General features: G+C 64.7%; 415 protein-coding genes, 6 tRNA genes, 2 pseudogenes and 1 riboswitch (1 of these 424 only partly in view). Of the genes and pseudogenes, 230 read left to right on the forward strand and 193 right to left on the reverse strand.

Annotated elements, in window-relative coordinates; translation table 11 throughout:
- Window positions 1–386 precede the first annotated feature (386 nt).
- The 4 genes from XH81_RS19525 (at window position 387) to XH81_RS19540 (ending at window position 6,595) form a co-directional block, all read left to right on the forward strand.
- On the forward strand, window positions 387–3,254 hold the full coding sequence (locus XH81_RS19525) for a PAS-domain containing protein (protein WP_028139648.1): 2,868 nt from the start codon (window positions 387–389) through the stop codon (window positions 3,252–3,254).
- A gap of 208 nt (window positions 3,255–3,462) precedes the next feature.
- On the forward strand, window positions 3,463–4,440 hold the full coding sequence (locus tag XH81_RS19530) for a tripartite tricarboxylate transporter substrate binding protein (RefSeq protein WP_028139647.1): 978 nt from the start codon (window positions 3,463–3,465) through the stop codon (window positions 4,438–4,440).
- Window positions 4,441–4,596: 156 nt separating this feature from the next.
- Window positions 4,597–5,082, forward strand: coding sequence for a tripartite tricarboxylate transporter TctB family protein (locus tag XH81_RS19535; RefSeq protein ID WP_028139646.1), 486 nt, complete (start codon window positions 4,597–4,599; stop codon window positions 5,080–5,082).
- A 4-nt stretch (window positions 5,083–5,086) separates the two neighbouring features.
- Window positions 5,087–6,595, forward strand: a complete 1,509-nt coding sequence (locus tag XH81_RS19540; protein WP_028139645.1) for a tripartite tricarboxylate transporter permease — start codon at window positions 5,087–5,089, stop codon at window positions 6,593–6,595.
- Window positions 6,596–6,698: 103 nt separating this feature from the next.
- Here XH81_RS19540 and XH81_RS19545 read toward each other — a convergent pair whose 3' ends face one another.
- Window positions 6,699–8,393, reverse strand: a complete 1,695-nt coding sequence (locus XH81_RS19545) for a putative bifunctional diguanylate cyclase/phosphodiesterase (protein ID WP_028139644.1) — start codon at window positions 8,391–8,393, stop codon at window positions 6,699–6,701.
- Between the two features lie 222 nt (window positions 8,394–8,615).
- On the opposite strand from XH81_RS19545, the gene XH81_RS19550 reads away from it, so the two are divergent.
- On the forward strand, window positions 8,616–8,876 hold the full coding sequence (locus tag XH81_RS19550; protein WP_028139643.1) for a hypothetical protein: 261 nt from the start codon (window positions 8,616–8,618) through the stop codon (window positions 8,874–8,876).
- Between the two features lie 6 nt (window positions 8,877–8,882).
- Here the strand turns inward: XH81_RS19550 and XH81_RS19555 are convergent, their stop codons facing one another.
- From XH81_RS19555 to mtgA, 3 genes are all read right to left on the reverse strand, one after another.
- Complete coding sequence (locus XH81_RS19555) at window positions 8,883–9,536, reverse strand: hypothetical protein (protein ID WP_028139642.1); 654 nt, start codon at window positions 9,534–9,536, stop codon at window positions 8,883–8,885.
- A gap of 143 nt (window positions 9,537–9,679) precedes the next feature.
- Window positions 9,680–9,862, reverse strand: coding sequence for a 50S ribosomal protein L32 (gene rpmF, locus XH81_RS19560; protein WP_007598106.1), 183 nt, complete (start codon window positions 9,860–9,862; stop codon window positions 9,680–9,682).
- 168 nt (window positions 9,863–10,030) lie between these two features.
- Entirely contained in the window at window positions 10,031–10,705 is a 675-nt protein-coding gene (mtgA, locus tag XH81_RS19565) for a monofunctional biosynthetic peptidoglycan transglycosylase (RefSeq protein WP_028139641.1), read from the reverse strand.
- 161 nt (window positions 10,706–10,866) lie between these two features.
- On the opposite strand from mtgA, the gene XH81_RS19570 reads away from it, so the two are divergent.
- Both XH81_RS19570 and XH81_RS19575 read left to right on the forward strand, forming a co-directional pair.
- Entirely contained in the window at window positions 10,867–11,790 is a 924-nt protein-coding gene (locus tag XH81_RS19570) for a polyprenyl synthetase family protein (RefSeq protein ID WP_097668290.1), read from the forward strand.
- A 9-nt stretch (window positions 11,791–11,799) separates the two neighbouring features.
- The gene (locus XH81_RS19575) at window positions 11,800–12,489 is read left to right on the forward strand and encodes a DUF1345 domain-containing protein (protein WP_028139639.1); all 690 of its coding nucleotides are present in this window, start codon (window positions 11,800–11,802) and stop codon (window positions 12,487–12,489) included.
- 44 nt (window positions 12,490–12,533) lie between these two features.
- On the opposite strand, the gene XH81_RS19580 is transcribed toward XH81_RS19575, so the two are convergent.
- Window positions 12,534–14,348 carry a caspase family protein gene (locus XH81_RS19580; RefSeq protein WP_028139638.1) on the reverse strand — a complete coding sequence of 605 codons (1,815 nt, stop codon included), beginning with the start codon at window positions 14,346–14,348 and terminating at the stop codon, window positions 12,534–12,536.
- A gap of 183 nt (window positions 14,349–14,531) precedes the next feature.
- A complete protein-coding gene (locus XH81_RS19585; protein ID WP_028139637.1) occupies window positions 14,532–14,960 on the reverse strand; it encodes a GFA family protein in 429 nt (142 codons plus the stop codon).
- 95 nt (window positions 14,961–15,055) lie between these two features.
- Between XH81_RS19585 and XH81_RS19590 the strand changes: the two genes are divergently transcribed.
- The 3 genes from XH81_RS19590 to XH81_RS19600 all read left to right on the forward strand — a co-directional run bounded on the left by XH81_RS19590 (window position 15,056) and on the right by XH81_RS19600 (window position 18,175).
- Window positions 15,056–15,430: a nuclear transport factor 2 family protein gene (locus tag XH81_RS19590; protein ID WP_028139636.1), complete on the forward strand. Its 375-nt coding sequence runs from the start codon at window positions 15,056–15,058 to the stop codon at window positions 15,428–15,430.
- 218 nt (window positions 15,431–15,648) lie between these two features.
- Complete coding sequence (bla, locus tag XH81_RS19595; protein WP_028139635.1) at window positions 15,649–16,533, forward strand: class A beta-lactamase; 885 nt, start codon at window positions 15,649–15,651, stop codon at window positions 16,531–16,533.
- 34 nt (window positions 16,534–16,567) lie between these two features.
- Complete coding sequence (locus tag XH81_RS19600) at window positions 16,568–18,175, forward strand: Na+/H+ antiporter (protein ID WP_028139634.1); 1,608 nt, start codon at window positions 16,568–16,570, stop codon at window positions 18,173–18,175.
- Window positions 18,176–18,280: 105 nt separating this feature from the next.
- Here XH81_RS19600 and XH81_RS19605 read toward each other — a convergent pair whose 3' ends face one another.
- From XH81_RS19605 to XH81_RS19630, 6 genes are all read right to left on the reverse strand, one after another.
- Window positions 18,281–19,096, reverse strand: a complete 816-nt coding sequence (locus XH81_RS19605; RefSeq protein WP_038949502.1) for an N-acetylmuramoyl-L-alanine amidase — start codon at window positions 19,094–19,096, stop codon at window positions 18,281–18,283.
- Between the two features lie 3 nt (window positions 19,097–19,099).
- Window positions 19,100–20,437 (reverse strand): Rieske 2Fe-2S domain-containing protein, encoded by a 1,338-nt coding sequence (locus XH81_RS19610; RefSeq protein ID WP_028139632.1) that lies wholly within the window; start codon window positions 20,435–20,437, stop codon window positions 19,100–19,102.
- A gap of 182 nt (window positions 20,438–20,619) precedes the next feature.
- Window positions 20,620–21,516, reverse strand: coding sequence for a TauD/TfdA dioxygenase family protein (locus tag XH81_RS19615; RefSeq protein ID WP_038949501.1), 897 nt, complete (start codon window positions 21,514–21,516; stop codon window positions 20,620–20,622).
- Between the two features lie 245 nt (window positions 21,517–21,761).
- On the reverse strand, window positions 21,762–23,045 hold the full coding sequence (gene ispG, locus XH81_RS19620) for a flavodoxin-dependent (E)-4-hydroxy-3-methylbut-2-enyl-diphosphate synthase (RefSeq protein ID WP_028139631.1): 1,284 nt from the start codon (window positions 23,043–23,045) through the stop codon (window positions 21,762–21,764).
- 12 nt (window positions 23,046–23,057) lie between these two features.
- Window positions 23,058–24,011, reverse strand: coding sequence for a DMT family transporter (locus XH81_RS19625; protein WP_028139630.1), 954 nt, complete (start codon window positions 24,009–24,011; stop codon window positions 23,058–23,060).
- A 36-nt stretch (window positions 24,012–24,047) separates the two neighbouring features.
- Complete coding sequence (locus XH81_RS19630) at window positions 24,048–24,542, reverse strand: Fur family transcriptional regulator (protein WP_028139629.1); 495 nt, start codon at window positions 24,540–24,542, stop codon at window positions 24,048–24,050.
- A gap of 156 nt (window positions 24,543–24,698) precedes the next feature.
- On the opposite strand from XH81_RS19630, the gene XH81_RS19635 reads away from it, so the two are divergent.
- From XH81_RS19635 to XH81_RS19645, 3 genes are read left to right on the forward strand one after another with little or no spacing between them, the layout of a single operon-like run.
- Window positions 24,699–25,181: a MarR family winged helix-turn-helix transcriptional regulator gene (locus XH81_RS19635; protein WP_028139628.1), complete on the forward strand. Its 483-nt coding sequence runs from the start codon at window positions 24,699–24,701 to the stop codon at window positions 25,179–25,181.
- Window positions 25,174–26,337, forward strand: a complete 1,164-nt coding sequence (locus XH81_RS19640) for an HlyD family secretion protein (RefSeq protein ID WP_028139627.1) — start codon at window positions 25,174–25,176, stop codon at window positions 26,335–26,337. Before XH81_RS19635 ends, XH81_RS19640 begins: the two co-directional genes overlap by 8 nt.
- Window positions 26,338–26,354: 17 nt before the next feature.
- Window positions 26,355–27,911, forward strand: a complete 1,557-nt coding sequence (locus XH81_RS19645; protein ID WP_271596336.1) for an MDR family MFS transporter — start codon at window positions 26,355–26,357, stop codon at window positions 27,909–27,911.
- Between the two features lie 189 nt (window positions 27,912–28,100).
- On the opposite strand, the gene XH81_RS19650 is transcribed toward XH81_RS19645, so the two are convergent.
- The 6 genes from XH81_RS19650 to pcaF form a co-directional block, all read right to left on the reverse strand.
- Window positions 28,101–29,192, reverse strand: a complete 1,092-nt coding sequence (locus XH81_RS19650) for a phosphotransferase (protein ID WP_028139625.1) — start codon at window positions 29,190–29,192, stop codon at window positions 28,101–28,103.
- A gap of 48 nt (window positions 29,193–29,240) precedes the next feature.
- Window positions 29,241–30,929, reverse strand: coding sequence for a methyl-accepting chemotaxis protein (locus tag XH81_RS19655; protein ID WP_028139624.1), 1,689 nt, complete (start codon window positions 30,927–30,929; stop codon window positions 29,241–29,243).
- Between the two features lie 251 nt (window positions 30,930–31,180).
- Window positions 31,181–31,783 (reverse strand): protocatechuate 3,4-dioxygenase subunit alpha, encoded by a 603-nt coding sequence (gene pcaG / locus XH81_RS19660; protein ID WP_028139623.1) that lies wholly within the window; start codon window positions 31,781–31,783, stop codon window positions 31,181–31,183.
- Entirely contained in the window at window positions 31,784–32,485 is a 702-nt protein-coding gene (gene pcaH, locus XH81_RS19665) for a protocatechuate 3,4-dioxygenase subunit beta (protein ID WP_028139622.1), read from the reverse strand. It lies immediately after the preceding gene.
- A gap of 94 nt (window positions 32,486–32,579) precedes the next feature.
- Window positions 32,580–33,473, reverse strand: a complete 894-nt coding sequence (locus tag XH81_RS19670) for a dioxygenase family protein (RefSeq protein ID WP_028139621.1) — start codon at window positions 33,471–33,473, stop codon at window positions 32,580–32,582.
- Window positions 33,474–33,610: 137 nt separating this feature from the next.
- Window positions 33,611–34,819, reverse strand: coding sequence for a 3-oxoadipyl-CoA thiolase (gene pcaF, locus XH81_RS19675; protein WP_028139620.1), 1,209 nt, complete (start codon window positions 34,817–34,819; stop codon window positions 33,611–33,613).
- A 360-nt stretch (window positions 34,820–35,179) separates the two neighbouring features.
- Here pcaF and mutS point away from each other — a divergent pair, with 360 nt between their 5' ends.
- Window positions 35,180–37,918: a DNA mismatch repair protein MutS gene (gene mutS, locus XH81_RS19680; protein ID WP_097668287.1), complete on the forward strand. Its 2,739-nt coding sequence runs from the start codon at window positions 35,180–35,182 to the stop codon at window positions 37,916–37,918.
- Window positions 37,919–38,031: 113 nt separating this feature from the next.
- On the opposite strand, the gene XH81_RS19685 is transcribed toward mutS, so the two are convergent.
- From XH81_RS19685 to XH81_RS19710, 6 genes are all read right to left on the reverse strand, one after another.
- Complete coding sequence (locus XH81_RS19685) at window positions 38,032–39,708, reverse strand: methyl-accepting chemotaxis protein (protein WP_028139618.1); 1,677 nt, start codon at window positions 39,706–39,708, stop codon at window positions 38,032–38,034.
- A gap of 378 nt (window positions 39,709–40,086) precedes the next feature.
- Complete coding sequence (locus XH81_RS19690; protein WP_028139617.1) at window positions 40,087–40,896, reverse strand: hypothetical protein; 810 nt, start codon at window positions 40,894–40,896, stop codon at window positions 40,087–40,089.
- Between the two features lie 168 nt (window positions 40,897–41,064).
- Window positions 41,065–41,574 carry an OsmC family protein gene (locus XH81_RS19695; protein ID WP_028139616.1) on the reverse strand — a complete coding sequence of 170 codons (510 nt, stop codon included), beginning with the start codon at window positions 41,572–41,574 and terminating at the stop codon, window positions 41,065–41,067.
- 54 nt (window positions 41,575–41,628) lie between these two features.
- Window positions 41,629–42,414 (reverse strand): ABC transporter ATP-binding protein, encoded by a 786-nt coding sequence (locus XH81_RS19700; protein WP_028139615.1) that lies wholly within the window; start codon window positions 42,412–42,414, stop codon window positions 41,629–41,631.
- A 4-nt stretch (window positions 42,415–42,418) separates the two neighbouring features.
- The gene (locus tag XH81_RS19705) at window positions 42,419–43,264 is read right to left on the reverse strand and encodes an ABC transporter permease (protein ID WP_028139614.1); all 846 of its coding nucleotides are present in this window, start codon (window positions 43,262–43,264) and stop codon (window positions 42,419–42,421) included.
- A gap of 235 nt (window positions 43,265–43,499) precedes the next feature.
- The gene (locus XH81_RS19710; RefSeq protein ID WP_028139613.1) at window positions 43,500–44,471 is read right to left on the reverse strand and encodes an aliphatic sulfonate ABC transporter substrate-binding protein; all 972 of its coding nucleotides are present in this window, start codon (window positions 44,469–44,471) and stop codon (window positions 43,500–43,502) included.
- Between the two features lie 188 nt (window positions 44,472–44,659).
- Between XH81_RS19710 and XH81_RS19715 the strand changes: the two genes are divergently transcribed.
- A complete protein-coding gene (locus XH81_RS19715; protein ID WP_028139612.1) occupies window positions 44,660–47,449 on the forward strand; it encodes a [protein-PII] uridylyltransferase in 2,790 nt (929 codons plus the stop codon).
- 136 nt (window positions 47,450–47,585) lie between these two features.
- Here XH81_RS19715 and XH81_RS19720 read toward each other — a convergent pair whose 3' ends face one another.
- A complete protein-coding gene (locus tag XH81_RS19720; protein ID WP_028139611.1) occupies window positions 47,586–48,116 on the reverse strand; it encodes a methylated-DNA--[protein]-cysteine S-methyltransferase in 531 nt (176 codons plus the stop codon).
- Between the two features lie 38 nt (window positions 48,117–48,154).
- Here XH81_RS19720 and XH81_RS19725 point away from each other — a divergent pair, with 38 nt between their 5' ends.
- From XH81_RS19725 to XH81_RS19735, 3 genes are all read left to right on the forward strand, one after another.
- Window positions 48,155–48,568: a DUF1304 domain-containing protein gene (locus XH81_RS19725; protein WP_049801932.1), complete on the forward strand. Its 414-nt coding sequence runs from the start codon at window positions 48,155–48,157 to the stop codon at window positions 48,566–48,568.
- A gap of 162 nt (window positions 48,569–48,730) precedes the next feature.
- The gene (locus XH81_RS19730) at window positions 48,731–49,972 is read left to right on the forward strand and encodes an ABC transporter substrate-binding protein (protein ID WP_028139609.1); all 1,242 of its coding nucleotides are present in this window, start codon (window positions 48,731–48,733) and stop codon (window positions 49,970–49,972) included.
- Window positions 49,973–50,158: 186 nt separating this feature from the next.
- A complete protein-coding gene (locus XH81_RS19735; RefSeq protein WP_028139608.1) occupies window positions 50,159–51,379 on the forward strand; it encodes an ABC transporter substrate-binding protein in 1,221 nt (406 codons plus the stop codon).
- A 212-nt stretch (window positions 51,380–51,591) separates the two neighbouring features.
- Here the strand turns inward: XH81_RS19735 and XH81_RS19740 are convergent, their stop codons facing one another.
- Complete coding sequence (locus XH81_RS19740; RefSeq protein ID WP_028139607.1) at window positions 51,592–52,017, reverse strand: DUF1330 domain-containing protein; 426 nt, start codon at window positions 52,015–52,017, stop codon at window positions 51,592–51,594.
- Between the two features lie 182 nt (window positions 52,018–52,199).
- Between XH81_RS19740 and XH81_RS19745 the strand changes: the two genes are divergently transcribed.
- Together XH81_RS19745 and XH81_RS19750 are read left to right on the forward strand one after the other, a co-directional pair.
- On the forward strand, window positions 52,200–54,413 hold the full coding sequence (locus XH81_RS19745; RefSeq protein WP_028139606.1) for a transglycosylase domain-containing protein: 2,214 nt from the start codon (window positions 52,200–52,202) through the stop codon (window positions 54,411–54,413).
- A gap of 313 nt (window positions 54,414–54,726) precedes the next feature.
- Window positions 54,727–55,350: a hypothetical protein gene (locus XH81_RS19750; protein WP_442868202.1), complete on the forward strand. Its 624-nt coding sequence runs from the start codon at window positions 54,727–54,729 to the stop codon at window positions 55,348–55,350.
- A 155-nt stretch (window positions 55,351–55,505) separates the two neighbouring features.
- Here XH81_RS19750 and XH81_RS19755 read toward each other — a convergent pair whose 3' ends face one another.
- The 4 genes from XH81_RS19755 to XH81_RS19770 all read right to left on the reverse strand — a co-directional run bounded on the left by XH81_RS19755 (window position 55,506) and on the right by XH81_RS19770 (window position 59,849).
- A complete protein-coding gene (locus tag XH81_RS19755) occupies window positions 55,506–56,345 on the reverse strand; it encodes a M48 family metallopeptidase (protein ID WP_028139604.1) in 840 nt (279 codons plus the stop codon).
- Between the two features lie 217 nt (window positions 56,346–56,562).
- The gene (locus XH81_RS19760) at window positions 56,563–57,891 is read right to left on the reverse strand and encodes a polyhydroxyalkanoate depolymerase (protein ID WP_271596338.1); all 1,329 of its coding nucleotides are present in this window, start codon (window positions 57,889–57,891) and stop codon (window positions 56,563–56,565) included.
- A gap of 121 nt (window positions 57,892–58,012) precedes the next feature.
- The gene (locus XH81_RS19765) at window positions 58,013–58,831 is read right to left on the reverse strand and encodes an ABC transporter permease (protein ID WP_271596339.1); all 819 of its coding nucleotides are present in this window, start codon (window positions 58,829–58,831) and stop codon (window positions 58,013–58,015) included.
- A gap of 214 nt (window positions 58,832–59,045) precedes the next feature.
- Window positions 59,046–59,849, reverse strand: coding sequence for an ABC transporter ATP-binding protein (locus XH81_RS19770; RefSeq protein ID WP_212429576.1), 804 nt, complete (start codon window positions 59,847–59,849; stop codon window positions 59,046–59,048).
- A gap of 103 nt (window positions 59,850–59,952) precedes the next feature.
- Between XH81_RS19770 and XH81_RS19775 the strand changes: the two genes are divergently transcribed.
- A complete protein-coding gene (locus XH81_RS19775; protein WP_028139600.1) occupies window positions 59,953–61,275 on the forward strand; it encodes an ActS/PrrB/RegB family redox-sensitive histidine kinase in 1,323 nt (440 codons plus the stop codon).
- Between the two features lie 103 nt (window positions 61,276–61,378).
- Complete coding sequence (locus XH81_RS19780; RefSeq protein WP_008141807.1) at window positions 61,379–61,933, forward strand: ActR/PrrA/RegA family redox response regulator transcription factor; 555 nt, start codon at window positions 61,379–61,381, stop codon at window positions 61,931–61,933.
- Between the two features lie 119 nt (window positions 61,934–62,052).
- On the opposite strand, the gene XH81_RS19785 is transcribed toward XH81_RS19780, so the two are convergent.
- The gene (locus XH81_RS19785) at window positions 62,053–62,544 is read right to left on the reverse strand and encodes an MmcB family DNA repair protein (protein ID WP_028139599.1); all 492 of its coding nucleotides are present in this window, start codon (window positions 62,542–62,544) and stop codon (window positions 62,053–62,055) included.
- Between the two features lie 300 nt (window positions 62,545–62,844).
- On the opposite strand from XH81_RS19785, the gene XH81_RS19790 reads away from it, so the two are divergent.
- Window positions 62,845–64,545, forward strand: coding sequence for an alpha-amylase family protein (locus XH81_RS19790; RefSeq protein WP_097668285.1), 1,701 nt, complete (start codon window positions 62,845–62,847; stop codon window positions 64,543–64,545).
- 179 nt (window positions 64,546–64,724) lie between these two features.
- Here XH81_RS19790 and XH81_RS19795 read toward each other — a convergent pair whose 3' ends face one another.
- Window positions 64,725–66,323, reverse strand: a complete 1,599-nt coding sequence (locus XH81_RS19795) for an alpha-amylase family glycosyl hydrolase (protein ID WP_028139597.1) — start codon at window positions 66,321–66,323, stop codon at window positions 64,725–64,727.
- 184 nt (window positions 66,324–66,507) lie between these two features.
- On the opposite strand from XH81_RS19795, the gene XH81_RS19800 reads away from it, so the two are divergent.
- Entirely contained in the window at window positions 66,508–67,188 is a 681-nt protein-coding gene (locus tag XH81_RS19800; RefSeq protein ID WP_028139596.1) for an MBL fold metallo-hydrolase, read from the forward strand.
- Window positions 67,189–67,191: 3 nt separating this feature from the next.
- On the opposite strand, the gene XH81_RS19805 is transcribed toward XH81_RS19800, so the two are convergent.
- A complete protein-coding gene (locus XH81_RS19805; protein ID WP_028139595.1) occupies window positions 67,192–67,560 on the reverse strand; it encodes a winged helix-turn-helix transcriptional regulator in 369 nt (122 codons plus the stop codon).
- 196 nt (window positions 67,561–67,756) lie between these two features.
- On the opposite strand from XH81_RS19805, the gene XH81_RS19810 reads away from it, so the two are divergent.
- Window positions 67,757–68,059 carry a hypothetical protein gene (locus XH81_RS19810; protein ID WP_244439206.1) on the forward strand — a complete coding sequence of 101 codons (303 nt, stop codon included), beginning with the start codon at window positions 67,757–67,759 and terminating at the stop codon, window positions 68,057–68,059.
- A 198-nt stretch (window positions 68,060–68,257) separates the two neighbouring features.
- On the opposite strand, the gene XH81_RS19815 is transcribed toward XH81_RS19810, so the two are convergent.
- Both XH81_RS19815 and XH81_RS19820 read right to left on the reverse strand, forming a co-directional pair.
- Complete coding sequence (locus XH81_RS19815; protein ID WP_028139593.1) at window positions 68,258–69,451, reverse strand: extracellular catalytic domain type 1 short-chain-length polyhydroxyalkanoate depolymerase; 1,194 nt, start codon at window positions 69,449–69,451, stop codon at window positions 68,258–68,260.
- Between the two features lie 146 nt (window positions 69,452–69,597).
- The gene (locus tag XH81_RS19820) at window positions 69,598–71,004 is read right to left on the reverse strand and encodes an MFS transporter (protein WP_028139592.1); all 1,407 of its coding nucleotides are present in this window, start codon (window positions 71,002–71,004) and stop codon (window positions 69,598–69,600) included.
- A gap of 462 nt (window positions 71,005–71,466) precedes the next feature.
- Here XH81_RS19820 and XH81_RS19825 point away from each other — a divergent pair, with 462 nt between their 5' ends.
- Entirely contained in the window at window positions 71,467–72,702 is a 1,236-nt protein-coding gene (locus XH81_RS19825; RefSeq protein ID WP_028139591.1) for an LLM class flavin-dependent oxidoreductase, read from the forward strand.
- Window positions 72,703–72,944: 242 nt separating this feature from the next.
- The gene (locus tag XH81_RS19830) at window positions 72,945–74,321 is read left to right on the forward strand and encodes a cytochrome P450 (RefSeq protein WP_028139590.1); all 1,377 of its coding nucleotides are present in this window, start codon (window positions 72,945–72,947) and stop codon (window positions 74,319–74,321) included.
- Window positions 74,322–74,580: 259 nt separating this feature from the next.
- Here XH81_RS19830 and XH81_RS19835 read toward each other — a convergent pair whose 3' ends face one another.
- Window positions 74,581–75,420 carry an SDR family NAD(P)-dependent oxidoreductase gene (locus XH81_RS19835; protein WP_028139589.1) on the reverse strand — a complete coding sequence of 280 codons (840 nt, stop codon included), beginning with the start codon at window positions 75,418–75,420 and terminating at the stop codon, window positions 74,581–74,583.
- A gap of 179 nt (window positions 75,421–75,599) precedes the next feature.
- Here XH81_RS19835 and XH81_RS19840 point away from each other — a divergent pair, with 179 nt between their 5' ends.
- From XH81_RS19840 to XH81_RS19900, 13 genes are all read left to right on the forward strand, one after another.
- Window positions 75,600–76,565 carry a sensor histidine kinase gene (locus XH81_RS19840; protein ID WP_028139588.1) on the forward strand — a complete coding sequence of 322 codons (966 nt, stop codon included), beginning with the start codon at window positions 75,600–75,602 and terminating at the stop codon, window positions 76,563–76,565.
- Window positions 76,566–76,773: 208 nt separating this feature from the next.
- Window positions 76,774–78,510 (forward strand): putative bifunctional diguanylate cyclase/phosphodiesterase, encoded by a 1,737-nt coding sequence (locus XH81_RS19845; protein WP_028139587.1) that lies wholly within the window; start codon window positions 76,774–76,776, stop codon window positions 78,508–78,510.
- Between the two features lie 256 nt (window positions 78,511–78,766).
- Window positions 78,767–80,209: a sigma-54 interaction domain-containing protein gene (locus XH81_RS19850; RefSeq protein ID WP_097668284.1), complete on the forward strand. Its 1,443-nt coding sequence runs from the start codon at window positions 78,767–78,769 to the stop codon at window positions 80,207–80,209.
- 196 nt (window positions 80,210–80,405) lie between these two features.
- The gene (locus XH81_RS19855) at window positions 80,406–81,716 is read left to right on the forward strand and encodes an MFS transporter (protein ID WP_049801931.1); all 1,311 of its coding nucleotides are present in this window, start codon (window positions 80,406–80,408) and stop codon (window positions 81,714–81,716) included.
- A gap of 108 nt (window positions 81,717–81,824) precedes the next feature.
- Complete coding sequence (locus XH81_RS19860; protein ID WP_028139584.1) at window positions 81,825–83,852, forward strand: acyl CoA:acetate/3-ketoacid CoA transferase; 2,028 nt, start codon at window positions 81,825–81,827, stop codon at window positions 83,850–83,852.
- A gap of 106 nt (window positions 83,853–83,958) precedes the next feature.
- A complete protein-coding gene (locus tag XH81_RS19865; RefSeq protein ID WP_038949383.1) occupies window positions 83,959–85,143 on the forward strand; it encodes a substrate-binding domain-containing protein in 1,185 nt (394 codons plus the stop codon).
- Between the two features lie 219 nt (window positions 85,144–85,362).
- Window positions 85,363–86,136 carry an ABC transporter ATP-binding protein gene (locus XH81_RS19870; RefSeq protein ID WP_028139582.1) on the forward strand — a complete coding sequence of 258 codons (774 nt, stop codon included), beginning with the start codon at window positions 85,363–85,365 and terminating at the stop codon, window positions 86,134–86,136.
- A complete protein-coding gene (locus tag XH81_RS19875) occupies window positions 86,133–86,855 on the forward strand; it encodes a branched-chain amino acid ABC transporter ATP-binding protein (RefSeq protein ID WP_028139581.1) in 723 nt (240 codons plus the stop codon). Before XH81_RS19870 ends, XH81_RS19875 begins: the two co-directional genes overlap by 4 nt.
- Window positions 86,852–87,862, forward strand: a complete 1,011-nt coding sequence (locus XH81_RS19880) for a branched-chain amino acid ABC transporter permease (RefSeq protein WP_028139580.1) — start codon at window positions 86,852–86,854, stop codon at window positions 87,860–87,862. Before XH81_RS19875 ends, XH81_RS19880 begins: the two co-directional genes overlap by 4 nt.
- On the forward strand, window positions 87,859–88,944 hold the full coding sequence (locus XH81_RS19885; RefSeq protein WP_173019822.1) for a branched-chain amino acid ABC transporter permease: 1,086 nt from the start codon (window positions 87,859–87,861) through the stop codon (window positions 88,942–88,944). Before XH81_RS19880 ends, XH81_RS19885 begins: the two co-directional genes overlap by 4 nt.
- Before the next feature lie 174 nt (window positions 88,945–89,118).
- A complete protein-coding gene (locus XH81_RS19890) occupies window positions 89,119–92,235 on the forward strand; it encodes a bifunctional diguanylate cyclase/phosphodiesterase (RefSeq protein ID WP_028139578.1) in 3,117 nt (1,038 codons plus the stop codon).
- Window positions 92,235–93,314: a sensor domain-containing diguanylate cyclase gene (locus tag XH81_RS19895; RefSeq protein ID WP_028139577.1), complete on the forward strand. Its 1,080-nt coding sequence runs from the start codon at window positions 92,235–92,237 to the stop codon at window positions 93,312–93,314. Before XH81_RS19890 ends, XH81_RS19895 begins: the two co-directional genes overlap by 1 nt.
- A gap of 50 nt (window positions 93,315–93,364) precedes the next feature.
- A tRNA-Arg gene (locus tag XH81_RS19900) sits at window positions 93,365–93,441 on the forward strand.
- A 26-nt stretch (window positions 93,442–93,467) separates the two neighbouring features.
- On the opposite strand, the gene XH81_RS19905 is transcribed toward XH81_RS19900, so the two are convergent.
- Together XH81_RS19905 and XH81_RS19910 are read right to left on the reverse strand one after the other, a co-directional pair.
- Window positions 93,468–93,677 (reverse strand): hypothetical protein, encoded by a 210-nt coding sequence (locus tag XH81_RS19905; protein WP_028139576.1) that lies wholly within the window; start codon window positions 93,675–93,677, stop codon window positions 93,468–93,470.
- Window positions 93,678–93,771: 94 nt separating this feature from the next.
- A complete protein-coding gene (locus XH81_RS19910) occupies window positions 93,772–94,215 on the reverse strand; it encodes a TspO/MBR family protein (RefSeq protein WP_271596340.1) in 444 nt (147 codons plus the stop codon).
- A 43-nt stretch (window positions 94,216–94,258) separates the two neighbouring features.
- On the opposite strand from XH81_RS19910, the gene dinB reads away from it, so the two are divergent.
- Window positions 94,259–95,359: a DNA polymerase IV gene (gene dinB / locus XH81_RS19915; protein ID WP_271596341.1), complete on the forward strand. Its 1,101-nt coding sequence runs from the start codon at window positions 94,259–94,261 to the stop codon at window positions 95,357–95,359.
- 105 nt (window positions 95,360–95,464) lie between these two features.
- A complete protein-coding gene (locus XH81_RS19920) occupies window positions 95,465–96,877 on the forward strand; it encodes a sensor histidine kinase (protein ID WP_028139573.1) in 1,413 nt (470 codons plus the stop codon).
- Window positions 96,878–96,976: 99 nt separating this feature from the next.
- On the opposite strand, the gene XH81_RS19925 is transcribed toward XH81_RS19920, so the two are convergent.
- From XH81_RS19925 to XH81_RS19935, 3 genes are all read right to left on the reverse strand, one after another.
- Window positions 96,977–97,270: a hypothetical protein gene (locus tag XH81_RS19925; protein ID WP_028139572.1), complete on the reverse strand. Its 294-nt coding sequence runs from the start codon at window positions 97,268–97,270 to the stop codon at window positions 96,977–96,979.
- A gap of 202 nt (window positions 97,271–97,472) precedes the next feature.
- Window positions 97,473–97,766, reverse strand: coding sequence for a DUF1330 domain-containing protein (locus tag XH81_RS19930; protein ID WP_028139571.1), 294 nt, complete (start codon window positions 97,764–97,766; stop codon window positions 97,473–97,475).
- Window positions 97,767–97,792: 26 nt separating this feature from the next.
- Window positions 97,793–98,479: a DNA-3-methyladenine glycosylase I gene (locus tag XH81_RS19935; RefSeq protein ID WP_028139570.1), complete on the reverse strand. Its 687-nt coding sequence runs from the start codon at window positions 98,477–98,479 to the stop codon at window positions 97,793–97,795.
- A 336-nt stretch (window positions 98,480–98,815) separates the two neighbouring features.
- On the opposite strand from XH81_RS19935, the gene XH81_RS19940 reads away from it, so the two are divergent.
- From XH81_RS19940 to XH81_RS19950, 3 genes are all read left to right on the forward strand, one after another.
- The gene (locus XH81_RS19940) at window positions 98,816–99,847 is read left to right on the forward strand and encodes an MBOAT family O-acyltransferase (protein WP_271596342.1); all 1,032 of its coding nucleotides are present in this window, start codon (window positions 98,816–98,818) and stop codon (window positions 99,845–99,847) included.
- A 61-nt stretch (window positions 99,848–99,908) separates the two neighbouring features.
- On the forward strand, window positions 99,909–100,208 hold the full coding sequence (locus XH81_RS19945) for a hypothetical protein (RefSeq protein ID WP_271596343.1): 300 nt from the start codon (window positions 99,909–99,911) through the stop codon (window positions 100,206–100,208).
- A 3-nt stretch (window positions 100,209–100,211) separates the two neighbouring features.
- Window positions 100,212–101,279, forward strand: a complete 1,068-nt coding sequence (locus XH81_RS19950; RefSeq protein WP_028139568.1) for a hypothetical protein — start codon at window positions 100,212–100,214, stop codon at window positions 101,277–101,279.
- Between the two features lie 55 nt (window positions 101,280–101,334).
- Here the strand turns inward: XH81_RS19950 and XH81_RS19955 are convergent, their stop codons facing one another.
- The 4 genes from XH81_RS19955 to XH81_RS19970 form a co-directional block, all read right to left on the reverse strand.
- Window positions 101,335–101,871, reverse strand: a complete 537-nt coding sequence (locus XH81_RS19955) for a GNAT family N-acetyltransferase (RefSeq protein ID WP_028139567.1) — start codon at window positions 101,869–101,871, stop codon at window positions 101,335–101,337.
- A gap of 122 nt (window positions 101,872–101,993) precedes the next feature.
- Complete coding sequence (locus tag XH81_RS19960; protein ID WP_028139566.1) at window positions 101,994–102,734, reverse strand: di-trans,poly-cis-decaprenylcistransferase; 741 nt, start codon at window positions 102,732–102,734, stop codon at window positions 101,994–101,996.
- A 31-nt stretch (window positions 102,735–102,765) separates the two neighbouring features.
- Window positions 102,766–103,140, reverse strand: a complete 375-nt coding sequence (locus XH81_RS19965; protein ID WP_028139565.1) for a winged helix-turn-helix domain-containing protein — start codon at window positions 103,138–103,140, stop codon at window positions 102,766–102,768.
- Entirely contained in the window at window positions 103,127–103,744 is a 618-nt protein-coding gene (locus XH81_RS19970; protein ID WP_028139564.1) for a hypothetical protein, read from the reverse strand. Before XH81_RS19970 ends, XH81_RS19965 begins: the two co-directional genes overlap by 14 nt.
- Before the next feature lie 201 nt (window positions 103,745–103,945).
- On the opposite strand from XH81_RS19970, the gene XH81_RS19975 reads away from it, so the two are divergent.
- Window positions 103,946–105,193, forward strand: coding sequence for a S1C family serine protease (locus XH81_RS19975; RefSeq protein ID WP_028139563.1), 1,248 nt, complete (start codon window positions 103,946–103,948; stop codon window positions 105,191–105,193).
- Window positions 105,194–105,248: 55 nt separating this feature from the next.
- Here the strand turns inward: XH81_RS19975 and XH81_RS19980 are convergent, their stop codons facing one another.
- Both XH81_RS19980 and XH81_RS19985 read right to left on the reverse strand, forming a co-directional pair.
- Window positions 105,249–105,527, reverse strand: coding sequence for a DUF3551 domain-containing protein (locus XH81_RS19980; RefSeq protein ID WP_028139562.1), 279 nt, complete (start codon window positions 105,525–105,527; stop codon window positions 105,249–105,251).
- Window positions 105,528–105,676: 149 nt separating this feature from the next.
- Complete coding sequence (locus tag XH81_RS19985) at window positions 105,677–106,651, reverse strand: Bug family tripartite tricarboxylate transporter substrate binding protein (protein WP_028139561.1); 975 nt, start codon at window positions 106,649–106,651, stop codon at window positions 105,677–105,679.
- A 125-nt stretch (window positions 106,652–106,776) separates the two neighbouring features.
- Between XH81_RS19985 and XH81_RS19990 the strand changes: the two genes are divergently transcribed.
- Together XH81_RS19990 and XH81_RS19995 are read left to right on the forward strand one after the other, a co-directional pair.
- A complete protein-coding gene (locus tag XH81_RS19990) occupies window positions 106,777–107,187 on the forward strand; it encodes a VOC family protein (RefSeq protein WP_028139560.1) in 411 nt (136 codons plus the stop codon).
- A 237-nt stretch (window positions 107,188–107,424) separates the two neighbouring features.
- The gene (locus tag XH81_RS19995) at window positions 107,425–109,005 is read left to right on the forward strand and encodes an AMP-binding protein (protein WP_028139559.1); all 1,581 of its coding nucleotides are present in this window, start codon (window positions 107,425–107,427) and stop codon (window positions 109,003–109,005) included.
- A 108-nt stretch (window positions 109,006–109,113) separates the two neighbouring features.
- Here XH81_RS19995 and XH81_RS20000 read toward each other — a convergent pair whose 3' ends face one another.
- The 3 genes from XH81_RS20000 to XH81_RS20010 form a co-directional block, all read right to left on the reverse strand.
- On the reverse strand, window positions 109,114–110,208 hold the full coding sequence (locus XH81_RS20000) for an HD-GYP domain-containing protein (protein ID WP_028139558.1): 1,095 nt from the start codon (window positions 110,206–110,208) through the stop codon (window positions 109,114–109,116).
- Window positions 110,209–110,582: 374 nt separating this feature from the next.
- Entirely contained in the window at window positions 110,583–112,877 is a 2,295-nt protein-coding gene (locus XH81_RS20005) for a xanthine dehydrogenase family protein molybdopterin-binding subunit (RefSeq protein ID WP_271596344.1), read from the reverse strand.
- Window positions 112,874–113,365 carry a (2Fe-2S)-binding protein gene (locus XH81_RS20010; RefSeq protein WP_028139556.1) on the reverse strand — a complete coding sequence of 164 codons (492 nt, stop codon included), beginning with the start codon at window positions 113,363–113,365 and terminating at the stop codon, window positions 112,874–112,876. Before XH81_RS20010 ends, XH81_RS20005 begins: the two co-directional genes overlap by 4 nt.
- A gap of 367 nt (window positions 113,366–113,732) precedes the next feature.
- Between XH81_RS20010 and XH81_RS20015 the strand changes: the two genes are divergently transcribed.
- The 4 genes from XH81_RS20015 (at window position 113,733) to XH81_RS20030 (ending at window position 116,486) form a co-directional block, all read left to right on the forward strand.
- On the forward strand, window positions 113,733–114,497 hold the full coding sequence (locus XH81_RS20015) for an alpha/beta fold hydrolase (protein ID WP_028139555.1): 765 nt from the start codon (window positions 113,733–113,735) through the stop codon (window positions 114,495–114,497).
- A gap of 25 nt (window positions 114,498–114,522) precedes the next feature.
- Window positions 114,523–114,861 (forward strand): hypothetical protein, encoded by a 339-nt coding sequence (locus XH81_RS20020; protein ID WP_028139554.1) that lies wholly within the window; start codon window positions 114,523–114,525, stop codon window positions 114,859–114,861.
- A 243-nt stretch (window positions 114,862–115,104) separates the two neighbouring features.
- Window positions 115,105–115,776: a dienelactone hydrolase family protein gene (locus XH81_RS20025; protein ID WP_028139553.1), complete on the forward strand. Its 672-nt coding sequence runs from the start codon at window positions 115,105–115,107 to the stop codon at window positions 115,774–115,776.
- Between the two features lie 227 nt (window positions 115,777–116,003).
- Window positions 116,004–116,486, forward strand: coding sequence for a hypothetical protein (locus XH81_RS20030; RefSeq protein ID WP_028139552.1), 483 nt, complete (start codon window positions 116,004–116,006; stop codon window positions 116,484–116,486).
- A 1-nt stretch (window position 116,487) separates the two neighbouring features.
- Here XH81_RS20030 and XH81_RS20035 read toward each other — a convergent pair whose 3' ends face one another.
- The 3 genes from XH81_RS20035 to XH81_RS20045 form a co-directional block, all read right to left on the reverse strand.
- On the reverse strand, window positions 116,488–117,222 hold the full coding sequence (locus XH81_RS20035; protein WP_028139551.1) for a polysaccharide biosynthesis/export family protein: 735 nt from the start codon (window positions 117,220–117,222) through the stop codon (window positions 116,488–116,490).
- Window positions 117,223–117,375: 153 nt separating this feature from the next.
- Window positions 117,376–118,032: a peptide-methionine (S)-S-oxide reductase MsrA gene (msrA, locus tag XH81_RS20040; protein ID WP_028139550.1), complete on the reverse strand. Its 657-nt coding sequence runs from the start codon at window positions 118,030–118,032 to the stop codon at window positions 117,376–117,378.
- Between the two features lie 151 nt (window positions 118,033–118,183).
- Window positions 118,184–118,501: a hypothetical protein gene (locus XH81_RS20045; protein WP_028139549.1), complete on the reverse strand. Its 318-nt coding sequence runs from the start codon at window positions 118,499–118,501 to the stop codon at window positions 118,184–118,186.
- 378 nt (window positions 118,502–118,879) lie between these two features.
- Here XH81_RS20045 and rpsT point away from each other — a divergent pair, with 378 nt between their 5' ends.
- From rpsT to XH81_RS20110, 13 genes are all read left to right on the forward strand, one after another.
- Complete coding sequence (rpsT, locus tag XH81_RS20050; RefSeq protein ID WP_018319466.1) at window positions 118,880–119,146, forward strand: 30S ribosomal protein S20; 267 nt, start codon at window positions 118,880–118,882, stop codon at window positions 119,144–119,146.
- A gap of 1,243 nt (window positions 119,147–120,389) precedes the next feature.
- Complete coding sequence (gene dnaA / locus XH81_RS20055) at window positions 120,390–121,799, forward strand: chromosomal replication initiator protein DnaA (RefSeq protein WP_028139548.1); 1,410 nt, start codon at window positions 120,390–120,392, stop codon at window positions 121,797–121,799.
- 260 nt (window positions 121,800–122,059) lie between these two features.
- Window positions 122,060–123,178, forward strand: coding sequence for a DNA polymerase III subunit beta (dnaN, locus tag XH81_RS20060; RefSeq protein ID WP_018319464.1), 1,119 nt, complete (start codon window positions 122,060–122,062; stop codon window positions 123,176–123,178).
- A 210-nt stretch (window positions 123,179–123,388) separates the two neighbouring features.
- A complete protein-coding gene (locus XH81_RS20065) occupies window positions 123,389–123,754 on the forward strand; it encodes an endonuclease domain-containing protein (RefSeq protein WP_028139547.1) in 366 nt (121 codons plus the stop codon).
- A gap of 88 nt (window positions 123,755–123,842) precedes the next feature.
- On the forward strand, window positions 123,843–124,979 hold the full coding sequence (recF, locus tag XH81_RS20070; protein WP_028139546.1) for a DNA replication/repair protein RecF: 1,137 nt from the start codon (window positions 123,843–123,845) through the stop codon (window positions 124,977–124,979).
- Window positions 124,980–125,098: 119 nt separating this feature from the next.
- Window positions 125,099–125,842: a hypothetical protein gene (locus XH81_RS20075; RefSeq protein WP_028139545.1), complete on the forward strand. Its 744-nt coding sequence runs from the start codon at window positions 125,099–125,101 to the stop codon at window positions 125,840–125,842.
- Between the two features lie 157 nt (window positions 125,843–125,999).
- Window positions 126,000–128,156: a hypothetical protein gene (locus tag XH81_RS20080; RefSeq protein ID WP_028139544.1), complete on the forward strand. Its 2,157-nt coding sequence runs from the start codon at window positions 126,000–126,002 to the stop codon at window positions 128,154–128,156.
- 30 nt (window positions 128,157–128,186) lie between these two features.
- Window positions 128,187–128,930 carry a hypothetical protein gene (locus XH81_RS20085; RefSeq protein WP_028139543.1) on the forward strand — a complete coding sequence of 248 codons (744 nt, stop codon included), beginning with the start codon at window positions 128,187–128,189 and terminating at the stop codon, window positions 128,928–128,930.
- Window positions 128,931–129,213: 283 nt separating this feature from the next.
- Window positions 129,214–131,649, forward strand: a complete 2,436-nt coding sequence (gene gyrB / locus XH81_RS20090) for a DNA topoisomerase (ATP-hydrolyzing) subunit B (RefSeq protein WP_028139542.1) — start codon at window positions 129,214–129,216, stop codon at window positions 131,647–131,649.
- A gap of 196 nt (window positions 131,650–131,845) precedes the next feature.
- Complete coding sequence (locus tag XH81_RS20095; protein WP_028139541.1) at window positions 131,846–132,313, forward strand: hypothetical protein; 468 nt, start codon at window positions 131,846–131,848, stop codon at window positions 132,311–132,313.
- Between the two features lie 140 nt (window positions 132,314–132,453).
- A complete protein-coding gene (murA, locus tag XH81_RS20100; protein ID WP_028139540.1) occupies window positions 132,454–133,749 on the forward strand; it encodes a UDP-N-acetylglucosamine 1-carboxyvinyltransferase in 1,296 nt (431 codons plus the stop codon).
- A 230-nt stretch (window positions 133,750–133,979) separates the two neighbouring features.
- Complete coding sequence (locus XH81_RS20105) at window positions 133,980–135,374, forward strand: MATE family efflux transporter (RefSeq protein ID WP_028139539.1); 1,395 nt, start codon at window positions 133,980–133,982, stop codon at window positions 135,372–135,374.
- Window positions 135,371–135,859 carry a DUF2867 domain-containing protein gene (locus XH81_RS20110; protein WP_028139538.1) on the forward strand — a complete coding sequence of 163 codons (489 nt, stop codon included), beginning with the start codon at window positions 135,371–135,373 and terminating at the stop codon, window positions 135,857–135,859. The genes XH81_RS20105 and XH81_RS20110 overlap by 4 nt, the downstream gene beginning before the upstream one ends.
- A gap of 36 nt (window positions 135,860–135,895) precedes the next feature.
- On the opposite strand, the gene XH81_RS20115 is transcribed toward XH81_RS20110, so the two are convergent.
- Together XH81_RS20115 and XH81_RS20120 are read right to left on the reverse strand one after the other, a co-directional pair.
- Entirely contained in the window at window positions 135,896–136,390 is a 495-nt protein-coding gene (locus XH81_RS20115) for a septal ring lytic transglycosylase RlpA family protein (protein ID WP_028139537.1), read from the reverse strand.
- Between the two features lie 306 nt (window positions 136,391–136,696).
- Window positions 136,697–137,812 carry an FUSC family protein gene (locus XH81_RS20120; RefSeq protein ID WP_028139536.1) on the reverse strand — a complete coding sequence of 372 codons (1,116 nt, stop codon included), beginning with the start codon at window positions 137,810–137,812 and terminating at the stop codon, window positions 136,697–136,699.
- A gap of 118 nt (window positions 137,813–137,930) precedes the next feature.
- On the opposite strand from XH81_RS20120, the gene XH81_RS20125 reads away from it, so the two are divergent.
- Window positions 137,931–139,298, forward strand: coding sequence for an MmgE/PrpD family protein (locus XH81_RS20125; protein WP_028139535.1), 1,368 nt, complete (start codon window positions 137,931–137,933; stop codon window positions 139,296–139,298).
- A gap of 7 nt (window positions 139,299–139,305) precedes the next feature.
- Here XH81_RS20125 and XH81_RS20130 read toward each other — a convergent pair whose 3' ends face one another.
- Window positions 139,306–140,733, reverse strand: coding sequence for a serine hydrolase domain-containing protein (locus XH81_RS20130; protein WP_028139534.1), 1,428 nt, complete (start codon window positions 140,731–140,733; stop codon window positions 139,306–139,308).
- A gap of 146 nt (window positions 140,734–140,879) precedes the next feature.
- Window positions 140,880–141,941, reverse strand: coding sequence for a helix-turn-helix domain-containing protein (locus XH81_RS20135; RefSeq protein ID WP_028139533.1), 1,062 nt, complete (start codon window positions 141,939–141,941; stop codon window positions 140,880–140,882).
- Between the two features lie 323 nt (window positions 141,942–142,264).
- On the opposite strand from XH81_RS20135, the gene XH81_RS20140 reads away from it, so the two are divergent.
- The 3 genes from XH81_RS20140 (at window position 142,265) to XH81_RS20150 (ending at window position 144,707) form a co-directional block, all read left to right on the forward strand.
- Window positions 142,265–143,182, forward strand: a complete 918-nt coding sequence (locus XH81_RS20140; protein ID WP_028139532.1) for a pirin family protein — start codon at window positions 142,265–142,267, stop codon at window positions 143,180–143,182.
- Between the two features lie 77 nt (window positions 143,183–143,259).
- The gene (locus XH81_RS20145) at window positions 143,260–144,174 is read left to right on the forward strand and encodes a phosphoribosylaminoimidazolesuccinocarboxamide synthase (protein ID WP_028139531.1); all 915 of its coding nucleotides are present in this window, start codon (window positions 143,260–143,262) and stop codon (window positions 144,172–144,174) included.
- A 257-nt stretch (window positions 144,175–144,431) separates the two neighbouring features.
- Window positions 144,432–144,707, forward strand: coding sequence for a hypothetical protein (locus XH81_RS20150; RefSeq protein ID WP_080670069.1), 276 nt, complete (start codon window positions 144,432–144,434; stop codon window positions 144,705–144,707).
- Window positions 144,708–144,758: 51 nt separating this feature from the next.
- Here XH81_RS20150 and XH81_RS20155 read toward each other — a convergent pair whose 3' ends face one another.
- Window positions 144,759–146,252, reverse strand: coding sequence for an NAD-dependent succinate-semialdehyde dehydrogenase (locus XH81_RS20155; protein WP_028139530.1), 1,494 nt, complete (start codon window positions 146,250–146,252; stop codon window positions 144,759–144,761).
- Window positions 146,253–146,371: 119 nt separating this feature from the next.
- Window positions 146,372–146,692, reverse strand: a complete 321-nt coding sequence (locus XH81_RS20160; RefSeq protein ID WP_028139529.1) for a hypothetical protein — start codon at window positions 146,690–146,692, stop codon at window positions 146,372–146,374.
- A 346-nt stretch (window positions 146,693–147,038) separates the two neighbouring features.
- On the opposite strand from XH81_RS20160, the gene XH81_RS20165 reads away from it, so the two are divergent.
- Together XH81_RS20165 and XH81_RS20170 are read left to right on the forward strand one after the other, a co-directional pair.
- Window positions 147,039–148,232 carry a serine hydrolase domain-containing protein gene (locus XH81_RS20165; protein WP_028139528.1) on the forward strand — a complete coding sequence of 398 codons (1,194 nt, stop codon included), beginning with the start codon at window positions 147,039–147,041 and terminating at the stop codon, window positions 148,230–148,232.
- Between the two features lie 119 nt (window positions 148,233–148,351).
- Entirely contained in the window at window positions 148,352–150,046 is a 1,695-nt protein-coding gene (locus XH81_RS20170; protein ID WP_028139527.1) for an AMP-binding protein, read from the forward strand.
- A 163-nt stretch (window positions 150,047–150,209) separates the two neighbouring features.
- On the opposite strand, the gene XH81_RS20175 is transcribed toward XH81_RS20170, so the two are convergent.
- A complete protein-coding gene (locus XH81_RS20175; RefSeq protein WP_028139526.1) occupies window positions 150,210–151,211 on the reverse strand; it encodes an adenosine kinase in 1,002 nt (333 codons plus the stop codon).
- 125 nt (window positions 151,212–151,336) lie between these two features.
- On the opposite strand from XH81_RS20175, the gene murJ reads away from it, so the two are divergent.
- The 16 genes from murJ (at window position 151,337) to trmB (ending at window position 166,478) form a co-directional block, all read left to right on the forward strand.
- A complete protein-coding gene (murJ, locus tag XH81_RS20180; protein WP_028139525.1) occupies window positions 151,337–152,869 on the forward strand; it encodes a murein biosynthesis integral membrane protein MurJ in 1,533 nt (510 codons plus the stop codon).
- A 91-nt stretch (window positions 152,870–152,960) separates the two neighbouring features.
- Window positions 152,961–154,013 (forward strand): tryptophan--tRNA ligase, encoded by a 1,053-nt coding sequence (trpS, locus tag XH81_RS20185; protein ID WP_271596345.1) that lies wholly within the window; start codon window positions 152,961–152,963, stop codon window positions 154,011–154,013.
- A 92-nt stretch (window positions 154,014–154,105) separates the two neighbouring features.
- A complete protein-coding gene (locus tag XH81_RS20190; RefSeq protein WP_028139523.1) occupies window positions 154,106–154,600 on the forward strand; it encodes a universal stress protein in 495 nt (164 codons plus the stop codon).
- Window positions 154,601–154,869: 269 nt separating this feature from the next.
- Window positions 154,870–155,439 (forward strand): NifU family protein, encoded by a 570-nt coding sequence (locus tag XH81_RS20195; protein ID WP_028139522.1) that lies wholly within the window; start codon window positions 154,870–154,872, stop codon window positions 155,437–155,439.
- Between the two features lie 155 nt (window positions 155,440–155,594).
- Window positions 155,595–156,290 carry a tRNA (adenosine(37)-N6)-threonylcarbamoyltransferase complex dimerization subunit type 1 TsaB gene (tsaB, locus tag XH81_RS20200; RefSeq protein ID WP_028139521.1) on the forward strand — a complete coding sequence of 232 codons (696 nt, stop codon included), beginning with the start codon at window positions 155,595–155,597 and terminating at the stop codon, window positions 156,288–156,290.
- Window positions 156,287–156,772, forward strand: a complete 486-nt coding sequence (gene rimI / locus XH81_RS20205) for a ribosomal protein S18-alanine N-acetyltransferase (protein ID WP_028139520.1) — start codon at window positions 156,287–156,289, stop codon at window positions 156,770–156,772. The genes tsaB and rimI overlap by 4 nt, the downstream gene beginning before the upstream one ends.
- Before the next feature lie 39 nt (window positions 156,773–156,811).
- Window positions 156,812–157,267, forward strand: coding sequence for a Fur family transcriptional regulator (locus XH81_RS20210; RefSeq protein WP_018319430.1), 456 nt, complete (start codon window positions 156,812–156,814; stop codon window positions 157,265–157,267).
- A gap of 4 nt (window positions 157,268–157,271) precedes the next feature.
- Window positions 157,272–157,952, forward strand: coding sequence for an HAD family hydrolase (locus tag XH81_RS20215; RefSeq protein ID WP_028139519.1), 681 nt, complete (start codon window positions 157,272–157,274; stop codon window positions 157,950–157,952).
- A gap of 183 nt (window positions 157,953–158,135) precedes the next feature.
- Complete coding sequence (miaB, locus tag XH81_RS20220; RefSeq protein ID WP_271596346.1) at window positions 158,136–159,530, forward strand: tRNA (N6-isopentenyl adenosine(37)-C2)-methylthiotransferase MiaB; 1,395 nt, start codon at window positions 158,136–158,138, stop codon at window positions 159,528–159,530.
- A 64-nt stretch (window positions 159,531–159,594) separates the two neighbouring features.
- Window positions 159,595–160,593 (forward strand): PhoH family protein, encoded by a 999-nt coding sequence (locus XH81_RS20225; protein WP_028139517.1) that lies wholly within the window; start codon window positions 159,595–159,597, stop codon window positions 160,591–160,593.
- A gap of 60 nt (window positions 160,594–160,653) precedes the next feature.
- The gene (gene ybeY, locus XH81_RS20230; RefSeq protein ID WP_028139516.1) at window positions 160,654–161,163 is read left to right on the forward strand and encodes an rRNA maturation RNase YbeY; all 510 of its coding nucleotides are present in this window, start codon (window positions 160,654–160,656) and stop codon (window positions 161,161–161,163) included.
- Window position 161,164: 1 nt separating this feature from the next.
- On the forward strand, window positions 161,165–162,283 hold the full coding sequence (locus tag XH81_RS20235) for a hemolysin family protein (protein WP_028139515.1): 1,119 nt from the start codon (window positions 161,165–161,167) through the stop codon (window positions 162,281–162,283).
- On the forward strand, window positions 162,280–163,893 hold the full coding sequence (lnt, locus tag XH81_RS20240) for an apolipoprotein N-acyltransferase (RefSeq protein ID WP_028139514.1): 1,614 nt from the start codon (window positions 162,280–162,282) through the stop codon (window positions 163,891–163,893). Before XH81_RS20235 ends, lnt begins: the two co-directional genes overlap by 4 nt.
- 221 nt (window positions 163,894–164,114) lie before the next feature.
- On the forward strand, window positions 164,115–164,528 hold the full coding sequence (locus tag XH81_RS20245) for a helix-turn-helix domain-containing protein (RefSeq protein WP_028139513.1): 414 nt from the start codon (window positions 164,115–164,117) through the stop codon (window positions 164,526–164,528).
- Between the two features lie 85 nt (window positions 164,529–164,613).
- Window positions 164,614–165,771: a M20 family metallopeptidase gene (locus tag XH81_RS20250; RefSeq protein ID WP_028139512.1), complete on the forward strand. Its 1,158-nt coding sequence runs from the start codon at window positions 164,614–164,616 to the stop codon at window positions 165,769–165,771.
- Window positions 165,768–166,478, forward strand: a complete 711-nt coding sequence (gene trmB / locus XH81_RS20255; RefSeq protein WP_028139511.1) for a tRNA (guanosine(46)-N7)-methyltransferase TrmB — start codon at window positions 165,768–165,770, stop codon at window positions 166,476–166,478. The genes XH81_RS20250 and trmB overlap by 4 nt, the downstream gene beginning before the upstream one ends.
- Here trmB and XH81_RS20260 read toward each other — a convergent pair.
- Complete coding sequence (locus XH81_RS20260; RefSeq protein WP_028139510.1) at window positions 166,475–167,557, reverse strand: DUF2336 domain-containing protein; 1,083 nt, start codon at window positions 167,555–167,557, stop codon at window positions 166,475–166,477. The two genes, trmB and XH81_RS20260, sit on opposite strands and share 4 nt — an antisense overlap.
- 362 nt (window positions 167,558–167,919) lie before the next feature.
- Here XH81_RS20260 and rimP point away from each other — a divergent pair, with 362 nt between their 5' ends.
- The 8 genes from rimP (at window position 167,920) to pnp (ending at window position 178,299) form a co-directional block, all read left to right on the forward strand.
- Window positions 167,920–168,678 (forward strand): ribosome maturation factor RimP, encoded by a 759-nt coding sequence (gene rimP, locus XH81_RS20265; protein ID WP_028139509.1) that lies wholly within the window; start codon window positions 167,920–167,922, stop codon window positions 168,676–168,678.
- Window positions 168,679–168,680: 2 nt separating this feature from the next.
- Window positions 168,681–170,291, forward strand: a complete 1,611-nt coding sequence (gene nusA / locus XH81_RS20270) for a transcription termination factor NusA (protein WP_018319418.1) — start codon at window positions 168,681–168,683, stop codon at window positions 170,289–170,291.
- Between the two features lie 23 nt (window positions 170,292–170,314).
- Window positions 170,315–170,998 (forward strand): RNA-binding protein, encoded by a 684-nt coding sequence (locus tag XH81_RS20275; protein WP_028139508.1) that lies wholly within the window; start codon window positions 170,315–170,317, stop codon window positions 170,996–170,998.
- A gap of 69 nt (window positions 170,999–171,067) precedes the next feature.
- Complete coding sequence (gene infB, locus XH81_RS20280) at window positions 171,068–173,776, forward strand: translation initiation factor IF-2 (RefSeq protein WP_028139507.1); 2,709 nt, start codon at window positions 171,068–171,070, stop codon at window positions 173,774–173,776.
- Window positions 173,777–173,930: 154 nt separating this feature from the next.
- The gene (gene rbfA / locus XH81_RS20285; protein WP_018319415.1) at window positions 173,931–174,377 is read left to right on the forward strand and encodes a 30S ribosome-binding factor RbfA; all 447 of its coding nucleotides are present in this window, start codon (window positions 173,931–173,933) and stop codon (window positions 174,375–174,377) included.
- A complete protein-coding gene (gene truB / locus XH81_RS20290) occupies window positions 174,374–175,495 on the forward strand; it encodes a tRNA pseudouridine(55) synthase TruB (RefSeq protein ID WP_028139506.1) in 1,122 nt (373 codons plus the stop codon). Before rbfA ends, truB begins: the two co-directional genes overlap by 4 nt.
- A gap of 2 nt (window positions 175,496–175,497) precedes the next feature.
- Window positions 175,498–175,767 (forward strand): 30S ribosomal protein S15, encoded by a 270-nt coding sequence (gene rpsO, locus XH81_RS20295; protein ID WP_008131787.1) that lies wholly within the window; start codon window positions 175,498–175,500, stop codon window positions 175,765–175,767.
- 375 nt (window positions 175,768–176,142) lie between these two features.
- A complete protein-coding gene (gene pnp / locus XH81_RS20300; protein ID WP_028139505.1) occupies window positions 176,143–178,299 on the forward strand; it encodes a polyribonucleotide nucleotidyltransferase in 2,157 nt (718 codons plus the stop codon).
- 110 nt (window positions 178,300–178,409) lie between these two features.
- Here the strand turns inward: pnp and katG are convergent, their stop codons facing one another.
- The gene (gene katG / locus XH81_RS20305) at window positions 178,410–180,575 is read right to left on the reverse strand and encodes a catalase/peroxidase HPI (RefSeq protein WP_028139504.1); all 2,166 of its coding nucleotides are present in this window, start codon (window positions 180,573–180,575) and stop codon (window positions 178,410–178,412) included.
- A 114-nt stretch (window positions 180,576–180,689) separates the two neighbouring features.
- On the opposite strand from katG, the gene XH81_RS20310 reads away from it, so the two are divergent.
- The 5 genes from XH81_RS20310 (at window position 180,690) to XH81_RS20330 (ending at window position 184,676) form a co-directional block, all read left to right on the forward strand.
- Window positions 180,690–181,616 carry a hydrogen peroxide-inducible genes activator gene (locus XH81_RS20310; protein ID WP_028139503.1) on the forward strand — a complete coding sequence of 309 codons (927 nt, stop codon included), beginning with the start codon at window positions 180,690–180,692 and terminating at the stop codon, window positions 181,614–181,616.
- Window positions 181,617–181,623: 7 nt separating this feature from the next.
- Window positions 181,624–182,088: a GNAT family N-acetyltransferase gene (locus XH81_RS20315; protein ID WP_028139502.1), complete on the forward strand. Its 465-nt coding sequence runs from the start codon at window positions 181,624–181,626 to the stop codon at window positions 182,086–182,088.
- A 91-nt stretch (window positions 182,089–182,179) separates the two neighbouring features.
- Window positions 182,180–183,013 (forward strand): hypothetical protein, encoded by an 834-nt coding sequence (locus XH81_RS20320; RefSeq protein WP_038949450.1) that lies wholly within the window; start codon window positions 182,180–182,182, stop codon window positions 183,011–183,013.
- A 69-nt stretch (window positions 183,014–183,082) separates the two neighbouring features.
- A complete protein-coding gene (locus XH81_RS20325) occupies window positions 183,083–183,964 on the forward strand; it encodes a hypothetical protein (RefSeq protein WP_085967967.1) in 882 nt (293 codons plus the stop codon).
- 115 nt (window positions 183,965–184,079) lie between these two features.
- Window positions 184,080–184,676, forward strand: a complete 597-nt coding sequence (locus tag XH81_RS20330; RefSeq protein WP_028139499.1) for a glutathione S-transferase family protein — start codon at window positions 184,080–184,082, stop codon at window positions 184,674–184,676.
- Window positions 184,677–184,814: 138 nt separating this feature from the next.
- On the opposite strand, the gene fabI is transcribed toward XH81_RS20330, so the two are convergent.
- The 3 genes from fabI to fabA all read right to left on the reverse strand — a co-directional run bounded on the left by fabI (window position 184,815) and on the right by fabA (window position 187,526).
- Window positions 184,815–185,615: an enoyl-ACP reductase FabI gene (fabI, locus tag XH81_RS20335; RefSeq protein WP_271596347.1), complete on the reverse strand. Its 801-nt coding sequence runs from the start codon at window positions 185,613–185,615 to the stop codon at window positions 184,815–184,817.
- A gap of 126 nt (window positions 185,616–185,741) precedes the next feature.
- Window positions 185,742–186,965, reverse strand: a complete 1,224-nt coding sequence (gene fabB, locus XH81_RS20340; RefSeq protein ID WP_028139497.1) for a beta-ketoacyl-ACP synthase I — start codon at window positions 186,963–186,965, stop codon at window positions 185,742–185,744.
- A gap of 39 nt (window positions 186,966–187,004) precedes the next feature.
- Complete coding sequence (fabA, locus tag XH81_RS20345; RefSeq protein ID WP_018323402.1) at window positions 187,005–187,526, reverse strand: bifunctional 3-hydroxydecanoyl-ACP dehydratase/trans-2-decenoyl-ACP isomerase; 522 nt, start codon at window positions 187,524–187,526, stop codon at window positions 187,005–187,007.
- A 353-nt stretch (window positions 187,527–187,879) separates the two neighbouring features.
- Here fabA and irrA point away from each other — a divergent pair, with 353 nt between their 5' ends.
- Complete coding sequence (irrA, locus tag XH81_RS20350) at window positions 187,880–188,371, forward strand: iron response transcriptional regulator IrrA (protein WP_008131763.1); 492 nt, start codon at window positions 187,880–187,882, stop codon at window positions 188,369–188,371.
- 141 nt (window positions 188,372–188,512) lie between these two features.
- On the opposite strand, the gene XH81_RS20355 is transcribed toward irrA, so the two are convergent.
- A complete protein-coding gene (locus XH81_RS20355; RefSeq protein WP_018323403.1) occupies window positions 188,513–189,043 on the reverse strand; it encodes an SH3 domain-containing protein in 531 nt (176 codons plus the stop codon).
- A 326-nt stretch (window positions 189,044–189,369) separates the two neighbouring features.
- Between XH81_RS20355 and XH81_RS20360 the strand changes: the two genes are divergently transcribed.
- Window positions 189,370–190,371 carry a 2-hydroxyacid dehydrogenase gene (locus XH81_RS20360; protein WP_018323404.1) on the forward strand — a complete coding sequence of 334 codons (1,002 nt, stop codon included), beginning with the start codon at window positions 189,370–189,372 and terminating at the stop codon, window positions 190,369–190,371.
- A gap of 16 nt (window positions 190,372–190,387) precedes the next feature.
- On the opposite strand, the gene XH81_RS20365 is transcribed toward XH81_RS20360, so the two are convergent.
- Window positions 190,388–191,191 carry a HesA/MoeB/ThiF family protein gene (locus XH81_RS20365; protein ID WP_028139496.1) on the reverse strand — a complete coding sequence of 268 codons (804 nt, stop codon included), beginning with the start codon at window positions 191,189–191,191 and terminating at the stop codon, window positions 190,388–190,390.
- 248 nt (window positions 191,192–191,439) lie between these two features.
- On the opposite strand from XH81_RS20365, the gene XH81_RS20370 reads away from it, so the two are divergent.
- Both XH81_RS20370 and XH81_RS20375 read left to right on the forward strand, forming a co-directional pair.
- Window positions 191,440–192,798 carry a peptidoglycan-binding protein gene (locus XH81_RS20370; protein WP_028139494.1) on the forward strand — a complete coding sequence of 453 codons (1,359 nt, stop codon included), beginning with the start codon at window positions 191,440–191,442 and terminating at the stop codon, window positions 192,796–192,798.
- A 382-nt stretch (window positions 192,799–193,180) separates the two neighbouring features.
- Window positions 193,181–193,924 (forward strand): ParA family protein, encoded by a 744-nt coding sequence (locus XH81_RS20375; RefSeq protein WP_028139493.1) that lies wholly within the window; start codon window positions 193,181–193,183, stop codon window positions 193,922–193,924.
- Between the two features lie 247 nt (window positions 193,925–194,171).
- On the opposite strand, the gene XH81_RS20380 is transcribed toward XH81_RS20375, so the two are convergent.
- Window positions 194,172–194,738: a GNAT family N-acetyltransferase gene (locus XH81_RS20380; protein WP_028139492.1), complete on the reverse strand. Its 567-nt coding sequence runs from the start codon at window positions 194,736–194,738 to the stop codon at window positions 194,172–194,174.
- A gap of 6 nt (window positions 194,739–194,744) precedes the next feature.
- Window positions 194,745–195,644, reverse strand: a complete 900-nt coding sequence (gene mutM / locus XH81_RS20385) for a bifunctional DNA-formamidopyrimidine glycosylase/DNA-(apurinic or apyrimidinic site) lyase (protein WP_028139491.1) — start codon at window positions 195,642–195,644, stop codon at window positions 194,745–194,747.
- 81 nt (window positions 195,645–195,725) lie between these two features.
- On the opposite strand from mutM, the gene ubiE reads away from it, so the two are divergent.
- From ubiE to XH81_RS20445, 12 genes are all read left to right on the forward strand, one after another.
- Complete coding sequence (gene ubiE, locus XH81_RS20390; protein WP_028139490.1) at window positions 195,726–196,487, forward strand: bifunctional demethylmenaquinone methyltransferase/2-methoxy-6-polyprenyl-1,4-benzoquinol methylase UbiE; 762 nt, start codon at window positions 195,726–195,728, stop codon at window positions 196,485–196,487.
- Window positions 196,484–198,058: a 2-polyprenylphenol 6-hydroxylase gene (gene ubiB / locus XH81_RS20395; RefSeq protein WP_028139489.1), complete on the forward strand. Its 1,575-nt coding sequence runs from the start codon at window positions 196,484–196,486 to the stop codon at window positions 198,056–198,058. The genes ubiE and ubiB overlap by 4 nt, the downstream gene beginning before the upstream one ends.
- A gap of 72 nt (window positions 198,059–198,130) precedes the next feature.
- A complete protein-coding gene (gene coaBC / locus XH81_RS20400) occupies window positions 198,131–199,582 on the forward strand; it encodes a bifunctional phosphopantothenoylcysteine decarboxylase/phosphopantothenate--cysteine ligase CoaBC (protein ID WP_028139488.1) in 1,452 nt (483 codons plus the stop codon).
- Window positions 199,579–200,037, forward strand: coding sequence for a dUTP diphosphatase (gene dut, locus XH81_RS20405; protein ID WP_028139487.1), 459 nt, complete (start codon window positions 199,579–199,581; stop codon window positions 200,035–200,037). The genes coaBC and dut overlap by 4 nt, the downstream gene beginning before the upstream one ends.
- 294 nt (window positions 200,038–200,331) lie before the next feature.
- Entirely contained in the window at window positions 200,332–202,836 is a 2,505-nt protein-coding gene (locus tag XH81_RS20410; RefSeq protein ID WP_018323415.1) for a sensor histidine kinase, read from the forward strand.
- A complete protein-coding gene (gene tsaE, locus XH81_RS20415) occupies window positions 202,833–204,359 on the forward strand; it encodes a tRNA (adenosine(37)-N6)-threonylcarbamoyltransferase complex ATPase subunit type 1 TsaE (RefSeq protein WP_028139486.1) in 1,527 nt (508 codons plus the stop codon). Before XH81_RS20410 ends, tsaE begins: the two co-directional genes overlap by 4 nt.
- 86 nt (window positions 204,360–204,445) lie before the next feature.
- On the forward strand, window positions 204,446–204,763 hold the full coding sequence (locus tag XH81_RS20420) for a PilZ domain-containing protein (RefSeq protein WP_018323417.1): 318 nt from the start codon (window positions 204,446–204,448) through the stop codon (window positions 204,761–204,763).
- Between the two features lie 118 nt (window positions 204,764–204,881).
- Window positions 204,882–205,604 carry a nucleotidyltransferase family protein gene (locus XH81_RS20425; protein ID WP_028139485.1) on the forward strand — a complete coding sequence of 241 codons (723 nt, stop codon included), beginning with the start codon at window positions 204,882–204,884 and terminating at the stop codon, window positions 205,602–205,604.
- Window positions 205,605–205,817: 213 nt separating this feature from the next.
- On the forward strand, window positions 205,818–208,964 hold the full coding sequence (addB, locus tag XH81_RS20430; protein ID WP_028139484.1) for a double-strand break repair protein AddB: 3,147 nt from the start codon (window positions 205,818–205,820) through the stop codon (window positions 208,962–208,964).
- A complete protein-coding gene (addA, locus tag XH81_RS20435; RefSeq protein WP_028139483.1) occupies window positions 208,958–212,467 on the forward strand; it encodes a double-strand break repair helicase AddA in 3,510 nt (1,169 codons plus the stop codon). The genes addB and addA overlap by 7 nt, the downstream gene beginning before the upstream one ends.
- 67 nt (window positions 212,468–212,534) lie before the next feature.
- Window positions 212,535–212,855, forward strand: coding sequence for a thioredoxin (trxA, locus tag XH81_RS20440; RefSeq protein ID WP_007598398.1), 321 nt, complete (start codon window positions 212,535–212,537; stop codon window positions 212,853–212,855).
- A gap of 145 nt (window positions 212,856–213,000) precedes the next feature.
- Window positions 213,001–214,008: an ATP-dependent DNA ligase gene (locus tag XH81_RS20445; RefSeq protein WP_028139482.1), complete on the forward strand. Its 1,008-nt coding sequence runs from the start codon at window positions 213,001–213,003 to the stop codon at window positions 214,006–214,008.
- A 100-nt stretch (window positions 214,009–214,108) separates the two neighbouring features.
- Here XH81_RS20445 and XH81_RS20450 read toward each other — a convergent pair whose 3' ends face one another.
- The 12 genes from XH81_RS20450 to aroA form a co-directional block, all read right to left on the reverse strand.
- Window positions 214,109–214,849, reverse strand: a complete 741-nt coding sequence (locus tag XH81_RS20450; protein WP_028139481.1) for a metallophosphoesterase family protein — start codon at window positions 214,847–214,849, stop codon at window positions 214,109–214,111.
- 138 nt (window positions 214,850–214,987) lie between these two features.
- The gene (locus XH81_RS20455) at window positions 214,988–216,331 is read right to left on the reverse strand and encodes a bifunctional folylpolyglutamate synthase/dihydrofolate synthase (protein ID WP_028139480.1); all 1,344 of its coding nucleotides are present in this window, start codon (window positions 216,329–216,331) and stop codon (window positions 214,988–214,990) included.
- Window positions 216,328–217,269, reverse strand: coding sequence for an acetyl-CoA carboxylase, carboxyltransferase subunit beta (gene accD, locus XH81_RS20460; RefSeq protein WP_028139479.1), 942 nt, complete (start codon window positions 217,267–217,269; stop codon window positions 216,328–216,330). The genes XH81_RS20455 and accD overlap by 4 nt, the downstream gene beginning before the upstream one ends.
- Window positions 217,270–217,388: 119 nt before the next feature.
- Complete coding sequence (gene trpA, locus XH81_RS20465) at window positions 217,389–218,225, reverse strand: tryptophan synthase subunit alpha (RefSeq protein ID WP_028139478.1); 837 nt, start codon at window positions 218,223–218,225, stop codon at window positions 217,389–217,391.
- A complete protein-coding gene (trpB, locus tag XH81_RS20470) occupies window positions 218,222–219,436 on the reverse strand; it encodes a tryptophan synthase subunit beta (protein WP_028139477.1) in 1,215 nt (404 codons plus the stop codon). The genes trpA and trpB overlap by 4 nt, the downstream gene beginning before the upstream one ends.
- A complete protein-coding gene (locus XH81_RS20475; RefSeq protein WP_028139476.1) occupies window positions 219,433–220,104 on the reverse strand; it encodes a phosphoribosylanthranilate isomerase in 672 nt (223 codons plus the stop codon). The genes trpB and XH81_RS20475 overlap by 4 nt, the downstream gene beginning before the upstream one ends.
- A 65-nt stretch (window positions 220,105–220,169) precedes the next feature.
- Window positions 220,170–220,562: a hypothetical protein gene (locus XH81_RS20480; protein WP_028139475.1), complete on the reverse strand. Its 393-nt coding sequence runs from the start codon at window positions 220,560–220,562 to the stop codon at window positions 220,170–220,172.
- A gap of 74 nt (window positions 220,563–220,636) precedes the next feature.
- On the reverse strand, window positions 220,637–220,942 hold the full coding sequence (locus tag XH81_RS20485) for an integration host factor subunit beta (protein WP_007598410.1): 306 nt from the start codon (window positions 220,940–220,942) through the stop codon (window positions 220,637–220,639).
- A gap of 171 nt (window positions 220,943–221,113) precedes the next feature.
- Window positions 221,114–222,094, reverse strand: coding sequence for a signal peptide peptidase SppA (sppA, locus tag XH81_RS20490; protein WP_028139474.1), 981 nt, complete (start codon window positions 222,092–222,094; stop codon window positions 221,114–221,116).
- Between the two features lie 363 nt (window positions 222,095–222,457).
- Complete coding sequence (gene rpsA / locus XH81_RS20495) at window positions 222,458–224,164, reverse strand: 30S ribosomal protein S1 (RefSeq protein ID WP_028139473.1); 1,707 nt, start codon at window positions 224,162–224,164, stop codon at window positions 222,458–222,460.
- Window positions 224,165–224,431: 267 nt separating this feature from the next.
- The gene (gene cmk / locus XH81_RS20500; RefSeq protein ID WP_028139472.1) at window positions 224,432–225,070 is read right to left on the reverse strand and encodes a (d)CMP kinase; all 639 of its coding nucleotides are present in this window, start codon (window positions 225,068–225,070) and stop codon (window positions 224,432–224,434) included.
- Window positions 225,067–226,404 carry a 3-phosphoshikimate 1-carboxyvinyltransferase gene (aroA, locus tag XH81_RS20505; protein WP_028139471.1) on the reverse strand — a complete coding sequence of 446 codons (1,338 nt, stop codon included), beginning with the start codon at window positions 226,402–226,404 and terminating at the stop codon, window positions 225,067–225,069. Before aroA ends, cmk begins: the two co-directional genes overlap by 4 nt.
- 160 nt (window positions 226,405–226,564) lie before the next feature.
- Between aroA and XH81_RS20510 the strand changes: the two genes are divergently transcribed.
- From XH81_RS20510 to XH81_RS20520, 3 genes are all read left to right on the forward strand, one after another.
- Entirely contained in the window at window positions 226,565–226,972 is a 408-nt protein-coding gene (locus XH81_RS20510) for a TIGR02300 family protein (protein ID WP_018323433.1), read from the forward strand.
- A gap of 91 nt (window positions 226,973–227,063) precedes the next feature.
- A tRNA-Ala gene (locus XH81_RS20515) sits at window positions 227,064–227,139 on the forward strand.
- Between the two features lie 207 nt (window positions 227,140–227,346).
- Window positions 227,347–227,583, forward strand: coding sequence for a GIY-YIG nuclease family protein (locus XH81_RS20520; RefSeq protein ID WP_018645072.1), 237 nt, complete (start codon window positions 227,347–227,349; stop codon window positions 227,581–227,583).
- 18 nt (window positions 227,584–227,601) lie between these two features.
- On the opposite strand, the gene XH81_RS20525 is transcribed toward XH81_RS20520, so the two are convergent.
- Window positions 227,602–228,060 carry a MarR family winged helix-turn-helix transcriptional regulator gene (locus XH81_RS20525; protein WP_028139469.1) on the reverse strand — a complete coding sequence of 153 codons (459 nt, stop codon included), beginning with the start codon at window positions 228,058–228,060 and terminating at the stop codon, window positions 227,602–227,604.
- 155 nt (window positions 228,061–228,215) lie between these two features.
- On the opposite strand from XH81_RS20525, the gene XH81_RS20530 reads away from it, so the two are divergent.
- The 8 genes from XH81_RS20530 to XH81_RS20565 all read left to right on the forward strand — a co-directional run bounded on the left by XH81_RS20530 (window position 228,216) and on the right by XH81_RS20565 (window position 235,478).
- On the forward strand, window positions 228,216–228,641 hold the full coding sequence (locus XH81_RS20530; RefSeq protein WP_018323436.1) for an organic hydroperoxide resistance protein: 426 nt from the start codon (window positions 228,216–228,218) through the stop codon (window positions 228,639–228,641).
- Between the two features lie 188 nt (window positions 228,642–228,829).
- Complete coding sequence (locus tag XH81_RS20535; protein WP_038972336.1) at window positions 228,830–230,050, forward strand: CaiB/BaiF CoA transferase family protein; 1,221 nt, start codon at window positions 228,830–228,832, stop codon at window positions 230,048–230,050.
- 218 nt (window positions 230,051–230,268) lie between these two features.
- On the forward strand, window positions 230,269–231,585 hold the full coding sequence (ugpB, locus tag XH81_RS20540) for a sn-glycerol-3-phosphate ABC transporter substrate-binding protein UgpB (RefSeq protein WP_212428951.1): 1,317 nt from the start codon (window positions 230,269–230,271) through the stop codon (window positions 231,583–231,585).
- Window positions 231,586–231,635: 50 nt separating this feature from the next.
- Entirely contained in the window at window positions 231,636–232,517 is an 882-nt protein-coding gene (ugpA, locus tag XH81_RS20545) for a sn-glycerol-3-phosphate ABC transporter permease UgpA (protein ID WP_028139466.1), read from the forward strand.
- On the forward strand, window positions 232,517–233,365 hold the full coding sequence (ugpE, locus tag XH81_RS20550; protein ID WP_028139465.1) for a sn-glycerol-3-phosphate ABC transporter permease UgpE: 849 nt from the start codon (window positions 232,517–232,519) through the stop codon (window positions 233,363–233,365). The genes ugpA and ugpE overlap by 1 nt, the downstream gene beginning before the upstream one ends.
- A gap of 13 nt (window positions 233,366–233,378) precedes the next feature.
- Complete coding sequence (locus tag XH81_RS20555; protein ID WP_028139464.1) at window positions 233,379–234,467, forward strand: sn-glycerol-3-phosphate import ATP-binding protein UgpC; 1,089 nt, start codon at window positions 233,379–233,381, stop codon at window positions 234,465–234,467.
- Between the two features lie 262 nt (window positions 234,468–234,729).
- Complete coding sequence (locus XH81_RS20560) at window positions 234,730–235,155, forward strand: Hsp20 family protein (protein WP_028139463.1); 426 nt, start codon at window positions 234,730–234,732, stop codon at window positions 235,153–235,155.
- A gap of 50 nt (window positions 235,156–235,205) precedes the next feature.
- Window positions 235,206–235,478 carry a DUF1150 family protein gene (locus tag XH81_RS20565; RefSeq protein ID WP_007598581.1) on the forward strand — a complete coding sequence of 91 codons (273 nt, stop codon included), beginning with the start codon at window positions 235,206–235,208 and terminating at the stop codon, window positions 235,476–235,478.
- 128 nt (window positions 235,479–235,606) lie between these two features.
- Here the strand turns inward: XH81_RS20565 and XH81_RS20570 are convergent, their stop codons facing one another.
- From XH81_RS20570 to XH81_RS20630, 13 genes are all read right to left on the reverse strand, one after another.
- Entirely contained in the window at window positions 235,607–236,629 is a 1,023-nt protein-coding gene (locus tag XH81_RS20570; RefSeq protein ID WP_212428950.1) for a glycoside hydrolase family 5 protein, read from the reverse strand.
- A 13-nt stretch (window positions 236,630–236,642) separates the two neighbouring features.
- Window positions 236,643–237,938 (reverse strand): O-antigen ligase family protein, encoded by a 1,296-nt coding sequence (locus XH81_RS20575; RefSeq protein WP_212428949.1) that lies wholly within the window; start codon window positions 237,936–237,938, stop codon window positions 236,643–236,645.
- A gap of 33 nt (window positions 237,939–237,971) precedes the next feature.
- Complete coding sequence (locus XH81_RS20580) at window positions 237,972–241,073, reverse strand: autotransporter outer membrane beta-barrel domain-containing protein (protein ID WP_212428948.1); 3,102 nt, start codon at window positions 241,071–241,073, stop codon at window positions 237,972–237,974.
- A 319-nt stretch (window positions 241,074–241,392) separates the two neighbouring features.
- Window positions 241,393–241,854 (reverse strand): PTS IIA-like nitrogen regulatory protein PtsN, encoded by a 462-nt coding sequence (gene ptsN, locus XH81_RS20585; RefSeq protein WP_014438750.1) that lies wholly within the window; start codon window positions 241,852–241,854, stop codon window positions 241,393–241,395.
- Between the two features lie 232 nt (window positions 241,855–242,086).
- Complete coding sequence (hpf, locus tag XH81_RS20590; RefSeq protein WP_028139460.1) at window positions 242,087–242,713, reverse strand: ribosome hibernation-promoting factor, HPF/YfiA family; 627 nt, start codon at window positions 242,711–242,713, stop codon at window positions 242,087–242,089.
- A 201-nt stretch (window positions 242,714–242,914) separates the two neighbouring features.
- Entirely contained in the window at window positions 242,915–244,546 is a 1,632-nt protein-coding gene (rpoN, locus tag XH81_RS20595) for an RNA polymerase factor sigma-54 (protein WP_028139459.1), read from the reverse strand.
- A gap of 90 nt (window positions 244,547–244,636) precedes the next feature.
- Window positions 244,637–245,641 (reverse strand): LPS export ABC transporter ATP-binding protein, encoded by a 1,005-nt coding sequence (gene lptB / locus XH81_RS20600; protein ID WP_028139458.1) that lies wholly within the window; start codon window positions 245,639–245,641, stop codon window positions 244,637–244,639.
- 222 nt (window positions 245,642–245,863) lie between these two features.
- Complete coding sequence (locus tag XH81_RS20605) at window positions 245,864–246,577, reverse strand: LptA/OstA family protein (protein WP_271596348.1); 714 nt, start codon at window positions 246,575–246,577, stop codon at window positions 245,864–245,866.
- Between the two features lie 4 nt (window positions 246,578–246,581).
- Window positions 246,582–247,316, reverse strand: coding sequence for an LPS export ABC transporter periplasmic protein LptC (gene lptC / locus XH81_RS20610; RefSeq protein WP_028139456.1), 735 nt, complete (start codon window positions 247,314–247,316; stop codon window positions 246,582–246,584).
- A gap of 159 nt (window positions 247,317–247,475) precedes the next feature.
- Window positions 247,476–248,090: a ribonuclease D gene (locus XH81_RS20615; RefSeq protein ID WP_018323452.1), complete on the reverse strand. Its 615-nt coding sequence runs from the start codon at window positions 248,088–248,090 to the stop codon at window positions 247,476–247,478.
- 103 nt (window positions 248,091–248,193) lie between these two features.
- Window positions 248,194–249,498: a UbiA family prenyltransferase gene (locus XH81_RS20620; protein ID WP_063615298.1), complete on the reverse strand. Its 1,305-nt coding sequence runs from the start codon at window positions 249,496–249,498 to the stop codon at window positions 248,194–248,196.
- A 229-nt stretch (window positions 249,499–249,727) separates the two neighbouring features.
- Window positions 249,728–250,282, reverse strand: coding sequence for a hypothetical protein (locus tag XH81_RS20625; protein ID WP_245448715.1), 555 nt, complete (start codon window positions 250,280–250,282; stop codon window positions 249,728–249,730).
- Between the two features lie 20 nt (window positions 250,283–250,302).
- Window positions 250,303–251,466, reverse strand: coding sequence for a YadA-like family protein (locus tag XH81_RS20630; protein WP_038974773.1), 1,164 nt, complete (start codon window positions 251,464–251,466; stop codon window positions 250,303–250,305).
- On the opposite strand from XH81_RS20630, the gene XH81_RS20635 reads away from it, so the two are divergent.
- From XH81_RS20635 to XH81_RS20645, 3 genes are all read left to right on the forward strand, one after another.
- Window positions 251,465–251,875 carry a hypothetical protein gene (locus XH81_RS20635; protein WP_131233042.1) on the forward strand — a complete coding sequence of 137 codons (411 nt, stop codon included), beginning with the start codon at window positions 251,465–251,467 and terminating at the stop codon, window positions 251,873–251,875. The genes XH81_RS20630 and XH81_RS20635 overlap by 2 nt on opposite strands.
- A 368-nt stretch (window positions 251,876–252,243) precedes the next feature.
- A complete protein-coding gene (locus tag XH81_RS20640; RefSeq protein WP_028139452.1) occupies window positions 252,244–253,515 on the forward strand; it encodes an MFS transporter in 1,272 nt (423 codons plus the stop codon).
- 419 nt (window positions 253,516–253,934) lie between these two features.
- Window positions 253,935–254,366 (forward strand): lysozyme inhibitor LprI family protein, encoded by a 432-nt coding sequence (locus XH81_RS20645; RefSeq protein ID WP_244439204.1) that lies wholly within the window; start codon window positions 253,935–253,937, stop codon window positions 254,364–254,366.
- Between the two features lie 306 nt (window positions 254,367–254,672).
- On the opposite strand, the gene XH81_RS20650 is transcribed toward XH81_RS20645, so the two are convergent.
- Window positions 254,673–254,759, reverse strand: a tRNA-Leu gene (locus XH81_RS20650).
- Between the two features lie 151 nt (window positions 254,760–254,910).
- On the opposite strand from XH81_RS20650, the gene XH81_RS20655 reads away from it, so the two are divergent.
- Complete coding sequence (locus XH81_RS20655) at window positions 254,911–255,876, forward strand: complex I NDUFA9 subunit family protein (protein WP_028139442.1); 966 nt, start codon at window positions 254,911–254,913, stop codon at window positions 255,874–255,876.
- A 60-nt stretch (window positions 255,877–255,936) separates the two neighbouring features.
- Here XH81_RS20655 and XH81_RS20660 read toward each other — a convergent pair whose 3' ends face one another.
- The 3 genes from XH81_RS20660 to XH81_RS20670 form a co-directional block, all read right to left on the reverse strand.
- Complete coding sequence (locus XH81_RS20660; RefSeq protein WP_028139441.1) at window positions 255,937–256,677, reverse strand: SDR family oxidoreductase; 741 nt, start codon at window positions 256,675–256,677, stop codon at window positions 255,937–255,939.
- A 3-nt stretch (window positions 256,678–256,680) separates the two neighbouring features.
- A complete protein-coding gene (locus XH81_RS20665; protein ID WP_028139440.1) occupies window positions 256,681–258,006 on the reverse strand; it encodes an FAD-binding oxidoreductase in 1,326 nt (441 codons plus the stop codon).
- Window positions 258,007–258,127: 121 nt separating this feature from the next.
- A complete protein-coding gene (locus XH81_RS20670) occupies window positions 258,128–258,934 on the reverse strand; it encodes an undecaprenyl-diphosphate phosphatase (RefSeq protein WP_028139439.1) in 807 nt (268 codons plus the stop codon).
- A 169-nt stretch (window positions 258,935–259,103) separates the two neighbouring features.
- Between XH81_RS20670 and XH81_RS20675 the strand changes: the two genes are divergently transcribed.
- The 3 genes from XH81_RS20675 to XH81_RS20685 all read left to right on the forward strand — a co-directional run bounded on the left by XH81_RS20675 (window position 259,104) and on the right by XH81_RS20685 (window position 261,919).
- Window positions 259,104–259,796 carry a glutathione S-transferase family protein gene (locus XH81_RS20675; protein WP_028139438.1) on the forward strand — a complete coding sequence of 231 codons (693 nt, stop codon included), beginning with the start codon at window positions 259,104–259,106 and terminating at the stop codon, window positions 259,794–259,796.
- On the forward strand, window positions 259,745–260,920 hold the full coding sequence (queG, locus tag XH81_RS20680) for a tRNA epoxyqueuosine(34) reductase QueG (protein WP_271596349.1): 1,176 nt from the start codon (window positions 259,745–259,747) through the stop codon (window positions 260,918–260,920). Before XH81_RS20675 ends, queG begins: the two co-directional genes overlap by 52 nt.
- A 201-nt stretch (window positions 260,921–261,121) precedes the next feature.
- Window positions 261,122–261,919: an acyl-CoA thioesterase domain-containing protein gene (locus tag XH81_RS20685; protein WP_028139436.1), complete on the forward strand. Its 798-nt coding sequence runs from the start codon at window positions 261,122–261,124 to the stop codon at window positions 261,917–261,919.
- 132 nt (window positions 261,920–262,051) lie between these two features.
- Here the strand turns inward: XH81_RS20685 and XH81_RS20690 are convergent.
- Together XH81_RS20690 and XH81_RS20695 are read right to left on the reverse strand one after the other, a co-directional pair.
- Window positions 262,052–262,518: pseudogene (locus XH81_RS20690) on the reverse strand (nuclear transport factor 2 family protein).
- A gap of 29 nt (window positions 262,519–262,547) precedes the next feature.
- The gene (locus XH81_RS20695) at window positions 262,548–263,333 is read right to left on the reverse strand and encodes an alpha/beta hydrolase (RefSeq protein ID WP_028139434.1); all 786 of its coding nucleotides are present in this window, start codon (window positions 263,331–263,333) and stop codon (window positions 262,548–262,550) included.
- Between the two features lie 246 nt (window positions 263,334–263,579).
- On the opposite strand from XH81_RS20695, the gene infC reads away from it, so the two are divergent.
- Window positions 263,580–264,119, forward strand: a complete 540-nt coding sequence (infC, locus tag XH81_RS20700) for a translation initiation factor IF-3 (protein WP_080670072.1) — start codon at window positions 263,580–263,582, stop codon at window positions 264,117–264,119.
- 195 nt (window positions 264,120–264,314) lie between these two features.
- Here infC and XH81_RS20705 read toward each other — a convergent pair whose 3' ends face one another.
- Window positions 264,315–264,719, reverse strand: a complete 405-nt coding sequence (locus XH81_RS20705) for a hypothetical protein (protein ID WP_028139433.1) — start codon at window positions 264,717–264,719, stop codon at window positions 264,315–264,317.
- 271 nt (window positions 264,720–264,990) lie between these two features.
- Between XH81_RS20705 and rpmI the strand changes: the two genes are divergently transcribed.
- Window positions 264,991–265,191: a 50S ribosomal protein L35 gene (gene rpmI / locus XH81_RS20710; protein WP_008143958.1), complete on the forward strand. Its 201-nt coding sequence runs from the start codon at window positions 264,991–264,993 to the stop codon at window positions 265,189–265,191.
- Window positions 265,192–265,271: 80 nt separating this feature from the next.
- Entirely contained in the window at window positions 265,272–265,631 is a 360-nt protein-coding gene (gene rplT / locus XH81_RS20715) for a 50S ribosomal protein L20 (RefSeq protein ID WP_027561620.1), read from the forward strand.
- A gap of 11 nt (window positions 265,632–265,642) precedes the next feature.
- Here rplT and XH81_RS20720 read toward each other — a convergent pair whose 3' ends face one another.
- Entirely contained in the window at window positions 265,643–266,062 is a 420-nt protein-coding gene (locus XH81_RS20720) for a hypothetical protein (RefSeq protein ID WP_028139432.1), read from the reverse strand.
- 143 nt (window positions 266,063–266,205) lie between these two features.
- Between XH81_RS20720 and pheS the strand changes: the two genes are divergently transcribed.
- The 4 genes from pheS to XH81_RS20740 all read left to right on the forward strand — a co-directional run bounded on the left by pheS (window position 266,206) and on the right by XH81_RS20740 (window position 271,011).
- Complete coding sequence (gene pheS, locus XH81_RS20725) at window positions 266,206–267,288, forward strand: phenylalanine--tRNA ligase subunit alpha (protein WP_028139431.1); 1,083 nt, start codon at window positions 266,206–266,208, stop codon at window positions 267,286–267,288.
- A 104-nt stretch (window positions 267,289–267,392) separates the two neighbouring features.
- Window positions 267,393–267,839 carry an endonuclease domain-containing protein gene (locus tag XH81_RS20730; RefSeq protein WP_028139430.1) on the forward strand — a complete coding sequence of 149 codons (447 nt, stop codon included), beginning with the start codon at window positions 267,393–267,395 and terminating at the stop codon, window positions 267,837–267,839.
- Entirely contained in the window at window positions 267,836–270,244 is a 2,409-nt protein-coding gene (pheT, locus tag XH81_RS20735; protein WP_028139429.1) for a phenylalanine--tRNA ligase subunit beta, read from the forward strand. The genes XH81_RS20730 and pheT overlap by 4 nt, the downstream gene beginning before the upstream one ends.
- Window positions 270,241–271,011 carry a sulfite exporter TauE/SafE family protein gene (locus XH81_RS20740; RefSeq protein ID WP_028139428.1) on the forward strand — a complete coding sequence of 257 codons (771 nt, stop codon included), beginning with the start codon at window positions 270,241–270,243 and terminating at the stop codon, window positions 271,009–271,011. The genes pheT and XH81_RS20740 overlap by 4 nt, the downstream gene beginning before the upstream one ends.
- Before the next feature lie 179 nt (window positions 271,012–271,190).
- On the opposite strand, the gene XH81_RS20745 is transcribed toward XH81_RS20740, so the two are convergent.
- The gene (locus XH81_RS20745; protein ID WP_028139427.1) at window positions 271,191–272,582 is read right to left on the reverse strand and encodes a flavin monoamine oxidase family protein; all 1,392 of its coding nucleotides are present in this window, start codon (window positions 272,580–272,582) and stop codon (window positions 271,191–271,193) included.
- Window positions 272,583–272,774: 192 nt separating this feature from the next.
- On the opposite strand from XH81_RS20745, the gene XH81_RS20750 reads away from it, so the two are divergent.
- Complete coding sequence (locus XH81_RS20750) at window positions 272,775–273,752, forward strand: YiiX/YebB-like N1pC/P60 family cysteine hydrolase (RefSeq protein WP_028139426.1); 978 nt, start codon at window positions 272,775–272,777, stop codon at window positions 273,750–273,752.
- A gap of 193 nt (window positions 273,753–273,945) precedes the next feature.
- On the opposite strand, the gene XH81_RS20755 is transcribed toward XH81_RS20750, so the two are convergent.
- Window positions 273,946–274,221: a metal-sensitive transcriptional regulator gene (locus XH81_RS20755; protein WP_007598521.1), complete on the reverse strand. Its 276-nt coding sequence runs from the start codon at window positions 274,219–274,221 to the stop codon at window positions 273,946–273,948.
- Between the two features lie 65 nt (window positions 274,222–274,286).
- Here XH81_RS20755 and XH81_RS20760 point away from each other — a divergent pair, with 65 nt between their 5' ends.
- The 3 genes from XH81_RS20760 (at window position 274,287) to XH81_RS20770 (ending at window position 278,205) form a co-directional block, all read left to right on the forward strand.
- A complete protein-coding gene (locus XH81_RS20760) occupies window positions 274,287–276,737 on the forward strand; it encodes a heavy metal translocating P-type ATPase (RefSeq protein ID WP_028139425.1) in 2,451 nt (816 codons plus the stop codon).
- A 58-nt stretch (window positions 276,738–276,795) separates the two neighbouring features.
- On the forward strand, window positions 276,796–277,242 hold the full coding sequence (nikR, locus tag XH81_RS20765; RefSeq protein ID WP_028139424.1) for a nickel-responsive transcriptional regulator NikR: 447 nt from the start codon (window positions 276,796–276,798) through the stop codon (window positions 277,240–277,242).
- Window positions 277,243–277,464: 222 nt separating this feature from the next.
- A complete protein-coding gene (locus tag XH81_RS20770; RefSeq protein ID WP_028139423.1) occupies window positions 277,465–278,205 on the forward strand; it encodes a sulfate transporter family protein in 741 nt (246 codons plus the stop codon).
- Between the two features lie 6 nt (window positions 278,206–278,211).
- Here the strand turns inward: XH81_RS20770 and XH81_RS20775 are convergent, their stop codons facing one another.
- From XH81_RS20775 to nth, 3 genes are all read right to left on the reverse strand, one after another.
- Window positions 278,212–279,840: an MFS transporter gene (locus XH81_RS20775; RefSeq protein ID WP_028139422.1), complete on the reverse strand. Its 1,629-nt coding sequence runs from the start codon at window positions 279,838–279,840 to the stop codon at window positions 278,212–278,214.
- Complete coding sequence (locus XH81_RS20780; RefSeq protein WP_028139421.1) at window positions 279,827–280,966, reverse strand: HlyD family secretion protein; 1,140 nt, start codon at window positions 280,964–280,966, stop codon at window positions 279,827–279,829. Before XH81_RS20780 ends, XH81_RS20775 begins: the two co-directional genes overlap by 14 nt.
- A gap of 157 nt (window positions 280,967–281,123) precedes the next feature.
- Window positions 281,124–281,876: an endonuclease III gene (nth, locus tag XH81_RS20785; RefSeq protein ID WP_028139420.1), complete on the reverse strand. Its 753-nt coding sequence runs from the start codon at window positions 281,874–281,876 to the stop codon at window positions 281,124–281,126.
- Window positions 281,877–281,898: 22 nt separating this feature from the next.
- Between nth and XH81_RS20790 the strand changes: the two genes are divergently transcribed.
- Together XH81_RS20790 and XH81_RS20795 are read left to right on the forward strand one after the other, a co-directional pair.
- Window positions 281,899–282,429, forward strand: coding sequence for a DUF2244 domain-containing protein (locus tag XH81_RS20790; protein ID WP_028139419.1), 531 nt, complete (start codon window positions 281,899–281,901; stop codon window positions 282,427–282,429).
- A gap of 54 nt (window positions 282,430–282,483) precedes the next feature.
- Window positions 282,484–283,380, forward strand: a complete 897-nt coding sequence (locus tag XH81_RS20795) for a methylated-DNA--[protein]-cysteine S-methyltransferase (protein WP_028139418.1) — start codon at window positions 282,484–282,486, stop codon at window positions 283,378–283,380.
- A 148-nt stretch (window positions 283,381–283,528) separates the two neighbouring features.
- Here XH81_RS20795 and XH81_RS20800 read toward each other — a convergent pair whose 3' ends face one another.
- The 8 genes from XH81_RS20800 to dnaK all read right to left on the reverse strand — a co-directional run bounded on the left by XH81_RS20800 (window position 283,529) and on the right by dnaK (window position 290,987).
- Window positions 283,529–284,152, reverse strand: coding sequence for a 2,3-bisphosphoglycerate-dependent phosphoglycerate mutase (locus tag XH81_RS20800; protein ID WP_028139417.1), 624 nt, complete (start codon window positions 284,150–284,152; stop codon window positions 283,529–283,531).
- An 83-nt stretch (window positions 284,153–284,235) separates the two neighbouring features.
- Window positions 284,236–285,051 carry a 4-hydroxy-tetrahydrodipicolinate reductase gene (gene dapB / locus XH81_RS20805; RefSeq protein ID WP_028139416.1) on the reverse strand — a complete coding sequence of 272 codons (816 nt, stop codon included), beginning with the start codon at window positions 285,049–285,051 and terminating at the stop codon, window positions 284,236–284,238.
- A 231-nt stretch (window positions 285,052–285,282) separates the two neighbouring features.
- Complete coding sequence (locus XH81_RS20810; RefSeq protein WP_027566211.1) at window positions 285,283–285,594, reverse strand: DUF1330 domain-containing protein; 312 nt, start codon at window positions 285,592–285,594, stop codon at window positions 285,283–285,285.
- Window positions 285,595–285,674: 80 nt separating this feature from the next.
- The gene (gene pyrF / locus XH81_RS20815) at window positions 285,675–286,382 is read right to left on the reverse strand and encodes an orotidine-5'-phosphate decarboxylase (protein WP_028139415.1); all 708 of its coding nucleotides are present in this window, start codon (window positions 286,380–286,382) and stop codon (window positions 285,675–285,677) included.
- A 6-nt stretch (window positions 286,383–286,388) separates the two neighbouring features.
- On the reverse strand, window positions 286,389–286,967 hold the full coding sequence (locus tag XH81_RS20820; RefSeq protein WP_028139414.1) for an NADPH-dependent FMN reductase: 579 nt from the start codon (window positions 286,965–286,967) through the stop codon (window positions 286,389–286,391).
- 57 nt (window positions 286,968–287,024) lie between these two features.
- Entirely contained in the window at window positions 287,025–287,624 is a 600-nt protein-coding gene (locus tag XH81_RS20825; RefSeq protein ID WP_028139413.1) for a class I SAM-dependent methyltransferase, read from the reverse strand.
- An 88-nt stretch (window positions 287,625–287,712) separates the two neighbouring features.
- Window positions 287,713–288,840 (reverse strand): molecular chaperone DnaJ, encoded by a 1,128-nt coding sequence (dnaJ, locus tag XH81_RS20830; RefSeq protein ID WP_028139412.1) that lies wholly within the window; start codon window positions 288,838–288,840, stop codon window positions 287,713–287,715.
- Window positions 288,841–289,085: 245 nt separating this feature from the next.
- Window positions 289,086–290,987 (reverse strand): molecular chaperone DnaK, encoded by a 1,902-nt coding sequence (gene dnaK / locus XH81_RS20835; protein ID WP_028139411.1) that lies wholly within the window; start codon window positions 290,985–290,987, stop codon window positions 289,086–289,088.
- A gap of 394 nt (window positions 290,988–291,381) precedes the next feature.
- Between dnaK and XH81_RS20840 the strand changes: the two genes are divergently transcribed.
- Window positions 291,382–292,323, forward strand: a complete 942-nt coding sequence (locus XH81_RS20840; protein ID WP_028139410.1) for a hypothetical protein — start codon at window positions 291,382–291,384, stop codon at window positions 292,321–292,323.
- Between the two features lie 285 nt (window positions 292,324–292,608).
- A complete protein-coding gene (gene pncA / locus XH81_RS20845) occupies window positions 292,609–293,334 on the forward strand; it encodes a bifunctional nicotinamidase/pyrazinamidase (protein ID WP_028139409.1) in 726 nt (241 codons plus the stop codon).
- A 115-nt stretch (window positions 293,335–293,449) separates the two neighbouring features.
- On the opposite strand, the gene grpE is transcribed toward pncA, so the two are convergent.
- The gene (gene grpE, locus XH81_RS20850) at window positions 293,450–294,067 is read right to left on the reverse strand and encodes a nucleotide exchange factor GrpE (RefSeq protein ID WP_028139408.1); all 618 of its coding nucleotides are present in this window, start codon (window positions 294,065–294,067) and stop codon (window positions 293,450–293,452) included.
- A 96-nt stretch (window positions 294,068–294,163) separates the two neighbouring features.
- Window positions 294,164–295,252, reverse strand: a complete 1,089-nt coding sequence (gene hrcA, locus XH81_RS20855) for a heat-inducible transcriptional repressor HrcA (protein WP_028139407.1) — start codon at window positions 295,250–295,252, stop codon at window positions 294,164–294,166.
- A 181-nt stretch (window positions 295,253–295,433) separates the two neighbouring features.
- Here hrcA and rph point away from each other — a divergent pair, with 181 nt between their 5' ends.
- From rph to hemW, 3 genes are read left to right on the forward strand one after another with little or no spacing between them, the layout of a single operon-like run.
- Window positions 295,434–296,147 (forward strand): ribonuclease PH, encoded by a 714-nt coding sequence (gene rph / locus XH81_RS20860; protein ID WP_018323503.1) that lies wholly within the window; start codon window positions 295,434–295,436, stop codon window positions 296,145–296,147.
- Window positions 296,148–296,158: 11 nt separating this feature from the next.
- A complete protein-coding gene (rdgB, locus tag XH81_RS20865) occupies window positions 296,159–296,794 on the forward strand; it encodes an RdgB/HAM1 family non-canonical purine NTP pyrophosphatase (protein ID WP_028139406.1) in 636 nt (211 codons plus the stop codon).
- Window positions 296,781–297,935: a radical SAM family heme chaperone HemW gene (hemW, locus tag XH81_RS20870; RefSeq protein WP_038948647.1), complete on the forward strand. Its 1,155-nt coding sequence runs from the start codon at window positions 296,781–296,783 to the stop codon at window positions 297,933–297,935. Before rdgB ends, hemW begins: the two co-directional genes overlap by 14 nt.
- 119 nt (window positions 297,936–298,054) lie before the next feature.
- On the opposite strand, the gene XH81_RS20875 is transcribed toward hemW, so the two are convergent.
- Window positions 298,055–299,287 (reverse strand): penicillin-binding protein activator, encoded by a 1,233-nt coding sequence (locus XH81_RS20875; RefSeq protein WP_193374889.1) that lies wholly within the window; start codon window positions 299,285–299,287, stop codon window positions 298,055–298,057.
- Between the two features lie 339 nt (window positions 299,288–299,626).
- Here XH81_RS20875 and rsmI point away from each other — a divergent pair, with 339 nt between their 5' ends.
- From rsmI to XH81_RS20910, 7 genes are all read left to right on the forward strand, one after another.
- Window positions 299,627–300,577 (forward strand): 16S rRNA (cytidine(1402)-2'-O)-methyltransferase, encoded by a 951-nt coding sequence (rsmI, locus tag XH81_RS20880; protein WP_271596350.1) that lies wholly within the window; start codon window positions 299,627–299,629, stop codon window positions 300,575–300,577.
- A complete protein-coding gene (locus XH81_RS20885) occupies window positions 300,564–300,965 on the forward strand; it encodes a YraN family protein (protein ID WP_028139402.1) in 402 nt (133 codons plus the stop codon). The genes rsmI and XH81_RS20885 overlap by 14 nt, the downstream gene beginning before the upstream one ends.
- A 10-nt stretch (window positions 300,966–300,975) precedes the next feature.
- Window positions 300,976–301,920, forward strand: a complete 945-nt coding sequence (gene gshB / locus XH81_RS20890) for a glutathione synthase (protein ID WP_212428941.1) — start codon at window positions 300,976–300,978, stop codon at window positions 301,918–301,920.
- A gap of 465 nt (window positions 301,921–302,385) precedes the next feature.
- Complete coding sequence (gene cpaB / locus XH81_RS20895) at window positions 302,386–303,207, forward strand: Flp pilus assembly protein CpaB (RefSeq protein ID WP_271596351.1); 822 nt, start codon at window positions 302,386–302,388, stop codon at window positions 303,205–303,207.
- Between the two features lie 13 nt (window positions 303,208–303,220).
- The gene (locus XH81_RS20900) at window positions 303,221–304,738 is read left to right on the forward strand and encodes a type II and III secretion system protein family protein (protein WP_028139399.1); all 1,518 of its coding nucleotides are present in this window, start codon (window positions 303,221–303,223) and stop codon (window positions 304,736–304,738) included.
- 55 nt (window positions 304,739–304,793) lie between these two features.
- Complete coding sequence (locus XH81_RS20905) at window positions 304,794–305,528, forward strand: CpaD family pilus assembly protein (protein ID WP_028139398.1); 735 nt, start codon at window positions 304,794–304,796, stop codon at window positions 305,526–305,528.
- Window positions 305,525–306,814, forward strand: a complete 1,290-nt coding sequence (locus XH81_RS20910; RefSeq protein ID WP_028139397.1) for an AAA family ATPase — start codon at window positions 305,525–305,527, stop codon at window positions 306,812–306,814. The genes XH81_RS20905 and XH81_RS20910 overlap by 4 nt, the downstream gene beginning before the upstream one ends.
- A 21-nt stretch (window positions 306,815–306,835) precedes the next feature.
- Here XH81_RS20910 and XH81_RS20915 read toward each other — a convergent pair whose 3' ends face one another.
- Complete coding sequence (locus XH81_RS20915; protein ID WP_271596352.1) at window positions 306,836–307,621, reverse strand: tetratricopeptide repeat protein; 786 nt, start codon at window positions 307,619–307,621, stop codon at window positions 306,836–306,838.
- A gap of 79 nt (window positions 307,622–307,700) precedes the next feature.
- Entirely contained in the window at window positions 307,701–307,946 is a 246-nt protein-coding gene (locus XH81_RS20920) for a PilZ domain-containing protein (RefSeq protein WP_011083489.1), read from the reverse strand.
- Between the two features lie 228 nt (window positions 307,947–308,174).
- On the opposite strand from XH81_RS20920, the gene XH81_RS20925 reads away from it, so the two are divergent.
- The 5 genes from XH81_RS20925 to XH81_RS20945 all read left to right on the forward strand — a co-directional run bounded on the left by XH81_RS20925 (window position 308,175) and on the right by XH81_RS20945 (window position 314,670).
- On the forward strand, window positions 308,175–309,713 hold the full coding sequence (locus XH81_RS20925) for a YifB family Mg chelatase-like AAA ATPase (protein ID WP_095424553.1): 1,539 nt from the start codon (window positions 308,175–308,177) through the stop codon (window positions 309,711–309,713).
- Between the two features lie 97 nt (window positions 309,714–309,810).
- Window positions 309,811–310,284, forward strand: coding sequence for a hypothetical protein (locus XH81_RS20930; RefSeq protein ID WP_038972283.1), 474 nt, complete (start codon window positions 309,811–309,813; stop codon window positions 310,282–310,284).
- A 126-nt stretch (window positions 310,285–310,410) separates the two neighbouring features.
- Window positions 310,411–312,648: a PAS domain-containing hybrid sensor histidine kinase/response regulator gene (locus XH81_RS20935; RefSeq protein ID WP_271596353.1), complete on the forward strand. Its 2,238-nt coding sequence runs from the start codon at window positions 310,411–310,413 to the stop codon at window positions 312,646–312,648.
- Window positions 312,649–312,752: 104 nt separating this feature from the next.
- Window positions 312,753–313,382 (forward strand): histidine phosphatase family protein, encoded by a 630-nt coding sequence (locus tag XH81_RS20940; protein WP_028139392.1) that lies wholly within the window; start codon window positions 312,753–312,755, stop codon window positions 313,380–313,382.
- Between the two features lie 229 nt (window positions 313,383–313,611).
- The gene (locus tag XH81_RS20945) at window positions 313,612–314,670 is read left to right on the forward strand and encodes an AI-2E family transporter (RefSeq protein ID WP_028139391.1); all 1,059 of its coding nucleotides are present in this window, start codon (window positions 313,612–313,614) and stop codon (window positions 314,668–314,670) included.
- Between the two features lie 4 nt (window positions 314,671–314,674).
- Here the strand turns inward: XH81_RS20945 and XH81_RS20950 are convergent, their stop codons facing one another.
- From XH81_RS20950 to hisB, 8 genes are all read right to left on the reverse strand, one after another.
- Window positions 314,675–314,914, reverse strand: coding sequence for a hypothetical protein (locus XH81_RS20950; RefSeq protein ID WP_028139390.1), 240 nt, complete (start codon window positions 314,912–314,914; stop codon window positions 314,675–314,677).
- A gap of 99 nt (window positions 314,915–315,013) precedes the next feature.
- Entirely contained in the window at window positions 315,014–315,970 is a 957-nt protein-coding gene (gene coaA / locus XH81_RS20955) for a type I pantothenate kinase (protein WP_028139389.1), read from the reverse strand.
- A gap of 41 nt (window positions 315,971–316,011) precedes the next feature.
- A complete protein-coding gene (locus XH81_RS20960) occupies window positions 316,012–316,332 on the reverse strand; it encodes a phosphoribosyl-ATP diphosphatase (protein WP_018323522.1) in 321 nt (106 codons plus the stop codon).
- 90 nt (window positions 316,333–316,422) lie between these two features.
- Window positions 316,423–317,196: an imidazole glycerol phosphate synthase subunit HisF gene (hisF, locus tag XH81_RS20965; protein ID WP_018323523.1), complete on the reverse strand. Its 774-nt coding sequence runs from the start codon at window positions 317,194–317,196 to the stop codon at window positions 316,423–316,425.
- 3 nt (window positions 317,197–317,199) lie between these two features.
- Window positions 317,200–317,943 carry a 1-(5-phosphoribosyl)-5-[(5-phosphoribosylamino)methylideneamino]imidazole-4-carboxamide isomerase gene (hisA, locus tag XH81_RS20970; RefSeq protein WP_028139388.1) on the reverse strand — a complete coding sequence of 248 codons (744 nt, stop codon included), beginning with the start codon at window positions 317,941–317,943 and terminating at the stop codon, window positions 317,200–317,202.
- Window positions 317,940–318,590, reverse strand: a complete 651-nt coding sequence (gene hisH, locus XH81_RS20975) for an imidazole glycerol phosphate synthase subunit HisH (protein WP_028139387.1) — start codon at window positions 318,588–318,590, stop codon at window positions 317,940–317,942. Before hisH ends, hisA begins: the two co-directional genes overlap by 4 nt.
- A complete protein-coding gene (locus XH81_RS20980; protein WP_028139386.1) occupies window positions 318,587–319,117 on the reverse strand; it encodes a DUF2628 domain-containing protein in 531 nt (176 codons plus the stop codon). Before XH81_RS20980 ends, hisH begins: the two co-directional genes overlap by 4 nt.
- A gap of 66 nt (window positions 319,118–319,183) precedes the next feature.
- Complete coding sequence (gene hisB, locus XH81_RS20985) at window positions 319,184–319,777, reverse strand: imidazoleglycerol-phosphate dehydratase HisB (protein ID WP_018323527.1); 594 nt, start codon at window positions 319,775–319,777, stop codon at window positions 319,184–319,186.
- Between the two features lie 201 nt (window positions 319,778–319,978).
- Here hisB and hslV point away from each other — a divergent pair, with 201 nt between their 5' ends.
- The 5 genes from hslV (at window position 319,979) to XH81_RS21010 (ending at window position 324,310) form a co-directional block, all read left to right on the forward strand.
- The gene (hslV, locus tag XH81_RS20990; protein WP_018323528.1) at window positions 319,979–320,539 is read left to right on the forward strand and encodes an ATP-dependent protease subunit HslV; all 561 of its coding nucleotides are present in this window, start codon (window positions 319,979–319,981) and stop codon (window positions 320,537–320,539) included.
- A 3-nt stretch (window positions 320,540–320,542) separates the two neighbouring features.
- On the forward strand, window positions 320,543–321,025 hold the full coding sequence (locus XH81_RS20995) for a GNAT family N-acetyltransferase (protein WP_028139385.1): 483 nt from the start codon (window positions 320,543–320,545) through the stop codon (window positions 321,023–321,025).
- The gene (locus XH81_RS21000) at window positions 321,022–321,639 is read left to right on the forward strand and encodes a DUF2585 domain-containing protein (RefSeq protein ID WP_028139384.1); all 618 of its coding nucleotides are present in this window, start codon (window positions 321,022–321,024) and stop codon (window positions 321,637–321,639) included. Before XH81_RS20995 ends, XH81_RS21000 begins: the two co-directional genes overlap by 4 nt.
- 49 nt (window positions 321,640–321,688) lie before the next feature.
- A complete protein-coding gene (gene hslU / locus XH81_RS21005; RefSeq protein ID WP_028139383.1) occupies window positions 321,689–322,993 on the forward strand; it encodes an ATP-dependent protease ATPase subunit HslU in 1,305 nt (434 codons plus the stop codon).
- A 192-nt stretch (window positions 322,994–323,185) separates the two neighbouring features.
- Entirely contained in the window at window positions 323,186–324,310 is a 1,125-nt protein-coding gene (locus tag XH81_RS21010) for a hypothetical protein (RefSeq protein ID WP_028139382.1), read from the forward strand.
- A gap of 121 nt (window positions 324,311–324,431) precedes the next feature.
- On the opposite strand, the gene XH81_RS21015 is transcribed toward XH81_RS21010, so the two are convergent.
- From XH81_RS21015 to XH81_RS21025, 3 genes are read right to left on the reverse strand one after another with little or no spacing between them, the layout of a single operon-like run.
- Entirely contained in the window at window positions 324,432–325,022 is a 591-nt protein-coding gene (locus XH81_RS21015; RefSeq protein ID WP_028139381.1) for a Smr/MutS family protein, read from the reverse strand.
- Entirely contained in the window at window positions 325,019–326,557 is a 1,539-nt protein-coding gene (gene mltA, locus XH81_RS21020; protein ID WP_028139380.1) for a murein transglycosylase A, read from the reverse strand. The genes XH81_RS21015 and mltA overlap by 4 nt, the downstream gene beginning before the upstream one ends.
- Window positions 326,535–327,242 (reverse strand): Tim44/TimA family putative adaptor protein, encoded by a 708-nt coding sequence (locus XH81_RS21025; protein WP_028139379.1) that lies wholly within the window; start codon window positions 327,240–327,242, stop codon window positions 326,535–326,537. Before XH81_RS21025 ends, mltA begins: the two co-directional genes overlap by 23 nt.
- Window positions 327,243–327,652: 410 nt before the next feature.
- On the opposite strand from XH81_RS21025, the gene secB reads away from it, so the two are divergent.
- Window positions 327,653–328,135, forward strand: a complete 483-nt coding sequence (secB, locus tag XH81_RS21030) for a protein-export chaperone SecB (RefSeq protein ID WP_018323536.1) — start codon at window positions 327,653–327,655, stop codon at window positions 328,133–328,135.
- Here secB and dnaQ read toward each other — a convergent pair.
- Genes dnaQ through XH81_RS21050 form a run of 4 tightly spaced genes read right to left on the reverse strand, consistent with a single transcriptional unit; the run spans window position 328,132 to window position 330,983 of the window.
- On the reverse strand, window positions 328,132–328,845 hold the full coding sequence (gene dnaQ / locus XH81_RS21035; RefSeq protein ID WP_028139378.1) for a DNA polymerase III subunit epsilon: 714 nt from the start codon (window positions 328,843–328,845) through the stop codon (window positions 328,132–328,134). The genes secB and dnaQ overlap by 4 nt on opposite strands.
- Window positions 328,846–328,903: 58 nt before the next feature.
- Window positions 328,904–329,503 (reverse strand): dephospho-CoA kinase, encoded by a 600-nt coding sequence (coaE, locus tag XH81_RS21040; RefSeq protein WP_028139377.1) that lies wholly within the window; start codon window positions 329,501–329,503, stop codon window positions 328,904–328,906.
- Between the two features lie 23 nt (window positions 329,504–329,526).
- Window positions 329,527–330,135, reverse strand: coding sequence for a Maf family nucleotide pyrophosphatase (locus tag XH81_RS21045; RefSeq protein ID WP_028139376.1), 609 nt, complete (start codon window positions 330,133–330,135; stop codon window positions 329,527–329,529).
- A gap of 8 nt (window positions 330,136–330,143) precedes the next feature.
- Window positions 330,144–330,983 (reverse strand): pyruvate, water dikinase regulatory protein, encoded by an 840-nt coding sequence (locus XH81_RS21050; protein WP_018323540.1) that lies wholly within the window; start codon window positions 330,981–330,983, stop codon window positions 330,144–330,146.
- A 459-nt stretch (window positions 330,984–331,442) separates the two neighbouring features.
- On the opposite strand from XH81_RS21050, the gene hemJ reads away from it, so the two are divergent.
- From hemJ to XH81_RS21085, 7 genes are all read left to right on the forward strand, one after another.
- Window positions 331,443–331,877, forward strand: a complete 435-nt coding sequence (gene hemJ / locus XH81_RS21055) for a protoporphyrinogen oxidase HemJ (RefSeq protein ID WP_028139375.1) — start codon at window positions 331,443–331,445, stop codon at window positions 331,875–331,877.
- Window positions 331,878–332,124: 247 nt separating this feature from the next.
- Window positions 332,125–333,390: a transcription termination factor Rho gene (rho, locus tag XH81_RS21060; RefSeq protein WP_008133567.1), complete on the forward strand. Its 1,266-nt coding sequence runs from the start codon at window positions 332,125–332,127 to the stop codon at window positions 333,388–333,390.
- 314 nt (window positions 333,391–333,704) lie between these two features.
- Entirely contained in the window at window positions 333,705–335,057 is a 1,353-nt protein-coding gene (gene mnmE / locus XH81_RS21065) for a tRNA uridine-5-carboxymethylaminomethyl(34) synthesis GTPase MnmE (protein WP_095424547.1), read from the forward strand.
- A 569-nt stretch (window positions 335,058–335,626) separates the two neighbouring features.
- Entirely contained in the window at window positions 335,627–337,507 is a 1,881-nt protein-coding gene (mnmG, locus tag XH81_RS21070) for a tRNA uridine-5-carboxymethylaminomethyl(34) synthesis enzyme MnmG (protein WP_038948663.1), read from the forward strand.
- 153 nt (window positions 337,508–337,660) lie between these two features.
- On the forward strand, window positions 337,661–338,290 hold the full coding sequence (gene rsmG / locus XH81_RS21075; RefSeq protein ID WP_371731601.1) for a 16S rRNA (guanine(527)-N(7))-methyltransferase RsmG: 630 nt from the start codon (window positions 337,661–337,663) through the stop codon (window positions 338,288–338,290).
- A 30-nt stretch (window positions 338,291–338,320) separates the two neighbouring features.
- Window positions 338,321–339,199 carry a ParA family protein gene (locus XH81_RS21080; protein WP_018323546.1) on the forward strand — a complete coding sequence of 293 codons (879 nt, stop codon included), beginning with the start codon at window positions 338,321–338,323 and terminating at the stop codon, window positions 339,197–339,199.
- Between the two features lie 149 nt (window positions 339,200–339,348).
- Window positions 339,349–340,236 carry a ParB/RepB/Spo0J family partition protein gene (locus tag XH81_RS21085; RefSeq protein ID WP_028139371.1) on the forward strand — a complete coding sequence of 296 codons (888 nt, stop codon included), beginning with the start codon at window positions 339,349–339,351 and terminating at the stop codon, window positions 340,234–340,236.
- A 150-nt stretch (window positions 340,237–340,386) separates the two neighbouring features.
- On the opposite strand, the gene holA is transcribed toward XH81_RS21085, so the two are convergent.
- The 3 genes from holA to leuS form a co-directional block, all read right to left on the reverse strand.
- Window positions 340,387–341,415 carry a DNA polymerase III subunit delta gene (gene holA, locus XH81_RS21090; RefSeq protein WP_271596354.1) on the reverse strand — a complete coding sequence of 343 codons (1,029 nt, stop codon included), beginning with the start codon at window positions 341,413–341,415 and terminating at the stop codon, window positions 340,387–340,389.
- Window positions 341,416–341,547: 132 nt separating this feature from the next.
- Complete coding sequence (gene lptE, locus XH81_RS21095) at window positions 341,548–342,099, reverse strand: LPS assembly lipoprotein LptE (protein ID WP_018323549.1); 552 nt, start codon at window positions 342,097–342,099, stop codon at window positions 341,548–341,550.
- Window positions 342,086–344,710, reverse strand: a complete 2,625-nt coding sequence (leuS, locus tag XH81_RS21100) for a leucine--tRNA ligase (RefSeq protein ID WP_038973010.1) — start codon at window positions 344,708–344,710, stop codon at window positions 342,086–342,088. Before leuS ends, lptE begins: the two co-directional genes overlap by 14 nt.
- A 191-nt stretch (window positions 344,711–344,901) precedes the next feature.
- Here leuS and XH81_RS21105 point away from each other — a divergent pair, with 191 nt between their 5' ends.
- A complete protein-coding gene (locus XH81_RS21105; RefSeq protein WP_179879877.1) occupies window positions 344,902–345,948 on the forward strand; it encodes a GGDEF domain-containing protein in 1,047 nt (348 codons plus the stop codon).
- A gap of 43 nt (window positions 345,949–345,991) precedes the next feature.
- Here the strand turns inward: XH81_RS21105 and XH81_RS21110 are convergent, their stop codons facing one another.
- Window positions 345,992–347,689, reverse strand: a complete 1,698-nt coding sequence (locus XH81_RS21110; protein ID WP_028139367.1) for a diguanylate cyclase domain-containing protein — start codon at window positions 347,687–347,689, stop codon at window positions 345,992–345,994.
- 108 nt (window positions 347,690–347,797) lie between these two features.
- Between XH81_RS21110 and XH81_RS21115 the strand changes: the two genes are divergently transcribed.
- Window positions 347,798–348,487, forward strand: a complete 690-nt coding sequence (locus tag XH81_RS21115; protein WP_028139366.1) for a YggS family pyridoxal phosphate-dependent enzyme — start codon at window positions 347,798–347,800, stop codon at window positions 348,485–348,487.
- 52 nt (window positions 348,488–348,539) lie between these two features.
- On the opposite strand, the gene XH81_RS21120 is transcribed toward XH81_RS21115, so the two are convergent.
- Window positions 348,540–349,325: a 2-keto-4-pentenoate hydratase gene (locus XH81_RS21120; protein WP_097668239.1), complete on the reverse strand. Its 786-nt coding sequence runs from the start codon at window positions 349,323–349,325 to the stop codon at window positions 348,540–348,542.
- 6 nt (window positions 349,326–349,331) lie between these two features.
- Entirely contained in the window at window positions 349,332–349,901 is a 570-nt protein-coding gene (locus XH81_RS21125; RefSeq protein ID WP_028139364.1) for a L,D-transpeptidase family protein, read from the reverse strand.
- Between the two features lie 203 nt (window positions 349,902–350,104).
- Between XH81_RS21125 and XH81_RS21130 the strand changes: the two genes are divergently transcribed.
- Both XH81_RS21130 and XH81_RS21135 read left to right on the forward strand, forming a co-directional pair.
- Window positions 350,105–350,791, forward strand: a complete 687-nt coding sequence (locus XH81_RS21130; RefSeq protein WP_007598630.1) for a response regulator transcription factor — start codon at window positions 350,105–350,107, stop codon at window positions 350,789–350,791.
- A 58-nt stretch (window positions 350,792–350,849) separates the two neighbouring features.
- A complete protein-coding gene (locus XH81_RS21135) occupies window positions 350,850–351,293 on the forward strand; it encodes a cyclic nucleotide-binding domain-containing protein (protein ID WP_018323556.1) in 444 nt (147 codons plus the stop codon).
- Window positions 351,294–351,342: 49 nt separating this feature from the next.
- On the opposite strand, the gene xth is transcribed toward XH81_RS21135, so the two are convergent.
- From xth to XH81_RS21180, 9 genes are all read right to left on the reverse strand, one after another.
- Complete coding sequence (gene xth, locus XH81_RS21140) at window positions 351,343–352,158, reverse strand: exodeoxyribonuclease III (RefSeq protein ID WP_038974763.1); 816 nt, start codon at window positions 352,156–352,158, stop codon at window positions 351,343–351,345.
- A gap of 153 nt (window positions 352,159–352,311) precedes the next feature.
- The gene (locus XH81_RS21145) at window positions 352,312–353,067 is read right to left on the reverse strand and encodes an outer membrane lipoprotein carrier protein LolA (protein WP_028139362.1); all 756 of its coding nucleotides are present in this window, start codon (window positions 353,065–353,067) and stop codon (window positions 352,312–352,314) included.
- A 151-nt stretch (window positions 353,068–353,218) separates the two neighbouring features.
- Window positions 353,219–355,696 carry a DNA translocase FtsK gene (locus tag XH81_RS21150; RefSeq protein ID WP_028139361.1) on the reverse strand — a complete coding sequence of 826 codons (2,478 nt, stop codon included), beginning with the start codon at window positions 355,694–355,696 and terminating at the stop codon, window positions 353,219–353,221.
- Window positions 355,697–355,705: 9 nt separating this feature from the next.
- Complete coding sequence (locus tag XH81_RS21155; protein ID WP_028139360.1) at window positions 355,706–356,920, reverse strand: aminotransferase class I/II-fold pyridoxal phosphate-dependent enzyme; 1,215 nt, start codon at window positions 356,918–356,920, stop codon at window positions 355,706–355,708.
- A gap of 281 nt (window positions 356,921–357,201) precedes the next feature.
- On the reverse strand, window positions 357,202–357,606 hold the full coding sequence (locus tag XH81_RS21160) for a GFA family protein (protein WP_028139359.1): 405 nt from the start codon (window positions 357,604–357,606) through the stop codon (window positions 357,202–357,204).
- A 218-nt stretch (window positions 357,607–357,824) separates the two neighbouring features.
- On the reverse strand, window positions 357,825–359,273 hold the full coding sequence (locus tag XH81_RS21165; RefSeq protein WP_028139358.1) for an ammonium transporter: 1,449 nt from the start codon (window positions 359,271–359,273) through the stop codon (window positions 357,825–357,827).
- Between the two features lie 38 nt (window positions 359,274–359,311).
- Entirely contained in the window at window positions 359,312–359,650 is a 339-nt protein-coding gene (locus XH81_RS21170) for a P-II family nitrogen regulator (protein WP_008142813.1), read from the reverse strand.
- 310 nt (window positions 359,651–359,960) lie between these two features.
- A complete protein-coding gene (locus tag XH81_RS21175) occupies window positions 359,961–361,262 on the reverse strand; it encodes an ammonium transporter (protein WP_028139357.1) in 1,302 nt (433 codons plus the stop codon).
- A 133-nt stretch (window positions 361,263–361,395) separates the two neighbouring features.
- Window positions 361,396–361,734 carry a P-II family nitrogen regulator gene (locus XH81_RS21180; protein ID WP_018323564.1) on the reverse strand — a complete coding sequence of 113 codons (339 nt, stop codon included), beginning with the start codon at window positions 361,732–361,734 and terminating at the stop codon, window positions 361,396–361,398.
- A gap of 238 nt (window positions 361,735–361,972) precedes the next feature.
- Between XH81_RS21180 and XH81_RS21185 the strand changes: the two genes are divergently transcribed.
- Window positions 361,973–362,866: a DUF4339 domain-containing protein gene (locus XH81_RS21185; RefSeq protein WP_028139356.1), complete on the forward strand. Its 894-nt coding sequence runs from the start codon at window positions 361,973–361,975 to the stop codon at window positions 362,864–362,866.
- A gap of 32 nt (window positions 362,867–362,898) precedes the next feature.
- A complete protein-coding gene (locus XH81_RS21190; protein ID WP_028139355.1) occupies window positions 362,899–363,747 on the forward strand; it encodes a DUF4339 domain-containing protein in 849 nt (282 codons plus the stop codon).
- Here XH81_RS21190 and tesB read toward each other — a convergent pair.
- Complete coding sequence (gene tesB, locus XH81_RS21195; protein WP_018323567.1) at window positions 363,744–364,607, reverse strand: acyl-CoA thioesterase II; 864 nt, start codon at window positions 364,605–364,607, stop codon at window positions 363,744–363,746. The two genes, XH81_RS21190 and tesB, sit on opposite strands and share 4 nt — an antisense overlap.
- A gap of 138 nt (window positions 364,608–364,745) precedes the next feature.
- Between tesB and XH81_RS21200 the strand changes: the two genes are divergently transcribed.
- Window positions 364,746–365,966 (forward strand): ubiquinone biosynthesis hydroxylase, encoded by a 1,221-nt coding sequence (locus XH81_RS21200; protein WP_028139354.1) that lies wholly within the window; start codon window positions 364,746–364,748, stop codon window positions 365,964–365,966.
- 206 nt (window positions 365,967–366,172) lie between these two features.
- Here the strand turns inward: XH81_RS21200 and XH81_RS21205 are convergent, their stop codons facing one another.
- Both XH81_RS21205 and XH81_RS21210 read right to left on the reverse strand, forming a co-directional pair.
- The gene (locus XH81_RS21205; RefSeq protein WP_028139353.1) at window positions 366,173–366,370 is read right to left on the reverse strand and encodes a Trm112 family protein; all 198 of its coding nucleotides are present in this window, start codon (window positions 366,368–366,370) and stop codon (window positions 366,173–366,175) included.
- A 124-nt stretch (window positions 366,371–366,494) separates the two neighbouring features.
- Complete coding sequence (locus XH81_RS21210) at window positions 366,495–367,025, reverse strand: TetR/AcrR family transcriptional regulator (RefSeq protein WP_028139352.1); 531 nt, start codon at window positions 367,023–367,025, stop codon at window positions 366,495–366,497.
- Between the two features lie 92 nt (window positions 367,026–367,117).
- Between XH81_RS21210 and XH81_RS21215 the strand changes: the two genes are divergently transcribed.
- From XH81_RS21215 to XH81_RS21230, 4 genes are all read left to right on the forward strand, one after another.
- Window positions 367,118–367,468: a hypothetical protein gene (locus tag XH81_RS21215; RefSeq protein WP_028139351.1), complete on the forward strand. Its 351-nt coding sequence runs from the start codon at window positions 367,118–367,120 to the stop codon at window positions 367,466–367,468.
- 361 nt (window positions 367,469–367,829) lie between these two features.
- Window positions 367,830–368,108: a PepSY domain-containing protein gene (locus XH81_RS21220; RefSeq protein WP_018323571.1), complete on the forward strand. Its 279-nt coding sequence runs from the start codon at window positions 367,830–367,832 to the stop codon at window positions 368,106–368,108.
- 48 nt (window positions 368,109–368,156) lie between these two features.
- Window positions 368,157–368,750: a cytochrome b/b6 domain-containing protein gene (locus tag XH81_RS21225; RefSeq protein ID WP_038973001.1), complete on the forward strand. Its 594-nt coding sequence runs from the start codon at window positions 368,157–368,159 to the stop codon at window positions 368,748–368,750.
- 195 nt (window positions 368,751–368,945) lie between these two features.
- Complete coding sequence (locus XH81_RS21230) at window positions 368,946–371,462, forward strand: EAL domain-containing protein (protein WP_028139349.1); 2,517 nt, start codon at window positions 368,946–368,948, stop codon at window positions 371,460–371,462.
- A 12-nt stretch (window positions 371,463–371,474) separates the two neighbouring features.
- Here the strand turns inward: XH81_RS21230 and XH81_RS21235 are convergent, their stop codons facing one another.
- Both XH81_RS21235 and trxA (XH81_RS21240) read right to left on the reverse strand, forming a co-directional pair.
- Window positions 371,475–372,152: an LON peptidase substrate-binding domain-containing protein gene (locus XH81_RS21235; protein WP_018323574.1), complete on the reverse strand. Its 678-nt coding sequence runs from the start codon at window positions 372,150–372,152 to the stop codon at window positions 371,475–371,477.
- A 35-nt stretch (window positions 372,153–372,187) separates the two neighbouring features.
- On the reverse strand, window positions 372,188–373,111 hold the full coding sequence (gene trxA / locus XH81_RS21240; protein ID WP_028139348.1) for a thioredoxin: 924 nt from the start codon (window positions 373,109–373,111) through the stop codon (window positions 372,188–372,190).
- Window positions 373,112–373,385: 274 nt separating this feature from the next.
- On the opposite strand from trxA (XH81_RS21240), the gene XH81_RS21245 reads away from it, so the two are divergent.
- The 4 genes from XH81_RS21245 to XH81_RS21260 all read left to right on the forward strand — a co-directional run bounded on the left by XH81_RS21245 (window position 373,386) and on the right by XH81_RS21260 (window position 376,982).
- A tRNA-Gly gene (locus XH81_RS21245) sits at window positions 373,386–373,460 on the forward strand.
- Window positions 373,461–373,536: 76 nt separating this feature from the next.
- Window positions 373,537–374,523: an NAD-dependent epimerase/dehydratase family protein gene (locus XH81_RS21250; RefSeq protein WP_028139347.1), complete on the forward strand. Its 987-nt coding sequence runs from the start codon at window positions 373,537–373,539 to the stop codon at window positions 374,521–374,523.
- Between the two features lie 382 nt (window positions 374,524–374,905).
- On the forward strand, window positions 374,906–376,180 hold the full coding sequence (locus tag XH81_RS21255; protein WP_028139346.1) for a PQQ-dependent sugar dehydrogenase: 1,275 nt from the start codon (window positions 374,906–374,908) through the stop codon (window positions 376,178–376,180).
- 208 nt (window positions 376,181–376,388) lie between these two features.
- On the forward strand, window positions 376,389–376,982 hold the full coding sequence (locus XH81_RS21260) for a c-type cytochrome (RefSeq protein ID WP_028139345.1): 594 nt from the start codon (window positions 376,389–376,391) through the stop codon (window positions 376,980–376,982).
- A 202-nt stretch (window positions 376,983–377,184) separates the two neighbouring features.
- Here the strand turns inward: XH81_RS21260 and panE are convergent, their stop codons facing one another.
- The 4 genes from panE to XH81_RS21280 all read right to left on the reverse strand — a co-directional run bounded on the left by panE (window position 377,185) and on the right by XH81_RS21280 (window position 380,974).
- Window positions 377,185–378,108 (reverse strand): 2-dehydropantoate 2-reductase, encoded by a 924-nt coding sequence (gene panE / locus XH81_RS21265; RefSeq protein ID WP_028139344.1) that lies wholly within the window; start codon window positions 378,106–378,108, stop codon window positions 377,185–377,187.
- A 122-nt stretch (window positions 378,109–378,230) separates the two neighbouring features.
- Window positions 378,231–378,839 (reverse strand): 2-hydroxychromene-2-carboxylate isomerase, encoded by a 609-nt coding sequence (locus tag XH81_RS21270; protein WP_028139343.1) that lies wholly within the window; start codon window positions 378,837–378,839, stop codon window positions 378,231–378,233.
- Window positions 378,840–378,941: 102 nt separating this feature from the next.
- Window positions 378,942–380,291, reverse strand: coding sequence for an MATE family efflux transporter (locus XH81_RS21275; RefSeq protein ID WP_028139342.1), 1,350 nt, complete (start codon window positions 380,289–380,291; stop codon window positions 378,942–378,944).
- 86 nt (window positions 380,292–380,377) lie between these two features.
- Window positions 380,378–380,974 (reverse strand): DUF2239 family protein, encoded by a 597-nt coding sequence (locus XH81_RS21280; protein WP_028139341.1) that lies wholly within the window; start codon window positions 380,972–380,974, stop codon window positions 380,378–380,380.
- Window positions 380,975–381,138: 164 nt separating this feature from the next.
- On the opposite strand from XH81_RS21280, the gene XH81_RS21285 reads away from it, so the two are divergent.
- Window positions 381,139–381,804, forward strand: coding sequence for a glutathione S-transferase family protein (locus XH81_RS21285; protein ID WP_028139340.1), 666 nt, complete (start codon window positions 381,139–381,141; stop codon window positions 381,802–381,804).
- A gap of 99 nt (window positions 381,805–381,903) precedes the next feature.
- On the opposite strand, the pseudogene XH81_RS21290 reads toward XH81_RS21285, so the two are convergent.
- Both XH81_RS21290 and ggt read right to left on the reverse strand, forming a co-directional pair.
- Window positions 381,904–382,140, reverse strand: a pseudogene (locus XH81_RS21290) (MFS transporter); the annotation flags it as partial.
- Window positions 382,140–383,891, reverse strand: a complete 1,752-nt coding sequence (gene ggt, locus XH81_RS21295; protein ID WP_028139339.1) for a gamma-glutamyltransferase — start codon at window positions 383,889–383,891, stop codon at window positions 382,140–382,142. The gene ggt and the pseudogene XH81_RS21290, both read right to left, overlap by 1 nt.
- Window positions 383,892–383,991: 100 nt before the next feature.
- Between ggt and XH81_RS21300 the strand changes: the two genes are divergently transcribed.
- Window positions 383,992–385,377 carry an MFS transporter gene (locus tag XH81_RS21300; protein WP_028139338.1) on the forward strand — a complete coding sequence of 462 codons (1,386 nt, stop codon included), beginning with the start codon at window positions 383,992–383,994 and terminating at the stop codon, window positions 385,375–385,377.
- 187 nt (window positions 385,378–385,564) lie between these two features.
- Here the strand turns inward: XH81_RS21300 and purH are convergent, their stop codons facing one another.
- From purH to XH81_RS21315, 3 genes are all read right to left on the reverse strand, one after another.
- The gene (purH, locus tag XH81_RS21305; protein ID WP_028139337.1) at window positions 385,565–387,157 is read right to left on the reverse strand and encodes a bifunctional phosphoribosylaminoimidazolecarboxamide formyltransferase/IMP cyclohydrolase; all 1,593 of its coding nucleotides are present in this window, start codon (window positions 387,155–387,157) and stop codon (window positions 385,565–385,567) included.
- Between the two features lie 25 nt (window positions 387,158–387,182).
- Window positions 387,183–387,264: riboswitch (ZMP/ZTP riboswitch) on the reverse strand.
- Between the two features lie 58 nt (window positions 387,265–387,322).
- Window positions 387,323–389,041, reverse strand: coding sequence for a heparinase II/III family protein (locus XH81_RS21310; protein WP_028139336.1), 1,719 nt, complete (start codon window positions 389,039–389,041; stop codon window positions 387,323–387,325).
- A gap of 157 nt (window positions 389,042–389,198) precedes the next feature.
- Entirely contained in the window at window positions 389,199–390,545 is a 1,347-nt protein-coding gene (locus XH81_RS21315) for an RsmB/NOP family class I SAM-dependent RNA methyltransferase (protein WP_028139335.1), read from the reverse strand.
- A 189-nt stretch (window positions 390,546–390,734) separates the two neighbouring features.
- Here XH81_RS21315 and XH81_RS21320 point away from each other — a divergent pair, with 189 nt between their 5' ends.
- On the forward strand, window positions 390,735–390,944 hold the full coding sequence (locus tag XH81_RS21320) for a DUF1674 domain-containing protein (RefSeq protein ID WP_028139334.1): 210 nt from the start codon (window positions 390,735–390,737) through the stop codon (window positions 390,942–390,944).
- Between the two features lie 36 nt (window positions 390,945–390,980).
- Here XH81_RS21320 and cysC read toward each other — a convergent pair whose 3' ends face one another.
- The 4 genes from cysC to XH81_RS21340 form a co-directional block, all read right to left on the reverse strand.
- The gene (gene cysC, locus XH81_RS21325) at window positions 390,981–392,876 is read right to left on the reverse strand and encodes an adenylyl-sulfate kinase (protein WP_028139333.1); all 1,896 of its coding nucleotides are present in this window, start codon (window positions 392,874–392,876) and stop codon (window positions 390,981–390,983) included.
- Entirely contained in the window at window positions 392,876–393,835 is a 960-nt protein-coding gene (cysD, locus tag XH81_RS21330) for a sulfate adenylyltransferase subunit CysD (RefSeq protein ID WP_028139332.1), read from the reverse strand. The genes cysC and cysD overlap by 1 nt, the downstream gene beginning before the upstream one ends.
- A 5-nt stretch (window positions 393,836–393,840) precedes the next feature.
- Window positions 393,841–394,860: a sulfotransferase family protein gene (locus XH81_RS21335; RefSeq protein WP_028139331.1), complete on the reverse strand. Its 1,020-nt coding sequence runs from the start codon at window positions 394,858–394,860 to the stop codon at window positions 393,841–393,843.
- Window positions 394,861–395,016: 156 nt separating this feature from the next.
- Window positions 395,017–396,735, reverse strand: a complete 1,719-nt coding sequence (locus XH81_RS21340; protein ID WP_028139330.1) for a methyl-accepting chemotaxis protein — start codon at window positions 396,733–396,735, stop codon at window positions 395,017–395,019.
- A gap of 180 nt (window positions 396,736–396,915) precedes the next feature.
- Here XH81_RS21340 and XH81_RS21345 point away from each other — a divergent pair, with 180 nt between their 5' ends.
- Window positions 396,916–397,506, forward strand: a complete 591-nt coding sequence (locus XH81_RS21345) for a thermonuclease family protein (RefSeq protein ID WP_028139329.1) — start codon at window positions 396,916–396,918, stop codon at window positions 397,504–397,506.
- Between the two features lie 56 nt (window positions 397,507–397,562).
- On the opposite strand, the gene XH81_RS21350 is transcribed toward XH81_RS21345, so the two are convergent.
- Together XH81_RS21350 and acs are read right to left on the reverse strand one after the other, a co-directional pair.
- Window positions 397,563–398,078 carry a L,D-transpeptidase gene (locus tag XH81_RS21350; protein WP_028139328.1) on the reverse strand — a complete coding sequence of 172 codons (516 nt, stop codon included), beginning with the start codon at window positions 398,076–398,078 and terminating at the stop codon, window positions 397,563–397,565.
- A 434-nt stretch (window positions 398,079–398,512) separates the two neighbouring features.
- Complete coding sequence (gene acs / locus XH81_RS21355; RefSeq protein WP_028139327.1) at window positions 398,513–400,459, reverse strand: acetate--CoA ligase; 1,947 nt, start codon at window positions 400,457–400,459, stop codon at window positions 398,513–398,515.
- A 399-nt stretch (window positions 400,460–400,858) separates the two neighbouring features.
- On the opposite strand from acs, the gene XH81_RS21360 reads away from it, so the two are divergent.
- Window positions 400,859–402,028, forward strand: coding sequence for a DNA topoisomerase IB (locus tag XH81_RS21360; protein WP_028139326.1), 1,170 nt, complete (start codon window positions 400,859–400,861; stop codon window positions 402,026–402,028).
- Between the two features lie 108 nt (window positions 402,029–402,136).
- On the opposite strand, the gene XH81_RS21365 is transcribed toward XH81_RS21360, so the two are convergent.
- Complete coding sequence (locus XH81_RS21365) at window positions 402,137–402,592, reverse strand: SRPBCC family protein (RefSeq protein WP_028139325.1); 456 nt, start codon at window positions 402,590–402,592, stop codon at window positions 402,137–402,139.
- Window positions 402,593–402,693: 101 nt separating this feature from the next.
- On the opposite strand from XH81_RS21365, the gene XH81_RS21370 reads away from it, so the two are divergent.
- Complete coding sequence (locus XH81_RS21370) at window positions 402,694–403,773, forward strand: adenylate/guanylate cyclase domain-containing protein (protein ID WP_028139324.1); 1,080 nt, start codon at window positions 402,694–402,696, stop codon at window positions 403,771–403,773.
- Between the two features lie 218 nt (window positions 403,774–403,991).
- Here XH81_RS21370 and XH81_RS21375 read toward each other — a convergent pair whose 3' ends face one another.
- The 3 genes from XH81_RS21375 to tsaD all read right to left on the reverse strand — a co-directional run bounded on the left by XH81_RS21375 (window position 403,992) and on the right by tsaD (window position 406,579).
- A complete protein-coding gene (locus XH81_RS21375) occupies window positions 403,992–404,405 on the reverse strand; it encodes an EVE domain-containing protein (protein ID WP_028139323.1) in 414 nt (137 codons plus the stop codon).
- 117 nt (window positions 404,406–404,522) lie between these two features.
- On the reverse strand, window positions 404,523–405,503 hold the full coding sequence (locus tag XH81_RS21380; protein WP_028139322.1) for an NAD(P)H-dependent glycerol-3-phosphate dehydrogenase: 981 nt from the start codon (window positions 405,501–405,503) through the stop codon (window positions 404,523–404,525).
- Window positions 405,504–405,505: 2 nt separating this feature from the next.
- Window positions 405,506–406,579 (reverse strand): tRNA (adenosine(37)-N6)-threonylcarbamoyltransferase complex transferase subunit TsaD, encoded by a 1,074-nt coding sequence (gene tsaD / locus XH81_RS21385; protein ID WP_028139321.1) that lies wholly within the window; start codon window positions 406,577–406,579, stop codon window positions 405,506–405,508.
- 150 nt (window positions 406,580–406,729) lie between these two features.
- Between tsaD and XH81_RS21390 the strand changes: the two genes are divergently transcribed.
- The 6 genes from XH81_RS21390 (at window position 406,730) to XH81_RS21415 (ending at window position 412,990) form a co-directional block, all read left to right on the forward strand.
- Entirely contained in the window at window positions 406,730–407,476 is a 747-nt protein-coding gene (locus XH81_RS21390) for a uroporphyrinogen-III synthase (protein WP_028139320.1), read from the forward strand.
- Window positions 407,477–407,541: 65 nt separating this feature from the next.
- Window positions 407,542–408,777 carry a COG4223 family protein gene (locus XH81_RS21395; protein WP_028139319.1) on the forward strand — a complete coding sequence of 412 codons (1,236 nt, stop codon included), beginning with the start codon at window positions 407,542–407,544 and terminating at the stop codon, window positions 408,775–408,777.
- A gap of 36 nt (window positions 408,778–408,813) precedes the next feature.
- The gene (locus XH81_RS21400; protein ID WP_028139318.1) at window positions 408,814–410,562 is read left to right on the forward strand and encodes a heme biosynthesis protein HemY; all 1,749 of its coding nucleotides are present in this window, start codon (window positions 408,814–408,816) and stop codon (window positions 410,560–410,562) included.
- Between the two features lie 100 nt (window positions 410,563–410,662).
- Window positions 410,663–410,738: transfer RNA gene (locus tag XH81_RS21405), tRNA-Thr, on the forward strand.
- A 104-nt stretch (window positions 410,739–410,842) separates the two neighbouring features.
- Complete coding sequence (locus XH81_RS21410; RefSeq protein ID WP_028139317.1) at window positions 410,843–412,489, forward strand: hypothetical protein; 1,647 nt, start codon at window positions 410,843–410,845, stop codon at window positions 412,487–412,489.
- A gap of 108 nt (window positions 412,490–412,597) precedes the next feature.
- Window positions 412,598–412,990, forward strand: coding sequence for a hypothetical protein (locus XH81_RS21415; RefSeq protein WP_028139316.1), 393 nt, complete (start codon window positions 412,598–412,600; stop codon window positions 412,988–412,990).
- 74 nt (window positions 412,991–413,064) lie between these two features.
- On the opposite strand, the gene XH81_RS21420 is transcribed toward XH81_RS21415, so the two are convergent.
- A complete protein-coding gene (locus XH81_RS21420) occupies window positions 413,065–414,120 on the reverse strand; it encodes a polysaccharide deacetylase family protein (protein WP_028139315.1) in 1,056 nt (351 codons plus the stop codon).
- A 253-nt stretch (window positions 414,121–414,373) separates the two neighbouring features.
- Between XH81_RS21420 and XH81_RS21425 the strand changes: the two genes are divergently transcribed.
- The gene (locus XH81_RS21425) at window positions 414,374–414,697 is read left to right on the forward strand and encodes a hypothetical protein (protein ID WP_028139314.1); all 324 of its coding nucleotides are present in this window, start codon (window positions 414,374–414,376) and stop codon (window positions 414,695–414,697) included.
- Between the two features lie 171 nt (window positions 414,698–414,868).
- Window positions 414,869–415,084 carry a hypothetical protein gene (locus tag XH81_RS21430; protein ID WP_028139313.1) on the forward strand — a complete coding sequence of 72 codons (216 nt, stop codon included), beginning with the start codon at window positions 414,869–414,871 and terminating at the stop codon, window positions 415,082–415,084.
- 32 nt (window positions 415,085–415,116) lie between these two features.
- Here the strand turns inward: XH81_RS21430 and XH81_RS21435 are convergent, their stop codons facing one another.
- On the reverse strand, window positions 415,117–416,805 hold the full coding sequence (locus tag XH81_RS21435; protein ID WP_028139312.1) for an MFS transporter: 1,689 nt from the start codon (window positions 416,803–416,805) through the stop codon (window positions 415,117–415,119).
- A gap of 146 nt (window positions 416,806–416,951) precedes the next feature.
- Here XH81_RS21435 and XH81_RS21440 point away from each other — a divergent pair, with 146 nt between their 5' ends.
- The 7 genes from XH81_RS21440 to XH81_RS21470 all read left to right on the forward strand — a co-directional run bounded on the left by XH81_RS21440 (window position 416,952) and on the right by XH81_RS21470 (window position 424,754).
- Window positions 416,952–418,325 carry a hydrolase gene (locus XH81_RS21440; RefSeq protein ID WP_028139311.1) on the forward strand — a complete coding sequence of 458 codons (1,374 nt, stop codon included), beginning with the start codon at window positions 416,952–416,954 and terminating at the stop codon, window positions 418,323–418,325.
- 36 nt (window positions 418,326–418,361) lie between these two features.
- On the forward strand, window positions 418,362–419,732 hold the full coding sequence (locus tag XH81_RS21445; RefSeq protein WP_028139310.1) for a cytochrome P450: 1,371 nt from the start codon (window positions 418,362–418,364) through the stop codon (window positions 419,730–419,732).
- A gap of 48 nt (window positions 419,733–419,780) precedes the next feature.
- Window positions 419,781–421,190: an adenylate/guanylate cyclase domain-containing protein gene (locus XH81_RS21450; protein WP_028139309.1), complete on the forward strand. Its 1,410-nt coding sequence runs from the start codon at window positions 419,781–419,783 to the stop codon at window positions 421,188–421,190.
- 210 nt (window positions 421,191–421,400) lie between these two features.
- Window positions 421,401–421,889: a tellurite resistance TerB family protein gene (locus XH81_RS21455; RefSeq protein ID WP_018318970.1), complete on the forward strand. Its 489-nt coding sequence runs from the start codon at window positions 421,401–421,403 to the stop codon at window positions 421,887–421,889.
- Window positions 421,890–422,114: 225 nt separating this feature from the next.
- Window positions 422,115–422,894: an SDR family NAD(P)-dependent oxidoreductase gene (locus XH81_RS21460; protein ID WP_028139308.1), complete on the forward strand. Its 780-nt coding sequence runs from the start codon at window positions 422,115–422,117 to the stop codon at window positions 422,892–422,894.
- A gap of 121 nt (window positions 422,895–423,015) precedes the next feature.
- Window positions 423,016–423,810: a glutamine amidotransferase gene (locus XH81_RS21465; protein WP_028139307.1), complete on the forward strand. Its 795-nt coding sequence runs from the start codon at window positions 423,016–423,018 to the stop codon at window positions 423,808–423,810.
- A 131-nt stretch (window positions 423,811–423,941) separates the two neighbouring features.
- Window positions 423,942–424,754: an enoyl-CoA hydratase gene (locus XH81_RS21470; RefSeq protein ID WP_028139306.1), complete on the forward strand. Its 813-nt coding sequence runs from the start codon at window positions 423,942–423,944 to the stop codon at window positions 424,752–424,754.
- Between the two features lie 120 nt (window positions 424,755–424,874).
- Here XH81_RS21470 and XH81_RS21475 read toward each other — a convergent pair.
- Window positions 424,875–424,950 (reverse strand) — tRNA-Ala (locus XH81_RS21475).
- Window positions 424,951–425,154: 204 nt separating this feature from the next.
- Between XH81_RS21475 and XH81_RS21480 the strand changes: the two genes are divergently transcribed.
- The 3 genes from XH81_RS21480 to folD are packed head-to-tail and all read left to right on the forward strand — an operon-like array spanning window position 425,155 to window position 426,700.
- Complete coding sequence (locus XH81_RS21480; protein ID WP_007598721.1) at window positions 425,155–425,445, forward strand: YggT family protein; 291 nt, start codon at window positions 425,155–425,157, stop codon at window positions 425,443–425,445.
- 18 nt (window positions 425,446–425,463) lie between these two features.
- Window positions 425,464–425,805: a DUF167 domain-containing protein gene (locus XH81_RS21485; RefSeq protein WP_028139305.1), complete on the forward strand. Its 342-nt coding sequence runs from the start codon at window positions 425,464–425,466 to the stop codon at window positions 425,803–425,805.
- 10 nt (window positions 425,806–425,815) lie between these two features.
- Window positions 425,816–426,700: a bifunctional methylenetetrahydrofolate dehydrogenase/methenyltetrahydrofolate cyclohydrolase FolD gene (gene folD / locus XH81_RS21490; protein WP_028139304.1), complete on the forward strand. Its 885-nt coding sequence runs from the start codon at window positions 425,816–425,818 to the stop codon at window positions 426,698–426,700.
- 154 nt (window positions 426,701–426,854) lie between these two features.
- Here folD and ppa read toward each other — a convergent pair whose 3' ends face one another.
- Window positions 426,855–427,391, reverse strand: a complete 537-nt coding sequence (gene ppa / locus XH81_RS21495; RefSeq protein WP_018318963.1) for an inorganic diphosphatase — start codon at window positions 427,389–427,391, stop codon at window positions 426,855–426,857.
- A gap of 175 nt (window positions 427,392–427,566) precedes the next feature.
- Complete coding sequence (locus tag XH81_RS21500; protein ID WP_018318962.1) at window positions 427,567–428,076, reverse strand: GNAT family N-acetyltransferase; 510 nt, start codon at window positions 428,074–428,076, stop codon at window positions 427,567–427,569.
- A 267-nt stretch (window positions 428,077–428,343) separates the two neighbouring features.
- Here XH81_RS21500 and XH81_RS21505 point away from each other — a divergent pair, with 267 nt between their 5' ends.
- From XH81_RS21505 to XH81_RS21520, 4 genes are read left to right on the forward strand one after another with little or no spacing between them, the layout of a single operon-like run.
- On the forward strand, window positions 428,344–429,243 hold the full coding sequence (locus tag XH81_RS21505; RefSeq protein WP_028139303.1) for a dienelactone hydrolase family protein: 900 nt from the start codon (window positions 428,344–428,346) through the stop codon (window positions 429,241–429,243).
- Complete coding sequence (locus tag XH81_RS21510; protein ID WP_028139302.1) at window positions 429,240–429,707, forward strand: DUF2269 family protein; 468 nt, start codon at window positions 429,240–429,242, stop codon at window positions 429,705–429,707. Before XH81_RS21505 ends, XH81_RS21510 begins: the two co-directional genes overlap by 4 nt.
- Before the next feature lie 8 nt (window positions 429,708–429,715).
- Entirely contained in the window at window positions 429,716–431,035 is a 1,320-nt protein-coding gene (locus XH81_RS21515; protein ID WP_028139301.1) for an SDR family oxidoreductase, read from the forward strand.
- Entirely contained in the window at window positions 431,035–431,442 is a 408-nt protein-coding gene (locus tag XH81_RS21520) for a thiol-disulfide oxidoreductase DCC family protein (protein ID WP_028139300.1), read from the forward strand. Before XH81_RS21515 ends, XH81_RS21520 begins: the two co-directional genes overlap by 1 nt.
- 178 nt (window positions 431,443–431,620) lie before the next feature.
- Here XH81_RS21520 and XH81_RS21525 read toward each other — a convergent pair whose 3' ends face one another.
- The 7 genes from XH81_RS21525 to XH81_RS21555 all read right to left on the reverse strand — a co-directional run bounded on the left by XH81_RS21525 (window position 431,621) and on the right by XH81_RS21555 (window position 438,579).
- The gene (locus XH81_RS21525) at window positions 431,621–432,868 is read right to left on the reverse strand and encodes a flavin monoamine oxidase family protein (RefSeq protein WP_028139299.1); all 1,248 of its coding nucleotides are present in this window, start codon (window positions 432,866–432,868) and stop codon (window positions 431,621–431,623) included.
- Window positions 432,869–433,024: 156 nt separating this feature from the next.
- A complete protein-coding gene (gene typA, locus XH81_RS21530) occupies window positions 433,025–434,851 on the reverse strand; it encodes a translational GTPase TypA (RefSeq protein WP_028139298.1) in 1,827 nt (608 codons plus the stop codon).
- Between the two features lie 237 nt (window positions 434,852–435,088).
- A complete protein-coding gene (locus tag XH81_RS21535) occupies window positions 435,089–435,370 on the reverse strand; it encodes a hypothetical protein (protein ID WP_038973635.1) in 282 nt (93 codons plus the stop codon).
- Complete coding sequence (locus XH81_RS21540) at window positions 435,367–435,594, reverse strand: DUF308 domain-containing protein (RefSeq protein ID WP_038950938.1); 228 nt, start codon at window positions 435,592–435,594, stop codon at window positions 435,367–435,369. The genes XH81_RS21535 and XH81_RS21540 overlap by 4 nt, the downstream gene beginning before the upstream one ends.
- Window positions 435,591–437,036, reverse strand: a complete 1,446-nt coding sequence (locus XH81_RS21545) for a radical SAM protein (protein ID WP_028139296.1) — start codon at window positions 437,034–437,036, stop codon at window positions 435,591–435,593. The genes XH81_RS21540 and XH81_RS21545 overlap by 4 nt, the downstream gene beginning before the upstream one ends.
- On the reverse strand, window positions 437,017–437,733 hold the full coding sequence (locus tag XH81_RS21550; protein ID WP_028139295.1) for a prolipoprotein diacylglyceryl transferase family protein: 717 nt from the start codon (window positions 437,731–437,733) through the stop codon (window positions 437,017–437,019). The genes XH81_RS21545 and XH81_RS21550 overlap by 20 nt, the downstream gene beginning before the upstream one ends.
- An 81-nt stretch (window positions 437,734–437,814) precedes the next feature.
- Entirely contained in the window at window positions 437,815–438,579 is a 765-nt protein-coding gene (locus tag XH81_RS21555; RefSeq protein WP_028139294.1) for a Crp/Fnr family transcriptional regulator, read from the reverse strand.
- Between the two features lie 178 nt (window positions 438,580–438,757).
- Here XH81_RS21555 and XH81_RS21560 point away from each other — a divergent pair, with 178 nt between their 5' ends.
- Window positions 438,758–439,141 (forward strand): response regulator, encoded by a 384-nt coding sequence (locus tag XH81_RS21560; RefSeq protein ID WP_028139293.1) that lies wholly within the window; start codon window positions 438,758–438,760, stop codon window positions 439,139–439,141.
- Window positions 439,142–439,144: 3 nt separating this feature from the next.
- On the opposite strand, the gene XH81_RS21565 is transcribed toward XH81_RS21560, so the two are convergent.
- Window positions 439,145–440,686 carry an alkaline phosphatase D family protein gene (locus tag XH81_RS21565; RefSeq protein ID WP_271596355.1) on the reverse strand — a complete coding sequence of 514 codons (1,542 nt, stop codon included), beginning with the start codon at window positions 440,684–440,686 and terminating at the stop codon, window positions 439,145–439,147.
- A 181-nt stretch (window positions 440,687–440,867) separates the two neighbouring features.
- Window positions 440,868–442,313: a TAXI family TRAP transporter solute-binding subunit gene (locus XH81_RS21570; RefSeq protein ID WP_028139291.1), complete on the reverse strand. Its 1,446-nt coding sequence runs from the start codon at window positions 442,311–442,313 to the stop codon at window positions 440,868–440,870.
- Between the two features lie 147 nt (window positions 442,314–442,460).
- On the opposite strand from XH81_RS21570, the gene XH81_RS21575 reads away from it, so the two are divergent.
- Both XH81_RS21575 and XH81_RS21580 read left to right on the forward strand, forming a co-directional pair.
- Window positions 442,461–442,757, forward strand: coding sequence for a 4a-hydroxytetrahydrobiopterin dehydratase (locus XH81_RS21575; RefSeq protein WP_256379485.1), 297 nt, complete (start codon window positions 442,461–442,463; stop codon window positions 442,755–442,757).
- A gap of 98 nt (window positions 442,758–442,855) precedes the next feature.
- Entirely contained in the window at window positions 442,856–443,245 is a 390-nt protein-coding gene (locus tag XH81_RS21580; RefSeq protein ID WP_028139289.1) for a YkvA family protein, read from the forward strand.
- Between the two features lie 226 nt (window positions 443,246–443,471).
- Here the strand turns inward: XH81_RS21580 and XH81_RS21585 are convergent, their stop codons facing one another.
- The 3 genes from XH81_RS21585 to XH81_RS21595 all read right to left on the reverse strand — a co-directional run bounded on the left by XH81_RS21585 (window position 443,472) and on the right by XH81_RS21595 (window position 446,802).
- A complete protein-coding gene (locus XH81_RS21585) occupies window positions 443,472–444,632 on the reverse strand; it encodes a TAXI family TRAP transporter solute-binding subunit (RefSeq protein WP_028139288.1) in 1,161 nt (386 codons plus the stop codon).
- 18 nt (window positions 444,633–444,650) lie between these two features.
- Complete coding sequence (locus tag XH81_RS21590) at window positions 444,651–445,511, reverse strand: hypothetical protein (RefSeq protein ID WP_028139287.1); 861 nt, start codon at window positions 445,509–445,511, stop codon at window positions 444,651–444,653.
- Between the two features lie 316 nt (window positions 445,512–445,827).
- Complete coding sequence (locus XH81_RS21595) at window positions 445,828–446,802, reverse strand: NADPH:quinone oxidoreductase family protein (RefSeq protein ID WP_028139286.1); 975 nt, start codon at window positions 446,800–446,802, stop codon at window positions 445,828–445,830.
- A gap of 219 nt (window positions 446,803–447,021) precedes the next feature.
- Between XH81_RS21595 and XH81_RS21600 the strand changes: the two genes are divergently transcribed.
- The 7 genes from XH81_RS21600 (at window position 447,022) to XH81_RS21630 (ending at window position 454,908) form a co-directional block, all read left to right on the forward strand.
- The gene (locus tag XH81_RS21600; protein WP_028139285.1) at window positions 447,022–447,861 is read left to right on the forward strand and encodes an SDR family oxidoreductase; all 840 of its coding nucleotides are present in this window, start codon (window positions 447,022–447,024) and stop codon (window positions 447,859–447,861) included.
- A 117-nt stretch (window positions 447,862–447,978) separates the two neighbouring features.
- Window positions 447,979–448,626, forward strand: a complete 648-nt coding sequence (locus XH81_RS21605; RefSeq protein WP_028139284.1) for an invasion associated locus B family protein — start codon at window positions 447,979–447,981, stop codon at window positions 448,624–448,626.
- Window positions 448,627–448,817: 191 nt separating this feature from the next.
- The gene (rlmN, locus tag XH81_RS21610) at window positions 448,818–450,023 is read left to right on the forward strand and encodes a 23S rRNA (adenine(2503)-C(2))-methyltransferase RlmN (RefSeq protein WP_028139283.1); all 1,206 of its coding nucleotides are present in this window, start codon (window positions 448,818–448,820) and stop codon (window positions 450,021–450,023) included.
- 166 nt (window positions 450,024–450,189) lie between these two features.
- Window positions 450,190–450,684, forward strand: coding sequence for a hypothetical protein (locus tag XH81_RS21615; RefSeq protein ID WP_028139282.1), 495 nt, complete (start codon window positions 450,190–450,192; stop codon window positions 450,682–450,684).
- A gap of 54 nt (window positions 450,685–450,738) precedes the next feature.
- On the forward strand, window positions 450,739–451,515 hold the full coding sequence (locus XH81_RS21620) for a phosphatase PAP2 family protein (protein ID WP_028139281.1): 777 nt from the start codon (window positions 450,739–450,741) through the stop codon (window positions 451,513–451,515).
- A 93-nt stretch (window positions 451,516–451,608) separates the two neighbouring features.
- On the forward strand, window positions 451,609–452,946 hold the full coding sequence (gene argG / locus XH81_RS21625; RefSeq protein ID WP_028139280.1) for an argininosuccinate synthase: 1,338 nt from the start codon (window positions 451,609–451,611) through the stop codon (window positions 452,944–452,946).
- A gap of 204 nt (window positions 452,947–453,150) precedes the next feature.
- The gene (locus tag XH81_RS21630) at window positions 453,151–454,908 is read left to right on the forward strand and encodes an alkaline phosphatase (protein ID WP_038973625.1); all 1,758 of its coding nucleotides are present in this window, start codon (window positions 453,151–453,153) and stop codon (window positions 454,906–454,908) included.
- Between the two features lie 64 nt (window positions 454,909–454,972).
- Here the strand turns inward: XH81_RS21630 and XH81_RS21635 are convergent.
- Window positions 454,973–455,298: part of an OmpA family protein coding region (locus XH81_RS21635; protein WP_271596356.1), annotated on the reverse strand (this coding region is incomplete at its 5' end). The annotated region continues 937 nt past the right edge of the window; the window shows 326 of its 1,263 annotated nt.

Below are 455,298 nucleotides of genomic sequence, written 5' to 3' on the forward strand. Positions count from 1 at the left end.
AGATCTCCGATTCTGGAACCCCCAGGACGAACCCGAGTCAATCCGCCGCACCAGATATGTGCATGCCCTAGTGCGAACGCAGGGACCCATACCGCGTGATCTGTCCCTAAGCCGCAATGCTGGTACCACGGGAAGGCCCCTTCACTTCCAATCTCCGTCAAACCTTTCTTGTGGTTATGGGTCCCTGCTTTCGCAGGGACGACACTTCATTTGACGCTCCCTCCCGGCCAACTCTCGCGCGCACCTCCGCATTTCCGACGCGCTCTCCCTCGCCAGTCATCCTCCGTAAACTACTGCGCTTAAGGGAATTTTCCGGCCTCTTCGCTACCCTCGATGGCTGAATTAGGTTGCGTTAAGTCTAGTGCCCGCCGAGACCCCGCCAACCCATGATTTCGACCCGCGATAACGAGCTTGGTGCACGCCGCGAGCAAGGCCCGGAGGCCCTGGTCGCGCTGAGCCAGCTTGCGCTCGACCACATGGAACAGGGTGTCTGCGTCTACGATGCCGACAACCGGATCGTGCTCGTCAACCAGCGCTATTTGAGCCTGTTCAACATGTCGGCCGAGATCGTGCGGATCGGCACGAGCTATCGCGACGTGCTCGCTCACAGCGCCTCGCTCGGCAACTTTCCGGTGAGCGAGATCGAGACGCTCTACACCAGGCGCGTGGAGCAGATCGCGGGGGGAAAGCCGTTCCGGACCGAGCAGCAGCTTGCGACCGGCCTCGTCATGTCGCTCGAGCTGAAGCCGCTTCCCGGCGGCGGCTGGATGACGATCTGCGACGATGTCACCCGCCTCGCCCGGCTCGAGGCGGAATTGCGCGTGCAGACGGAGCGCAGCCAGCACGCTCTCTCCAACATGTCCCACGGCCTCATCATGTACGATGCCGACAGCCGTGTCGTCGTCTGCAACGAACGCTTCCTGAACCTCTACAATCTCGACCCCGAGATCGTGAAGCCAGGGGTCCCGCATAGCACGGTGATCGACCATTGGATGTCACGCGGCAATTTGCCGGGCATGGCGGCCGACGATTTCCAGAACTCCAGGTTGGAGGACGTGCGGGCCAGAAAGGCGAAATCCCTGCTGGTGATGCGCCATGACGGACGCATGGTGCAGGCGGTCTCGCGCTTCCTGCCCGACGGCGGCTGGGTGACCGTGCATGAGGACGTCACGGAGCGGCTGCAATACGAGGAAACGCTGCGGCAGCAGAACTTCATCCTCGACGCGGCGCTGGAAAATATGGCGCATGGGCTCGCCTTCTACGACAGCGACATGCGCCTCCGCGTCTGCAACACCACCTACCGCAAGATCTACCTGCTGTCGCCGCAAGAGACCAGGCCCGGCACGCATCTCGCCGAGTTGATCGAGCGCTCGATGGCGAACGGCGCGTTCTCTTCCGAATACAGCCCGCAACAGCTGCTGGAAGCCGCCAGTGCGAGGATCGCCAATCACGACGCCTCTCCGATGCGCCGACGGATGTCGAACAACACCGTGATTTCGGTCAGGTACTGCGCTCTGGCCCAGGGCGGCTTCGTCGCCACTTATGAGGACATCACCGAACGCGAGCACGCGATCGAGGAGCTGAGCGAGCAGTATCGCCGCTTCGACGCGGCGCTGAACAACATGAGCCAGGGCCTGTGCATGCTCGATGCGAGCCTGCGCGTCATCGTGTGCAATCGCCGCTACATCGAGATGTACGGCCTGTCGCCTGATGTCGTGAAGCCCGGCGTCTCGATGCGCGAGATCATGGAGCATAGCTGCGAGCTCGGTATCCATCAGAACACCACAGCCGCGCGGCTCTATGCCGATTACGTCGAGCGGCTACGCGAGGGCGAGCATACGCTGCACCGTCATTTGAGCGACGGCCGCATCATCAAGCTCAATCACAAGCGGATGGAGCATGGCGGCTGGGTCGTCACCTACGAGGACGTCACCGAGCGCCACAAGGCCCAGGCGCGCGTCGCGCACATGGCGCGGCACGATTCGTTGACCGACCTGCCCAACCGCACGCTGTTCCGCGAGAAGATGGGCGAGGGACTGAACCAGGTCGCGATCGCCGGCGGCGCCATGGCCGTGCTGTGCTTCGACCTCGACAATTTCAAGACCGTCAATGACCGCCTCGGCCACGCCGCCGGCGACCGTCTGCTGCGCTGGGTCGCGGCGCGGCTGAAGGAGAATGTCGGCGAGCACGATACCGTCGCCCGGCTCGGCGGCGACGAGTTCGCCGTGCTCCAGCGCGGACCGCAACCGCGATCGGCGGAAAAGCTGGCCCGGCGCCTGGTCGAGGTCATCGGTCATCCGCCGCCGCTGGAAAGCCAGTCGATCCATGTCGGCGTCTCCGTCGGCATCGCGATCGCGCCCGACCACGGGCTCGATGCCGACGAGCTGATGAAATGCGCCGATCTCGCGCTGTACCAGGCCAAGGCCAAGGGGCGTGGCGCCTATCAGCTGTTCGAGCCCGAGATGGAGGAAGAGGCGCGCAGTCGGCACGCGCTGGAGCACGATCTGCGCGGCGCGCTCGAGGCGCGTGAATTCCATCTGGTGTTCCAGCCGCAGGTGCGGCTGGATTCATCCGAGCTCACCGGGTTCGAGGCGCTGCTGCGCTGGAAACATCCCTCGCGCGGCTTCGTCTCGCCGGCCGAGTTCATTCCGATCGCTGAAGAGACCGGGCTGATCGTTCCGATCGGCGAATGGGTGCTGCGCAGCGCTTGTGCGACTGCCGCATCCTGGCCCGATGTCACCGTCGCGGTAAATCTGTCGCCGGTGCAGTTCCGCTCGCGTGGGTTGGTGGCGATGGTCACGAGCGCACTTGCCGAAGCCGGCCTGCCGCCGCAACGGCTCGAGCTCGAGGTCACCGAGACGGCGCTGCTCGACGACAGCGAGGCGACGATCGAGATCCTGCACCAGCTTCGCGCGTTAGGCGTGCACGTCAGCCTCGACGATTTCGGCGTCGGCTATTCCTCGCTGAGCTATTTACGCAAATTTCCGTTCGATCGCATCAAGATCGATCGCTCCTTCGTCGGCACGCTCGGCGAAAGTCCGGAGAGCGTTGCCATCGTCCGCACCATCGCGAGCCTCGGCTCCGTGCTCGGCGTCGAAACGACCGCGGAGGGCGTGGAGACCGAGGAGCAACTCGACTTCGTCCGCGAATGCGGCTGCACCGCCGTACAGGGCTATTATTTCGGCAGGCCGTGCCCGGCATCGGAGGTCGGCCGCGCCATAGAGACGCTGAGTTCGGTCCGGCGCGTGGCGTAGCGGCTTTCTGCTCCCTCAAATTCCGTCTCTCGGCACACGAAAAAACGACGAATTGTCGCACGTGCCGCCTCGACCGGGATTGCCGCACCGCCCGGCGCCCGCGATCCGCGCAATGCGCTTTTCTTCTCCGTCGATTTCAGGAACAATCACCTCGCAAGAACGAGAAACGGCGACCCTCAAAGAGGCCGCCGCGAGGGGAGGAGTTTCAATGCCGCGATACGGGCTGAAGACGATCGCATTTGCCGCGATGCATGCTGTCATGGGCGCATTGCTCTCGACTGCCGCCAGCGCGCAGGACTATCCCAGCAAGCCGATCACGCTGATCGTGCCATGGCCGGCCGGCGGATCGACCGATATCTCCATGCGCGCCATCGCCGACAGCGCCTCGAAGGTGCTGGGGCAGCCGATCGTGATCGACAACAAGGCCGGCGGCGGCGGCACGGTGGGCCCGGCGACCATGGCGGCGGCCGCGAAGCCGGACGGCTACACCATCTCGCAGATTCCGATCACCGTGTTCCGCCTGCCCTTGATGCAGGAAGTGTCGTGGGATCCGGCAAAGGACTTCACCTACATCATCCATCTCACCGGCTACACCTTCGGTGTGACCACCAGCGCGGAGTCGCAGTTCAAGAGCTGGAAGGACGTCGTGGAGTTCGCCAAGGCGAATCCGGGCAAGGTGACCTATGCCACGCCGGGCGCCGGCACCTCGCTGCATATCGGCATGGAGCAGATCGCCGCGATGTCCGGCATCAAGTTGACGCAAGTCCCTTTCAAGGGCGGCGCGGAGACCAATGCCGCGGTGCTGGGGCAGCACACGATGCTTCAGGCGGACTCCACGGGATGGCGGCCGCTGGTCGACGCCGGCAAGTTGCGGCTGCTGATGGTGTGGACCGGCGCACGCTCGCCGAACTATCCCGACGCGCCGACGCTGAAGGAGCTCGGCTATCCCATGGTCTATGATTCCCCCTTCGGCATCGCCGGCCCGAAAGGCATGGATCCAAAGATCGTCGCCAAGCTGCACGATGCCTTCAAGAAGGCGGTCGAGGATCCGGCGGTCGTGGCTACGCTTGCCAAATACGACATGGTGCCGAACTACAAGAACACCGAGGACTACAAGAAGTTCGTGGTCGAGGTCACGGAGTCCGAGCGCAAGGTGATCGAGACCCTCGGGCTCGCGAAGAAGTAGGGCTGAGCCAGTTCCGTGTCCCGGACGCGGTGCAACGCTTCTTCAGCAGTGCATCGCAGAGCCGGAACCCACCTTTGCCACGGGCCTATGGGCCCCGGCTCTGCAGCGCACCGCTTCGCGCTGCGCAGCGTCCGGGGAACGGCCGAGAGAGCGCCGATGAACAGTCAAACCAACGTCAAACTCCGCCTAAGCAACTCCGAGCTCTGGGGCGGGCTGATCGGGCTTGGGCTCGGCGGCTTCGTGATCTGGTCCGGTATGAAGCTCAAGCTCGGCACCATCAACGACCCCGGCTCCGGCTACGTGCTGTTCTACACGGGCATCCTGATGTGCGTGTTCGCAGGCGCCATCATCGTCTCGGCGGTCACCGAGGGTGCACCGACATTGGCCTCGCGCTGGGAGAATGTGCGCTGGAGCAAGCCGCTCCTGTTGATTGGCTGTCTCGTGGCATTCTCCATTGCGCTGGAACCACTCGGCTTCCTGCTGTCGTCGATCCCGTTGGTGCTGCTGCTGTTGCGGCTGATTGATCCCGTTCGCTGGACGCTGGCGATCCCGATCGCCGTGCTGGTGCCATCAGGCATGTGGTGGGTGCTCAAGCGGCTGCTGTTGATCCAGCTGCCCTCGGGCCTGTTCGGGATCGGCTGACCCTATGGATACGATTGTCAACGTCGCCCATGGCTTCGGCGTCGCGCTGCTGCCGGTCAACCTGCTCTACTGCTTCATCGGTGTCTTCATCGGCACGCTGGTCGGCGTGCTGCCGGGCATCGGGCCGATCTCGGCGATGTCGCTCCTGCTGCCCGTGACGCTGTCGGGCACGCCGGAATCCGGCATCATCATGATGGCTGGCATCTATTACGGCTCGATGTATGGCGGCTCGACCACCTCGATCCTGGTCAACATCCCCGGCGAAGCAGCTTCCGTCGTCACCTGCATCGACGGCCACCAGATGGCGAAGCAGGGACGCGCTGGCCCTGCGCTCGGCATTTCCGCCTTCGGCTCCTTCATTGCCGGCACATTCGCGCTGATCGCCTTGATGCTGGTCGCGCCGAAGCTTGCCAGCGTCGCCATCGCGTTCGGCCCGGCCGAATATTTCAGCCTGATGGTGCTCGGCCTCGTGGTGCTCACCTTCCTCACCCAGGGTTCGATGCCGAAGGCATTGCTGATGGCGTGCATCGGCGTCGTGCTCGGACTGATCGGGCTCGACAGCATCACGGCACAGCCGCGTCTGACCTTCGGCCGCATGGAGCTGATCGACGGCATCGGGCTCGTGCCTGTCGTGATGGGCCTGTTCGGCGTTGCCGAGGTACTGCTCAACACCGAGCAGGCGATCAAGCGCGACATCATCAACACCAGGATCACCCATCTGCTGCCCACCAGGGAGGACTGGAAGGCGAGTGCAGGTCCGGTCGGCCGCGGCACCATCCTCGGCTTCTTCCTCGGCATCCTGCCGGGCGGCGGCGCGGTCGTGGCGTCCTTTGCCTCCTACGCGCTGGAGAAGCGGCTATCGAAGACGCCGGAGCGTTTTGGCCATGGCGCGATCGAAGGCGTCGCCGGGCCGGAATCGGCGAACAACGCCGCGGCGGGCGGCGCCTTCATTCCGCTGATGACGCTCGGCATTCCGCCGAATGTGGTGATGGCGCTGCTGCTCGGCGCGTTCGTCATTCACGGTCTGCAGCCGGGGCCGCTGCTGATCACGCAAAACCCCGGCCTGTTCTGGGGCATCGTCGCCAGCATGTATATCGGCAACGTCATGCTGCTGATCCTGAACCTGCCGATGATCGGCATGTGGGTGCAACTGCTCAAGCTGCCCTACAACATCCTGTTTCCCCTGATCATCCTGTTCACGATCCTGGGCGTCTACTGCTCCAGCAACAACGTGTTCGACGTCTATGTGATGATCGCGTTCGGCATCATCGGCTATTTCATGCGCAAGCTCGGCTACGAGCCGGCACCGCTGGTGCTGGCCTTCGTGCTGGGGCCGATGATGGAGAACAATCTGCGCAAGTCGCTGATCCTGTCGCAGGGCGACCTCTGGACCTTCGTGCAGCGGCCGATCTCGGGGGTGTGTCTCGTGTTTGCCCTGGTGCTGCTGATCGCGCCACTATTGCCGTCGCTGCGCAAGAAGCGCGAGCTGGTGGCGCTGGATGAGGGGGCGTGACCTTTCGTAGGTGGGAAAAGCGAAGCGTGCCCACCATTCGCGCCGAATTGTTGGAGAGATGGTGGGCACGGCGCAAGTGCGCCTTTGCCCACCCTACGAGATCTCAGCTCGCTGCAGGCAGCGCGTTATCCGGCGGGGCGCCCCACGGGCGTTCCGCTGATGCCAGCCCGATCAACCTGCCCTGGATGTAGTCGCAGCCCCAGTCGCGCAGCATGTTGGCGGCCTCCTCGTCCTGCACCCATTCGGCCACCGTCTTGATGTCGAGGCGGCGGGCGAGATCGATCAGGGTCTGCACGAAGGCGCGATCGTCGGCGGAATGGGTGATGTTCTGCACGAACGCGCCGTCGATCTTGACGATATCCACGCCGAGCTTGCGCAAGTTTCGGAATGAGGTGTAGCCGGCGCCGAAATCGTCGATTGCGATGCGGCTGCCGAAATGCTTGAGGCGGCCAACGAAGGCACGGACGTCATCGATGTCCTGGATCGCGACCGTCTCGGTGATCTCGACGATCAGCCGCTCGGCAACGCCGGGATGGGCCTGCATCAGCGATTCGATTCCCGCCCACCAGTCCGGATCCATGGTCGTATCCGGCGAGATGTTGAGGCTGAGGCAGATGTCGGGCGCGGCGGCGAGCTCGGCCACCACGAGCTCGAGCACGCGGTGATCGACCAGGCGGATCAGGCCGAGCCGTTCGGCGACCGGCACAATGTCGGGCGCGAGCAGCACCTGGCCGTCGCCCTGGTCCATCCGCACCAGGCATTCATGGAAAGCGCGCTCGCGCGAGCCGGCCGACACCACCGGCTCATAGGCGAGCTTGATGCGGCGCTCGTTCAGTGCGGTGACGATTTCGTCGGTGACGCGGATGTTGACGCGGCGCTGCGCATCGCGTGTGGCATCCGGACGCCATACCGCGAACGAGCCGACGCGGCGGCGCTTGGCGGCATCCAGCGTCTCATGGGCGCGGTTGACGGCCTCGTCGGTGTTGCGGGCATAGCGCGGTACGCTGACCGCGCCGATCGAGGCGGTGACCGAGACCGGACCGGATTTGGTCGGCACCACCTCGTCGCGGATGCCGGCAAGGAAACGCTCGGCGGCGACATTCATGTCGTCGACGGTGCAGTTCTTCAGGATCAGGCCGAACTTGTTGCCGGAAAAGCGGCCGAGCACGTCGCCGCCGCGCAGGCGGGAGCGGATGCGCTTGGCGACGTCGAGGATCACGGCGTCGGCGACGTCGAAGCCGAAGGCGTCGTTGACGCGGGCGAGATGGTCGATGCCGACCAGCATGAAGGCCGCGGTCGAGCGGAAGCGGGTCGTCTCCTCGATCGCCTCGGCCAGCGCGGCAATCAGATGAGAGCGGTTGAGCTCGCCGGTCAGCGGATCGAGCCGGGCCAGCTTGGTCAGCTCCTCGTCGCGGGCGTGGCGCTCATTGTTGATTCGGACCGAGCCGATCGCGCGCACCGGGCGGCCGTCGGGGCCGGCGAACCAGCGGCCGGTCTCCTCGATCCAGATCACAGGATCGGCGGCGCTCATGCGCACGCCGTACTCGACCCGGTAGGGCGTGCCGTCGGCACCATGCACGGCGTAGGCTTGTGCCAGCGCCGCGGTCCGCAGCGATGGCGCGGGCTCGATCAGCTTGGCGAATTCGGCGCCCGTCGCCAGCCGCTCGGCGGGAATGCCGGGAAAGACGCTGGCGACCTGGTCACCCCAGACGATCGCATCACTGCCGATGTCCCAGGCAAACACGGCCTGGCCGAGGGCGGCCAGGATGTCGGAGGCTTGCGGTAATGCGGGGATCAAAATCGCCTCGTTTCGGGACAGGGGAAAGTCCTGAGCTGACACAGGATAGAGCCAGATTCGTCCCCAACCCTAGGCAAAGTTGATAAACAATTTGGAAACCACGTTTCTACACGCCGGGGGAACCAAACCGGCCCGTCCGGCATAGGCCTTGCGAGTACTGACACGCACCCGGCGCCAGCGTCCCGAAACGCGACAGGCTCTGCCGGATCAACGGTGATAGCGATGTTGAGTACCGATCGAACGGACGCGGCGGATAACGGCACGGGCACGGCCCTGGTGCCGCTACTGCCGGTTTTGCAATGGGTCCACAAGACGCCGTTGCCGCGTCCCGATCCGAGCTTCGTCGCCCAGCTGATCGCCAATGCCGAACATCTGCCCCAGGCAAGCAGGCTGCGCCGCGCCTCTTCCGAAGATGCGCAGACGGCCTATGGCAGCAAGCGCCCGCTGCAAAGCGTCAGCGCGCGCACGCGGCAGGTGGCTTGAGATCGATCAGCGCGGCGGCGTGTCGGGGGACGGAGACGTGCCGTCGCCCGGCTGCAAATGCGGCGAGGGGACTTCCGGCGATGGCGTGCTCTGCACCGGCTTCGGTGCGGGAGGATCCATCAACACGGATTCGGCGACCGACTGTGCCGAGGGCGCGGGCGGTGCCGCCGGTGCTGCGATCGGCGCGGTCACCGGCTCGAACTTGGGCTCGGCCGCGGCATCCCCCGCCGGAGCTTCCACCTGGCGCTTGGCCTTGCGTGGCGCCGGCACCGTTGTCTCGGCGACATAGGTGACGCGGCGGCGCGTGCGCTGGGCAATGCCGCCGAGGAAATCGGCCATCGCGAGCAGCACCAGCAGGAAATAGGTCGAGTTGCCGAATTTGGGCCACATCACGAATTCGGCAGCGGCCGCACCGAACAGGATCAGTGACAGCAGATGATCCATCAGGAATTTCGAGCCGGGCCGCGCGCCCTTCACCACTTCGAGCAGCAGCAGCACAATACCGAGCGCCAGCATCACGTCGGCGAGCGTGACCGGCCAGGTCTCGCCTGACACCATCGGCACCTTGAACAGCACATCCGTGAAGGACACGCTCGGCATCAGGAAGGCGATGATGTTGTAGACCGCGAGCGGAATCAGAAGCAGCGGGAAACCGACCATCGGCGAAATGCCTTCTCGATCAAGATATCCAGACAGGACAATGCGGCGGCGAAGCATTAGCTCCGCCGCCGTCACTGTCATATCTCATGGGTTGGCCGAAATCAGGCAGGCCCGATTATCCTGCCTGGAGAAAGGTCCTTAACTCAGGACTCTTTCTTCTTCAGGACCTGACGGCCCTTGTACATGCCGGTCTTGAGGTCGAGATGGTGCGGACGACGGAGCTCGCCAGAGTCCTTGTCTTCCACATAGGTCGGCTTCTTGATGGCGTCTGCCGAGCGGCGCATGCCACGGCGCGACGGCGAGGTTTTTCTTCTCGGAACGGCCATTTCAATATCCTCTAGGGATTGGTGTTATCAGGGCATCGTCCGCGAGGGACGGCTCAGCACCCGCAATCCGAGGCGAGCTGAATGCCGATCAAGGCCGCGCTTATAGAGGAAGGCTGGCCGCAAAGCTAGGCTTTTGGGCCGGAAAATACGCCCGGAAAGGGCCCAAAATCAGCGATTTTCCCGCCAACAGGTCGTAAGCGAAGAGGCCTGCGCCCTTGCCACATAGGTCCCGGCCAGCCGCCGGACGCCCGGACCGGGGGTTTTAGCGCTGCGTTTGACCGGATTCGGCAGGATCGAGGCCAGAAGGGCCGCCTCCCGGGGGGAGAGGCCGGCGGCCGATTTGCCGAAGGCATAGGCGCTGGCCGCCCCCACCCCGAACTGGCCCTGCGGGCCGAGCTCGGCGATGTTGAGGTAAATCTCCAGGATCCGCGACTTGGGCAGGACGAGATCGATCCAGAGCGCCAGCGGGAATTCGAGCGCCTTGCGGACGAAATCCCGGCCCTGCCAGAGGAACAGATTCTTCGCGACCTGCTGGGTGATCGTGGAGGCGCCCCGGAACGGCATACCATCCTCCTGCGCGTCGTCGATCGCCTCGCGTAGCGCGCCCCAATCGATGCCGTGATGCTTGCAGAAATGGGCATCCTCGGCTGCAACCACCGATCGCGGCAGCGAGGGCGACATCGCCGCCAGATCGATCCATTCCCGCTGCATCGGCGCGCCGCGAAGCGAGCGCCACGCCATCAGCGTCGAAACCGGATGGCCGGTGCGGTAGAACGGCGCGATCACATAGGGCGCGAGAATGACGACCGCGAGCGCTACCAGCAGGATTTTGACGATGCGCAAATCGACCTTTCCGGCACGGAACGAAACGCGGCCACGGCTCTCCCCATTAAGTCTGTGATAATTCGGGCCTTTTCCAGCACTTTTTAGGCCTTCCAAACGATTGACTGGGGCGGGCGCATAAAGGATTGTCCCGCCGAATTTTAGTTCTGGAGCCCTTCTTGATGACCGGCACGTCCCCGTCCGATTTCGCCAAGCGTCTGGACAAGACCGCTGATGACACCGAGGCCCTGCTCGGGCGCCTGTTGTCGGACGACATCCTGCACGATGAGATCGCCCGGCCCAAGCGACTGATGGACGCAATGCGCTATTCGAGCCTGAACGGCGGCAAGCGTCTGCGCCCGTTCCTGGTGGTCGAGAGCGCGGCTGTGTTCGGTGTTCCCCGTGAAGCCGCACTGCTGGTCGGCGCCGCGCTCGAATGCATCCACTGCTATTCGCTGATCCATGACGATCTGCCCGCCATGGACAATTCCGACCTGCGCCGCGGCCGCCCGACCTTGCACAAGCAGACCGATGACGCCACCGCGATCCTCGCCGGCGACGGCCTCTTGACGCTCGCCTTCGACATCGTCACCCGCGACGAGATCCATCGTGACGCCAATGTTCGGCTCTTGCTGACACGCGCGCTGGCGCGCTGCGCCGGCATCGGCGGCATGGTCGGCGGCCAGATCCTCGATCTCGCCGGCGAAGGCCGCTTCGGCGGCAACGAGCCGATCGATGTCGCCCGCATTCAGCAGATGAAGACCGGCGCACTGCTGCGTTACGGCTGCATCGCCGGCGCGATCCTCGGCCAGGCCACGAAAAAGGAATATCAGGCGCTCGACGATTACGGCCGCGCGCTCGGCGAAGCCTTCCAGATCGCCGACGATCTGCTCGACGTCGAAGGCGATGCGGCGGCGCTCGGCAAGCCGGCCGGCGCCGATGCCGCACTCGGCAAGACCACCTTCGTCACCCAGCTCGGCATCGAAGGCGCCAAGCAGCGCGTGCGCGACCTGCTCGCGCGGGCCGACAGCGCGGTCTCGATCTTCGGTGAGCGCGCCGCCGTGCTGCAAGCGGCCGCGCGCTTCGTCGCCGAGCGGAAGAGCTGACACGCATCGATGGCGGCCGAGGGCAAAGAAGACCCCGTCCTCGCCCGCTTCCGCCAGATGTCGCGGCCGATGCGGCTGCTCTATGCGCGGCCGCGGACATTCATCGCGCTCGCGGCTGGCGTCCTGGTCTGTCTGCTCTTGCCGGGCTCACACCGGCTGGTGACACGGCTCCTGTTCGGCTGGGATGCGCTGATCGCGGTCTATCTCGTGCTGGTCTACGCAATGATGCTTTGCAACGACCACCAGCACATCCGGCGCGCCGCCGCGATGCAGGACGACGGCCGTTTCGTGATCCTGCTGGTGACGGCGATCGGCGCCTTCGCCAGCATCGCCGCGATCGTCTCGGAGCTCGGCACACCGCACCGGGGCGTGTTGGAGCTGACCATCGCCATCAGCACCATCGCGCTATCATGGGCCGCCGTGCACACGACCTTCGCGCTGCATTACGCGCATGATTATTATCGGAACGCCCCGGGTGGTCTTCAGTTCCCGAGCGGCGACAAGGAAGACCACGCCGACTACTGGGACTTCGTCTATTTCTCGTTCGTGATCGGCATGACCGCGCAGGTCTCCGACGTTGGCATCACAGACAAGACGATCCGCCGCACGGCCACGGCGCACGGGATCGTGTCGTTCATCTACAACACGGCGTTGCTGGCACTGACGGTCAACATCGCGGCGAGCGCGATTGCGACCTGACGTCGTCCCGGCCTTTCGGGACGACGATCTGGATCATGCACACCCTAACGACACACTTCGGCATTGGCATCGTTGCCGGGACCGCCGCCGCCGCGATATTCGAGGTGGCAACCGCGGCTGACCGGACGGCAGCCGGTGCTATTGCAGATGACTTGCCCGCCACCTGCGGCGCGACCGGCGCCGGCAGCGGCAGCAATGCCGGCCGCGGCACCATAGCCGCCCGCCGCGCCGCCGGCCTGAGGACGCTGCCGGGCGGGACGTTCATCACCGTCGTCGCGCTTCGCCGTTGCAGGCTTGGCCGGCTTGGCGGCTCGCTTCTTCTCGCACTCATTGTCGTCGTTGACCGCATAGCCCTCACGGCAGACGATCTTCGTGCACTTGTCGCCATCGGCCTTGAAGCCGTGCTCGCAGACCAGCGGGCAGACGCGCGACGGCTTGGCCTTGACCGCATCGAGCGCGTCAGTGCTCGCTACCTTCACGTCGAGCTTGGTGCCGGCATAGCGGTTGAACTGCGACAGCGAGCGTTGCGAGGACGTACTCCAAGTGCCATCGGCAGCGCCCGAGAAGCAGCCAACGCGGCCGAGCTCGGTCTGCACCGAGCGGCTGAGATCGGCCGGCGCGGTCGCCGGCGTCAGGGTGGCAACATTGGTGCCTGCAGGGCTCGCCGTGCTGGCCGGCGCCGCGCTCGGGGCCGCAGCGGCGAGGTTGACGCGCTGCTGCTCGGCGGCAGCTGCCTGCTGCTGCGCCTGCTCCTTGGCCTTCTGCGCGGCGAGCTGCGCCTGCTCGGCGGCCTTCGCATCGGCCGCGGCCTTGGCCTGTGCATCCTTCTGCGCGCCAAGCGCGGCGAGACGATCACGTTCCGCCTCGGCCTGTTTCGCCTTCTCGGTGGCAGCCGCATGGGCCTGCTCGGCACCAATCTTCTCGACCTGAAGCTTGGCGAGGCTGGCATAGAAGCCATCGGGATGCTGGGCGAGGAAGGCGGCCCACGCCGCCTTGTTACCGACCTGGAGCGCGAGCTCGTAATCGCGGCGGATGTCGGCCTGCGGGTTCGGTGCAGGCGCAACTGTTGCTGCGGCCGTCACCTTGACCGGAACCAGCGGCACGTCCTCACCACCGAGCGAGCCGTAGACGAACGGCTCCTGTTTGTTACCGGTCGACTTGAGCACGTCGTCGCGCACGAAGCCGAAGGCGCGGCGGACGTCGAGGCCCGGCGTCGTCAGATGCTTCGACAGCGCGACCGTAAAGGGACTGTTGGCCCCGTCGCCGTCCTGGGCGGTGAAGCCGGCCTTCGCCGAATAGGCGATCAGCGTGTTGGGGCTGGTCGGCTCGACCTGGGCAAGCCCCCGGCCGATACCGCGCGCGGCCACCGTGCGCTTCATGGTCTTGCCGAACGGATTATCGCGGCAGGCGTCCAGGATCACCAGCCGAAGCTGTTTTGCCGGTTCGACGGCGACCAGGACGCGGTCGAGCGAGAGCGCCTCGTCGTAGACGTCGGTGTCGCGCTCGAGCTTGGCGTCGACGGGGATCAGATAATTCGAGCCCTCGACCTCGATGCCGTGACCGGCATAATAGACCACGGCGATGTCCGCATTGCGGGTCGCATCGGCAAACTCGCGCAGCACGCGCCGCGTATCCAGGGCCGACAGGTCGTGGCGGAAATCGACGCTGTTGAAACCGGCCTCTTTCAGCGTCTTCGCCATCACGGCACCGTCGTTGACGGGATTGGCGAGCGACGGCGCGTGCTGATAGGCCGAGTTGGCGATCACCAGCGCGACGCGGTTGCCGGCAAAGGCGGGATCCGTGCCGAACAGCAGCACGGCGGCGAGGAGAAGCGGGCAGAGTCTGAGCAGGTTGCGCATGACACGACTTCCGAAGTTCGGGACGTTTCGGTCCCCCTTGTGACCGCTTTAGCAGGATCCGGTGCCGGCGCTTGTGATGGAGGTCACCAAGGCCGGGCCGGCGACAGCCCGAAGGACCCCCTTTGTTTGTCGCGCCAGCGCGGTCGGGGTTCGCTGCCAAACCGGCGGACAGACCGAACTCCCCTAGCCATCGCCAATATGCCCCCGATATTGCGGCAGATTGTCCGAAATCTCGTGCCAGGGCGCCTTCGAGGCTACGAAAATGTGGGCGCTTGGCCGGATCGAGGGGGCATCAACCAGGGTTCCCATGGCGACATGGACCCATTGTCCTTCCCGCACCCGGGAATAAAGCAGTGAGCCGCATCGCCCACAATGGGCGTCATGGGTAGTGTCGTCGCCGAAAATCATCCGCTGATCCCCTCCCCCGACAATGCGGAGCTTGTCCTGCGCGATGCCGGCGAACGGCTTGAAGGCGGAGCCGGTGGTGCGGCGGCAGTTCGAGCAGTGGCAGTTCATCGCATAGGAGAACGCGTCGGCCACCTCAAAGCGCACGGCGCGGCAGTAGCATTCGCCGATCAGCATACGAGCGTTCGAAGTTTCTGATCCGGTCATTCCAACACCCTCGCGCGATTAGCGAGAGACACCCATAGCGCATTTCGAAGTGTACGACTAAGTTCCGCCCAAGCCATCATGCAAAAGGATGACCCATGAGCCAGAACCGTTCGAGTATCGAAGCCGTCGTGCAATCCTATTTCGACGGGCTTTACGAGGGTGACGCCGAGAAGCTCGGCACCATTTTCCATCCCTCCGCTGACTTGCGCTGGGTCGAGAAGGGCGAGCTTCAGGTCCTGACCGTGCCCGACTGGCTCGACCGCGTCCGCAAGCGCGCCTCCGCCAAGGCTGAAGGCAAGCCGCGCGAGGATTTCATCGTCACCATCGACCGTTCGGACGAAAGGACCGCCTTCATCAAGGTCCGTTGCCAACTGCCTCCGCGCTTCTTCACCGATTATCTGGTGGCGATGAAGCTCGCCGACGGCTGGCAGATCGTGTCGAAGTCGTATCGGTATGACCTGAGGGAATGAGGAGGGCCTGACGTTCCGCTGCCTGAATTCGGACGCGCTCGCCCTCCATTCTGCATCATTGCAAGCATAACTCTCGCGGCGTCATTGCGAGGAGCTCTTGCCACGAAGCAATCCAGAGTCTCTCCGCGGAGGGATTCTGGATTGCTTCGCTGCGCTCGCAATGACGGCGCGGATGAAGCGTGCGTAATCTCTTCCATCTCTTCTCCCGAAAGCTCCCCATGCATCTCGATCGTCGCTCCCTGCTCGCCTCGCTGTGCTGGATCGCCGCCTCCCCCGCGTTGGCCGCTGAGGCCCTGCCTGAGCTCGAAACCTATGAGCGCGACAGCGGTGGACGGATCGGGGTCTATGCAGAGAACCTTGCGACCGGAAAAAAACTCGCATGGCGCGCCGACGAGCGCTTCGTCATGTGCTCGACCTTCAAGGCCTCGCTTGCGGCTTGCGTGCTGGCCCGGGTCGACCGCGGCGAGGAGCAGCTTGCGGCCATGATCGCTTACGGCAAGCCTGACCTCTTGGACTACGCGCCGACCGCCAAACAGAATCTTGCGGCCGGCGCGATGTCGGTCAGCGACATGTGCAAGGCGATCGTCGAGCTCAGCGACAATACCTGCGCCAATCTGCTGCTGGCGAGGATCGGCGGCCCCGCCACCCTCACCGCCTTCTGGCGATCGCTCGGCGATACCACATCCCGGCTCGACCACAACGAACCCGAGCTCAACCGCTCGCCGCCGGGCGATCCCCACGACACCACAACGCCGGCAGCGATGGCGGGAAATTTGCGGCGCCTGGTGGTGGGCGAGGCGCTGTCGCCGGCCTCGCGTGCCCTGCTCACCGACTGGATGGTGAACTGCAAGACCGGCGCGAACCGGTTGCGCGGCGGCCTGCCCGCGGGCTGGACCATCGGCGACAAGACCGGCAACAACGGCAAGGACGCCTCGGGCGATATCGCGGTGGTCTGGCCCAAGTTCGACAATAAGCCCGGGACGCCGATCCTGATCGCGGCCTATACCCAGGGCGGCACACCGAATGCGGCGCAGATCGAAGCCGCCTTTGCACGCATCGGGCGGATGGTGGCCGAGCGGCTCGGCGTAAGCCACGCGCATTGACGTTGCAGCCGCTTCCGGGTCAAGACAGACCATCATGGAAGCGAAGTTTCAGACCTTTCTCATCCTGCTCGCCGTACTGGCAGGCGTGGCGCTGGCCGCACGCCGCTTCAACGTCGCCCCCGCCATCCTGCTGATGCTGGCGGGCGTCGGCCTCGCCTTCGTGCCGGGCATGCCCCCGGTGGAATTGCCGCCGGAATTGGTGCTGCTGATGGTGCTGCCGCCGCTGATCTACTCGGCGAGCGTTGCCATGAGCTGGCGTGAGTTCAAGAACAATTTGCGTCCCATCGTGCTGCTCGCGGTCGGAGCCGTGATCTTCACCGCAGCGATGGTGGCGGCCGCCACGCACTATATGATCGGCCTGCCCTGGACCATCGGCTTCCTGCTCGGCGCCATCGTCGCGCCGCCCGACGTGGTGGCGCCGCTCGCGATCGCGCGCCGGCTCAACATGCCGCGGCGGCTCCTGGTCATCCTCGAGGGTGAGGGGCTTGCCAATGATGCCACAGCGCTGATCCTCTACCGCTTCGCGCTGGCCGCCATCATGGTCGGGCATTTCTCGCTGCCGCTCGCCGCCGGCGAATTCCTCCTCATCGTCGCCAGCGAGATCGCCTTCGGCATCGGCGTCGGCTGGCTCTCCCTTCGCTTCCGCAAATGGTCCGGGGATCCGCAGGTCGAGCTGACGCTGTCGCTGATCACCCCCTACGTGTCCTACTGGCTGCCCGAGCATATCGGCGGCTCCGGGGTGATCGCGACGGTGGCCTGCGGTCTCTATGTGAGCTGGAACGGCCCGCTGCTGATCTCGTCGGCAACGCGCCTGCAGGGCATCTTCTTCTGGGACCTCGTGATCTACCTGATCGAGGGCGTGCTGTTCCTGCTCACCGGATTCCAGATGCGCGCGCTCTACGAGAAATCGAAGGCGTTCCCGCTCGACGACATCCTGATCGCGACTGCCGTGGTCCTCGTGATCGTCGTCGTCGCGCGCTTCGCCTGGCTCTATCCCGCAACCTATCTGCCGCGGATGCTCAGCAGATCGTTGCGCGAGCGCGATCCGTCGCCGCCCTGGCAATGGCCGTTCGTGCTCGCCTTCACCGGCGTGCGCGGCGCGGTGTCGCTGGCGGCCGCGCTGGCACTGCCGTTCACGCTGCCTGATGGCGATGCATTTCCGTATCGCGACCTGATCCTGTTCGTGGCCTTCGGCGTCATCTTCGTCACACTGATCGGCGTCGGGCTGACGCTGCCACCAGTAGTGCGGTGGCTCGGCGTCGCCGAGGCCGGCCGCAACGAGCATGCCGCCGAGCACGAGGCCGAGATCGCCGCACGCCGCCAGGCGCTCGATGCAGCACTGAAATCACTCGACGCGCTCACCGAGCAGAAGGACGTTTCCGACGAGGTCATGCGGCTGCTGCGCGCCCGCCACGACATCCGTGTCAACCAGCTGCCTGATTCACTCGATCCCACCCACCACGACGTCTCCGCCGCCGGCACCGCGCTGACCCGCGACCTGATCGCCGCCGAACGAAAATTCATCCACGATCTCCTGCGCGACGGCCAGATCACCGACGAGACGCGGCGGCGGATCGAGCGCGATCTGGATCTGGAGGAAGCCAGCCTGGCGAACCGGGAGTATCGGCGGACGCCGCTGTAGGCGCGGCCAGTCATTGCGAGGAGCCGTTGCGACGAAGCAATCCAGACTGCCTCCACGGAAAGACTCTGGATTGCTTCGCTGCGCTCGCAATGACGGCGGGAGCAACTACCGCCTCGCGCAAAACTCCACTATGGCCGACGCCACGGCCGCCGCAATCGTCTCATGCCGCTCGGGTGCGTTCATCGCCATTTCCTCGTCGCGGTTGATGATGGAGCCGGCCTCGAGCAGCACTGCGGCACTGCTGGTCCGCGAGAGGACGACGAGCCCGTCATAGCGGTAGACGCCGAAATCCTTGTCGAGCAACTGGCGCCGGTAACGGCCCATCAGCGGCAAAGTGTATTGGCTGGCATAGTGCAGGCCTTGCTCCTTCAACTGTCTGCCGATCATCCGGGCCAGCACCAGGCTGGTGGCGAAGTGCGAATTCTGCTGCGACACGAACAGCGAGTGGCCCGAAAAGCGATCGCTGAAATAGCTCTTCGCGCCATCGAATTCCCAGGTCTCGAGCAGCTTGTCCGGCACCGAATCGTGATGGATCGACAGGAAAAGATCGGCGCGCGACCCATTGGCGCTGCCGACACGTTTGAACAGGCTGGGCCGAGCCTTGCCGTCCGTGACGAGCAGGCGTGTTGCGGCAAAGCCTTCGGACTTGAGTTTCGCCGTGATGAGTCTTGCGAGACGGAAGTTGAAGCCGAACTCCGGATCGTTGCGCGCGCTCAGTGCGCCGTAGGAGTCCGGCGTATGCCCGACATCCACGACGATCCGGAATTTCGGCATCTCACATTTGGCTGGCGCGGGCGAAGGCCTGGGCCTCGCTTTCGCGACCTTTCGGGCCGGGGCGGCCAGACCCGCATCGATCGATGGAAGCAATAGCGCGACCAGCGACACCAGGAGAATTGCGACGATGTCCCGCCCTGACGACAAATCCTACTCCGCTGCCGCGATGCGTGGCCGGCCGACGAAGCCCGCGACATCGCCGAATCGTTCGAGCATGACCGCGGGCAGATCCTTCGACTTGCTGGTGACGCAGGCGCCCGAGCGCACCGCATAGCGATCCTGATGCGCCGCCTGCGGAGGCGGCTCACCCTGCTGCAGCGCCCGCGCCAGATCCATCACGGTCTTGCGAAAATGCATGATGCCGAGATCGGTCGGCCCGAGATGCTCGCGGGTGCGGTCGGCGATCGGCCCTTGGCTGTCCTGCACGGCGGCGTCCTGCTCGGAGACACCCTTGATGCCGGTGTAGCTCCGGGTCTTCTGGAGCTTGCGGTCAATCAGATAGTCGTTCCCCTTATGGCGCAGCGGCACGTAATGGTCGTCGACCTCCGCGATCACGCCGTTGCCGCGGTCGTAGGCGTCGCGCTCTGCTTGCGTCAGGGGGCGCTCCGGATTCCAGGCATAGGTGTAGATCCAGCAATTGGTGTCGGTGACAGGCACGAAGGTCTGGCCAAAAATGCTCTCGCCCGGCATCGCGCTCGGCGCGTAGGCGTGGAACGGCATCAGGAATTGCGCAATGCGCCAGTAGATGCTGTCGCCGCCGGTGAGCCGGCCGCCGGCAATGGTCAGTCCGGCGTCGTGCGGGCTGATCTTGATCACCGGACGCGGGTCTTCCGCGATCCAGCGCATGTGATCGCTCGCCATCCGCGCGATCGGATTCACAAAGTGCTTCTTGATGTCCAGGATCTCGTTCTCCTCCTTGTCGAAGGAGAGATGGGCAAAGGTGAAATGCGCGGTGTCGATCGAGCCTTCCAGCGCCTGCACCCAGTTGCAGTCCTGCCATTTCTTGCTGACGTAGCGGTGCGAGGCCGGCAGCAGCGCCATTTCGAGATCAGGCAATTCGGGTGTGGCCTCGAGCGGCCCCATATAGGCCCAGACCATCTCGCCCCATTCACGCACCGGATAGGATTTGATGCGGATCAGGTCCTTGGCGTTGAGGTCGGGGTAGGAGGTCGGCATGTCCAGGCAGCGGCCGTCGGTGTCGAATTTCCAGCCGTGATAGACGCAGCGGATGCCGCACTCTTCGTTGCGCCCGAGCCAGAGATTGGCGCCGCGATGCGGGCAATACTGGTCGATGACACCGACGACGCCGCGCGTGTCGCGGAAGGCGAGCAGTTCCTCGCCGAGGACGACGATCTTCTTCGGCTCGCCATCGGGCTCGGGAAGCTCTTCTGACAGCAAGACGGGAATCCAGAAGCGGCGCAGCAATTCGCCCATGCCCGTTCCGGGGCCGGCCTCGGTCAGGAATTTATTGTCCTCTGCGCGAAGCATGGAAGATCCTCCCGATTTGTTTTTAGGAAGATTGGCGCGGACACGGGAGGACGTCAACGCAAGAACGGGCTCTCGTAGGGTGGGCAAAGGCGCGCTCTTCGCGCGCCGTGCCCACCATCCTGTCACGTGTGCGGCGAGATGGTGGGCACGCTTCGCTTTGCCCACCCTACGGCACCGTCTCCTTAAACCGGCCGCTCCCCCTTCACCGTCACCCGCGTACCCGAGCGCGTGTGGGGCCAGTAGTCCCACATCGCGCGGTGCTGGGTGCAGCGGTTGTCCCAGAAGGCGATGGCGTTCTCGGTCCAGCGGAAGCGGCACTGGAACAGCGGGTTCTCGGCGTGCTGGTAGAGATAGGCGAGCATCGCGTCGCTCTCGTCCCGCGGGATACCGTTGATGTGGCGGGTGAAGCCGCGGTTGACGTAAAGCGCCTTCTTGGCCGTGACGGGATGCGTCCGCACAACGGGATGCTCGGCGCTCGGATAGGACGGACGGTCGGCGACGCCATAGTTCGCATAGAGCCCGCGATAGATCGGCTCGCCGTCATGCAGCGCGGTGAGGCCATCGAGATAGGCCTTCATGCGGTCGGACAGCGCCTCATAGGCGGCGTACATGTTGGCGAACAGCGTGTCGCCGCCGCGCGGCGGGCACTGCTTGATGTAGAGGATCGAACCCATCGGCGGTTCGAGATCGCAGGACACGTCGGAGTGCCAGCCCTCGCCGTTGGCGCGCGGCGAGTTCTTGTCGGCGTAGATCTTCATCAGCGCCGGGTCTTCGTCCTCATGCGGCGCGGCGGGATGGAAATGCAGCTCGCCGAACTTGCGGCCGAAGGCGAGATGCTGCTTCGGCGTGATTTGCTGGTCACGGAAGAAGATGACGAGGTTTTCGGCGAGCGCGCGGTGGATCTCGTCCATCTGCTGGTTGGAGCGCGCGTCGTCGGAGACGAGCCTGCCGATGTCCACGCCCGATATTTCCGCGCCGATGATGGGGGTGAGCTTCTCGACCGCGATGGTCTCATAGGGCGCGCCGTCATCGGCCGTGTGGCGATAGCGCGGGCCCTGCTTGCCGGCGAGTGAGCTCATGGCGTGTCTCCCGATCATTCTTGATTGGGAGCCATCGTAGCGCGCGGTGAGGGATGTGCAATCTGCACCGCACACTCAGTTCGTCGTCCCGGACAAGCGCAAGCGCAGATCCGGGACCCATAGCCACAGGGAGGGGTTTGACGCGAAATTGGTAACTCCGAGTCTTCGCCAAACCACTCCCTGTGGTTATGGGTCCCTGCTTTCGCAGGGACGACAGCGGAGTGTGGAGCGCTAGCGGAGTGAAATCACTCCGCCGCGGTCACCGGCACCTTGGCGCCCTGGCCGTAACGCTGCTCGATGTAGTCGATGACCAGCGCCTTGAAGTCGGCGGAGATGGTCGGCCCGCGCAGGGTGCGGAACTTCTTGCCGTCGACGAAAACCGGCGCGGCGGGCGCTTCGCCGGTGCCCGGCAGCGAGATACCGATATTGGCGTGCTTGGATTCGCCGGGGCCGTTGACGATGCAGCCCATCACCGCGACGTTGAGTTCTTCGACGCCGGGATATTTCGTCTTCCAGGTCGGCATCTCGTCGCGGATGAAATCCTGGATCGAGCGCGCCAGTTCCTGGAACGTGGTCGAGGTGGTGCGGCCGCAGCCGGGGCACGCCGCGACCAGCGGCACGAAGGTGCGGAAGCCCATGGTCTGCAGCAGCTCCTGGCCGACCTGCACCTCGCGGGTGCGATCGCCGCCGGGCTCCGGCGTCAGCGAGATGCGGATGGTGTCGCCGATGCCCTGCTGCAAGAGGATGCCGAGCGCGGCCGAGGACGCCACGATGCCCTTCGAGCCCATGCCGGCTTCGGTGAGGCCGAGATGGATGGCATAATCGGAGCGGCTGGCGAGGTCCTGATAGACCGCGATCAGATCCTGCACCGCCGAGACCTTTGCGGAGAGGATGATGCGGTTCTTGGGCATGCCGAGCTCTTCGGCGCGCGCGGCCGAGAGCAGCGCGGACTGCACCATGGCTTCGCGCGTCACCGCGCGCACGTCGCGCGGATTGGCCGAGGCGGCGTTCTCGTCCATCAGCTTGGTCAGCAGCTCCTGATCGAGCGAGCCCCAATTGGCGCCGATGCGCACCGGCTTGCTGTTCTTGTTGGCGATCTCGATGATGTCGGCGAACTGGGTGTCGCGCTTGTCCTTGAAGCCGACATTGCCGGGATTGATGCGGTACTTGGCGAGCGCCTCGGCGCAGGCCGGATAGGCCGCGAGCAGCTTGTGGCCGATATAGTGGAAGTCGCCGATCAACGGCGTGGTGATGCCGCGCTTGGCGAGGCCGTCGCGAATGTGCGGCACGGCGGCCGCGGCTTCCTCCCGGTCCACGGTGATGCGGACCATTTCGGAGCCGGCGCGCGCGAGCGCCGCGACCTGGGCAATGGTACCGTCGATGTCGGCGGTGTCGGTGTTGGTCATCGACTGCACGACGATCGGCGCACCGCCGCCGACGGCGACGTCGCCGACCTTGACCTGGGTGGTGTGATGGCGCGGCGCTGGCCCCGCGATGTCGGAATCGATGGTGGTTTCGGGCTTGTTCATGGGGTCCAAATATCAGGTTTTGGTGACGTTCAGCAATGCATCGCGCGGCGCCGCAGCGACTTGGCTGGGACGGTTAACCAGAAAAAGCCCAGCAATTACAAGGACGGCAGCCGCCCCGAACGCCAAGCTTAGCGTGTCGTGCATGATGAAATAGCTACCGACGACGCCAAACAAAGGGGTGATGAAGGTAAAAGCCGACAATTTGCTGGCCGAATAGGCCTTCACCAGCGCGAACCAAAGCGTGAACGTGGTTCCAACCACCCAGATCGCCTGAAAGGCCATCAGGCCGAGCGACAGCGGCGCCGGGGTATGCGTGATGGTCTCACCGAACAGCCATGCCGCCAGTCCCAGGATCGGGATCGAGATCGCCACCTGATAACCCAGCGCCTTCTCGGGCGCGGCGAACCGCAACCTTGTGCCCTTGGCGACCAGTGTCGTCGCCGCCCACAGCGCGGCGCCACCGACGATCATGAGGTCGCCGAGCAGGACATGCGAATCGACATTGGGCTGCGGCACGCCAATCGCGAGGGCGACGCCGGCAAAGCTGATGGCAAGGCCCAGCCATTGCGAGGCGCCGAGCCGCTCGCCAAGCACCTGATAAGAGCCGAGCGCGACGAAGAACGGCGCGGTGTAGAGGAACACCACTGCGCGCGAGGCTGAGGTGAGGCGCAGCCCCTGGAAGATCAGCACGAATTCGATGCCGAACATCAGCCCGGCAATCAGGCCCGGCTTCCACGTGCCATCGTTCTCGAAGAATTTGACGCCGCGAAGCGTGCCGATGAGGAACAGCACCGGCAGCGCGCCCGCCGAGCGGATCGTGGCCTGCAGCATCGGCGGAATGTCAGGCAGCACCAGCTTCACCGCGATCTGGTTGAATCCCCAGGTCAGGCACAGCATGAGCATCAGGGCGATGGCGCCGGCACTGAGGGGACGTGCGGCGGAATAGTTGGCTTGTGGCGAGGACATCTCTTCCCGACTACCCGGCTTTGCGCCGTTGTTGCTCTATGCAGCTTTTTGACAATGGGTGCAGACGCCCGTGATCTCCACCACGGACAATTTAGGCGCAAAGCCCGAGCTGCGCGCCGCTGCATTGAGGTCCCCGGCGAAGGACGCCGACGGGATCTCGCCGACCAGGCCGCAGCGCTCGCAGATCAGGAACGCCACCGCCGAGGTCGCGTCGTGGTCGTGGGCGGCACAGGCAAGGTAGGCATTGCGGCTTTCGATGCGGTGCACGAGGCCGTTGGCCATCAGGAAATCGAGCGCGCGATAGACCGTGATCGGCGCCGGCCGCGACATCGATTTGGCAAGCTCGTCGATCACCTCATAGGCGCCGAGCGGGCGGTGGCTGGAGAGCAAGGCCCCCAGCACCTGACGGCGTATCGGCGTTAATTTCTGAGCGCGCTGCTTGCAGACCTCCTCGGCATGCGCCAGCGCATCCGCGGTGCAGCGGCCGTGATCGTGGTCAGGCGCGGGAAATGCCGGCTTTGCGAGGGTCATGCGGCCACGTTCTAGCATTTGAGCCCGGGAACCCAAAGCACGACCCTGCGACCGGCTGCCAGCCATGCTCGCGCTGCGGGACAGCATCCTGATAATCCGCCATGGAATAATCATAAGCTTGCTTATTATATTCCAAGCTTATTGGAGACCAAGCTTATGACCCGCGGGTCCGTCGACCAGAACTTCCTGTTCACGCTCGGTGAGCTCTATCGCCTCTTGCGCGTCTATGCCGACAAGGAGGCATCGCGGTTCGGCATCACCCGGGCGCAATGGGCGGTGCTGGCCAAGGTCGAGCGCAGCGAGGGCATGAAGCAGTCGGAACTCGCGGAGCTGCTCGAGATGCAGCCGATCACGCTGACCCGCCTGATCGACAAGCTCTGCGACAATGATTGGATCGAGCGCCGCAGCGACGCTTCGGACCGCCGCGTCAAGCGCCTGTATCTGAGGAAGGCCGGCCGGCAATTGCTGGGCCGGATGGGCGGGCTGAAGTCCGAGCTCACCGCCAACGCGCTCGACGGCATCACGCCGGCGGACGCCCATCGCCTCCTGACCCAGCTCGAAACCATCAAGGAAAACGTGCGTACCGCGATCCAGACCAGCGGCGCGGAACAGGCGCGTAAGGAGCAGCGCTATGGCTGACCAAGTCCTCAAGTTCCAGCCCGAGCAGAAGACCGACAGCGGCAAGCCCACCAAGAAGGCCGGCACCGATCCGCGCCGCCGCCTGGTCGCCGGCCTGCGGCGTTACCGCCGCTTCCTGCTCCTGGTCGTGCTGCCTGTCATCGCCGCCATCGGCGGCATCACCTTCTACCTGCATGGCGGCCGCTATGTCGGCACCGACGACGCCTATGTCGGCGCGCAGAAGGTGCTGGTGACGCCCGACATCTCCGGCAAGATCCAGAAGGTCGTCGTGAAGGAAGGCCAGTCCGTCAAGCAGGGCGACGAGCTGTTCGAGATCGACCCCGCTCCGTTTCGCCACGCGGTGGACGAAGCCAAGGCGCAGCTCGCGCAGGCCCGCACGACTTACGACAACCTCGTCGCCAACATCAAGATCTATGGCGACATGCTGGGGCTTGCCCAGCAAGGCATCGATTTGAAGCAGCGCGACGTCGAGCGCAAGCAGGCGCTGGTGAAGAACAATTACGGCTCGCAGCTCGATCTCGACAATGCCTCGAATGCGCTGGTCACCGCCGGCGCACAGGCGCAATACATCAAGCAACAGCTCTCCAACGCCAAGACGCAGCTGCTCGGCGACCCCGAATTGCCGCTGGAGCAATTCCCATCCTACGCCCAGGCGAAGGCCAAGCTGGACGATGCCCAGCGCAACCTCGACCACACCGTGCTGCGCGCGCCGATGGACGGCGTGGCGACGCAGGTCGAGCAAATCCAGCTCGGCCGCTATGTCGCCGCCGGCACGCCGGTGTTTTCCATCATCGACGTCGCCCACCCCTGGGTCGACGCCAATCCGAAGGAGAGCGACCTCACCCACGTCACCGAAGGACAGCCCGTCACGCTCGAGGTCGACGCGTTCCCGAACCACGTCTTCAAGGGCAAGATCGGCTCGCTTTCGCCCGGCACCGGCGCGCAATTCGCGATCCTGCCGCCGCAGAACGCTACCGGCAATTTCGTCAAGGTGGTGCAGCGCGTGCCGATCCGCATCTATTTCGATGAGACCGACAAATATGTGCGGAAGCTGAAGGCCGGCATGAGCGTCTACGCCACCATCGACACCGGCCATCAGCGCTCGCTCGCCGGCCTGCTCGGCCTGTCGGCGACAGCGAGCCAGGATAAAGACTGAACGCAAGGACTGACCCGATGTCCGGTCCCAATGCCAGCCTGATGGTCCCCGGCCTGCGCCGGAACATGGTGACGATCTGCGCCATGACCGCGACCATCATGCAAGCGCTGGACACCACCATCGCCAACGTCGCCCTGCCCTACATGCAGGGCACGTTGTCGGCCTCGCAGGACCAGATCAACTGGGTGCTGACCTCCTACATCGTCGCCGCTGCGATCATGACGGCGCCGGTCGGCTGGATCGCCAACCGCTTCGGCCGCAAGCGCATCTTCATCATCTGCTCGGCCGGCTTCACCATGGCCTCGGTGCTGTGCGGCCTCGCCGAAGACATCAACCAGATGGTGCTGTTCCGCCTGCTGCAAGGTGTGTTCGGCGCCGCCCTGGTGCCGCTGTCGCAATCGGTGATGCTCGACTATTACACGCTCCAGGAACGCGCCAAGGCGATGTCGATCTGGGGCATGGGCGTGATGATGGGTCCGATCATGGGTCCATCACTTGGCGCCTGGCTGACCGAGACTTATTCATGGCACTGGGTGTTCTTCGTCAACCTGCCGTTCGGCTTCATCACCGTGCTCGGGCTGATCGTCTTCATGGACGAGACGGACAAGAATCTCAGCCTCAGATTCGACTGGTTCGGCTTCGCCGCGCTGGCGGTCGCGATCGGCTCGCTTCAGCTCGCGCTCGACCGCGGCGAGCAGCTGGGCTGGCTGGAATCCAATGAGATCCTCGCGGAGTTCATCGTTTCTGCCGTCGCCTTCTATTTCTTCCTCGCGCACTCCTTCACGACCTCGACGCCGTTCATCCGGTTCGCGCTGTTTCGGGATCGCAACTTCGTCACCGGTTGCGTGTTCATGATCGTGATGGGGCTCGTGCTGTTCTCGACCATGGCGCTGGCCTCGCCCTATATGCAGAACGTGATCGGCTATCCCATCATCACCGCCGGCCTCTTGCTGGCGAGCCGCGGCTTCGGCACCTTCTTTGCGATGATGCTGGTCGGCCGCATGATGCGCTATTTCGAGGCGCGCACGCTGATCATCGCCGGCCTGACGCTGACCGCGGGCTCGCTGTTCCAGATGACCGGCTGGACCGATTTGACCCAGGTGCCGGAGATCGTCACCGTCAGCGTCATCCAGGGCTTCGGCTTCGGCCTCGTCTTCGTGCCGCTCTCGACCGTGGCGTTCCTGACGCTGTCGAACGATCTGCGCACTGACGGCACCGCGATGCTGACCCTGATGCGCAACGTCGCGAGCTCGGTCGGCATTTCCGTCGTCATCGCCCAATTGACGCAGGGGACGCGGCGGACCTATGCGATCCTGTCCGAGCACATCAACCCGTTCAACCACGCGCTCCAGATGCCCAGCGTCAGCGGCATGATCAACCTCTCCACCGACGCCGGCCGCGCCATGGCCGACAGGATGGTCGGCGTGCAGGCGCAGATCATCGCCTTCGCCTACGACTATCAGCTGGTGATGTTCTTCATCCTCTGCACCATCCCGCTCGCCTTGCTGATCGGCTCGACCAAGGCCACGCTGCGCAAGCAGGCGGCGGGACCGGAACATGCGGTGATGGAGTAGGACGCGGTCGATCACCAATCTCCACTGTCATCCCGGACAAGCGCAGCGAAGCGGAGCGCAGATCCGGGATCCATAATCACAGGGAGTAGTTTGGCGAAGACTCTGAATTACCAGTCTCGCGCCAAACTACTCCCTGTGATTATGGGTCCCTGCGTTCGCAGGGACGACACTGAATATGCGGCGCGACCCCTACAACAACTCCTCGCAGCCCAGATCATCCACGGCCGCAAATATCCGCTCCAGATTGTTCCACCAGATCAGCGGCGGAAGGTTGATGCTCCATTGCCAGACCGGCTTGGTGATGTGCCAGAGCACCGATCGGCGATAGTCCTGGTCAAGTGCGCCGCGCGTGTAGCCGCTGACGCCGTGCGAGATCAGGGTCTCATGATAACGGTTGAGCAGCAGGCGCTCGAGCGTCTGCCTGCGCTCCGGATACCATTGCGTCGCCATCATGTAGGCGAGATCGTGGGTCGGCACGTTGATGCGCCACTGGTCGAAGTCGAAAATGCGCACGGTGTCGGCGATGTCCGCGCGCGGCAGGAGGAAATTCCAAGTATGGGCATCGCCGTGGGCAATAGAGAGATGTCGATGGGAATGATAGCGCTCAAGCAAACGATCCGACTGCTCAATGAACCGTCGATAGAGGATGCGTCGTTCTTCGCTCAGGCGGTCGCCGAGAAGATCGGCAAAACGATCATAGTGGCCAGCAAAGGTCTCCATCAACCTTGACGTATCATCGGCGCTCATCCAACTGCCGACGGTGTCGCCGAGACTTGGGTGGTCCCACCATGCCGCGTGCCAGCTCGCGAGCGTCGTGACGATCGCCAGCGCCTGTTCGCGAGACGGCGGCAGGGGCCACTGGGCCGCGACATCATGGCTATCGGTGAGATCCTCGAGCAGCAGATGCCAACTGACATTTTCCTCATCGAACTGTCCGTCAAAGCAACGCGGCACCAGCCCCGGCGGCATATTCGGTGCAAGTTTCGCATAGAAGGCCACTTCGTGCCGGCCACCATGCGCGAGCGTCTTGGCAAAATCGGCATGCGGCGTCTTCAGGATCAGTGTCTGCGGCGCGCCGCCGGATTCGCCGACATAGCGCAGGCCGAGACGCACGATATGTGACACGACGGTGTCGCGCTGATGCAGCACCTTCACCTCGCGCACGGCGCCGGCATCCAGCACGCCGCCCCTGCGCAGTGCCGCCGTCAGTCGGGCGGGCTCAACGACATCAGGCAGTTGTGGAGGTGTCATGAAATTCACGATGCCCCTGTCCCGCGCCATACTGCACGATCATGACCCCACGCACCAGCCGCCGGTCCGATGCCGCGCTCACGCCGCCTCGGTCGAGTCGCGCACGGTCCGCACCACGACCGACCGGAGCTGTTCGAGATTGGCGGCCATGCCGGCGATCGCCTGCCTGACCTCGGCGGCGCGCTCGTTCACGGAAGCGGCGTCGCGGCTGACATTGCCGATCTTGGCCGAGACCTCCTTGGCCGCGGAAGCCGATTCGGAAATCGACCGCGTGATCTCCCGCGTCGCGGCGTCCTGCTCCTCCATCGCGGCGGCAACCGAGGTCGCCACGCCGTCGATCTCGACGATGTGGCCCCCCATGGTCTCGACGGCATCGACCGCGGCCTGCGTCGAGGCCTGAATCTCGGTGATTAGCCGCGTGATCTCCTCGGTGGATTTGGCGGTCTGGTCGGACAGGGACTTCACTTCGGCGGCGACCACGGCGAAGCCGCGGCCGGCCTCGCCCGCACGGGCGGCCTCGATCGTGGCGTTGAGCGCCAGAAGGTTGGTCTGGCCGGCGATGCCGCCGATGAGGTCGGAGACCTCGGCGATCTTCTTCACCGATCCGGCCAGTGCCTGGATGGTCGAACGCGCCTGCTCGCGGCCGGCGACAGCCGATTTTGTGACGGTGCTGGTCCGCACGACCTGGCTTGCGATCTCGCGGATCGAGGCGCTGAGCTCTTCGGCCGCGGCCGAGACGGCCTGCGAGCTGCCGAGGGCCTGGGTGGAGGCCGCCGCGACCGCCTGCGACTGTGCGGAGAGCGACTTCGCGATCTCCGACAGGCTGGACGCCGCCCGCTCGACGCCTTGCGTCGCTGCGCCGGCGGTGTCGACCGATCGGCCGGTCTCGCGCTCGACGGTCTCGGCCATCTGGTGCAGGGCGGAGCGCTTGGCGAGCGCCGCCTCCTGCTCCTGCCGCAACTGCTCCTCGCGCAGGCGGGAATTCTCGACCGCCGCCTGCTTGAACACCACAAGCGCCCCCGCCATCGAGCCGACCTCGTCCTTTCGGTCAGCGAAAGGAATGTCGGCGGCGAGATCGCCGGTCGCAAGCTTCTGCATCGTATCAGTCATGCGCACGATCGGGCGCACCACGCCGAGGGCGACGCCGAGCAGGCCCGCAGCAACGAAAGCCAGGACAGCGGCGGAGACGCCGAGGAGGATATAAAGCATCGAGCTGTCGCGGTCCGCCGCCAGCTTTTCCATGGCGGCATTCTGCTTGTTGGCGTTCTCGACGATGCTGTCGATCACGGCGCGATGCGCGGTGTAGGCGTCCTTCAGCTGCGCATAGATGCGCTCGGACGCAGCGGCGTCCTTGGCCTTGAGGGCCGGCAGGAGCTGGTCGGACGCCTTCCAGAACTTCTGCACCTCGGCGTCGGACTTGGACACCAGCGCCGTTTTCAGGTCGGCCGAGAGGCTGGAGGTGACCCAGAACGCCTTGCGCTCGTCGTAGTCCTTGCGGAGCTGGACCAGACGTTCGCCGTGGGCCGCCAGCTGGTCCGGCTCGCGCATGGCCAGCGTCGCCTCGAGATAGGCCTCGATGACATATTCCGGCGGCGGCAGAATGTCCGCGATGAGGTCGTTGCCGAGCTTGATGTCGGAGTAGAGCGGACCGCCGACCTTGAGCTCTTTCAAGGCATAGAGGCTGGTCGAAACCACGGCGGCAAAACCGATGGCGAGAACGATGCCGAACGCAATGATCGCAGAGGACAAGGACAGACGAAATTTCATGAAACAATCCGGGGCGGCGTCGAAACTGCAGCCACCCTAGACGAATACGGTAAATACGGGATTGCTTCGCGCCGAAATTGTATCGCGCGAACTCCGCATAACTACGGGAATTTGCCGTCAAGCCATCGGTATTTGAGTCAGCGAGCCTGACGCACACACGTGCGAATCGTTTCGGCCGGAGGCAACCTCGGCTTCGATGCGCCAGATGAGACGTGCGTGCCGAGGATCAAGCCTCCCCGGCACGCATTGCCTCACACGTCGAAGAACACTGTCTCGTTGTCGCCCTGGAGCCGCAGGTCGAGCCGGTAGACGGGCTTGCCGGCTTCGCGCACCGCAGTCAGCGTGGGGCGGCGCTCGGTGGGCACCAGCGCCAGCACAAGGTCGGCGGCGTTGCCGGCCTCGTCGCTGAAATAGATCCGGGTGTAGAGATGCCGCAGCATGCCGCGGCCGAACACCGCAAGGAGGATGTGCGGCGCCTGTGGCTTGCCATCGGGATCAGGCACCGTGCCCGGCTTGATGGTCTCGAACGCGTAATAGCCGTCCTTGTCGGTGCCGCAACGGGCAAAGCCGCGGAAGCTCGCATTCGGCAGCGCACGCTTGTCCTGCGGGTCGGCAAAGCGACCCTGCGCGTCCGCCTGCCAGATCTCCAGCATGCAATCCGGCACGGCAACGCCGTCACCGTCGAACACACGCCCCTCGATGCGGATGCGCTCGCCGGTGACGTCTGGCGTCAGCGTCGAGTTGGTGAACGCGTCGTTCCAGGCGTATTCGCCGTTCGGCGTCAGGCCGTATTTGAAGAACGGGCCGACCGTCTGCGATGGGGTGATCCCGTCGGGCGTCACAGAATCCTGCACTTAGTGATTCTCCATGGGGGTGGCGTTCTTGCCGCGCAGCACGACGTCAAAGCGGTAGCACAGCGCCCATTCGGGCTGGGTGTTCTCGAGATCGAACGAGGAGACCATCCGCGCCCGCGCCTTCTCGTCCGGCACCGAGTTGAAGATCGGATCGAACGGGAACAGCGGATCGTTCGGAAAATACATCTGCGTCACGAGGCGCGTGACGAAGGAATGGCCGAACACCGACAGATGGATATGCGCGGGACGCCAGGCATTGTGGTGATTGCCCCAGGGATAGGCGCCCGGCTTGATGCTGACGAAGCGGTAGTAGCCGGCAGCATCGCTCACGGTGCGGCCGGCCCCCGTGAAATTCGGATCGAGCGGCGCCGGATGCTGGTCGCGGACATGGACGTAACGGCCGCACGAATTGGCCTGCCAGATCTCGACCAGCGAGTTCGGCACGCCGCGACCGTCCTCGTCGCGCACATGGCCGTGCACGATGATGCGCTCGCCGATCGGCTCGCCCTTGTGCTGGGTGGTGAGGTCGTTGTCGCCTTTGCGGACGGTCTCGTGGCCGTAGACCGGGCCTGTCAGCTCCGACAACGTATGGCGCATCGGAATCAAGGGCTTGTTCGGCGCACGCTTGATCGAGCTCTTGTAGTCGGGCGACAGCGGCAGCGGATGCGCCTTGTTGCTGTCAGTGGGATAGATGAATGTCATGGACGAACTCCTCCCCGGCCATTGTGGTCCGGCCGGACAACGCTTCCGCCAATCATTATAGGATATAACTAATTGGGGGAAGCGGGTTTGAGCCCTATTTGATCGGCGGACGCGGCAGTACGGCTTCCCCGACTTCGAGCCGGTAGACATGGTCGAGCGAATACCAGGGCGTCGCAACCTCGCGTTCGGTCGGATGTGGCGCGTCATGGCGTAGGAACTTGCCGATCAGCGCCTGCGTCACGCCGAATTGCACGTCGCTGTCGATATGGGGATCGTTGGGATCGTAGACCTGCGAGATCAGGACCTTGAAGCCCGGCTTGAGGATCAGGGCATGCAGATGCGCGGGGCGATAGGGATGGCGGCTCTGCGCCTCCAGCAGGCGGCCGACCACGCCGCCCGTCGGAATGGGATAGCCGACCATCATCACCGAACGGAAGGAGAAGCGCCCGTCCTGGTCGGTCGTGAACTTGCCACGCAGGTTCATGTCGGCCTGATCGGGGTCCTGGTTCTCGTAGAGGCCGACCGGGGAGGCGTGCCAGACATCGACCTCGGCGCCAGCGATCGGACGACCGTCCTTGTCCACGACGCGGCCGTTCACGAATAGCGGCGCACCCGGGGTCTCGGAGCGGACGATCGATCCGCCATTCTCGACCCGCGGCGAGTTCAACCGCCAGAACGGCCCGAGCAGCGACTGATCGGTTTCGGTATTGCCCTGGTCGCCATTGTTGAGCAGGCACACCAGCGGGGAGACGCCGAGCGAGCCCGCCATCAGGACCACTTCGTTGTGCGTGTCGGTGGTCAGCTTGCCGAGCTCGGCGATGACAGCGGTGGCATCGCGAAACTCCTTCTCGGTCAGGCGGACGTCGCGCACGAAGCCGTGCAAATGCTTGACCAGGGAGATCATGATCTGGCGCATGCGCGGATCGGAAGTCCGCTCCATCACCGCCAGTGCCGCGGCCGTGACGTCCTGCTCGCGCTCGATGATCATGGGACGGTCCTTGAAGCGACCCGCGTAACGCCAACACTGTCATTCCGGGATGGTCCGAAGGACCAGGCCCGGAATCTCGAGATCCCGGGTTCAGCCCTTTCGGGCTGCCCCGGGATGACGGTCCACTGCGTGGACCGTCAGTTCAGCTTCTCGATCGCGACCGCGACGCCCTGGCCGACGCCGACGCACATGGTGGCGAGCGCGAGCTTGCCGCCGCGCTTCTCCATGCCGTGGACGGCGGTGAGCGCGAGGCGTGCGCCGCTCATGCCGAGGGGATGGCCGAGCGCGATGGCGCCGCCATGCGGATTGACGAAATCCGCATCGTCAGCGACGCCGAGCTGGCGCATGCAGGCAATGCCCTGCGAGGCGAAGGCCTCGTTGAGCTCGATCAGGTCGAAATCGCTGATCTTCTTGCCGAGCCGCTCCATCAGCTTGCGGGTCGCGGGCACGGGACCGATGCCCATGATGCGCGGCGGCACGCCGGCCGAGGCGAGGCCGAGGATGCGCGCGCGCGGCGTCAGGCCGTGCTTCTTCACCGCGGCTTCGGATGCCAGGATCATGGCCGCGGCGCCGTCATTGACGCCGGAGGCGTTGCCGGCGGTGACCGTGCCGGGATTGCGCACGATCGGCTTCAGTTTTGCCAAACCTTCCAGCGTGGTCTCGGGACGCGGATGCTCGTCCTTGTCGACGGTTACAGGACCCGCCTTGCCGCCGGGAATGGTGATCGGAATGATTTCTTCCGCAAAATAGCCGGCCGCGATCGCCTTGCCTGCGCGCTGCTGCGAGCGGATGGCGAAGGCGTCCTGGTCGGCACGTGAGACCTGGAATTCCTCGGCGACGTTCTCGCCGGTCTCCGGCATGGCATCGACGCCGTACTGCGCCTTCAGCAGCGGATTGATGAAGCGCCAGCCGATGGTGGTGTCGAAGATTTCGGCCGAACGCGAGAAGGCTTCCTGCGCCTTGCCCATCACGAAGGGCGCGCGGGTCATGGATTCGACGCCGCCGGCAATGGCAAGCTCGATCTCGCCGGAGCGGATGGCGCGGCCGGCCGCACCGACCGCATCCAGGCCGGAGGCGCAGAGCCGGTTGAGCGTCTGGCCGGGAACCGAGTCCGGCAGACCTGCGAGCAGGAGCGCCATGCGGGCGACGTTGCGGTTGTCCTCGCCGGCCTGGTTGGCACAGCCGAAGAAGACTTCGTCCACCTGCGCCCAGTCGAGATTGGGGTGTTTTGCCATCAGCGCCTTGATCGGGGCCGCCGCAAGATCGTCGGCGCGCACCTTGGCGAGCGAGCCGCCGAAACGGCCGATCGGGGTCCGCACGGCATCGCAGATAAAGACGTCACGCATCGCTGTTCTCCCTGAATGCCGCGGTTCGGCCAGAATTCTTCAATGACGCCGGAGTTTTAGGAGGGCGCCCGCAGCAGGTCAATTGACGGTTTCGCGGGTGGCGCATTCGACCGATGACCATGAAACTCAGTCGTCATTCCGGGGCGCGACGAAGTCGCGAGCTATGGTGCGCATTGCGCACCTGAGAATCCATAACCACGAGCCGGGGTTATGGATTCCGGGCCTGCACCTGACGGCGCATCCCGGAATGACGACCGGAATGTGGCGCCCATATCCCGCCATGCGGACAGCGTGGAAAACCCGCCCTTCCAAGCCAAACCAATAGGACGCTCAGGCGAAATTTTGTAGGTTGCGCCGCCCATGACAGTACAACAGCCGATACCTGTGCCGCCCCCCGACGAAGCGCCCACCTCGCCAGCGGAAGCCATCGCGCGCGTGACGCCGATGATGGAACAGTACCTGGAGATCAAGGCGGCGCATCAGGGCCTACTGCTGTTCTACAGGATGGGTGACTTCTACGAGCTGTTCTTCGAGGACGCCGAGATCGCCTCCAGGACGCTCGGCATCGTGCTGACGAAGCGCGGCAAGCATCAGGGCGCCGACATCCCGATGTGCGGCGTGCCGGTCGAGCGCTCCGAGGACTATCTGCACCGCCTGATCTCGGCCGGGCACCGCGTCGCGGTCTGCGAGCAGACCGAGGATCCCGCTGCCGCGAAGGCGCGTGGCAACAAGAGTGTGGTCCGCCGCGGCGTGGTGCGGCTGGTCACGCCGGGCACGCTGACCGAAGACACGCTGCTCGATGCCCGCGCCAACAATTATCTGCTCGCGATCGCGCGCGCCCGCTCCTCTGCCGGCGGCGACCGCTTCGGCCTCGCCTGGATCGACATCTCGACCGCCGAGTTCACCGTGATGGAATGCTCGGGCGGCGAGCTCGCCGCAACGCTGGCGCGCATCAACCCGAACGAGGCCATCGTCACCGACGCGCTCTATAACGACAACGAGCTCGGACAGACCTTGCGCGAGCTGCCGGCCGTGACACCCCTGACGCGCGACGTCTTCGACGGCGCCACCGCCGAGAAGCGGCTGTGCGATTACTTTACCGTCGCGACCATGGACGGGCTGGCGCAGCTCACACGGCTGGAGGCTACCGCAGCAGCAGCAGCCGTCACCTATGTCGACCGCACCCAGGTCGGCAAGCATCCGCCGCTGTCGCCGCCCGCGCGCGAAGCCTCGGGCGCAACGATGGCGATCGACCCGGCCACGCGCGCCAATCTGGAACTGACGCGAACGCTCGCCGGCGAACGCCGCGGCTCGCTGCTCGATGCGATCGACTGCACGGTGACCTCGGCGGGCTCGCGCCTGCTTGCCCAACGCCTGGCCGCGCCGCTGACGGACGCTCCCGCGATCGCGCGCCGGCTCGATGCGGTGAGCACCTTTGTCGCCGATTCAGCTGCGCGCGAAGACATCCGCAGCATCCTGCGCGGTGCGCCCGACATGTCGCGCGCACTGGCGCGTCTGTCGGTCGGACGCGGCGGCCCACGCGACCTCGCAGGCATCCGCGACGGCATCGTCGCCGCCGACCAGGTGCTGGCGCGGCTTGGCGAACTCGATCAGCCGCCGCAGGAGATCGCGGCGGTGATGGCGGCCTTGCAGCGACCGTCGCGCGAGCTCGCATCCGAATTCGCCAGCGCGCTCGACGAGCAGCTGCCGCTGATCAAGCGCGACGGCGGCTTCGTTCGACAGGGCTATGAGCCCGCGCTCGACGAAGCCCGAAACCTGCGCGATGCCTCGCGTCTCGTCGTCGCCTCGATGCAGGCGCGCTACGCCGACACGACGTCCGTGAAAGGCCTCAAGATCCGGCACAACAACGTGCTCGGCTATTTCGTCGAGGTCACCGCGCAGCACGGCGACAAACTGATGTCGGCGCCGCTGAACGCCACCTTCATCCATCGCCAGACGCTGGCGGGCCAAGTGCGCTTCACCACTTCGGAACTCGGCGAGATCGAAGCCAAGATCGCCAATGCCGGCGACCGCGCCCTCGGGCTCGAGCTCGAGATCTTCGAGCGGCTGTCAGCCAAGGCCATGGCGATCAGCGACGATCTGCGCGCCGCCGCCCACGCCTTCGCCTTGCTCGACGTCGCGACCTCGCTGGCAAAACTCGCGGTCGACGACAATTATGTGCGACCGGATGTGGACGACTCGCTCGGCTTTGCGATCGAGGCCGGCCGCCATCCCGTGGTGGAGCAGGCCCTGAAGCGCAATGGCGAGCCGTTCATCGCCAATGCCTGCGACCTCTCACCAAGCCCGGCGCAAAAGTCCGGTCAGCTCTGGCTGCTCACGGGCCCCAACATGGCCGGTAAATCGACCTTCCTGCGCCAGAACGCGCTGATTGCCCTTCTTGCCCAGATCGGCAGCTTCGTGCCGGCCACGCGGGCGCGGATCGGCATCATCGACCGGCTGTTCTCGCGCGTCGGCGCCGCCGACGATCTCGCCCGCGGCCGCTCCACCTTCATGGTGGAGATGGTCGAGACCGCGGCGATTCTGAACCAGGCCGGCGAGCGCTCGCTCGTGATCCTCGACGAGATCGGCCGCGGCACCGCGACCTTCGACGGTCTCTCGATCGCCTGGGCCGCGATCGAGCATCTGCACGAAAGCAATCGCTGCCGCACGCTATTCGCCACGCATTATCACGAACTGACCGCGCTCTCGGCCAAGCTGCCGCGGATGTTCAACGCCACGGTGCGGGTGAAGGAGTGGCAGGGCAATGTCGTATTCCTGCACGAGGTGCTGCCGGGCTCGGCCGACCGCTCCTACGGCATTCAGGTGGCCAAGCTCGCCGGCCTGCCGCCGGCCGTGATCACGCGCGCGAAGTCGGTGCTCTCCAAGCTGGAGGCGCAGGACCGCGGCCAGACCGCGCGCGCGCTGGTGGACGACCTGCCGCTATTCGCCGTGCCCTCGCGCGCGGCCGCCGAAGCCGCTCCGCCGAGCGAGGCGGACCTCTTGATGGAAGCCGTGAAGGCGCTGCATCCGGACGAGATGTCGCCACGCGAGGCGCTGGATGCGCTATATGCCTTGAAGGCCAAGCTGCCGAAGCAGTGAAGGTGCAGTAGGGTGGGTTAGCCGAAGGCGTAACCCATCACGTCCGTCACCGCAGAAACTAAAGAGGTGGGTTACGCTGCGCTAACCCACCCTACGCTTCCGTGCGCTGAGCGCTACGCCCGCGCCGCGATCGCCGCGGCTTCCGCGGCCGCGCGCTGCATGCTGGTCGACATCTCGTTCGTCACCGTGCTCTGCTCCTCGACGGCAGCGGCGGTCGATGTCACGTATTCGCTGACATTGTTGATCGCCTGCTTGATCGAGCCGAGCGCGCTGACCACGTCGCCGGAGATGCCGTTGAGGCTGCCGATCTCCTGGCCGATCTTGTCGGTGGCCTGCTTGGCCTGATTGGCGAGGCTCTTCACTTCGGAGGCGACCACCGCAAAGCCGCGGCCGGCTTCGCCGGCCCGGGCCGATTCGATCGTGGCGTTCAGCGCCAAGAGGTTGATCTGGCCGGTGATGCTGTTGATCATCTCGACGATGCCGCTCATCGACTGCGCCGCCTCGGTGAGGCGCTGGGCCTGCGCGTCGGCTGAGGCGACCTGCTCCACCGCGCTCATCGCGGTCTCGCGGGACTTGGTCATCGCCTCGGAGATCTCCCGCACCGACGCGTTCAGTTCCTCCGAACCGGCGGCGACCGATTCCATCATGCCGCGGACGCGCTCGTTGCCCATGCGGACCAGCACCTGCCGCGTGGTGTCGGTGGCATATTTCACGACCTTGAACGGCTTGCCGTTGAGGTCGAGGATCGGGTTGTAGGAGGCCTGGATGTAAACCGCCTTGCCGCCCTTGCCGATGCGCTTGTATTCGGCCGCCTGGTACTGACCGCGGTTGAGCGCGGCCCAGAACTCGCGATAGGCGGCGCCGTCGCGCTCCGTGGGCTCGACGAACATGCTGTGGTGCTTGCCCTTGATCTCGGCCATCGAGTAGCCGAGCGCGCTGAGGAAGTTGGCGTTGGCGGCGATGATCGTGCCGTCCATGTTGAATTCGATCACGGCCTGGGCCTTGTCGATCGCCGATATCTGACCGGCAAGATCGGCGTTCTTCAGCTTGTCCGCGGTGATGTCGGTCGCGAACTTGACGACACCGTACGGCTTGCCGGTCTCGTCGAGCAGCGGATTGTAGGAAGCGAGAATCCAGACCTCGCGGCCACCCTTGCCGATACGCTTGAACTCCCCGGCCTGGTAGTCGCCGCGGTTGAGTGCGGCCCAGAACTCGCGATAGGCCGTGCCGTTGCGGTCGGCCTCGGCCACGAACAGGCTATGATGCTTGCCCTCGATCTCGGCCAACGAATAGCCGAGCGTCTTGCAGAAATTCTCGTTGGCGGTGACGATGGTGCCGTCGAGCTTAAATTCGATGACGGCCTGGGCACGGCTGATGGCGGCGATCTTCGACGCATCCGTCATGCTCCGCATCTTCTTCGCGGTGATGTCGGTCGCGATCTTGGCGACCATCACCGCCTTACCATTGCCGTCGAGCACCGGATTGTAGGCTGCTTCGATCCAGACTTCGCGGCCGCCCTTCGCGATCCGCTTGAACTCGCGGGCCTGACACTCGCCACGGTTCAACGCAGCCCAGAACGCCTTGTACTCGGCGCTGTCGCGCTGGTCGGCCGGCAAGAACATGGAATGATGCTTGCCCTGGATCTCGTCAAGCCGATAGCCGAGGGCGTTGAGAAAGTTCTTGTTGGCCGTGAGAATCGTGCCATCCAGATTGAATTCGATCATGGCCTGGGAGCGGCCGATCGCATCGAGCCGTGCTTGTGCGTCAATCTGGGACTTGCGACCGAACATCAAAGAATCTCCATCTCGAAATTACGTAGACAGCTCGTAGGGGAAGTGACCGTCGCGGCGAAACAGCCGTACTCAAATAACAATTCCCGCGAGTCCCTGCACTCGGATGCAGCTCGGACGAGTTCGCGCCGATGACAGCGGAGCGGGTATGCAGGATCATTCCTACGGTAAAAGCTCGAACAAAGTTCTAATAGAAGTGTCGGAAACCAGCAGGACCGGGAACGATCCGGCGGGCGTCGAGAGAAGCCATCCGCGGCCCTGCGACTTGAAATGACGTTTCTCATTCAATGGCTTGGGAAGATGCTGCGCTGCCAATCGGCATGAGACGCAGTCTCCGACACGTTCTTTCGCGACACGGCGTCGCGCGTGTCCGTAGTCTCACGGCCCTTGCCGCGCGTTGTGCATCGCGCGTCGGCCGATTCCCCACAGCGTCAGATTCCAGGCGACGCAGGTGCCGAGCGCGAGACACAGACCGACGGCCGAGCCGAACGACACCACTGCAACGTGCAGGACGGCGATTGCGGTGCCGAATCCGAGCAGGCCCCAGGCGGAGTTGGCGAGCACGGCGGCGGTTGGCGCGCCGCCGATGCGCGGATGCAGGATCACCATGATGCTGGAGAACACCACGGGATACAGCGCGATGATGCCGCTGATGCGGGGGCCCACCCAGCCCGAGGTCGAGACCACGATGGCGACCAGGGTCGCGACCAGTGCAGCCCGCATCGGCACGTCGTACCAGCGCCGCGTGACCAGCGGCATCTTCACATGGCGATAGCCCGCCAGCAGCGGAATGCAGATGCCGAAGGCGATCAGATTGGCGGCGAGCCCGGCGGTGAGCGACCAGTCGAACTGGCGGATGATCGAGGCAAGCACGATCCAGACGGCAACCGCACTTCCACAACTCGCCGCAAGACCATGCCGCTGCGCCAGCACGACATAAATGAGGCACATGAAGATCGTCGCAGCATTGATCGGAAGGCTCGCCAGCGAGCCCTGCGCGATGAAGGCGGCATCGTGGTCGAGCGCGAGGAAGACGTAGGAGGGACCGGCCGAGATCGGCAGGGTCGCGACCAGCGCACCGATCACCGGACCCGCGCGCTCGGTGATGATCGAGGCCGTCACGACGAACGCCGCCGCGATCGCCATGCGCAGGAGAAGAAAGAGGAGGAAGTGGAGATCGGGGGACATTCTGTCTGTCATTCCGGGGCGCGCGAAGCGCGAGCCCGGAATCCATAGCCACAGGCCGTACTGGTTTGAGAGCTGGAGCAACGACCGTGCGAAATCACGACGGCCTGGGGTTATGGGTTCCCGCCTCCGCGGGAACGACACCATCCGTGGAGTAGCGGCTTTCGCCCCTCACATCCGCTGCATCGACACCGAAACCTTCGGGCCGTTCTTGATGGTCTGGTAGACCACGCAATAGCGCTCGGTCAGCTTGAGCAGGAGATCTAGCTTGTCCTGCGGCGCCGATGTGTCGACCTCGAAGCGCAGACGGATCTCGGCGAAGCCGACCGGGGTCTCCTTGTCGACGCCGAGCGTGCCGCGGAAATCGAGATCGCCCTCGGCATAGACGTTGCCGGTCTTGAGCGGCACCTCGATCGCAGTCGCGACCGACTTCAACGTGACCCCGGCACAGGCGACGAGCGCCTCAAGCAACATGTCCCCGGAGCAGAGCTCGAGGCCGGAACCGCCGGTCGCCGGATGCAGGCCCGCAAGCGCGATGGCGCGGCCGGTCTCGACCTTGCAGGCGATGCCTTCGCTGTCGGTGGAGCCCTTGGCCTTCAGCGTGATCAGCGCGGTCTTGGGATCGGTCTTGTAGCGCTCCTTGATCGGAGCCTGCATCTGGCGCAGCTCTGCAGCGTCCATTTTCGTTCTCTCCCGGAAAATTGCCCCTCGATGTACCGGTTCAGAGCGAAATTGTCACCACCACATGGCCTGACCGGGACCCTGGGTTGCGTCACGGTCGGGCACATTGCGGTCGAGCGAACGGTCGAGTGACGTCAGCACACTTCGCTTGAAATTCTCGAACAGCGGCGAATTGCGGTCGCGTGGGCGGCCGAGATTGATCTCGATCTGGTCGAACAACCGGCCCGGCCGCGGCCGCATCACCAGCACGCGGTCGGCCAGCACCACGGCCTCGTCGACGTCGTGTGTGACGAGGATGAGCGTCGGCCGCGTGTCCGCCCAGAGGTCGAGCAGATGATCCTGGAGATCCCTGCGGGTGAAGGCATCGAGCGCGGAGAACGGCTCGTCCAGCAACAGCACCTCCGGCTGCGGCACCAGCGCCCGTGCGATCGCAACCCGCTGCGCCTGTCCGCCGGAGAGCTCGCGCGGCCAGGCCTGCGCCTTTTCCGCCAGCCCGACGCGTTCGAGCGCACGCGCGACCTTCTCGCGCCGCTGCGCCGCGGACAAATCGGCAAGGCCGAAGCCGATATTGTCGGCGACGCTGAGCCAGGGCAGCAGCCGCGGCTCCTGGAAGATGATGCCGATCTTGGCATGCGGCGAGACGATCGCCTCATTGTCGAGCGTCACCGTGCCAGCGCTGGCGCGATCGAGGCCGGCGATGGCGCGCAGCAGCGTGGACTTGCCACATCCGGAGCCGCCGATGATGGCGATGATCTCGCCCAGCCTGATGTCGGCGGAGAAGCGCGAAAGCGCCTGTACGCCGTTGGGATAGGTCTTGCTGACCCGGTCGAGCGCCAGCATTGCCTCAAGCTCCCTTCGCGCGCCCGAAGGCATCCTGCCAGCGCAGGAAAGGTGCGGCCGCAACCTCGATCAGCCAATCGGTGAGCTTTCCCAGGATGGCGAAGATCACGATGGCGGCGAGGATCTGCGCGGGCTTGCCGAGCTGCTGGCCGTCGAGCAGGAGATAGCCGAGCCCTTCGGAGGCACCGATCAGCTCGGCCGCGACCACGAACATCCAGCCGAGGCCGAGACCGACGCGCAGGGAAACCACATAGGCCGGCAGCACCGCCGGCAGCAGGATGCGGCGGATCATGGCGAAGCCCGAGAGGCGAAAGGTCCGGCCGACCTCCACGATCTTGCGATCCACCGAGAGGATCGCGCCCATCACGCCGAGATAGACTGGAAAGAACACCCCGACCGCGATCAGCGCGACCTTCGAGGTCTCGAAGATACCGAGCCAGAGGATGAACAGCGGCACCCAGGCGAGCGACGGAATCGCGCGCAGCGCCTGCACGGTCGGATCGAGCAGCCGGCGCGCCAGCGACCAGTAGCCGGAGACGGCCCCCAGCAACGTGCCTGCGATCACACCGAAGGCGAAGCCGAGCCCGACGCGCCACAGCGTTGCGGTGATGTGGCGGACCAGCTCGCCGGAGCGGGCGAGCTCGGCGAGGGTGGCAAAAACGCGCGAAGGCGGCGGCACCAGCCGTCCGTTCGACCAGCCGAGCCACACCACGAGCTCCCAGCCGAGCGCAAGCGCGACCGGCAGCAGCAGCCCCAGCACCGGCCGTGCATAACGCGCGGCGCGCGAGGGCGCAGCAGCGCTCTCGGCCGGTTCCGAAGTCTGTTGCAAGGCTGGCGCGTCGGAGATCATGGCCGGTAGGAAGCGCGTCTTGTGTGGGATTGCAAGGGCGCGCGGCAATCTCGATTGTCGCCCCGGACAAGCGAAGCGCAGATCCGGGGTCCATAACCACAGGAAGGCATGGTTACGGGGACTCGGAGTGGCCGCCTGCGCGCGGCAGCCACGCCCCGTGGTTATGGGTCCCGGGCTCGCTTCGCGCCCCGGGACGACGGCGGGGTGTGGTGCGCGCTTGCCTCTTCCCTGCCGATCAGTTCGTCGGCAGCGAGACCTGGTCGTCGATCAGGGCGTCGAGCGTCGCCTTCACGTCGACCTTTGCATCGACGACGCCCGCCTGCTGCAAAGCGAGGCCGGCGGCGAGGATCGACTCGCGCTGGGCTGCGCCGATGCGGCTGTGGGTGAGCTCGGTGCGCTCCTTGAGCTGCTTGTCGACGACGGCCTCGGGGAGTTTTGTGACCGCGATGAAGGTCTTCTTCAGCTCGTCGTAATTGGCCAGCGAATATTTGCGCGCCTCCTCATACACCGCGAGGACGCGGCGGGCAGCGTCGGGATGGTCCTTCAAAAACTGCTCGCGCACATTGAGGATGCCCCAAGTGTTGGCGTCGGCCTTGCGGTAGAACAGCTTTGCGCCCTCCTCGACCTCGGCCTGCGCCATCATCGGATCGAGGCCGGCCCAGGCATCGACGTCGCCGCGGATCAGTGCGGTCTTGCCGTCGGCATGCTGGAGCAGCACCGGGGTGATGTCCTTTTCGGTGAGGCCCGCCCCTAACAGCGCGCGCACCAGGAAGATGTGCGGATCGGTGCCGCGCGTCACCGCGACGCGCTTGCCCTTGAGGTCTGCGACGCCGGCAATCTTGGAATCCTTTGATGTCACCAGCGCCGTCCACTCAGGGCGCGAATAGACATAGATCGACTTGATCGGGTTGCCGTTGATGCGGGCGACCAGCGCCGCCGAACCCGCGGTCGAGCCGAAATCGATCGAGCCGGCATTGAGGAATTCGAGCGCCTTGTTGGAGCCGGCCGACTGCACCCAGGTGACGGTGATGCCGTCCTTGGCGAACTCCTTCTCCAGGAGCCCCTTCTGCTTCAGAACCATCGACACCGGATTGTAAGTCGCCCAGTCGATGCGGATTTCCTTGAGCGGATCGGCCGCCTTGGCCGCGGGGGTCATTGCGAGCGCAACAGCTCCCGCCAGCAGAATGCGTCGTGTAATTCCGGTCATACCCAGCCTCCTCCAAAACTTCATTGTTTTTCAATGAGTTATATCTAGAGGTCAACGAGAAAATCCGCCCCTTGAAAGCGCGCCGGCCGAGAACAGATTTGCCCAAAGCCGGAGCTTTCCAGCATGGAACGACTATTGCCAGAGAATGGCGGGTGACAGCGCCTGTCACCTCTTATATCCGGTGAGACATGGACAGCGTCGCGACTGAGCACAAGGCCGAGGTGGACGATCGTTTCGACACTGCGCGGATCACCGCCGCGGTCGATGCGCTTGCCGAAAAGCACCAGGGGCGCGAGGACGCGTTCCGCACGGCCATGGCGCAATTGCTCAAGGCCGAGCTGATCGCGGCACGCGCCGCGGCACAGGAGATCCTCCTGAAGGACCGCCACGGGAGGCGCTGCGCCGAGCGGCTTTGTCACGTGCAGGACGAGATCATCCGCATCCTGTATTCGGCGGCGACCCGCCATCTCTACCGCTCGCCGATCCCGAGCGGCGCCGAGCGCATGGCGGTGGTCGCGACCGGCGGCTACGGCCGCGGCCTGATGGCGCCCGAATCCGACATCGATCTGTTGTTCATCCTGCCCTACAAGCAGACCGCCTGGGGCGAGCAGGTCGCCGAAGCCATTCTCTATTGCCTCTGGGACATGGGGCTGAAGGTCGGCCACGCCACGCGATCGGTGGACGAGTCGATCCGGCAGGCGCGCGGCGACATGACCATCCGCACCGCGATCCTGGAAACGCGCTTCCTCACCGGCGACAAGCCGCTCTATGAGGAGCTGGTCGAGCGCTTCGACAAGGAAGTCGTGCAGGGCACCGCGTCCGAATTCGTCACCGCCAAGCTCGCCGAGCGCGAGGAGCGCCATCGCCGCGGCGGTCAGTCGCGCTACCTGGTCGAGCCCAACGTCAAGGACGGCAAGGGCGCACTTCGCGACCTGCACACGCTGTTCTGGATCGCCAAATACGTCTACCGCGTCCGCGACACCGGCGAGCTGGTCGAGCGCGGCGTGTTCGATGCGCAGGAATACCGCAGCTTCCGCCGCTGCGCCGATTTCCTCTGGTCGGTGCGTTGCAATCTGCACTTCTACTCCGGCCGCGCCGAGGAGCGTCTCTCCTTCGACCTCCAGCGCGAGATCGCGGTGCGGCTCGGCTACACCTCGCATCCCGGCATGCAGGATGTCGAGCGCTTCATGAAGCACTACTTCCTGGTCGCCAAGGAAGTCGGCAACCTCACCGCCATCCTCTGCGCCAAGCTCGAGGACCAGCAGGCCAAGCCCGCGCCGGTCTTGAGCCGGATGATGGCGCGGCTGCGGCCGACCGCGGCGAAGCGGCGCGTCCCCGACAGCGACGACTTCATCGTCGACAACAACCGTATCAACGTCGCCGCGCCCGACGTGTTCAAGCACGATCCGGTCAATTTGATCCGGATTTTCCGTCTCGCGCAGAAGAACAACCTCGCCTTCCATCCGGATGCGATGCGCGACGTGACGCGGTCGCTCGGCCTGATCAACGCGCAGATGCGCGAGAATCCCGAGGCCAACCGGCTGTTCATGGAGATCCTGACCTCCGACAACGCCGAGATCGTGCTGCGGCGGATGAACGAGACCGGCGTGCTCGGCCAGTTCATCCGCGCCTTCGGCAAGATCGTCTCGATGATGCAGTTCAACATGTATCATCACTACACCGTCGACGAGCACCTGATCCGCTGCATCGGCTTCCTCCAGGACATCGAGCGCGGTGGCATCGAGGAGTTCACCCTCGCCAGCGACCTGATGCGCAAATCCCGGCCCGAGCACCGGTCGGTGATCTACATCGCAACACTGCTGCACGACGTCGCCAAGGGCCGGCCGGAGGACCACTCGATCGCCGGCGCCAAGGTAGCGCGGCGGCTGTGTCCGCGGTTAGGGTTCAGCCCGGCCGACACCGAACTCATCGCCTGGCTGATCGAGGAGCATCTGACGATGTCCACGGTCGCGCAGTCGCGCGACCTCTCCGACCGCAAGACCATCGAGAATTTCGCCGCCGTGGTGCAATCGGTCGAGCAGATGAAGCTGCTGACGATCCTGACCACCGCCGACATCCGCGGCGTCGGTCCCGGCGTGTGGAACGGCTGGAAGGCGCAGCTCTTGCGTTCACTGTATTACGAGACCGAGCCGGTGCTGACCGGCGGCTTCTCGGAAGTCGACCGAGGCAAGCGCCTCACCGCCGCCTACGCCGAATTCCGAAATGCCTTCGCCGAATGGCCGGCGGAGGAACTCGATGCCTATATCGGCCGGCACTATCCGGCCTACTGGCTCAAGGTCGAGCTGGCGCGCAAAATTCGCCACGCCCGCTTCGTCCGCTCCAGCGAACAGGCCGGCCACAAGCTCGCGATCAATGTCGGCTTCGACGAGGTGCGCGGCGTCACCGAGCTGACGATCTTCGCGGCCGACCATCCCTGGCTGCTGTCGATCATCGCCGGCGCCTGCGCTTCGGCCGGCGCCAACATTGTCGACGCCCAAATCTACACCACGACCGACGGCCGCGCGCTCGATACCATCTCGATCTCGCGGGAATACGACCGCGACGAGGACGAGGGACGGCGCGCCACCCGCATCGGCGAGATGATCGAGGATGTGCTGGAAGGCAAGCTGCGGCTGCCCGAAGTGGTGGCGCGGCGCACGGTGCGCAGCAAGGCGCGCCCCTTCGTGATCGAGCCGGAAGTCACCATCAACAACCAATGGTCCGACCGCTACACCGTGATCGAGGTGTCCGGCCTCGACCGGCCCGGCCTGCTCTACGAGCTGACCACCGCGATCTCGAAGCTCAACCTCAACATCGCCTCAGCCCATGTCGCGACCTTCGGCGAGCGCGCCCGCGACGTGTTCTACGTCACCGACCTCCTGGGCGCGCAGATCAGCGCGCCGACCCGGCAGGCCGCGATCAAGAGCGCGCTGACCCATGTGATGGCCGGCGACAAGGCGGTCCAGCCGGCGGCGTGAAGAGCGTTCGCGCACCTCCGTTCTCTTGTCATTCCGGGGCGCCGCGCAGCGGCGAGCCCGGAATCCATCGAGCCACCGGTGACGCGGAGAAATGGATTCCGGGCTCGCGCTTCGCGCGCCCCGGAATGACAGGTGACTAAACCTCCACCCCTTCATGCCGCAGCAGCCAGCGCTTGCGCGCGAGCCCGCCGCCATATTTCACCAGCGAACCATCCGCGCCGATCAAGCGGTGGCAGGGCAGCACCACACTGATCGGATTGGAGCCGTTGGCATGACCGACGGCACGAATGGCTTTTGGCAAATCAATCTTTGCGGCGAGTGCGCCGTAGCTCATCGTGGTGCCGGCGGGGATGTGAGCCAGCGCGTTCCAGACCTTCTGCTGGAACGGCGTGCCGGCGATACGCCATGCGATGGCCGAGAGCTGACTGAGATCGCCTTCGAAGTAACCGGACAGCGCCGTCCGCATGGATGCAGGCGCAGGCCGATCACTGAGATCGACTGCACCGTAGTGCAAGCGTAAGAGCTCGCGCATGCGATGCTCATAGTCTTCCCAGTCCAGTGCGCGTAGCGCACCCTCGGCATCGGTGACGAGCAAGGCAATCCCGATCGGCGTCGTCAGGCGATCGAGGCCGAAGCTTGCAGACGGTTTGGTTGATCGCCCGGGCATGGTGGCACCATTGCATCGAAACATGCATCGCGTTTGACATGCCGGCCGTGCTATCGTCCACCCGAAAGCTGACGCTGGGGGAGCTCAACTTGATCCTGATCGCCAATGTCCTGGTGGCGCTGGTCGCCACACTGCACGTCTTCTTCCTGATCCTGGAGATGTTCCTCTGGGACAAGCCGCAGGGCTTGAAGGTGTTTCGCAACACGCCGGAGAAGGCCGAGATCACGAAGGTGCTGGCCGCCAATCAGGGCCTCTATAACGGCTTCCTCGCCGCCGGCCTGATCTGGGGTCTCGTCCACGGCAACTCGGCCTTCGCATTCCAGATCAAGGCGTTCTTCCTGCTTTGCGTGATCGTGGCCGGCGCCTATGGCGCTGCGACCGTCAGCACCCGCATCCTGATGGTGCAGGCCCTTCCGGCGGCGGTCGCGCTGGTTGCGTTGTTCCTGGCCTGAGACGCCTGACCCGGGACTCCCTGGCCTGAGACGCTACGGCGCAGCGCTGCGATCCTTGCGCGGCGGCGAAGCTTCCTCCACAATCTTCGGCAGCGATGGCGACCGTTGCAATCAACGGGAAAAGACCATCGGCCGAAAATTCCGTCAGGAGGAACAACCAATATGACCAATCGCAGAGCTTTCTTAGCTGCCACGACAGCGCTCGCCTTCACGTTCTCCGCGAACCAGGCCTTCGTAAGCCAAGCCTTCGCCCAGAAGAAGTACGACACGGGGGCGACCGACACCGAGATCAAGATCGGCCAGACCGTGCCGTTCTCCGGCGCCTACTCGGTCTACGCCAATATCGGCAAGACCCAGGCCGCCTACTTCAAGATGATCAACGATCAGGGCGGCATCAACGGCCGCAAGATCAATCTGATCCAGTATGACGACGCCTATTCGCCGCCGAAGACGGTGGAGCAGGTGCGCAAGCTCGTCGAGGGCGACGAGGTGCTGTTCACCTTCCAGCTCATCGGCACCGCGGCCAACGCCGCCGTGCAAAAATATCTCAACGGCAAGAAGGTGCCGCAGTTGCTGGCCTCGACCGGCGCGGCCCGCTTCAACGATCCCCAGAACTATCCCTGGACCATCGCCTACAATCCCAACTACGTGTCCGAGGGACGCATCTACGCCAAATACATTCTCAAGGAGCATCCGAACGCCAAGATCGGCGTGCTCTACCAGAACGACGACATGGGCCGCGACTATCTTGCGGGCCTCAAGAGCGGCCTCGGCGACAGGGCCGCCAGCATGATCGTCGGCGAGGTCTCCTACGAGGTCACCGACCCGACCGTCGATTCCCAGGTGGTCAAGCTGAAGTCGATGGGCGTCGACGTGTTCTTCGATGCCTCGACGCCGAAATTCGCGGCACAGGCGATCAAGAAGCTCGCCGACCTCGGCTGGACGCCGGTGCACATCCTCGACATCAATGCGAGCCCGATCTCGGCGACGCTGAAGCCGGCTGGCCTCGACATCTCCAAGGGCATCATCTCGACCCAGTACGGCAAGGAGCCCAGCGATCCCCAGTGGAAGGACGATCCCGGCGTGAAGGCCTTCTTCGCCTTCATGGACAAGTATTTCCCGGAAGGCGACAAGCTCAACACCGTCAACACCTACGCCTATTCGGTGGCGGAGCTGCTGGTGCAGGTCCTGAAGCAATGCGGCGACGATCTGACGCGTGAGAACATCATGAAGCAGGTCGCCAACATCAAGGACTTCACGCCGAGCTTCGCGCTGCCCGGCATCAAGATCAACACCGGACCGAACGACTTCCGCGTCAACAAGCAGATGCAGATGATGAAGTTCAACGGCGAACGCTGGGAACTGTTCGGACCGATCATCGAGGACACGGGACCGTCGGGCTAGTCCCGATCTCGTAGGGTGGGTTACGCCCAGCGGACTGCGCTTCGCGCAGTCCGCAAGGCTATCCCACCCTACGAACGCCCACCTTGCGTCGCAACAATCGTTCCTCCACACTTGCCCTCAGCGATGGCATCGGACGCGTCCTGCGGCCGGCAGATCATCGGCAAAAACAAACTGAGGGAATTGCGAATGAGGAATGGAAAGCTGCATCTGGCCACGGCGCTTGCTCTGGCGCTGTCGATTTCAGCGGCCAATGCCCAGAAGAAATATGATCCGGGCGCCAGCGACACCGAGATCAAGGTCGGACAGACCATGCCGTTCTCGGGGCCGGCGTCGGCCTATTCGTCGATCGGCAAGACGCAGGCCGCCTATTTCAAGATGATCAACGACCAGGGCGGCGTGAACGGCCGCAAGATCAATTTGATCCAGTATGACGACGCCTATTCGCCGCCGAAAGCCGTGGAGCAGATCCGCAAGCTGGTCGAGAGCGACGAGGTGTTGCTGACCTTCCAGATCATCGGCACGCCCGTGAACGCGGCCGTGCAGAAATATCTCAACGCCAAGAAGGTGCCGCAGCTGTTCGCGGCGACCGGGGCCTCGAGGTTCACTGATCCCAAGAACTTTCCGTGGACCATGGGCTTCAATCCCAATTACTTCGTCGAGGGCCGCATCTACGGCCAGTACATTCTGAAGGAGCATCCGAACGCCAAGGTAGGCGTGCTCTATCAGAACGACGACCTCGGCAAGGACTATCTGAACGGCATCAAGGCCGGCCTCGGTGACAAGGCCGCCAAGATGATCGTGACGGAAGCCTCCTACGAGGTGTCCGATCCCACCGTCGATTCGCAGGTCCTCAAGATCAAGGATGCCGGCGCCGACCTGTTCTTCAGTGCGACGACGCCGAAGCAGGCCGCGCAGGCCATCAAGAAGATCGCCGAAATGGGCTGGCATCCGGTCCAGATCGTCGACATCAACGCCACCTCGGTCGGCGCGGTGCTGAAACCCGCAGGCCTTGACGCCGCCAAGGGCCTGATCAGCGTCAACTACGGTAAGGAACCGCTCGATCCGACCTGGAAGGATGACCCCGGCATGAAGAAGTATTTCGACTTCATGGCGAAGTACTATCCGGATGGCGACAAGGATTCGAACTTCAACACCTACGGCTACAGCACCGCGCAGCTGCTGGTGCACGTGCTGCAGCAGTGCGGCGACAACCTGACGCGCGAGAACGTCATGAAGCAGGCGGCGTCACTGAAGGACGTCGCCAGCGACACTGCGCTGCCCGGCATCAAGGCCAACACGTCGCCTACCGACTACCGCGTCAACAAGCAGCTTCAGATGATGAAGTTCAACGGCGAGCGCTGGGAGCTGTTCGGCCCGATCCTGGAGGACGCGGGCCCGGCGGGTTAGGCGAAGAGTTCTGAAATGCAATCGGCGGCCTGCGGGCCGCCGATCTTTTGGAGCTATCCCCGTCACCCCTTAGGGGGTGGCCGCTTCTTCAGCGGCCCTCGATGGGCGACGGCCCGCTGGTGGCCGCACATCCTCCGAGGCTCCCGGCGCGATGCTTTGCATCGCGCCACTCGCACCTCGGGATGACGGAGGGAGATCACCGATTTGGCGGCCTACTCCGGTATCTCTCCAAAATTCTTCCCGATCCGCAGCACGGCGTGCCGGATCAGCCGCGAGTCCTCGACCGCGGCCTGGCGGTGCTTCACAGCCTCGCGGTAGACGGGATCGCGGATCATCTCGACGAAGGCTCCGACATCAGGATATTCGGCGATGAAGCAATGGTCCCAGCGCTCCTCCTGCGGACCGATCAGCATCAGCTCGAACTTGCCCTGCCAGATGATGCGGCCGCCGAGGCGTTCGAACACCGGGCCGCTCTCGCGGCCATAGGCCGCGTAGGCTTCGGCGCCGCTCGCCTTGCGGCCGTCCGGGTAGGCCGCCTCCTTGCGCAGGCGCACCAGGTTGAGCATGTGGATCGGACCCGGGCGGTCATTGTCCCGGAATTGCGCGAAGATCTCCTTGGTCGGATCGATATGGCCCATTTGGGTTTCCTCTGCGTGTTTCCTCGTGTTTTATGCCGGCGATCCTAGCTCCGTCATCCAATCAGCGGAACTGCGGCGGGGGAATGCCGCACCTCCTAATCGGGCGTTAAGGTCTGGGTAACCGGGCCTTAAACAGCGACCGCTAGCGTGCGGCGGGGCGGGCTGACCGGGCGTTTTTGCGTATGGCGTGGGGAAAGAAAAAGGGTGGGCGGAAGGAGCCGCTGTTCGGCTTGCCCGCGGCGCTCGCCGATCTGCGCCTGACCGCGGCGGATCGCATTCCCGGCGGCGACGACAAGCCGAAGAAATCGACGAAATCATCCGCCAAGCGCAAGGGCGAGGATTCCGGCGACGAGCCGCCGCGCGAGCGGAAAGCGCCAGCCAGCCGCAGCGGCGCCAAGCGGCGCACCAAGTCACGTATTGGCGCCAGCATCGGCCGCCTGGTCTATTGGGGCGCGGTGCTCGGCCTGTGGGGCGCGATCGCTCTGATCGGCGTCGTGATCTATGTCGGCGCCCATCTGCCGCCGATCCAGTCGCTGGAGATTCCCAAGCGGCCGCCAACGATCCAGATCGTCGGCATCGACGGCAGCATGCTGGCGCAACGCGGCGAGATGGCCGGCGCCAATGTCTCGCTGAAGGATTTGCCGCCGTATTTGCCGAAGGCTTTCATCGCCATCGAGGACCGCCGCTTCTACTCGCATTTCGGCATCGACCCGATCGGCATCCTGCGCGCCCTCGTCACCAACGTCATGCATCGCGGCGTCTCGCAGGGCGGCTCGACGCTGACGCAGCAGCTCGCCAAGAACCTGTTCCTGACCCAGGAGCGCACCATGCAGCGCAAGCTGCAGGAGGTGGAGCTCGCGATCTGGCTCGAGCGCAAGCACTCCAAGAACGAGATCCTGGAGCTCTATCTCAACCGCGTCTATTTCGGCTCGGGCGCGTATGGCGTCGAGGCCGCCGCGCAGAAATATTTCGGCAAGTCGGCGAAGAACGTCACGGTCGCCGAGGCCGCAATGCTGGCCGGGCTCGTCAAATCGCCCTCGCGCCTTGCGCCGAACCGCAACCCCGAAGGCGCCGAAGCCCGCGCGCAGATCGTGCTCGCGGCGATGGCGGACGCAAAGTTCATCACCGACGCGCAGGCGCAGGCCTCGATCGGTCATCCCTCCTACAATGTGAAGCCGGTCGGCGCCGGCACGGTCAATTACGTTGCCGACTGGATCGGCGAGGTGCTGGACGATCTGGTTGGCCAGATCGACGAGAGCATCAAAGTCGAGACCACGATCGATCCGAAGCTGCAGAGCGTGGCGGAAGCCGCCATCATCGACGAGCTCGCGGCCAAGAGCGTGAAGTTCAATGTCAGCCAGGGCGCGCTGGTGGCGATGACACCTGATGGCGCGGTGCGCGCCATGGTGGGCGGGCGGAACTATTCCGAGAGCCAGTACAACCGCGCTGTGACCGCCAGACGCCAGCCGGGCTCCTCGTTCAAGCCGTTCGTGTACCTGACCGCGCTCGAGCAGGGCCTGACGCCTGATACGATGCGACAGGACGCGCCGATCGAGGTCAAGGGCTGGCGACCCGAGAACTACACCCATGAATATTTCGGCGCGGTGACGCTGACGCAGGCGCTGGCGATGTCGCTCAATACCGTCGCCATCCGTCTCGGCCTCGAGGTCGGACCGAAGAACGTGGTGCGCACCGCGCACCGGCTCGGCATCTCCTCCAAGCTCGAGCCCAACGCCTCGATCGCGCTCGGCACCTCCGAAGTCTCGGTGGTCGAGCTGGTCGGCGCCTATGCGCCCTTCGCCAATGGCGGTCTCGCGGTGGCACCGCACGTCGTCACGCGGATCAAGACGCTGGGCGGCAAGCTGCTCTACATGCGCCAGCCTGAGGAGCGCAATCAGGTCATCGACCCCCGCTATGTCGGCATGATGAACGCGATGATGCGGGAGACGCTGATATCAGGCACCGCCAAGAAGGCCGAGATCCCCGGCTGGCCCGCGGCCGGCAAGACCGGCACCAGCCAGGATTACCGCGACGCCTGGTTCATCGGCTACACCGCGAGCCTCGTCACGGGTGTCTGGCTCGGCAATGACGACAACTCGCCGACCAAGAAGGCGACCGGCGGCGGCCTGCCGGTGGAAGTGTGGTCGCGCTTCATGAAGGCGGCGCACGAGGGCGTGCCGGTCGCGGCATTGCCGAGCACGCAAGGTGGCTGGGGCCTGTCGAACCTCGCGCAGGCGGCCTCGCAGGTGTCGCCGCCGACAGCGGCAGCGCCCGGGCCGGCACCCGCAAGCAATGGCGGCTATCGTCCACCGCCGACGCGCGCCAATGCGCGGCCGGAAGCGGCGGCGGGGCTCGACGGCTGGCTGATGGACCGGCTGTTCGGCGGAAACCGATAGGCTCGCGCTGAGGTCTCCATGACCTCAAGACAAAAACTGCGAAAACAACCCCATGCACAGTAGCCGAAGATAACGAAATCAACGGCTTGCAGAGGCAGCCCAGACGCCTGAAGCACGTGCCTGGAAATCAGCGGCATCGCTTCGGCAAGTCCTGCCCAGCGCGGCAAAATTCGCCGCGCCCCGGAACTCGCCTAAAGCAAAAACTCCAATCCCTTCAAGCTCCCGTCAGCGGCCCGGGATTTGCTCTCATAAGTTGAGCGAGTGTCTGGGAGCGTTCCATGATTCAAATCTATCCAGCGCGGCGCTGCCGCATCTGCGGCCCGCATCAGCATCCACTTCAAATGCGAGGTCTGGTCTTCAGGCGGTGGCACCGGATGCGACCGACGCGGCAACCAGCGGCTTCCGGATCGACCTCTCGCAGGTCAAGCCGCTGTCAGGCGCCAAGGTCATATCGGCCGCGGATGATCCCGTCCTGCATGACCTCATGGCAACGCATTGGCTGATCGCGCACGAGACGAATGCACCTCAGTCGGTCGTCGCGGACAATGCGCCGGAGAATACCTACGCGCAGGTGAAAGTGGACGGCAAGGTGGTGGCCACGCTGTACAACGGCGGATCCTCGGCCATGACCAACCTGGCGGGCGCGAGGATCGGCAAGCTGGAAGATCCTCCCGGCTTGAGCGGACCAGACCTGGCGCAGTGGCGCGCCGACAATTACGCCAGGCTGCTTGGCGGCACCGTCGAAAAGGCGCCCACCGCGATCACGCAATCGCAATGGACACCGCGTGAAAGCAGTTCCACGACCTACAGCCGCGAGCAACTCGACGCTGCGTTCCAGGCGATGCTGGCCGTGGGCCAGAAGGCCAGCGCGCAGCGGCAATCGTCCTATCTGGCGTCAGGCGCGCAAGCGGGGACGAGTGCGGATTTCAGTGCGTGAGCGGAGTCTGAAGCCGGCTCATTCTCAACTGTCATTCCCCGCGAAGGCGGGGAGTCCAGCATTCCAGAGACATCGAGATTCATAACGACTGCCGCGGCTTACTGGGTCGCCCGGTCGAGCCGGGCGACGACAGCGACGGTTAGGCGACAGCGCCCCTAATCCTCGACCCCATACCGGTGCAGATCATTGCCGTAGGTGTCGAGCCACTTCTTGGCGCGCTCCATCGACGGGCAGACTTTTCCGCACACGCGCCAGAACCGCGCCGAGTGGTTCATCTCGACGAGATGGGCGACTTCGTGCGCGGCGAGGTAGTCGAGCACGAAGGGCGGCGCGAGGATCAGGCGCCAGGAGAACGACAGCGAGCCGGCCGAGGTGCAGGAACCCCAGCGGCTGGACTGATCGCGGATCGACAGGCGCTTGACCCTGACGCCGAGCTCGGCGGCGTAAGCCTCCGCCGAACGCTGGAGGTCGCGGCGCGCCTCGCGCTTGAGGAAGTCGCTGACGCGGCGATCGACATGCTCGAGCCCGCCGGCGACGCAGAGAATGCGTTCGCCGCTATCGCGCGTCTCGGTCCACACCGTGCCGCGCGTGCCAGCGCGATGAACGATGCGATGCGACGTGCCGCGGAGCGGTATCACCGTGCCCGGCTGGAACGGCGCGGCCTTCGGCAAGCGACCGAGGCGCGCCGCGATCCACGCACCGTGGCGCTGCGCAAAGTCTTTTGCCTCGGCCAGCGTGCCGCGCGGCGGCATGGTGAGGATGGCTTCGCGATCGCTCGGATGAATTCTCAGGGTGTAACGGCGCGCGCGGCGGTGCCGGCGCAATCGGATGGCAAAATATTGCGATCCATGGGTGATCAGGACGGTCTTGGGTTCGTGGGGCCGCCGATAGAGGAGAGCGCGAGTGGCCATGTCTGTCAGTCCGGGGGGCAGGAGGGCGCCCGGATTTTGCCATAACCGCCGCCAGGGAAAGCGCTCGGCGCAAAAACAAATCATTTGCCCAATATACAGCGGTCTGACGTCCGGGAGACCCTACAGACTGGGGTTGGAACCGTCTTTTTTCGCCCCCGCTGGACGCATGCGGCACCCCCAAGGGGTGAGGGAAGACTCACTCCTATAAGGCTACCTAAATACCGCGAATCTGAAGAGAACCAGGCCCGGCCGGAGCCTCCGGCGGGGCCTGGATTTTCGACGGGAAAGCCGAAAACGAAGGTTATTCGGCCGCCAGAGCCTGCAATGAACTCGGATTCGCAGCTGAGATCATGAAGTCATGGATTCGCGGAACGATTTCCGACTTGAAGCGCGAGCCGTTGAACACGCCGTAATGTCCAACGCCCTTCTGGACGTAATGAACGCGGCGATGATCGGGGATCGAGCTGCACAATGTGTGCGTCGCTTCGGTCTGACCGAGACCCGAGATGTCGTCGTTCTCGCCTTCGACCGTCATCAACGCCACGCGCGTGACCTTGGATGGGTCCACGCGTGTTCCGCGATGGGTCATCTCGCCCTTCGGCAGCGAGTGCTTCACGAACACGGTGTCGACCGTCTGCAGGTAATACTCGGCGGAGAGGTCCATCACCGCGAGATATTCGTCATAGAACTCGCGATGCTTGTCGACGAGGTCGCCGTCGCCCTTCACCAGATGGGCAAAGAGCTGCTTGTGGGCGTCCATGTGGCGGTCGAGATTCATGCTGATGAAGCCGTTGAGCTGCAAAAATCCCGGATAGACGTCGCGCATCATGCCGGGATGCGGGAACGGCACCTTGGTGATGACGTGGTTGCGGAACCAGTCGATGCCGCGCTCCTGGGCGAGATTGTTCACCGCCGTTGGGTTGCGACGGGTGTCGATCGGGCCGCCCATCAGCGTCATAGAGGTCGGCACGAAGGGATCGCGCCGCGCTTCCATGATCGAGACGGCGGCGACCACCGGCACGGAGGGCTGGCACACCGCCATGACATGGGTGTTGCCGCCGAGGACGTGCAGCATCTCGATGACGTAGTCGATGTAATCGTCGAGATCGAAGCGGCCATCGCTGAGCGGCACCATTCGGGCATCGGCCCAATCGGTGATGTAGACCTCATGCGCGGGCAGGAAGGCCTCGACCGTGCCGCGAAGCAGCGTCGCATAATGCCCGGACATCGGCGCCACGATCAGCACGCGCGGCTGCGGGCTGCGCAGGGGACGAGCGAACTTGCGATCGAAGTAGAGCAGCCGGCAGAACGGCTTTTCCCAGACCGAGCGGATCTCGACGGGGACGCGGATGCCGTTGACCTCGGTGTCGTTGAGGCCCCATTCCGGCTTGCCGTAGCGGCGCGTGGTGCGCTCGAACAATTCGCAGGCCGCGGCGACCGACTTGCCGACCTCGGTGCGCGCCCAGGGATTGAGAGGATTCTGGAACAGCAGCTTGGTCGCGTCAGTGACCGCACGTGCCGGATTGAGAGAGGCGTGTGCCATCTCGTACATCCAGTACATCGGCGTCGTCAGGACCGGACTGCCTTCTGCAGCCAGGGGCGGTGCGCCGCCAAACTCACCAATAGGCATCGCTATATCCCTCTTCGCATCGCAGCATACTGCCGAATGCGCAATATTGCGTCAATGCATGGTTCCGTACATCTACGGAGCCGAAGCGGCTAAACCAGCCTGAATCCACGGGAAAGTGACGTTATTCACCGCCCGACAGCAGCGAGCCGTGCCGTTTGGCGCTGCGCAAAAGGGCAAGGAATGATGCAAAAGATGCAACCAGAAAGACGGCGTTGATGGCCAGCGCCTCCAGCATCAGATCGGCGCGGAAGGTGTTTTCGATCAGCAGCGCGCGCATTCCCTCGAAGGCATAGGTCGGCGGCAACGCCCAAGCGGCGTATTGCAGCCAGACCGGCAACACGCTGACGGGGTAGTAGACGCAGGCGAGCGGCAGGATCGCGAACATCAGGGTCCAGACGATGCTCTCGGCGCCGAGGCCGTTTCGCAGCACGAGACCCGACACGAAGATGCCGACCGACCAGCTCGTGAAGATCAGATTGCAGAAGAATACGATCAAGGGCAGGCCCAGGGCATAGACATTGAAGTGAAACATGAACAGGGCGAGCAAGGTCATCGGAATGATCCCGATCGCAAGCCGGATCAGGCTCATGACCATCAGCGACAGCAGAAACTCGATCGGCCTCAAGGGGCTCATCATGAGGTTGCCGATGTTGCGCGCCCACATCTCCTCCAGGAACGAGATGGAGAAGCCGAGCTGCCCGCGGAACAGGATATCCCAGAGGATGACGGCGCCGATCAGCGTGCCGCCGGCGCGCGCGAAGAAATTGGAATTCTCGGCGATGTAATACTGGATGAAACCCCAAGTGATGACCTGCAGCGCCGGCCAGTACAGCAATTCGAGCAGCCGCGGCCAGGATGACAGCAGGAGGTACCAGTAGCGCAGGATCATCGCGCCGATGCGATGGACGGAGATGCCGCGGTGGAGGGGGATGTCCGTCATCGCGCGATAACCTGACCCGGATGGGATCTGTCATCCCGGGGCGCGACATCGTCGCGAGCCCGGGATCCATAACCACGAAACTCAATTTGGCGAAGACTCGGAGTGACCCGTCTCGCCTCGCAACCGCCGCCTGTGATTATGGATTCCGGGCTCGCGCTCCGCGCGCCCCGGAATGACAGACCTCCATCCGGGCTACGAATACGGGTACGACCGCTCACCTTGCCGCCTCCTTCGCGCCGTTCACCCGGCCGCGCGCGACGTCCAGAAACACCTCCTCCAGCGTGGTGCGATTGTAGCGCGCCATGATCGCCTCAGGCGTATCGTCGTCCTCGATGCGACCGCGCTTCATGATGATGACGCGGTCGCAGAGCCGCTCGACCTCGAGCATGTTGTGCGAAGCCAAAAGGATGGTGGCGTTGTTGTCCTTGCGATAACGCTCCAGGTGCGCCCGCACCCAGTCGGCGGTATCCGGATCGAGCGAGGCGGTCGGCTCGTCCAGCAGCAGCAGCTCGGGCCGGTTGATCAGCGCTTTGGCGAGCGCGACGCGGGTCTTCTGCCCGGCCGACAGCTTGCCGTTGGCGCGGTCGATGAATTCGGTGAGATCGAGATCGTCCGCGAGCTCGGCGATGCGGCCGGCGAGGTTCTTCACCGCATAGAGCATGCCGAACACGGTGAGATTCTGCCGCACCGTGAGCCGCATCGGCATGTCGACATAGGGGCTCTCGAAATTCATCCGCCCCAGCACGGCAGCGCTCTCCTCGGGCATCCGATGTCCGAGCACCTGCACGCGGCCGGAGGTCGGCAGCACAAGGCCCATGATCATCGCGATGGTCGTGGTCTTGCCGGCGCCGTTGCCGCCCAGAAGTCCGGTGATGCTGCCACGCGGCAACGAAAAGGAGATGTCGTCGACCGCTCGGGTCTGCTTATAGATTTTGACGAGATGCTCGACCGCGATCGCCGCGGACGAGCTGCGCTCCGCGACAGTCGGCCGACTTGAAGCCTTGTCATTCTCGGTCATGCTGGTCGTTCTTCTGCTATTGCAGCGGATAGCGCAAGGCTTGTAATCCGGTGGTTCCGCGAGCCCAGCGTTTGTGATCTGGAAGGCACCCCCATTGGCCGATATGACTGAAATTGCTGCTTCCGACTTTCGCCACGCGCAGCGGCATATCCGCCTGGACACGATCCTGCGGCTGCGTTGGCTGGCGGTGCTGGGCCAGCTCGCCGCGATCTTCATCGTGGCGCAGGGGTTGGAATTCAACGTCGAGATCGTCCCCTGCGTCAGCATCATCGCCTTGTCGGCCGCGCTCAATCTGGCGCTCCAGACCGTGTCCAATCCGCTGCAGCGGCTGGAGCCGATGCAGGCGGCCGGACTGCTCGCGCTGAACATCGTGGAGCTGGCCGGTCTGCTGTACTTCACCGGCGGACTGCAGAACCCGTTCTCGTTCCTCTTCCTCGCGCCGGTGCTGATCTCGGCCACGGCGCTGCCGGCGCGATTCACCTTCGGTCTCGGCGTGCTTGCGGTAGCCTGCGCCTCGGTCCTGTTCTTCTTCCATTTGCCGCTGCCCTGGGATTCCGATGATCCCCTGGTGCTGCCGCCGATCTACCTCGTCGGCGTCTGGCTCTCGATCGTGCTCGCGATCGGCGTCACCAGCCTCTACTCGTTCCAGGTGACCGAGGAGGCGCGCAAGCTTGCGGACGCCCTGGCGGCGACCGAGCTGGTGCTGACGCGCGAGCAGCACCTGACCCAGCTCGATGGGCTCGCAGCCGCGGCCGCGCACGAGCTCGGCACGCCGCTCGCGACGATCTTTTTGATCTCGCGCGAGCTGGAAAAGACGGTGAAGGACGCCAGCTTTGCCGCCGACCTGAAGACGCTGCGCGAGCAGACCCAGCGCTGCCGCGACATCTTGAGCAAGATCACCCAGCTCTCCTCCACCGGCGCGCCGTTCGACCGCATGAAGCTGTCGGAGCTGATCGAGGAGGTGGTGGCCCCGCACCGCGATTTCGGCGTCGAGATCAAGGTGCGGATCGCGGTCGCCGCCGTGTCCGAGCCGGTCGGCTCGCGCAATCCGGCGATCCTCTACGGCGTCGGCAACATCGTCGAGAACGCGGTCGATTTCGCCCATACCACCGTCGAGGTGAACGCGTGGTGGAACAAGGACACGATCGAGCTTCTGATCTCCGACGACGGCCCAGGCATTCCGCCCGACATCCTGAACCGGATCGGCGAGCCCTATCTGTCGCGGCGACGAACCACGGATGAGGGCAGCGGCGAGCGACGCGGTCTCGGATTGGGCGTGTTCATCGCGCGCACGTTGCTGGAACGCACCGGCGCCAAGGTCTCGTTTACCAACCGGATCTTTCCGGAACACGGCGCGGTGGTGCAGATCACATGGCCGCGACAGCGTTTTGAGGCTATCGAGAGCCTCGAAGAAACAATAGGATAGGCCGCGACCTTGCGTCGCACAACAGGGCCGATCGACTATCGGCGGCCTTGGCACCGCCCGATTGCGAGGCCATATGTAGTCGCGTTGGAGAGAGGACAAAACCTTGAACGCCATCGCCGAACTGAACGAACAGACCGACCGCTCGCTGCTCATCGTGGAGGACGACAAGCCGTTCCTGGAGCGGTTGTCGCGCGCCATGGAAACGCGCGGCTTTGCGGTGACGTCATGCGACACCGTCTCGGATGGTCTTGCGCAGATCGGCAAGGCAGCGCCGGCATTCGCCGTGGTGGACTTGCGGCTCGGCGACGGCAACGGCCTTGACGTGGTCTCGGCGCTGAAGAAGAAGCGCCCGGATGCGCGCGCGATCGTGCTGACCGGCTATGGCAACATCGCCACCGCCGTCACCGCGGTGAAGATGGGCGCGATCGATTATCTCTCCAAGCCGGCGGATGCCGACGACGTCGTCGCGGCGCTGCTGTCGACCAGCGCGGAGAAATCCGAGCTGCCGACCAACCCGATGTCCGCCGACCGCGTACGCTGGGAGCACATCCAGCGCATCTACGAGATGTGCAACCGCAACGTCTCGGAGACGGCGCGCAGGCTGAACATGCACCGCAGGACGTTGCAGCGCATTCTGGCCAAGCGCGCGCCGAGGTAGCGGTCTCGTAGGGTGGGCAAAGGCGCGCAAGCGCCGTGCCCACGCTCTGTTAGAGTTGGATAGAGATCGTGGGCACGCTTCGCTTTGCCCACCCTACGGCACCGATGTTTGCGGCGCCGCTACTCCCAAAATTCCGCATGCCCTTGCGGGTCGACCAGCCGGTTGATCCGAAGCGCCGCCGCCATTCCAAACCGCACCGTGATCTGCTTGCGCGTGGCCGCAGCGAGCTTGTGCTCGGGCGCTTCGCAATGCAGGTGCGCGCCATAGGCGTCGGCGATGATCAGGCCGGTGCCTTCCGGAAAGATCTCGCACGGCAGGTCCTGAGTGAAGGCGAAGAACAGCCGGTCGCAATGGGCGCGGTACTCGTGCCATTTCTGGTCGGCGCGCAGATCCTCCACCGACGATTTGATCTCGACGATCCAGATCTCGCCGCGCTCGTTCAGCGCCACGAGATCGGCGCGCCGGCCCGAGGGCAGCGGCAATTCGCTGATGCAGGTAAACCCGAGCGAACGCAGCAGCCGCGCGGTGCCCCGCGCGACCGCGAGCGCCGTCTCCGACTGGCGGCGATCGGGCGGCGGCACGAGGGCCATGTTGCGGGCGGGATTGTCCATGGGGGGAGGATAGCCGATTCCGTAGAACTGCACACTGCTCGATGGAGCCTAAGCGCAGCCTCGATCTCCGCTGTCGTCCCCGCGAAAAGCGGGGACCCATAACCACAGGGAGTTGTTGTAGGGCGCTCAGGAACTCCGAGTCATCGCAAAACTGCTCCCTGTGGTTATGGGTCCCGGATCGGCGCTCCGCTTCGCTGCGCTTGTCCGGGACGACACCGAGAATGAAACACGGAACCTCCCCTCCCCCACGCACTTATCACGCAGCCGCCGCACCTCGGCGGAACCACCGAGGCTGCGCGGATGATCGACGATCTCTGGTACAAGAATGGCGTGATCTACTGCCTTTCCGTCGGCTCCTATATGGACGCCAACGGTGACGGCGTCGGCGACTTCAAGGGCCTGCTCCGCCGGCTCGACTATCTGCATGGCCTCGGCATCACCACGATCTGGCTGATGCCGTTCCAGACCTCGCCCGGCCGCGACGACGGCTACGACATCGCCGACTATTACAGCGTGGATGCGCGTTACGGCACGCTCGGCGATTTCGTCGAGTTCGCCCACGGCTGCAAGCAGCGCGGCATCCGGATTATCATCGATCTCGTCGTCAACCACACCTCGGATCAGCATCACTGGTTCAAGGAGGCGCGGCGCGACAAGACTTCGCCCTATCGCGACTGGTATGTGTGGTCCGACAAGAAGCCCGCCAATGCCGACAAGGGCATGGTGTTTCCCGGTGTGCAGAAATCGACCTGGACGCGCGACAAGGAAGCGGGCGCGTATTACTTCCACCGCTTCTACGATTTCCAGCCCGACCTCAACACCTCAAACCCGCATGTGCAGGCGGAGATCCTGAAGATCATGGGGTTCTGGATCCAGCTCGGCGTCTCCGGCTTCCGCATGGACGCCGTGCCCTTCGTGATCGCGACCAAGGGTGCGAAGGAGAAGAAGCCGGTCGAGCAGTACGACATGCTGCGCGCATTCCGCGAATTCCTGCAATGGCGGCAGGGCGACGCCATCATCCTCGCCGAAGCCAATGTGCTGCCGAAGACGGACATGGAATATTTCGGCCGCGACGCCGACCGCATGCACATGATGTTCAACTTCCACGTCAACCAGCACCTGTTCTATGCGCTGGCATCCGCAGATTCGCGGCCGCTGGCGAAGGCGTTGAAGGCGACCAAGCCGCGGCCGGCGACCGCGCAATGGGGCCTGTTCCTGCGCAATCACGACGAGCTCGACCTGGGGCGGCTGACCAAGGCGCAGCGCGACTCCGTGTTCAGGAATTTCGGTCCCGACAAGGACATGCAGCTCTACGACCGCGGCATCAGGCGGCGCCTCGCGCCGATGCTGGGCGGCGATCGCCGGCGGCTCGAACTCGCCTACAGCCTGATGTGCACGCTGCCCGGAACGCCCGTGATCCGCTATGGCGACGAGATCGCGATGGGCGACGATCTCTCACTGCCGGAACGCAATTGCGCGCGCACGCCGATGCAATGGTCGACCGAGCCGCATGGTGGCTTCACCAAGAGCAACAAGCCGGCCTGCCCTGTGATCGACAAGGGGCCTTACGGCTATCCCCACGTCAACGTCGCCAAGCAGCGGCGCGATCCCAACTCCATGCTGAACTGGACCGAGCGCATCGTCCGTATGCGCAAGGAGGTGCCTGAAATCGGCTGGGGCGACTTCACGATCATTCCGGTGCGCGATCCCGCCGTGTTCATCATGCGCTACGACTGGCGCAACAATTCGGTGCTGTTCGTGCATAATCTCGACGAGAAGCCGCGCGAGATCGCGTTCTCGGCCGGGCTGCCGGACGAGGCCGGCGCGCACCTGATCAATCTGCTCGCGGAGGACCACAGCCACGCCGACAAGCGCGGCCAGCACCGGATCGTGCTGGAGCCGTATGGCTATCGCTGGTACCGCGTCGGCGGGCTGGATTATCTGCTGAAGCGGAGCGATATCGACGGGGATACGGTGAGAGGGAAGAAGCATCCGGGGTAAGAGCATCTACGCATCGCTATACTCCACCGCAGCCGTACCCTCCGCTGTCGTCCCCGCGAAAGCGGGGACCCATAATCACAGGGAGAAGTTTGGGGCGCGCTGATCACTCCGAGTCTTCGCCAAACCACTCCCTGTGGCTATGGGTCCCGGATCTGCGCTGCGCTTGTCCGGGACGACGGCTAGGGCGGCGCGACAATCACGCCCTCATTGCCGCGCAGATCCAGCACGCCTTCGATCCGCTCGTCCTCGCGATCCAGGAACGTCGACAGCAGTATGCTGCTGCCGAAACGGATCGCGCTGGTGGTCACCGCGACCGGATCGGGGCCGAGATTGAGCGCCACGATCACCGCCTGCCCCTCGGCCTCGCGGCGATAGATCAGGAGATCGCCTTGCGCCGCGATCGGATGATAATCGCCGGCGACCAGCGGCCGACTGCTCTTCCGCAGGGTGATCAGGCGTCTGTAGAGGCTGAGGATCGAGCGCGCATCGGCTTCGAGATTGACGACATTGTCGCGCACATAGTGCGCCGGCAGCGGCAGCCACGGCCGCGCCGCCGAGAAGCCGGCGAATTCGGTCGCATCCCACTGCATCGGCGTGCGGCAGCCGTCGCGGCCGACACCGATGCCGGGCACGTTCTTTTCGAAGGGGTCGCGCACGTCCTCCGGCGCAATCGCCACTTGATGCATGCCGATCTCGTCGCCGTAATAGAGCGTCGGCGTGCCGCGCAGCGTCAGCAGCAGCATGGCGGCGACACGGGCCTGCTCGGGACCCACGCGGCTTGCGACGCGCGGGCGATCGTGATTGCCGAGCACCCAGTTCGGCCAGGCGCCGCGCGGCAGCGCCTTCTCATAATCCTCGATGATTGTCTCGATCGAGCGCGCACTCCAGAAGGTCAAGAGCAGCGCGAAATTGAACGGCATCTGCGCGCCGGTGAGGTCGTTGCCGTAATAGGCCATGAGACGGTGCAGCGGCAGATAGATCTCGCCGATCAGCACGCGGGCTTCGAATTCATCAGTGACGCGCCGCATCTCGGCGATCACGTCATGCACCTCCGGCTGGTCGGTGGAGTATTGCGTCATGATCCTTTCGTTCGGCGGCCGGCCCTCGACGTAATGCGGATTGGGCGGGTTGTCGCGGAATTCGGCATCCTTGATCAGGTGCCAGATCACGTCGACGCGAAAGCCGTCGACGCCCTTGTCGAGCCAGAAGCGCATCACGTCGTAGATCGCGGCGCGGACGTCCGGATTGCGCCAGTTCAGGTCCGGCTGCTGGGCGAGGAAGGCGTGGTAATAATATTGCCCCGTGGTCTCATCGAACTGCCACGCGCTGCCGCCGAACTCGGACAGCCAGTTGTTCGGCACCCCGCCGTCGGGTGCCGGATCGCGCCAGATGTACCAGTCTCGCTTGGGATTGTCGCGCGAGGCGCGGCTCTCGACGAACCAGGCATGCTGATCGGAGGTGTGGTTCGGCACGAGGTCGAGGATCAGTTTCAGGCCGTTGTCATGGGCGGCCGTGATCAGCGCATCGAAATCGGCCATCGTGCCGAACAGCGGCTCGATGCCGGTATAGTCGGAGATGTCGTAGCCGAAATCCTCCATCGGCGAGGGAAAGATCGGCGACAGCCAGATCGCATCGACGCCGAGCGATTTGACGTAAGGCAACCGCTGCAAAATGCCGGCGAGATCGCCGACGCCGTCACCATCTGAGTCCTGAAAGGAGCGCGGGTAGACCTGATAGAAGATGCCGTCGCGCCACCAGTTGCTATCGCTCTGAGCCATGCTGGAGAACCCATCCATAAATCTGCGCCTCGGGCGGAAGAACGCGACAGCAGCGCCCCGGTTCAAATTGGCGAGCCAATTGGGACGGCCGTGTGACGGCGGGCGTGATTGTTCCAGGCTCCATTCCAGATCCTTGGCCGAATCTTTTGCTTGGCGGCATGGCAAAAATCGGCATTGTGGCGCCATGACCGAGCAAAATGACACCCAAGACTCTTCGCAATCCAAGGCCGGCGCGATCATCGTTCCCGTGACGCTGTTCGAGCAGAACTGCACCATCATCTGGGACGAGCCCAGCAAGAAGGCCGTGGTGATCGATCCCGGCGGGGACGTGCCGAAGATCCTGGACGCGATCAAGCAGACCGGCGTCACCGTGGAGAAGATCTGGCTGACCCACGGCCATATCGACCATGTCGGCGGCGCGGCCGATCTGCGCGATGCACTGAAGGTGCCGATCGAGGGGCCGCATGAAGCGGACAAGTTCCTGCTCGACAATGTGGTCGACAGCGGCGCACGCTTCGGCATGACCGGCGTGCGCAATTTCGCGCCGGACCGTTGGCTCGCCGAAGGCGACACCGTGTCGATCGGCAGCTTGCAATTCGATATTTTCCACTGCCCCGGCCACTCGCCCGGCAGCGTGGTGTTCTTCAACAAGGAGTTGCGCTTCGCCCATGTCGGCGATGTCCTGTTCGCCGGCTCGGTCGGACGCACCGATTTGCCGGGCGGCAGTCACGCCACGCTGATCAACTCGATTCTGACCAAGCTATTGCCGCTCGGCGACGACGTCGGCTTCATCTGCGGTCACGGCGCCGGCTCAAGCATCGGCCAGGAACGGATGACCAATCCGTTCATCACGGGCGCGATGTGAGGTTTATTCCGCCGCGTCCACAAGCGTGGCGGTCTCAGTGAGGTGACGATCGCCCCAGTCGCGGATCGCCGCGACGACCGGCACGAAGCTTTTGCCCTTGCGGGTCAAGCGATATTCGACCTTCGGCGGCACTTCGCCGAAATCCTTGCGGTCGATCAGGCCGCTTTGTGTCAGGGCCTTCAATTCACGGCTGAGCACGCGCGGGGTGATCTCGGCGCTGCCTTCGGTGCCGCGCAATAAGCCGCTGCGGATCTCGCCATAGCGGCGCGGGCCGTCCTTGAGGTCCCAGACGATGCGCAGCTTGTACTTGCCGCTGATCATCTTCTGAAAGGCCGCGACCGGACAGATGCGCGCCGGGTTCGCCTTCGCCATGTCGTCTCCTCCACGCGTTAGATTCTTGTTTTGACGCGTTTTCTTCACGCGAACCGGCATCCACTTCGCTCGAAAACGCTATGGCGAAGAGGATAGGAGCAACGTCGAATAAGTCCATACTATCAATTTTGTCCATACTTGCAGGATCGCTAGCAAGCCGCAGATGATGACGCACACGACGAACAGGGAGCGTCACATGAAGCACTTCATGATCAGATATGAATTCAGGAGCGGTACGACGGACGCCTGGCACCAGGAGGTCGGCCGCTTCATCAAGGCGATCGACGGCGATCCGGAGCTGACGGGCCGGATCGGCTATCGCGTCTTGAAAAACCGCGACGATGGCAGCTATTTCCATCTCGCCAGCGTCGCTGACGATGCCGCGCAAAAAGCGCTGCAATCGCGCGACTTCTTCAAAGCCTATCAGGAGATGACGCGGAAGGTCGCCGGCGGCGAGGTGACGGTGACGCCGATCGAGTGGATCGGTCAGACGGCGTAGTTTCCGCGGGCTGACATGACGACATCGCTACAAACTTCGCTGTCGTCCCGGACAAGCGAAGCGCAGATCCGGGACCCATAACCACAGGAAGCCGTGGTTTGCGGGGACTCGGAGTTAGCCCTTCGCGCCTCACTTTGCCCTGTGGCAATGGGTCCCGGATCGGCGCGCGCTTGGGGCGCGCTTGTCCGGAGTTGGGGGCTACTTCATCAATCCTGCGGCGGTCAGTGCGCGCGTGATGATCTGGCCGAGATCGAAGCTGCGAGCCTCCTCGCGCGTCGGCTCGGCCGGCTGTTCGGCGACCGCTGCGCGGATCGAGCGGGCGAGATGCGGCGCGGGCGTCAGTGCCGGCTGCGCTGCAGGCCTGCTTGTAGACTTGCTTGTAGGCTTGGCCTCCGCCTTTGCAGCGTCTGCAATCCAGCCGGTGAGGCCGAAGAATTTTGCGATGTGATAGGACGAGGAAATGCCGGCCTCGATCAGGAATGCGCCTTCGACGCCATAGCGCTGGTCGTTGTCGGCCAGCCCAAGCGGCGTGCCGTGCGCCATGTCGGTGATGGCGTAGGACTCGACCAGCGTCTCGCCGTCCTTGCCCCACCAGGCCTGGCGCGGATAGCCGTCGACGTTGGTCTCCGCCATCGGCGCTTCCGGCAGATCGTGCAGATCGAGCCACTGTTTGATGATCTCGTTGGCATTGCCGGGATTGACGGTGCGGTCGGCGCTGCCGTGCCACACCGAGACCTTCGGCCAGGGGCCGCGATAATCCGAGGCATTGCGCACAAGATCGCCGAGCTCGCGCGCGGGACGCACCGGGGAATGAAACATGCCGTCCAGTGCCTCGCGCAAATTCGAGGCAATGCCATAGGGCAGTCCGGCAATGACCGCACCCGCCGCGAAGACTTCCGGATAGGTCGCGAGCATCACCGACGTCATGCCGCCGCCGGCGGACAAGCCGGTGATGAAGATGCGCTTGGGATCGATGCGATGCGCCTCCGCCATATGCGCGATCATCTCGCGGATCGAATGCGCCTCGCCGCTGTCCCGCGCCGTATCTTCCGGATTGAACCAGTTGAAGCAGGTGTTGCCGTTGTTGATCCGCTGCTGCTCGGGCATCAGCAGCGCGAAGCCATAGTGCTTCGCGAGCGCCGACCAGCCCGCGCCGAGATCGTAGCCCGCCGCCGTCTGCCCGCAGCCATGCAGCACGACGACCAGCGCGCGCGGCTTCTGCAACTGCGCCGGCACGAACGCGAACATGCGCAAGGCCCCCGGGTTGTCGCCGAAGCCGGTGATCTCTTGCAATGGACTGGACGCATCCGCGCTCCGGCCGAGCTCGGCAAAGCGCAGACCGTCCAGCCTCGGCAGACGTCTCAACAGATCAACATTTTTGGCTAACGACACGGCAACTTCCTGGTGGGCGGCTTTCAACGCTTAGCCAAACCAGATAGTTGCTGCATTGCAAAATAAAAAGACCGTGCGCCGTCAATCCACGAAAATCACGGGGAATTCCGCCGAAATCCGCACGAATTAACCGCAATGCCTCGACTTCACGCAGATGCGCGACGCATCCACGACAGAAATGCGGCACAGATCATGATTAATGTCACAAACAGCGCAAGCGAGACCAGAAATCCTGCGCGCGCTGATTGCAGGGCATCGACCGCGAAGAACACCGCGCCGATTGCGGCCACTCCGGCCGCATTTCCGATCTGCGCCGTCGTGCCGTAGATGCCGGACGCCGAGCCTGCGGCGACAGGCTTGACGGTCGAGAGCACCGCGCCGGAGAGCGGCGCCATCACCAATCCCTGACCGTAGCCGAAGATGATCATGACGAACGCGAGCAGAAGCGGCGATGGCGCATCGATACAGGCTGCAACAAGCGCGAGCGCGGCGAGGCCTGCGATCTGAAGCGCGCAGCCTTCGATCAACACCTTGGTGCCGCGATGACGCGCCCGCGCGCCGCTGTGGCGCGAGGCCACGACGAAGGCAAGCGCAAGCGGGATGAAGGCCATGCCGGCTGACAGCGGCGGGATTTTCAGGCCGCGCTGCATGAACAGCGTCATGACCAGATAGAAGGAAAGATTGGCCAGGAAGAAAAAGAAGGCGGCGCCAAGCCCGCGCAGGAAAGCGGCATCCGCCAGCAGGGTGAGGTCGATCAACGGCATGCCGCCGGCACCAGCGACTGCCTGCTCGAGCTTCAGGAACGCTATGAGGACGACGCCGCCGACCGCCATCACGGCCCACAGCCAGGGTGCCCAGCCTGCATCGCGACCAAAAAGCAGCGGGCCGATCAGGCACAGCAGCCCCGCGAACAGGACCGAGCTGCCCTTGATGTCGAGCCTCGTCCCTGATCGCCGCGGCACCGATGGCATGATGCGCCAGGCGGCACCTGCAATGACGAGGCCGCAGGGCACGTTGACGAAGAACACCGAACGCCAGCCGGTGCCGGCAAGGTCAATCGTGACCAGCAGGCCGCCGAGCAGGAAGCCCGCGGCACCCGCCAGCCCCAGCACGATCCCGTAGATGGCGAATGCGCGGCTGCGCGTCTCGTCGGTGAAGAGGAGATGCAGCGTCGCCAGCACCTGGGGCACCATCAGCGCCGCGGTCGCGCCCTGCGCCAGGCGAGCGATGATCAGCTCCACCCCTGAGAGCGCGAGCCCGCACCACAGCGAGGTCGCCGTGAAGCCGAGCAGGCCGGCCAAAAAGACAGTCTTGGTGCCGTGGATATCGCCGAGCCGGCCGCCGGTGACGACAAGCGTGGCATAAGCGATCAGATAGATCGCGATGACCGCTTCGATCTGCGCGGGCGATGCCTTCAGCTCGACCGCAATGGTCGGAATTGCGACGTTAACGATGAAGGCATCGACGCCGAACATGAATTGGGCGGCCACGACGATGGCCAGCACCCACCAGCGGCGGGTCGAATCGACTTGTTGTGTGACGATCTGATGCATCGGCGCATGACCCGGAACTATCGTTGCCTGATGATTTCAGTTCGTGGGCGGTGGCGCGATTACCTCGTAGGTCAGATTCGTGCGCTCTTCGCCTCTCCCCGCTTGCGGCAGGGCACTCGCACATGCTTCGCGGCGACATCGGAGCAAGCGCCTCGTCCTTCGAGACGACCGCTTCGCGGTCCCCTCAGCATGAGGCTGAACTGCGTCGGTGTGCTTTGAAACTGCACCGGCGTACTCCGCCTTCATCCTGAGGGCCCGCCAACGGCGGGCGTCTCGAAGGATGTGCCGCGGCGGAGGTTGCCTCAAATGCATAGCCCTGCCGCAAGCGGGGAGAGGGAGAAGAGGCAACTTCGCCGCATGCCTGCATTCCGCCGCGCGGGACACCGCGCGATTGCGTTCGTGCCATCAGGCACGTAGCCTCACGGCCTCAACAAACAGAAAATCAAAGCCGGAGAGAACGCCATGGCGCGCCTGAAGTTCGGAGCCTTCCTTGCCCCGCATCACCCGATCGGGGAGCATCCGATGCTCCAGTTCCGGCGCGATCTCGAGCTGGTCGAGCAGCTCGATGCGCTCGGCTACGACGAGTTCTGGTGCGGCGAGCATCATTCCTCGGGCTGGGAGATGATCGCCTCGCCCGAGATGTTCCTGGCTGCGGCCGGCGAGCGCACCAAGCGGATCAAGCTCGGCACCGGCGTGGTGTCGCTGCCCTATCACCATCCCTACAACGTCGCCCAGCGCATGGTGCAGCTCGACCACATGACCGGCGGCCGCGCCATCTTCGGCTCCGGCCCCGGCGCGCTCGCCTCCGACGCACACACGCTCGGCATCGACCCGATGACGCAGCGCGACCGGCAAGACGAGGCCATCGGCGTCATCCGCCGGCTCTTCAACGGTGAGCGCGTCACGGCCAAGAGCGACTGGTTCACCATGAACGATGCCGCGCTGCAGATCCTGCCGCTGCAGGAAGAGATGCCGTTCGTCGTGGCCTCGCAGATCTCGCCCTCCGGCATGACGCTCGCCGGCAAATACGGCTGCGGCATCATCTCGCTGGGCTCGATGACGACACAGGGCCTGATGTCGCTACAGCAGCAATGGCAGTTCGCCGAGGACGCTGCGAAGAAGCACGGCACCAAGGTGAACCGCGCCGACTGGCGCGTGCTCTTGACCTTCCACATCGCCGAGTCCCGCGAGCAGGCGCGCAAGGAAGCCGGCGCCGGGCTGATGCGCTGGCACAACGAATATAATGTCGGCACGCTGCAGCGGCCGGGCCTGACCGCGTTCTCCTCGCCGGATGAAGCCGTGGACAAGACCGCCTTCGTCGAGGGCGCGGCGTCCACCATCGGCACGCCCGACGATCTCGTCAAAACCATCAAGAACGTGATGCAGGTCTCCGGCGGCGTCGGCGCCATCATCGGCTTCGTGCACGACTGGGCCAATCCGGAGGCGACGCGCCGCAGCTGGGATATGGTTGCGCGCTACGTCGTGCCCGAGATCAACGGCTATATCGACGGCCTGCGCAGGTCGCAAAAATTCGTGATCGAGAACCGCGCCATCTTCGAGCGTGCAGGCCAGGCCGTGATGGCCAAGATCATGGAGAACGAGAAGGCCGCCGAGGCGCTGAAGGTGACCGGCCCCGGCCGCGTCGCCATCCCCGCCGTCAACGCCCCGGATCTGCAGAAGGAAGCGGCGAAGCGGTAGGACGCCAGCTCTCTCTACTCGTCGTCCCGGACAAGCGCGCCCAAAGCGCGCGCAGATCCGGGACCCATAACCACAGCATAGGGTTTGGCGAAGATTGCTAACCACTATCTCGCACACTCCCTGTGGCTATGGGTCCCCGCCTACGCGGGCACGACATCCGAGGTAAATTGCACCACCAAGCGTCGCATCATCGCGGCCAGATCGTGCTATGTTCGCGGAGCCTGCCAACCGGAGCAATCGTCATGTCGATGCAGAATGTGGCCGCAACGGCGCCCGACTACACCGCGCCCAAGCGCAACGCCCTGACGCACATTCCCGGCGACGAGGGATGGCCGATCATCGGCAAGACCTTCCAGGTGCTGGCCGATCCCAAGGGCCACATCGAGGCGAACGGCGCCAAATATGGCCCGGTCTACCGCACCCATGTGTTCGGCGAGACCAATGTCGTGCTGCTCGGGCCCGAGGCCAACGAGCTGGTGATGTTCGACCAGCAAAAGCTGTTCTCCTCGACCCACGGCTGGAACAAGGTGCTCGGCCTGTTGTTTCCGCGCGGATTGATGCTGCTCGATTTCGACGAGCACCGGCTGCACCGCAAGGCGCTGTCGGTCGCGTTCAAGTCCGGGCCGATGAAATCCTACCTGGCCGATCTCGACCGCGGCATCTCCGCGCGGGTCGCGCAGTGGAAGGCCAAGCCCGGCGAGATGCAGCTCTACCCCGCGATGAAGCAGCTCACGCTGGATCTTGCTGCGGCGTCCTTCCTCGGCGCCGATATCGGGCCGGAGGTCGACGAGATCAACCGCGCCTTCGTCGACATGGTCGCCGCCGCGGTCGCCCCGATCCGCCGTCCCCTGCCCGGCACCCAGATGGCCGCCGGCGTCAGGGGGCGCAAACGCATCGTCGCCTATTTCCGCGAACAGATCCCGCTTCGCCGCGGCAATCATGGCGGCGATGATCTGTTCTCGCAGCTGTGCCGCGCCACCCATGAGGACGGCGCGCTACTCTCCGAGCAGGACATCATCGACCATATGAGCTTCCTGATGATGGCGGCGCACGACACGCTGACTTCGTCGCTGACCTCCTTCATCGGCGAACTCGCCGCCAATCCGGACTGGCAGGACAGGCTGCGCGCGGAAGTCCTCGCGCTCGGGCTCGCGCCGGGCACGCCGAGCAGCTTCGACGATCTCGAAAAGATGCCGCTGTCCGAGATGGCGTTCAAGGAAGCGCTGCGGATCAAGCCGCCGGTGCCTTCGATGCCGCGCCGCGCCATGCGCAATTTCACTTTCAAGGGTTTTACGATTCCCGCCGGCACCGCGGTCGGCGTCAATCCGCTCTATACCCATCACATGAAGGATATCTGGCCGGAGCCGGATCGTTTCGATCCCTTGCGCTTCACCGAGGAAGCGCAGCGCAATCGCCACCGCTTCGCCTGGGTCCCGTTCGGCGGCGGCGCGCATATGTGCCTCGGCCTGCACTTCGCCTACATGCAGGCAAAATGCTTCGCGCGGCACTTCTTGCAGAACATCGAGGTATCGCTGGAGCCCGGCTACAAGCCGGACTGGCAGATGTGGCCGATCCCGAAGCCGCGGGACGGGCTAAGAGTGCGGGTGAAGGCGGTCTGATTTTCTCGTGTCCCGGACGCGCGAAGCGCGAGCCGGGACCCGGAATGCTGCGATCGAGTCGGTGGAGACATGGGCCCCGGCTCTGCAGCGCACCGCACCGGACGATGCTTCGCATCGCCGGGGACGCTGCGCTGCGTCCGGGGCACGAGATCTCGTAGGGTGGGCAAAGGCGCGGAGCGCCGTGCCCACGGTCGTCGCGATGAAGAATTCGTGGGCACGCTTCGCTTTGCCCACCCTACGGCACCGTCGCCCGGAGCGACTACGCCCCCTGATCGAACGCCTTGCGCAAGGCCACATAGCCCTGCTGCTGCTGGCTCCAGTTGCGGCCGCCGGTCATGGCGCCGTCGACGACGAGATCGTGCCCGTTGATGAAGCTGGATTCGTCGCTGGCCAGGAACACCGCGGCCTGGGCGATGTCATCGGGAAGGCCCGCGCGCGGGATCGGCTGGGCGGTCTTGTAGACCTCGCGCATCACCGCCGGCGTCTTCTCCGCAGCATCGGTCGAGAGTCCGAGCGCCTTGCCGAAAATGCCGGTCGCGATCGCGCCCGGCGAGATCGCGTTGACGCGCACGTTGGACTCGCCGAGCTCCATCGCCACGCATTTGGTGAGATGGATCACCGCCGCCTTGGCCGCGCTATAGACCATCGAGGACGAGAACCCGGCGAGGCGGCCGGCGATGCTGCCATTGTTGATGATGCTGCCGCTCCCCTGCCTCTTCATGTGGGGCGCGGCGTGCTTCATGCCGAGCATGACACTGCGCACCAGCGTCGCCATCGCCGCATCGAAGCGCTCGACCTCGAGGCCTTCGATGCCGCCGGTCTGCGCCGGGCCGCCGGCATTGTTGAACAGGCAGTCGATCCGGCCGAACTTGTCCACGGCGAGCGCGATCAGCGCCTGCATCTGGTCTTCGAGCGTCACGTCGGTCTGGCGGAAGATGCAGTTGGCGCCGAGCTGCTTGGCCAGGGCTTCGCCCTCCGGTAGACGCCGCCCCGCGATCACAATTTTGGCACCTTCGGCAACGAAGACTTCCGCAGTGCGCAATCCGATCCCGCTCGTCGCCCCCGTAATCACCGCAACCTTGCCGTCCAGCCTGCCCATGGAATGTTCCTGTTTTCGAACGATTTGACGCCAAATGGCGAACATCGGCCGCTGCCATCGCCGCGGACGCCACTATCCCTGCCTGCCTCCGACAAGGCAAGCTATGCTTGTGCGGACGGGATGCGTAACATCTTCACAGGTCGCTCGATTTTCGAACGCATATCGCAACTGGGCTGCGCATGGGGAAGTTGATCGACGAATTCCGTAGGGGTTGGCAGGGTGCGGCGCCGCCATCGCTCGGTCTGAGCATTGCGTTTGCGGTGGCCTGCCTGCTGATTGCCACGCTGACGCGCTGGGCCCTCGCGCATGTGCGGCCCGACGTCTACTTCACTCCCTACTTCCCGGCCGTGTTCTTCGCCGCCGCGTTCGGGGGCTTCCGGATCGGAATCGTGACAGCGCTGGTCGGCGGCATGCTCGGCGTCGTGGTGAATTTCGGCGATGCCTTTGCCGATCGGGCGCGATTTGCCCTGCTGGCACTCTATTGGGCGGTCTGTGCGCTCACCATCTGGGGCGTCGAGCACTATCGCACCATGCTGGCGGAGCAGCGCCGGATCTCCAAGCGCCTGATCGAGGAAGAAGATTATCGCAAGCTGCTGGTCGACGAGCTCCAGCACCGGCTGAAGAACAAGCTGTCGACGGTGCACGCCGTGCTGCACCAGGTGCTGCACGACCACCCGCAGGTCTGGGCCCGGGTCGATCCTCGGTTGCGCTCGCTGGCCGCGACCGACGATCTGATCTCGCGGATCGACAAGGCGGGCTGTGACATCCGCGACCTCCTGATCTCGGAGCTCGGCCCCTACGGCCATGTCCGCTTCACCCTCAATGGCGACCGCCTGTTCCTGCCGCCGAAGCTCGCGGTCACGCTCTCATTGATGTTTCACGAGCTGGCCACCAATGCGGGCAAGTACGGCGCGTTCTCCGCGCCGCGCGGTCTGCTGCAGGTGTCATGGACCGTCAGCGATGACCGCCTGATCATCACCTGGGACGAGACAGAGGGTCCGAGCGTGGACAAGGTGTCCGAGCCCGGCTTCGGCACCAAGCTGTTGAAATCGGCACTGTCGTCCTTCGATGGCAGGACCGAGATCTCTTACTTGAAGACCGGGCTGCATTGCATCATGCAGTGCCGCATCCCCCGAAGCGAATAGCATCGCGCGTCAGGCGAAAGCCGGCCCGCGCACCCGCCCGCAGTTTCGCACGGGCCGTTGACCCTCTGTTAATGACGATCGTCGGCGCGCGTCGCAACGTCGCAAAACACCCCCGTATTTCTCCGTACCCCTTAACCAAACTTAAGAGGGAACTGCGCATGATTGCGTGCATTGCAGGCGCGCTGAAACAACAAGATTCATGACTTCTATGAACGACAACCAATATTCCGGCGCGACTGAAGCCGAGCTCGGTTTTCTCAAGGAAATCGTTAGAATGCTGCCGGCCGGCCTGACCGTGCAGGATGCGCATGGCGAGCTTCTGCTGGTTAACGATGCCGCGGCCGCGCAGCTCGGCATGGATGGCAGCCGTCCCTCACCCGATCTTGCGCCGCGCCGCGAAGCCTGCCGCCAGGCGCTGAGCGCCGGCCAGGCTGTCGTCACCGAGGAGGCGCTTCACGGCGGCGCTGCGCGCCAGGTGCTGCTCACGACCCATCGTCCCGTTCGCCTCGCCGGACGCGAGCTGCTGATCTCGGCGTCCTCCGACATTACCGAGCAAAAGAATTTCGAGGATCAGCTGTTCCGCTCGGCCTATTTCGACGAGCTGACGGGATTGCCCTCGCGGCGCGTGATCGAACATCACGCCAACAATCTGCTGGCGGAGAATGGCGGCGGCGAGCGTTTCGCGCTGGCCTTCCTCGACGTCGACAATTTCAAGCACATCAACGACTATTACGGCCACGCCGTCGGCGATGCGCTGCTGGTCGAGCTGTCGAAGCGGCTCGGGCGCGACTTGCGCGATTCCGACATGCTGTCGCGCATCTCCGGCGACGAATTCCTGCTGCTGCTCTCCCCGATCCAGAGCCAGGAGGAAGTCGCCGAGTTCATGCAGTCGACGCTGGAGCGGCTGACGGCGCCGTTCTTCATCGACCATTCGGAACTCTTCGCCTCCACCTCGGTCGGCATCAGCCTCTATCCCGATCACGGCCGCAGCTTCGAGACGCTGCGCCAGAATGCCGACATCGCGATGTACCGCATCAAGAACGACGGCAAGGGATTGGCAGCCTTCTTCGATTCCAGCATGGAGCGCGAGGCGCTGGCGCGGATGAAGATCGAACAGTCGCTGCGGCTCGCCATCCTGGAAAAGCGTTTCTGCTGCGCCTTCCAGTCCAAGGTCGACATCCGCACCCAGGCTGTGAAGGGCATCGAGGCCCTGGTGCGCTTGCGCGACGACGAAGGCGTGATCCAGGCGCCGGGATCGTTCATCAATCTTGCCAGCGAGCTCGGGCTGATCGACGAATTGACCCATCTCGTGCTCGCCGAAATCGTCAAATCGATCGACCTGATCAACGAGACGTTCGGCGCGGAAGCGACCATCAGCATCAACGTCGCGGCCAAGCAGGCCGGCAACCCCGAATTCATGCGCAGCTTCGCGCGGGCGCTCGACGACACCGGCTTTCCGCAGCGCTTCATGATCGAGGTGACCGAAGACGCCTTCGTCGCCAAGAATCATTTCCAGGACGAGATCCTGCCGATGTTCCGCAAGCTCGGCGTCGGCATCTCGATCGACGATTTCGGCACCGGCTATTCCTCGCTCTCGGCGCTGGCCGACATCACCGCCGACGAGATCAAGATCGACCGCTCCTTCATCACCGACATCCATAAGCGCCCGCGCAGCCAGGGCATCCTGCGCGCGATCGAATCCTTGAGCGAAGCGCTCGGCATGACCGTGATCGCCGAAGGCCTCGAATCCTACGAGGAGCTCGCTTATCTGCAGGCCGCGACCAAGATCCGCTACGCGCAGGGCTATTATTTCTCGCGCCCGATCTTTTTGGAGGAGTTGAAGCTGGCAACGCCCGTGTCCAGCGAGTCGCGCGCCAGCGTGGCAAACCGCCCGCACCAGCAGAACCGCCAGGGCTATTCGCGGGCGAGCGGGTATCGAAGGTAGGGGCGCGAGCGCTGCAACACATACCGCTGTCGTCCCGGGGCGCGAAGCGAACCCGGGACCCATAACCACAGGGTGTGGTTTGGCGCGAAGACGGTCACTCCGAGTCCCCCGTTATCACATCTCCCTGTGGCTATGGGTCCCGGATCGGCGCTTCGCTTGTCCGGGACGACAGCGGAGTATGGGGCACAATCCAATTCCCCCTTTGAAATTGCTGCCCTTTTGCTAATACACAGGCAGACTTCCCCCGGGATATGTCATGTCCGCCTCTTCCGCCTCGATCAGCGATCCCGCCTATCTCCGTGCGCGCGCGATGGAAACGCTGTTCGAGCGGCTGGAGAAGCTCTGCGAGGGCGCGATCGCGATCGACCGCGGCGGACGCGTCGTCTACGTCAATGAAAAATATCTCGCGGCGCTCGGTCTCAAACGGACCAGTGAGGCAATCGGCCGGCCGATCGAGGAGGTCATCCCCAACAGCCTGATGCGCAAGGTGGCCGAGACCGGCGAGCCGATCCTGCTCGACATCATGGAGCTCGGCGGAGAGCAGCTCGTCGTCACGCGCATGCCGATCGAGGACGAGAACGGCACGGTGATCGGCGCGATCGGCTTCGTGCTCTACGACCATCTCGAAAGCCTGAAACCTCTGCTCGCCCGCGTCGCCCAGCTCGAGAGCGATCTGCGGCTGGCGCGGCGGCAATTGTCCAACGCCCGCGCGGCGCGCTTCACTTTCGCCGACTATGTCGGCACCACGCCTGGAATCGCGCAGGCCAAGCAGCTTGCAAGCCGCGCGGCGCGGCAGAGCGTCACCGTGCTGCTCACCGGCGAGACCGGAACGGGCAAGGAGATGCTGGCGCAGGCGATTCACAATGCCTCCTCGCGTGCGGAGAAGCCGTTCGTCAGCGTCAATGTCGCCGCGATTCCCGACACGCTGATCGAGTCGGAGTTCTTCGGCACGGCGCCCGGCGCCTATACCGGCGCCGACCGCAGGGGACGCGAAGGAAAATTCCGCATCGCCGACGGCGGTACGCTGTTCCTCGACGAGATCGGCGAGATGCCGCTGCAATTGCAGGCCAAGCTGTTGCGCGTGCTGCAAGAGCGCGAGATCGAGCCGCTCGGCTCGGACAAGATCTCCAGGGTCGACGTGCGCGTGGTCGCCGCGACCAATGTCGATTTGCGCAAGCGCGTCAGCGACGGCGCGTTCCGGCCCGATCTCTATTACCGGCTGAACGTGCTCTCGATCGACCTGCCGCCGCTGCGGCAATGCCTGGATGATCTCCCCGACATCTGCGCCCGGCTGCTCGAGGACATCAGCGCCTCCGGCGATTACGTCAAGGCAAAGATCACGCCGAGCGCGCTTTCCGCGCTGGCGCGCTATGACTGGCCGGGCAACGTCCGCGAGCTCCGCAACATCCTGGAGCGGGCGCTGATCCTGAGCGATTCCGGCCGGCTGACCGGCGAAGATGTCGCCCGCATTCTTCCCGTCGGCACCGACGTCAGGCCCACAGCATCCGAGCGCACGGCCGGAGCGGTGGTGCCCTATGCCGAAGCCGAGGCCGAGTTCGAGAAGCATACGCTCGAACGGGCGCTCACCGCCAGCAACGGCCAGATCTCCGAGGCCGCCAAAATGCTGCGGATCTCGCGCGCAACCTTCTACAAGAAGCTCGCCAAGTTCGGCCTCGCCCCAGGGTCGGCCTCCGTCTGAGTTTCGAGACACGAACGTGTCCGGAGTCTCGGATTCCGGACACGGCGCTGCGCCGCTGGTTCCGCCAGCAACGGCGAGATTTGCCGTGATTTCAGCCAATTTGCGCAAACCTTCCGCATCTGGCGCGGACCTTGCTCTTCGCTTTGCACAATGACGCATGCTGCACATGCGCATTTGCAACCAGGGAGGACGCAAGATGAGTGAAGCGATCTCGGTCCATCAGCTTCAGGCGAGACAGCCCTCGCACGTCACGGTCGCCACCGCGAGCCTGATCGGCACGGCCATCGAGTGGTACGACTTCTTCCTCTACGGCACCGCCGCGGCGCTGATCTTCAACAAGCTGTTCTTTCCGACCTTCGATCCCATGATGGGGACGCTGCTGGCGTTCGCGACCTATGCGCTCGGCTTCATCGCGCGCCCGCTCGGCGGCGTCGTGTTCGGGCACTACGGCGACAAGATCGGCCGCAAGACCATGCTCTATCTGACGCTGCTGATCATGGGCGTGGCGACCGCCGCGATCGGATTCCTGCCGACCTACGAGACCGCCGGCATCTGGGCCGCGGTCCTGCTCGTCACCTGCCGCCTGATCCAGGGCTTTGGCCTCGGCGGCGAATGGGGCGGCGCGGTGCTGATGGCGGTCGAGCACGCGCCCGCGGACAAGAAGGGCTTTTACGGCAGCTGGCCGCAGTTAGGGGCGCCGCTCGGCCTCGTGCTCGGCACGCTGGTGTTCTCGGTGGTATCGGCGATGCTGACCGACGCCCAGCTGCTTGCCTGGGGCTGGCGCATCCCGTTCCTGTTCTCGATCGCGCTGGTGCTGGTCGGCCTGTGGATCCGCTTCACCATCGCGGAATCCCCCGAGTTCCAGAAGGTCAAGGAGACCAAGCAGGAAGTGAAGATGCCGATCCTCGAGGCGATCAGGATGTATCCCAAGAACATCCTGCTCGCGATGGGCGCGCGCTTCGCCGAGAACGGCTTCTTCTACATCTACGCGACCTTCGTGCTCGCCTATGCCACGCAGTCGCTCGGCATGAACAAGCAGGACATGCTCAACGGCGTGCTGATCGGCGCGGCGATCGAGACCTTCACCATCCCGGCCTTCGGTGCGCTCTCCGACCGGCTCGGGCGGCGGCCGATCTACATTTTCGGCGCGGTGTTCTCGGCGCTGATGTCGTTCCCGCTGTTCACGCTGCTGGCGACCAGGAACCCGCAATATGCCTGGATCGCGATCGTGCTCGGCCTCGCGATCGGGCATGCCGCGATGTACGGCCCGCAGGCGAGCTTCCTGTCGGAGCTGTTCGGCACCAAGGTGCGTTATAGCGGCGTCTCGCTCGGCTACAATCTGGCCTCGATCTTCGCCGGCGCACTGTCGCCGCTGATCGCGACGGGATTGATGACGGCCTATGCGCCGGCGACCTGGCCGATCTCGCTCTACATGATCGCGCTGGCGCTGATCACCATCGTGTCGGTCTATTTCGCCACCGAAACACGCAAGATAGTTCAGGGCTGAATGTCCTGATCACCTCGTCCATCGCGAGGAGCGGCCTGTTCCAGGGTCGCTCCTCGCGATAGGATCAAGCAACAACGGCATACGGTCGAAGGGATCGGGAGGAACGCCGTGAGCCATCACCCAGCTCTGCCTTACCTACGCAATTCCGAGAAGGGCAAGGTCGTCACCGCGGCCGAAGCGGTCATGCTGATCCGTGACGGCGACACGGTCGCGACCGGCGGCTTCGTCGGCATCGGCTTTGCCGAGGAGATCGCGATCGCGCTGGAGGAGCTCTATCTCTCCCACGAGGGCGATGCCCCCTATACGCAGGGCAAACCGCGCAATCTGACGCTGGTCTATGCGGCGGGTCAGGGTGACGGCAAGAATCGCGGCCTCAACCATTTCGCGCATGAAGGCCTGGTCCGCCGCGTGATCGGCGGACATTGGGGGCTTGCGCCAAAATTGCAGCAGCTCGCGATCGCGGGTCAGATCGAGGCCTATAATTTGCCGCAGGGCGTCATCACACACCTGTTCCGCGACATCGCCGCGCACCGGCCCGGCCACGTCACCCGCGTCGGCATGGGCACCTTCGTCGACCCCCGGCAGGGCGGCGGCAAGCTGAACGCGCGTACCACCGAGGACATGGTGGAGCTGATCACGCTACGCGGCGAAGAGTGCCTGCTTTACAAGACGTTCCCGATCAACGTCGGGATCATCCGCGCCACGACAGGCGATCCCGACGGCAACCTCACCATGGAGAAGGAGGCGCTGACGCTGGAAGCGCTCGCCATCGCCATGGCAGCGCATAATTCCGGCGGCATCGTCATTGCCCAGGTCGAACGCGTCGCCGAGGCCGGCAGTCTCAATCCGCGCCAAGTCAAGATTCCCGGCATCCTCGTCGACTGCGTCGTGGTGGCAAGGCCCGAGAACCATTGGCAGACCTTTGGCACGCAATACAATCCGGCCTTCTCCAGCGAGATCCGTGTCCGCGCCGCATCGCTGCCGGTGATGCCGGTCAGCGAGCGCAAGATCATCGCCCGGCGGGCCGCCCTCGAGCTGAAGGCCAACAGCGTCGTCAATCTCGGCATCGGCATGCCCGAGGGGATTGCCTCGGTCGCCAACGAGGAGCGAATCATCGACCTCATCACGCTGACGGCGGAGCCGGGCGTGATCGGCGGCATTCCCGCGAGCGGCATCGATTTCGGCGCGGCAATCAACACGCAGGCGGTGATCGACCAGCCCTATCAGTTCGATTTCTACGACGGCGGCGGCTTGGACGCCGCCTTCCTCGGGCTCGCCCAGGTCGATCGCGCCGGCAACCTCAATGTCAGCAAGTTCGGGCCGAAGCTCGCAGGCGCCGGTGGCTTCATCAACATCAGCCAGAACGCCAAGGAGGTCATCTTCGTCGGCACCTTCGGCGCGGGCAAGCAACGCATCGCGGTGAACGACGGCAAGCTCGTCATTCTCGACGAGGCGAAATCACGCAAATTCGTCGACCGCGTCGAGCACGTCACCTTCAGCGGCCCGTTCGCGGCCGCGCGCAAGCAGCGCACGCTGTATGTCACCGAGCGTTGCGTGTTCGAGCTCAGGCCGGACGGGCTCGAGCTCACCGAAGTCGCACCTGGCATCGACATCCAGCGCGACATTTTGCGGCTGATGGATTTCAAGCCGCTGATCCCGCGCGAGCCCGCATTGATGGACGACCGCATCTTCCGCGAGGGTCTGATGGAATTGCGCGAGCGCCTGCTCACCATCCCGCTCGACCAGCGCTTCACGCTGGACGAGCAGCAGAACCTGTTCTTCGTCAATCTGGAGCGCTATCCGCTGCGCAGCAAGGCCGAGATCGACGCCATCGCCGAGATCGTCGAGAGCCGTTTGGCGCCGCTCGGCCGCCGGGTCTACGCCATCGTCAATTATGACAATTTTTCCATCCTGCCGGAGCTGATGGACGAATATTCCGCGATGGTGCGCAGCCTCGTCGATCGCTTCTATTCCGGCGTGTCACGCTACACCACGTCGGGCTTCCTGCGCATCAAGCTCGGCGAAGCCCTGGAGCGGCGCGGCGTCGCGCCGCACATTTTCGAAAGCGCTGATGAGGCGCAGTCGGATCGGCGTCGGGCCGAGGGAGCCGGCGATGCGCGGCGAGCCCAAAAATGATGCATGCTCGCAAGGCCGATGCGCTCGGCCGGAAGGTTCAATTGCAATGTTCGTAGCGTTGTGCAAATCGCTGTTACCGAGAAACTCTAAATCAGGAGGGACCATCGTGCGTCGATCACTCATCATAACAACAACCATTCTCGCACTCGCTGCGGGCACCTCCGCACAGGCCGACGATCTCAAGGTCGCGCTGATCTACGGCAAGACCGGTCCGCTCGAGGCCTACGCCAAGCAGACCGAGACCGGCCTGAAAATGGGCTTTGAATACGCCACCAAGGGCACGATGACCCTCGACGGTCGCAAGATCGTCATCATCACCAAGGACGACCAGGGCAAGCCGGATCTCTCGAAGGCCGCGCTCGCCGAAGCCTATCAGGACGACAAGGCCGACATCGCGATCGGCACGACCTCGTCGGCCGCGGCGCTCGCCATTCTCCCGGTCGCCGAGGAGAACAAGAAGATCCTGATCATCGAGCCCGCAGTCGCGGACCAGATTACCGGCGAGAAGTGGAATCGCTACATCTTCCGCACCGCGCGCAACTCCTCGCAGGACGCGATCTCGAATGCGGTCGCGATCGGCAAGCAGGGCGTCACCGTCGCAACGCTGGCGCAGGACTATGCGTTCGGCCGCGATGGCGTCGCCGCCTTCAAGGAGGCACTCGCCAAGACCGGCGCGACGCTCGCTGCCGAAGAATATGCCCCGACCTCGACCACCGACTTCACCGCAGTCGGCCAGCGCCTGTTCGACGCACTGAAGGACAAGCCGGGCCGCAAGGTCATCTGGGTGATCTGGGCCGGCGCCGGCAATCCGCTGGCCAAGCTGCAGGACATGGACCCGAAGCGCTACGGCATCGAGCTCTCCACCGGCGGCAACATCCTGCCGGCGCTCGCCGCCTATAAGGGCCTGCCCGGCATGGAGGGCGCGACCTATTATTTCTACGAGATCCCGAAGAACCCGGTGAACGACTGGCTCGTCGCCGAGCACCAGAAGCGCTTCAACGCGCCGCCGGACTTCTTCACCGCGGGCGGCTTTGCCGCCGCGATGTCCGTCGTCGCCGCCGTCACCAAGGCGAAGTCGACCGACAGCGAGAAGCTGATCACCGCGATGGAGGGCCTGGAGTTCGACACGCCGAAGGGCAAGATGGTGTTCCGGAAAGAAGACCATCAGGCGCTGCAGAGCATGTACGCCTTCAAGGTCAAGGTCGATCCGAACGTCGCCTGGGCCGTGCTCGAGCCGGTGCGCGAGCTGAAGATCGAGGACATGGACGTTCCCGTTCGCAACAAGCGCTGAGTTTGTCCGCGCTGCCCTCTTCTTCACCTCTCCCGCTCTTGTCCGCCGAAGCCTTGGCGAAGGCGGATGCGGGAGAGGCCGGGAGAGGGCTCTGTCCTCTCGGGGTTTCCCGCCTGCGGAGACACCCTCTCCCCAGCCCTCCCCCGCAAGCGGGGGAGGGGAGCCGACTGTCATCGCGGACATCTCCACGTTTCCATTGCCAGACTCGATTGAATTCGAATGACGCTCACCCTCGAAACTCGCGACCTCACCATCCGCTTCGGCGGCCATGTTGCGGTCAACAGCGTGACCTGCACGTTCCGTCCGGGCGAGCTCACCGCGATCGTCGGGCCGAACGGCGCCGGCAAGACCACCTATTTCAACCTGATCTCGGGTCAGCTGCGCGCCTCGAACGGCAGCATCCTGTTTGGCGACACCGACATCACCCAGCACTCCGCGCCGATGCGCACCCGCGCGGGCCTCGGACGCGCATTCCAACTGACAAATCTCTTTCCGAACCTCACCGTGGAAGAGAACGTGCGCCTCGCCGTGCAAGCGGCGAACGGCACCCATTACGACATGCTGCGGCCCTGGATGGTGCGCCGCGACCTGATCGCACGCGCAGACGCCATTCTCGAGCAGGTCGCGCTCGGCAGCCGCCGCGGCGTCGCCGCGACCGCGCTGTCGCACGGCGACCAGCGCAAGCTGGAGGTCGCCCTGATGATCGCGCTGGAACCGAAGGTCTTCATGTTCGACGAGCCGACCGCCGGCATGAGCATCGACGAGGTGCCTGTGGTGCTCAACCTGATCGCGCAGCTCAAGCAGGACAGAAGCAAGATCATCCTGCTGGTCGAGCACAAGATGGACGTGGTGCGCTCGCTCGCCGACCGCATCATCGTGCTGCATAACGGGCAACTTGTTGCGGATGGTCCGCCGGCTGAGGTGATTGCCTCGCCGATCGTGCAGGAAGCCTATCTCGGCGTCGCGCCCAAGACTGCAGAGGGTACCGCATGACCGACCTGCTCAAACTCTCAGGCGTCCACACCCATATCGGCCGCTATCACATCCTCCAGGGCATCGACCTCGCGGTCCCGCAGGGGCAGACCACGATGCTGCTCGGGCGCAACGGCGCCGGCAAGACCACGACGCTGCGCACCATCATGGGACTGTGGCAGGCGTCCAGCGGCGAGATCAGCCTCTCCGGCGATCGCATCGAGAGCCGCGCGACGCCGGACATCGCAAGGCTCGGCGTCGGCTACGTGCCGGAGAGCATGGCGGTATTCTCCGATCTCACCGTGAAGGAAAACCTGGTGCTGGCGGCGCGCGACGGCCCGCTCGACGACACCCAGCTCGACTGGATTTTTGGTTTCTTCCCGGCGCTGCGCCGGTTCTGGCTGTCGCGGGCGGGGAGCCTCTCGGGCGGGCAGAAGCAGATGCTCTCGATCGCGCGCGCCATCATCGAGCCGCGCAAGCTCTTGCTGATCGACGAGGCGACCAAGGGGCTGGCGCCGGCCATCGTGATGGCGCTGATCGAGTGCCTGAAGGAGATCAAGCGCAAGGGCGCGACGATCCTCCTGGTCGAGCAGAATTTCTTTGCCGCCCGCGAGCTCGGCGACAACGTGCTCGTGATGGACAACGGCACCATCGTCCATCGCGGCGAGATGGCGGCGCTCGCCGCCGACGTGCCGCTGCAGGAGCGGCTGCTCGGCCTGAGCCTGGAGACGCATCAGTGACTGACCTTGCTGCAACCGATCCGCTGCCGAAGCCGAAGCGCGATATCGCACCGATCCTCTTGCCGGTCGCGCTCGCCCTCGTGACGATCCCCCTGATCGGCTCGCCCAGCACCTGGCTGACGCTCACCGCCGCAAGCCTTGCCATGGGCATGATGATCTTCATCATGGCCTCGGGGCTGACCCTGGTGTTCGGCCTGATGGACGTGCTCAATTTCGGCCACGGCGCGTTCATCGCCGTCGGCGCCTATGTCGCGACCCTGGTGCTGGCGCCGTTCGCAGCCTCCATTCAGGCGGATTCGCTCTGGATGAACCTCGCGGTGCTGGCGCCGGCCGCGCTGCTCTCGATGGCCGTGTCGGGCGCCCTTGGCCTCGTCGTCGAGCGCGTGCTGATCCTGCCGGTCTACGGCCAGCACCTGAAGCAGATCCTGATGACGACCGGCGGCCTGATCGTCGCCGAGCAGACGCTCTATGCCCTCTGGGGGCCACAGATCATCCCGATGCCGCTGCCGGCGTCGCTGCGCGGCTCCTTCATCCTCGGCGACGTCGCGATCGCCAAATACCGCGTGCTGGCGATGCTGATCGGCCTTGCCGTCTTCATCGCGATCCAGCTGGTGCTCAACCGCACCAAGCTCGGGCTCCTGATCCGCGCCGGCGTCGAGAACCGCGAGATGGTGGAAGCGCTCGGCTATCGCATCCGCCGGCTGTTCCTCGGCGTATTCATGACGGGATCGGCGCTGGCCGGCCTCGGCGGCGTGATGTGGGCGCTCTATCGCGAGCAGGTCCATGCCTCCATGAGCGACGACCTCACCGTGCTGATCTTCATCGTCGTCATCATCGGCGGCCTCGGCTCGATCGGTGGCTGCTTCATCGGTGCGATCCTCGTGGCCATGGTCGCCAATTACGGCGGCTTCCTGATGCCGAAGCTCGCCCTCGTCTCCAACATCCTGCTGATGGTCGCCATTCTGATGTGGCGGCCGCGCGGCCTCTATGCGGTGACCAGCCGATGATGATCCTGTCAGGCGATCCGCCGCGTAGCCGAATCCTCACGCTCGTTCTCGTCGTCATCATCCTGGCGCTGGCGGCGACGCCGTTCCTGTTTCCGGGGGCCAAGGCAATGAACGTCGCAGCCAAAATCTGCGTCTTCGCCGCGCTGGTCGCCTCCTACGACCTCCTGCTTGGCTATACCGGCTCGGTTTCGTTCGCCCACACCATGTTCTACGGCATCGGCAGCTACGCGATCGCCATCGCGCTGTACGGGTTGGGCCCGAATTGGGCCGCGGTCGCCACCGGCATCGTGGTCGGACTGCCGCTCGCGGCGCTGCTCGCGCTCGCCATCGGGCTGTTTTCGCTGCGGGTCGCCGCGATCTTCTTTGCCATGATCACGCTGGCGGTCGCCTCCGCCTTCCAGGTGCTGGCTTCGCAGCTGTCCTGGCTGACCGGCGGCGAGGACGGGCGCAGCTTTCAGCTGCCCGAGCTGCTGCGGCCCGGCACGGTGCTGATCCCAAAGAGCCTGGTCGGCTTCGAGATCAACGGCCGGATCCTGACCTTCTACCTGGTATTCGCCATCTCGGCGCTGATGATCCTCGCACTGCTGCGCGTCGTGAACTCGCCGTTCGGGCGCGTGCTGCAGGCGATCCGCGAGAACCGTTTTCGCGCCGAGGCGCTCGGTTTCCGCACGGTGTTCCACCTGACCTATGCCAACTGCATCGCCGCGCTGGTCGCTGCCAGCGCCGGCATCCTGAATGCACTGTGGCTACGCTATGCCGGTCCCGATACTTCGCTCAGCTTCTCGATCATGCTGGACATCCTGCTGATGGTCGTGATCGGCGGCATGGGCACGATCTACGGCGCGATTATCGGCGCCACCATCTTCATCCTCGCCCAGAACTATTTGCAGTCGCTGATGGGCGTCGCCTCCACGGCGGCGTCGGAGGCCGGCCTGCCGCTGCTGCCGGGTCTGCTGCATCCCGACCGCTGGCTGCTGTGGCTCGGCCTGCTGTTCATCGCCAGCGTCTATTTCTTCCCGACCGGCGTGGTCGGACGGCTGCGCAATCCCGCTGGCGACAAGAGCGCAGGCAGCCCGCATTAAGCCGCGATTAATGATGCAGTGCGGCGATTGCTACGCCTGCCGCACAACCCTGACGCGTTTCGCGCTCCGCTGCATACGGACGCGATTGTGCAACTGGATTAATGCTTAGGTAACTGGCTTTCCTAAGGTTTAGGCCATTTGTGCGGTGTATTCGTGTTCCTCCAGGGAGGGGGAATGCGCCAAGTCTTTTCCACGGTGGCAGCCGGAATGTCTCGAGCCGCAAGGAACGGCTGGGAGGCCTTGGCGCGGCGTGGTCCTGTCCTGTGGCTGACCCTGTGCGGCGTGTTGCTGGTCGCGGGCATCTTCGGTGTGACAGCCATGGCCGTCGGCGAATTTCGCGAGCGCACCCTGGCCAACCGCGAACGCGAGCTGGAAAACACGGTCCAACTGATCGCCCGGCACTTTGATCAGCAATTCGAGGATTCCGACGTCGTCGCCGCCGATCTGATCGGGCAGATGAACCTGGTGGAGGTCACCTCGCCGGCAATGTTCCGCGAGCGCATGTCCGGCCCCGCGGCGAACCAGATGCTGCGCAGCAAGATCAGTTCGGTGTCCTATCTCGGCGATATCGCCATCTACGATGCCGATGGCGACCTCATCAGCTGGTCGCGGCCCCACCCGCTGCCCAAGATCAACGTTTCGTCACGGGCCTACTTTCAGACCTTCAAGACGAATCCGCAGTCCGAGCCGGTGCTGCTGGAATCCGTCCGCAGCTTCATCATCAACAAATGGACCACGATCGTCGCCCGCCGGTTGACCGGCGCGGACGGCACCTTCCTCGGCGCGATGGTCCGCCGGATCGATCCGGACAGCTACCAGCACTATTTCGCGTCTGTCGCGCTGGCCGAGGGGACGGCCATCTCGCTGTTCGATCGCGAAGGTAAGATGCTGGCGCGCTATCCGCATCTCGAAGAGCTGATCGGCAGAAACTTCAAGGACGCGCCGCTGATGCAGAAGGTGCTGGCCAATGGCGGCCAGCAGACGCTCCGCGGCAGGAGTCCGGTCGACGGCGAAGAGCGGCTCGGATCGGCGGCGTCGCTGACGCATTTCCCGCTGGTCATCATCGCCACCAACACCACGGCCGCGGCGCTGGCCGACTGGCGGCAGCAGACAGGCTTCATGGTGACGACCGCCGCGCTTTCGGCTGCCGTGATCGCGCTGATCCTCTATCTGATCATCCGCCTGATCAACCGGCAGAACCGCGAAGCGCAGGAACGGCTGGAAGCGGAGCGGCTGCGGCTCGACACCGCCTTGAACAACATGACGCAGGGGCTGATCCTCTACGACGCGAGCGGCACCATCGTCACCTGCAACCGACGCTACGCCGACATGTTCGGCCTCTCCCACGACGTCATCAAGCCCGGCTGCCACATCCGCGAGGCGATGTATCATCGCAAGGAGCGCGGCGCGTTCGACGGTGACGTCGAGGAATTCTGTGCTGACGTCATGAGGGTCGTCGCCGAAGGCACGGTCTCCGCGCGAATTCATCAACTGGCCAATGGCCGCGCCTTCCAGGTCATCAACACTCCGCTCGCCCAGGGCGGCTGGGTCGCCACGATCGAAGACATCACCGATCGCCGCCACCTGGAACAGGAGCGCGATCGCAACCACACCTTCCTGCGCGAGATCATCGACCATATCCCCTCGCGGATCACCGTGAAGGACGCCCGGACACGGCGTTACCTCCTGGCCAACCAGGTGGCCGAGGAACAGCTCGGCGAAACCCCGGAGACGATCGTCGGCAAGAGCGCGTTCGACCTTTACCCGACGGAAGACGCCGAGATCATCACCCGGGATGACGACAAGCTGCTGCAATCGCCGAACGGCCTGTTCCTGGATGAGCACATCTGGAATACCCCGGCCACCGGACGGCGCTATATCACTTCGACCCGGATCGGTATCCGCGACAAGTCCGGCGAGCCGCGCTACATCATCAATGTCGTCGAGGACGTCACCGAGCGACGGCGCGCCCACGAGAAGATCGCGCATATGGCGCATTACGATGCGCTGACCGACCTGCCGAACCGCACGCTGTTCCGCGAGCAGATCGAACGCGAGCTGGCGAAGGTCGGAGATCAGTTCGCGCTGCTCTACATCGATGTCGACGAGTTCAAGGGCATCAACGATTCGCTCGGCCACCACGTCGGCGACGAGCTGTTGAAGGCGATCGCGGGCCGCCTCCGTGGCTGCCTCAAGCACGGCGATCTCATCGCGCGACTCGGCGGCGACGAGTTTGCCGTCATCCAGACCGGGATCCAATCCTCGGCCGAGGTGCTGTCCTTCGTGACCCGGATCTACCAAGCGATCCGGCAGCCCTATCATTGTCTCGGCCATCAGCTCTCCACGGATGCGAGCATCGGAATCGCGCTTGCGCCGCAGGACGGTGCAGATCTCGACCAGCTCATCAAGAACGCCGACCTCGCGATGTACGGCGCCAAGGCCGAGGGACGCCGCACCCACCGCTTCTTCGAGCCGGAGATGGATGCGAGCGCCAGGGCGCGCCTGAGCATGGAGCAGGATCTGCGCCAGGCCCTGGTGAACGGCGGCTTCGAGATTCACTATCAGCCGCTGGTCGACCTGCGCACCAACGACGTGTCGGGCTGCGAGGCGCTGCTGCGCTGGCGCCATCCCGATCGCGGCATGGTATCGCCGGCCGAGTTCATTCCCGTCGCCGAGGACACCGGCCTGATCAACGAGCTCGGTGATTGGGTGCTGCGCATGGCCTGCAACGAGGCCGCGACCTGGCCGTCGCATGTGCGCGTAGCGGTCAACGTGTCGCCGGTGCAACTCAAATGCGACACGCTGGCGCTGCGCATCGCGGGCGCGCTCGCCGCCTCCGGGCTGGACCCGCGCCGGCTCGAGCTCGAGATCACCGAGGCCGTGCTTATCCGCGACGACGAAGCTGCGCTCTCGATCCTGCACCAGCTCCGCTCGATCGGCGTGCGCATCGCGCTCGACGATTTCGGCACCGGCTACTCCTCGCTCAGCTATCTCAAGCGCTTCCCGTTCGACAAGATCAAGATCGACCGCTGCTTCGTCGCCGACATCGCGGAGACGAGCGGCGCACCCGTCATCGTGCAGGCGGTGGTGAACATCGCAGCCGCCAGCAGCATGACCACGGTCGCCGAAGGGGTCGAGACCGAGGCGCAACGCGAGCTGCTGCGCGCGCTCGGCTGCACGCAGATGCAGGGCTACCTGTTCAGCCCGCCGAAGCCGGCCAGCGAGGTGCGGAAACTGTTCGGTTCGGGCGATGGCTTGCCCGGAGCCTTGCCGGTGGCGGCGGTGGCCTGATGGCGAAGCCAGCGAAGACGTCAAGCAAGACGTCGGCCAAGACCGTCGATGTCGCGGATTCCTATGCCGTGCGGCTGATGCAGCATCTGGTGGTGCCGACCTTCGTGATCGACCCCAAGCGCCGCGTCGTGATCTGGAACAGGGCCTGCGAGCGGTTGACCGGCCTCGCCGCCTCGGAGGTGATCGGCACCAACAAGCACTGGCAGGCCTTCTACGAGACCAGGCGTCCCTGCCTTGCCGACCTCGTCGCGCTCGACCGCCCCGAGCGGCTACCGGAGTTCTATTCCGAATATGCCGCGCGCGGCCATAACGGGCTCGGCTTTTCCGCGGAAAACTGGTGCACGATGCCGAAGCTTGGCAGCCAGCTCTATCTCGCCATCGACGCCGGTCCGATCCACGACGAAGCCGGCCATCTGATCGCGGTGGTGGAGACGCTGCGCGATCTCACCGACCAGAAGCGCGCCGAGATGGCGCTGAAGGAGCTCGCCACCAAGGACGGCCTGACCGGCCTGTCGAACCGGCGCTCGTTCGACCAGATGCTGATGAGCGAATGGGCCCGCGCCCACCGCACGCAGAAGCCGCTGGCGCTGCTGTTCGCCGACGTCGATCATTTCAAGCTGTTCAATGACCACCACGGCCACCAGACCGGCGACGAATGCCTGCGCGCGGTCGCCTCCGTCGTCAGCCGGCACGCCGTGCGCCCGCTCGATCTCGCCAGCCGCTACGGCGGCGAGGAGTTCGCGCTGATCCTTCCGGACCTGGATTGCGACAGCGCCTGCGTCATCGCCGATGAAATCCGCTGCGCCGTCATGGCCTTGCAGATCGCCCACGGCGCCGTGGGCGCCGGCGATCACGTCACCCTCAGCGTCGGCGTCGCCAGCCATATTCCGGGTGCAGCCGACGGTGGCGGGCCCGACCGGCTGCTGGGCGCGGCCGACGAGGCTCTCTATGTGGCCAAACGCCTCGGCCGCAACCGCGTCATCTGCGCCGAAAGGGTGCTCGCCGAATTCGCAAGCCTTGGTAGGGAGGCCGCAGCGGTTCCGGCGCCCGTCCAGCGCAAATTAGCTCGCGTGCGATAGGCGAGAAGCGGTTGCCCCCCTCTCGCCAATCGGCTACATCAAACCTCACTGCACCCGTAGCTCAGCTGGATAGAGCGTTGCCCTCCGAAGGCAAAGGTCACACGTTCGAATCGTGTCGGGTGCGCCAGTCTTGCGGCCGTTTCAGGCCGACGCTCACGTCAGCATCGCGACAATCGCCTGGATCTGATCGGAGGCGGACGAGACCAATCCGTCATATGATGTCTGGCCGTGTGCGGCGGCGTTCAGGATGCATTCCGCCACGGCCGCTTTCAGACCGAACACCGATTGATGGGCCGGTACGCTCGCCATCACGGTCTCCAGCGCTTGACGCATCGTGTGAATGAGCTCGGAGCTGTATTGCATTGGCTGTCCTCCGTGGGCTCATATTAGGTCGCGTGACCATGCTTGCCACTCACAAGCCTGAGATTGCTCTTTGAACCGGTTGAGACCGAATGTCTCAATTCAAACGCCAGATCGCCGCATTGAGCACGCCGGCAAACGCGACCCAGGCTGCGTAAGCCACGAACAATGCGGCGGCCAGCCTGTCTCGTGATGCCTCGAGACCGATATAGGTCACGATCGCGACGAACAGGCCGATGAGGATGACGAGCGCCGCGCCGATCTGATGCATCGTGAACATGACCGGAGACCAGATGAAATTAAGCGCCAGTTGCGCAGCCCAGGCCAGCATCGCTTTGCCCCCGGGTTCACGGTGAAAGGTCCGCCAGCCCGCGATGGCGATCATGATGTAGAGCAGGGTCCAGGCCACCGGGAACGCCCAGTTCGGTGGCACGAAAGCCGGCTTGGCGAGGCCGGCATACCAATCTCCGGGGAGATTGGTCGCACCGATCAGCCAGCCGATGCCGACTACCCCTACCACGAACAACAACAGCTGCAGCATCCATCACCTCGCGCATCGCATCGCGCAATTGTATCATCTTTCCATGAGCGAATCCGACACGGTGACCGGCGAAGCCTCGCCCGTCCGCAAGATCATCCATATCGACATGGATGCGTTCTATGCATCGGTGGAGCAGCGCGATAATCCGGACCTTCGCGGCAAGCCGGTCGCGGTCGGAGGCTCCGCGGAACGCGGCGTCGTTGCGGCCGCCAGTTACGAGGCGCGCCAGTTCGGCGTTCGCTCCGCGATGCCTTCCGTCACTGCGAAGCGGCAGTGTCCCGATCTGATCTTCGTCGGGCCGCGCTTCGAGGTCTACAAGGCGATCTCCAGGCAGATCCGCGACATCTTTGCCGAACACACGCCCATCATCGAACCCTTGTCGCTCGACGAGGCCTATCTCGACGTGACGGAAAACCTGCAAGGCATCCCGCTGGCGCGCGACATCGCGCTGAAGATCCGCGGGAAGATCAAGGCCGAGACTGATCTCAACGCGTCGGCGGGCATCTCTTACAACAAGTTTCTGGCCAAGCTCGCCTCCGATCATCGCAAGCCCAACGGTCAGTTCGTGATCTCGCCGGAGATGGGACCGGCTTTCGTCGAGACGCTGCCGGTCGGCAGGTTTCACGGCATAGGCCCGGCGACGGCTGCGAAGATGAATGCGCTCGGCCTGTTCACCGGCCTCGACATCCGCAATCAGACGCTGGAGTTCATGAATGCGAATTTCGGCAAGTCGGGCGCCTATTACTACTGGATCTCGCGTGGTGTCGACGATCGGCCGGTCCGGGCCAACCGGATCCGCAAGTCCATCGGCGCGGAGACCACGTTCTCGACCGACCTCGCCGAATATGGCGCGCTGGCGGCCGAGCTCAAGCCTCTCGTCGACAAGGTCTGGCGGCATTGCGAGGCGAGCGGCAATCGCGGCCGCACCGTCACCTTGAAGATCAAGTTTGCCGACTTCGAGATCATCACGCGCAGCAAGTCCGTCGCAGCGGCCGTTGCGGGGCGGGACGATCTGGAACGGCTGGCGTGCGGCCTGCTCGAAGTCGAGATGCCGCTACCCAAGCGCGTCAGGCTGCTGGGTGTCTCGCTGTCCGCGCTCCAGACCGGGGACGATGCGGAGCCGCAGCTGACCTTGGGCATTTGAACGGGGCCGACAGGCCCCTCGGCAAACGCGACATCTTTATCCGCGACGCGGCGCAAAACCTGTCGTAGAGACAGTAAAACACGATTTTTCGCGATTGATGCTGGAATGCTCGCCTTATTGATACGCCTCGGATTGCGCTTCGAAGACCGCATCGAGGAGCGCCGGTTTGTCGACCAATACGTCCGAGGCAGTCTCGGGTGGACGCAGATCGCGATGCTGCTCGGCGCCGCCACCTATGCCGGCTACACCCTCTGGGATTGGGTGCTCTATCCCGAAGTCGTTCCGACCACGCTTGCCATCCGTGGCGGCACCGCACTGTTCGTGCTGCTCCCGCTGACCGCGTTACTGTCACGGCGCTTGATGAAGCCATGGGCAGAGACGATTTTCCTCGTCTATTGCGTCATTCCCGGCTGCATCCTGCCGAGCATCTATCTCGTCCTGCCGTCGGGCTTCACCTTTGCCGCCCCCGGCATGATGATGATCATTCTGTTCGTCTCCACCATGCTGCCATTACGGATCGGCTCGCTGGCGATTTTCTGCCTGCTGTCGTGGCTGGCGCTGCTGGTCGCCGAGACGTTCGCACCGACGATGCCGATGGGCCTGCGATTCATCAATCACTCTCTCGTCGGCAACGCCTACGCATTATCGCTCTACGCGGTGGCCGCGCGCGAATACCGGGCGCGAAAGCAATTCCGAACGTCGGAGGCGCTGCAGCGGGAAAAGGAGCGTTCGGAGAAATCGCTGCGCGATCTGCGCGCGACCCAGGAGCATCTGGTGCAGGCGGAAAAGCTCGCCTCGCTCGGTCGATTGGTGGCCGGTGTCGCTCACGAGGTCAGCACTCCGCTTGGCCTCGCCCTGACGACCTCGACAGCCATGCAGACGGATCTACAGACAATCGCCGATGCATTGGGCGGAGCGTCGGTCCGGCGATCCGATCTGACCAAGGGAATTGACAGGCTCAAACAGGGGCTCGACCTGACCTTCGATAACCTGCACCGCGCATCCGAGATGGTGCACAGCTTCAGGCAGGTCGCAGTCCACCAGGCCGATGAGGACCGGCGCGCCTTCGAGCTTAAGGATTGGCTGGCTGAGCTGATGTCCAAGCTTGGGCCGCTGCTATCGCACCATGCTCTGACGGTTGACGTCCAATGCCCGGCAGGCATCAAGCTCAACAGCTACCCGGGAGCACTCGCGCAGGTGATCAGCAATCTCGCCCTCAATACCGCGGGGCATGCGTACCCGGACAAGAGAGGCGGCAGATTCGCGCTCACAGTCAGCCAGCCGGACGCGAAACGGGTCCGGCTGGTCTGCACCGACGACGGCGTTGGGATACCCGAGGAATTGCAGGCGCAGATCTTCGATCCGTTCGTCACGACCGGCCGCGAGAGCGGACATGCCGGCCTCGGGCTGCACATCGCATTCAATTTGGTGGCCTCGTCCCTGAACGGGCGCCTGCGCCTCGAAAGCAAGAGGGGTCCAGGGACTCAGATCGCGATCGAGATCCCGATCGATGCATGAAACTGCGATCGCTGGAGCCGCCTCGGAGAGCGGCGCGCGGCCGACGGTGACGGGATTTTCAACCCCGCCACCGATAAAGCTCGACCCGCTCGGGGGCAATCAATGTCTCACGTGCTCGAACACGACGATCACGCCGGTCGGCTCGGGCTCGTGCGCCATCAGGCGCGTCAGGTCGGAATCACCCCAATCGGCGAGGCTGACGACTTCGCCGCTCTGGCGATCGGGACCGAGCGATGGTGTGGGCTCGAGGACCTTGAGGCCCATCTCGTCGACGAAGAAGGTATGCTCGCCGAACATGCTGTTGAGCTGCGGCATGGCCGGATGTTCGTCGGGCAGCACCTGAGCGCCGAGTTGGTTGACGGTCTGCTTCACCTGTTCGGATGTGAGCTTCATGAGCTGCTCCGTTTCTGTATACGGTTTCGTTGGCCCCGGGCGGGAGCACGCGTTCCCTACGCCTTTGTCCGCCTGGCTCGACTCCGAACAGGTGCTGCGCACAAATGTTCCCCAAAAATGTATTTCGTGATCGCGCGTTGCATCTGCCGCGCTCGCGGCACGAGATCGCCACAGGATACACACGATTTATCCGCGGGCGGGTCTAATCGACGGCTTCGACGATCCGGATGTCGCGGTCCGCACCGTCTCCGAGCAGATCGTGAGCTGCCTGGTAGGCCGGGCTTGCATACGCCGCCTTGGCGCGCTCGACGCTGTCGAACTCGATGAGAACCACGCGCTCCATTTGGCCGAGTTCGAAGGCCGCGGCCGGCATCCCGCGTGCGAGCACGCGGCCGCCCGCCGCTTCGATCGCCGGACGCGACAGTTTGGCGTAAGCCGCCATCGCATCGGGATTCTTGATCGCGCGGTAGGTGGCAACCCAATAGGCTTTGGCCATTTTTCTTTCCTGGCTTCGGGGACCTGCTACGCGCTGCGGCTTTCACCGACCGAGAGCGCGCAGATGCGTGACAGATATGTGTAGGGCAGACCGGTCTCCTCGGCCCAGGCATTGAACTGCGCCTGCACCTTGGCGAGATCGCCCTTCGACTTGACCTCTTCGGCAATGTCGAGACCGGCATCGCGCAGGCAAGCTACCACGTCCCCGGACGTCACAAAGCCATCCCACCCGACGAAGCGCAGCAGCATCTGCCCGGTATTGCCGCCGAGCCGGCTGCCGCGCCTGGTCATGAGACCGAGCAGGCCGATCTCGTCGGACGAGGGCCACTTCGCCAGAAATTTGCCGAAGCTGCCATGCCCCTTCGCGATCTCCTGCACGAAGGCGGCGTTGTCGCGCACCGACATGATCTTGGCACCGTTGCGCACGATACGCGCATCGCGCAGCAGGCCTTCCCAATAATCCTCGGGCTGGAAGGTGAGCTTGGCCGGCTGGAAATGCAGGAAGGCGTCTTCGAAGCCGTCCCATTTCGTCTCGATCACGCTCCAGGCAAAGCCGGCGCAAAACACGCGCCTGGTCATTTCGGCGAGGACGCGGTCGTCGCCGAGCTTGGCCAGCCGCTTGAGGTCCGGCTTTGCCGGCATCAATTTCTCCAGCGCCTTGGGCCCGCCCTTGCGCTTCTCAGCGCGGGCACGAATGGTCTTGAAGGAGGTCATGCGGACATCCGCGTTGATGGATCGTCAAGACACCAGAATTGGATCAAGAGGTCCAGCACCGCGGAGGTGAAGTCCGTGATGCCGGCGCGCCAAGCGCACGTGGTCGGGTCCTCGGCCAAGGACGTCGCCGCCCGCAAGCGGGAGCGGGTGGATAGCGGTTGATTTCATCTCAAAGTTGTTATTGGATGCCGCTGCCAGTGAAGCGGCCTCAGTCACCGCCTCGCTGGGACTGCGGTTTATCTTCGCAATCCCGGTTGCAACCCCGCTCGCATCGTCATCCAGACTGAGTAGAACGACGAGCGGCGTCGCGACCCAATAATGTGACCTATTCTTGCAATGTCTTTTGTCTCCGTGGCGTTCCTCGGTCTGGTGCCCGCGACCTTCCTGCTCTACCACGCCACCTCCAGGCTCGCGGTCCAGAATGTCATCATCCTGGCGGCAAGCTACGTCTTTTATGGCTGGTGGGACTGGCGTTTTCTGCCTCTGCTGGTCGGAATTTCCGTCGTCAACTATGCCGCGGCGATTCTGATCGCCGCGACCCATCACGAGCACACCCGAAAGCTTCTGCTCTTTTCCGCGGTCGCAGCGGCGATCATCGTTCTCGCGATATTCAAGTACTTCAGCTTCTTCGTCGATTCGTTCATGACGATTGCACAACGCGCGGGTCTCAATCCGAACCTGCCGACGTTGCGCATCATCCTGCCGCTGGGCATTTCCTTCATCACCTTCCAGGGCATCGCCTATGTGGTGGACGTTTATCGCGGCAAGCATGTTGCGGAGAGAGACCTCGTCAAGTTTCTCGCCTTCAAGGCGTTCTTCCCACAACTCGTGGCGGGACCGATCGAGAGAGCCAGCAATCTCCTGGATCAATTTTCGAAGCCGCGACAATTCACGGCTGATCATGCCGACCGCGCACTCTGGCTCCTGATCTACGGCTACGCCATGAAGGTCGTGGTGGCGGACAGCCTGGCGGTGATCGTCGACACGCTCTTCATTCCGGATCAACCCTTCGGCTGGTCGGTCGTGCTCGCCACGATCGCCTTCGGCATCCAGATCTACGCCGATTTCAACGGATACAGCCTGATCGCAAAAGGCGTCGCGCTTCTGTTCGGCTTCGAGCTGACGTGGAATTTCCGTTACCCCTACTGGTCGGTATCGATCAGCGAATTCTGGCGACGCTGGCACATCAGCCTCAGCACATGGCTACGGGACTACTTGTACATCTCGCTCGGTGGAAACCGTCGCGGCGAGACCATCACGAACCGGAATTTGATGCTGACCATGGCCTTGGGAGGCCTCTGGCACGGCGCGTCGGACATTCGTTCTTTGGGGACTGCTTCATGGCACCGTGCTTGCGATGTGGCGTAAATTGCCCGGCGGAGACGAGCCCCCTTCGAAGATCGCCCGCGGCGCCGGCTGGGCCGTCACCATGCTGGTCGTGTTCGTCGGCTGGTTCCTCTTTCGAGCAGCAAATTGGAATTTGCTGGTGGGCATGCTCAGTGCGCTCAAGAACTGGGAATGGGCCCCGGTGCACAGTGCCGTCGCGCTCGCAATTCTATCGCTGTCGGCCCCGCTGATGCTGCTGGAATGGCAATTGCAGTCGCACGGGGACTACTTCCTGATCCGCCGACCTGCGTGGATGAGGTATCCGCTGTTTGCGGCCCTGGCGGCTGTGACGATCGCGGCGTCCGGGCACGTCAACGCAACCTTCATCTATTTTCAGTTCTAGGCCATGCTGAAACGCACGCTCCAGGCGATCATAAAGTCGCCGCTGACCAATGCGCTTCAGCTTGTCGCGCGCAAGTTCGTTCCGGTCGCCGTATTGACGGCTCTCATCCTCGGAATCGCGAATTTCATCCATCAGCAGAGCAACCACCAATGGTCTCGCGGAATCGAGACCTACATCGTCCTCGAGCAGATCAGGCGTTCCGAGCGGCTGCCTGCATCCGATCTCGCCTTTCTCGGCGACAGCTCTTGCCTGTTTGGGATTCACGTCCCGACCTTGTTGCACGCGTTTCCGGGATCCGACGTCGAGGCGTTCTGCACCATCGGCTATGTTGGCCCGGATGGCTACGCCGCCATGCTCGACAAGATGATCGCCCGCGGACGCCAGCCCAAGAAACTCGTTCTGGTGTTCAATCCGATCCAGTTCGAGCGCGATCCAAGATGGAATGAGTGGCCGACCTTCATCAGGACCGACCGTTTTGAAGTTCCTTCCGGCCTGACGTTTCCGGCCGGCGGTCTCGAATACATCCGACTGCTGATGGAGCGAGCCGTGTACACCCCGCTTCCTGGCGCCTATGCGATTTACTACGGCGGCAAGGATCAGTTCATTTCGACCATATGGAGCGAGCACGGTAGCGCCATCGACCCCAACCGAATGCTTGATATTCCTTCGCTGGAGGCTTTCAGGGCCACGCTGCCCGGCCACGTTCTTCTCAAGCCGCTCCCCGCCTCAAAACCGTTCGTGATGAACGCGGAATTCGAGAAGGCGCTCAACTCCCTGTCCGTAACGCTTTCGAAGCTTGACCGGTCAAAGGTCTATCTCGTGATCTCGCCGGTCAATTCCGTCAATGCTCAGGGCGACCCGCAGAGCTTCCACACCGAGGCAGGCAAGAGGATTGCGGCTCGACTTGGCCTCGATCAGTCGCAATTCCTGGATACCCCAGACGTCATGCTGGACATCCTGTATGCGCGTTATCCGGCGCATTTGCATCGATGGGCGCGGATGATCTACACCGAGCAACTTGCCAAGACCCTGGCTAACCGGAGAATCCTGGGAAAATCCGCCAGCGACTGAGTCGTCCGCTGGCGCGCGCCGCGCGTCCTCATGAGATGGTGGATTTTCGCGCTCGCTAACGCGACAAGCGCTTCGCGAGGTGGACCGACTGCCAATCTCCCAGTCCGGTATCCCTGAAACCTGCTTTCTTCGCCAGGCCGCGCATCTCGGCATTCGTCCGGGCCGTCTCGGCGGCGATCATCTCGTGGCCGAGATCGACCGCGCGCGTCTCCATCGCCGTCATCATCTGAAAGCCGAGCCCCATGCGCTGGAAGGCATCGGCAACGGAGATGGCAAATTCGCCATGCCGAGCCATCGCATCGTACGCGTATAGCGTTTCGCCGATGATCCTGCCCCGTCCCTCCTCCCTGAGCTCGGCGAGCAAGGTGAAGTGGTCGCGGCCACCGCTCTTGGCGACGCATTCGGCCGCGACCACGGAGAGATCGGTTCGCGCGCCCATGAAGCGCTTGCTACGCGATGTCGTGGAAAGGCCGGTGAAATAGACCGAGAGGCTCTCGACATCGGATTCGCTGGCGGTCCTGATGCAGACCATGCCCTTCGTTTCGGCCAGTTCGACCGGCTCGACGACGGCTCCCGGAAACAGCTGTGACATGCGTGATGCTTTCGGCAGGTTGCTGGGACTTGCAGACCTAGCCGAGGCCGCGCGCCGTCCGCTTGGACGGAGCTGCCAATCATGCGGATGAAAACGAACAGCTCGTTTTCATGTGCCGCGCGTCACACACGGGAGAGCGAAGGCACTTCCTCGGGCACGATCGCCTGAAGGCCGCCGAAGCGGCGCTCGCGGCCGTGGAAGGAGGCCAAGGCGGCGGCGAGATCGCTCGCGTCGAATTCGGGCCACATCCGCTCGGTGAAGTGCAGCTCGGCATAGGCGCCTTCCCAGAGCAGGAAGTCCGACAGCCGCTTCTCGCCCGAGGTGCGGATGATGAGATCGACGTCGCGCAAGCCGGCTTCACCGGTGACGAGCTGCGAGAAGGCTTCGCGGGTAAGGCTCGTCAGCGCGGCCGCCTTCGCCGCGGCATTGAGGATGGCGTCGCGCGCGGAATAGTCGACGGCGATACGCAGGTGCAGCGTCGAGCCTTCAGCGGTCGTCTCTTCGGCGCGCGTGATCGCGTTGGCGATGCCGTCAGGCAACCGGTCGCGGCGGCCGATCACGGTGAGGCGCACGCCGTTCTTGACCAGGCTCGGCACCTCGTGGGCGAGATAGAAGCGCAGCAATGTCATCAGCGCCGCGACCTCGGCCTTTGGTCTCCGCCAATTGTCGGTGGAGAAGGCATAGAGCGTCAGGGTGCCGATGCCCTGTTTTGGCGCGGCCTCGACGATGCGGCGGATGGCCTCGACGCCGGCCTCGTGGCCGCGCACGCGCGACAGGCCGCGCCGCGTCGCCCATCGTCCGTTGCCATCCATGATGATGCCGACATGAAGCTTCTCGTTGCGGGACGCAAGGTCACTTTGCATTGCAAAGTCTCCGGTCAAAAAAGGGGGAAGATCAGGTCGAGACGATACCGAGGCGGCCGAGCGGCGGCGCCTCGCGGCCGGCGGCTTTCGCAGCGTCGCGCACCAGGCGCTCGAGCACGGCGAGATAGTCGAGGAAACGGCGGCGCCCGGTCTTGGTGAGGCGGCAGGTGGTGTGCGGGCGGTTGCCCTCGTAGCCCTTGGTCACCTCGACGAGGCCGGCCTCCTGCAGAACGCCGAGATGCCGGCTGAGATTGCCGTCGGTGAGGCCGCAGAGCTGTTTAAGGTCGGCGAATGCCAGCCCCTTGGGATGCCCCATCAACGAGGTCAGAAGCCCGAGCCTCGCCTTCTCGTGGATCACGCGGTCGAGCCCTTCATAGGAGAAGGGCGCGCTGTCAGTCTTCGACATCATGGTCTCCGGATGCGACATAGAGAATGCCCGCCATCACCGACTGCCCGATCACGAAGGGCAGGCCCATGGTCCACGGCGACAACGTGTGCGTCTGGCTCGCGAGCACCACCACGGCGAAGCCGGACACGAAATACCAGGCACCGGCGAGCGCAACGGTGCGCGGCAGCGAGCGGACGGAAGCGAAAATGCCGAGCGATACCAGGATCTGCCACAGGCCCGGGAGCAGCCAAAGCGTCTCGCCCGCGAACTTCCACATCACCACCGCGAGCAGCACGCCGGCAACGCCTGCCGGCAGGAACTGCTCGACCGCCTGGTGGATCATCGCGTCGGCCAGACCCGAATGATGGCGGTGCGAACGCGCACGCATCTCGATCCCGATGATCAGGCCGGACAGCGCGGCGGCTATGAACCAGCCGAGGAAAAAGCCGAGCGGCTCGCCGGTGGGATCGCCCAGCAGCCAGAATTGCAGGATCGCGGTGAGTAGCGCGACAGCGCCGGTCGCTGCCATCGTTGCCGGGCCATAGCCGCGGAACGCCGTACCAGCCGCAATCTGGCTGCGAATCGCCACGATGTCGGCCAGTGCCTTGTCGAGATCGCGCATTGGCAACGGCAGAACCTCGCTTCGCCCGTGTCTCCGGGATTGCTCGTCCCGTTACTTTGTGATGCAAAGTATATGGCATCGCAAAGCAAACGCAAGCTCGAAAGTTGCTGCAAGAGGATACCGCCGGCCCAGACAACTGCCGGTTGCGCATCCCCTACTCCCGTAGATAAGATGCGGTCCAAAAGCGTCCCGGGGGCTGGTATGTGGCTTAAGTCATTAATTCTCGGATCTTTATTGCAAATTGGTATCGCCGGAGCCGCGAATGCGGCGGGCCCGTTCGGCAGCGTCAATGTCGGCAATTGGATCGGCGGCGCCTTCAGCAACGACCAGACCGGCGCCTTCTCCCATTGCGCCGCGACGACGCCTTACCTCAACGGCGTTATCCTGGTGGTCGGCTACAACGCTGTCGGCACCTGGTCGCTCGCCTTTGCGAGTCCCAGCTACCGCTTCAAGCAAGGTGAGAACGCCGCGATCGACGTCATCTTCGACGGACAGGAGCAGGCGAGGCTGTTCGCCACGGCCAATCAGCCGAACATGCTCACGGCGGTCATGCCCGCCAACGTGGTGCGTACATTTCAGAAGGCAAGCCTGATGGTCGCAACCAGCGGCCGCACCGTGCTGAATTTCGATCTGACATCGACCGGGCCGGTGATCGCGGCATTGGCGAATTGCGTGAGCAAGGTGAAAGCCGACGGGCTCGACAAGGCCGGCGACTTCACCAAGGGGGCGGCCAAACCGGCCGCCACGGCGGAGAAGCAGCCATCACCGCCGGCGGGCAGTAAAGTTGCCAGGGCCAAGACCGGCACCGGCTTCGTGGTGAGCGCGAACGGTCACATCGTCACCAATCACCATGTGATCGACGGCTGCGTTGGCGACATCAAGGGCAATCTCACCGGTGAGGTCTCGATGGTGCTGCGCGTCGTGTCGAGCGACGCAAGCAACGACCTCGCTCTCCTGCAGGCGCCATCGACGACGACATTCAAGGACTTTGCGCGGATTCGCGACCGCTCGATCCGCTCCGGCGATTCCGTCATCGTCATCGGCTTTCCGTTCCATGGCTTGCTCTCGTCGGACTTCACCGTGACGACCGGCATCGCGAGCTCGCTCAGCGGCATGCGCAACGATACGCGCTTTCTGCAGATCAGCGCGCCGGTGCAGCCCGGCAATAGCGGCGGCCCGCTGTTCGACACCACCGGTCAGATCGTGGGCGTGGTCACCGCAAAGATCCCGGCGTTGCGCATCGCCGCCGCGACCGGCAACATTCCGGAGAATATCAACTTCGCCATCAAGACGGGTGCGCTGCGCGACTTCCTCGACAATTCCGTGGTGCCTTACCAGACCGCCGAGCCGAAGGGTGAACTCAAGACCACCGACATCGCCGGAAACGCGCGGCCGTACACGATGCTGATCTCGTGCAACGCGACGGAGCAGGCGGAAGCGAAACGATAGCGGCGCGAGCCGTAAGCCGGACGGAGCGACATCCGGCTACGAAGTCAGTCGATCCTCAATACGGAGCAACAGGCCGCACGCGCCGCGGCGGCCGCGGTTGCGCCGGCAGCCCTTGGCCGTAGGCGAAACGCGGATTGCGATCGCAATACAGCAGCCGGCCGGACACGCTGGCCTGGCATTGTTCATAGGTGCTGTAGGTGCATTCGCCGGGATAATCAAATTCGCCGCCCTGGGCGCACCATGGATAGTCGCGCGCGGCCGCGGGCGTGACGGTGGCGAAGCCGGCCAGGACCGCCGCACTGAACGTCAGCAGCACCAATTGCGTCTTGCGCATGATCCAACTCCTCTCTAGCTGGCCCGAGATACGGCGCCATCCCTTATCAGGTTTCGCAGCGCCGTTTTATTCCAGATCAACGAAACAAAGCACGCAAGAAAAAAGCCCTGCCGGACGGCAGGGCTCCTATCCTCACGATCACAAGACCGCTACTCGACCTTCAGGCCGGCGAACTCGACGACCTTCTTCCACTTCTCGGTCTCGGCCTTGATCTCCTCGCCGAACGCCTCGGGCGTCTGCGCCCGGGGCTCGCCGCCGAGCTCGACCAGACGCTTGGCCATGTCGGGCTCCTTGATCACCGCGTTGACCTCGGCGTTGAGCTTGGCGATGATTTCCTTCGGCGTGTTCTTCGGCGCGCCCATGCCGAACAGTGCGCTGGCCTCATAGCCCTTGACGGTGTCGGCGATCGGCTGCACGTCAGGCAGCTGCGGCGAGCGTTCCGTGGTGGTGACGCCGATGGCGCGGAGCGAGCCGGAGCGGATGTGCTGGATGATCGAGGGCATGTTGTCGAAGATCACCTGCACCTGGCCGGCGAGCATGTCGGTGATCGCGGGCGCCGCGCCGCGATAGGGCACGTGCTGCATCTTGCAGCCGGTCATCGCCATGAACATCTCGCCGGACAGATGCACCGAGGTGCCGTTGCCGGACGAGGCCATGTTGACCTTGCCGGGATTGGCCTTCACGTATTCGATGAACTCGGCGACGTTCTTGGCCGGCACGTCCTTGTTGACGGTCATCACGTTCGGCACGCGCTGGAACGAGGCGACCGGCGCGATGTCGCGCACGAAGTTGAACTTCAGATTGGTGTAGAGCGAGGCGTTGATGTAGTTGGCCGGATTGACCAGCTGCAGCGTGTAGCCGTCGGGCTCGGCATTGACGACCGATTCGGTGGCGATATTGTTGCCGGCACCCGGCTTGTTCTCGATCACGAATTGCTGGCCGAGCTTTTCCGACAGGCGCTGGCCGATCAGCCGCGCCAGGATGTCGGTGGCCCCGCCCGGCGGATAGCCGACCACCCATTTCACCGGGCGGGCCGGATAATCGGCGGCAAGGGCCTTCGACAGCGGGGTGGCTGCAAGCGGACTGGCGGCGAGCAGGCCCAGCGCGGTACGGCGAGTGATCATCTCAAGGGTTCTCCCAACGTGTTGTTCTTGAAGCCAGATAGCTTGAAGCCGGCGTCCGCGAGGTTGTAACAAAGCTTGCCGCAGGCGCAAAGTGGGCGGGGCGCATCGCGACGAAAGGATAAGGCATGGTCGTCAAGGTCGAAGCCCTCGATCATCTCGTGATCAACGTCGCCGACGTCGCGGCCACCGCGGAGTGGTACGGCAAGATTCTCGGCATGGAAGTCAAGGTGTTCGACCCCGGCGGCGGCAAAGCGCCGCGGACTTCGCTGGTCTTTGGTAACCAGAAGATCAACGTCCGGCCGCGCGATGCCGACAAGGTGGAGTGGTTCACCGCGGACCATCAGACCGCCGGAAGCGAGGATCTCTGCTTCCTCACCTCCGCCACGCCCAATGAGGTGGTGGCGCATTTGCAGGCACACGGTGTCGCGATCGAGGAAGGCCCGGTTCCCAAGCAGGGCGCGCGCGGCACGCTGCGCTCGGTCTATTGCCGGGATCCGGACGGCAGCCTGATCGAGATTTCGTCGTACGAGGATTGAGAGAGGGTGGGCTCGCTGCCCGCCCCAAACACCGTCATTGCGAGGACCTCTTGCGACGAGGCAATCCAGACTGCCCCCGCGGAGACGGACTGGATTGCTTCGCTGCGCTCGCAATGACGGGGAGAGAGCGTGCATTTCCGCGTCCCCGCGGATCTTCTCGCCGCGCCGTCCGGTGGCAGGAAGACGCAATCATCAAAAGGCAGCCGCCATCAAGATGCAGGCTGCACGGGAGGAATCATGTCGCTTCAACAGACCCCAGCCGGAATCGTCGGCCCATTCGACGGGCTCGACGTGCCCTGGCTCTTGAGGATGCGTGCCGAGGTCCGGCGTGATCATCCGTTCCTGATCTGGGCGCCGTTCGATGCGCCGGCGCGGCGCTGGAGCTATGGCGAATTTCACGAGCGGGTCGGCGCGCTCGCGGCAGGGCTGGCACGGCGCGGCGTGAAGCCGGGCGAATATGTGCTCATTCATCTCGACAATTGCATCGAGGCGCTGCTGGCCTGGTTTGCCTGTGTCGAGCTAGGGGCCATCGCGGTCACCACCAACACGCGCTCGGCGCCGGCCGAGATCGCGTATTTCGCCGATCATTGCGGCGCGGTCGCCGCGATCACGCAGCCGGCCTATGCGGAGATCGTCGCGCAGAATTGCCGCAACATAAGCTGGATGGTGGTGACCTCGCACGATGCGGGGGCGGCGCCGGCGCTAGGCGTCTCGCGGGGCGACAGTTTTGAATCCCTGTTCGCCGACAGCGCCGACCGCCCCAGGCGCGCAGCCGATCCGCTGGCGCCGTGCAGCGTGCAGTACACCTCGGGCACGACCTCGCGCCCCAAGGCGGTGCTGTGGACCCACGCCAACGCGCTGTGGGGCGCGAAGATCAACGCCGCGCACGAGGACCTGCACGCCAGCGACGTGCACCAGACCTATCTGCCGCTGTTCCACACCAATGCCCTCGCCTACTCCATGCTGGCGACGCTGTGGGTCGGCGCCACCTGCGTGATCCAGCCGCGCTTCTCCGCGAGCCGGTTCTGGGGCGTCGCGCGCGAGCATGGCTCGACCTGGACCTCGACGATCCCGTTCTGCATGAAGGCACTGCTCGAGCAGGAGATCCCGAAAGACCATAAATTCCGCCTGTGGGGCACCGCGATCAACGAGCCGCCGGCCTTTGCCGCCTTCGGCGTCAAGATGATCGGCTGGTGGGGCATGACCGAGACCATCACCCACGGCATCGTCGGTGAAGTCGACCAGCCCAACATACCCATGTCGATCGGCCGCGCCGCGCCGGAATATGAAATCCGCATCACCGGCGACGACGGCCGGCCGACCGAGGTCGGCGACACCGGCAATCTCGCGATCAAGGGCATCCCCGGCCTGTCGCTGTTCGCCGAATATCTGCACAACGAGAATGCGACGCGCGAGAGTTTTGACGCGCACGGCTTCTTCCTCACCGGCGACCGCGTCGAGCGACTGGAAAACGGCTTCATCAAGTTCGGAGACCGCGCCAAGGACATGCTGAAGGTCGGCGGCGAGAACGTCGCGGCCTCCGAGATCGAGCAGGTGATCGCGCAGGTGCCGGGCGTGCGCGAGGCGGCTGTCGTGGCCAAGTCGCATCCGATGCTGGACGAAGTGCCTGTGGTCTTCATCATCCCGCAAGGCGGTGTCGCCGGTGCTGCGGCTGATCTGCACGAGCGCGTGATGGAAGCCTGCCGCAAAGGCCTCGCCGACTTCAAGCTGCCGCGCGAGATCAGGTTCGTCGACGACATGCCGCGCTCGACACTGGAGAAGGTGGCGAAGGCGGAACTGCGGAAGATGGTGGGGTGAGGACGGTGCCGTAGGGTGGGTTAGCGAAGCGTAACCCACCACTTCTGTCTCTGCGGATACCAAAGAGGTGGGTTACGCCTTCGGCTAACCCACCCTACGGCATCTCGCCTAAAACGCCCCCAGCGCCACGGGCCTGAACGCCTGCAGCAGCTGCTGATCGAGCTTGCCGCCCATGCCTTCCATCATCCCGAACGCACGGGAATGCGTGAAGGGCATGCGGTAGGCGCGTTTCTCGACCAGCGCGGCGTAGATGTCGACGATCGTCGTCAGACGGACGATGTCGCTGATCTGGTTCGACGACAGGCCGTTCGGATAACCTGAGCCGTCGAGGAATTCGTGGTGATGCAGCACGACGTCGAGCATCTCCGGCGGGAACCCGCCTTGGGCTGCGAGCGCGTCATAGCCGCGGCGCGGATGCTGGCGGACCTCGGCCATCTCATCGTCGGAGAGCTTGCCGGGCTTGTCGAGCAGCGCGGAGGGAACGAAGGCCTTGCCGACATCGTGCAGCAGCGCGGCGCGGGTCAGGCGGCGCTGGTCGTCCTCGCGCATGCCGAGGTGCTGCGCGAAGGAGACGGCGAAGCCGGTGACGAACAGGCAGTGCCGGTAGCTGCCGACATGGTGGCAGCCCACCGTGGTGAGCCATTCGCGCAGCGAGGAATGCTTGATCGCCTTCAGGATCTTGCTCTCGGCGGCGATCACGTCGTCGAAGGTCAGGGGCACGCCGAGCGGCAGCTTCTCGAACATCTTCGCCAGCACCGCGTGCGCCGCCTCGACGCCGCGGTTGAGCGTCTTGCCGCGGTCGGTCGCGTCATAGGCGGCGGTGTCCGGGAAGGCTGCGCGGATGCGCTGAAGGATGGCGTCCGCCTGGAGCGGCCGCGAGATCGTGTCGGTGGCGCCCAGCGCCCAGGCCTGCATGGTGCCGTGATGCAGGGCATCGGCGAGCACGAACAGCCGCGGCATCGAACGATAGGCATCGCCGCGCAGCTTGTTGCGCACGCGCTGCACGCTTTCGGGCGAGCGCAGGTTGATATCGACCACGAGGCCGGAGAGATCGCGCGAGGGCTGCTCGGGAATCCCCTGCGTCGTCACCGTCGAGACATCGCCGACCGCCTTCAGGATGCTGGCGAGCTCGGTGCTCTCGTCGCTCCGGTCGGAGGCGAGCAGAAGCCGGCGTTTGGCGGCGGTTTTGGCTGAGGCGTTCATGACTTCCCCAAAGCACGGGATTGGATTTGGCGTCAGCCTAAGCCGGATCAGGTTCTCCGGCCCTTAAGAGGCGTGCTCAATGGAACTTTGCGGAATTGGGCGCAATTTTACGGATGTGGGTTCCAGGAGGGAGAACTCAAAAATCGCGAAAACAACCCCATGCACAGTAGGAAGCCATTGATGGATGAGAGGAATTCTCACCGTCATGCCGGGCTCGTCCCGGCCATCCACGGCCTTTGGCCCCGGAGCACGAAGAACGTGGATGCCCGGGACGAGCCCGGGCATGACGGCTTGTGGGGATACGGATCACCACAAACAAATCCGCCGGAGGTTGGCCTTCGGCGGATCGTCTCATCCTGCAATCACGCTCGGCCCTACGCCTTCATGCTCGCCTTCACGGCTTCCGCCGTGATCGGCAGTGCCCGCACACGGGCGCCTGAGGCGTTGAAGATGGCGTTGCCGATGGCGGGGGCGACCACCGTGACCGCGGGCTCGCCGACGCCGGTGGCCTTCTCGCCATTGGCGATCACGGTAACCGCGACCTCGGGCATCTGGCTCATGCGCAAGGGCGTGTAACTATCGAAATTGGTCTGCTCGATGCCACCGTCCTTCAGCGTCGCCTTCTCGTACATCGCCAGCGACAGGCCCCACAGCGCCGCGCCCTCGACCTGGGCACGGATATTGTCGGGATGCACCTGCGTGCCGACGTCGGTTGCGACCGTGAGCTTCTTCACGGTGACCGCGCCCGACGGCGCCACCGCGACATGGGCGACGCACGCCGTCCAGCTTGCGGTCGCGCGCTCCTGCGACGAGACGCAGGCAACCCCCATGCCCTCGCCTTTCGGCAATGGCCTGGTGCCGTAGCCCGACAGTCCCATCGCGGCGAGCAGTGTGTTGCGCAGCCGCTGCGCGCCGCCGTCGTTCTTGCCGGCGCCGTCGAGCAGCGAGATGCGGAACTGCGCGGGATCCTTGCCCGTGGCAGTCGCGATCTCGTCGATCATGCTTTCGACCGCCCAGAAGGTCCAGCCCGGCGCCACCGAACGGAGCTGGCCGGACGGCGTGGCGTTGTGCGCGAGCTCGTTCTTGATCGCGCGCACATAATGGTTGGGCACGGTGTAGAAGAAGTCGGCGCCGTTCACCGTGAAGCTGTCGAGCGGACCCTTCTTGTCGACCGAGGGCGTCAGGAAATCGGGGATTCCCCAGCGCGCGGTCGGCCAGGCCGAGACCACGTCGTGGCTGAGCGCGACGAGCTTGCCGTCGCCGTCCACGCCGGCCTTGACCTTTTGATAGGTGAGCGGACGCGAGAAATCCATCGTCATGTCGTTCTCGCGCGAGTAGATCACCTTGACCGGCTTGCCGACCGCCTTCGCCGCCTGCACCGCCGGAATCATCATGTCGGCATCGAGCCTGCGGCCAAAGCCGCCGCCCAGCCAATGCTGATGCATCACGACGAATTTCGGATCGATCCCGGCCGCACCCGCAGCGATCGCGCCGGAGCGCGTCGCGAACTGGTTGCCGGAATAGATGTGCAGGATGTCGCCCTTGAACTCCGCAGTGGCGTTCATCGGCTCCAGCGGCGCATGGATGTTGATGCTGGTGGTGTACTCCGCCTCCACCACCTTGGCCGCCGAACCGAAGGCCGCGTTCGGATCGCCGTCCTTGACGAAGAACTGGCCGGAATCCTCCAGGCCCTGAAGCCGCTTGGCCTCGTCCAGCAGCGACTGGCTCGACAGTTTTGCGTTCGGACCGCCGTCATAGGCGATCTTCAGCGCATCCGCCGCCTTGCGCGCGTTGGCGTAGGTGCTCGCCACCGCGACGACCCAGCCGGAGGTGGTTCCGGTCTTGTCGTCGAGGATGACGGCTTTCATGAAGCCGGGCACCTTCTTGGCATCGCTGTCGTCGACCGACTTCACCGTCGCGCCGAAGCGTACCGGCGGGGTCACCACCTTGCCGTAGGCCATGCCCGGCAGCATCACGTCGATGCCGTACTTGGCCGTGCCATTGGTCTTGGAGGGGATGTCGAGCTGCGGCACCGACACGCCGATCATGGTGTATTGGTCCGGCGTCTTCAGCTTGATCGCCTTCAGCTCGTCCGGCGTGAAGGTCTTGGTCGCCTTGCCGCTCTTGACGATGTCGGCAAACGACATCTGCTTCCTCGACTTCGGATGCGAGACGATGGAATCGCGCACCACCAGCTGGTCCTTGAAGTAGGGCGGCAGCCCCATGGCTGCAGCGGCGGCCTCCGTCAACGCAAAGCGACCGGCCGCACCCGCCCGGCTCATCGCCTCGAAGTTCATCATGGTCGACCAGCTGCCGCCGGTGATCTGTGCGCCGAGCACGGGATCGTTGAACTTCGGATCGTTGGAGGCGAGCGCGACGCGCATGTCGCTCCATTTCGCGCCCAACTCCTCGCAGACGATCTGCGCCATGGTGGAGGCGATGTGCTGGCCCATGTCGGCCTTGCCGCAGGTCACGGTGACGAGACCATCCGGCGAGATCGCATACCAGACGCTCGGCTCGAAATTGGCGGGAGCCGCAGCCGACGCGGAATCGATGCCGGGCACGCCGGCATAGCCGAGCACGAGGCCGCTTGCGGCGGTGCCGACGAGGAAGGAGCGGCGGCTGAGATCGGTCGTCGCGGGGGTGACGTTCTTGACGTGCTTATTCATGTGGGCCTCCGTTCGTTGCCGGAGGCGGACGCGGTGCGCATCTCGGATGCGGCTCGCATGATCGCCTTCTGGATCCGCGAATAGGTCATGCAGCGGCAGAGGTTGCCGTCCATATGCGCCACGACTTCTTCCTTGGTCGGATTGGGATTCTTCGACAGCAGGGAAGCTGCCTGCATGATCTGCCCGGACTGGCAGTACCCGCATTGCGGCACCTGCTCGGCGACCCACGCCTTCTGCAAGGGATGATCGCCCTTGGCGGAAAGGCCTTCGATGGTGGTGATCTTCTTGCCGGCGACATCGCCGACCATGGTCTGACACGAGCGTACGGCTTCGCCGTTGACGTGCACGGTGCAGGCCCCGCACAGCCCGGCACCGCAGCCGAACTTGGTGCCGGTCATCTGCAATTGCTCGCGGATCGCCCAGAGGAGCGGCGTGTCGTTCGCCGCATCCACGGACATACTCCGCCCGTTGATGGTGAGTGTTGGCATAGGCGTCTTCCCCTGCCGGTGCATGAAGCCGCTTACGGCGGCAACTTGAATAGCGGACGCCCACCGGGCTGGCGTCAGCCTTGGCGGCGAGAATGATCGGGTTCGCGTGCCGTGGCAAATGCAATTTGGAACGAGTCGAAAAAAGCCGCCTCTGCACTTGCTCGTTGTGCGCCGCGCCAACGGCGCCGACGCAGCCACTGGACACAACAGCGCGTGCGTCAGACATGCTTGCCATCGCGTTCAGGCAGTTTCTTCCAGGTAACTTGGCGAAGTAGAATGCAGCCAACCGCGAACCTTACCCTCCCCTGGAGGGGGAGAGTGAAACACTGAGATTGCGGCTAGAACAAAAAGAAAAGGGGCGGAAGCAATGCCAAGGATCGATCGCGACGGCGTCAATATCTACTACGAAGTTCACGGCGACGGTCCGCCGCTGCTGCTCACCCACGGCTATTCCTCGACGTCGGCAATGTGGCACGGGCAGGTCGATGCGCTCGCGAGGGACCACAAGCTCGTGCTGTGGGACATGCGCGGCCACGGCCAGTCCGATTATCCCGATGATCCCAACGCCTATAGTGAAACTCTGACGGTCGGCGACATGGCGGCGATCCTCAACGCTGTCGGCGCTGAGCGCGCGATCATCGGTGGTCTCTCGCTCGGCGGCTACATGTCGCTCGCGTTCTATCGCACCTATCCGCAAGCCGCCCGTGCGCTGCTGATCATCGACACGGGGCCCGGCTTCAAGAAGGACGACGCCCGCGATGCCTGGAACGCGCGGGCACTCGGCACCGCCGACAAGCTCGATCGCGAAGGTCTCGACATGCTGAAATCGGCCACCCGCGAGCGCGCTACCGCGAGCCACCGCAACGCCAGGGGATTGGCGCTCGCCGCGCGCGGCATGCTGACCCAGCGGGATGCGCGCGTGATCGAGTTGCTGCCCGACATCAGGGTGCCCTGCCTGATCGTGGTCGGCGCCGACGACACGCCGTTCCTCGCCGCGTCCGATTACATGGCGGCAAAAATCCCCGGCGCACAAAAGGTCGTGATCAACGCGGCCGGCCACGCCGTCAACATCGATCAACCCAAGGCTTTTGTTGACGCGGTCGAGCCTTTCCTGAAGAACTTGCCGGCATAGGCCGGACAATCAGGGACGCAAGACCATGATGCGAGCGATCTTCGCGGCGGGCGCAACAGCGGCCCTGTTGTCGGCAGCGCACGCCGAACCCTTCGGCACTGTGCCGCCGCGCCAGCCCTTCGTCACGACCTTGTCGAACAATACGCCGCTCGCCTTCGGCATGGATGCCGAGCAAACCGCCCGCGCCCTCGGGCAGCCGCTGCAATATGTGCGCGGGCGTCCCGGCAACGAGATCTATCTCGCGCTGCGCAACATCGGCGGCAGCGGCTTGATCCCCTACCGCCACCGCCTGTTCCTGCAATTCCGTCATGGACGGCTGGCAGGGTGGAAGGAGGATTACGGCGAGAACTGGATGTGGGAGTAGGTGTTGCCGCTCACGGCCTCAGACCACGGCGCATGATGAGCGGAGCTTTACGCTGAAGTTTCGGCTTCGTCATGGCCGGGCTTGTCCCGGCCATCCACGATCTTCCGTGCGGCACCAAGAACGTGGATGCCCGGGACATAGGCGAGCGAAGCGGCCGTCCTTCAGACGGCTATGCCCGGGCATGACGAGATTGTGGAACGAGCGAATTTCCCTATCGACGACCAACCAAGAAGGACAACCCGCGTGGGACACGACATCAAGCTGACGGCCTCCGACAATTTCCAGTTTGGCGCCTATCGCGCCGATCCCCGTGGTACGCCGAAGGGCGCGGTGGTGGTGATCCAGGAGATCTTTGGCGTCAATTACCACATCCGCTCGGTCTGCGACCGCCTCGCCGGGGAAGGCTATGTGGCGATCGCGCCGTCGATCTTCGACCGCACCACGCCGGGCTTCCAGTCGGGCTATTCGCCCGATGAGATCGCCGAAGCCCGCAAGTTCGTCGCCAGCCCCGATTGGGCGGCGATGCTGCGCGACACCCAGGCCGCGATCGATGCGGTGAAGAGCGTGGGCCCGGTGGGCATCATCGGCTTTTGCCTGGGGGGCAGCATCGCCTTTGTCGCGGCGACGCGGCTGTCGGGACTGAAGGCTGCGATCGGTTATTACGGCGGCGCGGTCGTGCGCTTCGCCGACGAGACGCCGAAGGTGCCGACGCAACTGCATTTCGGCGAGAAGGATGCGGGCATCCCCCTGACCGACGTCGAGACCATCAAGTCGAAGCGGCCGGACGTGGAGGTGTTCGTCTATCCGGGCGCCCAGCACGGCTTCCATTGCGACGAGCGCGCGAGCTACGACAAGGCCAGCGCCGACATCGCTTGGCCGCGCAGCATGGACTTTTTCGCGAAGCATTTGAAATAGGGCGCGTCTCTTTCGTCTGTCATTCCGGGGCGACGCGTCAGCGTCGAACCCGGAATCCATCGGGCGTCAGCGATGGTGGCGCGATGGATTCCGGGCTCGCGCTATCGCGCGCCCCGGAATGACAAGAGGAGAGAGTTGCGCCATCTCAAAGCAGGAATCGGGTGGCTGCATCCTGCCGCCCGGCGATAGAGCTGGCCAATCGAGCCAACTCACGCCGGGAGATCGCCATGCCGCAAGCCATCACGCACCTCGTCATCCGCAATCCGTTCGGAACCATGGATGCCCCCTCACCCGATGATTACGAAGTGATGGCTTATGCCGCGACGGCCACGCTGCCTGGCGGTGCCGCGGACGGCAATGCGCCGGCGTGGGCAGCGATCGCAGCGCCATCCGATCCGCTCGAAGGCATCTGGGCGAGCCGCTGGAACGGCGGCGCCGATCCGACCATCGCCGGCGACACGGCGGAGACGTGGAAACAAGGGCGCGCGGAAGTGCGCATCACGGGCAGCCGTATCTATCTGCGCTTCGACTGGGACAATGGCCGCCGGCACGGGCTGATCGAGGCCGCACGCGAGGGCGCGGATCGGCTGGTCGGAAAATATGTCAACCTGACCACGCCGGCGATCACACGGCCATGGGTCGGACGCGTCATCGACGCTAACAGGATCGATGGATGTTTTCCTGACGGGCGGCTGGATTTCAGGCGGTGAGCTAGAACCAGCGCTCGCCGACGAACACGGTGTCGCCGGGGTTCAAGGGGGTGCCGAGCGGCACCACGGCGCGCATGGAGCCGCCGTTCTCGGTGTGCGTGATGGTGACCACGTCGCGCTTGGCGCGGGGCGAGAAACCGCCGGCGATTGCGACCGCACTCTCGACCGTCATGTTCGGCACGTAAGGATATTGGCCGGGCGCCGTGACTTCGCCGAGAATGAAGAACGGGCGATAGGCCTCGATCTCGACCGCGACCGAGGGCTCGCGGATGTAACCGTTGCGCAGGCGCGCGGCGATCTCGCCGGCAAGGCCCGCCGTGGTGCGGCCGCGGGCCGGCACTGCACCGATCAGCGGCATGGTGATGGATCCGCCGGCGTCGATGGCATAGCTGTTGGTGAGACCTTCCTGGCCGTAGACCACGACGCGGAGCTTGTCGCCGGCGTCGAGATGGTAGGAAGCGTCATAGCGCATCGGCGCGGCGTAGCCGACCGGCATCGGTGCGGGCGAAGAGGCAAAGGAATTACGCAGCGCGCCGATGGCGCCGCCGCCATCAGCGACGACAACCGGCTGCGGCGCACTGTAGGGCTGGCCATAGGCCATGGAATCGAGATCGGCGCGCGGCTGCATCACCGCGACGGGGCCGGCGGTCTGCATGCAGCCGCCAAGGGTCAGCGCGGCGGACGCTGCCAGGGACGCTGCCAAGATCGACCATCGAAACGCGCGTGCAACCGGCACCGGACCAATCCCTCGAAACGAGACGGCTTAAGTGATGCACCGGTTATGGTTAATAAAGCGTTGAGCGGGGCGGGGTGCTTTGCGGGCGCGATAGCTGCCGCACACTCCGTCATGCCCGGGCTTGTCCCGGGCATGACGAACTTCTGGTGGGACCTACGCGCTCACGCCGACGCCGATCGGGCAGGACACGCCGGTGCCCCCTAAGCCGCAATAGCCGGCGGGATTCTTCGCCAGATATTGCTGATGGTAGTCCTCAGCGAAATAGAATTCGCCTGATGGCGCGATTTCGGTGGTGATGGCACCGAGGCCTTTTGCAGCAAGCGCCTTCTGATAGAGCGCCTTCGACTCGTCGGCCGCCTTCTTCTGCGCATCGGAATAGGTGTAGATCGCGCTACGATATTGCGTGCCGACATCGTTGCCCTGACGCATGCCCTGCGTCGGGTTGTGGCTCTCCCAGAACGTCTGCAGGAGCTTCTCGTAAGACAGCTTGTTCGGATCGAACACGACCAGCACCACTTCGGTGTGACCGGTTCGTCCCGAGCAGGTCTCTTCATAGGTCGGGTTCGGCGTATGGCCGCCGGCATAGCCGACGGCGGTGGTGTAGATGCCATCGCCGAGCTGCCAGAACTTGCGCTCGGCGCCCCAGAAGCAGCCGAGCCCGAACACGGCCTGCTCGAGGCCAGCGGGATAAGGCGGCTTGAGCTTGCTGCCGTTGACGAAATGGGTGGTCGCGGTCGGAATGGCTTGCGCACGGCCAGGCAGCGCTTCAGTTGCGCTCGGCAATGCGGTGGTCTTGCGCATGAACAGCATGATTGGATCTCCGCAGACGAGCCGTCCGTCGCCCGAGCCAGATGCTCAGGCGGCGTGCTCGCGATCAGGTGGGAATATAGGGATCTACGCTGGCGAGAGCGGCCTTGTTACGCCGAACGCCTCGCGAGCGCTCAATCCCGGGAATTGAGGATCAATCCCGGGAATAGCCGATCAGCGGTTTCCGCGGCCGGAACAGGATCATCAGCAGGATGCCGAGAATGCCGAGGACGGCGAACACCGGCTGATCCAGCAGCAGGCGGATCACCGAGGTCCAGAGCCAGGGCGCCTTGGCCTCGACCCAGGTGCGGAATGCCGATTGGCTGGCCTGATTGATGTCGTTCCAGAACTGGCCGAACCGGGTGAATTTGAGGGTCTGGTCGGCCACCCAGCGGGCGCCGTCATAGACCATGAAGATGAACCCGCCAGCGAGCAGCAACAGCCCAATCAGTCGGAAAAAACCGCGGATCATGCCTCACCTTATATGGTCGTCCGATCGGAGGAGCCGACAAAACGCCGCCAGCCAATAGCCGGGAGACGGCAGAAATTCAACCTCTTCAGGGCGTTACGACGCCCCTGGAGCGCCCCGGGGGCCGCTTTTCCAGCCTGGAAAGCGTTGACGGTGCCGAAGACCCTCTCTATAAGGGCGCCAACTGGCGGCGGGCGCAATCCTGCCGCCGCTGTTCTTTGAGCAGTTGCAGGCTCCTTGGGCTTAGAGCTCTTTGCGGCCTCATGTTCCGGGGACAGCCCAGCAACCGAACACCCTAAATCCGAGCGTCGATTCCGCGGTCAAGCAAGCCGGCGCTACCCGACCAAGACGCGACCGGTACCCGCAAAGGATATTGAGACCATGGCCAATACCACTTCCGCCAAGAAAGCGACGCGCAAGATCGCCCGCCGCACCGCCGTCAACAAGTCGCGCCGCACCCAGATGCGCGGTGCCGTGCGTAACGTCGAAGAAGCCATCGCGACCGGCGACCGCGCCGCTGCCGTGAAGGCGCTGGCGAATGCCGAGCCCGCCTTGATGCGCGCCGCCCAGCGCAACATCATTCACAAGAACAACGCCAGCCGCAAAGTCTCGCGCCTCACCGCGCAGATCGCCAAGCTCGCCAAGTAACGAGCCAGGTAACGGCGAACCAATCGGTCGGCCGATCCGATCGAACATCGCACGCGTCAAACAGCCCGGCATCGCGCCGGGCTTTTTTGTTGCCAGTCATATTCACTCAACCGGTCACGCCACAGTCGATCTTCGATCGGAAGGTTTGCACCGCCTGCGCTATTCTTCGTTCCGTAGTTCTACCTGCCGATGTCTTGCAACAGTGGAAACTTTCACCGCGTTGCAAAAACCCCTGTGCTGCGGGGCTAAGATGAATTCGCGCACGCAGGAGTTCTGCACACCGTAGATTCACCGGAACGCGCGTGGCTATGGAGTTACCCTGTGAAACGAGACTCAAAAAGCGATGTCTCGCTAATCACTTATCGACATAGCGACCGCAAGCATTTGGAAAATTCGCCGACACGTCCGGCGCGTGACGAATTTGTAAAAATTTTTTTAGCAGTGACGGAGAATTGTCACATGATGCCCGGCATTCTCGATTCTGTGCACGAATCCAAAAACTTGCTTCCGAGCCTGTGAACAACTCCCGCGCGGCGTTAACCGAGGTCAAGTTTTTTGACGCCTCAAGTGTGAATCAATTTCGTTGCGAGTCTTTCCGCATAGTGTATTCCTTAAGTCGTCAGCGGCGCCCACGATCTTCAGACCAGCGCGGTTTAGGAAACGGGGCGAGCGTGCAAATCGGCGGCGGTGTGCACGTAGGCGACGCTTCAAAAAGCGAATGTCGGATCAAAAACCCATAGCAATATGGGAATGGTATCTCTTTGTCTGAATGTCTCCAAGCGGGATCTTGCGTATCCCGATCGCGCGAGACGCACGGACATCGCAAAGTTACCCCGACACGAGCGATGGCGAAGCCGAGCGGACGAACAGTGCAGACGGGCAGGGCATCAGCGATTTTTCGTCGCGGGTGTCTTCAGAAGCAGGACCTTGTCGTGAGCGATCACGGCAGGACGGGGAGGTATCATGGCCTACGGATTCAACGCGGTATTGACACAAGTTCCATCGTTCAACGATGCCGTCTCCGATCCGTCCAGCGTTCAGCCTCCCACGTGCGAGGGCGCGTCGAGTACGCGCTGACCTCGCGAACTCTCCATCTCCGACATCGCTGATCTGACCCGCGGCGTTTGCGCCGAACGGTCGAGCTATGCCTGACGATGGACTCGCTTGAGGTCGCGCCATGACCAGGGAACCCCTGCATGGCGCTCACAACGCAACCTTATCTCTCAAGAGAAGTTTTTTGACGATGACAATGGAACAGGATCGCTGGTCACGCGTGAAGGGTCGGCTGCGCTCGACCGTCGGCGAAGACGTTTACACGAGCTGGTTTGCGCGCATGGATCTGGAAGGCGTGCAGGACGAGAGCGTGCGCCTCTCGGTGCCGACCCGGTTCCTGAAGAGCTGGATTCAGGCTCACTATGCCGAGCGCGTGTTGTCGTGCTGGCAGGCCGAGATGCCCGAAGTGCATCGCATCGACCTCACGGTGCGTTCGGCCGTGCGCCCGGTGATACAGCCGAAGGAAGCCCCCGCGCCGGTCGAGACGCGACGCACGCCCACACCGGAGCTGCGCTCGACCGCGACCGCGCCGGTGTCGGCCAATCACGATGCGCTCGGCGGCTCGCCGCTCGATCCGCGCCTGACTTTCGCGAGCTTCGTCGTCGGCCGTTCCAACACGCTGGCGCATGCAGCCGCGCGTCAGGTCGCCGAAGGTCGCCGCGGCGACCCCGTGATGTTCAACCCGCTCTACATCCATGCCGGCGTCGGCCTCGGCAAGACGCATCTGCTCCAGGCGGTGACCTGGGCCGGCAATTCCGGTAACGAGCGCAAGGTGCTGTACCTGACGGCAGAGAAATTCATGTACGGCTTCGTCGCCGCGCTGAAGACGCAGACGGCGCTGGCCTTCAAGGAAGCGCTACGCGGCATCGACGTGCTGGTGATCGACGATCTGCAGTTCCTGCAGGGCAAGTCGACCCAGGCCGAGTTCTGTCACACGCTGAACGCGCTGATCGATGCCGGCCGCCAGGTCGTGATCGCCGCCGACCGGCCGCCGTCCGATCTCGAAAGCCTCGATGACCGCGTCCGCTCGCGGCTCGCCGGCGGCCTCGTGGTCGAGATGGGCTCGCTCGGCGAAGAGCTGCGTCACGGCATCCTCAAGTCGCGCGTCGCCGCGGCCCGCGCCCATCATGCGACCTTCGAGGTACCGGAGGAGGTGCTGCATTATCTGGCGCGCACCATCACCCATAACGGCCGCGACCTCGAAGGCGCGATCAACCGCCTGCTGGCGCACTCGAAGCTCAACAACCGGCCGGTGACGCTGGAGATGGCGGAGCACGAGGTGCGCGACCTGGTCCGGCCGCAGGAGCCCAAGCGGATCAAGATCGAGGACATCCAGCGCGTGGTGGCGCGGCAGTATAATGTCAGCCGCTCCGACCTGCTCTCCTCGCGCCGCACCGCCAACGTGGTGCGCCCGCGCCAGGTGGCGATGTATCTCGCCAAGACGCTGACCCTGCGCTCGCTCCCCGAGATCGGCCGCCGCTTCGGCGGGCGCGACCACACCACGGTGCTGCACGCCGTGCGCAAGATCGAGGCCCTGGTCTCCAAGGACACCGCGCTGTCCGAGGAAGTGGAGTCGCTGAAGCGCCAGCTTCAGGAATAAACGCCTAAGGCACTCCTGCCATTCTCCCGCCGCCCCGGCCATGCCTGGGCGGCGGTTTTCATTTGGGCGGTAAATCGTGGGAATCGTGCGGAACTGGCCCCCGATCCCTTGAATCCGGGGGCCATCCGAGCCACCTTGCGCGACCCTGGCGGCTTTGGTCATATCGGTTGGATGGCCCTGACCTGCCGGGGTCATCGGTGCCGCGGCGGGGCTTTTCGACCGCCCGGCGTCTTCATTTTGGGGATCGGGCGAGTAGTGCAATGAAGGTTACGGTCGAACGCGCGCAACTCCTGAAGTCACTGGGCCACGTCCACCGCGTGGTCGAGCGCCGCAACACGATTCCGATCCTCGGCAACGTGCTGGTCCGGGCCGAAAACGCCAAATTGTCGCTGAAGGCAACCGACCTCGATCTCGAGGTGACGGAGACGCTGCCGGCGGAAACCGCGACCGCGGGCTCCACCACCGTGCCAGCGCACATGTTCTACGACATCGTGCGCAAGCTGCCCGACGGCTCGCAGATCGTGCTGGAAGCCGACGGCGACCGCGCGGTGCTGGCGATCCGCGCCGGCCGCTCGCGCTTCACGCTGCAGACCCTGCCGGAGAATGATTTCCCGGATCTGGCCGCCGGCGACATGTCGCACTCCTTCTCGCTCGCCGCCAAGGACGTCAAGCGGCTGATCGACCGCACCCAGTTCGCGATCTCCACCGAGGAGACCCGCTATTATCTCAACGGCATCTACCTGCACGCCGCCGGCACGCCCAAGGCCGCTACCTTACGCGGCGTCGCCACCGATGGCCACCGCCTCGCCCAGCTCGATTTGGTGCAGCCGAAGGGCGCCGAGGGCATGCCCGGCGTGATCGTGCCGCGCAAGACCGTCGGCGAGGTGCAGCGCCTGATCGAGGATACCGACGCCGAGATGACGATCGAGCTGTCGCAGGCAAAAATCCGCTTTACGATCGGGAACGTCGTGCTGACCTCGAAACTGATCGACGGCACCTTCCCCGACTACGGCCGCGTCATCCCGCAGGGCAACGACAAAGAGCTCGTCGTCGACAAGAAGGACTTTGAGAACGCGGTCGACCGCGTCTCGACGATCTCCAGCGAGCGCGGCCGGGCGGTGAAGCTGTCGCTGTCGCCGGGCAAGCTGGTGCTGTCGGTGACCAATCCGGATTCCGGCAGCGCGACCGAAGAGCTCGAGGTCGAATACGCCTCCGACGCCCTCGATATCGGCTTCAACTCCCGCTATTTGCTCGACATCGCAGCCCAGATCGAAGGCGACGTCGCAACGCTCAGGCTTGCCGATCCGGGCTCGCCCACCCTGGTCCAAGACCGCGACGACAAAAGCGCATTGTACGTGCTGATGCCGATGCGGGTGTGAGGGACGTGCTCCTCCTCTCGGGATACCTTGTACGCGGAGACAACCCCTCGCCCGGATTCGCTGCGCGAAGCCACCCTCTCCCACAAGGGGAGAGGGTGAAGCTACAGCCTTCCCTGTCGCCACAAGCGCGACGCACATTGTTGTGCCCTCTCCCCTTGTGGGAGAGGGCATCTCCGCTGGCGGATACACACTCAGTCGGGTGAGGGGTTCGTGCCGCAGGAGCCATCCCATCGGCCAGTCGCCAAGCGTCTCCGCCAATTCGCGAAGAACATGCGGCACGAACCAACCGATGCTGAAACCGCAATGTGGCGCTTGCTGAGGGATCGTCGGCTCTCCACTTTCAAGTTTCGCCGACAGGTACCGTTCAAAAACTACATTCTCGATTTCGTCTGCTTCGAGAAGCGCCTCGTGATCGAGATCGACGGAAGCCAACACTCGGAATCGCAGCGAGACGCGACGCGTGAGGCGACGCTTGCTGCCGAAGGGTTTTGGACATTGCGCTACTGGAACAACGACGTGCTACAGCAGCCCGCTTCTGTATTGGAGGATATCCTTGCAAAGCTTGCCGGGCGGTAAGATACCCCTCACCCGTCGCCTCACTGCGTGAGGCGCCACCCTCTCCCACAAGGGGAGAGGGGAAGAATCGCGCCAGAACGAATAACTGATGACCCCCTCCCGCATTCATCGCCTGACGCTGACGCATTTTCGCAATTATCGGGCGGCGGGGCTCGAGACGGCGGCTGACATGGTGGCGCTGGTCGGGCCGAACGGGGCGGGCAAGACCAATTGCATCGAGGCGATCTCGTTTCTGTCGCCGGGCCGGGGCTTGCGGCGGGCGACGCTGGAAGACGTCGCCGACAACCAGGGCGACGGATCCTGGGCCGTCTCCGCGCAGGTCGAGGGCGCGCTGGGGCTGGCCACGCTCGGCACTGGCATTGATGCACCGCGCTCTGACGCCGCCGTAAGCCGGCGCTGCCGCATCGACCGCGAGCCGGTTGGGTCCGCGACGGCCTTCGGCGACCATATCCGCATGGTGTGGCTGACGCCGGCGATGGACGGGCTGTTCATGGGCGCAGGCTCGGAACGGCGGCGCTTCTTCGACCGCCTGGTGCTGGCGATCGACAACGAGCATTCCAGCCGCATCAACGCGCTGGAACGGTCGCTGCGCTCGCGCAACCGCCTGCTCGAAACCCGCAATTACGACGACCATTGGTGCGACGCGATCGAGCGCGAAACCGCGGAGCTTGCGGTCGCGGTCGCGGCAACGCGCGGCCAGACCGCGGCAAGGCTCACCGGCATGCTGAATGCGCGCGCGCAGGCCTCCGCCTTTCCCTCGGCGCAGATCGCGCTCGACGGCTGGATGGAGAACGCGCTGCTGACCGAGACGGCGACGTCGGTCGAGGACCGCTACCGCCAGATCCTGCGCGACAACCGGCCGCGCGATGCCATCGCCGGCCGCACCACCGACGGCCCGCATCTCACCGATCTGCAGGTGATCTATGCGCCGAAAAGCATGCCCGCGCGTGATGCGTCCACGGGCGAGCAGAAGGCGCTGCTGATCGGCCTCGTGCTCGCGCATGCGAGCCTGGTCGCCGAGATGACCGGCATCGTGCCGCTGCTGCTGCTCGACGAGGTCGTCGCCCATCTCGATCCGAACCGCCGCGCCGCGCTGTTCGACGAGCTGCGCAAGCTCGGCGCGCAGGTGTGGCTGACCGGCGCGGACCCGGCGGCCTTCGCCGAGATCGGCGCTGGAGGCGAAGTCTTCGACGTCGAGAGCGGACAGGTCTCGTCGCGACGCTAGGCCTCCGGGTTGAACCCGCTCTGTTCCATCAGCGACTAGCTGTCTGAAGCGGCGCCGACGGTGCCGCCGTTGTGCAATCGCGCGGTATTTCCCACACGCGCGATGCTTGGAGCGTAGGCATGACGACGGTAAGGCACGGGGCAAGAGCTCCTGCGCGATGGCAACTTCTTGCGTGCGGCCTCGCTCTTTTCGCGAGCTGCCTGCTCGCCGCAAGCGCCGGCGCCTGGGTATCGAATTTGTCGCCACTGTTCTCAGTCGCGCTCGCGCCGGATCCCGATGCGCGGCTGCCCGCGCCGACCCGCTACCTCTATCGAGGCACCCACACCACGGTGATGCCCGGCGTCGAAGCCCCGCTCCGCACCAGGCTCGAAACCACCGTGCCCGCAGAGCTCGGCGACGTCCTCAGCTTCTATCGCACGGAGCTCGGAAAGCTTGGCTGGCAGGAACAGCCTGATGGCGCGGTGATCGCAACCGATCACGCCCAGCTCGCTTTCGCCTCCCCGCTGGGGCCGGCCGCACTCCAGCTCGCCCGCAAGGACAGCAGCACCTCGATCCATCTCGTGCAGAAGAACGCCGATGCGGCGATTCGGGCCAATATCATGCCCGAACCCGGCCAGGCCAAGCTGGTGTTCAGCAATATCAGCGGGAGGGACGCGGCGCTCACGATCAACGCACGAACCGTCAAACGCGCCGCCGGCGCCAATGCCGTGTCGCTGGATCTGGCGCCCGGCAAGTATTCCTACGAACTGACCGTACCGGACCATTCAGCCACCACGAACGTCCTCACCCTTACCGCCGGCGATACCTGGGAGCTCACGATCGGGCGCGACGGCGACGCCTGGCCGCCGCTCCAGCTGTATTGAGCCATGCCTGCCTGATCAGGCCCGTGACGCCGCTCGTACGCCGTCCGTTGAACCTCTCCGGTTCCCATCGCGACTTCTCGTCTGAGGCCGCGCGCCGAGGTGTCGCAGTCTGCCCATGCGCAGGGCGACGGCCCGCGCAACACCCAGGAGTTTGACGATGCCGATGATCCCGCTTGGGGCGCAAGTCCCGGCAAGATGGCTGCTGCTTGCCTGCGGCGTTCTCGCGATGGCGAGCACGTCGTATCCCGCGGACGCGGCAGACGAAAGCTTCGTCGACGTCCATACGCTGCCGCGGCTGGACGGCGCGGTGGAGGATACTTCGCACCCCGACACCTATCGCGTCATCTACACTGTGCCGACCGCGCTTGCCGCCACGTCGGACGCCACGAAGAAGCTGCTGAGGGCCGACGGCTGGGTGCCCTATGTGTATCCGCTGGACGAGAAGAGTGCCGCGCTGACCTTCAAGAAGGGTCGGCTGGGGCTGCGCGTCTCCTTCACACAGGCGCGCGGGCGCTCCGACCAATCCGCCGTGTTCTACACGCCGAACCGGATCTATGCGAACGTGCCGTTCCCGGACGGCGCGACCGATCTCGCGTTCGACGAGACCCGACCCTATCTCGGCTGCATCGCGCCCGGCGCGTTCGATGCGACCTCGGAGTTCTTTGCGAAGGAAATGGCGGCGATCGGCTGGCGCAAGCTCACGCCTGAAACGTCCTCGCGCTGGCCGAACGCCGATCTTGACGGGACCGTCCCGAACGGCGTGCGCGTCTTTTACGATCACCCCGATCGCGACGCGACGCACATCTACCAGAAGCCAGTGATGCTGACCCTGACACGACGCGACGACGGCCGCACCAATGTCGACATCCGGGTGGCGCCGTTCGCGCTGCCCCAGGAGCTCGAGGCCGACGATGACATGGCCGGCCTGCCGCGGCCGAAGCTGACCAAATCTGCAAGGGGTCTTGGCAGCGCGAGCTCCAACAAGCGCGAGATGTCGGCCGCCGCGATGGCCGAGCTGCCCGCAGTGCTCGCCTTCTATCACCGCGAGCTCGCCGCGCGCGGCTGGCGGGAAGACGGCAACGCGCCGCTCGCGCCCGGCGACGAGATCGCGATCAATGTCTCATCGGCGGAGGAAACCGGCGTGCTGCGGCTCGGCCGCAAATATGATTTCACGATGATCAGTCTGACCGCGCAGGTGAGGGACTCCGCACTTGCGGCCCGCGCCAAGGCGAAGAAGGAGGCGGACGCAAGGTTCCTCGGCGATGCTTTGGGGGCGGCTCAGCAGCTCATTGCCGCCGATGAGGCCAGGCGCAAGACGCAGGCGGCCGCCCTGTCGGATACGCCGCTGAATGCGCTCGCCGACAGCAAGACGCCGGTGCCGCTGCCCGAGACCGCCGAGGGCGTGAAGTTCGAAGGCAATGACGGCCATCTCGAATTCTCCTCCACCTCGAGCGTCAAGGCGCTCACCGCGTTCTATCGCGCGTCACTCAAGCCCGCCGGCTGGAAGGAGCAACCCTCCGTCATCAACCAGCCCAACATGGCGATGATGGAATTCTCCAAGAGCGGCAAGTCGATCTCGATGACCGTGATGCAGATGGGCCCGAAGGTGAATGTCCGCGCCGACGGATCGGGGCTGGTGATGGCCGCCGCGAAGCCGACGGCCGCCGCCGAAGTGCAGGCCAAATCCTCCGAGCCGCTCAAGCCCGACCCTGAATCCCAGCTCCCCGTGCCGACGCAGCGGTCGTCGACCTCGCTCGCCACCACCAAAATGCCGGGGAGCGAGATGCCGTTCCGCCGCGAGCTGGCAGCCAGCATCGCGGCCCCGCTCGGCGATGTCCTGGCCTTCTACCGGGCCGAGCTTTCCAAGCTCGGCTGGCAGGAAAAGGCCGACGGCGCGACCGTGTCCGCCGAACGCGCACAGATCGACTTCACCTCGCCGCAAGGCCCGGCCGTGCTCAAGCTCGGCCGCGCCAAAGGCGAGACCACGGTCAGCCTGGCGCAGAAGAATCCGGATGCCGCTGTGAAGGCCGACATCATGCCGAAGCCCGGCCAGGCCAGGCTGATGCTCGGCAATATCGGGACGAAGGAAGCCTCGCTGACAATCAACAAGCAGACGGTGAAGATCGCGGCCGGCGCCGGCGGTCCGCAATCGCCGAAAGGCCCGATGCTCGACCTGCTGCCGGGCACCTACCAGTACGCCCTGCGCATGCCCGGGCGCCCGGCCCACACCGAGACCCTCACCGTCGCCGCCGGCGACGCCTGGGGCCTCCTGGTGGGGCCGAGCGGCGACGTGCTGCCGCTGCAGATGTACTGATCTACCGGGCCCCTGATGCCGGGAACGAACATGACGACAATAAAGCCTGTGATGAGAGGTCCGGCACGCTGGTTGCTGCCGCTGTGCGGTCTCGCCCTCCTCGCGGGCGGCCTGATCGCCGCAAATGCCGGCGGATGGATACCGCATCTATCACCGCACACTTCGGCTGCACTCACGCCGGCGGATCCCGACGCCGACATGCCAGTGCCGAAGCAACACAGCTCCTCCAGCTCCAACACCACCCATGCGACCGGCATCGAAATCCCGCTGCGGGTCGGACTCGAAGCCCATGTGCAGGCCCCGCTCACTGCTGTGCTCGCCTTCTACCGCACGGAGCTCGCAAAGCGCGGCTGGGAGGAAAAGCCTGACGGCACTGTGGTTGCCGCCGATCACGCTAAGCTCGCCTTCGTCTCCCCGAAGGGCCCGGCAACATTGAAACTTGGCCGTGCGAAGGACGAGACCATTGTCGAGCTGGTGCAGCGGAATACGGAGGCCGTGGCCAAGGCCAATTTCCTGCCGATGCCAGGACGAGCGCGGCTGATCTTCGGCTATCTTGCGCCCGGCGTGGCTTCGCTCGCGATCAACGATCAGACCATCAAGATCGCGGGCGGCGAAAATCACCCACAAACGCTGGATCTGCCGCCCGGCACGTATTCCTACCAGCTGGTCGTGTCGGGCCATACGTTGCGCACCGATACCATCACCGTGGCCGCAGGCGAGACCTGGTCCCTCCAGTTGGGTGACGACGACAGGAAGCCGGATCAGATCTACTGACCCCACAGACCTGTTCCCGGGCGCCACAGCACGTCGGAACAGGTCGCTGCGACCCCGCAAAATCCACGCCTTTGAAGGCTAAAAAGGGGGTCTCGAATCGGGCTTTTCGCGAGCCCCAGAATCGGCCTTCGAACACCTTGAAAACCGGCCCAAAAACCCCATTTAGTCAAAGGGTTGCCGGAAGATACTTTGCGCTAGGCGCAATCTCTCTTTCATGGCACAAATAGCTCGCAAATCAGCGCCTTTTGCGCGGCTGATTCGGGCGACATCTCGAAGGCCTCTCATGACAGAACCTGCTCGGCAGACACCTGCCGAAAACGAGCCCTCCAATCCGAGCGATTACGGCGCGGAATCGATCCGCGTGCTCAAGGGTCTCGATGCCGTTCGCAAGCGCCCGGGCATGTATATCGGCGACACCGACGACGGCTCGGGCCTGCACCACATGGTCTACGAAGTCGTCGACAACGCGATCGACGAAGCGCTGGCGGGCCACGCCACGCGCGTCGACGTCGTGCTCAATGCCGACAATTCCGTCACCGTGCGCGACGACGGCCGCGGCATTCCCGTCGACATCCACAAGGGCGAAGGAATCTCGGCGGCCGAGGTCATCATGACCCAGCTGCACGCCGGCGGAAAGTTCGACCAGAACTCCTACAAGGTCTCCGGCGGCCTGCACGGCGTCGGCGTCTCCGTCGTCAACGCGCTGTCGAGCAAGCTTGGCTTGCGAATCTGGCGCGACAACAAGGAGCACTACATCGAGTTCGCCCATGGCGATGCCGTCGCACCGCTGGTGGTGGTCGGCGACGCGCCGGGCAAACGCGGCACCGAAGTGACGTTCCTCGCTTCGGGCGAGACCTTCAAGAACATCGAATATGATTTCGCCACGCTCGAGCATCGGCTGCGCGAGCTCGCCTTTCTCAATTCCGGCGTCAACATCGCCCTCTCCGACATGCGTCACGCAGTGGAGAAGCGCGAGGAGATGCACTATTCCGGCGGCGTCGAGGAATTCGTCAAATATCTCGACCGCAACAAGAAGGCGATCGTGCCTGCGCCGATCATGGTGCGCGCGGAAGCCAACGGCATTGGCGTCGAGGCGGCCTTGTGGTGGAACGACAGCTACCACGAGAACGTGCTGTGCTTCACCAACAACATCCCGCAGCGGGACGGCGGCACCCATCTCGCCGGCTTCCGCGGCGCGCTGACGCGCCAGGTCAACGGCTATGCCGAGGCCAATGCGAAAAAGGAAAAGATCGCGCTGACCGGCGACGATTGCCGCGAAGGCCTCACCGCCGTGCTGTCGGTGAAGGTGCCCGATCCGAAATTTTCGTCGCAGACCAAGGACAAGCTGGTGTCCTCGGAAGTGCGCCCCGTGGTCGAGAACGTGCTCAACGAGGCGCTCCAGGCCTGGTTCGAGGAGCATCCGAGCGAAGCCAAGATGATCGTCGGCAAGGTGATCCAGGCCGCCGCCGCGCGTGAGGCTGCGCGAAAGGCGCGCGAATTGACGCGCAAGAGCCCGCTCTCGGTCTCCTCGCTGCCCGGCAAGCTCGCCGACTGCCAGGAGAAGGATCCGGCCAAATCCGAACTCTTCATCGTCGAGGGTGACTCGGCAGGCGGCAGCGCCAAGCAGGGCCGCAACCGCGAATTCCAGGCGGTGCTGCCGCTGCGCGGCAAGATCCTCAACGTCGAACGCGTACGCCCCGACAAGATGCTGTCGTCGGAACAGATCGGCACGCTGATCACCGCGCTCGGCACCGGCATCAGCGACGAGTTCTCGATCGAGAAGCTGCGCTATCACAAGATCATCGTGATGACGGACGCCGACGTCGACGGCGCCCACATCCGCACGCTGCTGCTGACCTTCTTCTACCGGCAGATGCGCGACATCATCGACGGCGGCTATCTCTATATCGCCCAGCCGCCGCTCTATAAGGTCTCACGCGGCAAGTCCGAGCAATATCTGAAGGACGAGAGGGCGCTGGAGGACTATCTGATCGACGCCGGCCTCGACGACTGCGTGTACATCCCCGGCACCGGCGGCGACCGGTCCGGCCGCGATCTGCGCGCGCTGGTCGACGACGCCCGCGTGGTCCGCAGCATCCTGCGCAATCTGCACAGCCGCTATAACCGCAAGGTGATCGAGCAGGCCGCCATCACCGGCGTGCTGAACAAGTCGATCTACGGCAATCCCGAGAACGCTGCGGCCGCCGCACAATACATCGCGAGCCGGCTGGACAATCAGGCCGAAGAGGTCGAGCGCGGCTGGATCGGGCAATATGTGGAAGGCCAGGGCTTCCAGTTCGAGCGCACCGTGCGCGGCGTCAAGGAAGCCGCTGTGATCGACGATGCGTTCCTGGGGTCGGCCGAAGCCCGCAAGCTCGACGAGTACACAACGAAGCTACAGGACGTCTACGCCCGCTCCGGCAAGCTGCGGCGCAAGGATACCGAGCACATGGTCCATGGCCCGGTCGACCTGTTCGAGGCGGTGACCGAGGCCGGCCGCAAGGGCATCTCACTGCAGCGCTACAAAGGTCTCGGCGAGATGAACCCGGAGCAGCTCTGGGAGACGACGCTCGACACCGACGTGCGCTCGCTACTGCAGGTGAAGGTCAAGGAGGTCGACGAGGCCGACGACATCTTCACCAAGCTGATGGGCGACGTGGTCGAGCCGCGCCGCGACTTCATCCAGGAACATTCGCTGAGCGCGACGATCGACATCTGAGGGCTCGCTGCTTCCACAGCGTCGTGGCCGGGCTTGTCCCGGCCATCCACGTCTTACCCCGCCAAAGAACGTGGATGCCCCGGACAAGCCCGGGCATGACGGCTAGACTAATCCCAGCACCCTGAACCTCACCACCCGCCGTCGCGACGAAGTGGCATGATCCCGTTGGCCGGTTCCGGCCGGGAAGTGTCGTGCCATGACCGCCTCTGCAACAACCAGTTCCGCCCTCCCCTCCCGCCGCCTCGGGGTGATCGGCAGCATCATCGGCGTGCTGGCGCTGATCGCGGCCGTATTGCCGCATTGGGTCATACCTGCGATTTACCCGCCACCGCCGGCGGACAAGGTGATTGTCGACACCGGCCATCGCCTGAAGGATCGCCTGATCGCGCGCGTCAAGGGCGTCGAGTACCAGGCCCCGCCGCGGGAGAAGTCGACCGGGAGCCAATTGAGGGAGGCGTCCTCGATCGCGGCGATCTCACTCGGTCTGCTTGCCATCCTGCTCTCGGTCCTCGCCCTCGTGTTTCGCGAAGAGAGGCTCCTGGCAGGCGTCGCGGCCGCACTTGGGGCCGGCGCCATTGCCGTCGAAATCTCCTTCCTGGCGATGGGCGTGCTGATGCTGATCGTCATCCTTTATGTGGTGGCCAATATCATCGGCTTGTTCTAAACGCCGGATACGGTGGGCCCATTCAGGCCAACGCGCGGCCTTCCGCCGCGACAAGTGCAGAATTGCTACCCTGCTCAATTCTCGGTAGTTTCCGCTCCCGAAGCAGCCCGCCCCTACGCAACAGGACGGAGAAAACCGACGTGGCGCCCATCCAATATATCGTCGAGGGCGGTCACCGGCTCTCGGGCTCGATCGAGCCATCCGGCAACAAGAATTCAGCGCTGCCGATCATCGCCGCCGCCCTGCTCACCGAGCATCCGGTGACGCTGGAGAACGTGCCGCGGATCCGCGACACCGAGACGCTGGTCGAACTGATCCGCTCGGTCGGCGCGGCGGCGGAATGGACCGGGCGCAACACGCTTCACATCCATGCCAAGAGCATCCGCGCCGCCGATCTCGACCCTGAGCTCTGCGTGCGCATCCGCGCCTCGATCCTGCTCGCCGGCCCCCTGCTCGCGCGCTGCGGCGAGGTGATGCTGCCGCCGCCCGGCGGCGACGTCATCGGCCGCCGCCGGCTGGACACCCATGTGCTGGCGCTGGAGCAGTTGGGCGCCAAGGTCACCGCGACCGACCGGCTCGAATTCCGCGCGCCCAAGCTTGCCGGCGCGGACGTGTTCCTGGACGAGCCGAGCGTCACCGCGACGGAGAACGCGCTGGTGGCGGCGGTCGCCGCCGACGGCGTCACCCATTTGCGCAACGCGGCCTCCGAGCCCCATGTGCAGGACCTCGCCAATTTCCTGGTCGCGCTTGGCGCGAAGATCGAGGGCATCGGCACCAACACCATGATCATTCATGGGCCGGCAACGCTGGGAGAAGCGACCTATCGGATCCAGCCCGACCATATCGAGGTCGGCTCGCTGATCGGGCTTGCCGCCGTGACGCGCTCGCCGCTTCGCATCACGCGCGCCGGCGTCGAGCATCTGCGCTCGATCCGCATGGGTTTCGAGCGGCTCGGCATCGTCTGCCGGGTCGAGGGCGACGACCTGATCGTGCCGTCGAACCAGACACTGAAGATCCAGGACGATTTCGGCGGCCACGTGCCGAAGCTGGAGGACCAGCCCTGGCCGGCCTTTCCGGCCGACCTGATGTCGATCGCGATCGTCACCGCCACGCAATGCGAGGGCGTGATCCTGATGTTCGAGAAGATGTTCGAATCCAGGATGTTCTTCGTCGACAAGCTGATCGCGATGGGCGCGCGCATCGTGCTGTGCGACCCGCACCGCGCCATCATCGCAGGGCCCAGCCGCCTGCACGGCGCGACCATGACCTCACCCGACATCCGCGCCGGCATGGCGATGCTGCTGGCCGCCGTGTGCGCCCAGGGCACCTCTACCATCAACAACGCCGACCAGATCGAGCGCGGCTACGAGCGCATCGAGGAACGGCTGAACGCGCTGGGCGCAAAGATCAAGCGCGTGCCGGAGCGGAAGGGCTGAGGTTGCTTTCTTCCTTCTGCCTTGTGGCAGAAGGTGATGCGAAGCGCCCAGTATCGTAGGGTGGGCAAAGCGAAGCGTGCCCACGGCTTCCGTTGCAATATTTGATAGGTCGTGGGCACGGCGCTAATGCGCCTTTGCCCACCCTACGATTCCGAGCTAGCGGATAGAGCCCCTCACTCATCTCGCTCACGGGCCATGTTTTCGTCGCGCGGCCGTGCTAATGAGCCGCCATGCTCGACACCGTCCAACATCATTCGCAGCCGCAAGCCGGCGTGCCGCAGAACCATCTCGCCGAAGAGTTCGTCGAGACGCTGCGGCTGGCCGTGCCGATGATGCTGACGCAGCTCGGGCAGATCGCGATGATCACGACCGATCTCGCGCTGATCGGGCGGCTTGGCGAGGATGCGGTGGCCGCGGCGGCGCTGGCGCACACCGTCTATTTCGTTAGCTTCACCTTCGGGCTCGGATTGATGGCTGCGGTGTCGCCGCTGGCGGCGCAGGCGTTTGGCGCCGGAGATGTCAGGCTGATCCGCCGCTCCTTGCGCGTCGGCCTGTGGGTCGCGCTGCTGATCTCGCTGCCGATGATGGCCTCGCCGCTCTATGGCGAGCGGATCCTGCTCGCGCTCGGACAGGCGCCGCAGTCGGCCGCGCTGGCCCAGCGCTATCTCAACGGCCTGGCCTGGGGCATCGCGCCGGCGCTCGGCTTCATCGCGTTGCGCAGCATGATGAGCGCGGTGAACCGGCCGCAGCCGCCGCTCTGGATCACGCTCGCGGCGATCCCGGTCAATGCCGCGCTGGTCTATGCGCTGATCCACGGCCTGTTCGGCCTGCCGGAGCTCGGCCTGTTCGGCGCCGGACTTGCGACCACGATCGTCAACCTCGGCACGTTCGTCGCCGTGCTCGCGATCGCAGGGCTGCGCAAGCCGTTTTCGGACTACCGCCCGCTTGCCCGCCTGTGGCGGATCGATTGGCCGCTGATGCGTCAGCTGATCGCGATCGGCGCACCGATCTCGTTTTCGCTGCTGCTGGAATATGGCCTGTTCTCCTCGGCAGCGCTGCTGATGGGGTTGATCTCGACCGCCGCGATTGCCGCGCATCAGATCGCGCTGCAGATCACCGCCGTGCTGTTCATGGTGCCGCTCGGCATCGGCATGGCGGCCACCGTGCGGGTCGGCCACGCCTTCGGCCGCGGCGAGCCGGCGGCGGTGAAGCGCGCCGGGCTCGTCGCCGCCTTGCTCGGCATGGCGTTGGTCTCCGCCCTGACGATCGCCATCATCCTCGGCCGCTACCAGTTGGGCCGGCTGTTCTTCGGCAGCGGTGAGGCGAGCGCGGCCACCATCGAGCTGACCGCGACGCTGCTGCTGGTCGGCGCCACCTTCTTCATCGCCGATGGTCTGCAGACCATCATGGGTGGCGCGCTACGCGGCATCAACGATACGAGAATGACACTGCTGTTCGCGGCAATCGGCTATTGGGGCATCGCCTTTCCCATCGCCTGGGTGCTGGCCTTCAACGCGGGGCTCGGCGCGGTCGGTGTCTGGGTCGGATTTTCGCTCGGGACATTCGTCTATGCCGGGCTCTTGATCTTGCGCTTCCGGGTGCTGACGCGCAGACTGGCGGGATGAACGGAGCCGTCCGCGAAGTCACGCCTGAGGTCGATGCCAACACGCTGCTGGCAGGCGCGCAATTCGTCGACGCGTTTCGCGTCGAGATCGGCGCAGCGACGGTGAATGCCCGCGAGGCCTGCACCCGGATGGTGCTGCACGGGCCGCGCTGGATCGACGTGCTGCTGCGCCTGCGCAACATTCTTGTGACGCCGTTCGGGCTGAAGACGTCGGGCGAAGGCGCACCGGCGCCGCACGGATTGATCGGCCTCTTTCCGGTGGTCGACGAAACGCCGGAGCGGCTGGTCGCGGGTTTCGACGATTATCATCTCGACTTCCGCATCGTCGTCGACGTAGCCGGCGACGCCGCGGGCCGACAGGTCACATCGACCACGCTGGTGCGGACACACAATCTGCTTGGCCGGACCTACCTCACGCTCATCATGCCCTTCCACAAGCTCGTGGTTCGCAGCATGATGACAGGGATCATGGAGCCGGCGCGATGAACCGTCCGGGCCGACATTGACGAACACCGCCCGCGTTCAGCCCACCGGCCCCGGGGTCCAATTGTCCCCTGCAAGCGGACTCACTCTCACATCGGGAATGACCCCGAGGTCCATGCTTGGATCGAAATGGCGCATCGTCCGCTCATTGAGGTCAATGATGCGGCCAGGTCTCAGTGGCCCCACGTCATTTATCTTGACGATGACCTTCTTGCCCACGGCTTCGACGAGGGCATATTTCGGCCTCGCGCCAAATTGAACCCCGCCGAATTTGCGACGCAAGCTCGTCTTGATGGCAGCCGTCCAGGCAGAGGGATCATAACGCTCGCCGGTGGCTGTCTTCGGACCGCCCTCCTCCTTGCCGGGCTTGAACGGATTGTACGTGGACGCCGCGCCAACGATCGCATCGCCGGAGGCGGCATCGACGACGTCACTTGAGTGATCCCCACGTGTTTCACTTCGAGCAACGGCAACAGAGAAGGCGAGCGCAACCAGGGCGCCGCAAATTGCGACGCTCGAGCGGAATAGCATCATAAGTCCTGTGATTTTTTAGATTGTCCGGTTCCAGAACCGCAAACGTGGTCAAGCGAACGCAGAAGCGTTCATGAACTTGCGCCAATCGTTTTGCGGATTCGAGCCAACCCCTGGCTACGGAACCGTCGTGGGAACCGGAGTGGTCCTCACGTAGTGTTTTAGCTTCACACTGACTAAGACAGAGATTGCGTCAGCAGCATGACCCGATGGAACCTGGCGCGTGCAGCGTCTCAGGCAGCCGATCAGCCAAGCCGCGCGACGTGCGCATTGCTGTCGAAAGCCGACGTTTACGAGGACACGCCGAACTCACTCCGCAACGCGCGCGGTCCTGTCGTCCGAGACCTCCGACCATTCGCCGACGACGCGGTCGAGGTCGCACAGATTCTGATGCATCTGCTCAAGTGAGAAACCGAGTGCGAAGAAGCGCTCGGCAGTGTCGCTGGCATGGCCGCGGATCAGGCCGTCGTGGCGCACGGCGGCAACCGCTTCGGCGTAGTGCTGAAGCGCGACGTGGACCGGATGGATCGGCGGCGCGCCGGCTCCTTCGCGCAAGGCCGCTGCGGCCGACCGCAGGAAGCGCGCGATCACGGTCGAGACTTCCGTCAGGGGTGCTGCGAGCCGCGTCTGCACCTCGATCGGCAACGGCACCACGGTGGCGCGGCCAATCATCACGACGTCATGACGCAATCGCAGGACCGTTCGCAGCAGCGGCCCGGTGTCCGGACCGCTCGACAGCCGCGCCGCGCGCTCGCGCTCGGCTTCAGTGCCGATGGCATTGAGACCAACCATCGCGGTGCCGATCCCGTCCTGGATCCGGTGCAGCGCGTCGTTGTCGCGGCCGCGGGTGAGGCCCGCGAGCAGCTCGGTGAAGGCATCGGCGATCAGCTCGAGCAGGATCGCGGCGCTGGCACGGATCTGCCGTACCGCGCGCGAGGGCAGCACCAGGAACGAGACCAGCAATCCCGTGATGGCGCCGACCGCGACCTCGCTGACACGGTCGATCGCCGACGTCATGGGATCGGAATGATGCATGGTCGGAACCAGGAGCACGATCACGGCGGTCACGGTGGCGGCGCTGAGGCTCGGATTGATCGCGGCGATGAAGGCGAGCGGCGCGACCGACAGCACCAGGAGACCCAGCAGGCCCGCTTCGCTGGAATAAGGAATCAGGATCGCGATGGCGCCGCCATAGATGGCACCGCCGATGGTGCCGAGCATGTAGTCGCGCGTCGCCTTCAGCGAGCGGCCGACGCTCATCTGGGTCACGATCAGTGAGGTCAGCACCGCCCAGAGCGGCAATAGCAGATGCAGCGCGGTGGCGAGCGCATAGGCCGCGGTCGCGGCGACCGTGACCCTGATCGCCAATCCCAGTTGCGTCCGCCGCGACCTGATCCGCTCCCACACCTGTCCTGCGAATGCCATGGTCAGACGTCCCAATCTTCTCAGGCCAAGCAAAAGCATGGCTGATGCCCGCGGCCCCAAGGCCGCTTGAAAGGCCAAATCAGCCCGCCTAACTTGCGCGCCAAAACGAGGAAACACGATGGCCCACGAAACCGCAACGCTCGCCGCCTACGTCTTCAACCTGGAATACCAGGATATTCCGGCCGAGGTGCTGGATCGCGCCAAGGTGCTGACGCTGGACTTCCTCGGCAGCGCGATCCGGGCCAGGCGCGAGGCGGAATCGACCCCGTCGATGCTGAAAATGCTGGAGGCGCTGGCGCTCGACACCAAGGGCGAATCCACCGTGTTCGGCGACTCCAAGACCTGGACGCCCGCGATCGCGGCGCTGCTCAACGGCGCGCTCGGCCATTCCCTCGATTTCGACGACACCCACGCCGATTCCTCGCTGCATCCGAGCGCGCCGGTCGTTCCGGCTGCCTTCGCCATCGGCGAGATGGTCGGCGCTTCGGGCCGCGACGTGCTGACCGCGATCGTCGCGGGTTATGAGGTCTGCTGCCGGCTCGGCAACGCGCTCGATCCGACCTCGCATTATGCGCGCGGCTTCCACCCGACCGCGACTGCCGGCACCTATGGTGCGGCCGCGGCGGCCGGAAAACTGTTCGGCCTCTCCGAGCAGCAGCTCATCGCCGCCTTCGGTGTCTCCGGCAGCCAGGCCGCCGGCTCGCTGCAATTCCTGGTCAACGGCGCCTGGAACAAGCGCTACCAGGTCGGCGCCGCCGCGATGAATGGCGTGATCGCCGCGACGCTGGCGCGCAACGATTTCGTCGGCGCGACCGAATCGGTCGAGGGCAAGCACGGCCTGCTCGCCGGCTACACCGACGATGCGCATCCGGACAAGGCGGTCGCCGAGCTCGGCAAGACCTACGAGACCATGAAGATCGGCGTCAAACCGTATCCGAGCTGCCGCTACACCCATGCCGCGATCGACGCGCTGATCGCGATGCGTCGCGAGCACAATCTGACGCCCGACCAGGTCAAGCGCGTCGAGATCGGCCTGCATCGCAACGGCATCACACTGACCGGCGATGCCGCCACCAAGCGTCATCCGACCTCGATCGTCGGCGGCCAGTTCTCGATGTTCTTCACCGGCGCGCTCGCGCTCGACCAGGGTTCGTTCGGCTGGGACGATTATGGCCGCCTTGGCGACGCCGCCATCGACGCGCTCGCCGACAAGTTCGACGTGGTGCAGGACGACCGGCTCGAGATCGGCCGCACCCATCCGTTCGGCGCCCGCGTCAGCATCACGACGGACGATGGCGTGCATGAGCGGCTCTATGCGGATCCGTCCGGCGAGCCGAATTCGTTCCCGGACGCGCAGGCGATGCAGCAGAAATTCCTGACGCTCGCGCGCCCCGTGCTCAACGCGCGCGCGGAAAAATTCGCGGATGCGATCATGACGCTGGAGCGTTTCGACCGTGTGGCCAAGGCGACGGAGCTGGGGCGATAACAGCCGCCTAGTTCGTCCCCGCCAGCTTCCCCTTCTCGCGCGTTGCCGCAATCACATCACGCACGAGATCGAACACGCCATCCGCCCCCAGCGGCCCGTTCGGCGAGCGACCGAGCCGCACGATCACCAACTTCTCCGACGGGATCATGATCGCGTACTGCCCGATCGTGCCCTTGGCGAAGAAGGCATCGCGCGGCCAGCCGTGTGTGATGCGAAACTTTGCACCAATGCTGTCGCCCTGGTTGGTCCAGAAGCCGGCGCCGATGCCGACCCAGGCATGCGGCGTGGCTGACGCGGAGTAATTCACCCAGCCCTCGGGCAGGATACGCTTGCCGCCGGCTATGCCGTCGTTGAGATAGAGCTGGCCGAAGCGCGCCCAGTCGCGCGCGGAGGCCAGCATTTCGCCGGATCCCTCGATCGTGCCTGACGCGTCGAGCTGAAGCGTGACGTTGACCATGCCGAGTGGCGCGAACAATTCGCGGCGTGCGAAGCGGAGCGCATCGGCGGGCTTGCCGCCGGCGGCATCACGCAGCAGATGCGCGAGGATGAGGAAGTTGCCGTCGTGATAATTCCACGCCGTGCCCGGCGCGGTTGCAAGCGGCGCGCGCTCGGCAAAGCTGGCCATATCGTCTTCGGCGTATTTCATGGTGTTGACCGGTTCCAGCGCGGAGCCGAGCGAGGCCTCCAGCGAGCTTCCGAGCGCAATGCCCGCGGTGTGACGCAGCAATTGATCGACGGTGATGGGATGACGCGGATCATCCAGATTTTGCCAGGCGGCGATGGGCGCGGGGCCGCCGAGCTTCAACTTGCCCTGGCGCACCAGAATGCCTGTCAGCGCTGACATCACCGACTTCGTCATGGAGAAACCGAGCAGTTGCGTGTCCGGCCCGATGCCGTCGGCATAGCGCTCGGCGATGATGCGGCCGGCCTTCATGACAACGATCGCGCGGGTGCGGCGATAAGGCGGCTGCGTGGGCTCGGCAAAGGCGCGGTCGAGCGCAGCTGCCAGGCCCTCGCTCTGCGGCGGCACGATCCCCGGGCCGGCGATCTCGGGGAGCAGCGCGGGCTGCTGGTCGTCAGGCGGCAACGCGACATCGGCGATCCCCTGCCCGTGCTCGAGCGTGCAACCAAGTCCCTCGCGATAGACGGCATGGCTGCGGCCGATTCCGAACAGGGACACCGTGACATCCTTGCGCGTGCGATCGACCCGAAGATCCATCGCCCAGGTGAGCAGACCCGCGCCCGGCATCGCGTCGGTGGTCTCGGCGAGGTCGCGCATGAGATCGAGGCCGGAGACGAAGGTCTCCGAGCAGAGCGTGTGAGCGATAAAGCCGGTCGCAACCTTCGGCACGTCGCGGGCGCGTGCGGCGCCGAGCGCGAGGCCGGCACAGGCGATGGTGGTGGTGAGGAGAATGATCTTGCGGCGGCGAGTCACGGGCTTTCTCCGGCTTTGGGACGAGTGCGGGAGAGCAGGCCGGATGCAGGCGATACGCGCTCGCCGGATTTGGAAAACGACCTCGTCGAAAGTGACCGAGGCTAGTCGATTTCGGAATTCTTACGTGATTTCAAAGGTCTGAAAATCTAGGCCGCATTCACCTTCAGCCGCCGATATTCCGTCGGCGTCACCCCAGTCACGGCCTTGAAGGCGCGGTTGAACGGACCCAGCGACTGGAAGCCGGCGTCCATCGCGATGGTGATGACGGGAACCTCGGCCTGGGTGGCATCGGCGAGCGCAGCCTTGGCCTCCTCGATCCGGTGATTGTTCAGGAACACATTGAAGTTGCGATAACCGAGCCGCTGGTTGATCAGCCGGCGCAGCCGGTATTCCGGAATTTTCAGCCGGCCCGCCAGCACGCCGATGGTGATATTCTCCTGACGATAGATCCGCTCGCCCGCCATCAGTCGCATCAGGGCGTCGATGAGTTTTTGATCGGCGGATTCATCGGCCGCAGGCTGACTGAAAACAACCGGCGGGGCGGGCGCCACCGCGGCCGGAAACAGATCCGCCCCATCGATGCGCATCATGGCATAGACGATCGCCGCGACGGTGCAGGCGAGCGCGCCGGCATTGACGGTTTCGGCGACATCGCCGACGTGGTGGCCGACGACGGCGATCTGGAGCACCGCGTTCAGCCCGCCATAGAGCGCGGTTGCACAGACGACGAAGACACGAGCGCTGCGGCGGCGCTCGACCAGGTCAGCCGGCCAGGAGGCGATCATCTGCCCGACCGCAAGGGCGATGAAGCCGAGCACGATCAGATTGACCACCGTCACCGAGAAGCGCACATGGCCGCTGGGCGCAATCCAGACGCAGCCTGCGAAGCTGAAGGCCGTCACCAGCGCCCAGACCCATCCGTGCCACCAGCGGAGGTGAAACTCGTCGTCGAACAGGGAGCGCGTGAACAGCCAGAACACTACGATGGTGCCAGTCGACAACGCGATCAGCGGTGCATGCCAGAGCGGGACCCGCGACGTGACATCCACCGAATAGCTCACCGCATGCGCGGCCGAGCTGAGCGCGAAGGCGGCACCGAGGCGGGCTGCCAGCACGTTGCGAAAGTCGTGTAGCAGCGACGCCACCAGCATCAGTAGCAGAGCGACGCTGGCGGCGCGAAAGGCGAGGTCGATGGCGGCAAGGCTCATCAGGTGATGCGATCGGTCGCAGTTGAAGTCGGACGAACATCGTTCGTTGCGTCCGTTTTTTCAAGGACCATCCGCGTTCACAACCGTCATCGCCCGGCTTCACGGATCGTAGGGTGAGCAAAGCGAAGCGTGCCCACCACTTCTTCTCGATCGGAGAAAGCCGGTGGGCACGGCGCTTTGCTCCTTTGCCCACCCTACGGCCTGTCATCGCCGACCGCGGAGTACGGCGCTATCACACCTGTGGCGTCGGGCCCGCCTTTGTCGCGACGGCGATGCGGAATTCTGCTACCGTCGCGACCAAGAAAGCCAAAAGGAGCCTACTCATGAGCTGGCAACCCTCCAACGATCCCGTGCTCGGCGATCCCATGTCCTGCGATGCGCTCGACCTCGTCATCGTGCCGCGCACCCGCGACCTCGGCGACGGCTTCGAGGTGCGGCGCGCGCTGCCGCATGGCAAGCGGCAGATGGTCGGGCCCTTTATCTTCTTCGACCATTTCGGCCCGGTGCAGTTCGTCTCCGGCAAGGGCATGGACGTGCGGCCGCATCCGCATATCGGGCTTGCCACCGTCACCTATCTCTTCGACGGCTCGATCATGCATCGCGACAGCGAGGGCAACGTCCAGGAGATCGCGCCCGGCGCGATGAACCTGATGACGGCCGGCCGCGGCATCGCCCATTCCGAGCGCACGCCGGATGCGCAGCGCGCCGCGGGCCAGAAGATGCTGGGCCTGCAAAGCTGGATCGCGCTGCCGGCCGGATCGGAGGAGATCGCGCCGTCGTTCCAGCACTATGGCGCCGGCGATTTGCCGATGATCTCCGAGCGCGACTTCACCGCACGGGTGATCGCGGGCTCGTCATTCGGCATCGCCTCGCCGGTGTCGATGGTGTCACCCTGGTTCTACACCGAGGTCACGGCCGTTGCGGGCGCCAGCGTGCCGCTCGATCCCGATCACGAGGAGCGCGCGATCTATGTCGTCGACGGCGAGGTCGAGATCGCGAACGAGCGCTATGAGGGGCCGCGGCTGCTGATCTTCCGGCCCGGCGACCGCATCACCGTGAAGGCGCTCAAGGCCACGCGGATGATGTTTCTCGGCGGCGATGCGCTGGAGGGGCCCCGCCACATCTGGTGGAATTTCGTCTCCTCCAGCAAGGAGCGGATCGAGCAGGCCAAGCAGGACTGGAAAACCGGCCGTTTCGCAGCAGTTCCGCAGGAACATGAGTTCATTCCGCTGCCGGAATAGGCTAATCCAGTTGCCGGCCGCGCTGTCCAGTGCGGCCGGATGTCCCGCCTGAAAGCCAAGTCTGCGAAAGCTTTGCGATGACCACCATGCTCTCCAGCGACCTGCCCCTGACCAAGATCGGACGCGGCAAGGTGCGCGATATCTACGCCGTCGACGACGAGCGCCTGCTGCTCGTCACCACCGACCGCATCAGCGCCTTCGACGTGGTGATGGGCGAGACCATCCCGATGAAGGGCGCGGTGCTGACGCAAATCAGCGCGTTCTGGTTCGGCAAGCTGGAAGGCGTGGTGCCGCATCACATGATCAGCGCCGATACCGACGAGATCATCGCGGCCGTGCCGGCGCTGAAACCGCACCGCGCCGAGATCCTTGGCCGCGCCATGCTGTGCAAGCGCACCACCGTATTCCCGATCGAGTGCGTGATCCGCGGCTATATCTCGGGCTCGGCCTGGAAGGAGTACGCCGCCAGCGGCACGCTCGCGGGCGAGAAGCTGAAGGCCGGCCTCGTCGAGAGCGAGAAGCTCGAGCCTTCGATCTTCAGCCCGGCGACCAAGGCCGAGACCGGCCATGACGAGAATATCACGATTGCGAAGATGCGCGAGGTCGTCGGCGACGAGGTCGCCTACACGCTGGAAAGCATGACGCGTGCGATCTACACGCTCGGCGAGGAGCTGGCGCGCGAGCAGGGCATCATCATCGCCGACACCAAGTTCGAGTTCGGCCAGGACAAGGACGGCCGCATCATCCTGATCGACGAGGTGATGACGCCGGATTCCTCGCGCTTCTGGGCGGTCGATGCCTACAAGCCCGGCCAGCCGCAGGCGAGCTTCGACAAGCAGCCCTTGCGCGACTATCTCGACGTCGAGCGCCGTGCCGGCCGCTGGAACGGCGACGCCCCGCCACCGCCGCTGCCGGCAAGCGTGGTGGACGCGACCAGCAAGCGGTATCTCGAAGCGTATCGTCGCGTGACGGGGACGGAGCTGAAGATCTAGGCGCGGTTGCTGCCGCACGCCCTGCCTCCTACGGCGGCCGTCATTCACACTTCGCTGTCGTCCCGGACAAGCGTAGCGCAGATCCGGAACCGTCCGACGAGCAGAGAAACTCGGATTTGAGTGGAGCTCGTCATTAGGGCGGCGCTTTGGCTCCATCTGGGCTGCGATCTCGACTCCATTGATCCAGATCAAACCGGGAGCCAACGATAAAAGGAAGCTGATCACCTCGGCTTGATACAACAACGAGGGAGGTTGCCATGAGGCTGGTCGGCATCAGGCGAACGCTACTTTTTGCAGCCGTTCTGGGCTGCGGAATTTTTGGCTCGACCCAATGGTCAAACGACGCCGGCACCGTGTTCGGCGTTTCAAGCGCCGAAGCCAGGGTCGGTCGGCCGGCAACTCCCGCGAGCGTTGCCGGCGTCGCACGTCGAACCACGCGACGCGCGGTCGTAGGGGGAGCGGCTGTGGGTGCGGCAGCTGCCGGCGCAGCATGCGTCCGCGTCTATGTGAACGGCGCCTACGTCTGCCGCTGATGCATTCGCGCCGGCGATTCCAATCGCCGGCGCGGGCCCCTCGATTGCCGGTCAGACCCCCGCCATCATCACGTATTTGATCTCGACATATTCTTCCATGCCGTGACGCGAGCCTTCACGGCCGAGGCCGCTTTCCTTGACGCCGCCGAACGGCGCGACTTCGGTGGTGATGAGGCCGGTGTTGACGCCGACCATGCCGGACTCCAGCGCTTCGGCCACGCGCCAGACGCGGCCGAGATCGCGGGAGTAGAAATACGACGCCAAGCCGAACGGCGAGGCGTTGCACATCGCGATCACATCGGCTTCGTCCTTGAAGCGGATCACCGGCGCGAGCGGCCCGAAGGTTTCTTCCTGCGACACCAGCGAGTCCGGCTTGACGTCGGCCAGCACGGTCGGCTCGAAGAACGAGCGCCCGAGCTCGCTGCGCTTGCCACCGGTGACGACCTTGGCGCCGCGCTTCACCGCATCCGCGATGTGCCGTTCGACCTTGTCGACGGCCTTAAGGTTGATCAGCGGCCCCTGCGTGACGCCGCTCTCGGTGCCGTCGCCGATCTTCATCGCGGCGACCTTCTTCGACAGCTTCTGCACGAACTCGTCGTAGATCTTGTCCTGGGCGTAGAGCCGGTTGGCACAGACGCAGGTCTGGCCCATGTTGCGATATTTCGAGACGATGGCGCCTTCGACCGCGGCGTCGATATCGGCGTCGTCGAACACGACGAAGGGCGCGTTGCCGCCGAGCTCAAGACCAAGTCGCTTCACGCCGACGGAGGCCTGCTGGTAGAGGATCTTGCCGACCGCCGTCGAGCCGGTAAAGCCGACGAAGCGCACGGCCGGATGCTCGCACAGCACCTTGCCGATCGGCGGCGCATCACCGGTGATGATGTTGAGCACGCCCTTGGGGATGCCGGCCTTCTCTGCGAGCACGGCCAGCGCCAGCGCCGACAGCGGCGTTTCATTGGCGGGCTTGAGCACCACGGTACAGCCGGCGGCGAGCGCCGGGGACACCTTGCGGGTAATCATGGAGTTCGGGAAATTCCACGGCGTGATCGCGCCGCAGACACCGATCGGCTGCTTGATCGCCAGCAGCCGCGCATCGGGCCGCTGCGTCGGAATGGTCTCGCCGTAGACGCGGCGAGCTTCCTCCGCGAAGAACTCGATATAGGCCGCACCGATATCGACCTCGCCGAGCGCCTCCGAAAGCGGCTTGCCCTGCTCGGAGGTCAGGATCAGCGCGAGATCCTCGCGGTTGGCGATGATCAGCTCGAACCATTTGCGCAGGATGTTGGAGCGCTGCTTGGCGGTGTGCTTGGCCCAGGCCGGAAACGCACGCTGAGCGGCCTCGACCGCCTTGGTCGTCTCGTCCGCACCGAGCTGCGGCACTTTTGCAAGCTCGACGCCGGTCGCGGGATTGTTGACGGCAAAGACCGGCGTTCCGACCCAGGCGCCGTCGATGTAGCAGGCCTCCTTCAGGAGCGAGGGGTCTTTCAACCGGTCGCGCAGGGTGGCGGTGGCTTGCGTGGCGCGTGCGGCAGCGGGCGGGGTCATGGCGTTACTCCTCGAACGATCATTTCGGGACGATCGGATCGGCCGGAATATAGGGACAAGCAGCGCGCAATGCACCGTCCCACAACGCACATCTGATGGGAGCTAAACCGGCAGCGGCCTTAGGCCGCGCCGCTCATATAGGTCTCGCGGCGGCCGATCATACGTTCGGCCGCGGCCTTGGCGTCGGCCTTCGACGAGGTTGCGCAGGTACGGTATTCGAGATCGGGAACGTCGGACGGGTTGCGGCGGCCGAACCAGTTCTTGGAGCCCACCCGCAGCAGCGCCAGCGCCTGCGCCAAATTGTCGACCGCACCGAAGGAATAGAGCGCGCCGGTCCCGGCGATGCGCACCTCATAGATCCCTGGCGAAATCGGCGCCTCCAGGTTCTCGCCCCGTCCGGGACGGGGATAGCGCTTCCATTCGCTCCAGGTCGAAATCATCTGAGGTCCCCCTCGCGGCCGCTTGGCGACCGCCCAATTTGCATCAAGTCTTAACGTCGGCCGCCGATCGGCCGAGTGCTGAACGCCGCAACGCACAAAATGTTTCAAGTGCTTCAAACACAGGAATCATATCGCCAGCGCCCATTCACGGTCACGGCGAGATGCGGCCATCCACCGCAGATTGTGACGGAGTGTTGCCGTTCGGCCCGCCTGTCGTCCTGTGTGTGGCACGGACCGTCAAGTCACGACATCGCGACCGCCGCAGGCATCTGGACGCGCTTGCCGCGCGGAGCCTGCGGGAGGACAATCGATCACTGCCAACAATAATCAAACTCGAGGAAACGCCATGCAAAGCAAAGCTGAGATCGACGAGATTCTGCGTCAGAAGAGCGACGCCCAGGAGATTCCCGGGGTCGTCGCCATCGCCGCCAGCGGTAACGACGTGCTGTATCAGGGCGCGTTCGGCAAGCGCGACCTGTCCAAGCCCGACGCGATGACAGCGGACAGCGTGTTCTGGATCGCCTCGATGACGAAGGCGGTGACGTCGGCGGGCGCGATGCAGCTGGTCGAGCAGGGCAAGCTGTCGCTGGATGCGCCGATCGGTGAAGTGTTGCCCGATCTCGCCGCGCCGCAAGTGCTCGAAGGTTTTGATGCCAATGGCGAACCAAAACTGCGACCGGCGAAGGGCGCGATCACGCTGCGCCATCTCATGACCCACACTGCCGGGTTTGCCTACAACGTTTGGAACGGCGATTGCGCGCAATATCTGGAGAAGACCGGAACGCCGAACATCTTCTCCTGCCAGAACGTTGCGCTGAAGACGCCGATCATGTCCGATCCCGGCACGCGCTGGGAATATGGCATCAACATCGACTTCGTCGGCAAGGCGGTGGAAGCCGTGAGCGGCAAGCGTCTCGATGCTTACTTGCGCGATCACATGTTCACACCGCTCGGCATGAACGACACCGCCTTCAAGATCACCGACGACATGCGCCAGCGCCTGGTCGCCACGCACGCACGCGGCGAGGATGGATCGCTGGCGCCGATTCCGTTCGAGATCGAACAGAATCCGGAATTCCACATGGGCGGCGGCGGCCTCTACAGCACGGCCGGCGATTACATCAAGTTCACCCGGATGATCCTCAACAAGGGCCGCGGCAACGGCAACCAGGTGCTGAAGCCCGAGACGGTCGCGCTGATGGGCCAGAACCACATCGGCGATCTCACGATTGGCAAGATGACGACAGTGGCGCCCATGTACACCAACGACGTCGATCTCTTCCCCGACATCGTGAAGAAGTGGGGGCTCTCCTTCCTGATCAACACCGCCAAGACGCCAGAAGGCCGCAGCGCCGGCAGCCTCGCCTGGGCCGGTCTTGCCAACACCTATTTCTGGATCGACCCGGCACGCGATGTTTCCGGCGTCATCCTGATGCAGGTGTTGCCGTTCGTCGACGCCAAGTGCCTGGAGGCGTTCGCGGGCTTCGAGCGTGGCATCTATGCCGGGCTCGATGCGGGGAGCGGGCAGAAGGCGGCCTAGCCACTTAGTATGAGGTGCGCGGCGTCGCGCGCCTTCGCCGCAATCGATAACCTCGTGCCCAAGGCCATCGGCTTCAGGCACGAGGCATCAACTTCGAGGAGACGAACTTGGCGAGCGATCTGGCGGACAAAGCGGACAGCTACGTTTGCGGCATCTCGGACACGCCGCTGCTCGGCGACACCATTGGCCGCAGCCTCGACCACGCGGTGCGGCGCTGGGGCGATCGCGAGGCGTTGGTCTCGCCCAGCCACGGTGTCAGATGGACCTGGAAAGAATTCGCCGAGCAGGTCGATGCGCTCGCCGCCGGCCTTCTCGCGCTCGGGCTCGAACGCGGGGAGCGGATCGGCATCTGGTCGCTGAACCGGCCGGAATGGACGCTGACCCAGTTCGCCGCCGCCAAAGCCGGCCTGATCCTGGTGACGATCAATCCGGCCTACCGGCTCAGCGAGCTGGAATTCGCGCTGAAGAAGGTCGGCTGCGCGGCAATCGTCACCGCAACCGCGTTCAAGACCAGCAATTACATGGAGATGCTCAACACGCTGCTACCGGAGCTGGCGGGCACGAGGCCCGGACAGCTGCAGGCGGCGCGATTGCCGGCCTTGCGGATGGTGATCCAGATCGGCGGCCCGGCGGCTTCAGGCACCATCCCTTTCGAGGACGTTGCGCGCATGGGCAGAGCAGAGCATCGCGAGCAACTTGCCGCGCTCGGTGCTGCGCTTCAGTTCGACGACCCCGTCAACATCCAGTTCACCAGCGGCACCACGGGATCGCCGAAGGGCGTGACGCTGACCCACCACAACATCCTCAACAACGGCTATTTCACGGGACGCGCGATGCGCCTGACCGAACATGACCGCATCTGCATTCCGGTGCCGCTCTATCATTGCTTCGGCATGGTCATGGGCAACCTTGCCTCGGTCACGCTCGGCACCACCATGGTCTACCCGGGCGAGGGTTTTGATCCGCTCGCGACGCTGCGTGCGGTCGAGCAGGAGAAATGCACCGCGCTATATGGCGTGCCGACCATGTTCATCGCGGAGCTCGATCATTCCGAGTTCAAGAATTTCAATTTGAAATCACTGCGCACCGGCATCATGGCGGGCGCGCCCTGCCCGATCGAGGTGATGAAGCGCGTCAACACCGAGATGAACATGCGCGAGGTCACCATCGCCTATGGCATGACCGAGACCAGCCCAGTGAGCTTCCAGAGCGCGACCGACGATCCGCTCGAGCGCCGCGTCTCCACCGTCGGCCGCATTCACTCGCATGTCGAGGTGAAGGTCGTCGATCTCGAAGGCAGGATCGTCAAGCGGGGCGAACGCGGCGAGCTCTGCACCCGCGGCTACAGCGTCATGCTGGGCTATTGGGAGGAGAAGGAAAAGACGTCCGACGTGCTCGACGCCAATGGCTGGATGCACACCGGCGACCTCGCCACCATCGACGCCGCCGGTTATTGCAACATCGTCGGCCGCATCAAGGATCTGGTGATCCGCGGCGGCGAGAACCTCTACCCGCGCGAGATCGAGGAGTTTCTGTACCGTCACCCCAAGATCCAGGACGTGCAGATCTTCGGCGTCGCCGACACCCGCTACGGCGAGGAGCTCTGCGCCTGGATCCGCGTCAGGCCGGGCGAAACGCTGACGGCCGAGGAGGTCCGTGCCTTCTGCGACGGCCAGATCGCCCACAACAAGATCCCGCGCTACGTGGAATTCGTCGACGAGTTTCCGATGACCGTGACGGGCAAGATCCAGAAATTCGTAATGCGGGATGCGGTGGAGCAACGGCTGGGATTGAAGGCGGCGAAGACGGCGTGAGAGACTGAGTACCCTTTCCGCAGGACGGTTGTCATTCCCCGCGAAAGCGGGGAATCCAGTACACTGCGGCTTCTCGATTCAATCACAAACGCCTCTGGAATACTGGATCGCCCGGTCTAAACATCGACCCGGGCGATGACAGCGAGGCTGGTGCGCGACTTTTCTAAACCGTCAGCCCGCGCTGCTGGGCCAGCTCCTTTAGCGACACAAGCGGACGCGCGCCGATGTGCTGGATCACTTCGGCGGCCGCGAGCGCACCGAGCTCGCCGCACTGCTTGTGCGCGAGGTTACGCGAAAGGCCGTAGAGGAAGCCCGCCGCAAAGAGATCGCCGGCGCCGGTGGTGTCCACCAGTTTCGTGACCGGTGAGGCCGGAGCTGCGACAGCGTCGGTCGGTGTCACCACCACGCAGCCCTTCTCGCTGCGGGTGACCACGCCGAGATTGACGTCGTTGCGCAGCTGCTTCAGCGCTGTGTCGAAATCCGAGGTCATGTAGAGCGAATGCAGCTCGGACTCGTTGGCGAAGACGATGTCGACCGTGCCGTTGCGCATGAGCGAGAGAAACTCGTCGCGATAGCGGTCGACGCAGAAGGAATCCGACAGCGTCAACGCCACCTTGCGCTTGGCATCATGGGCGATCTTGGCCGCCTTGACGAAGGCGTCCTTGGCATTCTTGGGATCCCAGAGATAGCCTTCGAGATAGACGATGCCGGCGGCGGCGATCTCGGCCGGGTCGATGTCGGCGGGCGAAAGATCCTGCGCGGCACCGAGATAGGTGTTCATGGTGCGCTCGCCATCATCCGTGACCAGGATGTAGGAGCAGCCGGTGGCGGGGCCGTCCTGCGCGGCGGGCGTGTTGAAGGCGACGCCGGCTGAGCGGATATCGTGGACGTAGAGCTTGCCGATCTGGTCGTCCTTGACCTTGCCGACATAGGCCGCACGTGCCCCTAAGCTGCCGATGCCGACAATGGTGTTGGCGGCCGAGCCGCCCGAGACTTCCGTGGCCGGCCCCATGTCCTTGTAGATGGCGGCCGCCCGTGCCTCGTCAATCAGGGACATGCTGCCCTTGGTCATGCCGTGCTTGGCCAAAAAGGCCTCGTCGGTCCTGACCAGCACGTCGAACAACGCGTTGCCGATGCCGAGAACGTCATATTTCACGTCAGCCATTCACCTTGATCCTGTTTGGCGGATTGCGATCCCTACGAAAATCCGCTTCCTGTCGGCCTGAAATCTGGCTCGCGGCCTATCACGACCGGGCCTGCGCGGGCAAGCAACGGTATGATAAAGAGCCGATGATCCGCTCCTTCCTGACCGTCTCGACGGGAACACTGGCCTCGCGGCTGCTGGGGTTTGCCCGCGATTCCCTGATCGCGGCGCTGCTCGGCACCGGCGCCGTGGCGGACGCATTCCTGGCCGCCTTCCAGCTGGTCAATGTGGTGCGCAGGCTGCTCAGCGAGGGCGCGCTGAACGCGGCGCTGGTCCCGGCCTGGCTGCGCATCCGTGACCGCGATGGCGCGGACGCTGCGGCAGCGTTCGCCGGACGCGTGCTCGGCACGGTCAGCGCGGCGCTGATCATGATCTCAATCGGCATTGCCCTGCTGATGCCGCTGATCATGACGGTCATCGCGCCCGGTTTTCTCGGTGCCGGCACGCTCGATCTCGCCGTCCTGAGCGCGCGGCTGATGCTGCCTTATCTCGCCTTCGCCGGGCCCGTCACCGTGCTGATGGGGCTGCTGAATGCGCAAGGGCGCTTTGCGCTCACGGCATTCTCGCCGCTGCTGTTCAACATCGCGCTGATCGCTGCGACCGCTTTGCTGCTTGTCTGGCACGCTGACGCCGGCTTCGCCGCGTGGCTGCTGGCGGCCACGGTCGGCATCGCCGGCCTGCTGCAACTCCTGATGCTGCTGTCGCAGCAAAGTGCGCGCCTCGCCACGCCTCTGCGCGTCAGTTTCGACAAGGAGATGCGCAGCTTCTTCGCCAAGGCGATCCCCGGCATGATCGCAAGCTCGGGACCGCAATGGCTGATGGTGGCCGGCGCGATCATCGCATCCGCGACGCCGTCCGCGGTGTCCTGGCTCTATTTCGCAAATCGCCTGATCGAGCTGCCGCTCGGCATCGTCGGCGTCGCCATGGGCACCGTGCTGGTGCCGGAGCTGACGCGCGCGGTGAGTGACGGCGACCGTGATGCGGTGGCGCATGCGCAATCGCGCGCGCTCGAGCTTGCGACCGGGCTGGCGCTCCCCGCCACGCTCGGCCTGATCGTGCTGGCCGAGCCGATCGTGCGGCTGTTGTTCGAGCATGGCGCCTTCGGTGCCGGTGACAGCGCGGCGACCGCGCATGCCTTGATGTGGCTGGCGCTTGGCCTGCCCGCGCACGTGCTGATCAAGGCGCTGTCGCCGGCCTTCTATGCCCGCAACGACACGATGACGCCGCTGCTGGCGACGGCCAAAGGCTTTGTAGTGTCGGTCGTGCTCGCCGTGCTGCTCGGCCATCTCTTTGGCGCAAGCGGGATCGCGGCGAGCATCGCGGCCGGCGCCTGGAGCAGTGCGCTCTCGCTGCTTCGGAAAGGCACCAGCGAATTCGGCTTCTCGGTCGATTCTGCCGCGCGAAAACGGCTGCCGCGGATCGTGCTTGCCGCAGCCGCGATGGGCGCCCTGCTCTGGCTGACCACCGGCCTCGTGCCCGCCGAGGCGCACGGCTTCATCAAATTCATCGTGCTGGGCGTGCAGATCGCGGCCGGGATCGCCGTTTACGGCTTGCTGCTGCAAATCCTCGGTGCCGCTTCCTGGCGCGAGGCGGTAGCCGCCTTGAAGCGACCCGCCTAGCCCGGCCCGGTGCGCGAGATCATCGAATTGCTCTTGACGGGGCAGCGCCGCTGTTGGAAACGACGGCCGAATACCTATGGGAAGGCTTACCATGCCATTCGTTGAACGGGTCTTTTCGGGCGTCCAGCCGACGGGCAATCTGCATCTCGGCAATTACCTCGGCGCCATCGTCAACTTCGTGAAGATGCAGGAAACCCACAACTGCATCTATTGCGTCGTCGACATGCACGCGATCACGCAAGGCGTGGACGTCTGGGGCGGACCGGCCGAGCTCGCGCGCAACACCCGCGAGGTGACTGCCGCGTTCATCGCGAGCGGCATCGATCCCAAGAAGCACATCGTGTTCAACCAGAGCCAGGTCTCCGGCCATGCCGAGCTCGCCTGGATCTTCAACTGCGTCGCGCGCATGGGCTGGCTCGGCCGCATGACCCAGTTCAAGGAGAAGGCCGGCAAGGACCGCGAGAATGCCTCCGTCGGCCTGTTCGACTATCCCGTGCTGATGGCCGCCGACATCCTGCTTTACCGCGCCACCCATGTGCCGGTCGGCGAGGACCAGAAGCAGCATCTCGAGCTCTCGCGTGACATCGCGCAGAAGTTCAACAACGACTTTGGTGACTCGATCCGCAACCTCGGCGCCAATGACGGCCTGTTCTTCCCGCTGCCGGAACCCCTGATCACGGGCCCCGCGACGCGGGTGATGAGCCTGCGCGACGGCACCAAGAAGATGTCGAAATCCGATGCGTCGGACAATTCGCGCATCAATTTGACTGACGATGCCGACACCATCGCGCAGAAGATCCGCAAGGCGAAGACCGATCCGGAGCCGCTGCCGTCAGAGGAGAAGGGCCTGGAAGCCCGTCCCGAGGCCGATAACCTCGTCGGCATCTTCGCCGCGCTGGCCGGCCGGCCCAAGGCGGACGTGCTGCGCGAGTTCGGCGGGGGCCAGTTCTCCAGCTTCAAGAACGCGCTGGCGGAGCTTAGCGTCACCAAGCTGGCGCCGATCGCCGGCGAGATGAAGCGCCTCGTCGCCGACCCCGGCCATATCGATTCGATCCTGAACGAAGGTTCCGACCGGGCCCGGGCGATCGCCGACGAGACGATGAAGCTCTCCAAGGACATCGTCGGCTTCATCCGCCGGCGATAGAGACGGTCGGCGCCGGCGCGCCGACCGCATCTCCTCTCCCCAACCTTGCGGGAGTGTGGCAGCATGCCGGCCGTGCACATGCCGGGACATGCATGACCAGCAAGCGACTTTGCTTCGAGCCGGGTCACAAGCCCAAATGCCTCGTCGTCGTCGACGACACCGCCGAATGGGATCGCGCGGTCTACTATGCCAGCCGCTGGGCGATCCGTGCCGGCGGCGGCGTGGTGATGCTGCGCATCATCGAACCCGAACAGCAGAGCCAGGAATGGCTGGGGGTCGCCGACATCATGCGCGCGGAGGCGCAGGAAGCGGCGGAGGCCGCGCTCGACCGTGCCGCCGGCCGCGCCAATGGCATTGCTGCAATCACCCCGGAGCGGGTGATCCGCGAGGGTGTGCCGATGGAGCAGCTGCTCGCCGTGATCGACGAAGACCCCGACATCGGCATGCTGGTGCTCGCCGCCAATCCCGGTGCGGAGGGGCCGGGTCCCCTGGTTGCGCTGCTGGCCCACGCGGTCGGAACCTTCCCGATTCCCGTGACCATCATTTCCGGCGCGCTGAGCGACCAAAGCGTGGATTCACTGTCGTAGGTCGCCTTCACCTCGCCCCGCTTGCGGGGAGAGGTCGGCGCGAAGCGCCGGGTGAGGGGAGTCTCCACGAATCCAATTCAACTGCCGGGGAGACGCCCCCTTCACCCCGACCCTCTCCCCGCAATCGGGGAGAGGGAGGAGCGAGCACCCTAACCTGCTGATATAACAACGAAACGCCATCTTCTCCCCTTGATCGTGCGTTCTCCGTCGCCATCTGCTAGTGGAGAGAGCACGCGCCGGCCTTGAACCGGCGACGTCTGGAGAAAACCATGTTCATTCAAACCGAAGCCACCCCCAATCCCGCCACGCTGAAGTTCATTCCGGGCCGCGTCGTGGTCGACGGCAGCCCGATGGAATTCGCGAGCCGCGAAGCCGCCACCCGCTCGCCGCTGGCCGAAAAGCTGTTCGAGGTGCCCGGCGTCACCGGCGTGTTCTACGGATCCGACTTCATCACCGTGACCAAGGCAAACGGTGAATGGCAGCAGCTCAAGCCCGCGATCCTCGGCGCCATCATGGAGCACTATATGTCCGGCGCGCCACTGCTCGCCGACGGCGCGGCGCAAGACGATGCCGATCTCGATGACGAGGACGAGTTCTTCGACGAGGCCGATGCCGAGACGGTCGACATGATCAAGGACCTGATCGAGACCCGCGTGCGGCCGGCCGTCGCCAATGACGGCGGCGACATCACCTTCCGCGGCTTCAAGGACGGCATCGTCTATCTCAACATGAAGGGCGCCTGCTCCGGCTGCCCGTCATCGACCGCGACGCTCCAGCACGGCATCCAGAACCTGCTCAAGCACTTCGTGCCTGACGTGGTCGAAGTCCGGCCGATGTAAATTGCACGGCCTGAGCTGATTTCACTCCGTCATGCCCGGGCTTGTCCCGGGCATCCACGTTTTTGGAGCCGCAAAGTCGTGGATGGCCGGGTCAAGCCCAGCCGCGACGGCTAGAACCTTAGGCATCATCCGATTGCCAATGCTATGATCACACCATGCTGATCCTCGCCATCGATACCGCGCTCGACGCCTGCTCCGTCGCCGTACTCGACACCGAAACGGCCGAGCTCGTTGCGCAGGAGCAGCTTCTCATGAAGCGCGGCCACGCCGAGGCCCTGATGCCGATGATCGCGCGCGTCATGCAATCGGCCAATCTCGCCTTCACCTCGCTCGACCGCATCGCGGTCACCGTCGGCCCCGGAAGCTTCACCGGCCTGCGCGTCGGCATTTCGGCGGCGCGCGGCCTTGCGCTTGCGGCTGAGCGGCCGGCGATCGGCCTGACCACCTTGTCGGCCTATGCCGCCGCCATCGTCGGCCAGAGCAAATCGGCACCCGTGATCTCCGCAATCGACGCGCGGCACGACCATGTCTATTTCCAGATCGTCGCCGGCGACGGCAGCCAGCTGGTGCGGCCGAGCGTCGCTCCCGTCGACGAGGCGATCGCAGCCTCGCAATTCGGCGCGCCGCATCTGGTCGGCAATGCCGCCAATATCCTCGCCGAGCGCTGGCCGAAGGATGTCCCGCAGCCGGTTGCGGTCGATGCGCAGCCCGCGCCCGATATCGGCTGGGTCGCATGGCTAGGCGCCGCCGCCGATCCCGCGACGAATCCGGCGCGGCCGTTCTATCTGAAGGCGCCCGACGCCAAGCCGGCGGCACAGCCGCCATTTGCAGCACAAGTCCCGACCCCATGATGAGATGGCTGTCGGAATGGTGGCGCGGCGGCACCGCCGCCGTCGAGCCCGCATCCGTGCGTGACGCTGCGCAACTGGCGCAGCTTCACGGCGCCTCCTTCGCGCGCGGCTGGGGCGAGGGCGAATTCGAGAGCATGGTCAGCGAGCGCAACACGCTCGTGCATCGGCTGCGCCTCGGCCGCAGGACCGTCGGATTCGCGGTATCGCGGATCGGGGCGGATGAAGCGGAAATCCTCTCGATCGCGGTGGACGGGGCCTATCGCGGCCGCGGCCTCTCCCGCACGCTGCTGATGACCCATCTCGGCCATCTCGCGGGGCGCGGCGTGCGCACAATATTTCTCGAAGTTGAGGAAAATAACCAGCCGGCGCGGCGGCTCTACGATGGTGCCGGATTCATGGTGGTCGGGCGCCGCGAACGCTACTATAAGCAGCCGAACGGGGAACAATTGAACGCCCTTCTGATGCGACGTGACTTGTCGTAACATTGGTGGCAGAAAGCGCCCCCGCCAGGCAGACAAACTATGACCGCACTGAAACCTTCTTCCGCATCCAAGGCGTCCGGCATCGAAGCGCGCTGTGCCGCCACCGGCATGCGCATGACCGAGCAGCGCCGTGTCATCGCCCGCGTGCTCGCGGAGGCGATCGATCATCCCGATGTCGAGGAACTGTACCGGCGCTGCGTTGCCGTCGACGACAAGATCTCGATCTCGACCGTGTATCGCACCGTCAAGCTGTTCGAGGATGCCGGCATCATCGAGCGCCATGATTTCCGCGAGGGCCGCGCGCGCTACGAGCAGATGCGTGACAGCCATCACGATCACCTCATCAATCTGCGCGACGGCAAGGTGATCGAGTTCACCTCCGAGGAGATCGAGAAGCTGCAGGCGGAGATCGCCCGCAAGCTCGGCTATCGGCTGGTCGACCACCGGCTCGAGCTCTATTGCGTCCCGCTCGACGACGACAAGCCGACGTCTTGATTTAGTGCCGATAGACCTCATCATCTTCGACTGCGACGGTGTGCTCGTGGACAGCGAGGTGATCTCCTGTCGCGCGCATGCGGATGTGCTGACGAGGCACGGCTATCCGATCACCTCGAAGCAGGTGCTGGTCCGCTTCCTCGGCGTGTCCGAGAAAGACGCGCGGCGGATGGTCGAACAGGAAATCGGCCGCAGCCTCCCGGGTGATCTGGAGCAGCAGATCAGTGCGGCCACGCTGCAATTCTACGCCAGCGATCTGCAGCCGATCACCCATGTGGCTGCGGCGATCGGCGCAATCGATCTGCCCAAATGCGTCGCATCGAGCGGCACGCCGGAGAAGATCACTCACGGCCTGACCTGTGCCGGCCTCTACGACCTGCTCGCTCCGCACATCTTCTCAGCGAGCCAGGTCGCACGCGGCAAGCCCGCGCCCGATCTGTTTCTGTTCGCGGCCAAGCAGATGAAAGTCCCGCCGGAACGCTGCCTCGTGATCGAGGACAGCGTCCCCGGGGTAACAGGCGCGTCCGCAGCCGGGATGACCGTGCTGGGCTTTCACGGCGGCAGCCACTGCCCGCCGGGTCACGCCGAAAGGCTGCGCGCCGCCGGCGCCGGATCGACATTCGATGATATGCGGCAATTGCCGGAGCTGGTCCGACGGATCGAACCGGCCCGCCCCGTGAGGTAGCCTTTGACCGTCATTCCAGGGCACGTGCAGAGCGCGTGAAGCCGGAATCTCGCCCAAAACCTCCGGATTCCGGGGCACGACTGCATCGCACCCCGGAATGACGGCCCAGGAGGCTCCATTCGCTGGATTTTCGTCCCTCCAACCTATATCTGAGGGCCGTTCTCCACCACAATTCCGGGTTCCATGACGCCGCCGCGCAAGCTGCACATCAAATCATATGGCTGCCAGATGAACGTCTACGATGCGCAGCGCATGGTGGACACGCTGGCTCCGGAAGGATTCGTGGAGACGGCCAGCGCTGAAGACGCCGATCTCGTCATCCTCAACACCTGCCACATCCGCGAGAAGGCCTCCGAAAAGGTCTACTCCGAGCTGGGCCGATTGCGTGTCGCCAAGGACGAGGCCGCGCGCGCGGGCCGCGCGATGCAAATCGCGGTCGCGGGCTGCGTCGCGCAGGCCGAGGGCGAGGAGATCGTGCGCCGAGCGCCTGTCGTGGACGTCGTGGTGGGACCGCAGAGCTATCATCACCTGCCGGAGCTGCTGAAGCGCGCCGGCAATGAAGGCCGCGCGATCGAGACCGAGTTTCCCGCCCAGGAGAAGTTCGGCTTCCTGGCTCAGCCCAAGCCCGACGCGATCCGCGCGCGCGGCATTTCCGCTTTCGTCACGGTGCAGGAAGGCTGCGACAAGTTCTGCACCTTCTGCGTCGTACCCTATACGCGCGGTTCGGAAGTCTCGCGCCCTGTCGCCAAGATCGTCGACGACGTGAAGCGGCTTGCCGACAACGGCGTGCGCGAGCTGACGCTGATCGGACAGAACGTCAACGCCTATCATGGCGACGGACCGGACGGAAAAACCTGGCCGCTCGGCAGGCTGCTCGAGCATCTGGCGACAATTCCCGGCATCGCGCGGCTGCGCTATTCGACCAGCCACCCGCGCGACGTCGACGACAGCCTCATTGCAGCCCATCGCGATCTCGGTGCCCTGATGCCGTTCGTGCACCTGCCGGTGCAGTCGGGCTCGGACCGCATTCTGGCCGCCATGAACCGGAAACATACCGCCGATGATTACCGGCGGGTCATCGACCGTTTCCGCGCCGCGCGCCAAGACATTGCTTTTTCATCAGATTTTATCGTGGGCTTCCCCGGCGAGGGCGAGCAAGATTTTCTCGCCACCCTCGCGCTTGTCACGCAAATCGGCTACGCTGCGGCTTATTCGTTCAAATACTCCGCCCGGCCGGGAACGCCGGCCGCGGACATGCAGGAGACGGTGTCCCCCGCCGAGATGGACCAGCGATTGGAGCGGCTCCAGGAACTGATCGACAGCCAGCAATCGGCCTTCAACAAGGCTGCGATTGGCTCAACGGTCGACGTGCTGTTCGAGCGTCCGGCCCGCAGGGACGGCCAGATCGTCGGCCGCACCGCATTCCTGCAGCCCGCCCACGTGATGGCCTCGCCCGACATCATCGGACAAATCCTGCCTGTCAGGATCGACAGCCTCGAACGCTACAGCTTTCTCGGTGAGCTCGTGACGCCGCGTGGGGCGCGCGAGCCCGCTTTATCGCCAGCCATCGGAGCCTGAACCCTTGCCAAAAAGCGCATCGGATTCGTCTTCTCTCGCTCCCAGCCGCAAATTTGACCGCGACATGCAAGTTCCGCCCGAGACCCAGGTCGTCATCGACTTCGACGACAACCGCGCCGCTTCCGCGCTGGTCGGCCCCTACGGCCAGCATCTGGCGCAGATCGAGCGGCGGCTCGGCGTCGTCGTCGATTCCAAGGGCAACCACATCACGATCGGCGGCACGCGCGACGGCTGCGACGCCGCACGCCGCGTGCTGGAGATGCTCTACGCGCAGGCCGTGAAGGGGCAGGATCTCGACCAGGGCGAGGTTGAGGGCGCGATTCGCGCGGTCATCGCCCAGGGCTCACTGTTCGAGTTCGACGCCAAATCGGCCAAATCGGCCACCTTCGACAGCATCAATCTGCGCAAGCGTCCGGTGCGCGCACGCACCGCCGCGCAGGACTCCTATATCCGCGCGCTGAAGCGCCACGAGCTGGTGTTCGGCATCGGCCCGGCCGGCACCGGCAAGACCTGGCTCGCGGTCGCGCATGCCGCGCAACTGTTCGAGCGCAAGGAGGTCGACAAGATCATCCTGTCGCGTCCGGCGGTGGAAGCCGGCGAGCGGCTCGGCTTCCTGCCCGGCGATCTCCGCGAGAAGGTCGATCCTTATCTTCGCCCGATCTACGACGCCCTCTACGATCTCATGGATGCGCGCATCGTCGAGCGCGCGCTCCAGACCGGCGAGATCGAGATCGCGCCGCTCGCCTTCATGCGCGGCCGCACCCTCACCAACGCCGCCATCATCCTGGACGAGGCGCAGAACACCACGTCGATGCAGATGAAGATGTTTTTGACGCGCCTCGGCGAGAACAGCCGTATGATCGTGACCGGCGATCCCTCGCAGATCGACCTGCCGAACGGCCAGACCTCGGGCCTGGCCGAAGCGACCCGCCTCCTGGGCGGCGTCGAGGGCATCGCCCAGGTTCATTTCAAAGCCGAGGACGTGATCCGCCACGAACTCGTGGCGCGGATCGTCGCCGCCTACGAAGGCTCGCCGCAGCGGCCGGCCGCCGGCAAATCCTGACGAGGCAACAGCCGGACCCAGAGGGCGCGGACACGGCGCCCTTTCGTCCCAGACAACACAATGTCCCATCCCAATCTTCCCATGACCGAGGTCCTCGTCGTCGCCGATTGCTGGCAGCGCGAGCCCGATTCCGAAGCCGTGATCCAGCGCGCGGTTGCGGCCGCCGCTGAGAGTGTCGACGAAGACGTCGCCGAGGCGGAAGTGGCGGTGATGCTGACCGATGATGCCGGCATCCGCACCCTCAACAGCAACTGGCGCGGCATCGACAAGCCGACCAACGTGCTGTCGTTTCCCGCGCTCCAGCCGGAGGGCGAATGGAAGCCGGGCGATGCGCCGCGCATGCTCGGCGATATCGCGATCGCCTACGAGACCATGCGGCGCGAGGCGGACGAGGAACACAAGCCGTTCGACCACCATTTGAGCCATCTCGCCGTGCACGGCTTCCTGCATCTGATCGGCTACGACCACGAGAACGACGGCGACGCCGAGGAGATGGAGGCCCTGGAGACGCAGATCCTGGCTCACCTTGGAATTCCCGATCCCTATGCAGACCGCGCAGGGACACACTGAGATGCCGGACTCCGACCCGATTCAAGACAACCCGCGCCACACGGCCAATCTGCCGGCCGTGGTGACTCAGGGCGAGGTGATGCGCCCGACCGCCGATGGCTGGCTCTTGCGCGCCATCCGCACGCTGTTCGGCTGGAAGGCGGGATCGGTGCGCGACGACCTCCAGGTCGTGCTCGACGCGACGACGCCCGACGACACCGGCTTCTCGGCGGTCGAGCGCACCATGCTGCGCAACATCCTCGGTCTGCACGAGCGCCGCATCGCCGACGTCATGGTCCATCGCGCCGACGTCATCGCGGTGAAGCGCGACATCCCGCTCGGCGAGTTGATGGACCGCTTCGAGAGCGCCGGCCATTCGCGCCTCGTGGTCTACAACGAGACGCTCGATGATCCCGTCGGCATCGTCCATATCCGCGACCTGCTCGCGTTCATGACCGCGCGTGCGCGCGTGTCGGAAGCCACCAAGACCAAGCGCAAGAAGCCGCTGCCAGCCGGGCTCGACCTCCGCGCCGTCGATCTGGCGCTGCCGCTCGAGGAAGCGCGCATCATCCGCAAGCTGCTCTATGTGCCGCCGTCGATGCGGGCGATCGACCTGCTCGCGCAGATGCAGGCCACGCGCATTCACCTCGCGCTGGTGGTCGACGAATATGGCGGCAGCGACGGGCTGGTTTCGCTCGAGGACATCGTCGAGCAGATCGTCGGCGAGATCGACGACGAGCACGACAGCGACGAGCCGCCCTCGATCGTACGCCTGCCCGACAATGCCTTCATCGCCGACGCCCGCGCCAGCCTCGACGACGTCCGCTCGGTGATCGGTGAGGATTTCGTCACCGGCGAGGCCGGTGAGGAAGTGGAGACGCTCGGCGGCTATCTCGTCAGCTTCGTCGGGCGCCTGCCGGTGCGCGGCGAGGTGATCTCGGGTCCCGGCAATTACGAGATCGAGGTGCTTGATGCCGATCCGCGCCGCGTCAAGCGGCTGCGCATCTCGACGCGGAAGGAGCGTCCCGCGCCGCGCACTCAGCGCGAGAGCCGGCGCCGCGAGGCTACGCCGGACAGCGGTCAATCGCCGGCCAACGACACGCCCACCCCGCCGCCAAGCGACGGGACCGGCCAACAGTGAGTCCGTTCCAGCGACTTCGACAGATTGCGCTTGCCATCATCCTCGCCTGGGGATGGAAGCGCGCCGTCATCGCCATGGGGTGCGGAGCGCTGTCCGTGCTGGCGCTGGCGCCGTTCAACCTCTTCCCGGTGCTGTTCATCACCTTCCCGGTACTGGTCTGGCTGATCGACGGCGCCGGCGCCGGACGCTACGGCGGCGTCCCAGCCGCGGCGCTGACCGGCTACTGGTTCGGGCTCGGCTATTTCGTCCCCGGCCTCTACTGGATCGGCTACGCCTTCTTCGTCGAGGCCGATGTATTCGCCTGGCTGACGCCGTTCGCCGTGCTCGGCCTGCCTGCTTATCTGTCCATCTTCACGGCCATCGGCTTTGCGCTGGCACGCCTGCTCTGGACCAAGAACGCCACGCGCGTGCTTGCGCTTGCGGCAAGCATCACAATCAGCGAATGGCTGCGCGGTCACCTGCTGACCGGCTTTCCCTGGAACGCGTTCGGCTATGCCCTGTCCGAGCCGCTGCCGCTGGCGCAGACGGCGTCGCTGGTCGGCCTGTGGGGCATGACGTTCCTGACGGTTGCGATCTTCGCGAGCCCCGCGACGCTGATCGACCGCACGCCCGATCGCCGCCTGGCGTGGCGCGTGCCGGCGGCCGCAATTGCGCTCCTGGTTGTCATGAGCATCTTCGGCGCGATCCGCCTGTCGCTGCATCCAACCACGATGGTCTCAGGCGCCAAGCTGCGCCTGATGCAACCGAACCTGCAGCAGGACGCCAAATTCAATTATGCCGCCAAGTCGGAGGTGATGAAAAAATATTTGGCGCTGTCGGACCGCGCCTCCGGCCCGCAATCGACCGGCGTGCGCGATGCCACCATCCTGATCTGGCCGGAATCGGCCTTTCCGTTCTTCCTGACCCGCGAAGCCGATGCGATGGCGCAGATCGCCGATCTACTGCCCAAGGGCACGGTGCTGATCACGGGTTCGGTCCGCGCGCCCGACCTGCCGCGGGGCACGCCGATCACGCGTGCCTATAATTCGATCTACGTGATCGATCACGATGGCAGCGTGCTCGCAGTGTACGACAAGTTGCATTTGGTGCCGTTCGGAGAATTTCTTCCCTACCAGGCACTGATGGAGAAGCTCGGTTTCGAGCAACTGACGCGTGTGCGCGGCGGCTTCATTCCCGGCACGGTGCGGCATGCGCTGCAGGTGCCCGGCGCGCCGCCCGCGCTACCGCTGATCTGTTACGAGGCAATTTTTCCCGGCGAGGTGGCTGGACGCAACGAACGTCCGGGCTGGATCGTGAACCTCACCAATGACGGTTGGTTCGGCATTTCGACCGGCCCCCATCAGCATCTCGAGCAGTCGCGCATGCGCGCGATCGAGCTCGGATTGCCGCTGGTCCGCTCCGCCAATACCGGTATCTCCGCGGTGATCGATCCGGTGGGCCGCACCGTCGCCAGCCTCGGTCTCGGCATCGAAGGCATTTTGGATGCAAGCCTGCCTGCCGCGATATCACCGACGGTCTATGCGCGGGTGGGCGATGTGCCGGCTGCCATGCTCGTCGCGCTGGCCGTGATTCTGGCGGTCCGCCGACGTGTCACCAAGCGGAAGGCCTGATCGCACCGTCGCCGCGGAGGCGGCCGGAAGCTTTTGACAACCGTAGTCCCACGGTTGACAGACTGCACATGGGCTCCCCATTCTGCACCGGCTGCAAAAGACAGTGGGCATTGCTAAATTTCTCCGCAATGTTTCCCAATAAGAGGGTCTGATTTGACGATGCTTGCACCTGAGGCACTCCAGTTGATTGCGCTGAAGGTGGTGTTTGGAGGGCTGAGGAAATGTCGAAAGCGCCCAACCCTGTTGACAAATATGTCGGCAGTCGCGTGCGTATGCGCCGCATCATGTTGGGCATGAGCCAGGAAAAGCTCGGTGAAGCTTTGGGCCTGACTTTCCAGCAGATCCAGAAATACGAGAAGGGTACGAACCGGGTCGGCGCGAGCCGTATCCAGCAGATCGCCGAAATCCTCCAGGTGCCGGTGTCGTTCCTGTTCGAGGGCGGCCCGAGCGGCGTGCCGGGTCCGGACGGCTTCGCAGAAGGCGCCTCGCCTTCCTATGTGTCGGACTTTCTCGCGACGTCGGAAGGACTTGCCCTGACCAAGGCGTTCACGCGAATCACCGATTCGAAGATGCGCCGCTCGATCGTCGATCTCGTCGAGCAGATTGCGGCTCGCGAAGGTCCCGACAAGCGCTGATCGCCATCAGAATGGCGATTTGAGACCGCGTCAAATCTGGCCTATGTCGTCATTTGTGGCCGCGCTTTGATGCGCGTCCGCTTCGATGATGCGATTCAAAGGCACAGATGCGTCCATGGCCAGCTCCAATTGGTTCGATACCCAAACTATTCTCGATGGCATCCGCCGCTGGGTGGAGGTCGAGACGCCGACGGAAGCGCCCGAACAAGTCAACAGGCTGATCTCGATGGTCGCGGAGCAATACCGCGATCTGCCTGTCACGCTCGAACGCGTCGCCGGCGTCGATGGCTGCGGCGATCATCTCATGGCGCGTTCGAATTGGGGGCAGGACCGGCCGGGCATCCTGGTGCTGAGCCACCTCGACACCGTCCATCCCATGGGATTCATCGAGCGCCTGCCGTTCAAGGTCGAAGGCGACGTCGCGTACGGTCCCGGCATCTACGACATGAAGGGCGGCGCCTACATCGCCCATCACGCGTTTCGCGCACTGTGTGCCACAGTCGATCGCTCGCCGCTCGGCATCACGCATTTGTTCACCTCCGACGAGGAGATCGGCAGTCCCACCTCGCGCGCACTCATCGAGACGGAAGGGCGCAAGGCCAAATACGTGCTGGTGACGGAGCCGGCGCGCGATGGCGGCAAGATCGTCACCGGTCGCAAGGGCGTCGGACGCTTCAAGGTATTCATCAAGGGCGTGCCCGCGCATGCCGGCTCGCGGCCGGAAGACGGCCGCAGCGCCGTGCGCGAGCTCGGTAACGTCATCCTCGCCCTGGAAGGGATGAACGACCTGACACGCGGCGTCAGTGTCAATGTCGGCGTGGTGCGTGGCGGCACGCGCCCCAACGTCACGCCGGAAGAGGCCTATGCCGAAGTCGATCTGCGCGTGCTGAGCCTCAAGGACGCAGAGGAGTTCGTCGGCAAGATCCTTGGGCTGACGTCGAAGACCGACGGCGTCACCGTCACGGTCACCGGCGAGCTCAATCGTCCGCCCTACGAGAAGAGCAACGCGGGCGCCTCGCTGTACGAACACGCGAAGACGCTCGCCGGCGAGATCGGCTTCGAGCTGGTGGACACCCACACCGGCGGCGGCTCGGACGGCAATTTCACCGCGGCCCACACCGCGACGCTTGACGGACTCGGCGTCGACGGCAAGGGCGCGCACACTCATTATGAGCAGCTCTATGTCTCCTCGCTCGCGCCGCGCGCGCGGCTGCTCCATCGCCTGTACCAGACGCTGCGATGAGCGAGCGCAAATCAGACCCCGATCGCGATGACAGCGAGCGCGCGTTCTTCGGGCGCCGCAAGGGTCACAAGCTCAGGCAGCACCAGGCCGAGCTGATTGGTCAACTGCTGCCGCATCTGGCGCTCGACATCGACGGTGAGACGCCGGCGGATGCAGGCGAGATCTTTGGCCCTACGACCGAAGACGTGCGGCTCGAGATCGGCTTCGGCGGCGGCGAGCATCTGACGGCCGAGGCACAAAGCTTCGCCACGACAGGCTTCATCGGCTGCGAGCCCTATGTCAACGGCATGGCCAAGATCCTCGCGCAGATCGAGGCCGCCAACATCGGCAACATCCGTCTGTTCGCAGGCGATGCCGCCGAGCTGCTGGCCTGGCTGCCCAAGGCATCGCTGTCGCGGATCGACCTGATCCATCCCGATCCCTGGCCGAAGCGGCGGCACTGGAAACGGCGCTTCGTCCAGGACAGGACCATCGCCGCGATGGCGCGCGTGCTGAAGCCGAACGGCGAATTCCGCTTCGTCTGCGACATCGACGATTACTGCGCCTGGACGCTGTCGCATCTTGCGCGTTCGCAGGATTTCGTCTGGCTTGCCGAGCGCGCCGACGACTTCAGACAGCAGTGGGCGGGCTACACCATGACGCGCTACGGCCGAAAGGCCGCGCGCGAAGGACGGAAGGCGGCGTATTTGCGATTCAGACGACTCTAGATCGTCTGCCGGTTGCGCCAGAAATTGACGACGCGCTCGGCGGTCGTCGGCATCAGGCGCATGAAGTTGACGCGTGCGGCCTCGATATCGGCATCGGCCGGCGTGCGGTGCGGACCGTACCAGAGCAGGATGAGCGCGCGCACCGTGGGCCAGCCGAGATTCAGCACGCGGCCGAGAATGAGGATCGGGTCGTAGCGGTCGCCTGCGATCAGGCGGTCGAGGACCGAGAGGCGGACGCCGGACATCGCCGAAAGCGAGGCGATGGATTCCTCGTATTTGTTCGCCTTGGCGAAGCCGAGCAGTGCGCTCTCGCCGAGATGGCCCTCGCGATGCAACGCCAGCACCGTGCGCTGGGCCGCGGAGAAATCGCGCCGTGGTCCCGGCGGCAGCGCGGCCTCCTCGATGGCCACCATCGCGCGCTTGATCTCGACCTGGCGCGCGGGATTGACCACGCTGGAGAGCCGGCGGCGGATGACGTCGAGCGTGCCGTCGAGAAGCTGTTTCAGGTTCTCGCCCGAGAGATCACGGCGCTGGCCGATCTTGAGCGTCAGCACGCCGTCCTGCGCCGCACGCTTGATCAGCTCGGAATAGCTGCCGGGCGAGAACACCGCACCGGCATTGCCCGCGGCGCGGCGCACCACGTCGCGGTCGCCGCGCTCCACCAGCACGTCGGTGATGACGGGAGACAAAGCGGGGCGCTCCGTCATCGCCAGCAAATGCCCCTGGCCCTTCAGCCGCGCGATCTCGACCAGCGCGGCGTCATCGAGCACGGGCGAGCGGCGCAGCACGGGGCCGGCCACCATGATCTCGTTCTCGCGCGCGAGTTGATTGACCAGATGCGGCGGCGCGTTGTTCAGGTGCGAGAAGCGCTCGGCGAGGTCGACGCGCGAGGCAAGCTCCGCATGCGGGACGAGATCGATCAGGAGGTTGTCGAAGAGATCGATGAGCTCGGGCCGAAGATTGGCGGAATCCTGGAAGAACAATTCGGAGATGGCGCGCGCGATTTCGCCGCGTCGCCGCGGATCACCGCGTTTGACGATATCGTCCAGTCCGGGAATGAGCGACGTGGCAACGGTCATGAAAACGCAACTCGTACGGGGCACGCCGCGGGCGCGCCCTTGGTCCAAGCCGCCCCACAATCAGGGAATTTAGCCCCCCGAGGTGAAGGAAGCGTTAGGCCCGGGGCGCCGCGAATCGGGCGCAAAAAGCCTCGTCTGGCCCGCGATGGGCCTTGTCCGGGAGGACAGAAAGCGCTATATCAGCGCCAATTCATCTTCTCATACGATCCGCGTAGTGAGAGTGGGCCCGAAAGGACCCGCTCTTTTTTATTACCCGAACGCGGCTTGGCGGAAGATGCGGCCCGACGCGCTGTCGGGGAGTTCCGAAGCGGGCTTTGAAAATCGTAACCAAGCCTTAACCATCGAGCGCCTTGACCCCTGATATGACCGAACCGAACACTGGTTCCACGGATGCCGAGTTGCTGGCCGAGCCGAGGCTCGTGGTCGAGCCGGGCGTGGCGGCACGTGTGTCTGCGGTCGCAGCGCCGGTGCTCGAGGGCATGGGTTACCGCCTGGTGCGGATCCGCATTTCCGGGGAAGCCGGCTGCACCGTGCAGATCATGGCGGAGCGGCCGGACGGCTCGATGCAACTCGAGGACTGCGAGGCGATCTCGCGGGCGCTGTCGCCGGTGCTCGATGTCGCCGACCCCATCGATCGCGCCTACCGGCTGGAAATTTCCTCGCCGGGCATCGACCGGCCGCTGGTCCGCCGTTCCGATTTCGAGCGCTATTGCGGCCATCTGGTGAAGATCGAGATGGCGGTTGCCCATGAGGGGCGCAAGCGGTTCCGCGGCATGATCGGCGCCGTCGAGGGCGACCGCGTGCACCTGCGTCGCGACGACGCCAAGGCGAGCGATAATCCCGACGTTCTCCTGACGATGGAAGATATTGGTGAAGCTCGGCTGGTGCTGACCGACGATCTGATCGCGGAATCGATGCGCCGCGGCAAGGCCGAGGAGCGCCAGATGCGCCGGAACCTCGGCATCGAGCCGCCGGCGGCACCGCACGCGGAGATCAGCGCGAAGATCACCAAGAACACCAAGCCGCAAAAAAAGAAGCCGGCCCCGACCAATACGAAGAAACATCGCCTGGCCGCCGAACGCGCGCGACGGGGCGAGATCGAGCCTGACGAAGGAGACTAGCCATGGCAGTCAGCGCCAATCGACTTGAGTTGCTCCAGATCGCCGATGCCGTTGCGCGCGAGAAATCGATCGACCGCGGCATCGTCATCGCGGCGATGGAGGACGCCATCGCCAAGGCGGCCCGGGCACGTTACGGCAGCGAAACTGACGTTCACGCCGAGATCGACCCGAAGAAGGGCGAGCTGCGGCTGTCGCGCCACATGCTGGTCGTCGAGAAGGTCGAAAACCATTCCAACCAGATCTCGCTGGTGGACGCGCAGCGCGCCAATCCCGGCGCCCAGGTCGGCGACACCATCGCCGACACCCTGCCGCCGCTGGAATATGGCCGCATCGCCGCGCAATCGGCCAAGCAGGTCATCGTGCAGAAGGTGCGCGAGGCCGAGCGCGACCGGCAATATCAGGAGTTCAAGGATCGCATCGGCGACATCGTCAACGGCGTCGTCAAGCGCGTCGAATATGGCAGCGTGATCGTCGATCTCGGCCGCGGCGAAGCCATCATCCGCCGTGACGAGATGCTGCCGCGCGAAGTTTTCCGCAACGGCGACCGCGTCCGCGCCTACATCTTCGACGTCCGCCGCGAGACCCGCGGTCCGCAGATCTTCCTCTCCCGCACCCATCCGCAGTTCATGGCGAAGCTGTTCGCGCAGGAAGTGCCGGAGATTTATGACGGCATCGTCGAGATCAAGGCGGTTGCCCGCGATCCGGGCTCGCGCGCGAAAATCGGCGTGATTTCCCGCGATTCCTCGGTCGATCCGGTCGGCGCCTGCGTCGGTATGCGCGGCTCGCGCGTGCAGGCCGTGGTGAACGAATTGCAGGGCGAGAAGATCGACATCATTCCGTGGTCGCCCGACATCGCGACCTTCGTGGTCAACGCGCTGGCGCCGGCCGAAGTGTCCAAGGTCGTCATCGACGAAGACCGCGAGCGCATCGAGGTCGTCGTGCCCGACACCAACAACCAGCTTTCGCTGGCGATCGGCCGCCGCGGCCAGAACGTGCGTCTGGCCTCGCAGCTCACCGGTTGGGACATCGACATCCTGACCGAGCAGGAGGAATCGGAGCGCCGCCAGGCCGACTTCGAGAACTCCACCCGCGTCTTCATGGAATCGCTCAACGTCGACGAAGTGGTCGGCCAGCTGCTGGCGTCCGAAGGATTCACCTCGGTCGAAGAACTCGCCATGGTGGACCTCAAGGAACTCGCAGGCATCGAGGGCTTCGACGAGGAGACCGCGCAGGAGCTCCAGAGCCGTGCCCGCGAATATCTCGAGCAGCAGGAAGCTGAGATCGAGGCCAGGCGCAAGGAGCTCGGTGTCGAGGACGCCGTCAAGGACGTCCCCGGCGTCACCTCCAAGATGCTGGTGAAGTTCGGCGAGAACGACATCAAGACGGTCGACGACCTCGCCGGCTGCGCCACCGACGATCTGGTCGGCTGGACCGAACGCAAGGAAGGCGGCGAGCAGACCAAGTTCCCCGGCGCGCTCGACGGTATCGACATCTCCCGTGACGATGCCGAGGCGATGATCATGCAGGCCCGCGTCAAGGCCGGCTGGATCACCGAGGCCGATCTGGCCAAGCCCGCTGAGGAGGCTGAGGCGACCGAAGATCAGCCGGCTTAAGGGCAAAGGAGAATGTCGCCCGGATGCTCACCGATACTGACCCCGAACTCGACCATGGACCGCGGACCGAAAGGTCCGCGACCATGCGGATGTGCGCGGTCAGTCGGCAGGTCCGGCCGATCGACGAACTGATCCGCTTCGTCATTTCGCCGCAAGGCGACGTAGTTCCAGATCTCAAGCGCAAGCTGCCCGGACGCGGCATGTGGCTCGCCGCCTCCCGCGGGGTGGTTGCGGAAGCCGTCCGGCGTCACCAATTTAGCAAGGCCTTCAAGCGCGAGCTGCGCATCCCTCAGACGCTTCCTGCCGATATTGAGGCGCTCCTGGTTCGGAGCGTGACGGAAGCCCTTGGGATCGCCGCCAAAGCGGGCCAGGTCGTGGCCGGCTTCGGCAAGGTCGAAAGCGCCCTTCGGGAAGGCACGGCCGGGGTCCTGATCCACGCCAGCGACGGGGCCGCGGACGGAATCCGCAAATTGGACATGCTGGCGCGTCAAAATGCCGGAAATCGCGGCGCCAAGCCGCAGATTCCCGTCGTCACCGCGCTGAAATCGTTAGAATTGGATTTGGCACTGACCCGGTCAAATGTGATACATGCTGCCCTGCTCGCGGGCCCGGCGAGCAGGTCATTCCTGTCACGTAGCCAGATGCTGGTCCGATACCGGATGGCGGACGCTGACAAGACTGCCGAAAAGCCCGGCCAGGATTTCTGAGAGATACGACGACCCGATAGGACGGTGCGGCAACGCACAACACTGATAAATCAGGATTAGGACTGCTGAATGGTTGATACCAAGACCCCTGACGACAAGAAGCTGAGCGTTCCGAGCAAGACGCTATCGCTCAAGCCGCGCGTCGAAACGGGCACTGTCCGCCAGAGCTTCAGCCATGGCCGCAGCAAGCAGGTCGTGGTCGAGAAGCGCGGCAAGCGCCGCATCGACGGCAGTGCCGAACCACAGGCTCCCACGGTCGTCGCGAAGCCAGCGCCGGCCGCGCCAACTCCGACGCCCGCTCCGTCGCGCCCCGCGCCGCCGCGTAACGCCGGATCCGGCGTGGTGCTGCGCACGCTGACCGAGGACGAACGTTCCGCCCGCGCCAGCGCGCTGGCCGATGCCAAGGTGCGCGAAGTCGAAGAGCGCCGCCAGGCCGAGGAAGAGGCCCAGCGCCGCGCTGTTCGCGAAGCCGCGGAACGCGTCGAGCGCGAAGCTGCCGAATCCCGCCGCAAGGCCGAGGAAGAGCGTCACCGTCACGAGGACGAAGCCAAGCGCAAGGCAGAGACCGAGGCCAAGAAGCGTTTTGGCGAAGGCGAGCAGCCGGCATCCGCGCCGCGCCCCGCAGCCGCCGCCCCGGCCACTCCGGCGCCGCGCACCGGCGCCCCCGCCGCGCGCCCCGGCACCACCACGGCACGCCCGGGAACATCGACCGCGCGCCCCGGAACGACCACAGCGAGACCGGCAGGTGGCCCGTTGGGCCGCGCTCCCGCGGTTGCTGCCGGCCCGGACGAGGACGATGGTCCGCGCCAGATCCGCCGCGGCCCCGGCGGCGCCGCGCGTCCCGTAGTAGCCCCCAAGCCCACCCACAAGCCCGGCCCGCAGAAGGAGCGCGGCCGCCTGACGGTCGTGACCGCATTCAATGCCGACGACGTGCGCGAGCGCTCGATCGCCTCGTTCCGCCGCCGCACCCAACGCCTGAAGGGCCATGCCGCGAACGAGCCGAAGGAAAAGCTCATCCGCGAGGTGGTCATTCCGGAAGCGATCACGATCCAGGAACTCGCCAACCGCATGGCCGAGCGCGCGGTCGACGTCATCCGCATGCTGATGAAGCAGGGCGCGATGCACAAGATCACCGACGTGATCGACGCCGACACCGCGCAGCTCATTGCCGAGGAGCTCGGCCACACCGTCAAGCGCGTTGCTGCGTCCGACGTTGAAGAAGGTCTGTTCGACGCCACCGACGATTCGACCGACACCGAGACCCGTTCGCCCGTGGTGACCGTCATGGGTCACGTCGACCACGGCAAGACCTCGCTGCTCGACGCGCTCCGTCATGCCAACGTCGTCTCCGGCGAAGCCGGCGGCATCACCCAGCATATCGGCGCCTATCAGGTGCTGTCGCCCGAAAGCGGCAAGAAGATCACCTTCATCGACACGCCCGGCCACGCCGCGTTCACCGCGATGCGCGCCCGCGGCGCCAAGGTGACCGACATCGTCGTGCTGGTGGTTGCGGCCGATGACGGCGTCATGCCGCAGACGATCGAAGCCATCAACCACGCCAAGGCGGCGCGGGTGCCGATCATCGTTGCCATCAACAAGATCGACAAGCCCGACGCCAAGCCCGAGCGCGTGCGCACCGAGCTGCTCCAGCACGAGGTGCAGGTGGAATCCTTCGGCGGCGAAGTCGTCGACGTCGAAGTGTCCGCCAAGAACAAGACCAATCTCGACAAGCTGCTCGAGATGATCGCGCTCCAGGCAGATATCCTCGACCTCAAGACCAATTCGGAACGGCCGGCCGAGGGCACCGTGATCGAAGCCAAGCTCGACCGCGGCCGCGGTCCGGTCGCGACCGTGCTGGTCCAGCGCGGCACGCTTCGGGTCGGCGACATCATCGTCGCAGGCGCCGAGATGGGCCGCGTCCGCGCGCTGATCTCGGATCAGGGCGAGACCGTGCAGGAAGCGGGTCCGTCGGTGCCGGTCGAAGTGCTCGGCTTCAACGGTCCGCCGGAAGCCGGCGATCGTCTCGCCGTGGTCGAGAACGAAGCCCGCGCCCGCCAGGTCACCAGCTACCGTGCGCACCAGAAGCGCGAGAACGCGGCGGCCTCGATCTCCGGCATGCGCGGCTCGCTCGAGCAGATGATGTCGCAATTGAAGACCGCGGGCCGCAAGGAATTCCCGCTGATCATCAAGGCCGACGTGCAGGGCTCGCTGGAAGCGATCCTCGGCTCGCTGGAGAAGCTCGGCACCGACGAAGTCGCAGCCCGCATCCTGCATGCCGGCGTCGGCGGCATCTCGGAATCCGACGTGACGCTGGCCGAAGGCTTCAACGCCGCGATCATCGGCTTCTCGGTTCGTGCCAACAAGGAGGCCGCTGCGGCCGCCAAGCGCAACGGCATCGAGATCCGCTACTACAACATCATCTACGACCTCGTGGACGACGTGAAGAAGGCGATGAGCGGCTTGCTCGCGCCGACCTTGCGCGAAACCATGCTCGGCAATGCCTCCATCCTGGAGATCTTCAACATCTCCAAGGTCGGCAAGGTCGCCGGCTGCCGCGTCACCGACGGCACCGTGGAACGCGGCGCCAATGTGCGCCTGATCCGCGACAACGTCGTCGTGCACGAAGGCAAGCTGTCGACGCTGAAGCGCTTCAAGGACGAAGTGAAGGAAGTCCAGTCCGGTCAGGAATGCGGCATGGCCTTCGAGAACTACCACGACATGCGTGCCGGTGACGTGATCGAGTGTTACCGCGTGGAGACGATCCAGCGCTCCCTGTAAGTCCAAATCTTACCGAAGCGCCCGGATCTTTTTGAGCTGAAATTGCGGGAGTGCGATGGCCGGATTTTTTCCGGCCATCCACCCCTCTTCGTTTCAACAGGACAAATGACAATGCCCGTGTCCCAAACACGGGCATGACGAGGTGATTTTCGAGATGCCACGCCATCATCAGAAAAAAAATTCCGCACCCGGCGGAGGCTCGCAACGTCAGTTGCGCGTCGGCGAGCAGGTTCGCCACGCGATGGCCGATATTCTGGCGCAAGGCAATGTGCATGATGCGGATCTCGAAGGTCACATCATCACCGTGCCGGAGGTGCGGATGTCACCCGACCTGAAGCTCGCGACAGTCTATGTGATGCCGCTCGGTGGCCACGACACCGCGGTCGTCATCGCTGCGCTCGAACGCAACAAGAAGTTTCTGCGCGGCGAGGTCGCGCGGCGCGTTAACCTGAAATTTGCACCTGATCTTCGTTTCCGCGTCGACGAACGATTCGACGAAGCGGAACGGATCGAGAAGCTTTTGCGAACACCTGCAGTTCAGAAGGACCTCGAACAGGATTTGGAACAGGATCCGGAGACGGATCGGGAAGAAGAACGATGACCATGGACCCGGCTCACGACACGATCAGCGGCGAACAGGCCGATCAGCGCGACGTGCAGAAAAATAATTTTGCGGATCTCGGCGGCGATTCGCAGCCGCATCAGGAGCCGCGCCGCGTCAACAATGATCCGCGTGCCAATGCCAGGCAGAAGGGCAACCAGGTTCGCCGCGACCGGCGCGACGTCCATGGCTGGGTCGTGCTCGACAAGCCGATCGGCATGACCTCGACGCAGGCGGTTGCGGTGCTCAAGCGCCTGTTCAACGCCAAGCGCGCCGGACACGCCGGCACGCTCGATCCGCTCGCCTCGGGCGGGCTGCCGATCGCGCTCGGGGAAGCCACCAAAACCGTTCCCTTCGTCATGGACGGCCGCAAGCGCTACCAGTTCACGGTGTGCTGGGGCGAGGAGCGCGACACCGACGACATCGAGGGCCGGGTGACCGCGACCTCCGACCAGCGTCCGACCCGCGAGGCCATCCTGGCCCTGTTGCCCCGCTTCACCGGGGTGATCGAGCAGATCCCACCGCGCTATTCCGCGATCAAGGTCCAGGGCGAGCGCGCCTACGACCTCGCCCGCGACGGCGAGGTCGTGGAACTGGCCGCCCGTCCGGTCGAAATTCACCATTTAACCCTTGTGGATCAACCGGATAACGACCGAGCCGTGTTCGAGGCCGAATGCGGCAAGGGCACCTATGTCCGGGCGTTGGCCCGCGATATGGGCCGGATTCTCGGCACTTACGGCCATATCTGCGCGCTCAGGCGGACCCTGGTCGGCCCATTTGGCGAAAACGACATGATTCCGCTGGATCAGCTGGAGGCTTTGTGCGATAGAGCCGCGTCCGGCGAGGGTAGCCTCGCGGACGCGCTTATGCCCGTTGAGACCGCGCTGGACGACATCCCGGCACTGGCCGTCACTCGGGCTGATGCGGCAAGGCTCCATCGGGGCCAGGCCGTTTTGTTGCGCGGACGGGATGCGCCCACTTGTAGCGGCACAGTCTATGTCACGGTGGCAGGCCGTCTTCTCGCGCTTGCTGAAGTCGGCAATGGCGAAATCATCCCCAAGCGTGTGTTCAACCTGACCGGCCTGACTGCCAGCCCCGGTCGCAACGAGAGAAATTGACGATGTCGATTGCCGCAGAACGCAAAGCGGAAGTCATCAAGACGAATGCCAACAAGGCCGGCGACACCGGCTCGCCCGAGGTTCAGGTCGCGATCCTGTCGGAACGCATCAACAACCTCACCAACCATTTCAAGACCCACGTGAAGGACAACCATTCGCGTCGCGGCCTCTTGAAGCTGGTCTCGACCCGCCGCTCGCTGCTCGACTACCTCAAGAAGCGGGACGAGGCGCGTTACAAGGCGCTGCTCGAGAAGCACAACATTCGTCGCTAAGAGTTCTTGCGCGCGCCAACGGCGCGCGTTTTCGCACGTGGTTTCGAACGAAAGCGCTTATTTTAAGCTTTTTGATCGAGGTTGCGTGCACGTCGGATGCGGGCCGTTGACGGCCAGCATCCGGGCATGATGAGCGAAGATCGCAATTCGGTGTTCGCATTCGTGCCGACTGACAGTCCAGCAGCAATCCGGCGGCTGGGCACAACGGGCAAGGCGCCCGTATGACCCGAAAGGATGGACGCCATCCGAAATCCAAAAACCATGGCAGGATCGCAGGACGCTGATCACCCGCTTCGATCAGCGCCCCGCAATCTTGCGCATGGTTTTTGTTTTTCGAGCCGTCCTTCTTTCGAGAACCCATGAAAGAAGACATCTATGTTCAATAAGCATTCGGTCGAGATCGACTGGGGTGGACGCACTCTCAAGCTGGAAACCGGCAAGATCGCCCGTCAGGCCGACGGCGCCGTCGTCGCCACCTATGGCGAGACCGTGGTGCTCGCCACCGTCGTCGCGGCCAAGGCGCCGCGCGAAGGCGTCGACTTCCTGCCGCTGACCGTGGACTACCAGGAGAAGACCTACGCTGCGGGCCGCATTCCCGGTGGCTATTTCAAGCGCGAAGGTCGTCCGACCGAGAAGGAGACGCTGGTCTCCCGCCTGATCGACCGTCCGATCCGTCCGCTGTTCGTCGACGGCTGGCGCAACGAGACCCAGGTGATCGTCACCGTGCTCTCGCACGACATGGAAAACGATCCTGATATCGTCGCGCTGGTGGCTTCGTCCGCTGCGCTGACGCTGTCCGGCGCGCCCTTCAAGGGCCCGATCGGCGCGGCACGCGTCGGCTTCGCCAATGACGAGTTCATCCTCAACCCGACGCTCGACGAGATGGTCGACACCCAGCTCGACCTCGTCGTCGCCGGCACCGCCGACGCCGTGCTGATGGTCGAATCGGAAGCCAAGGAGCTGAACGAAGACATCATGCTTGGCGCAGTGATGTTCGGTCACCGCCACTTCCAGCCAGTGATCAACGCGATCATCGAGCTCGCCGAGAAGGCTGCGAAGGAGCCGCGCGAAGTCACCGTGATCGACAATTCGGCGCTCGAGAAGGAAATGCTCGGCATCGTCGAGCAGGAGCTGCGCGCCGCCTACGCCATTCCGGTCAAGCAAGATCGCTACGCCGCAGTCGGCAAGGTCAAGGAAAAGGTGATCGCCCACTACTTCCCGGAAGGGCAGGAGCCGAAATACGACAAGCTGCGCATCGCCGGCGTGTTCAAGGAGCTCGAAGCCAAGATCGTTCGCTGGAACATCCTCGACACCGGCAAGCGCATCGACGGCCGCGACAGCAAGACCGTCCGCAACATCGTCGCCGAAGTCGGCGTGCTGCCCCGCGCCCACGGCTCGGCGCTGTTCACCCGCGGCGAGACCCAGGCGATGGTCGTGACCACGCTCGGCACCGGCGAGGACGAGCAGTACATCGACGCGCTGTCGGGAACGTACAAAGAGACGTTCCTGCTGCACTACAACTTCCCTCCCTACTCGGTCGGTGAGACCGGCCGCCTCGGCGGCACCAAGCGTCGCGAGATCGGCCACGGCAAGCTGGCCTGGCGCGCGATCCACCCGGTGCTGCCGCCGCACCACGAATTCCCCTACACCACGCGCGTAGTGTCGGAGATCACGGAGTCGAACGGCTCGTCCTCAATGGCTTCGGTCTGCGGCGCTTCGCTGGCGCTGATGGATGCCGGCGTGCCGTTGAAGCGGCCGACCGCGGGCATCGCGATGGGCCTGATCCTCGAAGACAAGCGCTTTGCGGTTCTCTCGGACATCCTCGGTGACGAGGACCATCTCGGCGACATGGACTTCAAGGTCGCCGGTACCGAGCAGGGCATCACCTCGCTCCAGATGGACATCAAGATCGAGGGCATCACCGAAGAGATCATGAAGGTCGCGCTCGCCCAAGCCAAGGATGGACGTATCCACATCCTCGGCGAGATGGCCAAGGCGCTCACCAACGCCCGTGCCGAGCTCGGCGAATACGCGCCGCGCATCGAGACCTTCAAGATCGCCACCGACAAGATCCGCGAAGTGATCGGCACCGGCGGCAAGGTGATCCGCGAGATCGTCGAGAAGACCGGCGCCAAGGTCAATATCGAGGACGACGGCACCGTGAAGGTCGCCTCCAGCGACGGCGAGGCCATGAAGGCCGCGATCAAGTGGATCAAGTCGATCGCCTCCGATCCGGAAGTCGGCCAGATCTATGACGGCACCGTCGTCAAGGTGATGGAGTTCGGCGCCTTCGTGAACTTCTTCGGCTCCAAGGACGGCCTCGTCCACATCAGCCAGCTCGCCTCGGCGCGCGTGCAGAAGACCTCCGACGTCGTCAAGGAAGGCGACAAGGTCAAGGTCAAGCTGCTCGGCTTCGACGACCGCGGCAAGACCCGCCTGTCGATGAAGGTGGTCGATCAGACCACCGGCGAAGACCTCGAAGGCAAGGGCGGCGAGGGCGAGAAGGCCCCGCGCGAAGCCGCCGGCGAGTAAGCGCTCGGCAACATCAGAAACACGAAGGGCGGCCGAAAGGCCGCCCTTTTTGTTTGTGTCCGCCCCGGGGTGACTTGCACCTCTCCCGCAAGCAGGAGAGGTGCAGCGACTTACGCCGCGATGTCGTACCGGTCGAGGTTCATCACCTTGGTCCAGGCCTTGGCGAAGTCCTTCACGAACTTCTCCTTGGCGTCCGAGGTGGCATAGACCTCGGCGTAGGCGCGAAGCTGCGAATGCGCCCCGAAGATCAGGTCGACGCGCGTGCCGGTCCACTTGACCGCATTGGTCTTGCGGTCGCGCCCCTCGTAGGTGCCGTCGGCCGCTGGGGACCACTGGGTGCTCATGTCGAGCAGGTTGACGAAGAAGTCGTTGCTGAGCGTTCCCACCTTCGAGGTGAGGACGCCGTGCTTCGAACCGTTCGCATTGGCACCGAGTACGCGCAAGCCGCCGAGAAGCACCGTCATCTCCGGGCCGGTGAGCCGGAGCAGTTGCGCGCGATCGACCAGGGCTTCTTCCTGCTGCATGAACTGATGCCGCTTGCCGATGAAGTTGCGGAAACCATCAGCGCGCGGCTCCAACGGAGCAAAGGAGGCAGCGTCAGTCTGCTCCTGCGAGGCGTCCATCCGGCCCGGCGTGAAGCCGACCTTGACGTCGACGCCGGCATCCTTGGCGGCCTTCTCGACCGCGGCAGAACCGCCGAGCACGATGAGATCCGCGAGCGAGACCTTCTTCGCGCCTGAAGACGCGTTGAAGTCCTTCTGGATCGCTTCGAGCTTGCCGAGCACCTTGGAGAGCTGGGCCGGCTGGTTCACCTCCCAATCCTTCTGCGGGGCAAGACGGATGCGAGCACCGTTGGCGCCGCCGCGCTTGTCCGAACCGCGGAACGTCGAGGCCGACGCCCACGCCGCCGAGACCAACTCGGACACCGAGAGGCCCGAAGCCAGGATCTTGCTCTTCAGCGCCGCGATGTCCTGCTCGCTGGCCAGCTCGTGATTCACGGCCGGAATCGGATCCTGCCAGATCAGCGTCTCCTTCGGCACCAGCGGGCCGAGATAACGCTGGATCGGACCCATGTCGCGATGGGTGAGCTTGAACCAGGCGCGGGCAAAGGCGTCCGCGAACTGAGCCGGGTTCTCCAGGAAGCGACGCGAGATCTTCTCGTAGGCCGGGTCGAAACGCAGCGAGAGGTCGGTGGTCAGCATGGTCGGCCGATGCTTCTTCGACTTGTCGAAGGCATCGGGAATGATCGCGTCGGCGCCCTTGGCGGTCCACTGGTTCGCACCGCCCGGGCTCTTCGTAAGCTCCCATTCGTAGTTGAACAGGTTCTCGAAGAAGTTGTTGCTCCACTTGGTCGGCGTCGTCGTCCAGGTCACTTCGAGACCGCTGGTGATGGAATCACCGGCGAGGCCCGAAGCGTGCTTGCTCTTCCAGCCGAGGCCTTGATCCTCGAGCGCGCCCGCTTCCGGCTCCGGACCGACCAGCGACGGATCGCCCGCGCCGTGTGTCTTGCCGAAGGAGTGGCCGCCGGCGATCAGCGCGACGGTCTCTTCGTCGTTCATCGCCATGCGGGCGAAGGTCTCGCGGATGTCCTTGGCCGCGGCAACCGGGTCCGGCTTGCCGTTAGGGCCTTCCGGATTGACGTAGATGAGGCCCATCTGCACCGCGCCGAGCGGCTCGGCGAGCTGGCGTTCGCCGCTGTAGCGCTCATCACCCAGCCACGTGCCTTCGGGACCCCAATAGAGCTCTTCCGGCTCCCAGACGTCGGCGCGGCCGCCAGCGAAGCCGAAGGTCTTGAAGCCCATCGATTCCAGCGCGACGTTGCCGGCGAGAACCATCAGGTCGGCCCAGGAGAGCTTGCGGCCGTATTTCTGCTTGATCGGCCACAGCAGCCGGCGCGCCTTGTCGAGGTTGGCGTTGTCGGGCCAGCTGTTGAGTGGTGCGAAACGCTGCTGGCCGGCTCCGGCGCCGCCACGGCCGTCGGTGATGCGGTAGGTGCCCGCGCTGTGCCAGGCCATACGGATCATGAGACCGCCATAGTGACCGAAGTCGGCGGGCCACCACTCCTGCGAGTCCGTCATCAGCGCGGTCAGGTCCTTGACGACCGCGTTAAGGTCGAGCGTCTTGAATTCCTTGGCATAGTCGAATTCGTCGCCCATCGGATCGGACAGGCCGGAATTCTTGTGTAGCATCTCGATGCTGAGCTGAGTTGGCCACCAATCGCGGTTCGCTGGCACGCGTTTTCCACCCGAAAACGGGCACTTCGAAGTGTCGTCCATGAATACCTCCTCTGGTGGCGTCGAACTCGCGCCTTTGACCAGGTAGAACCACTCTAAGCGTCGCGTCCTATCAGGTAAAGTTGACTTTAATGATCGCTGCGATAGGATTTTCTGATGATAAACCTGACGCTGCGCCAGCTCCGGTATTTCGACGCCCTGGCGCGTCACGGCCATTTCGGCCGCGCGGCTGAGTCCTGCTCCATCTCGCAACCGGCCTTGTCGATGCAGATCAAGGAGTTGGAGGAGACGCTCGGCGGCCTGCTGCTGGAGCGCAGCGCCCGGCAGGTGGCGCTGACCCGGTTCGGCGAGGAGCTCGCGCAACGCGTTCGCGACATTTTGCGCTCGGTCGATGAGCTCGGCGATTTCGCCCGCGCCTCGCAGGATCGCTTCGCCGGTCGCCTGCGCATCGGCATGATCCCGACGATCGCGCCGTATCTGCTGCCCACCATCACCAAGAATCTCACGCGCATGCATCCGGAGCTCGACATCCGCGTGCGCGAGACCATGACGCCGCGATTGATCCAGGAGCTGGTGGAAGGGCGGCTCGACACCGCCATCGTGGCCCTGCCGGTGTCCGAGCCTTCGCTCACCGAGGTCGCCCTGTTCGAGGAGAAATTCCTGCTGGTCCGGCCGAGCGCGGATGAGGGGACCCCGGCGCCGTCGCGCGAGATGATGCGCGAGATGCGGCTGTTGCTGCTCGAAGAGGGACACTGCTTCCGCGATCAGGCGCTGTCGTTTTGCAACATGCAGTCGGCGCCGCCGCGCGAGATGCTGGATGCCAATTCGCTGTCGACGCTGGTCCAGATGGTCAGCGCCGGCATCGGGGTCACGCTGATCCCGGAGATGGCCGTGCCGGTGGAGACGCGATCGGCGTCGGTCTCGCTCGCGCGCTTCCTCGATCCGCAGCCATCCCGCACCATCGGCATGGTCTGGCGCAAGACCAGCCCGTTGGCGCGGCAGCTGCTGCAAATCTCCGAAGTGGTGTGCCTGTCGGCCGGCAAGGTGCGCGCACGCCCGCCTGTGCGCAGCCAGCGGGCCTGAGGCTCCGATGTCGCATCCGATCATCCGCCTCGCCCGCGCCGACGAATACGACGAGGTCGGCCGCGTCTGGATGGAGAGCTGGGTCTCGACCGGCCTCGGCGAGGCCAGCGACTTTCTGCTCGCCAATCTCCGCGCGCGCATCCGACGCGAGATCGAGAACGGCTGGAGCCTGTTCGTCGCCGATGATCGCGGCACCATCGCCGCCATGCTGGCGCTGCATGTGCCAAAACTCTATCTCGACATGCTTTTCGTCGGACCCGCCTATCAGGGTCAATCGCTCGGGCGAAAGCTGCTCGCCTTCACGCGCACGCAAATGCCCGACGAGATGCACCTGCGCTGCGTGCGCGAGAACGAAAAAGCCTGGCGCTGGTACGAGCGCGAAGGTTTCGTGTTCGAGAAGGAAGAGATCGAGCCAGCGAACGGGTTCATGATGAAGTATTACCGGTGGAAGCGGCAGCGACCAACCGGATAGACCACGACCTCCGGGTGCAGCTTGCGGTTGTCACCGTCCTAATCTAGGGTGGCGTGATCGATATTCTCCCGCTGCTGATGCCCTGGAATCCATGATTCGATTTGCTGCTTCCGCGATCGTTTTGCTGTCTTCTCTAGCTCTGGCAGCAGCTCAAACTCCTCCTGCAACCACCGCGCCACCCACGCCTCCCTCAAAGCCGACCGTCAAGAAAGCGGCGACGAAGCCGAAAGCTGCGGCAGTCAAACCAGCCGAGCAGATGAACAGCGGTCCGTGCCGTCTCGGCGTAATCTCGGTAATCGGCGAGCATTACTCCGTACAGAAGTTCGGCGTGACAATCTTCGAGGCGGAAGCAAAGGAGGTCCCGATCGACTGGGGCCTCGATGATCTCGTTTTCGCGCGCGTGCGGGCGGCAACGAACAACGATTCCTCGATACGCAGGATCGCTTATCCCAAGGGCGCCTTCGATCCCTTCTATCATGCGAAGGCGATCTTCATCCCGGACCCCAAAGAGACTCTGCCGGTGATCGTGAAGGGGTTCACCGCGAATGCGAATTGCGATCGCTATCTCGTCGCAACCACTTTCAAGACGAAGCTGCCGAACTCAAACATGACGCTGAACGGGATCGGCACCTACAACCAGGGGCTCGGCAGCTTGATTCGGCACTCACACCTTTTCGCCAATGTTGCGATCACGCTGATTGACGGCCGCAGCTACGAACAGATCAAGCGCCCCCTTACGGATATCGGCGCGAATCTCGCCACAAGCATGCGTCTGTTTGAAGACCCGATCACGAAGCTCGACAATTCACTGTTCCCAGATCCGCCCGAGACAGCTTCGACCAACGCGGCGTTGCGCGAGAGAACGCGTGCGCTCGTCGTAGAAAGGCTCGACCGGAACCTCCCCGGCTATCTAAAGGAAGAGTAAGCGCCTTTGTCGACACGACGCGCCAAAGGATCAAGTTTGGCTGCGCCTGCGAACACAGTCGCATTCAGCATGATCGCCCGGCTGCTCGTCATTACGCTCATCCTGTGGTGTTTTTCAACTCAGGCGCCGGCACAAGCCCAATGGGAGACGGCACAACCAACCGTCAAACAAGCCAATGGCAAGCTGACCACGCGGCGTGAAGCGACGGGCAAGCCCGCTCCCGTGGCCGGCGGCTCGTGCGACTTTGGTGTCGTCATCACCACCGGCGATGAGTTCACCGTGCAGACGACCGGCCTGACCATATTTCAGAACAAGAAGACGGTGGTCCCGATCCCAGGCTGGGGACTGAGCGATCTGATCTTCGCGCGGACCCGCGCCGCGATCCCTGCCGGCGCGTCCGTTCTGAGAATCACCTACAATCCGGCGAAATTTCCTCCCCACGATGAGTCAAAGGACACGTTGAAAGATAGGTTGGTCCGCGATCCCAACGCGGAGCTGGCCGGATACATGCGCGAGGCCGTGAAAGGAACGAATTGCCGGCACTACATCCAGATCCTCAATGCAATCAGTCCGATCGGGTCATCAAGCTATACGGTCCGCGGCTTCGGCATCCTCAACCAGGATGTGGTGCTCGGGCGTCGCATCTTTCTCCACGCCCTGGCGTTTATCCGTATCTTTGACGGGCGCGCCTTTGCCATCGTCAGACAGAGCTCTGCGCTGATCAACCTGGATCATTCGCTGGCGGTGCAGAGGTTTTTGGGCAAGCTCGTCGGCGGCCCTTATCGCGAGTTGCCCGCAGAATCGTTTCCAACGCGCCCTGAAGATGCCGCCGACAACCCCGCACTGCGCGACGGCGTGCGCGCCATGCTGGCGGAAAGCCTCGACAAGACGTTGCCGCTTTTGCTTGGACGTCGACCAGCAGCACGCCAAAGCGACACTGAACAACGTTGACCCACATGTCGTTTACGCTGGTTGGCATCGACCCAGGCGTAGTGCGTTGCGGATACGCGGCAAACGCGGCATGAATTGCACGCTGCTAGCCTTCCGCCGATGAAAGGTTCCCGCCATGATCAAGCTCTATTGGTCGCCCCGCTCGCGCTCGTTCACGACGCTCTGGCTGATGGAAGAGAGCGGCCTGCCCTATGAGCGCGTGCTGACCGACATCTCGACCGGCGCGCAAAAGGCGCCGGATTTCCTCAGGGTCAATCCGATGGGGAAAGTGCCAGCGCTCAGCGACGGCGATGCAGCCCTTGGCGAGGCCGCGGCCATTTGCGCCTACATCGCCGACCGCTACCCCGAGACGAAGCTCGCACCCGCCGTGACCGACCCGCGCCGCGCGCGCTATCTGCAATGGCTGTTCTTCTCCCCGGGCTGCATCGAACCTGCCATCATCCAGATCTTCACCAAGATCGAGATCCCGACCTCGACCGCGGCCTGGGGCAGCGCGACGCAGGTGTTCGACGTTCTGGACGCTGCGCTCGCCGAGGGGCCGTGGATTCTCGGCGAAGAATTTTCGGCCGCCGACGTCACGATCGGCTCGGGCCTGAATTTCGCGGTGCGCCTGTTCAAGATGGTGCCGTCGCGCCCCGCGTTCGATGCCTATCTCGCACGCTGCATGGCACGTCCCGCTTTCCAGCGCGCGGAGAAGATCGCCGCGGGTTAGACGAACTCTCGTAGGGTGGGCAAAGCGAAGCGTGCCCACGTCATGTATCTATTGCGATCACGCAGAGATGGTGGGCACGTCGCTTGCGCTCCTTTGCCCACCCTACGGCGTCGTCATATCAGGCTACTCGCGGACGCCTCAGTCGGGCGTCTTCAAATCGTCAGGCCTCGGCATCAGGACGATGTTGTAGCCGGAATCGACATAGTGGATCTCGCCGGTCACGCCGCCGGAGAGATCCGACAGCAGATACAGCGCCGAGCCGCCGAGCTCGTCGAGCGTGACGCCGCGGCGAAGCGGCGAATGCTTCTGCATGAAGGCGAACATCGCGCGCGCCTCGCCGATGCCGGAGCCGGCGAGCGTCCGGATGGGGCCCGCCGAGATCGCGTTGACGCGGATGCCGCGCGGTCCGAAATCGGAGGCGAGATAGCGCACGGAGGCTTCCAGCGCCGCCTTGGCCACGCCCATCACGTTGTAGTTCGGCATCGCGCGCTCGGAGGCGCCGAAGGTCAGCGTGATCATGCTGCCGCCCTCCGTCATCAGTTCGGCGGCGCGCTTCGCCACTTCCGTGAACGAGAAGCACGAGATCACCATGGTGCGTGAAAAGTTCTCGCGGCTGGTGTCGGCGTAGCGGCCCTTCAGCTCGTTCTTGTCGGCAAAGCCGATGGCATGGATGACGAAATCGAGCTTGCCCCATTTTTCACGGAGCGCATCGAAGGTCGCATCGACGCTGGCGATGTCCTCGACGTCGCACGGCAGCACAAGATCGACGCCGAGCTGCTCCGCCAGCGGCTTGACGCGCTTGCCGAGGGCCTCGCCCTGGAAGGTGAAGGCAAGCTCGGCGCCGTGGGCATGCAGCGTCTTCGCCATGCCCCAGGCGATCGAATGATCATTGGCGATGCCCATGATCAAACCGCGCTTACCTTTCATCAGACCTTCCATCTCGCGATTACCTTCCGCTTAGGTCATGCTCGGGCTTCCACGCCCTTCCAAACCTAGTCCCAATACGTGGATGGCCGGGACAAGCCCGGCCATGACGAGAAAATCAACAGTACGCCAGCAACGACGTCACGCATCCAACCGGCTGAACACCAGCGTGGCGTTGGTGCCGCCGAAGCCGAAGGAGTTCGACAGCACGGTGCCGATCTTGACGTTGTCGATGCGCTTGCGCACGATCGGCATGTCGGCGAAGACAGGGTCGAGCTCCTGGATATGCGCGCTCTCGCAGATGAAGCCGTCATTCATCATCAGCAGCGAGTAGATCGCCTCCTGCACGCCGGTGGCGCCCAGCGAGTGGCCGGTCAGCGCCTTGGTCGCCGAGATCGGCGGGCACTTCTCTCCACTTCCGAACACGCGGCGGAGCGCGTCGATCTCCGGCGGATCGCCGGCCGGGGTCGAGGTCGCGTGCGGATTGATGTAGTCGACCTTGGTCTTCACCGTCGACATCGCCATGCGCATGCAGCGCTCGGCGCCTTCGCCTGAAGGTGCGACCATATCGTAGCCGTCCGAGGTCGCGCCGTAGCCGACGATCTCGCCGTAGATGCGGGCGCCGCGCGCCTTGGCATGTTCGAGCTCTTCCAGCACCAGCACGCCGGCGCCGCCGGCGATGACGAAGCCGTCGCGGTTGACGTCGTAGGGACGCGAGGCGGTGGCCGGCGTGTCGTTGTATTTCGAGGACATCGCGCCCATGGCGTCGAACAGCACGGAGAGCGACCAGTCCAGTTCCTCGCAGCCGCCGGCGAAGATGACGTCCTGCTTGCCGATCTGGATCGTCTCATAGGCGTTGCCGACGCAATGGTTCGACGTCGCGCAGGCCGAGGAGATCGAATAGTTCACGCCCTTGATCTTGAACCAGGTCGCAAGCGTCGCGGAGGCCGTGGACGACATCGCCTTCGGCACTGCGAAAGGTCCGACGCGCTTCGGTCCCTTGGTGCGGGTGATGTCCGCGGATTCGACGATGGTACGGGCGGACGGGCCGCCGGAGCCCATGATGATGCCGGTGCGAATGTTGGAGACTTCGTCAGGCGACAGACCGGAGTCCTGGATCGCCTGCTCCATCGCGACGTGATTCCACGCCGCGCCCTGGCCGAGGAAACGCATCGCGCGGCGGTCGACCACCGTCGCAGGATCGAGCGTCGGCGCGCCCTGTACCTGCGAACGGAAGCCGAGCTCGGCATATTTCTCAGCCCGCGAAATGCCCGACTTCGCCTCGTGAAGGCTCGCAAGCACTTCCTGGGTGTTGTTTCCGATCGACGAGACGATGCCCATCCCGGTGACCACAACCCGCCTCATGACAGCCTCGCCTCAATCGTTGTTGTCTTGGTGATGCGCTCAGCCCAGGCTCGTGCCCTGCTTGAACAGGCCGACCTTCAAGTCCTTGGCGCGATAAATAATCTGGTCATCGACCGAAAGCCACCCGTCGGCGATACCGAGCACCAGCTTTGAACGCATCACGCGTTTGATATCGACGTTGTACACAACCTTGCGCGCCTCGGGCAGCACCTGGCCGCTGAACTTCAGCTCGTTCAGGCCAAGCGCGCGACCACGACCTTCGCCCCCGGTCCAGCCCAGGTAAAAGCCGACCATTTGCCACAGCGCGTCGAGGCCGAGGCAGCCGGGCATCACCGGATCGTTCTTGAAGTGGCAGCCGAAGAACCAGAGGTCGGGCTTCACGTCGAGTTCGGCGCGCACCAGCCCCTTGCCGAACTCGCCGCCATTGTCGTTGATGTCAGTGATGCGGTCGAACATCAGCATCGGCGGCAACGGCAGCTGGGCATTGCCCGGGCCGAACATCTCGCCGCGGCCACAGGCCAGCAGATCTTCATATTCGTAACCGTTGCGCCTGTTCAGCATGCACGAGCCTCTGTTTGAATTCCGATTGAGCGGCGCTTTTTGGCGAAAATGGGCCCCGTCTCGGTCGGAGAGCAACGCCAATTGCCACTGTCAGGCGCTGCGCCCGCATGCCCCGGATGGACTGCGGACCGGGCTTCGATGCCCGGCTGCGCCAAAATCGGCTAAGCGGAACCGCGCGCTCTCTAACACAGGCTATTTCGGGTAGCAAAGCGCATCCATGAAGTTAAAATGACGCGATCCCGCTCCGGTTCCAAGCCTGATTAGAACCCCTCTAGTTGCGAGAAACTTGCATCTGCATCTTTCTGTTCTTATATTGCTGAGAGATATTGTTCACGCGTGCCCGAAATCTGGAAATGAGCGAGAATACTGCGCCCCATCATGACGACGACGTCCATGCCGCGGCCCTCTTGTCCGGCCGCCAGCCGGCTCTGACCGGCTGCCCCTGGCACGACGTCAATGAAATGCTCCAGTCCGCCGGGCTCCGTCCGACGCGTCAGCGCATGGCATTGGGCTGGCTGTTGTTCGGCAAAGGTGCTCGCCACCTCACGGCTGAAATGCTCTATGAGGAAGCCACACTGGCCAAGGTTCCGGTGTCGCTGGCGACTGTCTACAACACGCTGAACCAGCTCACCGATGCCGGCCTGCTCCGCCAAGTCAGCGTCGACGGCACCAAGACCTATTTCGACACCAACGTCACCACCCACCATCACTACTACCTCGAGAACAGCCATGAGCTGGTCGACATCGAGGATCCGCATCTGGCGCTGTCCAAGATGCCGGAGGTGCCGGAGGGTTACGAGATCGCGCGCATCGACATGGTCGTGCGCCTGCGCAAGAAGCGCTGAACCTCACAACTCTATTGTCGTCCCGGCGAACGCCGGGACCCATACCGCGTGATCCCTCAATGAGGCACGCTGGCTGACGCCTTCCAAAACAATTTAACCCTGTGGTTATGGGTCCCGGCGTTCGCCGGGACGACGGCAGCGTCAATTCACCTGCTCGTCCGAATACACGCCCCAGAGGCGCTCCTGCTGGATCCAGCCGTCAAAACCGTTGCCGGTGACGCGGCACCAGTTTGCAGCGCACTTCTTTACCTGCGTGACGACGCCGGCCTGGAGTCTTGCTGCAACCGCGCTGTCGAGGTCGGCGCGATCGTAGATCGGGGCGAGGTCGTCCTTGTGCTTCATGGTGACGACCGCGGTGCGGCGGCCCGACAGCAACGAGTGATAGACCCAGCCCTCGGCGCCTTCGGAATCGCGCACCCGGCGCCAATTCTCGAACTCGGCGGTGATTTCCACCGGCAGGCCCGAACGGGTGTAGACCCAGGCCACGTCATTGTCCTTGGTCGGGCCGGCGCGGACGTTCACATGATCCGATTTGAGGCTGACATAGCGCGGCACCGGCAGGCCGCTGGCGGTCTGGGGCGTCGTATCCTTGGCCGAATGCGAGGGGCCGACCGAAGCGCTCAACCAGGTGCAAACGAGCGCCATCACCGAACAAAAACGCCCCAACGCCATCAACCCGTCTCCTGTCGACGACCCGGCCCGAGCCGGGTCCTCACCCCAAATTCCAAAACCTGCCGCGCACCCCCCTGACCCGCCCCACGCGGGTGTTCCCAAGCCTTGACCCGTGGTTCTTGTCTTGGCCCGGCCTTCTGCTAGAGAGGACGGGCACTTGAACAACCAGTTTGTCCCGATTTTTCCGGCCGGAAATATCGGGAGAGCTTGAAGGAAACGCCGGGGACGGACACGGCAAGGGCAGTGTCGAACAACCGGGTTAATGAGACCTCAACGACCGGCCTTTGGCGACAGAGGCGGCTTGCGACGCCTCATGAGAGCAGGACATGTCGGTGAAGAAAAAGCCCCTCGTCGTGGTGACGCGCAAGCTGCCGGATTCGATCGAGACGCGGATGCGCGAATTGTTCGACGCGCGGATCAATCTCGAGGACACGCCGATGTCCGCCGACCAGATCGCGGAAGCCGCACGCACCGCCGACGTGCTGGTTCCGACCGTCACCGACCATATCAGCGCCGACATCATCAACCAGCCCGACTGCAAGCTGCGGCTGATCGCCAATTTCGGCAACGGCGTCGATAATATCGACGTCGAGGCCGCGCATGCTCGCGGCATCACCGTCACCAACACGCCGAAGGTCCTGACCGAGGACACCGCCGACATGACCATGGCGCTGATCCTCGCCGTGCCCAGGCGGATGATCGAAGGCGCCTCGATCCTGACCGAAGGAAAACCCTGGCCGGGCTGGTCGCCGACCTGGATGCTCGGCCACCGCATCGGCGGCAAGCGGCTCGGCATCATCGGCATGGGCCGCATCGGCCAGGCGGTGGCGCGCCGCGCCCGCGCCTTCGGCCTGCAGATCCACTATCACAACCGCCGTCCCGTCGCGCCGAAGATCGCCGAGGAGTTAGGGGCGACCTATTGGGAAAGCCTTGACCAGATGCTGGCGCGGATGGACATCATCTCGGTGAACTGTCCGCACACGCCGGCGACCTATCATTTGCTCTCGGCGCGGCGGCTGAAGCTGATCCGCAAGGACGCCTACATCGTCAACACCGCGCGCGGCGAGGTGACCGACGAGGACACGCTGATCAAGCTGATCGAAGGCGGCGAGATCGGCGGCGCCGGGCTCGACGTCTATGAGCACGAGCCCGCGGTCAACCCGAAGCTGGTGCGGCTTGCCAAGGCCGGCAAGGTGACGCTGTTGCCGCATATGGGCTCGGCCACGATCGAAGGCCGCGTCGAGATGGGCGAGAAGGTGATCATCAACATCCGCACCTTCCTCGACGCCCACAAGCCGCCGGATCGCGTGCTGCCGAGCATGCTCTGAGGTTTCACTGCCACCTCTACTCGCGGTGGATGCTCAAATCGTCGAACGCCGGCCCGTCGCCATTGAGCGGGTTGGCCGGATCGCGCTCGTAGCGCAGCGTCTCGAAGCGCATCGCGCGCGCATCGATCATCAGGAGGCGGCCGACCAGGCCGTCGCCGAAACCGACGATCTCGCGGATCGCCTCCATCGCCATCATCGATCCCAGCACGCCCGCCAGCGCACCCATGACGCCGGCTTCCGCGCAGGCCGGAACGGTACCCGGCGGCGGCGCCTCCGGAAACAGGCAGCGATAGGTCGGATTGAATTCGCCCTGCTCGTTGGTCTCGTGCGCGCGGATGGTGGTGAGCGAGCCGTCGAAGGTGCCGAGCGCCGCCGTGATCAGCGGCCGCTTCGCGAAGAAGCAGGCGTCCGAGACCAGATAGCGCGTCGAGAAATTATCGGAGCCGTCGAGCACGAGGTCGTAGTCGCCGATCAGGCTGAGCGCATTGTCGGCATTCAGCCAGGTGGCGTGGCCGACGAAACGAACATGCGGATTGAGCGCCGCAATCCGCTCGGCCGCGCTCTCGACCTTGTGCCGGCCGATATCGGGCGTGGTGTGGATCACCTGGCGCTGCAGGTTGGACAGCGACACCACGTCGTCATCGACCACGCCGAGCGTGCCGATACCGGCGGCGGCCAGATACATCAGCGCCGGCGCGCCGAGCCCGCCGGCACCGACCACCAGCGCGGAGGCCCGCTTCAGCGCCGCCTGGCCCGGGCCGCCGACGTCGCGCAGCACGATATGGCGGGCATAGCGTTCGAGTTCATCCGGGCTCAGCATCGTCGTACGCCTCTCCTACCAAGCCGTCGCTTTCACTCCTCATGGTGAGGAGGCGCAAAGCGCCGTCTCGAACCATGCAGGCCCCGATCTCGCCGCGGCCATCCTTCGAGACGCGGCCTTGAGGCCGCTCCTCAGGATGAGGACCTGAGTACGCGGCTCGACCTTGGGCCTGAACCACCGCTACATTGTTCGCGACCAACGAGATGTGCTTGAATGACATTGCGTTCAATGGGCTGGCTGGATTTGTCATGAGATCGATGCTTGCGGCAACACTGATGTTTGCGTCTGCCACAGGCGCGAACGCCCAGATGACGACGCCGCAGATCCCCGGTACCAAGCCGAAGCCGGTCCAGACCGTGCCGATCCGGCCACCCGCAATGCAGACGCCGTCGGCGACGGCGGATGCGATGGCGCAGGCGGAGCGGCTGTCGCTGCAATCCGACCTCGCCTGGGTCGGCCAATACAACGGCGCCATCACCGGCGACGCCAGCGCGCGGCTGGTCACCGCCATCAAGGAATACCAGAAGGCCAAGGGCGGCAAGCCGACCGGCGTGCTCAATCCGCTGGAGCGCGCCGCGCTGGCCGAGACGGCGCGAAAGAAGCAGGACGGCGTCGGCTGGAAGATCGTGACGGAGCCGACCAGCGGCGCCCGGCTCGGCATCCCCTCGAAACTGGTGCCGCAGCAGGCGAGCGACGCCAACGGCTCGAAATGGACCTCGCCGACTGGAACCGTGCAGGTGCTGCTCAGCCGCCGCAAGGAGGCGAACCCGACCACGGCAAAACTCGCGGAGCTTGAGAAGGAGCCGTCCGGGCGCAAGGTCGATTACACCGTGGTGAAGCCGGATTTCTTCGTGCTGTCGGGCTTGCAGGGCCTGAAGAAATTTTACGTCCGCGGCACCTTTAGAGGGGACGAGGTCCGCACCATGACAATCCTCTACGACCAGGCGACCGAGAACACGGTCGAGCCGGTCGTGATCGCGATGTCGAGCGCGTTCAATGCATTTCCGCCAGGCCCGCAGGCCGGGCCGCCGCCCCGCAAGACCGTCGAGTACGGCACCGGCCTCGTCGTCAGCGACGACGGCGCGATCGTCACCGACCGGCTCGTCACCGACAACTGTCTTGCCATCACGATCGCCGGCTATGGCAGCGCCGATCGCCTCGCCGAGGACAAGGAGCGCGGTCTCGCACTCCTGCATATCTACGGCGCGCGCGGCCTGAAGCCGTTCAGCCTCGCTGGCGGCGCGGCAAGGACGAACGTGGATGTCGTCGGCATCGCCGATCCGCAGAGCCAGGGTGGCGCGGCCGGCGTGTCGAGCATCAAGGCTGCGCTGGCGCCGGTCCCGAGCAGCGATTCCGTGCTGTCCCCACCGCCGGCGGTCGGGGTATCCGGGGGTCCGGCGATCGATGGCGACGGCAAGTTCGCCGGCATTGCGCTGTTGAAGCCGGCGATGGTCGCGGGGCCCGCGACATCGGTGCCGGCGTCACAGGCGGTGATGGTGTCCGCGGAAACGGTGCGCGATTTCCTGAAGGCGAACGAGGTCACAGCGAACGGCACCTCGACGGATGCAAAAGCTGCCGTCGTGCGCGTGATCTGCGTCCGGAAGTAGGTCTAACGCCAACTCTCGTGTCCCGGACGCGGTGCGGCGCGTAGTGCCGCGCCGCTGAGCCGGGACCCATGCTTCCTCAAATTCCGTGCAAGTGGCTTTCTGGGCCCCGGCTCAGCAGCGCATCACTAGCGTGCTGCGCTTTGTCCGGGGCACGAGCTCAACCGAGCCGCGAGCATCATCACACGTACGACTACTGGTCCAGTAATGGTACGGATTAGCTGGTCATCCCTCTTCCGCCATCATCGTTGCTGCTGATTCGGACCTCCGCGATCCCCCTTTGGATCGGGCCGGCACGTCCTGAGCTAGAAGGCTCAGCATCAAGATCGATGCACGTTCGCGTGGCGTATTCCTGACCCAAGCATTCCAAAGGATTGATCTTCAAATGCACACGATCGTACTGGCCACCCAAAAGGGTGGCAGCGGCAAGAGCACGCTCGCCATCGGCCTCGCGCTCGCGGCCAAGCAGGCCGGCTTCACCGTCCGCCTGATCGAGACCGACCCGCAGGGCACCCTGTCGAACTGGCAGCGCCGCCGCACCGCCGATGATCTCGTCGTCGAGCCGATCTATCACGCAGCCGACATCGAGCCGCGCCTGAAGATGCTGGCTGACAGCGGCCTGCAGCTTGCGATCGTCGACACCGCCGCCGGCCTCAGCGCCGCGACCACCGCTGCAATCCGCCATTCCGATCTCTGCCTGATCCCGGCCCGCCCGAGCGTCGCCGACATCGAGGCGACCGTCTCGACGCTCAGCGTCGCACGCGCCTGGAAGCGGCCCTACAGCTTCGTGTTGAACCAGACGCCGATCCGCGGCCAGCGCATCGACAACGCCGCCAACACCCTCGCCGAGGAAGCGGCGCTCGATCTTTCTGACGTGCTCGCGCGCCCGCTGATCGTGATGCGCAACGATCACCAGGACTCGCTCGCGAACGGCCGTGCGGTGAGCGAATTCGCGCCGAACGGCAAGTCGGCGGACGAGATCCGCGGCCTCTGGCGCTGGATCGAAACCCGGCTCGAGCTAAGTGCCACGACCAATGTCCAGATCGACCAGGTGATATCGGCTGCGGGCGGCATGCTGCATGTCGCTGCCGAGCTTTCGGCGGACGAGACCACGACACTGGCGTCCTGAGCGGGGCGATCGCTCAGACGGCAGCCGGCCCTTCACCATCCCGAAGGGCCCCAGCGACGAAGCAATCCGGCCACCAGCCCGGCCGGATTGCTTCGCTTCGCGTTTTTTGACCCCCATCCATCCGTCGCGCCCCGGGCAAAAGCGCGAAGCGCGGCTTCGCGCAGGTGTCCCGGGCATCCACGTCTTGGCAACAGGGAAGAAGAACGTAGATGGCCGGGACAAGCCCGACCATGACGTTGGGCATGCATTAGCCTTCAATCGCAGATCTGTTGCCCAACCAGGCCTCCCGCCGCACGATCCATTTCTCGGACTTCGATTGCCCGTCGTGATGGGCGAGCTCGATGAAGCCGACGAATTCCGCGCCGGTCTTCTGCTTGACCCGACGCGAGGCTTCGTTGGTCGCGGCGTTGCAGACGTAGAAATGATCGAGGCCGAGCGTGAGGAAGGCAAAATCGTTCACCGCGGCGATGGCTTCCGTCATCAGTCCGCGCCGCCAGTAAGGCTCCGCCAGCCAGAAGCCGCGATTGCCTTTCGGGCCTTCTGTACGGGGCCGCAGATGAATGTTTCCAATCGCCTCGCCGTCCCCCTCCTTGAGCACCAGAACCCAGAGATGGATGTCGTCGCCGGCTGAGATCTTGTCGAACTGCATCCTGACAAACGTCTCCGCTCCGTCGGCGGGATACGGCCACGGCACGACCATCGAGAGATGCCGGATGATATTCCAATTGTCGAAATGGCGCTGGATCGCCGGCACGTCTGACAGCGCCAGCGGACGCAGGATCAGCCGTTCGGTTTCAAGCTGCGGCGTCGGCATGGATTTCTACTTCTGACATTTCTGACACCAGAAGGTGGACCGGCCATTCTGCGTAAACCGCTTGACCGTGCCACCGCACCCCGGCGTCGTGCATTTCTCGCCTTCGCGGTCGTAGACCTTGAACGAGTGCTGGAAATAGCCGAGCTCGCCCGAGGTCTGGCGATGGTCGCGCAAGGACGAGCCGCCGGCCTTGATGGCGTCGTTCAGCACGGTGTGGATCGCACTTACCAATCGCTTCGCATGATCGGTCGGCTCGCCGCCGCCAACGCCCTTGCGACCCTTGGTCGCGAGCGTCGCCGCGATCCGGCGCGGCGACAGATGCGAGCGATGCAGGGCTTCGCAGACATAGATGTTGCCGAGCCCCGCCACCACGCGCTGGTCGAGCAGCGCGGCCTTCAGGCTGGTGGCCTTGCCTTCGCAGGACCGCGCCAGCATCGCGGCGTCGAATTCGTTGCCGAGCGGCTCGGGGCCGAGGCCGCGCAGCAGCGGCTCCTCGTCGAGTGCGTTACGCGCGATCACTTTCATGTAACCGAAACGGCGCGGGTCGTTGAAGACGATGTCGGCGCCGGAAGACATCCGAAACAGCACGTGGTCGTGCGTGGAGTCCTTACCCCTAGGATAGTGAAACTCGCCGGGAGCTGCCTCGTTGTCCGGCTTGATGACGCGGAACGAGCCCGACATGCCCAGATGCATCAGGAGCACATCGCCGGAGGCGAGATCGGCCAAGAGATATTTTGCACGGCGGCCGAGCCCCGTGACGACCTGCCCCTGAAGCCGGGCCACGAAATCTGGCTGGAACGGAAAGCGCAGGTCCGGCCGGCGGGCCTCCGCCACCAGGATTTTCGCACCCTCCATCACGGGCTGAAGGCCGCGGCGGACGGTCTCGACTTCGGGCAATTCAGGCATGGTCAGGCATTCACCTTATGAGGGCGGTGTGATAGCGCCATTGCGGCGGGCGCGCTATGGTTCGCCCAGTGGAGTAGAGTAATGGATCGGCCGGGCGAAACCACGCATTTTGGCTTCAAGGACGTCCCCCTCGGGGACAAGCAGACGCTGGTGAACGATGTGTTTCACAGCGTGGCATCGCGCTATGATTTGATGAACGATTTGATGTCCGGTGGCCTGCACCGGGTCTGGAAGGACATCATGATCACCGCGCTCGACCCGCCCAGGAGCGACCGGTCGTTCGCCTTGCTTGACGTGGCCGGCGGCACCGGTGACATCTCGTTCCGCGCCGCCAAGGCCGCGGGCCCCGGCTTCCATGCCACCGTCTGCGACATCAACACCGACATGCTGGCGGTGGGCCGCGAGCGCGCCGCGAAGCGCCATCTCGAAACCCGGGTCGATTTCGTCGAAGGCAATGCCGAAGCGCTCGCCTTCGCCGACCGCAGCTTCGACGCATATACGATCGCTTTCGGCATTCGCAACGTGCCCCGGATCGATCTGGCGCTGCGCGAGGCCTATCGCGTGCTGAAGCCCGGCAGCCGCTTTCTGTGCCTGGAATTCTCCACCGTCGAGATGCCCGGGCTCGACCGGATCTACGACCTGTTCTCGTTCAAGGTGATCCCGCCGCTCGGCCGCATGATCACGGGCGACGCCGAGTCGTACCAATATCTCGTCGAGTCCATCCGCAAGTTTCCAAAACCCAACGCCTTCGCCGACATGATCCGCGACGCCGGCTTCGCCCGCGTCAGCTGGCAGACCCTGTCCGGCGGCATCGTCGCACTGCATTCGGGCTGGCGTTTGTGATCTCTGCCTTCACCCACATTGCGCGCCTGATCCGCGCCGCGTTCGTGTTTGCGCGCGAGGGCGTGTTCGGCTCGGTCGATCCGAGCCTGGTGCCGCCGCCGGGACAGCTCGCTCTGAAGCTGGCGCGCCTCGTCGAACGGCGTGGCGTCAAGCACGGCCCGCGGATATCGCGCGCGCTGACGCGGATGGGCCCCGCCTATCTCAAGCTCGGACAATTCCTGGCCACACGACCCGACGTCGTCGGCGTCATCATGGCGCGCGACCTCGAAAGTCTCCAGGACCGCCTGCCGCCGTTTCCGCAGGACGAAGCCGAAGCCGCGATCGCGACCTCGCTGGAGCGGCCGCTGAAGGACGTGTTTGTGAGCTTCGGCCCGCCCGTCGCGGCGGCCTCGATCGCGCAGGTGCATCGCGGCGAGGTCTTGCACGCCGGCATCCGCAAGTCGGTCGCGGTCAAGGTGCTCAGGCCCAACGTGGCCTCACGCTTCCGCCGCGACCTCTCCGATTTCTTCTTCGTCGCAAACAAAGCCGAGACCTACTCGGCCGAAGCGCGGCGGCTGCGCCTCATCGAGGTCATCAACACCATGTCGCGCTCGGTCGCCATGGAGATGGATCTGCGGCTGGAAGCTGCGGCGCTGTCAGAGATGGCGGAGAACACGCAGGGCGATCCTGATTTCCGCGTGCCGTCCGTGGACTGGGACCGCACCACGCACAACGTGCTGACGATGGAGTGGATCGACGGCATCGCGCTGAACGATCACAAGCGTCTGGCAGAATCGCAGGTCGACCTGCCCGATCTCGGCCGCAAGGTGATCCAGAGCTTCCTGCGGCACGCGCTGCGCGACGGCTTCTTCCACGCCGACATGCATCCGGGCAATCTGTTCCTGGATGACGCGGGACGACTCGTCGCAGTCGATTTCGGCATCATGGGCCGGCTCGGCATGAAGGAGCGGCGTTTTCTCGCGGAAATCCTGCTCGGCTTCATCACCCGCGATTATCGCCGCGTCGCCGAGGTGCATTTCGAGGCGGGCTACGTGCCCGCGCATCACTCGGTCGAGAACTTTGCGCAAGCCATCCGCGCCATCGGCGAGCCGATCCACAACCGCACGGCGGAAGAGATCTCGATGGCGCGGCTCTTGACGCTGCTGCTCGAGGTCACCGGCCTGTTCGACATGACGACGCGGCCCGAGCTGATCCTGCTGCAGAAGACCATGGTGGTGGTCGAGGGCGTGGCGCGCGGCTTCGACCCCAAGCTCGACATCTGGAAGATCGCCGACCCCGTGGTACGCGAATGGATCGAGCGCAATCTCGGACCCATCGGCCGGGTGCAAGGCGCGCTCGCCGGGACCGGAGACATCGCGCGCGTGCTGATGCGCCTGCCGGAGATCGCCGAGCGGTCGGTGAAGGTGCTGGAGCAGCTCGAGACCATGACGCGGGAAGGCATCAGGCTGTCGCCGGAGAGCATCGCCGCGATGGGTCGCAGCGAGGGCCGCAAGAACCGCTGGCGCACCGTCGCGCTCTGGATCATCGCCGCGACCTTCATCGGGATCCTGATCGCCGTCCGGAATCTGTGATTGCCAAAAGTTTGATTGCATTGCAATCACACGAATGATAGCATCGCTATCATTCCGTGCTGGAGGGGCGTCATGGCAAGCCTGACCATCCGCAAGCTCGACGACGGCGTCAAAACCTATTTGCGGCTGCGCTCGGCCAAGAACCGCAGATCGGTCGAGGAAGAGGTCCGGGTCATCCTGCGGGAGCTGATCGAGGGCCGCGAGGAGCCGCTGACGCCGTTTTCGGCGCCGCCGGCAGCCTCCGTCGGCCCCACCCCTCAGCGCACCGGCGCCGTCCCTGAGGCCAGCGTCACCCTGATCATCGGCGGCGGGATCGCAGCCTATAAATCGCTCGACCTGATCCGAAGGCTGAAGGAGCGCCGCGTCGAGGTCCGCTGTGTCCTGACCAAAGCGGCGCAGCAATTCGTCACGCCGCTGGCGGTCAGCGCCCTCTCCCATGAGCGCGTCTATACCGACCTGTTCGACCCCCAGAGCGAGTTCGACGCCGGCCATATCAGGCTTGCGCGCGACTGCGACCTGATCGTGGTGGCGCCGGCGACCGCCGACTTGATGGCGAAGATGGCCAACGGCCACGCCGACGATCTCGCCAGCGCGATCCTGCTCGCGACCAACCGCAAGGTGCTGCTGGCACCGGCAATGAACCCGCTGATGTGGAACAATGCGGCGACGCGTCGCAACGTCGCGCAGCTGCAGCGCGACGGCGTGGTGCTGATCGGACCCAATTCCGGCGAGATGGCCGAAGCGGGCGAGGCCGGAATTGGCCGCATGTCGGAGGCGGTCGAGATCGCCGCCGCCGCCGAGCGCCTGCTGCGGCCGCCGGCGCCGAAGCCACTTGCCGGCAAGCGCGTGCTGATCACCGCAGGTCCCACCCACGAGCCGATCGATCCGGTGCGCTACATCGCCAACCGCTCTTCCGGCAAGCAGGGCTTTGCCATCGCCGCCGCCGCACAAGCCGCCGGCGCCGAGGTGATCCTGGTGAGCGGTCCGGTCGACCTCAGCGATCCCCAGGGCGTGACGGTGAAGCATGTGGAATCGGCGCGGCAGATGCTGGAGCAGGTGCAGGCCTCGCTTCCCGCCGACATCGCGATCTTTGCCGCCGCCGTCGCCGACTGGCGCGTTGCCAACGAGGGCGAGCAGAAGCTGAAGAAGACCGCAGCCGGCATGCCGCCGCTTCAGCTGATCGAGAACCCCGATATCCTCGCCACGATCTCGAAGCTGACCGACAAGCGCCCGCCGCTGGTGATCGGCTTTGCCGCCGAGACCGAGCACCTCATCGACAACGCCAAGTCAAAACTTGCCCGCAAGGGCTGCGACTGGATCGTCGCCAACGACGTCTCGCCCGCCACGGGCGTGATGGGCGGCGACCGCAACACCGTGCATCTGATCAGTCGCAAGAATGGTGAGAAGGACGGCGAGATTGCAGTTGATTCCTGGCCGGTGATGACCAAGGAACAGGTCGCCATCGAACTGGTCGCGCATGTCGCACGAAGCGTGACCGACAAATCCCTGGAGCCGGCATCTTGAGCACGAAGGTCACTGTCGAACTGCAACGCCTGGCCCATGCGGAAGGCCTGCCAATGCCGGCCTATCAAACCACCGAGGCGGCCGGCCTCGACCTGATGGCGGCGGTGCCGGACGGCGAGCCGATGACGCTCGCACCAGGCCAATATGCGCTGGTGCCGACCGGCCTTGCGATCGCATTGCCGGCCGGGCACGAGGCGCAGGTGCGGCCGCGCTCGGGACTTGCCGCCAAGCACGGTGTCACCGTGCTGAACGCGCCGGGCACGATCGACGCGGACTATCGCGGCGAGATCAAGGTGATCCTGATCAACCACGGCGCGGCGCCGTTCGTGATCAAGCGCGGCGAGCGCATCGCCCAGATGGTGATCGCGCCCGTGGTGCAGGCCGTGCTGGTTCCGGTGGCCACATTGTCGGCCACGGATCGCGGCGCCGGCGGCTTCGGCTCGACCGGCCGCTAGTTTCTTACCTCTCCCGCTTGCGGGAGAGGTCGACGCGCAGAGCAGGGGAGGGAGCGCACCTGCTCCGCGGCGGCCATGTCGCCCAAATATTCGGCCCCGCTAACGCACGGCAATTTCAGCCGAATCATCCCGAAGAACTACGTGGGCGGGAACCCCTCCCCCGGCATTTTTTTGGGGCCGCCTTTGCGTTCACGATCTGGACTCTTACCGGCGGAGTCGCGGTGAGGGTATTGTCGTTTGATTCGCGCGCGACGGGGGTCGCCGCGCGTAAATTCGTGCGGTCTTGGGGCAACTATGTCAGGCGTGATCGTGTCGATGCGTCGGACGCTGCTGTCGTGCACATCGCTCGTGCGCAACGGCTTGTTGGGAGGCGCTCTTGCAGCGCTGCTGCCGGCTGCGCCGGCCGAGGCGGCCGACCTCATCGACACCCTCTCCATCATGCTGGATTTCAACCGGCAGGAACTCGCGGTGCTCGCCACCGCGCTGGCCTTGCTCGGCTTCTCGGTGGTGGCTGCGATCCTCTTGATGCGCACGCGCGTGCGCACCGCGAAGAACGAGGCGCGGCTGCGCGCCCGAATCGGGGAACTCCAGCTCCAGGCCGACCGCTTCGGCGCGCTGCTGTTCGCCGAGCCGCAGATCCTGATCTCCTGGCCGGCCGGCGACAATCGCGCGCAGATCTCCGGCGACATCTCCATGGTGCTGCCGCGCGACTCCTCGCCGCAACGGGTGCTCGCATTCGGAACCTGGCTGCCGCCCGAGCCCGCGCTCCAGATGGATCACGCCGTCGATGCGCTGCGTGACCGCGGCGACGGGTTCCAGCTGACGCTGACGACCGCGCATGGCCACACGCTCGAGGCCATCGGCCGCGCCATCGGCGGCCAGGCCATTGTCCGGATTCGCGAACTCTCGGGTCTCCGCCGCGATCTGGCCGAGACCAATCTGCGCTACAACGCGCTCTCCGACGAGACCGAGATGCTGCGCGGCTTTGCCGCCAACGCACCTTGGCCGATCTGGGCCAAGGGCGAGAACGGCGCGCTGACCTACGCCAACCCCGCCTATGTTCGTGCCACCGAGGCGAACAACGTCACCGATGCGCAGGAGCGCAAGCTCGAGCTGCTGGACAGCGCCGACCGCACCGCGATGGAACGGGGACTGAAGGACACCGCCAATTTCAACGCCCGGCTGCCGATTGTGATCAGCGGCGAGCGCCGCATCTACGATGTGCGCGCGGTCAATGTCGGCAGCGGCAGCGTCGGCGTCGCCATCGATGCCAGCGAGGCGGACGCGCTCAGCTCGGCGCTGGTGCGGATGGCGGAGGCGCATCGCCGCACGCTCGACCAGCTCTCCTCCGGCGTTGCCGTGTTCGATGGCCAGCGCCGGCTCGCCTTCTACAACGATTCCTACCGCCGGCTGTGGGACCTCGACCGCACCTTCCTCGACGCCAATCCCGATGATTCCAGCGTGCTGGATCAGCTCCGTGCCGCGCGAAAACTGCCGGAACAGCCGGACTTCCGTGCCTGGAAATCCAAGCTGCACGAGGCCTATCGCGCGGTCGAGACCACCAAGGACACCTGGTACCTGCCCGACGGCCGCGCGCTCTCGGTCGTCACCACGCCGAACCCGGAAGGCGGCGTCACCTATCTGTTCGACGACGTCACCGAGAGCCTCGAGCTCGCCCGCCGCTTCGACGGCATGATCCGTGTCCAGCGCGAGACGCTGGACAGCCTCGCCGAGGGCGTCGCGGTGTTCGGCAGCAACGGCAAGGCGCAGCTGTTCAACCCGGCCTTCGTCCGGATGTGGAAACTGTCGAGCGATGCCATGCGCGACGAGCCGCACATCCAGACGGTGGAAGGTTGGTGCCATCAGCTGTTCGACGACCCCACGGTCTGGCGCCAGATCCGCGAGGCCGTCACCTCGATCGAGAGCCGCGCCGACGTGCCGCTGAAGCTGGAGCGCAAGGACGGCAGCGTGCTCGACGGCATGATCCGCCCGCTGCATGACGGCGCGACCATGCTGACGTTCCAGGACATCACCGACACCGAGAACGTCGAGCGCGCGCTGCGCGAGCGCAACGAGGCTCTGGAGGCCGCCGACCAAATGAAGGTGGATTTCGTCCACCACGTCTCCTACGAGCTGCGCTCGCCGCTCACCACCATCATCGGCTTCGCGCATTTCCTCAGCGATCCCTCGACCGGGCCGCTGACGCCGAAACAGGCCGAATATCTCGACTACGTCACCAAATCGACCAATGCGCTGCTGGCGCTGACCAACAACATCCTCGATCTGGCCACCATCGACGCGGGCGCCATGAAGCTGGAACTCGGGCCGGTCGACGTCAGCAAGACCATCGAGCTCGCGGCCGAAGGCATCCAGGACCGGCTCGCGACCGACCGCATCCGCCTCAAAGTCGAGATCGCGCCCGATGTCGGCAGCTTCGTCGGCGACGAGAAGCGCGTGGTGCAGGTGCTCTATAACCTCCTCGCCAACGCCGTCGGGTTTTCTCCACAGGATTCCACCGTCGGCATCAGCGCGCGCCGCACCGAACGCAGCGTGGTCTTCACTGTGACAGATTCCGGGCCTGGAATACCTGCCGACATGAAGGACAAGGTGTTCAACTGGTTCGAAAGCCGCTCGCAGGGCTCGCGTCACCGCGGCGCCGGGCTCGGCCTGTCGCTGGTGCGCTCCTTCGTCGAGCTGCATGGCGGCAAGGTGCGGGTGGATTCGATCGTCGGCCGGGGCACGGTCGTGATCTGCGACTTCCCGACCGACCAGGCGGCGCATCGCGACGCCGCCGAATGAGCGCGCCCACCACATTCTCCGTCGCGCTTCACAACGAGACGGCCACCGCGCAACTGATGGCCGACCTCGCGCTGCTGGTCGGTCCCGGCGATGTCATCACCCTCACCGGCGATCTCGGCGCAGGAAAGACCGCGGCCGCCCGCGCGCTCATCCGCTACCTCGCCGGCGACGAGGCGCTGGAAGTGCCGAGCCCGACCTTCACCCTGGTTCAGGGCTATGAGCTGCCGCCCTTTCCGGTGATGCACGCCGATCTCTACCGCGTCGAGGACGAGAGCGAGCTCGAGGAGATCGGGCTGTCGCCGCTGCCCGATGCCACACTCGTCCTGATCGAATGGCCGGAGCGCGCGCCGTCGGCGATGCCACAGGATCGCATCGACATCGCGCTGACGCATCGGCCGGCGCTGGGCTCGAATGCGCGCGCCGCCGACATCACCGGTTACGGCAAGGCGGCCGCCGCTGTCGCGCGGCTGCAGGCGCTGCGCGAATTCCTCGATGCCTCTGGCTACATGGATGCGACTCGCAAGCGCATGGCCGGCGATGCCTCGACCCGCTCCTATGCGCGGCTGCTGCGCAACGACGAGATCGTCATCCTCATGAACTTTCCGCAGCGCCCTGATGGTGCTGCGACGTACAACGGAAAATCGTACAGCGCCGCGGTGCATCTCGCCGAGAACGTCAAGCCGTTCGTTGCGATCGACGAAGGCCTGCGCGCGCAGGGCATCTCGGCGCCCGCGATCCACCATTCCGACCTCGACCATGGCTTCCTGATCACCGAGGATTTCGGCAGCGAAGGCGTGATCGAAGGCGATCCGCCACGCCCGATTGCCGAGCGCTACGAGGCCGCGGCCGATGTGCTGGCCGTGCTCCACGGCAAGACGCTGCCGGAAACATTGCCGCTGGACGGACAGACCTACGCTATACCTGTCTTCGATGCCGAGGCGCTGCTGATCGAGATCGGCCTGATGCCGGAATGGTATCTGCCTGATCGGAACGCGCCGCTGAGCGACGACAAGCGGGCGGAATTCTTCGCGATGTGGCGCGAGCTGCTGAGGAAGCCGCTGGCCGCGCCGAGGACGTGGATCATCCGCGACTATCACTCGCCCAATCTGATCTGGCTTCCGGATCGCGCCGGCATCGCGCGCGTCGGCGTGATCGATTTCCAGGACACCGTGCTCGGTCCGCAATCCTACGACGTGGTGTCGCTGCTGCAGGACGCCCGCATCGACGTGCCCGAAAGCCTCGAGCTGACGCTGCTGTCGCGCTACATCAAGGCGCGGCGCGCTGGCGATGCCGGCTTCGATCCGGCCGGGTTCGCCGAGCTCTACGCCATCATGTCGGCACAGCGGAATACGCGGCTGCTCGGCACCTTCGCCCGCCTCAACCGCCGCGATGGTAAGCCGCATTATTTGCGTCACCAGCCGCGGATCTGGACCTATCTCCGGCGCTCGCTGGCACATCCCGCGCTGAGCTCTTTGCGCGACTGGTATCTCGCCAACGTCCCTCCGCCCCAAAGTCCGGCCTGATTCGGAGGCCGATTTACCAGCTGTTAGCCAAGACGCCGGTATTCTGGCGGCGAGGCAGCCGGATCATTACGGGCTGGAGCGGGCAGATGGCGGTAAAGACGGACCAGCGCGGCAACAGCCGGGTTGTCTTCGAGCGCGGGATCTCGGCCCAGATGATGGGGATCGACGGCACCTGGCGGCGCGACTGCACCATGGAGGACGTCTCCGAGACCGGCGCCAAGCTGACCATCGACGGCTCGGTGGAGGGCCTCCATCTGAAGGAGTTCTTTCTGCTGCTGTCGTCCACCGGACTTGCGTACCGGCGTTGCGAGCTGGCCTGGGTCAATGGCGACCAGATCGGGGTCAATTTCCTCAAGCTCGGCGACAAGAAGAAAAAGGCGCGTTCCACAGCCGTCGGGGCATGATGGCAACACCCGTCGTACAACCGTCACGGCGGGTGGTTAAGGCGGTTGAGATGCGGTGCGGCTGATCGAACCTCGTGTTAGGATTGCTGCGAACGCGAAAGGTCTGAGAAAGCGAAGGATGTCCGTCAAACCGACCAAAGCCATGGTGCTCGCCGCAGGGTTTGGCCTGCGCATGCGTCCCCTGACGGACAAGATGCCGAAGCCGATGGTGCCGGTGGCCGGCCAGCCACTGCTCGACCACGTGCTCGACAAGCTCGGCCAGGCGGGCGTGACCGAGGCCGTGGTCAACGTGCATTACCTGCCGGACCAGATCATCGATCACGTCGCATCGCGCCAGCTTCCGCGCGTGACAATTTCTGACGAGCGCGACCAGGTGCTCGGCACCGGCGGCGGCGTGGTCAAGGCGCTGCCGTTGCTCGGCCACGCACCGTTCTTCCACGTCAATTCCGACACGCTCTGGATCGACGGCGTGCGCTCCAATTTGACGCGGCTCGCCGAGAATTTCGACCCCGCGCGCATGGATATCCTGCTGCTGATGGCGCCGACTGCGACCAGCATCGGCTATAGCGGTCGCGGCGATTACGGCATGCTGCCCGACGGCGCCCTGCGCAAGCGCAAGGAAAAGGAAGTCGTTCCGTTCGTCTATGCCGGCGCTGCGATCCTGTCACCATCGATCTTCGAAGGCGCGCCGCAGGGCGAGTTCTCGCTGACGAAAATGTTCGATCGCGCCAACGAGCAGGAGCGGCTGTTCGGCCTCCGCCTCGACGGCGTCTGGATGCATGTCGGCACGCCCGACGCCGTGCACGCCGCGGAAGAGGCGTTTCTGGAGAGCGTGGCGTAGGGCCGGTCCCGAACGCGGTGCCGTAGGGTGGGCAAAGGCGCCCTAGCGCCGTGCCCACCATCTCTCTCGATGGCAAAATGCGTGGGCACGCTTCGCTTTGCCCACCCTACAAGACCTGTCAGGTCTCGCGAACAGCGGGGACGACTTCCCCCCGCCCCATGACCATTCGACCGCGCCTCCCTATATTGCCCTGATCTCCGAATCAGGCAGCTCATGCGCGTCTTCAGCGTTCCCCTCTCAGTTCCATTCCTGCGCACGATCGTCGCGAGCCTGCTCGACGGACGGCTGGTCGAGGGATTCGAGGCGCGCAAGGAACCGGCGCGGCTGGCGGATGCCACGCTGTATCTGCCGACAAGGCGCGCGATGCGCGTGGTCCGCGAGATCTTCCTCGACGAGATGAAAGCGGACGCCGTGGTGCTGCCGCGCATCGTCGCGCTCGGCGACATCGACGAGGATGAGCTCGCCTTCGCCGACGAGGGCGAGCAGTTCTCCGGCGCAACGCCGCTCGACATTCCGCCGCGGCTTGGCGAGCTCGAACGACGGCTGACGCTGGCGCAACTGGTCGCGGCCTGGGCCAAGGGCCCGGTGCTGTCGCCGCTGGTGGTCGGCGGGCCCGCCTCGACGCTGGCGCTCGCCGGCGACCTCGCGCGCCTGATCGACGACATGGTGACGCGCGGCGTCGACTGGAGCGCGCTCGACGGTCTCGTACCTGACAACCTCGACCGTTACTGGCAGCACTCGCTCGAATTTTTGCGGATCGCGCGGATCGCCTGGCCCGGTCATCTCGCCGAGATCAACCGGATCGAGCCCGCGGCGCGGCGCGATCACCTGATCGCGGCGGAGGCCAGACGGCTGACCGCGCATCCGAACGGGCCGGTCATCGCGGCGGGTTCGACCGGCTCGATGCCGGCCACAGCAAAATTTCTGCACGCAGTCGCATCGCTGCCGCATGGCGCAGTGGTGCTGCCGGGCCTCGACACCGATCTCGACGACGGCGCCTGGCGGAGCATCGGCGGCGTGCGCGACTCGCTGGGCAAGTTCGCAGAGCATCCGGCGTCGAACCATCCGCAATATGCCATGCACGCGCTGCTGGATCGTTTTGGCATCAAGCGCAGCGACGTCGAGATTCTCCTGCCGCCAGCGGACGGCGGCCGCGATCTGCTCGCCTCCGAATCGATGCGGCCGTCGGCCAAGACGGAAGTCTGGCACGACCGGCTGAAGCAGCCGGATGTCGCAGCGAAGATCTTGGGCGGCATGAAAAGCCTCGCCGTCGTCGAAGCCCCCAATCCGGAGATGGAAGCGCTCGCCATTGCCATCGCCATGCGCGAAGCACGGCATCTCGACAAATCGGCAGCGCTGGTGACGCCGGACCGCGCGCTGGCGCGGCGGGTGATGGCTGCGCTGACCCGATGGGATCTCGCCTTCGACGATTCCGGCGGTGACGTGCTGATGGAAACATCCGCCGGCGTCTTTGCCCGGCTCACTGCGGAAGCGGCGACCAAGGGACTGGAGCCGCCAACGCTGCTGGCCATGCTGAAGCATCCGCTGTGCCGGCTCGGCCGGCTGCCTGGCGCGTGGAAGGCGGCGATCGAAGATCTCGAGCTTGCAGTCCTACGCGGCACGCGTCCGCCTGCCGGCACCGGCGGCCTGCTGCGCGAATTCAACCGCTTTCGCAACGAGCTGACAAAGCTGTGGCGCAGCGAGGTCTCCGCGCTTCACAAGGCCGAGCCCCGTGCGCATCTCAAGGCCGAAAACATCGACCGCATCCAGACGCTGATCGACACCTTGCAGAAGGCGCTGGCACCGATCGAGAGTCTGGCGTCGGCAAAGCCGTTCGACTTCGCCGAGCTTGCCCACCGGCATCGCGAGATCATCATCGAGCTGTCGCGCGACGAGCAGGGCATCCCGCTCGCCTTCGAGGAGCGCGAAGGCCTCGCGCTCGCCGGCGCCTTCGACGATCTCCTGCGCGGCGGCACGATCAGCGGACTGATGGTGACGCTGCCTGATTATGCCGACGTCTTCCAGACCGCTTTCAGCGACCGCGCGGTGCGGCGGCGAGACAAGCCGGGCGCGCGGCTGCAGATCTACGGCCCGCTGGAATCGCGCCTGATGCAAGCCGACCGCGTCATAGTCGGCGGACTGATCGAGGGGGTTTGGCCACCGGCGCCGCGCATCGACCCCTGGCTGAGCCGGCCGATGCGGCACGAGCTCGGTCTCGATCTGCCGGAGCGCCGCATCGGCCTCTCCGCCCACGATTTTGCCCAGCTGCTCGGTGGCGACGAGGTGATCCTCACCCATTCCGCCAAGGCCGGCGGCGCGCCGGCGGTGGCTTCGCGCTTCCTGCATCGGTTGGAGGCGGTTGCGGGCGACGATCATTGGAAGGCGGCCGTTCGCGCCGGCGAGAAATACGTGCAGTTCGCGGGCGCGCTCGACCAGCCGGACGAGGTCAGGCCAATCAAGCAGCCCGAGCCGCGGCCGCCGCGCGCGACGCGGCCGCTCAGGATGTCGGTGACCGCGATCGAGGACTGGCTGCGCGATCCCTACACGATCTACGCAAAACACATTTTGCGGCTCGATGCGCTCGATCCCGTCGACATGCCGCTGTCGGCCGCCGACCGCGGCTCGGCGATCCACGACGCGATCGGCGAGTTCACTGAATGCTATGCGACGCGTCTGCCTGACGACCCCGCTCGCGTGCTGCGCGCGATCGGCGAGAAATATTTCGCGCCGCTTATGGAGCGGCCCGAAGCGCGGGCGCTGTGGTGGCCGCGCTTCCAGCGCATCGCGAGCTGGTTCGGCGAATGGGAGACGGCGCGGCGCGACGCGATCGAGGCCATCGTCGCGGAGACGCGCGGCGAAATTTCGATCATGCTCGACAGCGCGCGCAGCTTCCGCCTTTCGGCCCGCGCCGACCGCATCGAGCGGCGCCAGGGCGGCGGCTGCGCCATCCTCGACTACAAGACCGGACAGCCGCCGACCGGCAAGCAGGTCCGCATGGGCCTGTCGCCGCAGCTCACACTGGAGGCCGCGATCCTCCGCGAGGGTGGCTTTCCCGATATCGACGCCGGCGCGTCGGTGAGCCAGCTCGTCTATGTGCGCTTGAGCGGCAACAATCCGCCGGGCGAGGAGCGCATCCTCGAGCTCAAGTACAAACCCGGCGACGAGCCGCAGCCGCCGGACACAGCGGCCGCCGAAGCGCGGGCCAAACTGGAAGCGCTGATCCGTGCCTTCGACGACGAGAACCAGCCCTACACCTCGCTGAACCTGCCGATGTGGTCCAATCGCTACGGTACCTATGACGATCTCGCCCGGATCAAGGAATGGTCCGCGGCCGGCGGTTTGGGGATCGAGGAATGGTGAAGGCACCGCGCCCCATCCCCGACGAGGTCCGCGCGCGGCAGGCGCGTGCGTCCGACCCAACCGCTTCGGCCTTCGTGTCGGCCAATGCCGGCTCGGGCAAGACGCATGTGCTGGTGCAGCGCGTGATCCGCCTGCTGCTGTCGGGCGTGCCGCCGGAGAAGATCCTCTGCATCACTTTCACAAAGGCCGCCGCCGCCAACATGGCCGAACGCGTGTTCACCACGCTTGGTCACTGGGTGACGCTGGATGATACCGGGCTCGACGCAGCGATCCGCGCTGTCGGCATCCCGCATCCCAGCGCGAAAATTCGGCGCGAAGCGAGAAAACTCTTCGCCTGCGCGCTGGAGACGCCGGGCGGGCTGAAGGTGCAGACCATCCACGCGCTGTGCACGCGCCTTCTCCAGCAGTTTCCGTTCGAGGCCAACGTTCCCGCGCGCTTCGCCGTGATCGACGAGCGCGACCAGACCGACATGATGGAGCGCGCCAATCTGAAGGTGCTGCTGGAGGCCGCGCGCGATCCGGAGAGCGTCACCGGTCGCGCATTGCTGACCGCGATGGCGAGCGCGGCCGACGTCACCTTCAAGGAGGTCGTGCGCGAAGCGTGCCTGAGCCGCGATCACTTCATGGCCTGGACGGATGAGGCCGGCAACGCCGAAGCCGCCGCTGCGCAGATGGCGGCGGCGCTGGGCGTCGATGCGAGCGATCGCATCGAGGACGTCGAGACCGAGATTCTCGATGGACCCTATCTACCGCGATCGCGCTGGGACGACATCGCCTTTGCGCTGGAAGACGGCAGCAAGTCCGACAACGACCAGGCCGGTCGGCTCCGCGAGGCCAAGGCGTTCTCCGGCAGCGCGCAGGTCGATGCCTATCTCTGCGTCTTCCTCACCGACGAAAAGCTGCCGCGCAAGGCGGTGCTGACCAAGAAGCTTGGCGAGCACAACCCGTCGGTCGCGCGCCTGTTCGAGAACGAGGCGCAGCGGGTCAGTGCATTGATCGAGAAGCGCCGGGCGGTCGCCATGCGTGACCGCACCGCGGCCCTGCTGCATATCGCCACCGCGGCCGCCGCCAACTACCGCCGCGAGAAGCAGGAGCGCGGGCTGCTCGACTACGACGACCTCATCGACAAGACGCTGGCGATGCTGAACCGTGTGTCTTCAGGCTGGGTGCACTACAAGCTCGACCGCGGCGTGGACCATGTGCTGATCGACGAAGCGCAGGACACCAGCCCGCGGCAATGGGACATCGTCGCGCACATCATCTCCGAATTCACCGCCGGCGAAGGCGCGCGCGAAGGATTGAACCGCACGGTCTTCGCGGTCGGCGATGAGAAGCAGTCGATCTTCTCGTTCCAGGGTGCGGCGCCGCACGAGTTCGACGCGCGCCGGCGCGAGCTGCACCGCAAGTTCACCTCGGCGGGGCTGAAGTTCGATCCGGTCGCCTTCACCTATTCGTTCCGCTCGGGCGCTGCGATCCTGCACTCGGTCGACCACGTCTTCCGCGAACAGGAGATCTACAAGAGCATCCATTCGGTCGAGATCGGCCATCCCCTGCACAACGCGCTCGCCGATGCCGGTCCGAGCGTGATCGAGCTGTGGGATCTGGCTGTCGCCGACGACCGCCAGGAGATCGAGGGCTGGCGCGCGCCGTTCGACGGCGTCGCTGTCACCAGCCCAGAAGTCAAGCTGGCGCGCCGCATCCAGGCCGAGATCAAGCGGCTGGTCGAGAGTGGCACGCTGACGGGGCACGAGGGCGAGCGCCGACCGCTGCGCTATGGCGACATGCTGATCCTGGTGCGCCGCCGCGGCAATGCCTTCGATGCCGTGATCCAGGCGCTGAAGCACGCAGGCGTTCCGGTGGCCGGCGCCGACAGGCTCAAGCTGACCGAGCACATCGCGATCATCGACCTGATGAACCTCGCTGATGCGCTGCTGCTGCCGCAGGACGATCTCGCGCTGGCGGTGGCGCTGAAGAGCCCGCTGTTCGGGCTGGATGACGACGACCTGTTCCAGCTTGCCCATGACCGCAAGGGATCACTGCGCCGTGCACTCGGCGAGCATGCGGCCGGAAGCGAGAAGTTCGCGGCCGTGCTGCGGCGGCTTGAAGCCTGCGAGACCCGCGCGCGCGAGGAAACGCCGTTTGCCTTCTACGCCTGGTTGTTAGGGGGCGACGGCGGACGTGCGCGCATCCTGCGCCGGCTCGGCTTTGAAGCCAACGACGCGCTCGACGAATTCCTGGAGCTCGCGCTGAGCTGTGAGCGCAAGGCGCCGGCATCGTTGCAGGGCTTCATGGCCTGGCTGCGCTCGGCCGACACCGAGGTGAAGCGCGACATGGAGATCTCGCGCGACGAGGTGCGGGTGATGACGGTGCATGGCGCCAAGGGCCTGGAGGCCTCGGTCGTATTCATGGTCGACACCACGTCGTCGCCCGCGGACTCGCAGCGGGTGCGGCTGATCCACGTGCCGCGCGGCAATGGCGGCGAGGTCGTGGTCTGGGCCGGCCGCAAGGCCGACGACCCCAAGCCCGTCGCCAACGCGCGCAAGGCGATGCTCGAGGAGACCGAGGACGAATATCGCCGCCTGCTCTATGTCGCGATGACGCGCGCGGCCGATCGGCTGATCGTCGGCGGCTGCATGCCTGGCAATATGAGGACGGTCCGCAAGCTGAGCTGGTATGACCTGGTCGACACCGGGCTCGCCGGCTCGGGCCTAGACAAGCAGACGATCGAGACGCCGCTCGGCAAGGTGACGCGATTCGCCCGGCCGGAGGACGTCGCCGCGCTGGGTATCCCGGCGGCGACCGTGGACCAGACGGTCGCGCTGCCGGCCTGGCTGCGAACGCCGGCGCCGCGCGAGATCGTCGACGACGACATGGTGCGCCCGTCCGGCCAGTCGGCTGAGGAAGGCCGCAGCGTGCGGACCGGCGAATCGGTGCGGTCCCGCGCGCTCGCACTGCAGCGCGGCACGCTGGTGCACCGTCTCCTGCAATCCCTGCCTGATATCGCCGCGGAGCGCCGGCGCGAGGCCGCGCTCGGCTTCATGGCACGCAATGCCTCCGACTGGACGGAGGCCGACCGCGCCGCTTTGGCCGACAAGGTGCTCGCCCTGCTCACTGAACCGCGCTTCGCGCCGGTCTTTGCCGCCGGCAGCCGGACGGAAGTCGCCATCGCCGGCAGGCTGGAGCGGCCGGGCCGTGCCCCGGCATTGGTGTCGGGGCAGATCGACCGGCTGATCGTTCGTCCGGATGAGGTTTTGATCGTCGATTTCAAGACCAACCAAGCGGCGCCCAAGAACGCGGCCGCAGCGCCCGCCGCCTATGTCCGGCAGCTTGCGCTGTACCGGGCGGTGCTGGCGCGGCTTTATCCCCAAAAGCCCATCCGCGCCGTCCTGCTCTGGACCGAGGCCCTTGAATATATGGAGATTTCAGCCCCCGCGCTGGACGCGGCGCTGGCATCCCTTCATCTCAGTGTGAGCGTCCTTGACCCGGCAAGGGGCCGTTCATAGGTTGACGGCATGATCCCGGGCGCGATTCCCATCCGCGCCGATTCTTTCAACCGAACGAGGTACTCCCATGGCCGTTGGCAAGGTTTCTGACACCGATTTCGAAGCCGAAGTGCTCAAGGCGAACGGTCCTGTGGTCGTCGATTTCTGGGCTGAGTGGTGCGGCCCCTGCCGCATGATCGCGCCCGCCCTCGACGAGATCGCTGGCGCGATGGGCGACAAGGTCAAGATCGTGAAGCTCAACGTCGACGAGAGCCCCAAGACCGCGTCCAAGTATGGCGTGATGTCGATCCCGACGCTGATGATCTTCAAGGGCGGCGAGATGGCCTCCCGCCAGGTCGGCGCGGCGCCGAAGGCGAAGCTGCAGCAGTGGATCACCTCCGCGGTCTGATCCGCCTGGCGCAAGTTTATTTTCGACAACGGCCGGCGAAATGCCGGCCGTTTGCGTTGACGGGACGTGTCCAGCGTATGACGAGTCCCGACCCTTGCCTGCCCCTCCTGCAAAGCGCGCGCGAAAATCGACCTCTCTCGTTGCCATGGAGGCGCGGTCGGTCGACGAAATTCCACGCGGCAAGGAATGGCAATACGAGCCGAAATGGGATGGCTTTCGCTGCCTGCTGTCGCGCGACGGCAGTCATGTCGATCTGCGCTCGAAATCGGGCGAGGACCTCGCGCGCTATTTCCCGGAAGTCGTCGCCGCGGCGCTGAAGCTGAAAGCCGACCGTTTCACGCTCGACGGCGAGATCGTCGTACCGCACGGCAAGAGCTTCTCGTTCGACGCACTGCTGCAACGGATTCATCCCGCCGCAAGCCGTGTGAAAAAGCTCTCGCAGGACACGCCGGCGCTCTATCTCACCTTCGATCTGCTCGCGACGGTAAAACAGAAGCAGCTTGCCGGAAGGCCGCTGAGCGAACGGCGGCCGGCGCTGGAGGCTTTTGCGAAGGCCCATCTGAAGGGCGGCCTCTTCCGCCTGTCGCCGGCGACGACGAGCTTCGCCACGGCGAAAAAGTGGCTGGCGCAATCCGGTGGCGGCTCGGACGGCGTCATCGCCAAGCGCGTCGACCTGCCTTATCAGGCCGGAAATCGCGACGGCATGCAGAAGATCAAGAAATTTCGCAGCGCCGATTGCGTGGTCGGCGGCTTCCGCTACGCCACCAACAAGATCGCCGGGCGAAAGGTGGTCGGCTCGTTGCTGCTCGGGCTCTACGACGATGGTGGCTTGCTGCATCATGTCGGCTTCACATCCGCGATCAAGGCAGAGCAGAAGCCCGCGCTGACCGACCGGGTGGAGGCGCTGACCGCAGAACCCGGCTTCACCGGCAACGCGCCGGGCGGACCGAGCCGCTGGTCCACCGAGCGCTCGGCAAAATGGTGTCCGCTGAGACCGAAGCTGGTGATCGAAGTCTGCTACGACCATTTCAGCGGCGAACGCTTCCGCCACGGCACCTCGATCCTGCGCTGGCGCCCCGACAAGGCGCCGCGGCAATGCAGCTTCGAGCAACTGAAGCAGAAGGTGGCCGATCCGATGAAGCTGCTGAGGTGAGTCGGTCTAGTGCAGAGCCGGGGCCCAGAAGCCGCGAGTCTGGGTCCTGGCTCTGCGGAGCAGCGCTTTGCGCTGCACCGCGTCCGGGACACGAGAGGATTTACCTGAGCCATCCGGTCGCGATCGCCTGCGCCAGTTCGGGCTGCCCATTGCGCCGCGCCAGCGCCGCCATCGCCTCGTGATCATACGCGACGTGGCGGAATGTCACCTGCCAGGCACGATCAGCCAGCTCGAGGATCGCGTAGCGCGCATGCGGCGTGCCAGCTTCGACTACATGCGGATAGGGATGCTTGTCACGATACCCAGGACTGCCGACGCTGCCGGGATTGACGATCAGCCGGCCGTCACGCAAGCGCACGGCGCGGGCGAGATGAGTGTGGGCGCAGAGAATCAGGGATTGCTTGAGCCCCAGCGCGAACTGCTCGATCCGGTCGAGCGGCGACAGCGCCACCGCGCCGTCCGGGTGCACCATGTCGAGCCAATAGACCTCGTCGTTATCGGGCGTCGCGTGGCAGAGAAACACCTGCTCGCGAAACACCCGCGTCATTGGCTGCGCCCGCAGCCAATCCAGTTGCGCGGCGTTGAGCGCTGTGTGGGCGGGGCGATCCCACGAGCCCATTTGCTCCGGGGAGCGGTCGAGCAGATAGCGGTCGTGATTGCCGAGCACGTGGACGGCGTCGAGCGTCATCAGGATCTCGATGGTGCGGCGCGCATCGAGCGGGCCGCTCAGCATATCGCCGAGATTGACGATGGCGGTGATCCCAAGGGCGCGGATGTCGGCCAGCACCGCCTCCAGCGCAAGGTAGTTACCGTGGACGTCGGCAATCGCGGCGAAACGCATTGGCATTCTCTCTTTCGTGCCCCGGACGCGGCGCAGCGCTGCTTCAGCGATGCGCTGCAGAGCCGGGGCCCATGCGGCCCTGGGTCCCGGCTCTGCGCAGCAGCGTTGCACGCTGCACCGCGTCCGGGACAAGAGAAATCATGCAGGAGGCGTGCCGTTGATCGCCAGCACGTGGCCGGCCAGATACAACGAGCCAGTGATCAGGATGCGCGGAGGCACCTCGTAGGCGAGCTTCGAGAGGGCGCGCAGCGCGGCTTCGACGCCGGAGACGGTCTCGACGCGCATGCCGAGGCTGCGGGCGGCGTCGGCGAGGCGATCGACCGGCATCGCGTTCTCGGTGTCGGGGATCGGCACCGCGATGATGTGACGGGTGAGACCGGCGAAATTGGCAAGGAAGCCCTGCGCATCCTTGTTGGCCATCATGCCGGCGATGACGACCAGCGGTCGCGACACCCGCTCTTCGAGATCTCCGAGCGCCGCCGCCGCGACACGGCCGCCTTCGGCATTGTGCCCGCCATCGAGCCAGATCTCCGAGCCCTGCGGACCGAGAGCGAGCAGCTCGCCCGAGGTGATGCGCTGCATCCGCGCCGGCCATTCGGCACCGACGATGCCGGCCTCGAACGCCGCCTGATTGATCTTGAAGTTCGGAATCGCGCGCAGCGTCGCGATCGCAAGGCCGGCATTGTCGAACTGGTGGCGGCCGAACAGCCGCGGCGCCGTGAGATCCATCAGGCCGCGATCGTCGGAGTAGACGAGGCGACCGTGCTCGACATTGACGTGCCAGCTCTCGTTCGCCGCAAAAAGCGGCGCGCGCATGCGCTTGGCCTGCGCCTCGATCACCGCCATGGCTTCGCCCGCCTGCTCCGCGGAGATCACGGGCACGCCGCGCTTGATGATCGCCGCTTTCTCGCCGGCGATCGACGTCAGGGTGCCCCCGAGGAAATCCATGTGGTCCATGCTGACGGGCGTGATCACGCAGGCCGCCGGCGCATCGATCACGTTGGTCGAATCGAGCCGGCCGCCGAGGCCGACTTCGAGCAGCACCACGTCGGCCGGGTTCTGCGCAAACAGATGGAAGGCGGCCGCCGTCTTCAGCTCGAACAATGTCGCGGCCTCACCGGCATTGACGCGCTCGACCTCTTCGAGTGCGGCACGCAACTCGTCATCGCCGACGAGCTGACCACCACTGAGGCGGCCGAGCCGGAAGCACTCGTTGATCCTGACAAGATAGGGCGAGGTGTAGGCGTGCACCCGCAGGCCTGCTGCCTCCAGCGTCGCGCGCAGATAAGCGAGCGTCGAGCCCTTGCCATTGGTGCCGGCGATGTGGATCACCGGCGGCAGCTTGAGCTCGGGGTGGCCGAGCCGTTCGAGCAGGCGGTGCATCCGCTCCAGCCCGAGATCGATGCGCTTCTGATGCAGGACCGACAGCCGCCCGATCAATTCACCGAGCGGCGTCTTCGCGCTGTCAGAGGACGCGTTCACGCGTGCGGCGCAGCCGGCGCCGTCTCGGCGGCCGATACGATCTGTGCCGGGCTGAGCACCGGCTGCATCGGCTTCGACGCGGTCTCCGGCGCCGGCGCCTTGGTCAGCAGACGGCAGAGCCGCGCCAGAGTCGGACGCAGCTCGTGGCGATGCACGACCATGTCGACCATGCCGTGCTCCTTCAGATACTCGGCGCGCTGGAAACCTTCAGGCAGCTTCTCGCGGATGGTCTGCTCGATCACGCGGGCGCCGGCAAAGCCGATCAGCGCGCCGGGTTCGGCGATCTGAACGTCGCCGAGCATCGCATAGGAGGCGGTAACGCCGCCGGTGGTCGGGTTGGTCAGCACGACGATATAGGGCTGCTTGGCCTCGCGCAGCATCTGCACCGCGACCGTCGTGCGCGGCATCTGCATCAGCGACAAGATGCCTTCCTGCATGCGTGCGCCGCCGGATGCGGCGAACACGATGAACGGCGACTTCTTTTCAACGGCGAGTTCGAGCCCGCGGACGATGGCTTCGCCTGCGGCCATGCCGAGCGAGCCACCCATGAAGTCGAAATCCTGCACGGCGACGACGACGGCGGAGCCTTCGAGTCTGCCGTAACCGACCTTGATCGCATCGTTCAGATTGGTTCGGGCGCGCGCGTCCTTGATGCGGTCGACGTATTTCTTCTCATCGCGGAACTTGAGCGGATCTGGCGTGACGTCAGGCAGCGCGACGTCGAACCAGGTCTCGTTGTCGAAGATCGACTTCAAGCGCGCCACCGCCCCCATGCGCATGTGATAGTTCGAGCCGGGGATGACGAACTGGTTGGCCTCGACGTCCTTGTAGAACACGAGCTGCCCGGAGTCCGGGCACTTGATCCACAGATTCTCCGGCGTCTCCCGCCGCAGCATGTTGCGGATCTTCGGCCGGACCACGTTGGTAAGCCAGTTCATGGTTTGCTCCGATGTGCGGCCCGCCTTGCGGATCGCCTGAAGGGATATATGGCGACCGGGCCGTTGCCCGGCAAGCCGCCGTGTCGCCGTGTCGCCCGCCCCAAAAGCGGAATTATGGCCTATTCCGCCGCCTGTTGCGCGCCCTTGACGCCCTGGGCCAGGGCCGCCGTCAGCTCAGCCACGGCGTTAACGGTTTTGCCGGTCGCCCGTCCCTCGGCGTCGAGGCTGTTCTTGAGCGCATCGACCAGCGCGGTGCCGACGACCGCACCATTGGCATGGGAGGCAATGGCACGCGCCGTCTCCGGCGTGCGGATACCGAAGCCGACGCACACCGGCAGCTTGGTGTGCCGCTTGATGCGGGCCACCGCTTCGCTCACGGCCGAGGAGTCCGCCGCCGCCGCACCGGTGATGCCGGTGATCGAGACGTAGTAGACGAAGCCCGAGGTGTTGGCGAGCACGGCCGGCAGCCGCTTGTCGTCGGTCGTCGGTGTCGCCAGACGAATGAAATTGAGGCCGGCCTTCATCGCGGGCAGGCAGAGCTCGTCGTCCTCCTCCGGCGGCAGGTCGACGATGATCAGACCATCGACGCCCGCGCTCTTGGCATCGACCAGGAACTTGTCGACGCCGTAAATGTAGATCGGATTGTAATAGCCCATTAACACGATCGGCGTCGCATTGTCGTCCTTGCGGAAGCCGCGCACCAGCTCCAGCGTCTTCTTCAGCGTCATGCCGGCCTTGAGCGCACGCAGCCCGGCGGCCTGGATCGAGGGACCGTCGGCCATCGGATCGGTGAAGGGCATGCCGATCTCGATGACGTCGGCGCCTGATTTCGGCAGCGCCTTGATGATCTCGAGCGAGGTCGCCGGATCGGGATCGCCGGCCATCAAGAAGGTGACGAAGGCCGAGCGGCCCTGCTTCGCAAGCTCGGCAAAACGGGTGTCGATACGCGTGGTCACTTCTTGCCCCTCAGGATGTCGCCGACCTGCGGGACGTCCTTGTCGCCGCGGCCGGAGAGGTTGACGACCATCAGGTGATCCCGAGGCCGCTTCGGCGCGAGCTCCATCACCTTGGCGATGGCGTGCGCGGGCTCAAGCGCGGGGATGATACCTTCGAGGCGCGACAGCAGCTGGAACGCGGCGAGCGCTTCGTCATCGGTCGCGGAGAGATAGTTCACGCGGCCGATCTCGTGCAGCCAGGAATGCTCGGGGCCGATGCCGGGATAATCGAGGCCGGCCGAGATCGAATGCGCGTCCTGGATCTGGCCGTCCGCGTCCATCAAGAGATAGGTGCGGTTGCCGTGCAGCACGCCGGGACGGCCGCCCGCGATCGACGCCGCATGCAGCTGCGTCAGCCCATGGCCCGCAGCTTCGACGCCGAAGATTTCGACGGAGGGATCGTCGAGGAACGGATGAAACAGGCCCATCGCGTTCGAGCCGCCACCGATGCAGGCGACCAGCGAATCCGGCAGGCGGCCTTCGACCTCCTGCATCTGCGTCTTGGTCTCGTTGCCGATGATCGACTGGAAGTCGCGCACCAGCGTCGGATAGGGATGCGGGCCGGCCACCGTGCCGATGCAGTAGAAGGTGTTGTGCACGTTGGTGACCCAGTCGCGCAGGGCCTCATTCATGGCGTCCTTCAGCGTGCGCGTGCCCGACTGCACCGGGACCACCGTCGCACCCAGCATCTCCATGCGGATCACGTTGGGCTGCTGCCGCTCGACGTCGACGGCGCCCATATAGACCACGCATTCGAGCCCGAAGCGCGCGCACAGCGTCGCGGTGGCGACACCGTGCTGGCCGGCGCCGGTCTCGGCGATGATGCGCTTCTTGCCCATGCGCCGCGCCAGCATGATCTGGCCGAGCACGTTGTTCACCTTGTGCGAGCCGGTGTGGTTGAGCTCTTCGCGCTTCAAATAGATCTTGGCGCCGCCGAGATGCTCGGTGAGGCGCTCGGCGAAATAGAGTGGCGAGGGCCGGCCGACATAGTGCTTAAGATAGCCGTTCATCTCGGCCTGGAAGGCCGGATCGGCCTTGGCCTCGGTGTAGGCCTTCTCCAGATCGAGGATCAGCGGCATCAAGGTTTCGGCGACGAAGCGGCCGCCGAAGATGCCGAAATGGCCGCGATCGTCGGGACCGCTGCGATAGGAATTGGGTTTGGCGACGTTCATCGAACACTCAACTCTTGGCTGGATTCTTGGCTGGCGCGCGCAGCGCGAATGAAGGCCTTGATCATTTCAGGATCTTTCACGCCGGGGGCGCTCTCGACACCGGAGGAGACGTCGACGCCGCCGGCGCGGGTGACGCGGAGTGCCTCGGCGAGATTGTCGGCATGAAGCCCGCCCGAGACCATGTAGGGCAGTTTCAGATCGAGGTTTTCGAGCAGGTGCCAGTCGAACGGCTCCCCCAGGCCGCCGGGCCGGGTCGCATCCTTCGGCGCGCGGGCATCGAACAGGATGCGGTCGGCGATCGCGGCATAGCCGGGCAACACGGCGAGATCGGCCGCGGTCGCGACCGGGACCGCCTTCATCACCGGGCGGCCGAACCGCTGCTTGATGTCGCGCAGCCGCGCCACGCTCTCCTTGCCGTGCAGCTGGAAAATGTCCGGCGACAGCGCGTCCATGATGTTGTCGAGCGTCGCATCGTCGGCGTCGACGGTGAGGGCGACCTTGAGCGCGCGCCCCTTCACCTGGCGGCCGAGGTCGCGGCCGAGCTCCAGGGACAGATGCCGCGGCGAAGGGGGGAAGAACACGAACCCCACCATATCCGCACCCGCCTCGAGCGCCATTTGAAGCGTCTCGCGCGTGGACAGGCCGCAGATTTTGACGAGCAGGGACATGGTCTCAAAGCAAATGGAGGCCGCAACGTGCGGCCGGAAAACAGCGTTTTCGGTCGGGGCCGCTTCTACAACGTCGCGCGCTGCTTGTCTCGCCCGATGGGCCCGTAAAGCCCGACCCCGGAGGGTACGGGAAGGCGCTGCGAGCCGGGCTTTGCCGCGGCCGCCTGGGCCCGCAAATCGGCCAGTTCGGCCCTGGCGACCCGTGAATCCGTCTCGTGCCGGCGCGCCGCGCGGCGCCAGTGCCGCTGACCGAGCCAGACGGCGGAGCCGCCGGCGAAGACGCCGAGGGCGGCGACCAGGATCAGGAGGAGGAACAGCGGCAGCGTGACCGACAATGACGGGTCGTTCGCAATGAACGGATCGAACGAGACCGTGACGAAGTGCCGGTTGGCAACGGCGAAGGCCACCAGGATCAGGCCCAGCGGGATCACGATTAGCGCGGTCAGGAACTTTCGCATCGCGATCGCTCGTCTTGAATCAAGCTTGCGGCCGCATCATGCGGCCGTTCGGTTAAACCCCGACGACGACAGCCTTAGTCGGGCGCGCCGGGATCCGGATGGTCGCGGTTCAGCCGCTCGCGCATTTCCTTGCCGGTCTTGAAGAACGGAACGCTCTTCTGATCGACGGGCACATGGGCGCCGGTGCGTGGATTGCGCCCGGCGCGTGCAGGGCGATGCTTGACCGAGAAGGCACCGAAGCCGCGCAACTCGACGCGGTCACCGCGCGCGAGGGCCGCTACGATCTCTTCGAGAATCGCATTCACAATGTTCTCGACATCCCGCTGGTACAGATGCGGGTTGTGCTCGGCGATACGCTGAACAAGTTCGGATTTGATCATCGAGAGATAGGACCCGGAAGCGTGCGGATGACCATTTCCGTGAAAATACCTTGATCTGTCAAGACGCTAAATCAAGGTTGAGCGTCGCGAAATTACGTGACAAATGCCGAAAAAGCGGGCTGACCCGACGCCCGCCAAACGGGAAAACCCTCAGCCGCTCGCCCAACCCCCTCAATTTGAGGCGGCCGGTTGCCACAGGGCCAGCATTCCATCCATTCCGAACCGATCGACCGCCTGCGCGACGCCGGTTTGCCCGATTTGATGCGCAATCGAGCCCAAACCGAGCGCTTCCAGCGTAACGGCGGCGGCCGTCTTGAGGAATGGCAGATCGCCGAAGCGCGGCTGGAGCTTGTAGTCGCGCACGGAGAGCCCCTTCTTGACGCCCTTCTGCTCGACCAGCCAGGTCACCGCCGTCTTCTCGTCGCCTATCTGATCGATCAGCTTGAGATCGATCGCCTGGCGCCCGGTGAAGACGCGGCCATCAGCCACTTTCTCGAGCTGCGTGTCATCCATGCCACGCCGCTCCTTCACCAATCCCCTGAACCAGGCATAGGAATCCTTCACCAGCGCATCGAGCGCGGCCCGTGCTTCCGGGCTGGTCGGCTCAAAACCGTTGGGCGCGGCCTTCAGCGGCGACGACTTCACCTCCTCGACCTTGACGCCGATGGTCTTCAGGAGCTCGCTGACGTTGGGATATTGGAACAGCACGCCGATCGACCCGACCAGCGAACTCTGCTGGGCGATGATGTGATCGCTGGCAATCGCCGTGATGTAGCCCCCGGAGGCAGCCAGGCCCTCGACCACCACGACGAGCGGCTTCTTCGCCTTCAGCCGGACGAGTGAATCGTAGAGCTGCTCGGAGCCGGCGGTGGTGCCGCCCGGCGAGTTGATGTGAATGATGACGGCGGCGGCCTGCGAATTCTCCAGCCGCTCCAGCGCCTGCGTACGATCGGAATCGCTGCGGATCAGGCCCTCGATCTGGACCCGCGCGATCGAGCCGGCGGATGCGAACGTGCCCCGCGTACCCGGTGTCACGACCAGCGCAAAGCCCGCAATCGCCGCAATCGCGATCAGCGCAGCCATCACGCGCCAGAACGTCAGCTTGCGGCGGATCCTGCGGCGATCGACGATGATGTCCGAATCGAGCGACATCTAGATATCTCCAAATGAAAGGCCGGACGCGTTGTGCCCTCACAGCGTGACCAACGGCTTATCTGGATACATCAATTGCGGCGCAATTAGAAGAAAACAAGGCTGTGACAGCGTAGGCCGAGATGCTGCCACACACTCACATGTCGTCCCGGCGAAGGCCGGGACCCATACCCGCAGGGCGGAGTGTGACGCGAGACGCCCACTCCGAGTCTTCGTCAAACCACTCCCTGTGGGTATGGGTCCCGGATCTACGCGCGCTTTGAGCGCGCTTGTCCGGGACGACAGCGGAGTTTGTGGAGACAGCAAACAAAAAAGCCCCGGCTCGCGCCGGGGCTTCGATGTCTGGCGAACCGAAAGGTTCGCTTACTTGCTGTCGCGGTTCTTGAGCGCGGTGCCGAGGATGTCGCCGAGCGTTGCTCCCGAATCGGAGGAGCCGTACTGCGCGATGGCTTCCTTTTCTTCTGCGACTTCGAGCGCCTTGATCGACACCTGGACCTTGCGGGCCTTCTTGTCGAACTGGATCACGCGGGCATCGACCTTCTCACCGACGGCAAAGCGTTCGGCGCGCTGGTCGTTGCGGTCACGGGCGAGCTCGGAGCGCTTGATGAAGGTCGAGAAGTCGGTACCGGTGATCTTCACCTCGATGCCGCTTTCCTTCACTTCGAGCACTTCGCAGGTCACGACCGCGCCCTTCTTGACATCGCCCGGCTCGGCGAAGGGGTCGCCTTCGAGCTGCTTGATGCCGAGCGAGATACGCTCCTTCTCGACGTCCACATCGAGCACCACGGCCTTCACCATGTCGCCCTTCTTGTAGTTGTCGATCACCTGCTCGCCCGGAAGCTTCCAGTCGAGGTCGGAGAGATGGACCATGCCGTCGACGTCGCCCTCGAGACCCAGGAACAGACCGAACTCGGTCTTGTTCTTGACCTCGCCCTCGACCGTCGAACCGGTCGGGTGACCTTCCACGAAGACCTCCCAGGGGTTGCGCATGGTCTGCTTGAGGCCGAGCGAGATGCGGCGCTTGACGGAATCGACTTCCAGCACCTGCACTTCGACTTCCTGCGAGGTCGAAACGATCTTGCCGGGGTGCATGTTCTTCTTGGTCCACGACATCTCGGAGACGTGGATCAGGCCTTCGATGCCCGGCTCGAGCTCGACGAACGCACCGTAGTCGGTGATGTTGGTGACGCGGCCGGTGAAGCGGGCACCCAGCGGGTACTTGGCTTCGATGCCCTGCCACGGATCGTCCAGCAGCTGCTTCATGCCCAGCGAGATGCGGTGCGTCTCGTGGTTGATCTTGATGATCTTGACCTTCACGGTCTGGCCGATCGAGAGCACCTCGGTCGGGTGGTTGACGCGGCGCCACGCGATGTCGGTGACGTGCAGCAGGCCGTCGATGCCGCCGAGATCAACGAACGCACCGTAATCGGTGATGTTCTTGACCACGCCGTCGATGACCTGACCCTCTTCGAGGTTCTGCACCAGCTCCTGACGCTGCTCGGCGCGGGTCTCTTCGAGAACCGTGCGGCGGGACACGACGATGTTGCCGCGACGGCGATCCATCTTGAGGATCTGGAACGGCTGCGAATTGTTCATCAGCGGCGCAACGTCGCGGATCGGACGGATGTCGACCTGCGAGCGCGGCAGGAAGGCCACGGCACCGTCGAGGTCGACGGTGAAGCCACCCTTGACCTGATTGAAGATGACGCCGTTGACCTTCTCGTTGTTCTGGAACGCCTTCTCGAGCTTGCCCCAGCTCTCTTCGCGGCGCGCCTTGTCGCGCGACAGCACGGCTTCGCCGAGCGCGTTCTCGATGCGATCGAGGAACACTTCAACCTCGTCGCCGACCTTCAGTTCGCTGTCACGGCCGGGGCCGGAAAATTCGCGCAGGGCGACGCGGCCCTCGGTCTTCAGGCCGACGTCGATGACGGCCATGTCCTTTTCAATTGCAACAACCTTGCCCTTGACGACGGAGCTCTCCTGCAGGTTGCCACCTGCGAAGGACTCGTCGAGCATCGCGGCGAAATCGTCGCGCGACGGGCTATAGGTATCAGCAGAAGTCGAAGCCATTTGTTCTCCAGTTGCGGATGTCGTGCCGGCCGTTGGGTTCATGGGCGCATCGCACGCGCAGTGTCGGAAGGTCCGCAAGACCTTCGAGCGACCGCTCGCTGCTCCGGCCTGAAAGGCGGAACAGCGGAAGCGGGCCGGCTGAGGCCCGCGCGTTCGATACGTGGAAATCTTGTGTCCGGAGCCTGGATCGCGTCGGCCCCAAACAGGGGACCGAGGTATCGACCTCAAAGAGCGGGAGCGGGCACTTCCTCCAATGACGGCGGCGGCTTAACCCCGCGACCGGCCCGCTCGGACGGCCTCGATAATGTCGATGGCGGCCCGGACGCCGCCTTCTATATCCAGTTGGGAGTTATCTAGCAAGTAAGCATCGGCGGCCGGTTTCAGGGGTGCAATAGGCCGATTCTTGTCGCGTTCGTCGCGCTGGATGATGTCGGCGAGCACGGCGGCCTCGTCGGCCTCCTCGCCCCTCGCCTTGGCCTCCATGGTCCGGCGGCGCGCTCGGACTTTTGGATCGGCGACGACGAAAATCTTCACGTCCGCATGCGGGCAGATCACGGTTCCAATGTCCCGGCCGTCCAGCACCGCTCCGGGCGGATCGGCGGCGAATTGCCGCTGAAAATTGACCAGGGCCTCGCGAACCCTGGGGATCGCCGAGACGATGGAGGCGCCCTCGCCGGCCTTCTGGGTCTTCAGGGCCGGATTACCGAACTTTTCGGGATCGAGTTCCAGCGCCGCAGCGACCGCAGCCTCCTCGTCCCGGAGATCGTGACCGGACTGCATCAGGGCATAGGCCACCGCACGGTAGATCACGCCGGTATCGAGGTGACGGTAGCCGTAATGGTGCGCGAGACGCTTGCCGAGCGTCCCTTTGCCCGAGGCCGCGGGTCCGTCGATGGCGATGATCATAAAAACTCGGCCCCTAGCGAACGCATCATCGGAATGAAGTCCGGGAAACTGGTGGCGATGAAAGCGGTGTCGTCCACGGTCACCGGCTGGTCCGAGGCGCAGCCCATCACCAATGCGGACATCGCGATGCGGTGGTCCATGTGGGTCGCGACAGTGCCGCCGCCGGGGACGTGACCGCGACCCTCGACGATCAGATCGTCACCGGAGACCTCGACCTTCACGCCGTTGACGCGGAGCATGGCAGCGGTGGCCTCCAGGCGGTCGGACTCCTTGACGCGCAGCTCCTGCAGGCCGCGCATGATCGTCGTGCCCTCGGCGAAGGCGGCCGCCACCGCGAGCACGAGATATTCATCGATCATCGAGGGCGCGCGCTCCGGCGGCACCACGACGCCGCGCAGCTTCGAGGCCCGCACGCGCAGTTTCGCCATCGGCTCGCCGGCGTCGCCGCGGACTTCGCTCTCCTCGATCGATGCGCCCATTTCGCGCAGCGTGGTGAACAGGCCGGTGCGCAGCGGATTGGTCATGACATCCGACAGGATGACATCGGAGCCCTCGACGATCAGCGCCGCGACCACCGGGAAAGCTGCCGAAGAGGGATCGGCCGGCACCACCACGGTGGCGCCGTGCAGCTCGGGCTGGCCTTTGAGCGTGATACGGCGGCCGTGCACGCCCTCCTGTGCCGAGGTGATGTCGGCACCAAAATGCTTCAGCATCAATTCGGTGTGGTCGCGGCTGGCCTCGGTCTCGATGACCGTCGTGGTGCCGGGCGCGGCAAGGCCCGCCAGCAGCACCGCAGATTTGATCTGGGCCGAGGCGACCGGGGTCTTGTAGGTGATCGGCAGCGGATCGCGGGCACCCTGGAGTGTCAGGGGCAGGCGGCCGCCCTCACTGCCGGAGATGACCTTGGCGCCCATCTTTTCCAGGGGATCGAGGATTCGGCGCATGGGGCGGCTGCGCAACGAGGCGTCCCCGTCGAAAACCGCCGAGATCGGGCAGCCGGCGACGGCGCCCATCACCAGCCGGCAGCCGGTGCCGGAGTTCCCGAAATCCAGCGCTTCCTTGGGTCGGGCGAAGCCCGCGACGCCGACGCCCTGCACTTTCCAGGCAAAATCGCCGGTCCGCTCCACGGTGGCGCCCAGCGCCTGCATCGATTTGGCGGTGTTGAGGACGTCTTCGCCCTCCAGCAGACCTGAAATCCTGGTCTCGCCGAGCGCGAGCGCGCCCAGGATGAGGGCACGGTGGGAGATCGACTTGTCCCCGGGCACCCGTACTTTCCCGGTCAGGGGCCCGCTGGCGCGAGCCTGGAGCGGCCTCGTTTGGTCGGAATGGGTCACGATTGTGTCCTTGGATGCGCCCTCGAGGGGGCTGGGCGCAGGTACCACATGGTCAGCGCCTCGTCACGGGCATGTCGTTCTCCCGTAATGCGCTATTGACAGCGGGCCGCCAACTAGCCAAGTGAAACACCGCTTTTCAGACATTCCCAGGATTCCTGCCGTGGCCAAGTCCGAACTCGGAACCAAACGTATTTGCCCAACCACGGGCAAGAAGTTCTATGACCTCAACAAGAATCCGGTGATCTCGCCCTATACTGGTGAAGTCGTGCCGATCGCCCCGGTCGCGCCCGCGCGCATGCCCCGCGGCGCCGAAGCCCGGCACGCAGCGACGGCCGACGCCACGCCGGAGCCGGCAGAGGTCGAGGAGGTCTCGCTCGAGGAGGCCGACGCCGAGGAGAACACCGGCAAGGTCAAGGCCGCCGTGCCCGAATCCGAGGACGATATCGAGGTCGATGAGACCCTCGATGACGACGATGACGATGATTCGACCTTCATTGCCGACGAAGAAGAGGGCGATGAGGACGTGACCGACATCATTGGTGATGTCGGAGGTGATGAAGAGACTTGAGATCAGCCCTGATCTGTGAAAAAGGGTGCACCGCGCGAGTCACCAGGGCTCGCCGGTACGGGTGATCCACTAGGATCCCCACAAGGACTAAGGGGCCATAGCTCAGCTGGGAGAGCGCTTGCATGGCATGCAAGAGGTCGGCGGTTCGATCCCGCCTGGCTCCACCAGCCTTCGCTCGCTTCGCGAGCTTCGGCTGGGCAAGCCTACGGAAGTCCCTCGTAGCGAAGTGAGCGAAGGCTGTCCCGCCATAGCCCGAAGGGCGACGGCGGACTTGGGCCGGCAATCACTCTGTTTGCTCCCTTGCGACTGCAGGCCGAGGTAACACCCTAAACGTGTCTCGAAGCTGCTATCCTACCCTCCGGGGAGGGAGCGCGATGAAATACGTCTATATCCTCGAGAGTCTCGATTCCGAGCATTTCTACGTTGGAATTACCGACGACCTGAGGGCTCGTTTGGCAAAGCACAACGCCGGCGAGGTACCGCACACTTCGAAATATGGGCCATGGCGGATACGGACCTATTTCGCGTTTGACGATGCCGCTCGCGCTGTCGCGTTCGAGCGTTACCTGAAATCGGGATCGGGACGCGCTTTTGCCAAGAAGCATTTCTGATCGCGCGCGCTACACCCCCTACTCCCCGATCACCGCGTTCAGCCGATCCCGCAGCGCGACGATCTCGTCCTTCATCGACACCAGTTCCGACACTGAGCAGTCCGAGGCCGCCAGGATCGACTGCGGCACGCTGCGGGCCTTTTCCTTCAGTGCATGCCCCTGCGCCGTCAACGCGATCAGGACCTGACGCTCGTCCTCGCTCGAGCGGGTGCGCCGCACGAGATGGGCGGCCTCGAGCCGCTTGAGCAGCGGCGTCAGCGTGCCCGAATCCAGGAACAGCCGCTCGCCGATGTCCTTGACCGGCACGTCGTCGCGCTCCCACAGCACCAGCATCACCAGATATTGCGGATAGGTCAGGCCGAGCCGGTCCAGCAGCGGCTTGTAGACGCGGTTGAAGGCATGCGCGGCCGAGTAGACCGCGAAGCAGATCTGATTGTCGAGGCGTTGCGGATCGAGGGTCGATAGCTTCCGGGGCATGGAGAATCTCACGGGATTTCCTCCCATTCTGGGGCCGGCGGGCGGCACATTCAATTGCGAACAATTAAATGTGAGCCGCGCTAATTTCAATTGCGCACAATCTAATTGTTTGCGATACAGAGCACACCCCAACCGGAAGACCCGAGGAGACGACAATGTCCGTGAACGTCCTCTACAAGACCAGCGCCAAGGCCACCGGCGGCCGTGATGGCCATGCTGCAACCCTCGACGGCGCGCTCGACGTCAAGCTCACCACGCCGAAGGAGCTCGGGGGCGGCGGCGGCGCCGGCAACAATCCCGAGCAGCTGTTCGCGGCCGGCTATGCGGCCTGCTTCATCGGCGCGATGAAGTTCGTCTCGTCGCAGGGTGGGCCGAAGGTTCCGGCCGATGCCTCCGTGACCTCGACCGTCGGCATCGGCCCGCGCTCCGAGGGCGGCTTCGGTCTCGACATCGATCTCGCCGTCTCGCTGCCGGGCCTCGCCCGCGCGGAAGCCGAGGCGCTGGTCGAGAAGGCGCACCAGGTGTGCCCGTACTCCAATGCCACACGCGGCAATGTCGACGTTCGCCTGACGGTCGTCTGATCGAAAGTGCGGATTGGCTGGCCCGGGATCCCCCTCGGGCCGGCCGCTTCCGCTGATCTGCCAATCCTGATTTGCCATGCCGCGGCATGCAGCCGGCAGTGCATACGCCCCTACGCAACAGGCCATTGCTGGCTTGTGCGAACCTCGCTAGGCCTGTGGCCAAATATCGACACAGGGGAAGCGAAGGCATGAGTTCTGAAGCCGCCAGTTCTGAAGCCGCATTGGGCGCAATGAGCGGATTGCGCGTCATCGATCTCACGCGCGTGCTCGGCGGTCCCTACTGCACCCAGATCCTCGCCGACCACGGCGCCGACGTGATCAAGGTCGAGCCGCCCGCGGGCGACGAGGTGCGCGAATGGGGCCCTCCCTTCCACGAGGAGGACGCGGCCTATTTCGTCGGAATCAACCGCAACAAGCGCTCGATCGGCCTCGACCTCGCCTCCGAGGGCGGCCGCATCGTGCTGCTCAAGATGCTGGAGACCGCCGACGTCCTGATCGAGAATTTCAAGCCGGGCACGCTGGAGAAATGGGGCATCGGCAACGACGTGCTCAGCAAGAAATTCCCGCGCCTCGTGCATTGCCGGATCTGCGGCTTCGGCGCCGACGGCCCGCGCGGCGGCAATCCCGGCTATGACGCCATCATCCAGGCCATGACCGGCATGATCGCCGCGACCGGCTCGCCCGAGAGCGGACCGATGCGGATCGGCGTGCCCTTGGTCGACATCACCACCGGACTTTATGCGGCGATCGGCATCCTGATGGCGCTGTCGGAGCGGCAGCGTTCCGGCAAGGGCCAATTCCTGGAGACGACGCTGTACGAGACCGGCCTTGCCATCATGCATCCGCACACCGCGAATTATTTCATGCATGGCAAGCCGCCGAGCCTCACCGGCAACGAGCATCCCAACCTTGTGCCTTACGCGATCTTCCCGACCAAGACCGACGACATCTTCATCGGTGTCGGCAATGACGGCACCTTCCGCAAGCTCGCCAAGGAGATCGGCAAGCCCGAGCTCGGCACCGATCCGCGCTTTGCCCGCAACAAGGACCGCATCGCCAATCGCGAGGCGCTGCGCGCCGAGCTTGCTGCCGTGTTCAGCCAGCACGAGGCCGAGCCGCTGTGCAATCGCCTGCTCGCCGCGGGCCTGCCCGCCGGGCCCGTGCAGAAGATCGACCAGGCGTTGACCAACCCGCACACGATCGCGCGCGGCGATATTATCGAGAAGGACTGGTACAAGGGCGTCGCCTCGCCGATCCGGCTCGACCGCAGCAAGCCGAGCCTGCGCCGGCTGCCGCCGAAATTCAGCCAGCACTCCCAGGAGGTGCTGGGCGAGTTTGGCTACTCCAAGGCCGAGATCGACGCGATGGTCGAGAAGGGCACCGTCTGCGGCCCCGAGCGCAAGCGGTAGAGGCCACCACCTCCGTCCGACGAATGATGCCGCAGTGCGGCGCGGGCACGATAGTGCACCGCGAACCAATGCGGCTGCCCGCTCCGTCTTCGCCTATTTGCCGTCTTCCCTTTTCCAGCGCTTGCCGCTTTCGTTTCGGCCGCTTACACAGTCATGTGAACGTCATATGGCGCTGCTAGCGCAAGCGCTTCTTTTGACGGACAAGGGAGGTTTACTTGATGGCTCTTCGACACTTTGGGGTGGCTGCCGCATTTGCACTCACGGTTGGCATGACGGCGTCGCCGGCGCTGGCCGTGACGGAAATCCAGTGGTGGCACGCGATGACCGGCGCCAACAACGACGTCATCGTCAAGCTCGCCAACGACTTCAACGCGTCGCAGAGCGACTTCAAGGTCGTTCCGACCTACAAGGGCAATTACGCCGACACCATGAACGCGGGCATCGCGGCGTTTCGTGCCGGCAACGCGCCGCACATCATGCAGGTGTTCGAGGTCGGCACCGCCACCATGATGGCTGCGACTGGCGCCGTGAAGCCCGTCTACAAGCTGATGGCCGAGGCCGGCGAGAAGTTCGATCCCAAGATCTACCTGCCCGCCATCACCGGCTACTACTCGACCTCGAAGGGCGAGATGCTGTCGTTCCCCTTCAACTCGTCGTCCACCGTGATGTGGGTCAATCTCGACGAGCTGAAGAAGGCCAATGTCGCGATCCCGAAGACCTGGCCCGAGACGTTCGAGGCCGCCAAGAAGCTGAAGGCTGCCGGTCATGACACCTGCGGCTTCTCCGGCTCCTGGGTCACCTGGGTCAATCTCGAGCAGCTCTCCGCCTGGCACAACGTCCCGCTCGCCAGCAAGGCCAACGGCCTCGACGGCTTCGACACCAAGCTCGAGTTCAACGGGCCGCTCCAGGTCAAGCATCTCGAAAACCTGGTCGAGCTCCAGAAGACCAAGGTCTACGACTATGCCGGCCGTACCAACACCGGCGAAGGCCGCTTCACCTCGGGCGAATGCCCGATCTACCTGACCTCGTCGGCCTTCTTCGGCAACGTCAAGGCCCAGGCCAAGTTCAACTTCACCGCGGTGCCGATGCCGTATTATCCGGAGGCAAAGGGCGCGCCGCAGAACTCGATCATCGGCGGGGCTTCGCTCTGGGTCATGGGCGGCAAGCCGGCCGACGAATACAAGGGCGTCGCAAAGTTCCTGACCTTCCTCTCCGACACCGATCGCCAAGTCTACATCCACAAGGCCTCGGGCTATCTGCCGATCACCAAGGCGGCCTATGAGAAAGCCAAGGCCGAGGGCTTCTACAAGGACCAGCCCTATCTCGAGACCCCGCTGCTGGAGCTGACCAACAAGGAGCCGACCGAGAACTCGCGCGGTCTGCGCCTCGGCAACATGGTTCAGCTGCGTGACGTCTGGTCGGAAGAGATCGAGCAGGCGCTGGCCGGCAAGAAGACCGCCAAGCAGGCGCTGGATGCCGCCGTCGAGCGCGGCAACACGATGCTGCGGCAGTTCGAAAAGACCGCCGTCAAGTGAGGCGATGAGCGGCAGGCTGGTCCCCCGGCCTGCCGCTTTCGGCGGACACCATGCAGAAGCAAGCCATTTTCCAATCCAGGCTATTGCCTTACGCGCTGGTTGCCCCGCAGCTCGCGATCGTCCTGCTATTCTTCTACTGGCCGGCCCTGCAGGCGGTGATCCAGTCCTTCCTGCTCCAGGACGCCTTCGGTCTGTCGACGAGCTTCGTCTGGTTCGAGAACTATCTCGACCTGTTCAGGGAGCCCGCCTATTTCGAGGCGATCCTCCGCACCTTCTTCTTCTCTTTCGCCATCGCGGTCTCGTCGTTGTCCTTTGCGCTGCTGCTCGCCGTCATGGCGGACAAGCCACTGCGCGGCTCGATGCTCTACCGCACCCTCTTGATCTGGCCCTATGCGGTGGCGCCGCCGGTCGTCGGCGTGCTCTGGATCTTCATGCTGCATCCCTCGCTGGGCATCATCGCGCGCTATTTGCGCGCGATCGGGGTCGACTGGAATCCGCTGCTCGACGGTGACCAGGCGGCAACCCTGATCATCCTCGCCGCCGCCTGGAAGCAGATCTCCTATAATTTCCTGTTCTTCCTCGCCGGTCTGCAGAGCATCCCGCGAAGCGTGCTCGAAGCCGCCGCGATCGACGGTGCCCGTCCGATGCGCCGGTTCTGGACCGTGACCTTCCCGCTGCTGTCGCCGACCATCTTCTTCCTGCTGGTCGTCAACATCGTCTACGCCTTCTTCGACACGTTCGGCATCATCGACACCATGACCCGCGGCGGTCCCGGCAAGTCGACCGAGACGCTGGTCTACAAGGTCTATTCCGACGGCCTGCTCGGCGGCAATCTCGGCAGCTCCGCCGCGCAATCGGTGATCCTGATGGTGATGGTCATCGTGCTGACGGGAATCCAGTTCCGCTTCGTCGAACGCAAGGTGACCTACTGATGGTCGAGGAAGAGGGCTTTCGGCGCTACGTCGCGCACATCATTCTCTGGATCGGAATCGCGATCGTCGCCTTCCCGGTCTACATCGCGTTCGTCGCCTCGACCCAGGACAATGCGCTGATCGCGAACGGGCAGATGTCGCTGCTGCCGGGCGGTCATTTCTTCGAGACCTATTATCAAACCATCTTCGTCGGCACGAGCGGCTCGACCCGCGAGCCTGTCGGCAACATGATGCTGAACTCGCTGGTGATGGCGCTGCTGATCGCGGTCGGCAAGATTGCGATCTCGATCATCTCGGCCTATGCGATCGTGTATTTCCGCTTTCCGTTCCGGATGCCGATCTTCTGGATCATCTTCATCACCCTGATGCTGCCGGTCGAGGTCCGCATCTATCCGACCTACAAGATCGTCGCCGATCTGCACATGCTCGACAGCTATGCGGGCCTCGCGCTGCCGCTGATCGCCTCGGCCACCGCAACGCTGCTGTTCCGACAGTTCTTCATGACGGTGCCGGACGAATTGCTCGAGGCCTCGCGCATCGACGGCGCGGGCCCCTTGCGCTTCTTCTGGGACACGCTGCTGCCGCTGTCGCGCACCAACATGGCGGCGCTGTTCGTGATCCTGTTCATCCTCGGCTGGAATCAATATCTCTGGCCGCTGCTCATCACCACCCGCGACGACATGCAGACCATCCAGGTCGGCATCCGCAAGATGATCACCACCACCGACGCGCTGACCGAATGGCCGATCGTGATGGCGACCGCCATGCTGGCCATGCTGCCGCCGGTGTTCGTCGTCGTCGTCATGCAGAAACTGTTCGTGCGCGGCCTCGTCGAGACGGAAAAGTAAGAAGTGAGTTTTCATGGCTAACGTCACCCTGCGCAACGTCCGCAAGACCTATCTCGGCGGCTTCGAGGCCATCAAGGGCGTCAACGTCGATGTCGGCGACGGACAGTTCTGCGTGCTGGTCGGCCCCTCCGGCTGCGGCAAGTCGACATTGCTGCGCATGGTCGCGGGCCTCGAGACCGTCACCGGCGGCGAGATCGATATCGGCGGACGTGTGGTCAACCAGGTCGAGCCCGCCGATCGCGACATCGCGATGGTGTTCCAGAACTACGCGCTCTATCCGCATATGAGCGTCTACAACAACATGGCCTACGGCCTGCGCAACCGTGGCATGAAGGAAGCCGAGATCAAGTCCCGCGTCGACGAAGCCGCACGCGTGCTCGAGCTCACGCCGATGCTGGAGCGCAAGCCGCGTCAGCTCTCCGGCGGCCAGCGTCAGCGCGTCGCCATGGGCCGCGCCATCGTGCGCCAGCCGAAGGTGTTTCTGTTCGACGAGCCGCTGTCGAACCTCGATGCGAAACTCCGCATCGCGATGCGCGTCGAGATCCGCAAATTGCAGCGCCGGCTCAACACGACGTCGATCTACGTCACCCACGACCAGCTCGAAGCCATGACGCTCGCCGACGTCCTTGTGGTGATGAACGGCGGCCAGGTCGAGCAGGTCGGAAATCCGCTTGCGATCTACGAGAAGCCGGCAACCACCTTCGTCGCCTCCTTCATCGGCGCGCCGCCGATGAATTTGATGTCGACGCGCCCGGAGGAGATCAGGTCGCAGCTTGCGGGCAGCGCGGCGGCCGACGCCGGCATTCTCGGCATCCGCCCGGAAGACTTCGTCATCACCGACCAGACCCCGGGCGGCGGTGTCGCTTTGCCGCTGACGGTGGAGGCGATCGAGCGCGTCGGCGCCGAAACCTTCGTCTACGGCTCGCGCGAGCAGGAAGAGCAGCGTGTCGCCGCCACGCCGGGCGAGTTGCCGCCCGGCGAGATCATCGTCCGCATTCCCGGAACCGAGGCTCCCGCCATCGGCGCGAAAATCCGCGTCGCGGCGCTGCGGGCGAAGCTGCATTTGTTCAGCGGCGACGGGCGGACGCGGCTGGAGGCCTGATCGGTTCCGAAAGGCCGGACAACACAAAACGCGAAAACAACCCCATGCACAGTACAAGGGGGTCTGTTTTTGTTGAGATAAATGGCCCGCCTGATGTCGTCATGCGCGGGCCTGTCCCGGGCATGACGACAGGAAATGGCCAATCCACAGCTTCCCGGCTACCTGCTTGAACCAACACGGGAACATGCCCATATTGCTGATCAAGGGGCGCCTCTCAGGGCCCTGATGCACCAAAGTCGCTTCTGCGAGGACTTTGTAAACTATGTCTCGTGTTCCCACGTTATCCAGTCCGTTCCTGCTGGGCTTCGACGAGATTGAGCGCGTGCTCGATCGCGTCGTCAAAGGCGCCGACGGCTATCCTCCCTACAATATCGAGAGGTGTGGCGGCGCGGACGGCCAGCCCGAGCGCTTACGTATCACGCTGGCGGTCGCCGGATTTACGCGCGACCAACTCGATGTAACCATTGAGGAAAACCAGCTCGTGATCCGCGGGCGGCAGCAGGACGACAAGACCCGGCAATACATCCATCGCGGCATCGCCGCGCGCCACTTCCAGCGCACCTTCGTGCTGGCGGAGGGGATGCTGGTGCTGGGTGCGGATCTGAAGAACGGGTTGTTGTCGATCGATCTGGCCCGGCCCGAACCGGAGAGGATCGTTAAGACAATCGCTATCAATGAGCACGAATAATGGAACGAGTAGCGGACTCGACCGCTTAGTGTTCCAGAGGAGTCGAGACCATGAGTGAAGGTCACGTTGCGTTCGAATACGAAGCCAAGAATGTCTCGCCCGAGACGCTGGCAACCCTTGGCGAAGGCCATATCGCCTATGTGAAGCAGATCCGCTCCGAGGACGTGCCGGGCCTGTTTCCCGAGGCGCCGAAAATCGCGCCGGGCTTAAAACTCTTCGCGCTCCACGCCGCCGACGGCACGCCGATCATGCTGACCGACAGCCGGGAAGCTGCGATCGCCAATGCCTGGAGCAACGAGTTGCAAGCCGTCAGCGTGCACTGAGCGCACGTCGCACGAATAGAGTTTCCAGCGGGCATGCCTTCTTGCGAAGGTGTGCCCGTTTCCATTTTGACGCGATGACGATGCTCGAGGCCGCAGCGTGCTCAACTCTCGAGTCCCGAACGCGCGCTTCAACGCCCCGCCGGCATCAGCGCCCGCATGACGTCCGGCTTCCAGGTTTGACGCGCGCTGTCGAAGGCCGCGAAATCATGGTCGAACTGCCAATAGGCCCATGCCCAGCCAAGCCGGTCCGCACTTCGCGCCACGAACGACAGATATCGCGTCCGGGCTTCGGCCGGAGCGCGCTCGTACACGCCGAACTCGCCGAGATAGATCGGGCGCTTTTCCCTTTCGGACCAGATCCGGATCTTCTCGAAATCGGCGAGAGCCTTCCGTTCGTCCTCCGGCGTGCCCCAATCGAGTGGCCCGATCCGCGAAAACGTTGGGGACCACGGCGCACCCTGATGCGTGAAACGTATCGGCGCGTAATAGTGAAACGTGACGATGAGATTTCTGTCACCTGATGGCAGGGCCAGTTCCTCGACCGGCATGTCATCGACGTTGAGAACGGCAGCAATGACCGTCCGTCCGGGATTGCCGGTGCGGATGATGCCGAGACACTCGTTCAGAAGCGCGTTCCAGCTGGTCGACGTCATCTGCCCGCCGGGCTCGTTGAGGACCTCGAAGACCAGCGTCGGATATCTTCCGGCATAGCGCCCGGCGATTTGCGTCCAGAACGCCTTCAGCTTCTCGGCGCATCCGGACACGGCGCGCTGGCAAGTATCCGTGTCGTGCTCGTCGAGAATGGGGATGAGCTTCCGGGCGAGCACCTCCTCGATCACGGCATCAAGCCGCCTCAAGACGATTTCATCCAGCAGATTCCCTTCGCCCATGAACTTGAAGCCGAAGAAATTGATCCGAACGTGCGAGAACCCGGCCTTTCGGATGGCCGCGAGGTTGTCCAGACGAAATGGCGCGTTCCGGCCTCCCTCCCAGATGCCGTCGTAGCCGAGGATGTTGATGCCGCGCCCCAACTCTCCTGGAGCGGGCGCGGTGCCCTGTCCGGCTGCGTCGGCCTGAGAGCAGATCGCGAGCATGGCTATCGCCAAGGTGAGGCCGAAGGTCACCGACCAGCGGGCGCAGATGGCATTCATGCTGCTTTCTCCATCATGGCAGCAGGGATTGCTGCGGCACCGGCCTGCACACCGCGAAGAAGAACGCGACGAGAAGCACCGACGTGAACATCGTCGAGCGGAGGAACATCGTCTCCGTGAAGTTCGATTGAAAGCTCAGGACGACAAATCCGATGATGAGAGCGCAATGGGAGCGATCGATCGACCGGGTGGCGATCAAGTACAGGACCTTTTCCGAAAACAGATAGACGCTCGCGACGAACAGCAAATATCCCAGAAACCCCGTTTCGATCAGCACCGCGATGTAACCGCTATGATAATTGTCGAGCACCCAGCCATGGTTCTGGTTGAAATAGTCGTAAATCGAAGGGCGCGTCCAGAATCCGTTGATGCCAAAGCCCAGCAGGGGCGCGTCGTTGAAATGGCTGATGGCGTACTGCCAAATGAAGGTCCGCTCGGTCAAGTCGATGGTCGATTCACCGCCGAGATGAAAGGAATCGTACCCCGTCAGATAGAAATACAGGAACAGCAGGGCGGCCAGGATGCACATGATGAATGGCAGCACCGCATAGATTCTCATGCAGCGGATCGACCACATCGAGGTCACCAGCAGTCCACAAGCGGCGACGGCGACGGCGCCGGCACCACGGGATTCCGAGGCGATGACGCACGTCGATGCCAGGAGAAACGTCGCGAGAAAAGCGATCCATCCCTGCCCGGTCATCTTCTGATAGCAGGCAAAGAACATCAGATATGCGCTGATGAAACCGAGCGTCTGCTTCGATTCGTAGATTCCTTGCCACTGGCCGTTGTGCATCCAGCTCTGGTCGACGCCGATCTCGGGCACGAAGATGGCACACAAGGCCGAGGCGGCGACCAGAATGAAGAACCCGAGTGCCGTCGATCCGACGATCTCGTCCACGTCGATACGGATAATGAGGCAGTACGCGCCGAAAGTCGTTATCACGAGAGCCGCACTCTTCATGATCGCTGCAGCGGCGAGGCTGGTCCAGAGAACCGACATGGCGGCAAGGGCGTAGAATGCCACCAGCGCGATGAGGTCAGGATTGGGCTGCACGCGCAGGCAAGGACGCACGAAGGCACTGGCGTAGATCAGGATGACCCACATCAGGAGCGCGACAGCCTGTTGCAGATAGCTCCACTCTGCAGGCAGCAGCGCAGGGTGGAAGACGCCCATCGAGGCGACCACGTTGACGGTGATCGAGCCGCGGATCACGGTTCTGGCAAGCTTCTCGACGCCAGGGCTGGGCGCCTTCCAGATTGCGCTTTCGTGTCCCTCGGAATCTGACGCGGTGCGCAGGCTGGTCATGAGCTGACCACCCCGGCCTGCCCGGCGCAGGCTTCACCACCCATATCGCACGACGCCCTTTCCGGCATAGCTGCGCGTGACGCTCGAGAACTCGCCCTCGAATGTCGCTGCCGCGGACCAGCCGTTCAGCCAAGTCTTCTCCGCCGACGCGGTGACGAGCGCGGCATCGGCGGCTTGCGCTGCGCCGTTGACCACGAAGCTCGAACCGGGCAGCGCCTGGAAGGTCGCGCCGATCGAACGGTCGGGATTGAAATTGTGTGCCCAGGCGAGGCGAACGCGCAGCGTGGCGATGCCGTCGGCCATGGCGAAGGACTTGTCGCTGCGCAGGCCGAATTCGCTGCGGCCGGCGGTGGCGGCGTCCGAAGCGTAGCTGAGAGCGAACGTGTCATTGCCGGTGACCGCCCGCTCGGTATAGGCCGGCAGGTCGAACCTCGTGAACTGGGCCGCCGCATAGGGCGAGATGCCGACACCGCCGATCCACGGCGCCACGAAGCGATAGCCGCCTTCGATCCGAGCGGAATAGGCGTTGGCCTTGAAACGGGCCTGGAGTTGATCCGCACCGGCGATGGTGACGGTGCGATCGGTGGTGACGTCCTGCCAGCCATAGGCCAGAGCGGCCGTGACATAGGCGGCGCCGGCATTGTGCCGCACGAAGGCGCCGGCCTGGAACAGGTCGGAGCGGCCGGTGCCGCCATTCGCGACCGAGAAGCTGGTGCCGCCGCCGGCGAGCGCAAAGCCGGCCACGGTGTGCGGCGACAGCCAATAATCCGCACCGGCGACCGCGCCGACGATCCGGCTGGTGGCGGTGCCGGAGCCGAGCGCCGCGTTCCCGTCGGTGGTCTGCGAGCCACCGAAGCCCGCAGCCCACACGCTCCAGCGGGACTCGAAGGTCTGCGCAGGCGGCGCTTTGCGAGAGATCGCGGCGTAGGCGTCACGCGGGTCGCGGTTAAGCTTGCGGCCGCCGGCATAAGCCAGCGCGCCGCCATCGTCGGCTACGTATCCCGTCGCGCCAGCCGCCGGCGGAGGATTGCTGCGCCCGGCCAGGAAGGGATCGGTCAGCGTGCCCATGAACTGGTTCATGGCGTTGAAGGTCGTCTGCTGCGCGCCGGTCGCGGTCTCGCCCGAGGCTTGCGTCAGGGCGCCCATCAAGGGCGTGCCGGCCAACGCAAACAGCGGGTTGAAGCCCCCCGGCAGCGCCGCGCCTGATATCAGCGGAGCGTCCATCCCCGCCGCCACGTTCCGCACATTGACGCTGGCATTGGCGGGCAGCGTATACGACAGCAGCCCGGGATCGAGCGTCAGCAGCACGTCGTTGCCGGCGTAGCTCAGCCGCGCATTGCGCGCGAAGCTGTTTGCGGTCAGGAAATCCACACCCGTGAAACTGCCGTTCAAATTGCCCGCGCTCGCGATCGTGTAGGTCGTCGTCGTCGCAAGGCGCGCGGTCGGATCCACGACCACCTTGCCGCCGAGGCTCGCCGTGCCCGTGACGTCGAGCCGGTCGGCGGCGTGACCGGCGACGTCCACGACGAACCGGCCGCTCGCGCCCTGGACGAAATCGCCGGTCAGCGTCGTGGTGCCGACCGTGCCGACGCCAAGCGGCGCCAACGTGCCGGCGTTGCTCAGCAGATTGCCGGCGCCAAGGTCCACCGTCGCACCGCTGTCAAACACGCTGCCGGCGAGATTGTTGAAGGCATTGCTGCCGCCGCCGAGCGCGACATTGCCGATGACGATGCTGGAATTGTTCACGGTGTCGTTGCCGGTGGTTGCCAGCACGGCATTGAGCCCGCCGGCGACCTTCGCCGTCGCGCCGATGGTGACGGTGTTGGTTGCGCCGCCGTCCAGCCGGATGCCCGTCAGCGCGCCGGACAAGACGCCTCCGCTGACCGTGACCTGGAGATTACCGCCCCCGCTCGCGTTGATGGCGTTGCCTGAGGCCGACGAGACAGTGCCGATGCTGGTCACCGTGACATCGCCGGGTGCATAGGCGTGAATGCCATCGGCAAATGCGCTGACGGTCCCGCGGCTGATGACCGAGGCGAAGCCGCCGTGCGATTGAACGCGAATTCCTTCGCCTGCGGTGGAGACAATGTCGCCGGTGCTGTCCACCGTCGCGAGATATCCGGGCACATTCGACATGAGCGCGAAGATGCCATAGTCGGTCGCGCTGATGTTTCCCCGGCTGGTGACCCCGACTGCAGCTTGCCCGACGATGTACATGCCGGAGCCGTGGCTCGCGGCGATGTTGCCGACGCTGTTTACCCCGACACCCATTCCGGTCGCGGCGATGCCCGTATCGCGGCCAGTGAGGTCGCCGCGGCTGGTGATGCTGATGCTGTCCCCCGCCGCTATGAACAGTGCGTTGCGTCCAGCCGAGATGTTGCCGTTATTCACGACCGTCGCGGAGGCGCTCGAGTTGTCGATGTAGATTCCGTCGAGTGTCACGGCCATGTCGCCGCGTTGCGAGACAGCGATGTCGCCGAAGACGGAATATGCAGCGATCCCAACGGCACCTGTGATGTTTCCCGTGCTGCTGACGGTAACCCCGAAGTCGGCGGCGGCCAGAATTCCGCTGGCAGCGGCGTTGATGTTTCCGAGTGTCGTGACACTTACCGTGGCAGCGCGTGTTTCGGCGAACACCCCGTAGGTCGTCCTGGACGTGATGTCACCCGTGTGCGCGACAACGATGTTGCCGTTGCTTCCTCCAGGCCCTTGGTATCGCGCGTGAATGCCGTCGCTATACGCGTCGATCGTGCCGCTACTGGTGATCCTTATGTCGGTGGTACCGAAGAAACCGCCGGTCGTGGTGACGTAGATGCCGGCGCCGCCGGCCGAGCTGATATTGCCTGCGTGATTGATCGTCACGTCGCCGTCGGTCGAGGCGGAGACTGCGTCGGTGATGCCTGTCGTCCTGATCGTCCGCTGCGAGAGGTCAGTGTTGATCGTAATGCTGCCACCGCCGCGATGGTAGGAAATGGCGGCGACGCCTGAAGCCGGCGCGATGTCGGTCGTCAGCGCATTGACGTTGAGCGTGCCGACCGCGGCCTGATCGAAATCGGCGGCACCGATTCCAGCCGATTGATCGCCGCTGCAGGTGGCCGCGCCTCCGACCGTCGTGCAGCTGGCAGGCCCGGCCAACGCCGATCCCGGTTGGGCCAGCCAGGATGCACAGCTTGCCACAGTGGCGAGCAGCGCCAGGCGCAAGCCGCTGCTCGCATCGGGCCGTTCTCCCGCCGCCGCGCCACGACGCAACGGCGCGCTTCCATTCCGTATCACGTCTGCTCAGTCCCATTGGTCTCGAGCGACTCTTAGCGGACCTTGACGCCGCCCGATGTGCCGTGCGTCTCAAACGGGAAGATTTTGATACCGTCTACCTTGGCTATCCAACGGTGCGCATGCCACGACGCTGCCAACGCCGTGCGATCTGGAAGGCCACACAGAGCAGGGGAAAGCGACGTCAGGCCGCCGTTGCCGGCGGCAGCGCCAGCACGGAATAGATCGCCTGGGCATCGCGCGAAGCGCGCAGCTTCTTGGCGATGTCCTGGTCGCGCAGCAGGCGGGCGATGCGGGCGAGCGCCTTGAGATGATCGGCGCCGGCGCCTTCGGGGGCGAGCAGCAGGAAGACGAGATCGACCGGCTGGCCGTCCATCGCCTCGAAATCGATCGGGCGGTCGAGGCGTGCGAACAGGCCAAAAATCTTTTCGAGCTTGGGCAGCTTGCCGTGCGGAATGGCAACGCCATAGCCGACCGCGGTGGTGCCGAGCTTCTCCCGCTGCAGCAGCACCTCGAACACGGAGCGTTCGTTCTGCCCGGTCAGCTCGGCGGCCCTGGCCGCGAGCTCCTGCAGGGCCTGCTTCTTGCTGTTGACCTTCAATGCCGGGAGAATCGCCTCGGGTGCGACCAGATCGGTAATCGGCATGGAGGGTTTCCGAGGTGAATTAAACCGTCAGGTTCCGAATTGGCCGGCTTGGAGAGAAACCACGCCGGGCCGGCGTCAAGAAGGTCAAGCAGGAGGAGGACTTAGCCCAAATCCCGTTAAGTCCTGATGTGGGGCGCTTCTACTCCAACGCAATCCCGGTGCCAACTCCCGCGTGCGGCTTTGCCCCGGTCATTGTTAAGGCCTGCGGATAATACGGGGCCGGGTTTCTTGCCTATCCCCCGGCCCTGCTGTTCCCCTTGCCATCCGCGCCGGCATCCGTTTTGGCTCCGGGCGGGTCGATCCAGCCCACATTGCCGTCGGCCCGGCGGTAAATGATGTTCACCCGGCCGCTGGAGCCATGCTGAAAGACCAGGCAGGGAGCCCCGCTCAGGTCGAGTTCCATGACGGCCTCACTGACCGACAGCGGCTTCAGCGAGGTGGTGGCCTCGGCGATGATGACGGGGCTGTAGCCGGTGACCTCGTCCTCGCCCTCCGGGGCCTCGAGCACGTAGCTGGTGGCATCGAGCGCAGCCATCGCTTCGGAGGCGACATGGGCCTTGCGGGCGGAGCGGTCCTTGAGCCGGTTCTTGTAGCGGCGCAGCCGCTTCTCGATCATCAGCAGCGCCTGATCGGCGCTGGCATAGGCATCCGGCGCGTTCGAATCGGCCTCCAGCGTGATTCCGGAATCCAGGTGCAGGGCGCAATCGGTGCGGAAGCCGAAGCCGTCCTTGCTGAGCGTGATGTGGCCGGAATAATTGCCGTCGAAATATTTGCGCAGCACCTCGTCGGTGCGGTCGGAAACGCGGCCGCGCAGGGCCTCGCCGACGCTGATGCTCTTTCCCGAGATTCTGAGAGTCATGTGATGCCTCGCTTGGTTCACGTGCTCGCGGTGCGATGCCACGTCATCGCACCTCTGGAATATTGCCTGCGCATGATCTCGCCGCAAACGCCTTTGGCGCTTGTCGGGAAGCAAAACCGCTGGACACTTTTCCGGATCATGCGCGTGCTTGGATCCGTCTCGACGGGAGGTCGAGAGTAGCGCGATTTCGCGCCAGCGCAATCAGGCCGGTTCGGTGTTGCGGGAACGATCGGACAAGGCGGTAGAGAGGACGTTACCAAGAGCGCTCTGCTTGTCGCGGCGACGTTGCACCGAGGAAGGAATGCGCATGGCTTCGCGGTACTTCGCGACCGTGCGGCGGGCAATATCAATGCCCGAGGCGCGCAAGCGTTCCACGATGGTGTCGTCCGACAGGATCGCCGCGGGCTCCTCCGAATCGATCAGCTGCTTGATGTGGTGGCGCACGGCTTCGGCGGAGTGCGCCTCGCCGCCGTCGGCCGAGGCGATCGAGGCGGTGAAGAAATATTTCAGCTCAAATGTGCCGCGATTTGTCGCCATGTACTTGTTGGCGGTGACGCGCGACACCGTGGATTCATGCATCTGGATGGCGTCGGCGACGGCCTTTAGATTCAGCGGCCGCAAATGCGCGACGCCATGGGTGAAGAAGCCGTCCTGCTGGCGCACGATCTCGGTTGCAACTTTCAGGATGGTGCGGGCGCGCTGGTCGAGTGCGCGCACCAGCCAGGTCGCATTCTGGAGCGCGTCGGTGAAATAGGACTTGTCGCCGTCCTTGCCGATCTTCTTCGACAGCTCGGAATAGTAGGTCTGGTTGACCAGCACGCGCGGCAAGGTGTCGCTGTTGAGCTCGACATGCCAGCCGCCGTCGGGACCCGGGCGGACATAGACGTCGGGCACCATGGTCTGCAGACGCGCCGAGCCGAACTTCATGCCGGGCTTGGGATTGAGGCGGCGGATCTCGCCGATCATGTCGGCGATGTCCTCGTCGTCGACGCCGCAGATCTTGCGCAGGGCCACGATGTCGCGCTTGGCCAGGAGATCGAGATGCTCGACCAGGGCCTGCATCGCGGGGTCGTAGCGGTCGAGTTCGCGGAGCTGGATCGCCAGGCATTCGCTCAAATTGCGCGCACAGACCCCGGGCGGATCGAATTTTTGCAGCACGGCAAGAACGCCCTCGACGTCGGCTTGCGTCGCGCCAAGGCGCTCGGCGGCCTGGCCGAGGTCGCCCGGCAGATAGCCGGCCTCGTCGACGAGGTCGATCAAATACTGGCCGATCATGCGCTGGGCAGGTGCGGTGAAGGCCACCGAGAGCTGCTCGGCCAGATGGTCGCCGAGTGTGGTTTCCGCGGCGACGAAGGCTTCGAGATTGTAGTCCTCGTCGCCGGAGGCACCGCCGCCCCATTCCGTATAGGTGGTCGGCGCTGCATCCTGGGCGTTGCGCGCTGCGGCCTCGGCCGGCTCCTCGGAGAAGACGTTGTCCAAGCCCGTATCCAGGGTCTGCTCGATCTCGGCGCGGGTGCCGAGATCCTTGCTCATCCATTCTTCCTGGCCGGGCTCGAAGGCCTCGCCGCTGCCGCCAAAGCCATCGTCGCCCTGACTGTCACCCTGGCCGCCGGACTCCTCGCTATCGCTGTACTGGCCGGCCTCGGCCGGGGCCTCGCCCGCGGGGGCCTCGTCATTGGCCCGTTCCAGCAGGGGGTTACGCTCGAGCTCCTCTTCCACGAAGGTCGTGAGATCGAGATTGGACAATTGCAGCAGCTTGATCGCCTGCATCAACTGCGGCGTCATGACCAGCGACTGCGATTGCCGGAACTCTAATCTCTGCGTGAGCGCCATGAAGCAAGAACCGTTCCCAAAAATTGGTCCGATTTTTGCTTATCCTAGTCCGGGCCCGATGTACACGTCTTGACGAAACCCAAAAACGGGCTAGAGGCGGAATTCCTCGCCAAGGTAAAGGCGGCGCACGTCCGGATCGGCGACGATCTCATCCGGGCTCCCCTCGGTCAAGATTTCACCGGCATAGACGATGTAGGCGCGATCGGTGAGGCCGAGCGTCTCACGGACATTGTGGTCGGTGATGAGCACGCCGATGCCGCGATTGGTGAGATGGCGGACGAGGTCCTGGATGTCGCCGACCGCGATCGGGTCGATGCCGGCGAAGGGCTCGTCGAGCAGCATGTAGTTCGGACGCGTCGCCAGCGCGCGCGCGATCTCGACGCGGCGCCGCTCGCCGCCGGACAGCGCGATCGACGGTGATTTGCGCAGCCGCGTGATGTTGAACTCGTCGAGCAGCGAATCGAGCTGCTGCTCGCGCTTCTTGCGCGAGGGCTCCACCACTTCGAGCACGGCGCGGATGTTCTGCTCGACGGTGAGGCCGCGGAAGATCGAGGCTTCCTGCGGCAGATAGCCGATGCCAAGTCGCGCGCGCTGATACATCGGGAGCTTGGTGACGTCGTGGCCGTCGAGCTCGATGGCGCCGCGATCGGCCTTGATCAGGCCGGTGATCATGTAGAACACGGTGGTCTTGCCTGCGCCGTTCGGACCGAGCAGGCCGACCGCTTCGCCGCGGCGCACATAGATGCTGACACCGCGCACCACCTGGCGGCTGCCGAAGGCCTTTTCCACGCTATGCACAGCCAGGAAGCCCGGCCGCTTCAGGAGCTGCGGCCCACCGCCGTTCGGCTTGGCGGCGGCCCTGACGGGGTGAACTGCCGGCTGGCGCGGCGCCTCGGCTTGATAGTCGCCTTGATAGTCGTCCGGGAACTGATCGGGCGCATGGATCGCCTGGTCGCGGGCCATCGGCGCGTCCCGGATCGGGCTGGTCACAAGCCCGCCGACGCCGTCACCGAGCGCGGTGATGTCCTGACGCGCAAATCCTGGCCGGCCGCGCTTGGCGGGGCGCCGACGGAACATGCTGAAGAGATCGACCATCCCCGCCTTTTAGCCTTTCGCGACGATCCTGCGCGAATTCGCGCGATCTGCCGCACCGGTCGTTCGACTAGCCGGTGCAGCATGAGTGAAGGGATGTCTCATGCCCAGTGAAACACGCCCGAAAAGCGGCGGACCCCGCTACGAAAGCCCTGCGCGCTAGATACAGTCTCGCCGGCCAAGCTTCAACCTCGGTTCGGCCGCATCCGAACCAAGCTGTTGAATTCATTTCGGTTTAGTTGCGCCGGGCAATTGCAAAGGCGGCGCCCCGCCGGGCTTGCCCGAACCGCAATCATTGCCGCCGCCCTGGGGCAGCAGGGCCTGAACCCGGCCGTTGTCGGATTCCACCCGCGACACGCCCGTCGTCATGTCGACCATCAAACGGTCGCCGCGCAGCACGTTCTTGCACTGCGTCAGGACGACCTGGCCGCCGCCGCCCAGCAAGGTGATGAGATTGGTCCTGGTGTCGAACACGGCGGTCTCGCCGGTCACCACCTGGTCCTTCTGGGTGACCACGACATTGCCGCGCGCCTCCAGCCGTTTGATCGAGGAACTGCCGCCGGGGCCCGGCTGCGCCGACTGCATCGGCACGCCCTTGGCCGCCTTGGCCGCAGGCTGCGGCGTGGCGGGCTTGTCGCCGCCCGACTCGTAGAACACCACCAGGGTTTTCGAGGTCATGGTGGTGTCGCCCTGGACGACCTTCACATTGCCGGCGAAGGTCGCCTCCTTCTTCTTGTCGCGCATCTCGAGCGAGGCGGCCTCGATCTGAATCGGCTGATCACGGTTCTGCGAAAAACCCTGCATCGCGTTCGGCACGCCCTGCATCGTGCTCTGCGCAAAAGCGGTGCCGGTTGCAGCAAGCACGACAATGGCGGCGAGCGCAGCTGCACTGAAGATGGCGCTGCGCTTGTTGTCGTTGCGCGGAAAAGACTTGATCATGAAATCACTTTGAATTGGCAGATTTGTTCTTTGACTTGGCCGGCGGCGCCGCCGGCGCGGGCTCGGCCGGCGCAGGCTGAGCGGCGGCGGGGTCATCCAGCTTGTCCAGATGCATCACCACATTGCCCTCGAAGCGGATGACGTCGCCGCCTTCCGTAATGCGTAAGCGGTCCGCGGTCAGCGTGCCGTTGGTCAGCTTGACGTCGACGCGCTCGTCCGAGGAGACCGTGCCCTTGCCCATGTCCACGAAGGCCGAGTTCAGCCGGGCCTCGTAGCCGGTTGAGGTTCGCAGGAAGATGTCCTTGTGCAGATCGAGCTGCTGCTGCTTGTTGTCGAAGCGGCCGGTGCGGGCATCGAGGAACAGGGTGGATTGATCCTCCATCAGCACTTTCGCGCGCAGGTCGGAGAGATCGACATGATCGGGATCGGTGATGTCCTGTGTCGCAGTCTTGGCCCAGAGCTCGTAGGGCCGCTGGTCCGGCGTGTAGCCCGCCAGATGCGGCGATTCCATCGTGATCTTGGTGCCCGACACCACCAGGTTTCCGGAATCGAGCGGCAGCTTCGGCATCAGCATGCGGAACGGATTGAAGACCGAGACGCCGACGATCGCGGCCATCGACAACAGCACTGCAGCCGGCACCGCGAGGCGCAGAATCCGCACCAGACGGCTGTGGCGCGCCGCGCTGGCAAACTTCGCCGCAAGCGCGGCGTCGTAGGTGGGATTGTGGGCCGAATTCACCTGAGCTCCTGAGGTGCCGCTCGCCAGGCCGGGTTGCAGGCCGCTCCATTGTACCCGTGACCGCCGCAATATGCAGCCTTGTACATATCAGGCTTGGACAGGCCGCATGAAAGTGTCCGAAACGGGGCGCAGCCCGAAGTCTAACCGGCGGGCGAGGGCTCAGGAATGCGCGAAAATGTCCTCCTCCGCCCAGCCCTGGAGGTCGAGCAGGGCGCGGGTCGGCAGGAAGTCGAAACAGGCTTTGGCCAGCGCGGTGCGGCCCTCCCGCACCAGCATGGCGTCGAGCCGTTCGCGCAAGGCATGCAGGTGCAGCACGTCCGAGGCGGCATAGGCGAGCTGCGGCTCGGTCAGGCTGTCGGAACCCCAGTCGCTGGATTGCTGCTGCTTGGAGAGATCGACATTGAGCACCTCGCGCACGAGGTCTTTCAAGCCGTGGCGATCGGTGTAGGTGCGGGTCAGGCGCGAGGCAATCTTGGTGCAATAAATCGGGCCGGTCATGACGCCGAAGGTCTGGTACAGCACCGCGACGTCGAACCGCGCGAAGTGGAAGATCTTGGTGATGGCGGGATTGGCCAGCAGCGCCTTGAGGTTCGGCGCGTCGGTGTGTCCCTTGGGGATCTGCACCACGTCGGCGCTGCCGTCGCCGGGCGAGAGCTGCACCACGCAGAGCCGGTCGCGGTGCGGGTTCAGCCCCATGGTCTCGGTGTCGATCGCCACCGCTCCGGTGTAGCGGGACAGGTCGGGCAGGTCGCCGCGATGCAGGCGTACGGTCATGGCGTTTCAAAACCTCGGGTCTAATCGGTGCGTCGGCAAATAGCGAGTTCGGATTGCCCGCGATGTAGCCATTGCCGGCGGGCCGCGCAAGCACGGGCTTCGCTCAGATCGCCGCCAGCATGATGCAGATCATCGCCGCAACCGCAATGCGGCTGGGGCCGTCGCGGAAGGCGTACAGAATCGGGTCATCGGGCATCTCGCGGCGATGCGCCATCATCAGGGCGCGGCCGAACCAGTACAGCAGCAGCGGATTGAGCAGCCACAGCATCCAGGGACGGCTGTACAGCGGCGTCACCGCGGACGAGGAGACGTAGAGCGAGAACACGGTCACCGCGTTCATCGCGCTCGCCGCCGCCATCGCGGCGATGATTTGCAGATCGGTGACGCGATAGTCGCGATTGGAAGGATCGGAAAGGCCGGCGCTCTCGCGCATGCTGAGCTCGCTGAAGCGCTTGATCAGCGCCAGCGACGTGAACACGAAGAGCGAGAAGATCAGCAGCCATTCCGATAGCACCACGCCGACGCCGACCGCGCCGGCGACGATGCGAAGCGTGTAGAGACCGGCGAGCGTGACGATGTCGACCAGCATCTTGCGCTTGAGCGCGAGCGAATAGGCGATGGTGGTGACAAGATAGGCGCCGAGCACGCCGAGAAACAGAGGCGAGATGCAGAGGCCGGCCACGACCGCGAACAGCCACAACGCAGGGATCGCTGATAGCGCGGACGAGATCGGCAGATCGCCGGCCGCCAGCGCGCGATGGCGCTTGGTCGGATGCTGCCGGTCCGCTGCGAGATCCAGGAGATCATTCATCAGATAGGCGCCAGACGCACAGGCCGAGAACGCCAGGAACGCCAGCAGCGCGGAGCCAAAGCTGGCAAAATTCAGCTGATGCGCGGTGATGACAGGTACGAACACCAGCGTGTTCTTGGCGTATTGATAGACGCGCAGCGCCTTGGCCCAGGTCCTGAGGCTGGTCTTGAGGCTGGCGTTGCGGCTGCCGCGGTTTTCGATGCGCTCGATGGCGCCGCGGTCGAACGGCAGGCTTTCGCCTGCAGCCAGATCAGCCGGCGCAACGACACCGTCAAAGCCGAGATGCGCGGCAATGCCGGCGGCGTGGTGGGCGAAGCGGCCGGCCACCAGATAGATCTTCGCGCCCCGCGCCCGCGCAGCGAGCGCCCGGTTCAACACGTCGGAATCATAGGGCAGATGGGCGTAGTCGATCTCGGCGCGCGCCAGGATATCCGTGAGTGCCGCCATGCCCGGTCGTCCGCCCGCGCCGAAGCGGGCGAGCATGCGGCCGGGGCTGGAGAACAGCGCCTCCATCAGCAGCTCGGACCGCAGCAGGCCGCCTTCGAGATCGATGACGAGCGTCCGCGTGGCCGCCGCCGTGACCAACGGCTCGGGCACGCCAGGATCATACTGCCGGGCAGGCTGCTCCATCCGAAAACGCTCTGACTTGCCGCAAACTGACCGGCATCCGGCCGGGGAGCAGGGAAATGGACGGTCAGGACACTAGGGGAGCATTCGCTAAGGGCGGCTTAATCGGGGCTGCCAGGAGCAGCGAGAACAGGGTGGGGCGCGGCCGCCAATCTGGCGACAAACGAAGACTTATCAATGAGATAGTGCTCAGAAGCGCTCACGGCGTCTTCTTCTGCGCAGGCACGGCCGGCTTCACGGGCGTCGCCTGGGCTTGCGGCTGGGGGGATGCGGCTTCCGGGGTTGCGATCGCGATGGCGATCAGACGCCATTGCCCGGCCACGGTCTGAAACGTGAGATCGAACTGGATCTGCTGCGGCCGGGTCGGGATGTAGCCTGCCAAGCGCAGCATTCCGCGCTGATCGAGCGCGGGCGCGTCGCTGAATTGCGGCGCCAGCAATGCCGCACCGTAGAGATCGAAGTTGCGGCGCCGCAGATCGAGAAAATTCAGCGCGAGATCGGCGGCGGTGTTGCGCGCCTGGAAATCGGGCGCAGCAAGGTCGCGCAGCACCGTGTAATTGCCCGTGCGGTTGGCATCGTTGAGCGTGAGCAGCGTCGAGCGGATCAGATAGAGAGCCTGCTCCAGTGTGACGGGCAGCGACGGCAGCGCGGCAGCCGCAGCCTGCGCAGGCGTCTTCTGCTGCGCCATCGCCCCGTCGCTTCCGCAGCACAGCAGCAGCGCCAGTGCCGTCACGGCTCGCGCGATCAATTGCATCGAATTGCCAAAGCCTGGCATCACCAGCCGACACGCATTCCGACGCGGCCGCCCAATCCGCCGCCGTTGGTGCCGTAGGTCAGGCCGCCGCTGGCCTGCACATGCTCGCTGACGCGCAGCGCCGCACTCATGGAGAGCGCATTGGTGTTCTGAAACGTACCCCAGTTCATGCTCATCGCGATCTTCTCGGACGGCATCAGCCAGGGCGAGCCTGACATCGCAAAGGCCATCGCGACGCCGTTGATCGCCTTGCCGGTCCTGCCGTCGAGGTCGTTGAGGCGGGCATTGATGCCTGCGAGCTGGCTGTTGATGCTTGCGATATCCGCGGGGCTCGCAAACCCGAGTGCACTGAGCGAGGTGGAGGCGAGATTGCCGGCCGCGTCCGTGGTGACGAGTTGCACGGGTCCGGACTGCGCGGCCGCGCTCGCAGCCGAGGTGACGCCTGTCATCGTGTAGGTATTGCTCGCGGTGCCGTAGACCTGCTGGTTGGCGCGGGTCGCGGTGGCGCCGTTGCCGATCGCGGTGGAGTTGGCGAAGGTTGCGGAGGCGCCATTGCCGAAGGCCGAGGAATTTGCGCCGGTTGCGTAGGAGCCGTTGCCCACCGCGGTGTTCGCAACACCGTTTCCGCTCGCGTTGGCGCCGTTTCCGACCGCAATGTTGAAGCTGCCGGTGCCGCTGGCATTGGATTGCGTGCCGTTCGCGATATTGCTCGAATTGGCGCCGTTGGCATTCGCCAGATAGCCGGCCGCCGCGTTGGAGCTGTTGGCGCCAAATGCGAGGGCGGCGTTGCCGGTGGCGACGTTATTGCTTCCAGACCCGCTCGCATTGGTGTTCAGGCCGGTCGCGATATTGAAGCTGTTGTCGCCGGTCGCGTTGGAGTTGACGCCGGTCGCGATGTTGGCGCTGCCGTTGCCGAAGGCGTTGGCGTTGCTCCCCGTCGCGGTGTTGGCGCTGGCGTCACCGTAGGCCTTGGCGACAAACCCGTTCGCAACATTTCTGCTGTTGTTGCCGGAGGCATTGGAACTGCGCCCTGTCGCGACGTTCCTGCTGTTGTCTCCGTTGGCCAGGGCGGTCAGCCCGGATGCAAGATTGCCGCTGTTGTTGCCACTGGCATTGGCTCCGGCGCCGGCCGCGATATTGGTGCTGTTGTCACCGCCGGCTTTCGCGTTGTTTCCGGACGCCATGTTTTTGCTGCCATCACCGCTGGCGATGGCTCCCGCTCCGGTCGCGCTGTTGAAGCTGTTGTTGCCGCTGGCGTTGGCATTGTTTCCGGTCGCAATATTGGAGCTGCTGTGGCCGCTGGCGTTGGCGCCGGTCCCGGTCGCGGAGTTGTTGCTGCCGTTGCCGTCAGCGGAAGCGGACGGCCCGCAGGCAAAATTGCTCGCTGAGCCGGCCGCCGTGGCGCCTTGCTCAGACGCGGCACCATCCACGCACACGAACTGGGCCCGGGCTTCCGGCCCGCCGGCGCAGGCCGCGATCACGGCAATGAGCGCCGTTGCAAGAAAAGCGGTGACCGGCGCCCGCAATGAAATGGTCATGTTCGTTCCCCACCCCGTCTTCCAAACCCGCAACCGGCAAGAAGAGGAAGAATGAAGACCGCCGTCACTTCCAGCCCCAATTCACTTCCAGCCCCCAAGCCGCCACCACGCCAACGCGATCGACGTTTGGCGACTCTCAAAGCATGCGGCCCGTGGTTTTGGGAAGACGCGCGATGCACGAAAGCCTGCGCGGCCTATCGTCCTCCCATATTCATGGGGGCCGCCCGGTGTCCCGGCTTCTCAATCCGCGCACTCGTTTCGCGAAGAGGCGGACGGTTTGCCGAATGCCCGGCTGTTGCATGGAACCCACAACTCGGCGCGAGCTTCTTTTTCCGGCGGAATGAGTGGCCCGCGGCCCCTGAAAATCGCCCCAAGCCACCCCATCTCCCAGTTTCTCTCCCCGCGACCCATGAATCGAGATCCATGACCGAACAGACGCTCGCCGCGCCGATCGACGATCCATCAGGACGCCAGCGCGGCTTCTCGCGCTATCAGGCGCTCCTCATCGCGCTGCTGGCGTTCACGCAGTTCACGATCATCCTCGACTTCATCATCATGTCGCCGCTCGGGGCCATCCTGATGCCCGCGCTCGACATCACGGCCGGGCAATTCGGCGTCGCGGTGTCGGCCTACGCGTTCAGCGCGGGCATTTCGGGCGTGCTGGCCGCCGGCTTTGCCGATCGCTTCGATCGCAAGCGCCTGCTGCTGTTCTTCTATGTCGGCTTCACGCTCGGCACCATGCTCTGCGCCGCCGCGCAGAATTATCACGTGCTGCTGCTCGGCCGGATCGTGACCGGATTGTTCGGGGGAGTGATCGGCTCGGTGGTGCTCGCCATCATCACCGATCTATTCCCGCTGCACCTGCGCGGCCGCGTGATGGGCTTCGTCCAGACGGCGTTCGCCGCGAGCCAGGTGCTGGGTATTCCGGCCGGGCTGTTTCTCGCCAATCACTGGAGCTGGCACGTCTGCTTCATTGCGATCGTGATCGTGTCGATCGCGGCGATCGCCATCATCGCCTTCGCCATGGAGCCGGTCGACGCGCATCTGAAATCGAAGCAGGACAAGAACCCGTTCCACCATCTGATCGCGACGATCGGACAGCCGCGCTATACGCTGGCCTTCGCCGTCACGACGCTGCTGGCGACCGGCGGCTATATGCTGATGCCGTTCTCCAGCGCCTTCACCGTGCACAATCTCGGCATCGACATCACGCACCTGCCGACGATCTATCTCGTCTCCGGCCTGTTCAGCATCGTCACGGGGCCACTGGTCGGCAGGGCAAGCGATGCGTTCGGCAAATATCCGACCTTCGTCTTCGGCAGCGTGGTGTCCGTCATCATGGTGCTGATCTACACCCATCTCGGCCACGTCGCGCTTACGACCGCGATCCTCGTCAACGTGCTGATGTTCGTCGGCATCTTCTCGCGCATGATCCCGTCGCAGGCCCTGATGTCGGCAATCCCCGATCCCGACCAGCGCGGCTCCTTCAGCGCGGTCAGCGCCTCGCTGCAGCAGCTCTCCGGCGGGCTCGGCTCGGTGCTCGCCGGCGCGATCATCGCGCAAGCACCCGACGGCTCGCTGATCCATTTCGACCGGATCGGCTACGTCGTCGTCGCCTCTGCGATCGTCTCGCTGGTCGCGATGTATTTTGTGCAGAAGGCGGTGGCGGAGCGGGCGGGGAAAAGGGTGGTATGAGGGGCAGCAAAGGCGACTGAGCCGGCAGACCGTGCATCGCATGCGTGACGATCAGGACGCCGCCCACGGCGCTCTTGCGCGTTGGGACGCGATAGCCAGTGCGTGCCTTAACCGGTCCCGCCGTCATTAGTCGTCAGCGTAGCTCCTGTTCCACATTAAGGTGAACCAACGCTGGGCCTTCGATGACCAAAGTTGCATGTATCACGTTTTGGTCGAAAATCTCGTTAGTCAGGTCAAGGCGCATTCAAAGGCATTGATTGGAGAGGGCGTAGCCGAAGCCGCATACCCCCCTCGTTTCCCCCTTCCCACTCGCCGTCCGGCCCTTCCGCCACACCGGCCGGTCGATGCGCGAACGGAGATCTCCAATGAAGCTTAAACTTGCCGCCGCGATGCTCGCCGCTAGCCTCCCGCTCGCATCGATGGCTTTCGCCCAGGGCACCGCGCCAGCCGACCTTGCAGTGATCGATGCCTGCCTGAAGACCGCGGAGAAAGCCGGCGGTTTCGGCAGCGCGTGCGTCGGGCTCGTCGCCGACCCCTGCATCAAAGCGGCAGAGGGCGCGAATGACGATGTCGCCAAATGGAAAGCCTGCGCGGCGCGCGAACTCGCCGTTTGGACGCAAAAAACCAGTGAGGCGCTCAAGAAGGTTCAGGCTGGTGGATTCGCCGACGTGATCAAGGCGGCCAACGACTCGCAGAAAACTTTCGCCGCGTCGCGTGATCGCCTCTGCGCGGCCTTCGACCAGGTCGACCCCGGCATGTACCGGGGCGGCGCGAGCTACTGCCGCCTGCGTGAGACCGCGAACCGCTCGCTGAGCCTGATCAAGCTCGGCGCCGCGGTCAACGAGCACTGAGACCTCTCAGGCTCTTGGGGTCATCAGCTTTGCCGACCTTTTCCCACCTAGCGACGACGGCTTCGGCCGCGAGCGCAGTGGACGTCGTTCGTAGCTCACCTGGCACCCGGGCAACGGCTGTCGGCGCGTAGCGCTTGCCTAAGCGACTGACAAAGCCAGCCGCCTCAAGCTCGCCGGCGATCTGAGTCGACCCGACGATCGATCTAGGCCATTCGGTACGCCATGAGCGCTGTGCCTCGGTTTTGTGTACCGGTCAGCGGCTCAAATTCCCTGCAAATGAGCGATTTCAACCACTTGGGTTGGGGGTGGTGCCCAGGAAAGGACTCGAACCTTCACGGCCGTTAAGCCACTGGCACCTGAAGCCAGCGCGTCTACCAATTCCACCACCTGGGCATGCCGTTTGGGGCACGGAGGCGGTTACTACGGTTCGGTGACGCCGTTGTCAATTCATGCGTGACCCGGGTTTGGGGATGCCGATTGCACATCGCAAACCGGCCCGATACAAGCCTGACAAGACGCACTCTTTTCCGCAGGAACGGCTCCCATGGCATCGAATCTGGACACGCTCGTCACGGTTTTCGGCGGATCGGGGTTTTTGGGCCGGAATGTCGTCCGCGCGCTGTGCAAGCGCGATTACCGGGTCCGGGTCGCGGTGCGGCGGCCGGAACTGGCCGGATACCTCCAGCCCTCCGGCAAGGTCGGGCAGGTCCACACCGTGCAGGCCAATTTGCGCTATCCGGCCTCGGTCGAGGCGGCGCTGCGTGATTCGCACGTCGTCATCAACCTTGTGGGCGTCCTCACCGAGGGCGGCGCGCAGACCTTTGACGCCGTCCAGGCCAGGGGTGCCGAAACGGTCGCCAAGGCAGCGGCCGCGGCCGGCGCCCGCCTGGTGCATGTCTCGGCGATCGGGGCCGATGCCGAATCGCCCTCGCGCTATGCCAAGGCCAAGGCGGCCGGCGAAGCCGCGGTGTCGGCTGCGGTGCCCTCGGCCACGATCTTCCGCCCCTCCGTGATGTTCGGCCCCGAGGACCAGTTCACCAACCGGTTCGCCGCGCTGGCCCGGATGTCGCCGGTGCTGCCGCTGATCGGCGGCGAGACCAGGATGCAGCCGGTCTATGTCGGCGACGTCGCCACCGCGATCGCGGACGCCGTCGACGGCAAGGCCAAGGCGGGCGCGACCTACGAGCTCGGCGGGCCGGAAGTGCTGACCATGCGCGAGATCATCGAGGCCATCCTCGAGATCACCGCGCGCAAGCCGGCGCTGATCCCGCTGCCGTTCGGCCTCGCCCGCTTCCAGGCGAACTTCCTGCAATTCGCGCCGGGCGCCTTCAAGCTGACGCCGGACCAGGTCACGATGCTTGAGCGTGACAATGTCGTGTCGGATGCGGCGAAGGCCGCCAGCCTGACGCTGGAAGGGCTCGGCATAACAGGCGATTCGCTGGAGGCGATCGCCCCGCAATATCTCTGGCGCTTCCGCGCCGCCGGTCAGTTCCAGCGTATGAGCGTGTGAGGTGGGTGTCACCTCTCCCGCTTGCGGGAGAGGTGACAGACCGCCGCCGCGGCTACAGCCTCAAAACTTCAGCTTCTTGAACACCGCTTCCGGCAGCGTCTTGATGATCAGCATCACGAGGCGCCATTTGCCGCTGACATAGACGACGTCGGTCTTGTTCTCGACTGCCCGGAGAATGGCATCGCCAACCACCGGCGCTTCGACGGTGAGCGGGCCGATCAGCTTCATGCCATCAGTCATCTTGGTGCGGACGAAGCCGGGCTTGACGGTGACGACATGCACGCCGCCACGGCTGGCGCGGGCGCGCAAGCCCGACAGGAAGGCGGAGAAGCCGGCCTTGGCCGAGCCATAGACATAGTTCGAGGCCCGGCCGCGATCGCCGGCCACGGACGACACGCCGACAAGCGTGCCGCTGCCGCGGCCTAAGAATTTTTCGGCGAACAGGCCGAGGATCAGCGAGGGGCCTTCGTAGTTCGAACGCATGATCGCGGTGGCGTGGACGAGATCGCTCTCGGCATTCTGCTGCATACCGAGCAGGCCGACGATCGAGATGACGACATCGGGCAACGCGGGAAGAGTTCCGACAAAGCTGTCGAACGAGGCGGTGTCGAGCACATCGAATTTGTGGAGACCAACCTCGACGGTGTAACGCGCGCGCAGATCGGCCGCATCAGGCTCGAGCGTAGCGACGTCGCGGCCGGCGAGTGCGACATCGTATCCCGCCTTGGCAAAGGCGCGCGCGGCGGCGCGGCCGATGTCGGAGGAGCCGCCGAGCACCAAGACAGATTTGCGTGACGTCACGGCCTAGACCTCATCAAACAGACGCTGTGAAAGTTTCGATCGGATATTGCCGGCGGGATCGAGCGATTTGCGGATCGCGTTGAAACGCTGCAAGGCAGGATAGCCCGCTGCGAAGGTCGCGCGCGACTGGCGCGCGTCTTTCGCCAGATACAGCCGGCCGCCGGCGGCGACGACCAGGCGATCGATCTCGTCGAGGAAATTCAGGATGTCGCCCTTCACCGGGAAATCCAGCGCCAGCGTGTAGCCGGGCAGCGGGAACGACAGGATGCCGTCACCCTGGCCGAGCTTCTTGAGCACGGCGAGGAAGGAAGCGTCGCCGCGCCGCGCGACACGATCGAGGATGTCGCCGAGCACGCCGCGCGCGCCGGCTTGCGGGATCACGCATTGATGCTGCAGGAAGCCGCGCTTGCCATAGATGCGATTCCACTCACCGACGCTGTCGAGCGGAAAGAAATACGGATAGAGCGAGACCACATGGCTGCCGCCGGCGCGCCGCGCGCCCATGCGATAGTAAAGTTCGTTGAAGGCGCGGACGCTGGTGCGGTTCAGTGCCATCGACGGCAGGTCGACGGGCACGCTGAGGCGAGACTCCTTGCCGACCGGAAATGCATCGGCGCCTTCCGTCAGCTCGCCCCTGCCCGCGTGCTCGCCGAGATAGATCAGCGAACGGCCGAGATCGCGGCCTCGTGCCACGCAATCGATCCACGCCACCGAATAGGTCGCGGCATCGCCCGCCTCGAGCGCGCGCATCGCGGCATCGAGATCAGACGCGGAGATCACCCGCTCGCGGATCCACCCGGTCTCGACCCGGCGCAGCCGCATCGTCGCTTCGAGGATGATGCCGGTCAGGCCCATGCCGCCGACGGTCGCGAAGAACGCATCGGAGTTCTGTTCGCGCGAGGCTTCAATGACCTCGCCCTGCCCGGTGCGCAGCAGGAGGCTGTCGACATAGCGGCCGAAGCCGCCCTCGCAATGATGGTTCTTGCCGTGAACGTCGGCGGCGATGGCGCCGCCGATCGAGACGAAGCGGGTGCCGGGCACGACGAAAGGCAGAAAGCCACGCGGGCCAAAGGTGTCGATCAGGTCCGACAGGAGAACGCCGGCTTCGAGGCGGATGCGCCCGGTTGCCGGATCGAACGACCTGACCCGGTCGAAGCCGGTCATGCCGATCGTCCTGACGGCGCCGATCGCGGCATCGCCATAGGCGCGGCCGTTGCCGCGCGCGACGGTGCCGGCCGAGATGGCTTCGCCGACTGCCGCGAACGAGCGCGGGCGCAGCACATCGCTATCGACGACCGGGAAACGCCCCCAGCCGCTGACGAGGGTCATGGCTCAGCTCCTGTGCCGGACGCGCGCCGCCCGGCGTTGGAAACTGACTACCCATCAAAAGCTTATTTTGGGTTGAAAACGCCTGCCAGCCGAACTGCCGCAGCCGGATGGAACCAGACAGTTAACGCCCCAGCGCCAGCGCGATCAGGCCGAGCGTGCCGACGATGACGCGCCACCAGGCGAACACCACGAAGCCGTGCCGGGTGACATATTCCAGGAACGTCTTGACCACGATGATCGCGGTGATGAACGACACCACGAAGCCGATCGCGACGATGCCCATGTGGTCCATCGTCATCTCGGAGCGGTTCTTGTAGAAGTCGTAGGCGAACGCACCGATCATGGTGGGGATGGCGAGGAAGAACGAGAACTCCGCCGCCGCGCGCTTGTCGGCGCCCAGGAACATCGCGGCGACGATGCTGGCGCCGGAACGCGACACGCCCGGGATCATCGCCACGCACTGCGCGATGCCGATATAGAGATACATCAGCAGCGGAAACCTCGTGGCGTCATGCTCGCGCGGCTTGAGATCGAGCTTGTCGACCCAGAGCAGGATGGCGCCGCCGACGATCAGCGTGAAGCACACGACCCAGGGATTGAACAGCACGCTCTTGATGTATTTGCCGGCGACGAGGCCGACGATCACAGCCGGCAGGAACGCGACCAGCACGCCGAGCACGAAGCGGCGCGAATAGGTGTCGCCCGTGAAGAAGCCGATCACGACATCCCAGAGCTTCTTGAAGTACAGCCCGACGATCGCGAGGATCGCACCCAACTGGATCAGAACCGTAAACGAATCCCAGAAGGCGCCTTCGCCGAGATGGAAGAAGCGTTCCGCGAGCAGCAAATGGCCGGTCGAGGACACGGGAAGGAACTCGGTCACACCCTCGATGATGCCGAGGATCACTGCCCGTATTGCGTCTGACATATTTACGGTCCATTTCGGCTGGAAAAGCGGGGCCCTTCTCGCCTATTCGCCCCCATGCCGCAATCGCAAAATGCGAAATCACGCCCTTGCCTCGCGGTTTTGAAGGACTAGTGTGGCGTCGCACAAACATTGATGGAATCTTAAGCACCATCAAATAGTCAAAGGCTTCATGTTTACGCTGTTTCATCATCCGTTCTGTCCGCATTCGCGTTTCATCCGCCTGATCGCGGGCGAATACGGGCTCGACCTCAAGCTGGTGGAAGAGCGCAGCTGGGAGCGGCGCGAGGCATTTTTGTTGCTCAATGCGGCCGGCACGACGCCTGTGATGGTGGACGACGAGCAGCCGCCGATCCCGGGCGCTGCGATCATCGCTGAATATGTCGACGAGGCCTATGGCGCCGGGATGGGACCCAAGCGCCTGATGCCGGAAGCCATCGGCGAGCGTGTCGAGGTTCGCCGTCTGATGGCATGGTTCAACGAAAAATTCTTCGAGGAGGTCTCGCATCCTCTCGTCACCGAGCGCATCTACAAGCGCTTCATGAGCGAGGAGAACGGCGGCGGGCCGCCCTCGGCCGACGTGATGCGCGCCGCCAAGGCCAATGTGCGCTATCATCTGGCCTATATCGGCTGGCTGGCGCAGACCCGTAATTTCCTTGCCGGCGACCGGCTCACTTACGCGGATCTCGCCGCCGCGGCGCATCTCTCGGCGATCGACTATCTGGGCGACGTGCCATGGAGCGAGGACGACGCAGCAAAGGCATGGTACGCGCGGGTGAAGTCCCGCCCGTCGTTCCGTCCGCTGCTGAGCGAATGGCTGGCCGGCGTGCCGGCGTCGCGGACCTACGTGGACCTGGATTTCTGAACTCCGATCCGACTGAACTGAAGGCAGCGCTCACGCGCGAGGCGCGGGCGCTCGGCTTCGACTGCATCGGCGTCACCGCACCTGGCACGATCGAGAGTGCCGGAAAATACTTCCTCGAATTCATCGCCTCCGGCGGCCATGGCGACATGGACTGGCTCGCGGCGCAGCCGGAGCGCCGGGTCGATCCGCGCGGGCTGTGGAGCGACGTGCGCTCGGTGATCATGCTCGGCGTCAATTACGGCCCGGACCAGGATCCGCTCGCGATTCTCGAGCAGCGCACGCGCGCGGCGATCTCGGTCTATGCGCAGGGCGACGACTATCACGATCTCATCAAGAAGCGGCTGAAGGCGCTGGCGCGCTGGCTGGTCGCGACCGCGCCGTCGGACGTGAAGGTGTTCGTCGACACCGCAGCGGTGATGGAGAAGCCGCTGGCGCAAGCTGCGCATCTGGGCTGGCAGGGCAAGCACACTAACCTCGTCTCGCGCGAGTTCGGCTCGTGGCTTTTCCTCGGCGCGATCTACACCACGCTGGAGCTGCCGCGCGACGCTGCCGAGATCGATCATTGCGGCTCGTGCCAGGCCTGTCTCGACATCTGCCCGACGGCGGCGTTTCCCGCGCCCTACAAGCTCGATGCCAGGCGTTGCATCTCCTATCTCACCATCGAGAACAAGGGACCGATCCCGCACGAATTTCGCAAAGCCATCGGCAACCGCATCTATGGCTGCGACGATTGCCTCGCTGCGTGTCCCTGGAACAAGTTTGCGCAGGAGGGGCGCGAAGCCAAGCTCGCCGCACGCAGCGAATTGCGCGCGCCTGGTCTCGCCGAGCTGGCACGTCTCGACGACGCCGCGTTCCGCGCGCTGTTCACGAAATCGCCGGTCAAGCGCATCGGCCGCGATCGGTTTTTGCGCAACGTCCTGATTGCGATTGGCAACTCGGGTGACGTGACGTTGTCGGAAGAGGCGCGGCGGTTGCTGGAGGATGCGAGCCCGCTGGTGCGTGGCGCGGCGGTGTGGGCGCTGGGGCAACTGGTGGGGCGGGAAGAGTTTGAGGCGATGAAGACCACTGCGTTAGACGACGAACGCGACGAAAGCGTGCGTGAGGAGTGGCAGACCGTCGCCTAACCCACCGCCGTCATTCCCCGCGAAGGCGGGGAATCCAGTACGCCGCGGCTTCTCGATTTTGTCACGGCCGTCTCGGACTACTGGATCGCCCGGTCAAGCCGGGCGAAGACACCTGTTGTCGTGGCGAGAGCTTGCGCGCCTGACTCTCACGACGGCACCACCACCCTTGATTTCCCCGCGCGTTTCTTCAATCTCGCGCGCATGACAAACCTGCCTTTCTTCACCCGCAACAGTGATACATTCCATCCGACGGAAGCCGCCAACGGTCCGTGGGATCCGAAATCCCTGCATGGACGCGTCGTCGTCGGGCTGCTCGGCTTCGCCATCGAGGAGCGCCATTCCGGTCCCGAATTGGTGCCGGCGCGGCTCACCGTCGACATGTTTCGGCTGCCGACCATCGACAAGCCGATCGAGGTGACGACGCGTCTCGTGCGCGACGGCTTGCGCATCCGCGTGGTCGAAGCGGAATTCGTCTCCGGCGGTGTCAGCATGGCGCGGGCCTCGTGCCAGCTGCTGCGCAAGACGCAAAATCCTGATGGCAATGTCTGGTCGCCGCCGAACTGGGACGTGCCGAAGCCGGCCGACATTCCAAAACCCACCGATCCCAGGCTCGGCATGAACGGCAAATGGACGACGCGCCCCATTGTCGGTCATATGGGCTCGCTCGGTCCGCGAAGACTCTGGATGAGCGAGGTGCGCGAGCTCGTCGCGGGCGTGCCGATGACACCGTTCGTCCGTGTCGCAACGGGTGCGGATTTCGCAAGCCCCTTTGCCAATGCCGGCGACAACGGGCTCGGCTACATCAACAGCGACGTCACGATCTATCTGCACCGCCTGCCGGTGACGAACTGGATCGGCTTCGAGGTGGTGAACCACCACGCCACCGACGGCGTCGCGATCGGCGAATGCTGGCTCTATGACGAACAGGGCCCGATCGGCACCGCGACGGTGGCCGCGCTGGCGCAGCGCAAGCCGATGGCCAATCCGTCGAAGCGATAGACTATTCACCGTCATTCCGGGCACGCGTAGCGTGAGCCCGGAATCCATTCCGCCTCGCGCTTTGACGCCCGATGGATTCCGGGTTCGCGCCAAGTGGCGCGCCCCGGAATGACGATGGAGAGAGTTGCGCTTCTACTTCAAATGCCGCTTCATCTCCGGCCGTGCCTTCAGAACGGCGCCCTGCTTGGCGACGATCTTGGCAATCCGCTCCGGCGCAAACTTCAGGTCGACGAATGCCGGCGCGGTATTGGCGACCTCGTGATAGCTCACGATCTTGCCGCCCTTCAGTGTCATGATCGCAACGCCCTCGAACATCGCCCGCGCGCCGTTCGCTTCCGGCAGGGTCGAACGATAGCTGAAGGTGTAGCGCGCATAGAGCGTGGTGCCGTCGGTGACGGGATCGTGCATGTCCCAGCGGAAATCGGTCGCCGTGCGATAGAACCAGTCGTCGATCATCGCGGCGATCTTCTCGTGGCCGGCGAAGCGCCGTAGAACACGTCGTGATAGACGCCGTCCTCGGTGAACAGCTCGGCGAACGCTTTGCCGTTGCGCTGCTCGACCGCATCGCAGAAGGCGCGCAGCATGGCGGTGGTGGTCATTGGATTGCCTCCTGAAGGAAGAAGGCACTTCACCCGATCTCAGCCACCGCGGCAAGAATGCGCGCGATGTCCTGCGGGCGGGAGAGGCGGTGATCGCCGTCCTGGATCATGGTCAGCACGACGTCGTCGGCCGGCAGGCGATGCGTCAGCGCGAAAGCGTGCTGCCAGGGCACGTCAGGATCCTTCGCACCTTGCAGGATGCGGACCGGGCAGCCGAGATCGATGGCGCTGCCGAGCACGAGATGGTTGCGGCCCTCCTCGATCAGGTTCCGCGTGATCGGATAGGGCGAGCCGTCGCCATATTCGGACGGCCGCAGCCAGACACCCTTGGTCTCGATCTCCTGCTTCACCGCGGGCGAAAATTTCTTCCACATCAGCTCTTCGGTGAAGTCGGGCGCCGGCGCGATCAGCACGAGCCCTGCGAGCGAGGCCGCGCCAGAACGCTTCCTGATCTCGCGCGCGAGCAGCAGCGCCATCCAGCCGCCCATGGAGGAGCCGATCAGGACCTGCGGGCCATCGCAGAACCGTTCGAACACCGCCACGCACTCCTCCAACCAGCGTCCGATGGTTCCGTCGGCGAAATCGCCGCCGGATTCGCCGTGACCGGAATAGTCGAACCGGACCATGGCGCGGCCGTGGTCCCGGGCCCAGGCGTCCAGTGCCAGGGCCTTGCTGCCCTGCATGTCCGATTTGAATCCGCCGAGCCAGACCAGCCCGGGCCCCTGCCCGCGCCGGCTGCGCACCGCGATCCTGCGTGCTGAGGGGCCCTCACCCACATCGATGGAGTCGAGTACGGCATCAATTGCATGGCTCATGGAACGTTTAACCTGGCTGCGCGGTTTGAGCTGTCGGGTCGTATTCCGCAGCGCCGGAGACCGGCATTGTCCCTTTGGGACGCTTGCGGAACGGAAGCAAGGTGTCTATGTCGGTCAGCGTGCCCAGGCGTGGCCGAAATACCTCGCATTTGAGGGTTTTTCGTTTCGCGCACGAGCGAATTGCTTGCCGGCAAACGCATCTTCCTGCAAAATAGCAGCCTCTTTCACAACTTTGGAGAACCACCCATTCGCCGTCCCAATAAAGCCCCGCCCGTCGCCAGCAAAGATGGGCCGCGCATCAATGATGATATTCGCAATGCGCAGATCCAGCTGATCGATCAGGCCGGTGACAACAAAGGCACGGTCGAGACCGTCATGGCCATCCGGATGGCCCAGGAAGCCGGCATGGATCTGGTCGAGATCTCGCCGAACGTCAGCCCTCCCGTCTGCAAGATCATGGACTACGGGAAATATAAGTATTCGGCCCAGAAAAAAGCCGCCGAAGCCCGCAAGCGGCAGAAGATCGTCGAGATCAAGGAGATCAAGCTCCGCCCGATGATCGACGACCACGATTACGACGTGAAGATGCGCGCGATGCAGCGGTTCTTCGAAGAGGGCGACAAGGTCAAGATCACGCTGCGCTATCGCGGTCGCGAAATGGCGCACCAGGAGATCGGCACCAAGCTGCTCGACAAGATCAAGACCGACGTCGCCGAGCTCGCCAAGGTCGAGCAGGACGCCCGATTTGAGGGCCGTCAGGTCGTCATGGTTCTGGCGCCGCGCTGACGCCGGTTGCTTGGAACTCAAGAGTTCAACGGCCCGTCCGGATCTCCGGCGGGCCGTTTTGTTTTGGGCGAGGTGCGAGCCGCGAGCGCCGGGTGAGGGTTCTGTCCTCTTGGGGGTTCTCGCCAGCGGAGACACCCTCTCCCCAGCCCTTCCCCGCAAGCGGGGGAGGGAGCGCGCCATTTTTCCCGGCGACAGCTACGTCCTCGTCGCCTGCCAGGTGCCGCTGCACCGATCGCCGGAAATGATGCCCTTCCACGACCCTGTGCCGTTCACGCCGGCGAGCCGGCCGCCGCCGCTGGCATGGGACGCGCCGACCGAGACCTGGACCGCCACAGCACCGCCGCGATTGACCTTGCCGGAAACCCGGCCGCCGCCGGCGGACGACACCCGGCTGCCGGTCACGGTGAAGGGGACGCTGTAACCGGAGCTGCAATTGCCCCGCGTGGTGGCGAAGGTGACGTTCCAGATGCCGTCATAGCCGCCGACCCGGGCATCGGCCGTCGATGGCAGCGCGGTCGTGGCGAGCACGGCCAGAAGCGCCAGATGGCACGGACGGGCGAAAACAGTCGAAGAGGGAAGCGATCGGGAAAAATGGGCCATTTTGGTCCTGCTCCAGGCGACAGGCTTGCACATGAGGGTCGCAATGCCGAATAGTCGCCGGGCTGGTTTCGCCGGTTCATCGTTGCCAATCGGCCTGTCCTCTGTCATAAGCCCAGCCTTCATCGCCCGGCTGATTAAGGGCTGCCGTGGCGGTGTTTCGTGCGGGTTTCGCGCTTGTTCGTAAAACCTGAGCACAATCAACGCTCTAACGAGCATTTTTGACGGCTAGCCGCCTTCGCGGGCGGAACTCTGTGGCCATTAGGAGAGCCAAATGCCCAAGCTGAAGACCAAATCGGGCGCTAAAAAGCGCTTCAAGGTGACTGCCACCGGCAAAGTGATGTTCGCCCATCGCGGCAAGCGTCACGGCATGATCAAGCGGACGAAGAAGCAGATCCGTCAGCTGCGCGGCACCGCGGTGCTGTTCAAGACCGACGGCGACAACGTCAAGAAGTACTTCTTGCCGAACGCCTGATCGCGTCCACGATCATTGCCAACCGTGCCGCGTCTTGCGCGGCAATCCGATAACCAAAGTCATCTCTGAAGGATTTTGTCATGTCTCGCGTCAAACGCGGTGTGACCGCCCACGCCAAGCACAAGAAAGTCTACAAGGCCGCCAAGGGTTTCTACGGCCGCCGCAAGAACACCATCCGCGCCGCCAAGCCGGCCGTGGAGAAGGCCCAGCAGTACGCGTTCCGTGATCGCAAGCGCAAGAAGCGGACCTTCCGCGCGCTCTGGATCCAGCGCATCAACGCTGCCGTTCGTCCGTTCGGCCTGACCTACAGCCGATTTATCGACGGCATGGCCAAGTCCGGGATCACCGTGGACCGCAAGGTGCTGTCGGATCTCGCGATCAGCGAGCCCGCGGCGTTCCAGGCGATCGCCGAGAAGGCCAAGGCTGCGCTCGCTGCCTGAGCCCTGCGGCGCTAGCGGCCGGCTTTGCCGGCCTTCAGCGCACGTTGCGAGTAGCGCTGGGCGACCTCCGCCCGGCAGAAGGCCGTGGCCGAGATATACATGGTGCCGGACTTGCTCCGGTACTTCTGGTCGCAGACCCGCAACTCGCGCTGGTAGCTGAGCTTCTGTGGCGGCTGCAGCTGGCCGATGAAATCGGCCTCGCACTTCTTCTCGACCACGTCACCGAACTGTACGTCGCCGCTGGCGCCGTATGCGCAGGCCTCGAACTGCTTCATGGCACGCTCGCAGCCCGGCGCCGCGTTCAGGGCCACGACGATGTCATCCATCGACGTGGATTTGGCCTGGCATTCTTCGGCGGCGAGAGCCGCGCCTCCCAGAAAGCCTTCCAAGAGAACCAGGGCCGGGCCGGCCACCCAGAATCGCAAACGCATCGTCCCTCCTTCGCGTTCAGGTTGGTGCCAGCCATGCCTTTGCGGTTCAAATGCCCCGCATTTACGACGTCCAATCGGCTTGACGTTCCGCCCCGGCTGCGGCCACAACCCGGCAGCCTTTTGCAAGTTTGAGGGATCCGACCGTGTCCGACCTCGCCAGTCTCGTTCAATCCATCCTCGCGCAGATCAGTGCTGCCGACGACGAAGCGGCCCTCGAAGCCGTCCGCGTCGCCTCGCTCGGCAAGAAGGGCTCGATCTCAGCCTTGCTGGCAACGCTCGGCAAGATGTCGCCGGACGAGCGCAAGACACAGGGCGCCGCGATCAACCAGGCGAAGGACGAGGTCACCCAGGCGCTCGCCGCCCGTCGCGACGTGCTGAAATCGGCGGCGCTCGATGCGCGGCTCGCGTCCGAGACCGTCGATGTCACGCTGCCGCTGCGCGATGCGCCGACGGAAGCCGGCCGTATCCATCCGCTGAGCCAGGTCTGGGACGAACTGACCACGATCTTCGCCGACATGGGATTCTCGGTCGCCGAAGGCCCCGACATCGAGACCGACGATTACAACTTCACCAAGCTGAATTTTCCGGAAGGCCATCCGGCGCGCGAGATGCACGACACCTTCTTCTTCCATCCGAAGGAGGACGGCTCGCGCATGCTGCTTCGAACCCACACCTCGCCGGTGCAGGTGCGCACCATGCTGAGCCAGAAGCCGCCGATCCGCGTGATCTGCCCGGGCCGCACCTACCGCATCGATTCGGACGCGACCCACACGCCGCAATTCCACCAGGTCGAAGGCCTCGTCATCGACAAGACTTCGCATCTCGGCCACCTCAAATGGATCCTGCACGAGTTCTGCAAGGCGTTCTTCGAGGTCGACCACATCAACATGCGCTTCCGCCCGTCGTTCTTCCCGTTCACCGAGCCGTCGCTGGAAGTCGACATCCAGTGCCGCCGCGACAAGGGCGAAATCCGCTTCGGCGAGGGCGAGGACTGGCTCGAGATTCTCGGCTGCGGCATGGTGCACCCGAACGTGCTGCGCGCCTGCGGCATCGATCCCGATGAGTATCAGGGCTTCGCCTGGGGCATGGGCATCGACCGCATCGCCATGCTGAAATACGGCATCGCCGACCTCCGCCAGCTGTTCGACAGCGACGTTCGCTGGCTGAGCCACTACGGCTTCAAGCCGCTGGAGGTGCCGACGCTGGCTGGGGGATTGAGCTCGTGATGATCTGCTGGGACACGATCGCCCCAGCGGCGAGGACAGTCGGACTCCCTCTCCCGCGTGCGGGGGAGGGTTGGGGTGGGGGTCTCTCCTCGATGGGGTTGCCAATGGTTGATCCTGAACATCCGGACTGGAAGAAATCGGCCAAGCTGCGAGCCAATGCTCGCGCGCTCAGGCGCGATTCAACCGATGCAGAGCGAATCCTCTGGTCGGAACTGCGCGGCCACCGACTGAACGGCGCGAGCTTCCGCCGCCAAGTGCCGATCGAGAATTACATCGCCGATTTCATCTGCCACGCAGCCAAGCTCGTCATTGAGCTCGACGGCGGCCAACACTTCTCGGATGACGGCGAGCGCGCCGACGCGCGTCGCTCTGCCTCCATCGAAGCGATGGGCTTCAAGGTGCTCCGCTTCAGCAACCTCGATGTCATGACCAATCGTGGCGGCGTTCTTGAAATCATCGCGACCACCGTCGCGGAGAGAGCCCCCACCCCAACCCTCCCCCGCAAGCGGGAGAGGGAGCAGACCGTCTCCGTGGAGAAGAAACAGCCATGAAATTCACCCTCTCCTGGCTGAAGGACCATCTCGAGACCGACGAGCCGCTCGACAAGCTCGCCGAGAAGCTCACCATGATCGGGCTCGAGGTCGAGAACATCGAGGACAAGGCGAAGGCGCTGAAGCCCTTCACCATCGCGAAGGTAATCTCGGCCGAGCAGCATCCGAATGCGGATCGCCTGCGCGTCTGCATGGTCGATACCGGTGACGGCGGTGCGCCGGTGCAGGTCGTGTGCGGCGCGCCGAATGCGCGTGCGGGTCTCGTCAGCGTGTTCTCGCCGCCCGGCACCTACATTCCCGGCAAGGACATCACGCTCGGTGTCGGCACCATCCGCGGCGTCGAGAGCCGCGGCATGCTGTGCTCGGCGGCCGAGTTGCAGATCTCCAACGATCATGACGGCATCATGGAATTGCCGGCGGATGCACCCGTCGGCGCCGGCTATGCCGAATGGGCCGCGCTTGGCGATCCCGTGGTCGAGATCAATCTGACGCCGAACCGGCAGGACTGCACCGGCGTGCACGGCATCGCGCGCGACCTTGCCGCCGCCGACATGGGCAAGTTCAGGGATCCCGCCATCAAGCCGATCAAGGGCGAGTTCGCGTGCCCCGTGAAGGTCACGGTCGAGGATTCCACGCTGTGTCCAGGCTTCGCGCTCCGCCTCGTGCGTGGCGTCAAGAACGGTCCGTCGCCGGAATGGCTGCAGAAGCGGCTGACCGCGATCGGGTTGCGCCCGATCAACGCGCTGGTCGACATCACCAACTTCATGACCTACGACCGCGCACGGCCGCTGCACGTGTTCGACGCCAGGAAGGTGAAGGGCAATCTCGTCGTGCGCCGCGCGCGCGAGGGCGAGACGCTGCTCGCGCTCGACGGCCGCACCTACAATCTCGATCCCGCCATCTGCGTGATCGCGGACGAGCACGGCGTCGAATCGCTCGCCGGCATCATGGGCGGCGAAGCCTCCGGCTGCGATGATGATACCACCGACGTGCTGATCGAATCGGCACTGTGGAACGAGATCAACATCGCCCAGACCGGCCGCAAGCTCGGCATCAATTCGGACGCGCGCTACCGCTTCGAGCGCGGCGTCGATCCGGCCTTCATGGTGCCGGGGCTGGAGCTGGCGACCAGGCTGGTGATGGAGATGTGCGGCGGCACGCCGTCCGAGACGGTCGTGGTCGGCAAGGCCTTTGGCGATGACCGGGTGATCGATTTCCCGGTGACCGAGGTCAAGCGCCTCTCCGGCATCGAGGTGCCGCAGCCGGAGATGAAGCGCATCCTGACCCATCTCGGTTTCATGATGGCGGGCCCGGGGCCGGTGGTGAAGGTCGCGGTGCCGTCGTGGCGCACGGATGTGCACGGCAAGGCCGACATCGTCGAGGAGATCGTCCGCATCTACGGCGTCGACAAGGTGCCGATGACGCCGTTCGAGCGCGGCGAGGACGCGCGCAAATCGGTGCTGACACCGCTCCAGCTGCGCACCCGCCGCGCCCGGCGCGCGCTCGCAAGCCGCGGCATCATCGAAGCGGTGACCTGGTCGTTCATCACGAAGTCCGCGGCAGAATTGTTCGGCGGCGGCCAGCGCGAGCTCGAAGTCGCCAACCCGATCGCGTCTGATCTCTCCGACATGCGCCCGACGCTGCTCGCGGGCCTGATCGCGGCCGCACAGGCGAACGCCAATCGCGGCGTGAGCGATGTCGCGCTGTTCGAGGTTGGACAAATTTTCAAGGGCGATCGCCCGCAGGATCAGTTCATGGCGGCGAGCGGCGTACGCCGCGGCTTTGCCTCCTCGGAAGGTCTGGGACGGCACTGGTCGGGCTCGACCCAGGCTGATGTGTTCGACGCCAAGGCGGATGCGCTGGCCGTGCTGGCAGCCGCCGGCGCGCCGATGCAGGCGCTGCAGATCGTCGCCGGCGGTCCGGCATGGCTGCATCCGGGCCGCTCCGGCACGATCCAGATCGGGCCGCAGAACGTGCTCGGGCATTTCGGCGAGGTGCACCCGAGAGCGCTCGAGGCGCTCGGCGCCGACGGTCCGCTGATGGTGTTCGAGGTGATCCTCGACCGTATCCCCGAGGCGAAGAAGAAGCCGACCCGCGCCAAGCCCGTGATCGAGCTCTCGGCATTCCAGCCCGTCACGCGCGACTTCGCGTTCATCGTCGATCGTACCATGAAGGGTGGCGACATCGTGCGGGCCGCGCAGGGCGTCGACAAGAAGCTGATCACCGGCGTGAACGTGTTCGACGTCTACGAGGGCAAGGGCATCGACGACGACAAGAAGTCGATCGCGATCGCGGTGACGATCCAGCCGCGCGAGAAGACACTGACCGACCAGGAGATCGAGGCCGTGGCTGCGAAGATCGTGGCCGAGGTCACCAAGAAGACCGGCGGCACGCTGCGGGGATGAGTATTGCGGACTTCCTTCCGAAGGATGTCAGCCTCACCATCGCGATGGCGCTCTGCGCCGTCGCCTTCGTTTCCGGCACTGCACGCGGGTTCTCCGGCTTCGGCTCGGCGCTGATCTTCATGCCGCTGGCAAGCAGCATTGCTGCGCCACGGCTCGTCGCCGCCTTGCTTCTGGTGATCGATTTCGTCGCGGCGGCACCGCTGCTGCCCGACGCATGGCGTAAGGCCGACCGCAAGGCGACCGCGGTCATCGTGCTGGGCGCGCTGGTCGGCGTGCCCGTCGGCACCTATTTCCTCAGCGTGCTCGAGCCCGTCACCACGCGCTGGATCATCTCCTGCTTCGTCGCCGCGCTGTTGCTCCTCCTGCTGTCGGGTTGGCGCTATCGCGGCAAGGACCACACCTGGCTCTCGGTCGGCATCGGCGGCCTGTCGGGCTTCTGTAGTGGCCTCGCGCAGACCGGCGGCCCGCCGATCGTCGGCTACTGGCTCGGCCGCCCGATCGCGCCGATCGTCGCGCGCGCCAATATCGTGCTGTTCTTCGGCGCGTCGGATTTCTTCTCGACGGTCAGCTACGCAACCACGGGGCTGATCAGCCGCGAATCGCTCGCGCTCTCGCTGATCGTCGGCCCGGTCTATGCGATCGGCGTCGCATTCGGCGCCTCGCTGTTCGGCCGCGCCAGCGAGAAAGTATTTCGCGCGATTTGCTATGGTCTAATCGCGATGGCGGTGATCGCGGGACTGCCGGTGCTGGACGGGGTGTTGCGCTGATTATCTCCGCTGTCGTCCCTGCGAACGCAGGGACCCATACCGCGTGATCTATCGATAAGACACAAGTGACAGTCCCGACGACGATCTCTCAACTGCGAGGCTTCGTCAAACGTCTCCCTGTGGTTATGGGTCCCTGCGTTCGCAGGGACGACGGCGGAGTGTTTGGCGGCTTGATTGCCTTACTGCCGCGGCGCTCTGCGCTTTTTCGTCGATTGCGTCGGCACATCGGTGGTGTCGTCCTTGAGCGCACCGATCTTGCGCAAGGCTGCGTCCGCAGCGCGCTCGCCACTTTCCCAGGCGCCGTCGACGGTGCCCCACAGCGTCTCGTGCGTGGCTTCGCCGGCAAGGAACACGTTGCCGATCGGCTCGCTCAGGATTTTTCGCGACAGCTGGCCGCCAGGGGAAGCCGCCGACATCGCACCCAGGACGTAGGGCGAGGCGGTCCAGCGCGTAGCGCTGGTCTTCCCGACGGCAGCCGCAGCCTCGCTACCGAACAATTTCGTGATCCATTCCCTGGCGAAGGCGACCATCGCCTTCTCGCCCTGCTCGGAGAGATCGCGGCCGAACGCGCCGCCGACGTCGATCGAGCACAGCGAGGAGCCGCCGATATTGGCGTACATCAGCGCCGTGCGCGCCGAATTGCTCTGCTCGATAAGGATATCGTCGCGCGACAGGCCGAGCGGATTGCCGGGCAATTGCAGCACGATCCGATCATAGCTGCCGAGGCCCAGCTTTGACGCCGCGTCCAACGTGCGTTTGGGAATGTCGGGCGTGAACTTGAGCGCGCCCGATGTCAGCACGTTGGTCGAGACCGTGACGATGACGGCGCGCGCGGCGATCTTGCCGGCTTGCGTCTCCACGGTGACGTCGCGGTTGCTCCAGCTGATGCGGCTCGCCGGCGTCGACAGCGCCACCGGCGCCTGCTCGCCGAGCTTGGTGATCAGCGTGCCCAGGCCCTGACGGCAGGCGATCGCCGCGTTGCGATCCTGCGCGCGTCCCTTGTCGATCGCGGACAGCTCCTTCAGGTCCTTGCCCGCAAAGCCCGCACCCAGCATGAACTCGGCCGCGCCCGTCCAGTCGCCGAGATCCTTCGGCAGCACGGAGGCGCAAGAGGTATCCAGCTTGGCCCGCGAGGCATCGTCGATGGCACGATTGGCGCGCACCAGCGCCGCCAGGAATTGCTCGGTCTCGCCCGCGCGCGCGTTGCGGCGGCCGATGCGCATCTTCTGGCCCGATGGCGCCGGCATCACGTCCAGCCCGACACTGCGCGCCAGCCGGATCATCGGATTGGTGTCGGGATTGTGCATCCAGCGCGCACCACGGTCGAACGGCACCTCGAAGGTGGTGCTGTCGGTGATACAGCGGCCGCCGATCTGCGATGCCGCTTCCATCACGACGACCTTGCGGCCCGTCGCCATGATGCGCCGCGCCGCGGCGATTCCGGCGGCCCCCGCACCGATCACGACGATATCCGCCTCGCGCGGCAGGGGCGCGGCGGTTGCGCGCAGGACCGGCATTGCGGCGGCAAGACCCGCCGACGCCGAAAGGAAACCGCGGCGCGTGATTGTCATGTCATGGTTTCCGAGGACTTGCGGCGAACGGGAACAGTCAGCGAACCTTGCCGCATCTGATGTTGCACGGCAACCATCATGGTGAATCAATCGTGCTTGAAGTCACGGAGTGATGAACCGAATTGCAAGACGTTTCGACCATGATAGAGAAGGGAAAAAGACGGCCGCAAAAGGCCGTGGGGGGAGTTCGAAATGGGGACGGTCCTAGATTCAGTCGGCAAGCTGATTGCCGCGTACCTCTCCAAGGAGGTGCCCGGCTACGAGCCGTTCACGCCGAGCGACCCGGAACATCTGCGCGGCGTTATCGAGCCCGGCGACGTGCTACTGGTCGAGGGCAACAACCGCATCTCCGGCATCATCAAATACCTGACGCAGTCGACCTGGTCGCATGCCGCGCTCTATGTCGGTCCGATCGAGGGCGCCGAAGAGGCGGACGGCGAGCCGCATGTGCTGATCGAAGCCAATATCGGCGAAGGCGTCACCTCGGCGCCGCTGTCGAAATATTTCCCCTATCACACCCGGGTCTGCCGCCCGGTCGGGCTGTCCTATGAGGATCGCACCACGGTGTGCCGCTATGCGATCAACCGCATCGGCTTCGGCTACGACACCAAGAACATCGTCGACCTCATGCGCTTCTTGTTCCCGTTGCCGATTCCGCAGCGCTGGCGGCGCCGCATGATCGCGATCGGCTCCGGCGATCCGACCAAGATCATCTGCTCGGCCCTGATCGCGCAGGCGTTCGACGCGGTGCGCTATCCGATCCTGCCCAAGATCACCAAGGCCGGCAGCCGCGCCGCCCGCCGCGAGATCCTGCACATCCGCGATTCCTCGCTCTATATGCCGCGCGACTTCGACATCTCGCCCTATTTCGAAGTCGTCAAACCCACCATCGTGCACGGGTTCGACTACACCGCGCTGCACTGGGCCGACAAGCAGAAGCCGCTCGAGGAGGTAGCGGGCACATTCAGTGTGTTTCCAGAAACGATCAGTGCGCCGCCGCTCGTTCCTGAGGCGGTTGACCAAGAGGCGCCGGCTGAAATTCCGGCTGCGCAAGTGAGTGCACAGCCTGCGGTGACGGCTGAAAGCGTTCCCGGGCCTGTCCCGCTGCTGAAGAAGCTGGCGATGTACCGCCCGAGGCGCCGTGGCCGGGCGAGAGAAATTGCGGCGTAACCGCTGTCGTCCCTGCGAAAGCAGGGACCCATACCGCGTGATCTATCGAGTGGTCGCGGTAGACATACCGAACAACGAGTCTTCGCCAACATCTCCCTGGGGTTATGGATCCCTGCGTTCGCAGGGACGACACCGGAGTTATGGCGCGATCTCGCTCAACAACAATCATCACGAGCGCAGCGACGGTGAAAACCTACCGCTCCGCCCGTCCGATCACCGCCATCAGCTCCGCGATCTTCTCGCGTTGGTCGGCCTTGTCGCCGCTCGCGATCGCGTGCTCGACGCAATGGGCGACGTGGTCCTTGAGGACCTCTTCCTCGACCCGGCGCAGTGCGGCACGCACCGCCGAGATCTGCGTCACGATGTCGATGCAGTAACGGTCTTCCTCCACCATTTTCGAGAGGCCGCGAACCTGGCCCTCGATCCGGCCGAGGCGTTTTCCGACAGATGCCTTGATGTCCTTGCGCATGGGGTCTATATACCCCTACCGGGTATAGGTTGCAAGACCCCGGGTATAAGGCCGGAGCAAGGGCAATGAACGAACACAGGCATCATCAGGGCGGGGACGGACATTCCGGATGCGGTTGTTCCGCCAAAACGGAAGCGACCAAGCCGGCGGCGTCCTCCTGCTGCGGCGGGCACGGCAATCATGCCGGCCACGGCCATCATCACGCGCATGACCATGGCGATGCGGCCAGCAAGATGCACGACCCCGTCTGCGGCATGACGGTCGATCCTGCAACCTCAAAACACCACCTCACACATCACGGCGAGACCTTCCATTTCTGCTCGGCCGGCTGCCGCACCAAATTCGCCGCCGATCCCGCAAAATATCTCGCCAAGGACAAGGCGCCCGAGCCGGAGATGCCGGCTGGCACGATCTACACCTGCCCGATGCATCCGGAGATCCGCCAGGTCGGACCCGGCAGCTGTCCGATCTGCGGCATGGCGCTGGAGCCGGAAGTGGCAAGCCTGGAGACCGGCCCCAACCCCGAGCTCGCCGACATGACGCGGCGGTTCTGGATCGGCGGCGCGCTGGCGCTGCCGGCCGTGGTGCTGGAGATGGGGGGCCATCTCGCGGGCCCGCACAATTGGATCGATCAGACGCTGTCGAACTGGATCCAGCTCGCCTTCGCCACCCCCGTGGTGCTATGGGCCGGCTGGCCGTTCTTCGTTCGCGGCTGGCAGTCGCTGCTGACGCGCAACCTCAACATGTTCACGCTGATCGCGATGGGCACCGGGGTTGCCTATGTCTACAGCATCATCGGCACCGTCGTGCCGCAGATCTTCCCCGCCACGTTCCGCGGCCATGAAGGTGCTGTTGCCGTCTATTTCGAAGCGGCTGCCGTCATCACCGTGCTGGTGCTGCTCGGCCAGGTGCTGGAGCTGCGCGCCCGTGACGCAACCTCCGGCGCGATCAAGGCGCTGCTTCAGCTTGCGCCGAAGACCGCGCGCCGCGTCGATGACGACGGCAGCGAGCACGAGGTCGAGATTGACGCGCTGCATGCCGGCGATCGCTTGCGCGTCCGTCCCGGCGAAAAGGTGCCTGTCGACGGCGTGATCCTCGAGGGCCGGTCCTCGCTCGACGAATCGCTCGTCACCGGCGAGTCCATGCCGGTGACGAAGGAGAGCGGCGCGAAGGTGATCGCCGGCACGCTGAACCAGTCGGGCAGCTTCATCATGCGCGCCGACAAGGTCGGACGCGAGACGCTGCTGTCGCAGATCGTGCAAATGGTCGCGGACGCGCAGCGCTCGCGCGCGCCGATCCAGCGGCTGGCCGATCAGGTCGCGGGTTGGTTCGTGCCCACCGTCATCGTCGTCGCGATCGCCGCCTTTGCCGCCTGGGCCTGGTTCGGACCTGAGCCGCGGCTGGCCTTCGGCCTCGTCGCTGCCGTCAGCGTGCTGATCATCGCCTGCCCCTGTGCGCTGGGCCTCGCAACCCCGATGTCGATCATGGTCGGCGTCGGCCGCGGGGCGCAAGGCGGCGTGCTGATCAAGAACGCCGAGGCGCTGGAGCGGATGGAGAAGATCGACACGCTGGTGGTCGACAAGACGGGCACGCTGACCGAGGGCAAGCCCAAGGTGGTCGCGATCGTGCCGGCGTCGGGTTTTGCGGAGGATGACATCCTCAAGCTTGCCGCCAGCGTCGAGCGCGCCAGCGAGCATCCTTTGGCCGACGCGATCATGCGCGCCGCCAAGGAGAAGCAGCTGGCCCTCGGCCAGGTCGAGCAATTCGACTCGCCGACCGGCAAGGGCGCGACCGGCAAGGTCGACGGCAAGACCATCGTGCTCGGCAATGCCAGATATCTGACGTCGATCGGCATCGACACTACCGCGCTCGACACTGACGCCGAACGGCTACGCCAGGACGGCGCCACCGTGATCAACATGGCCGTCGACGGCCGGCTGGCCGGCCTGTTCGCGATCGCCGATCCGGTCAAGGCCTCGACCCCGGAGGCGCTGAAGGCGTTAGCTGCCGAAGGCATCAAGGTGATCATGTTGACCGGCGACAACCGCACGACGGCCGAGGCCGTGGCGCGCCGGCTCGGCATTGCCGAGGTCGAGGCCGAGGTGCTTCCGGACCAAAAGAGCGCGGTGGTCACCAGGCTGCAAAAGGCCGGCCGCAGCGTCGCGATGGCCGGTGACGGCGTCAACGACGCGCCGGCGCTGGCCGCCGCGGAAGTCGGCATCGCCATGGGCACCGGCACGGATGTGGCGATGGAGAGCGCGGGCGTGACCCTGCTCAAGGGCGACCTTGTCGGCATCGTGCGGGCGCGAAAGCTGTCGCAGGCGACGATGAGCAACATCCGGCAAAACCTGTTCTTCGCCTTCATCTACAACGCCGCCGGCATTCCGATCGCGGCCGGCATCCTCTATCCCGCCTTCGGCGTGCTGCTCTCGCCGATCATCGCCGCGGCGGCGATGGCGCTGTCCTCGGTGAGCGTGGTCGGAAATGCGCTGCGGCTGCGGGCGACGCGGCTGTGAGGGGGACGAAATCCGTGTAAGACAGGTCCATTCAGCGGGTACGCGCGGAGAGGACCTGATGCAGCGAATTACCATCACGATCGAGGACGATCTGTTGGCCGAGATCGACGCGGCGGCGGAAGCCCGCGGCTACCAGAACCGCTCCGAGATCATCCGCGATCTCGCCCGCGCCGGCCTGCAGCAGAGCACCGAGGACACCGCGCAGACCGGCCAATGCGTGGCCGGTCTCGTCTATGTGTACGACCACGCCTCCCGCGATCTGTCAAAACGCCTGGTGCAGGAATTCCACGGCCATCACGACCTCGCGCTGGCGACGCTGCACGTCCATCTCGACGACAACAATTGCATGGAGATGACGGCGCTGCGCGGCGATGCCGCCGAAGTCAGGCATTTCGCCGACCACATCATCGCCGAACGCGGCGTGCGCTACGGCCGCGTGGTGATGATCCCGACGGGCGAAGGCAAGCAGGGGAAGGCGCGGAAGCACGGGCACCGGCATGGGTAGGAGCGAGCTTGCGTGCCCCGGACGCGGCGCAGCGCTTCTTCAGCGGTGCGCCGCTGAGCCGGGGCCCATCTCGCCGCAAGCTCCTGGGTCCCGGCTCAGCAGCGCGCCATTGCATGCCGCACTGCGTCCGGGACACGGTCGTGCCTTGAACAACCGCCCTCCCTTGCCGAAGCCGCATTGGGTGTCTACCTCTCGCAGGGTGTTTACCTCAGAGGGTCCCCCATGCTGGATGCCGCCATCAAGGCGCTGTCGCAAATGATCTCGCCGCCGATGCGCTCGATCCTGTGGCGATCGGTCGGGCTTGCGCTCGTGCTGATCACCGTGCTGGCGATCGGGCTGCAGCGGCTGCTGAGCTGGTTTGCGACCTCCGGTGAGGTCTGGCTGGAAGGCCTGCTCGGGCCGGGCTGGCACACCTCGCTCGAGGTCTTGTCCTGGATCGTCTCGATCGCGGCGGGCCTCGGCGTCGTGTTCGGCGGCGTCTTCCTGATGCCCGCGATCACCTCGCTGGTGGCGAGCCTGTTCGTCGACGACGTCGCCGACATCGTCGAGCGCGAGCATTATCCCGCCGAACAGCCGGGCCTCGCGCTGCCGTTCAGCCAGGCGATCTTCGAGGGCATCAAGACCGCGCTCCTGACCATCCTGGTCTATCTGATCGCGTTGCCGCTGGTGCTTTTCGCCGGCGCAGGCTTCCTGATCTTCTTCCTCGCCGCCGCCTGGCTGCTCGGCCGCGAATATTTCGAGCTCGCCGCGATGCGCTTCCGCTCGCCAAAAGAGGCCAAGGCGATGCGGCGCGACAATGCAGCCACCATCTTCACCGCCGGCCTCTTCATCGCCGCCTTCGTCTCGATCCCGATCGTGAACCTGGCGACGCCGATCTTCGGCATGGCCTTCATGGTCCACATGCACAAGCGGCTGTCGGGCCCGCGGCCCGAGCTGATCGAGCCGGCGCGGCAGATGCGGTAACGCGCTCTACGTCACCTGCACGCCGCACTTGCGCAGCACCGTCTTGGCGAAGCCGAATGGCGCCGGCGTGAACGGGCCCGCCGGCGCACGGGTGATCAGTGCGAGGACACCGAGCGCGGCTATCGCGAGCCAGAAGCACAGCCAGAAGCCGTCGATATAGGCGAGCACGTTGGCCTCGCGCTGCACGATGCCCGCCAGCGTGCCGATCGCGCGCGGCTGTGCTAGTCCGGCGCCGTGGGCAGCGAAGTGATCGGCAAGCTGCTTCAGCATCCGCACCACGTCGACGTCGCCGACGCCGAGGTTCTGGCCGAGATAGAAGGAGTGGACTTGCTCGCGCACGCGCAGCCATGTCCCCATCAGCGCCACGCCGATCTCGGCGCCGCCGAGCCGCATGATCTGGATATAGGCCGCGAACGACGTCGCGCGGCTCGGGTCGGAGTTCGACAGCAGCGTGATGATCAGCGGCAGCAAGGTCAGCGACTGCCCGATCGCCTGGAGCAGCACGATGCCGACAAAGTCCTCGCGCGCCCAGTCATGGGTGAGCTGCGTGCCCCAGAGATTGGCGGCGGCGAAGCAGGCGAAACCCACGACAATCACGGTGCGCGTATCGAAATGCCGCAGCAGCCAGATCGAGAGCGGCACCAGCACGAACATCGGGAGCGCGCCATAGGTGAGCAGGAGCACGCCGCTCTGCTCGGGCCTGAGCAGGGCGATGGCAGCGAGGAAATTCGGCACCAGCGAGGCGTTGGACAGGCTGGTCAGCGTGTAGAGCAGGATCAGCACCAGCCCCAATCCGATATTCCGCGAGAACAAGACGTTCACATGCGCCCAGGGCTGCCGCACCAGCGACTCGTTGACGAGGAAGCCTGCGAACAGCACCGCGCCACCGACAAGCAGCGCCATCACCGTTCCCGAACCCAGCCAGTCCAGCCGGTTGCCCTGATCGAGCCCGGCGTAGATCATCGCGACACCTGCGCCGAGCAGCAGCATGCCGCCCCAATCGGCCTCGCGCAGCAGCGCGCGGTTCACGGGCTCGTTCGGTGTGCCGAGATAGACCATCAGCCCCATCAACGGCGCGATCACGACGCTCTGCCAGTACAGCCATTGCCAGCCGAGATGGTCGACATAGAAGCCGACCAGCGAACTCGAGCTATCGAGCGCAAAGCCGACGCGGATCGAATAGATCGAGATCGCCGGCAGCCACCACCGGATCGGCAGATTGCGGAACACGATCATCAGCGTCGCCGGCACGAAGGTGCCGAGCAGGAGGCCATGCACAACGCTGAGCGCGAGCAGCGTTGGATAATCGTGCACGAAGGGAACGATCAGCGAGATGACGGCATAGACCAGGCTCGGAACGCCAAGCACGCGCCGCAGCCCGAACACGGTCGCGAGCCATGCCACTGCCGGCGCGATGAAGATCTGCGAGCCGATGCCGGCGGTCGAGAGCCAGGCGCCCTCGTCGAAGCTGAGCGAGAACGCGCCGCGCAGGTCGGGCAGGCCGACCGTGGTCAGGCGGCTGTCGAAATTGGCGAGGAAGGAGCCGAGCAGCACCGCCGCAACGGCGAACAGCGGGCGCGGCGCGACGCCGCCGCGCGACAGCGGTCCGCGATCGGCATCGTCATTTTCCGCCATTCGCAGCCTTGGTGTCGATGCGGGTGACGACCGACATGCCCGGCACCAGCCGCGCCAGCAGCGGCTGGTTATCATCGAGCTGGATCCGCACCGGAATGCGTTGCACGACCTTGGTGAAATTGCCGGTGGCGTTATCGGGCGGCAGCAGCGCCACTTGCGCCCCCGTCGCCGGCGCGATGCGCTCGACCGTGCCGCGCAGCGTCTCGCGCGGAAAACTGTCGACGGTGATCTCGACCGGCTGGCCCGGCGCGACGTGCGTCAGCTGGGTCTCCTTGTAGTTCGCGATCACATAGACCTTCGGCAGCGGCACCACGTTGATGAGGTTGGTGCCGATATTGACGTAGTCGCCGGGCTGCACCTGGCGCTCGCCGACGACGCCGTCGAACGGCGCCGATATCCTGGTGTAGCCGAGCTTGAGCTTCGCACCCGCCAGCGTTGCCTTGGCCGCGGCGACATCGGCGGCGCGCTGCTTCCGGGTGCCTTGCAGGACTTCGAGCTGATGCTGCTGGGCTGCAATCACGGCGCGGCTCGCGCGCACGTCGGCCTGCGCCTTGGCGTAAGCAGCCACCGCCTGCTCGAGCCGCTGCCGCGTGCCGGCTTCGGTCTGCGACAGCGATTGCTGACGCTCCTGCTCCTGCCGCGCCTCGACCTCCATGGCTTCCGCGGAGAGCCGCGCCGCCTGCGCCTGCGCGATCGTCGCATATTGCAGCTCGATCTGGTTGGCCAGATTGTCGAGCGTGGCCTGCGCGGCGGCGACCGAAGCTTCGGACTGCGCGACCTGGGCCTCATAGTCGGCGGGATCGATCTGGATCAGGAGATCACCGGCCTTGACGCGCTGGAAGTCGGTCACGGCGACGGTCAGCACTTCGCCCGAGACACGGCTGGAAAGCCGGGTCAACTCGGCGCGCACATAGGCATCATTGGTGGTCTGGATCGCCGCATTGCCGACCCATTCGTCGAAACGCAACGTCGCCAGCGCGACGAAGCCGAGCGCGACGATCACGGCGAACAGCGGGATCGCGAACCGGCTCCAGAGTGAGGTCGCCGGAGGCTGTGTCGGCTTGGGCGGTGAGGCTGGTGCTGCGGCGACCGATGGCGGCGACGAGACCTGTTCCTGTTGACTCACGACATGCCCCCCAAAATCGGCTGCGCTTGGACTCGAATCTCACCGCCATCATTCCGGGATGGTCCGAAGGACCAGACCCGGAATCTCGAGATTCTCAGGTGCGCAATGGCGCACCATAGTTCGATGCTGCGCATCGCCCCGGAATGACATCGGTTGCTCAGATCGTCTTCTCCGGCCACCGGCACAGATCGTTGATCAGGCAGACCTCGCAGCGCGGCTTGCGTGCGAGGCAAGTATAGCGGCCGTGCAGGATCAGCCAATGATGGGCATGCAGCATGAACTCGGCCGGGATCACCTTTTCGAGACCAAGCTCGACTTCGAGCGGCGTCTTGCCGGGCGCAAGTCCCGTGCGGTTGCCGACGCGGAAGACATGCGTGTCGACCGCCATGGTGTGCTCGCCGAAGGCCATGTTGAGCACGACGTTGGCGGTCTTGCGTCCGGCGCCGGGCAACGACTCGATCTCGGCGCGCGTGCGCGGCACCTCGCCGCCGAACTCGCTGAGCACCTTGGCGGACAGCGCGATCACGTTCCTTGCCTTGGTGCGGTAGAGGCCGATGGTCTTGATGTACTCGCGCAAGCGCTCCTCGCCGAGATCGAGCATCCTCTGCGGGGTGTCAGCGATTTCGAACAAGGCGCGCGTCGCCTTGTTGACGCCGGCGTCGGTTGCCTGCGCCGACAGCACCACGGCGACCAGCAGCGTGAACGGATTGACGTGCTCGAGCTCACCTTTCGGTTCCGGGTTGGCTTTGCGGAAACGGCTGAAGACCTCGTGGACCTCGGCGGGCGTCCAGCGCTTTATCGCCTTGAGCGTCTTCTTGGCGGGCGCGTTCGGCTTCGCGACGATCGCCTTTGCCTTCTTCTTCGGCACCGGCGCGTTGCGCGGAGCCGGCTTGCGGGTGATTTTCGCCATGATCGGGATATACTGAGGGACGATGAGCATAGGCAACGAAATTGAGGGCAGCGATCCTGATCCGCGCGAGGTGCAGATCTTCTCCGCGCTGCTGACGCCGCACCGCTCGCTGAACCGCACCGGCTTCCTCGCCGTGATGCTGTTCCTGAGCGTGGTCAGCTTCGTCACGGGCCTCGCCTTCCTGATGATGGGTGCCTGGCCGGTGTTCGGCTTCTTCGGCCTCGACGTGCTCGTGATCTGGTGGGCCTTCAAGGCCAATTTCCGCGCGGCGCGGGCCAGCGAAGAGATCGTGGTCACGCCGTCGGAGCTGCGGGTGCGCCGCGTCAGCCATCGTGGCCAGGTCTCGGAATGGACGTTCAATCCGCTCTGGGTCCGGCTCGACCAGGAGGTCGACGAGGAATACGGCATCGAGCACGTCTATCTGATTTCCCGCGGCCGCCGGCTGCTCATTGCAGGCTTTCTCGGGCCAGAGGAAAAAGCTAGCTTTTACAATGCCTTGGTCGGCGCCCTGAACGCCGCCCGGCGCGGCCCGACCTACAATCCGGTGACCTGAGCGCAGTCAGAAATCGGGTGGTTTCCCACCCGTCCCTCTCCTACATTTCCAGTCATGATGACACTCGCCATACATGACCAGCGCCTGGCCAGGCCGGGCACCCAGAACGCCGCGCTGCGCGACTATGATTCGGTGCGCCGGGCGATCGCCTTCATCTCGGAGAACTGGCGCGCGCAGCCGACCATCGAGGCGATGGCGGATGCGGCCGGGGTCACGCCGGATGAGCTGCACCATCTGTTCCGCCGCTGGGCCTCGCTCACGCCGAAGGCTTTCATGCAGGCGCTGACGCTCGATCACGCCAAGGGTTTGCTGCGGGACTCCGCGAGCATCCTCGACGCCGCGCTCGACTCCGGGCTGTCAGGCCCGGGACGGCTGCACGATCTCTTCGTGACCCATGAAGCGATGTCGCCGGGCGAATGGAAGAACGGCGGCGCCGGCCTGACCTTGCGTTACGGCTTTCACCCCTCGCCGTTCGGGACGGCCATCGTGATCGCGACCGATCGCGGCCTGTCGGGCCTCGCTTTCGCCGATCATGGCGAGGAGAAGGTCGCGCTGGCCGACATGACCCGGCGCTGGCCGAACGCGACCTATTTCGAAGATCACGAAGGCACCGCGCCGCTGGCGCAGCGCATCTTCGATCCAAAACTGTGGCGGCCGGACCAGCCGCTGCGCGTGGTTATGATCGGCACCGATTTCGAGGTGCGGGTGTGGGAGACGCTGCTGAAAATCCCGATGGGCCGCGCGGTGTCCTATTCCGACATCGCCTGTAACATCAACAGCCCGAAGGCCTCGCGCGCCGTCGGCGCGGCGGTCGGCAAGAACCCGGTCTCGTTCGTCGTGCCCTGCCACCGCGCGCTCGGCAAGAGCGGCACACTGACGGGCTATCACTGGGGCATCACCCGCAAGCAGGCGATGCTGGGCTGGGAAGCCGGGCAGCTGGGGGTGCAGTAGGCTAGGCGAGATGCCGTAGGGTGGGCAAAGGCGCAACGCGCCGTGCCCACGATCTCTCTGAAAGGGCCGACAGAACGTGGGCACGCTTCCGCCTTCGCTCTTCGAGCTACGGCGGACAAGTCGCTTTGCCCACCCTACGAGACCGTCGCTAACCCGCCAGATCGAGCTTCGAGGCCACCGTCGAATCCGCATTGAGCCGGTAGATGATCGGCACACCCGTCGCCAGCTCGCGCTTCAAAATGCCTTCGGGTGAGAGCTTTTCCAGCACCATGATCAGCGCGCGCAGCGAATTGCCGTGGGCGGCGACCAGCGTGCGCTTGCCGTTGAGCACGCCGGGCAGGATCTCCTGCACGTAGTACGGCAATGCACGTGCGAGGGTGTCCTTCAGGCTTTCGCCGCCGGGCGGCGGCACGTCGTAGGAGCGGCGCCAGATCAGCACCTGGTCCTCACCCCATTTCTTGCGCGCGTCGTCCTTGTTGAGGCCGGAGAGATCGCCGTAATCGCGCTCGTTCAGCGCGAGGTTCTTCGTCGTCGGCAGGCCCTCCTGGCCGAGCTCGCCGAGAATGAGGTCGAGCGTGTGCTGCGCGCGGGTGAGCACCGAAGTGTAGGCGACGTCGAACACGAGGCCCTGCGCCTTCAACTTGCGGCCGGCTTCCGTGGCTTCCTTGACGCCGAGCTCGGTGAGGTCAGGGTCCTTCCAACCCGTGAACAGGTTCTTCAGATTCCATTCGCTCTGGCCGTGGCGCACGAGCACGAGAAGACGTTCGCTCATTGACTGCTTTCCGTTCGGGTTATTTGTTTGAGCATGATCTTGTCGGAAAACCGCTCCACACTTTTCCGGATCATGCTCGTCGATCAGATATCGGCGAGGCCGAGCACGTCGGCCATGGAGTAGTGGCCCGGCTTCTTGCCATGCGCCCACAGCGCCGCCTTCAGCGCGCCATGGGCGAACAGCATGCGATCCTCGGCCTGGTGCGACAGCGTCAGGCGCTCGAACGGGCCGAGGAAGGTGACGCTGTGATCGCCGGCGACGGTGCCGCCGCGCAACGAGGCGAAACCGATATTGCCCGGCCTGCGCGCGCCGGTGATGCCGTCACGGCCACGCTCGGAATGGTCATCGAGGGTGACGCCGCGGCCGCTGGCTGCGGCCTGCCCCAGCATCAGCGCGGTGCCGGATGGCGCATCGACCTTCATCCGGTGATGGGTCTCGACGATCTCGATATCAAAACTCTGGTCGAGCGCCTTGGCGACGCGCTTGACCACGGCGGCCAGCAGATTGACGCCGAGGCTCATATTGCCTGATTGCACCACGACGGCGCGGTTGGTGACGCTCTTGATCACGGCATTGTCGGAGCCCGACAATCCGGTCGTGCCGACGACATGCACGATCCCGCGCTGTGCCGCGATCGCGACATTTGCGATGGTCGCCGCCGGAACGGTGAAGTCGAGGATGCCGTCGGCCTCCTTCGACATCGCCCAGAGGTCAGCGGAGAGCTTGATGTCGTTGGCCGGCAGTCCTGCGAGCACACCGGCATCCTTGCCGAGCAGCTCCGAGCCGGGGGCCTCGAGCGCGCCGGCCAGCACCGCGCCTTTGCTCTCGGCAATCGCCCGCACCAGCGCGCGGCCCATCCGGCCACCGGCTCCAGCAACAATCAGGCGCATGTCGGACATGGTGTGATCCTCTCATGGCCGTTGTAGCGGGGGGACGCAGTTCCGGCAACCGAGGGGGGAGCAGACGGGCAACCCTCTCTAAAGTGTCATGGCCGGGCTTGTCCCGGCCATCCGCGCCTTGCCACGCGCAGGAAGAACGTGGATGCCCGGGACAAGCCCGGGCATGACGACCCCTCGTGAACGTTCAAATGCGACGGCCCCTCCCGCGCAGGGGAAGACCAGCAGCACGCCTCAGCCGTCAGACGGCTGCGGGCCGTCATAGCCCTCGATGATGATGAGGTCGGCGACCGAGTGCGGCTGGCGCACCTTGATGTTGGCCTGGTATTCCGGCGAATTGTAGCAGGCGATCGCGGTCTCGTAGTCCGGGAATTCGATCACGACGTTGCGGGTGCGGCTGGCGCCTTCGACGGTGGTGAACTTTCCGGCGCGGACGACGAAGCGACCACCCCACTTCTTGAAGATCGGGCCGTTGGCGACGGCGTAGGGCTTGTAGCCCTCGTCACTGCTCACATCGACGCGCCCGATCCAGTAGCCTTTTGCCATTGTTCTTCTCCCTGTTGTTGCTGATCTTCATTTGAGCATGATTTGATCGGAAAACCGCTTCACACTTTTCCGGATCGTGCTCAGAGCGCCTGCGCGATCTCGGCCTGGATGGCTTCCGCAATCGCCTTCGGATCGGCGGCTTCGACGACCGGCCGTCCGACGACGAGATAATCGGCGCCGGCGGCGATCGCGCGGCCCGGCGTCATGATGCGCTTCTGGTCGCCGGTCGCCGAACCGACCGGCCGGATGCCGGGGGTGACGAGATGCATCTGGTGGCCGACGATCTTGCGCAAGGCCCCGACTTCCTCCGGCGACGACACCAGTCCGTCGATGCCAAGCACCTGCGCCTGCTGCGCGCGGGCCTCGACCAGCTCGGAGACGCCGAGCCGATAGCCGGCCGCATGCAGATCGTCCTCGTTGTAGGATGTCAGCACCGTGACGGCGAGGATCTTCAGGCTGGAATTGCCGCGGCCTTCGACTGCGCCCTTCATGGTCTGCGGATAGGCGTGCACGGTGAGGAAGGTGGCGCCGAGCCTGGTGATGCTTTCGACGCCTTGCATCACGGTGTTGCCGATGTCGTGCAGCTTGAGATCGAGAAAGACCTTCTTGCCCTTGTCGGCGAGCTTGCCGACCAGCGGCAATCCGCCGGCATAAGCGAGCCGATAACCGATCTTGTAGAAGCTGACGCTGTCGCCGAGACGATTGATCGTCGCCTCCGCGGCATCGACGCTGGGCAGATCGAGCGCGACGATCAGGCGGTCCTTGGGGGCGATCTCGGCTGGCGTCATGTCACCTCACATCATGCGTTGGGAAAAGTCGATCAACTGCGCCACCAACTCCTTCAACGCGGCGATATCGCCCTCGTTCTTGAGCCTGTCCATATCGTCATAGGCCTGGTCGGCAAAGGCAAGCGTGAGCTGGCTGGCAATCACATTGGCGTGGCAGGAGGTCAGGATCAGCCGCAGCGCCTGCAGCGCACGGGCCGCGCCGAGCCGGCTCTGCGAGGCGCCGGCGAGCGCGAAGGCGCGGTTGCGAAACACATCGCCGCGCGCCTCGTGCAGATCGTGCACGCGGCTGACCCAGTCGATTGCGTTCTTGAGCAGCGGCGGCACCGAGGCATTGTATTCGGGCGAGACGATCAGCACGCCATGATGCGCGCCGATCATACGCTTGAGGTTGATCGCGTGCTTCGGCAGGCCGGACTTGGCCTGGAGATCGCCATCATAGATCGGCAGCGGAAAATCGGCGAGCGAGATGCGGGTGACGTCCACGCCGGCCCGGGCAAACTCATAGGCGGCGACCGCCGCCAGCTTCGCATTGTGCGAGCCGGTGCGCAGCGAGCCGGGAATGATCAGGATCTTGGGAGCTGACATCCAATCCAATGCGTTCGGCGAAACGAGCCCGCCGCGCAAAGAACCGAGCCGGCGGAATTAATGCTTGCGATACACCCAGACGCGGGCGGGCGGAAGGTTCATCCAGATCCGTTCCGACGCCTCTGTGGACACGCCGGGCAGCGATTTCGGGATCGGCGGCACCACCGCATAGGTGAACTGGACGAAAGGCGCGCCGGGCGCGAGCGCCGCAAAGGCGTCGCGGATCAGCCGCAGCCGCGTCAGCATCGGTTTTGTCACCAGCGGCAGGCCGGAGACGACCGCGGAGGCCGGCGCGCTCAGGACGTTCCAGAGCGTGTCACGCAGGCGATAGGCATCGCCCTGCACCACCTTGGCCTGCGGATAGCGGTCGCGCAGCAGGGCGCAGAAGCCGGGATTGTATTCGACGAGGACGAGACGCTTCTGGTCGACGCCGCGCTCGATCAGGGCCGAGGTGATGGCGCCGGTGCCGGGTCCGAGCTCGACCACAGGCGCGTCCGAATCGACATCGACGTAATGGGCCATGGTCCGGGCCAGCAGCTTGCCCGACGGCATCACCGCGCCCATGTGGAGGGGCTTTTCGATCCATGATCTGAGAAAGCGCACCTCGTCGTCGAGACGAGGCTTCTTCAACGCACGCGCGGACGATGGCAATGGCATGTCAGGACCGGACGGGACCGCGGGACCGCGGCGTGTCAGAAAATGGTCATAAAGACGTATAGGCCGAAGGCGGTATGGTCAAGCCGGGTCAACTCGCCCGATTACCGAAGAAATCCTTGACCTTGGCGAAGAAGCCCTCGGATTCCGGCTGGGTGTTGCCGGAGGAAAGCTTTTCGAACTCGGCCAGCAATTCCTGCTGCTTCTTGGTGAGGTTCTGCGGGGTCTCGACCACGACCTGAACATACATGTCGCCCATCTGGCGCGACCGCAGCACCGGCATGCCTTTTGATGCAATGCGGAATCGGCGGTTCGACTGGGTCCCGGCCGGCACCTTCACCTTGGCCTTGCCCTTCTCGATGGTTGGCACCTCGAATTCGCCGCCGAGGGCGGCCGTCACCATCGAGATCGGCACACGGCAATGCAGATCGGCGCCGTCGCGCTGGAAGAACTGGTGCTGGGCCAGCGACAGGAAGATGTAGAGGTCGCCGGGCGGACCGCCGCGAACCCCTGCCTCGCCCTCGCCGGCGAGCCTGATCCTTGTGCCGTCCTCGACGCCCGGGGGAATGTTGACCGAAAGATTCCGCTCGCGGGTGACGCGGCCCTGGCCCGAGCACGACGGGCAGGCATCCTCGATCATCTGGCCGCGGCCCTGGCAGCCCGGACAGGTCCGCTCCAGCGTGAAGAAGCCCTGTGACTGCCGCACGCGGCCGGCGCCGCCGCAGCTCGAACAGGTCTTCGGCTTGGTTCCGGCCTTGGCGCCGATGCCCGAGCAGGCCTCGCAGGTGACCGAGACCGGAATCTCGATCTGCGCGGTCTTGCCGCCGAAGGCTTCCTCGAGCGTGATTTCCATGTTGTAGCGCAGGTCGGCGCCGCGCTCGCGGCCGCCGCGGCCGCGCTGCCCGGCCATGCCGAACAAATCTTCGAAAATATCGGAGAAGGAAGAGGCAAAGCCCGCACCGAAGCCGGCGCCGCCGCCGCCCTGCTCGAAGGCGGCATGGCCGTAGCGGTCATAGGCCGCGCGCTTGTCCTTGTCCTTGAGGACCTCGTAGGCCTCGTTGATTTCCTTGAACTTGACTTCGCTGGTGTCGTCCCCGGGATTGCGGTCCGGGTGGAACTTCATCGCCAGCTTGCGGAACGACGATTTCAGAACGGATTCGTCGGCATCGCGTTCGACTTCGAGAGTTTCGTAATAGCAGCGCTTGGTGGACGTGGACATGTGGGACTCGGTCTATCCAATCGCGATTCAAGTCGGAGCGAAACGACGTCGCCACACGACGATATAGGCAGCCTTCTGCCCGGCGGCAGAGGGTCGCTTGGCGGCGTTCAGCATAACGGCTGGGAATTGATCGATCGTAACGGGCGACCCGCCCGTCCGTCCCGACACGGCGGCCTCCCCCGCGAAGGAGGAGGCCGGTAGAGCGTGTGGGGTCCAAGCCGTCCGCATCATGACCCTCTTGGGGTTCAGGCGGACTTCTTGTTGTTCTTGTCGTCGTCGACTTCGGTGAATTCCGCGTCGACGACGTCGTCCTTGGCCGCGTCCTTCTTGGCGTCGGCCTCGGCCTGCTGCTTGTACATGGCCTCGCCGAGCTTCATCGAAGCCTGGGCCAGCGTCTGGGTCTTGGCCTTGATCGCCTCGGCATCGTCGCCCTTCAGCGCTTCCTTGAGGTCGCCGACGGCATCCTCGATGGCGCGGCGCTCGGTCTCGCCGACCTTCGAACCGTGCTCGGCCAAAGCCTTCTCGGTCGAATGCACCAGACCATCCGCCTCGTTCTTGGCGGTCACGGCCTCGCGGCGCTTCTTGTCCGCCTCGGCATTGGCCTCGGCGTCCTTGACCATCTTCTCGATGTCGGCTTCCGACAGGCCGCCGGAGGCCTGGATGCGGATCTGCTGCTCCTTGCCGGTGGCCTTGTCCTTGGCCGAGACGTTGACGATACCGTTGGCGTCGATGTCGAAGGTCACCTCGATCTGCGGCATGCCGCGCGGAGCCGGCGGAATGCCCATCAGGTCGAACTGGCCGAGCATCTTGTTGTCGGCCGCCATTTCACGCTCGCCCTGGAAGACGCGGATGGTGACCGCGTTCTGGCTGTCCTCGGCGGTCGAGAACACCTGGCTCTTCTTGGTCGGGATCGTGGTGTTGCGGTCGATGATGCGGGTGAACACGCCGCCCAGCGTCTCGATGCCCAGCGACAGCGGGGTGACGTCGAGCAGCAGCACGTCCTTGACGTCGCCCTGGAGCACGCCGGCCTGGATCGCAGCGCCGATCGCCACGACTTCGTCCGGGTTGACGCCCTTGTGCGGCTCCTTGCCGAACAGCTGCTTCACGACTTCCTGGACCTTCGGCATGCGCGACATGCCGCCGACCAGAACCACTTCGCCGATCTCACCGGCGGTGACGCCGGCGTCCTTCAGCGCCTTTCGGCAGGGCTCGACGGTCTTCTGGACGAGGTCGTCGACCAGCGCCTCGAACTTGGCGCGGGTGAGCTTCATCGTCAGATGCTTCGGGCCGGTCTGGTCCGCGGTGATGAAGGGCAGATTGATCTCGGTCTGCGTCGTCGAGGACAGCTCGATCTTGGCCTTTTCAGCGGCTTCCTTCAGGCGCTGCAACGCGAGCTTGTCGTTGCGCAGGTTGATGCCCTGCTCCTTCTGGAATTCGTCGGCGAGATAGCCGACCAGGCGCATGTCGAAGTCTTCGCCGCCGAGGAAGGTGTCGCCGTTGGTCGACTTCACCTCGAACACGCCGTCGCCGATCTCGAGGATCGAGATATCGAACGTGCCGCCGCCGAGATCGTACACCGCGATCGTGCCGGTCTTGGTCTTGTCGAGGCCATAGGCGAGCGCGGCCGCGGTCGGCTCGTTGATGATGCGCAGCACTTCGAGGCCCGCGATCTTGCCGGCGTCCTTGGTCGCCTGGCGCTGGGCGTCGTTGAAGTAGGCGGGAACGGTGATGACGGCCTGATCGACCTTCTGGCCGAGATGGGCTTCCGCGGTCTCCTTCATCTTCTGCAAGATGAACGCCGAGACCTGCGAGGGCGAGTAGGTCTGGCCGTCGGCCTCGACCCAGGCGTCGCCGTTGGAAGCCTTCACGATCTTGTAGGGGACGAGCTTCTTGTCCTTCTCGACCATCGGGTCGTCGTAGCGGCGGCCGATGAGGCGCTTCACTGCGAAGAAGGTGCGCTCGGGATTGGTGACGGCCTGGCGCTTGGCCGGCTGGCCGACGAGGCGCTCACCGTCGTCCGTCACGGCGACGATCGAAGGCGTCGTGCGCATGCCTTCGGAATTCTCGATGACTTTGGCGTTCTTGCCATCCATCACGGCGACGCACGAATTCGTGGTGCCGAGGTCGATCCCAATGACCTTTCCCATGGTCCTGATATCCTTGTTTTTGCGGCAGGTTGGCTGGGCCCAGAAGGCACCCGACCGAAACCCCCTAAGATCAAACATCCGCGATATTGCGATGATTGAGGCTCATATAGGAGGGGGGGAGGGGCCCGCAAGGACCGAAGCTACGTTTCTGCCGTGAAAACATTGGGTTTTGGACGATGATATCCGGGCTTCACCGCCCTTGCGGGTGAGGAATTATTAACAGGTTCAGGCTTCAGCAAGCCCCCCGCTACCGCAAGCCCGCCCACCCTGTTGCCGCAAGCCCAAACCCGGTAAAAGGCGGACCGGCCGGGCAGCCGCCACAGCTGCTTCGCGCGACAATGCGGCCCGGTGGCCGACCATCGAACGGCCTCAATGTGAACCAATCAGAGTGCCCATGAAGCTGATCCGCCCCCTCGCCGCGCTCGCCCTTCTGATCGCCTCCGCGTTTCCGGCCTTCGCCGCCGACGCCGTGTTTCCACCCGGCTTGCGCCTCGGCATGGTGCCGCTGGTCGGTCTCAGCACGGCAAAAACGTTTCCGGGATTCGAGAGCGAGGATGGCAGCGTCAAGGTGTTGATCACCGAGCTGCCGCCGGCAGCCTATGGCGAGGTCGTGAGCGCCTTCAATTCCAATCCGGCCGGCGCTGGCGGCGTCAAGCAGGACAAGATCGAGACGCCCGCGGGCCTCGCTTATTTCACCACCGAAAGCGGCAAGGCCGGCGACACCCCGGTGAAGCGCTATTCGATGATCGTGCCGGGCGCCGGCTTCTCCGGCTACGTCGCGGTGCAGGTCCCGGAGAATGCGACCAAGATCTACACGGATGAGGCGGTGCGGCAGATGTTTGCGACCGCCACTACCCGCAAGCAGGTCTCGGCCGAGGAGCAGATCGCGCTGATGCCGTTCAGGATCACCGATCTCGCCGAATTCAAGGACATCCGCACTCTGGCGCCGGGCTCGAGCATCATCCTGGCGGACGGCGACGAGAGCACCGGTTACGAGTCGAAGCCGTTCATGATCCTCGGCCTGATCGGCGCCACGCCGCAGCAGGCCGACGACCGCGCCCGCTTCGCCCAGGAGGCGGCGCTGCAGATTCCCGGCGTGCGCGAATCGCGCGTCACCATGTCCGAGCCGATCCGCATCAACGGCCAGCAAGGCTTCGAGACCCGGATCGACGGCATCAGCGGCAAGGACAAGGTCCCGGTGACCGTGGTGCAGTGGATCCGCTTCTCGAGCGGAGGCGCCTCGCTGCGCATCATCGCCAGCGCCCCGCGCGACCAGTGGCTGGCCGCCTTCACTCGCTTCCGCGCCGTGCGCGACGGCATCCAGCCGAAGGGGTAGGCCAGAGGCGCTCCAACACACTCGGTGTCGTCCCGGCGAAGGCCGGGACCCATACCGCGTGATCTCGCGATTGCGGTCGGTCGCAGTACCCCCGAAGAGTCTTCGCCAAACTTCTCCCTGGGGGTATGGGTCCCGGATCTGCGCTGCGCTTGTCCGGGACGACAGCGGTGTTGAGGCTGCACGCCCAACCCCTCATCAAACCCGGCGGCATTTTCGGGCTTCTGTTCGTACACGAACGGAACTAGGCTTCGTCTCCGTTGAGTTCATCCGAAGGGGAGGCGAACGATGCTGGATCGGCGACAAGTCTTGGCAATGCTTGGGACGACGGCGCTTGCAACGCTGGCTCCAACCGCACTCCTTGCAGCGGCATCGATCAAGCCGGACGATGCCTCCGCGCTGCTCGTGATCGACGTGCAGAACTGCTTCCTGCCCGGCGGCAGCCTCGCGGTGAAAGAGGGCGAGCAGGTGGTGCCCGTCATCAACAAGATCTCGAGAGCATTTGCGAATGTGGTGATGACGCAGGACTGGCACACGCCGGGCCACATCTCGTTTGCGTCGGTGCATTCCGGCAAGAAGCCGTTCGAGACCGTCGACCTTCCCTATGGCAAGCAGGTGCTGTGGCCCGACCATTGCGTGCAGGGCACCGATGGCGCTTCGCTGTCGAAGGACCTTGCGATCCCGCACGCCGAGCTCATCATCCGCAAGGGCTTTCACAAGGACGTCGACAGCTATTCGGCCTTCCTCGAAGCCGACGGCAAGACCTCGACAGGACTTGCCGGCTATCTGAGGGGACGCAAGATCAAGCGCGTCTTCGTCGCAGGGCTCGCGACGGATTTCTGCGTCGCCTGGACCGCGCTCGACGCGCGCAAGGCTGGCTTCGAGGTCTATGTGGTGGAAGACGCCTGCCGCGGCATCGACACGCAGGGCTCGCTGGCAAAAGCCTGGGCCGATATGGCCAAGGCCGGCGTGAAGCGGATTCAGTCTGCGGATATCGCGAGCGCGCAGGGCTAGATGACTGTCATTCCGGGGCGATGCGAAGCATCGAACTATGGTGCGCCATTGCGCACCTGAGAATCCCGAGATTCCGGGTTCGGCTCTTCGAGCCGCCCGGAATGACGCAAAAAAATCAGTTCGCCGCGCCGCTCGACTCGTTGTTGTTCGCCGCGGCCGCGGGCTTCGCGCCGCCCTTGGCGACACCGACCAAGGCCGGGCGCAGCACGCGCTCGCCGATGGTGTAGCCGGCCTGCATGATCTGCACCACGGTGCCCGACGGCACCGACGGATCAGGCACTTCGTACATCGCCTGGTGGAAGTTCGGGTCGAACCTCTGGCCCTGCGGATCGAGCTTCTTCACGCCGTGCTTTTCCAGCGCGTTGAGCAGCGAACGCTCGGTGAGCTCGACGCCTTCGATCAGCGATATCAGGCCGGGATCGGCCGTGGCGCGGGCCTCGGCCGGAACGGCATCGAGCGCGCGCTGAAGATTATCGGCGATGTCGAGCACGTCGCGGGCAAAGCCGGTGATGCCGTAGAGGCGGGCGTCGGCGACCTCCTTGGTGGTACGCTTGCGCAGATTCTCCATCTCGGCCAGCGTCCGCAGCATGCGGTCACGCGCCTCGGCGGCTTCCTTCTGCAACAGCTCGACTGAGCCGGGCTCGGGATCGTCGGGCATGATGTAGGGTTTTGACACCACGGGCTCGCCGGTCGCGGCAGTCGTGTCTTCGGGTTGCCGGTCTTGCTCGGTCATCGGCTCTAATCTCGAACTCGTTTCCAGGGATTGTTGGCCCGGATATCGTGCCTAAAGCGCCGAAAATCAAGCGCCCGTGATCGGCGGAAACGCCGATCAGCCTCCCAAAAGACGGCTGACGATGCGGGCCGCGTAGTCCACGGTCGGGATCACGCGGGCATAATTCAGCCGGGTTGGCCCGATCACGCCCAAAACACCGACAATATGGCCGGCGGCATCCCGATAGGGCGAGATGATCGTAGAGGAGCCGGACAAGGAAAACAGTTTGTTCTCCGAACCGATGAAGATACGCACGCCCTCAGCGGTCTCGGCACGCCCCAGCAGGTCGATCACGCCGCGCTTGGTCTCGAGATCGTCGAACAGCAGGCGTACCCGTTCCAGATCCTCCAGCGCATGCAGGTCTTCGAGCAGATTGGCGTGGCCGCGGACGATGAGCTGGCGATCCTCGTTCTCGCCGCCGGACCAGCTGGCGATGCCGGCGGAAATCACCTTCTGTGCGAGCTGATCGAGCTCGGCACGGGCTTCTCCAAGTGCCGTCTCGAGCTCGAGCCGCGCCTCGGCCAGGGTGCGCCCGCGGATGCGCGCATTGAGGAAATTGCCGGCCTCGGTGATCGCCGAGGAGGGAACTCCGGGGGGCAGCGACAGCACGCGGTTTTCGACCTGGCCGTCCTCGCCGACCAGGATCACCAGCGCCTTTTCCGGTTCCAGACGGACGAATTCGATGTGTTTCAGCCGCGCATTGGATTTCGGCGTCAGCACCACCGCGGCGGCGCGGGTCAGGCCCGACAGCCGCGTCAGTGCCTGGTCCAGCGCCGCCTCGACCGATTGCGCCTGGCCGACGGTGGCAAGCTGGCTCTGGATCGACTGCCGCTCGGCCTCGTTGAGGTCGCCGACCTGCATCAGGGCATCGACGAAGAACCGCAGGCCGAGTTCCGTCGGCAGCCGACCGGCGGAGGTGTGCGGGGCGTAGATCAGGCCGAGCTGTTCCAGATCGGCCATGACGTTGCGGACCGAGGCCGGCGACAGCGGCATGGCGATGAGGCGCGAGATATTGCGCGAGCCCACGGGCTCACCGGTCGCGAGGTAACTTTCGACAATTTGACGAAAGATGTCGCGAGAACGCTCGTTGAGCTGGGCGAGGCCTGCGCGCGGCGCGATCAGATGGATCGGATCGTGATGGGCCACAGACGGTAACTCCTCTCAGATGCTCATAATTTGTCCATCCAGGAGGGTTCTGACAAGCGTCGCGTTTGCAGGGTGGAGAACCGGGGGTGAAAAAGCCTTGTCCTTTCCCCTTGCCGCATACCCTCACCCCACCTACAAGCACCGCGAATAGCCCTAACCTGCGAGTTTTGGAGGATTTCCCATGCGGCCAAGCCGCCGTGCGCCCGACGAATTGCGCCCCGTGACGCTCGAGCGCGGCGTGGTCAAATATGCGGAAGGCTCCTGCCTGGTGAAATTCGGCGACACCCATGTGCTGGTCACCGCCACGCTGGAAGATCGCCTGCCGCCGTGGCTGAAGGGCCAGGGCCGCGGCTGGGTCACCGCCGAATATGGCATGCTGCCGCGCGCGACCTCCGAACGCACCCGCCGCGAGGCCTCCGCCGGCAAGCAAAGTGGCCGCACCGTCGAGATCCAGCGCCTGATCGGCCGCTCGCTTCGCACGATCGTCGATCTCGAAGCGCTCGGTGAGCGCCAGATCACGGTCGATTGCGATGTGCTCCAGGCCGACGGCGGCACGCGCACGGCCTCGATCACCGGCGCCTGGGTCGCGCTCGCCGATTGCATCAACTGGATGAAGGCGCGCAACATGATCAAGGCCAATGTGATGCGCGACAACGTCGCTGCGATCTCCTGCGGCATCTACAACGGCACGCCCGTGCTCGATCTCGACTATGCCGAGGATTCGGAAGCCCAGACCGACGCCAATTTCGTCATGACCGGCGACGGCCGCATCATCGAGGTGCAGGGCACCGCGGAACGCGAGCCGTTCACGCAGGACGAGTTCCTGAAGCTGATCGCCCTGGCGCAAAAGGGCATCGCGCGTCTCGTGGACTTGCAGAAACTGGCTGTCGCGTAGTCAATAAGCCCATGCACCGCCGAATCACCGGAAAGCTGGTCATCGCCACCCATAATCCCGGCAAGCTCGCCGAGATGAAGGAGCTGCTCGCGCCGTACGGCATCGAGGCGGTGTCGGCCGGAGAGCTCGGCCTCGGCGAGCCCGACGAGACCGGCAACGATTTCCGCAGCAATGCCGCGATCAAGGCGATCGCGGCAGCGCGGGCGACCAAGCTTCCCGCCTTTGCCGACGATTCCGGCATCGTGGTCGACGCACTCGACGGCGCGCCGGGCATTTTCTCCGCGCGCTGGGCTGGACCTTCCAAGGATTTCGCCGCGGCGATGGCGCAGATCGAGCGCCTGTTGCAGGAGCGCGGCGCCACCACGCCGGACAAGCGCAAAGCGCATTTCGTCTCCGCGCTCTGCGTCGCCTGGCCCGACGATCATCTCGAAGAGGTCGAGGCGCGCGTCGACGGCACTCTGGTCTGGCCGCCGCGCGGCACCGCCGGCTTCGGCTACGACCCGATGTTCCTGCCGGACGGCCACAGCCGCACCTTCGGCGAGATGGACAGCATCGAGAAGCACGGCCTGCCGCCGCTCGGCCTTGGCCTGTCGCATCGCGCCCGCGCCTTCGTGAAACTGGCGGAGATCTGCCTTGAGCCGCGCTAAGGAAGCCTTCGGCGTCTACGTGCACTGGCCGTTCTGCCTGTCGAAATGCCCCTATTGCGACTTCAACAGCCATGTCCGTCACGCCGCGATCGACGAGGCGCGCTTCGCCTCCGCCTTCGCGCGCGAGATCGCAGCCACCGCCGAGCGCTCGCCCGGCCGTGAGGTCACCTCGATCTTTCTCGGCGGCGGCACACCGTCGTTGATGCAGCCCGCAACGGTCGGCGCGGTGCTCGATGCGATCGGCAAGCACTGGACCGTCGCCGGCGATGTCGAGGTGACGCTGGAGGCGAATCCGACCAGCGTCGAAGCCACGCGCTTTGCCGGCTATCGCACCGCCGGCGTCAACCGCGTCTCGCTCGGCGTGCAGGCGCTCGACGATGCCTCGCTGAAAGCGCTGGGCCGCCTGCACAGCGCGCGCGAGGCGCTCGATGCCGTCGCCATAGCGCGCCGCTCCTTCGATCGCTATTCGTTCGATCTGATCTACGCCCGTCCCGACCAGACGCCGGCGATGTGGGCCGATGAGCTGCGTCTCGCCATCGACGAAGCGGCCGAGCATCTGTCGCTCTATCAATTGACGATCGAGGAAGGCACGCCGTTCTTCGGCCTGCACCAGGCCGGCAAATTGAAGACGCCGGACGAAGCGGTGGCGCGCGCGCTTTACGACGTCACGCAGGAGACCTGCGACAAGCTCGGGCTGCCCGCCTACGAGATCTCCAATCACGCACGGCGCGGCGCCGAGTGCCGGCACAATCTGGTCTATTGGCGCGGCGAGGAATATGCCGGCATCGGCCCCGGCGCGCATGGCCGGCTCGACATCGACGGCGTCAGGCACGCCACCGCCACCGAGAAGCGTCCCGAGGCCTGGCTGATGCGGGTCGAGACCAATGGCCATGGTGTCGTCACCGACGATCTGCTCAACAGCGAAGAGCGCGCCGACGAATTTTTGCTGATGGGACTGCGCCTCGCCGAAGGCATCGACCCCGAGCGCTACAAAGCCCTCTCCGGCCGCCCGCTCGATCCCAAGCGCATCGCGCTGCTGCGCGAGGAAGGCGCGATCACGGTGGATGCGACGGGCCGCTTGCGCGTGACGAGCAGCGGTTTTCCGGTGCTGGATGCAGTGGTCGCGGATCTCGCGGCATAACGCGCTGCCGTAGGGTGGGCAAAGCGAAGCGTGCCCACGAATTCCATGCGATTAGCTGAGAGATGGTGGGCACGGCGCGAAGCGCGCCTTTGCCCACCCTACGGCACTGTCGTCCCGAACTACGCCCCAAAACTCTTCGGCGAGCCCGCGACGGCAACGCCGCCACCCTGGGTCACCTTCATCACCGCAAGCCCGCGCTCGTTGGTGCCGTCCGCACGGAAACGAAACAGGCCGTCGATGCCGGCAAAGCCGGACGGATTGGTCAGTACGTCGGACGAGAAGCGCGTGGTGCCTTGCGTGCGCGCCAGCGCGGCGACGAGGGCGACCGCGTCATAGGCCAGCGTTGCCGTGCGAATCGGTTCGGCGCCGTATTTGGTGCGGTAGCGGCCGGAGAAGGCGCGGAAGCCGGCCGGGTCGGGCGCGGCATAGAGGCCGCCTTGCAAGCTCGCATTCGCATAAACCCGCGGATTGTCCCACAGGCCGGTGCCGAGCAACTGGATGTTGCGTAAGTTCGCGCCCGCCGCGGTCATCGCATCTGCGACCGTCACCACGGCATCGCCGTCATCGGCAATGAACAACGCATCCGCGCTGCCGAGTTGCTGCGCCACGGTGCGCGCCGGCGTGGCGCGATCGGCGCCGTATTTTTCGAACGCGACGATGCGCCCGCCGCGGCGCGGCACGGCCGCTTTCACCGCGGCCTCGACGACATTGCCATAGGCATTGTCGGGCACCAGCACGGCGACGGAGCGCTTTCCGATGCTGGCGGAATATTCGACGATGCGGTTGACGTCGGACTCCGGCAGGAAGGAGAGCAAATAGACGCCGCGGCCGGCGATGCTGGAATCGGTCGAGAACGCCATCACGGAAATGCCGCGCGTGCGCGCGACTTGCGCCACCGCCGGCACCGATTGCGCGAACAGCGGTCCCAAAATGATCTCGGCGCCTTCGTCGACGGCCTGCTGCGCGGCGCCCTGCGCGCCTTGCGGGCTGCCATTGTCATCCTTGATCAGCAGCTGGATGTTCGGGTTCTGGAACTCGGCCAGCGCCATCTCGGCGGCGTTGCGCATGGATTGCGCGGCCAAGCCGGCATTACCGGCGGCCGAGAGCGGCAGAATCACGGCGACCTTCACGCCGCCGGTGCCAGCGGTCGTCGCCTGTTGCGGGGGACCTGCGGGCTGAGCCGGCGGCGTCGAGTTCGAGAAGGGGTTGGAAAACTGGCTCAGGCTCTGCTGCACGCCGGCGCAGGCCGACAGCAGTGGCGTCCCGAGCAACAGGCCGAGCGCGCTCCGGCGGGTCGCCCCTGACATCAGGGACCCCGGAACGGGAGATTTTGGATAACGCGGGCCCACCATTTCAGCTTCTCTTCTGACCCGTCGGCGCCGGCGGGTCACGACATTCTTTCCACGACACAAGCCACGGATTCAGGCATATTGTCGGCAAATAGTTAACCGAAACAAAAGGATAATAGCCGCTTAACGCGGCCGCCTTGCTGTCCCGGCAGCTATTTGCCCTCGCTCATTCAGCATCAAGGCGGCGTTTCGGTCGCGAATATGGCGCGAGAGCCCTCACGCCCTCTCGGCGTGATCCTGGATCGATCACATTCCCGTCCGTTCCTCGCCCCTCACCTCGGCGCGATCTTTTTCGGCGAACCGGTTCCCAGCCCTGCGGATCGTGCCTAAGTTGACTTCATTATGCGCGCAAAGCCGGTCCCGATAAATACGCCTGAAGCTCAAGACGCCGCCTCGCGCGGTTTCTGCATCGATGCCCATCGGCTTGCGGCGCCGAAGGCGGCACCGGGCCTCCATCTGGTCGCAACCCCCATCGGCAATCTCGGCGACATCACGCTGCGGGCGCTCCAGACCCTCGCCGGCGTCGATGTCATCGCCTGCGAGGACACCCGCATCACCCGGCGCCTGACCGAGCGCTACGCCATCGCCGCGCAGCTCAAGCAATATCACGAGCACAATGCGGAAGCCGCGCGCCCGAAAATCCTGGAGGCGCTGGGGCAGGGCGGCTCGATTGCGCTGGTCTCCGACGCCGGCACGCCGCTGATCTCCGATCCCGGCTTCAAGCTGGTGCGCGAGGTCTGCGCCGCCGGCCATGCGGTGTATGCCCTGCCCGGCCCGTCCTCGGTGCTGGCGGCGCTGTCGGTGGCGGCACTGCCAACCGACCGCTTCTTCTTCGAAGGCTTTTTGCCGGCGAAATCCGCCGCGCGAAAGGCGCGCTTGACCGAGCTCGCACGCATCGATGCGACGCTGGTGATGTTCGAATCCGGCAACCGCGTGCAGGACACGCTGGCCGAGCTCGCCGAGATCATGGGCACGCGCGAGGCCGCGATCTGCCGCGAGCTGACCAAGCTGCACGAGGAGATCTCGCGCGCTCCGTTGAGCCAGCTGGCGCGCGAGGCCGATACGCTGGAGACGCGCGGCGAGTTCGTGCTGGTGATCGCGCCGCCGGCGGCCGACGCCGAGATGCTGACGTCGGATGCGCTGGACGGTCTGTTGCGCGAACAGCTTGCCGCGCACAGCGTCAAGGATGCCGTGGCGCATGCGGTCGCGCTCTCCGGCCGCCCGCGCCGCGAGGTCTATGCCCGCGCGCTCGAGCTTGCAAAAGACTTAAGGGGCGGCGATGGCGAAGACTGAGGTCCCGGTGGAACCGAAGGTCGCCTCGCCCGAACGCGTCGCCGCGTTTCACACCGGCATCTCCGCGGAGAGCCGCGCAGCGGCCTATCTGATGGCCAAGGGCTACCGCATCCTCGCAAAGCGCTACCGCACCCCGCATGGCGAGATCGACATCGTGGCACGCCGCCGCAATCTGATCGCCTTCGTCGAGGTCAAGGCGCGGGCCACGCTGGATGACGCGGCCTTCGCCGTGACGCCGCGCCAGCAGCAGCGCATCATCGACGCCGCGCAAGGCTGGCTCGTGGCGCATCCCGAGCATGCCGAATTCGAATTGCGATTCGACGCCATGCTGATTGCGCCGCGCTCACTTCCGCGCCATGTGTTGGCGGCATTCGACGCCTCGACCTGAAAGGCAGACCATGAAACTTAACGTCGCCGTCCAGATGGACCCCATCGCCCGCATCAACATCAAGGGCGATTCCACCTTTGCGCTGCTTCTGGAGGCGCAGAAGCGCGGCCACGGCCTGTCCTATTATACGCCCGACAAGCTCTCGATGGTCGGCGAGGACATCGTGGCGCCGGTTCAGCTCCTGACCGTGCGCGACGAGCCCGGCGATCACTTCACGCTCGGCGAGCCCAGGCGCGAGGCGCTGAACGGCTTTGACGTGGTGCTGCTGCGCCAGGATCCGCCGTTCGACCTCGCCTACATCACCTCGACGCATCTTCTGGAGCGCATCCATCCGAAGACGCTGGTGGTCAACGATCCCGCTTCGGTGCGCAACGCGCCGGAAAAGCTGTTCGTGATGAATTTTCCGCAGCTGATGCCGCCGACCCTGATCTCGCGCGACTTAGATGAGATCAACGGCTTCCGCGACAAGCATGGTGCGGTCGTCATGAAGCCGCTGCATGGCCATGGCGGCGCGGCGGTGTTCCGCGTGATGCCGCAGGACATGAATTTCGGTTCGCTGTTCGACATGTTCTCGGTGACGTTCCGGGAGCCCTGGGTGATCCAGCAATTCATCCCCGAGGTGAGGCACGGCGACAAGCGCATCATCCTGGTCAACGGCGAGTTCGCCGGCGCCGTCAACCGCGTGCCGGCCGCCGACGACCTCCGCTCCAACATGGTGCGCGGCGGCGCGGCGCAGGAGACCGAGCTCACCCCGCGCGAGCGCGAGATCTGCGCCACGGTCGGACCGGCGCTGCGCGAGCGCGGCCTGTTGTTCGTCGGCATCGACGTCATCAACGGCAACCTCACCGAGATCAACGTCACCTCGCCGACGGGCATCCGCGCCATCGCGCGCCTCGGCGGCCCCGATGTTGCGGCGAAGGTCTGGGACGTGATCGAACAGAAGCGGGCGAAGTAGCACTCTGCAATGATGACGTTGCGGAGCGCGCGAACTCTCCTCAGCGTCGTCCCGGCGAACGCCGGGACCCATACCGCGGAATCTATCCGGGGAGCTTGGTCGCGGTACCGGGCGCTCAATCTTCGTCAAACTGCTCCCTGGGGTTATGGGTCCCGGCGTTCGCCGGGACGACACCGATGTTGTGGAGCGCGCTGCGATCTCATTGGCATGATCGCACCCACACACCACTAACCACCCATTCACCATGACGCCGCGCATGTCATTCGAACGGACGTTCCGTACTGCGTGAATCTACGGGGCTGCTGGCCGACCGGATAACGCCGCGTTCACCATCTGCCGAAAACCAGCATCGAGGCCGGCCATCGCATTCGGCCTCGCAACACCCCTTATACTTTTACTCCCTACTCATCGACACGGGGAACCCGCCAGGTGCGGTTCGAGTGCCCCGCGTAAGAGTAGAAGCGTATGAATACCGCACGCATTGTCGTTCTCGTCATCGCGCTGGGCGCCGGTGGTGTCGCTGCGTATCTGGCGAGCGGCTTCGACAACAAGCCCGCGCCCGTCCTGCCCGTCGCCGAGAAGCTGCCGACCGTCGAGGTCCTCGTCGCCAAGTCCGACATCGGGCTCGGCCAGGCCGTGAAGCCCGAGGACCTGCAATGGCAGGCCTGGCCGGCAGCGACCGCGAGCAGCGCCTTCATCCGCCGCGACAGCAGGCCCGAGGCGCAGACGCAGATCGCCGGCTCGATCGCCCGCGTCCCCCTGATGCAGGGCGAGCCGATCCGGGAGCAGAAGCTGGTCAAGGCCGACGGCTCCGGCTTCATGGCTGCGATCCTGCCCGCCGGGATGCGCGCCGTTTCCACCGAGATTTCAGCCGAGACCGCCGCTGGCGGCTTCATCCTTCCGAATGACCGCGTCGACATCGTCCTGACTCGCCGTCTGAAGAACCCCGACGGCGCCAACAACAACGGTCCGACCGGCGGCAACGAGCTGGTCCTGTCCGAGGTCATCCTGACCAATATCCGCGTGCTCGCGATCGACCAGGCGCCGAAGGAGAAGGACGGCCAGAACGCCGTCGTCGGCAAGACCGTCACGCTCGAGCTTCGGCCCGACCAGGTCGCAGTGCTCGCAGCCGCGCGCCAGGGCGGCACGCTCCAGCTCGCGCTGCGGAGCATCGTCGATGCCAACGCAGTCGACGGCACGCCCGAGGACCAGGGGATCAAGCGTGCGGGCGGCGTGAACGTGATCCGTTACGGGGTGCAGGCACGGCAATTGACGTCACAGAAGTGATGATGGGGAAAGCATGAACTACGGGGATGATCGGATGGGCCTGCGCCTTCGGGGGAAGCGCACGCGCTCGTTCTGGACGGGGACGATGCTGGTGCTGGGGCTGCTCGCAGCCCCCGACCTCGTCAGCGCGACGGATGCGCCGGTCGGCGACCAGGCGCCGATGCAGGCACCGGATCTCGGCGTGTCGTCGGTCGGGACCATCGCGTCGGCGAAGACGCGTTTTCTCTCGCTTGGCGTCGGCAAATCCGTCGTCATCGACCTGCCGCGCGAGGTCAAGGACGTGCTGGTGGCCGATCCCAAGATCGCCAATGCAGTGATCCGCTCGGCCCAGCGCGCCTATATCATCGGCGGCCAGGTCGGCCAGACCAACGTCGTGTTCTTCACCGCCGACGGCCAGCAGGTCGCCTCCTATGACATCGCAGTGAAGCGCGACCTCAACGGCATGCGCGCGGCCCTGCGCCAGTCGCTGCCGGGCGTCCAGATCGAAGGCGTCGGCGACAGCGTGATGCTGACCGGATCGGTGTCGAGCCCAGTCGAGGCCCAGCAGGCCGGCGAGGTCGCCGCAAAACTGGTCGGCGGCTCGGACAAGGTCGTCAACAGCATCGTCGTGCGCGGCCGCGACCAGGTGATGCTCAAGGTCGTCGTCGGCGAAGTGCGCCGCGACATCGTCAAGCAGCTCGGCGTCGATCTCAGCGCCAGCCTGAACGCCGGCACCGCGGTGGTGAATTTCAACAATTCCAACCCGTTCTCGGTCTCGGGCGGACCGATCGTCGGCAGCAACGGGCTCGGCGTCGCCGGCCTCGCCAAGGGCGTCGCCACCGTCAGCGCCACCATGCGCGCGATGGAAAGCGCCGGCGTCATGCGCACGCTCGCCGAACCGAGCCTGACCGCGATCTCGGGCGAATCCGCCACCTTCATCGCCGGCGGCGAATTCCCGATCCCGGCAGGCTATTCCTGCGATCCGGTCACCCACGTCTGTACCACCCAGGTCACCTACAAGAAGTTCGGCATCTCCCTGAACTTCACTCCCGTCGTGCTCAGCGAAGGTCGCATCAGCCTGCGCGTGATGACCGAGGTCTCGGAGCTGTCGAATACGAATTCGATCACGTTGACCCAGGCGGTGTCCTCGACCTCGAGCAACTCGATCACCATCCCCTCGATCCAGACTCGCCGCGCCGAGACGACGCTGGAAATTCCCTCGGGCGGCTCGATGGCGATGGCCGGCCTGATCCAGCAGCAGACCAAGCAGGCGATCAACGGCCTGCCCGGCGTCGACCAGGTGCCAATCATCGGCGCGCTGTTCCGCAGCCAGGACTTCGTCAACAACGAGACCGAGCTGATGGTGATCGTGACGCCCTATGTGGTGCGCGCGGTCGCCCAGAAGGAATTGGCGCGGCCCGACGACGGCTTCGCGCCAGCCTCGGACGCGCAGACCGCACTGCTCGGCCGCATGAACCGCCTCTATGGCATCGCGCGTCGCGTCGATCCGATCGCCGGCGCGCCCGGCGATTTCGGCTTCATCATCGACTGAGACGAACGGACGGCTGGGGAACGGGGCGGGAATCGGGGCAAGAGGGGACGAAGCGATGACGAAGACGACAGCCGATCGACGTCGCAATCTAGGCGTTGCGCTGGCACTGACGGGGCTCTCCGTCATGCTGGGCGCCTGCAACACCACCGGCGAGATCGTCACCCAGACGGTGCCGACCGACTATCGCCAGCGCCACCCGATCGCGGTGCAGGAAGGCAAGAAGTCGATCGTGATCTTCGTCGGCAAGGCGAGGGGCGGCCTGTCGGCCGCGCAGCATTCGGACGTCGCGGGCATCGCCCGGGACTGGGTGCGCGAAGGCACCGGCTCCGTCGTCGTCGACGTTCCCGTCGACGCTGCGAATTCGCGCGCGGCGGCTGCGACCTATCGGGAAATCCGTTCCGTGCTCGCATCCGGCGGCGTGCCGTCGCGTGCCATCGTCCAGCATCCCTATCGCCCTGAAGATCCCGGGCTGCTGCCCACCATCCGCCTGAGCTATTCGAAGATCGCCGCGGTCGCCGGCCCCTGCGGGCTGTGGCCGGAAGACCTCGGCCCCAACATCCTCGATCCCGGCTACAACGAGAACCGGCCCTACTTCAATCTGGGCTGCGCCAGCCAGCGCAATCTCGCCGCGATGATCGACAATCCGGCCGACCTCGAGCAGCCGCGATCCGAGACGCCGGCCTATACCGCGCGGCGCGACATCGCCTTTGATCGCTACCGCAAGGGCACTGCGATCTCGACTCCCAATTCCGAGGCCGACAGGGCCAAGCTCAGCGACACAGGCAAATGACGGGCATCCACGACGAAGAAGCGGACGATCCGCAGCACCCCGAGGAACACATTGCGCCGGTTCCCCGCATTTCGGTGCAGGCCTTTTGCGAGACCGAGAAGACGCTGGCCGCGGTAACCGCGGCCGGGCAGGACCGCCGGCTCGCCAAGGCGCACCTCACCGCCAAGGACGGTGGCCTTGCCGCGGCGATCGAAGTCTATGAATCGATGCCGACGCCGAACGTGATCGTGATCGAATCCGACGGCACGCGCGACATCCTCGAGGGACTGGACGACCTCGCCGGCGTCTGCGACCCCGGCACACGCGTGGTCGTGATCGGCAATCCCAACGACACCGCGCCCTATCGCGAGCTGGTGCGCCGCGGCGTCAACGATTATGTGGTGGGACCGGTCGAAACCCTCGACGTGGTCCGCTCCATCTGCAGCCTGTTCTCGGCCTCCGAGGCCATCATCACCGGCCGCGTCATCGCGGTGGTGGGCGCCAAGGGCGGCGTCGGCGCCTCCACCGTCGCGCACAATTTGGCCTGGACCATCGCCCGTGACCTCGCGCTCGATTCCGTCGTGATCGACCTCGACCTCGCCTTCGGCACCGCAGGCCTCGACTACAACCAGGACCCGGTGCAGGGTATCGCCAACGCGGTGCTGTCGCAGGACCGGCCGGACACGGCGCTGATGGAGCGCCTGCTCTCCAAATGCACCGAGCGCCTCAGCCTGCTCGCGGCGCCTGCCACCCTCGACCGCGTCTACGATTTCGGCGCCGAAGCTTTCGACGCCGTGTTCGACACGCTGCGCATGACCACGCCCTGCATCGTGCTCGACGTTCCCCACCAATGGTCCGGCTGGACGCGGCGCGCGCTGGTGAACGCCGACGACATCGTCATCGTGGCCGAGCCCGATCTCGCCAATTTGCGCAACACCAAGAACATGCTGAGCGTGCTGAAGGCGGCGCGGCCGAACGACCGGCCGCCGCTGTATTGCATCAACCAGGTCGGCATGCACAAGCGCGCGGAGATCGAGGTCAAGGCGTTCGCCAAGACCATGGAAAGCCAGCCGATCGCGGTGATCCCGTTCGATTCAAAGCTGTTCTCCACCGCCGCCAATAACGGCCAGATGATCGCGGAGGTCTCCAAGAACCACCGCACCACCGAGCTGTTCCAGAACATGGCGAACCGCCTCGCCGGCCGCGGCGAGGTGAAGAAGCCGAAGCGCTCGCTGCTCGGACCGCTGCTGAAGAAGTTGAAGGGCAAGTCAAGCCGCAACTCGGCGCCGCATCGCAAGGCGTCGTAAGCGTACACCAAAAGGGGCGGACTACTTGTCCGCCCGCTGCTGCTTCTTCGCCAGCAGCTGCCGCAGCGCCGCGACCTTGGCCGCGGCCTGGTCCGGCGGCAAATCTGCCTTCACGAGGATTTCGGCCTCGGCCTCGCGGCCCTGCAATCCCAGCACGAGCGCGAGATTGGCGCGGACCCGCGCATCGTTCTGATTGCGCTGATAAGCGCGGCCGAGCACCTGTTCGGCCTTCGGCAGATTGTTTTGCAGCATATAGGACAGGCCGAGATTGGACAGCACGGTCGGCTCGTCCGGCACGATCTTCAACGCCGCGGCATAATATTGCTGCGCCTCCTCGTTGCGGCCGAGCTGATCGAGCGCCGCACCTTGCGCCGACAGGATGCGCCAGTCCGGATCCTCCGGCGCATGCGCGCGGCTGAGGACGTCGAAGGCCTGCTGGAAATTGCCGCTGTCGGCGAGCGCGCGGCCATAGCCGGCGAGCAGCGCCTTGTTGCTGGGATGGGCGAGCACCGCCTGCTCCATGACCGCAACCGCCTGCGCGCGCTGGCCGGTCTCGCGCAGCGCCTTGCCGTAGGCGAGCGCAACGTTGGGATCACTGGGCTTGGCGCGATAGCGCTCGCGCAACGCATCCATGTCGGACCTGGCGTCAGCCTTGGCGTCGGCCTTGACAGCCGTTTCCGATCTGACGCCAAGCGCGCCGGTCACATCCTCGATGCCGGCGGTCTGGCAACCGCCGAGGACGAGCACCAGGAGTGCGGGAAGCAGCAATCTCGCCGGGGGAGAGGCGAGGGACGAACGCTTGGACATACTCTGATCACTCGGCAACTGATCAGAGATGCTTACCGATTAACGCTAAAGTCCCGTTAAGGACGCGGCCTGGGAGATCTTAGTCGGTGAACTCGGCACCGAATTCGCAGCCGATGCGCCAGCGCAGGCGGCATTGGCGGGAATAATCAGGTGCGAAAATGATGGTGAATTGCGGCGGCACTTCCAGGAATTCCGCCACCACCTTCACGCCGCCATCCGAAATATCGGTGATCGTGCAGTCCCGCGGCAGCGAGCCCGCGCCAAAATGGATCTTGGCGAGCCGGCTGCACACCCGACGTTCGCTTCTCCGGCGATTTGCAAGCATTTGAATTGTTCACCCGTTAGACCACGGCCCATCCCGCAGCCTCAGGAATAGCGGACATTCGTTGGAATGTGCTGAGGACAGAAGCCGGCATTCGAGGCTTAGTGTCGGCGTGGCGTTTACGATTGGTTAGGGCTTGCTCGCCCTCCGGGATCGTTCCCGTATTGTTCTTGCGGAGAAGGTCCGTCTCTGCTACCCCTAATTGTGCGAGAGGGGCAGGCTGGTTTGAGCATGGTTCAGCGGGTTTCCACCGTCGCCTTCGAGGGGATCGAGGCCCGTGCGGTCGACGTGCAGGTGCAGGTCGCGCCGGGCCTGCCGGCATTTGCCATCGTCGGCCTGCCGGACAAGGCGGTGTCGGAGGCGCGCGAGCGGGTGCGCTCGGCGCTGATCGCCTCAGGGTTGGCGCTGCCGGCGCGGCGGATCATCGTCAACCTGGCGCCGGCCGACCTTCCGAAGGAAGGCAGCCATTACGACCTGCCGATCGCACTCGGCCTGATGGCGGCGATCGGGGCGATCCCGCCGGATGCGCTGACCGGTTTCACCGTTCTCGGCGAACTCGGCCTCGACGGCTCGATCGCGCCCGTGGCCGGCGTTCTTCCCGCCGCGTTCGGCGCCAATATGCGCGAGGAAGGGCTGATCTGCCCCGCCTCGTGCGGTTCCGAAGCGGCGTGGGCGAGCCCGGACATCCAGATCATCGCGGCGAGCTCGCTGATCCAGATCGCCAATCACTTCAAGGGCACCCAGGTGCTGTCGCGGCCGTCACCGAAGGTGCATGAGCCCGCCGCCTCCACGCTCGACCTGCGCGACATCAAGGGCCAGGAAAGCGCCAAGCGCGCGCTGGAGATCGCGGCCGCCGGCGGGCATCATTTGCTCATGATCGGGGCGCCCGGCGCCGGCAAATCGATGCTCGCGGCGCGCCTGCCCTCGATCCTGCCGCCGCTGTCACCGAGCGAACTGCTCGAGGTCTCGATGATCGCCTCCGTTGCCGGCGAAATCGAGGGCGGCGCGCTGACGGCCAAGCGGCCGTTCCGCTCGCCGCATCATTCCGCGAGCATGGCCGCGCTCACCGGCGGCGGCATGCGCGCAAAGCCCGGCGAGATCTCGCTGGCACATCAGGGCGTGCTGTTCCTCGACGAATTGCCGGAGTTCGATCCGCGCGTGCTGGATTCGCTCCGGCAGCCGCTGGAGAACGGCGAGGTCGCGGTGTCGCGCGCCAATCATCGCGTCACTTACCCTGCCCGCTTCATGCTGGTCGCGGCGATGAATCCGTGCCGCTGCGGCAACGCGTTCGAGCCGGGCTATGCCTGCAAGCGCGGCCGCGTCGACCGCTGCACCGGCGACTACCAGGCGCGCATCTCCGGACCACTGATGGACCGTATCGACCTGCGCATCGAAGTTCCCGCCGTGACCGCAGCCGACTTGATCCTGCCGCCCCCGGCGGAAGGCTCCGCCGAAGTCGCCGCCCGCGTGGCGGCAGCGCGCGACATCCAGCTCGCGCGTTATGCCGATGCCGGCCTGCCCCGTGTCCGCACCAATGCCGAGGCTCCTGCCTCTGTGCTGGAGGAGATCGCAAAGCCGGACGCGCAGGGCCAGAAGCTGCTGCGCGACGCTGCCGAGACCATGCGGCTGTCGGCGCGCGGCTATCACCGCGTGCTGCGGGTGGCGCGCACGCTGGCGGACCTCGATCGCGCCGACAAGATCGGCCGGCTGCATCTCGCCGAAGCGCTGTCCTACCGCGCACTCGCGGAGGATGTGCGCCAGATGGCTTGATCATTCCGCGCATCAACCCGGCGGTAACGAGTTTCCTTTACGCTCTGCAAACCATAAGGCCCAATGAGTTCCCCGGGGCCTCGGCGAGTAGAGTGTCATGTTGCGTTTCAAGATCCTGGCCTCGGTTGTTCCCTTGTTGGCGGCTGCGGTGTTCGCCCGCGCGGAGATCGGATCGGTCTCGCATCCCTGCATCGCCCTCGGCGAAACCTCGGTCGAGCTCACCTCCCTGTTCTGGACCGCCGGCGTCCATGTCGCCTTCACCGAGGATCCCGCCCGGGCCACGGTGCGGGTTCAGATCACCGACGATGCCGATACGGCGGACTTCGCCGTGGTCGACGACGGTCTCGGTTCCGAACCGGATTCCTGTCAGGTCAATTCCTCGACGCGCCTCGTCTCGATTGCCGCTCAGCCCGTCGATGGCGGCCAGGTGATCTATCTCTCCACCGAAGGGCCGGCGGATTACCGCATCTATGTGCGCTCGAAGTCGTTCTCGCAGCGCGAGGCCGCGGCGCTGATCGTCGGCGCCCATGGCGGCCATCGCCCGCTCCCGCTCCAGGCCGCCTCGCTCTGAGCCGTTAACACCTGGTCAACCCTGTTTGGAGGCAGCGCCAAAGCCTCAAGCTGTTCGCAAGGTCGGCGCGACATCGTCGCAGACGGCGGGTGGCGGGATTTCGAAGAAGAGTCGGGGTCGGTGGCGATGGGTCGGACGTTCCGGATCAAGGTGCGCATGCGCCGCTTCAGGCGACAGCATCCCCGCATCGCTTTCGCGATCCGCTCTTTCATGATCTTCTCGGCGACCTTCGGCGGCGCCTATGGCTTCGTGTCCGGCAGCCGGTCCGAGAACTCCGGCTACGATCCCCACACCTTTGCGATCGGCGCGAGCTTCCTGTTCGCGCTCGCCTGCCTCGGCCTTGCGACGCTGAGCATGCGCCTGCGTTTCGTGGGCAAGCGGCTGCGTAGCCTCGCAGCCCACAACGAGGCGCTGATCGATCGCAATTGGGAGCTGAAGGAGGCGGAAGAACGCGCCCGCAGCCTGTTCGAGCAGCAGGGCGACCTCATCGTGCTGCGCGCTACCGATGGCCGCATCACTTTTGCCAACGAAGCCTATTGCGCGCTCGCAGGACAGGCGCGCAGCGCGCTGGTCGGCACGCGCTTCGATTTCGACGTGCTGGAGCAGGGTGACAGCGCCCGCGAGAGCAGCGGCACACGCATCCACGACCAGAAGATCGCAACCCCGCTCGGCGCGCGCTGGATCGCCTGGCGCGAAGGCTATGTCCGCCTCGATGCCGGACAGCCCGCCGAATTGCAGAGCGTGGGACGCGACGTCACCGACCGCACCGAGACCGAACGCGCTCTGTCCGACGCGCGCGACCAGGCCGACGCCGCCAACCGCGCCAAATCGCGCTTCCTCGCGATGGCCTCGCACGAAATCCGCACCCCCCTGAACGGCATCATCGGCATGGGCGGCCTCCTGCTCGACACCAATCTGACGCCGGAGCAGGCGACCTATGCCAAGGCGGTGAAAACCTCGGGCGAAGCCTTGATGGCGCTGATCGAGGAACTGCTCGACTATTCCAAGATCGAGGCCGGCAAGCTTGATCTGGAGCAGCGTCCCTTCGCGCTCTCGACCCTGGTCGAGGAGATCACCGAGCTGCTCGCGCCCCGCGCGCAGGCCAAGGCGCTCGAGATCGCCGCCTATGTCGACGAGCGCCTGCCGCTGGAGGTGGTCGGTGATGCCGCGCGGCTGCGCCAGGTGCTGCTCAACCTCGCCGGCAACGCCATCAAGTTCACCGCGAGCGGTGGCGTCGCGCTGATCGTCGAGCCCGGCATCTGGCCGAACGAGATCAGCTTCCTGGTCCGCGACACCGGCATCGGCATTGCGCCGGAGGCGCAGCAGCGCATCTTCCGCGAATTCGAGCAGGCCGACGAGCGCGTCGCCCGCACCTATGGCGGCACCGGGCTCGGCCTTTCCATCAGCGAGCGCATCGTCAAGCGCATGGGCGGCCGGATCACGCTCGCGAGCGAGCCGGGCAAAGGCTCGACCTTCGAGATCGCGGTGCCGCTTCCGCCGTCGCAAGCCAGCGCGGGACAGACGGCCTTTCCAAGTCCCGACCTCACCGGCAAGTCGATGCTCCTCGTCGCCGACGGCATCGAGGCCTCGCTGATCGCGCGGCGCCTCGAGCGCTGGGGTGGCCAGACCTGCATGATTACGGATGCCGCGGTCGCCGAAGCGCTGCTGCCGGAACGCTCATGGCACGCGGTGCTGATCGATCGTGCGATCGGCCCTGCCGCGGCCGACCAGCTGGGCGAAATGGCCCGCGCGCATGCGTTGCAGCGCCTCGTGCTGCTGACCTCCAGCTCGCGCCACGAAAAGCTGTCCCCGGCCTTCACCGGTTTTCTGGTGAAGCCACTGCGGGCGGCCTCGCTCGCCGCGCGCCTTGCGATGACGCCGGAGGTGGCCTCGCCCGATCTGGCGCCGGAACCACCGGCGGAAGCTGCCGGCGCGACGCCGGCCAAAGGAGCGACCAAGGCCCTGTCGATCCTCGTCGCCGAGGACAACGAGATCAACGCGCTGTTGATGCGCTCGCTGCTGACGAAGCTCGGCCATCGCGTCGTCATCGCCGTCCACGGCGAGGCCGCGCTGGAGTCCTGGCTCGCCGCTTCATCGGCCGGCACGCCCTATGATCTCGTGCTGATGGACATCCAGATGCCGCAGCTCGACGGCATCGAGGCGACGAAGCGAATCCGAACGCATGAGGCGGCGACCGGCGGCCACCACACGCCGATCCTTGCGCTCACCGCCAATACGCTGGTGGAGGATCGCTATGCCTGCTTCGAAGCGGGCATGAACGGATTCCTGATCAAGCCGCTCGATCGCGACAAGCTGGACGAAGCACTGGCAGGGCTGGCGGCGTCACGGCGGCTGGCCGTCTGATCCGAAAATCTCACGGGAACCTCATCCCATCTGGCAATCGATAATTGAAATCGACCGCGTTGCGCGTCACCATCCTCCGGGGGCATTGCAGGAGGGTTTCGCGCATGAACGTGCTGTGCCGCCTCGTACTCATTGTCCTTCTCGCTGGATTTTCCCGACACGCCGCGGCCGATACGCCGGAGCTCATCGCCGCGCTCAAGCAAGGCGGCTACGTGCTGATCTTTCGGCACACCGCCACCGATGACAGCCAAAAGGACGTCTACCCCTTCAAGTTCGACGACATGAGCGCCCAGCGTCAGCTCAGCGAAAAGGGCAGGGACATGGCGCTCCAGATCGGGGCAGCGGTCAAGGACCTCGCGATCCCGATCGGCGATGTCTACACCAGCCGGCTCAACCGTGCGATCGAGGCCGGCAAGCTGATCTCCGGCCGCGAGGTCAAGCCGGTCGACGCGTTGACGGACAGCAGCAACGCCAGCGCATCGGGAATGGCAAACCCCACCGGCGCCAATGCAAAGGCCGGGCAGGCCGTGCGCCAGCTCGTCGACGCGCCGCCGAAGGCAGGCAGCAACAATTTCCTGGTCACCCACAAGACGAACATCGCCGATGCCTTCGGCAAGGAGGCCGGCGACGTCGGGGAAGGCGAGGCCTTCGTTTACAAGGCCGGCAGCTCCGGCCCCGCCACCTTTGCCGGACGCCTCAAGCCTGCAGATTGGAGCGCCAAAGCCGGCAAGTGAAGCGCCCACATTCGACACTGATCGCTGGCGTGATGGAGGGGCCGGATTTCCCCGGCCTCTCGACGAGCCGGCTCACGTGGAGGGTATCCGGCCAACGTCTGCGCAAACCGAGATTTGCCGAGACATTGCCGAAACGCCGCAGACAGATTGACCTTGTGCGACTTGCCCCCGCACGATCGACTTGTGATACCCACGTCTTGCGAGTTCCGACTGAAAGGCTGGCGAACACGTGAGAACATCGGAAGACCGCTCATTTCTCGTATTGCTTGCCGCGGTCACGCTAGCCTTTGGCTGGGTGCTCTGGCCTTTCTCCGGAGCATTGCTGTGGGCCACGCTGCTGGCCATCATCTTCGCCCCGCTCTATCGACGCTTCCTGGAAACCCTCCCGGGAAAGCGCAACCTTGTCGCATTCTCCACCGTCGTCATCGTGGTGGTAATCGTCTTGATCCCTGTCGCGATCGTCATCGCTTCGCTCATCGACCAGGGAGGGGAGCTGTATCAGCGCGTTCAGTCGGGGGAGATCAGCTTTGCACATCCGCTTCAGCAGCTGAAATCCGCGCTGCCCGACTGGGCTGGTCCCATGGCGGATCGGCTCGCCAGCATCGATTTTTCGGCCCTGAAGGAACGCCTGTCCGGTCTGCTCGTCCCGGCCGGCCAGCAACTGGCCGGGCACGCGATCAACATCGGTCAGTTGACCCTCGAATTCGTCGCAAGCTTGCTCGTGATGTTGTACCTGCTGTTTTTTCTGCTGCGCGACGGTGACGAGCTGAACGCACGCATCCGCGACGCCCTGCCGCTGCGTGCGAGCCACAGCGCCGAGATTCTGCATGCGTTCACCCTGGCGGTTCGCGGGACCATCAAGGGAATCATCCTCGTTGCCCTGATTCAGGGCGCGCTTGGCGGGGTGATCTTCTGGCTGCTCGGACTGACGGCGCCGCTACTGGCGGGCGCGCTGATGGCGCTGCTCTCGCTTCTGCCCGTGCTCGGCTCCGCGCTGGTATGGCTTCCGGCCGGGCTCTATCTGCTCGTGGCAGGCTCGGTCACGAAGGGAATCATCCTGCTCGCTTTCGGCACCTTCGTGATCGGCCTCGCGGACAACTTTCTCCGCCCCATCCTGGTAGGACAGTCGATCCGGATGCCGAGCTACATTGTGTTGCTCGCCACCCTGGGCGGCCTTGCGGCTTTCGGAGCAAACGGCTTCGTCATCGGCCCACTCGTCGCGGCTATGTTCCTGACGGCCTGGCAGGTCTTCGTCCGCTCGAAAGAGCAACAGGAGGTCCGGAAATGACCTGCTACGCGGCGCAAGCTATGAAGCGCGGTGCGGAGAGCTTGTCGGGCGGCCCCGGGGTGCCCTTGAAGATGGTGTCGGTCTTTGCCGCACGCTTGCAATGCGGACATACGAAGAGATGCGCAATGACCGGAACCGGCTCGTCCGCGAGCAGTTCCGAGCGGTACCACCTCATCTCGACATGGCAATCCGGGCAGGTCGGTGCTTCGAGCTGTTCCGCAGCACTTCTGAGACGATCAACCATCGAGCCCTCGCGTTTTCGAAGGTCATAGCCCAATACCTCTTGCCGGTCTGCAACAAAAGACACGCTGCACGAACGCGCAGGATCCGCCGACCGCCGCGACTACAGTCGCCTGAGCGCCACGTTCTCCACGGTGTGGTCGGCGCCCTTCTTCAGGATCAGCGTCGCGCGAGGGCGGGTCGGCAGGATATTGTCCTCGAGATTGGCGAGGTTGGTGCGCTCCCAGATCGCGATCGCGGTGGCAGTGGCTTCCTCGTCCGACAGCAGCGCGTAGCGGTTGAAGTAGGACTTTGGATTGGTGAATGCGGTGTCGCGCAGCGCCAGGAAGCGCTTGATGTACCATTGCCGCAACGGGGCTTCGTCGGCGTCGATATAGACCGAGAAATCAAAGAAGTCGGAAACCACAGGCACCGCCTTGCCGTCGCGCGGCAGCTTGCCGGTCTGCAGCACGTTGACGCCCTCGACGATCAGGATATCGGGCTGGTCGATCTCGGCCCACTGGTTCGGCACGATGTCGTAGGTCAGATGCGAATAGACCGGTGCACGCACATGGCGGCGGCCGGACTTGATATCGGAGAGGAAGCTGAGCAGCAGCGGCAGGTCGTAGCTTTCCGGAAAGCCCTTCTTCTGCATGATGCCCTGCCGGTCGAGCACGGCGTTCGGATAGAGGAATCCGTCGGTGGTGATGAGTTCAACCTTCGGGCGCGGCGACCAGCGCGCCAGCAGGGCCTGGAGCACGCGGGCCGTGGTGGATTTTCCGACCGCGACAGAGCCGGCGACGCCGATGATGTAGGGCACCTTGCGGTCGCGGATGTTGAGGAACTGGCGCTCCGCATAATACAGGCGCTGCATCGCATCGACATAGATCGAGAGCAGGCGCGACAACGGAAGATAAATGTCCTCGACTTCCTTGAGATCGAGGCGATCGTGCAGCGAGCGCAGCCGGTCGAACTCGCCCGGCTCCAGTGTCATCGGCGTATCGTCGCGCAGACGCGCCCACTCCTCGCGCGAATAGATGCGGTACGGATTATACTGCTGCTCGGGTGCGCGGATGTCCATAACGCGACCTTTCCCTTGGGGCTTATCCCTTGGGGCTTATACTAGCCCTTACGCGACGCTTTCTCTTCCAGCCCTGACATATTCGTACGCTTGTCGAGTGCCGCTTCCACCTCTTCCAGCTTTACGCCGCGGGCCTTCAGCAAGACAAGGAAGTGATAGAGCAGGTCGGCACTCTCGGCGATCAGATGCGCGCGATCGTTTTCGACTGCTGCGATTACGGTTTCGACTGCTTCCTCACCGAACTTCTTGGCGCAATGCTCTGCGCCCTTGTCGAGGAGCTTGCGGGTATAGGACGCTTCGCCGCCGGCCGCCGCGCGGGCGTCGATGGTCTCGGCCAGATCGTGGATCGTGAAACGCGGCATCGGAATTACTCGGAAACACGCTTGGCAACACACTTGGCCACGGAGGCCATTCCCCGCTACCTCATGTAGCACTTTTACGAACGGGAGTCGTCAGGCATCGAGGCGCATGGCCAGTCCGCGCCGGGCCATGTGCTCCTTGGCTTCGCGGATGGTGAATTCCCCGAAATGGAAGATCGAGGCGGCCAGCACGGCCGTGGCGTGGCCGTCGCGGATACCGTCGACGAGGTGGTCGAGATTGCCGACGCCGCCTGAGGCGATCACGGGCACGGCAACGCTGTCGGCGATCGCCCGGGTCAGCGGGATGTCGAAGCCCTGCCTCGTGCCGTCGCGATCCATCGAGGTCAGCAGGATCTCACCGGCGCCGAGCGAGACCACTTCCTGGGCATATTCGATGGCGTCGATGCCGGTCGAATTGCGACCGCCATGGGTGAAGATCTCCCAACGGTCGCCGCCGGGGCGCTTGACGCGCTTGGCATCGATCGCAACCACGACGCATTGCTCGCCGAATTTCTCGGCCGCTTCCTTGACGAACTCGCGCCGGGATACTGCGGCGCTGTTGATCGAGACCTTGTCGGCGCCGGCGCGCAGCAGCGTCTTGATGTCGTTGACCTCACGCACGCCGCCGCCGACGGTCACAGGCATGAAGCAGGCCTCCGCCGTGCGCCGGACCACGTCCAGCATGATGCCACGATTCTCATGGGTCGCGGTGATGTCGAGGAAGGTGAGTTCGTCTGCGCCGGCGGCGTCATAGGCGATCGCGGCTTCGACGGGGTCGCCGGCATCTCTGAGATCAACGAAGTTGACGCCCTTGACGACCCGTCCGTCCTTGACGTCGAGGCAGGGGATCACGCGCACCTTGAACATGTGTCAGCTCCCAGGCGCGCGCGCGTTGCGGATCAAGGTGAGGGCGGCGGCGGGATCGAGCCGGCCGTCATAGAGCGCGCGGCCGGCAATCGCGCCGGCGAGCTTTTTCGCGCGCGGTGTCAGCATGGCTTTCACATCTTCGATCGAGGCGAGGCCGCCTGAGGCGATCACGGGAATCGAGATGGCGTCGGCCAGCGCGATGGTCGCATCGAGGTTCAGGCCCTTGAGCAGGCCGTCGCGCGCGATGTCGGTGAAGATGATGGCGGCAACGCCGGCATCCTCGAAGCGCTTTGCGATCTCCAGCACCGTGACCTGCGAGGTCTCGGCCCAGCCTTCGACCGCGACCTTGCCGTCGCGGGCGTCGAGCCCGACCGCGACGCGGCCGGGGAATTTTTTCGCCGCAGCCTTCACCAGCTCCGGATCGCGCACCGCAGCGGTGCCGATGATGACGCGGGTGATGCCCTTGTCGAGCCAGGCTTCAACGGTCGCGAGATCGCGAATGCCGCCACCGAGCTGCACCGGAATCTTGACCGTCTTCAGCATCGCCTCGACGGCCTCGGCATTCACCGGCTTGCCGGCAAAGGCGCCATCGAGATCGACGACATGGAGATACTCAAAGCCCTGCTCGACGAAGCTCTGCGCCTGCGCCGCCGGATTGAGGTTGAACACCGTCGCGCGCGCCATGTCGCCTTGCTCGAGCCGCACGCATTGGCCGTTCTTGAGGTCGATCGCAGGGAAGAGGATCACGGTTTCCATCGCAAAAAGTTCGAGATCAGAGCGAGGCCAAAACGCTGGCTCTTCTCGGGGTGGAATTGGGTGCCGATCGCGGTGTCCTTGCCGACGATCGCGGTGACAGGCCCGCCGTAATCGGCGCGCGCGAGCACGTCCGCCTCGTTGGCGGCATTGAGGTGGTAGGAGTGCACGAAATAAGCGTGCTGGCCTTTCGGGCCGAGCGGCAGCCTGTTCAGCACCGGATGTTCCTGCAGTACGTCGAGCGTGTTCCAGCCCATGTGCGGGATCTTCAGGCTCTCGTCGCGCGGCGTGATCTTCTCGACGTCGCCGCCGATCCAGTTCAGGCCATCGGTCGTGACGTGCTCCTTGCCGCGGGTCGCCATCAGCTGCATGCCGACGCAGATGCCGAAGAACGGCCGCGCCTTGACCCGCACCGCTTCGGTGATCGCCTCGACCATGCCATTGACGGCATCGAGCCCGCGCCGGCAATCGGCGAAGGCGCCGACGCCCGGCAGCACCAGACGGTCAGCCTCGTAGGCCTGATCGGGATCGCTGGTGACGAAAACCTTTTGCGGATTTTCGAGGCTGCGCGCGGCGCGCTCGAACGCCTTGGCGGCGGAATGCAGATTGCCGGAACCGTAATCGATGATGGCGACGCTCATCTTGACCCACCCGGTTCTGGAAACAACCCGATGATGCCGCCGGCCGGAATCGGCGGCGGATTCGAGAATGGCTGACCCGGCACGCTGCGGGTCGGCGGCGGGCCGCCGCGATCGACGGCCCATTGATCGTTGACGATGCCGTGCTGCTTCTGGCTCCAGCGCTCGAAGAAGCGACGCTCGGCGGTGTCCTCGTCATCGCCAACCACCACGTCGAGCTGTCGCCATTTGCCGCGCGACAGCGTCCAGCGGCGCAGGCTCGAGGCCTCGAAACCCATCAGCAGCGCGACGATGAGATCGGCGAAGAAGATCGAGCCCCGTCCGACGCCGAGGCTCGACAGTCCGGCGTTGAACGCTGCGACGAAAACCACCCAGCCGATCAGCGCCAGCCACAGCCGATTCCACAGCAGCCAGAACGGACCGAGGATCATCGCCCAGAAATGGAATCCGTCGCGCACGAACACGAACTTGTCGGTCGCGCGCAGATCGGCTCCGGCAGGGGAGGGAGCATGAACTGTGTAGACAGGCATGGTGATGCCCCGTTCCTAGGAATTCAGTGATGCCGCAAGCGGCGCGCAGCCGCTGGCCGAAAGACGTTAGCCGCCGAGCGAGCCCTTGGTGGACGGGATTTCTCCCGCCGCTTTCGGATCGATCGCGACCGCGGTGCGCAGCGCCCGCGCCAGGCCCTTGAAGCAGGACTCGGCGATATGGTGGCTGTTATCGCCATATAGGGTCTCGACGTGGAGAGTCACGCCGGCATTCATGGCGAAGGCCTGGAACCACTCGCGCACCAGCTCGGTGTCGAACTCGCCGATCTTGTCGCGGGGGAAGTCGGCCTTGAACACCAGGAAAGGGCGGCCCGAGATGTCGATGACCACGCGCGACAGCGTCTCGTCCATCGGCATGTGCACGCCGGCATAGCGGGTGATGCCCGCCATGTTGCCGAGCGCCTGCTTGACCGCCTGGCCGAGCGCGATGCCGGTGTCTTCGGTGGTATGGTGGTAATCAATGTGCAGATCGCCCACCGCCTTGACCGTGAGGTCGATGCGGGAATGGCGGGCGAGGAGATCGAGCATATGGTCGAAAAAGCCGATGCCGGTCGCGATATTGGCCACGCCGGTGCCATCGAGGTTCACGGAGACCTCGATGTCGGTTTCCTTGGTCTTGCGCTTGATCGTAGCGGTGCGCATTGAAACTAGCTCTCATCCTGGCTCGGGGGCCGAAAACGCCGGTCTTTTAACAGCCAAATGGCGCCTTCGCTACCGCGGGATCGCCTTGGCAGGCCGGCACTTCCACCTATGGTGAGCAAATTGGGGCCGGAGCGGCCCGTTGTGCCCTGGTTGTCCCCTTGCCCCCGACCGCCTAAATCAGGCCGGACAACGAGGTACTTCATGCAGGATTCCCAGAACAGCTCGCCGGGCTGGCACGGCACCACGATTTTGACGGTGCGCAAGGGCGGCAAAGTGGTGGTCGGCGGCGATGGCCAGGTCTCGATCGGCCAGACCGTGATCAAGTCCAACGCTAAAAAGGTCCGCAAGCTCGGCAAGGGCGATGTGATCGGCGGCTTTGCCGGCGCGACCGCCGACGCCTTCACGCTGTTTGAGCGGTTGGAAGCCAAACTCGAGCAATATCCGGGGCAGCTGACCCGGGCCGCGGTCGAGCTGGCCAAGGACTGGCGCACCGACCGTTATTTGCGGCGGCTGGAGGCCATGATGATCGTGGCCGACAAGGACGTCTCCCTGGTGCTGACCGGCACCGGGGACGTGCTCGAACCCGAGGCCGGCGTCATGGCGATCGGCTCCGGCGGCAATTACGCGCTGGCGGCGGCACGGGCCCTGCTCGACACCGACAAGGACGCCGAGACCATCGTCCGCCGCTCCCTCGACATCGCCGCTGACATCTGCGTCTACACCAACCGGAATTTGACGATCGAGAGCCTGGCAGCGGGATAGGCCATGGCGCCCGCCCACACCTTCCGCCCGATGGCCGAGGCCGATCTGCCGATGATCCGGCGCTGGCTGGACGCGCCGCATGTCGCCGAATGGTGGCATGATCCGGAGACGCTCGAGTTCGTCAGCGGCGACCTCGAGCATCCTGACTTGGCGCAGTTCATCGTCAGCCTTGACGGTCGGTCTTTCGCCTATCTGCAGTGCTACCAGATCGGCGATTGGCATGTCAGCTTCGGCTCGCAGCCCGTGGGCACCCGCGGCCTCGATCAATTCATCGGCGAGGCTGACATGGTCGGATGCGGCCACGGCTCGGCTTTCATTCGCGCTTTCATCGATCAGCTCTTTGCCCGCGGCGTGCCGCGCATCGTGATCGACCCCAACCCCGCCAATCCGCGCGCAATTCGTGCCTATGAGAAAGCTGGATTCGTGCCGCAGCACGAGATCGTTACGCCCGATGGTCCCGCACTCCTGATGATCCGAGACCCATGACGCTTGCCGCGACTTCCACCGCCAAGACGGCGTTCCCGCCGCTCGCCTGGGCCGGCATCGCGCTGTTGCTGCTGGCGCTGCAGGCTGCGATCCTGTTCGGCATGGGGCGGGTGCCGATCTGCACCTGCGGCTATGTCAAGCTGTGGCACGGCGTGGTGAACAGCTCGGAGAACTCCCAGCACATCGCCGACTGGTACACCTTTTCCCATGTTCTGCACGGCTTCCTGTTCTATGGCCTGACCTGGCTGCTGTTCGCGCGATTGCCGTTGCTGTCTCTATCCTGGCCGGCTCGACTGATCATCGCCATGCTGATCGAAGGCGCCTGGGAGATCGTCGAGAACTCGCCCTTCATCATCGAGCGCTACCGCGCCGGCACGATCTCGCTGGATTATTTCGGCGACAGCATCGTCAATTCGGTCTCCGACAATCTGGCCATGATGCTCGGGTTCCTCGTCGCACGCGTTCTGCCCGTATCAGCGACGATCCTGATCGGCCTCGCCTTCGAGATCATGCTGGCGCTGCACATTCGCGACAATCTGACGCTCAATATCCTGATGCTGATCCATCCGATCGAGGCGGTGAAGCAATGGCAATCCGGCCCGCCCATCATCTGACCTAAAAAGCGACTTGTCCTTGACCGCCTCCCGCCCTAGCTAGACAGACATGACAGACTTCTCTCCCCGTGAAATCGTTTCCGAACTCGACCGTTTCATCGTCGGCCAAGCCGACGCCAAGCGCGCCGTCTCGATCGCGCTGCGCAACCGCTGGCGCCGGCAGCAGCTCGAAGGCTCGCTGCGCGAAGAGGTGCTGCCAAAGAACATCCTGATGATCGGCCCCACCGGCGTCGGCAAGACGGAAATCGCGCGGCGGCTCGCCAAGCTCGCGAATGCGCCGTTCCTGAAGGTGGAAGCGACCAAATTCACCGAGGTCGGTTATGTCGGCCGCGACGTCGAGCAGATCGTGCGCGATCTCGTCGAGGTCGCAATCGCCCAGGTCCGCGAGAAGAAGCGCAAGGACGTGCACGCCCGCGCGCAGCTCGCCGCCGAGGAGCGCGTGCTCGATGCGCTGGTCGGCGCCAATGCCAGCGCGGCGACGCGTGAATCCTTCCGCAAGAAGCTGCGTGCCGGCGAGCTCAACGACAAGGAAATCGAGATCGAGACGCAAGGCGGCGGCAGCGGCATGCCGATGTTCGAGATCCCGGGCATGCCGGGCGCGCAGATGGGCGCGATCTCGATCGGCGACATCTTCGGCAAGTTAGGGGGCCGCAGCAAGACGCGGCGGCTGACGGTCGAAGGCTCGCACGAGATCCTCGTCAACGAGGAGTCCGACAAGCTGCTGGACACCGATCAGCTGACGCTGGAGGCGATCAACGCGGTCGAGAACAACGGCATCGTGTTTCTCGACGAGATCGACAAGATCTGCGCGCGCGAGGGCCGTGCCGCCGGCGACGTCTCGCGCGAGGGCGTGCAGCGCGATCTGTTGCCCTTGATCGAGGGAACCACGGTCTCGACCAAGCACGGCGCGGTCAAGACCGACCACATCCTGTTCATCGCCTCCGGCGCCTTCCACGTCGCAAAGCCGTCGGACCTGCTGCCGGAATTGCAGGGCCGCCTGCCGATCCGCGTCGAATTGCAGGCGCTGACCCGCGACGACATGCGCCGCATCCTGACCGAGCCCGAGGCCTCGCTGATCAAGCAATATGTCGCCTTGATGCAGACCGAGGGCGTGACGCTCGACATCACCGACGGCGCCATCGACGCGCTCGCCGACGTCGCGGTCGCCGTCAATTCCACCGTCGAGAACATCGGCGCGCGGCGGCTGCAGACCGTGATGGAGCGGGTGCTGGACGAGATCTCCTTCACCGCCCCCGACCGCAGCGGCGAGACCGTCAAGGTGGATGCGGATTTCGTGCAGAAGCACGTGGGTGATCTCGCCAAGAACGCCGATCTGAGCCGGTTCATTTTGTAATTCTGGGCGGTCACGCTATCAATCGGTTGTCGTCCCTGCGAAAGCAGGGACCCATAACCACCAGCGGTCCTTGTTGAAACAGATAGTAGCTCCAGCCCTGCCTCAAATAACCTCCTGTGGTTATGGGTCCCGGGTCGCGCTTCGCTTGCCCGGGACGACGGCGGAGGTCGATCGCGCCAGCCCGGGTGCTGCGTGATCGCTCCGATCCAGAACAATCCCTGGCGACTCCTGCTCGCGATCAACGCGGCGGTCATCGTCGGCGTGTTCATTCACAAGATCCAGCTGCCGCCTTACGTCCCCTACATCCATCTCCTGGTCGACTACCATTTCGGCTTCATCAAGCGCGCGCTGATCGGTGCCACCGTCGCGCTGTTCACGGACAAGGTGCCGGTCTGGTCGGTGTTCGCGATCGGCGGGGTGACGTGGCTGGTGACGCTGGCCCTGTACGCAAGGCTGTTTCAGAAGAGCTTTGGCTTCACCGCGAAAACGCTGCCGCTGTTCGTCTTCATTGCGGGCTCGCCGTTCTTCCTCAAGAACTTCATGCACACGCTCGGCCATTTCGACATCTATGGCTGTGCGCTGGCGCTCGTTCTGCTGCTGATGCCGGCGGGGTCGTTGCTGTTCGTGGCTTTGGCTGCGCTGTTCTCGATCGTTCTCGTGCTGATCCACCACATTCATCTGCTGATGTATGTGCCGACGATCGTCACCATCGTCGTGATCAGGCACTATCTCGCCTGCGGGCTCAATCGCGGCAATATCGCCTTCGGCATCGTCGCCCTGATCATTGTCGCGGCGCTGTTCTTTGCGGCACAATTTTTGGGAACGATGCCGATCCCCGAAGCGGATTTCGTCGCCTATCTGAAGAGCCGGATGGCCGATCCCTCGCGAACCGATCTGCTGCAATTTGCCTACATCTGGTACCAGCCGCTGTCCAAGGAGGTCTCGGACACCTGGGGGCGCCTGCCGCACAACGTCCTCGGCGTGCCCGTGTTCGCGCTGCTGATCTGGCTGCACACGCCGCTGTGGCGTTTCTTCGCGAAGCTCATCGGCGCGCTCGCAAGCGAGACGCACCGCCGCCTCGTGCTCGCGGCACTGATCGGCATCAGCCTCGCCTATCTCGTGATGTTTGCGATGGTGTTCGACTATTCGCGCTGGATCTCGAACTGGGCGGTCTGCATGTTCCTGCTCCTGCATGCCGTGAAGATGCTGCCGGCCGCGCAGGTGACAGCGCTGATCCCGACGGAGGATCAGAAAACGAATATCTTCGGCCTGATCCTCACGCTGATCCCGCGCGTTGGAATCATCCGGCCGTTCTAGAGCACTGGTTGAAGTCAAATCGAGTATGGCCAACAGCGATGCTCTCTCCGTTCCCTCCCCCCTTGTGGGGGAGGGAACGCACTTTCGCCGGAGCGCGTGTCGAGTCTCATCGTTTCAGGTCTTAAGACCTCGCCCGCCTGATCCGCACATACAGCGCGCCCTCGCCGCCATGGCCGATATGCGCCGTCTCGAAGCCGACGACGAAGGCGCGGAATTCCGGCAGGCTCAGCCATTCCGGCACCAGGCGGCGCAGCACGCCGCTTTCGCCGCCGCTGCGGCCCTTGCCGGTGATGACGAGCACGAAGGTCAGGCCGTCGTGATGGGCGCGGTGCAGGAAGCCGGTCAGGGCACGATGCGCGCGTGTCTGGGTCATGCCGTGCAGATCGAGTCGCGCCTCGATCTCGCTGCGGCCGCGCGACAGTTTTGTGCGCTCGCGCTTGCCGAGCGGCGCCAAAGGCGGGACGGCCGGTTTTGCGGCGCGCGGCGCCGGTGCAGCAGTAACCGGTCGTGGCGATGACGCAGGCCGCGTGACGGGTGCTGCGGGCAAAGGCTCGGTGCGCGGAGCGGCATGCGCCTTCGCGGCGCGGTGCTTCCTCAGCGGCTTGACCTGTTTGGCAACGACTTCCCACAGCTCGCGCTCCTCCTCGCTCAGCGCGCGGCGGCGCGGCGAGGGGCGAGGCTCCAGGACGGGCGGACGGGACGATCGCTTCATTGCTGCCGATGGGGCCGTTTCTTCACTGGCCGCTGGGGTTCGGAAGCGGGCTCGATCACGGGACGCGGCGCCGGCAGCGGGACTGGACCCGCGATGGCGACGGTGTCGCTCTTGGTTTCCGCGGGGCCGGCGGCAGCGGCCGGCTTCGCCGTCCCCTTCCCGGGGTCGGTTTGCGGAAACAGCTTGGCGATCTTCTCCGAGGGGCGCGGATCAGGCAGCGGCAGCCGGGCGCCGCGTGCCGAGGGATCGAGGCCCTTCGGCACCAGCATCACGAAATGCATGGGATGGCGCAGTCGCCCCGAGATGCGGCCGGCCTCCTGGCCTGCGCCGAAAAACAGATCGGCGCGCGCGGGACCGATGATGGCCGAGCCGGTATCCTGCGCGATCATCAGCCGATGGAACGGTGTCTTCGAGCGTTCGGACTCGATCGGCAGCTCGCCCTCAATGAAGAACGGCGTGCCGTAGACATGCAGCGCCTTGTCCACCGCGATCGAGCGTCCCGCCGTCAGCGGGATACCCTGCGCGCCCACCGCCTCATCCTTGTCGGAGAGGTTGACCTCTCGGAAGAAAATATAGGCGCGGTTCTGGCGGCGCAGATCCTTGGCACCGTCAGGATTTTGCGCCATCCACTCCCTGATCTTCTGCATCGACATCTCTTCCTTCGGAATGATGCCGCGCTCGATCAGGACGCGCCCGACGGCAGTGTAGGGATAGCCGTTATAGGCGTCGTAATTCAGTCGGACCGTGCCGCCGTCGTCGAACTTGATCCGCGCCGAGCCCTGGATCTGCGCGAACAGCAGATCGGTCGGATCCTTCAGCCAGGCGATCTCCAGCCCGCGGCCGGCGATCTTGCCGTCCTCGATCTCGCCGCGGTCGTAATAGGGCACCAGCTTGCGGCGGCCGATCTTGCGATAGACCGGGCCCTTGTTGGGCAGGCTGACCGAATCCTGCTTGTAGCCGCGCACGAACAGATTCGAGGGACGCCGGTAGACCGGAACGTTGTAGACGTCGGTCTGCGTGCGCGATCCCTCCAGCACCGGCTCGTAATAGCCGGTGACGAAACCGTCGGGCTCGCCGAGGCGGGAGATCCGCAGCGGCGCGAAATTCTCCTCGAAGAAGGTCTTTGCTTTGGCGTCGTCGATGAGATCGAGCGATTTCGCCGCCCGGCAAGGTTCGCTCAGCGAACCTCCCAAGGCTTTCGGCTCGGCCGCGCCGGTTTGTGCATTGATCGGCTTGCAGCTGGCGCGGAACGTCTTGTACGCCGCGAGATGATTGTCATCGCTCCAGCCCTTCACGTCCGCCCAGGCCAGCGGCAGATATTGCGCGCCCGGAATTTCGAACGGCAGCGGGAGCTGCGGATAGGGCAAGGCCCGCGGCGGAGCCGCAGGCAATTGCGGGGGATGATGGTGATGGCTGCGATAGTGGCGCCGCGCGGCCTCGGCGCCGAGCGAAAACGACGATAGCACGACGACACCTGCGCAAAGCGCCGTCGCGCCGGTCTTCAGATAGACCTTAATTCGCGCTTCCGGTGCCAACCAGCTTCCAGTTCGGATCGCGAGAGGTGACGTCGCGGGCGAAAGTCCAGATGTCGGTGATGTCGGCGACCGTGTCGGCGCTGCCGTCGACGATATTGCCGGCCTTGTCTCGGGTGGCCGAGATCATCTGCGAGACGAAGCGAATCGTGAGCTGGGCGGTACGGTCGCGCAGCTCGGCGCCGACGAGTTCGGCCTTGTCGATCGAGACGAAGCGGGTCTCGGTCTTCTGCTCGTTCTTCTCGCGTTCCTTGATCGCGGCCTCGAAGCTGTCATAGACGTCCGAGGACAACAGGTCGCGCAGCGCGCGGCGGTCGCCATTGGCAAAGGCCAGCACGATCATCTCGTAGGCACCGCGGGCGCCCGAGATGAAATGGCGCGGGTCGAACGTGGCATCCTTGTCGACGATGGCATCCAGGCCCTGCGCAAGCGCGGTGCCCGGCTCGGTCAGGCCCTTCCAGCGATCGGAGGGCGGGGTCGGCTCGGCCGTCGGCGCCAGCGGGGCCTGGTCGATCACCTTGCCCGGCATGGTCACGACGTTGTTGTCCTGGGCACCCCCGAGCGCATTGCGAGCGGCGGTCCGATCGAACGGCGGCCGCTCGTTGCCGGTACGCTGCCCGAGCACGCTGCGCAGCCGCAGAAAGATGAAGACCGCCAGCGCCAGGAAGATGATGGTGTAGATGTCCACGTCGGATTCGCTTTCTGGTCTTTGCTCTGGGTCTTCGCTTTGGGGTCGTCGCCGGGAAAATCAATCCGGCCAGTAGACCGTTCCATACGGGAACGGCAAGTCTACATCACCATTTTAGGTCCACGTCAGGTCCGTGGGATGTAGGCACGAAATCTTGCCCGGCCAATGGCGCCTTTTGGCACAGCACCGAGTGTAGCGCGTTTTATGCTTAAGGGGAAACCCGATCCTGCCCGGAAATCGCGCATCTTCAATCATTTAAGGCGCAGTTTTGCGGAAAAGGCGGGATGAACGCGGCGGTTGCGACGCGGCCGGAATCCGCCTCCGGGACCGTTCGTCCTTGTGGAATGAGGCGGCCCTATGTTAGCCAACCGCCGCGAAATTCAGCCCAAATCGGGTAAGGAGAGACTCTCATGACCAATGGTAACGGCACCCCTCCCGAGGCGGCCCAGGCTCCCCAGCTCAACGTGCTGGCGCAATATACCAAGGACCTTTCGTTCGAAAATCCGAACGCGCCCAGCTCGCTCCAGCAGCAGAGCCAGCCTCCCCAGATCAACATCCAGATCAATGTCAGCGCCAACAATCTCAGCGAACAGGAGTTCGAGGTGACGTTGTCGGTCGAAGGCAAGGCCGAGACCGCGGGCAAGATCATGTTCTCGTTCGAGCTCGCCTATGCCGGCGTGTTCCGCATCGCCAACGTGCCGAAGGAGAATCTGCATCCGCTGGTCATGATCGAGTGCCCGCGCCTGCTGTTCCCGTTCGCCCGCGAGATCATCGCGACCGCGGTGCGCGACGGCGGGTTCCCGCCCCTGATGCTGGATCCGGTCGACTTCGTCGGTCTCTACCGCCAGAACATGGAGCGGCAAATGGCCGCTCAGCCGAGCGGCCAGGCCTAACCAGCCGGAGGAGCTGGAGCGGGCAAAAACTCGTTCCAGATCGCCTTGTCGCCGAGCGTTGCGATGAAGGCCTTGTGGGCCTCACGCTCGGCATCGGAAACCCGCGGCGCGAGCGGCACCAGCCGCTGCCGCCGCGGCGCATCGCCAGCCGCATTGACCCGAATCTCCTGAGCGTCCGACGCCAGAAGCAGCTGCGACTGCCGCGCCCCGACCAGATCGACATAGACCTCGGCCAGCAGCTCGGCATCCAGCAGCGCGCCGTGCTTGGTGCGGTGTGAATTGTCGATCGCATAGCGCGAGCAGAGGTCATCGAGCCGGTTGGACACGCCGGGATGCTTGCGCCGCGCCAGCAGCAGCGTATCGACCAGCCGTTCGCGCGGGATCGCCGCGCGCTTGATCTTGTCGAGCTCGGCATTGATGAAGCCGATGTCGAACGAGGCGTTGTGGATCACCAGCGGCGCATCGCCGATGAACTCCAGAAACGCATCGACGACCTCGTGGAACAGCGGCTTGGTCGACAGAAATTCGGCCGACAAACCATGCACCGCAAAAGCTTCCGCCGGCATGTCCCGTTCGGGATTGATATAGACGTGATACGTCTGCCCCGTCGGCATGCGGTTGAGCATCTCGACGCAGCCGATTTCGACCAGACGATCGCCGCGCAGCGGATCAAGGCCGGTGGTTTCGGTGTCGAGAACGATTTCGCGCATGTCTTGAGATCAGTAGCTTGAGAGCAGCGTCTTGAGAACCGTGTGAGGAGACGGCGAATCAGGCTCGCCGCTGCGGCATCTTAACGACCTCGGCCAGGATGTGGGCGATTTGCGCGCGCACCGGGTCAAGTCCGTGTGACGTATCCACCACGAAATCGGCCCGCTTGCGCTTCTCGGCGTCCGGCGTCTGCTTGGCAATGATCGCGTCGAGCTTGGCTTCGTCCATGGTACCGCGCGCCAGCACCCGCTCGCGCTGGAGTTCCGGCGAGGTCGAAACCACGACCACGGCATCGACCCGCTTCTCGCCACCGGTCTCGAACAGCAGCGGGATGTCCAGCACCACGACCGGCGCCTTGGCGGCTTCCGCCTCGGCAAAAAACTTTTGCCGGGAGGCGCCGAGCATCGGATGGACGATTTGCTCGAGCTGCTTGATGGCCGCGGGGTCGTGCACGACGCGCGCCGACAGTTTTGGCCGGTCCACCTTGCCGTTCACAGTGGTGCCGGGAAAGGCGGCCTCGATGGCGGGCGCCGCTTCGCCTTCATAAAGCTGATGCACGGCGGCATCGGCGTCGTAGACGGGCACGCCGGCCTCCGCGAACAGTTTCGCAGTGGTGGATTTCCCCATCCCGATCGAGCCGGTCAGTCCCAGGATCCGCATCGGCGCTCAGCCCTGTCTGTCATTCACACCGCAACTAGCCGTTCGCGTCGCAGGAACGCAAGCAGCGGCAGCAGCGGCAGGCCGAGAATGGTGAAATGATCGCCCTCGATCCGCTCGAACAGATGGATGCCCAGGCTTTCAAGCTGATAGGCCCCGACGCTGGTGGTGACGGCGTCGCCGGCAGCGTCCAGATAGGCTGAAAGCTCGTCCTCGGTCATTTCGCGCATGGTCATATGTGCGACCGCGACGTCTTCGAAAACAATCTTGCTGTCATGCGCCACGGCCACGGCGGAATTCAGCTCATGGCTGTTGCCGGCGAGATCGCGCAATTGCGCCAATGCCTGCGGACGGCCTGCGGGCTTGTTGAAAAGACGGTTGCCAAGAGCCAGTGTCTGATCGGCCCCGATCACGTAGCTTCCGGGATGATTGGCCGAGATCGCCTTGGCCTTTTCGCGCGCCAGCAGCAGTGCGATCTCGCGCGGATTTGAAAGCGCCGAAGCTAATTGAATACCGCGCTCGTCGATATCGGCGGTAATAGCCTTGAACTCCAGCCCGGCATTGGCCAGCAGCATTTTTCGGGCACTGCTCTGCGAGGCCAGAATCAACGGATGTTTGCCGAGCCACAGACCCATCGCGAAAGCTATCCGGAAGGCCGGTTGCGCTGGCGATCGCTGTAGAGCTTCATGATCGCCGCCGCGGTTTCCTCGATCGAGCGTCGCGTGACATCCAGCAGCGGCCAATCATGCTTGGCACTGAGCTTGCGCGCAAACGCAACTTCCTCGGTGACCGACTGCCTGTCGGTATAGGTGTCGTTGCCGGAGTCGGTCCCCATCGAAAGCAGGCGATTCTGACGGATCTGGATCAGGCGTTCCGGCGTCGCGTGCAGGCTGACGACCAGCGGCCGCGTCAGCGTCTCCAGTTGCGAAGGCACCGGAATGCCGGGAACCAGCGGCACGTTGGCGGTGCGGATGCCGCGATTGGCCAGATAAATCGACGTCGGCGTCTTGGAAGTGCGGGACACACCAACCAGCACCACGTCGGCATCGTCGAGACCTTCGACATGCTGACCATCGTCATGGATCATGGTGTAGTTCAGCGCATCGATGCGCTTGAAATATTCCGCGTTGAGGACGTGCTGGGCGCCGACGCGGCCGGTGGTCGCAGCCCCGAGATAGGCTTCGAACAGCTGCATCACCGGGCCGATAATCGACAGGCTCGGAACATTGATCTCCTTGCACTTGTCCTCGAGCCTGGAGACCAGATCCTTCTCCAGCAGCGTGAACAGCACGATCCCCGGCGCTTCCTCGATCTCGTCGAGCACGCGGTCGAGCTGCTTCTGGCTGCGCACCAGCGGATAGACATGCTCGACCGGGGTGACGTTGGCGTATTGGGCCGCAACCGCGCGTGCCACGGTGATCAGCGTCTCGCCGGTGGAGTCGGACACGAGGTGCAGATGGAAATAATTGTTCGAGGTTGGCACAAAATCTCTTTGTATGGAGTCGGTGTGGATTGTGGATTTCTGTGGAGCTTAACCCCTCGGAAAGGGTTGCGCGACACCAGGGGCGGGACAAGTGCCAATTTTCTTCACACCGCTGCCCGTCAGGACAAGTCCGGCGCCCTCGCTGCGGGGAAACGGGATTGCGCGGACAACCCCCTTGATAAGCTACCGACAGAAAGGCGCAAGCCTTTGAAGCTGGCCGACTTATCGTAAATCGCCGCAGCGATCAGGGATATGTTGATGGATGTGAACAAGCGCGCGTGAACGTGCGGACGGAATTGTGTGAGTCCAATCCACGGTCACATAGACTCAAACCTTAAGAATCTAAGATTCTAGATTTGAGGAAGGCGCTACGGACGGATATGTGTGCAGGCAAGACCTTAACGAGTTCTTACTATCCCCAGCGTTCCCTCGGCTGGCTCAGAAATCCGGACGCAGAAAATGTTTGAAGACGTCTATCTCTGGATCAAGGCGCTGCACGTGATCGCCGTCATCTCCTGGATGGCGGGCATGCTCTATCTGCCGCGGCTGTTCGTTTATCACAGCGAGGCCGAAATCGGCTCGAAGCAGTCGGAAACGTTCAAGGTGATGGAACGTCGGCTGCTCAAGGCCATCATCAACCCGGCCATGATCGTCACCTGGCTCGCCGGGCTCTATCTCGCCTGGTCCGGCCACTGGTTCTCGTTTGGCTGGCTGCACGTAAAACTGGCATTGGTCCTGGCGATGTCCGCGGTCCACGGCTTTTTTTCTCGCTGGCTGAAGGATTTCGCCGCGGACCGACGCCCCCGGACCCAGAAATTCTATAGAATTATCAACGAGGTGCCGACCGTCCTGATGATTCTCATCGTCATCATGGTGATCGTGAAGCCGTTCTAGGCAAGGCGCGCGACGATTAGCTCAGCGCTTCGGCTTGCGGAGAAGGGAGCGATTTTCTATATTATCGATATCCCACCCAACGCAGGCGGATGTGGTTGTGTCTGAGCTTTCCAGAGGCCGGACACCGCATCAGGTTTGAAGCCTCATCGGCACTTAACCTTGCCAGACCTGCGGACCTTATCTTCTCACGTCCGCATTTCAGAGCCTCCTCGCACCCCTCCCAAGGTTACCCCACAGGACCACCCCAATGCGGGAAATTAAACTCGAAGACCTCAAGTCCAAAACGCCGGCCGAGCTCGTCTCGTTCGCGGAGGAGAACGGGGTCGAGAATGCCAGCACCATGCGCAAGCAGGAGCTGCTGTTCGCCATCCTCAAGCAGCTCGCGCTCGCCGAGACCGATATTGTCGGCCAGGGCGTCGTCGAGGTTCTCTCCGACGGCTTCGGCTTCCTCCGCTCGCCCGATGCGAATTATCTGCCGGGCCCGGACGACATCTACGTTTCGCCGTCGCAGATCCGCCGTTTCGGCCTGCGCACCGGTGACACCATCGAAGGCCACATCCGCAGCCCGAAAGAGGGCGAACGCTATTTCGCGCTGCTGAAGGTCAACACGCTCAATTTCGAGGATCCGGAAAAGGCCAAGCACAAGGTCAATTTCGACAACCTCACGCCGCTGTTTCCGAATCAGCGTTTCCGCATGGAGATCGACGATCCGACGCGGAAAGACCTTTCTGCACGCGTGATCGACATCGTCGCGCCGATCGGCAAGGGCCAGCGTGCATTGATCGTCGCGCCGCCGCGCACGGGTAAAACCGTGCTGATGCAGAACATCGCGCACTCGATCACGCACAATCACCCCGAATGCTATCTGATCGTGCTGTTGATCGACGAGCGTCCGGAAGAAGTCACGGACATGCAGCGCTCGGTGAAGGGCGAGGTCGTGTCGTCGACCTTCGACGAACCCGCGGTGCGTCACGTCCAGGTCGCCGAGATGGTGATCGAAAAAGCCAAGCGTCTGGTCGAGCACGGCCGCGACGTCGTGATCCTGCTCGATTCGATCACGCGTTTGGGCCGCGCCTACAACACCGTGGTGCCGTCATCCGGCAAGGTGCTGACCGGCGGTGTCGACGCCAATGCGCTGCAGCGCCCGAAGCGCTTCTTTGGTGCCGCCCGCAACATCGAGGAGGGCGGCTCGCTGACCATCATTGCGACCGCGCTGGTCGATACCGGCAGCCGAATGGACGAAGTCATTTTCGAAGAGTTCAAGGGCACCGGTAACTCGGAACTGATCCTGGATCGCAAGGTCTCGGACAAGCGCACCTTCCCGGCGATCGACATCTCGCGCTCCGGCACCCGCAAGGAGGAGCTCATCACCGATCCGCAGGTGCTCAAGAAGATGTACGTGCTTCGCCGCATCCTCAACCCGATGGGCACGATGGACGCGATCGACTTCCTGCTCGACAAGCTGCGCTCGACCAAGAGCAATTCGGAGTTCTTCGACTCCATGAACACCTGAGCATGGTGCAGCAAGAAATTAGAGGGCGCCTTCGGGCGCCCTTTTTCGTTGTGCGGCTCTGCTGCGGCGTAGATGCAGCATGGAGCTGTGTCGACGCGCAGATCCAGATTTCTCAGAAGATGTTGATATACCTACAGAATGCTTGACATCGGCTGGCGGACCTTTGCCAAACGGCGAGGTTTTTGCAGCGAATTTCCGGGTCTCTATTGCGATGCAACATGATCTTTGCTGCGGCAAAGGCGCAGCAAAACGGACCCGCCGCGGTCCTGGGAGCGGCCCATTTGCCTTTTCGTCCCGAGCCGGACAAATAGGCCATGCATCCGCGAGACCAGACCATCTTTGCGCTCTCGTCCGGCCGGGCGCCGAGTGCGATCGCCGTGGTGCGCGTCTCGGGTCCGCAAGCCGGTCTGGCGCTGACGACCTTGGCGGGGAAGCTGCCGGCGCCGAGGCAGGCCAGCCGCCGGCTGCTTCGTGACGGCGCGGGCCAGCCGATCGACGATGCGGTCGTGCTGTGGTTTCCGGGGCCGGCCAGCGCGACCGGCGAGGACGTCGCCGAATTCCACGTTCATGGCGGCCGCGCCGTGCTCTCGGTACTGGTCGCCGCAATTTCGATAATTCCGAATATGCGAGCCGCCGAGCCGGGCGAGTTCACGCGGCGCGCGTTCGAGAACGGCAAGCTCGACCTGACCGAAGCCGAGGGTCTCGACGATCTCATCCATGCCGACACCGACCGCCAGCGGCGCCAGGCGCTGCGCCAGTTGCAGGGCCTGCTCGGTGACCGCGCGCGCGACTGGCGCGAGCGCATCATCGAGGCCTCGGCGCTGATCGAGGCCGGCATCGATTTTTCCGACGAGGGCGATGTGCCGGCGGAATTGAGGTCGCCGGCGGTGAAAGCGATCAAGGCCCTGCACGACGAAATCACAAAAGTCCTTGCGGCACAGGGACATTCTGAACGGCTGCGTGAGGGCCTGGTGGTTGCGATCGCGGGCGAGCCGAATGTCGGCAAGTCGACGCTGATGAATCAGCTCGCGCGCCGCGAGGTCGCGATCGTCTCGCCGCATGCCGGCACGACGCGCGACGTGATCGAGGTCCAGCTCGATCTCGATGGCTATCCCGTCACGGTGATCGACACCGCCGGCATCCGCGAGACCGATGATCCGGTCGAGCAGGAGGGCGTGCGCCGCGCGCGAGCGCGGGCCGAGGACGCCGACCTCGTGCTGTGGCTGGTGGAGGGGGAGCAAGCCGTCAATCCGGACGCGCTGCGTTCCCTTCGGAAATCCGAAGGCGGCGATCGGTCGGAGGGGTCCGTCTGGATCGTCCGCAACAAGATCGATCTCGGGGGCCGGGCTAGCAAGTTGAGCAGCGAGTTCGGGATCTCGGCGAGACAGGGTGATGGCATCCCCGAGCTGGTCGATGCGCTGGTGAAATTCGCTTCCGAGTTTTTCGGAACCACCGAGGGCGCGCTGGTGACCCGGGCTCGCCAAAGGGAACTGTTGGTCCGGACGTCGGAGAGCTTGCGCCGGAGTCTGGACCTTGTAGAAGACGGCGAGGAGCTTGCAGCCGAAGAGCTGCGCGCCGCCGCTTACGCCTTGGGCCGATTGCTGGGCCGGGTAGATGTCGAAGACGTCCTCGGAGCGATCTTCCAAAAGTTCTGTATCGGAAAATAAAGCTAGTTCTTCATTGTAGAACTAGCGCTTGTTCCATTCCTTCTGTTTCACGTGAAACATTCCCCTTTAGGCTTGATATCGATTTGGGAACCCCGTTTCGGAGTCGGGGTGGCGTGAGACGTGATCTGGGCCTCCGGCTCCTTCGCCGCGTTCGAGATCCGGCGTGCGCGCAGTTGTTTCACGTGAAACACCGCTCGGCTGAAGGCCGGGGTCCCGGCGCGAACGGAAGTTCCAGTCTCCGCGAGTGTAAAGGACTGTTACAGCCGCTACGCGTCAGTGCGAGGGAGCACTTGCGACGAAGCGTCCGAGAGGGATTCTGGATTGCTTCGCTTTGCTCGCAATGCCTGAGCGTGGCGTCCAGCGGATCCAATATCCACCAGCGTCCAAACTGCCCGGGTGGAATGCCGATTTCGTTTCACGTGAAACACGAAACAATTCAATGGCCATTCTACTGTGCATGGGGTTGTTTTCGTGAAATCGCTTTCGGCCCCTGGTCCGTGTTTCACGTGAAACATCGCCTCGCCAGTTTCTACTTCCGGCTTTCCCGACACTGAGCTAGAAGTCCGGACATGCGAACAGAGCGAGAGAGCTTCGACGTCATCGTGATTGGCGGCGGCCACGCCGGCTGTGAAGCCGCGGCTGCGTCTGCCCGGATGGGCGCTGCGACGGCTCTGGTGACGCATCGTTTCGCCACCGTTGGCGCGATGTCCTGCAATCCGGCGATCGGCGGCCTCGGCAAGGGGCATCTGGTTCGCGAAGTCGATGCGCTGGACGGTCTGATGGGGCGCGTGGGCGATGCCGGCGGCATCCAGTTTCGCGTGCTCAATCGTCGAAAAGGTCCCGCCGTCCGCGGTCCTCGGGCCCAAGCCGACCGGAAGCTTTATGCCGCTGCGATGCAGGCCGCGATCCGGGAAACCGAGGGTCTTTCCGTCATCCAAGGCGAGGCTGACGATCTGATCGTGGTCGATAACCGCGTCACCGGACTGCGCCTGGCGGATGGCCGGGAGCTTCGGGCAGGGGCTGTTGTCGTCACCACCGGTACCTTCCTCCGTGGTCTGATCCATCTCGGTGAGAAGAACTGGCCGGCCGGCCGCGTCGGAGAGGCGCCCGCGATGGGTCTTTCCGGCTCCTTCGAGCGCGCCGGCTTCACCCTTGGACGGCTCAAGACCGGCACTCCGCCGCGTCTCGACGGCACCACGATCGACTGGTCGGCGGTCGAAATGCAGCCCGGCGACGAGCCGCCAGAGCCGTTTTCGGTGATGACCGAGCGGATCACCACCCCGCAGATCCAGTGCGGGATCACCCGGACCACGGCCGCGACCCATGAGGTGATCCGGGCCAATGTCCATCGCTCCCCGATGTACTCCGGCCAGATCAAGAGCTCTGGTCCCCGCTATTGCCCCTCCATCGAGGACAAGATCGTCCGCTTCGGCGATCGTGACGGTCATCAGATCTTCCTGGAGCCGGAAGGCCTCGACGACAGCACCGTCTATCCCAACGGCATCTCGACCTCGCTGCCGGAGGAGGTCCAGCTCGCGATCCTCGCCAGCATTCCCGGCCTTGAGCGAGTGAAGATGGTCCGGCCGGGCTATGCCATCGAATACGACCACATCGATCCCCGCGAGCTCGATCCGACCCTGCAGACCAAGCGCCTCCGCGGCCTGTTCCTGGCCGGACAGATCAACGGCACCACCGGATACGAAGAGGCTGCCGGGCAGGGCATCGTGGCCGGCCTGAACGCGGCACTGGCTGCGAGCGGGGCCGCATTGACGGTGTTCGACCGTGCCGACGGCTATCTCGGTGTGATGATCGACGACCTCGTCACCCGCGGGATCAGCGAGCCCTATCGGATGTTCACCTCCAGGGCCGAGTATCGCCTGACCTTGCGGGCGGACAATGCCGATCAGCGTTTGACCGAGAAGGGGATCGCGTTGGGGTGCGTCGGCAGTGCCCGGACCCAGCATCATCGTGCCAAGATGGACGCCCTGAACGCGGCCAGGGCGCTGTCGAAGTCGCTGGCGATCACCCCGAACGAAGCGATCAAGCACGGGCTGTCCCTGAACCGGGACGGCCAGCGCCGGTCGGCGTTCTCCCTGATGGCCTATCCGGATATCGGCTGGAGCCAGGTCCGCGCGATCTGGCCGGAGCTGTCCGCCATCGATCCCGTCATCGCCACACATCTCGAGATCGACGCCAAGTACGATGTCTACCTCGATCGCCAGAGCGCCGACGTCGAGGCCTTCCGGCGCGACGAGGGGCTGGTGCTGTCTGAGGTCGATTACCAGCAGGTGCCCGGGCTCTCCAACGAGGTGCGTGCCAAGCTGGAGAAGGCACGGCCGTTCACCGTCGGGCAGGCTGGCCGGATCGACGGCATGACGCCGGCAGCGCTCGGCATTCTCGCGGCCTATCTCCGGCGTGAGGCACGCAAATCCACCAAGGCAATCGCATAGGCGTTTCACGTGAAACAGCGCGGACCGGGCGGGGACAGACCGCTAACGCGACGACCAGGGACAGGTGAGGGCGCGCATCGTCGATCTGACCCGGGACCGACCAAGCCGAAGATCGACAAAGCCAGTGCCAACGATCAGGCGCTCGATTCCGTCATCGCTGCCGACAAGCGTGAGGCGCTCGAGCTCGCGCCCGTTTCACATGAAACGGAAGCCCGGCTCGATCGCTACATCGCGCTGCTGCGGGAGTGGCAGGCCAAGACCAATCTGGTCGCGCCCTCGACCCTGCCGCAGCTCTGGACCCGGCACATCGCCGATTCGCTCCAGCTCGTCGATCTCGCGCCCGCCGCGAAGCGCTGGGCCGATCTCGGCAGCGGCGGCGGCTTTCCCGGCATTGTCCTGGCCTGCGCCATGGCCGGGACGCCGGGTGCGAGCGTTCATCTCGTCGAGCGAATCGCCAAGAAGGCGGCGTTCCTGCGCGAAGCGGTTCGCGTCACCACATCTCCGGGAGTCGTACATCTCGCTGAGATCGGGGATAATGTGGATAGAATCACCGGCCCCGTCGATTGCGTCACCGCCCGTGCGCTGGCTCCGCTACATCAACTCATCGGCTTTGCGGAGCCGCTGATGCGCCAAGGCGCAAAGGCGTTATTTCTCAAGGGTCAAGATGTAGAGGCTGAATTGACCGAAGCCGCTAAATATTGGAATATCGAGCCTCGACTCCACCAAAGCCGCACGGGTGACGGCTGGATCGTGGAGCTCGATGCCGCCGAACGGCGCAGCTGAGGCGCTCAGGGGTTGAGTGGGGAAATTTCGATGACCGTGATTGACGAGCCGCAGCAAGAGCAGACCCAAGAACCGACCCAAGAACCGACCAGCGAGGTGCCGCATGGCCATCCGCGCATCCTGGCGCTGGCGAATCAGAAGGGCGGTGTGGGGAAAACAACCACAGCGATCAATCTTGGCACCGCACTCGCCGCGATCGGCGAGCGTGTGTTGATCGTCGATCTCGATCCGCAGGGCAACGCCTCGACCGGCCTCGGCATCGATCGCCGCAACCGCTCATGCTCGACCTATGACGTGCTGATTGGTGAAGCCCCGCTGCGCGAGGCCGTGGTCTCGACCGCGGTGCCGCGGCTGCACATCGCGCCCTCGACCATGGATCTCTCCGGCCTCGAGCTCGAGCTCGGCACCACGCCCGGCCGCGCCTTCAAGCTGCGCGACGCCATCGGTGCGCTCAACAACAACGTCTCGCCGGATGCCGACTACACCTATGTGCTGATCGACTGCCCGCCCTCGCTCAACCTGCTCACGGTGAACGCGATGGCGGCCTCGGACGCGATCCTGGTGCCGCTGCAGTGCGAGTTCTTCGCGCTCGAAGGTCTGTCGCAATTGCTGCAGACGGTGGAACAGGTGCGCTCGACGCTCAATCCGAACCTGTCGATCCACGGCATCGTGCTGACCATGTTCGACTCGCGCAACAACCTCTCCAACCAGGTCGTCGCCGACGTCCGGCAGTTCATGGGCGAGAAGGTCTACAAGACCATGATCCCGCGCAACGTGCGCATCTCGGAAGCGCCGTCCTACGGCAAGCCGGTGCTGGTCTACGATCTCAAATGCGTCGGCAGCGAAGCCTATTTGCGGCTCGCCACCGAAGTGATCCAGCGCGAGCGCGAGCTGCGCGTCACGCATTGACGAGGCCGTAGGGTGGGCAAAGGCGTCTTCGCCGTGCCCACCGTCTTCCACACACGATCGGTGGGCACGCTTCGCTTTGCCCACCCCAAGATTCTACGATTCGAAATTCAGTTCTGGAGTGCTGCACCGTGAATCCAAGGGAGCTGGCGATGGCCGACGAAGCGCGTTCGCGATTGGGCCGGGGTCTTGCAAGTCTGATCGGTGACGTCGGCGGCGAGGCTCAGCATGTCGATCGGCCGCGCGCGCAGCGCAAGGTGCCGATCGAGTTCATCAAGGCCAATCCGCGCAATCCGCGCCGCACCTTTTCGGACACCGAGCTGAAGGAGCTCAGCGAGTCGATCAGGCAGCACGGCGTGATCCAGCCGATCGTGGTGCGTCCGGTGAAGGGCGCACAGGACCGCTTTGAGATCATCGCCGGCGAACGGCGCTGGCGCGCCTCGCAGATGGCCGGCCTGCACGAAGTGCCGATCGTCCCGGTCGACATCAGCGACAGCGACGCGCTGGAGTTCGCGATCGTCGAGAACGTGCAGCGCGAGGACCTCAACCCGATGGAAGAGGCGCAGGGCTATCATGCGCTCGCCAACGAGTTCAAACGCAGCCAGGACGACATCGCAAAGGTCGTCGGCAAGAGCCGCAGCCACGTCGCCAACATGATGCGGCTGACGAAGCTGCCGGCCGAGGTGCAGGCCTTCATCGCGACCGGTGAGCTGACCGCAGGCCACGCCCGCGCGCTGATCGGCGTGCCCGATCCGCTCGCCGCCGCCAAGCGCATCGTCGAGGAGGGCCTCAACGTCCGCCAGGCCGAAGCGCTCGCGCATGAAGAGGGCGTACCGGAGCGCAAGCCGCAAAAGGCGCGCGCCACCGGCGGCAAGGAAAAGGACCCCGACACGATCGATCTCGAAAAGCGCGTCAGCGACGCGCTCGGCCTCAAGGTCACCGTCAATCACCGCGATCCCGGCGGCTCGGTCCAGATCAGCTACAGCAACCTCGATCAGCTCGACGAAGTGATGAAGCGGCTGGCGAAGGGCGTGCTGTAGGCCAAGCCCTCGCTGTCATCCCCGCGAACGCGGGGACCCATACCGCGTGATTTATCGATCGGACCGGGCGCGCAGTACCGGACCGCAAGTCTTCGCCAAACGACTTCCTGTGGTTATGGATCCCCGCGTTCGCGGGGATGACAGCGTGGCTCAGCCCCGCCGCTTCGCGTTCGCGGCGATCGCCATCAATGTCCGCTGGGCGATGGCGGCGGCTAGCGTGGATTGCTTGCGGGTGTCGAGCGCCGCGGTCGCGAACTGCTCGATGATGGCGGCGAGCCGCGCCACGCTGAAATTTCGCAGCGCCGTTTCGACCGCGGGCTTACGTGAAAAATGCAGGCGCGGATAGCCGCCGTCGAGCACGGCGGAGGCAGGCTGGCCGTCGGCGATTGCGAGCGCCGATTTGTGCAGCCACGCAGCCTGACGCTGCGCGGCGGAGATGATCACGCCGGGATAGGTGCCGGCGATCATGGCCTTTGCGAATTCGGTCTCGACGATGTCGGGCCGTCCGGCAAAGGCCCCGTCGACGATCGGGTCGAGCTTGAGCTCGGACGCATCAGCGACCACGGCCATCACGTCGTCCAGCGTGACCTCGCCTTTGCCGTGGGCGTAGAGCGTCAGCTTGCGCAGCTCGTTGCGCGAGGCCTGGCGGTCGCCGCCGAGGAACGACATCAGCGCCGCGCGGGCGTCCTGCGCGATGCGCAAATTTGCGATGCGCAATTCGTCATCCATCAGCTTGGCAAGGTCGCGCTCGGTGTCGGGATAGCAGCCGATCGCTACCGCGGCCTTGGCCTTCTCGCAGGCTTTTCGCAGCGGCGATTCCGGGCGCAGCTCGCCGGCCTCGATTACGACGCGGCAATCTTTCACCGACATCTCCGCCAGCGTATCGATACCGCTGGCAAAGCTGCGCGAGCCGGCGCGAATGCGGATGGCGCGGCGACCGCCGAACAGCGGCACCGTCATGGCCTCGTCGACGAGGCGCGAGGGCTCGGCGGAGAGCTCGTCACCGTCGAGCCTGACCAGCGAGAACGGATCGTTGGGATCATCGACGGCAGAGGCGATCAGCGCATCGGCGCGCTCGCGCACCAGGCCGGCATCGGGACCGTAGAGCAGGATGATCGGGCGGCCCGCATCGGGGCGGGCGAGGAAGGCGTCGATCTCTTTTCCACGCAGCGCGACCATGTTGCCTGTTACCTTGTCATTCCGGGGCGCGCGGAGCGCGAACCCGGAACCCAGAGGTTGGGAATCGAGATTCTCAGGTGCGCAATTGCGCACCGTAGTTCTCGCTTCGCGAGCCCCGAATGACGGGAATAATCAGGTGCCTGCGGTGAAGAACGAGGCGAGGCGGGTGGTGATGTTCTCAGCGATCTCGTTGGCGGCACGATCCTCCGCGTCGCGCACGGCGCGGGTGCGAGAGAAGCGCTGATAGGACCCTGGCATGTCATAGGACACGCGCGAGAACGTGGTGCCGGTCATCACCGACTTACCGGTCGCGACCTCGATCAGATTGTACTGGGCGTCGATGCCGAGGTTTTCGCTGGTCGGCAATCCCGTCGTGGCGCTGACGATCAGCGAAGAACGGCTGGAGGTGAAGCGGATGTCCAGCCGATGGGTCGGCGGCATTCCCGTCGCGGTGCCGTAGAGCTTGAAGGCGAGAGCATTGCGGACTTCGACACCGACACGGGCCTCGCGGGAGGCATTGGGCTTGGCGATCGGCGGGAGCTCGACCCCCATCAGTTTCTCGCGCAAGCCGGGGGTGCCGTCGCCACGCTCGGCATACATCGGCTGGAAGCAACCAGCCGTCAGCGCCGCCAATGCGGCGACCGCCAGCAAGCGGGCTGCGATGCGGATCCTAGCCGACAACATTTACGATCCTCTTGGGGACGATGATCACCTTGCGGACGGGCTTGCCGTCCAGGGCCAGTTTTACCGCATCGAGAGCCAAAACGGCAGCCTCGATTTCCGGATTCTGGGCCGCTGTTGCAACTGTGACGTCACCCCGCTTCTTGCCGTTGACCTGGACCACGAGGGTCACGCTGTCTTCAACCAGCAAATCGCGTTCGATTTGCGGCCAATGGGCCTCGGAAACCAGCCCGCTCTGGCCCAGAGCCTGCCAGCACTCTTCGGCAAGGTGCGGCATCATCGGGGAGAACAGCTGGACCAGGATCTGACCGGCTTCGCGGATCGCCCAGGCCAAATCAGGGGCGGGCTGGCCGGGTCGCTGCAAGATCTCCGAGAAGGTGTTGGCGAATTCGCGGATATGGGCCAGGCAGACGTTGAAGTGCAGCCGTTCGATTCCGGTGGTGACCTTGTCGAGCGCACCATGGGCGGCCTTGCGCAAGGCGGTCGCGTCCGGGCCGAAGCTGGCCGGCCGGGCCGCCGGCGCGGCTTTGCCGAGTTCGATGGAATCGTTCACCAGCCGCCACAGCCGCTGCACGAAGCGCGAGGCACCCTGGACGCGCTCGTCGCTCCAGATCACGTCGCGGTCGGGCGGTGAATCCGACAGCATGAACCAGCGGGCGACATCGGCGCCGTAGGTCTCGATGATGTCGTCGGGATCGACCGTGTTCTTCTTCGATTTCGACATCTTCTCGATCGGGCCGATCTGGATGTCTTCGCCCGACGTCAGCAGCGTCGCGCGCCGGCCGTTGCCGCCGACCTCGACCTTGACCTCGGCCGGCTGCACATAGGTGCCGTCGGCCTTCTGGTAGGTCTCGTGCACCACCATGCCTTGCGTGAACATGCCGGCGAACGGCTCGTCCAGCGCGATGTGCCCGGTCGCCTTCATCGCGCGGGTGAAGAAGCGGCTGTAGAGCAGATGCAGGATCGCGTGCTCGACGCCACCGATATATTGGTCGACCGGCAGCATCCGGTTGGCGACGGCAGGCGTCGTCGGAGCGGTCTCGTTCCAGGGATCGGTGAAGCGCGCAAAGTACCAGGACGAATCCACGAAGGTGTCCATGGTGTCGGTTTCGCGCTGAGCCTTGGCCCCGCATTTGGGGCAGGTGACATGCTTCCAGGTCGGGTGATGGTCGAGCGCGTTGCCCGGCTTGTCGAAGGTCGCATCGTCAGGCAGCGTCACCGGCAAATCGGCATCCGGGACCGGCACCACATCGCATTTCGGGCAGTGGATGACGGGAATCGGGCAGCCCCAATAGCGCTGGCGCGAAATGCCCCAGTCGCGCAGGCGGAAATTCACCTGGCGCTCGCCGACCGGCGCGTTGCCGCGCTGCTCGCTTTCCAGACGTTTTGCGACCTCGTCCTTGGCCTGCTCGATGGTCATGCCGTCGAGGAAGCGCGAATTGATCATGCGGCCGTCACCGTCATAGGCGGTGTCGGTGATGACGAACGACTTCGGATCCTGGCCCTCGGGGCACACCACCGGCGTGTTGCCGAGATTGTACTTGTTGACGAAGTCGAGGTCGCGCTGGTCATGCGCCGGGCAGCCGAAGATCGCGCCGGTGCCGTATTCCATCAGCACGAAATTGGCGACATAGACCGGCAGCTTCCAATTCGGATCGAACGGGTGCACCGCGCGGATGCCGGTGTCAAAGCCCTGCTTCTCCGCGGTGTCGATGATCGATTGCGCGGTGCCGATCTTCTTGATGTCGGCAATGAACTCCGCAAGCTCGGGGTTCTTCGCGGCGGCCGCCTGCGCCAGCGGATGATCTGCCGAGATCGCCATGAACTTTGCGCCGAACAGCGTGTCCGGGCGCGTCGTGAAGATCTTCAGCTCGCTCTCGCCGGCGGGCGTCGTCGCCTGATCCAGCGCGAAGCGAACCAGCAGCCCTTCCGAGCGGCCGATCCAGTTGCGCTGCATCAGCCGGACCTTGTCGGGCCAGCGATCGAGCCCATCGAGCGCGGACAGCAGCTCTTGCGAGTACTTCGTGATCTTGAAGACCCACTGGCTCATTTCCCGTTGTTCGACAACGGCGCCGGAACGCCAGCCGCGGCCGTCGATCACCTGCTCGTTGGCGAGCACGGTCATGTCGACCGGATCCCAGTTGAGCTTGCGCTTCTCACGCTCGGCGAGGCCGGCGCCGAGCATGTCCAGGAACATCTTCTGCTGATGCTTGTAGTAGCTGGGGTCGCAGGTCGCGAATTCGCGTGACCAGTCCAGCGACAGCCCGATCGAGCGGAGCTGCTTTTTCATCGCGGCGATGTTGTCGTAGGTCCAGGCTTTCGGCGCGACCTTGCGCTCAATCGCGGCATTCTCGGCCGGCAGGCCGAAAGCGTCCCAGCCCATCGGATGCAGCACGTTGAACCCCTTGGCGCGCATGAAGCGGGCCAGCACGTCGCCGAGCGTATAATTCCGAACATGGCCGATATGGATGCGCCCGGACGGGTAGGGGAACATCTCGAGCACATAGTATTTCGGCCGCGAATCGTCGTTCTTGGAGACGAAGATCGCCTGTTCGTCCCAGAGGCGTTGCCAGCGCGGTTCGGCGTCGCGGGCGTTATAGCGTTCGGAGGTCATGGAATCGTTGGGGTTTTCGTGGGTTCGGCCGTCTCAAGACGGCGGACTAGGCCATAGAAGTCCTTAGGGGGTCAATGGGTTGCCGCAGTTTGGAACTTTGCCGGGGCCTCCGCATAACTACGAAGGTCGGCGTTGGGGTGTGATTAAGGGGTCAATGCCAATTTGCGGCCCGACGAGACCGCATGAGTGCGATGGATTCCAGCTTCGACGAGCCCGATTACGACTATGCCGCGTCCATTGCCGGACGGGCGATGCGGAGCATGGCCGAACAGCGGATTGCGCCGACCCCGGCCAATTTTGCCGTCTGGTTCCTGTATTTCGGGGACGGCCATGAGGATCTGCGCAACGCGATCGATCTTCTGATCGACCACAATCGTCCTTTCGACGCCCGAACCAATCAGGACCTGTTCAAGACCTATGTCGCGCCCCAGGTGAGTGCCGCCGTGGTCGACACGTCCGAGCGGCTGCAGGCGCTCATGGGGGCCGCGAAGGAGTTTCTGGCGACCGCGATCGCCGACAATCATTCGCAGATGCAGGTCATCAGCGAGGTGGCGGACCAGGGCAAGGCCGGCGTCGATCCGAAGGCGCTGGTTGCCCAGCTCATGAACGAGCTGGCGCGGGCCGCCACACGGGCGACACGGCTGGAAGCCGGCTTTGCGGAAAAGACCCGCGAGCTCGACGTGATCCGCGATTCGCTATCGAGGTCCGAGGAGCGCGCCCGGACCGACACGCTGACCGGCCTCGCAAACCGGCGGGCGCTCGACGAATTCCTGCGCAAGGCGCAGGCGACTGCCGCGTGGGGCGAGCCGCTCAGCGTGCTGATGCTCGACATCGACCACTTCAAGACTTTCAACGACAATTTCGGCCACGGCGTCGGCGACCAGGTGCTGCGCCTGTTGGCGAAGGTGCTGCGCGAAAAGGTTCGCGAGCAGGACCTGCCGGCCCGCTATGGCGGCGAGGAGCTGATCGCGGTGCTGCCGGATGCCGATCTCGCCACCTGTGCCGAGATCGCCGACCGGATCAGGCACGCGCTCGCCGAGTGCACGATCACCCGCCGCTCCACCGGCGAGGTTCTGCCCAGCATCAGCGTGTCGATCGGCGTGGCGCAGTACCGGGCCGGCGAAGCGATCACCGATCTCGTCGAGCGCTGCGATCGCGCGCTCTATCTCGCCAAGAGCAGCGGCCGCAATCGCGTGGTGACGGAGACCGAGCTCGATCGCGCCGGAGTTGCGGGATAGCCTGTTGAGGGGTGGAGACGACGACGTTGGTCGTGGCTGACGATCAGCCCGCCATCATCATTTCGGTGGCGCCGGTCTCGATCGCCTGCACGCCGTGCTCGACGACATTGTTGCGGCCGCGGTGTTTTGCGGCGTAGAGCGCGGCGTCGGCGGCTTCGATCAGGTCGCCGGGACGCAAGGCCTCGTTCGGCTTCGTCGCGGCAACGCCGATCGAGACGGTAACGATCATGTGGGCTGAGGTGATGTGCGGCAGGCACAGCTTCAGCACGGCCGCGCGGGCCAGCTCGCCGATTTCCACGGCGCGGTTCACATCGGTGTTCGGCAGCAGCAGGCAGAATTCCTCGCCGCCATAGCGCGCCGCAAAGCCCATCGTGTCGGCGGCGATGCCGGACAGCGACTCGCCGAGCCTGGTCAGGCAGGAATCGCCTTCGAGATGGCCATAGGTGTCGTTGAACAGCTTGAAATGGTCGACGTCGATCATCAGCAGCGCGAGGTCGCTGCCATATTGCTGCGCGCGCATCCACTCGAAGTCGAGCCGGCTCTGGAAGCCGCGACGGTTGGCGAGCCCCGACAGCATGTCGATCGAGGCCATCACCGTCAGCCGGTCGTTGCTCGCTATCAGCTCGCGCTCGCGCTGGCTCAGCTGCGCCGCCATCGCGTTGAACGCGCGGGCGAGCGGCACGAACTCGGCCGGCAGGCGATTGCGCGCCGCGCGGGCCGACAGATCGCCTTCGCCGAGACGCTTGGCCATGTCGACGAGCATCTCGATCGGCTTGATGACGAGCTTTTCGGCGGCGATCAGCGCGCCGAGCAGGACGAACACGACGACGAAAGCGAGCTGGAGATAGGCGGTGCGGATGTCGCGGTTGACCGCCGCGGACACCTTGTCTTCGTCGATGCTGGCGATCAGGCGGGCGTTGGTGCCGGAGATCCGGATGTAGCTGACGGCGCGGCGCGAGCCGTCGGCGGCGAGGAAAGACAGTGAGCCTTCATCCTGGTCGGAACGCAGCGCCCTGTCGGCGATCGCCGACATCAGCGGCATGTTGTCGAGCGGACGGCCGACTGCGCTGTGCTGATCGGCCGGAGCGGCCAGCACGGTGCCTGCGCTGTCCACCAGCACGGCGGTGATGCCGGCGCGGCCGCCCAGATTGCTCATGACCTTCGACATCCAGTCGAGATTGACCGTGGCAAGGACGACGGCATCGGAGACGCCGCTGAAGGCGGACACCGGATAAACCGCCATCACCGTGGGCGTCGCTATCGGCCGCGACAGGATGAAATCGCTCAGCACGAAGCGGCCGCTCGTTTGGGCCTGCTGAAAGTAGGGCCGGTCGCTCAGGTCGAGGCCGACATACATGTTGTTCGTCGCGCACTGGATGCGCCCGTCTACGCCCGCGATCAAAAGCGTGCGGATCCAGGGCAGGTTCGACGGCAGGCTCGCGCGCAGCACGTCGCAGCTCTTGCTGACGCCGCCGGCAGAGGCGCGAATAAAGGCCTCCGATTTCAGGATGGTCTCGACCGACGAGATCACCTCGCGCTGCGCATCGGCGCTGTGTCGCGCCACGGTGGTGAATTCAACCGTGGCCTGCGCGATCTGCCGGGTGCGGGTATCTTCGAGCGAACGGATGCGCTCGAGCATCAAGGGCGCCACCAGAATCACCGCGAGCAATGCAAGCCGCGCCCGGATTCCGAGAACCTGCTTGAGTTTCGCTCGTTTGCGGTTGAGACTGATTCTTGCCATCTTCGCTACCCACCCCGTTGGCCAAGGTAAAGCGAAGGGTTCAAAAACTCTTTCTTGAACTCGGTAAAATTGGACTTACCTCGGTCAGGATCACAGCCAAGCGACGTCATGACAGAAGCCAACGCCGCGCCGGTAACCGGCCATTCACCAAACGCGCTCGCCGCGGTCGAAGCCGAAATCGCCCGCGCCTGCAAGGATGCGCGACGCGATCGCGCCTCCGTGACGCTGATCGCGGTGTCCAAGACTTTCGCCGCAGATGCAATTACCCCGGTTATCGACGCCGGACAGCGCGTATTCGGCGAGAATCGGGTGCAGGAGGCCAAAGGCAAGTGGCCTGCGTTAACGTCTGTTTACTCGGGCATCGCGCTGCATCTGATCGGACCGCTGCAATCCAACAAGGCGAAAGAGGCGGTCGCGCTGTTCGACGCGATCCATTCGGTCGACCGTCCGAGCATTTGCCAGGCGTTAGCCAAGGAAATCGAATCCCAGAACAAGCACCCGCAACTCTTCGTCCAGATCAACACCGGCGAGGAGCCGCAGAAGGCCGGCATCGCGCCCGGCGAGGCCGACGCCTTCCTCGCCAGCTGCCGCGACACCTATGGGCTGACGATCTCCGGATTGATGTGCATCCCGCCGGTCGACGAGCCGCCGGCGGCGCATTTCGCGCTGACCGCCAAGATCGCCGCGCGCAACGGCTTGACGAATCTCTCGATGGGCATGAGCGCGGATTTCGCCAATGCCATCATGCTGGGTGCCACACATGTACGCGTGGGCAGCGCGATCTTCGGGCACAGGTAGTTGTTGTCGTCCCTGCGAACGCATGCGTTCGCAGGGACGACCATGAGGCTACTTACACAAACCCCACTGACACCTTCCCCAGCACGCCAAAGTCCGCCGCGAAATGATCGCCGGCCTCGATCGGCAGCGGCGGATGGCACGTGCCTGTGGTCACCACCTCCCCCGCCCGCAAGGTCAGTCCAAGCCCGCGCAGCTCATTGGCGAGCCAGGCGAGCGCGGCGCGGGGGTCGCCGAGCACGTTCTTACCGTGGCCGACACAGCGCTCGCCGCGCAGCGTGATCTGGGGCCGCTCCTCGACGAGATCCATCGCACGCCAGTTCGCAGTCGTCGCCGCGCCCAGCACGAACAGATGCGCGCAGGCATTGTCGGCGATCAGCTGCGCCTCGCCCGCTCCAGCGAAATCGGCAAAGCGCGAATCGGGAATCTCGATCGCAGGATGGAAGGTGTCGACCGCGGCGAGCACCTCATCGACGCTGTAGGGCGTTGCACGCGGCGCCAGATCGCGTCCCATGCGGAAGGCGAATTCAGGTTCGCCGACGCGCATCTCGTTGCCCTTCATCGACGCAGTCCCGCCATCGGCAATCACGGTGTCGCTCATGATGCGACCGGCGAGCGGTCCCGTGACATTGATGTGCTTCTGTCCTGATACGCTCGTGGCCGCGATCTTCCAGCCGAACAATGTCCCGCGCGACAATGTTTCGAGCCCGGCCTGGATGGCGTAGCCCTCCGTGCGGCTCTGTGGCCGCAACCGCGGCTCCAGCGCGTCAAGCTTGGTGCCGTCGCGCCAATGTTGAACGAGCACGCGCGAGGCGGCTGCGATCTGATCCCTGTCGAGCATACGTCCTCACCCGATGATGATTCTTGTTCTTGGTCCCAATCGCCGCAGCAATTGCAGCATCGCAGATTTCGTCATGGAGACGCAGCCCGCGGTCGGGCCGAAATTGTCGCGGGCCAGGTGCAAAAATACCGCGCTGCCGCGGCCGGCGACCCGCGGTCGCGTGTTGTGGTCGATTTCGATGATGAAGTCATAGAGATGGTCGGCACGCTTGAGCCGGTCACCGCCCTGCCCCTCGTCGAGCCGGATTCCCTGGTTGTAATGGCGATCCCTGGGGTCCTCGCACCAGGCGTCCTCTCCGGTGATGATCCGGGCCGGCAGGAAGCTCTGCGGACGGCTGTGTCGGTCGCCCCGCCACCACAAGCGCTTGGGACGGAAGCTGCCCCTGGGGGTGCCGCCGTCGCCCTCGCGCTTGTTGGCCAGGATGCCGCCCCGCCCCAGCGCAACCGGTATGGTCAGCGATCCCGCCGTCAGCCAGCCTCGGCGCGGATTCCCGGCCGCAGGCTTAACGCGGATCGCAGAGAGCGGTCCGGCGCTTCGATTCTTGGTGTAACCAACTGAAGCTGCTTTATTTTTCATGTGAACGTGCAATGTCGAATTCATTACAGGACATTCATCAAACCGGCCTGCTATTCTGAGTTAGAGTGCTTCCGGCTTGTGAATCGGTAACAGCCCACTACTTCAACACGAACAACAATAATAACGGCGACCCCTAAACTTCCCCTCACGGCTGGGTGCAGCATGGATGCGCGCCGAGCCGGACCCCAAAAGGATGACCCCCTATGGCCAATGCCCGCAAGATCCTGATCGTGGATGACGATACCGATCTGCGCGACACGTTGGTGGAGCAATTATCGCTACACGAAGAATTCGAAGCCTCCGCCGTCGATACCGGCGCCAAGGGCGCGAGCGCCGCCAAGGCCAATGCCCCCGATCTCGTGCTGATGGATGTCGGCCTGCCCGACACCGACGGCCGCGAGGTGGTCCGCTCCTTGCGCAAGGGCGGCTTCAAGGCCCCGATCATCATGCTGACCGGGCACGACACCGATTCCGATACGATTTTGGGGCTCGAATCCGGCGCCAACGACTATGTGGCAAAGCCCTTTCGTTTCGCCGTCCTGCTGGCCCGCATCCGCGCCCAGCTGCGCCAGCACGAGGCCAGCGAGGACGCGGTGTTCTCGGTCGGCCCCTACTCCTTCCGGCCCGGCTCCAAGATGCTCACCGCCGCCAATGCGCGCAAGGTGCGGCTGACGGAGAAGGAGACCGCCATCCTCCGCTTCCTCTACCGCGCCGGCCAGATGCCGGTTTCGCGCGAGACCCTGCTCCAGGAGGTCTGGGGTTATAATTCCGGCGTCACCACCCACACGCTGGAAACCCACATCTACCGCCTCCGCCAGAAGATCGAGAAGGATGCCGCCAACCCGGAAATCCTGGTCACGGAAGCCGGTGGCTACAAGCTGGTGCCGTGATACGCTCGAAGGGCGTGCGAATCGTTTTAGATCGCATGCCTTTGAGCCTCGGATCTGAATGTCAATTGACGACGACGTAGCGCTTCTCGAGCGTGTCCCGACATTGCGCCTGTTGGGAGACGCCTCGTTGCGCATGCTGGCGATCGGCTCCGAGCAGCGTAACTTCGTCCGCGGCGATACCCTGTTCAATCTCGGCGACGACGCCGATGCCGGCTTCGTGGTCCAGCGCGGCGCCTTCCGGGTCGATGACGGCGCCGGCGCCGAGATGATCGCCGGTCCCGGCGCGCTGATCGGCGAGCTCGCGCTGGTGGTGCCGATGAAGCGGCCGTCGAGCGCGATCGCGCTGGAGCACTCCTCCGTCATCCGCGTCGCACGCAGCCTGTTTCAGCGCGTGCTCGAAAGCGATCCGGCCGCGGCGGTTCGCCTGCGCGATGAGTTCGCGGTCCGCTCGAGCCAGATTGCCAGCGATATCCTGATGGCGGGTGCGAAGCTGACGTCGTAGCTTCCCGTCATTCCGGGCGCGCGACTTCGTCGCCCTGGAATGACAGACGCTACACCTCCAGCGTCACCGTGACAGGCACGTGGTCCGACGGCCGCTCCCAGCTCCGCGCATCGCGCAGAATCCTGAAATCGCTGACCGCATCCTTCAACGCGCGCGAGACCCAGATGTGATCGAGCCGGCGGCCGCGGTCGCCGACGGTCCAGTCGGCGGAGCGGTAGCTCCACCACGTATAGACTTTTTCCGACATCGGAATCCGCTCGCGTGCGACGTCGACCCATTCGCCGGCGGCTAGCGCGGCCTGCAGCTTTTCGGTTTCGATCGGCGTGTGCGAGACCACCTTCAGAAGCTGCTTGTGCGACCACACGTCGTTCTCGTGTGGGGCGACGTTGAGATCGCCGACCAGGATGTGGCGATCCTCGCCGCGCGGATGCAGCGGCTCGCACGCCTTCATCTCGTCGAGGAAGCGAAGCTTGTGGTCGAACTTCTCGTTCAGCGCGGGATCGGGAATGTCGCCGCCGGCGGGGACATAGAAATTATGCACCACCAGCGGCTTTGCGATACTGGCCTTCTCGCCGAACGATACGGAGATGTGACGCGAATCCAGCTTGTCGCAGAAGGTGCGGATATCAGTCGATTCGAACGGAATCTTCGAGACGATGGCGACGCCGTGATAGCCCTTCTGCCCGTTCAGCGCGACGTGCTCGTAGCCGAGCCGCCTGAAGCGCTTCAGCGGAAAGGCATCGTCGATGCACTTGGTCTCCTGCAGGCACAGCACGTCCGGCCGCGCGCTCTTGAGGAATTTCGCGACCAGATCGATGCGCAGCCGCACCGAATTGATGTTCCAGGTTGTCAGGGAAAAACGCATGGGAAATGCGTCTTAGCACGGATTAGTGCTGGGAAAATGCTTGTCCACAGCGAGCTCTCGTAGGGTGGGTTAGCCGAAGGCGTAACCCACCACGGTCTTTCACCGCGGTAGCAGAAGTGGTGGGTTACGCTGCGCTAACCCACCCTACGAGACCTATCCCGGTGCCGGGCCGTAATTGGTGAAATCGATCTTGAACATGCCGGGATCGAGCTTCTTGCTCGAGTCCAGATTGTAGACCGCGATCGTGGTGTCGTAGCCCTGCGGATCGGTGACGGTCCACTGCTTCAACTGGCCGTCCTTGGCGCCGAACATCAGCAGGAGGCGGCTGGTGCCGACCAGCGCCTGCTTCTCCTCGATGGTGACGCTGACGAAGACGTCGTCGGCTGAGACGCCAACGACATTGGTGTCCTTCATCAGGTCGATGCGATCCGACAGCAGGAAACGCAGCGGCGTCTGCGACAGCGGATAGACGTCCTGGGTCGCGAGCTTGCGGTCGCGCACCACCAGCGAGGATCCGTCTGCGACGATGTCGATCGGGCTCGGCGCGTCATATTCGAAGCGCACCTTGCCAGGTTTCTGGATGTAGAAATCGCCTTGCGTCTTGCTGCCGTCGGGACCGACCTGGACGAAATTCCCGACCAGCGTCGACAGCGACGACAAATAGGCACTGACCTTGGCCGCCTGCGCCTTCTGGTTGGCATCGAAGGTCTGGAAGATGCTGCTCGGCACGTTGCGGCGCGGATCCGGGATCACCGGATTCGGCGGCGTCTGAGTCGCTCCGGTGACTGCGGGCCCGCCGGGGGACGCTCCGCCGTCGCGGCCCTTCGGCGCGGGTTTCGGCACCGGGACGTTCTGCGCGAACGAGGACGCCGTCACCATAGCAGCGGTGACGAGAAGCACGCCGGCCACACGCGCGCTTCGCGCAGCGATGGTGGCAGCGAATCGAATGTCCGGATGTCTGATCAACGCGTCGTCCTAACGTGGCTGGGCGTCTTTTAGCGTGATTTCGGGCAAAAGCAGATAACGATTTCGCGTGAAATGATGTCTGGAGGCGGCTGCCTCACATATGGCTGTCTTCTTCCTCGACCAGAATCTCGCGCTTGCCGGCGTGGTTGGCGGGTCCGACGATGCCTTCCAGTTCCATGCGCTCCATCAAGGATGCGGCGCGGTTATAGCCGATCTGCAGGCGCCGCTGGATGTAGCTGGTCGAGGCCTTGCGGTCGCGTTTGACGATCGCAACGGCCTGCTGGAAGAGGTCGCCGCCGCCATCGCCACCCATGCCGGTGGCGTCGAACACCGCACCGTCCTCGTCCTCGGTGGGCTCTTCGGCCGTGACGGCCTCGAGATATTCCGGCTGGCCCTGCGTCTTGAGGTGACGCACCACCTTCTCGACTTCCTCGTCGGAGGCGAAGGGTCCGTGCACACGGCTGATGCGGCCGCCACCGGCCATGTAGAGCATGTCGCCCTGGCCGAGCAGCTGCTCGGCGCCCATCTCGCCCAAAATGGTGCGGCTGTCGATCTTGGACGTCACCTGGAAAGCGATGCGGGTCGGGAAGTTCGCCTTGATGGTGCCGGTGATGACGTCGACCGACGGACGCTGCGTCGCGAGGATCACGTGTAGGCCGGCGGCGCGCGCCATCTGCGCGAGGCGCTGCACCGCGCCTTCGATGTCCTTGCCGGCGACCATCATCAGGTCGGCCATTTCGTCGACGATGATGACGATGTAGGGTAGCGGGTCGAGCGAGAGCTTCTCTTCCTCGTAGATCGCCTTGCCGGTTTCCTTGTCGAAGCCGGTATGCACGGTGCGCGTCGGCTCTTCGCCCTTGGCCTTCAATTCGAGCAGGCGCGTGTTGTAGCCGTCGATGTTGCGCACACCGAGCTTGGCCATGTTCTTGTAGCGCTCTTCCATCTCGCGCACGGCCCATTTCAGCGCGACCACCGCCTTCTTCGGGTCGGTCACGACGGGCGTGAGCAGATGGGGAATGCCGTCATAGACGGAGAGTTCGAGCATCTTCGGATCGACCATGATCAGGCGGCACTGGTCCGGGCGCAGCCGGTAGACCAGGCTGAGGATCATGGTGTTGATGGCGACCGATTTGCCGGAGCCGGTGGTGCCGGCGATCAGCATGTGCGGCGTGCGCGCGAGGTCGATGATCACAGGATCGCCGCCGATGGTCTTGCCGAGGCAGAGCGGCAGCTTCGCCACCGTTTCGGTGGCTTCCTTGGCGATCAGCAGCTCGCGCAAATAGACCTTTTCGCGATGCGCGTTCGGCAGCTCGATGCCGATGGCGTTGCGGCCGGGCACCACGGCGACGCGCGCCGACAGCGCACTCATCGACCGCGCGATGTCGTCGGCGAGTCCGATCACGCGCGACGATTTGATGCCGGGCGCCGGCTCCAGCTCGTACAGCGTGACCACGGGGCCCGGATTGGCTTTGACGATTTCGCCGCGCACGCCAAAGTCCTGGAGCACGCCTTCGAGTGAACGGGAATTGGCTTCCAGCTCGGCCTTGCTGAGCGGCTGGCGATCGCCGGCCTTTGGCGCGGCCAGCACGGAGACGGACGGAAGCTCGAACTTGTCGGAGGATTTCTTGGCAGCAGCCTTCGGGGCAGCCTTCTTGCGCGGGGCGCGCGGGGCGGGCTCCTCCTCTTCCTCCTCGTCTTCTTCCTCTTCCTCGTGCTGATCCTCGTCGTCCTCGTCCTCGGACTGCGGCGAGATCGAGGGCGCGGCGCGGCCGCCGCCCAGATTCGGCTCTTGGCGGCTGAACGCCACGGCCTTGGTCTTCGGGCCGCTCGAGACCAGCGAGCGGTAAGCGGCACCACAGAGCCAGATCAGCCGCGCCTTCGTGCTCATCAGTGCATGGAACAGCCAGCCCAGCGACACAGAGCCCCGATCGTTCTCCTCGTCCTCGTCGAGCGGCTTGTCGTCGTCCTCGATCTCCGAGAGCTCGTCGTCGTGCTCGCGGGCGCCAAGACCGCATGCGATCAGGAAGGTCGCGGCCATCGCGGCAAACAGGATCGTGCCCAGCACCACGCGATAGATCGTGCCGGCCGGCCCGAAAATCACTGCGGGCGCGCGCACGAGCGCATCGCCGACCACGCCGCCGAGGCCGGTCGGCAGCGGCCATGCGCCGCCATGCGGCCAGCAGCTGACGAAGCCTGCCGCGATCACCGTGCAGAGAATCCAGGAGCCGAGCCGCAGCGCCTCGCGGTCGAATGCGCGGTGGGTCATCATGCGCCAGCCCCAGACCGCGACGGTCAGAACCAGCATGATGGCGCCGAGCCCGAGGATCTGCATCGCAAGGTCGGCGCCGATCGCGCCGGCATAACCGAGAATGTTGCGGATCGGCCTTGAGGTCGCGTGGCTCAGGCTGGGGTCCTGCACCGACCAGGTCATCAGCGCTGCCGAGGCAACGCCCGACAACGCGATCAGGCCGAAGCCGGTGAGCTCGCGCACGCGCCGAGCCAGCCCCTCGCGGATCGAGGGCGGCAGATGGCCGACCAGTGGAATGACACGTTCGATTGTCGACATGCTCATGGGCCCCACCTAACCCAGAGTCTCGACCAGCCGGTGCAACGCCTGCGCCGTGGTCTCGCCATCCTGCACCAGCGCCAGGCGAATGTAGCCTGCGCCGGGATTGAAGCCGTCGGGCTGCTGCCGCGCCAAAAAGCTGCCGGGCACCACGCGCACGCCTGCTTCCTTGAACAATTTCAGACACACCGACACGTCGTCACCGATCTCGGACGTGTTGAGCCAGACGCAAAAGCCGGCGTCGGGCCGTCGGTAGCCGTAGCGGTTACCGATGATCTGGTCGGCGAGATCGAACTTGATCCGGTAGAGCCTGCGGTTCTCCTCGACATGCGCCTCGTCGCCATAGGCAAAGGTCGCGACGTGCTGGAGCGGCACCGGCACCTGCGGCGCGGCGATGTTGCGCAGCTCCAGGAACATGCCGATGAACTTCTTGTCGCCGGCGGCGAAGCCGACGCGCAGGCCCGGAAGATTTGAGCGCTTCGACAACGACTGGAACGCAGCCACGCGGGTGAAATCGGGGCCGGCGCATTCGAGCGCACTGCCCGGTGCTTCGCGGGTGTAGATCTCCGAATAGCACTCGTCGCTGAGGATCATGAAGCCATAGCGATCGGCGAGGCTCTTCAGCCGCGTGAAGTAGTCACGCGAGGCGACCGAGCCCTGCGGATTGGCGGGCGAGGCCAGATAGAACGCCACCGTGCGTGCCAGCGTCGCCTCGTCGATGGCGTCGAGGTCAGGCAGGAAGCCGTTCTCGACGGTGGTCGGCAGATAGACCGGCTCGCAAGCTGCGGCACCCGCGCCGGCGCCATAGACCGGATAGAACGGATTCGGCATCAGGATCGCCGGTTTGCCGGGGCGCGGGCCGACATAGCGGACGGCCGCGATCGCGGCGAGGAACAGCCCTTCGCGGCTGCCATTGAGGACGAGAATCTCGCCCTTGGGGTCGAGCGGCCGCGGCAGCTTGAAGCGCGACGATAGCCAGCTGCTCGCGGCTTGGCGGAACGGCTCGGTGCCCTGGTTCATCGGGTAGCGGCCGAAATCGGCGATATGCTTGGCCAGCACCGGGCCGACGAAGTCAGGCACCGGATGCTGGGGCTCGCCGACCGCGAGCGAAATCAAGGGCTTGCCGGGTTGATGCGGCGCCAGCAGCTCGTTGAGCCGGACGAAGGGCGAGCGTTCGGTGTCTAGGCTTCCACCTTCCAGCGGCGCACGGGATGAAGCGGTCATGACCATTCTGGGCGCCAGCACTCTTGGAACAGCCGGTCGCGCGAAGGCACCGGCGGGAAGCGGTTCAGTTCACCATAGATAGGGCGAGGTTAAGACGCGATTAACCATCGGCCGCCGCCTCCGTCCAGAGCAGGAATAATGAGGCCGGATAACAACGGGATGCGAGGCCGCTCGGGGGGCGCGTGGCCGGGCTTGTCCCGGCCATCCACGGTCTGTTTGCTGCCGCGTCGAAGAACGTGGATGCCCGAGCCAAGCCCGGCCATGACGAGCTTCGCAAGTCGGGCGCCTCAATGCCCCGGAAGCTTCTCGAACGTTGCCATCCCCGCCGGGATCGCATGAAACTCCTGCATGTCGCAGGTGTAGATCGCCATCTGCGGCTGGAATTGCTTTGGCTCGTCCAGCGTGCCGACCTTCAGGATCGCGGCTGGCAGCCCGGGAGCCCTGGTCACCAGATGCGTGCCGCATTCGGCGCAGAATTCGCGCGTGACGGCGCGTTCGAGATCCTTGCGCGTGAACTGCTTGGGCTGCCCCAGGATGTAGCTGAAGCCGGCCACCGGCATCGCGATGAAGGTGTTGGGCGCGCCGCCCGAGATGTACTGGCACTCGCGGCAATGGCACTGGGCCTGCATCATCGGATCACCTTCGGCCACGTAGCGCACTTCGCCGCAATAGCATCCGCCTTCCAAACGCATGACGACCTCCCCGATTATTGTTTCTTGTGGTCGATATTTCTGCGCCGCCGGTGCGGAATGGCAATCCTTTTCTTCGCTGCGAAATCAAAGCACCCCGCCCAAAAAGAAAGGGGCTCCAACTTGCGCTGGAGCCCCTCAACGGTCAGGGCATTGCCGGGTATGTGCCCGAACCGTAGTTCTGAGCGCGATCTCCGGGGAGACCGCGCCCGGGAGGAGACTTACATGTTGTAGGCGCGCTCGGTGTGCTCGGTGATGTCGAGGCCTTCACGCTCGCTCTCGACGTTGGTCCGCAGGCCAACGATCACGTCGACGACCTTGTAGAGGATCGCCGAGCCGATGCCCGACCACACCAGCGTGGTGCCAACGCCCCAGAGCTGGGCGATCATCTGCGCCGCGAAGTCGTAGTCGCCGACCTTCGGCGGGATCGCGGTGTAGTCCATGACGCCAGCGCCACCGAGGGCGGGGTTGACGAGAATGCCGGTGCCGATGGCGCCGACGATGCCGCCGACGCAGTGCACGCCGAACACGTCGAGGCTGTCATCGTAGCCGAGCGCGTTCTTCACGACGGTGCAGAAGAACAGGCAGACTACGCCGACGATGAGGCCGAGGACGATCGCGCCCATGACGCCGGAGTAGCCGGCCGCAGGGGTGACCGCCACGAGGCCCGCGACCGCGCCGGAGATGACGCCGAGCACCGACGGGTGACCCTTGATGATCCACTCCGCGAACATCCACGACAGCGCGGCGGCTGCGGTGGCGACGAAGGAGTTGGTCATGGCGAGCGCAGCGCCGCCGTTGGCTTCCAGGTTGGAGCCGGCGTTGAAGCCGAACCAGCCGACCCAGAGCAGCGAGGCGCCGATCATCGACATGGTCAGCGAGTGCGGGGCCATCAGCTCCTTGCCGTAGCCGACGCGCTTGCCGATCAGGAGAGCGCCGATGAGGCCTGCGATGCCGGCGTTGATGTGCACCACGGTGCCGCCCGCGAAGTCGATCGCGCCCTTCTTGAAGATCCAGCCGGCGTCGGCGTTGAGCTCGTCGAGCTTGGCCTGCGCCGCGGTCTTCGCGGCCGCATCAGTGGCAGCAGCGAGCGCCTTGGCCGCATCCTGGATCAGGTCCGGACCCTGCCAGTACCAGACCATGTGCGCGATCGGGAAATAGATCAGCGTGACCCAGAGCGGGATGAACAGGGCGATCGCCGAGAACTTCATGCGCTCGGCGAAGGCGCCGACGATGAGGGCGGGCGTGATCGCCGCGAAGGTCATCTGGAAGCACACATAGATGAGCTCCGAGATGTTGGCGTCGACCGAGAAGGTCGCGGCCTTCGTATCGGTGGTGACGCCCATCATGAAGGCCTTGGAGAAGCCGCCGATGAAGTCGGAACCGCCGGTGAAGGTGAGGCTGTAGCCGTACACGGCCCAGATCACGGTGACGACGCAGACGGTGTAGAACACCTGCATCAGGACGGAGAGCATGTTCTTGGAGCGGACGAGACCGCCGTAGAACAGCGCGAGGCCGGGGATGGTCATCAACAGCACCAGCACTGTCGATGTCAGCATCCAGGCGTTGTCTCCCTTGTTGACCGTTGGCTCGGCGTAGGCTGCGGTCGCAGCGAACAGGCCGACTGCGAGAGCCGCCAATCCCGCGCCATAGGGACGCTTGAACGTCATATTATTCACTCCTGATTGGATAAAGGTTGAGCGCGAAATCAAAGGGCCGCGGCATCGGCCTCGCCGGTGCGGATGCGCACCGCGTGGTCGAGGTTGATGACGAAGATCTTGCCGTCGCCGATCTGTCCGGTTTTCGCGGCGGACGTGATGGCGTCGATGGTCTTGTCGACCTGGTCGGAGGCGACAGCGACCTCGATCTTGATCTTGGGCAGGAAGCTCACGGCATATTCGGCGCCGCGATAGATTTCCGTATGGCCCTTCTGGCGGCCATATCCCTTGACTTCCGTCACCGTGAGACCGTGAACGCCGATGGCGGTCAGGGCGTCACGGACTTCTTCCAGCTTGAATGGCTTGATAATCGCCATAACAATTTTCATGGGTCCTATCCCCGCTTGGGCCCGGTCCGGACGTGGCCGGGCGTTCTCGACTGGTTCGCCACGAGGGAGAAAGTTCACTACGCGGGCACAGCCTGGACCCGTAGAATCAAATGCCGTGCCAGATCGGGCGCGGTACCTAACGGACTATGAAAACGGGTGTTTTCGCGGTGGACGGGCATTGCTGTGCAGTGCGCTATTCCGTCGCGCCCAAAACGTGGTCAGGCCTGCTCAAAATGCGAGCATGACAGGCTGCCGACACAATATTGCTCATGCGTCGGGCAGCTTAGAGGTAATTACGTAGCGCCGCCGCCTATTGCAGGGCTTCGCCGTGCTGCGAAATATCGAGCCCCTCGAGCTCGTGCTCACGGGATACGCGCAAGGGCACGAACAGGCCGACCAGCTTGAGCAGGATGAAGCTCACGCCAGCCGACCAGACGAAGGTGACGGCGACGCCATAGAACTGGATCAGGAGCTGCTGCGGGTGGCCCTCCAGCAGGCCGGCGGTGCCGCCGATGGCGCTGGTTGCGAACACGCCGGCGAGCAGGGTCCCGGTCAGGCCGCCGATGCCGTGGACGCCGAACACGTCGAGCGAATCGTCATAGTTGAAGCGGTGCTTCAGCCAGGTGCAGGCCCAATAGCAGACCGCACCCGCAATGATGCCGATGACGATGCCGTGCCAGGGCGCCACGAATCCGGAGGCCGGCGTGATGGTGCCGAGCCCGGCCACCGCGCCGGAGATCATACCGAGCACGGAGGGCTTGCGCCGTGTCGACCATTCGATCGCGCCCCAGGTCAGCGCACCGGCGCAGGCGGCAAGATGGGTGGCGATGATCGCCATCACCGCGCGTGAATTGGCCGCGCCCGCCGAGCCGCCGTTGAAGCCGAACCAGCCGACCCACAACAGCCCGGTGCCCATCACCGCGAGCGAAAGATCGAACGGCGAGAGATTTTCGGAGCCGTAGCCGTGACGGCGCCCCATCACCTTGGCGGCGACGAGGCCGGCGGTGCCGGCCGACAGATGCACCACGAGGCCGCCGGCGAAATCCAAGACGCCCATGCTGTTGAGGAAGCCGCCGCCCCACACCCAGTGCGCCAGCGGAATGTAAACGAAGATGAACCAGGCGACGGAGAACAGGAGATAGGCGGAGAACCGCATCCGGTCTGCGACCGAGCCCGCGACCAGCGCCACCGTGATGATGGCAAACGTCATCTGGTACAGCATGAACAGTGCTTCCGGAATGGACTTCGCCGCCGGGTTGACGCTGTCCATGGTCATGCCGGCGAGAAACCAGCGGTCGAGCGTGCCGATCCACGGGCCGTCGCCGACGAAGCACAGCGAATAGCCGAACGCGACCCAGAGAATGGAGATGATCGTCACCGCGGCGAGGCTTTGCGCCATGGTGGCGAGCACGTTCTTCTTGCGCACCATGCCGGAATAGAACAGCGCGAGCCCCGGGATCGTCATCATCAGCACCAGCGCGGTGGCGACGATCATCCAGGCGGTGTCAGCGGTGTTGATCTCAGAGGCCGCCGCTTGCGCCGGCGCGGCCATGACCAGCGCAAGTCCGATCGGCGCAGCCATGGCAGCTGCGCGGCGCAAATATCCCGCCATGTCGTTCCCCCAGCATAGAAATACGTCGCACGCTGTGGCGTCGTTGCCCGGCGCGATCGAAGAAGGTGTATCAGGGCGTTTTCGAGCGAAGCGGATACCGGTTCGCGCCAGGAAAACGCGTCAAAACAAAAATCTAGAGCGCGTCGCTGTCGGTTTCGCCGGTACGGATGCGCAGCGCGTGGTCGATCGGCGTGACGAAGATCTTGCCGTCGCCGATCTGCCCGGTGCGCGCGGTCGAGGTGATCACGGCGACCGCCTTGTCGGCGACGTCGGAGGCGACCGCGATCTCGATGCGCAGCTTCGGGAGGAAGTTCACGACATATTCGGCGCCGCGATAGATCTCGGTGTGGCCCTTCTGCCGGCCATAACCCTTCACCTCGGTCACGGTCATGCCGTGGACGCCGATCGCCGTCAGGGCCTGGCGGACCTCATCGAGCTTGAAGGGTTTGATGATCGCGACGACGAGTTTCATGGTCAGGCCTATTCCCCGGGATGCGCCGCGCCGTATGTCCCCGGCGCAGCGTCAATCTGGCATCTTTCCGGGCAAATGGCATAAAAAAGTTGCAGACTGAAGCGGAAAAACGTCTGGCCATGTGAACGGCCGCCTCTGTACAGGGCAGCCGTTCATCCTTCACAATGCATTTTTGGCATGGATGCGGTGAACCCAAGCGTCCCGGCCGGTACAAACGTATGTTTGAGGGGGACGCTTCATGGCGAGTTGGTTCTACGCATCCGAGGGCAAGCAGCAGGGGCCCTTTCCGGAAGGGCAATTCCGCGATCTCGTCGCCCAGGGCGTCGTGCGCCCGGATACGCTGGTATGGTCCGAGGGCATGGCCGGCTGGCAGAAGGCTGTCGAAATTCCCAGCCTGATCGGCGGCGGCGGTGCGCCCCCGGTGATCCCGGCCGGCGGCCCGCCGATGATGGGCTCCGGTGGCTATGCCGGCGGCGGAGGCGGAGGGTCGCTGTCGGTCGATTTCAGCATTCTCGAGTTCACCTGGCGCACGCTCGTGCTCGTGATCGGCTCGTGCTTCGTGATCCCGGTGCCGTGGCTGTTCGTCTGGTACACGAAATGGATCGTGCCCTGCATCAAGGTTCCCGGACGGCCCAATCTCAGCTTCACAGGCAACGCGATGACGCTGGTGCCCTGGTTCTTCGGCTTCATCGTTTTGGCGATCGCGCTCGGCTTCGTCGGCAGCCAGCTGCTCTCCAATCTGCTGTTCATCGTCCAGATCGTGCTCTACTGGCTGCTGATCAAATGGATGATCGCAAACCTTGCTTCCAACGGGCAGCCGCTCGCTCTCAGCTTTACCGGTTCGGTCTGGGCCTATATCGGCTGGAACCTGCTGTTTGCGATCTCCATCATCACCATCATCGGCTGGGCCTGGGTTGCCGCGGCCCAGATGCGCTGGTTCTGCCGCAGCATCGAAGGCACGCGGCGCGAGATCGTGTTCAAGGGCAGCGGTCTCGACATCCTCTGGCGCGGCATCGTGGCTGCGATCCTGTGCAGCCTGATCATCCCGATTCCGTGGGTGTATCGCTGGATCATGAACTGGTTCGCGTCGCAGACCGAGCTCGCTCCGCGGGGCGCGCAGTCGCGCATGTAACGGCTGCTGGCTTTCGGTAGCGAGCAGCCAGGATGTCCAATCGAATCTGGTTTCACGCATCTGAAGGCCAGCAGAAGGGTCCGTTTCCGGAGGCGCAGTTTCGCGATCTGATCGCGCGGGGAATCGTGCGATCGGATACGCTGGTCTGGGCCGAGGGGATGACCGGCTGGCAGAAGGCCGGCGCGGTCCCCGGTCTCGTGCCCGGCGCATCACCGGCGGTGGCTTCGAGCGGCGACGCGCGAGGCCGGCTGTCGGTGGACCTGCCGCTGTGGCCGTTCCTGGGATGGTGCATCCTGCTGGTGGTCGGCAACGCCGTCGTGGTGCCGGCTCCCTGGATCGCCACCGGCTACTACCGCTGGCTCTTCCCGCGCGTCCACGTTCCGCAGCGGCCGAACATCGGCTTCACCGGACAGGTCGGCGATATCTGGTACGTCTTCGTCGCGCTTGCGCTGGCGGGCTATGTGGGTCTCGTCCACGACCTCTTTCAGCTTGCGACGATTCCGCTCCAGGCCTTCCTGTCCTGGATGGTCATGCGCTGGGTGATTGCCAATCTCAGCTCGAACGGTCAGCCGATTCCGATGACGTTCGACGGGAGCCCCTGGGCCTTCATCGGCTGGCAGCTCCTGATGTTCCTCGCCATGTTCACGATCATCGGCTGGGCCTGGGTCATGGCCGCATGGATGCGCTGGATTTGCCGAAACATCGCGGGAACGCGGCGCGAGATGATATTCGTCGGCACGGGCCTTCAGCTATTGTGGCGAACCCTCGCATTCGGCTTCGGCTGCCTTCTGATCATTCCGATTCCGTGGCTGCTGCGCTGGTACTTCACGTGGACCATGGCGCAGTTCGAGCTCGTCGAGCGCGCGAGGGCAACGGCTTAGGATTTGCGTTCGCGCACGGAGCCTTCCTGCGCGACGGAGGCGACCAGCGTACCGTCCGGCTTGAAGATCGAGCCGCGGGTCAGGCCGCGGCCGCCGCGCGCGCTCGGCGAATCCTGTGCGTAGAGCAGCCACTCGTCGGCGCGGAACGGGCGATGAAACCACATCGCATGGTCGAGGCTGGCGGGCATCATGCGCTTGTCGAACAGCGTGCGGCCATAGCGTGCCATGATCGCGTCCAGCAGCGAGAAGTCCGAGGCGTAGGCGAGCGCGCACATGTGTAGCGCTGGATCGTCGGGCAGCTTCGCGGCGGTCTTGATCCAGACGTGAATGCGGCCGTCGTCGATCTTCTGGCCGAAATAGCGACCGAGCTCGACCGGGCGCAACTCGATCGGACGATCGGATTCATAGTAGCGGCGGATGAACTCCGGCATCTCCTTGAACATCGGCTGCTTCGCCACCTCCTCCGCCGTGAGCTTCTCCGGCGGCGGCACGTCGGGCATCTTGTCCTGATGGTCGAACGCACTCTCCTCTTCGGCGTGGAACGACACCATGATCGAGAAGATCGCGTTGCCGTGCTGGATCGCGGTGACGCGGCGGGTCGAATAGCTCTTGCCGTCGCGCAGGCGTTCGACCTGGTAGATGATCGGGATCTGCGGATCGCCCGGCAGGACGAAATAGCAGTGCAGCGAATGCGGCAGCCGGCCCTCGACCGTGCGGCAGGCCGCGACCATCGCCTGCCCGATCACCTGGCCGCCGAACACCCGCTGCCAGCTGGTCTTCGGGCTGTTGCCGCGGAACAGATTCACCTCGAGTTGCTCGAGATCGAGGATCGAAATGAGGTCGATCAGGCTTTTGGACATGGAGTGAGCTTTCTCGCCGTCGTTCCGGGGCGGATGCTCCGGAATGACACAATGGGGCCGTTCCGCCCTTGTTTCACCGCACTGTTTCGCCCACCTCAAGTCTGCTAGCAAGACCAGGATTTGATCGGGAATTTGGGTATGTCGGTACAGGGTAGCATTGTCATTGGTGGCGGCGCGTTTGCAGGGCTTGCGCTAGCCCTGGCGCTGCGACAGGGGCTCGGGCCCGAGATTCCCGTCATCGTCGCCGATCCCGCGCTCGCCACCCGGCCAAGCCGCGACCCCCGCGCCACCGCCATTGTGGCCGCCTGCCGCCGCCTGTTCGAGGCGATCGGCGCCTGGGACGACGTCAGGAGCGAAACGCAGCCGATCCTCGACATGGTCGTCACCGATTCCAAGCTGGAGGATGCCACCCGTCCGGTCTTCCTCAATTTTGCCGGCGATGTCGCGCCGGGCGAGCCCTTCGCGCATATGGTCGAGAACCGCCGCCTGATCGATGCGCTGGTGGTGCGTGCCGAGGCCGAGGGCATCGATCTGCGCGCCACCACGGTCGCATCCTACGATGCGCGCACCGAGGGCATCGACGTGACGCTCGGGGACGGCAGCGTCATCGCGGCCAGCCTGCTGGTTGCCGCCGATGGCGCAAGGTCAAAGCTGCGCGAGCGCGCCGGCATCGCCACCCATGGCTGGGAGTATGACCAATCCGGCATCGTCGTCACGGTCGGCCATGAGCGCGATCACGAGGGCCGCGCCGAAGAGCATTTTTTGCCGGCGGGCCCGTTCGCGATCCTGCCGCTGTCGGGAAAACGCTCGTCGCTGGTATGGACCGAGCGGCGAGCTGAGGCCGCGCGGATCATTGCTCTCAGCGACGAAGAGTTTCACGCCGAGTTCGAGCAGCGTTTTGGCCTGCATCTCGGCGAAGTGAAGGCGCTCGACAAGCCGCGCGCCTTTCCGCTGTCCTATTTCGTCGCGCGCTCCTTCATCGCCACCCGCCTCGCGCTGGTCGGCGATGCCGCCCATGTCATCCACCCCATTGCGGGCCAGGGCCTCAACATGGGCCTGAAGGATGTCGCGGCGCTGGCCGAGGTCGTGGTCGATGCCGCGCGGCTCGGCATGGATCTCGGCGCCGCCGACGTGCTCGAGCGCTACCAACGCTGGCGCCGTTTCGACACCATGGCGATGGGCGTTGCCACCAACTCGCTGAACTTCCTGTTCTCCAACCAGTCGACGCTGCTGCGCACCGTCCGCGACATCGGCCTCGGCCTCGTCGATCGCGCCCCGCCGCTGAAGAACCTCTTCATCCGCCAGGCCGCGGGATTGACGGGCGAGGTGCCGCGGCTGCTGAAGGGCGAGGCGTTGTAAGGGGCGCTGGCGCTAATCTCCGCTGTCGTCCCGGACAAGCGAAGCGCAGATCCGGGACCCATAACCACAGGGAGTGGTTTGGCGAAGACTCGGAGTTGTCACTTCGCTCCGCAACCGCTCTCTGTGGTTATGGGTCCCCGCGTTCGCGAGGACGACACCGAGTGTGTCGCGCGGTCATCGCGCAACAACGGGCTACCCGACCATCATCAATCGATCTTGCGCGCCTCTTCCGGCAGCATGATCGGGATGCCGTCACGGATCGGATAAGCCAGCTTGGCGCTGCGCGAGATCAGCTCCTGCTTTGCAGAATCGAACTCCAGCGGGCCCTTGGTCAGCGGGCAGACGAGAATTTCCAGCAGTTTGGGATCGACGCTGGCTTCAGGACGTTCGGTGGACGCGTTCATTGGAGTCTCCGGCAATCGGTAGCCTCTAGCACAGAAATCCGCGCCCGCCCATCGCGGCTGCCAAAGCGTTTTCCCGCGCAGTAGGTTACCGGTTGCGCAAAGAAAACGCGTCAAGATAAGAAATCTACGCGGAGACCATCGTCAAGACCTCGTCGAGCAGGGACTGCAGCCGTGCTGCCGGCACCGGCGCGCCTGACAGGGCGAAGCCGAGGAATGTCCAATACAGGATCTGCGCCCGGGCCTGCGCAGTTGCCGGGGTGAGCCCGCGTTTTTCCAGCAGCCCCTCGATATAGTCGAGCCGGCGGCGGTCGATCGCGCGCACGGCCCCTTGCGCGGCCGCATCGAAGGCCGCCCAATTGCGCACCGCGCGTTCGAGCTCGAGCCGCGCACCGAACGACCTCCGTAGCAGCGCCTTGAGCGGGTCGTCGCCGGCGGCTTCGACGTCGGCGATGATCTGCTCGGCCGCGATCTCGCGCCAGCGCTTCAGCACGGTGGCCTGGAATGCGCCGAGATCGGCGAAATGCCAATAGAAGCTGCCGCGCGACACGCCCATGGATTTTGCCAGCGGATCGGCCTTGAGCGCGGTGAAGCCGCTTTTGGCGAGCGCCTTGAGACCTTCCTTGATCCAGTCGTCGGCGGAGAGCTGTTCGGTCATGTCGGTTCCCGGAGGCAAACCATACACTAGTGTATTGACAAGCCGCAGGCCAGCGCCTATCCCACCATACAGAACTGTATGGAGAGATGATGATGCGTGATCTCCTGCTGCAATGTGCCGGCCTTGCCACCATCGCCGTAGCCCTCATTCATGGCGTCCTCGGCGAGACCAAGGTCTTCGCCCGTGCCCGCATCGAGCCGGAACGGCTCCGCACCCTGATCCGCCTGGTCTGGCAGACTTCGACCGTGGCGTGGATCGGCGGCGGCGTGTTGCTGCTCGCGACTCCCTGGATGGCGTCCGAGTCGGCGCGGCACTGGATCGTCATCACGCTCGCCTGCGTGCTCGGCTTCGCCGCCTTCGCCAATGCCTGGGCCACGCGAGGCCGGCATTTCGGCTGGATGGCGCTCAGCGCCGTCGTGGCGATGACGGTCGCCGGCTACTGAGCGTCGACGAGCGACGCATGGATGCGTCCCGGCGGAGGCGAAAGCGGCATGGGCTTTGCCGTCAGCCAGGGCGTGCGCGGTCGTCTCCGCTGGGCGGACTGGCTGCAGCGCCACTCACCGGGCATGCGAAGTGCGGCCTAGCGCAATTGGCGAAGTCGGCCGTTCATCCCGGCCGTGAGGCGTAAGGCCGCAGCGCCACTGCGAATGCGGGCTGCCTGCGGACAGCACTGATCTTTTGCCGGTCGTTAGAAGAACTCTAAATCCAATTGGCCCCGTACCGGATTGACTTCACCATCACCTTTGCTTCCTTCAGTCCGGCTTCGCGGCTCGCGTAGCGCGCACGACAGAGGAGGAGACGTTCGTGAAGGTCATTCGTGTTGTTGCCATTGCACTGACGGTTGGAATGGGCATGGGGTCGGCCGCCATGGCCGACGGTTTCAAGGATTGCACCAAGCTCGACAAGGCGTCGTGGAAGCCGGCCAGCGAGGCCGAAGCCAAGGCCAAGGCACTCGGCTACGAGGTGCGGCGCTCCAAGATCGAAGGCTCCTGCTATGAGGTCTACGGCGTCAAGGAAGGCAAGCTTTACGAGCTGTTCTACAGCCCCGAAGATCTCAGCCTGAAGCACACGATCGCCAAGTAGACCGCGCGAATTGATCCGCGCAAAACAAGGCTTGAGGATGGTCTTCGCTTGATCGAAGAAGCGATGCCAAAAGCGCGCGGGGGGTCCGACCGGACCCCCGCGGATCGAACCGTTTCGCGGACGGTCGCGGTCTGGGACCTCCCGCTGCGCCTCTGGCATTGGGCACTCGCGGCTAGCGTTCTGGCCGCGTGGTTCACGCCCACCGTCTATGACCGAACTCACCGCATCGTCGGCTATGCGGTGCTCGGACTTCTCGTCTTTCGCCTGGTCTGGGGCTTCCTGGGAAGCCGCTATTCGCGCTTCCGGATGGTCGGCGTAAGGCTTCGGGCGGCGCCAAGCTATCTCTGGAATCTGCGCCGCGGCATCACCGGCCGCTACATCGGGCTCAATCCCGCCGGCACCTTGATGCTGGTGGCGCTGCTGGCTGCGCTCGCCGTCTCGACGATCACGGGAGCGATGTCGGTCACCACCACCTTCTTCGGCGTCTGGTGGGTCGAAGACACCCACCATTATTCATCGGATGCGGTCATCGTCCTGGTCGTGGTCCACGTCGTGGGCGTGGTGCTGATGGGGCTACTCCAGCGCGAGAGCCTGGTCCGCGCGATGATCACCGGACGCAAGCGCATCCGCGGCCATTCCTAAAAATATCGTTGCCGATCGATGCACGCGTCCTGCAGCCGGCACGGTCGCGGCATGGCCTCAGGCCGTTCGTCAGATCGAGTTGTACGAGTACCGTTAACATGCCGGTAAGCATGCAATCAGGCACGGCACAAAATTAACGTGAATGGCGGTTAGCCGATCCACCATCGATAACTATCGACGATGGAGCGCTGCTGGATGTTCCGCGTTTTCTCCTGCCTTGCGGTCGAGCACGATTGGCGGCTCGTTGTACTCGCTGGTCTGGTCTGCTTCGCTGCAAGTATTGTCGCGGTCAGCATCTTTCATCGTGCGATCGCGACGCGCGCAAGAACGCGGTGGATCTGGATCACGATTGCCGGCGCGGCCATCGGATACGGCATCTGGGCAACGCATTTCGTCGCGATGCTCGCCTACGAGCCGGGCGTTCCAACGGGCTACGGCATCGTGCCGACCGCGTTTTCTCTCGCTGCGGCAATGCTCCTGACCTCGGTCGGTTTCGGCGTTGCAGTCGGCACCTCCGGCCGGTGGCGCGCGATGGCAGGGGGCGTCATCATCGGCGGCGGCATTGCCAGCATGCACTATCTCGGGATGTGGGCACTTGAGGTGCCGGGTCGAGTCGTCTGGTCGGTGGACCTCGTGTTCGTCTCGATCATTTTAGGCATGTGTCTCGGCTGCGCCGCGCTGGCTGTCGCGCTCATGTACCAGGGCTACCGGGGCACCCTTGCGGCGGCAATCCTGCTGACACTCGCGATCGTATCGCATCATTTCACGGCCATGGGGGCGGTGCAGATCACGCCAGATCCAACGCGAGCGACGATGGATAGCCTTTCGCTTTCTCCGGCCCTCCTCGCGCTTGCTATCGCCGGTGTGGCGCTATCCGTGCTGGGAATGAGCCTGGTCGGCGTGCTGGCCGATCGTCGCCTGGCGACCCGGACCGCCAGGTTCGAGGAGATCATCAACCAGCTCTCGGTTGCCCGGCAGCAGCTCGAAGGCTCGCAGAACGAACTGCAGGACCAGAAGCTCAGGCTTGATACGGCCATCAACAACATGGTCGAGGCTCTCTGCATGTTCGATGCGGAGAGGCGACTTGTGGTCTGCAACGAGCGATATGCCCTGCTCTATCGGCTGCCACCGGAGCTGCTGCGAACGGGGACCCCGCACGCCGACATCATCAGGCATCGCGTCGTGACCGGCATTCTCAAGAGCGACACCAGCGAGGGCGCAGCCGAGCAGTTCCTGTCGAAATTGGCCGCGTTGCCGTTCGATGCAGTCTCGAGCAGAATCGACGAGTTCACGGATGGTCGGTTGATCTGCGTGACGCGACAGCCGATGGCCGGCGGCGGGTGGGTGGCCACGCATCTTGATGTCACCGAGCAACGCCGGTCCGAGGCCAGGATCGCTCATATGGCGCAACACGATGCGTTGACCGATCTGCCAAATCGCGTGCTGCTCAGGGAGCGGATGGAGCACGCCATTGCGGTTACGCGTAGCGGCGGCGTCGATCTGGCCGTGCTCATGCTCGATCTCGATCGCTTCAAGGAAGTCAACGACACGCTCGGACATCCGGCAGGCGATTCCCTGCTGCGCGCCGTTTCTGCGCGTCTGCGCGAGTGCACCACGGAAACCGCGCTGATCGCTCGACTAGGCGGCGACGAGTTCGCCGTGATCGACTACGTGACCAACCCGGCCGTCGAGGCCGCCACCCTCGCCGAGAACATCAGAAAGGCGCTCTGCGAACCCTTTGATCTCGGCGATCACCGGGTCACGGTGGGCACCAGCATCGGCATTGCCATCGCGCCGCGCGATGGCAGTGATTCCGACGGGCTCATGAAGAGCGCGGATCTCGCCCTCTACTCGGCCAAGAGTGGTGGACGTGGCGCATTCCGCTTCTTCGAGCCGGAACTGGACCAGCTCATGCATGCGCGACGCAACCTGGAGCGCGACATGCGGGATGCGCTTGCTGGCGGCGAATTCGAGCTGCACTACCAGCCATTCGTCAATACCGCGACCGGCGAGATCCGCGGTTTCGAAGCCTTGCTGCGCTGGCATCACCCGCGGCGTGGTCTGGTCTTGCCCGGCGAATTCATACCGCTCGCGGAGGAGGCCGGCTTGATCGTGCCGCTGGGAGAATGGATCTTGAGGACGGCCTGTGCGGAAGCCGCCAAATGGCCTGCCCATCTCAAGATCGCGATCAACCTGTCTCCCGCTCAATTCAGGAGCAAGGAGCTTGTTCCGGTCATTGTCGATGCACTGGCGAGCTCGGAAATTGCGCCACACCGGCTCGAGCTCGAGGTCACCGAGACGGTGATCATGCATGACAGCGAAGCCGTATTCGCAGCACTTGGTCAATTGCGCGAGCTCGGCGTGCGAATCGCCCTGGACGACTTCGGCACCGGCTATTCATCGCTGAGCTTTCTGCAGAGATTTCCGTTCGACAAAATCAAGGTCGACCGCAGCTTCGTCAGCGAACTGTCCAGCGCAAGGGCAGACGCGCACCATCTCGCGCGAGCAGTCGTTCGCTTCGCAGTCAGCCTCGGCAAGACGACGACCGCCGAAGGCGTCGAAACGAAGGAGCAACTGGACGTCCTCCGTGAAGAGGGATGCGTCGAAACGCAAGGCTACTACTTCGGTCGGCCGATGCCCGCATCCGCCATTGCGAAAATGTTGCGGCGAGGTGCCAAGCGAGGTGACAAGGCAGCCGTCTGCGCTGCGTGAGCACCCGCATCCTCACTGCAGCGGAGGATCGCCGCTGGTGCGCTTCTTGGCGAGGTCCATCTCCGTCACCGCGATCAGAATCTCGGCGCGGGTCTTCAGGTCGGGCGCCTCCAGCATGGCCTGCTTCTCCGCGGGGCCATAGGGCGACATCATCGCCAGCGCGTTGACGAGCGCTTCGTTGGGCGCGCTTTCGACGCCTTCCCAGTCGACCTTGAGATTGTTGGCCTTCAAAAAGTCTGCCAGCACGGCCAGCAGCGCCTCGCGGTCGACCTCGTCCTCGCCCATGCGCGCGGTGAAGTCGTCGACGAAGGCGAAGAAATCCACCTTGCACTGCCGGTAGGCAGTGAGCACCTCGAGCTCCTCGACCACCTTGAAGCGCGAGACGCCGGTGAGCTCGAGGATGTAGCGGCCATCGCCGGATTCGGCGAGCTGGGTGATGCGGCCGACGCAGCCGACGCGGAACAGCGTCGGCTTGTCGGAATTCTTCGGCGAGTGCGCGACATCAGGCTGGATCATGCCGATCAGGCGATGTCCGTCGCGGAAGGAATCGTCGACCATCGACAGGTAGCGCGGCTCGAAGATGTTGAGCGGCATCTGGCCGCGGGGCAGCAGCAGCGCGCCCGGCAGCGGAAACACCGGAATGATCTCCGGGAGGTCGGCGGGTCCGCGATATTCGATGTTGATCGGCATCTGGTCCCGGTCCCCGCTGACTTGGTCAACCGCGCCTACGAAAACAGGATCGTCGACAAGCGCTTGCGTCCCTCGACGGTTGCATCATCCGTGCCGCCCCAGGCTTCGAAGAACTGCACCAGCTGCTTGCGGGCGCCGTCGTCGTTCCATTTGCGGTCGCGCTTGACGATCGCGAGCAGCTGCTCGGTAGCGGCCGCACGATTGCCTTGCGCGTTCAGTGCGGTCGCGAGGTCGAATCGGGCCTGATGATCGAGCGGGTTTGCGGCGACTTTCTGTTCCAGCTCGGCGACCGGTCCGAGCGATTGCGCCTGCTCGGCGAGATCGATCGCGGTCTGCACGGCCTTCACCGCGGGGTCGTTGCGCTTGGACTCCGGCACCATGGCGAGCGTCTGCTTGGCCTGCTCCATTGCGCCGGAGACGGCATAGCATTTTGCGAGGCCCGCGAGCGCCGCGATGTTGGTGGCATCATGCTGAAGCACCTCGGCGTATATCTGCGCCGCCGCCGCCGCATCGCCCTCGGCGAGCACGGCTTCAGCCTCCTGCAGGATCTCGGCGATATTGGGCTCGCCCGGCGCGGTCATGCCCTTGGTCAGCTTTTCGATGAAGGCGTTGAGCTGGCTCTCGGGCACCGCGCCCATGAAGCCGTCGGCGGGCTGGCCGTTGACGAAGGCGATCACGGCCGGGATCGACTGGATGCCCATCTGGCCCGGGATCGCCGGGTGCTGGTCGATGTTCATCTTGACCAGCTTGACCTTGCCCTTGGCCGCCTTGACCGCCTTTTCGAGCAGAGGGGTGAGTTGCTTGCAGGGGCCGCACCACTCCGCCCAGAAATCGATCAGCACCGGCTGGCGCTTCGATTCCTCGATGACGTCCTTCACGAAGGTCTGGGTGGTGGTGTCCTTGATCAGATCGGCCGCAGCCGGGCCCGCCGCTCCGTTACCCTGGTCGATGATCGTCACGGGGATCCCCTCGTCTATGTCCGGAATGGCGGGTCTTTAGCATGCCGCCGCTCCTTATGCTCGCTGTCGGCTCCTAAATTGGGCCGCGACGGCCGAATTTCAATCCATTGCGGCCGATTCGCCGGTTCCGGGGCACTTTCGGGCCATTTCGCCGCATTCAGGCTCCATATGGGGCCTCAAGAACCGAATCTATGCTGCCGGTAGCTGTTGCATTCCCCTCCCGCTTTTGGCATAGGACAGCCGTTGCCGGCGCGTCACGCGACCGACACAGGATGCGGGTGTAGCTCAGTGGTAGAGCACGACCTTGCCAAGGTCGGGGTCGAGGGTTCGAGCCCCTTCGCCCGCTCCAGTTTTTCCCAAAGCATCCAGCCGATCCGGACGGAAACGTGGTTCGCCGCGCCGCTGGCGGCTGTCCTGGGTTCGCAATGACAATTCTGGTCACCGGCAGCGCAGGCCACCTCGGGGAAGCCATCCTCCGGACCCTCCGGGCTCGCGGTTACCCGGTGCGCGGGATCGATCTGAAGCCATCGCCCTTCACCGACGCGGTCGGCTCGATTGTCGATCGCGGTTTCGTGCGCCGCCAGATGGGCGGCGTCTCCGCCATCATCCACACGGCGACGCTGCACAAGCCGCATGTGGCGACCCATGGCAAGCAGGACTTCGTCGACACCAACGTCACCGGCACGCTCAACCTGCTCGAGGCGGCGGCGAGCGCGGGCGTGCGCAGCTTTGTCTTCACCAGCACCACCAGCGCGTTCGGCTCGCAGCTTCGCTCCGGGGCCGGGCAGGCCGCCGTGTGGGTCACCGAGGATCTGCTGCCGGTGCCCAAAAACATCTACGGCACCACAAAACTGATGGCGGAGACCCTGTGCGAGCTGTTTTATCGCGAGCGCGCCCTGCCGGTCGTCGTCTTGCGAACCTCGCGCTTCTTTCCAGAAGATGATGACGATCCGGCGATGCGCTCGGCCTACACGCTGGAGAACGCGCAGGCCAACGAGCTGCTCTATCGCCGGCTGGACATCGCGGACGCCGTGAGCGCGCATCTGCTCGCCGCCGAACGCGCCCCGAAGATCGGTTTCGCCCGCTACATCGTCTCCGCCACCAGCCCGTTCGAGCCGCGCCATCTCGCCGCGCTTGCGCGCGATGCGGCCGGTGTCGTGCGCGAGCTCTATCCGGATTGCGCGCAGCTGTATGCGGCGCGAGGCTGGAACCTCCTCCCCGAGATCGACCGCGTCTATGTCAACGAGCGCGCGCGGCGTGAGCTCGGCTGGCGGCCGGAATTCGACTTCGCGCATGTGTTGAGCTGCCTTCGCGACGGTCGCGATTTTCGCAGTGCGCTGGCGCGCGAGGTCGGCGCGAAAGGCTATCATGATGCGGTGTTCGACGACGGGCCTTACCCCGTCGCCCCCTGAGCGCCGCGTTCGTCATTTTGCTCGATGCATCAAATGCCTGTCCGGCGTCACCGCGCGCAACCCGGCCCGAGCCGTTCTACTGTGCATGGGGTTGTTTTCGCAGTTTTTGTTTTGGCCCGTCTCTCGTGCTGTCTGAAGGCGAGCCGCCTGCCGGTCTGATTCCGCGTTGCAGCGAGAACGCTGTCGTCGCGGTGTTCGCGCTCATTGACACTCCGTCTCAATATTTAATGAGCGCAACCGCAACCCATGCGATGCCCTTCTCAGCACTCGCAGATGTGCTAGCCTTTTTATGTCTGCCTCTCGGCAGACCCCAAACTTCGCCTCTCGACTAGCAAAACAAAATAAATCGCAGCCCTGGCGGCTGCCTTAGGGGAGTGACGCGATGACATCGATGTTCCATCGATCCGTGTTGGCACTTGCGGCCGTGGCCCTTCTTGCGGGGACCAGCGCCGGCAGCGCGCAACAGCAGGACAAGAGCAAACCGCTGAAGAAATACGAATCCGGCACCAAGGAGTTCTGGACCCATCCGCCAGATGACTGGTTCCTCGGCGACGAGACCGAGGCGCAGAAGGGTCTCGCGCCGCCGTCGGGTCCGCCGACCGGCGCCTCCGATGCCGAGCTCGCCAACATCATAAAGAAGGTCAAGCTGCCGCCAGGATTCAAGATGGAGGTCTATGCCTCCGGCGTGCTGGCCGCGCGGCAGATGGCCTGGGGTGACAAGGGCACGCTGTTCGTCGGCTCGTTCGGCCTCGGCAACGTCTATGCCATCAAGGACAACAACGGAAAGAAGGAGGTCAAGACCGTCCTCAAGGGCCTCAACATGCCCACCGGTCTCGCCTTCAGGGACGGCGCGCTCTACGTCATCGCTGTCGACAAGCTGATCCGCTACGACAATGCGGAGGCCAATCTCGACAAGCTCGGCGACGGCAAGGTCGTCTATGACGACATGCCGTCCTATGCCGCGCATGGCTGGAAGTACATCGCAGTCGACAAGGAGGGCTGGTTCTACATTCCGTTCGGACCGCCCTTCAACATTGGTGTCCCGCCGACCAGCGTCTCGCAGATCCGCCGCGTCGATCCCAAGACCGGCAATGCCGAGATCTACGCGCTCGGTGTCCGCAACTCGGTCGGCGGCGACGTCGATCCGCGCACCGGCAAGTACTGGTTCACCGAGAATGCCCGCGACTGGATCAGCGATGATCTGCCCTCGGACAAGCTGAACATGATCAACCGGATCGGCGAGCATTTCGGCTATCCCTATTGCCACCAGGGCAACCTGCCGGACGACAAGTTCGCCATGGGCCACAAATGCTCCGAGTTCACGCCGCCGGTGTTGAACCTCGGTGCGCACGTCGCTCCGCTCGGCATGAAGTTCTATACCGGCGACCAGTTCCCCGCTGAGTACAAGAACAACATCCTGATCGCCGAGCACGGCTCCTGGAATCGCCACAAGTACCAGGGCGGCCGCATCATGCGCGTGATCGTCGGGCCTGACGGCAAGAACCCCAAGCAGGAGGTGTTCGCCTCCGGCTGGATCGAGGGCGACCAGGGTTATCTCGGGCGTCCTGACGACATCATCCTCGCCAAGGACGGATCGATCCTCGTCGCCGACGACTGGGCCGGCGCGATCTACCGCATCAGCTACAGCAAGAAGTAGCACGACAAGAGAAAGAGGCTGCGGTGGCCGGAGGGTGCCGCAGCCTCTTTGCTGAAAACGTGGATGTTGTCGTTCCGGATTGCGCGCCAGCGCAAGTCCGGAACCCATAACCATAAATCGGGGTTATGGATTCTCGGATGCGCAATTGCGCATCTTAGCTCGTGCTTCGCACGCCCTGGAATGAGCTAATTAGATCGGAATTCCCACGATGCGCCGCCAGTTTTCTTCTTACGCCATCGGCGCGCTCTCGCTTGCGGCGCTCGCATCCGTCCCGGCTCAGGCTGCGGACAATGCTGCGATCAAGGAGAAGGCTGCCGTCTGCTCCGGCTGTCACGGCGAGAACGGCGTTTCGCAGACGGAGAATATCCCCTCGCTGGCCGGCCAGCCTGATCAGTTCATCCAATGGCAGCTCGTGTTCTTCCGCGCCGGCTCGCGCAAGAACGAGCAGATGCAGCCGATCGTCGAGGAGCTCACCAACGAGGACATCCGCAATCTCGGCGCCTATTTTTCACAGCTGACGCCGCCGAAGGGACCGGAGGACGGCGATCCCGACCTGTCGAAGAAAGGCGCGCAAGTTGCCGCCGGCCGCCGCTGCGCCTCATGCCATACGGACAGCTTCGCCGGCACCAAGGGAGTGGCGCGACTGGCTGGCCAGCGCGAGGAATATCTGGTCAAGGCGTTGCGCGACTACAAAGCGGGCCAGCGCGTCGGCGGCGGCGTCGCCGCGATGGCCGATGTCGCCTATCACATGAGCGACGAGGAAATCACGGCGGTCTCGCACTATCTCACGCATTTGAAATAGTGCGGGGCTAGTTGCGGCAATCTCCGCTGTCGTCCCGGACAAGCGCGCCTCGAGCGCGCGCAGATCCGGGACCCATAACCACAGGAAGATGTGGTTACGAGGGCTCGGAGTGACGACGTCGCGCACAATGTAGTCTTGTGGCTATGGGGTCCGGATCTGCGCTTACGCTTGTCCGGGACGACACCGAGTGTGTGGCTGGGTGTTACCCCGCCCGCTGCCTCTCATACGCCTTCAAATGCGTGTAGGCGATGCGCAGCTTGGGCACCGGCACCTTGGCGGCATCGGCGCGTGCGATGAGATCGCCGATGACGTGATCGGCTTCGACCGGCAGGCCCGCCTTGATGTCGCGGAACATCGAGGCCGTCATCGGCGAGCCTTCGGCGGTGAGGTTGCCCTTCACTCGCTCGAAGAACGGCCCGCCCGGCGTATAGCCCGACGCGGTGGCGATCGCGCTGGTCTCATCGAGCATGCCGAGCAGGAAGTCGCGGCCGCCGGGCGCGGCGAGGATGTTGCCGACGGAGGTGCGCATCAGGCTGGTGGAGGCCGCAAGCGAGGACAGGAACACCCACTTCTCCCACATGTCCTGCATGATGTTCTGGCTGGCGGCGGCACCGGTGATACCGCTCTTGAAGGCCTCGTCGATCGCCTTGACGCGATCTGACAGCTTTCCGTCGCGCTCGCCGTAGTTCAGCGACTGCATCGGTTGGAGCTGCACCACCTCGCGTTTCTCGTTCAGGGTCGCCGCGATGGCGCAGAGGCCGCCGAGCACGCGCTCCTTGCCGAATTTTGCATCGAGGATATCGAGATGCTTCATGCCGTTCAGCATCGGGATGATCGCCGTATCAGGTCCGACCGCCGGCGCAAACGATTTGATGGCGTCGTCGAGATCGAACGCCTTGCAGCTCAAGAGCACGACGTCGAACTTGTCCTTGAGCGCGTCGGCTTGCACGGTCGGCGGATTCTTCAAGGTCACATCGCCATTCGGGCTCTTGATGATGAGGCCGGCGCTTGCGAGCTCGCCGGCGCGGCGCGGCCGGACCAGGAAGGTGACGTCGCGGCCGGCTTGCAACAGCCTGCCACCAAAATAGCCGCCGATGGCGCCGGCGCCGACCACGAGGATACGCATGGGATGCTCCATTGTTGCTCTTGATTATTACTCTTGGCGGCTACTTATAATCGCCATTTCGAGCGAAGCGAAGCAATCCAGAATGTTGCCGCGATCACATTCTGTCGCCGGAGAATGAGCGGCTAAGTCCCGAGCACCATCTCCTCGACCTCGCGCAGCTGCTCCTTGCCGAAGAACATCTCGTTGCCGACGAAGAAGGTCGGCGAGCCGAACGCGCCGCGGGCAACGGCGTCCTCGGTGTTCTTGATCAGCCTGCCCTTCACCTCGGGTTCCTGGCTGCGGGCGAACAGCTTCTGGGCGTCGAGTCCGGATGAGGCCAGCGCCTTCACCGCGATCTCGGGATCGTCCATCTTCTTCGGCTCACGCCACATGTGGTGAAAGGCCGCCTCGACGTATTTTTCGAATACACCCTCGAGCTGTGCGGCAATTGCCGTGCGCATCAGGTTCAGCGTGTTGATGGGGAAATGCGGATTCCAGACATAGGGCTGGACATGGAAGCGCTTGATGAAGCGCTCGGTCTCGACCTGATGGAATTCACGCTTGTTCTTGATGCCCGCGAGCGTCTCGGCCGGCGACTTGTTGTTGGTCGACTTGAAGATGCCACCGAGCAGGATCGGCATATATTCGAACTTGACGCCGATGCGCTGCTCGATCGCGGGGATCGCGAGGTGGCTGAGATAGGCATTCGGGCTGCCGAAATCGAACAGGAATTGCGGGGTTGTGCGGGTCAAAATCGTCTCCGTGACCTAACTTTTTTGATCTGGCTTACCCACATTGTGACGCAGCGTGCCCTGCGGGTCCACCGTTTAATGATGAGCATAATACTCTGGAAATCAGACCAGCCGTCGGATCGCCCGCTTGCGCCAGACCATGAGGTAATAGCCCATCTGCAAGACGAACATGGCGCAGAACACGATGGGATAGGCGGCCCACACGCCCGAAAGGCCGATTGTGTGGCTCAGGATCACCGCGGCCGGCAGCTCGATCGCGAGGATCGCGAAGATCGAGAGCAGCATTGGCATCAACGCGACGCCGGCCGCCCGCATGGCACCTGAGAACACTGTGGCGAGGCCAAACGGCACCGAGCTCCACAGGGCGATATCGAGCAGGCCTTTTGCCAGATCGAGCACGGCGGCATCGGTGATGAAGATGCCGAGGATTGCGCGCGGCGCGAGATAGATCAGCGCCACGAGCCCACCGGTCAAAACGAGGTTGAAAGCGAGCCCGGTCCGCACGATGCCGTCGAGCCGGGCCCTGTCGCCGCTGCCGACGGCCTGCGCGCCCAGGATCGAGACCGCGATCGAAATCGACATCGCCGTGAACTGCGTGTAGCCCATCACCTGGTTGACGGCGCCATAGGCCGCAGTGGCCTCCGATCCAAAGCGGTTGACGAGGCCGAGCAGAACCAGCTCTGCGATCGCCATCACCACCATGCCGATGGCGCTCGGCAATCCGATGCCGAGGATTTTTCCTAGCATGGCGCGGTTGAGCCGCAGGTGACCCAGCAGCGCCGCATCCGGCGCGAGCGCGTGCTTCTTTCGTAGCAGATTGAGTGCCAGCGCGATCAACGTGAGGGCGTTCGAGATCGCGGCCGCCCATGCCGGGCTGGTGATGCCGGCCGCCGGCAGTCCGAATGACCCACGGATCAACATCGGCGTCAGGATCAGCCCGATCGCGGTCGACAACGCCAGCGCCAGCAGCGGCGTCAGCGCATCGCCGACGCCGCGGATCATCGCCGTCATCAACAGGAAGATGAAGCCGAGCGGCATCGTCAGCAGCATGATGCGCGCATAGGCGCTGGCCTGGTCGAGAATGTCCGCGGGCGTGGCGAGAGCCATCATCAGCTGACGGCTGAAGAGCCCGCCGATCAGCGCCACTGAGATTGAAAGCAGAAGGCCGATCGCGAGCGTCGTGCCTACGACGCTCCTGATCCGGCCGTGCTCGCCCGCGCCAAAGGCCTGGCCGATCAGCACGGTCGCGCCGGTGCTCAGCCCCATCACGAAGGCGAACAGGAAGAACATCACCGGGAAGAAGACTGAGACCGCGGCGAGCGCATCGACGCCGATCATCTGGCCGAGATAGACGTTGCTGACGGTGCCGAACAGCGATTGCAGCGCGTTGCTCAGCATCAAGGGTGCGAGGAAGCGGAGGAATGTTGTCCAGAGCGGCTTGGGGACAGACATGGATTGGCCTTTCATCAGGGCGTGCGAAGCCGTTGCCGCGCAATGCGCGGCTCGGCCGTCGATGGGAAGGTGAGAGCGCGCGCGCCTTAAGCGCGGTCGCTGTAGGCGAGCTTGACGATGTGGTCGCGGATATCGGTCGGCCAGTCCGCGATCAGTCCGGTGAAGCGTCGCCGGTCGTCGGCAAACAGCGCGCGCGAGGCTTCCTCGAACTGCGGCAGGTTGCCCGCCATGGTCGACATGAAGTGATAGGCCGCGTCGCGCGCCTGCCGCTCGCGGTCCTTGTCGCCGCTCGCGCGCCTGGCCTCATCGACGAGCTTGCGCAGCGCGACCGAGGCGCCGCCCGCTTGCGCGTTGAGCCACTCCCAGTGTCGCGGCAACAGCGTCACCTCGCGCGCGACCACGCCGAGCTTCGGCCGCCCGCGCCCGCGCGGCTCGCTCGGTGGCGTGCGCTCCTCGACCGGCGGCGGCACAAGCTTCGCCAACCGCGCCAGGACCTCGCGATCCCCGCCGCGCAGATCGAAGTCGATCGATCGGCCGGTGCCGTCCTCGAAGATGAGGATGGGCTCGTCCGGCCGTTGCGCTACCCGCTTGACGACCAGCGCGACCTCGCCTGCCGGCCCGGACACCAGGCGACGCTGCCCCTGGAAGGCGGTGAAAATCTTCTGCATTGGAATCATTGTCATTTTGACGACGTTGGGTCATTTAATACCCGGGTAAATTGTCGGCGTCAATATACCCGGGTGAAAATATCCGTCCTGATGGCTCGACATTGTGATCCCGGGCTGGCACGAACGGCGCCGCGACTGAGCACGCCTAGCCACTACGCCTTGCCCCGGGGACCTCGCCGATGCTGACCGTTCACCACCTCAACAATTCCCGTTCGCAGCGCGTGCTGTGGCTGCTCGAAGAATTGGGCGTGCCCTACGAGATCGTGCGCTATCAGCGCCAGCCGGACATGCGCGCGCCGAAGGAGCTGCGCGCCATTCATCCGCTTGGCAAGTCGCCCGTCATCACCGACAACGGCAACACTATCGCCGAGTCGGGCGCGATCATCGAATATCTCATCGCGACCTACGGCAACGGCCGGCTGATCCCGCCGCCGAACACGCCGGAGCGGCTGCGCTTCACCTATTGGCTGCATTACGCCGAAGGGTCCGCGATGCAGCCGCTGCTGTTGAAGCTGCTGTTCACGCTGATGCCGAAGCGCGCACCCGCGCTGCTGCGTCCGCTGGTGCGCAAGGTCTCGAACCAGGCGCTGACCACCCTGGTCAATCCGCAGCTCAAGCAGCACATGGATTACTGGGAAGGCGAGCTTGCAAAGAGCGAGTGGTTCGCCGGCAACGAGTTCACCGCAGCCGACATCCAGATGAGCTTTCCGCTGGAAGCGGCGCAAGCGCGCGGCGGGCTCGAGCAGGGCCATCCCAAGGCGATGGCGTTCCTCGAGCGCATCCACGCGCGGCCTGCCTATGCGCGCGCATTGGAAAAGGGCGGGCCGTATCAGGTGGGACGGTAGTTCTTTTTTATCGTCATCCCGGGGGCGCCCGAAGCGCGAACCCGGAATGACGAGATCCCGGGTTCGGCTCTGCGAGCCGCCCCGGGATGACAGTGACTGCTAGTGCGCGTGCAACACGCGTCCGCGCGTCTCCGGCAGCGCGAAGGCGGCGATGAAGAACAGCGCGTAAGCGACCACCGCGAAGATCGCGGTCGCATTCGCAAGCGAGGTCGACGCCGACAGCGCGCCGACGAGGAACGGAAACAGCGCGCCGATCCCGCGGCCGAAATTGTAGCAAAAGCCTTGGCCGGAGCCGCGCAGCCGCGTTGGATAGAGCTCGGTCAGGAACGCGCCGATTACTGCCCCGCAGCTTCTGCGCCGCGCGTGCGCGGATCGGGTGCGCCGAGCGGCCCGTTGGGTGTCACGACAATCGAATTGGCCGACGTCTGCCCCATCGGCTCGACGATGACATGGCCCATCGCCTTCAGCTTACCCAGAACATCGCTCGGAAAGCCGCCCTCGACACGGACTTCGTCCGGCAACCATTGGTGATGCAGCCGTGGCGCTGCGACGGCGGCCGCAACATCCATCCTGTAATCGAGGACGTTGACGATGACCTGCAGCACGCTCGAAATGATGCGGCTGCCGCCGGGCGAGCCCGTTACCAGCACCGGCTTGCTGTCCTTCAGCACGATGGTCGGCGACATCGAGGACAGCGGCCGCTTGCCGGGGCCCGGCAGATTGGCCTCGAAGCCGACGAGACCGTAGGCATTGGAGGCGCCGATTGCGGCGGTGAAATCGTCGAGCTCGTTGTTGAGCAGCACGCCGGTGCCGTCGGCAACGAGGCCGACGCCGTAGCTGAAGTTCAGTGTATAGGTGTTGCTGACGGCGTTGCCGCTGGAATCGACGACGGAAAAATGCGTGGTGTTGCTGCCCTCGCGCGGCGAGGGAGCCGCGGAAACGAGCTCCTTCGACGGCGTGGCGCGTTCGGCGGAGATGCCGGCGCGCAGCTTGGCGGCGTAGTCCTTCGCGACGAGCGTCTCGATCGGCGCGTTGACGAAGGCGGGATCGCCGAGATAGCGCGCGCGATCTGCGTAGGCGCGCTTCATCGCCTCGATCAGAAGATGCAGCGATGCCGGCGATCCCTGCTTCAGATCGGCGAGCTGAAAGCCCTCGAGGATGTTGAGCGTCTCCACCAGCACGACACCGCCCGACGAAGGCAGCGGCATCGACACGATGTCATAGCCGCGATAGGTGCCGCGCACCGGCGCGCGGATCACGGCCTGATAGGCCTTCAAATCGGCGGGCGTCATGATGCCGCCGGCGTCCGTCACGGCTTTGGCGAGCTTTTCCGCGACCGGTCCTTCATAGAAGCCGCGTGGCCCCTGTGCGGCGACGGCCGAGAGCGTTTCAGCGAGATCGCCCTGCACCAACCTGTCGCCTTCGCCCAGCGGCGTGCCATCGGGCCGCGAGAAGATTTTCGCCGAGGAGGGCCAGCGTGCCAGCCGCCGGTGCCAGTTAGGCAGCGTGTCGGCCATATCGTCGCCGACGGCGAAGCCGTCGCGGGCCAGCGCGATCGCGGGCGCAAGCAATTGCGCCAGGGTGAATTGCCCCGAGCCGTATTTCTGCAATGCCAAAGCGAGGCCCGCGACCGTGCCGGGCACGCCGACACCGAGCGCGGAATCCCGTGACTTCGCCGTATCGGGCTTGCCGTCGGCGCCGAGGAAGATTTGCGGCGTGGTGGCCGCCGGCGCCGTCTCGCGGTAATCGATCGTGATGTCTTCGTTGCGGTCCGCGGAATGGATCACCATGAAGCCGCCGCCGCCGATATTGCCGGCACGCGGATAGGTCACGGCCATCGCAAAGCCGGTCGCGACCGCAGCATCGACCGCATTGCCGCCGCTCCGCAGGATATCGGCACCGATCTGCGCAGATATCCTCTCCTGCGCGACGACCATGCCGTGCTCGGCGGCGACGGCGCGCACCGTGTCAGGCGCGGCTGGGACATAGGCCCGTCGCGCATCCTGGGCGGCTGCCGGTGACAGTCCAAACGCCAGGGCGGCTATGAAGGCGAAAAATGTCCGCCTTGTCGAATTTGACGACATCATCAAGCTTCCGCCGTGGCTTCGAACCAGTTCACATGCCTCGCTGCAATGCTATACGGTTTGCCCCAAGGGAGGCAAAACTGTTCGTGATGAGGACTGCGTGATGACGACGATCGCCCCGGATGTGCGCATGGCCGGCGTGGCGCGGACCTATCCGCCGCGCGCCGCCGTCGTCAGCTGGATTTTCTTCGACTGGGCCGCGCAGCCTTATTTCACGCTGATCACGACCTTCGTGTTCGCGCCCTATTTCGCCACCAGCATTGCGCCGAACCCTGCCACCGGCCAATCGATGTGGGGATTTGCGATGGCGGCCGCGGGCCTTGCGATCGCGTTGATGTCGCCGGTGCTGGGCGCCATCGCGGACGCCTCGGGCCGCCGTAAGCCGTGGATCGCCGGGTTCGGTGCGCTGCTGGTGGTTGCATCCTGCACGCTATGGATCGGCAAGCCCGGCGATCCCTCCATCATTCCGCCACTGCTCATCGCAGTCGCGCTCGCCAGCGTCGGCGCGGAATTCGCTACCCTCTTCAACAATGCGATGATGCCGACGCTGGTGCCGCCGGAGCGCATCGGACGGCTCTCCGGCACCGGCTGGGCCACCGGCTATGTCGGTGGAATCGTCAGCCTGATCATCGTGCTCGGTTTCCTCGCGGCCAACCCGCAGACCGGCCGCACATTACTCGGCTTCACGCCGCTGTTCGGGCTCGATCCGGTCAGCCATCAGGGCGATCGCATCGTGGGGCCGCTGACCGGGCTGTGGTTCATCGTCTTCGTGACACCGCTGTTCCTGTTCACGCCGGATTATCCGGCGAAGCGCCCGGTGCGCGAGGCTTTGCGTGAGGGGCTGTTGGAGCTGAGGCAATCGATCAGAAGCCTGCCGCAGCAGAGATCGCTGGCGGCATTTCTGCTCGCCAATATGATCTATACGGATGGTCTGGTGTCGCTGTTCGCCTTTGGCGGCATCTATGCCGCGGGCACCTTCGGCTGGCACACCATCCAGATCGGCACCTTCGGCATCATGCTCGCGATTGCCGGCGCATTTGGCGCATGGTTCGGCGGCAAGCTGGATGATCGTCTCGGGCCGAAGCGCGTCATCGCCGGCAGCTTGCTCGTGCTGCTGTTGTCCGTGGCGGCAATTCTCCTGGTCGACAAGGACAGCGTGTTGTTCATCAAGGTCGCGCCCCCGCAAGCAGACGCTCCCTTGTTCTCGAGCGCGGCCGAGCGCGCCTATCTCGTGCTGGGCTGCCTCATTGGCGCGGCCGGCGGTCCACTCCAGGCGGCCTCACGCACGCTGCTGATCCACCTCGCACCGAAGGACCGCATCGCGCAGTATTTCGGCCTGTTCGCGCTGACCGGGAAGGTGACGTCCTTCATCGGACCGCTGCTGATCGGCACGATCACCGCGGTGACCGCAAGCCAGAAGGCCGGCATGGCGGTGCTGGTGGTGTTCTTCGTCGCGGGGCTGGGGCTGTTGATGCGGGTGCGGGATTAGTCGCATCACGCGATTCATCCTTCGTCATTGCGAGGAGCGAAGCGACGAGGCAATCCAGACTATCTCCGCGGAAACAGACTGGATTGCTTCCGCCTTCGCCAAGGCTTCGGCGGACAAGTCGCTGCGCTCGCAATGACGAAGTCGGTGGGTTCGTCGTTCGCTCTTGCAGCTCGCCTTGCCGATCGACTCAGTGCCGGAAATGCCGCGTGCCCGTGAACACCATGGCGATGCCGTGCTCGTCGGCGGCCTTGATCACCTCGTCGTCGCGCATCGAGCCGCCGGGCTGCACCACCGCGGTGGCGCCGGCCTCGATGCAGGCGAGCATGCCGTCGGCGAAGGGGAAGAACGCATCCGACGCCACCACCGAGCCCTTGGTGAGCGGCTCGGCGAGCTTCAGCTCGTTCGCCGCATCCTGGGCCTTGCGCGCGGCGATGCGGGCCGAATCGACCCGGCTCATCTGACCCGCGCCGATGCCGACGGTGGCGAGATCCTTGGCGTAGATGATCGTGTTCGACTTGACGTGTTTTGCGACCCGGAACGCAAACTTGAGGTCGCGCATTTCAGCGTCGGTCGGCGCGCGCTTGGTCACGATCTTGAAGGTCATGTCGTCGACCACGGCGTTGTCGCGGCTCTGCACCAGCAGGCCGCCGGCGACCGTCTTGGCGGTGAGGCCAGGCGCGCGCGGATCGGGCAGGCTGCCGGCGAGCAGCAGCCGCAGGTTCTTCTTGCCGCCGATGATGGCGATCGCTTCCTCGGTGGCGTCGGGCGCGATGATCACCTCGGTGAAGATTTTTGTGATCTCGCGGGCCGTATCCGCGTCCAGCGGACGATTCATCGCGATGATGCCGCCGAAGGCCGAGGTGGAATCGCAGGCCAGCGCCTTGCGATAGGCGTCGACGAGGTTTGATCCCTCCGCGACGCCGCAGGGGTTGGCGTGCTTGACGATGACGCAAGCCGCGGTGCGCTTGGCGTCAAACTCGCCGATGCATTCATAGGCCGCATCAGTGTCGTTGATGTTGTTGTAGGAGAGCTCCTTGCCCTGGAGCTGCCGGGCCGTGGAGACGCCCGGGCGCTTGTCGGGCGTCACGTAGAACGCCGCGGTCTGGTGCGGGTTCTCGCCGTAGCGCAGCGACTGGATCAACTTGCCGCCGAAGGCGCGGAAGTCGGGCGCGTCGATCTCGAGCTGGCGATTGAACCAGTTCGAGATCGCGGCATCGTAAGCGCCGGTGCGCGCATAGGCCTTCGCGGCAAGCCGCCGGCGCAGTTTCAGCGTGGTCGCGCCCTTGTTGGCGGCGAGCTCGTCGAGCACGGCCTTGTAGTCATCTGCCTCGACGACAACGGCGACGTCGTCATGGTTCTTCGCGGCGGCGCGGATCATCGCGGGGCCGCCGATGTCGATGTTCTCGATGCAATCCTCGAAGCCGGCGCCTTTGTCGACGGTCGCCTCGAACGGATAGAGATTGACGACCAAAAGATCGATCGGTGCGATGCCGTGCGCCTTCATCGCGTCCACATGTTCCTTGTTGTCGCGGATCGCGAGCAGGCCGCCATGTACCTTCGGATGCAGCGTCTTGACGCGGCCGTCCATCATCTCGGGGAAGCCGGTGAGGTCGGAAACATCCTTCACCTTGAGGCCGGCCGCGGCGATTGCTTTCGCAGTGCCGCCGGTCGAGACCAGCTCGACATCATGCGCGGCGAGCGCCTTTGCGAATTCGATCAGGCCGGTTTTGTCGGAAACGGAAAGCAGGGCGCGGGTGACGCGGCGGGGATGGTCAGTCATGAGCAAGATCCTCTGTCTTAAGGAGTGTCTATGCCCAGGCGCGCGGCAGATATGTGTCGCGCTTCCCGATGGTGCTCCATCCAAGGTCGCCAGTCGCGCGAGCGAGGGCTCGATAGCAGTTTTCGGCGTGCTTCACAACGATCAGATAGGGCTGAATCCGCGCGTTTACAGCGGAAGTTCCGGTTCGCGCCGAGCGTTGCGGCGGGCATTGGTGACGGTCGGCGATGCCGTCGAGCGGACAAAGCTCCAGCGGATCGAGGGCGCCTGCCGCGCGTCCTGCCGGATCACGATCTGGGCGGTGCGGCGCGGCCCGTCATTGCCGGCCAGGAACACGCTGTCCTCGAGGTCGACCTTGTCGTCGAGCGCCTCGAAGGTCCAGACGTCGCGGTTCGGCAGCACCAGCATGACGCCGCGCGCATCAGACAGCCGGCTCGCCTTCACTGCCGGATGCAGATGGAAGCGCAGCGCAAAGTCAGCGTCGGCACCCTTGAAGCGTCCGCCCTGCGGCGGCGACAGCGTGTCCTCGCCGTCGATGCGCGCGCCGTCATTGGCGATCATCAGCACGCGGCGGTGGATCGCGCCGAATTTAGAAAGATAGCCGTCATGCGAGGTCGTGAGCAGCGTGCCGTTCTGCACGATCTCGCGATAGCTCTCGACCTCGACGGGGCCGCTGGTAACCGGCGAGCCGTGCAAGAGCCGCTTCATCGCCGACATCTCGACGAACTGGCACGACGAAGTATCGTGATAGGTCAGCGTCGAATGCGCCGCGGTGCCGCGGGCGAATGGCCGCCAATTGTCGCGGCCCGTGGTCGGCATGCCGCAATTGGTGACGATGCGGCTGATGCCGGAAGACAGTTCGAACGACAGGCAGCCGGCATGGGCATCGTGGCTGACGCCGGCTGGCGGCGGCGGGCCGGTGTCGATGATCACAGTGGTCTGGCCGGCATCGAGGCGCTGAAAGCCGGTATGCGGCATGTTCGCCATCGGCGCGCCGTGGGTGTCGTCATAAGCGAGCAGCGTGGCGAGCAGGTCGGACGATGTCGCGCTCATGCCGTTGAACAGCGCGAAGTTACCGTCGCCGTGGCGGAAGAAGCGCAGCATCGGCATCATGCGGTCGATCGCGTTGAGCAGCGCCGGCGGTGGCGCGATGTTGCGCGCAGCAAACGTCTGCCGCAGCGGCAGCAGGTCGATCAGGAGTTCGATCAGCGCGCCCGGATTGCGCGAGATGTGTCCGCCGTCGGGCAGGATCTGCCGCTGCAATTCGTCCGACAGCTTCTTCGATGCGCTGCGGATTTGGCCCGCCTGGTTGGCGAGGCACAAGGCCGCATAGCACAGCGCGATCAGCACCTGGAGCTTCGGCACCCCGTCGGGAATGTTGACCATGGTGTAGCGCAGGAAGCGGATCTCGCGCGCGAGGGCGCGCAGGTAACGGCGGTAGAACTTGTTGTCGGTCTCGCCCAGCACCAGCGGCGCCTGCGACAGCAGCGAGATCACGCGCCGGGCCAGCACGTCGGCGCGGCGCGCGACCGGGCGGCGCTTGTTGGCGGGGTTGGCGATCCAGTCCTCGATCAGCGCGCGCGCATTCGCCCGTGTCAGCGCGGTGTCGGCGGCGCGCAAATGGCGCAGCCAGCCGAAGCCGAGCAGCGCGACTTCCCAATCCTCCGACGGCGGCTCGAGATCGAAGATCGAACGGCCGTGGCAATTGACGATCTTGCCGGCGAAGACGAAGCGGCCGGCATAGATTTCGGCGGCGCGAGTCGCATCCGCGGTGCGCAGATCGTGCGGCGCGATGATCAGCCGATCGGTGCGGCCGGGCCAGACCCGCGACAGCGCAACGGAACCGCCGCTCGCGCGCGCGAGCATGTTCCGCGCGAAGCGGTTCATGACCAGCGTCGAGATACGTCTGCGTTGAGCGACCGACACGCTTTGCCTTGAAGGGGGAGAGGATTCCGACGAATCCCTATTAATCCCAAAATCGGACGTCTGACACCACCTTGAACGTGTGCGAATCAGCGTCGCGGTCGCAAAATCCGGTGCAAAATCAGGATTTAACGAGCCGGGTCGCGAAAAACCCATCGAGACCGCCGAGCTTGGGATCGGCGTTCGGCAGATGGCTGGGCAGGGTGCGCAGATCGCCGTCCCCTGTGATGATTTCGTCGAGGCCCGCGACCTCCGCGGCCTCGATCGGGACGCGGCGAAGCGCAGGCTCGCTCGCCAGCAGCGTTGCCACGGCCTGCTCACCCTCTTCGGGTTCCAGCGAGCAGGTACAGTAGACCAGCGTGCCGCCCGGCTTGAGCAACGATACCGATTTTCGCAGCAGCCGCTGCTGGAGCACAGTCATGGCGGTGACGTCGGCTTCCTGCCGCAGCCACGCCACATCGGGATGACGGCGGATCGTGCCGGTCGAGGTGCAGGGCGCATCGATCAAAATACCGTCGAAGCCTTCGGCTGGGCCGGCCCATTCCACGGCGTCAGCGACGACGGTCTCGGCCTGGAGCGACAGCCGCGCCAGGTTTTCACGCAGCCGCATCACCCGGGCCGGCGAGCGGTCGATCGCCGTGACCTGCGCGCCGGCATGCGCCAGTTGTGCGGTCTTGCCGCCGGGGGCGGCGCAGAGATCGGCAATGGACTTGCCCTTGACGTCGCCGAACAGCCGGGCCGGCAGCGCGGCTGCGGCGTCCTGCACCCACCATTGTCCCTCGGCGAAGCCGGGCAGCATGGTCACCGAGCCGTGCAGCAGCATCCGCACCGTTCCGGTCGGAAGCGTCTCGCCGTGCAGGCGGTTCGCCCATTGCGCGGCATCGGACTTCACCGTGAGATCGAGCGAAGGCTCGTGGCCGAGTGCCAGTGCCATCTCCCTTGCGGTTGCTTCGCCATAATGCGCGCTCCAGCGCGCGAGCAGCCATGGGGGCAGATCCAGCGATTGCGCGGCGACCTCCTCGACCAGCGCCGCGCCCTCGCGCGCGCAGCGGCGCAGCACGGCATTGACGAGGCCGGCATAGCGCGCGGCGCGCCGGTCGGATTGCACCAGGCGAACGGAGAGGTCGACGGCCGCGTGATCCGGCACGTCCATCCAGAGGATCTGCGCCGCGCCGATCAGGAGTGCGCTCTGCGCGCGCGGCGCATCGGAGGGGATGCCCTTGTCGAGCAGGCGGGACAGCACATGGCCGAGCGTGCCGAGCCGGCGCAGCACCGTGGCGACCAGTCGCCGCATCAGCGCGCGGTCGCGGTCGGCAAGCGTCTTCAGTCCGGGATGGGCGCCGCTGCCGTCGAGTTGGTCATCGAGCGTACGGTGCTTGTGCAGCACGCCGTCGACGATGTCGGCGGCAATCCGTCGCGCCGCGAGACCGGGCACTTCGGACGGAGGGGCGAAACGTTGAGATGGCATGCGGAAGCAAGGTTCTGAGCAAGCGGCAGTTCCGCCGCAATGGGCGCATGCCTTGAGAACCCAATCTCTGGCACGCGAATATGCCAAATGTAAGAATCGCTTCGGGCTTTTTCAGCCCTTCCGGGCCGATTTCAGGAATGCGTTATTGGACATCGCGTTGCGGCTCGTCCTGCGCTAGAAAGCCTGGCGATGAGTGATCAGCCTCCCGTTCCCGCCCGCAAGCAGCTTACGCCGGCAGCCCAGCGCGCGCTGGCCGAAGCCGAGGCGCGCCGACAGTCCGCAGCCGCGCAGGCCCAGGAGGCCGGCAAGGCGGCGCCGAAGGAGTTGCAGGGGCCGAAGGGACCCGAGCCGACCCGCTACGGCGACTGGGAGCGTAAGGGCATCGCCTCCGACTTCTGAGCGATCGCCGGTCCTGGAAGGCGTCCACTCCCGCCACTACAGATAGTGATTGTCCCTGAGATAACCGATGATGCGCTCGCAGGCCGCGTCGGTCGACATTTCTGACGTGTCGATGGTGATCTCCGGCGCCCGCGGCATCTCGTAGGGCTGATCGATGCCGGTGAACGATGGCAGCTCTCCCGCCCGTGCTTTGCGATAGAGCCCCTTGGGATCGCGATGCTCGCATTCGGCCAGCGGGGTCGCGACATGGATCTCGATGAACTCGCCTGCCTCGACCCGCTGGCGCGCCAGCTCGCGCTCGTTGCGGAACGGTGAGATCAGCGCGACCAGCGCGATCATGCCGGCATCGACGAACAGCGCCGCGATCTCGGCAGTGCGCCGGACGTTCTCCGCCCTGTCCGCGTTGGAGAAGCCGAGGTCGCGGTTGATGCCGTGGCGGAGATTGTCGCCGTCGAGCAGCGCGGCGTGGCGCCCGAGTTCGGCAAGCCTGCGATCGACGAGATCGGCGATGGTCGATTTGCCGGCACCGCTCAGCCCCGTGAACCAGAGCACGCAGGGCCGCTGCTGCTTCAGCTGCGCCCGCACGGGTTTGTCGACGGCAAGCCGCTGCCAATGAATGTTGGTGGCGCGGCGGAGCGAGAGATCGATCATTCCCGCGGCGGCGGTGCGATGGCTGATGGGATCGACGAGAATGAAGCTGCCCATGTCGCGGTCGTCGCGATAGGCCTCGAACACCAATGGACGGTCGAGGCTGAGATGGGCGTAGCCGATCTGGTTGGCGTCGAGTGTGGCAGCGCTTTCATGCGCCATGGTGTCGATGGCGATGCGGTGCTTGAGCGTCGTGATCACCGCGCCGGTCGAGGCCGCGCCGCATTTGAGCAAATAGCGACGGCCCGCGACCATGGCCTCGTCGTCGAACCAGACGAGATGGGCGGCCAGCTGATCCGAGACCTGTGGCGCGGGCCCCGCCGTCAGCACGTCGCCGCGACTGACGTCGATCTCGTCGGTCAACGTGAGCGTCACCGATTCGCCCGCCGCAGCGCGGTCGCGCTCGCCGCCGGGGATGAGAATGCGCGCGATGCGCGTCTGGCGGCCCGAGGGCTGCACGGCGATGGTCTCGCCGATCGCGACCGTTCCGCTGGCGATACGCCCGCAGAAGCCGCGAAACTCCGCATGCGGCCGGTTGACCCATTGCACCGGCAACCGGAACGGCCGCTGCGAGACATCGCCGGAAACGTCGACCGATTCCAGATAGGCGGTGACGGTCGGCCCGGCGTACCAGGGCATCCGCGCGCTGGCGGCGACGATGTTGTCGCCGTCGGGCGCGACGACAGGGATGCACTGGACCTGCGAGATTCCGAGCTGTCCGGCCATGGTCAGATATTCGGCAGTGATGGCCGCAAAGCGATCCCCGTCGAATCCGATCAGATCCATCTTGTTCACGGCGAGCACGACGTGACGGATACCAAGCAGCGACAGGATGTGGCTGTGGCGCCGCGTCTGCGTGATTACGCCCTTGCGGGCATCGACCAGCACCACGGCGAGATCGGCGTTGGAGGCGCCGGTCGCCATGTTGCGGGTATACTGCGCGTGCCCCGGCGTGTCGGCGACGATGAAGCGGCGCAGCTTGGTGGCGAAGAAGCGGTAGGCGACGTCGATCGTGATGCCCTGCTCGCGCTCGGCCTGCAAGCCGTCGACCAGCAGCGCGAAATCGAAATCGCCGCCGGTGGTGCCGACCGTCCGGCTCTCGGACGCCAGCGCGTCGAGCTGGTCGTCGAGCAGCGTCTTGGAATCGTAGAGCAGCCGGCCAACCAGCGTGCTCTTGCCGTCGTCGACGCTGCCGCAAGTGACGAAACGCAGCGTCGGACGATCGTCCTGTTCGAGCCGCGGCGCATCGGAGGCAGCGATCGTGGGTGCCTCGTGATAGGACATCAGAAGTAGCCTTCCGCTTTCTTGCGCTCCATCGATGCGGGACTGTCCCGGTCGATCATGCGTCCCTGCCGCTCGGAGGTGCGCGAGGCCATCATCTCGCGCACGATCTCGGGGAGCGTTGCCGCGGTCGAGACCGTGGCGCCGCTGAGCGGATAGCAGCCCAGGGTGCGAAACCTGACGGAGCGCCATCGCGGCTCTTCGCCTGCATGCAGCGGCATCCGTTCATCGTCCACCATGATCAGCGCGCCGTCGCGCTCAACCACCGGGCGCGAAGCCGCCAGATAGAGCGGAACGATCGGGATGTCCTCGAGCAGGATGTAGTCCCAGACGTCGAGCTCGGTCCAGTTCGACAGCGGAAACACCCGCATGCTCTCGCCGGGTGCGAGCATCGTGTTGTACAGGCTCCACAGCTCGGGCCGCTGGTTCTTCGGATCCCAGCGATGCGCCGCGCTCCGGTGCGAGAACACGCGCTCCTTGGCGCGCGATTTCTCCTCGTCGCGCCGCGCGCCTCCGATCGCGGCGTCGAAGCCGTGGAGGTCCAGCGCCTGCCGCAACGCCTGGGTCTTCATGACGTCGGTGTAACGGGCCGAGCCGTGGGTGAAGGGGTCAATGCCCTGGCTCAAGCCGTCATTGTTGGTATGGACGATCAGGTCGATGCCGAGTTCGCGCGCGCGACGGTCGCGAAACGCGATCATCTCGCGGAACTTCCATGTCGTGTCGACGTGCAGCAGCGGAAATGGCGGCTTGCCGGGATGAAAGGCCTTCATCGCCAGGTGCAGCAGCACCGAGGAGTCTTTGCCAATGGAATACAGCATCACCGGCCTGCAGAATTCGGCCGCCGTCTCCCGCAGGATGTGAATGCTTTCCGCCTCCAGGCGCCGAAGATGGCCGGCGGCGTGAAGCTGCTCGCCGCCGGTTCTTTCAAGGAGGGGTTCGGCGCTCGTGGGATTGTCCAGCATGCGGATCACGCGGCCTCAGCGAACCAGTCGCCGAACAGATGCGCCGAAATTGCCGCATTCAGGCCGAGATCGCGGACGCACGCCGCGACCGAAGCTCGATAGGCGTCATTGACCCCGCAGCGCTCCAGGATCTCCAGCTGAGCTTCGCTCACCGAGCCCGTCGCGCGGCGCTGGTAGCGATAGGCGCTATCGGAGGTGTGCAGATTGGGCACCTTGTAGATCGTCGCTTCGCTCGGGAAGATGACGCGCGCGTTGTTTGCCTGCACGCTTCCCGGTTCCCGCCATGACGTCACGGCATTCTCGGTAAAGCTGCTCGAAAGGCCGAGGCGGTCGAACAAGACGCGCACCGACGACAGGGCCTCCTTGCTCACCTCGTAGACGTAGTGCGTGACGGGAACGCCTTGTTGCTGGGCGTAACCTGCGACGCGGGCCGCGCTGAGTGCGGCGACGACATAGTGCCGCAGCAATGTATCTTCGGGCCCGCGCGAAATCAGCTTCTCGAGCCATGACGCCAGCGAACTCGCCGGCTCGCGATCGAGCATGATGAGATGCAGACGGTGCCGCGGATAGCCTGCTTCGACCAGGAGCTGCAGCGGATTGAACAAGCTCTCGGCGAGCACGTAGGGCCCGATCGTTTCCTTGCTGAAGATGTGCGGCTCGTCGCTCGCCGAGGGGATGACCCAGGGCGTCAGCGGACGGCCGACGAGCGCGTCGCGCAGGATCGCCTTCAGCGGTTGATAATATGAAGGCATGCCGGTCATGCCGAACAGATTGCTGAGGGCGGTCGAGCCGACTCTGGCCTTGCCGCATGCAAAATAGAGCATCGGAAAGTCCTGCGCCGGACGATGCAGGAAATCCTCGGCGAGGCAGTCCGTCACTTCACGCATCAACGTCGCGAGCGTGACGGCTCTGCTCTGGAATTCGCCCACTGGGGACAGCAGCATGGTGTCGAGGGAACTGTGCTGCTGCCGAACGAGGTCGGCCATTCGTTCGAGCGAATCGGCTGAAATTGCGTCGATGTTCATGTCGGAGGACCCGCTGTAGGGAGTTCCACGAGCGATTGCTCGTTGGATCTTTTCCAACCTACAGTTGTAAGGGGTGCCGGACAATTCCGGGGAATCCCGGAGGCGCTATCCATACGCGACGAGCATTGAAGATGTGCTCGTCGCCGCTATGCAGTTTCATACCGCGCGCACGGTGTTGAGGAACTTCTCGACTTCCGTCTTCAAGAGGCTGCTTTCACTCGACAGCGAGCGCGCCGATGCCAACACCTGCCCCGACGCCGCGCCGGTCGCGCTCGCGCCATGACTGACCTGGGCGATCTTGTCTGCGACTTCGACGGTTCCCTTGGCGGCTTCGCTGACGTTGCGCGCAATCTCGGCCGTCGCTGCACCCTGTTCTTCGATCGTCGCTGCAATGGTGGACGAAATGTCTGAAATGCGGGCGATGGTCGCGCCGATTTCCTTGATCGCTCCGACGGAGTCCTCGGTTGCCGATTGCATGCCGGCGATCTGCGCGCTGATTTCCTCGGTCGCTCGCGCGGTTTGCGCCGCGAGCGCCTTCACCTCGCTCGCCACGACCGCAAAGCCGCGGCCGGATTCGCCGGCGCGCGCCGCCTCGATCGTTGCGTTCAGCGCCAGGAGGTTGGTCTGTTCGGCAATCGCGGTGATCAATTTGACGACGTCGCCAATTCGGCCCGCCGCCTTGAGCAGTTCATTGATCCGGACATCGGTGCGCTCGGCCTGCCTGACCGCTTCGCTGGCGATGCGGCTGCAATCGTGGACCTGGCGTCCGATCTCGACGACCGAGGTGCTCATTTCCTCGGCGGCGGACGCGACCGCTCCGACATTGGTGGACGCCTCCTCCGAGGCCGCCGCGACCATTCCGGAGAGTTCCTGGGTCTCTTCCGCGGTTCCCGACAGCGTACCGGCGGCTGCCTCGAGCTGCTGGCTGGCCGCTGACACAGAGTCGATGATGCCGCCGACCGCGGCTTCGAACACGCCGGCGAGCTGGGTCATCTCTTCCTTGCGCTGAGCGGCCGCAGCGGCTTCCTGATTCTTCTGCTCAACCTCCATCTGCTCGATACGGATCAGGTTTTCCTTGAAGGTCTGAGCCGCGCGAGCGTTGTCGCCGACTTCATCGCCGCGGCGCGTGTAGGGAATCTCGATCGCCTTGTTGCCGGCGGCGAGCTGGAGAAGCACGTCGCCGATGCGCCGGATCGGCCGGGCGATGTTCGACACGGAAAAGACGGCGGACCCGATCAACGTCAGAACGACGAAGACGCCGACGATCAATGCGAAGGTGGCGACGCGGTCCAGTTCGGCCAGCATCTCGCCCTTGCGGCGCGCGGCGAATTCGTTGGCAACGCCGACCAGATCGTCGATCCGTTTGCTGACTTCCAGGGCTGCCGGACGCATACGCTCTGCGAGAATGGTGGCCTTCGTCGACTCTGCGGCAGTCCTGGCGCCGCCCGAGGGGGCGCCAATGACGGTCTTTTGCGCCCCCGCCAGTTCAATGCCGCTGGTCAGATACGCATCGACGAATTTCTTGGTCTCACGATAGGCGTCCTGGGTGACCTTGCGGGTCGCCCGGTCGGTGGCCGTATCGATTTCCGCGCCGGCTTCGCCTGCTCGCGCGCGGAGATTCTCGAGGAGCTTGTCAACCTCTCCGGCTGACGAGGCGGAGCTGATCTCGAGAGCTGCGAGCTGCGCCCGCGCCATCGCCGTCTGCGCCGCTTGCGCATTGCCTTTGTTGAGGTAGTTGATCGTGACCAGGCGATTGGATTCGGCAATCGACCGGTTGCCGAGCATCTGGTTGGTCAGCATGCCGCAGACCAGCACAACGCTCACGCCGGTGACGATGCCGAGCTTTGTTCCAATGCGAAACCTGAATGACCCCACCGCTCTCTCCTCGCGTTGCTGTATAGCCGGTATTCGCAACCAATGATTGAGATTTGGGTAATATTCGCGGATCTCCGGTAGAACTACGGCCGACATATTCGACGATGGAATTTTCCTGCATGGTTCCGCTATGTGCGCGCTCGTGCTTTGAGTTCCCCCGTCTCTGTCCTAGCGTGATTGATGCCTTTCCGGGATCGACCTAATTCCTATCGGCCGCAGTTCGGCGGCTCGCCGTTCGGTCGGCGCTTCTCCGGATTATTGCCGTGGATGTTCGTGGTGGGCATCGCGCTGGCCGTCGTACTCACCTTTCGCCATGGAATGGGCTGGCTTGTTCCTGATGCCGATGGCGACCGCACGCGGAATGCCGAGATCGTTCTCGAGCAGGCGGGCCATCCCGATGTTCGCGAGCCGGTGGACGTCATTCGCACCATCGACGGCGACACCTTTCTCGCGCGTGTTCGTCAGCGCGGCGGCCGCGATCTCGTCGTGCGGGTTCGGTTGCGCGGCATCGACGCGCCCGAGATGAAAGCGTCTTGCCGGGAGGAGCAGGACAAGGCCGAAGCCGCGGCCCGCGCGTTGCGCGATCTGCTCGGTCAGGGCGACGTGACGATCACCAATCTCGGCCCCGACAAATACGGCCGCGTTCTCGCCGACGTCGCGACCCGGCGGACTGCGAACGTTGCGGCGGCATTGCTCGCCGGCGGTTTTGCGCGAAGCTACACTGGCGGCCATCGCGACGGCTGGTGCACGCGCGGCTGGCGCTTCTGGTAACAAAAAAGCCGCGTTCGGGGACGCGGCCTTTTCCTGTCTTGCCTTGATCCCGGCGATCAGCGCGTCACGACCACCGTGGTGCCGACCGAGACGCGGCCATAGAGATCGGTGATGTCGTCGTTGAGCATGCGGATGCAGCCATAGGAGACGAAGCCGCCGATCGAGCCCGGCACGTTGGTGCCGTGGATGGCGTATTCACCGCCGGCCAGCGTCATCGCCGCAACGCCCATCGGGTTGCGCGGCGAGCCGCCCGGAATCATGTCGGGAATGCTCGGCTTGTCACGCTTGACCTCGGCCGGCGGTGCCCAGGCCGGGTTGCGATATTTCCCGTCAATGCGGGTAGTGCCGGCCCATTGCTTGCCGGACTTGCCGACGCCGACCGGATAGCGCACGGCGTGGCCGTTATCGAGGATGAGATAGAGCCTCCGCTCGCTGGTTTTGACCACGATGGTGCCCGGCGAATAGTCGGCCAGATGCGCCCCCACCATTTCCGGCCGCGCCTGCGCCGCCGTCGACATCAAGACCCCTGCCCCGATGGTGGCGGCCAGCGCCGCCGCAATCCTAATCGACATCGATTTTCCCCTAAGCCCGAACGGATCGTCCAAAATTACGCGGAACCGGCAATTGCCAGCTTGCCACGTCCTTGTCAGGGGACATTCTTAACCGCGCCCTTTAACCGGTTGGTTTCCAAGCACGGCTGCCAAGGGCCAGCCAGCAGGGGGAACAAAGGAAATGTTCGAAATAAAGTAAATGACCTGAAAACAACACTCGGCGGGAAAGATGTAGCCGCACCGGCACGCGCGCTGACGAGTGCGTGAGGATGTGAACGGCTGTTGTTTACCGGAGGGTCGACGACAAACGCGGTCTCGTGTCCCGGACAAGGCGCAGCGCGTCGCGCCGCGACGCAGAGCCGGGACCCAGTTCTTTGCGCTGGGATGGATGGGCCCCGGCTCAGCAGCGCACCGCGACGTGCGCGCTGCGCTGCGTCCGGGGCAGGAGAGCAAGCTTACGCCGACTTCTTGTTCTGCCGGTTCCTGACGAGATCGTCGACCACGGCGGGATCGGCCAGCGTCGAGGTGTCGCCCAGGCTGCCCGGCTCATCCTCGGCGATCTTGCGCAGGATGCGGCGCATGATCTTGCCGGAGCGGGTCTTGGGCAGGCCCGGCGCAAACTGGATCTGGTCCGGGGATGCGATCGGGCCGATCTCCTTGCGCACCCAGGTGACGAGTTCCTTGCGCAGGTCGTCGGTCGGCTCGATGCCGGCCATCAGGGTGACATAGGCGTAGATGCCCTGGCCCTTGATGTCGTGCGGGAAGCCGACCACGGCAGCCTCGGAGACTTTCTCATGCGCCACCAGCGCGCTCTCGACTTCCGCGGTGCCCATGCGATGGCCGGAGACGTTGATAACGTCGTCGACGCGGCCGGTGATCCAGTAATAGCCGTCGGCATCGCGGCGGCAGCCGTCGCCGGTGAAGTACTTGCCCTTATAGGTCGAGAAATAGGTCTGCTCGAAGCGGGCATGGTCGCCGTAGACCGTGCGCATCTGGCCGGGCCAGGACCGCGTCAGGCAGAGATTGCCCGAGGTCTCGCCGTCCAGCACCTTGCCGTCGGCGTCGACGATCTCAGGCACCACGCCGAAGAACGGCTGCGTCGCCGAGCCCGGCTTGAGCTTGGTCGCGCCCGGCAGCGGCGTGATCAGGATGCCGCCGGTCTCGGTCTGCCACCAGGTGTCGACGATCGGGCAGCGGTCGTCGCCGACGACGCGGTGATACCACTCCCACGCTTCCGGATTGATGGGCTCGCCGACCGAGCCGAGCAGGCGGAGCGAGGCGCGCGATGTCTTCTTCACGGGCTCGTCGCCCGACTGCATCAGCGCGCGGATCGCGGTCGGTGCGGTGTAGAAGATGTTGACCTTGTGCTTGTCGATGACGTTCCAGAACCTGGAATTATCCGGGTAATTCGGCACGCCTTCGAACATCAGCGTCGTCGCGCCATTGGCGAGCGGCCCATAGAGAATGTAGCTGTGGCCGGTGACCCAGCCGACGTCGGCGGTGCACCAGTAGATGTCGCCGTCGTGATAATCGAAGACGTATTGATGCGTCATCGAGGCGAACACGAGATAGCCGGCGGAGGTGTGCAGCACGCCCTTGGGCTGGCCGGTCGAGCCTGAGGTGTAGAGGATGAACAGCGGGTCCTCGGCGTGCATGTGCTCGACCGGGCATTCCGTCGTCACCATCGCCGCCGCCTCGTGATACCAGAGGTCGCGCGTCGGGTTCATGTCGATCTTGCCGCCGGTGCGCTTGACCACCACGACCCAGTCGACGTCGTCGGCCTTGGCGAGCGCGGCGTCGACGTTGGCCTTCAGCGGCACCTTCTTGCCGCCGCGCAGGCCTTCGTCCGCGGTGATGATGATCTTGGATTTGCAGTCATTGATGCGCTGGGCGAGGCTGTCCGGCGAGAACCCCGCGAACACCACGGAGTGGATCGCGCCGATGCGCGCGCAGGCGAGCATCGCATAGGCCGCTTCCGGAATCATCGGCAGGTAGATGGTGACGCGGTCGCCCTTCTTGACGTTGCGGGTGCGCAGGATGTTGGCCATCCGGCAGACCTCGTCGTGCAGCTCCTGGTAGGTGATATGCTTGGACTGCGAGGGATCGTCGCCTTCCCAGATGATCGCGGTCTGGTTGCCGCGCTTGGCGAGATGGCGGTCAATGCAGTTGTAGGCGACGTTGAGGATGCCGTCCTCGAACCATTTGATCGAGATGTTGCCGGGCGCGAACGAGACGTTCTCGATTTTCGTCGGCGCGTGCATCCAGTCGATGCGCTTGGCCTGCTCCGCCCAGAAACCATTCGGGTCCGAGATCGAGCGAGCGTACATCTCCTTGTACTTGGCCTGGTCGACCCAGGCGCGCTTCGCCCACTCCGCCGGGACGTCGTAGATCTTCTCGGACATGCTTCCCTCCACATACGGCAGGCCGAACGCTAGCGACCGGCGAGCCGACTTGATCATTGACTGATTATGCGTCGGGCTAACCGGGCCCGACAAGGAGCACAAGCTGGACCTTCGGCGGGCGGCCGGCCATGCGGAGGATCAAGGCCACCTGCTGTGACTGTCGCAGATCTGAAACAAGCCGGCGGGCGGCTTTCGGGGCCTTGCCCAGCTCCGCGGAACAGGCCGGCGCAGGGGCCCCATGCATTAATGGAGGTATTTAGAAACCACCCTCGCCGATTCGGGACTCGCAATAGTGTTCGGAACACCCTAAATGGCCAACCCGGGTCCGAAGAGACCCTTCGGAACAAAAATCAGAACAGCGGCATTGACCGGTAACAGACAGGGCTAAGGCATAAGACTATGATGGATCAGCAGAATCTCGGGACGATACGGCCCGCTTCAGCCGATCCTGCGGCCATTGCACTGGCCAAAGCCCTCGGACAATGGCCGAAACCCGCCGCTTTCAGGCGTCCTAGCCCGAAGAAGGCCTTCGACACGGCGCCCGCGGCGACGGTCGAAGCGCTTGCCAAGGAGCTCGGCCTGCGGCTCGGCGACCAGAACGAGCTGACCATCCGCCGCATCCGGCGCGGCAAGGGCTATTCCTTCGTGCGTCCCAATGGCGCACATATCCGCGACGCCCGCACCATCCGCCGGCTGCACGCCATGGCGGTGCCGCCGGCCTATCGCGAGGTGCGCTACTCCGCCGATCCGAGCTTGCATCTCCAGGCCGTGGGCCGCGATGCCGCAGGCCGGCTGCAATATCGCTATCACGCCGATTGGGAGAAGGTCCGCGAGCACCGCAAGGCGCATCGTCTGGAAAAGCTCGTCGGCGCGCTGCCAAAGATCCGGCGCAAGGTCTCGGCGTTCCTGTCGGGCGACGAGCCGACGCGTGAATTCGCGCTCTCGGCCGTGATCGAGCTGATCGCGCGCACTGCGATCCGTCCGGGCAATGAATCCTATGCCCGCCTCAACGGCACCCGCGGCGCCACCACGCTGCTGAAGTCGAACGTCACGCTTGAGGACGACAGCTTCGTGCTGACCTTCAAGGCGAAGGGCGGCAAGGCGGTGCGCAAGGAGTGCGATGCGGCCAAACTGGTGCGCGCCATCGGCATTTTGCAGGGCGTCCCCGGCAAGCGCATGTTCCAGTATCGCGATGCCTACGGCATTGTGCGCGCGGTCAACACCACGCAGGTGAACGCGTTCTTGCGCGAGATCGCCGGCATCAAGATTTCGCTGAAGGATTTCCGTACGCTGATGGCGTCTGCCGTCGTCGTGGAATCGCTGTCGCGAATCACGCCGGCGACCAGCCAGCGCGGCCGCAAGAAGCAGGTGCTGGACGCGATCCGCGCCGCAGCCGACAAGCTCTCCAACACGCCGGCGATCTGCCGCAAGAGCTACGTCCACGACACCATCGTCACCGCGTTCGAGGACGGCATCCTCGAGCGCTTCGCCGCGACCATGAAGGGCCAGCGCTCGCAGGCGAGGCGCGAGCAGCTTCTGGCGCAGGTGGTGGCGACAGCCGCGGTGTAACGACACTGCCGTAGGGTGGGCAAAGCGAAGCGTGCCCACCATTTCTGTTGCGGTGTTGGGGTAGATGGTGGGCACGGCGCAAGTGCGCCTTTGCCCACCCTACGAGAGCTACGACTTGGGCGAGACGCCGTTGTCGGGACCGGGATCGCCGCCTGCGGCTGCGGTCGTGAGCCGTTCCATATAATGCGCCCACCCCGTCGCGTGCGCGGCGGCCTGCGCTTCGCTTGGCAGGCCGCTATGGGTCATGCGCAGCAGCGTGCCGCCGTCGCGCTCGATCAGGTCGATCTCGATCAGGCTCGAGCCGGGCGGTACCTCCTGGCCGCCTTCCCATCCGAACGTGTAGGCCAGACGATGCACCGGCACGACCTCGCGGAAGGCGCCGCGGGCGACGCCGCTGCGGGGGCCGATGCCCTTGAGCAGATAAAGCCCGCCGGGATGCGGCTCCGTGGTGGCATCGGAGCCCATCCAGCTCAGGATTTTCTCGGGGTCGGTCAGATAGGCGAAAACGGTGGCACGTGGTGCCGCGATCTGGGTCTCGCGTCGCACTATGAACGGTTCGGTCATCGGCGATCATCCCTTCGCTGCCATTGGCACATGGCGGTGCCAAAGCGGCGCGTCAAGGATTGCCCGTGACAAGGGCGGCCCGCCTTGGCCATGATCGAGCCATGCAGCTCTCCCCGACCCTCGCCTGGCTTGTCGATGCCGCTTCGGATAGTGCCGGAGCTGATCGCCTGCTTGCGGAACTCGCCGCCCATCTGGTCGCCGACGGCGTGCCGCTTGCGGGGGGCGCCCTGACGCTGGAGGTGCCGCATCCGCTGATCGCGAAGCGGACCTGGTTGTGGCGTGCAGACAGCGGCCAGGTGATCGAAGCACTCGGCTTCGCGCCGGGCGGATTGGCGCCCGATCCGCCCAACGATGCCGGTCGCCGCTGGCTGCGCGACATCGCGCGCGGCGACGTCCACGAAGACATCGCCGGACGTCCAGATGGGCCGCAGCTTTGCTGGATCGGGCCGCGTCCGTTCACCGCGGACGACATCGGGCAATTGCGCCAGGCCGCGCGTTTTGCCGCGACGCCCCTCGCCGTGCTGGCCGCGCGCGCCACGTTGCGCGCGACGTTAGATGCCTATCTCGGCAAGCGGAGCGCGGAGCGGGTGCTGGCGGCACCTCTGCGCCGCGATCTCGGCGAGACCATTCAGGCCGCGCTGCTCTATGCCGACCTCCGCAACTTCACGACGTTGTCGGAAACCTCTCCGCCTGCGCAGGTCATCGCCGCGCTCGATGCTTGGTTCGATCGCATCGCCGGCGCTGTCCACGCCTTTGGCGGCGAGGTGCTGAAATTCATCGGCGACGGCGTGCTCGCGATCTTTCCGGTGGTCGAGGCATCGCCCCGCCGCGCGTGCGATGCCGCCCTGCGTGCCGCAGGCGCGGCCGAGGCCGGCATGGTCTATCTCAACAAGGAGCGCGGCGCTCAAGGGTTGTCGCCGCTGGCATTCGGTGCCGCACTTCATCTGGGCGAGATGCTGTGGGGCAATATCGGCGCCGCCAACCGGCTCGACTTCACGGCGATCGGTCCCGCCGTCAATCTCGCCAGCCGGCTCGAGGGATTGTGCAAGTCGCTGGGGCGGACCGTGCTGGTGTCGGGCGCGCTCGCCGCCGAGACGGACATGCCGCTGATCGCGCTCGGATCGCATTCGCTGCGCGGCATTGCTGCGCCATGCGAGGTGTTTGCGCTGCCGGAGATGTGAGCGCGGGTATTGCAGGTCGTTGTGCGATGGCCGTGCCAAACTCTCGGTGTCGTCCCGGCGAAGGCCGGGACCCATAACCACCAAATTATATTGTAGCACGCGCTGGGAACCCCGAGTCCTCGCAAAACGATTGCTGCGGAGTATGGGTCCCGGATCTACGCGCGCCTAAGAGCGCGCTTGTCCGGGACGACGGCGGAGAATTAAGGCCGCACCTGCGGCTAAACCCCGCCCATCTTGCAGACGAGCTTCCACTCCTCGGCCGTCACCGGCTGCACCGACAGGCGCGAATATTTCACCAGCGCCATGTCGGCGAGTTTCTTCTCGGCCTTGATCGTCGCCATCGTCACCGGCGTCTTCAACGGCTTGTCGGCCTTGATATCGACGCAGACGAATTTCTCGGTCTTGTCGGTCGGATCGGGATAGGCCTCCTTGATGATCTCCGCGATGCCGACGATCTCCTTGCCCTCGTTGGAATGATAGAAGAATGCCTTGTCGCCCTTCTTCATGGCGACGAGGTTCTGGCGCGCGGTATAATTGCGCACGCCGGTCCAGGCCTCGCCCTTGGCGCCCTTTTCCACCTGCTGGTCCCAGGACCACACCGATGGTTCGGATTTCACCAGCCAGTAGTTCATCGCGCGTGCCCTATCCATTCGTCATGGCCGGGCTTGTCCCGGCCATCCACGTCTCTGCCATCAATTCAATATCAAGACGTGGATGCCCGCGACAAGCGCGGGCATGACGAGAAGACGTCATTCCTCTGCCTTGAAGGGGCGCGTCATCAGTCCCGAGATCGCGGCGTCGATCGTGCTCCGGCCGCTCAGGATCGACGCGACGGCTTCTGACACCGGCATCTCGACGTTTTGCGAAGCTGCGAGTTCGATCAGCACCGGCGCGGTGAACTCGCCCTCGGCAAGCTTGCCCGCAGGCGGCTGCTCGCCGCGGCCCAAAGCAAGGCCAAGGATGAAATTGCGCGATTGCGGGCTCGAGCAGGTCAGGATCAAATCGCCGAGGCCGGACAGGCCGGTGATCGTTTCGCTGCGTGCGCCGAGCGCGCGGCCGAGGCGCGTCAGCTCGGCAAAGCCGCGGGTCGTCAGCGCGGCCTGGGCGGAGGCCCCCAGCTTGCGCCCGACCGCGATGCCGACTGCGATCGCCAGCACGTTCTTGGCTGCGCCGCCGATCTCGACGCCGCGGATGTCCGTGGAGTGATAGGGACGGAACGTCGGTGAGCCCAGGGCCTGCACCAGCGCGCTCGCCAACGTCTCATCGCTTGCCGCCAGCGTCACCGCCGTCGGCAAGCCGCGCGCGACATCGTCGGCAAAGCTCGGACCCGACAGGATCGCGGGCTGGGCGTGCGGCGCGGCCTCAGCGATCACGTCGGTCATGAATTTATGGGTGCCGTGCTCGATGCCCTTGGCGCAGGCGACGATCGGCACCGGCCCTGTCAGATGCGAGGCCAGCATGTTGACGGCGCCGCGCAAATGCTGCGCCGGTGTTGCGATCAGCAACATGCCGGCGCGTGCGGTGAGCGCCAGATCGCTGGTCACGACGATCTCCGGCGCGATCTGCACGCCGGGCAGTCGCGGATTATCGCGTGTCGAGGCGATCCGCGCGGCATGCTCGGCATTGCGTGCCCAGAGCGTGACGCTCCGTCCCGCCCGCGCCGCCACGGTCGCCAGCGCCGTGCCCCAGGCGCCCGCCCCGATCACCGCGACAGATTGGAACGTGGTCATGGCTAGAATCCCGCCCGGGTCTTGCCGTAGCCGGTCGGCGCCGTCGCGTTGGCGTCGAGCAGCCAGCGCGCGCGGGGCTGCGCTTCCATCGTGTCGGTCAGGCCGAGCGCGAGGCGTTCGGCGCCGGCCCAGGCGATCATCGCGCCGTTGTCGGTGCAGAGCGCGGGCGGCGGCATGATCAGTTGCGTCCCGGCTTGCTGTGCGACCTCATCGAGGGCGCCGCGGATCGCCTGATTGGCCGCGACGCCGCCGGCCGCGACCAGGGCACGCGGTGCGCCGAATTTTTCGCGGAACAGTCTGAGGCCGACGCTCAGCCGGTCGGCGGTCGAATCCAGCACGGCGGCCTGAAAGCTCGCGCAGAGATCGCTGACGTCCTGCGGCGTGATCTCGGCTAGCCGGCTCGCTTCAGTGCGGACTGCCGTCTTCAATCCCGACAGCGAGAAATTGGCGTCGGGGCGTCCCTGCATCGGCCGCGGAAACGCAAATCGCGTGGCATCGCCGCCTGCCGCCGCGCGCTCGACCTGCGGGCCGCCGGGATAGGGCAGGCCCAACATCTTCGCGACCTTGTCGAAGGCCTCGCCGATCGCGTCGTCGACGGTGGTGCCAAGCCGTACATACTGGCCGACGCCGGTGACCGCGACGATCTGGGTATGGCCGCCCGAGGCGAGGAACAGGCAGTAGGGAAATTCGATTCCGTCGGTGAGGCGCGGCGTCAGCGCATGCGCCTCCAGATGGTTCACCGCAACCAGCGGCGTGTCGTGCACCATCGCGATCGCCTTTGCGGTGGTGAGCCCGACGATGACGCCGCCGATCAAGCCCGGCCCCGCCGCGGCCGCGACGCCGCCAAGCTGGGCGAAGCCGACGCCGGCCTCCTGCATCGCGCGCTCGATGATGCCGTCGAGCAGATCGACATGGGCACGGGCGGCGATCTCCGGCACCACGCCGCCGAAGCGGGCGTGCTCCTCGATCTGCGACCGCACGATGTTGGACAGGATCCTGCCGCTGCCGTCAGGCGCGCGCTCGACCAGCGCCGCGGCTGTCTCGTCGCAGGTTGTTTCGATGCCCAGTACCAGCATTGGCGAATTGTTATCCAATTTGCGCCCTTGCGCTCATCCGTAAAGCAGAGTTCTGGTACGTCCGGTAGCATTCCGGGGCCAGATTGCGCAATCGCCACGCGCGGCTTCCTCACGAATGCGTGGCCGCCAATCGGTTCGGGAACACCAGCGATGTCCATTCTTGTCACACGGCCGCATCCCGACAATGAGACGACGGCGGAAAAGCTGCGCGCGCGGGGGCTTGCGGTGCTGCTTGCGCCGGTGCTCAAGTTCGAGCCGGTCGCCTTCCATGACGAGAGTGAAGCTCCCTACGGCGCCATCCTCGTCACATCGGCCAACGCAATCCGTGCCGTCGCGCCACAATTGCAGGATCTTGGTCTGTTGGAGCTGCCGTTGTTTGCGGTCGGCGAGCACACGGCTGCTGCGGCGCGCGACGCCGGCTTTGCCGAGGTGATCGTCGCCGGCGGCGATGCCGCGTCCTTGCGCGACAAGGTGATGCAGAGCGCACGCGACAAGGTGCTGAAGAAAAAGAGCACGCTGCTGTATCTCGCAGGCGCGGATCTGTCGCGCGACCTCGGCGGCGAGCTCGGTGCGGAGGGGTTTAGCGTGGTCACACAGACGACCTATCGCATGGCGCCGGTCAAGCATTTGCCGCGCGAGGTCTGCGAGGGCTTTGCCGCTCACGGCGTCGAGGCGGTGCTGCACTACTCCCGGCGCAGCGCCCGGGCGTTCCTGGATGCGGCCAGGGACGAAGGCGTCGAAATCTCGGCGCTGGCTATACCGCAATGCTGCCTGTCCGAGACTGTTGCCAGCGTGCTGCGCGATGCCGGCGCGTCGCAGGTTCTGGTGGCTGCGACACCGGACGAAAATGCCTTATTTACCACCTTGGAGCGTGCGTTGCGCACCCGTTTGGCGTAAGAGGTCGAGCCGAATCCGACGTAATCGGGTCCGTCCCGCGTATGGAAGTGTGAGGAACCGTCACGATGGCCGACGACAAGCCTGAAGACTCAGGATTGGCTCCTGAGTCCGGCCGTGCCAAGCGCACTCCGCCCACCATCGACCTCGAAGCCACCGAAGTCTCGACCCAGCCGCAGGAGGCGGCGGTCGAGCCGGAGGCTCACCTGGAGCCCGAGCGAGCCGCGCACGAGCAGACCAGGGTCGAGGAAGCCAAGTCCGAAGAGATCGAGTCCGAAGAGACCAAGTCCCAGCCGCAGTCTGAACGCGCTGAGGAACAGCCTTCCGTCGCGTCCGCGCCGATGTCGCCCTGGGTCATCGCGCCGTTCTCCGGCGCTGTCGCAGCGGCGGTCGTGATCGCGGTCGGCTGGTTGCTGGGCTGGCCCGCCGTACAGGCGCCGCCGGCCGCCCCGCAAGTCACGAGCGCGACGGTCGATGCGCTGAGCGGTCGCGTTGCGGCAGTCGAAGCCAAGGCCGGCAAGCCCGCCGCCGATCCCGCCATGGCGGCGCGGATCGACGCGCTGGAGAAATCCGCAACCGGCTTGCGCAGCGACGTCGCCAATCTGCGTGCGCAGTCCGACAAGACCGCGAGCACATTGAACGATGCGAAATCGGCGCCGCAAACTGCCGCGCCCGACCTTGCCGCTCTGAGCGACCGCATCGCCCAGCTCGAGCGCGCCAGCAAGACCGAACGTGCCGAGCTTGCGCAGCAGGGCGAGAAGATCGCCGATGCGAAGAGGATGGACGACAAGCCGCTGCGTCATGTGGTGGCGGCGGCCCTGCTCGACGTCGCCGTTCGTCACGGCGATGCTTACGAGTCGCAATTGGCCGCAGCGCGGGCGATGGCGGCAAAGCCCGATGCGCTGAAGCCGCTCGACACCTTTGCCGCGTCCGGCATTCCGACGCCGGTGGCGCTGAGCCGCGAGCTGCTCAATATCGTGCCGAAGCTGTCGCCGCCGGCGGAAGCCCAGACCAGCGGCACGGGCATCGTCGAGCGTCTCCAGGCAGGAGCGTCAAAGCTCGTCCGCATCGAGCGCACCGACGGGGTCGGCAACGATCGCGGCGCCATCGTCGCACGGGTGACGGCAGCGGCGCTGCGCAATGATTTCGTGGAAGCGCGGCGCGAGCTCAAGACGCTGGCCGAGGCCGATCGTGCGCCGGCGCAGGCCTGGCTCGACAAGGCCGATGCCCGCGACGCTGCTCTCGCCGCTTCCCGCAAGTTCGCCGACGATGCCATGGCGGATCTCGTCAAGCCTGCTCAATAAAGCTTCGCGCAACAATCAGCGCGTATAGGGATCGCCATGCTTCGCATCGTCCTCTTCCTTGTCCTGATCGCGCTGGCGGCGGCCGGCGCGGCCTGGGTTGCCGACCAGCCCGGCGATCTCGTCCTGACCGCGGGCAGTTTCCGCGCCTCGACCACGCTTCCCAAATTCGTGTTCCTGCTTGGCCTGTTTGCCGCGGCCGTCGTGCTGGTCTGGAGCATCGTGACGACGATCTGGCGCACGCCGGGGCGTCTGCGCCGCCGCCGCCATGACAAGCGCCACGCGCGGGGCCGCCACGCCATCACCCACGGCCTGCTTGCGATCGGTCATGGTGACACCGCGCTTGCCCGCCGGCACGCGGAAACGGCGCGGCGACATGCCCCGAATGATCCGCTCGCGCTGCTCCTGCATGCGCAGTCAGCGCAGCTCGAAGGCAATCGCGACGAGGCGCAGCGCGTCTTCCGCGCCATGGCCGAGCGCGAGGACACGCGCCTGCTTGGCCTGCGCGGCCTGTTCATCGAAGCGCAGCGCGCCGACGATGCGGTCGGCGCCGTGATGATCGCGGAGGAAGCGATCAAGCTGTCGCCGTCCTCGACCTGGGCCTCGCATGCGGTGCTCGGCTTCCGCTGCGCGCGTGGCGACTGGAGCGGTGCGCTTGCGATCCTCGATTCGAATCTGTCTGCGGGGCAGATCGACAAGCAGACCTATCGCCGGCAGCGCGGCGTCCTGCTCACTGCACGCGCGCTGGAATTGGCAACCATGGACCGCGACGTCGCGCGCGAGAGCGTGATGGAGGCGATCAAGCTGGCGCCGACGCTGGTGCCGGCGGCGGTGCTCGCCGCAAAATTCGAGAGCGAGGCGCATCAGGTGCGCCGCGCCATGAAGCTGGTCGAGGCCGCCTGGATCGCGAATCCGCATCCCGATCTCGCCGATGCCTATGCCCACGTGAAGCTAGGCGATACCGCGTGGCACCGCTTGCAGCGGGTCGAGACGCTTGTGGCCAAGACGTCGGCCGACAAGCCCGGTCATGTCGAGGGCCAGCTCGCGATCGCGCGCGCCGCGATCGATGCCTCCGAGTTCGCTCGCGCGCGCGAGGTGCTCGCGCCTTATGTCAAGGATCCGACCCAGCGCGTCGCGCTGCTGATGGCCGAGATCGAGCGCACCGAGCACGGCGATGGCGGTCGCGCCCGCGCCTGGACCCTGCGCGCGGTGCGCGCCCGTCACGATCCGGCCTGGACTGCGGACGGCTACGTCAGCGACCGTTGGCGCCCGGTCTCCCCGGTCACCGGCCGGCTCGATGCGTTCCAGTGGCAGACCCCGGTCGCGAGCCTGCCTTCGGACAAGGGGACCACGATCGAATCCTCGGCCTTCGAGGAGGCCATGCTGGCGGCCCCGCCGCCGAAGCGGGTGACGGTGGCTCCCAGCGAAGGCCCGGCGGAACCGCCCGTGGCGGCACCAGCATCGGCACCGGCGTCAGTGCCGGCCGCGCAGGACAATTTGCCCCCGATGGCCAAGGACGAGCCGGCCGTTGCGACCGCCGAACCGGTCCAGCCGGCCCCCGAGCCCGCCGAATCACCGCCGCCCGCGGCCACCCCCGTGTTCCGGAGCCGCGCCGACCTCGGCAAACCCGCGCCAGCGCCGATTCCTGCGGTCATCCCGATCGTCCGGGCCCCCGACGATCCCGGGATCGATGACGAGGGTCCGAGCGATGAATTTACGGAACAAATCGGTACACCCAAGGCTCAGGCCGGCGGCTGGCGCGGATTCTGGTCCCGCTGGGGCGCGTGAGCCGCATTTCGAATCCGGCTTGTCCTTGCCAATTCGGGCCATGCCCGATATCAGGAGCGCGCGTATCGGGGCCGGCATCGCCTTGGCCCCGGCAGGGTTCGCCGCAATAGCTCAGTTGGTAGAGCACGTCATTCGTAATGACGGGGTCGGGGGTTCGAATCCCTCTTGCGGCACCAGCGCCTCAGGTTGTCCAGCCCGAAGAGATGGGTAACGCATCGTACCTAAGAGATGGCTGACAACCTCGTGCCGGCCGGGTGTGGGCAATGGGGCAGGCAGGGGCATGGCGAACGGAACGGGGTCCGCGGATCGGAGCGACTGGGTCCGGCTGCCCGGCCTCGTCATCCTTGCGGCGTTGATCACCGCCATCGTCGCCTCCAAATCGCTCGACGCGTCGCGGCTGCACAGCCGGCTGTCCGTTCCGCCGCTCTATGACGACGTCGCCTATTTCGAAGACGCCGTCAGATGGGTGAATGCCTTCGGAAGCCGCGGCGTCGCCGGCAGCGTCTGGGATTTGCTGCATCACCATGCGCCGTTTTCGACGCTGGTGGCGGCCACCGGTTTTTGGTCGTTTCCCGGAAGCTATCTCGGTCCTTATCTCGTTCATGCCGTGATCGTCTTCGGTTTCCTGCTCGGGATCATCTGGCTGGTTCGGCGACGGCCGGTCCTCGAGATCGCATCGTGTCTGATCGCAGCGGTGTGCGTGCCGGTGCTGTGGCACACGATCACGGAAGCGCGTCCCGATCTGCCCTCGGGACTTGCCATCGGTCTTGCCGCCGGTGCCATCGTCTACCGCGGCGTGCTCCGGCGCAGCGCCCGGTCGCTGGCTGGCCTCGGGCTCGCCTGTGCACTCGCCGCCTGCATCAAGCCGACGTCGTTCCCGGCTGCGCTCGCTCTGCTCGGCAGCGCGTTCGCGATCCGGCTGGTCGTCGATTGCATCCAGGCCGGCGGATTGCGCTTGTCGATCAGGACTGCGCTCGGCGCGCTCGTGTGGTTCGTGCTGCCGTTGATCGCGACCACGGCCGCGCTGATCGGGCCCGCGTTGGTCGAGACCGTCACCTACATTCTTATGGTGTTCGTCGGCCAGCGCGACCTCTGGACGACGGGCGAAGGTTTCTGGCCCGGACTGCTACGCTTCTCCATCGGTGGAGAGGGACAGTTCGGCCTGCACTATTGGCTCGCCATCGGGTTGGCCTTGATGCTGCTGCGCTTCGTGCTCGCTGCGATCCAGGGCCGGGCTGCGGTGCTGGATGCCGTCGTTCTGCTCGCGACCGTGCTGATTGCCTATGCCATTCCGTCCGTTGCCGAGATCAAGACCTACTTTTTCGGCGCAATGTTCTACGGGGTGTTCATCGTCGCGATGGTCCTCAATGGCTGCGCCAACATGGCGTCCATGGAATCGCTGCTTGCGCGCACGGCCCTTGCGACGGACATCCGTCGCCATCTGCTGACGGCGGGCCGGGTGCTTGCGCTCGCAATGGCGTTCGCGCTGTTCGTCAAGCACGTTGTGATCGGTCAGCTCAGCGTGGCGACGCCGCTGAGCGCACAGCAGCAGGACAGCATCCGAGCATCGACCGAGCGTCTCTGGTCGCTTCTGCGCGACGTCAAACCGCCGCCCTCGGGGCCGCTTTACGTCGGCTTTTCGAGTCCCTACCCGGTCACGCCCGCGACCATTCAGTTGTATGCGGCGCAGGCGCGGATGAATCTCGTCGTCCGTGGCGAGATGCTGCATCGAACGGCAGCGGCCACCGCAGACGCGCTTCTGCAGTCGAACATCCTCGTCGTCTCAAGCTCGATCCAGCACACGCTGGTCGGACCGCGGGTCGGCGATGATCTCATCGCCCGCATGGACGCGGAAAAGGGCGTCTGCCTGCTCGACAGCATGAGCTTTCCGGATGTGACGCTGCGGGTCTATCGGCGGGCGTGTTGATCGCAGCCGGCCGGTTCGAAATTGCTCCGCGATTGTGTGAGGCCAATCACTTAACCCAGGACACCTTCCCCGTAATGTCCCGGGTACGCCAACACGGGGAGGTTTCACATGCGCAAGATCATTCTGGTTGCCGCCATGGTCCTGGCTTCTGCCTCTGCCCAGGCAGACGGCTCCCGCAGCCTGTCACTGTCCGCGGCGGGCGCTCAGGCCCCTGCTCCACAAACGACGCCGACCGCCGCCACGGCGCAGGTGAGCGAAGTCGCGCCAGCCGCGGAGGCGCCGAAATATTCCGATCGTCCGCCGGCAGTGTCGCTCTCTGCGCCGGCCGCCACGGTCACGCCGGCGGCTCCCGCGGTGACCACGCCCACGACCACCCCGGCGCCGGTCGCGACAACCAAGCCCGCCACCAAGAAAACGGCAAGGGCGGACCAGCCGAAGTCCAAGCGCTGGACCGAGCGCCGCATCATCAGCGAGCTGCACCGCCACGGCATCTATTGGTAAGCCGTTCGCCAAAAGCAAATGGCCGGGCAAAAAGCCCGGCCATGACGCTAGACTTTGGATCGGATCGCTGGCGTTTACTGCGACACCGTCTGCACCACGCTTCCGATCGGACGCGTGTTCGTGCTCGCGGTCGGCACCTTCATGTCCTTCATGATCGCTTCGTCATATTCCGGCAGCGTCTGCAGCGTCGTCTTGGCCTTCATCTGCACGACCTTGTAGCCGCCGGCCTTCAACCGCGCGAGCAGCGTCGGCAGGGCCAGTCCGGTATTCTTCTGGAAATCGTGCATCAGGATGATGCCCTTGCCGAGCTTGTCGAGCCGGGTCATCACCGTCTCGATGATCTTTTCCGGCGTCGCGCCCTTGCGGAAGTCGAAGGAGTCGACGTCGGTCGAGAACATCGCGACGTTGCGGGTGCCGAAATAGCCCACGATCGCCGGATTATGCTGGAGCTGCGGAAAGCGGAAGAACGGCGCGGGGTTGGCACCCAGCGCGAACCTCACCGCGCTGATGCCCTTTTCGACCTCGTCCTTGGCCATCTGCTCCGTCATCTTCTTGCCGTTCAGATTGACGTGCGACCAAGTATGCGTGCCAACCGTATGGCCCTGGGCCAGCACCTGGCGCAGGATCTCCGGATGATAGGTCGCATGCTTGCCGACCGAGAAGAACAGGCCCTTGGTGCATTCATCCGCCAGCGCCTTCAGCACATTCGGCGTGTTCACCGGCCAGGGACCGTCGTCGAAGGTCAGCACGACTTCCTTGTCGGTGAGGAAGTCGAATTGCTTGAAATGATCGAAGCCGAAGCCGGGGCCGCCGGTGGTGTCGATCTCGACCACGCGGGCGACGCCCAGCGCGTTCGGATTGGTGCAGGTCGATTTCTGCTGAACCGGCATGGCCGGGGCGGGCGCGGGTGCCTGAGCAACTGTCGTCGGCTTGGCCGCGATCGTTGCGGTGGTCTCGACGTCATCCCTGGCGGCGAGCTTCGCCGGTGCCGGCAATTGATCGGCGGCACGGGCGGCAATTGTCTTGGGAGCGGCCTGATCGGCGCGCGAGGAATAATAAAACCAACCGCCGGCGGCGATCACGACCGCCGCAACTACACTGGCCAACATCAGGCCCAACGCATTACGCATCGCTATTCTTTCCAATTACGCAACCAAACCGGCGGAATTTCCCGCGCGACGAGCCATTAATGCGAAGTAACAGTTAACGTGACACCAACACGACGGCGGTTGTGGAGGAATTTCAGGGCGGTGCGCCAAAGTGACCGACGTCACAGTCGGGGTGCGGCCCGTGACCATCATCACAGTGGAAACTGTTTTGCTGGAGCATCGTAGCTCCCATCAACAACGGGCACCGTTGCGACGGCGCCAATGGGAGCTTCAAATGACCAAATCTCCTGACACCAAGTCTCTTAACACCAAGTCCTTCTCTGCCAGTCTCCGCGACATCAGCCTGGCGCTCGGCCTTGCCGCCATTGTCTCGCTCGTCTCGACGACCTCGAGCTTCGCCTTCTCGGCCGAGGCGCAGCAGCAGTGCACCGGCGACGCCTTCCGCCTGTGCTCGTCGGAAATCCCCAACATCCCGAAGATCACGGCCTGTATGATGAAGCATCGCTCGGACCTGAGCGTCGGCTGCCGCGCGGTGATGGACAAGGATCTCGCCAAGGGCGCGTCGCGCAAGGTCGCTGACGCCCAGGACAAGCAGTAAGAGCACGCAACACCGTCATCGTTCCGTCGGTTAGCTCCCCTCGCGAATACGCCCCGGCGTCAAGCCGGGGCGACGCGGCGGCGTCATGCGGCCGCCAATAAAGCCGTTGCGGCTGAGGGATCGTCGCACTAGCTTCGCCCGCACATTCTTCCGGGTAAGAGGCATTACGCGATGACCAGATTTCTTTTCATTCTTCTCTTGCTGCTCGGCGCGTCGGTCGCATCCGCGCAGCAGCAGCCGGGCCACGATGCCTGCGCGCGCGATGTCACCCGCTTCTGCCGCGCCGTGATGAACAATGGCGATGGCGCTGTGCTCGCCTGCCTCAAGCAGAACCGCACCAAGCTGAGCAAAGGCTGCGACAAGGTGCTGACCGAGCACGGGCAGTAGTGATTCCCGTGGCCCGGATGGAGCGAAGAAACCTACGTGCTGCTCCCCGCCGCGGTCGCGACCACCGGCAGCACCTCGGCGCTCGCGCGATCTGGCGTCTCATCCTTCCAGCGCACCGAGCCGAACGGACGCTCCAGCATGCGGCGGATCCGCACCGGCTCGGGACCGATATGGAAATCGATCGCCTGCTGATGCAGCGCGCGTTCGGACTGCGTCGAGCGGTTGCGCTGGCGCAGATAGTCGAACCAGGTCGGGCAATGATAGCGCTCGGTCCACAATTCGGGGTCGGCGATGTCGCGGGCGATCGACCAGCCATAGGCGCCGTTACGTTGCCGTGAGAGCTGCACGTCCTGCATCACGTTGTGGAACGCGCGCGCGTTCTCCTGTGACACGCGGTATTCGATCTCGACCACCAGAGGTCCGCTGCGCCCCGTCAGGGACAGTTTCACCTCGGGATCGGCCAGCACGTCGGCATCCTCGTTGCGGGCACCGACGCGCGGCATCGTCAGCCAGATCCCGAGCAGCGGCGAGATCAGCATCAGGCCGGCGGCGGTCAACAATGCGACCTCGACGCCGGCATAGTCGGTGAGATGGCCCCAGCCCCAGGCGCCGATGGCGATGCCGCCGGAGATCGAGGCCTGGAATGCCGCGAGCGAGCGACCGGCGACCCAGCGCGGCGCCGAGAGCTGCACGCCGATATTGAACAGCGCGATCGCGGCCATCCAGACCGCGCCGGCCAGCACCAGCGCAGTTGCCGTCAGCACCGGCTCCGTGCTCAGGGCAAGGGCAGCCATCGCGAACGCCATCGAGATGGTGCAGGCGCGGATCGCGGCCTCGCCGCTCATGCGCTTGCGCAATTCGTGGATGTTGAGCGCGCCGACCACGGCGCCCATGCCGAAGGCCCCCAGCATGATGCCGTAGGTCTGCGCACCGCCATGCAGGAGGTCGCGCGCGACCAGCGGCATCAGCGCCATGATGGCGCCGCCGATCAGGCCCATCACCAGCGTGCGCAACAGCACGATCTTGATCGGCGGCGAATTGGTGATGTAGCGGAAGCCGGAGACCATGGCGCGGTTGAGCTTTTCCCGCGGCAGGCGCGAGGGCTCGGTGTTGCGCCGCCACAGCAGCAGCACCACCAGCAGCGGCAGATAGAGGATCGCGTTGCAGGCAAACGCCGCTACCGCGCCGAGCGCCGCGACGATGACGCCACCGACTGCGGGCCCAAAACTGCGGGCGATGTTGTAGCTGATGCCGTTCAGCGCGACGGCCGAAGGCAGCGCATCGGGCGGCACCTGTTCGTTGACCGAAGACTGCCACGCCGGGCCGAACAGCGCGTTGCCGCTGCCCACCACGAAGCAGAAGGCGAGCAGCGTCTCCGGGCTGATGAGATTGAACCCGGCCAGCACCGTCAGCGCGGTTGCGCCGGTGAGTGCAATCATCAACGAGACCAGGGTGACGATGCGGCGGTCATACATGTCGGCGATGGCGCCGGCCGGCATCGAGATCAGCATGATCGGCAGCATCAAGGCGGTCTGCACCAGCGCCACCTTGTCCGCCGAGGCCGCCATCTGCGTCATCGCCCAGGCTGCACCCACGCCCTGGATCAGGAGGCCGAGATTGGAGAGCAGGCTGGCGAGCCAGATGCGCCGGAACACGGTGTACCGCAGAGGCGCGGTGATGCCGTCGGCGGCGATTCTCTGGCGGTTCGTCTGCTCGGTCATATCCCCTTCCAAACGTGCTGGCAGAATGGTCTTGGAGTGATCTTGGGCGATTCCGGCAAATTCAGTGATGCCTGCGAAAGTCCTTCGCTGTCCAGTGGTTAGGCCGCTATAAGCGGTGCAAAGAGTTGGGTTGCGGGGAGGAACATATGAAGCTGTCGCGACGGACGATCCTGCAGGGGGCAGGCAGCTTGCCTTTCGCAGTTGCGAGCTTGCGGACGGGCGCATGGGCCCAGACCGCGCCCGCCGCGGCGCCTGGCACCGAGGTGCCGCCGATCCTGTTCGTCCACGGCAATGGCGACTACGACGCGCTCTGGATGACGACCTTGTGGCGGATGGAGTCCAACGGCATCGCGCGCGATCGCATGATGGCGATCAACTTCACCGATCCCAATGCGCGCAGCGACGACACGGTCGAGCAGGCGAACCGTTCCTCGACCGAGGACCAGCGCCGCGAGCTCGCCGCTGCCATTGCCGAGTTGAAGCGCCGCACGGGCGCCTCGCGCGTGGCGCTGGTCGGCAGCTCGCGCGGCGGCTATGCGATCCGCAATGTCATCAAGAACGGCGGCGCCAGCGATGTCAGCCATGCCGTCCTGTGCGGCACACCCAATCACGGCGTGTTCGCGACCGACGACCAGCCCAACAACGAGTTCAACGGCCGTGGCGTATTCCTGCGCGGCCTGAACGAGGGCGAGAGCGAGGTGACGCCGGGTGTCGCCTTCCTCACCTTGCGCAGCGACGGCATGGACAAATACGCCCAGGCCGACGGTCGCTTTATCGGCAAGCCGGGCACGCCGACCGGCGTCACCAATGAAGGGCCGGAGCTGAAGGGCGCCACCAATCTCGTGCTCGGCGCACTCGATCATCGCGAAGTGGCGTTCCATCCGCGCGCCTTCCGCGAGATCTACAAATTCATCGCGGGACGCGAGCCCGCGCGAATTGCGATCGTCCCGGAGCCAAGCGTCCGGCTCAGCGGCCTCATCACGGGGACGCCCGGCGGCGTGCCGACCAATCGCCCGGTGGCGGGCGCAACCGTCGATGTCTTCCGCGTCGACCCTGAAACCGGAGAGCGCAAGGGCGGTGCGCTGCACAGCGCGAAGACCGGCGCCGACGGCCGCTGGGGGCCAGCGCAGGTCGATCCCGCCTGGTCGCTCGAATTCGTCCTGGCATCGCCCGAGATGCCGACGACGCATATCTACCGCTCGCCGTTCCCACGCTCATCCGACGTCGTGCATTTGCGCGCCGCGCGCCCGCTGGGGCCGGCCGACAAGGACGCAGGAGCTGTCGTGATCATGTCGCGGCCGAGGGGCTATTTCGGCCTGCCGCGGGACGTGGTGCTGTTCGACGGCAAGGAGCCGGCCGACGTCAAGCCGGGCGTGCCCACGGATGCGGCAGCAACCCTGCGGCTTCCCGCCAGCGAGGTTGGGCGTAACATCGTGGCCGAGTTCGGCGAAGAACGAATTGTGGCGCGCGCCTGGCCGGCCCAGGAGAACAGGATTGCGGTCGCCGAGCTGACTTATTAGCTATTTTGCCTGCGTCACATCTCTCGGGAGAGAGCCATGAATATCGCCAGCGTGCGTAGGCCCATCATCCCCCCGGCTCCCCCGCGTGCGCCCGACGACATGTCGTTCTTCGGCCGGCTTGCCGTGATCCGGCGCAACATGATCGCGACGTGGGGGCAGCCTGCTTACGAGGAAGAGGTCATCAAGGGCCGCTTCTTCCTTCGCAACAGCTTCATCCTGAATCAGCCGGATGCGATCCGGCACGTCCTGCTCAACAATTACGAGAACTATACGCGCACGCCGGCGGGCATCCGCATGCTGCGCCCGGTGCTCGGCGACGGGCTTCTGATCGCGGAAGGACACTCCTGGACGTTCCAGCGCCGGACGCTCGCGCCGGCCTTCACGCCGCGCGCCACCGCCAACCTCGTGCCGCACATGACGGCGGTGCTCGACGAGACCATCGCGAAGCTCGATACGCAGACGGGCGCGCCGGTCGATCTGCGCGAAATCATGCAGCGCATGACGCTGGAGATCGCGGGGCGCACGATGTTCTCGTTCGGCATGGACCGGCATGGCGCGACCCTGCGCAATTTCATTATGGAGTATGCGTCCCGGCTGGGACGGCCCTACTTCCTCGACATGCTGCTGCCGGTGTCGTGGCCGAGCCCGATGGATTTTGCCCGCGCCCGTTTCCGCAAGCGCTGGACCGAGTTCGTCGCGATGCTGATCGCCGAGCGGCGCGCTGCCGGCAAGAAGGACGGCGCGCCGCCGCGCGATCTGTTCGATCTCATGGACGCGGCGCGCGATCCGGAAACCGGCAAGGGCTTTTCCGACGAGCAGCTCGTCGACGAGGTCGCGACCATGATCCTGGCGGGTCACGAGACCACCGCAACGGCGTTGTTCTGGGCGCTCTATCTGCTCGCGCTCGATCCGGAGACGCAGGAGGAGGTGGCGTCCGAGACAAGCGGCGAGCATCTCGACAGCATGGCCGACATCGATCGCCAGAAATTCACCCGCGCGGTGATCGACGAGACCATGCGGCTCTATCCTCCCGCCTTCCTGGTCGCGCGCGCCGCACGCGAAAAGGACAATGCGGCAGGCGTCGAGATCAGCAAGGGCGACATCATCATGATCGCGCCCTGGCTTCTGCACCGTCACGAGAAGCTGTGGGATCAGCCGAACGCGTTCATTCCAAAGCGCTTCATGTCGACGGAGGCGCCCGATCGCTTCGCCTATCTGCCGTTCGGCGCAGGTCCGCGCGTCTGCATTGGCGCGCCGTTTGCGCAAGCCGAATCCGTGCTGGCGCTGGCTCGGCTGATCGGCGCGTTTCGTGTCGAGCTCGCCGATCAGGCGAATCCCGTGATCCCGCTCGGCGTCGTCACGACCCAGCCGGACCACTCACCTATGTTCCGTATCACCCGTCGGTGACAGGCGATTGCCTGGCCGATGGCGTGATTCAACCAGCAGAGTCCCGCCATGAGCGACATCCAGGCCCAGTTCTCCGTTCTGAAGCAGACCGCTGACACGAAGGTGGTCGATGCGATTGCGCGTCTGATCGAGGACGGCGAAGATCACGAGCTCAACCGCGTCAATGTCCTCGATTTCGCCTCGCAACATGCCGTCGACGAAGAGCACGCGATCTCGGCCTTCCTGCACGCGGCGCGGCTCGGGTTGTTCGATCTCGGCTGGAACGTGCTGTGTCCGGGCTGCGGCGGCGTGCTCGGCGCGCACACCACGTTGAAGGCGCTCAAGCCCGACGACTATCACTGCGCGCTCTGCGCTTGCGGCTACAAGGCCTCCGTCGACGATCAGGTCGAGGTGTCCTTCACCGTGAATCCGCGCGTGCGGCGCATCGCGGCGCACGACCCCGACACGCTGCCGGTGTGGGAGTATTTCAAGCAGGTGTTCTGGAGCTCCGGCGTCGACTTCAACAAGGACTCATTCGCGACGCTGGCGAACGAGGTGACGCTGGATACGATGGAGTTGCCGGCCGGCGAGAAGGCGACCATGTCGCTGCAGCTGCCTGGTGACTTCGTCATCATCTTCGAACCGGTCACGCACGCCGCCCATTTCATCGACGTCCAGGGCGAGCCGACCAGGGATCGCCAGCAGCTCGCCATCATGTACAACAAGGTGCAGGCCCCGACGGGGACCACGACCATGCGGCCGGGTCCGCTGCGGCTATCGCTGGAGAACCAGGCCGGCGTGCGCGTGCTGCCGTCGGTGTTCATCGCGGCCGAGGCGCTCCATCATCTAATCGGCAAGCGCAAACCGTTCCTCACCGCCAAGCGGATGCTGTCGAACCAGACCTTTCGGGATGTGTTCAAGGCGGACAATCTCAGTCTCGACCAGCGGCTCCAGATCACGTCGCTGACCTTCCTGTTCACCGATCTGAAGGGCTCGACGGCGCTCTACGAGCGCGTCGGCGACCTCGCCGCCTTCGATCTGGTGCGCGCGCATTTCCATGCGCTGCTCGAGATCATCTCCTCCGAGAAGGGCGCGGTGGTGAAGACGATCGGCGATGCCGTGATGGCGACCTTCGTCCGCCCCGAGCATGCCATCGTCGCGGGCCTGCGGATGCGTGCGGCGATGGACCAGCTCAACAAGCGGCGCGGCACTGATGATCTCATCGTCAAGATCGGCATCCATGAAGGTCCCTGCCTCGCGGTGATGCTCAACGAGCGGCAGGATTATTTTGGCCAAACGGTCAACATCGCCGCCCGCGTGCAGAGCCTGTCGACCGCGCAGGAGATCCACATCACCGGCCCGGTGCTCGATGCGCCCGCGGTTGCAGAGGTGCTGGAGCAGCGCGCGATCAAGCCGATCCAGAAACAGGCGGCGCTGCGCGGCATCGCCGACAAGATGGTGGTGTACGAGATCCCGTGAGCCTCAGGCGGTCATTCCGGGGCGATGCGCAGCATCGAACCCGGAATCTCGAGAGTTCGTGCTCTGCGCGCACACGGAATGACCGTGAACAGATTGCCGAAACGTAATGCAGCGCGCGGAACTGACGCACGTTGCGCCGGTTGAGTTTCCTGCTCATATAATGCTGGTAACGGCCGCGCCTCGCGGCTGTATCGATTTCGGTAGGATCTTATGCTCGACGGCCTGCGCCAATTCATCGCCGACATTGTCGCCCCCAATGACCAGAACCGCACGTTCGGCGACAGCGATTATCGGTTGGCGGCCACCGCGCTGCTGGTCCACGTAATCTCGCTCGACGGCCAGCCGAGCGCGGCCGAGCAGCGCAAGCTGCACAGCCTGATCGAAAGCCATTTTAAGCTCGATCGCGGCACTGCGGATCGTCTGATTGCGGACGCCACCCAGGTCGAGGGCGAGGCGGTGGACCTCTATCACTTCACCAGCGTCATCATGCGCTCGCTCGACGAGGAGGGTCGCAAGCGCATCGTCCGGATGATGTGGGAGCTGGTCTATGCCGACGGCCAGGTCTCCGAATTCGAAGACAACGTCGTCTGGCGCGCCTCCGACCTGCTCGGGATTTCCCAGCGCGACCGGATCGACCTGAAGCATACGGTGGCCGAGCGCGCCGGTGGTCAGGTGACGGACAGCGCCGTCGGCGGCTGATCCGCGCAAACCGGCGGATGGCCGGTTGTGCGGATCACATGACGAAACTTTAATGTAGCTGCCGGCCGTCCGGCGCCGGATTCGTCCGTAAAAACCCGGCTTTCCTGCTCCTCTTGACGCCCGCTCAGGCGGCCATGCGGCCGACGCCGCTTGCCTGTCGCGCACGGCTTATGCTCTCGTTCCGTCATTGCGGGGCCAAAAACTTCAATTCAAGAGACTTCGATCGTGGCTGAGCGGGTAACGTTGATCACCGGTGCTTCGGCGGGCATAGGTGCGGAGCTGGCGCGCGTGTTTGCCGCCAATGGACATCGCCTCGCATTGACGGCGCGGCGCGCGGATCGATTGGAGGCGCTCGCGAACGAGCTCGCCGCCAAAGGCGGCAAGAAGCCGATCGTGATCGCCTGCGATCTCCAGGACCTGGACGCCGGCGAGACGATCGCGGCGGCGCTGGCCGCTGAAGGCGTAGAGCTCGACCACCTCGTCAACAATGCCGGTTTCGGCGTGTTCGGCGACGCCACCGAGCGCGATCGCGACGAGCAGATCGGGATTGTCGATGTCAACGTGCGGGCTCTGACCGATTTGTCGCTGCGCTTCGCCGATCAACTCATCAGGAACAAGGGCGGTCTTCTCAATGTCGGCTCGGTCGCGGGCTTCCTGCCCGGCCCCGGCATGGCCGTCTATTACGCGTCCAAGGCCTATGTGATTTCCTTCACCGAAGCGCTGCGGGCCGAGCTCGCGCCGCGCGGCGTTCGGGTCACCGTGCTTTGCCCGGGTCCCGTGCCCACCGAATTCCAGGCGCGCGCCGGCGTCGGCTCCGGACATGATACGGCCCTTCTCAATGTTTCAGCCGCCGCTGTCGCGCAGGAGGCCTATCGTGGCTTGATGGCCAACAAACGGGCAGTGCTGCCTGGTCTGGGCATCAAGATTGTGCCATTTGCCCTGCGCTTCTTCCCGCGGGGCTTCATCCTGGCCGCCACCAGCCGATTCCAGAGGCAGAGGCATTAGATCTCGAAGCTCCCGTATTGGCCCGGAGCTTGCTTCGGTTTCGTTGTGTGCACGAACTCACACGAAATTAACGATCGCTTAGTTATGCTGGCGGTCTGAACCGATAGCATTCGCAAAGGCCATGTCGTTACGGACGGACAGGTTTGGTAGCGCAGAGGTGGTGCCCTTCCCGAGGAGGACGCCAGGCGCCGTCGCCTCCGAAACCCAATTGCCGGTTCTGATCATCCTGCACCAGGAATCCTCGACGCCGGGCCGTGTCGGCAATGCGCTGCGTGCGCTTGGCCATCGTCTCGACATCCGCCGTCCCCGCTTCGGCGATCCCCTGCCCGAGACGCTCGATCAGCATGCCGGCGCCGTGGTCTTTGGCGGTCCGATGAGCGCCAATGATTCCGACGACTATATTCGCCGCGAGATCGACTGGATCGAAATTCCGCTCCGCGAGCAGCGGCCGTTCCTCGGCATCTGCCTTGGTGCCCAGATGCTGGCGATGCAGCTCGGCGCCCGCGTCGCGCCGCATGCCGATGCGCTGACCCAGATCGGCTACTACCCGATCCGGCCCACAGCCGCGGGCCACGCGCTCTGCCCGGCCTGGCCGGCCCAGGTCTATCACTGGCATCGCGAGGGATTCGAGCTGCCTGTCGGCGCCGAGCTGCTCGCAGAAGGCGACGATTTTCCGGTGCAGGCGTTCCGCGCCGGCAATGCCTTCGGCGTGCAGTTTCATCCTGACGTGACCTACGCGATGATGCATCGCTGGACCACGCGCGGCTATGACGGCTTCAGTGCGCCCGGTGCGCGGCAGCGACATCATCATTTCGCCGATCGTGCCGTATACGATGTCGCAGAGCGTGCCTGGCTCGACCATTTCATCGACGGCTGGCTGACGCGCCGGCCGGTGCTGGCGCAAGCCGCCGAGTAATCGCGTGCTCGCGCAGGTTCTCGCAGGTTCTTGGCGCAGGTCCTTGGCGCAAGTCTCTGCCTCTTTCCTGGATATGCTAGGCTCACCGCCAACGAGCGCGCGAACGCGCCGGAAAGCAAAGGGAGAGCGTCATGGCCTACGAGCACATTCTCTATGAGGTGAGCGACAAGATCGCGACCATCACGCTCAACCGTCCCGATCGCATGAATGCGTGGACGCCGACCATGGAGCGCGACGTGCGCCATGCGATGGAAGCGTCAAACGCCGATGACGATGTCCGCGTCATCGTGCTGACCGGCGCGGGCCGCGCCTTCTGCGCCGGCGCCGACATGGATGCGCTGAAGGGGCTCGACCCCGATGACGTCCGGCGCGCGTCGAACCTGCCGCCGTTCGACATGAACCGGCGTCCGGACTGGCAGACGCGCTACGGGTTCTATCCGTCGATCAAGAAGCCTGTGATCGCCATGCTCAACGGCGCCACGGCCGGCATTGGGCTGGTGCACGCGCTCTATTGCGACCTGCGCTTTGCCGCCGACAACACGGTGTTCACGACGGCCTTCGCGCGGCGCGGCCTGATTGCCGAGCACGGCATCAGCTGGATGCTGCCGCGCATCGTCGGTCACGCCAACGCGATGGATCTGCTGCTCTCGGCGAGGCGCGTGCCGAGCGACGAGGCGTTGCGGATCGGCCTGGTGAACCGGCTCTGCCCGCCTGACAAGCTCCGCGAGGAGACCTATGCCTATGCGCGCGATCTCGCCGATTTCGTCTCGCCGAGCGCGATGGCCGTGATCAAGCGCCAGCTCTACGAGGTGCCGTTCCAGACGCTGGCGGAGGCAACGATCGAAGCCAACCGGGAGATGATGGTGGCGCTCGCCGGCAGCGATTTCCGGGAAGGCGTGGCGAGCTTCATGGAGAAGCGGCCGCCGAGGTTTACGGGGAGGTAGGGGGATTTCGGAGGGAGCCCGCCTTCGCCCTGCGGGCTTCGGCGAGGCAGCCTTCGCTCACTTCGCTGCGAGAGACTTCCCAAGGCTTGCCTAACCGTAGCTCGCGAAGCGAGCGAAGGCTGGTGGAGCCAGGCGGGATCGAACCGCCGACCTCGTCATTGCGAACGACGCGCTCTCCCAGCTGAGCTATGGCCCCTTTGTTGGCCGCTCTGGTAAACGCGACCGACAACCGGGCGCCATTTAAGTCCCCGCCAAGGTCAAGTCAAGGACGGGTGTCACCCGCTTTTAGCCATTCGGGGCGCGGACTTCCCTTGTTTGGGCGGGGGGGAACCGATATCTAGCAAAAGGCGTCAATCCCGACCGCAGCCAACGTTTTCAAAAGCCAGAGGCTTCAAAAGCCATGCGTGCCGTTCTCGACATCGTCATCATCGTGCTCGACCTCTACGTCTGGCTGCTGATCGCCTCCGCGATCCTGTCCTGGCTGATCGCCTTCAACGTCGTGAACACGCGCAACCAGTTCGTGTCGGCGGTGGCCGAGTTCCTGTACCGGATCACCGAGCCGGTGCTGGCGCCGATTCGCAACTTCCTACCCAGTCTCGGCGGTCTCGACATCTCGCCGATCATCCTGATCCTGCTCATCATGTTCATCGAGCGGGTGATCCTGTACTACATCTACCCGAACGTGATCTGAGCGGGCTGGAGCCCTTGGTTGCGAACGAAAGTTTGTAAGGAACCCTGGCGTTACTCGGCCGCAGGAATCAGCATCGCGCTGCGGGTGACGCCGCGCGGCGGTCGCGACGGCATCGACGGAATCGAGCAGCTGGCCGACGGCCGCAGCGTGCTCAAGGTGCGGGTGCGCGCCATCGCCGATGGCGGCGAGGCCAACAAGGCCGTTTTGGTCCTGCTGGCGAAATCGCTGGGCGTCCCCAAGGCCGGCGTAAAGCTCCTGTCCGGAGCTACCTCGCGGCTGAAGCAGATCGCGGTCGACGGCGATCCGGCACGGCTCGGCGAAGCCCTGCGCCAGCTCGTCTCGGCCCAATCGAAAGACTGAGGGAACTGACATGACCGCCAAGATTATCGATGGAAAAGTCATCGCCGCGGAACTTCGGGCCCGCGTCGCCGACGAGGTCGCCCGCGTCAGGCGCGAGCACAATCTGGTGCCGGGACTGGCGGTCGTGCTGGTCGGCAGCGACCCCGCCAGCGAGGTTTATGTCCGCTCCAAGCACACCCAGACCCAGGCCGCTGGCATGGCCTCGTTCGAGCACAAGCTGCCGGCCGACGTCTCGCAGGCGGAGCTTCTGGCGCTGGTCGCAAAGCTCAACCGCGATCCGGCCGTGCACGGCATTCTGGTGCAACTGCCGCTGCCGAAGGGGCTGAACACCGAAGCGGTCGTCAACGCCATCGACCCTGCCAAGGACGTCGACGGGCTGCATCCGAACAATGCCGGCCGGCTCGCCGGTGGTTTCGAAGCGCTGTCGCCCTGCACGCCGCTCGGCTGCATCATCCTGACCAAGAGCGTGCACGCCTCGCTGGAAGGCATGAACGCCATCGTCATCGGCCGCTCCAATCTGGTCGGCCGCCCGCTGGTGCAATTGCTGCTGAACGAGAACGCCACGGTGACGATCGCGCATTCGCGCTCGCGCGACCTGCCCGGCCTCGTGAAGCAGGCCGATCTCGTCTATGCCGCGGTCGGAAGACCTGAGATGGTGCGCGGCGACTGGCTCAAGCCGGGTGCGACCGTGATCGACGTTGGCATCAACCGCATACCCAAAGAAAACGGCAAGACGCGCCTCGTCGGCGACGTCGCCTATCAGGAAGCGCTTGGTGTTGCTGGCGCGATTACGCCGGTGCCGGGCGGCGTCGGTCAGATGACGGTGGCGTGCCTGCTGGTCAACACGCTGCGCGCGGCCTGTGCGATCGCCGAGCTACCGAAGCCGGCGGTGTAGCCAAACTCTCGTGCCCCGGACGCAGCGCAGCGTGAAACGATGCGCTGCAGAGCCGGGGCCTAGCGGCAGCATGGGTCCCGGCCCTGCGACGCGTCACACCGGACGATGCTACGCATCGCCGGGACATGCCGCATCGCGTCCGGGACACCAAAGCTCAGCCCTTCTTCTTCTTCTCGCGATCCATGCCTTCGAGGATCAGCTTGTGCGCGTCCTCCGGACCGCCCCAGCGCAGGATCTTGACCCATTTGCCCTTCTCGAGATCCTTGTAGTGCTCGAAGAAGTGCTGGATCTGCTGCAGCGTGATGTCGGGCAGGTCGGAGTACGACTTCACCTTGTCGTAGCGCTGCGTCAGCTTCGACGACGGCACCGCCAGAATCTTCTCGTCGCCGCCGGCTTCGTCTTCCATGAACAGCACGCCGACCGGGCGCACGCTCATGACCGCGCCGGGAATGATAGCGCGGGTGTTGATGATCAGGACGTCGCAGGGGTCGCCGTCATCCGACAATGTGTGCGGGATGAAGCCGTAGTTACCGGGGTAACGCATCGGCGTGTAGAGGAAGCGGTCGACCACCAGCGTGCCGGCCTCCTTGTCCATCTCGTATTTGATCGGTTCGCCGCCCACGGGGACTTCGATGAGGACGTTGACTTCGTGAGGTACGTTCTTCCCGATCGAGATCGCATCGATACGCATTCAAGGCTCCGTTATTGCCGAGGATAAATCGCGCCCGGCAGCGATTTGGCGCTGTCATACGCGGGCTTGGCCCGCTGATCCATCGCGTTTTTGTGAAATAATGAATCCGGAAATCACCGGCTCAAAGGCAACGGTATCGACGGAAGGGAAACGCTGCCGCTGAGCTTTCAGCAGCTCAATTGGTCCAAGCGAAGGCAACCTTGTCGAGCGACTTCGGCCCGAACCGCTCCGAGGAGCGGGCCACCATACGGCCCCCCAGCGCCCGGTAGAACTCGGTCGCCGGATCGTTGTCCGAGAGCGCCCAGACCACCATGCTCTTCAGCCCGCTCTGCATCAGGTCGCGGCGGGCGGAGGCGAACAGGCGGCGGCCGAAGCCGAGGCCCTGGAATTCGGGGCGCAGGTACAGCTCGTAGATCTCGCCGTCGAAATGCAGGCTGCGGGCGCGGTTGCGGCCGTAATTGGCGTAGCCCGCGATCTTGTCGCCGAACACCAGCACGCTGACGCGGCTGCCCTTGCGGATCGCGCTGTCCCACCACTGCGGGCCGCGGCGGTTGATGAGCTTTTCCAGCTCGGCGCCGGGAATGATGCCCTGATAGGCGGAGCGCCAGGCTTCGTCATGAGTAGACGCCACCGCAGTTGCATCTGCAGCTTTGGCCGGCCGGACCTCGATCAGGGTTGTGCTCATGGGCGCAATCAAACCAAGTCGCCGCGCCGGCGGCAAGACCTATCGTTAATTATCGGTTAACGTGTGGACTTTGTGCATCAGTATCTGAACCATGTTGTACCGAAAAAAGACAGGACGCCGACTCGAATGGCACCGGCGTGCCGTGTGTCGGTGCAAAACTCCCTCTGCGGCAACGAATGAAGGGCGAGGGCCACGCAGAAAGTCCGCCCATAGTGATTCGTTCCTACTAGTGTGGCTGTCGCTGTTCGTGCTCGCCCTCGGCCATTCATGCGGCTTCTCAACATCTTCGCGCTTATGACTCTGCTGGCCTTGCTGACTGCGCCGCCTCTGTGCGCTCAGGTCACGTTTGGCCCATCGGGCGAGGAGGGCGAACCGTTTCGCCGACAAGAGTGGCGGGTGCCGTCGCCGGATACCGACATTGCTGCGCGTGCCCTGCTGTTTCGCCCTGCCGGGGCAGGTCCGTTCCGGCTGGCGGTCGTCGCACACGCCTCGACGCAGAATGGCTTGCGTCGAGCGCAAATGCCGCAGCCGGAATATCGTGCGCTCGCCGCCTATCTCGTCGGGCACGGTTTTGCCGTGCTGGTGCCGGAGCGGCTGGGCCATGGCGCGACCGGCGGCCGCTATGTCGAGGACCAGGGCGGATGTGACGAGGCGGACTATGCGCGTTCGGGCCGTGCAACGGCCGAGGAAATCCGGCTCGCGATGGAGTTCTTGCGAAAGCAGGATTTTATCCGCAAGGACGCCGCCATCGTGATCGGCCATTCCGCCGGCGGCTGGGGGGCGCTGGCGCTCGCCAATGCCGATCCGAAGGCGATCGCCGCGATCACAGTATTTGCGCCAGGGCGCGGCGGCCATGCCAATGATGAGCCGAACCGGATCTGCGCGCCACACACGCTTCTTGCCGCCGCTGCAGAGTTCGGCAAGGGCGCGCGCATTCCTGTCACATGGCTCGTTGCAACCAATGACAGCTATTTTTCGCCGGCGTTTTCAAAGGGCCTGGCCGACGCATTTCGCGGCAGCGGCGGCAAAGTCGACTTCCACACCTTGCCGGCCGCCGGCAGCGAGGGGCACTGGATGATCGAGAGTGAGGCCGGCGTCAAAGCCGTGAGCCGGGAGCTCGTGGGTGCGCTGAATAAGGGCAGGCCAACCGCGACCAAGAAGCCATGACGCTGTATTTCCTGGTCAAATTTCTCCATGTGCTCGGCGCCATCGTCATCCTCGGCACCGGAACCGGCATCGCCTTCTTCATGCTGATGGCGCATCGCACCGACGATGCGGAGTTCATCGCGCGCACCGCTTCGGTCGTCGTCATCGCGGACGCAATCTTCACACTGTCGGCCGTGCTCCTCCAGCCGATCACGGGCGGCTTGCTGATGACGCTCTCGGCGACGCCGATCACCGAGCGCTGGCTGCTCGCCGCGCTCGTGTTGTATGCCGTCGCCGGCCTGTTCTGGATCCCTGTCGTGTTCATGCAGATCGAGATGCGCGATCTCGCGCGAAAGGCCGCGGAGCAGCACAAGGCGCTGCCACAACGATACTTCGTCCTGTTTCGCCGCTGGTTCGCGTTCGGCTTCCCCGGTTTCGGCGCGACGATGCTGATCCTCTGGCTGATGGTTGCAAAGCCGTTTTGAGAGCCGTGATGAACCAGCGAACCATCTTGGTGCTCGGCGCCTCCGGCCTGATCGGCCGCTTCGTTACGGACGATCTTCGCGCGCGTGGCTTTCGCGCGCTTGGCGTGGCGCGCAGCCTGTCGGCGGCGCAGAAGACGAGCGCGCTCGACATCGAGCTGCCGATCCTCTCGCTCGACGTGACGGTGCTGACGCGGTTGTTGCGCGAGCATGCGGTGGATGTCGTCGTAAACTGTCTCGGCGTGCTCCAGGACGGCCCCGGCAGCGACACAGGTGCCGTGCATCGCGATTTCGTTGCGCGCCTGCTTGCGGCGATCACCGACAGCGGCCGCGCGATCCGGCTGGTGCACCTCTCGATCCCCGGAGCGGCCGAAGCCGATCGCACCGCCTTCGCAACGACCAAGCGCGAGGCCGAGCGCCTGATCGCGGCCTCAGGCATTACGCACGCCATCCTGCGGCCCGGCTTCGTAATCGCACCGTCCGCTTATGGCGGCAGCGCCATGCTCCGCGCGCTCGCTGCCTTCCCACTCAACCTGCCGGACAAGGCGATGGCGACGTCGTTCCAGCCAATAGCCATCGAGGATATTTCGGGCACCATCGCCTGGCTTGCGGCGCGCGACATCGACGATGCCTCTGTAAACGCGCTGAGCTGGGATCTGATGCAGGCTGAGCCGGTCACCATGGCCGGCGTCATCAGGCAATTCCGCCTTGCGTTCGGCACGGCCGGGTGGACGCATGTCGCGATGCCGTCGTTCATGCTCGATCTCGGCGCCAAGATCGGCGATCTCGCCAATTATCTCGGCTGGATGCCGCCGATGCGCTCCACGGCCATCGCCGAGCTGCGCCGCGGCGTGCGAGGTGATCCCTCGGCATGGATCGCCGCCACGGGCATCACGCCGAAGACGTTGGTCGATATGATTGGTCGTCATCCCGCGACCGTTCAGGACAAATGGTTCGCGCGCCTGTTCCTGATCAAGGCGCTGATCTTCGCGAGCCTGGTCGCGTTCTGGCTGATCTCCGGCTTCATCGCGCTGTTCGTGTCCTATCGCGCCGCCGCCGGCATTTTGATCGCGCACAACTTCCCGGCCGCGCTGGTCGATCCCATCACCATCGGCACCAGCCTGATGGACATGAGCATCGGCGTGCTGATTGCCTTCCGCCGCACCGCGGCGACCGGGCTCGTTGCCGGCATCGTCGCCTCGCTCGGCTATATGTTCGGTGCGGCGGTGCTGACGCCCGATCTCTGGATCGAACCGCTCGGCGCGCTGGTGAAGACGGGGCCGGCGATCGTGCTGATGTTGGTGGCGCTCTTGACGCTGGATAATCGCTGATGAGCAAATGGCCCGATGACGACGTGATCCTGTTCGACGGCGTCTGCGTCTTCTGCTCGCGCTGGGTCCGTTTCGTCGCGCAGCGCGACATGGCGAAGCGGTTTCGCTTCACGCCGATCCAGTCGGAGTATGGAGCCCGGCTCGCGCGGGCGTTCGGCATCGATCCCGATGATCCCGACACCAATGCCGTGGTTCATGGCGGTGAGGTGTACATGAAGTCGGATGCGGCGTTGACGGTGCTGTCGCGACTCCCGGGCTGGGGTTGGGTGCGCGTGCTGTTCGCCGTACCGAAGCCGCTGCGGGACCCCGTGTACAGCCTCATCGCGCGCAACCGCTATCGCATCTTCGGCAAGTATGACGCGTGTTTCGTGCCTGATGCAGATTTGCGGGCGCGAGTGATCGAGTGACACGACAGCGGCGCCACAAGATTGGTGTCGTCCCGGCGAACGCCGGGACCCATAACCACAGGACGGAGTTTGGCGAAGACTGGAAGTTAGGGTCAATCCGCGGTACGCGCACCACGCGTGACTGAAAGATCACGCGGTATGGGTCCCGGCGTTCGCCGGGACGACATTGGTGGGGAGGTTAGCGCTTCCCGATTGCCGCCAGCACTTCCGTCGCCGCCCGTTCCCCGCTGTCCCGCGCCCCATGCGCAGTCGTGAAGAAGGTTGGCGACGTCGCCTCGCCCGCAAAAAATAGCCGGCCATCGACCGGCGCGGCCAGCACGGCGCGATCCCCGGCGTGGCCGGGCAGCGCATGCGAATAGGAGCCGCGCGCGAACGGATCATGTGCCCAGCGCGACTCGTACAGCGGCTTCAGCTTGCGGCGGATGTCGTTGCCGAGAAAGCCGGCGATCTCGTCGATGCTGTGCGCGGCGATGGCGCCGTCGCCGGAATCCTCCAGCGCGCGGGCGAAGCTGCCGCCGAAGAAGCCTTCGATGCAGGGCTGGCCGAATGGGCGGATGTGGTAGGTGCCCATCGCGGTGCGCATGGTGGCGCCGCGCAAGTTTGCTTCCTTGGGAAAGGCTTCGGCGTCCTCGAGCGCGAGCGTCACCTTGTCGTCGACGCCGAGCGGGAGGCCGGCCGCTGCGTCGACCTTGGACGGTAACGGCGGCGAAAAGCGCATCGTCTCATAGGCGATCAGGTTGGTCGGCACCGTGATGATCACCTTGTCCGCAGTCAGCGTGCCCTGCGAGGTCTCGAGGCGGACCCGCGGGCCGGAATGATCGATCAGCGCGACGATGCAGTTCAACGCCACCGGGCAGGGCGCGCCATAGGCCGTCACAAGCGCGCCATAGCCGCGGCGGACGCGCCAGTTGAGACCAGAATCCTCATAGGCGTCCCAATCCAGCGTCGACATGTCCTTGAGTTCGCAGCCGTTGATGTAGGTCGAGATCGCATCGATCATGGGATTCCAGCGATTGCCCACCTCGAGGCTCCGGCTCGCAGGCTCGTCCTTGCCCTTCTGCGCTGCTTCCCAGAGGCGCTCATAGAACGCGTCCATCGCGCCCATGAAATCGTCGCGCTCGCCTTGCGGAAACGCGTTGCCATAGGCGCGCTCGCGCCAGGGCGGCAGGTCCTTGTTGAGCTCGAAACCGAGTCGCTGCGCGATCGAAACGAAGGAGTTCTTGTCCGCCGAGTGCAGCCAGCCGCAGCCGACGTCGAAGGTGACGTCAGGTGAGGCCTGTACGGTCCAGGCGCGGCCGCCGAGCCTGTTCCGTGCCTCCAGCACGATCGCGGAGAGACCGGAGCCCGCAAGCGCGTGTGCAGCGCCGAGGCCGGCGGCACCGGCGCCGACGATCGCGACGTCCACGGAGGAGGGGAGGGAGGTCATGGGCGGGCTCTAGCACGTTCGTTGGGTGTGCTGAAGCCGGACGGGTAAACGCTTTTGTAGGGCAGGCAAAGGCGCTCTTGCGCCGTGCCCACCATCGTCCATAGGTGGGCACGCTTGCGCTTTGCCCACCCTACGGCACTACGGAGAACGGTGGCCTTACGCCACCGCTTCCTTGGCCTTCTCCGCGCGCTTGCGCTCGTTCGGGTCGAGATGCTTCTTGCGCAGGCGGATCGACTTCGGGGTGACCTCGACGAGCTCGTCGTCCTCGATATAGGCGAGCGCCTTTTCCAGCGTCATGCGGATCGGCGGGGTCAGGCGCACGGCTTCGTCCTTCGAGGTCGTGCGGATGTTGGTGAGCTGCTTGCCCTTGAGCACGTTGATCTCGAGATCGTTGTCGCGGGTGTGCTCTCCGACGATCATGCCCTTGTAGACCTTCCAGCCGGGCTCGATCATCATCGGGCCGCGGTCTTCCAGCTTGAACATGGCGTAGGCCACCGCGTCGCCCTGGTCGTTTGAGATCAGGACGCCGTTGCGGCGGCCCTGGATCTCGCCCTTGTACGGGGCGTAGCCGTGGAACAGGCGGTTCATGATCGCGGTGCCGCGGGTGTCGGTGAGCAGCTCGCCCTGGTAGCCGATCAACCCACGGGTCGGCGCGTAGAACACCAGGCGCTGACGATTGCCGCCCGAGGGCTTCATCTCGATCAGCTCGGACTTGCGCTCGCTCATCTTCTGCACGACGACGCCGGAATGCTCCTCGTCGACGTCGATCACGACTTCCTCGATCGGCTCCAGGGTGGCGCCGGTGGCTTCGTCCTTCTGGAACACGACGCGCGGGCGCGACACCGAGAGCTCAAAACCCTCGCGGCGCATGGTCTCGATCAGGATCGCGAGCTGCAATTCGCCGCGGCCCGAGACTTCCATCGCGTCCTTGTCGGAGGCTTCGACGACGCGCAGCGCGACGTTGCCTTCGGCCTCGCGGAGCAGACGGTCGCGGATCATGCGGCTCGTCACCTTGTCGCCTTCAGTGCCGGCGAGCGGGGAGTTGTTGACGATGAACGACATCGACACGGTCGGCGGATCGATCGGCTGCGCCGGCAGCGGCACTTCGACGGTCGGATCGCAGAAGGTGTCGGCGACGGTGCCCTTGGTCAGGCCGGCAATGGCGACGATGTCGCCGGCTTCGGCTTCCTCGAGCGGCGTGCGCTCGAGACCGCGGAACGCCAGGATCTTGGTGATGCGCCCGGATTCGACCAGCTTGCCCTCGGCGTTGAGCACCTTGACCTGCTGGTTCGGCTTGAGGATGCCGGACGAGATGCGGCCGGTGATGATGCGGCCGAGATAGGGGTTGGCCTCCAGGATGGTGCCGATCATCCGGAACGGACCTTCCTCGACCTTCGGCGGCGCGACGTGACGCAGGATCAGGTCGAACAGCGGCTCCATGCCCTTGTCCTTCGGACCCTCCGAGCTGTCAGCCATCCAGCCCTGCTTGGCCGACCCGTAGAGGATCGGGAAGTCGAGCTGTTCCTCGCTGGCGTCGAGCGCGGCGAACAGGTCGAACACCTCGTTGATGACTTCGGTCGGGCGCGCGTCGGGGCGGTCGACCTTGTTGATGACGACGATTGGCTTGAGGCCGACCTTGAGCGCCTTGGAGACCACGAACTTGGTCTGCGGCAGCGGGCCTTCAGCGGCGTCCACCAGAACCAGGGCGCCGTCCACCATGTTCAGGATGCGCTCGACCTCGCCGCCGAAATCGGCGTGGCCGGGGGTGTCGACGATGTTGATGCGGGTGTCCTTCCACTGCACCGAGGCCGCCTTGGCCAGGATGGTGATGCCGCGCTCGCGCTCCAGGTCGTTGGAGTCCATGGCGCGATCGGTCACCTTCTGGTTCTCGCGGAACGTGCCGGACTGCTGGAGGAGTTTGTCGACCAGGGTCGTCTTGCCGTGGTCGACGTGAGCGATGATGGCGACGTTACGGAGGTTCATGAGTGAGCTTCTTTGGTTCGAACAATGGGTTAAGCGCGATCTCGCCGGTCGGACCGGGACCTCTTCTCGAAACAACGCTGGAAGACTGGAAACGGGGCGCTTTCCGCCCAAAAAGGAAGCCCGGCCATATCGACCGGGCAGCCTACGCGTTGCGGCGCAATATATGCAAAAACCGCCAAAAAACAATGCGTTCTTTGGGCCTTGGTTGACTGAATTTTGCCCGGGAATTCCCGGGGCTTAGCTGCCGTTCCGGGCCGGCGGGGCCTTTCGCCCCATGATGGCCGCCCAGATCAAGACGACGCCTCCGATGCCGATGACTAGTCCCAAAAACACCAGCGACGCGATGTCGGAGGGGATCTGGCCACCCTCGACCACCGACATTCCGCCGAACAAGAGCGCGCAGAGCCCCGGCAGCAGCATGAAGATGCCGGCGATTGCCATCAGCGCGGTCAGGCAGCCGCTGCGCTGTTGCTGGTTCTGCGGAGGCACTGCCGGTGGGTTGGGGCTGGAATCGCTCATGGTCTCTTTCTCGCTGCCCTGATCAGCATCACGCCGGCAAATGCCACCAGCAGTGCGAGGGCGAGGATGGGGGTAAAGCGGGTGTCGAAGTGGGACGACTGGGTCTGGTCGAAGGCAAAGATCAAAGCGCAGATGCCGGGCAGCAGCAGGATAACCCCAAACATCACCATGAGCGCGGTGACGCATCCGCTTCGCGACGGTGGAAGTGGAGGCGTCTCGCTCAACGAGGCATCTCCTCGCGCTGCGTAGCTTCCCGATAAGTGTCGCCGCGCAGCGCGGCGCGAATGCCGTCGATCTTTCCGTTCCGGTAGAACAGATTGTAGGTGTCGAACGGAATGATCGCGCCTTGCTCTGTCACGAAATGGATGCAGCTTCGCTTGACGTTGCCGACGCAGAAATTGAAGCGATCGAGAAACTGCACGATGGTGACGCGGAACACGTTCTCGTAAGAGAGCCCTTCCGGCACCTGAAAGCTCGGCAGGCAGCAAAGCAATTCGCAGACACGCTCGCTCGTGTTCAGCGGCCCCGATGACAGTGAGAACAGATCGACGAATTTCTCCCGCAGCACCGGATATTTCTCCGGGCTGATGGTGTTGGGCATCACGGCGACAAGCTGCTCCTGCGGAATCAGCGAGGTCAGGGGCAGCACCCTCTCGCCATTGCGCAGGCCATAGCCGATCGAGATGCTTTCGGGATTGCAGGGCAGCGGGATCATGTCCTTGTCGTCGAACACGCCGGTTTCGACGACGCGCTTGCGGATCTCCGACAGCATGATGCGGTCGGTATTTTTGTCGAAATTCTCGTTGCGGCCGGCGTCCTGCACCGGCTGCAGCGTGACGCCGCGCACGCATGTCCAGGTCAGCGCGTGGCGGACGATGTCGCCGATCTCGGCATCGTTGACGCCGCGCTTGATGGTCGCGACCAGCGTGGTCGACACGCCGTAATGCTCGAGATTTTCCAGCGCCTGCTGGCGGATTTTTCGCAAATCCGCGCCGCGCAAGTCGACCAGCGCGTCGCGCTGCAGCGAATCGAACTGGAGATAGACCTCCAGCCCGCGCCTGTTCTCGGCGAGCCGCGCCACGAAATCCTTTTCGCGGGCGATGCGCAGGCCGTTGGTGTTGATCATGACGTGCCGGATCGGGCGGGTGCGCACCGCGTCCAGGATCGCGAAGAAATCAGGATGCAGCGTCGGTTCGCCGCCGGAGATCTGCACGAGATCGGGCTCGCCCTCGCTTGCGACCAGCGCGTCCAGCATCTTCTCGATTGTCGCGAGCGGGGTAAATTTCGTTCGTGCCGGCGAGGATTCCGCAAAGCAGACCGGGCAGGTGAGGTTGCAGTGCTCGGTGATCTCGATCAGCGCCAGGCAGGAATGCTGCTCGTGGTCGGAACAGAGACCGCAATCATAGGGACAGCCGAATTCGGTGCGCTGCTGGAATTGCAGCGGTCGGTCACCTGGCTTGATGAAATCCTTGCACAGGCGCCAATAGGCGGCATCCGTCGACACCAGCGTCGACTGGACGCCATGCTCCCTGCAGCGCTTTTCGTACCAGACCTCGTTATCCAGGATCTGGATCTTGGTCGGCACTAGCTTCAGGCAGGTCTCGCAAAGAGATTGGGTCTGGCCCCAGAAAATATAGGGACGCGACTTACGCAACGGCGCGTTCATGCATGGGTCTCGCTTTGGGCGCCGTCGCCAGCATGACGCCGGCGTAGAGCAAAATGGACAGCGACAGCAGGTGAAACAGGGTGAAGGGGCCGATCAGCGTGCCGTAGGGCTTGAGGAATTCCCACGCGAAGCGTTGCGCTCCATAATAGGCAAGAACCAGGTAGAAACCATTGGTGATCACAAAGGCGTTCCGGTTCACGACGGCGAGCACATAGAGCAGCGCGAATACGGCCATGGCCGCGCTCTCATAGAGCTGCACGGGATGGCGCAGCATGCCGTCGCCGAAATCATGGGCCCATGGCAGCGCCGTCGGCGTGCCATAAGTGAAGTCGTCGAGGCCTGCGAAGTAGCAGCCGAGCCGGCCGATCGCGATGCCGAGCGCCAGCGGCAGCGCAAAACGGGCACCGGTCCGCGCGGCGATCCCCGCGGACCATTTGTAGAGCTCGATCGCCACGATGCCGCCGGCAATCGCGCCCTCCACCGAGCGCGCAATGCCGCTCTCGCCCGACAGCCACAGATTGGCGGAGCCGAACAGGTGGGCCCCGAGGCCCGCGCCGAACACCAGCGCGGCGATATAGGGCAGCTCAAAGGATTGCGCCGGAAACTGCAGGCGCTGCCGCGACAGCCAGTAGACGGCCGCCGCCGCCGCCAGCCACGCCAAGACGTCGAAGAGGGTGTGTAGGAAAGCCCCGCTCATGCGGGGGATATTAGCCCAGGTTTCGGCCGTGCGGGATAGTGCGCCTGCTCGTTCTCCACGCCGGGGAAGCGAGGCGGATCGCTAGCTGGCCTCCCGCTCCTCGGTCGGATAGACGCCGCGCAGCACCTCCTCGAAGTGCATTTTCACCGCGTCGTTGCACAGGCAGGCGCGAAGCCTCAGGCCGTCGCGGTTGCGAACCAGGATCGATCCGCGCCTCGTGTCGAGAATCCGTTCCGCCTTGAACGATTGAAGCACGCGGCTGGCATAACTGCGACCAACGCCCAGCAGCGTCGCAAGCTGTTCGTGGGTCAGCGGCACGCTATCCTCGTCGCCGGTGCGCTCCATCGCCGCCAAGATCCATTTGGCGGTCCGCTGTTCGATCGAATGGATCGCATTGCAGGCGGTCGACTGGAAGATCTGCGCCAGCATGCAATCGGCGTAGCGGGCAAAGATGTTGCGCAGCGACGCCGAGCGCAGCTTGGCCGCTTCCAGCTTGGCGACATGAACGCGCGCAAACGGGCCGCCGAATTTCACGCAGATCCGGGTATAGGCCGGCAGGAATCCCTCGCTGACGATGCCGCCCACCGCGCCTTCGCGACCGACCAGGATGGTCTCGACGTCTCGGCCATCCTCGTTGGGCACGAGAAAGGTCGCGAGCGCGGGTCCACAGGGGAAGTGGACGACCTGGACATCGTCACCGGGGCTGTAGAGCAGCTGGCTGGCGGCGGAGTTTTCGACGGTCACGTGCGGTGCGAGCAGGGCGTAGTCTGCCTGGTTCAAACGCCGCAACAAATTGTTGGCCGGACGGCTCTCGACCTCGGTCATCTTGCTGATACGCGCATCCATCGTGAACTCCCATCCTCCTCCCACCTTAACGAGTTCCGTGCATTCCCTGTGTGCACAAGTGGACAGACTGGAGAACGACAATGTGGTGGGTTTCGTTCCGGGAACCTCTCTGATGCGCTGTGCGCAGGCTTCGTGTCGCGGCAGTCCTGATCCGAACCCCCACACACAAGATGCGATCATGACACCCGCACTTTCCAATGGCTCAAGCTGGCCGGCCGATGTTCTGATCGTCGAAGACGACCCGATCATCGCGATCGATTTCGAGGACCGTCTGCTCGGGTTTGGGGTGACGGGCGTGCGGACCGTCGGCTCGGTGACGCAGGCGCTCGGCGCCATCGCCAAGCGTGCGCCCGACTTCGCGCTGCTCGACGTCGAGTTGATCCGCGAGACGAGCTTTGCGGTCGCCGCGCGGCTGGCCGCGCTGAAGATCCCGTTCGTCTTCGTTACCGGCTATGGCGCCGAGGCGCGCATTCCGCCTGAATTCTCCGGCCAGCCGCGGTTGCAGAAGCCGTGCTCGAGCGACGCGCTGGAGGCGGCGCTGAAGGTGCGCGCCCTCGATTAGCGATCAGGCCTGCTTCGGATCGAGCGTGGTCGACCATAGCGCGACGTCGGCGCGGTCGCGCAAGGTCACCGTCATTTGGCCCGAGGCGCCGTCGATCTTGACGTGACCGAAGAACTGCATGCCGGCGGAGGGCGGCAGGTTCTGGCTGTCCTTGCCCGGCGCCTTGACGAAGCGCACCTCGGGCCCAAACGTGTTGTCGAGCGCGTTCGGACCGAACGTGCCGGCATGCAGCGGACCCGACACGAATTCCCAGAACGGCTCGAACTCCTGGAATTGTGCCTTGTTCGGATCGTAATAATGCGCGGCAGCGTAGTGCACGTCCGCCGTCAGCCACACCGTGTTGCTGATCGGCGCCATTTTGATGAAACGCAGCATGTCGGCAATCTCGAGCTCGCGGCCGCGCACCGGGCCGTCACCCTGCGCGACCGCTTCCGAGCCGCCCTTCGGCGTGTCCGACACGACGAGGCTGAGCGGCATGTCGGAGGCGATCACCTTCCAGGTCGCGCGCGAATTGAGCAGGCCGCGCTTGAGCCAGGCGATCTGGTCCGGGCCGAGGAAGTAGCTGGCGGGGCCGTAAGCGGTGTCCAGATTGGCGCCGTTCGGACCGCGATAGCTGCGCTCGTCGAGCACGAACACGTCGAGATGCGGGCCGTAGGAGATCTGGCGATAGACCCGGCCCGGCTCAACGATGCTCTCGCGCATCGGATACATCTCGTGGAAGGCGCGGCCCGCGCGGCCGGCGAGCAAGGCGATGTCGCGCTCCTTGTAGGCGGTCGGCAATTCCTTCGACAGCGACCAGTTGTTGGTCACCTCGTGGTCGTCCCATTGCACGAAGATCGGCACCTCGGCATTGAAGGCGCGGAGGTTTTCGTCGGTGAGATTGTATTTGTGCGCGGCGCGGTACTCGTCCAGCGTCTCGGCGACCTTGGCCTTCTCGGGGATGGTGACGTTCTTCCAAATCTTGCCGTCGGCGAGCTTCACCTCGGATTGAATCGGGCCGTCGGCGTAGATGGTGTCGCCCGAATGCAGGAAGAAATCCGGACGGTGCTTGCGCATCGCCGAGAAGGTGAACATGCCGTCGTCGTCGGGATTGATGCCCCAGCCCTGGCCGGCGACGTCTCCGCCCCAGACGAAGCTGACGTCGCGGCGGTCGGCCGGCGCGGTGCGGAAGCGGCCGACCACCGGCTCGCCCTCGATGGCGCTGTGGGAGAGATCGCGGAAGCGGACGCGGTAAAAGATGTCCTGGCTAGCAGGCAGGTTCTCGATCAGCATCTTCGCGGTGAAGTCGCTCTCGGGGAGCGCTGCGATCGTCGGTAGCGCGCGGGCATCCCTGAATGACTCTGTCGTCGCCACCTCGACCAGCATCTGCGCGGGCCGATCGGTGCGCGCCCACACCACGCCGCCGTCGACAGTGACGTCGCCCGACTGCACGCCATGAGTGACCATCGGCCGATCGGCCGCGCGCGAGAGATAGGGCATCGCCATCGTGCCGAGCGCACCGGCGCCGGTGGCAAGGAAGCGGCGGCGGGAGAATTTGATGTTCATGGGACGCGTCCGCTGGCTACTGTCTTGCGCTGTCATTCCGGAGCGCGCGAAGCGCGAATCCGGAATCTCGAGAATCCCCGGTACGCAATTGCGCACCTGCGGTCTGGTCCTTCGGACCATCCCGGAATGACCGTGGGAGCTATATTGAGACAATGTGACGCAGCGATAACGCGCGCAAGCGTTACGCGTTGCCGGCGGCCCTGAACTGGGCGCCGGCGCGCTGCAGGTTCTGCGGCAGGCTGAACAGCACCGCCTTGCGGTCGGCGACGGCGGCGTGGAACTGATCCAGCGCGATGTTGAAGGCGGTGAGCGCGGCTTCCTCGATCGCGCCGTGATCGAAGCAGCGCAGCGTGTCGCGCAGGATCTCGTCAGCCTCGGTCTGCATCTGGTCGAGCTCTTCGGTCGTCTCGCATCTGCGTGCGGCGGCGATCATGTCGAGCAGCCGTTCGCGCTGATGGTTGTTGTTGTCGCGCTCGTCCTTCTTCAGATAGCCGGCGAACCAGGCGCCGATCGAGCCCATGGCGGACAACGCCATCAGGCTCCACCAGATGTAGTCGCTGTATTTGTCGAGGAAGGTCTTTTCCTCGCCGTCGACGAAGGCGGCAGCGCCCGGATGCACCGGGATCACCGCATCCTTGTCGGTGTCGGGCGTTTCGATCTTCGCCGCCAGCGGGAATTCCGTCACCAGTTGCTGGCGCACGGCGAAGAGCTGGCGCGTGAACGCTGCGATGGTGGTTTCGGACACGCCTTTGCGCGCCACGACGTGGTGCGAGAAGCTGATGGTCTTGACCTCGTCATCCGGGCGGGCGGGCGAGCCGCCATAGGTGCCGGCGGGAATCTCGGACGCTTCGTAGACCGGGTGGTTCTGCGCGATCGCATCCGCGGACTCGATCGCGAGGAAGCTGGGCGCGCCGAAATCCTTGGTGGAGGCGGCGATCGCATCTGCCGTGATTTTGCTGTTGACCGGGCCGGCCGCGAGATAGACGTCGGCCTTCTGGGCCTTGATCGCTTCGGCGACCTCGTTGGCCGGGAATTGCACGATCTCGACCTTGGCGGGATCGACGTTGTATTGCTGGAGGATCACCTTGAGCAGATTGACGTTGGCCTGGGTGCGGCCGACCACGCCGACGCGATGGCCGGCGAGCTGCGAGATCTTGGTAATCTTCGCGCCCCGCTTCTTGCCTTTGCCCGGTACGGACCACAGCACCACGACGTTCTTGCGCAGGGTCGCGACCGCTTGCGCGTTCTTGGGCACGTCGAGGTCGCCGCGCACGATGGCGAGATCGACCTTGCCTTCCGCAAGCGCATTGGCGCTGGCGGTGGCGCCGTCGGTCTGGATCGGTCGCAGCCGCACCTGGCCCTTGCTCTGCGTGAAGGCCTGCGTCAGCGCCTGCACGACCTTGACGTCGTCGCTGTTGGCGGGACCGACCGCGATCTTCAACGTCACGGGCCGCATGGCGAAGTAGTAGCCGCCGACGAGTGCGCCGATGATGGCAAGCACGAGCGCAAGAGACACGAGCGCGGTCTTCCGCGCCGCGGATCGCGGCGAAGGCGGAGAGGGCGTTTCGGCCAGGTCCAATCCCCCGGTCATCGATCTCCCAAACAGGCGCTTCAGGCTCAGTTTCATCCTGGCCGGCGATTTACGCCCGTAATTGTAGCAAATTTCTTGTCCGGCGGGGTTACATCTCCGTCATGGTTAGCGGATGGCGGAAATCCCGTATGAACCCGGGCGTCAGCGGGGTGTTAGGGTAAAGTTCCCCTGAAGGACGGAGATATGACCATGGCAGAACGGCTCTCGGCGGAGGCGCGCAGGCAGGCGCTGGGCGGACTACCCGGTTGGGGCGAGGTTCAGGGCCGGGATGCCATCGGTAAAAGCTTTATCTTCAAGGATTTCAACGAGGCGTTCGGCTTCATGACCCGCGCCGCGCTGGCCGCCGAGAAGATGGATCACCACCCCGAATGGCGCAACGTCTACAAGACGGTGGAGGTGGTGCTGTCGACCCACGACGCCGGCGGCGTCACGGCGCTCGACATCGCGCTGGCCAAGACGATGAACGCGATCGCAGGCTGAGACCGGCCGACGTCTTGCAGGGATCGGCCACATCCCCATCTTGTGATCAGTCGGGATGCGGCGGTCCGCCGCCCGGGCTGAACGGGAGTTTGTCGAACATGGCTGCCGAACACAGCGTCGGTTTCGAGCCGGCCGATCGGCTCGCGGAAGATCGCGAGAGCGTGCGCCGCCGCTTCTGGCGCAAGCTGAAGCGTGTCGCCGCGCAGCTGCCGTTCGCGGAAGACCTGCTTGCTGCTTATTACTGCGCGTTCGACCGGCAGACCCCGCGCCACGTCCAGGCCGCGCTGTTAGGTGCGATCGCCTATTTCATCCTGCCGTTCGATTTCGTCGCCGACGTGATGCCGGTCCTCGGCTTCGCCGACGACGCCGCCGTGCTCGCCACCGCCATCCGCATGGTTTCCGGCCACATCACGAATGAGCATCGCGAAGCCGCGCGCGCTGTGCTGAAGCGCGGGGTGGGTGAGATGGAAGAAGGCGCTGCGCAGTAGGCGCGGTCTGCCAACGCTGTCATTCCCCGCGACCCGGCTACGCCAAGGCTTCGCCGGGGTTGAGGTCCAGGGGCGCCGAAGCTTTAGCGAAGGCGGCAGGCGGGGAATCCAGTACGCCGCGGCTCCTCGGTTCAATCGTGACTGCCTCTGGAAGACTGGATCGCCCGCCCCAGCGCGCAAGTGCGTACAAGGCGGGCGATGACAGTGAGTGTGAGGATGAAACTCGCTACTTCTTCCCCGCCTCCACCCGCGCCTTCTCCGCGTCCCATGCCTGGAATTGCTTGAACAGCGTTTCCCTGTCCGCGTCAGACACGTTTGCGGCCGTGGGGCTCTGCTTCAGGAACGCCTCGAATCGTTGCCGTGTCACCGGCTCGACGCCGTGCTTGTCGAGCCATTGCTGCGCCACCGGCAATCTGTTCCACCCCGACAGGGGTGCCGCGAGCGAGACCTCCTTCCATTTGGGATGGAAAGGCGCGTTCTGGAGCGCCGGGAATTTCGTGAAGAACGCGTCCACGAACAGCGCGAGCTTGCGATAGCGCTCGGTGTTTGGCGCCCAGCTATAGGCCGCGAGCACCGCCGGCACCGCGATGGTGTCCACGCTCTCGCCCTCCTTGATCAGGTTCGGATAGTCCTTGGTCGTCAGCGTCGCCGGCAGATAGTCGCTCTGGAGCGGCTTTGCATAGTCAACCTTGGCAAGATGGAAGCGGCCGTCATTGTTGAAGGTCGAGACCGATTTGTACGGCTTGCCGCCGACCACGATGACGGCGTCGATCTCGCCAGCCTTCAATTTCTCCATCGCGATGCGCTGCTCGACATAGACGAAGTTCGCCTTGATCCCGAGCCGCTCGAACACCGTGAGCGCGGTGACGAAGGTGCCGCCATTGGGCAGGTCGACGCTGACCTTCTTGCCTTCGAGGTCTTTCAATGTCGCGATCGATTTCGGCGCGATCACCTGCATCTCTTCGTTGTAGAGCTTTGTCACATAGGTGAACTGCTTCTTGATGTCCTTGGCAAAACCCTTGCGCTCGAGATAGTCGAGCGTGTCGGCCCGCACGATGCCGAGATCGACGCCTTGCAGGAACAGGATGTCGGCAACGCTCTGCACCGAGCCGCGGCCGACGATCGGCAGCACGCGGATCTTGTTGCCGTCGTCGAGCACCGAGGCGAGGTCGGCGCCGAACTGCACGTAGGTGCCGCCGATCGTGCCGGTGATCAGCGTGACGGTGTTGGCATTCAGCGCCTTCTTGGTCGAGGTCGAGCCGAACTGGAAGATGGCCTTCAGGCCGTCCGAGACCTTGGCCGGATCGTATTCGGTCTGCTCGGCGCCGGCGGTGGAGGCATAGATCGTCATGATGGCGGCAAGTGCCATTCCAAAAGCGTTACGCATGATGTCCCCTGAAGAGTTCTAATTCTGAAACCGGACGAGGCGCTGGCGCGCCTCCGCCGATCCGAGTGATGCAGCCCGCTGGTACCAGTCACGTGCGGCGGATGCGTCGGCAATGACACTTCGCGCATCGCTGGTGCCGAGCACCGTGGGATCATAGGTCTGCGCCAGCAGAAGCGCGGCCGTTGCATCTTGCGCATTGGCCGCGCGTTCGAGCAGCAGCCGCGCTGCGGCGATGTCACCGATCCTCAACAGGCTCTTCGCGCGCGTCATCAACCCTGCCAGCGTGTCGGCGTCGAGCGTCCTGACCGGCTCAGGCGGTGCAGGCTGTGCCGCGACGGGCTCCGGTGCCTGCACTGGTGCTTGCACCGGTCCTTGCGCTTGCAGCGCAACCTGATAGGCGGTCGCTATCGCTTCGCGGCTTGGCACCAGCGGTGCAGGGAGGTCCCGTGAGTCGGCGCTCGCCAGCGTCGTGTTGGACACGCGGGCCGGATCCTTGAGCGGGGTCTGCGGTGTCGCCGGCGCAATGGCCGACGCCATGGCCATGTCCGGCGCGACCCCCACCCAGCTACCGGCATTGGCGGTCAAGAAGCCGCGAAAGTCGGATTGATACAGTACAGCCAGAACTGCCAGGGTGGACGCTGCCAGAACAGCGGCGAGAACACGCGGCACAATTCTGGAACGCAACTCCACCGGCGTATATTCGCTTGGGTCCGGCGCGCCGAGCGGATCGGACAGGAACAGCGGAATCGGATCGTCCTGCGAAAGATCGGCCCGTGCGGCGCGCGCACGGACAAAGGACGCGGTCGGTGGATGTGATGCGGCTCGATGGAAGTCGAGCGCACTCGACTCCTTCGACGGGCGGTACGCCGTCGTCTCCATGGTGATGCTCCCCATTACTAACGCAACGCAGGGGCATTCCCGGCTTCAGTCTTTTTATTGTTGTCCAGAAGTACCCCGCAAACTGGAGCCGGTAAATCGCCGTCTGAATCAGCCCAAAAAACGACGACGATTTGCGCGAATCGGGAGAGATTTGGGTTTGATTGCGGCGAGGCCGGGGAATGCACCGCAATTTTGGCGGGCATGGTTGAGGGAGCTTTACCAGGCGACGGCGCACGAAAAAGCTGGCGCAGCTTCAGCGACGCCAGCGATTCGAGCGGTGACGGTTGTGTATGTGGCGATGGCGATGCCTACATCCTCACGGATGCAAAATCACCTTGCCCATGGCCTGACGTCCCGCGAGCACCTTTAGTGCATCCGCCGTCTGCGCCAGCGGGAAAGTGCGGTCGACATGCGACGAGATCTTTCCTTCCGCGGTCCACTTCACGAGCTTCTCGAGATTGGCGCGGTTCTTCTCCGGATTCTGCCGCGTCCATGCGCCCCAGAACACGCCGCGGATGTCGCAGCCTTTCAAGAGTGCGAGGTTCAGCGGCATCTTCGGAATGTCGCCCGCGGCGAAACCGATCACGAGGAAGCGGCCTTCCCACGCGATCGAGCGCAGCGCCTGCTCGGCATAGGCACCACCAACCGGATCGAAGATGATGTCGACGCCCTTGCCGCCCGTGAGTTTTCGCAAGCCCTCCTTCAGATCCTCCTTGGCGTAGTTCAAGGTCAGCTCGGCGCCATGCGCCTTCGCGAATTCGAGCTTCTCGTCCGACGAAGCGCAGGCGATCACCTTCAATCCCATCAGCTTGCCGAGCTCGCAGGCGGCAAGGCCGGTGCCGCCGGCCGCGCCTAACACGGCAAGCGTCTCGCCCGGCTTCGGGCTGGCGCGATCTTCCAGCGCATGCAGCGCCGTCCCGTAGATGATGATGATGCCGGCCGCGCGGTCGTAGTCGAGATTGTCGGGGATCTTCACGATCGACGCCGCCGGCAGCGCGATCTTCTCGCGCGCGCCGTTGTGGCCGCAGGAAGCGACGACGCGATCGCCGACCTTCAGATCGGTCACGCCGGCGCCGATGCTCTCGATCACGCCCGCGACTTCCGCGGCCGGCGAGAACGGGAATGGCGGCTTGATCTGGTACTTGCCCTGAATCATCAGGATGTCGAAGAAGTTCAGCGCCGCCGCCTTGATCGCGATCACCGCTTCGCCGTGACCGGCCACCGGATCCGGCACTTCAGCCAGCACGAGATCGTCAGGCTGGCAATATTGCGAGCAGAGGATGGCTTTCATGGCGGCACCTTGGGCGTTTCGAGTGGAATTATAGTTTGGCCGTTTCTGCCGGATTTAGGCACGGGCGACAATCCGGTTTCTTTGCTGGATGCCATGTTCGGCCTATCCTCGTCATTGCGAGCGGAGCGAAGCAATCCAGACTATTTCCGCGGGACGGATTCCGGATTGCTTCGCTGCGCTCGCAACGACGGAGCAAGAAGAAAGGGGAGGATTCAAACGATGTTTGAAACAGGCCTGCTGAGGGACAAGCGCATCCTCGTCACCGGCGGCGGCTCGGGCCTCGGCGCCGCGATGGGGCGCCGTTTCCTTGCACTCGGCGCCGAGCTCGTGATCTGCGGCCGCAAGCTCGACCGGCTGGACGCAACCGCGAGCGAGATGCGCGACGAGACAGGTGGCAAGGTCACGACGATCGCCTGCGACATCCGCGACGGCGTGGCCGTCGACAGCATGATGGAGCAGATCTGGCGCGAGGCGCCGCTCGATATCCTCGTCAACAACGCCGCTGCGACGTTCATCGCACAGAGCGAGCATCTATCGTTCCGAGCAGCCGATGCGATCCTCGCGCCGACGCTGCATGGCGCGATGTATTGCACGCTCGCTGCCGGAAGGCGCTGGATCGAGGACAAGCATGGCGGTGTCGTGCTCTCGATCCTCTCGACCTCGACCATCACCGGCCGCGCCTTCACCGTGCCGTCGGCGATGGCAAAGTCGGCGCTGCTGGCGATGACCAGAAGCCTCGCGGTGGAATGGGGGCCGAAAGCCATCCGCACCGTCGCCATCGCCCCGGGTCCGTTCCCGACCGCGGGCGCGTCGGGGCAGCTCCGCCCCGAAGGCCGTGACGAAGGCTGGACCGCGCGCAATCCGCTCGGCCGGACCGGGGAGCACAGCGAGCTTGCCGATCTCGCCAGCTTCCTGGTCTCGGACCGCGCCGGCTACATCAATGGCGAGATGGTCGTCATCGACGGTGGCGCGCATCTGCGCAGTTCCGGCGCCGAGGATTTATTGCGTTGGACCGAGACGCAATGGGCCGACCAGCGCGCCGCGCGATCCAAACCTTAAGGCGCCGCTGATACCGCTAACTGCCTTCCCAAATTGGACTTTCCCGGCTATCCCTGCCGGGGGACAAAGCGCGGCCGGGCCATCTTCCAGTCACAATATTGAGGGAACCACTCCAGCATGTGGCGGGTGCTATCTTTAGCTTTGATGATCGGCATGATGACGTGCGGGATCGCCGATCTTGCGCGGGCGCAGACGGCGCAACCGGCGCCGAAGGCCGCACCGAAGTCGGCGGCTCCGCCGGCCAATACGACTGCAAAGAGCGCGGCAAAGCCCGAGAGCAAGCCTGCGGCGCCGCCCGCGGCGGTTGCGGGTGGCGCGGAGCCGACCCTGATCGGCCAGTTCGGCACCTGGGGCGCTTATTCGGCGACGCCCAACGGCAAGAAGGTCTGCTTCGCGCTGGCCAAACCCTCGTCGTCGAAGACAAATCCGCCGAATCGGCCGCGCGATCCCGCTTATGCCTTCGTCTCGACCCGTCCGGCCGAGAAGGTGAACAACGAAGTCTCGGTCATGATCGGCTACGCGCTGAAGCCGGGCTCGGAATCGTCGGTCGAGGTCGGCGGCGCCGCCTTCGCCATGTACACGCAGGGCGACGGCCTCTGGATCAAGAACGCGGCCGAGGAGGAGCGGATGGTCGAAGCCATGCGCAAATCCGCCGAGCTGGTCGTCAAGGGGGTGTCGGCCAAGGGCACCGAGACGACCGACACGTTCTCGCTGAAAGGCCTCGCCCAGGCGCTGGACAAGATCGCCCAGGATTGCCGGCGGTAAGCCTCTCGGCTTAGTCCTTTAAGGCTAAGCGACAGCCACGGTCGCAATCGGCTGTTCCGGTTGCTATATAGGGCCGGTTCCAAGTTTTTCCGTCTTTCCGGGATGGTCCGAAGGACCAGACCCGGAATCTCGAGGTTCCGGGTTCGACGCTTCGCGCCGCCCCGGAACGACCACCTAGTCAGGTCCATTCAATGCAACCGACGACGACCGAGCCGCATAACGCAATCCTGGTGGAGAAGACGCCACTCGAGACCTATGTGCCGCCGGCGAGGCCCTCGCTGATCGGTCTGTCGCGCACGGAGCTTGCCGATCGCCTCGGCGAGATCGGCGTCACGCCGGCGCAGCGCAAGATGCGCGTGCAGCAGCTCTGGCACTGGCTCTATTTCCGCGGCGCTCAGAGCTTCGACGACATGACCTCGATCTCGAAGGGCATTCGCGCCGAACTCGCGCAGCATTTTACGGTCGACCGGCCCGAAGTCGTGGCCGAGCAGATCTCCAACGATGGCACCCGCAAATGGCTGCTGCGTCTGCCGAGCGGCGACAATGTCGAGCGCGCCCATGAAGTCGAGTGCGTCTACATTCCCGAGACCGATCGCGGCACGCTCTGCGTCTCCTCGCAGGTCGGCTGCACGCTGAACTGCTCGTTCTGCCACACCGGCACCCAGCGGCTGGTGCGCAATCTCACCGCGGGTGAGATTGTCGGACAGATCATGGTGGCGCGGGATCGATTGAATGATTGGGCCGATCGCGAGGACGGCACGCGCCGCGTCACCAACATCGTGATGATGGGGATGGGCGAGCCGCTCTACAATTTCGACGCGGTGCGCGATGCGCTTCTGATCGTCGGCGACAATGAAGGCATCGGCATCTCCCGCCGGCGCATCACGCTGTCGACCTCGGGCGTGGTGCCGAACATCGTGCGCGCCGGCGAGGAGATCGGCGTCATGCTCGCGATCTCGCTGCACGCGGTGCGCGACGAGCTGCGCAACGAGCTGGTGCCGCTCAACCGCAAATATCCGATCAAGGAGCTGCTGCAGGCCTGTCGCGATTATCCCGGCGCCTCGAATGCGCGCCGCATCACCTTCGAATATGTTATGCTCAAGGGCGTCAACGACTCGCTCGACGATGCAAAATTGCTGGTGAAGCTGCTCAAGGGCATTCACGCCAAGATCAACCTGATCCCGTTCAATCCCTGGCCCGGCACCGCGTACGAGTGTTCGGACTGGGACCAGATCGAAAAATTCTCCGAATACATCTTCAACGCCGGCTATTCCTCGCCGGTGCGCACGCCGCGCGGCCGCGACATCCTCGCCGCCTGCGGCCAGCTCAAGTCGGAGACCGAGAAGCTCAGCGCACGCGAACGCCAGGCGCTGCGCGCCATGGCGATGACGGATTGAGGATGACACCGTACTCGACGTTCGTCATGGCCGGGCTTGACCCGGCCATCTGCGTTTATGAGCTGTCATTCCGGGGCGCGCGTAGCGCGAACCCGGAATCTGGAGATTCCGGATTCGGCGCTGCGCACCGCTCCGGAATGACGATGATACGCAACAGGTCCATCAGATGTCCCTGATCGGCCGCCTCATCGTCATCTTCATCGGCTTCCTTGCCGCCTGCTTCGTCGGCGGCATGATCGTCGTCGTCGCGCTGCTGTTTCCGGAGTTCGCCGATCTCGGTGCCGGCCCCGTCGATCAGGGCACGATCGACATTTTGCTGGGCTTCGGCTTCATCTTCGTCTCCGGCTTTGCGCTGGTGCCGGCGGCGGTGATCGTGGCGATCACTGAGGCGCTCTACATCCGCAGCGTGCTCGCTTATGCCGTTGGCGGCGGCCTCGTCGGGCTTGGCTGCTATCTCGGCCTCGTTCCCTTTCACTCCGACACATTTCAGTTCGAAGGCATCGTGCGGCGCCATCTGGAGATCATGACCGGCGCCGGCATCGTCGCCGGCGTGGTCTACTGGCTGATCGCCGGCCGCAACGCCGGCGCCTGGCGCATCCCGCCGCCCCCGCGCCAGCCACCTCCGCCGCTGCCGTCGAATTCAAGGCCGGACGCGCGATGAGTCGTGCCGCTTCCGGGGTTTCCATCCCCGTCCCACTCCGCTAAACCGCGCGCCATGAACCGGACTGGACTCTTCATCGCCCTGGCGCTGTGGCTCGTGATCGGCGTTGTTTTCGGCCTCTATCCCGAGCTCGATCTCAAGCTCGCGTCGCTGTTCTTCGACCCCCAAACCAAAACCTTTCCGCTCAAGCTGAACGACTGGGCGGGCTTTGCGCGGGACGCCGCGATGTGGGTCGCCTGGGCCTTCGTGCTGCCGTCGCTTGTGGCGCTCGTTGTCAAGATGATCCGGCCCGACCGTCCCTTGATGGTGTCGGGACGCGCGATCGTATTTCTGCTGGTCACCATCATCATGTCGGCCGGCATCCTCACCAACCTCACCTTCAAGACCTATTGGGGCCGCCCGCGCCCGGTGGTGGTGACGCAGTTCGCCGGCGACCAGCAGTTCGTGGCGTGGTGGGATCCGCGGGGCGATTGCGTGCGCAACTGCTCGTTCTTCTCGGGCGAGGGCGCGACCGCGTTCTGGACGCTGGCGCCGGCTGCGCTGGCGCCGCCGGCATGGCGCCCGCTCGCCTATGCCGGCGCGGTGGTGTTCGGCGCCGTCACCAGCGGGCTGCGCATGGCGTTTGGTGGCCATTTCTTCACGGATGTGGCGATCGCCGGTCTCGTCAGTTTCGTCGTGATCTGGTTTGCCTACGCGCTGATTTACCGCTGGCCACGGACCCGGTTTTCGGACGAGGCGGTCGACGCCGCCCTGACCCGGCTGAACATGCCCGCCTACCGGCTCCGCCGGCGCCTGTTCAGCGGCAAGACCGGTCCCGAACCCTCGGTTTAAGCCATTAAATGGGTGCCGAGCCCCGCGAAATTTGATATTCGCGCGGTCAACCCGTCCATGACATCAGCCCCTTGAGACCCGATTGGAAGCGCCATGACCACGATCCTGAAAAGCCTGCCCAAGGGTGAGAAAGTCGGCATCGCTTTTTCGGGCGGCCTCGATACCTCTGCGGCGCTGCTCTGGATGAAGCAGAAGGGCGCGCGCTGCTACGCCTACACCGCCAATCTCGGCCAGCCCGACGAGGCCGACTACAACGAGATCCCGCGCAAGGCGATGGAGTTCGGTGCCGAGAAGGCCCGGCTCGTCGATTGCCGCACGCAGTTGGTCCATGAAGGTATCGCCGCGATCCAGTCGGGCGCCTTCCATATCTCGACCGGCGGCATCACCTATTTCAATACCACCCCGCTCGGCCGCGCCGTCACCGGCACGATGCTGGTCGCGGCGATGAAGGAAGACGGCGTCAACATCTGGGGCGACGGCTCGACCTTCAAGGGCAACGACATCGAGCGCTTCTATCGCTACGGCCTGCTCACCAATCCCGGCCTGAAGATCTACAAGCCCTGGCTCGACCAGCAGTTCATCGACGAGCTCGGCGGTCGCGCCGAGATGTCGGCGTTCATGACCGCCCAGGGCTTTGCCTACAAGATGAGCGCCGAGAAAGCGTATTCGACCGACAGCAATCTGCTCGGCGCCACGCACGAAGCCAAGGACCTCGAGAGCCTCGACAGCGGCATCAAGATCGTCAACCCGATCATGGGCGTGCCGTTCTGGCGCGACGACTGCAACGTCAAGGCCGAGAAGGTCGTGGTGCGTTTCGAGGAAGGGCAGCCGACCGCGCTCAACGGCCAGACCTTCGCTGATCCCGTCGCGCTGTTCCTGGAGGCCAACGTCATCGGCGGCCGCCACGGCCTCGGCATGAGCGACCAGATCGAGAACCGCATCATCGAGGCCAAGAGCCGCGGCATCTATGAAGCGCCGGGCATGGCGCTCTTGCACATCGCCTATGAGCGCCTCGTCACCGGCATCCACAACGAGGACACCATCGAGCAGTACCGCATCAGCGGCATGCGTCTCGGTCGTCTGCTCTATCAGGGCCGCTGGTTCGACTCGCAAGCGTTGATGCTGCGTGAGACCGCGCAGCGCTGGGTCGCGCGCGCCGTCACCGGCGAGGTGACGCTGGAGCTGCGCCGCGGCAACGATTATTCGATCCTCAACACCGAGAGCCCGAACCTCACTTATGCGCCTGAAAGGCTCAGCATGGAGAAGGTCGAGGATGCCGCGTTCTCGCCCGCCGACCGGATCGGCCAGCTGACCATGCGCAATCTCGACATCGCCGATACCCGGACCAAGCTCGGTCTCTATTCGAAGACCGGTTTGCTGTCGGGCAGCGAAGGCTCGCAGATATTCAAGCTCGAGAACGACAAGGGCTAATGCCCTCGCTGCCGCAGGGTGGGCAAAGCGAAAGCGTGCCCACCATCTTTCCGCGACCGAGATAGTGGTGGGCACGGCGCTCACGCGCCTTTGCCCACCGGACGATTGCGCGTAGCCCGGATGGAGCTACGCGCTTAATGACGATGTCATGCTCGACCGTTACGATTCCGCTCCTGTTGGAAACGGAATCGCGGAGCATCGCGTATGGTCAAGAGATCGGCACTCGCCTCTCTCATCGTCCTCGTTGGGACATCGTCATTGTCGGCTCAGACGATCTATCCGATCGATCGTGCCGAGATCCTGACCGGCGCGCAGTTCGACTTCAAGGTCGAGTTTCCCGGGCCGGTCGATCCGGCCAAGTTGAAGGTGACGGTGAACGGCGCGGATTATGCGACCGCGTTCGGCCGTTCGGCGACCTTCATCGAGCGCGAGGACGGCAAGGAGCAGTCGGCGCTGATTCTGCGCGACGTCACGCTGACCACGCCGGGCAGCATTGCCGTGGATGTGAGCGACGGCACGCGCCAGCGCAGCGTCACGTGGACGGTCTACGACACGGGTCCGCGCAAGGCGAAGAACGTCATCCTGTTCATCGGTGATGGCATGTCGCCGGCGCATCGGGTCGCGGCCCGAATCCTGTCCAAGGGCATTGCGGAGGGCAAGAGCCGCGGGAAGCTCGCCATCGACGACATGCCTCATATGGCCCTGGTGGCGACCGCGGGCTCGGACTCGATCATCACGGACTCCGCGAACTCGGCCAGCGCCTATGCGACCGGGCACAAGAGTGCCGTCAACGCTCTCGGCGTCTATGCGGACCGCACTGCAAGCCCGTTCGACGATCCCCGGGTCGAAACCATCACGAGCCTCGCCAGGAGGCGGCTCGGCATGGCGATCGGCATCGTCACCAACACCGAGATCGAAGACGCAACGCCGGCGGCGATGGTCGCGCATACGCGCCGGCGCGCGGCCTATGACGAGATCGTCGAGCAGTTGTTCGCGGCCAGGCCGGATGTGGTGATGGGCGGCGGCAGCGCGAATTTCCTGCCGAAATCTGCCGCCGGCTCCAAGCGCAAGGACGAGACCGACTACATCGCGAAGTTTCGTGACGCAGGCTACCAGGTGGCGACCACCGCGAGCGAGCTCAGCGCTTCTGCCGCAAAGCCGGAGACGGGCAAGCTGCTCGGCCTGTTCGCCACGGGCAACATGGACGGTGCGCTTGACCGCAAATTCCTGAGAGGTGGCGGCGTGAAGAAGTTTCCCGAGCAGCCTGACTTGACCGAGCAGGTGCAGGCAGCGCTGGACATCCTTGCGAAGAGCGAGGCCGGCTTCTTCCTGATGGTCGAATCCGGACTGATCGACAAATATGCGCATGTCCTCGACATGGAACGGGCCGTCTACGACACGATCATGCTCGACAATGCGGTGCGCCAGACCCGCGAATGGGCGCGTGCGCGGGGCGATGATACCCTCATCCTGGTGCTCGCGGACCACAATCATCCCAACGGCCTTGTCGGCACGATCAACGACGACATGAGCGCCACGCCTAACGTTTCCCTGCGCGAGCGCGTCGGCGTCTACGAGCAGGCCGGATTTCCCAATTATCCGGCGCCCGATGCGGATGGCTATCCGTCACGCGTCGATGTCAGCCGCCGGCTCGCGATCTTCTCGGCCAGCCTGCCGGACCACTACGAGACGTTCCGCCCGAAGCTCGATAATCCCAACGAGCCCACCGTCAAGGCGGGCGACGACGGGACCTTCAAGGCCAACGACAAATACAAGGACGTCCCAGGCGCGGTGCTGCGCCCGGGCAATCTGTCGGCAATGATCGGCGCCAGCGTGCATTCGGGTGAGGACGTCATCCTCACCGCGACCGGGCCGGGCAGCGATGGTGTGCGCGGCTCGATGGACAATACCGAAGTCTTTCGCCTCATGGTCGACGCGTTGGGGCTGGCCGCTCGGCGGTAGCGGCGATGCTGTCCAAACAAAAATGGCCGGAATTGCTCCCGGCCATTTGCGTTTGTGCTTGCCGTTACCGCGGCGGCGCGGTGCCGGCCGGAGGCGGCGGCAGCGAGGCTTGGCCGCCGTTGAGCAGCGGCGTGATGTTGCGGATGGTTACCCGACGGTTGATCGCGCTCGGCCCCTGCGTCTGCTCCTTCAGGTACTGCTCGCCGTAGCCCTGCGACGTCAGGTTCTCGGCGGGCACACCAAACTGCTGCGTCAGCAATTCGGCCGCGGACTGCGCACGGCGGTCCGACAATGAGAGATTGTCGACCTCGTTGCCGACCGCGTCGGTGTGTCCCTCGATCAGGAACACCTCGCGCGGATTGCGCTGGATCGCCTGGTTGAGGCCGTCGG

This window comes from Bradyrhizobium sp. CCBAU 25360, from assembly GCF_028128695.1.
Taxonomy (GTDB): domain Bacteria; phylum Pseudomonadota; class Alphaproteobacteria; order Rhizobiales; family Xanthobacteraceae; genus Bradyrhizobium; species Bradyrhizobium ottawaense.

Excerpts from the sequence above, each read along its gene's own strand:
- XH81_RS19525 (WP_028139648.1), top strand. The coding sequence starts at position 387 with ATGATTTCGACCCGCGATAACGAGCTTGGTGCACGCCGCGAGCAAGGC.
- XH81_RS19530 (WP_028139647.1), top strand. The coding sequence starts at position 3,463 with ATGCCGCGATACGGGCTGAAGACGATCGCATTTGCCGCGATGCATGCT.
- XH81_RS19535 (WP_028139646.1), top strand. The coding sequence starts at position 4,597 with ATGAACAGTCAAACCAACGTCAAACTCCGCCTAAGCAACTCCGAGCTC.
- XH81_RS19540 (WP_028139645.1), top strand. The coding sequence starts at position 5,087 with ATGGATACGATTGTCAACGTCGCCCATGGCTTCGGCGTCGCGCTGCTG.
- XH81_RS19550 (WP_028139643.1), top strand. The coding sequence starts at position 8,616 with ATGTTGAGTACCGATCGAACGGACGCGGCGGATAACGGCACGGGCACG.
- XH81_RS19555 (WP_028139642.1), bottom strand. The coding sequence starts at position 9,536 with ATGGTCGGTTTCCCGCTGCTTCTGATTCCGCTCGCGGTCTACAACATC.
- rpmF (WP_007598106.1), bottom strand. The coding sequence starts at position 9,862 with ATGGCCGTTCCGAGAAGAAAAACCTCGCCGTCGCGCCGTGGCATGCGC.
- XH81_RS19570 (WP_097668290.1), top strand. The coding sequence starts at position 10,867 with ATGACCGGCACGTCCCCGTCCGATTTCGCCAAGCGTCTGGACAAGACC.
- XH81_RS19575 (WP_028139639.1), top strand. The coding sequence starts at position 11,800 with ATGGCGGCCGAGGGCAAAGAAGACCCCGTCCTCGCCCGCTTCCGCCAG.
- XH81_RS19580 (WP_028139638.1), bottom strand. The coding sequence starts at position 14,348 with ATGCGCAACCTGCTCAGACTCTGCCCGCTTCTCCTCGCCGCCGTGCTG.
- XH81_RS19585 (WP_028139637.1), bottom strand. The coding sequence starts at position 14,960 with ATGACCGGATCAGAAACTTCGAACGCTCGTATGCTGATCGGCGAATGC.
- XH81_RS19590 (WP_028139636.1), top strand. The coding sequence starts at position 15,056 with ATGAGCCAGAACCGTTCGAGTATCGAAGCCGTCGTGCAATCCTATTTC.
- bla (WP_028139635.1), top strand. The coding sequence starts at position 15,649 with ATGCATCTCGATCGTCGCTCCCTGCTCGCCTCGCTGTGCTGGATCGCC.
- XH81_RS19600 (WP_028139634.1), top strand. The coding sequence starts at position 16,568 with ATGGAAGCGAAGTTTCAGACCTTTCTCATCCTGCTCGCCGTACTGGCA.
- XH81_RS19610 (WP_028139632.1), bottom strand. The coding sequence starts at position 20,437 with ATGCTTCGCGCAGAGGACAATAAATTCCTGACCGAGGCCGGCCCCGGA.
- XH81_RS19615 (WP_038949501.1), bottom strand. The coding sequence starts at position 21,516 with ATGAGCTCACTCGCCGGCAAGCAGGGCCCGCGCTATCGCCACACGGCC.
- ispG (WP_028139631.1), bottom strand. The coding sequence starts at position 23,045 with ATGAACAAGCCCGAAACCACCATCGATTCCGACATCGCGGGGCCAGCG.
- XH81_RS19625 (WP_028139630.1), bottom strand. The coding sequence starts at position 24,011 with ATGTCCTCGCCACAAGCCAACTATTCCGCCGCACGTCCCCTCAGTGCC.
- XH81_RS19630 (WP_028139629.1), bottom strand. The coding sequence starts at position 24,542 with ATGACCCTCGCAAAGCCGGCATTTCCCGCGCCTGACCACGATCACGGC.
- XH81_RS19635 (WP_028139628.1), top strand. The coding sequence starts at position 24,699 with ATGACCCGCGGGTCCGTCGACCAGAACTTCCTGTTCACGCTCGGTGAG.
- XH81_RS19640 (WP_028139627.1), top strand. The coding sequence starts at position 25,174 with ATGGCTGACCAAGTCCTCAAGTTCCAGCCCGAGCAGAAGACCGACAGC.
- XH81_RS19645 (WP_271596336.1), top strand. The coding sequence starts at position 26,355 with ATGTCCGGTCCCAATGCCAGCCTGATGGTCCCCGGCCTGCGCCGGAAC.
- XH81_RS19650 (WP_028139625.1), bottom strand. The coding sequence starts at position 29,192 with ATGGCGCGGGACAGGGGCATCGTGAATTTCATGACACCTCCACAACTG.
- XH81_RS19655 (WP_028139624.1), bottom strand. The coding sequence starts at position 30,929 with ATGAAATTTCGTCTGTCCTTGTCCTCTGCGATCATTGCGTTCGGCATC.
- pcaH (WP_028139622.1), bottom strand. The coding sequence starts at position 32,485 with ATGACATTCATCTATCCCACTGACAGCAACAAGGCGCATCCGCTGCCG.
- XH81_RS19670 (WP_028139621.1), bottom strand. The coding sequence starts at position 33,473 with ATGATCATCGAGCGCGAGCAGGACGTCACGGCCGCGGCACTGGCGGTG.
- pcaF (WP_028139620.1), bottom strand. The coding sequence starts at position 34,819 with ATGCGTGACGTCTTTATCTGCGATGCCGTGCGGACCCCGATCGGCCGT.
- mutS (WP_097668287.1), top strand. The coding sequence starts at position 35,180 with ATGACAGTACAACAGCCGATACCTGTGCCGCCCCCCGACGAAGCGCCC.
- XH81_RS19685 (WP_028139618.1), bottom strand. The coding sequence starts at position 39,708 with ATGTTCGGTCGCAAGTCCCAGATTGACGCACAAGCACGGCTCGATGCG.
- XH81_RS19690 (WP_028139617.1), bottom strand. The coding sequence starts at position 40,896 with ATGTCCCCCGATCTCCACTTCCTCCTCTTTCTTCTCCTGCGCATGGCG.
- XH81_RS19695 (WP_028139616.1), bottom strand. The coding sequence starts at position 41,574 with ATGGACGCTGCAGAGCTGCGCCAGATGCAGGCTCCGATCAAGGAGCGC.
- XH81_RS19700 (WP_028139615.1), bottom strand. The coding sequence starts at position 42,414 with ATGCTGGCGCTCGACCGGGTCAGCAAGACCTATCCCAACGGCGTACAG.
- XH81_RS19705 (WP_028139614.1), bottom strand. The coding sequence starts at position 43,264 with ATGATCTCCGACGCGCCAGCCTTGCAACAGACTTCGGAACCGGCCGAG.
- XH81_RS19710 (WP_028139613.1), bottom strand. The coding sequence starts at position 44,471 with ATGACCGGAATTACACGACGCATTCTGCTGGCGGGAGCTGTTGCGCTC.
- XH81_RS19715 (WP_028139612.1), top strand. The coding sequence starts at position 44,660 with ATGGACAGCGTCGCGACTGAGCACAAGGCCGAGGTGGACGATCGTTTC.
- XH81_RS19720 (WP_028139611.1), bottom strand. The coding sequence starts at position 48,116 with ATGCCCGGGCGATCAACCAAACCGTCTGCAAGCTTCGGCCTCGATCGC.
- XH81_RS19725 (WP_049801932.1), top strand. The coding sequence starts at position 48,155 with ATGCCGGCCGTGCTATCGTCCACCCGAAAGCTGACGCTGGGGGAGCTC.
- XH81_RS19730 (WP_028139609.1), top strand. The coding sequence starts at position 48,731 with ATGACCAATCGCAGAGCTTTCTTAGCTGCCACGACAGCGCTCGCCTTC.
- XH81_RS19735 (WP_028139608.1), top strand. The coding sequence starts at position 50,159 with ATGAGGAATGGAAAGCTGCATCTGGCCACGGCGCTTGCTCTGGCGCTG.
- XH81_RS19740 (WP_028139607.1), bottom strand. The coding sequence starts at position 52,017 with ATGGGCCATATCGATCCGACCAAGGAGATCTTCGCGCAATTCCGGGAC.
- XH81_RS19745 (WP_028139606.1), top strand. The coding sequence starts at position 52,200 with ATGGCGTGGGGAAAGAAAAAGGGTGGGCGGAAGGAGCCGCTGTTCGGC.
- XH81_RS19755 (WP_028139604.1), bottom strand. The coding sequence starts at position 56,345 with ATGATTTGTTTTTGCGCCGAGCGCTTTCCCTGGCGGCGGTTATGGCAA.
- XH81_RS19760 (WP_271596338.1), bottom strand. The coding sequence starts at position 57,891 with ATGCCTATTGGTGAGTTTGGCGGCGCACCGCCCCTGGCTGCAGAAGGC.
- XH81_RS19765 (WP_271596339.1), bottom strand. The coding sequence starts at position 58,831 with ATGACGGACATCCCCCTCCACCGCGGCATCTCCGTCCATCGCATCGGC.
- XH81_RS19770 (WP_212429576.1), bottom strand. The coding sequence starts at position 59,849 with ATGACCGAGAATGACAAGGCTTCAAGTCGGCCGACTGTCGCGGAGCGC.
- XH81_RS19775 (WP_028139600.1), top strand. The coding sequence starts at position 59,953 with ATGACTGAAATTGCTGCTTCCGACTTTCGCCACGCGCAGCGGCATATC.
- XH81_RS19785 (WP_028139599.1), bottom strand. The coding sequence starts at position 62,544 with ATGGACAATCCCGCCCGCAACATGGCCCTCGTGCCGCCGCCCGATCGC.
- XH81_RS19790 (WP_097668285.1), top strand. The coding sequence starts at position 62,845 with ATGATCGACGATCTCTGGTACAAGAATGGCGTGATCTACTGCCTTTCC.
- XH81_RS19795 (WP_028139597.1), bottom strand. The coding sequence starts at position 66,323 with ATGGCTCAGAGCGATAGCAACTGGTGGCGCGACGGCATCTTCTATCAG.
- XH81_RS19800 (WP_028139596.1), top strand. The coding sequence starts at position 66,508 with ATGACCGAGCAAAATGACACCCAAGACTCTTCGCAATCCAAGGCCGGC.
- XH81_RS19805 (WP_028139595.1), bottom strand. The coding sequence starts at position 67,560 with ATGGCGAAGGCGAACCCGGCGCGCATCTGTCCGGTCGCGGCCTTTCAG.
- XH81_RS19810 (WP_244439206.1), top strand. The coding sequence starts at position 67,757 with ATGAAGCACTTCATGATCAGATATGAATTCAGGAGCGGTACGACGGAC.
- XH81_RS19820 (WP_028139592.1), bottom strand. The coding sequence starts at position 71,004 with ATGCATCAGATCGTCACACAACAAGTCGATTCGACCCGCCGCTGGTGG.
- XH81_RS19825 (WP_028139591.1), top strand. The coding sequence starts at position 71,467 with ATGGCGCGCCTGAAGTTCGGAGCCTTCCTTGCCCCGCATCACCCGATC.
- XH81_RS19830 (WP_028139590.1), top strand. The coding sequence starts at position 72,945 with ATGTCGATGCAGAATGTGGCCGCAACGGCGCCCGACTACACCGCGCCC.
- XH81_RS19835 (WP_028139589.1), bottom strand. The coding sequence starts at position 75,420 with ATGGGCAGGCTGGACGGCAAGGTTGCGGTGATTACGGGGGCGACGAGC.
- XH81_RS19840 (WP_028139588.1), top strand. The coding sequence starts at position 75,600 with ATGGGGAAGTTGATCGACGAATTCCGTAGGGGTTGGCAGGGTGCGGCG.
- XH81_RS19845 (WP_028139587.1), top strand. The coding sequence starts at position 76,774 with ATGAACGACAACCAATATTCCGGCGCGACTGAAGCCGAGCTCGGTTTT.
- XH81_RS19850 (WP_097668284.1), top strand. The coding sequence starts at position 78,767 with ATGTCCGCCTCTTCCGCCTCGATCAGCGATCCCGCCTATCTCCGTGCG.
- XH81_RS19855 (WP_049801931.1), top strand. The coding sequence starts at position 80,406 with ATGAGTGAAGCGATCTCGGTCCATCAGCTTCAGGCGAGACAGCCCTCG.
- XH81_RS19870 (WP_028139582.1), top strand. The coding sequence starts at position 85,363 with ATGACGCTCACCCTCGAAACTCGCGACCTCACCATCCGCTTCGGCGGC.
- XH81_RS19875 (WP_028139581.1), top strand. The coding sequence starts at position 86,133 with ATGACCGACCTGCTCAAACTCTCAGGCGTCCACACCCATATCGGCCGC.
- XH81_RS19885 (WP_173019822.1), top strand. The coding sequence starts at position 87,859 with ATGATGATCCTGTCAGGCGATCCGCCGCGTAGCCGAATCCTCACGCTC.
- XH81_RS19890 (WP_028139578.1), top strand. The coding sequence starts at position 89,119 with ATGCGCCAAGTCTTTTCCACGGTGGCAGCCGGAATGTCTCGAGCCGCA.
- XH81_RS19895 (WP_028139577.1), top strand. The coding sequence starts at position 92,235 with ATGGCGAAGCCAGCGAAGACGTCAAGCAAGACGTCGGCCAAGACCGTC.
- XH81_RS19905 (WP_028139576.1), bottom strand. The coding sequence starts at position 93,677 with ATGCAATACAGCTCCGAGCTCATTCACACGATGCGTCAAGCGCTGGAG.
- XH81_RS19910 (WP_271596340.1), bottom strand. The coding sequence starts at position 94,215 with ATGCTGCAGCTGTTGTTGTTCGTGGTAGGGGTAGTCGGCATCGGCTGG.
- dinB (WP_271596341.1), top strand. The coding sequence starts at position 94,259 with ATGAGCGAATCCGACACGGTGACCGGCGAAGCCTCGCCCGTCCGCAAG.
- XH81_RS19920 (WP_028139573.1), top strand. The coding sequence starts at position 95,465 with ATGCTCGCCTTATTGATACGCCTCGGATTGCGCTTCGAAGACCGCATC.
- XH81_RS19925 (WP_028139572.1), bottom strand. The coding sequence starts at position 97,270 with ATGAAGCTCACATCCGAACAGGTGAAGCAGACCGTCAACCAACTCGGC.
- XH81_RS19930 (WP_028139571.1), bottom strand. The coding sequence starts at position 97,766 with ATGGCCAAAGCCTATTGGGTTGCCACCTACCGCGCGATCAAGAATCCC.
- XH81_RS19935 (WP_028139570.1), bottom strand. The coding sequence starts at position 98,479 with ATGACCTCCTTCAAGACCATTCGTGCCCGCGCTGAGAAGCGCAAGGGC.
- XH81_RS19940 (WP_271596342.1), top strand. The coding sequence starts at position 98,816 with ATGTCTTTTGTCTCCGTGGCGTTCCTCGGTCTGGTGCCCGCGACCTTC.
- XH81_RS19945 (WP_271596343.1), top strand. The coding sequence starts at position 99,909 with ATGCTGGTCGTGTTCGTCGGCTGGTTCCTCTTTCGAGCAGCAAATTGG.
- XH81_RS19950 (WP_028139568.1), top strand. The coding sequence starts at position 100,212 with ATGCTGAAACGCACGCTCCAGGCGATCATAAAGTCGCCGCTGACCAAT.
- XH81_RS19955 (WP_028139567.1), bottom strand. The coding sequence starts at position 101,871 with ATGTCACAGCTGTTTCCGGGAGCCGTCGTCGAGCCGGTCGAACTGGCC.
- XH81_RS19960 (WP_028139566.1), bottom strand. The coding sequence starts at position 102,734 with ATGCAAAGTGACCTTGCGTCCCGCAACGAGAAGCTTCATGTCGGCATC.
- XH81_RS19965 (WP_028139565.1), bottom strand. The coding sequence starts at position 103,140 with ATGTCGAAGACTGACAGCGCGCCCTTCTCCTATGAAGGGCTCGACCGC.
- XH81_RS19970 (WP_028139564.1), bottom strand. The coding sequence starts at position 103,744 with ATGCGCGATCTCGACAAGGCACTGGCCGACATCGTGGCGATTCGCAGC.
- XH81_RS19975 (WP_028139563.1), top strand. The coding sequence starts at position 103,946 with ATGTGGCTTAAGTCATTAATTCTCGGATCTTTATTGCAAATTGGTATC.
- XH81_RS19980 (WP_028139562.1), bottom strand. The coding sequence starts at position 105,527 with ATGCGCAAGACGCAATTGGTGCTGCTGACGTTCAGTGCGGCGGTCCTG.
- XH81_RS19985 (WP_028139561.1), bottom strand. The coding sequence starts at position 106,651 with ATGATCACTCGCCGTACCGCGCTGGGCCTGCTCGCCGCCAGTCCGCTT.
- XH81_RS19990 (WP_028139560.1), top strand. The coding sequence starts at position 106,777 with ATGGTCGTCAAGGTCGAAGCCCTCGATCATCTCGTGATCAACGTCGCC.
- XH81_RS19995 (WP_028139559.1), top strand. The coding sequence starts at position 107,425 with ATGTCGCTTCAACAGACCCCAGCCGGAATCGTCGGCCCATTCGACGGG.
- XH81_RS20000 (WP_028139558.1), bottom strand. The coding sequence starts at position 110,208 with ATGAACGCCTCAGCCAAAACCGCCGCCAAACGCCGGCTTCTGCTCGCC.
- XH81_RS20005 (WP_271596344.1), bottom strand. The coding sequence starts at position 112,877 with ATGAATAAGCACGTCAAGAACGTCACCCCCGCGACGACCGATCTCAGC.
- XH81_RS20010 (WP_028139556.1), bottom strand. The coding sequence starts at position 113,365 with ATGCCAACACTCACCATCAACGGGCGGAGTATGTCCGTGGATGCGGCG.
- XH81_RS20015 (WP_028139555.1), top strand. The coding sequence starts at position 113,733 with ATGCCAAGGATCGATCGCGACGGCGTCAATATCTACTACGAAGTTCAC.
- XH81_RS20020 (WP_028139554.1), top strand. The coding sequence starts at position 114,523 with ATGATGCGAGCGATCTTCGCGGCGGGCGCAACAGCGGCCCTGTTGTCG.
- XH81_RS20030 (WP_028139552.1), top strand. The coding sequence starts at position 116,004 with ATGCCGCAAGCCATCACGCACCTCGTCATCCGCAATCCGTTCGGAACC.
- msrA (WP_028139550.1), bottom strand. The coding sequence starts at position 118,032 with ATGCTGTTCATGCGCAAGACCACCGCATTGCCGAGCGCAACTGAAGCG.
- XH81_RS20045 (WP_028139549.1), bottom strand. The coding sequence starts at position 118,501 with ATGATCCGCGGTTTTTTCCGACTGATTGGGCTGTTGCTGCTCGCTGGC.
- rpsT (WP_018319466.1), top strand. The coding sequence starts at position 118,880 with ATGGCCAATACCACTTCCGCCAAGAAAGCGACGCGCAAGATCGCCCGC.
- dnaA (WP_028139548.1), top strand. The coding sequence starts at position 120,390 with ATGACAATGGAACAGGATCGCTGGTCACGCGTGAAGGGTCGGCTGCGC.
- dnaN (WP_018319464.1), top strand. The coding sequence starts at position 122,060 with ATGAAGGTTACGGTCGAACGCGCGCAACTCCTGAAGTCACTGGGCCAC.
- recF (WP_028139546.1), top strand. The coding sequence starts at position 123,843 with ATGACCCCCTCCCGCATTCATCGCCTGACGCTGACGCATTTTCGCAAT.
- XH81_RS20075 (WP_028139545.1), top strand. The coding sequence starts at position 125,099 with ATGACGACGGTAAGGCACGGGGCAAGAGCTCCTGCGCGATGGCAACTT.
- XH81_RS20080 (WP_028139544.1), top strand. The coding sequence starts at position 126,000 with ATGCCGATGATCCCGCTTGGGGCGCAAGTCCCGGCAAGATGGCTGCTG.
- XH81_RS20085 (WP_028139543.1), top strand. The coding sequence starts at position 128,187 with ATGACGACAATAAAGCCTGTGATGAGAGGTCCGGCACGCTGGTTGCTG.
- gyrB (WP_028139542.1), top strand. The coding sequence starts at position 129,214 with ATGACAGAACCTGCTCGGCAGACACCTGCCGAAAACGAGCCCTCCAAT.
- XH81_RS20095 (WP_028139541.1), top strand. The coding sequence starts at position 131,846 with ATGACCGCCTCTGCAACAACCAGTTCCGCCCTCCCCTCCCGCCGCCTC.
- XH81_RS20105 (WP_028139539.1), top strand. The coding sequence starts at position 133,980 with ATGCTCGACACCGTCCAACATCATTCGCAGCCGCAAGCCGGCGTGCCG.
- XH81_RS20110 (WP_028139538.1), top strand. The coding sequence starts at position 135,371 with ATGAACGGAGCCGTCCGCGAAGTCACGCCTGAGGTCGATGCCAACACG.
- XH81_RS20115 (WP_028139537.1), bottom strand. The coding sequence starts at position 136,390 with ATGATGCTATTCCGCTCGAGCGTCGCAATTTGCGGCGCCCTGGTTGCG.
- XH81_RS20120 (WP_028139536.1), bottom strand. The coding sequence starts at position 137,812 with ATGGCATTCGCAGGACAGGTGTGGGAGCGGATCAGGTCGCGGCGGACG.
- XH81_RS20125 (WP_028139535.1), top strand. The coding sequence starts at position 137,931 with ATGGCCCACGAAACCGCAACGCTCGCCGCCTACGTCTTCAACCTGGAA.
- XH81_RS20135 (WP_028139533.1), bottom strand. The coding sequence starts at position 141,941 with ATGAGCCTTGCCGCCATCGACCTCGCCTTTCGCGCCGCCAGCGTCGCT.
- XH81_RS20140 (WP_028139532.1), top strand. The coding sequence starts at position 142,265 with ATGAGCTGGCAACCCTCCAACGATCCCGTGCTCGGCGATCCCATGTCC.
- XH81_RS20145 (WP_028139531.1), top strand. The coding sequence starts at position 143,260 with ATGACCACCATGCTCTCCAGCGACCTGCCCCTGACCAAGATCGGACGC.
- XH81_RS20150 (WP_080670069.1), top strand. The coding sequence starts at position 144,432 with ATGAGGCTGGTCGGCATCAGGCGAACGCTACTTTTTGCAGCCGTTCTG.
- XH81_RS20155 (WP_028139530.1), bottom strand. The coding sequence starts at position 146,252 with ATGACCCCGCCCGCTGCCGCACGCGCCACGCAAGCCACCGCCACCCTG.
- XH81_RS20160 (WP_028139529.1), bottom strand. The coding sequence starts at position 146,692 with ATGATTTCGACCTGGAGCGAATGGAAGCGCTATCCCCGTCCCGGACGG.
- XH81_RS20165 (WP_028139528.1), top strand. The coding sequence starts at position 147,039 with ATGCAAAGCAAAGCTGAGATCGACGAGATTCTGCGTCAGAAGAGCGAC.
- XH81_RS20175 (WP_028139526.1), bottom strand. The coding sequence starts at position 151,211 with ATGGCTGACGTGAAATATGACGTTCTCGGCATCGGCAACGCGTTGTTC.
- murJ (WP_028139525.1), top strand. The coding sequence starts at position 151,337 with ATGATCCGCTCCTTCCTGACCGTCTCGACGGGAACACTGGCCTCGCGG.
- trpS (WP_271596345.1), top strand. The coding sequence starts at position 152,961 with ATGCCATTCGTTGAACGGGTCTTTTCGGGCGTCCAGCCGACGGGCAAT.
- XH81_RS20190 (WP_028139523.1), top strand. The coding sequence starts at position 154,106 with ATGACCAGCAAGCGACTTTGCTTCGAGCCGGGTCACAAGCCCAAATGC.
- XH81_RS20195 (WP_028139522.1), top strand. The coding sequence starts at position 154,870 with ATGTTCATTCAAACCGAAGCCACCCCCAATCCCGCCACGCTGAAGTTC.
- tsaB (WP_028139521.1), top strand. The coding sequence starts at position 155,595 with ATGCTGATCCTCGCCATCGATACCGCGCTCGACGCCTGCTCCGTCGCC.
- rimI (WP_028139520.1), top strand. The coding sequence starts at position 156,287 with ATGATGAGATGGCTGTCGGAATGGTGGCGCGGCGGCACCGCCGCCGTC.
- XH81_RS20210 (WP_018319430.1), top strand. The coding sequence starts at position 156,812 with ATGACCGCACTGAAACCTTCTTCCGCATCCAAGGCGTCCGGCATCGAA.
- miaB (WP_271596346.1), top strand. The coding sequence starts at position 158,136 with ATGACGCCGCCGCGCAAGCTGCACATCAAATCATATGGCTGCCAGATG.
- XH81_RS20225 (WP_028139517.1), top strand. The coding sequence starts at position 159,595 with ATGCAAGTTCCGCCCGAGACCCAGGTCGTCATCGACTTCGACGACAAC.
- ybeY (WP_028139516.1), top strand. The coding sequence starts at position 160,654 with ATGTCCCATCCCAATCTTCCCATGACCGAGGTCCTCGTCGTCGCCGAT.
- XH81_RS20235 (WP_028139515.1), top strand. The coding sequence starts at position 161,165 with ATGCCGGACTCCGACCCGATTCAAGACAACCCGCGCCACACGGCCAAT.
- XH81_RS20245 (WP_028139513.1), top strand. The coding sequence starts at position 164,115 with ATGTCGAAAGCGCCCAACCCTGTTGACAAATATGTCGGCAGTCGCGTG.
- XH81_RS20250 (WP_028139512.1), top strand. The coding sequence starts at position 164,614 with ATGATGCGATTCAAAGGCACAGATGCGTCCATGGCCAGCTCCAATTGG.
- trmB (WP_028139511.1), top strand. The coding sequence starts at position 165,768 with ATGAGCGAGCGCAAATCAGACCCCGATCGCGATGACAGCGAGCGCGCG.
- XH81_RS20260 (WP_028139510.1), bottom strand. The coding sequence starts at position 167,557 with ATGACCGTTGCCACGTCGCTCATTCCCGGACTGGACGATATCGTCAAA.
- rimP (WP_028139509.1), top strand. The coding sequence starts at position 167,920 with ATGACCGAACCGAACACTGGTTCCACGGATGCCGAGTTGCTGGCCGAG.
- nusA (WP_018319418.1), top strand. The coding sequence starts at position 168,681 with ATGGCAGTCAGCGCCAATCGACTTGAGTTGCTCCAGATCGCCGATGCC.
- XH81_RS20275 (WP_028139508.1), top strand. The coding sequence starts at position 170,315 with ATGCTCACCGATACTGACCCCGAACTCGACCATGGACCGCGGACCGAA.
- infB (WP_028139507.1), top strand. The coding sequence starts at position 171,068 with ATGGTTGATACCAAGACCCCTGACGACAAGAAGCTGAGCGTTCCGAGC.
- rbfA (WP_018319415.1), top strand. The coding sequence starts at position 173,931 with ATGCCACGCCATCATCAGAAAAAAAATTCCGCACCCGGCGGAGGCTCG.
- truB (WP_028139506.1), top strand. The coding sequence starts at position 174,374 with ATGACCATGGACCCGGCTCACGACACGATCAGCGGCGAACAGGCCGAT.
- rpsO (WP_008131787.1), top strand. The coding sequence starts at position 175,498 with ATGTCGATTGCCGCAGAACGCAAAGCGGAAGTCATCAAGACGAATGCC.
- pnp (WP_028139505.1), top strand. The coding sequence starts at position 176,143 with ATGTTCAATAAGCATTCGGTCGAGATCGACTGGGGTGGACGCACTCTC.
- katG (WP_028139504.1), bottom strand. The coding sequence starts at position 180,575 with ATGGACGACACTTCGAAGTGCCCGTTTTCGGGTGGAAAACGCGTGCCA.
- XH81_RS20310 (WP_028139503.1), top strand. The coding sequence starts at position 180,690 with ATGATAAACCTGACGCTGCGCCAGCTCCGGTATTTCGACGCCCTGGCG.
- XH81_RS20315 (WP_028139502.1), top strand. The coding sequence starts at position 181,624 with ATGTCGCATCCGATCATCCGCCTCGCCCGCGCCGACGAATACGACGAG.
- XH81_RS20320 (WP_038949450.1), top strand. The coding sequence starts at position 182,180 with ATGATTCGATTTGCTGCTTCCGCGATCGTTTTGCTGTCTTCTCTAGCT.
- XH81_RS20325 (WP_085967967.1), top strand. The coding sequence starts at position 183,083 with ATGATCGCCCGGCTGCTCGTCATTACGCTCATCCTGTGGTGTTTTTCA.
- XH81_RS20330 (WP_028139499.1), top strand. The coding sequence starts at position 184,080 with ATGATCAAGCTCTATTGGTCGCCCCGCTCGCGCTCGTTCACGACGCTC.
- fabI (WP_271596347.1), bottom strand. The coding sequence starts at position 185,615 with ATGGAAGGTCTGATGAAAGGTAAGCGCGGTTTGATCATGGGCATCGCC.
- fabB (WP_028139497.1), bottom strand. The coding sequence starts at position 186,965 with ATGAGGCGGGTTGTGGTCACCGGGATGGGCATCGTCTCGTCGATCGGA.
- fabA (WP_018323402.1), bottom strand. The coding sequence starts at position 187,526 with ATGCTGAACAGGCGCAACGGTTACGAATATGAAGATCTGCTGGCCTGT.
- irrA (WP_008131763.1), top strand. The coding sequence starts at position 187,880 with ATGAGCGAGAATACTGCGCCCCATCATGACGACGACGTCCATGCCGCG.
- XH81_RS20355 (WP_018323403.1), bottom strand. The coding sequence starts at position 189,043 with ATGGCGTTGGGGCGTTTTTGTTCGGTGATGGCGCTCGTTTGCACCTGG.
- XH81_RS20360 (WP_018323404.1), top strand. The coding sequence starts at position 189,370 with ATGTCGGTGAAGAAAAAGCCCCTCGTCGTGGTGACGCGCAAGCTGCCG.
- XH81_RS20365 (WP_028139496.1), bottom strand. The coding sequence starts at position 191,191 with ATGCTGAGCCCGGATGAACTCGAACGCTATGCCCGCCATATCGTGCTG.
- XH81_RS20370 (WP_028139494.1), top strand. The coding sequence starts at position 191,440 with ATGAGATCGATGCTTGCGGCAACACTGATGTTTGCGTCTGCCACAGGC.
- XH81_RS20375 (WP_028139493.1), top strand. The coding sequence starts at position 193,181 with ATGCACACGATCGTACTGGCCACCCAAAAGGGTGGCAGCGGCAAGAGC.
- XH81_RS20380 (WP_028139492.1), bottom strand. The coding sequence starts at position 194,738 with ATGCCGACGCCGCAGCTTGAAACCGAACGGCTGATCCTGCGTCCGCTG.
- mutM (WP_028139491.1), bottom strand. The coding sequence starts at position 195,644 with ATGCCTGAATTGCCCGAAGTCGAGACCGTCCGCCGCGGCCTTCAGCCC.
- ubiE (WP_028139490.1), top strand. The coding sequence starts at position 195,726 with ATGGATCGGCCGGGCGAAACCACGCATTTTGGCTTCAAGGACGTCCCC.
- coaBC (WP_028139488.1), top strand. The coding sequence starts at position 198,131 with ATGGCAAGCCTGACCATCCGCAAGCTCGACGACGGCGTCAAAACCTAT.
- XH81_RS20410 (WP_018323415.1), top strand. The coding sequence starts at position 200,332 with ATGTCAGGCGTGATCGTGTCGATGCGTCGGACGCTGCTGTCGTGCACA.
- tsaE (WP_028139486.1), top strand. The coding sequence starts at position 202,833 with ATGAGCGCGCCCACCACATTCTCCGTCGCGCTTCACAACGAGACGGCC.
- XH81_RS20420 (WP_018323417.1), top strand. The coding sequence starts at position 204,446 with ATGGCGGTAAAGACGGACCAGCGCGGCAACAGCCGGGTTGTCTTCGAG.
- XH81_RS20425 (WP_028139485.1), top strand. The coding sequence starts at position 204,882 with ATGTCCGTCAAACCGACCAAAGCCATGGTGCTCGCCGCAGGGTTTGGC.
- addB (WP_028139484.1), top strand. The coding sequence starts at position 205,818 with ATGCGCGTCTTCAGCGTTCCCCTCTCAGTTCCATTCCTGCGCACGATC.
- addA (WP_028139483.1), top strand. The coding sequence starts at position 208,958 with ATGGTGAAGGCACCGCGCCCCATCCCCGACGAGGTCCGCGCGCGGCAG.
- trxA (WP_007598398.1), top strand. The coding sequence starts at position 212,535 with ATGGCCGTTGGCAAGGTTTCTGACACCGATTTCGAAGCCGAAGTGCTC.
- XH81_RS20445 (WP_028139482.1), top strand. The coding sequence starts at position 213,001 with ATGGAGGCGCGGTCGGTCGACGAAATTCCACGCGGCAAGGAATGGCAA.
- XH81_RS20450 (WP_028139481.1), bottom strand. The coding sequence starts at position 214,849 with ATGCGTTTCGCCGCGATTGCCGACGTCCACGGTAACTACCTTGCGCTG.
- accD (WP_028139479.1), bottom strand. The coding sequence starts at position 217,269 with ATGAACTGGCTTACCAACGTGGTCCGGCCGAAGATCCGCAACATGCTG.
- trpB (WP_028139477.1), bottom strand. The coding sequence starts at position 219,436 with ATGAACGTCGCCAAACCCAATTCCTATCGCAGCGGTCCCGACGATCGC.
- XH81_RS20475 (WP_028139476.1), bottom strand. The coding sequence starts at position 220,104 with ATGTCCCTGCTCGTCAAAATCTGCGGCCTGTCCACGCGCGAGACGCTT.
- XH81_RS20480 (WP_028139475.1), bottom strand. The coding sequence starts at position 220,562 with ATGCGAAAGTTCCTGACCGCGCTAATCGTGATCCCGCTGGGCCTGATC.
- XH81_RS20485 (WP_007598410.1), bottom strand. The coding sequence starts at position 220,942 with ATGATCAAATCCGAACTTGTTCAGCGTATCGCCGAGCACAACCCGCAT.
- sppA (WP_028139474.1), bottom strand. The coding sequence starts at position 222,094 with ATGTCGCTCGATTCGGACATCATCGTCGATCGCCGCAGGATCCGCCGC.
- rpsA (WP_028139473.1), bottom strand. The coding sequence starts at position 224,164 with ATGGCTTCGACTTCTGCTGATACCTATAGCCCGTCGCGCGACGATTTC.
- cmk (WP_028139472.1), bottom strand. The coding sequence starts at position 225,070 with ATGATCATCGCCATCGACGGACCCGCGGCCTCGGGCAAAGGGACGCTC.
- XH81_RS20520 (WP_018645072.1), top strand. The coding sequence starts at position 227,347 with ATGAAATACGTCTATATCCTCGAGAGTCTCGATTCCGAGCATTTCTAC.
- XH81_RS20525 (WP_028139469.1), bottom strand. The coding sequence starts at position 228,060 with ATGCCCCGGAAGCTATCGACCCTCGATCCGCAACGCCTCGACAATCAG.
- XH81_RS20530 (WP_018323436.1), top strand. The coding sequence starts at position 228,216 with ATGTCCGTGAACGTCCTCTACAAGACCAGCGCCAAGGCCACCGGCGGC.
- XH81_RS20535 (WP_038972336.1), top strand. The coding sequence starts at position 228,830 with ATGAGTTCTGAAGCCGCCAGTTCTGAAGCCGCATTGGGCGCAATGAGC.
- ugpB (WP_212428951.1), top strand. The coding sequence starts at position 230,269 with ATGGCTCTTCGACACTTTGGGGTGGCTGCCGCATTTGCACTCACGGTT.
- ugpA (WP_028139466.1), top strand. The coding sequence starts at position 231,636 with ATGCAGAAGCAAGCCATTTTCCAATCCAGGCTATTGCCTTACGCGCTG.
- ugpE (WP_028139465.1), top strand. The coding sequence starts at position 232,517 with ATGGTCGAGGAAGAGGGCTTTCGGCGCTACGTCGCGCACATCATTCTC.
- XH81_RS20555 (WP_028139464.1), top strand. The coding sequence starts at position 233,379 with ATGGCTAACGTCACCCTGCGCAACGTCCGCAAGACCTATCTCGGCGGC.
- XH81_RS20560 (WP_028139463.1), top strand. The coding sequence starts at position 234,730 with ATGTCTCGTGTTCCCACGTTATCCAGTCCGTTCCTGCTGGGCTTCGAC.
- XH81_RS20565 (WP_007598581.1), top strand. The coding sequence starts at position 235,206 with ATGAGTGAAGGTCACGTTGCGTTCGAATACGAAGCCAAGAATGTCTCG.
- XH81_RS20570 (WP_212428950.1), bottom strand. The coding sequence starts at position 236,629 with ATGAATGCCATCTGCGCCCGCTGGTCGGTGACCTTCGGCCTCACCTTG.
- XH81_RS20575 (WP_212428949.1), bottom strand. The coding sequence starts at position 237,938 with ATGACCAGCCTGCGCACCGCGTCAGATTCCGAGGGACACGAAAGCGCA.
- ptsN (WP_014438750.1), bottom strand. The coding sequence starts at position 241,854 with ATGCCGATTACCGATCTGGTCGCACCCGAGGCGATTCTCCCGGCATTG.
- hpf (WP_028139460.1), bottom strand. The coding sequence starts at position 242,713 with ATGACTCTCAGAATCTCGGGAAAGAGCATCAGCGTCGGCGAGGCCCTG.
- rpoN (WP_028139459.1), bottom strand. The coding sequence starts at position 244,546 with ATGGCGCTCACGCAGAGATTAGAGTTCCGGCAATCGCAGTCGCTGGTC.
- lptB (WP_028139458.1), bottom strand. The coding sequence starts at position 245,641 with ATGGTCGATCTCTTCAGCATGTTCCGTCGGCGCCCCGCCAAGCGCGGC.
- XH81_RS20605 (WP_271596348.1), bottom strand. The coding sequence starts at position 246,577 with ATGATCAAGTCTTTTCCGCGCAACGACAACAAGCGCAGCGCCATCTTC.
- XH81_RS20615 (WP_018323452.1), bottom strand. The coding sequence starts at position 248,090 with ATGACCGTACGCCTGCATCGCGGCGACCTGCCCGACCTGTCCCGCTAC.
- XH81_RS20625 (WP_245448715.1), bottom strand. The coding sequence starts at position 250,282 with ATGCAATTGATCGCGCGAGCCGTGACGGCACTGGCGCTGCTGCTGTGC.
- XH81_RS20635 (WP_131233042.1), top strand. The coding sequence starts at position 251,465 with ATGTTTTTGCTGCCATCACCGCTGGCGATGGCTCCCGCTCCGGTCGCG.
- XH81_RS20630 (WP_038974773.1), bottom strand. The coding sequence starts at position 251,466 with ATGGCGTCCGGAAACAACGCGAAAGCCGGCGGTGACAACAGCACCAAT.
- XH81_RS20640 (WP_028139452.1), top strand. The coding sequence starts at position 252,244 with ATGACCGAACAGACGCTCGCCGCGCCGATCGACGATCCATCAGGACGC.
- XH81_RS20645 (WP_244439204.1), top strand. The coding sequence starts at position 253,935 with ATGGCTTTCGCCCAGGGCACCGCGCCAGCCGACCTTGCAGTGATCGAT.
- XH81_RS20655 (WP_028139442.1), top strand. The coding sequence starts at position 254,911 with ATGGCATCGAATCTGGACACGCTCGTCACGGTTTTCGGCGGATCGGGG.
- XH81_RS20665 (WP_028139440.1), bottom strand. The coding sequence starts at position 258,006 with ATGACCCTCGTCAGCGGCTGGGGGCGTTTCCCGGTCGTCGATAGCGAT.
- XH81_RS20670 (WP_028139439.1), bottom strand. The coding sequence starts at position 258,934 with ATGTCAGACGCAATACGGGCAGTGATCCTCGGCATCATCGAGGGTGTG.
- XH81_RS20675 (WP_028139438.1), top strand. The coding sequence starts at position 259,104 with ATGTTTACGCTGTTTCATCATCCGTTCTGTCCGCATTCGCGTTTCATC.
- queG (WP_271596349.1), top strand. The coding sequence starts at position 259,745 with ATGGCTGGCCGGCGTGCCGGCGTCGCGGACCTACGTGGACCTGGATTT.
- XH81_RS20685 (WP_028139436.1), top strand. The coding sequence starts at position 261,122 with ATGACAAACCTGCCTTTCTTCACCCGCAACAGTGATACATTCCATCCG.
- XH81_RS20695 (WP_028139434.1), bottom strand. The coding sequence starts at position 263,333 with ATGAGCCATGCAATTGATGCCGTACTCGACTCCATCGATGTGGGTGAG.
- XH81_RS20705 (WP_028139433.1), bottom strand. The coding sequence starts at position 264,719 with ATGGCCCATTTTTCCCGATCGCTTCCCTCTTCGACTGTTTTCGCCCGT.
- rpmI (WP_008143958.1), top strand. The coding sequence starts at position 264,991 with ATGCCCAAGCTGAAGACCAAATCGGGCGCTAAAAAGCGCTTCAAGGTG.
- rplT (WP_027561620.1), top strand. The coding sequence starts at position 265,272 with ATGTCTCGCGTCAAACGCGGTGTGACCGCCCACGCCAAGCACAAGAAA.
- XH81_RS20720 (WP_028139432.1), bottom strand. The coding sequence starts at position 266,062 with ATGCGTTTGCGATTCTGGGTGGCCGGCCCGGCCCTGGTTCTCTTGGAA.
- XH81_RS20730 (WP_028139430.1), top strand. The coding sequence starts at position 267,393 with ATGGTTGATCCTGAACATCCGGACTGGAAGAAATCGGCCAAGCTGCGA.
- pheT (WP_028139429.1), top strand. The coding sequence starts at position 267,836 with ATGAAATTCACCCTCTCCTGGCTGAAGGACCATCTCGAGACCGACGAG.
- XH81_RS20740 (WP_028139428.1), top strand. The coding sequence starts at position 270,241 with ATGAGTATTGCGGACTTCCTTCCGAAGGATGTCAGCCTCACCATCGCG.
- XH81_RS20745 (WP_028139427.1), bottom strand. The coding sequence starts at position 272,582 with ATGACAATCACGCGCCGCGGTTTCCTTTCGGCGTCGGCGGGTCTTGCC.
- XH81_RS20750 (WP_028139426.1), top strand. The coding sequence starts at position 272,775 with ATGGGGACGGTCCTAGATTCAGTCGGCAAGCTGATTGCCGCGTACCTC.
- XH81_RS20755 (WP_007598521.1), bottom strand. The coding sequence starts at position 274,221 with ATGCGCAAGGACATCAAGGCATCTGTCGGAAAACGCCTCGGCCGGATC.
- XH81_RS20760 (WP_028139425.1), top strand. The coding sequence starts at position 274,287 with ATGAACGAACACAGGCATCATCAGGGCGGGGACGGACATTCCGGATGC.
- nikR (WP_028139424.1), top strand. The coding sequence starts at position 276,796 with ATGCAGCGAATTACCATCACGATCGAGGACGATCTGTTGGCCGAGATC.
- XH81_RS20770 (WP_028139423.1), top strand. The coding sequence starts at position 277,465 with ATGCTGGATGCCGCCATCAAGGCGCTGTCGCAAATGATCTCGCCGCCG.
- XH81_RS20775 (WP_028139422.1), bottom strand. The coding sequence starts at position 279,840 with ATGGCGGAAAATGACGATGCCGATCGCGGACCGCTGTCGCGCGGCGGC.
- nth (WP_028139420.1), bottom strand. The coding sequence starts at position 281,876 with ATGGCGAAAATCACCCGCAAGCCGGCTCCGCGCAACGCGCCGGTGCCG.
- XH81_RS20790 (WP_028139419.1), top strand. The coding sequence starts at position 281,899 with ATGAGCATAGGCAACGAAATTGAGGGCAGCGATCCTGATCCGCGCGAG.
- XH81_RS20795 (WP_028139418.1), top strand. The coding sequence starts at position 282,484 with ATGATGACACTCGCCATACATGACCAGCGCCTGGCCAGGCCGGGCACC.
- XH81_RS20800 (WP_028139417.1), bottom strand. The coding sequence starts at position 284,152 with ATGAGCGAACGTCTTCTCGTGCTCGTGCGCCACGGCCAGAGCGAATGG.
- dapB (WP_028139416.1), bottom strand. The coding sequence starts at position 285,051 with ATGTCCGACATGCGCCTGATTGTTGCTGGAGCCGGTGGCCGGATGGGC.
- XH81_RS20810 (WP_027566211.1), bottom strand. The coding sequence starts at position 285,594 with ATGGCAAAAGGCTACTGGATCGGGCGCGTCGATGTGAGCAGTGACGAG.
- pyrF (WP_028139415.1), bottom strand. The coding sequence starts at position 286,382 with ATGACGCCAGCCGAGATCGCCCCCAAGGACCGCCTGATCGTCGCGCTC.
- XH81_RS20820 (WP_028139414.1), bottom strand. The coding sequence starts at position 286,967 with ATGTCAGCTCCCAAGATCCTGATCATTCCCGGCTCGCTGCGCACCGGC.
- XH81_RS20825 (WP_028139413.1), bottom strand. The coding sequence starts at position 287,624 with ATGCCATTGCCATCGTCCGCGCGTGCGTTGAAGAAGCCTCGTCTCGAC.
- dnaJ (WP_028139412.1), bottom strand. The coding sequence starts at position 288,840 with ATGTCCACGTCCACCAAGCGCTGCTATTACGAAACTCTCGAAGTCGAA.
- dnaK (WP_028139411.1), bottom strand. The coding sequence starts at position 290,987 with ATGGGAAAGGTCATTGGGATCGACCTCGGCACCACGAATTCGTGCGTC.
- XH81_RS20840 (WP_028139410.1), top strand. The coding sequence starts at position 291,382 with ATGAAGCTGATCCGCCCCCTCGCCGCGCTCGCCCTTCTGATCGCCTCC.
- pncA (WP_028139409.1), top strand. The coding sequence starts at position 292,609 with ATGCTGGATCGGCGACAAGTCTTGGCAATGCTTGGGACGACGGCGCTT.
- grpE (WP_028139408.1), bottom strand. The coding sequence starts at position 294,067 with ATGACCGAGCAAGACCGGCAACCCGAAGACACGACTGCCGCGACCGGC.
- rph (WP_018323503.1), top strand. The coding sequence starts at position 295,434 with ATGCGGCCAAGCCGCCGTGCGCCCGACGAATTGCGCCCCGTGACGCTC.
- rdgB (WP_028139406.1), top strand. The coding sequence starts at position 296,159 with ATGCACCGCCGAATCACCGGAAAGCTGGTCATCGCCACCCATAATCCC.
- XH81_RS20875 (WP_193374889.1), bottom strand. The coding sequence starts at position 299,287 with ATGGTGGGCCCGCGTTATCCAAAATCTCCCGTTCCGGGGTCCCTGATG.
- rsmI (WP_271596350.1), top strand. The coding sequence starts at position 299,627 with ATGCGCGCAAAGCCGGTCCCGATAAATACGCCTGAAGCTCAAGACGCC.
- XH81_RS20885 (WP_028139402.1), top strand. The coding sequence starts at position 300,564 with ATGGCGAAGACTGAGGTCCCGGTGGAACCGAAGGTCGCCTCGCCCGAA.
- gshB (WP_212428941.1), top strand. The coding sequence starts at position 300,976 with ATGAAACTTAACGTCGCCGTCCAGATGGACCCCATCGCCCGCATCAAC.
- cpaB (WP_271596351.1), top strand. The coding sequence starts at position 302,386 with ATGAATACCGCACGCATTGTCGTTCTCGTCATCGCGCTGGGCGCCGGT.
- XH81_RS20900 (WP_028139399.1), top strand. The coding sequence starts at position 303,221 with ATGAACTACGGGGATGATCGGATGGGCCTGCGCCTTCGGGGGAAGCGC.
- XH81_RS20905 (WP_028139398.1), top strand. The coding sequence starts at position 304,794 with ATGACGAAGACGACAGCCGATCGACGTCGCAATCTAGGCGTTGCGCTG.
- XH81_RS20910 (WP_028139397.1), top strand. The coding sequence starts at position 305,525 with ATGACGGGCATCCACGACGAAGAAGCGGACGATCCGCAGCACCCCGAG.
- XH81_RS20915 (WP_271596352.1), bottom strand. The coding sequence starts at position 307,621 with ATGTCCAAGCGTTCGTCCCTCGCCTCTCCCCCGGCGAGATTGCTGCTT.
- XH81_RS20920 (WP_011083489.1), bottom strand. The coding sequence starts at position 307,946 with ATGCTTGCAAATCGCCGGAGAAGCGAACGTCGGGTGTGCAGCCGGCTC.
- XH81_RS20925 (WP_095424553.1), top strand. The coding sequence starts at position 308,175 with ATGGTTCAGCGGGTTTCCACCGTCGCCTTCGAGGGGATCGAGGCCCGT.
- XH81_RS20930 (WP_038972283.1), top strand. The coding sequence starts at position 309,811 with ATGTTGCGTTTCAAGATCCTGGCCTCGGTTGTTCCCTTGTTGGCGGCT.
- XH81_RS20935 (WP_271596353.1), top strand. The coding sequence starts at position 310,411 with ATGGGTCGGACGTTCCGGATCAAGGTGCGCATGCGCCGCTTCAGGCGA.
- XH81_RS20940 (WP_028139392.1), top strand. The coding sequence starts at position 312,753 with ATGAACGTGCTGTGCCGCCTCGTACTCATTGTCCTTCTCGCTGGATTT.
- XH81_RS20950 (WP_028139390.1), bottom strand. The coding sequence starts at position 314,914 with ATGGTTGATCGTCTCAGAAGTGCTGCGGAACAGCTCGAAGCACCGACC.
- coaA (WP_028139389.1), bottom strand. The coding sequence starts at position 315,970 with ATGGACATCCGCGCACCCGAGCAGCAGTATAATCCGTACCGCATCTAT.
- XH81_RS20960 (WP_018323522.1), bottom strand. The coding sequence starts at position 316,332 with ATGCCGCGTTTCACGATCCACGATCTGGCCGAGACCATCGACGCCCGC.
- hisF (WP_018323523.1), bottom strand. The coding sequence starts at position 317,196 with ATGTTCAAGGTGCGCGTGATCCCCTGCCTCGACGTCAAGGACGGACGG.
- hisH (WP_028139387.1), bottom strand. The coding sequence starts at position 318,590 with ATGAGCGTCGCCATCATCGATTACGGTTCCGGCAATCTGCATTCCGCC.
- XH81_RS20980 (WP_028139386.1), bottom strand. The coding sequence starts at position 319,117 with ATGCCTGTCTACACAGTTCATGCTCCCTCCCCTGCCGGAGCCGATCTG.
- hisB (WP_018323527.1), bottom strand. The coding sequence starts at position 319,777 with ATGCGCACCGCTACGATCAAGCGCAAGACCAAGGAAACCGACATCGAG.
- hslV (WP_018323528.1), top strand. The coding sequence starts at position 319,979 with ATGCAGGATTCCCAGAACAGCTCGCCGGGCTGGCACGGCACCACGATT.
- XH81_RS20995 (WP_028139385.1), top strand. The coding sequence starts at position 320,543 with ATGGCGCCCGCCCACACCTTCCGCCCGATGGCCGAGGCCGATCTGCCG.
- XH81_RS21000 (WP_028139384.1), top strand. The coding sequence starts at position 321,022 with ATGACGCTTGCCGCGACTTCCACCGCCAAGACGGCGTTCCCGCCGCTC.
- hslU (WP_028139383.1), top strand. The coding sequence starts at position 321,689 with ATGACAGACTTCTCTCCCCGTGAAATCGTTTCCGAACTCGACCGTTTC.
- XH81_RS21015 (WP_028139381.1), bottom strand. The coding sequence starts at position 325,022 with ATGAAGCGATCGTCCCGTCCGCCCGTCCTGGAGCCTCGCCCCTCGCCG.
- secB (WP_018323536.1), top strand. The coding sequence starts at position 327,653 with ATGACCAATGGTAACGGCACCCCTCCCGAGGCGGCCCAGGCTCCCCAG.
- dnaQ (WP_028139378.1), bottom strand. The coding sequence starts at position 328,845 with ATGCGCGAAATCGTTCTCGACACCGAAACCACCGGCCTTGATCCGCTG.
- coaE (WP_028139377.1), bottom strand. The coding sequence starts at position 329,503 with ATGCGGATCCTGGGACTGACCGGCTCGATCGGGATGGGGAAATCCACC.
- XH81_RS21045 (WP_028139376.1), bottom strand. The coding sequence starts at position 330,135 with ATGGGTCTGTGGCTCGGCAAACATCCGTTGATTCTGGCCTCGCAGAGC.
- hemJ (WP_028139375.1), top strand. The coding sequence starts at position 331,443 with ATGTTTGAAGACGTCTATCTCTGGATCAAGGCGCTGCACGTGATCGCC.
- rho (WP_008133567.1), top strand. The coding sequence starts at position 332,125 with ATGCGGGAAATTAAACTCGAAGACCTCAAGTCCAAAACGCCGGCCGAG.
- mnmE (WP_095424547.1), top strand. The coding sequence starts at position 333,705 with ATGCATCCGCGAGACCAGACCATCTTTGCGCTCTCGTCCGGCCGGGCG.
- mnmG (WP_038948663.1), top strand. The coding sequence starts at position 335,627 with ATGCGAACAGAGCGAGAGAGCTTCGACGTCATCGTGATTGGCGGCGGC.
- XH81_RS21080 (WP_018323546.1), top strand. The coding sequence starts at position 338,321 with ATGACCGTGATTGACGAGCCGCAGCAAGAGCAGACCCAAGAACCGACC.
- XH81_RS21085 (WP_028139371.1), top strand. The coding sequence starts at position 339,349 with ATGGCCGACGAAGCGCGTTCGCGATTGGGCCGGGGTCTTGCAAGTCTG.
- holA (WP_271596354.1), bottom strand. The coding sequence starts at position 341,415 with ATGGTCGCGCTGCGTGGAAAAGAGATCGACGCCTTCCTCGCCCGCCCC.
- lptE (WP_018323549.1), bottom strand. The coding sequence starts at position 342,099 with ATGTTGTCGGCTAGGATCCGCATCGCAGCCCGCTTGCTGGCGGTCGCC.
- leuS (WP_038973010.1), bottom strand. The coding sequence starts at position 344,710 with ATGACCTCCGAACGCTATAACGCCCGCGACGCCGAACCGCGCTGGCAA.
- XH81_RS21105 (WP_179879877.1), top strand. The coding sequence starts at position 344,902 with ATGGATTCCAGCTTCGACGAGCCCGATTACGACTATGCCGCGTCCATT.
- XH81_RS21110 (WP_028139367.1), bottom strand. The coding sequence starts at position 347,689 with ATGGCAAGAATCAGTCTCAACCGCAAACGAGCGAAACTCAAGCAGGTT.
- XH81_RS21115 (WP_028139366.1), top strand. The coding sequence starts at position 347,798 with ATGACAGAAGCCAACGCCGCGCCGGTAACCGGCCATTCACCAAACGCG.
- XH81_RS21120 (WP_097668239.1), bottom strand. The coding sequence starts at position 349,325 with ATGCTCGACAGGGATCAGATCGCAGCCGCCTCGCGCGTGCTCGTTCAA.
- XH81_RS21125 (WP_028139364.1), bottom strand. The coding sequence starts at position 349,901 with ATGAAAAATAAAGCAGCTTCAGTTGGTTACACCAAGAATCGAAGCGCC.
- XH81_RS21130 (WP_007598630.1), top strand. The coding sequence starts at position 350,105 with ATGGCCAATGCCCGCAAGATCCTGATCGTGGATGACGATACCGATCTG.
- XH81_RS21135 (WP_018323556.1), top strand. The coding sequence starts at position 350,850 with ATGTCAATTGACGACGACGTAGCGCTTCTCGAGCGTGTCCCGACATTG.
- xth (WP_038974763.1), bottom strand. The coding sequence starts at position 352,158 with ATGCGTTTTTCCCTGACAACCTGGAACATCAATTCGGTGCGGCTGCGC.
- XH81_RS21150 (WP_028139361.1), bottom strand. The coding sequence starts at position 355,696 with ATGAGCATGTCGACAATCGAACGTGTCATTCCACTGGTCGGCCATCTG.
- XH81_RS21155 (WP_028139360.1), bottom strand. The coding sequence starts at position 356,920 with ATGGTCATGACCGCTTCATCCCGTGCGCCGCTGGAAGGTGGAAGCCTA.
- XH81_RS21160 (WP_028139359.1), bottom strand. The coding sequence starts at position 357,606 with ATGCGTTTGGAAGGCGGATGCTATTGCGGCGAAGTGCGCTACGTGGCC.
- XH81_RS21165 (WP_028139358.1), bottom strand. The coding sequence starts at position 359,273 with ATGACGTTCAAGCGTCCCTATGGCGCGGGATTGGCGGCTCTCGCAGTC.
- XH81_RS21170 (WP_008142813.1), bottom strand. The coding sequence starts at position 359,650 with ATGAAAATTGTTATGGCGATTATCAAGCCATTCAAGCTGGAAGAAGTC.
- XH81_RS21175 (WP_028139357.1), bottom strand. The coding sequence starts at position 361,262 with ATGGCGGGATATTTGCGCCGCGCAGCTGCCATGGCTGCGCCGATCGGA.
- XH81_RS21180 (WP_018323564.1), bottom strand. The coding sequence starts at position 361,734 with ATGAAACTCGTCGTCGCGATCATCAAACCCTTCAAGCTCGATGAGGTC.
- XH81_RS21185 (WP_028139356.1), top strand. The coding sequence starts at position 361,973 with ATGGCGAGTTGGTTCTACGCATCCGAGGGCAAGCAGCAGGGGCCCTTT.
- XH81_RS21190 (WP_028139355.1), top strand. The coding sequence starts at position 362,899 with ATGTCCAATCGAATCTGGTTTCACGCATCTGAAGGCCAGCAGAAGGGT.
- tesB (WP_018323567.1), bottom strand. The coding sequence starts at position 364,607 with ATGTCCAAAAGCCTGATCGACCTCATTTCGATCCTCGATCTCGAGCAA.
- XH81_RS21200 (WP_028139354.1), top strand. The coding sequence starts at position 364,746 with ATGTCGGTACAGGGTAGCATTGTCATTGGTGGCGGCGCGTTTGCAGGG.
- XH81_RS21205 (WP_028139353.1), bottom strand. The coding sequence starts at position 366,370 with ATGAACGCGTCCACCGAACGTCCTGAAGCCAGCGTCGATCCCAAACTG.
- XH81_RS21210 (WP_028139352.1), bottom strand. The coding sequence starts at position 367,025 with ATGACCGAACAGCTCTCCGCCGACGACTGGATCAAGGAAGGTCTCAAG.
- XH81_RS21215 (WP_028139351.1), top strand. The coding sequence starts at position 367,118 with ATGCGTGATCTCCTGCTGCAATGTGCCGGCCTTGCCACCATCGCCGTA.
- XH81_RS21230 (WP_028139349.1), top strand. The coding sequence starts at position 368,946 with ATGTTCCGCGTTTTCTCCTGCCTTGCGGTCGAGCACGATTGGCGGCTC.
- XH81_RS21235 (WP_018323574.1), bottom strand. The coding sequence starts at position 372,152 with ATGCCGATCAACATCGAATATCGCGGACCCGCCGACCTCCCGGAGATC.
- XH81_RS21250 (WP_028139347.1), top strand. The coding sequence starts at position 373,537 with ATGACAATTCTGGTCACCGGCAGCGCAGGCCACCTCGGGGAAGCCATC.
- XH81_RS21255 (WP_028139346.1), top strand. The coding sequence starts at position 374,906 with ATGACATCGATGTTCCATCGATCCGTGTTGGCACTTGCGGCCGTGGCC.
- XH81_RS21260 (WP_028139345.1), top strand. The coding sequence starts at position 376,389 with ATGCGCCGCCAGTTTTCTTCTTACGCCATCGGCGCGCTCTCGCTTGCG.
- panE (WP_028139344.1), bottom strand. The coding sequence starts at position 378,108 with ATGCGTATCCTCGTGGTCGGCGCCGGCGCCATCGGCGGCTATTTTGGT.
- XH81_RS21275 (WP_028139342.1), bottom strand. The coding sequence starts at position 380,291 with ATGTCTGTCCCCAAGCCGCTCTGGACAACATTCCTCCGCTTCCTCGCA.
- XH81_RS21280 (WP_028139341.1), bottom strand. The coding sequence starts at position 380,974 with ATGACAATGATTCCAATGCAGAAGATTTTCACCGCCTTCCAGGGGCAG.
- XH81_RS21285 (WP_028139340.1), top strand. The coding sequence starts at position 381,139 with ATGCTGACCGTTCACCACCTCAACAATTCCCGTTCGCAGCGCGTGCTG.
- ggt (WP_028139339.1), bottom strand. The coding sequence starts at position 383,891 with ATGATGTCGTCAAATTCGACAAGGCGGACATTTTTCGCCTTCATAGCC.
- XH81_RS21300 (WP_028139338.1), top strand. The coding sequence starts at position 383,992 with ATGACGACGATCGCCCCGGATGTGCGCATGGCCGGCGTGGCGCGGACC.
- purH (WP_028139337.1), bottom strand. The coding sequence starts at position 387,157 with ATGACTGACCATCCCCGCCGCGTCACCCGCGCCCTGCTTTCCGTTTCC.
- XH81_RS21310 (WP_028139336.1), bottom strand. The coding sequence starts at position 389,041 with ATGAACCGCTTCGCGCGGAACATGCTCGCGCGCGCGAGCGGCGGTTCC.
- XH81_RS21315 (WP_028139335.1), bottom strand. The coding sequence starts at position 390,545 with ATGCCATCTCAACGTTTCGCCCCTCCGTCCGAAGTGCCCGGTCTCGCG.
- XH81_RS21320 (WP_028139334.1), top strand. The coding sequence starts at position 390,735 with ATGAGTGATCAGCCTCCCGTTCCCGCCCGCAAGCAGCTTACGCCGGCA.
- cysC (WP_028139333.1), bottom strand. The coding sequence starts at position 392,876 with ATGTCCTATCACGAGGCACCCACGATCGCTGCCTCCGATGCGCCGCGG.
- cysD (WP_028139332.1), bottom strand. The coding sequence starts at position 393,835 with ATGCTGGACAATCCCACGAGCGCCGAACCCCTCCTTGAAAGAACCGGC.
- XH81_RS21335 (WP_028139331.1), bottom strand. The coding sequence starts at position 394,860 with ATGAACATCGACGCAATTTCAGCCGATTCGCTCGAACGAATGGCCGAC.
- XH81_RS21345 (WP_028139329.1), top strand. The coding sequence starts at position 396,916 with ATGCCTTTCCGGGATCGACCTAATTCCTATCGGCCGCAGTTCGGCGGC.
- XH81_RS21350 (WP_028139328.1), bottom strand. The coding sequence starts at position 398,078 with ATGTCGATTAGGATTGCGGCGGCGCTGGCCGCCACCATCGGGGCAGGG.
- acs (WP_028139327.1), bottom strand. The coding sequence starts at position 400,459 with ATGTCCGAGAAGATCTACGACGTCCCGGCGGAGTGGGCGAAGCGCGCC.
- XH81_RS21360 (WP_028139326.1), top strand. The coding sequence starts at position 400,859 with ATGATGGATCAGCAGAATCTCGGGACGATACGGCCCGCTTCAGCCGAT.
- XH81_RS21365 (WP_028139325.1), bottom strand. The coding sequence starts at position 402,592 with ATGACCGAACCGTTCATAGTGCGACGCGAGACCCAGATCGCGGCACCA.
- XH81_RS21370 (WP_028139324.1), top strand. The coding sequence starts at position 402,694 with ATGCAGCTCTCCCCGACCCTCGCCTGGCTTGTCGATGCCGCTTCGGAT.
- XH81_RS21375 (WP_028139323.1), bottom strand. The coding sequence starts at position 404,405 with ATGAACTACTGGCTGGTGAAATCCGAACCATCGGTGTGGTCCTGGGAC.
- XH81_RS21380 (WP_028139322.1), bottom strand. The coding sequence starts at position 405,503 with ATGACCACGTTCCAATCTGTCGCGGTGATCGGGGCGGGCGCCTGGGGC.
- tsaD (WP_028139321.1), bottom strand. The coding sequence starts at position 406,579 with ATGCTGGTACTGGGCATCGAAACAACCTGCGACGAGACAGCCGCGGCG.
- XH81_RS21390 (WP_028139320.1), top strand. The coding sequence starts at position 406,730 with ATGTCCATTCTTGTCACACGGCCGCATCCCGACAATGAGACGACGGCG.
- XH81_RS21395 (WP_028139319.1), top strand. The coding sequence starts at position 407,542 with ATGGCCGACGACAAGCCTGAAGACTCAGGATTGGCTCCTGAGTCCGGC.
- XH81_RS21400 (WP_028139318.1), top strand. The coding sequence starts at position 408,814 with ATGCTTCGCATCGTCCTCTTCCTTGTCCTGATCGCGCTGGCGGCGGCC.
- XH81_RS21410 (WP_028139317.1), top strand. The coding sequence starts at position 410,843 with ATGGCGAACGGAACGGGGTCCGCGGATCGGAGCGACTGGGTCCGGCTG.
- XH81_RS21415 (WP_028139316.1), top strand. The coding sequence starts at position 412,598 with ATGCGCAAGATCATTCTGGTTGCCGCCATGGTCCTGGCTTCTGCCTCT.
- XH81_RS21420 (WP_028139315.1), bottom strand. The coding sequence starts at position 414,120 with ATGCGTAATGCGTTGGGCCTGATGTTGGCCAGTGTAGTTGCGGCGGTC.
- XH81_RS21425 (WP_028139314.1), top strand. The coding sequence starts at position 414,374 with ATGACCAAATCTCCTGACACCAAGTCTCTTAACACCAAGTCCTTCTCT.
- XH81_RS21430 (WP_028139313.1), top strand. The coding sequence starts at position 414,869 with ATGACCAGATTTCTTTTCATTCTTCTCTTGCTGCTCGGCGCGTCGGTC.
- XH81_RS21435 (WP_028139312.1), bottom strand. The coding sequence starts at position 416,805 with ATGACCGAGCAGACGAACCGCCAGAGAATCGCCGCCGACGGCATCACC.
- XH81_RS21440 (WP_028139311.1), top strand. The coding sequence starts at position 416,952 with ATGAAGCTGTCGCGACGGACGATCCTGCAGGGGGCAGGCAGCTTGCCT.
- XH81_RS21445 (WP_028139310.1), top strand. The coding sequence starts at position 418,362 with ATGAATATCGCCAGCGTGCGTAGGCCCATCATCCCCCCGGCTCCCCCG.
- XH81_RS21450 (WP_028139309.1), top strand. The coding sequence starts at position 419,781 with ATGAGCGACATCCAGGCCCAGTTCTCCGTTCTGAAGCAGACCGCTGAC.
- XH81_RS21455 (WP_018318970.1), top strand. The coding sequence starts at position 421,401 with ATGCTCGACGGCCTGCGCCAATTCATCGCCGACATTGTCGCCCCCAAT.
- XH81_RS21465 (WP_028139307.1), top strand. The coding sequence starts at position 423,016 with ATGTCGTTACGGACGGACAGGTTTGGTAGCGCAGAGGTGGTGCCCTTC.
- XH81_RS21470 (WP_028139306.1), top strand. The coding sequence starts at position 423,942 with ATGGCCTACGAGCACATTCTCTATGAGGTGAGCGACAAGATCGCGACC.
- XH81_RS21480 (WP_007598721.1), top strand. The coding sequence starts at position 425,155 with ATGCGTGCCGTTCTCGACATCGTCATCATCGTGCTCGACCTCTACGTC.
- folD (WP_028139304.1), top strand. The coding sequence starts at position 425,816 with ATGACCGCCAAGATTATCGATGGAAAAGTCATCGCCGCGGAACTTCGG.
- ppa (WP_018318963.1), bottom strand. The coding sequence starts at position 427,391 with ATGCGTATCGATGCGATCTCGATCGGGAAGAACGTACCTCACGAAGTC.
- XH81_RS21500 (WP_018318962.1), bottom strand. The coding sequence starts at position 428,076 with ATGAGCACAACCCTGATCGAGGTCCGGCCGGCCAAAGCTGCAGATGCA.
- XH81_RS21505 (WP_028139303.1), top strand. The coding sequence starts at position 428,344 with ATGCGGCTTCTCAACATCTTCGCGCTTATGACTCTGCTGGCCTTGCTG.
- XH81_RS21510 (WP_028139302.1), top strand. The coding sequence starts at position 429,240 with ATGACGCTGTATTTCCTGGTCAAATTTCTCCATGTGCTCGGCGCCATC.
- XH81_RS21515 (WP_028139301.1), top strand. The coding sequence starts at position 429,716 with ATGAACCAGCGAACCATCTTGGTGCTCGGCGCCTCCGGCCTGATCGGC.
- XH81_RS21520 (WP_028139300.1), top strand. The coding sequence starts at position 431,035 with ATGAGCAAATGGCCCGATGACGACGTGATCCTGTTCGACGGCGTCTGC.
- XH81_RS21525 (WP_028139299.1), bottom strand. The coding sequence starts at position 432,868 with ATGACCTCCCTCCCCTCCTCCGTGGACGTCGCGATCGTCGGCGCCGGT.
- typA (WP_028139298.1), bottom strand. The coding sequence starts at position 434,851 with ATGAACCTCCGTAACGTCGCCATCATCGCTCACGTCGACCACGGCAAG.
- XH81_RS21535 (WP_038973635.1), bottom strand. The coding sequence starts at position 435,370 with ATGAGCGATTCCAGCCCCAACCCACCGGCAGTGCCTCCGCAGAACCAG.
- XH81_RS21545 (WP_028139296.1), bottom strand. The coding sequence starts at position 437,036 with ATGAACGCGCCGTTGCGTAAGTCGCGTCCCTATATTTTCTGGGGCCAG.
- XH81_RS21550 (WP_028139295.1), bottom strand. The coding sequence starts at position 437,733 with ATGAGCGGGGCTTTCCTACACACCCTCTTCGACGTCTTGGCGTGGCTG.
- XH81_RS21555 (WP_028139294.1), bottom strand. The coding sequence starts at position 438,579 with ATGGATGCGCGTATCAGCAAGATGACCGAGGTCGAGAGCCGTCCGGCC.
- XH81_RS21560 (WP_028139293.1), top strand. The coding sequence starts at position 438,758 with ATGACACCCGCACTTTCCAATGGCTCAAGCTGGCCGGCCGATGTTCTG.
- XH81_RS21565 (WP_271596355.1), bottom strand. The coding sequence starts at position 440,686 with ATGAACATCAAATTCTCCCGCCGCCGCTTCCTTGCCACCGGCGCCGGT.
- XH81_RS21570 (WP_028139291.1), bottom strand. The coding sequence starts at position 442,313 with ATGAAACTGAGCCTGAAGCGCCTGTTTGGGAGATCGATGACCGGGGGA.
- XH81_RS21575 (WP_256379485.1), top strand. The coding sequence starts at position 442,461 with ATGACCATGGCAGAACGGCTCTCGGCGGAGGCGCGCAGGCAGGCGCTG.
- XH81_RS21580 (WP_028139289.1), top strand. The coding sequence starts at position 442,856 with ATGGCTGCCGAACACAGCGTCGGTTTCGAGCCGGCCGATCGGCTCGCG.
- XH81_RS21585 (WP_028139288.1), bottom strand. The coding sequence starts at position 444,632 with ATGCGTAACGCTTTTGGAATGGCACTTGCCGCCATCATGACGATCTAT.
- XH81_RS21590 (WP_028139287.1), bottom strand. The coding sequence starts at position 445,511 with ATGGAGACGACGGCGTACCGCCCGTCGAAGGAGTCGAGTGCGCTCGAC.
- XH81_RS21595 (WP_028139286.1), bottom strand. The coding sequence starts at position 446,802 with ATGAAAGCCATCCTCTGCTCGCAATATTGCCAGCCTGACGATCTCGTG.
- XH81_RS21600 (WP_028139285.1), top strand. The coding sequence starts at position 447,022 with ATGTTTGAAACAGGCCTGCTGAGGGACAAGCGCATCCTCGTCACCGGC.
- XH81_RS21605 (WP_028139284.1), top strand. The coding sequence starts at position 447,979 with ATGTGGCGGGTGCTATCTTTAGCTTTGATGATCGGCATGATGACGTGC.
- rlmN (WP_028139283.1), top strand. The coding sequence starts at position 448,818 with ATGCAACCGACGACGACCGAGCCGCATAACGCAATCCTGGTGGAGAAG.
- XH81_RS21615 (WP_028139282.1), top strand. The coding sequence starts at position 450,190 with ATGTCCCTGATCGGCCGCCTCATCGTCATCTTCATCGGCTTCCTTGCC.
- XH81_RS21620 (WP_028139281.1), top strand. The coding sequence starts at position 450,739 with ATGAACCGGACTGGACTCTTCATCGCCCTGGCGCTGTGGCTCGTGATC.
- argG (WP_028139280.1), top strand. The coding sequence starts at position 451,609 with ATGACCACGATCCTGAAAAGCCTGCCCAAGGGTGAGAAAGTCGGCATC.
- XH81_RS21630 (WP_038973625.1), top strand. The coding sequence starts at position 453,151 with ATGGTCAAGAGATCGGCACTCGCCTCTCTCATCGTCCTCGTTGGGACA.